457 protein-coding genes, 8 tRNA genes, 4 pseudogenes and 1 riboswitch (2 of these 470 running past the window's edge) are annotated in these 447,618 nt (G+C 52.1%); of the genes and pseudogenes, 237 read left to right on the top strand and 232 right to left on the bottom strand.

Annotated features, from left to right (window positions below; translation table 11 throughout):
* Window positions 1-1,452: pseudogene (locus tag AKG35_RS08515) on the bottom strand (YifB family Mg chelatase-like AAA ATPase); it reaches 108 nt to the left of the window's first position.
* 61 nt (window positions 1,453-1,513) lie between these two features.
* Here AKG35_RS08515 and AKG35_RS08510 point away from each other — a divergent pair.
* From AKG35_RS08510 to AKG35_RS13550, 3 genes are all read left to right on the top strand, one after another.
* Window positions 1,514-1,855, top strand: a complete 342-nt coding sequence (locus AKG35_RS08510) for a histidine triad nucleotide-binding protein (protein WP_011130963.1) — start codon at window positions 1,514-1,516, stop codon at window positions 1,853-1,855.
* 25 nt (window positions 1,856-1,880) lie between these two features.
* Entirely contained in the window at window positions 1,881-3,884 is a 2,004-nt protein-coding gene (locus AKG35_RS08505) for an ABC transporter ATP-binding protein/permease (protein ID WP_011130962.1), read from the top strand.
* Between the two features lie 107 nt (window positions 3,885-3,991).
* A complete protein-coding gene (locus AKG35_RS13550; protein WP_052646238.1) occupies window positions 3,992-4,150 on the top strand; it encodes a chlorophyll a/b-binding protein in 159 nt (52 codons plus the stop codon).
* 26 nt (window positions 4,151-4,176) lie between these two features.
* Here the strand turns inward: AKG35_RS13550 and AKG35_RS08495 are convergent, their stop codons facing one another.
* The 4 genes from AKG35_RS08495 to psbX form a co-directional block, all read right to left on the bottom strand.
* Window positions 4,177-4,683 (bottom strand): hypothetical protein, encoded by a 507-nt coding sequence (locus AKG35_RS08495; RefSeq protein ID WP_011130960.1) that lies wholly within the window; start codon window positions 4,681-4,683, stop codon window positions 4,177-4,179.
* Window positions 4,680-5,186 (bottom strand): hypothetical protein, encoded by a 507-nt coding sequence (locus tag AKG35_RS08490; RefSeq protein ID WP_011130959.1) that lies wholly within the window; start codon window positions 5,184-5,186, stop codon window positions 4,680-4,682. The genes AKG35_RS08495 and AKG35_RS08490 overlap by 4 nt, the downstream gene beginning before the upstream one ends.
* 38 nt (window positions 5,187-5,224) lie before the next feature.
* Window positions 5,225-6,205 carry a Ycf66 family protein gene (locus tag AKG35_RS08485; protein WP_011130958.1) on the bottom strand — a complete coding sequence of 327 codons (981 nt, stop codon included), beginning with the start codon at window positions 6,203-6,205 and terminating at the stop codon, window positions 5,225-5,227.
* 104 nt (window positions 6,206-6,309) lie between these two features.
* Entirely contained in the window at window positions 6,310-6,429 is a 120-nt protein-coding gene (gene psbX / locus AKG35_RS08480; protein WP_011130957.1) for a photosystem II reaction center X protein, read from the bottom strand.
* Between the two features lie 88 nt (window positions 6,430-6,517).
* Here psbX and AKG35_RS08475 point away from each other — a divergent pair, with 88 nt between their 5' ends.
* Window positions 6,518-6,838, top strand: coding sequence for a YggT family protein (locus tag AKG35_RS08475; RefSeq protein ID WP_011130956.1), 321 nt, complete (start codon window positions 6,518-6,520; stop codon window positions 6,836-6,838).
* A gap of 17 nt (window positions 6,839-6,855) precedes the next feature.
* Here AKG35_RS08475 and accC read toward each other — a convergent pair whose 3' ends face one another.
* Window positions 6,856-8,202 (bottom strand): acetyl-CoA carboxylase biotin carboxylase subunit, encoded by a 1,347-nt coding sequence (gene accC / locus AKG35_RS08470; RefSeq protein ID WP_011130955.1) that lies wholly within the window; start codon window positions 8,200-8,202, stop codon window positions 6,856-6,858.
* 123 nt (window positions 8,203-8,325) lie between these two features.
* On the opposite strand from accC, the gene AKG35_RS08465 reads away from it, so the two are divergent.
* The 3 genes from AKG35_RS08465 (at window position 8,326) to msrB (ending at window position 10,207) form a co-directional block, all read left to right on the top strand.
* Window positions 8,326-8,407, top strand: a tRNA-Leu gene (locus AKG35_RS08465).
* A gap of 15 nt (window positions 8,408-8,422) precedes the next feature.
* Complete coding sequence (locus tag AKG35_RS08460; RefSeq protein WP_011130954.1) at window positions 8,423-9,724, top strand: hypothetical protein; 1,302 nt, start codon at window positions 8,423-8,425, stop codon at window positions 9,722-9,724.
* 48 nt (window positions 9,725-9,772) lie between these two features.
* Complete coding sequence (gene msrB, locus AKG35_RS08455; protein ID WP_011130953.1) at window positions 9,773-10,207, top strand: peptide-methionine (R)-S-oxide reductase MsrB; 435 nt, start codon at window positions 9,773-9,775, stop codon at window positions 10,205-10,207.
* A 13-nt stretch (window positions 10,208-10,220) separates the two neighbouring features.
* Here msrB and AKG35_RS08450 read toward each other — a convergent pair whose 3' ends face one another.
* The 3 genes from AKG35_RS08450 to AKG35_RS08440 all read right to left on the bottom strand — a co-directional run bounded on the left by AKG35_RS08450 (window position 10,221) and on the right by AKG35_RS08440 (window position 15,408).
* Window positions 10,221-11,330, bottom strand: coding sequence for a PRC-barrel domain-containing protein (locus AKG35_RS08450; protein ID WP_011130952.1), 1,110 nt, complete (start codon window positions 11,328-11,330; stop codon window positions 10,221-10,223).
* Between the two features lie 61 nt (window positions 11,331-11,391).
* The gene (gene smc, locus AKG35_RS08445; RefSeq protein WP_011130951.1) at window positions 11,392-15,000 is read right to left on the bottom strand and encodes a chromosome segregation protein SMC; all 3,609 of its coding nucleotides are present in this window, start codon (window positions 14,998-15,000) and stop codon (window positions 11,392-11,394) included.
* Window positions 15,001-15,051: 51 nt separating this feature from the next.
* Complete coding sequence (locus AKG35_RS08440; RefSeq protein ID WP_011130950.1) at window positions 15,052-15,408, bottom strand: hypothetical protein; 357 nt, start codon at window positions 15,406-15,408, stop codon at window positions 15,052-15,054.
* Between the two features lie 396 nt (window positions 15,409-15,804).
* On the opposite strand from AKG35_RS08440, the gene AKG35_RS08435 reads away from it, so the two are divergent.
* On the top strand, window positions 15,805-16,020 hold the full coding sequence (locus tag AKG35_RS08435; RefSeq protein ID WP_011130949.1) for a Nif11-like leader peptide family natural product precursor: 216 nt from the start codon (window positions 15,805-15,807) through the stop codon (window positions 16,018-16,020).
* A 505-nt stretch (window positions 16,021-16,525) separates the two neighbouring features.
* Here AKG35_RS08435 and AKG35_RS13000 read toward each other — a convergent pair.
* Window positions 16,526-16,693, bottom strand: coding sequence for a hypothetical protein (locus tag AKG35_RS13000; RefSeq protein ID WP_157859868.1), 168 nt, complete (start codon window positions 16,691-16,693; stop codon window positions 16,526-16,528).
* Window positions 16,694-17,072: 379 nt separating this feature from the next.
* Here AKG35_RS13000 and AKG35_RS08430 point away from each other — a divergent pair, with 379 nt between their 5' ends.
* From AKG35_RS08430 to AKG35_RS08420, 3 genes are all read left to right on the top strand, one after another.
* A complete protein-coding gene (locus AKG35_RS08430) occupies window positions 17,073-17,537 on the top strand; it encodes a hypothetical protein (protein WP_011130948.1) in 465 nt (154 codons plus the stop codon).
* Window positions 17,537-17,923 carry a phage holin family protein gene (locus tag AKG35_RS08425; protein ID WP_011130947.1) on the top strand — a complete coding sequence of 129 codons (387 nt, stop codon included), beginning with the start codon at window positions 17,537-17,539 and terminating at the stop codon, window positions 17,921-17,923. Before AKG35_RS08430 ends, AKG35_RS08425 begins: the two co-directional genes overlap by 1 nt.
* A 372-nt stretch (window positions 17,924-18,295) precedes the next feature.
* Window positions 18,296-18,559, top strand: coding sequence for a hypothetical protein (locus AKG35_RS08420; protein WP_157859867.1), 264 nt, complete (start codon window positions 18,296-18,298; stop codon window positions 18,557-18,559).
* A 572-nt stretch (window positions 18,560-19,131) separates the two neighbouring features.
* Here AKG35_RS08420 and AKG35_RS08415 read toward each other — a convergent pair.
* On the bottom strand, window positions 19,132-20,256 hold the full coding sequence (locus AKG35_RS08415) for a THUMP domain-containing class I SAM-dependent RNA methyltransferase (RefSeq protein ID WP_011130945.1): 1,125 nt from the start codon (window positions 20,254-20,256) through the stop codon (window positions 19,132-19,134).
* Window positions 20,257-20,334: 78 nt separating this feature from the next.
* On the bottom strand, window positions 20,335-20,580 hold the full coding sequence (locus AKG35_RS13705) for a hypothetical protein (RefSeq protein WP_162009602.1): 246 nt from the start codon (window positions 20,578-20,580) through the stop codon (window positions 20,335-20,337).
* Window positions 20,581-21,029: 449 nt separating this feature from the next.
* Here AKG35_RS13705 and AKG35_RS08410 point away from each other — a divergent pair, with 449 nt between their 5' ends.
* Window positions 21,030-21,794, top strand: a complete 765-nt coding sequence (locus AKG35_RS08410; protein ID WP_011130944.1) for a hypothetical protein — start codon at window positions 21,030-21,032, stop codon at window positions 21,792-21,794.
* Between the two features lie 63 nt (window positions 21,795-21,857).
* Window positions 21,858-22,538, top strand: coding sequence for an ABC transporter ATP-binding protein (locus AKG35_RS08405; RefSeq protein WP_011130943.1), 681 nt, complete (start codon window positions 21,858-21,860; stop codon window positions 22,536-22,538).
* A gap of 895 nt (window positions 22,539-23,433) precedes the next feature.
* Here the strand turns inward: AKG35_RS08405 and AKG35_RS08400 are convergent.
* The 5 genes from AKG35_RS08400 to AKG35_RS08375 all read right to left on the bottom strand — a co-directional run bounded on the left by AKG35_RS08400 (window position 23,434) and on the right by AKG35_RS08375 (window position 28,407).
* Window positions 23,434-24,609: an FtsX-like permease family protein gene (locus tag AKG35_RS08400; RefSeq protein WP_011130942.1), complete on the bottom strand. Its 1,176-nt coding sequence runs from the start codon at window positions 24,607-24,609 to the stop codon at window positions 23,434-23,436.
* Window positions 24,610-24,619: 10 nt separating this feature from the next.
* Window positions 24,620-25,705, bottom strand: coding sequence for an FtsX-like permease family protein (locus AKG35_RS08395; RefSeq protein WP_041384604.1), 1,086 nt, complete (start codon window positions 25,703-25,705; stop codon window positions 24,620-24,622).
* A gap of 110 nt (window positions 25,706-25,815) precedes the next feature.
* Window positions 25,816-26,760, bottom strand: a complete 945-nt coding sequence (locus AKG35_RS08390) for an ABC exporter membrane fusion protein (RefSeq protein ID WP_041384602.1) — start codon at window positions 26,758-26,760, stop codon at window positions 25,816-25,818.
* 124 nt (window positions 26,761-26,884) lie between these two features.
* On the bottom strand, window positions 26,885-27,235 hold the full coding sequence (locus tag AKG35_RS08385) for an SCP2 sterol-binding domain-containing protein (RefSeq protein ID WP_162009616.1): 351 nt from the start codon (window positions 27,233-27,235) through the stop codon (window positions 26,885-26,887).
* A 314-nt stretch (window positions 27,236-27,549) separates the two neighbouring features.
* Entirely contained in the window at window positions 27,550-28,407 is an 858-nt protein-coding gene (locus tag AKG35_RS08375; protein WP_041384600.1) for an iron-containing redox enzyme family protein, read from the bottom strand.
* A 433-nt stretch (window positions 28,408-28,840) separates the two neighbouring features.
* Between AKG35_RS08375 and AKG35_RS08370 the strand changes: the two genes are divergently transcribed.
* Complete coding sequence (locus AKG35_RS08370) at window positions 28,841-29,698, top strand: acid phosphatase (RefSeq protein ID WP_157859865.1); 858 nt, start codon at window positions 28,841-28,843, stop codon at window positions 29,696-29,698.
* A gap of 84 nt (window positions 29,699-29,782) precedes the next feature.
* A complete protein-coding gene (locus AKG35_RS08365) occupies window positions 29,783-30,031 on the top strand; it encodes a hypothetical protein (protein WP_011130935.1) in 249 nt (82 codons plus the stop codon).
* A gap of 1,662 nt (window positions 30,032-31,693) precedes the next feature.
* On the opposite strand, the gene AKG35_RS08360 is transcribed toward AKG35_RS08365, so the two are convergent.
* From AKG35_RS08360 to AKG35_RS08345, 4 genes are all read right to left on the bottom strand, one after another.
* The gene (locus AKG35_RS08360; protein WP_011130934.1) at window positions 31,694-32,020 is read right to left on the bottom strand and encodes a DUF805 domain-containing protein; all 327 of its coding nucleotides are present in this window, start codon (window positions 32,018-32,020) and stop codon (window positions 31,694-31,696) included.
* Between the two features lie 2,720 nt (window positions 32,021-34,740).
* Window positions 34,741-34,968: a hypothetical protein gene (locus AKG35_RS08355; protein ID WP_041384598.1), complete on the bottom strand. Its 228-nt coding sequence runs from the start codon at window positions 34,966-34,968 to the stop codon at window positions 34,741-34,743.
* Between the two features lie 396 nt (window positions 34,969-35,364).
* Complete coding sequence (locus AKG35_RS08350; protein WP_011130932.1) at window positions 35,365-36,663, bottom strand: cytochrome P450; 1,299 nt, start codon at window positions 36,661-36,663, stop codon at window positions 35,365-35,367.
* A 274-nt stretch (window positions 36,664-36,937) separates the two neighbouring features.
* Window positions 36,938-37,174, bottom strand: a complete 237-nt coding sequence (locus tag AKG35_RS08345) for a hypothetical protein (RefSeq protein WP_041384596.1) — start codon at window positions 37,172-37,174, stop codon at window positions 36,938-36,940.
* Between the two features lie 304 nt (window positions 37,175-37,478).
* On the opposite strand from AKG35_RS08345, the gene AKG35_RS08340 reads away from it, so the two are divergent.
* Window positions 37,479-37,829, top strand: a complete 351-nt coding sequence (locus AKG35_RS08340; RefSeq protein ID WP_011130930.1) for a hypothetical protein — start codon at window positions 37,479-37,481, stop codon at window positions 37,827-37,829.
* Window positions 37,830-37,852: 23 nt separating this feature from the next.
* On the opposite strand, the gene AKG35_RS08335 is transcribed toward AKG35_RS08340, so the two are convergent.
* The gene (locus AKG35_RS08335) at window positions 37,853-38,137 is read right to left on the bottom strand and encodes a hypothetical protein (protein ID WP_011130929.1); all 285 of its coding nucleotides are present in this window, start codon (window positions 38,135-38,137) and stop codon (window positions 37,853-37,855) included.
* 367 nt (window positions 38,138-38,504) lie between these two features.
* On the opposite strand from AKG35_RS08335, the gene AKG35_RS08330 reads away from it, so the two are divergent.
* Complete coding sequence (locus AKG35_RS08330; RefSeq protein WP_011130928.1) at window positions 38,505-38,819, top strand: hypothetical protein; 315 nt, start codon at window positions 38,505-38,507, stop codon at window positions 38,817-38,819.
* Between the two features lie 48 nt (window positions 38,820-38,867).
* On the opposite strand, the gene AKG35_RS12995 is transcribed toward AKG35_RS08330, so the two are convergent.
* Together AKG35_RS12995 and AKG35_RS08325 are read right to left on the bottom strand one after the other, a co-directional pair.
* Window positions 38,868-39,056 (bottom strand): hypothetical protein, encoded by a 189-nt coding sequence (locus tag AKG35_RS12995; RefSeq protein WP_063434826.1) that lies wholly within the window; start codon window positions 39,054-39,056, stop codon window positions 38,868-38,870.
* Window positions 39,057-39,279: 223 nt separating this feature from the next.
* Window positions 39,280-39,744: a cupin domain-containing protein gene (locus AKG35_RS08325; protein WP_011130927.1), complete on the bottom strand. Its 465-nt coding sequence runs from the start codon at window positions 39,742-39,744 to the stop codon at window positions 39,280-39,282.
* Between the two features lie 1,220 nt (window positions 39,745-40,964).
* Between AKG35_RS08325 and AKG35_RS08315 the strand changes: the two genes are divergently transcribed.
* Entirely contained in the window at window positions 40,965-41,249 is a 285-nt protein-coding gene (locus AKG35_RS08315) for a hypothetical protein (protein ID WP_041385181.1), read from the top strand.
* 323 nt (window positions 41,250-41,572) lie between these two features.
* On the opposite strand, the gene AKG35_RS08310 is transcribed toward AKG35_RS08315, so the two are convergent.
* Both AKG35_RS08310 and AKG35_RS13795 read right to left on the bottom strand, forming a co-directional pair.
* Window positions 41,573-41,842, bottom strand: a complete 270-nt coding sequence (locus AKG35_RS08310) for a hypothetical protein (RefSeq protein WP_011130926.1) — start codon at window positions 41,840-41,842, stop codon at window positions 41,573-41,575.
* A 1,239-nt stretch (window positions 41,843-43,081) separates the two neighbouring features.
* Window positions 43,082-43,195 (bottom strand): chlorophyll a/b-binding protein, encoded by a 114-nt coding sequence (locus AKG35_RS13795; RefSeq protein WP_080502867.1) that lies wholly within the window; start codon window positions 43,193-43,195, stop codon window positions 43,082-43,084.
* Between the two features lie 1,419 nt (window positions 43,196-44,614).
* On the opposite strand from AKG35_RS13795, the gene AKG35_RS08295 reads away from it, so the two are divergent.
* The 4 genes from AKG35_RS08295 to AKG35_RS08275 all read left to right on the top strand — a co-directional run bounded on the left by AKG35_RS08295 (window position 44,615) and on the right by AKG35_RS08275 (window position 49,752).
* The gene (locus AKG35_RS08295; RefSeq protein WP_157859864.1) at window positions 44,615-45,697 is read left to right on the top strand and encodes a phytoene desaturase family protein; all 1,083 of its coding nucleotides are present in this window, start codon (window positions 44,615-44,617) and stop codon (window positions 45,695-45,697) included.
* Window positions 45,698-45,714: 17 nt separating this feature from the next.
* Complete coding sequence (locus AKG35_RS08290; RefSeq protein WP_011130924.1) at window positions 45,715-47,424, top strand: FAD-dependent oxidoreductase; 1,710 nt, start codon at window positions 45,715-45,717, stop codon at window positions 47,422-47,424.
* A 976-nt stretch (window positions 47,425-48,400) separates the two neighbouring features.
* A complete protein-coding gene (locus AKG35_RS08280) occupies window positions 48,401-48,736 on the top strand; it encodes a hypothetical protein (RefSeq protein ID WP_011130923.1) in 336 nt (111 codons plus the stop codon).
* Window positions 48,737-48,960: 224 nt separating this feature from the next.
* Entirely contained in the window at window positions 48,961-49,752 is a 792-nt protein-coding gene (locus AKG35_RS08275) for a metallophosphoesterase family protein (RefSeq protein ID WP_011130922.1), read from the top strand.
* Window positions 49,753-50,257: 505 nt separating this feature from the next.
* Here the strand turns inward: AKG35_RS08275 and AKG35_RS08270 are convergent.
* The 3 genes from AKG35_RS08270 to AKG35_RS08255 all read right to left on the bottom strand — a co-directional run bounded on the left by AKG35_RS08270 (window position 50,258) and on the right by AKG35_RS08255 (window position 53,432).
* Window positions 50,258-50,779, bottom strand: a complete 522-nt coding sequence (locus tag AKG35_RS08270; RefSeq protein ID WP_236069580.1) for a pentapeptide repeat-containing protein — start codon at window positions 50,777-50,779, stop codon at window positions 50,258-50,260.
* 755 nt (window positions 50,780-51,534) lie between these two features.
* Entirely contained in the window at window positions 51,535-52,920 is a 1,386-nt protein-coding gene (locus AKG35_RS08260) for a sodium/glutamate symporter (protein WP_011130920.1), read from the bottom strand.
* 173 nt (window positions 52,921-53,093) lie between these two features.
* Window positions 53,094-53,432, bottom strand: a complete 339-nt coding sequence (locus tag AKG35_RS08255; protein WP_011130919.1) for a hypothetical protein — start codon at window positions 53,430-53,432, stop codon at window positions 53,094-53,096.
* Between the two features lie 288 nt (window positions 53,433-53,720).
* Here AKG35_RS08255 and AKG35_RS08250 point away from each other — a divergent pair, with 288 nt between their 5' ends.
* Window positions 53,721-54,674: an NAD(P)/FAD-dependent oxidoreductase gene (locus tag AKG35_RS08250; RefSeq protein ID WP_011130918.1), complete on the top strand. Its 954-nt coding sequence runs from the start codon at window positions 53,721-53,723 to the stop codon at window positions 54,672-54,674.
* Between the two features lie 232 nt (window positions 54,675-54,906).
* Here AKG35_RS08250 and thyX read toward each other — a convergent pair whose 3' ends face one another.
* Together thyX and AKG35_RS08240 are read right to left on the bottom strand one after the other, a co-directional pair.
* On the bottom strand, window positions 54,907-55,539 hold the full coding sequence (gene thyX / locus AKG35_RS08245; protein ID WP_011130917.1) for an FAD-dependent thymidylate synthase: 633 nt from the start codon (window positions 55,537-55,539) through the stop codon (window positions 54,907-54,909).
* A gap of 914 nt (window positions 55,540-56,453) precedes the next feature.
* The gene (locus AKG35_RS08240) at window positions 56,454-56,900 is read right to left on the bottom strand and encodes a hypothetical protein (RefSeq protein WP_236069579.1); all 447 of its coding nucleotides are present in this window, start codon (window positions 56,898-56,900) and stop codon (window positions 56,454-56,456) included.
* Between the two features lie 134 nt (window positions 56,901-57,034).
* Here AKG35_RS08240 and AKG35_RS08235 point away from each other — a divergent pair, with 134 nt between their 5' ends.
* Genes AKG35_RS08235 through AKG35_RS08225 form a run of 3 tightly spaced genes read left to right on the top strand, consistent with a single transcriptional unit; the run spans window position 57,035 to window position 61,492 of the window.
* On the top strand, window positions 57,035-57,994 hold the full coding sequence (locus tag AKG35_RS08235; protein WP_011130915.1) for a DnaJ C-terminal domain-containing protein: 960 nt from the start codon (window positions 57,035-57,037) through the stop codon (window positions 57,992-57,994).
* A gap of 38 nt (window positions 57,995-58,032) precedes the next feature.
* Entirely contained in the window at window positions 58,033-59,034 is a 1,002-nt protein-coding gene (hemB, locus tag AKG35_RS08230) for a porphobilinogen synthase (RefSeq protein ID WP_041385179.1), read from the top strand.
* A 40-nt stretch (window positions 59,035-59,074) separates the two neighbouring features.
* Complete coding sequence (locus tag AKG35_RS08225) at window positions 59,075-61,492, top strand: endonuclease MutS2 (protein ID WP_419177156.1); 2,418 nt, start codon at window positions 59,075-59,077, stop codon at window positions 61,490-61,492.
* Here the strand turns inward: AKG35_RS08225 and AKG35_RS08220 are convergent.
* Window positions 61,489-62,736, bottom strand: coding sequence for an ABC transporter ATP-binding protein (locus AKG35_RS08220; RefSeq protein WP_011130912.1), 1,248 nt, complete (start codon window positions 62,734-62,736; stop codon window positions 61,489-61,491). The two genes, AKG35_RS08225 and AKG35_RS08220, sit on opposite strands and share 4 nt — an antisense overlap.
* A 60-nt stretch (window positions 62,737-62,796) precedes the next feature.
* Between AKG35_RS08220 and cgtA the strand changes: the two genes are divergently transcribed.
* Window positions 62,797-63,786 (top strand): Obg family GTPase CgtA, encoded by a 990-nt coding sequence (cgtA, locus tag AKG35_RS08215; RefSeq protein WP_011130911.1) that lies wholly within the window; start codon window positions 62,797-62,799, stop codon window positions 63,784-63,786.
* An 81-nt stretch (window positions 63,787-63,867) separates the two neighbouring features.
* On the top strand, window positions 63,868-64,050 hold the full coding sequence (locus AKG35_RS08210) for a hypothetical protein (protein WP_011130910.1): 183 nt from the start codon (window positions 63,868-63,870) through the stop codon (window positions 64,048-64,050).
* A 101-nt stretch (window positions 64,051-64,151) separates the two neighbouring features.
* Here AKG35_RS08210 and AKG35_RS08205 read toward each other — a convergent pair whose 3' ends face one another.
* The 5 genes from AKG35_RS08205 to AKG35_RS08185 all read right to left on the bottom strand — a co-directional run bounded on the left by AKG35_RS08205 (window position 64,152) and on the right by AKG35_RS08185 (window position 68,653).
* Window positions 64,152-64,370, bottom strand: coding sequence for a CP12 domain-containing protein (locus AKG35_RS08205; protein WP_011130909.1), 219 nt, complete (start codon window positions 64,368-64,370; stop codon window positions 64,152-64,154).
* A gap of 26 nt (window positions 64,371-64,396) precedes the next feature.
* A complete protein-coding gene (locus AKG35_RS08200) occupies window positions 64,397-64,876 on the bottom strand; it encodes a hypothetical protein (RefSeq protein WP_011130908.1) in 480 nt (159 codons plus the stop codon).
* Between the two features lie 158 nt (window positions 64,877-65,034).
* Entirely contained in the window at window positions 65,035-66,993 is a 1,959-nt protein-coding gene (locus AKG35_RS08195; RefSeq protein WP_011130907.1) for an ABC transporter ATP-binding protein, read from the bottom strand.
* The gene (locus tag AKG35_RS08190) at window positions 66,990-67,664 is read right to left on the bottom strand and encodes a DUF2301 domain-containing membrane protein (protein ID WP_011130906.1); all 675 of its coding nucleotides are present in this window, start codon (window positions 67,662-67,664) and stop codon (window positions 66,990-66,992) included. The genes AKG35_RS08195 and AKG35_RS08190 overlap by 4 nt, the downstream gene beginning before the upstream one ends.
* A complete protein-coding gene (locus tag AKG35_RS08185; RefSeq protein ID WP_041385174.1) occupies window positions 67,661-68,653 on the bottom strand; it encodes a glutathione S-transferase C-terminal domain-containing protein in 993 nt (330 codons plus the stop codon). Before AKG35_RS08185 ends, AKG35_RS08190 begins: the two co-directional genes overlap by 4 nt.
* A gap of 55 nt (window positions 68,654-68,708) precedes the next feature.
* Between AKG35_RS08185 and AKG35_RS08180 the strand changes: the two genes are divergently transcribed.
* Window positions 68,709-69,623, top strand: coding sequence for an aspartoacylase (locus AKG35_RS08180; RefSeq protein WP_011130904.1), 915 nt, complete (start codon window positions 68,709-68,711; stop codon window positions 69,621-69,623).
* On the opposite strand, the gene AKG35_RS08175 is transcribed toward AKG35_RS08180, so the two are convergent.
* From AKG35_RS08175 to AKG35_RS08165, 3 genes are all read right to left on the bottom strand, one after another.
* Window positions 69,620-69,994 carry a hypothetical protein gene (locus tag AKG35_RS08175; RefSeq protein WP_011130903.1) on the bottom strand — a complete coding sequence of 125 codons (375 nt, stop codon included), beginning with the start codon at window positions 69,992-69,994 and terminating at the stop codon, window positions 69,620-69,622. The genes AKG35_RS08180 and AKG35_RS08175 overlap by 4 nt on opposite strands.
* Window positions 69,995-70,066: 72 nt before the next feature.
* Window positions 70,067-70,453 (bottom strand): hypothetical protein, encoded by a 387-nt coding sequence (locus AKG35_RS08170; RefSeq protein ID WP_011130902.1) that lies wholly within the window; start codon window positions 70,451-70,453, stop codon window positions 70,067-70,069.
* Between the two features lie 81 nt (window positions 70,454-70,534).
* Entirely contained in the window at window positions 70,535-70,876 is a 342-nt protein-coding gene (locus tag AKG35_RS08165; protein ID WP_011130901.1) for a hypothetical protein, read from the bottom strand.
* A 363-nt stretch (window positions 70,877-71,239) separates the two neighbouring features.
* Here AKG35_RS08165 and psbA point away from each other — a divergent pair, with 363 nt between their 5' ends.
* Window positions 71,240-72,316 carry a photosystem II q(b) protein gene (gene psbA, locus AKG35_RS08155; protein ID WP_011129798.1) on the top strand — a complete coding sequence of 359 codons (1,077 nt, stop codon included), beginning with the start codon at window positions 71,240-71,242 and terminating at the stop codon, window positions 72,314-72,316.
* 181 nt (window positions 72,317-72,497) lie between these two features.
* Here the strand turns inward: psbA and AKG35_RS08150 are convergent, their stop codons facing one another.
* Together AKG35_RS08150 and AKG35_RS08145 are read right to left on the bottom strand one after the other, a co-directional pair.
* Window positions 72,498-73,685, bottom strand: coding sequence for a DUF389 domain-containing protein (locus AKG35_RS08150; RefSeq protein WP_011130899.1), 1,188 nt, complete (start codon window positions 73,683-73,685; stop codon window positions 72,498-72,500).
* Between the two features lie 1,468 nt (window positions 73,686-75,153).
* Window positions 75,154-75,225 (bottom strand) — tRNA-Thr (locus AKG35_RS08145).
* A 138-nt stretch (window positions 75,226-75,363) separates the two neighbouring features.
* On the opposite strand from AKG35_RS08145, the gene AKG35_RS13790 reads away from it, so the two are divergent.
* A complete protein-coding gene (locus AKG35_RS13790) occupies window positions 75,364-75,528 on the top strand; it encodes a photosystem II assembly family protein (RefSeq protein WP_369818040.1) in 165 nt (54 codons plus the stop codon).
* Between the two features lie 33 nt (window positions 75,529-75,561).
* Here AKG35_RS13790 and AKG35_RS12600 read toward each other — a convergent pair.
* The 5 genes and pseudogenes from AKG35_RS12600 to rimP all read right to left on the bottom strand — a co-directional run.
* Window positions 75,562-76,119 (bottom strand): annotated as a pseudogene (locus AKG35_RS12600) (low-complexity tail membrane protein); the annotation flags it as partial.
* 25 nt (window positions 76,120-76,144) lie between these two features.
* Window positions 76,145-79,522 carry a translation initiation factor IF-2 gene (gene infB, locus AKG35_RS08135; protein ID WP_011130896.1) on the bottom strand — a complete coding sequence of 1,126 codons (3,378 nt, stop codon included), beginning with the start codon at window positions 79,520-79,522 and terminating at the stop codon, window positions 76,145-76,147.
* Between the two features lie 63 nt (window positions 79,523-79,585).
* Complete coding sequence (locus AKG35_RS08130; RefSeq protein ID WP_011130895.1) at window positions 79,586-79,864, bottom strand: YlxR family protein; 279 nt, start codon at window positions 79,862-79,864, stop codon at window positions 79,586-79,588.
* Complete coding sequence (nusA, locus tag AKG35_RS08125) at window positions 79,861-81,309, bottom strand: transcription termination factor NusA (RefSeq protein ID WP_011130894.1); 1,449 nt, start codon at window positions 81,307-81,309, stop codon at window positions 79,861-79,863. Before nusA ends, AKG35_RS08130 begins: the two co-directional genes overlap by 4 nt.
* Window positions 81,310-81,362: 53 nt before the next feature.
* Window positions 81,363-81,827: a ribosome maturation factor RimP gene (gene rimP / locus AKG35_RS08120; RefSeq protein ID WP_011130893.1), complete on the bottom strand. Its 465-nt coding sequence runs from the start codon at window positions 81,825-81,827 to the stop codon at window positions 81,363-81,365.
* A gap of 269 nt (window positions 81,828-82,096) precedes the next feature.
* Between rimP and AKG35_RS08115 the strand changes: the two genes are divergently transcribed.
* On the top strand, window positions 82,097-83,200 hold the full coding sequence (locus AKG35_RS08115) for a mechanosensitive ion channel family protein (RefSeq protein ID WP_236069578.1): 1,104 nt from the start codon (window positions 82,097-82,099) through the stop codon (window positions 83,198-83,200).
* A gap of 42 nt (window positions 83,201-83,242) precedes the next feature.
* On the opposite strand, the gene AKG35_RS08110 is transcribed toward AKG35_RS08115, so the two are convergent.
* The 9 genes from AKG35_RS08110 to AKG35_RS08070 form a co-directional block, all read right to left on the bottom strand.
* Window positions 83,243-83,716: a hypothetical protein gene (locus AKG35_RS08110; protein ID WP_011130891.1), complete on the bottom strand. Its 474-nt coding sequence runs from the start codon at window positions 83,714-83,716 to the stop codon at window positions 83,243-83,245.
* A gap of 445 nt (window positions 83,717-84,161) precedes the next feature.
* On the bottom strand, window positions 84,162-85,733 hold the full coding sequence (locus AKG35_RS08105; RefSeq protein WP_011130890.1) for a DUF1254 domain-containing protein: 1,572 nt from the start codon (window positions 85,731-85,733) through the stop codon (window positions 84,162-84,164).
* Between the two features lie 26 nt (window positions 85,734-85,759).
* Window positions 85,760-87,283 (bottom strand): DUF1254 domain-containing protein, encoded by a 1,524-nt coding sequence (locus tag AKG35_RS08100; RefSeq protein ID WP_011130889.1) that lies wholly within the window; start codon window positions 87,281-87,283, stop codon window positions 85,760-85,762.
* Between the two features lie 178 nt (window positions 87,284-87,461).
* Window positions 87,462-88,637 (bottom strand): cyclophane-forming radical SAM/SPASM peptide maturase GrrM/OscB, encoded by a 1,176-nt coding sequence (gene grrM / locus AKG35_RS08095; RefSeq protein ID WP_011130888.1) that lies wholly within the window; start codon window positions 88,635-88,637, stop codon window positions 87,462-87,464.
* Window positions 88,634-88,897, bottom strand: a complete 264-nt coding sequence (grrA, locus tag AKG35_RS08090; protein WP_011130887.1) for a GrrA/OscA1 family cyclophane-containing rSAM-modified RiPP — start codon at window positions 88,895-88,897, stop codon at window positions 88,634-88,636. The genes grrM and grrA (AKG35_RS08090) overlap by 4 nt, the downstream gene beginning before the upstream one ends.
* Before the next feature lie 120 nt (window positions 88,898-89,017).
* Window positions 89,018-89,386 (bottom strand): GrrA/OscA1 family cyclophane-containing rSAM-modified RiPP, encoded by a 369-nt coding sequence (grrA, locus tag AKG35_RS08085; RefSeq protein ID WP_011130886.1) that lies wholly within the window; start codon window positions 89,384-89,386, stop codon window positions 89,018-89,020.
* 51 nt (window positions 89,387-89,437) lie between these two features.
* On the bottom strand, window positions 89,438-90,319 hold the full coding sequence (gene grrP / locus AKG35_RS08080) for an extracellular substrate binding-like orphan protein GrrP (RefSeq protein ID WP_041385167.1): 882 nt from the start codon (window positions 90,317-90,319) through the stop codon (window positions 89,438-89,440).
* 177 nt (window positions 90,320-90,496) lie between these two features.
* Entirely contained in the window at window positions 90,497-91,372 is an 876-nt protein-coding gene (locus tag AKG35_RS08075; RefSeq protein WP_011130884.1) for a formylglycine-generating enzyme family protein, read from the bottom strand.
* Between the two features lie 94 nt (window positions 91,373-91,466).
* The gene (locus AKG35_RS08070; RefSeq protein WP_011130883.1) at window positions 91,467-93,827 is read right to left on the bottom strand and encodes an arylsulfatase; all 2,361 of its coding nucleotides are present in this window, start codon (window positions 93,825-93,827) and stop codon (window positions 91,467-91,469) included.
* Window positions 93,828-94,262: 435 nt separating this feature from the next.
* On the opposite strand from AKG35_RS08070, the gene AKG35_RS08065 reads away from it, so the two are divergent.
* The 4 genes from AKG35_RS08065 (at window position 94,263) to rpiA (ending at window position 98,748) form a co-directional block, all read left to right on the top strand.
* Window positions 94,263-95,264: a hypothetical protein gene (locus AKG35_RS08065; protein ID WP_011130882.1), complete on the top strand. Its 1,002-nt coding sequence runs from the start codon at window positions 94,263-94,265 to the stop codon at window positions 95,262-95,264.
* A 90-nt stretch (window positions 95,265-95,354) separates the two neighbouring features.
* Complete coding sequence (locus tag AKG35_RS08060; RefSeq protein ID WP_236069577.1) at window positions 95,355-96,296, top strand: hypothetical protein; 942 nt, start codon at window positions 95,355-95,357, stop codon at window positions 96,294-96,296.
* A 535-nt stretch (window positions 96,297-96,831) separates the two neighbouring features.
* Complete coding sequence (locus tag AKG35_RS08055) at window positions 96,832-97,989, top strand: trypsin-like peptidase domain-containing protein (RefSeq protein WP_011130880.1); 1,158 nt, start codon at window positions 96,832-96,834, stop codon at window positions 97,987-97,989.
* 42 nt (window positions 97,990-98,031) lie between these two features.
* Window positions 98,032-98,748 carry a ribose-5-phosphate isomerase RpiA gene (gene rpiA, locus AKG35_RS08050; RefSeq protein ID WP_011130879.1) on the top strand — a complete coding sequence of 239 codons (717 nt, stop codon included), beginning with the start codon at window positions 98,032-98,034 and terminating at the stop codon, window positions 98,746-98,748.
* Between the two features lie 5 nt (window positions 98,749-98,753).
* On the opposite strand, the gene hisD is transcribed toward rpiA, so the two are convergent.
* Window positions 98,754-100,082 (bottom strand): histidinol dehydrogenase, encoded by a 1,329-nt coding sequence (gene hisD / locus AKG35_RS08045; RefSeq protein ID WP_011130878.1) that lies wholly within the window; start codon window positions 100,080-100,082, stop codon window positions 98,754-98,756.
* Window positions 100,083-100,212: 130 nt separating this feature from the next.
* Between hisD and rpsT the strand changes: the two genes are divergently transcribed.
* The 14 genes from rpsT to AKG35_RS07980 all read left to right on the top strand — a co-directional run bounded on the left by rpsT (window position 100,213) and on the right by AKG35_RS07980 (window position 117,514).
* Window positions 100,213-100,515: a 30S ribosomal protein S20 gene (gene rpsT / locus AKG35_RS08040; RefSeq protein ID WP_011130877.1), complete on the top strand. Its 303-nt coding sequence runs from the start codon at window positions 100,213-100,215 to the stop codon at window positions 100,513-100,515.
* A 47-nt stretch (window positions 100,516-100,562) separates the two neighbouring features.
* The gene (locus tag AKG35_RS08035; RefSeq protein WP_011130876.1) at window positions 100,563-101,396 is read left to right on the top strand and encodes a TatD family hydrolase; all 834 of its coding nucleotides are present in this window, start codon (window positions 100,563-100,565) and stop codon (window positions 101,394-101,396) included.
* A 283-nt stretch (window positions 101,397-101,679) separates the two neighbouring features.
* Entirely contained in the window at window positions 101,680-104,973 is a 3,294-nt protein-coding gene (gene rpoB / locus AKG35_RS08030) for a DNA-directed RNA polymerase subunit beta (protein WP_011130875.1), read from the top strand.
* A 49-nt stretch (window positions 104,974-105,022) separates the two neighbouring features.
* Complete coding sequence (locus tag AKG35_RS08025) at window positions 105,023-106,927, top strand: DNA-directed RNA polymerase subunit gamma (RefSeq protein WP_011130874.1); 1,905 nt, start codon at window positions 105,023-105,025, stop codon at window positions 106,925-106,927.
* A 47-nt stretch (window positions 106,928-106,974) separates the two neighbouring features.
* On the top strand, window positions 106,975-111,099 hold the full coding sequence (locus AKG35_RS08020; protein WP_011130873.1) for a DNA-directed RNA polymerase subunit beta': 4,125 nt from the start codon (window positions 106,975-106,977) through the stop codon (window positions 111,097-111,099).
* Between the two features lie 58 nt (window positions 111,100-111,157).
* A complete protein-coding gene (locus AKG35_RS08015; RefSeq protein ID WP_011130872.1) occupies window positions 111,158-111,310 on the top strand; it encodes a high light inducible protein in 153 nt (50 codons plus the stop codon).
* Window positions 111,307-112,377, top strand: coding sequence for a 23S rRNA (adenine(2503)-C(2))-methyltransferase RlmN (gene rlmN / locus AKG35_RS08010; RefSeq protein ID WP_011130871.1), 1,071 nt, complete (start codon window positions 111,307-111,309; stop codon window positions 112,375-112,377). The genes AKG35_RS08015 and rlmN overlap by 4 nt, the downstream gene beginning before the upstream one ends.
* Window positions 112,378-112,419: 42 nt before the next feature.
* Window positions 112,420-114,189, top strand: coding sequence for a sodium:solute symporter family protein (locus AKG35_RS08005; protein WP_011130870.1), 1,770 nt, complete (start codon window positions 112,420-112,422; stop codon window positions 114,187-114,189).
* Between the two features lie 54 nt (window positions 114,190-114,243).
* A complete protein-coding gene (locus tag AKG35_RS13655; protein WP_255359815.1) occupies window positions 114,244-114,369 on the top strand; it encodes a hypothetical protein in 126 nt (41 codons plus the stop codon).
* 34 nt (window positions 114,370-114,403) lie between these two features.
* The gene (locus AKG35_RS08000; RefSeq protein WP_011130869.1) at window positions 114,404-115,195 is read left to right on the top strand and encodes a HEAT repeat domain-containing protein; all 792 of its coding nucleotides are present in this window, start codon (window positions 114,404-114,406) and stop codon (window positions 115,193-115,195) included.
* A gap of 99 nt (window positions 115,196-115,294) precedes the next feature.
* Window positions 115,295-115,498: a DUF2997 domain-containing protein gene (locus AKG35_RS07995; RefSeq protein WP_041375041.1), complete on the top strand. Its 204-nt coding sequence runs from the start codon at window positions 115,295-115,297 to the stop codon at window positions 115,496-115,498.
* Window positions 115,498-115,890: a DUF1257 domain-containing protein gene (locus AKG35_RS07990; RefSeq protein ID WP_011130867.1), complete on the top strand. Its 393-nt coding sequence runs from the start codon at window positions 115,498-115,500 to the stop codon at window positions 115,888-115,890. The genes AKG35_RS07995 and AKG35_RS07990 overlap by 1 nt, the downstream gene beginning before the upstream one ends.
* Window positions 115,891-115,906: 16 nt before the next feature.
* Window positions 115,907-116,287, top strand: a complete 381-nt coding sequence (locus AKG35_RS07985) for a ferredoxin (RefSeq protein ID WP_011130866.1) — start codon at window positions 115,907-115,909, stop codon at window positions 116,285-116,287.
* A gap of 6 nt (window positions 116,288-116,293) precedes the next feature.
* Window positions 116,294-117,514 (top strand): aldo/keto reductase, encoded by a 1,221-nt coding sequence (locus tag AKG35_RS07980; protein ID WP_011130865.1) that lies wholly within the window; start codon window positions 116,294-116,296, stop codon window positions 117,512-117,514.
* Here the strand turns inward: AKG35_RS07980 and rsmG are convergent.
* Window positions 117,511-118,254 carry a 16S rRNA (guanine(527)-N(7))-methyltransferase RsmG gene (gene rsmG, locus AKG35_RS07975; RefSeq protein ID WP_011130864.1) on the bottom strand — a complete coding sequence of 248 codons (744 nt, stop codon included), beginning with the start codon at window positions 118,252-118,254 and terminating at the stop codon, window positions 117,511-117,513. The two genes, AKG35_RS07980 and rsmG, sit on opposite strands and share 4 nt — an antisense overlap.
* Here rsmG and AKG35_RS07970 point away from each other — a divergent pair.
* Window positions 118,253-118,885: a J domain-containing protein gene (locus AKG35_RS07970; protein ID WP_011130863.1), complete on the top strand. Its 633-nt coding sequence runs from the start codon at window positions 118,253-118,255 to the stop codon at window positions 118,883-118,885. The genes rsmG and AKG35_RS07970 overlap by 2 nt on opposite strands.
* Entirely contained in the window at window positions 118,851-119,093 is a 243-nt protein-coding gene (locus AKG35_RS07965) for a DUF3143 domain-containing protein (protein ID WP_041384574.1), read from the top strand. Before AKG35_RS07970 ends, AKG35_RS07965 begins: the two co-directional genes overlap by 35 nt.
* Before the next feature lie 34 nt (window positions 119,094-119,127).
* On the opposite strand, the gene bioA is transcribed toward AKG35_RS07965, so the two are convergent.
* The gene (gene bioA, locus AKG35_RS07960) at window positions 119,128-120,456 is read right to left on the bottom strand and encodes an adenosylmethionine--8-amino-7-oxononanoate transaminase (RefSeq protein ID WP_011130861.1); all 1,329 of its coding nucleotides are present in this window, start codon (window positions 120,454-120,456) and stop codon (window positions 119,128-119,130) included.
* Between the two features lie 11 nt (window positions 120,457-120,467).
* Here bioA and AKG35_RS07955 point away from each other — a divergent pair, with 11 nt between their 5' ends.
* Window positions 120,468-120,695, top strand: coding sequence for a hypothetical protein (locus AKG35_RS07955; RefSeq protein WP_041384572.1), 228 nt, complete (start codon window positions 120,468-120,470; stop codon window positions 120,693-120,695).
* Between the two features lie 26 nt (window positions 120,696-120,721).
* Here AKG35_RS07955 and AKG35_RS12990 read toward each other — a convergent pair whose 3' ends face one another.
* The 6 genes from AKG35_RS12990 to AKG35_RS07930 form a co-directional block, all read right to left on the bottom strand.
* Entirely contained in the window at window positions 120,722-120,871 is a 150-nt protein-coding gene (locus AKG35_RS12990; RefSeq protein WP_157859863.1) for a CCRG-2 family RiPP, read from the bottom strand.
* Window positions 120,872-121,405: 534 nt separating this feature from the next.
* Entirely contained in the window at window positions 121,406-121,561 is a 156-nt protein-coding gene (locus tag AKG35_RS13335; protein ID WP_011825131.1) for a hypothetical protein, read from the bottom strand.
* Window positions 121,558-122,256 (bottom strand): dethiobiotin synthase, encoded by a 699-nt coding sequence (gene bioD, locus AKG35_RS07945; RefSeq protein WP_157859862.1) that lies wholly within the window; start codon window positions 122,254-122,256, stop codon window positions 121,558-121,560. The genes AKG35_RS13335 and bioD overlap by 4 nt, the downstream gene beginning before the upstream one ends.
* Window positions 122,223-122,987 carry a methyltransferase domain-containing protein gene (locus AKG35_RS07940; protein WP_328284556.1) on the bottom strand — a complete coding sequence of 255 codons (765 nt, stop codon included), beginning with the start codon at window positions 122,985-122,987 and terminating at the stop codon, window positions 122,223-122,225. The genes bioD and AKG35_RS07940 overlap by 34 nt, the downstream gene beginning before the upstream one ends.
* Entirely contained in the window at window positions 122,984-123,673 is a 690-nt protein-coding gene (locus AKG35_RS07935; protein WP_011130857.1) for an alpha/beta hydrolase, read from the bottom strand. Before AKG35_RS07935 ends, AKG35_RS07940 begins: the two co-directional genes overlap by 4 nt.
* A 14-nt stretch (window positions 123,674-123,687) precedes the next feature.
* Window positions 123,688-124,830, bottom strand: coding sequence for an aminotransferase class I/II-fold pyridoxal phosphate-dependent enzyme (locus AKG35_RS07930; protein WP_011130856.1), 1,143 nt, complete (start codon window positions 124,828-124,830; stop codon window positions 123,688-123,690).
* Window positions 124,831-124,961: 131 nt separating this feature from the next.
* Between AKG35_RS07930 and AKG35_RS07925 the strand changes: the two genes are divergently transcribed.
* Window positions 124,962-127,736, top strand: coding sequence for a DEAD/DEAH box helicase (locus AKG35_RS07925; protein WP_011130855.1), 2,775 nt, complete (start codon window positions 124,962-124,964; stop codon window positions 127,734-127,736).
* 23 nt (window positions 127,737-127,759) lie between these two features.
* Here the strand turns inward: AKG35_RS07925 and AKG35_RS07920 are convergent, their stop codons facing one another.
* The 4 genes from AKG35_RS07920 to AKG35_RS07905 all read right to left on the bottom strand — a co-directional run bounded on the left by AKG35_RS07920 (window position 127,760) and on the right by AKG35_RS07905 (window position 132,445).
* Window positions 127,760-129,115 carry an MFS transporter gene (locus AKG35_RS07920; protein WP_041384567.1) on the bottom strand — a complete coding sequence of 452 codons (1,356 nt, stop codon included), beginning with the start codon at window positions 129,113-129,115 and terminating at the stop codon, window positions 127,760-127,762.
* A 7-nt stretch (window positions 129,116-129,122) separates the two neighbouring features.
* Window positions 129,123-130,520: a class II fumarate hydratase gene (gene fumC / locus AKG35_RS07915; protein ID WP_041384566.1), complete on the bottom strand. Its 1,398-nt coding sequence runs from the start codon at window positions 130,518-130,520 to the stop codon at window positions 129,123-129,125.
* 158 nt (window positions 130,521-130,678) lie between these two features.
* Window positions 130,679-131,974 carry an adenylosuccinate lyase gene (gene purB, locus AKG35_RS07910; RefSeq protein WP_011130852.1) on the bottom strand — a complete coding sequence of 432 codons (1,296 nt, stop codon included), beginning with the start codon at window positions 131,972-131,974 and terminating at the stop codon, window positions 130,679-130,681.
* A 45-nt stretch (window positions 131,975-132,019) separates the two neighbouring features.
* Window positions 132,020-132,445: a hypothetical protein gene (locus AKG35_RS07905; protein WP_236069575.1), complete on the bottom strand. Its 426-nt coding sequence runs from the start codon at window positions 132,443-132,445 to the stop codon at window positions 132,020-132,022.
* On the opposite strand from AKG35_RS07905, the gene AKG35_RS07900 reads away from it, so the two are divergent.
* Window positions 132,383-133,186 (top strand): TlyA family RNA methyltransferase, encoded by an 804-nt coding sequence (locus tag AKG35_RS07900; protein ID WP_011130850.1) that lies wholly within the window; start codon window positions 132,383-132,385, stop codon window positions 133,184-133,186. The two genes, AKG35_RS07905 and AKG35_RS07900, sit on opposite strands and share 63 nt — an antisense overlap.
* On the opposite strand, the gene AKG35_RS07895 is transcribed toward AKG35_RS07900, so the two are convergent.
* Genes AKG35_RS07895 through AKG35_RS12410 form a run of 3 tightly spaced genes read right to left on the bottom strand, consistent with a single transcriptional unit; the run spans window position 133,183 to window position 134,077 of the window.
* Window positions 133,183-133,521 (bottom strand): P-II family nitrogen regulator, encoded by a 339-nt coding sequence (locus AKG35_RS07895; protein ID WP_011130849.1) that lies wholly within the window; start codon window positions 133,519-133,521, stop codon window positions 133,183-133,185. The genes AKG35_RS07900 and AKG35_RS07895 overlap by 4 nt on opposite strands.
* A gap of 40 nt (window positions 133,522-133,561) precedes the next feature.
* The gene (locus tag AKG35_RS07890; RefSeq protein ID WP_011130848.1) at window positions 133,562-133,810 is read right to left on the bottom strand and encodes a hypothetical protein; all 249 of its coding nucleotides are present in this window, start codon (window positions 133,808-133,810) and stop codon (window positions 133,562-133,564) included.
* Window positions 133,811-133,858: 48 nt separating this feature from the next.
* A complete protein-coding gene (locus AKG35_RS12410; protein WP_011130847.1) occupies window positions 133,859-134,077 on the bottom strand; it encodes a DUF4278 domain-containing protein in 219 nt (72 codons plus the stop codon).
* Between the two features lie 62 nt (window positions 134,078-134,139).
* Window positions 134,140-134,215: riboswitch (Glutamine riboswitch) on the bottom strand.
* A 198-nt stretch (window positions 134,216-134,413) separates the two neighbouring features.
* Here AKG35_RS12410 and queF point away from each other — a divergent pair.
* Complete coding sequence (gene queF, locus AKG35_RS07880; RefSeq protein ID WP_011130846.1) at window positions 134,414-134,821, top strand: preQ(1) synthase; 408 nt, start codon at window positions 134,414-134,416, stop codon at window positions 134,819-134,821.
* 600 nt (window positions 134,822-135,421) lie between these two features.
* On the opposite strand, the gene AKG35_RS07875 is transcribed toward queF, so the two are convergent.
* The 3 genes from AKG35_RS07875 to AKG35_RS07865 form a co-directional block, all read right to left on the bottom strand.
* Window positions 135,422-136,714: a cytochrome c biogenesis protein ResB gene (locus AKG35_RS07875; RefSeq protein WP_011130845.1), complete on the bottom strand. Its 1,293-nt coding sequence runs from the start codon at window positions 136,712-136,714 to the stop codon at window positions 135,422-135,424.
* 4 nt (window positions 136,715-136,718) lie between these two features.
* On the bottom strand, window positions 136,719-137,387 hold the full coding sequence (locus AKG35_RS07870) for a cytochrome c biogenesis CcdA family protein (RefSeq protein ID WP_196757488.1): 669 nt from the start codon (window positions 137,385-137,387) through the stop codon (window positions 136,719-136,721).
* Window positions 137,388-137,474: 87 nt separating this feature from the next.
* On the bottom strand, window positions 137,475-138,722 hold the full coding sequence (locus tag AKG35_RS07865; RefSeq protein ID WP_011130843.1) for an FtsW/RodA/SpoVE family cell cycle protein: 1,248 nt from the start codon (window positions 138,720-138,722) through the stop codon (window positions 137,475-137,477).
* 286 nt (window positions 138,723-139,008) lie between these two features.
* Here AKG35_RS07865 and AKG35_RS07860 point away from each other — a divergent pair, with 286 nt between their 5' ends.
* From AKG35_RS07860 to AKG35_RS07810, 11 genes are all read left to right on the top strand, one after another.
* A complete protein-coding gene (locus AKG35_RS07860; RefSeq protein WP_011130842.1) occupies window positions 139,009-140,232 on the top strand; it encodes a class I SAM-dependent methyltransferase in 1,224 nt (407 codons plus the stop codon).
* The gene (locus tag AKG35_RS13410) at window positions 140,229-140,747 is read left to right on the top strand and encodes a H+-transporting ATP synthase (protein ID WP_011130841.1); all 519 of its coding nucleotides are present in this window, start codon (window positions 140,229-140,231) and stop codon (window positions 140,745-140,747) included. The genes AKG35_RS07860 and AKG35_RS13410 overlap by 4 nt, the downstream gene beginning before the upstream one ends.
* A gap of 87 nt (window positions 140,748-140,834) precedes the next feature.
* Window positions 140,835-141,560 (top strand): F0F1 ATP synthase subunit A, encoded by a 726-nt coding sequence (gene atpB / locus AKG35_RS07850; RefSeq protein ID WP_011130840.1) that lies wholly within the window; start codon window positions 140,835-140,837, stop codon window positions 141,558-141,560.
* Window positions 141,561-141,727: 167 nt separating this feature from the next.
* Entirely contained in the window at window positions 141,728-141,976 is a 249-nt protein-coding gene (gene atpE, locus AKG35_RS07845; RefSeq protein ID WP_011130839.1) for an ATP synthase F0 subunit C, read from the top strand.
* A 144-nt stretch (window positions 141,977-142,120) separates the two neighbouring features.
* Window positions 142,121-142,576 (top strand): F0F1 ATP synthase subunit B', encoded by a 456-nt coding sequence (locus AKG35_RS07840; protein WP_011130838.1) that lies wholly within the window; start codon window positions 142,121-142,123, stop codon window positions 142,574-142,576.
* Complete coding sequence (locus tag AKG35_RS07835) at window positions 142,573-143,091, top strand: F0F1 ATP synthase subunit B (protein ID WP_011130837.1); 519 nt, start codon at window positions 142,573-142,575, stop codon at window positions 143,089-143,091. Before AKG35_RS07840 ends, AKG35_RS07835 begins: the two co-directional genes overlap by 4 nt.
* Complete coding sequence (gene atpH, locus AKG35_RS07830) at window positions 143,091-143,639, top strand: ATP synthase F1 subunit delta (protein WP_011130836.1); 549 nt, start codon at window positions 143,091-143,093, stop codon at window positions 143,637-143,639. The genes AKG35_RS07835 and atpH overlap by 1 nt, the downstream gene beginning before the upstream one ends.
* Before the next feature lie 51 nt (window positions 143,640-143,690).
* The gene (gene atpA / locus AKG35_RS07825) at window positions 143,691-145,208 is read left to right on the top strand and encodes a F0F1 ATP synthase subunit alpha (protein WP_011130835.1); all 1,518 of its coding nucleotides are present in this window, start codon (window positions 143,691-143,693) and stop codon (window positions 145,206-145,208) included.
* Between the two features lie 30 nt (window positions 145,209-145,238).
* The gene (locus AKG35_RS07820; RefSeq protein WP_011130834.1) at window positions 145,239-146,189 is read left to right on the top strand and encodes a F0F1 ATP synthase subunit gamma; all 951 of its coding nucleotides are present in this window, start codon (window positions 145,239-145,241) and stop codon (window positions 146,187-146,189) included.
* Between the two features lie 316 nt (window positions 146,190-146,505).
* Window positions 146,506-146,706, top strand: a complete 201-nt coding sequence (locus AKG35_RS07815; protein WP_011130832.1) for a hypothetical protein — start codon at window positions 146,506-146,508, stop codon at window positions 146,704-146,706.
* 12 nt (window positions 146,707-146,718) lie between these two features.
* Window positions 146,719-147,846, top strand: coding sequence for a DUF3326 domain-containing protein (locus tag AKG35_RS07810; protein ID WP_011130831.1), 1,128 nt, complete (start codon window positions 146,719-146,721; stop codon window positions 147,844-147,846).
* A gap of 60 nt (window positions 147,847-147,906) precedes the next feature.
* Here the strand turns inward: AKG35_RS07810 and ald are convergent, their stop codons facing one another.
* The 6 genes from ald to AKG35_RS07780 all read right to left on the bottom strand — a co-directional run bounded on the left by ald (window position 147,907) and on the right by AKG35_RS07780 (window position 153,934).
* A complete protein-coding gene (gene ald / locus AKG35_RS07805; protein ID WP_011130830.1) occupies window positions 147,907-149,046 on the bottom strand; it encodes an alanine dehydrogenase in 1,140 nt (379 codons plus the stop codon).
* A gap of 62 nt (window positions 149,047-149,108) precedes the next feature.
* Complete coding sequence (locus AKG35_RS07800; RefSeq protein WP_041384560.1) at window positions 149,109-150,803, bottom strand: NAD+ synthase; 1,695 nt, start codon at window positions 150,801-150,803, stop codon at window positions 149,109-149,111.
* The gene (locus AKG35_RS07795) at window positions 150,803-151,387 is read right to left on the bottom strand and encodes a nicotinate-nucleotide adenylyltransferase (RefSeq protein WP_011130828.1); all 585 of its coding nucleotides are present in this window, start codon (window positions 151,385-151,387) and stop codon (window positions 150,803-150,805) included. The genes AKG35_RS07800 and AKG35_RS07795 overlap by 1 nt, the downstream gene beginning before the upstream one ends.
* A complete protein-coding gene (locus AKG35_RS07790) occupies window positions 151,384-152,709 on the bottom strand; it encodes a DUF697 domain-containing protein (RefSeq protein ID WP_011130827.1) in 1,326 nt (441 codons plus the stop codon). Before AKG35_RS07790 ends, AKG35_RS07795 begins: the two co-directional genes overlap by 4 nt.
* Window positions 152,709-153,704 (bottom strand): CNNM domain-containing protein, encoded by a 996-nt coding sequence (locus AKG35_RS07785; RefSeq protein WP_011130826.1) that lies wholly within the window; start codon window positions 153,702-153,704, stop codon window positions 152,709-152,711. Before AKG35_RS07785 ends, AKG35_RS07790 begins: the two co-directional genes overlap by 1 nt.
* The gene (locus tag AKG35_RS07780) at window positions 153,701-153,934 is read right to left on the bottom strand and encodes a hypothetical protein (protein ID WP_236069571.1); all 234 of its coding nucleotides are present in this window, start codon (window positions 153,932-153,934) and stop codon (window positions 153,701-153,703) included. The genes AKG35_RS07785 and AKG35_RS07780 overlap by 4 nt, the downstream gene beginning before the upstream one ends.
* A gap of 18 nt (window positions 153,935-153,952) precedes the next feature.
* Here AKG35_RS07780 and AKG35_RS07775 point away from each other — a divergent pair, with 18 nt between their 5' ends.
* Window positions 153,953-155,230 (top strand): aminopeptidase P N-terminal domain-containing protein, encoded by a 1,278-nt coding sequence (locus tag AKG35_RS07775; RefSeq protein ID WP_011130824.1) that lies wholly within the window; start codon window positions 153,953-153,955, stop codon window positions 155,228-155,230.
* Window positions 155,231-155,360: 130 nt separating this feature from the next.
* A complete protein-coding gene (locus AKG35_RS12980) occupies window positions 155,361-155,525 on the top strand; it encodes a hypothetical protein (RefSeq protein ID WP_328284555.1) in 165 nt (54 codons plus the stop codon).
* A 248-nt stretch (window positions 155,526-155,773) separates the two neighbouring features.
* Here the strand turns inward: AKG35_RS12980 and AKG35_RS13225 are convergent, their stop codons facing one another.
* Window positions 155,774-155,986 carry a hypothetical protein gene (locus tag AKG35_RS13225; protein WP_041384559.1) on the bottom strand — a complete coding sequence of 71 codons (213 nt, stop codon included), beginning with the start codon at window positions 155,984-155,986 and terminating at the stop codon, window positions 155,774-155,776.
* A gap of 408 nt (window positions 155,987-156,394) precedes the next feature.
* Window positions 156,395-157,180 carry a TIGR01548 family HAD-type hydrolase gene (locus AKG35_RS07765; RefSeq protein WP_011130823.1) on the bottom strand — a complete coding sequence of 262 codons (786 nt, stop codon included), beginning with the start codon at window positions 157,178-157,180 and terminating at the stop codon, window positions 156,395-156,397.
* Between the two features lie 65 nt (window positions 157,181-157,245).
* On the opposite strand from AKG35_RS07765, the gene AKG35_RS07760 reads away from it, so the two are divergent.
* Window positions 157,246-157,770, top strand: a complete 525-nt coding sequence (locus AKG35_RS07760; RefSeq protein WP_011130822.1) for a 30S ribosomal protein PSRP-3 — start codon at window positions 157,246-157,248, stop codon at window positions 157,768-157,770.
* Window positions 157,771-157,873: 103 nt separating this feature from the next.
* Here AKG35_RS07760 and AKG35_RS07755 read toward each other — a convergent pair whose 3' ends face one another.
* The 3 genes from AKG35_RS07755 to atpD form a co-directional block, all read right to left on the bottom strand.
* Window positions 157,874-158,545 (bottom strand): transaldolase family protein, encoded by a 672-nt coding sequence (locus tag AKG35_RS07755; protein WP_011130821.1) that lies wholly within the window; start codon window positions 158,543-158,545, stop codon window positions 157,874-157,876.
* 33 nt (window positions 158,546-158,578) lie between these two features.
* Complete coding sequence (gene atpC / locus AKG35_RS07750; protein WP_011130820.1) at window positions 158,579-158,980, bottom strand: ATP synthase F1 subunit epsilon; 402 nt, start codon at window positions 158,978-158,980, stop codon at window positions 158,579-158,581.
* Window positions 158,981-159,064: 84 nt separating this feature from the next.
* Window positions 159,065-160,531, bottom strand: coding sequence for a F0F1 ATP synthase subunit beta (atpD, locus tag AKG35_RS07745; protein ID WP_011130819.1), 1,467 nt, complete (start codon window positions 160,529-160,531; stop codon window positions 159,065-159,067).
* Between the two features lie 228 nt (window positions 160,532-160,759).
* Here atpD and groES point away from each other — a divergent pair, with 228 nt between their 5' ends.
* Both groES and groL (AKG35_RS07735) read left to right on the top strand, forming a co-directional pair.
* On the top strand, window positions 160,760-161,071 hold the full coding sequence (gene groES, locus AKG35_RS07740) for a co-chaperone GroES (RefSeq protein WP_011130818.1): 312 nt from the start codon (window positions 160,760-160,762) through the stop codon (window positions 161,069-161,071).
* Window positions 161,072-161,152: 81 nt separating this feature from the next.
* Window positions 161,153-162,787, top strand: coding sequence for a chaperonin GroEL (gene groL, locus AKG35_RS07735; protein ID WP_011130817.1), 1,635 nt, complete (start codon window positions 161,153-161,155; stop codon window positions 162,785-162,787).
* A 206-nt stretch (window positions 162,788-162,993) separates the two neighbouring features.
* Here groL (AKG35_RS07735) and AKG35_RS07730 read toward each other — a convergent pair whose 3' ends face one another.
* The 4 genes from AKG35_RS07730 to gpmI all read right to left on the bottom strand — a co-directional run bounded on the left by AKG35_RS07730 (window position 162,994) and on the right by gpmI (window position 166,534).
* Window positions 162,994-163,494, bottom strand: a complete 501-nt coding sequence (locus AKG35_RS07730) for a hypothetical protein (RefSeq protein WP_011130816.1) — start codon at window positions 163,492-163,494, stop codon at window positions 162,994-162,996.
* 99 nt (window positions 163,495-163,593) lie between these two features.
* Window positions 163,594-163,884 (bottom strand): hypothetical protein, encoded by a 291-nt coding sequence (locus AKG35_RS07725; RefSeq protein WP_041384555.1) that lies wholly within the window; start codon window positions 163,882-163,884, stop codon window positions 163,594-163,596.
* Between the two features lie 739 nt (window positions 163,885-164,623).
* Entirely contained in the window at window positions 164,624-164,854 is a 231-nt protein-coding gene (gene secG / locus AKG35_RS07720; RefSeq protein ID WP_011130815.1) for a preprotein translocase subunit SecG, read from the bottom strand.
* 57 nt (window positions 164,855-164,911) lie between these two features.
* On the bottom strand, window positions 164,912-166,534 hold the full coding sequence (gene gpmI / locus AKG35_RS07715) for a 2,3-bisphosphoglycerate-independent phosphoglycerate mutase (RefSeq protein ID WP_011130814.1): 1,623 nt from the start codon (window positions 166,532-166,534) through the stop codon (window positions 164,912-164,914).
* 163 nt (window positions 166,535-166,697) lie between these two features.
* Here gpmI and pyrR point away from each other — a divergent pair, with 163 nt between their 5' ends.
* Entirely contained in the window at window positions 166,698-167,249 is a 552-nt protein-coding gene (gene pyrR, locus AKG35_RS07710; RefSeq protein WP_011130813.1) for a bifunctional pyr operon transcriptional regulator/uracil phosphoribosyltransferase PyrR, read from the top strand.
* Between the two features lie 130 nt (window positions 167,250-167,379).
* On the opposite strand, the gene AKG35_RS07705 is transcribed toward pyrR, so the two are convergent.
* Window positions 167,380-169,005, bottom strand: a complete 1,626-nt coding sequence (locus AKG35_RS07705) for an Hsp70 family protein (RefSeq protein WP_011130812.1) — start codon at window positions 169,003-169,005, stop codon at window positions 167,380-167,382.
* A gap of 40 nt (window positions 169,006-169,045) precedes the next feature.
* On the opposite strand from AKG35_RS07705, the gene AKG35_RS07700 reads away from it, so the two are divergent.
* From AKG35_RS07700 to AKG35_RS07685, 4 genes are all read left to right on the top strand, one after another.
* The gene (locus AKG35_RS07700; RefSeq protein ID WP_041384554.1) at window positions 169,046-169,330 is read left to right on the top strand and encodes a hypothetical protein; all 285 of its coding nucleotides are present in this window, start codon (window positions 169,046-169,048) and stop codon (window positions 169,328-169,330) included.
* A gap of 48 nt (window positions 169,331-169,378) precedes the next feature.
* Window positions 169,379-169,606, top strand: coding sequence for a DNA-directed RNA polymerase subunit omega (locus tag AKG35_RS07695; RefSeq protein WP_011130810.1), 228 nt, complete (start codon window positions 169,379-169,381; stop codon window positions 169,604-169,606).
* Window positions 169,607-169,610: 4 nt separating this feature from the next.
* Window positions 169,611-169,988, top strand: coding sequence for a DUF1818 family protein (locus tag AKG35_RS07690; protein WP_011130809.1), 378 nt, complete (start codon window positions 169,611-169,613; stop codon window positions 169,986-169,988).
* A 364-nt stretch (window positions 169,989-170,352) separates the two neighbouring features.
* A complete protein-coding gene (locus AKG35_RS07685; protein ID WP_052646236.1) occupies window positions 170,353-170,607 on the top strand; it encodes a DUF2811 domain-containing protein in 255 nt (84 codons plus the stop codon).
* A 152-nt stretch (window positions 170,608-170,759) separates the two neighbouring features.
* On the opposite strand, the gene AKG35_RS07680 is transcribed toward AKG35_RS07685, so the two are convergent.
* Complete coding sequence (locus tag AKG35_RS07680; protein ID WP_011130807.1) at window positions 170,760-171,236, bottom strand: EVE domain-containing protein; 477 nt, start codon at window positions 171,234-171,236, stop codon at window positions 170,760-170,762.
* Window positions 171,237-171,393: 157 nt separating this feature from the next.
* Between AKG35_RS07680 and AKG35_RS07675 the strand changes: the two genes are divergently transcribed.
* From AKG35_RS07675 to AKG35_RS07660, 4 genes are all read left to right on the top strand, one after another.
* A complete protein-coding gene (locus AKG35_RS07675; protein ID WP_041384552.1) occupies window positions 171,394-172,029 on the top strand; it encodes a 2OG-Fe(II) oxygenase in 636 nt (211 codons plus the stop codon).
* Window positions 172,030-172,094: 65 nt separating this feature from the next.
* Entirely contained in the window at window positions 172,095-173,018 is a 924-nt protein-coding gene (locus AKG35_RS07670) for an AEC family transporter (RefSeq protein ID WP_011130805.1), read from the top strand.
* Window positions 173,019-173,464: 446 nt separating this feature from the next.
* Window positions 173,465-173,737 carry a small RNA NsiR4-regulated ssr1528 family protein gene (locus AKG35_RS07665; protein ID WP_041385153.1) on the top strand — a complete coding sequence of 91 codons (273 nt, stop codon included), beginning with the start codon at window positions 173,465-173,467 and terminating at the stop codon, window positions 173,735-173,737.
* 214 nt (window positions 173,738-173,951) lie between these two features.
* On the top strand, window positions 173,952-174,440 hold the full coding sequence (locus AKG35_RS07660; RefSeq protein WP_011130803.1) for a hypothetical protein: 489 nt from the start codon (window positions 173,952-173,954) through the stop codon (window positions 174,438-174,440).
* Window positions 174,441-174,593: 153 nt separating this feature from the next.
* On the opposite strand, the gene murD is transcribed toward AKG35_RS07660, so the two are convergent.
* From murD to AKG35_RS07640, 4 genes are all read right to left on the bottom strand, one after another.
* Window positions 174,594-175,976, bottom strand: a complete 1,383-nt coding sequence (gene murD, locus AKG35_RS07655; RefSeq protein ID WP_011130802.1) for a UDP-N-acetylmuramoyl-L-alanine--D-glutamate ligase — start codon at window positions 175,974-175,976, stop codon at window positions 174,594-174,596.
* A 27-nt stretch (window positions 175,977-176,003) separates the two neighbouring features.
* A tRNA-Val gene (locus AKG35_RS07650) sits at window positions 176,004-176,075 on the bottom strand.
* Window positions 176,076-176,153: 78 nt separating this feature from the next.
* Window positions 176,154-176,945, bottom strand: coding sequence for a photosystem II S4 domain protein (locus tag AKG35_RS07645; protein ID WP_011130801.1), 792 nt, complete (start codon window positions 176,943-176,945; stop codon window positions 176,154-176,156).
* Complete coding sequence (locus tag AKG35_RS07640; protein WP_011130800.1) at window positions 176,942-177,508, bottom strand: hypothetical protein; 567 nt, start codon at window positions 177,506-177,508, stop codon at window positions 176,942-176,944. Before AKG35_RS07640 ends, AKG35_RS07645 begins: the two co-directional genes overlap by 4 nt.
* A gap of 103 nt (window positions 177,509-177,611) precedes the next feature.
* Between AKG35_RS07640 and serA the strand changes: the two genes are divergently transcribed.
* The 4 genes from serA to AKG35_RS07620 all read left to right on the top strand — a co-directional run bounded on the left by serA (window position 177,612) and on the right by AKG35_RS07620 (window position 181,115).
* Window positions 177,612-179,198 (top strand): phosphoglycerate dehydrogenase, encoded by a 1,587-nt coding sequence (serA, locus tag AKG35_RS07635; RefSeq protein ID WP_041384549.1) that lies wholly within the window; start codon window positions 177,612-177,614, stop codon window positions 179,196-179,198.
* A gap of 14 nt (window positions 179,199-179,212) precedes the next feature.
* Entirely contained in the window at window positions 179,213-180,118 is a 906-nt protein-coding gene (gene prmA / locus AKG35_RS07630) for a 50S ribosomal protein L11 methyltransferase (RefSeq protein WP_011130798.1), read from the top strand.
* A gap of 164 nt (window positions 180,119-180,282) precedes the next feature.
* The gene (locus AKG35_RS07625) at window positions 180,283-180,582 is read left to right on the top strand and encodes a ferredoxin (protein WP_011130797.1); all 300 of its coding nucleotides are present in this window, start codon (window positions 180,283-180,285) and stop codon (window positions 180,580-180,582) included.
* Window positions 180,583-180,695: 113 nt separating this feature from the next.
* A complete protein-coding gene (locus AKG35_RS07620; RefSeq protein ID WP_041385151.1) occupies window positions 180,696-181,115 on the top strand; it encodes a hypothetical protein in 420 nt (139 codons plus the stop codon).
* A 1,250-nt stretch (window positions 181,116-182,365) separates the two neighbouring features.
* Here AKG35_RS07620 and psbV read toward each other — a convergent pair.
* Together psbV and rnz are read right to left on the bottom strand one after the other, a co-directional pair.
* Window positions 182,366-182,827 (bottom strand): photosystem II cytochrome c-550, encoded by a 462-nt coding sequence (gene psbV, locus AKG35_RS07615; RefSeq protein WP_236069705.1) that lies wholly within the window; start codon window positions 182,825-182,827, stop codon window positions 182,366-182,368.
* Between the two features lie 120 nt (window positions 182,828-182,947).
* Window positions 182,948-183,904 (bottom strand): ribonuclease Z, encoded by a 957-nt coding sequence (gene rnz, locus AKG35_RS07610; RefSeq protein ID WP_041385149.1) that lies wholly within the window; start codon window positions 183,902-183,904, stop codon window positions 182,948-182,950.
* Window positions 183,905-184,027: 123 nt separating this feature from the next.
* Between rnz and AKG35_RS07605 the strand changes: the two genes are divergently transcribed.
* Both AKG35_RS07605 and AKG35_RS07600 read left to right on the top strand, forming a co-directional pair.
* Window positions 184,028-185,446, top strand: coding sequence for a SpoIID/LytB domain-containing protein (locus AKG35_RS07605; RefSeq protein ID WP_011130793.1), 1,419 nt, complete (start codon window positions 184,028-184,030; stop codon window positions 185,444-185,446).
* Window positions 185,447-186,283: a glucosamine-6-phosphate deaminase gene (locus AKG35_RS07600; protein ID WP_011130792.1), complete on the top strand. Its 837-nt coding sequence runs from the start codon at window positions 185,447-185,449 to the stop codon at window positions 186,281-186,283.
* Window positions 186,284-186,709: 426 nt separating this feature from the next.
* Here AKG35_RS07600 and AKG35_RS07595 read toward each other — a convergent pair whose 3' ends face one another.
* From AKG35_RS07595 to rplU, 4 genes are all read right to left on the bottom strand, one after another.
* Window positions 186,710-187,453 (bottom strand): YebC/PmpR family DNA-binding transcriptional regulator, encoded by a 744-nt coding sequence (locus tag AKG35_RS07595; protein ID WP_011130791.1) that lies wholly within the window; start codon window positions 187,451-187,453, stop codon window positions 186,710-186,712.
* Between the two features lie 71 nt (window positions 187,454-187,524).
* Window positions 187,525-188,487 (bottom strand): tRNA pseudouridine(55) synthase TruB, encoded by a 963-nt coding sequence (gene truB, locus AKG35_RS07590; RefSeq protein WP_011130790.1) that lies wholly within the window; start codon window positions 188,485-188,487, stop codon window positions 187,525-187,527.
* A gap of 63 nt (window positions 188,488-188,550) precedes the next feature.
* A complete protein-coding gene (gene rpmA / locus AKG35_RS07585) occupies window positions 188,551-188,817 on the bottom strand; it encodes a 50S ribosomal protein L27 (protein ID WP_011130789.1) in 267 nt (88 codons plus the stop codon).
* Window positions 188,818-188,859: 42 nt separating this feature from the next.
* On the bottom strand, window positions 188,860-189,249 hold the full coding sequence (gene rplU / locus AKG35_RS07580) for a 50S ribosomal protein L21 (RefSeq protein WP_011130788.1): 390 nt from the start codon (window positions 189,247-189,249) through the stop codon (window positions 188,860-188,862).
* A gap of 155 nt (window positions 189,250-189,404) precedes the next feature.
* Here rplU and AKG35_RS12975 point away from each other — a divergent pair, with 155 nt between their 5' ends.
* The 4 genes from AKG35_RS12975 to kaiC all read left to right on the top strand — a co-directional run bounded on the left by AKG35_RS12975 (window position 189,405) and on the right by kaiC (window position 191,840).
* Window positions 189,405-189,554 carry a hypothetical protein gene (locus tag AKG35_RS12975; protein ID WP_157859860.1) on the top strand — a complete coding sequence of 50 codons (150 nt, stop codon included), beginning with the start codon at window positions 189,405-189,407 and terminating at the stop codon, window positions 189,552-189,554.
* A 164-nt stretch (window positions 189,555-189,718) separates the two neighbouring features.
* On the top strand, window positions 189,719-189,871 hold the full coding sequence (locus AKG35_RS13785) for a hypothetical protein (RefSeq protein WP_157859859.1): 153 nt from the start codon (window positions 189,719-189,721) through the stop codon (window positions 189,869-189,871).
* Window positions 189,872-189,914: 43 nt separating this feature from the next.
* Window positions 189,915-190,274 carry a circadian clock protein KaiB gene (gene kaiB / locus AKG35_RS07570; RefSeq protein ID WP_011130787.1) on the top strand — a complete coding sequence of 120 codons (360 nt, stop codon included), beginning with the start codon at window positions 189,915-189,917 and terminating at the stop codon, window positions 190,272-190,274.
* 66 nt (window positions 190,275-190,340) lie between these two features.
* Window positions 190,341-191,840 carry a circadian clock protein KaiC gene (kaiC, locus tag AKG35_RS07565; protein WP_011130786.1) on the top strand — a complete coding sequence of 500 codons (1,500 nt, stop codon included), beginning with the start codon at window positions 190,341-190,343 and terminating at the stop codon, window positions 191,838-191,840.
* A 67-nt stretch (window positions 191,841-191,907) separates the two neighbouring features.
* On the opposite strand, the gene AKG35_RS07560 is transcribed toward kaiC, so the two are convergent.
* Window positions 191,908-193,965, bottom strand: coding sequence for a HAMP domain-containing sensor histidine kinase (locus tag AKG35_RS07560; protein WP_011130785.1), 2,058 nt, complete (start codon window positions 193,963-193,965; stop codon window positions 191,908-191,910).
* A 24-nt stretch (window positions 193,966-193,989) separates the two neighbouring features.
* A complete protein-coding gene (gene purD / locus AKG35_RS07555; RefSeq protein ID WP_011130784.1) occupies window positions 193,990-195,306 on the bottom strand; it encodes a phosphoribosylamine--glycine ligase in 1,317 nt (438 codons plus the stop codon).
* A gap of 101 nt (window positions 195,307-195,407) precedes the next feature.
* Here purD and AKG35_RS07550 point away from each other — a divergent pair, with 101 nt between their 5' ends.
* From AKG35_RS07550 to AKG35_RS07510, 9 genes are all read left to right on the top strand, one after another.
* A complete protein-coding gene (locus AKG35_RS07550) occupies window positions 195,408-196,406 on the top strand; it encodes a hypothetical protein (protein WP_041385145.1) in 999 nt (332 codons plus the stop codon).
* A complete protein-coding gene (purC, locus tag AKG35_RS07545) occupies window positions 196,403-197,131 on the top strand; it encodes a phosphoribosylaminoimidazolesuccinocarboxamide synthase (protein WP_011130782.1) in 729 nt (242 codons plus the stop codon). The genes AKG35_RS07550 and purC overlap by 4 nt, the downstream gene beginning before the upstream one ends.
* Before the next feature lie 69 nt (window positions 197,132-197,200).
* Window positions 197,201-199,489, top strand: coding sequence for a BamA/TamA family outer membrane protein (locus tag AKG35_RS07540; RefSeq protein ID WP_011130781.1), 2,289 nt, complete (start codon window positions 197,201-197,203; stop codon window positions 199,487-199,489).
* The gene (gene lpxC, locus AKG35_RS07535) at window positions 199,489-200,346 is read left to right on the top strand and encodes a UDP-3-O-acyl-N-acetylglucosamine deacetylase (RefSeq protein ID WP_011130780.1); all 858 of its coding nucleotides are present in this window, start codon (window positions 199,489-199,491) and stop codon (window positions 200,344-200,346) included. Before AKG35_RS07540 ends, lpxC begins: the two co-directional genes overlap by 1 nt.
* Window positions 200,343-200,798: a 3-hydroxyacyl-ACP dehydratase FabZ gene (gene fabZ, locus AKG35_RS07530; protein WP_157859858.1), complete on the top strand. Its 456-nt coding sequence runs from the start codon at window positions 200,343-200,345 to the stop codon at window positions 200,796-200,798. The genes lpxC and fabZ overlap by 4 nt, the downstream gene beginning before the upstream one ends.
* A 5-nt stretch (window positions 200,799-200,803) precedes the next feature.
* A complete protein-coding gene (gene lpxA / locus AKG35_RS07525) occupies window positions 200,804-201,655 on the top strand; it encodes an acyl-ACP--UDP-N-acetylglucosamine O-acyltransferase (protein ID WP_011130778.1) in 852 nt (283 codons plus the stop codon).
* Window positions 201,655-202,833 (top strand): lipid-A-disaccharide synthase, encoded by a 1,179-nt coding sequence (gene lpxB, locus AKG35_RS07520; protein WP_011130777.1) that lies wholly within the window; start codon window positions 201,655-201,657, stop codon window positions 202,831-202,833. The genes lpxA and lpxB overlap by 1 nt, the downstream gene beginning before the upstream one ends.
* Window positions 202,830-203,501 (top strand): peptide-methionine (S)-S-oxide reductase MsrA, encoded by a 672-nt coding sequence (gene msrA / locus AKG35_RS07515; protein ID WP_011130776.1) that lies wholly within the window; start codon window positions 202,830-202,832, stop codon window positions 203,499-203,501. The genes lpxB and msrA overlap by 4 nt, the downstream gene beginning before the upstream one ends.
* A 112-nt stretch (window positions 203,502-203,613) precedes the next feature.
* Window positions 203,614-203,826 carry a hypothetical protein gene (locus AKG35_RS07510; protein ID WP_011825229.1) on the top strand — a complete coding sequence of 71 codons (213 nt, stop codon included), beginning with the start codon at window positions 203,614-203,616 and terminating at the stop codon, window positions 203,824-203,826.
* 304 nt (window positions 203,827-204,130) lie between these two features.
* Here AKG35_RS07510 and AKG35_RS07500 read toward each other — a convergent pair whose 3' ends face one another.
* The 3 genes from AKG35_RS07500 to AKG35_RS07490 all read right to left on the bottom strand — a co-directional run bounded on the left by AKG35_RS07500 (window position 204,131) and on the right by AKG35_RS07490 (window position 207,083).
* Window positions 204,131-205,603: a leucyl aminopeptidase gene (locus AKG35_RS07500; RefSeq protein WP_011130775.1), complete on the bottom strand. Its 1,473-nt coding sequence runs from the start codon at window positions 205,601-205,603 to the stop codon at window positions 204,131-204,133.
* A 38-nt stretch (window positions 205,604-205,641) separates the two neighbouring features.
* Window positions 205,642-206,238 (bottom strand): hypothetical protein, encoded by a 597-nt coding sequence (locus AKG35_RS07495; protein ID WP_011130774.1) that lies wholly within the window; start codon window positions 206,236-206,238, stop codon window positions 205,642-205,644.
* A 119-nt stretch (window positions 206,239-206,357) separates the two neighbouring features.
* Window positions 206,358-207,083, bottom strand: a complete 726-nt coding sequence (locus AKG35_RS07490; RefSeq protein ID WP_041385143.1) for a response regulator transcription factor — start codon at window positions 207,081-207,083, stop codon at window positions 206,358-206,360.
* A 116-nt stretch (window positions 207,084-207,199) separates the two neighbouring features.
* On the opposite strand from AKG35_RS07490, the gene AKG35_RS07485 reads away from it, so the two are divergent.
* The 3 genes from AKG35_RS07485 to pyrF are packed head-to-tail and all read left to right on the top strand — an operon-like array spanning window position 207,200 to window position 209,594.
* Window positions 207,200-207,526: a DUF1825 family protein gene (locus tag AKG35_RS07485; RefSeq protein WP_011130772.1), complete on the top strand. Its 327-nt coding sequence runs from the start codon at window positions 207,200-207,202 to the stop codon at window positions 207,524-207,526.
* 59 nt (window positions 207,527-207,585) lie between these two features.
* Complete coding sequence (tyrS, locus tag AKG35_RS07480; RefSeq protein WP_041384542.1) at window positions 207,586-208,833, top strand: tyrosine--tRNA ligase; 1,248 nt, start codon at window positions 207,586-207,588, stop codon at window positions 208,831-208,833.
* A 23-nt stretch (window positions 208,834-208,856) separates the two neighbouring features.
* A complete protein-coding gene (gene pyrF, locus AKG35_RS07475; RefSeq protein WP_011130770.1) occupies window positions 208,857-209,594 on the top strand; it encodes an orotidine-5'-phosphate decarboxylase in 738 nt (245 codons plus the stop codon).
* Here the strand turns inward: pyrF and plsY are convergent.
* From plsY to AKG35_RS07455, 4 genes are all read right to left on the bottom strand, one after another.
* Window positions 209,582-210,196 carry a glycerol-3-phosphate 1-O-acyltransferase PlsY gene (plsY, locus tag AKG35_RS07470; protein WP_041384540.1) on the bottom strand — a complete coding sequence of 205 codons (615 nt, stop codon included), beginning with the start codon at window positions 210,194-210,196 and terminating at the stop codon, window positions 209,582-209,584. The two genes, pyrF and plsY, sit on opposite strands and share 13 nt — an antisense overlap.
* Before the next feature lie 2 nt (window positions 210,197-210,198).
* Window positions 210,199-211,245 (bottom strand): DUF3086 domain-containing protein, encoded by a 1,047-nt coding sequence (locus tag AKG35_RS07465; RefSeq protein WP_011130768.1) that lies wholly within the window; start codon window positions 211,243-211,245, stop codon window positions 210,199-210,201.
* 163 nt (window positions 211,246-211,408) lie between these two features.
* A complete protein-coding gene (locus tag AKG35_RS07460) occupies window positions 211,409-212,155 on the bottom strand; it encodes an MlaE family ABC transporter permease (protein WP_011130767.1) in 747 nt (248 codons plus the stop codon).
* Window positions 212,152-213,507: an MFS transporter gene (locus tag AKG35_RS07455; protein ID WP_011130766.1), complete on the bottom strand. Its 1,356-nt coding sequence runs from the start codon at window positions 213,505-213,507 to the stop codon at window positions 212,152-212,154. Before AKG35_RS07455 ends, AKG35_RS07460 begins: the two co-directional genes overlap by 4 nt.
* Window positions 213,508-213,642: 135 nt before the next feature.
* Between AKG35_RS07455 and AKG35_RS07450 the strand changes: the two genes are divergently transcribed.
* Window positions 213,643-213,713 (top strand) — tRNA-Gly (locus AKG35_RS07450).
* 16 nt (window positions 213,714-213,729) lie between these two features.
* Here AKG35_RS07450 and AKG35_RS07445 read toward each other — a convergent pair.
* Window positions 213,730-215,799: a glycogen debranching protein gene (locus AKG35_RS07445; protein ID WP_052646234.1), complete on the bottom strand. Its 2,070-nt coding sequence runs from the start codon at window positions 215,797-215,799 to the stop codon at window positions 213,730-213,732.
* Between the two features lie 77 nt (window positions 215,800-215,876).
* On the opposite strand from AKG35_RS07445, the gene AKG35_RS07440 reads away from it, so the two are divergent.
* The 6 genes from AKG35_RS07440 (at window position 215,877) to AKG35_RS07420 (ending at window position 219,246) form a co-directional block, all read left to right on the top strand.
* Window positions 215,877-216,533 carry an MBL fold metallo-hydrolase gene (locus AKG35_RS07440; protein WP_011130764.1) on the top strand — a complete coding sequence of 219 codons (657 nt, stop codon included), beginning with the start codon at window positions 215,877-215,879 and terminating at the stop codon, window positions 216,531-216,533.
* Window positions 216,534-216,692: 159 nt separating this feature from the next.
* Complete coding sequence (locus tag AKG35_RS07435; RefSeq protein WP_011130763.1) at window positions 216,693-216,968, top strand: HU family DNA-binding protein; 276 nt, start codon at window positions 216,693-216,695, stop codon at window positions 216,966-216,968.
* Between the two features lie 88 nt (window positions 216,969-217,056).
* Window positions 217,057-217,977, top strand: coding sequence for a tRNA glutamyl-Q(34) synthetase GluQRS (gene gluQRS / locus AKG35_RS07430; protein WP_011130762.1), 921 nt, complete (start codon window positions 217,057-217,059; stop codon window positions 217,975-217,977).
* Between the two features lie 90 nt (window positions 217,978-218,067).
* The gene (locus AKG35_RS07425; protein WP_041384537.1) at window positions 218,068-218,265 is read left to right on the top strand and encodes a hypothetical protein; all 198 of its coding nucleotides are present in this window, start codon (window positions 218,068-218,070) and stop codon (window positions 218,263-218,265) included.
* 260 nt (window positions 218,266-218,525) lie between these two features.
* Window positions 218,526-218,672: a hypothetical protein gene (locus tag AKG35_RS12965; RefSeq protein WP_157859856.1), complete on the top strand. Its 147-nt coding sequence runs from the start codon at window positions 218,526-218,528 to the stop codon at window positions 218,670-218,672.
* A gap of 61 nt (window positions 218,673-218,733) precedes the next feature.
* Window positions 218,734-219,246 (top strand): hypothetical protein, encoded by a 513-nt coding sequence (locus AKG35_RS07420; RefSeq protein ID WP_011130761.1) that lies wholly within the window; start codon window positions 218,734-218,736, stop codon window positions 219,244-219,246.
* Window positions 219,247-219,430: 184 nt separating this feature from the next.
* Here AKG35_RS07420 and AKG35_RS07415 read toward each other — a convergent pair whose 3' ends face one another.
* The gene (locus tag AKG35_RS07415; protein ID WP_011130760.1) at window positions 219,431-221,134 is read right to left on the bottom strand and encodes a protein adenylyltransferase SelO; all 1,704 of its coding nucleotides are present in this window, start codon (window positions 221,132-221,134) and stop codon (window positions 219,431-219,433) included.
* Between the two features lie 897 nt (window positions 221,135-222,031).
* On the opposite strand from AKG35_RS07415, the gene AKG35_RS07405 reads away from it, so the two are divergent.
* Together AKG35_RS07405 and AKG35_RS07400 are read left to right on the top strand one after the other, a co-directional pair.
* A complete protein-coding gene (locus tag AKG35_RS07405; RefSeq protein WP_011130759.1) occupies window positions 222,032-222,292 on the top strand; it encodes a hypothetical protein in 261 nt (86 codons plus the stop codon).
* On the top strand, window positions 222,293-222,499 hold the full coding sequence (locus AKG35_RS07400) for a hypothetical protein (protein WP_041384534.1): 207 nt from the start codon (window positions 222,293-222,295) through the stop codon (window positions 222,497-222,499). It begins immediately after the preceding gene.
* 940 nt (window positions 222,500-223,439) lie between these two features.
* Here the strand turns inward: AKG35_RS07400 and AKG35_RS12960 are convergent.
* Window positions 223,440-224,405 (bottom strand): annotated as a pseudogene (locus AKG35_RS12960) (carbamoyl-phosphate synthase).
* Window positions 224,406-224,480: 75 nt separating this feature from the next.
* Here AKG35_RS12960 and AKG35_RS13650 point away from each other — a divergent pair.
* Both AKG35_RS13650 and AKG35_RS07390 read left to right on the top strand, forming a co-directional pair.
* Window positions 224,481-224,615 (top strand): hypothetical protein, encoded by a 135-nt coding sequence (locus AKG35_RS13650; protein ID WP_268869570.1) that lies wholly within the window; start codon window positions 224,481-224,483, stop codon window positions 224,613-224,615.
* A 49-nt stretch (window positions 224,616-224,664) separates the two neighbouring features.
* A complete protein-coding gene (locus AKG35_RS07390) occupies window positions 224,665-225,012 on the top strand; it encodes a hypothetical protein (protein ID WP_011130756.1) in 348 nt (115 codons plus the stop codon).
* Between the two features lie 1,821 nt (window positions 225,013-226,833).
* On the opposite strand, the gene AKG35_RS07380 is transcribed toward AKG35_RS07390, so the two are convergent.
* A complete protein-coding gene (locus AKG35_RS07380) occupies window positions 226,834-227,586 on the bottom strand; it encodes an MBL fold metallo-hydrolase (protein WP_011130754.1) in 753 nt (250 codons plus the stop codon).
* A gap of 777 nt (window positions 227,587-228,363) precedes the next feature.
* Between AKG35_RS07380 and AKG35_RS07375 the strand changes: the two genes are divergently transcribed.
* The gene (locus tag AKG35_RS07375) at window positions 228,364-228,696 is read left to right on the top strand and encodes a hypothetical protein (protein WP_011130752.1); all 333 of its coding nucleotides are present in this window, start codon (window positions 228,364-228,366) and stop codon (window positions 228,694-228,696) included.
* Window positions 228,697-229,104: 408 nt separating this feature from the next.
* On the opposite strand, the gene AKG35_RS07370 is transcribed toward AKG35_RS07375, so the two are convergent.
* Complete coding sequence (locus tag AKG35_RS07370; protein WP_041384530.1) at window positions 229,105-229,290, bottom strand: hypothetical protein; 186 nt, start codon at window positions 229,288-229,290, stop codon at window positions 229,105-229,107.
* Window positions 229,291-229,321: 31 nt separating this feature from the next.
* On the bottom strand, window positions 229,322-229,504 hold the full coding sequence (locus AKG35_RS07365; RefSeq protein ID WP_041384528.1) for a hypothetical protein: 183 nt from the start codon (window positions 229,502-229,504) through the stop codon (window positions 229,322-229,324).
* A gap of 1,055 nt (window positions 229,505-230,559) precedes the next feature.
* Between AKG35_RS07365 and AKG35_RS07355 the strand changes: the two genes are divergently transcribed.
* The gene (locus tag AKG35_RS07355; RefSeq protein WP_157859855.1) at window positions 230,560-231,561 is read left to right on the top strand and encodes a phytanoyl-CoA dioxygenase family protein; all 1,002 of its coding nucleotides are present in this window, start codon (window positions 230,560-230,562) and stop codon (window positions 231,559-231,561) included.
* Window positions 231,562-231,804: 243 nt separating this feature from the next.
* Here the strand turns inward: AKG35_RS07355 and AKG35_RS07350 are convergent.
* Window positions 231,805-231,878: transfer RNA gene (locus AKG35_RS07350), tRNA-Arg, on the bottom strand.
* A gap of 67 nt (window positions 231,879-231,945) precedes the next feature.
* On the opposite strand from AKG35_RS07350, the gene AKG35_RS07345 reads away from it, so the two are divergent.
* The gene (locus AKG35_RS07345) at window positions 231,946-232,770 is read left to right on the top strand and encodes a hypothetical protein (RefSeq protein WP_041385139.1); all 825 of its coding nucleotides are present in this window, start codon (window positions 231,946-231,948) and stop codon (window positions 232,768-232,770) included.
* A gap of 36 nt (window positions 232,771-232,806) precedes the next feature.
* Here the strand turns inward: AKG35_RS07345 and AKG35_RS07340 are convergent, their stop codons facing one another.
* Entirely contained in the window at window positions 232,807-233,034 is a 228-nt protein-coding gene (locus AKG35_RS07340; RefSeq protein ID WP_011130748.1) for a hypothetical protein, read from the bottom strand.
* A gap of 44 nt (window positions 233,035-233,078) precedes the next feature.
* On the bottom strand, window positions 233,079-233,948 hold the full coding sequence (gene rsmI, locus AKG35_RS07335) for a 16S rRNA (cytidine(1402)-2'-O)-methyltransferase (RefSeq protein WP_011130747.1): 870 nt from the start codon (window positions 233,946-233,948) through the stop codon (window positions 233,079-233,081).
* A 24-nt stretch (window positions 233,949-233,972) separates the two neighbouring features.
* Here rsmI and AKG35_RS07330 point away from each other — a divergent pair, with 24 nt between their 5' ends.
* Window positions 233,973-234,890: a 3'(2'),5'-bisphosphate nucleotidase CysQ family protein gene (locus AKG35_RS07330; protein ID WP_011130746.1), complete on the top strand. Its 918-nt coding sequence runs from the start codon at window positions 233,973-233,975 to the stop codon at window positions 234,888-234,890.
* A gap of 19 nt (window positions 234,891-234,909) precedes the next feature.
* Here AKG35_RS07330 and AKG35_RS07325 read toward each other — a convergent pair whose 3' ends face one another.
* From AKG35_RS07325 to sppA, 13 genes are all read right to left on the bottom strand, one after another.
* Window positions 234,910-237,081 (bottom strand): polyribonucleotide nucleotidyltransferase, encoded by a 2,172-nt coding sequence (locus tag AKG35_RS07325; RefSeq protein ID WP_011130745.1) that lies wholly within the window; start codon window positions 237,079-237,081, stop codon window positions 234,910-234,912.
* Window positions 237,082-237,268: 187 nt separating this feature from the next.
* Window positions 237,269-237,571, bottom strand: a complete 303-nt coding sequence (gene rpsN, locus AKG35_RS07320) for a 30S ribosomal protein S14 (protein ID WP_011130744.1) — start codon at window positions 237,569-237,571, stop codon at window positions 237,269-237,271.
* A gap of 108 nt (window positions 237,572-237,679) precedes the next feature.
* Window positions 237,680-238,762 carry an RIP metalloprotease RseP gene (gene rseP / locus AKG35_RS07315; RefSeq protein WP_011130743.1) on the bottom strand — a complete coding sequence of 361 codons (1,083 nt, stop codon included), beginning with the start codon at window positions 238,760-238,762 and terminating at the stop codon, window positions 237,680-237,682.
* Between the two features lie 19 nt (window positions 238,763-238,781).
* Window positions 238,782-240,059: a serine--tRNA ligase gene (gene serS, locus AKG35_RS07310; protein WP_011130742.1), complete on the bottom strand. Its 1,278-nt coding sequence runs from the start codon at window positions 240,057-240,059 to the stop codon at window positions 238,782-238,784.
* A 74-nt stretch (window positions 240,060-240,133) separates the two neighbouring features.
* Window positions 240,134-241,624 (bottom strand): AAA family ATPase, encoded by a 1,491-nt coding sequence (locus tag AKG35_RS07305; protein ID WP_011130741.1) that lies wholly within the window; start codon window positions 241,622-241,624, stop codon window positions 240,134-240,136.
* The gene (locus tag AKG35_RS07300) at window positions 241,621-242,151 is read right to left on the bottom strand and encodes a YceD family protein (protein ID WP_011130740.1); all 531 of its coding nucleotides are present in this window, start codon (window positions 242,149-242,151) and stop codon (window positions 241,621-241,623) included. Before AKG35_RS07300 ends, AKG35_RS07305 begins: the two co-directional genes overlap by 4 nt.
* The gene (yidC, locus tag AKG35_RS07295) at window positions 242,148-243,284 is read right to left on the bottom strand and encodes a membrane protein insertase YidC (RefSeq protein WP_011130739.1); all 1,137 of its coding nucleotides are present in this window, start codon (window positions 243,282-243,284) and stop codon (window positions 242,148-242,150) included. The genes AKG35_RS07300 and yidC overlap by 4 nt, the downstream gene beginning before the upstream one ends.
* An 81-nt stretch (window positions 243,285-243,365) precedes the next feature.
* Window positions 243,366-243,773, bottom strand: a complete 408-nt coding sequence (locus AKG35_RS07290; protein ID WP_011130738.1) for a PH domain-containing protein — start codon at window positions 243,771-243,773, stop codon at window positions 243,366-243,368.
* Window positions 243,770-244,156: a ribonuclease P protein component gene (locus AKG35_RS07285; RefSeq protein ID WP_011130737.1), complete on the bottom strand. Its 387-nt coding sequence runs from the start codon at window positions 244,154-244,156 to the stop codon at window positions 243,770-243,772. Before AKG35_RS07285 ends, AKG35_RS07290 begins: the two co-directional genes overlap by 4 nt.
* A gap of 60 nt (window positions 244,157-244,216) precedes the next feature.
* Window positions 244,217-244,354, bottom strand: a complete 138-nt coding sequence (rpmH, locus tag AKG35_RS12395; protein WP_011130736.1) for a 50S ribosomal protein L34 — start codon at window positions 244,352-244,354, stop codon at window positions 244,217-244,219.
* A gap of 48 nt (window positions 244,355-244,402) precedes the next feature.
* Window positions 244,403-244,993 (bottom strand): DUF2808 domain-containing protein, encoded by a 591-nt coding sequence (locus AKG35_RS07280; RefSeq protein WP_011130735.1) that lies wholly within the window; start codon window positions 244,991-244,993, stop codon window positions 244,403-244,405.
* A gap of 126 nt (window positions 244,994-245,119) precedes the next feature.
* Window positions 245,120-245,506: a chorismate mutase gene (gene aroH / locus AKG35_RS07275; protein ID WP_011130734.1), complete on the bottom strand. Its 387-nt coding sequence runs from the start codon at window positions 245,504-245,506 to the stop codon at window positions 245,120-245,122.
* On the bottom strand, window positions 245,503-246,315 hold the full coding sequence (gene sppA, locus AKG35_RS07270) for a signal peptide peptidase SppA (RefSeq protein WP_011130733.1): 813 nt from the start codon (window positions 246,313-246,315) through the stop codon (window positions 245,503-245,505). The genes aroH and sppA overlap by 4 nt, the downstream gene beginning before the upstream one ends.
* A 53-nt stretch (window positions 246,316-246,368) precedes the next feature.
* Here sppA and AKG35_RS07265 point away from each other — a divergent pair, with 53 nt between their 5' ends.
* On the top strand, window positions 246,369-247,328 hold the full coding sequence (locus AKG35_RS07265) for a DMT family transporter (RefSeq protein WP_011130732.1): 960 nt from the start codon (window positions 246,369-246,371) through the stop codon (window positions 247,326-247,328).
* Window positions 247,329-247,446: 118 nt separating this feature from the next.
* Window positions 247,447-249,288 carry an ArnT family glycosyltransferase gene (locus tag AKG35_RS07260; protein ID WP_011130731.1) on the top strand — a complete coding sequence of 614 codons (1,842 nt, stop codon included), beginning with the start codon at window positions 247,447-247,449 and terminating at the stop codon, window positions 249,286-249,288.
* A 110-nt stretch (window positions 249,289-249,398) separates the two neighbouring features.
* Here the strand turns inward: AKG35_RS07260 and AKG35_RS07255 are convergent, their stop codons facing one another.
* Window positions 249,399-249,941, bottom strand: coding sequence for a DUF721 domain-containing protein (locus AKG35_RS07255; RefSeq protein WP_011130730.1), 543 nt, complete (start codon window positions 249,939-249,941; stop codon window positions 249,399-249,401).
* Between the two features lie 66 nt (window positions 249,942-250,007).
* On the opposite strand from AKG35_RS07255, the gene AKG35_RS07250 reads away from it, so the two are divergent.
* The 4 genes from AKG35_RS07250 to AKG35_RS07235 all read left to right on the top strand — a co-directional run bounded on the left by AKG35_RS07250 (window position 250,008) and on the right by AKG35_RS07235 (window position 253,900).
* A complete protein-coding gene (locus AKG35_RS07250) occupies window positions 250,008-250,811 on the top strand; it encodes a PspA/IM30 family protein (protein ID WP_011130729.1) in 804 nt (267 codons plus the stop codon).
* A gap of 125 nt (window positions 250,812-250,936) precedes the next feature.
* On the top strand, window positions 250,937-252,133 hold the full coding sequence (locus AKG35_RS07245) for an aminotransferase class I/II-fold pyridoxal phosphate-dependent enzyme (protein WP_011130728.1): 1,197 nt from the start codon (window positions 250,937-250,939) through the stop codon (window positions 252,131-252,133).
* Entirely contained in the window at window positions 252,120-252,878 is a 759-nt protein-coding gene (locus tag AKG35_RS07240; RefSeq protein WP_041384523.1) for a biotin--[acetyl-CoA-carboxylase] ligase, read from the top strand. Before AKG35_RS07245 ends, AKG35_RS07240 begins: the two co-directional genes overlap by 14 nt.
* A gap of 50 nt (window positions 252,879-252,928) precedes the next feature.
* On the top strand, window positions 252,929-253,900 hold the full coding sequence (locus AKG35_RS07235) for a M23 family metallopeptidase (protein WP_011130726.1): 972 nt from the start codon (window positions 252,929-252,931) through the stop codon (window positions 253,898-253,900).
* Between the two features lie 1,120 nt (window positions 253,901-255,020).
* On the opposite strand, the gene AKG35_RS07230 is transcribed toward AKG35_RS07235, so the two are convergent.
* The 4 genes from AKG35_RS07230 to AKG35_RS07215 form a co-directional block, all read right to left on the bottom strand.
* Window positions 255,021-255,743, bottom strand: coding sequence for a response regulator transcription factor (locus AKG35_RS07230; RefSeq protein WP_011130725.1), 723 nt, complete (start codon window positions 255,741-255,743; stop codon window positions 255,021-255,023).
* An 84-nt stretch (window positions 255,744-255,827) separates the two neighbouring features.
* Window positions 255,828-256,244 (bottom strand): response regulator, encoded by a 417-nt coding sequence (locus AKG35_RS07225; RefSeq protein ID WP_011130724.1) that lies wholly within the window; start codon window positions 256,242-256,244, stop codon window positions 255,828-255,830.
* A complete protein-coding gene (locus AKG35_RS07220; RefSeq protein ID WP_041384520.1) occupies window positions 256,241-256,981 on the bottom strand; it encodes an ABC transporter ATP-binding protein in 741 nt (246 codons plus the stop codon). Before AKG35_RS07220 ends, AKG35_RS07225 begins: the two co-directional genes overlap by 4 nt.
* The gene (locus AKG35_RS07215) at window positions 256,974-258,545 is read right to left on the bottom strand and encodes an NAD(P)H-quinone oxidoreductase subunit N (RefSeq protein WP_011130722.1); all 1,572 of its coding nucleotides are present in this window, start codon (window positions 258,543-258,545) and stop codon (window positions 256,974-256,976) included. Before AKG35_RS07215 ends, AKG35_RS07220 begins: the two co-directional genes overlap by 8 nt.
* A gap of 76 nt (window positions 258,546-258,621) precedes the next feature.
* Between AKG35_RS07215 and topA the strand changes: the two genes are divergently transcribed.
* From topA to AKG35_RS07190, 5 genes are all read left to right on the top strand, one after another.
* Window positions 258,622-261,372 (top strand): type I DNA topoisomerase, encoded by a 2,751-nt coding sequence (gene topA, locus AKG35_RS07210; protein WP_011130721.1) that lies wholly within the window; start codon window positions 258,622-258,624, stop codon window positions 261,370-261,372.
* Window positions 261,372-261,848 carry a hypothetical protein gene (locus AKG35_RS07205; protein WP_011130720.1) on the top strand — a complete coding sequence of 159 codons (477 nt, stop codon included), beginning with the start codon at window positions 261,372-261,374 and terminating at the stop codon, window positions 261,846-261,848. Before topA ends, AKG35_RS07205 begins: the two co-directional genes overlap by 1 nt.
* A 68-nt stretch (window positions 261,849-261,916) precedes the next feature.
* On the top strand, window positions 261,917-262,525 hold the full coding sequence (locus tag AKG35_RS07200) for a DUF2232 domain-containing protein (protein WP_052646233.1): 609 nt from the start codon (window positions 261,917-261,919) through the stop codon (window positions 262,523-262,525).
* Window positions 262,497-263,708 carry a nicotinate-nucleotide--dimethylbenzimidazole phosphoribosyltransferase gene (locus AKG35_RS07195; protein ID WP_052646183.1) on the top strand — a complete coding sequence of 404 codons (1,212 nt, stop codon included), beginning with the start codon at window positions 262,497-262,499 and terminating at the stop codon, window positions 263,706-263,708. The genes AKG35_RS07200 and AKG35_RS07195 overlap by 29 nt, the downstream gene beginning before the upstream one ends.
* 29 nt (window positions 263,709-263,737) lie before the next feature.
* Window positions 263,738-264,757 carry an ABC transporter substrate-binding protein gene (locus tag AKG35_RS07190; protein WP_011130717.1) on the top strand — a complete coding sequence of 340 codons (1,020 nt, stop codon included), beginning with the start codon at window positions 263,738-263,740 and terminating at the stop codon, window positions 264,755-264,757.
* On the opposite strand, the gene AKG35_RS07185 is transcribed toward AKG35_RS07190, so the two are convergent.
* Both AKG35_RS07185 and AKG35_RS07180 read right to left on the bottom strand, forming a co-directional pair.
* Window positions 264,746-265,882 (bottom strand): aldo/keto reductase, encoded by a 1,137-nt coding sequence (locus AKG35_RS07185; RefSeq protein ID WP_011130716.1) that lies wholly within the window; start codon window positions 265,880-265,882, stop codon window positions 264,746-264,748. The two genes, AKG35_RS07190 and AKG35_RS07185, sit on opposite strands and share 12 nt — an antisense overlap.
* Window positions 265,879-266,457: a bifunctional nuclease family protein gene (locus AKG35_RS07180; protein WP_011130715.1), complete on the bottom strand. Its 579-nt coding sequence runs from the start codon at window positions 266,455-266,457 to the stop codon at window positions 265,879-265,881. Before AKG35_RS07180 ends, AKG35_RS07185 begins: the two co-directional genes overlap by 4 nt.
* 69 nt (window positions 266,458-266,526) lie before the next feature.
* On the opposite strand from AKG35_RS07180, the gene AKG35_RS07175 reads away from it, so the two are divergent.
* The gene (locus AKG35_RS07175; protein WP_011130714.1) at window positions 266,527-267,189 is read left to right on the top strand and encodes a riboflavin synthase; all 663 of its coding nucleotides are present in this window, start codon (window positions 266,527-266,529) and stop codon (window positions 267,187-267,189) included.
* Window positions 267,190-267,281: 92 nt separating this feature from the next.
* Window positions 267,282-267,872, top strand: a complete 591-nt coding sequence (locus AKG35_RS07170) for an HdeD family acid-resistance protein (protein WP_011130713.1) — start codon at window positions 267,282-267,284, stop codon at window positions 267,870-267,872.
* 102 nt (window positions 267,873-267,974) lie between these two features.
* On the opposite strand, the gene AKG35_RS07165 is transcribed toward AKG35_RS07170, so the two are convergent.
* From AKG35_RS07165 to AKG35_RS07150, 4 genes are all read right to left on the bottom strand, one after another.
* Window positions 267,975-268,340: an AbrB family transcriptional regulator gene (locus tag AKG35_RS07165; RefSeq protein ID WP_011130712.1), complete on the bottom strand. Its 366-nt coding sequence runs from the start codon at window positions 268,338-268,340 to the stop codon at window positions 267,975-267,977.
* A gap of 95 nt (window positions 268,341-268,435) precedes the next feature.
* Window positions 268,436-269,059: a cytochrome c oxidase subunit 3 gene (locus AKG35_RS07160; protein ID WP_011130711.1), complete on the bottom strand. Its 624-nt coding sequence runs from the start codon at window positions 269,057-269,059 to the stop codon at window positions 268,436-268,438.
* The gene (gene ctaD, locus AKG35_RS07155; protein WP_011130710.1) at window positions 269,056-270,732 is read right to left on the bottom strand and encodes a cytochrome c oxidase subunit I; all 1,677 of its coding nucleotides are present in this window, start codon (window positions 270,730-270,732) and stop codon (window positions 269,056-269,058) included. The genes AKG35_RS07160 and ctaD overlap by 4 nt, the downstream gene beginning before the upstream one ends.
* The gene (locus AKG35_RS07150) at window positions 270,729-271,553 is read right to left on the bottom strand and encodes a cytochrome c oxidase subunit II (RefSeq protein ID WP_011130709.1); all 825 of its coding nucleotides are present in this window, start codon (window positions 271,551-271,553) and stop codon (window positions 270,729-270,731) included. Before AKG35_RS07150 ends, ctaD begins: the two co-directional genes overlap by 4 nt.
* 125 nt (window positions 271,554-271,678) lie before the next feature.
* Here AKG35_RS07150 and AKG35_RS12955 point away from each other — a divergent pair, with 125 nt between their 5' ends.
* From AKG35_RS12955 to AKG35_RS07120, 6 genes are all read left to right on the top strand, one after another.
* Window positions 271,679-271,828, top strand: a complete 150-nt coding sequence (locus AKG35_RS12955; RefSeq protein ID WP_157859854.1) for a hypothetical protein — start codon at window positions 271,679-271,681, stop codon at window positions 271,826-271,828.
* Between the two features lie 24 nt (window positions 271,829-271,852).
* Window positions 271,853-272,776 (top strand): COX15/CtaA family protein, encoded by a 924-nt coding sequence (locus tag AKG35_RS07145; protein ID WP_011130708.1) that lies wholly within the window; start codon window positions 271,853-271,855, stop codon window positions 272,774-272,776.
* Window positions 272,769-273,770: a heme o synthase gene (locus AKG35_RS07140; RefSeq protein WP_011130707.1), complete on the top strand. Its 1,002-nt coding sequence runs from the start codon at window positions 272,769-272,771 to the stop codon at window positions 273,768-273,770. Before AKG35_RS07145 ends, AKG35_RS07140 begins: the two co-directional genes overlap by 8 nt.
* Window positions 273,771-273,856: 86 nt before the next feature.
* Window positions 273,857-274,870: a daunorubicin resistance protein DrrA family ABC transporter ATP-binding protein gene (locus AKG35_RS07135; RefSeq protein WP_011130706.1), complete on the top strand. Its 1,014-nt coding sequence runs from the start codon at window positions 273,857-273,859 to the stop codon at window positions 274,868-274,870.
* Between the two features lie 76 nt (window positions 274,871-274,946).
* Window positions 274,947-275,801, top strand: coding sequence for an ABC transporter permease (locus tag AKG35_RS07130; protein WP_011130705.1), 855 nt, complete (start codon window positions 274,947-274,949; stop codon window positions 275,799-275,801).
* 274 nt (window positions 275,802-276,075) lie between these two features.
* On the top strand, window positions 276,076-276,768 hold the full coding sequence (locus tag AKG35_RS07120) for an N-acetylmannosamine-6-phosphate 2-epimerase (protein WP_011130703.1): 693 nt from the start codon (window positions 276,076-276,078) through the stop codon (window positions 276,766-276,768).
* Window positions 276,769-276,899: 131 nt separating this feature from the next.
* Here the strand turns inward: AKG35_RS07120 and groL (AKG35_RS07115) are convergent, their stop codons facing one another.
* Window positions 276,900-278,600 carry a chaperonin GroEL gene (groL, locus tag AKG35_RS07115; RefSeq protein WP_011130702.1) on the bottom strand — a complete coding sequence of 567 codons (1,701 nt, stop codon included), beginning with the start codon at window positions 278,598-278,600 and terminating at the stop codon, window positions 276,900-276,902.
* Between the two features lie 129 nt (window positions 278,601-278,729).
* On the opposite strand from groL (AKG35_RS07115), the gene AKG35_RS13330 reads away from it, so the two are divergent.
* Window positions 278,730-278,906: a hypothetical protein gene (locus AKG35_RS13330; protein WP_011825322.1), complete on the top strand. Its 177-nt coding sequence runs from the start codon at window positions 278,730-278,732 to the stop codon at window positions 278,904-278,906.
* A 23-nt stretch (window positions 278,907-278,929) separates the two neighbouring features.
* Here AKG35_RS13330 and fabG read toward each other — a convergent pair whose 3' ends face one another.
* The 3 genes from fabG to AKG35_RS07100 are packed head-to-tail and all read right to left on the bottom strand — an operon-like array spanning window position 278,930 to window position 281,645.
* Window positions 278,930-279,682 carry a 3-oxoacyl-[acyl-carrier-protein] reductase gene (gene fabG / locus AKG35_RS07110; RefSeq protein ID WP_011130701.1) on the bottom strand — a complete coding sequence of 251 codons (753 nt, stop codon included), beginning with the start codon at window positions 279,680-279,682 and terminating at the stop codon, window positions 278,930-278,932.
* 47 nt (window positions 279,683-279,729) lie between these two features.
* The gene (locus tag AKG35_RS07105) at window positions 279,730-280,809 is read right to left on the bottom strand and encodes a potassium channel family protein (protein WP_011130700.1); all 1,080 of its coding nucleotides are present in this window, start codon (window positions 280,807-280,809) and stop codon (window positions 279,730-279,732) included.
* Window positions 280,806-281,645 carry a glycosyltransferase family 9 protein gene (locus AKG35_RS07100; RefSeq protein ID WP_011130699.1) on the bottom strand — a complete coding sequence of 280 codons (840 nt, stop codon included), beginning with the start codon at window positions 281,643-281,645 and terminating at the stop codon, window positions 280,806-280,808. Before AKG35_RS07100 ends, AKG35_RS07105 begins: the two co-directional genes overlap by 4 nt.
* A gap of 73 nt (window positions 281,646-281,718) precedes the next feature.
* Here AKG35_RS07100 and ispD point away from each other — a divergent pair, with 73 nt between their 5' ends.
* Both ispD and AKG35_RS07085 read left to right on the top strand, forming a co-directional pair.
* Entirely contained in the window at window positions 281,719-282,396 is a 678-nt protein-coding gene (ispD, locus tag AKG35_RS07095; RefSeq protein ID WP_011130698.1) for a 2-C-methyl-D-erythritol 4-phosphate cytidylyltransferase, read from the top strand.
* A 512-nt stretch (window positions 282,397-282,908) separates the two neighbouring features.
* Complete coding sequence (locus tag AKG35_RS07085; RefSeq protein ID WP_041384514.1) at window positions 282,909-283,091, top strand: hypothetical protein; 183 nt, start codon at window positions 282,909-282,911, stop codon at window positions 283,089-283,091.
* A 140-nt stretch (window positions 283,092-283,231) separates the two neighbouring features.
* Here the strand turns inward: AKG35_RS07085 and AKG35_RS07080 are convergent, their stop codons facing one another.
* Together AKG35_RS07080 and AKG35_RS07075 are read right to left on the bottom strand one after the other, a co-directional pair.
* A complete protein-coding gene (locus AKG35_RS07080; RefSeq protein ID WP_011130697.1) occupies window positions 283,232-284,131 on the bottom strand; it encodes a S66 peptidase family protein in 900 nt (299 codons plus the stop codon).
* A 3-nt stretch (window positions 284,132-284,134) separates the two neighbouring features.
* The gene (locus tag AKG35_RS07075; RefSeq protein ID WP_011130696.1) at window positions 284,135-285,028 is read right to left on the bottom strand and encodes a 4-hydroxybenzoate polyprenyltransferase; all 894 of its coding nucleotides are present in this window, start codon (window positions 285,026-285,028) and stop codon (window positions 284,135-284,137) included.
* A gap of 53 nt (window positions 285,029-285,081) precedes the next feature.
* Here AKG35_RS07075 and AKG35_RS07070 point away from each other — a divergent pair, with 53 nt between their 5' ends.
* A complete protein-coding gene (locus AKG35_RS07070) occupies window positions 285,082-286,782 on the top strand; it encodes a Ppx/GppA phosphatase family protein (protein WP_011130695.1) in 1,701 nt (566 codons plus the stop codon).
* Window positions 286,783-286,974: 192 nt separating this feature from the next.
* Here AKG35_RS07070 and AKG35_RS07065 read toward each other — a convergent pair whose 3' ends face one another.
* From AKG35_RS07065 to AKG35_RS07030, 8 genes are all read right to left on the bottom strand, one after another.
* Window positions 286,975-287,661 (bottom strand): helix-turn-helix domain-containing protein, encoded by a 687-nt coding sequence (locus AKG35_RS07065; protein WP_236069568.1) that lies wholly within the window; start codon window positions 287,659-287,661, stop codon window positions 286,975-286,977.
* Window positions 287,662-287,827: 166 nt separating this feature from the next.
* A tRNA-Val gene (locus AKG35_RS07060) sits at window positions 287,828-287,899 on the bottom strand.
* Window positions 287,900-287,926: 27 nt separating this feature from the next.
* Window positions 287,927-288,682 carry a precorrin-4 C(11)-methyltransferase gene (gene cobM, locus AKG35_RS07055; protein WP_011130693.1) on the bottom strand — a complete coding sequence of 252 codons (756 nt, stop codon included), beginning with the start codon at window positions 288,680-288,682 and terminating at the stop codon, window positions 287,927-287,929.
* On the bottom strand, window positions 288,682-289,596 hold the full coding sequence (gene lgt / locus AKG35_RS07050) for a prolipoprotein diacylglyceryl transferase (protein WP_011130692.1): 915 nt from the start codon (window positions 289,594-289,596) through the stop codon (window positions 288,682-288,684). Before lgt ends, cobM begins: the two co-directional genes overlap by 1 nt.
* A 20-nt stretch (window positions 289,597-289,616) precedes the next feature.
* Window positions 289,617-290,549, bottom strand: a complete 933-nt coding sequence (gene petA / locus AKG35_RS07045; protein ID WP_011130691.1) for a cytochrome f — start codon at window positions 290,547-290,549, stop codon at window positions 289,617-289,619.
* Window positions 290,550-290,602: 53 nt separating this feature from the next.
* Window positions 290,603-291,139, bottom strand: coding sequence for a cytochrome b6-f complex iron-sulfur subunit (gene petC / locus AKG35_RS07040; RefSeq protein WP_011825335.1), 537 nt, complete (start codon window positions 291,137-291,139; stop codon window positions 290,603-290,605).
* A gap of 388 nt (window positions 291,140-291,527) precedes the next feature.
* Window positions 291,528-292,268 (bottom strand): twin-arginine translocase subunit TatC, encoded by a 741-nt coding sequence (tatC, locus tag AKG35_RS07035; RefSeq protein WP_071818080.1) that lies wholly within the window; start codon window positions 292,266-292,268, stop codon window positions 291,528-291,530.
* 124 nt (window positions 292,269-292,392) lie between these two features.
* Window positions 292,393-294,111 (bottom strand): NFACT RNA binding domain-containing protein, encoded by a 1,719-nt coding sequence (locus tag AKG35_RS07030; RefSeq protein WP_041385131.1) that lies wholly within the window; start codon window positions 294,109-294,111, stop codon window positions 292,393-292,395.
* Between the two features lie 64 nt (window positions 294,112-294,175).
* On the opposite strand from AKG35_RS07030, the gene gmk reads away from it, so the two are divergent.
* Window positions 294,176-294,745 (top strand): guanylate kinase, encoded by a 570-nt coding sequence (gene gmk, locus AKG35_RS07025; protein WP_011130686.1) that lies wholly within the window; start codon window positions 294,176-294,178, stop codon window positions 294,743-294,745.
* Between the two features lie 141 nt (window positions 294,746-294,886).
* On the opposite strand, the gene psaJ is transcribed toward gmk, so the two are convergent.
* On the bottom strand, window positions 294,887-295,009 hold the full coding sequence (gene psaJ, locus AKG35_RS12390; RefSeq protein WP_011130685.1) for a photosystem I reaction center subunit IX: 123 nt from the start codon (window positions 295,007-295,009) through the stop codon (window positions 294,887-294,889).
* Window positions 295,010-295,054: 45 nt separating this feature from the next.
* Window positions 295,055-295,567: a photosystem I PsaF protein (subunit III) gene (locus AKG35_RS07015; protein WP_011130684.1), complete on the bottom strand. Its 513-nt coding sequence runs from the start codon at window positions 295,565-295,567 to the stop codon at window positions 295,055-295,057.
* A 77-nt stretch (window positions 295,568-295,644) separates the two neighbouring features.
* Here AKG35_RS07015 and tsaD point away from each other — a divergent pair, with 77 nt between their 5' ends.
* Together tsaD and AKG35_RS07005 are read left to right on the top strand one after the other, a co-directional pair.
* Window positions 295,645-296,715 carry a tRNA (adenosine(37)-N6)-threonylcarbamoyltransferase complex transferase subunit TsaD gene (tsaD, locus tag AKG35_RS07010; protein ID WP_011130683.1) on the top strand — a complete coding sequence of 357 codons (1,071 nt, stop codon included), beginning with the start codon at window positions 295,645-295,647 and terminating at the stop codon, window positions 296,713-296,715.
* Between the two features lie 37 nt (window positions 296,716-296,752).
* Window positions 296,753-296,956 carry a high light inducible protein gene (locus tag AKG35_RS07005; RefSeq protein WP_011130682.1) on the top strand — a complete coding sequence of 68 codons (204 nt, stop codon included), beginning with the start codon at window positions 296,753-296,755 and terminating at the stop codon, window positions 296,954-296,956.
* A 7-nt stretch (window positions 296,957-296,963) separates the two neighbouring features.
* On the opposite strand, the gene AKG35_RS07000 is transcribed toward AKG35_RS07005, so the two are convergent.
* Complete coding sequence (locus tag AKG35_RS07000) at window positions 296,964-298,151, bottom strand: type IV pilus twitching motility protein PilT (protein ID WP_328284551.1); 1,188 nt, start codon at window positions 298,149-298,151, stop codon at window positions 296,964-296,966.
* A 114-nt stretch (window positions 298,152-298,265) separates the two neighbouring features.
* Here AKG35_RS07000 and wecB point away from each other — a divergent pair, with 114 nt between their 5' ends.
* From wecB to AKG35_RS06980, 4 genes are read left to right on the top strand one after another with little or no spacing between them, the layout of a single operon-like run.
* Complete coding sequence (wecB, locus tag AKG35_RS06995; RefSeq protein ID WP_011130680.1) at window positions 298,266-299,378, top strand: non-hydrolyzing UDP-N-acetylglucosamine 2-epimerase; 1,113 nt, start codon at window positions 298,266-298,268, stop codon at window positions 299,376-299,378.
* Window positions 299,302-299,949, top strand: a complete 648-nt coding sequence (locus tag AKG35_RS06990; RefSeq protein WP_011130679.1) for a DUF1643 domain-containing protein — start codon at window positions 299,302-299,304, stop codon at window positions 299,947-299,949. Before wecB ends, AKG35_RS06990 begins: the two co-directional genes overlap by 77 nt.
* Window positions 299,949-300,194 carry a hypothetical protein gene (locus tag AKG35_RS06985; RefSeq protein WP_011130678.1) on the top strand — a complete coding sequence of 82 codons (246 nt, stop codon included), beginning with the start codon at window positions 299,949-299,951 and terminating at the stop codon, window positions 300,192-300,194. The genes AKG35_RS06990 and AKG35_RS06985 overlap by 1 nt, the downstream gene beginning before the upstream one ends.
* Window positions 300,184-301,449, top strand: a complete 1,266-nt coding sequence (locus AKG35_RS06980; RefSeq protein WP_011130677.1) for a cation:proton antiporter — start codon at window positions 300,184-300,186, stop codon at window positions 301,447-301,449. Before AKG35_RS06985 ends, AKG35_RS06980 begins: the two co-directional genes overlap by 11 nt.
* Here AKG35_RS06980 and gltX read toward each other — a convergent pair.
* The 5 genes from gltX to rplS form a co-directional block, all read right to left on the bottom strand.
* The gene (gltX, locus tag AKG35_RS06975) at window positions 301,399-302,829 is read right to left on the bottom strand and encodes a glutamate--tRNA ligase (RefSeq protein ID WP_011130676.1); all 1,431 of its coding nucleotides are present in this window, start codon (window positions 302,827-302,829) and stop codon (window positions 301,399-301,401) included. The genes AKG35_RS06980 and gltX overlap by 51 nt on opposite strands.
* Before the next feature lie 27 nt (window positions 302,830-302,856).
* Window positions 302,857-302,930, bottom strand: a tRNA-Asp gene (locus tag AKG35_RS06970).
* Window positions 302,931-303,211: 281 nt separating this feature from the next.
* A complete protein-coding gene (locus AKG35_RS06965; protein WP_006043540.1) occupies window positions 303,212-303,400 on the bottom strand; it encodes a hyperconserved protein Hcp in 189 nt (62 codons plus the stop codon).
* A gap of 36 nt (window positions 303,401-303,436) precedes the next feature.
* Window positions 303,437-303,509 (bottom strand) — tRNA-Trp (locus AKG35_RS06960).
* Window positions 303,510-303,572: 63 nt separating this feature from the next.
* Window positions 303,573-303,971: a 50S ribosomal protein L19 gene (gene rplS / locus AKG35_RS06955; protein ID WP_370521001.1), complete on the bottom strand. Its 399-nt coding sequence runs from the start codon at window positions 303,969-303,971 to the stop codon at window positions 303,573-303,575.
* Between the two features lie 622 nt (window positions 303,972-304,593).
* Here rplS and map point away from each other — a divergent pair.
* On the top strand, window positions 304,594-305,433 hold the full coding sequence (map, locus tag AKG35_RS06950; RefSeq protein WP_011130674.1) for a type I methionyl aminopeptidase: 840 nt from the start codon (window positions 304,594-304,596) through the stop codon (window positions 305,431-305,433).
* A 16-nt stretch (window positions 305,434-305,449) separates the two neighbouring features.
* On the opposite strand, the gene AKG35_RS06945 is transcribed toward map, so the two are convergent.
* Window positions 305,450-306,220, bottom strand: a complete 771-nt coding sequence (locus AKG35_RS06945; protein ID WP_011130673.1) for an SDR family oxidoreductase — start codon at window positions 306,218-306,220, stop codon at window positions 305,450-305,452.
* Window positions 306,221-306,240: 20 nt separating this feature from the next.
* Here AKG35_RS06945 and ebsA point away from each other — a divergent pair, with 20 nt between their 5' ends.
* From ebsA to AKG35_RS06930, 3 genes are read left to right on the top strand one after another with little or no spacing between them, the layout of a single operon-like run.
* Window positions 306,241-306,627, top strand: a complete 387-nt coding sequence (gene ebsA, locus AKG35_RS06940; RefSeq protein WP_236069567.1) for a type IV pilus biogenesis protein EbsA — start codon at window positions 306,241-306,243, stop codon at window positions 306,625-306,627.
* 32 nt (window positions 306,628-306,659) lie between these two features.
* Window positions 306,660-307,760, top strand: coding sequence for a phosphotransacetylase family protein (locus tag AKG35_RS06935; protein ID WP_011130671.1), 1,101 nt, complete (start codon window positions 306,660-306,662; stop codon window positions 307,758-307,760).
* Between the two features lie 31 nt (window positions 307,761-307,791).
* Complete coding sequence (locus tag AKG35_RS06930) at window positions 307,792-308,310, top strand: DNA recombination-mediator protein A (RefSeq protein WP_041385128.1); 519 nt, start codon at window positions 307,792-307,794, stop codon at window positions 308,308-308,310.
* 2 nt (window positions 308,311-308,312) lie between these two features.
* Here AKG35_RS06930 and AKG35_RS06925 read toward each other — a convergent pair whose 3' ends face one another.
* Window positions 308,313-308,756, bottom strand: coding sequence for an NfeD family protein (locus tag AKG35_RS06925; protein ID WP_011130669.1), 444 nt, complete (start codon window positions 308,754-308,756; stop codon window positions 308,313-308,315).
* Between the two features lie 112 nt (window positions 308,757-308,868).
* On the opposite strand from AKG35_RS06925, the gene AKG35_RS06920 reads away from it, so the two are divergent.
* The 4 genes from AKG35_RS06920 (at window position 308,869) to AKG35_RS06905 (ending at window position 313,366) form a co-directional block, all read left to right on the top strand.
* Window positions 308,869-309,783, top strand: coding sequence for an SPFH domain-containing protein (locus tag AKG35_RS06920; protein WP_011130668.1), 915 nt, complete (start codon window positions 308,869-308,871; stop codon window positions 309,781-309,783).
* Between the two features lie 867 nt (window positions 309,784-310,650).
* The gene (locus AKG35_RS06915) at window positions 310,651-310,935 is read left to right on the top strand and encodes a hypothetical protein (protein ID WP_041384508.1); all 285 of its coding nucleotides are present in this window, start codon (window positions 310,651-310,653) and stop codon (window positions 310,933-310,935) included.
* Window positions 310,936-311,024: 89 nt separating this feature from the next.
* Window positions 311,025-311,519: a YajQ family cyclic di-GMP-binding protein gene (locus tag AKG35_RS06910; RefSeq protein ID WP_011130667.1), complete on the top strand. Its 495-nt coding sequence runs from the start codon at window positions 311,025-311,027 to the stop codon at window positions 311,517-311,519.
* A gap of 143 nt (window positions 311,520-311,662) precedes the next feature.
* On the top strand, window positions 311,663-313,366 hold the full coding sequence (locus tag AKG35_RS06905) for an amidase (RefSeq protein ID WP_236069565.1): 1,704 nt from the start codon (window positions 311,663-311,665) through the stop codon (window positions 313,364-313,366).
* A 202-nt stretch (window positions 313,367-313,568) separates the two neighbouring features.
* Here the strand turns inward: AKG35_RS06905 and hemL are convergent, their stop codons facing one another.
* Entirely contained in the window at window positions 313,569-314,870 is a 1,302-nt protein-coding gene (gene hemL, locus AKG35_RS06900) for a glutamate-1-semialdehyde 2,1-aminomutase (protein ID WP_041385125.1), read from the bottom strand.
* A 133-nt stretch (window positions 314,871-315,003) separates the two neighbouring features.
* Here hemL and AKG35_RS06895 point away from each other — a divergent pair, with 133 nt between their 5' ends.
* Window positions 315,004-316,479: an FAD-linked oxidase C-terminal domain-containing protein gene (locus AKG35_RS06895; protein WP_236069704.1), complete on the top strand. Its 1,476-nt coding sequence runs from the start codon at window positions 315,004-315,006 to the stop codon at window positions 316,477-316,479.
* Between the two features lie 54 nt (window positions 316,480-316,533).
* Here the strand turns inward: AKG35_RS06895 and xth are convergent, their stop codons facing one another.
* Window positions 316,534-317,373 (bottom strand): exodeoxyribonuclease III, encoded by an 840-nt coding sequence (gene xth, locus AKG35_RS06890; protein ID WP_011130663.1) that lies wholly within the window; start codon window positions 317,371-317,373, stop codon window positions 316,534-316,536.
* 19 nt (window positions 317,374-317,392) lie between these two features.
* Between xth and AKG35_RS06885 the strand changes: the two genes are divergently transcribed.
* Window positions 317,393-317,770: a hypothetical protein gene (locus tag AKG35_RS06885; RefSeq protein ID WP_328284550.1), complete on the top strand. Its 378-nt coding sequence runs from the start codon at window positions 317,393-317,395 to the stop codon at window positions 317,768-317,770.
* Here AKG35_RS06885 and AKG35_RS06880 read toward each other — a convergent pair.
* Window positions 317,721-318,500 (bottom strand): tetratricopeptide repeat protein, encoded by a 780-nt coding sequence (locus AKG35_RS06880; protein WP_236069564.1) that lies wholly within the window; start codon window positions 318,498-318,500, stop codon window positions 317,721-317,723. The two genes, AKG35_RS06885 and AKG35_RS06880, sit on opposite strands and share 50 nt — an antisense overlap.
* A 151-nt stretch (window positions 318,501-318,651) precedes the next feature.
* Here AKG35_RS06880 and AKG35_RS06875 point away from each other — a divergent pair, with 151 nt between their 5' ends.
* Genes AKG35_RS06875 through AKG35_RS06865 form a run of 4 tightly spaced genes read left to right on the top strand, consistent with a single transcriptional unit; the run spans window position 318,652 to window position 321,706 of the window.
* Window positions 318,652-319,329, top strand: a complete 678-nt coding sequence (locus AKG35_RS06875; protein WP_197524582.1) for a hypothetical protein — start codon at window positions 318,652-318,654, stop codon at window positions 319,327-319,329.
* Complete coding sequence (locus tag AKG35_RS12945) at window positions 319,330-319,500, top strand: hypothetical protein (protein ID WP_157859853.1); 171 nt, start codon at window positions 319,330-319,332, stop codon at window positions 319,498-319,500.
* Complete coding sequence (locus tag AKG35_RS06870) at window positions 319,497-320,729, top strand: LarC family nickel insertion protein (RefSeq protein ID WP_011130660.1); 1,233 nt, start codon at window positions 319,497-319,499, stop codon at window positions 320,727-320,729. Before AKG35_RS12945 ends, AKG35_RS06870 begins: the two co-directional genes overlap by 4 nt.
* The gene (locus AKG35_RS06865; protein ID WP_011130659.1) at window positions 320,723-321,706 is read left to right on the top strand and encodes a lysylphosphatidylglycerol synthase transmembrane domain-containing protein; all 984 of its coding nucleotides are present in this window, start codon (window positions 320,723-320,725) and stop codon (window positions 321,704-321,706) included. Before AKG35_RS06870 ends, AKG35_RS06865 begins: the two co-directional genes overlap by 7 nt.
* 510 nt (window positions 321,707-322,216) lie before the next feature.
* On the opposite strand, the gene AKG35_RS06860 is transcribed toward AKG35_RS06865, so the two are convergent.
* Complete coding sequence (locus AKG35_RS06860) at window positions 322,217-323,263, bottom strand: hypothetical protein (RefSeq protein WP_157859852.1); 1,047 nt, start codon at window positions 323,261-323,263, stop codon at window positions 322,217-322,219.
* A gap of 347 nt (window positions 323,264-323,610) precedes the next feature.
* On the opposite strand from AKG35_RS06860, the gene AKG35_RS06855 reads away from it, so the two are divergent.
* On the top strand, window positions 323,611-324,318 hold the full coding sequence (locus tag AKG35_RS06855) for a putative 2OG-Fe(II) oxygenase (RefSeq protein ID WP_419177144.1): 708 nt from the start codon (window positions 323,611-323,613) through the stop codon (window positions 324,316-324,318).
* Between the two features lie 600 nt (window positions 324,319-324,918).
* On the opposite strand, the gene AKG35_RS06850 is transcribed toward AKG35_RS06855, so the two are convergent.
* The 6 genes from AKG35_RS06850 to AKG35_RS06830 all read right to left on the bottom strand — a co-directional run bounded on the left by AKG35_RS06850 (window position 324,919) and on the right by AKG35_RS06830 (window position 329,879).
* Window positions 324,919-326,520, bottom strand: coding sequence for an ABC transporter permease (locus AKG35_RS06850; protein ID WP_011130656.1), 1,602 nt, complete (start codon window positions 326,518-326,520; stop codon window positions 324,919-324,921).
* A gap of 243 nt (window positions 326,521-326,763) precedes the next feature.
* Window positions 326,764-326,910 carry a hypothetical protein gene (locus tag AKG35_RS13325; RefSeq protein WP_011130654.1) on the bottom strand — a complete coding sequence of 49 codons (147 nt, stop codon included), beginning with the start codon at window positions 326,908-326,910 and terminating at the stop codon, window positions 326,764-326,766.
* Between the two features lie 271 nt (window positions 326,911-327,181).
* Window positions 327,182-328,249 carry a CobW family GTP-binding protein gene (locus AKG35_RS06845; protein WP_011130653.1) on the bottom strand — a complete coding sequence of 356 codons (1,068 nt, stop codon included), beginning with the start codon at window positions 328,247-328,249 and terminating at the stop codon, window positions 327,182-327,184.
* A gap of 90 nt (window positions 328,250-328,339) precedes the next feature.
* Window positions 328,340-328,630, bottom strand: a complete 291-nt coding sequence (locus tag AKG35_RS06840; RefSeq protein WP_011130652.1) for a 4a-hydroxytetrahydrobiopterin dehydratase — start codon at window positions 328,628-328,630, stop codon at window positions 328,340-328,342.
* Between the two features lie 273 nt (window positions 328,631-328,903).
* Complete coding sequence (locus AKG35_RS06835) at window positions 328,904-329,272, bottom strand: CopG family transcriptional regulator (RefSeq protein WP_011130651.1); 369 nt, start codon at window positions 329,270-329,272, stop codon at window positions 328,904-328,906.
* Window positions 329,265-329,879 (bottom strand): secondary thiamine-phosphate synthase enzyme YjbQ, encoded by a 615-nt coding sequence (locus AKG35_RS06830; protein ID WP_236069562.1) that lies wholly within the window; start codon window positions 329,877-329,879, stop codon window positions 329,265-329,267. Before AKG35_RS06830 ends, AKG35_RS06835 begins: the two co-directional genes overlap by 8 nt.
* Window positions 329,880-330,037: 158 nt before the next feature.
* On the opposite strand from AKG35_RS06830, the gene AKG35_RS06825 reads away from it, so the two are divergent.
* The 3 genes from AKG35_RS06825 to AKG35_RS13540 all read left to right on the top strand — a co-directional run bounded on the left by AKG35_RS06825 (window position 330,038) and on the right by AKG35_RS13540 (window position 332,690).
* Complete coding sequence (locus AKG35_RS06825; protein WP_011130649.1) at window positions 330,038-330,475, top strand: thiol-disulfide oxidoreductase DCC family protein; 438 nt, start codon at window positions 330,038-330,040, stop codon at window positions 330,473-330,475.
* Window positions 330,476-330,568: 93 nt separating this feature from the next.
* Window positions 330,569-332,119, top strand: coding sequence for a carboxypeptidase M32 (locus AKG35_RS06820; RefSeq protein ID WP_011130648.1), 1,551 nt, complete (start codon window positions 330,569-330,571; stop codon window positions 332,117-332,119).
* Window positions 332,120-332,222: 103 nt separating this feature from the next.
* Window positions 332,223-332,690 (top strand): hypothetical protein, encoded by a 468-nt coding sequence (locus AKG35_RS13540; RefSeq protein WP_011130647.1) that lies wholly within the window; start codon window positions 332,223-332,225, stop codon window positions 332,688-332,690.
* 198 nt (window positions 332,691-332,888) lie between these two features.
* Here the strand turns inward: AKG35_RS13540 and AKG35_RS06810 are convergent.
* A pseudogene (locus AKG35_RS06810) lies at window positions 332,889-333,161 on the bottom strand (carbamoyl-phosphate synthase); the annotation flags it as partial.
* A 182-nt stretch (window positions 333,162-333,343) separates the two neighbouring features.
* Here AKG35_RS06810 and AKG35_RS06805 point away from each other — a divergent pair.
* The 3 genes from AKG35_RS06805 to AKG35_RS06795 all read left to right on the top strand — a co-directional run bounded on the left by AKG35_RS06805 (window position 333,344) and on the right by AKG35_RS06795 (window position 335,368).
* Window positions 333,344-333,802 (top strand): hypothetical protein, encoded by a 459-nt coding sequence (locus AKG35_RS06805; protein WP_011130645.1) that lies wholly within the window; start codon window positions 333,344-333,346, stop codon window positions 333,800-333,802.
* Between the two features lie 269 nt (window positions 333,803-334,071).
* On the top strand, window positions 334,072-334,659 hold the full coding sequence (locus tag AKG35_RS06800; protein WP_011130644.1) for an inorganic diphosphatase: 588 nt from the start codon (window positions 334,072-334,074) through the stop codon (window positions 334,657-334,659).
* A gap of 94 nt (window positions 334,660-334,753) precedes the next feature.
* The gene (locus AKG35_RS06795) at window positions 334,754-335,368 is read left to right on the top strand and encodes a L,D-transpeptidase (RefSeq protein WP_052646230.1); all 615 of its coding nucleotides are present in this window, start codon (window positions 334,754-334,756) and stop codon (window positions 335,366-335,368) included.
* 76 nt (window positions 335,369-335,444) lie between these two features.
* Here the strand turns inward: AKG35_RS06795 and hemC are convergent, their stop codons facing one another.
* Both hemC and rpoD read right to left on the bottom strand, forming a co-directional pair.
* Window positions 335,445-336,398 carry a hydroxymethylbilane synthase gene (gene hemC, locus AKG35_RS06790; protein WP_011130642.1) on the bottom strand — a complete coding sequence of 318 codons (954 nt, stop codon included), beginning with the start codon at window positions 336,396-336,398 and terminating at the stop codon, window positions 335,445-335,447.
* 554 nt (window positions 336,399-336,952) lie between these two features.
* Complete coding sequence (gene rpoD, locus AKG35_RS06785) at window positions 336,953-338,287, bottom strand: RNA polymerase sigma factor RpoD (protein WP_041384505.1); 1,335 nt, start codon at window positions 338,285-338,287, stop codon at window positions 336,953-336,955.
* On the opposite strand from rpoD, the gene AKG35_RS13220 reads away from it, so the two are divergent.
* The gene (locus AKG35_RS13220; protein WP_162009601.1) at window positions 338,199-338,426 is read left to right on the top strand and encodes a hypothetical protein; all 228 of its coding nucleotides are present in this window, start codon (window positions 338,199-338,201) and stop codon (window positions 338,424-338,426) included. The two genes, rpoD and AKG35_RS13220, sit on opposite strands and share 89 nt — an antisense overlap.
* 277 nt (window positions 338,427-338,703) lie before the next feature.
* Window positions 338,704-340,980 (top strand): replication restart helicase PriA, encoded by a 2,277-nt coding sequence (gene priA / locus AKG35_RS06780; RefSeq protein WP_041385117.1) that lies wholly within the window; start codon window positions 338,704-338,706, stop codon window positions 340,978-340,980.
* A gap of 14 nt (window positions 340,981-340,994) precedes the next feature.
* On the opposite strand, the gene AKG35_RS06775 is transcribed toward priA, so the two are convergent.
* Genes AKG35_RS06775 through AKG35_RS06760 form a run of 4 tightly spaced genes read right to left on the bottom strand, consistent with a single transcriptional unit; the run spans window position 340,995 to window position 343,240 of the window.
* Window positions 340,995-341,240, bottom strand: coding sequence for a hypothetical protein (locus AKG35_RS06775; RefSeq protein ID WP_236069560.1), 246 nt, complete (start codon window positions 341,238-341,240; stop codon window positions 340,995-340,997).
* A 19-nt stretch (window positions 341,241-341,259) separates the two neighbouring features.
* Window positions 341,260-341,751 carry a hypothetical protein gene (locus AKG35_RS06770; protein WP_011130638.1) on the bottom strand — a complete coding sequence of 164 codons (492 nt, stop codon included), beginning with the start codon at window positions 341,749-341,751 and terminating at the stop codon, window positions 341,260-341,262.
* Window positions 341,752-341,754: 3 nt separating this feature from the next.
* Window positions 341,755-342,681, bottom strand: coding sequence for an acetylglutamate kinase (gene argB / locus AKG35_RS06765; protein WP_011130637.1), 927 nt, complete (start codon window positions 342,679-342,681; stop codon window positions 341,755-341,757).
* Window positions 342,668-343,240 carry a DUF2854 domain-containing protein gene (locus AKG35_RS06760; protein WP_011130636.1) on the bottom strand — a complete coding sequence of 191 codons (573 nt, stop codon included), beginning with the start codon at window positions 343,238-343,240 and terminating at the stop codon, window positions 342,668-342,670. Before AKG35_RS06760 ends, argB begins: the two co-directional genes overlap by 14 nt.
* A 52-nt stretch (window positions 343,241-343,292) precedes the next feature.
* On the opposite strand from AKG35_RS06760, the gene AKG35_RS06755 reads away from it, so the two are divergent.
* Window positions 343,293-343,493 (top strand): hypothetical protein, encoded by a 201-nt coding sequence (locus AKG35_RS06755; RefSeq protein ID WP_011130635.1) that lies wholly within the window; start codon window positions 343,293-343,295, stop codon window positions 343,491-343,493.
* A 9-nt stretch (window positions 343,494-343,502) separates the two neighbouring features.
* On the opposite strand, the gene AKG35_RS06750 is transcribed toward AKG35_RS06755, so the two are convergent.
* The gene (locus AKG35_RS06750; RefSeq protein ID WP_011130634.1) at window positions 343,503-343,985 is read right to left on the bottom strand and encodes a single-stranded DNA-binding protein; all 483 of its coding nucleotides are present in this window, start codon (window positions 343,983-343,985) and stop codon (window positions 343,503-343,505) included.
* 29 nt (window positions 343,986-344,014) lie between these two features.
* On the opposite strand from AKG35_RS06750, the gene AKG35_RS06745 reads away from it, so the two are divergent.
* Both AKG35_RS06745 and cutA read left to right on the top strand, forming a co-directional pair.
* A complete protein-coding gene (locus AKG35_RS06745) occupies window positions 344,015-344,836 on the top strand; it encodes a precorrin-6A/cobalt-precorrin-6A reductase (protein ID WP_011130633.1) in 822 nt (273 codons plus the stop codon).
* Between the two features lie 20 nt (window positions 344,837-344,856).
* Window positions 344,857-345,198, top strand: a complete 342-nt coding sequence (gene cutA, locus AKG35_RS06740) for a divalent-cation tolerance protein CutA (protein ID WP_011130632.1) — start codon at window positions 344,857-344,859, stop codon at window positions 345,196-345,198.
* A 13-nt stretch (window positions 345,199-345,211) separates the two neighbouring features.
* On the opposite strand, the gene AKG35_RS06735 is transcribed toward cutA, so the two are convergent.
* From AKG35_RS06735 to AKG35_RS06720, 4 genes are all read right to left on the bottom strand, one after another.
* On the bottom strand, window positions 345,212-346,231 hold the full coding sequence (locus AKG35_RS06735) for an adenosine kinase (protein WP_011130631.1): 1,020 nt from the start codon (window positions 346,229-346,231) through the stop codon (window positions 345,212-345,214).
* 52 nt (window positions 346,232-346,283) lie between these two features.
* Window positions 346,284-347,603, bottom strand: a complete 1,320-nt coding sequence (locus tag AKG35_RS06730) for an adenylosuccinate synthase (RefSeq protein WP_196757106.1) — start codon at window positions 347,601-347,603, stop codon at window positions 346,284-346,286.
* A gap of 87 nt (window positions 347,604-347,690) precedes the next feature.
* A complete protein-coding gene (gene psb27 / locus AKG35_RS06725; RefSeq protein WP_011130629.1) occupies window positions 347,691-348,131 on the bottom strand; it encodes a photosystem II protein Psb27 in 441 nt (146 codons plus the stop codon).
* 28 nt (window positions 348,132-348,159) lie between these two features.
* Window positions 348,160-349,959 carry a proline--tRNA ligase gene (locus AKG35_RS06720; protein ID WP_011130628.1) on the bottom strand — a complete coding sequence of 600 codons (1,800 nt, stop codon included), beginning with the start codon at window positions 349,957-349,959 and terminating at the stop codon, window positions 348,160-348,162.
* Window positions 349,960-350,106: 147 nt separating this feature from the next.
* On the opposite strand from AKG35_RS06720, the gene AKG35_RS06715 reads away from it, so the two are divergent.
* The 3 genes from AKG35_RS06715 (at window position 350,107) to AKG35_RS06705 (ending at window position 351,881) form a co-directional block, all read left to right on the top strand.
* Window positions 350,107-350,571 carry a hypothetical protein gene (locus AKG35_RS06715; protein ID WP_011130627.1) on the top strand — a complete coding sequence of 155 codons (465 nt, stop codon included), beginning with the start codon at window positions 350,107-350,109 and terminating at the stop codon, window positions 350,569-350,571.
* A gap of 366 nt (window positions 350,572-350,937) precedes the next feature.
* A complete protein-coding gene (locus tag AKG35_RS06710; protein WP_011130626.1) occupies window positions 350,938-351,462 on the top strand; it encodes an inorganic diphosphatase in 525 nt (174 codons plus the stop codon).
* Window positions 351,463-351,518: 56 nt separating this feature from the next.
* The gene (locus tag AKG35_RS06705) at window positions 351,519-351,881 is read left to right on the top strand and encodes an arsenate reductase family protein (protein WP_011130625.1); all 363 of its coding nucleotides are present in this window, start codon (window positions 351,519-351,521) and stop codon (window positions 351,879-351,881) included.
* A gap of 606 nt (window positions 351,882-352,487) precedes the next feature.
* Here the strand turns inward: AKG35_RS06705 and AKG35_RS06700 are convergent.
* On the bottom strand, window positions 352,488-354,014 hold the full coding sequence (locus tag AKG35_RS06700; protein ID WP_011130624.1) for a hypothetical protein: 1,527 nt from the start codon (window positions 354,012-354,014) through the stop codon (window positions 352,488-352,490).
* Between the two features lie 81 nt (window positions 354,015-354,095).
* Between AKG35_RS06700 and lepB the strand changes: the two genes are divergently transcribed.
* Window positions 354,096-354,800 carry a signal peptidase I gene (gene lepB / locus AKG35_RS06695; RefSeq protein WP_011130623.1) on the top strand — a complete coding sequence of 235 codons (705 nt, stop codon included), beginning with the start codon at window positions 354,096-354,098 and terminating at the stop codon, window positions 354,798-354,800.
* Here lepB and AKG35_RS06690 read toward each other — a convergent pair.
* Together AKG35_RS06690 and AKG35_RS06685 are read right to left on the bottom strand one after the other, a co-directional pair.
* Window positions 354,790-356,046, bottom strand: a complete 1,257-nt coding sequence (locus tag AKG35_RS06690) for a dihydroorotase (protein ID WP_011130622.1) — start codon at window positions 356,044-356,046, stop codon at window positions 354,790-354,792. The two genes, lepB and AKG35_RS06690, sit on opposite strands and share 11 nt — an antisense overlap.
* Before the next feature lie 4 nt (window positions 356,047-356,050).
* Complete coding sequence (locus AKG35_RS06685) at window positions 356,051-357,382, bottom strand: histidine phosphatase family protein (protein ID WP_011130621.1); 1,332 nt, start codon at window positions 357,380-357,382, stop codon at window positions 356,051-356,053.
* A gap of 151 nt (window positions 357,383-357,533) precedes the next feature.
* Here AKG35_RS06685 and AKG35_RS06680 point away from each other — a divergent pair, with 151 nt between their 5' ends.
* From AKG35_RS06680 to AKG35_RS06660, 5 genes are all read left to right on the top strand, one after another.
* The gene (locus tag AKG35_RS06680; protein ID WP_011130620.1) at window positions 357,534-358,925 is read left to right on the top strand and encodes a CPBP family intramembrane glutamic endopeptidase; all 1,392 of its coding nucleotides are present in this window, start codon (window positions 357,534-357,536) and stop codon (window positions 358,923-358,925) included.
* Window positions 358,926-359,017: 92 nt separating this feature from the next.
* Window positions 359,018-359,485, top strand: coding sequence for a hypothetical protein (locus tag AKG35_RS06675; protein ID WP_011130619.1), 468 nt, complete (start codon window positions 359,018-359,020; stop codon window positions 359,483-359,485).
* Entirely contained in the window at window positions 359,485-361,293 is a 1,809-nt protein-coding gene (locus AKG35_RS06670; protein ID WP_011130618.1) for a peptidoglycan D,D-transpeptidase FtsI family protein, read from the top strand. The genes AKG35_RS06675 and AKG35_RS06670 overlap by 1 nt, the downstream gene beginning before the upstream one ends.
* 92 nt (window positions 361,294-361,385) lie before the next feature.
* Window positions 361,386-362,558: a transaldolase gene (locus AKG35_RS06665; protein WP_011130617.1), complete on the top strand. Its 1,173-nt coding sequence runs from the start codon at window positions 361,386-361,388 to the stop codon at window positions 362,556-362,558.
* 268 nt (window positions 362,559-362,826) lie between these two features.
* Window positions 362,827-363,492 (top strand): SDR family oxidoreductase, encoded by a 666-nt coding sequence (locus AKG35_RS06660; RefSeq protein ID WP_011130616.1) that lies wholly within the window; start codon window positions 362,827-362,829, stop codon window positions 363,490-363,492.
* Window positions 363,493-363,661: 169 nt separating this feature from the next.
* Here the strand turns inward: AKG35_RS06660 and AKG35_RS06655 are convergent, their stop codons facing one another.
* The 6 genes from AKG35_RS06655 to AKG35_RS06630 all read right to left on the bottom strand — a co-directional run bounded on the left by AKG35_RS06655 (window position 363,662) and on the right by AKG35_RS06630 (window position 368,935).
* Entirely contained in the window at window positions 363,662-364,789 is a 1,128-nt protein-coding gene (locus tag AKG35_RS06655) for an NAD(P)/FAD-dependent oxidoreductase (RefSeq protein ID WP_011130615.1), read from the bottom strand.
* Window positions 364,786-365,334 (bottom strand): ribosome recycling factor, encoded by a 549-nt coding sequence (gene frr / locus AKG35_RS06650; RefSeq protein WP_011130614.1) that lies wholly within the window; start codon window positions 365,332-365,334, stop codon window positions 364,786-364,788. Before frr ends, AKG35_RS06655 begins: the two co-directional genes overlap by 4 nt.
* Before the next feature lie 50 nt (window positions 365,335-365,384).
* Window positions 365,385-366,098 (bottom strand): UMP kinase, encoded by a 714-nt coding sequence (gene pyrH, locus AKG35_RS06645; protein ID WP_011130613.1) that lies wholly within the window; start codon window positions 366,096-366,098, stop codon window positions 365,385-365,387.
* Window positions 366,099-366,409: 311 nt separating this feature from the next.
* Window positions 366,410-367,102 (bottom strand): cob(I)yrinic acid a,c-diamide adenosyltransferase, encoded by a 693-nt coding sequence (cobO, locus tag AKG35_RS06640; protein WP_011130612.1) that lies wholly within the window; start codon window positions 367,100-367,102, stop codon window positions 366,410-366,412.
* A 43-nt stretch (window positions 367,103-367,145) separates the two neighbouring features.
* Window positions 367,146-367,775 carry a class I SAM-dependent methyltransferase gene (locus AKG35_RS06635; RefSeq protein WP_011130611.1) on the bottom strand — a complete coding sequence of 210 codons (630 nt, stop codon included), beginning with the start codon at window positions 367,773-367,775 and terminating at the stop codon, window positions 367,146-367,148.
* Entirely contained in the window at window positions 367,772-368,935 is a 1,164-nt protein-coding gene (locus tag AKG35_RS06630; RefSeq protein WP_011130610.1) for a site-specific integrase, read from the bottom strand. Before AKG35_RS06630 ends, AKG35_RS06635 begins: the two co-directional genes overlap by 4 nt.
* A gap of 74 nt (window positions 368,936-369,009) precedes the next feature.
* Between AKG35_RS06630 and hemH the strand changes: the two genes are divergently transcribed.
* From hemH to AKG35_RS06605, 5 genes are all read left to right on the top strand, one after another.
* Complete coding sequence (hemH, locus tag AKG35_RS06625) at window positions 369,010-370,185, top strand: ferrochelatase (protein WP_011130609.1); 1,176 nt, start codon at window positions 369,010-369,012, stop codon at window positions 370,183-370,185.
* Between the two features lie 208 nt (window positions 370,186-370,393).
* On the top strand, window positions 370,394-372,175 hold the full coding sequence (gene ilvB / locus AKG35_RS06620; protein ID WP_041384501.1) for a biosynthetic-type acetolactate synthase large subunit: 1,782 nt from the start codon (window positions 370,394-370,396) through the stop codon (window positions 372,173-372,175).
* Window positions 372,175-372,537 carry a hypothetical protein gene (locus AKG35_RS06615; protein ID WP_011130607.1) on the top strand — a complete coding sequence of 121 codons (363 nt, stop codon included), beginning with the start codon at window positions 372,175-372,177 and terminating at the stop codon, window positions 372,535-372,537. The genes ilvB and AKG35_RS06615 overlap by 1 nt, the downstream gene beginning before the upstream one ends.
* A gap of 110 nt (window positions 372,538-372,647) precedes the next feature.
* Window positions 372,648-373,913 (top strand): ABC transporter substrate-binding protein, encoded by a 1,266-nt coding sequence (locus AKG35_RS06610; protein WP_011130606.1) that lies wholly within the window; start codon window positions 372,648-372,650, stop codon window positions 373,911-373,913.
* A gap of 73 nt (window positions 373,914-373,986) precedes the next feature.
* A complete protein-coding gene (locus AKG35_RS06605) occupies window positions 373,987-375,663 on the top strand; it encodes an NAD(P)/FAD-dependent oxidoreductase (RefSeq protein ID WP_011130605.1) in 1,677 nt (558 codons plus the stop codon).
* Here the strand turns inward: AKG35_RS06605 and pgeF are convergent.
* From pgeF to AKG35_RS06590, 3 genes are read right to left on the bottom strand one after another with little or no spacing between them, the layout of a single operon-like run.
* Window positions 375,648-376,502 carry a peptidoglycan editing factor PgeF gene (pgeF, locus tag AKG35_RS06600; RefSeq protein WP_011130604.1) on the bottom strand — a complete coding sequence of 285 codons (855 nt, stop codon included), beginning with the start codon at window positions 376,500-376,502 and terminating at the stop codon, window positions 375,648-375,650. The genes AKG35_RS06605 and pgeF overlap by 16 nt on opposite strands.
* Entirely contained in the window at window positions 376,499-377,398 is a 900-nt protein-coding gene (locus tag AKG35_RS06595; protein ID WP_011130603.1) for a Tab2/Atab2 family RNA-binding protein, read from the bottom strand. Before AKG35_RS06595 ends, pgeF begins: the two co-directional genes overlap by 4 nt.
* The gene (locus tag AKG35_RS06590; RefSeq protein ID WP_011130602.1) at window positions 377,395-378,660 is read right to left on the bottom strand and encodes a S1 RNA-binding domain-containing protein; all 1,266 of its coding nucleotides are present in this window, start codon (window positions 378,658-378,660) and stop codon (window positions 377,395-377,397) included. Before AKG35_RS06590 ends, AKG35_RS06595 begins: the two co-directional genes overlap by 4 nt.
* A gap of 69 nt (window positions 378,661-378,729) precedes the next feature.
* Here AKG35_RS06590 and AKG35_RS06585 point away from each other — a divergent pair, with 69 nt between their 5' ends.
* The 7 genes from AKG35_RS06585 (at window position 378,730) to AKG35_RS12935 (ending at window position 384,379) form a co-directional block, all read left to right on the top strand.
* Window positions 378,730-379,551, top strand: a complete 822-nt coding sequence (locus AKG35_RS06585) for a creatininase family protein (RefSeq protein ID WP_011130601.1) — start codon at window positions 378,730-378,732, stop codon at window positions 379,549-379,551.
* Window positions 379,552-379,625: 74 nt separating this feature from the next.
* Window positions 379,626-380,357, top strand: coding sequence for an aldehyde oxygenase (deformylating) (locus AKG35_RS06580; RefSeq protein WP_011130600.1), 732 nt, complete (start codon window positions 379,626-379,628; stop codon window positions 380,355-380,357).
* Between the two features lie 165 nt (window positions 380,358-380,522).
* The gene (locus AKG35_RS06575) at window positions 380,523-381,560 is read left to right on the top strand and encodes a long-chain acyl-[acyl-carrier-protein] reductase (protein WP_011130599.1); all 1,038 of its coding nucleotides are present in this window, start codon (window positions 380,523-380,525) and stop codon (window positions 381,558-381,560) included.
* Window positions 381,561-381,586: 26 nt separating this feature from the next.
* A complete protein-coding gene (locus tag AKG35_RS06570) occupies window positions 381,587-382,576 on the top strand; it encodes an acetyl-CoA carboxylase carboxyltransferase subunit alpha (RefSeq protein WP_011130598.1) in 990 nt (329 codons plus the stop codon).
* Window positions 382,577-382,600: 24 nt separating this feature from the next.
* Window positions 382,601-383,308 carry an SDR family oxidoreductase gene (locus AKG35_RS06565; protein ID WP_011130597.1) on the top strand — a complete coding sequence of 236 codons (708 nt, stop codon included), beginning with the start codon at window positions 382,601-382,603 and terminating at the stop codon, window positions 383,306-383,308.
* A gap of 11 nt (window positions 383,309-383,319) precedes the next feature.
* The gene (folE, locus tag AKG35_RS06560) at window positions 383,320-384,087 is read left to right on the top strand and encodes a GTP cyclohydrolase I (protein ID WP_011130596.1); all 768 of its coding nucleotides are present in this window, start codon (window positions 383,320-383,322) and stop codon (window positions 384,085-384,087) included.
* A 142-nt stretch (window positions 384,088-384,229) separates the two neighbouring features.
* Window positions 384,230-384,379, top strand: a complete 150-nt coding sequence (locus tag AKG35_RS12935) for a hypothetical protein (RefSeq protein WP_157859851.1) — start codon at window positions 384,230-384,232, stop codon at window positions 384,377-384,379.
* A 186-nt stretch (window positions 384,380-384,565) separates the two neighbouring features.
* Here AKG35_RS12935 and AKG35_RS06555 read toward each other — a convergent pair whose 3' ends face one another.
* The gene (locus AKG35_RS06555; protein ID WP_011130595.1) at window positions 384,566-385,243 is read right to left on the bottom strand and encodes a phosphoribosylanthranilate isomerase; all 678 of its coding nucleotides are present in this window, start codon (window positions 385,241-385,243) and stop codon (window positions 384,566-384,568) included.
* A gap of 66 nt (window positions 385,244-385,309) precedes the next feature.
* Here AKG35_RS06555 and AKG35_RS06550 point away from each other — a divergent pair, with 66 nt between their 5' ends.
* Window positions 385,310-386,578 (top strand): site-2 protease family protein, encoded by a 1,269-nt coding sequence (locus tag AKG35_RS06550; RefSeq protein ID WP_011130594.1) that lies wholly within the window; start codon window positions 385,310-385,312, stop codon window positions 386,576-386,578.
* Here the strand turns inward: AKG35_RS06550 and AKG35_RS06545 are convergent.
* From AKG35_RS06545 to AKG35_RS12930, 3 genes are all read right to left on the bottom strand, one after another.
* Entirely contained in the window at window positions 386,485-387,327 is an 843-nt protein-coding gene (locus tag AKG35_RS06545; protein WP_011130593.1) for a lipoate--protein ligase family protein, read from the bottom strand. The two genes, AKG35_RS06550 and AKG35_RS06545, sit on opposite strands and share 94 nt — an antisense overlap.
* A gap of 253 nt (window positions 387,328-387,580) precedes the next feature.
* The gene (locus AKG35_RS06540; RefSeq protein ID WP_041384499.1) at window positions 387,581-388,807 is read right to left on the bottom strand and encodes a hypothetical protein; all 1,227 of its coding nucleotides are present in this window, start codon (window positions 388,805-388,807) and stop codon (window positions 387,581-387,583) included.
* 416 nt (window positions 388,808-389,223) lie between these two features.
* Window positions 389,224-389,451 (bottom strand): hypothetical protein, encoded by a 228-nt coding sequence (locus AKG35_RS12930; protein ID WP_157859850.1) that lies wholly within the window; start codon window positions 389,449-389,451, stop codon window positions 389,224-389,226.
* 9 nt (window positions 389,452-389,460) lie between these two features.
* On the opposite strand from AKG35_RS12930, the gene AKG35_RS06535 reads away from it, so the two are divergent.
* The 5 genes from AKG35_RS06535 to AKG35_RS06515 all read left to right on the top strand — a co-directional run bounded on the left by AKG35_RS06535 (window position 389,461) and on the right by AKG35_RS06515 (window position 392,209).
* Window positions 389,461-390,228, top strand: a complete 768-nt coding sequence (locus tag AKG35_RS06535; RefSeq protein ID WP_041384497.1) for a sulfite exporter TauE/SafE family protein — start codon at window positions 389,461-389,463, stop codon at window positions 390,226-390,228.
* 55 nt (window positions 390,229-390,283) lie between these two features.
* Entirely contained in the window at window positions 390,284-390,481 is a 198-nt protein-coding gene (locus AKG35_RS13215) for a hypothetical protein (RefSeq protein ID WP_041384495.1), read from the top strand.
* 50 nt (window positions 390,482-390,531) lie between these two features.
* The gene (psaM, locus tag AKG35_RS06525; RefSeq protein WP_011130590.1) at window positions 390,532-390,642 is read left to right on the top strand and encodes a photosystem I reaction center subunit XII; all 111 of its coding nucleotides are present in this window, start codon (window positions 390,532-390,534) and stop codon (window positions 390,640-390,642) included.
* Between the two features lie 147 nt (window positions 390,643-390,789).
* Window positions 390,790-391,122, top strand: coding sequence for a hypothetical protein (locus AKG35_RS06520; RefSeq protein ID WP_011130589.1), 333 nt, complete (start codon window positions 390,790-390,792; stop codon window positions 391,120-391,122).
* 82 nt (window positions 391,123-391,204) lie between these two features.
* Entirely contained in the window at window positions 391,205-392,209 is a 1,005-nt protein-coding gene (locus AKG35_RS06515; RefSeq protein ID WP_011130588.1) for a protochlorophyllide reductase, read from the top strand.
* Between the two features lie 29 nt (window positions 392,210-392,238).
* On the opposite strand, the gene bchL is transcribed toward AKG35_RS06515, so the two are convergent.
* The 3 genes from bchL to AKG35_RS06500 all read right to left on the bottom strand — a co-directional run bounded on the left by bchL (window position 392,239) and on the right by AKG35_RS06500 (window position 396,209).
* Complete coding sequence (bchL, locus tag AKG35_RS06510) at window positions 392,239-393,129, bottom strand: ferredoxin:protochlorophyllide reductase (ATP-dependent) iron-sulfur ATP-binding protein (RefSeq protein ID WP_011130587.1); 891 nt, start codon at window positions 393,127-393,129, stop codon at window positions 392,239-392,241.
* A 205-nt stretch (window positions 393,130-393,334) separates the two neighbouring features.
* Complete coding sequence (locus AKG35_RS06505; protein ID WP_011130586.1) at window positions 393,335-394,945, bottom strand: ferredoxin:protochlorophyllide reductase (ATP-dependent) subunit B; 1,611 nt, start codon at window positions 394,943-394,945, stop codon at window positions 393,335-393,337.
* Between the two features lie 7 nt (window positions 394,946-394,952).
* Window positions 394,953-396,209 carry a ferredoxin:protochlorophyllide reductase (ATP-dependent) subunit N gene (locus tag AKG35_RS06500; protein WP_011130585.1) on the bottom strand — a complete coding sequence of 419 codons (1,257 nt, stop codon included), beginning with the start codon at window positions 396,207-396,209 and terminating at the stop codon, window positions 394,953-394,955.
* A gap of 190 nt (window positions 396,210-396,399) precedes the next feature.
* Here AKG35_RS06500 and AKG35_RS06495 point away from each other — a divergent pair, with 190 nt between their 5' ends.
* The 5 genes from AKG35_RS06495 (at window position 396,400) to AKG35_RS13535 (ending at window position 400,627) form a co-directional block, all read left to right on the top strand.
* Complete coding sequence (locus tag AKG35_RS06495; RefSeq protein WP_011130584.1) at window positions 396,400-398,121, top strand: SulP family inorganic anion transporter; 1,722 nt, start codon at window positions 396,400-396,402, stop codon at window positions 398,119-398,121.
* A gap of 200 nt (window positions 398,122-398,321) precedes the next feature.
* Window positions 398,322-399,341, top strand: a complete 1,020-nt coding sequence (locus AKG35_RS06490) for a sodium-dependent bicarbonate transport family permease (protein WP_011130583.1) — start codon at window positions 398,322-398,324, stop codon at window positions 399,339-399,341.
* 4 nt (window positions 399,342-399,345) lie between these two features.
* Entirely contained in the window at window positions 399,346-399,627 is a 282-nt protein-coding gene (locus AKG35_RS06485; RefSeq protein WP_011130582.1) for a P-II family nitrogen regulator, read from the top strand.
* 323 nt (window positions 399,628-399,950) lie between these two features.
* Window positions 399,951-400,253, top strand: coding sequence for a hypothetical protein (locus AKG35_RS06480; RefSeq protein ID WP_011130581.1), 303 nt, complete (start codon window positions 399,951-399,953; stop codon window positions 400,251-400,253).
* 227 nt (window positions 400,254-400,480) lie between these two features.
* Entirely contained in the window at window positions 400,481-400,627 is a 147-nt protein-coding gene (locus tag AKG35_RS13535) for a hypothetical protein (protein ID WP_236069559.1), read from the top strand.
* A gap of 214 nt (window positions 400,628-400,841) precedes the next feature.
* Here AKG35_RS13535 and AKG35_RS06470 read toward each other — a convergent pair whose 3' ends face one another.
* On the bottom strand, window positions 400,842-401,243 hold the full coding sequence (locus AKG35_RS06470) for a hypothetical protein (protein ID WP_011130580.1): 402 nt from the start codon (window positions 401,241-401,243) through the stop codon (window positions 400,842-400,844).
* A gap of 101 nt (window positions 401,244-401,344) precedes the next feature.
* On the opposite strand from AKG35_RS06470, the gene AKG35_RS06465 reads away from it, so the two are divergent.
* Window positions 401,345-402,115, top strand: coding sequence for a hypothetical protein (locus tag AKG35_RS06465; protein ID WP_011130579.1), 771 nt, complete (start codon window positions 401,345-401,347; stop codon window positions 402,113-402,115).
* Here the strand turns inward: AKG35_RS06465 and AKG35_RS06460 are convergent, their stop codons facing one another.
* The gene (locus AKG35_RS06460) at window positions 402,116-402,709 is read right to left on the bottom strand and encodes a non-canonical purine NTP pyrophosphatase (RefSeq protein WP_041385109.1); all 594 of its coding nucleotides are present in this window, start codon (window positions 402,707-402,709) and stop codon (window positions 402,116-402,118) included.
* 342 nt (window positions 402,710-403,051) lie between these two features.
* Between AKG35_RS06460 and AKG35_RS06455 the strand changes: the two genes are divergently transcribed.
* The 10 genes from AKG35_RS06455 to cbbX all read left to right on the top strand — a co-directional run bounded on the left by AKG35_RS06455 (window position 403,052) and on the right by cbbX (window position 411,831).
* The gene (locus AKG35_RS06455) at window positions 403,052-403,363 is read left to right on the top strand and encodes a BMC domain-containing protein (RefSeq protein WP_011130577.1); all 312 of its coding nucleotides are present in this window, start codon (window positions 403,052-403,054) and stop codon (window positions 403,361-403,363) included.
* Window positions 403,364-403,432: 69 nt separating this feature from the next.
* Window positions 403,433-404,845, top strand: a complete 1,413-nt coding sequence (locus AKG35_RS06450; protein ID WP_011130576.1) for a form I ribulose bisphosphate carboxylase large subunit — start codon at window positions 403,433-403,435, stop codon at window positions 404,843-404,845.
* A gap of 107 nt (window positions 404,846-404,952) precedes the next feature.
* The gene (locus AKG35_RS06445) at window positions 404,953-405,294 is read left to right on the top strand and encodes a ribulose bisphosphate carboxylase small subunit (RefSeq protein WP_011130575.1); all 342 of its coding nucleotides are present in this window, start codon (window positions 404,953-404,955) and stop codon (window positions 405,292-405,294) included.
* A 111-nt stretch (window positions 405,295-405,405) separates the two neighbouring features.
* Entirely contained in the window at window positions 405,406-407,784 is a 2,379-nt protein-coding gene (locus tag AKG35_RS06440; protein WP_011130574.1) for a carboxysome assembly protein CsoS2, read from the top strand.
* A 7-nt stretch (window positions 407,785-407,791) separates the two neighbouring features.
* Window positions 407,792-409,336 (top strand): carboxysome shell carbonic anhydrase, encoded by a 1,545-nt coding sequence (locus AKG35_RS06435; RefSeq protein WP_011130573.1) that lies wholly within the window; start codon window positions 407,792-407,794, stop codon window positions 409,334-409,336.
* A gap of 1 nt (window position 409,337) precedes the next feature.
* A complete protein-coding gene (locus tag AKG35_RS06430; protein WP_011130572.1) occupies window positions 409,338-409,613 on the top strand; it encodes a carboxysome peptide A in 276 nt (91 codons plus the stop codon).
* Entirely contained in the window at window positions 409,613-409,864 is a 252-nt protein-coding gene (locus tag AKG35_RS06425; RefSeq protein ID WP_011130571.1) for a carboxysome peptide B, read from the top strand. Before AKG35_RS06430 ends, AKG35_RS06425 begins: the two co-directional genes overlap by 1 nt.
* Before the next feature lie 56 nt (window positions 409,865-409,920).
* Window positions 409,921-410,535, top strand: a complete 615-nt coding sequence (locus AKG35_RS13700) for a BMC domain-containing protein (protein ID WP_011130570.1) — start codon at window positions 409,921-409,923, stop codon at window positions 410,533-410,535.
* Between the two features lie 143 nt (window positions 410,536-410,678).
* Window positions 410,679-410,930 carry a 4a-hydroxytetrahydrobiopterin dehydratase gene (locus tag AKG35_RS06415; protein ID WP_011130569.1) on the top strand — a complete coding sequence of 84 codons (252 nt, stop codon included), beginning with the start codon at window positions 410,679-410,681 and terminating at the stop codon, window positions 410,928-410,930.
* Window positions 410,914-411,831, top strand: a complete 918-nt coding sequence (cbbX, locus tag AKG35_RS06410) for a CbbX protein (protein WP_011130568.1) — start codon at window positions 410,914-410,916, stop codon at window positions 411,829-411,831. Before AKG35_RS06415 ends, cbbX begins: the two co-directional genes overlap by 17 nt.
* A gap of 35 nt (window positions 411,832-411,866) precedes the next feature.
* Here cbbX and AKG35_RS06405 read toward each other — a convergent pair whose 3' ends face one another.
* The 3 genes from AKG35_RS06405 to gloB form a co-directional block, all read right to left on the bottom strand.
* On the bottom strand, window positions 411,867-412,088 hold the full coding sequence (locus AKG35_RS06405) for a DUF3136 domain-containing protein (protein WP_011130567.1): 222 nt from the start codon (window positions 412,086-412,088) through the stop codon (window positions 411,867-411,869).
* A gap of 280 nt (window positions 412,089-412,368) precedes the next feature.
* A complete protein-coding gene (locus tag AKG35_RS06400) occupies window positions 412,369-412,767 on the bottom strand; it encodes a Rid family detoxifying hydrolase (protein ID WP_011825483.1) in 399 nt (132 codons plus the stop codon).
* Between the two features lie 186 nt (window positions 412,768-412,953).
* Window positions 412,954-413,736 carry a hydroxyacylglutathione hydrolase gene (gene gloB, locus AKG35_RS06395; protein WP_011130565.1) on the bottom strand — a complete coding sequence of 261 codons (783 nt, stop codon included), beginning with the start codon at window positions 413,734-413,736 and terminating at the stop codon, window positions 412,954-412,956.
* A gap of 29 nt (window positions 413,737-413,765) precedes the next feature.
* Between gloB and hisG the strand changes: the two genes are divergently transcribed.
* The 3 genes from hisG (at window position 413,766) to AKG35_RS06380 (ending at window position 416,816) form a co-directional block, all read left to right on the top strand.
* A complete protein-coding gene (gene hisG, locus AKG35_RS06390; protein WP_011130564.1) occupies window positions 413,766-414,419 on the top strand; it encodes an ATP phosphoribosyltransferase in 654 nt (217 codons plus the stop codon).
* Window positions 414,419-416,215, top strand: coding sequence for an ABC transporter ATP-binding protein (locus tag AKG35_RS06385; RefSeq protein ID WP_011130563.1), 1,797 nt, complete (start codon window positions 414,419-414,421; stop codon window positions 416,213-416,215). The genes hisG and AKG35_RS06385 overlap by 1 nt, the downstream gene beginning before the upstream one ends.
* Window positions 416,216-416,315: 100 nt before the next feature.
* Window positions 416,316-416,816 (top strand): GNAT family N-acetyltransferase, encoded by a 501-nt coding sequence (locus AKG35_RS06380; RefSeq protein ID WP_011130562.1) that lies wholly within the window; start codon window positions 416,316-416,318, stop codon window positions 416,814-416,816.
* A 3-nt stretch (window positions 416,817-416,819) separates the two neighbouring features.
* On the opposite strand, the gene AKG35_RS06375 is transcribed toward AKG35_RS06380, so the two are convergent.
* The 3 genes from AKG35_RS06375 to AKG35_RS06365 form a co-directional block, all read right to left on the bottom strand.
* Complete coding sequence (locus AKG35_RS06375) at window positions 416,820-417,536, bottom strand: TIGR04283 family arsenosugar biosynthesis glycosyltransferase (RefSeq protein ID WP_052646229.1); 717 nt, start codon at window positions 417,534-417,536, stop codon at window positions 416,820-416,822.
* Between the two features lie 109 nt (window positions 417,537-417,645).
* Window positions 417,646-418,308, bottom strand: a complete 663-nt coding sequence (locus AKG35_RS06370) for a TIGR04282 family arsenosugar biosynthesis glycosyltransferase (protein ID WP_011130560.1) — start codon at window positions 418,306-418,308, stop codon at window positions 417,646-417,648.
* A gap of 6 nt (window positions 418,309-418,314) precedes the next feature.
* Window positions 418,315-419,469, bottom strand: coding sequence for a trypsin-like peptidase domain-containing protein (locus AKG35_RS06365; protein WP_011130559.1), 1,155 nt, complete (start codon window positions 419,467-419,469; stop codon window positions 418,315-418,317).
* A gap of 99 nt (window positions 419,470-419,568) precedes the next feature.
* Between AKG35_RS06365 and dnaA the strand changes: the two genes are divergently transcribed.
* Both dnaA and AKG35_RS06355 read left to right on the top strand, forming a co-directional pair.
* The gene (gene dnaA, locus AKG35_RS06360) at window positions 419,569-420,966 is read left to right on the top strand and encodes a chromosomal replication initiator protein DnaA (RefSeq protein ID WP_011130558.1); all 1,398 of its coding nucleotides are present in this window, start codon (window positions 419,569-419,571) and stop codon (window positions 420,964-420,966) included.
* A 75-nt stretch (window positions 420,967-421,041) separates the two neighbouring features.
* Window positions 421,042-421,614, top strand: coding sequence for a peroxiredoxin (locus AKG35_RS06355; RefSeq protein WP_011130557.1), 573 nt, complete (start codon window positions 421,042-421,044; stop codon window positions 421,612-421,614).
* 69 nt (window positions 421,615-421,683) lie between these two features.
* Here the strand turns inward: AKG35_RS06355 and AKG35_RS06350 are convergent, their stop codons facing one another.
* From AKG35_RS06350 to AKG35_RS06335, 4 genes are all read right to left on the bottom strand, one after another.
* Window positions 421,684-422,514, bottom strand: coding sequence for a class I SAM-dependent methyltransferase (locus AKG35_RS06350; protein ID WP_011130556.1), 831 nt, complete (start codon window positions 422,512-422,514; stop codon window positions 421,684-421,686).
* 531 nt (window positions 422,515-423,045) lie between these two features.
* The gene (locus AKG35_RS06345) at window positions 423,046-423,291 is read right to left on the bottom strand and encodes a 2Fe-2S iron-sulfur cluster binding domain-containing protein (RefSeq protein ID WP_011130555.1); all 246 of its coding nucleotides are present in this window, start codon (window positions 423,289-423,291) and stop codon (window positions 423,046-423,048) included.
* Window positions 423,288-424,793 (bottom strand): cobyric acid synthase, encoded by a 1,506-nt coding sequence (locus AKG35_RS06340; RefSeq protein WP_011130554.1) that lies wholly within the window; start codon window positions 424,791-424,793, stop codon window positions 423,288-423,290. Before AKG35_RS06340 ends, AKG35_RS06345 begins: the two co-directional genes overlap by 4 nt.
* Window positions 424,794-424,804: 11 nt before the next feature.
* Window positions 424,805-425,215 (bottom strand): Npun_F0494 family protein, encoded by a 411-nt coding sequence (locus AKG35_RS06335; RefSeq protein ID WP_157859848.1) that lies wholly within the window; start codon window positions 425,213-425,215, stop codon window positions 424,805-424,807.
* A 42-nt stretch (window positions 425,216-425,257) separates the two neighbouring features.
* Between AKG35_RS06335 and AKG35_RS06330 the strand changes: the two genes are divergently transcribed.
* Window positions 425,258-425,818, top strand: a complete 561-nt coding sequence (locus AKG35_RS06330; RefSeq protein ID WP_041385102.1) for a nucleoside triphosphate pyrophosphatase — start codon at window positions 425,258-425,260, stop codon at window positions 425,816-425,818.
* Between the two features lie 234 nt (window positions 425,819-426,052).
* On the opposite strand, the gene psbC is transcribed toward AKG35_RS06330, so the two are convergent.
* Both psbC and psbD read right to left on the bottom strand, forming a co-directional pair.
* Window positions 426,053-427,450: a photosystem II reaction center protein CP43 gene (gene psbC / locus AKG35_RS06325; protein WP_011130551.1), complete on the bottom strand. Its 1,398-nt coding sequence runs from the start codon at window positions 427,448-427,450 to the stop codon at window positions 426,053-426,055.
* Complete coding sequence (psbD, locus tag AKG35_RS06320; RefSeq protein ID WP_011130550.1) at window positions 427,434-428,489, bottom strand: photosystem II D2 protein (photosystem q(a) protein); 1,056 nt, start codon at window positions 428,487-428,489, stop codon at window positions 427,434-427,436. The genes psbC and psbD overlap by 17 nt, the downstream gene beginning before the upstream one ends.
* A 190-nt stretch (window positions 428,490-428,679) precedes the next feature.
* Here psbD and AKG35_RS06315 point away from each other — a divergent pair, with 190 nt between their 5' ends.
* Both AKG35_RS06315 and AKG35_RS06310 read left to right on the top strand, forming a co-directional pair.
* Window positions 428,680-429,255, top strand: a complete 576-nt coding sequence (locus AKG35_RS06315; RefSeq protein ID WP_011130549.1) for a photosystem I assembly protein Ycf4 — start codon at window positions 428,680-428,682, stop codon at window positions 429,253-429,255.
* Window positions 429,256-429,258: 3 nt separating this feature from the next.
* The gene (locus AKG35_RS06310) at window positions 429,259-429,963 is read left to right on the top strand and encodes a peptidylprolyl isomerase (RefSeq protein WP_011130548.1); all 705 of its coding nucleotides are present in this window, start codon (window positions 429,259-429,261) and stop codon (window positions 429,961-429,963) included.
* 25 nt (window positions 429,964-429,988) lie between these two features.
* On the opposite strand, the gene ilvN is transcribed toward AKG35_RS06310, so the two are convergent.
* Window positions 429,989-430,519: an acetolactate synthase small subunit gene (gene ilvN / locus AKG35_RS06305; protein ID WP_011130547.1), complete on the bottom strand. Its 531-nt coding sequence runs from the start codon at window positions 430,517-430,519 to the stop codon at window positions 429,989-429,991.
* A gap of 5 nt (window positions 430,520-430,524) precedes the next feature.
* Complete coding sequence (locus AKG35_RS06300; RefSeq protein WP_011130546.1) at window positions 430,525-431,523, bottom strand: alpha/beta fold hydrolase; 999 nt, start codon at window positions 431,521-431,523, stop codon at window positions 430,525-430,527.
* Here AKG35_RS06300 and AKG35_RS06295 point away from each other — a divergent pair.
* From AKG35_RS06295 to AKG35_RS06275, 5 genes are all read left to right on the top strand, one after another.
* Complete coding sequence (locus tag AKG35_RS06295; RefSeq protein WP_011130545.1) at window positions 431,437-432,711, top strand: N2,N2-dimethylguanosine tRNA methyltransferase; 1,275 nt, start codon at window positions 431,437-431,439, stop codon at window positions 432,709-432,711. The genes AKG35_RS06300 and AKG35_RS06295 overlap by 87 nt on opposite strands.
* 28 nt (window positions 432,712-432,739) lie before the next feature.
* Window positions 432,740-432,838, top strand: coding sequence for a cytochrome b6-f complex subunit PetM (gene petM / locus AKG35_RS06290; protein ID WP_011130544.1), 99 nt, complete (start codon window positions 432,740-432,742; stop codon window positions 432,836-432,838).
* Window positions 432,839-432,893: 55 nt separating this feature from the next.
* A complete protein-coding gene (locus tag AKG35_RS06285; RefSeq protein WP_011130543.1) occupies window positions 432,894-433,856 on the top strand; it encodes an NAD(P)H-binding protein in 963 nt (320 codons plus the stop codon).
* A gap of 75 nt (window positions 433,857-433,931) precedes the next feature.
* Complete coding sequence (locus AKG35_RS06280) at window positions 433,932-434,147, top strand: hypothetical protein (RefSeq protein WP_011130542.1); 216 nt, start codon at window positions 433,932-433,934, stop codon at window positions 434,145-434,147.
* A gap of 82 nt (window positions 434,148-434,229) precedes the next feature.
* A complete protein-coding gene (locus AKG35_RS06275) occupies window positions 434,230-435,033 on the top strand; it encodes a methyltransferase domain-containing protein (RefSeq protein WP_011130541.1) in 804 nt (267 codons plus the stop codon).
* Here the strand turns inward: AKG35_RS06275 and AKG35_RS06270 are convergent.
* Window positions 435,002-435,613: a pseudouridine synthase gene (locus AKG35_RS06270; protein WP_157859847.1), complete on the bottom strand. Its 612-nt coding sequence runs from the start codon at window positions 435,611-435,613 to the stop codon at window positions 435,002-435,004. The genes AKG35_RS06275 and AKG35_RS06270 overlap by 32 nt on opposite strands.
* Window positions 435,614-435,880: 267 nt before the next feature.
* On the opposite strand from AKG35_RS06270, the gene infA reads away from it, so the two are divergent.
* Window positions 435,881-436,150, top strand: coding sequence for a translation initiation factor IF-1 (gene infA, locus AKG35_RS06265; RefSeq protein WP_006041809.1), 270 nt, complete (start codon window positions 435,881-435,883; stop codon window positions 436,148-436,150).
* Window positions 436,151-436,496: 346 nt separating this feature from the next.
* On the opposite strand, the gene AKG35_RS06260 is transcribed toward infA, so the two are convergent.
* Both AKG35_RS06260 and AKG35_RS06255 read right to left on the bottom strand, forming a co-directional pair.
* Window positions 436,497-436,745, bottom strand: a complete 249-nt coding sequence (locus tag AKG35_RS06260) for a hypothetical protein (protein WP_041385095.1) — start codon at window positions 436,743-436,745, stop codon at window positions 436,497-436,499.
* 94 nt (window positions 436,746-436,839) lie between these two features.
* A complete protein-coding gene (locus AKG35_RS06255) occupies window positions 436,840-438,261 on the bottom strand; it encodes a DEAD/DEAH box helicase (RefSeq protein WP_419177155.1) in 1,422 nt (473 codons plus the stop codon).
* A gap of 124 nt (window positions 438,262-438,385) precedes the next feature.
* Between AKG35_RS06255 and AKG35_RS13320 the strand changes: the two genes are divergently transcribed.
* Window positions 438,386-438,562 (top strand): hypothetical protein, encoded by a 177-nt coding sequence (locus AKG35_RS13320; RefSeq protein ID WP_167523916.1) that lies wholly within the window; start codon window positions 438,386-438,388, stop codon window positions 438,560-438,562.
* Between the two features lie 6 nt (window positions 438,563-438,568).
* On the opposite strand, the gene AKG35_RS06250 is transcribed toward AKG35_RS13320, so the two are convergent.
* Window positions 438,569-439,147 carry a hypothetical protein gene (locus AKG35_RS06250; RefSeq protein ID WP_041384487.1) on the bottom strand — a complete coding sequence of 193 codons (579 nt, stop codon included), beginning with the start codon at window positions 439,145-439,147 and terminating at the stop codon, window positions 438,569-438,571.
* A gap of 125 nt (window positions 439,148-439,272) precedes the next feature.
* On the opposite strand from AKG35_RS06250, the gene AKG35_RS06245 reads away from it, so the two are divergent.
* The 4 genes from AKG35_RS06245 to AKG35_RS06230 are packed head-to-tail and all read left to right on the top strand — an operon-like array spanning window position 439,273 to window position 443,252.
* Window positions 439,273-440,415, top strand: a complete 1,143-nt coding sequence (locus AKG35_RS06245; protein WP_011130537.1) for a Re/Si-specific NAD(P)(+) transhydrogenase subunit alpha — start codon at window positions 439,273-439,275, stop codon at window positions 440,413-440,415.
* The gene (locus tag AKG35_RS06240; RefSeq protein ID WP_011130536.1) at window positions 440,415-440,720 is read left to right on the top strand and encodes an NAD(P) transhydrogenase subunit alpha; all 306 of its coding nucleotides are present in this window, start codon (window positions 440,415-440,417) and stop codon (window positions 440,718-440,720) included. The genes AKG35_RS06245 and AKG35_RS06240 overlap by 1 nt, the downstream gene beginning before the upstream one ends.
* Entirely contained in the window at window positions 440,720-442,159 is a 1,440-nt protein-coding gene (locus AKG35_RS06235; protein WP_011130535.1) for an NAD(P)(+) transhydrogenase (Re/Si-specific) subunit beta, read from the top strand. Before AKG35_RS06240 ends, AKG35_RS06235 begins: the two co-directional genes overlap by 1 nt.
* The gene (locus AKG35_RS06230) at window positions 442,140-443,252 is read left to right on the top strand and encodes an alpha/beta fold hydrolase (protein ID WP_011130534.1); all 1,113 of its coding nucleotides are present in this window, start codon (window positions 442,140-442,142) and stop codon (window positions 443,250-443,252) included. Before AKG35_RS06235 ends, AKG35_RS06230 begins: the two co-directional genes overlap by 20 nt.
* A gap of 19 nt (window positions 443,253-443,271) precedes the next feature.
* Here AKG35_RS06230 and AKG35_RS06225 read toward each other — a convergent pair whose 3' ends face one another.
* Both AKG35_RS06225 and AKG35_RS06220 read right to left on the bottom strand, forming a co-directional pair.
* A complete protein-coding gene (locus AKG35_RS06225) occupies window positions 443,272-443,619 on the bottom strand; it encodes a (2Fe-2S) ferredoxin domain-containing protein (RefSeq protein WP_011130533.1) in 348 nt (115 codons plus the stop codon).
* Window positions 443,616-444,869 (bottom strand): 1-deoxy-D-xylulose-5-phosphate reductoisomerase, encoded by a 1,254-nt coding sequence (locus tag AKG35_RS06220; RefSeq protein ID WP_011130532.1) that lies wholly within the window; start codon window positions 444,867-444,869, stop codon window positions 443,616-443,618. Before AKG35_RS06220 ends, AKG35_RS06225 begins: the two co-directional genes overlap by 4 nt.
* 78 nt (window positions 444,870-444,947) lie before the next feature.
* Between AKG35_RS06220 and AKG35_RS06215 the strand changes: the two genes are divergently transcribed.
* Complete coding sequence (locus AKG35_RS06215; protein ID WP_011130531.1) at window positions 444,948-446,279, top strand: sodium-dependent transporter; 1,332 nt, start codon at window positions 444,948-444,950, stop codon at window positions 446,277-446,279.
* 157 nt (window positions 446,280-446,436) lie between these two features.
* Here the strand turns inward: AKG35_RS06215 and cysS are convergent, their stop codons facing one another.
* A protein-coding gene (gene cysS / locus AKG35_RS06210; protein WP_197524610.1) for a cysteine--tRNA ligase crosses the window boundary here: on the bottom strand, window positions 446,437-447,618 show its 3' portion. 318 nt of this gene lie beyond the right edge of the window; only the last 1,182 of its 1,500 coding nucleotides appear in the window; its start codon lies off the right edge, out of view; its stop codon occupies window positions 446,437-446,439.

Raw genomic sequence — 447,618 nt, 5'->3', positions numbered from 1 at the left:
AGACCTAGCGACTCTAAGAACCCTTAGACCGCTGCTGACACTGAGTCTGCGGTGATTCACAACTTGCTCCCAGAGCTCTAGAGCCTTTTCATCCAGGTGGCCGATTTGCCCTAAATCCTGGGCCGAGAGGTCACGATTGAGCTTTCCATCAGGATTGCGAACAAGCATCCGCGTGCGCGCGCGCAAGATCTACTCGATGTCTATTAACTCTTGATCATTGAGATCAGTGGGAGTGAAGCCGGTAACCGATTTGCGCAGCTGAGCTGCGGCTAGGTGCTTGAGACGCAGGTGTAGATCCAGGCGATCCAATAAGGGTCCAGAGAGGCGGCTCCAATACCGCTGGCGTTGGGATTGGCTACAGCGGCAAGGATGCTCTTCATCTCCAAACCACCCGCATGGGCAGGGATTGGTTGCTGCAACAAGGGTGATTTGAGCAGGGAAGGCACATGTCTGCTGGCTCGATTCAGACGAATGACTCCTTCCTCGAGTGGTTGTCGAAGTTGGTCGAGAACTTTGCATGGAAATTCAGCTAGTTCATCGAGAAACAACACACCACCATGGGCGAGGCTCAGTTCTCCGGGCCTGGGGTTTGCACCGCCTCCAACGAGTGCAGCAATCGTGCAACTGTGATGGGGAGCCCGGAAGGGTCGCTGTTCTATTGACTGGGGAGTGCTCTTCAGCATTCCTGCCACAGAGTTAATACTGTTGATTTCCAAGGCCTCTTGGCGCGTGAGCGGCTGCAGCAGCTGGGCTAAATGTTGAGCCAAAAGGGTTTTCCCACAGCCAGGTGGCCCCACCATCAGGAGGTGATGGCCCCCGGCGGCAGCCAAGGCAAGGGCTTTATGGCCCAAGGCGCAACCAAGCAGTGGATGAAGTTGATCGTTTGGTCTGCGCGTGATTTTTGCCGTGACGGCCGCTTTGGAGATGTGTTTAGGTGCTAGTGGTTGGGGTTAGTGCAATAGATCCACAACCTCGCTGAGGGAATGAGCAGCTCGTATTGTTAAGCCAGGTACAAGGCTTGCTTCTGCGGCATTGGCTGATGGCACCACTAGCGCTCGTACGTTTTGCGCGGCGGCCAGGTTGGCGATGGCAAGGATTCCTCTGTAGGGCCGCAAGCTGCCATCGAGTCCGAGTTCTCCAGCGCAGCAGAGATTGGCAAGCAACGGACCATCCAGCTCGCCACTGGCTACCAATAGAGCCAGGGCGATAGGGAGATCTAAAGAAGGTCCCTCTTTACGAAGATCGGCAGGAGCCAGGTTCACCACGACTCGCACGAGTGGCCCGCGAAAGCCACTGTTGCGGAGTGCTGATCGCACTCGCTCACGAGATTCCTGTATGGCGGCGTAGCCCTACCAGTTGCAGCCCTGGCAGCCCAGGCACTAGATCCACTTCCACAGTGACGGCTTGGGCTTGAATGCCATGCAGAGAACCACTCAGGCAACGTGCCAGCATTTGTAATCAGACGGTGCATGTATTTCATGCCCAAGCCGTCCAATCCTCAGACTGTGACTCAATGGCTGGTGACACCATTTTTGGCCAGATGCTTCGCGGTGAGATTCCTTTTGATGAGGTTTATAGCGATGAGAGATGTCTGGCCTTTCGCGATATTCAGCCTCAGGCCCCGGTTCATGTGCTTGTGATCCCCCGCAAACCGCTGGACAGTCTGCGGGCCGCTGATTCCACGGACTCGGAGTTGCTGGGGCATTTGCTGCTGGTGGCAGCCAGGGTTGCCAAGCAGGAGGGCCTTGATGACTTTCGCACCGTGATCAATAGTGGTCTTGAGGCAGGACAAACCGTTTTTCACCTTCATGTTCATGTGATAGGTGGCCGTCCGCTGGCCTGGCCTCCCGGTTGAGGCTTGAACTGGCAAGAATGAAGCGATGACAACCACTACCAGGAGACAGGCTTTTCAGCGCCTGTCTAATCAGCTCGGTAAGTTCCAGAGGCTTGCTCAGCCTTTCTTCCTGCCGCTCGACCAAGCCAAAGGATGGCAATTCATTGGGCTGCTTGTCGCGCTGATTTTTTGCGTTGGTGGACTTGTCCTAGTTGCCCTTACGGGGCTGATTGCAGTTCTTGAACGATTTCAGCCAATTCTAACGGAGAACTATTTCGGAGGCGTTGCTCGCACGATCGAGACGATCTGGTCAAGCTGGTGGGGCTGGGCATTCTCTGGCCTGTTCGTGATTGGAGCAGGCAGTTTCTTTGGCATGCGTCAGCAGTTGCGTCACAAACGCTGGCTGCATTGGTTGATGCTTGCTGTCATTGTTCTGATGCTATTGGCTGTGAATGGCATTAATGCGGGCATTGGATTTATTGCTAGAGATCTCACCAATGCTCTCGTGGAAAGAGAGGAAAGTGGTTTTTACCGGATTTTAATTATTTATGCCTGTTGCTTTGTTGTTGCACTGCCAATACGAGTTTCTCAGATCTTTTTTACATTCAAGCTCGGGATCATTTGGAGGGATTGGCTTTCGCGCAGCCTGATTTCTGACTTCATGAGCAATCGTGCGTATTACACGTTAGACCCCAATGATGAGCAGGTTACGGACGTTGACAACCCCGATCAGCGCATTACAGATGATACGCGCTCATTTACGGCACAAAGTCTTCAATTTACCATTGGGGTCTTTGATGCGATTCTTACATTTTCGCTGAATATACTTATCCTTTGGGGTATTAGCAGGACGCTGACATTTTCCTTATTTGGATATGCTACCTTTGCCACTGCTATTTTGATTGTGGCTGGGAGGCAACTGGTCAAAATTAATTTTGACCAGTTGCGATTTGAGGCTGATTTCAGGTATGGACTGGTTCATATCCGTAATAATGCAGAGTCAATTGCCTTTTATTCAGGGGAAAAACCTGAGCAGGAAGAGACGCAAAGAAGGCTTGGATCGGTGGTGAAAAACTTTAATCTGCTGATTGTTTGGCAGGTGATTATTGATGCTATGCGGCGTTCGTCGAATTATGCCGGGAATTTCTTTCCGTATGTGATTATGGCGGTCCCGTACTTTGCGGGCGAAATTGATTATGGCAGTTTTGTTCAAGCAATGTTCGCATTTAGTATGGTTGAGAGCTCGTTATTTTTTGTTGTCAATAGAATTGATGAGCTTGCTCAATTTACGGCCGGTGTTAGTCGCTTAGAAGGCTTTCAATCGAAGGTTGAGAAGATTAGTCGGCAGAGTGCTGTTGTTGATTCACCGACTTTCTCTAGTGGAAATTCTATCTTGATTCAGCACGCCGATTTATATCCTCCTAATGGAGGTCAGCAGATTATTGATGACCTGAGCTTGAATGTTGAGGAGTCAGAGAAGCTTCTTGTGGTTGGTCCATCAGGCTGTGGCAAAACTTCTTTGCTCCGCATGATTAGTGGTCTTTGGAATCCACGTCAGGGGAGTGTTCAACGACCTGCCTCGGGTGACTTGTTATTCATCCCTCAGAAGCCTTATATGATTTTGGGCTCTCTTCGCGAGCAGCTTTGTTATCCAGCTGATGAAGATCGTTTTAGCGACGATCAATTGAAAGCAGTTTTGGAGGAAGTCAGGCTTCTTCAGATCGTTGAGCGATATCCAGATCTTGATGTCAAGCAAGATTGGCCGCGGATCCTTTCGCTGGGAGAGCAGCAGCGTTTGGCTTTTGGACGTTTGCTGTTGAATGCGCCTCGTTTTGTTGTTCTTGATGAAGCGACGAGTGCTTTGGATGTCAAGATCGAGAAGCATCTCTACAAGCTTCTCGAGGATCGTGATTTGGCTGTCATCAGCGTCGGTCATCGCTCGACCCTGATCGACTTCCACGATTCCGTGCTTGAGCTTTTAGGGAATGGCAAATGGCGTTTGCTCCCGACCGCCACCTATCTATTGTCTCAAGATCCTGACCTGGTTTGATGACCTCACCAAAGCAAAACCTTCCAGGCGATCAGGACCTTCCAAGCGAACAGGCTGTCTTCGAGGGATCCGAGCAGGGTTCTGAAAGTTCAGAGGTCCAGCCACCCATCAATAGTGCGACGACGGGAGATCCACCCACTTTTGGTTGGAGTGCCTATGCAGAACGGGTCAATGGACGTTTCGCGATGATTGGATTGGCCGCTGTGCTGCTCATCGAAGTGGTGAGTCGCGACACCTTCGTGCATTGGGCCGGTTTGGTGTCCTGAGTGGTTTGAGTGGTTGCGTTGTCTAATCAGCTTGGCAAACGGATCAGGTCCACATCCCAACGACCCTCTCGGCTGACTTGAACTGCTAGAAGCCGACCAGATCCATCCAAAATCACATGGCGAGGGATCCCTTTGGCGCTGAGCTCAAGCCGATGAACAGTACCCATACTGCGGTGATAGAGCAACAGTTCCGTTTGGTCGTCACGCTGTCTTACCAGCGCCAGGTGTTCGCCATTGGCACTCACGCTCACACTGATTGGCTGAGCATCAGGTCGATTCAGGCCTGGAAGTAGTACCGATCTGCGGCTTCGTAGGTCGATCAATTCAATTCTTTCTTTTCCTTGATGGTTGGCCAGAGTGGCCAACCAACGCTTGCCAAGGGCCGGTTGGCGACGACTGCTAGCGGATTGGAGCAGTGAGCGATTGATGCCTTGGAGTGGCCTCAATGCTTCTCTTCCGCAAGCAACCAGCCCAAAGCAAATAAACAAAGTTACAAGCCAACTCGGCAGATCTCGTAAGAGCCCATATTTCACGGTCTAACCTCTTTCGTTGGAGTTGAGCGCTTCAGCCCTCTGATTGGATCAGGCTCAAGGATGTGTGATAGATCGAAGAGCTCTACGCGCCAATGCCCCTGATCGGCTACTTGCATAGCTAACTGGCGTGCATCTGGTGCAAGGCTGAGGCTCACAGGATCTCTCTCCCCCGGTAGGGGAAGCGGGTGGATTCTTCCGGTTAGACGATCTTCAATGATCGTTAGGCGACGATTGCCTTTTTGTGTGATCACTGCCAGATAACGTCCATTCCAGCTCAGGGAGGGAGAACTGTGAGGTTGGTGACGGGAGAAATGGCGTAGTGGCAGGATCTTTCCGTCTCTAAGCTCGCGGAGCTGAACGGTTGGCCGGCCTCGCTGATCGACGATCACTGCCAGCATTTCGCCATTGCCGCTGAGGGCAGGGTCTTGCTGGCTGCGTTGAAGCAGGCCACCTGGTGCTCTCTCAATCGAATTGATGCAGCTCCCAAGGCTCAGGCACCCCAAAAGCAGGATCAGTTGCTGCAGGTTGTTGGCAATGGGCTTCAGTCGTCAAAACGGGAACTGTTGTCGCGAGGTCTTGAACTTCGCGGAGCTGAGCGTCTTGGCTCAGGCATTGATGATGAAGGAGGCGCCGCTTCTGTTCTGGTGGCTGAGGGATTGCCTTGTGGTCGGGAGGGCTTTGATGCTGTGGGCCTGGATCCCGTCGACCTGGACTTTGCAGGAGAGTAGGCCGCATCTTCAGCCTCGGGACGAATCTGAGACCCCTGAGGTACACCAGGTTTTCTTGATGAGCCGTAGCCCCCTCTCGTCGTAGACCTTGGCTCGTTGCTTAATTGGGTTCGATTGGTGGTTTGTTGATTGGCTGAGGGACGGCTGCCCCGGCGCTGATCTTGGCGAATATTGCGGCGTTCTCCAAAGTCAGGACGATTGTTTTGTTCATCATCCTGGCGGCCGAATCGGGCCATGCGACGAGAGCGTTCTGAGTCTTCGCCCCAGGACTCTTCCTCCTTGTTGCGGCGACGGCTTGCTGCTTGTTCTGGTATTGCAGCTCTTGTGGTTCTGCGAGGCCGGTATAAGTCTTCTTGAGGGCGATCAGCATCGTCGTTGTCTCGACTGGAGAAGCGTCGTCGAACCGGTTGGGGTTCCTCAAAGCGGTCGTAGGGTTCATCCCAGTCACCCCTTAGGCCACCGCCTCGACCCTGGTTGATAGGCGGGGCTGGTGCATCATCGAAATAGGATGAACGCCGAGCCCCCTCAACAGCTACGCCTCTCAACCTGACACTTTCGTAGGCGAAAAACATTGTGGTTCCGGCTAGCAGGAACACGCCGAACTGCAGGATCGGATCCAGGCGCCACCCCTGAAAAAAGAAAACTCCTCCACAAAGGAGGCCGATGGCTGCGAAAAAGACGTCGTAGTCGCGTGCTAAGGCAGGCTTGAACGATCGCATGAAATACAGCAGAGCACCGCCTACTGCAAGCACGATTCCAACAATGCTGCCCCAGTTAAGACTGGCATTGACCACAATTGCGCCCCCTGAAAACGCCTGAACAGGAGGTTGAAAACCAACCTCGTTGGGCTCAGTCTACGAAGTGCGCCAAGGCTGCTTTGAGGTTTCGGTCAACCCGATCACTTGCGATACATCTGGTCGTTTTGACTGATCAACACAAGGGCAACGGCAGCTGGTATTACCACGATTACTGCGGCCCAAACGAGGCTGCTTAGATAATTGGCGAGAGAAGCGGTCATAGCAGTGGTTCTGACTTGGGCGAGGCCATCATGATCTTAATGATCAGGGGTGACTTTCTACGATGGAATTGCTGATGCTTTGAGCTTTGTGACACCAGTTCTGATTCAAGCGCTGCCAACGCTGCATCTGGTTCTGGCCTTTGCGCTTGCGTTTTGGACGCTGACATTTATCTTTCGGATCGTGCTCTCTTGGTATCCCCAGGTAAAGCTCAGCGAGGGGTTTTGGCCTTTGGTGAGTTGGCCCACGGAGCCTCTTTTGGCGATGACCCGCCGTGTGGTGGCTCCCATTGGTGGAGTGGATGTCACTCCCGTGATATGGGCTGGATTGATCAGTTTGTTGAGGGAGTTGTTGGTTGGCCAGCAAGGACTGCTCTCTCAGATGCTGCTTAAGAGCCAGGCCATTGCTTGAGATTGAACGAAGGAATTTCAGTCGAGCATGTCCTGTTCGACAAATTTGGTGTGAACATCTCCTCTCAGAAATTCTTCCCGATTGAGCAGTTCGAGATGGAATTCAACTGTGGTGGGGATGCCTGTGACAGCACATTCATTGAGTGCTCTTTTCATGCGTTTAAGTGCCGCGTCTCGGTTATGCCCCCAGGCGATCACCTTGCCAATCAATGAATCATAGAAAGGCGGTATGTCGTAGCCGGTATAGACGTGGCTGTCGATGCGTACCCCTGGTCCTCCTGGTGGTAACCAGCCTGTGATTTGCCCTGGTGAGGGGCGGAAGTTGTGGGTGGAGTCTTCAGCATTGATTCGACACTCGATGGCATGGCCTCTTAGTTGGATGTCCTCTTGTTTGATGCTGATGGGATCGCCTCCGGCGATGTGCAGTTGTTCTGCGATCAAATCGATGCCTGTCACCATTTCTGTGACGGGATGCTCAACCTGAATACGGGTGTTCATTTCCATGAAGTAAAAGTCACCCTTGCGATCAAGGAGGAATTCCACGGTTCCAGCGCCTTCGTAGTTGATGCTCCTTGCGGCGGCCACCGCAGCCTCACCCATTCGCAGGCGTAATTCGGGGGTGAGGGCTGGGCTGGGGGATTCTTCCAACAGTTTTTGATGACGTCGCTGAATGGAGCAGTCACGCTCGCCGAGGTGGATGACGTTGCCGTGTCGATCCGAGAGGATCTGCACTTCGACGTGTCGGGGCCGGTCAATGAATTTCTCCATGTAGAGCCCAGGATTGCCGAAGGCCGCTTCGGCCTCTCCTTGGGCGGCCTTGAAGAGGTTTTCCAGTTGGTCTGGCGTGGTGACCAGGCGCATGCCGCGGCCACCCCCACCTGCGGTGGCTTTGATCATCACTGGGTAGCCCATTCCCTTCGCCAGCTCAGCTGCTGCTTCTGGACTGGCGAGCAAGCCCTCGCTACCTGGCACAGTCGGAACACCGACTTGTTGCATGGTCGCCTTAGCGGTCGACTTGTCTCCCATGGAGCGGATTGCATGGGGTGAAGGACCGACAAAGGTGATGCCATGGTCACGACAGATTTCGGCGAATCGATCGTTTTCGGCTAGAAATCCATAGCCAGGATGAATTGCATCGACCCCGCGGGAGGTTGCAGCCGCGAGGATATTGGGGACATTGAGATAGCTCTTGCTGCTAGGGGCCTCGCCAACGCAGACGGCTTCATCAGCAAGTTGAACATGCAGCGCATTGCGATCCACGGTGCTGTAAACAGCCACTGTGGGGATATTCAGCTCTCTGCAGCTACGCAGAATTCTGAGGGCAATTTCGCCGCGGTTGGCGATCAGCACTTTGCCGATGGTCATCCCGCAGTAATCAGGCTTTGGGCGGATCGTATCAGCGCTCCTTGCCAGGCCACTTTGCAAAACGTTGGACCATTGGCCGGTATGATCCTCGATCGACGAAGCCCGCGAGGTTGAGTCGGCCACGCGGATGTGGTGGAATTGGTAGACACGCACGTTTGAGGGGCGTGTGGCTTCGGCCTTGCGAGTTCAAGTCTCGCCATCCGCATTCTTTCCTTACAACTTGACCTCACTCCCTCCAGCTGTCATTCCGGACACTTCGCTGGCGGTTGTTCTGGTTTCCAATGGCCCAGGGGAACTAGCGACTTGGGTTAGGCCCATTGCTGAGAGCTTGCATCGCAGCATTTTGATGCGTCCTCGCGCTGCAAGCTCGCCTATTGACTTGAGGCTGGTGTTGGTGCCTTGCCCGAATGCCACAGGACAGGAGGCTGATGCGGCTAGACGATGGATTCAGTTTGAGCAGATCACACCAGCAAATCAGTTTTGGAATTTGTTGTTCTTTCCCCGACGCTATGGGCCGTGGCCTCGCCAAGGAGTGGTCGTTTTCCTTGGTGGAGATCAGTTCTGGAGCGTGCTTCTTTCAGGCCGCTTGGGCTACCGCCATCTCACCTACGCCGAGTGGGTGGCCCGCTGGCCTCGTTGGAATGACTGCATTGCTGCGATGTCTCCCAAAGTGCGGGATCAGCTGCCACGTCGTTTCCGGGACCGTTGCACTGTGGTGGGAGACCTGATGGCGGATTTGTCTAGTCTTGCAAGAGCTGAAGCCCCGCTGCCACAAGGCGACTGGGTGGCTTTATTGCCTGGGTCTAAACGGGCCAAGCTCTGCGTGGGGGTTCCTTTCCTTTTGGAGGCGGCTGATCAATTGGCTCGGCTGCGACCTGGATGTCGGTTTTTGCTTCCTGTTGCACCTACCACAAGCGTGAAGGAGTTGGAAAGCTTTATGAGTTCGAGCAATCCGATTGCTGCTGCCTATCGCTCAGCTATTGCCATGGTCAGGCCAGCTGAGCTTGATCAGCCTTGGCGAAGATTGATCACCAGGGCCGGCACGGTCATCTATCTCCAAGAGGATCATCCTGCGCATGGTCCCTTGAGCCAATGTGATTTAGCTCTTACCACTGTGGGGGCCAATACGGCCGAATTGGGGGCGCTTGGTTTGCCAATGATTGTGATCGTGCCCACCCAGCATTTGGCTGTGATGCAGGCATGGGATGGCTGGATTGGTTTGTTGGCTCGGCTCCCTGGATTGCGTTGGTGCATTGGTGTTTTGCTCAGTGCATGGCGGCTGCGTCGTCATGGATTCCTGGCTTGGCCCAATATCTCTGCTGGACGCATGGTGGTTCCGGAGCGAGTGGGCTCAATTTCGCCACAGGACATTGCTCATGAGGCGTCAGCTTGGCTGGAATCTCCTGAACGGCTCAGGGGGCTGCGCGAGGATCTGCGCAGCCTGCGTGGGCAACCTGGGGCTGTTTCTGCACTGGTTCGGCAGGTGCGTCGTTTGCTGCCCAAAGCTCTCGGTGCTTTTTAGATTCGAAGGCTGTTTAGGGTCTGGCAGGTCCTCTTTCTTTTCCCTTCCATGTCCAGGTCTGATTCCTCCGCTTCCGATTCAGTGGATTGGATCAAGCTCAGCCCAGAAGAGTGGCAGGCCAGGTTGACTCGTGAGCAGTATCAGGTTGCCCGTAAGGGGGGCACAGAGCGAGCATTTACAGGTGCTTATTGGAACCACAAGGCAGCAGGGATGTATTGCTGTGTCTGTTGTGGAGCCCCACTCTTCAGCTCAGCGACAAAATTCGATTCAGGCACTGGTTGGCCGAGCTTTTCGGATGGAGTCAAGGCAGGTGCGATTACCACCCATCGGGACACTAGTCATGGAATGGAGCGTACTGAGATCAACTGTGCTCGTTGTGGGGCTCATCTGGGCCATGTCTTTAACGACGGACCAGCGCCTACAGGTCAGAGGTACTGCGTGAACAGCGCTTCGCTTGATTTTTCCGAGGAGGCAGAGGTTTGATTTGAATCGAAGGTCACCAAGGGTCGTCCAGTTCGGTGCCATTACGGCGCTGTGGGGTCTCCTCTATCTCTGTATCTCGGTCTCGGCCAGCTTGATCGCGTCCTGAAAAGTCGAGGGGCTCCACATCAAGAGGATCACCAAGGCTCTGAACAGGTCGACGTGAGGCTGGTCTTGGTCTCTGGGGTTGTTGATCTTCAAAGGTTCGTCTTGGTTCATAGGCAGCTGATTCTTCGAAGACTGGCCTTTGTTCATAGGCAGAAGGTTCTTCGAAGGTCATTCTTTCTTCTCTGTCATTGCGGTAGCGCGTTGGGGAGCTTGAGGGCGTTTCATCGAGATAGCGCTGTTGGGGGATGACTTCCTGTTGACGCTCTTCAAGTTCAACGTATTCAAGTTCTTCTTCCGGCTCAAAGGTTTGAGTGGTGGAAGGTTGGAGCCGGCGCTGTTCCTGCTCAGTGGGCTGTCCTGAGTTGAGCTGGTTTTCCACTGGCACAAGATTCATCCTGTAGCGCTCTCGCTCCTGTTCTTCCCAGCTGGGGCCGCCAACTCCGAGTTTTTCGAGGAAGCCGCTATTCAGTTGCTTGAGCTTCTCTTCTGCGCCTTCATAGACAATGATCCTGTCTGCGCCGCTGCTGACCACCTCGTCTACCGGCATCTCCCAGGTACTCAAGACCCCTTCACCCAATAAGGGCACACCGATTGCTCCAATCACCAGGGTGGTGAGTTCTCCTGTTTCGATGTCGAAGGAGAACCCCAGGACTCTGCCTAGTTGCTGGCCAGATTCTGTGATCACTTGGCAGTTGATCACTCGGCTGTAGCGATCTGGGGTGAAACCCTCTTTGAGTGAGTCAGAGGAATCCACGAGGATGACGTCCCCCACCTGACGGATCCGATCAAGTGGCATCCAACGTGGGAGGCCGGGCAGGTATCGCGTTAGGGGATTGTCTCGCAGGCCTAGGGCCACCACTTCGCGGCGATCAATGTCGACCACGACTTCTCCCACGACGCCGAGACGACGTCCGGTATCACGGGTGATCACGTGGGTCCCCATGAGCTCGGAGCGCAGCCAGAGGCGGTCGCTAGGAACTTTGTCCAGTGGATCGTTCAGGGATGGGTTTGTCGTCAAACGCAGGCCCTCAACAGGGGGCGAATCGAGTTATTTTGACTCAAGGGCTTGAGGAAACAGCTCACGCTGCATTGGGTAATCCCACGACTTGAGTGTGAGCCCCACGGGCCTGGGTTACCCCGATGGTGCGGTTGGAGGCGCCGATCATTGGTCGGCGGTGGCTCACAACCATGAACTGGGCTTGTTCTGCTTGGCGGGCGATCAAAGCTGCAAGGCGTTCAACATTCACCCCATCAAGGAAACTGTCCACTTCATCGAGGGCATAGAAGGGAGAGGGGCGGAAGCGCTGAAGAGCAAACAGAAAGCTGAGCGCCGTAAGCGATTTTTCTCCACCAGACATAGCCGCAAGGCGTCTCACTGCTTTGCCTTTGGGATGTGCTACCAGGGTTAGGCCGCCTTCGAGGGGGTCGTCAGGGTTGTCGAGTTGAAGGTGGCCATCGCCCTCAGAGAGGCTGGCGAAGATGTCACGAAAATGACCATCAACTGCTTCAAAAGCTTCCATGAAGGCTTCCTGACGAAGAGTGGCGACGGTCTCGATGCGGAGCAGGAGTTCTTCTCGCTCCTGGGAGAGAACCTCAAGCCTTTTGACCAGATCCCCGAGTCGTTGTTCGAGTTGTTCGAGTTCTTCAAGGGCCAGCATGTTCACTGGTTCTAGGGCTTCCATACGGCTTTGAAGCTTTTGCAGATCGGCTTGAAGGGCCTCAAGTCCTGCGCTGCGAAGCTCTGCGGGGATCTCCGGGGGTGGGTCTGGCAAGGCTTGTTGGAGTTCATTGAGTCGGAGGCCGCCGCTGCGAAGCTCTTCGGTAAGGGCTTGGCGATCCTGTCGGAGGCGTTCCAGGTTCCACTGGGCCTCTTGTAGGCCTTGGCGCTGGTTTGCTACTTCTGCTTCAGCAGCATCCCTGGCGCGCCGTTGTTCGCCAAAGCGAGTCTGTAGGTCTTGTTGTTGGCTTTCTAGTGTTTGTCTTCGCGCTTGCAGTTCTTGCTGCTGGTCACGCCATTGAGCATGGGCAGTTGCCAGAGCATGGACAGCTTCCTGCAGTCTTTTTTCCTCAGCCTCCAGGCCCTTTTGTTGATCGCTTAGGCGTTCGAGGGCGAGGTGGCGATGCTGCTGGGCAGTCAGCAATTGATCCCGATTCGTTCTGGCTGTCCCAAGTGCGTCATCGGCGGTTTCAAGATCCGCTTGTAATCGTTGCCAGGTCTCTGCATCGCCATCCGCTTGGGCTTCCTGCTCATGTTGTTCAAGTTGCTGCAGTTCAAGGGTGAGGGGAGAGAGCTTTTCGATGAGAGCGTTCAGTCGTTGCTGCTGTTGTTCTTGATGAGCTTGTAGCTCCTCCACTTTTTGAGAGCGTTGATGACGTCTTTCCATCAAGGGGCCATGGGAGCGGCGGGCTGCGCTGCGTTCGGCTTCCAGAGCGGCTTGGCGCTGTTCAAGATTTCTGAGGCAGGGGCGAGCTTCCTCGAGAACTTGGCTGAGGTGAGATTCCTCTCTGCGGCAGGCCACCAAGGTTTCTCCAAGTTCAAGAAGCCTGCGGCGTAGGGGTTCGGCCTCATCTCCCTCGTTGCTGCTACCAAAGCTAAGGCTGTTGCTACGACCGGAAAAACTGCCGCCTGTCATGGCACCGCTCTTCTCTAGCAGTTCTCCATCAAGAGTTACGGCTCGAGTTCGTCCCAACTGCAGCCGAGCAGATTTCAGGTTGCTAAAGACCAAAGTTTCGCCGAAGACGTAGGCAAAAACCTCGGCATAAATGGGCTCAAAACGAACCAGCTCAAAGGCTTTGCCGATCATGCCAGTGCTGCTATCAGCGTTGTCAGGCTTTCGCCCTCGCATGAGGGCGCTATTGCTGCTAGCTGCAGGTGCTTTGATGCGATTGAGAGGCAAGAAGGTGAGCCGGCCGGCTCGCTTGCTTTTGAGCAGTTCGATGGCTTTGGCGGCAATGCGATCGTCGTCTACGACAACTTGAGCGAGTCGTGCACCCGCAGCGACTTCCAAAGCAAGTCGGTGGCGATCGTCTACCTCCCCAAGCTGGGCAACGGGGCCGTGGATCCCTTCCAGACCGGCTTCAAGCAGCAGCCTTAGAGCTCCAGTGCCACGACTCTCCTGCAGGGTCTCGCGACGACTCTCTAGCCGGGCGATCTCTTTTTCCAAGCGGGTTTGTTCTTGCTCGAGTCGACTGCGGGTCCGTTGCTGCACTGCCAGGGCTTCAGCGGCTTGCTGAACCTGCTCTTTCTTGTCGCTGATGCTCTGGAGGAGTGTTTGCCATTCCTGTTCGAGTTGATCAAGTTGTTTCTGTACCTGCTGGTCTTCGGTGCCGTCACGCTGCTGCTCTGCTTCGAGTTCCACGCGCCGCTCTTCGTCTTGTCGCAGGCGTTCTTGAAGTTGTTGTTGCTCCTGCTGCAGTGGTGTAAGGGTGGATTGAAGTTCCTGACGGCGAGAGCTGCGCTGCCGTTGTTGCTCAAGCCAAGCACCAGAGCGACCGGCGACGTCTCCAAGGCGGCGACGGGAGACCTCTACAGCGGCTTCGGCATCTCTGCAGTTCTTTTCAGCATCTTCTAGGGCCGTGCGATGGGGATCTTCGGTCTGACTGTGAGCCTCCTGTTGCAGTTGTTTGCGGCGGTTGCTTAGGTCTTGGCGAACGCCTTGGAGGCGCTGACCTTCATGTTGGTGTTGCTCTGCTTGGCGCTCGAGTTCACGAGCCTGGGTCTCCAATCCCGCCAGTTCGGCTTGCACCCCTAGCAACTGGTCTTCGCCGAGGGCCTTAACGTTCACTTGCAGAGTCTTCAGGTTGGCGGCGGCCTTGGCCAGCTTTTCTTCGGCCTCTTGGAGGTTCGCAGCGTCGCGTACCTCTTGCTCGTCAAGCTGTTGCTGTCGGGCTTGAAGATCACGCAAACCTTGCTGGGCTGTTTCAAAGGCCAGCATCAGTTCCTGTTGCCGACCCAATTGAAGTTGCTGGCGGAGTTCCTGGTAGGTGCGGGCTTTAGCGCAGTCTCGTTCCAGGCGTTGCCGTGTGGTCAGCAGTTCCTGTTCCACGATCCGGCAGCGTTCCTGCCGCTCTTGAACATCATCGAGCTTGGCGCGAGTTTGTTCGATGCGGCTGTCGAAGAGTGCTACACCAGCCAGTTCGTCGATCAGGCCGCGGCGATCGCGGTTACTCATCGAGACGATGCGGGTCACATCACCCTGCATCACAACATTGCTGCCTTCTGGGTCGATCCTCAGTCGGCGCAGCTGGGTTTGAAGTTGCTGCAGGTTGCAGGGTTCGCCATCGGCGCTGTAGCTCGTGCTGTAGGAGCCGCCAGGCATGACCCGCAGACGGCGGGTGACGGTCCACTCTTGTTGATCAGCTTTGATCCAAGGACCTTCCTCTGGTGGCTCCAGGCCTGCCTCGGCTGGATCGGGCTTCCAGTCGCTGAGGTCAAAGCGCACACTCACCACGGTTTCAGCTGCCTTGCCTGCTCGAAGGATTCGGCTGTTGACAAGATCAGGCAGTCGATCTGCTCGCATACCCCTGCTTGTGGCAAGACCAAGGCAGAAGAGAACGCCGTCGAGGATGTTGCTCTTGCCCGAACCGTTGGGGCCTGTGACGACTGTGAAGCCCTCTTCGAGGGGGATGGTCATCGACCCCCCGAAGGACTTGAACTGCGTAAGCCCAACCTGATTGATGTGAACCAACAGGTTGCACGGGCTCTTTGCAAGCCAAGTTTACCGAATTTTCTTTGAAGCTCAAGGGTTGGCACCCGGTTTGGATCTGATCCGGCAGAGTCTGTGTTCTATCTCCAAGTGCCCCTCTAGATCAGTGCTTTGCAGGCGCACACTCAAGCGATCTTTGCAGTTGATCGGCAGAGAGCCGCTGAACAGTCCGCCGACGATGCGTTTAGCCCAACCGCGTCCCCCTGAGACGGCGGCGTCATGATGGTCCAGCCAAGCCAGTCGATGGACATTGATAGGAATGGCTTCTACCGCTGGACCATCTAATCGTGGGATCTGCGGCAATCGCCAGGTTCGACATGAGGGGCCGTCTTCCAAGAGCAAATCAAAATGACATCCGAGTGGATCGTTCGGCGCTCCTCGATGTTCCAATAGGACGAATCTATTCAGAGAGAAAAACCTAATTGCAATAGCTTAGTTGAATCAGTAATAGGAATAGAGCAAGTATTGATCAGCATTGTATTGATGCTTGCGATCTTTAATGGCTCGCATCCCTCTGTTCTTCGTGGGAGTAGAAGTGCAATTGATCAGCACTAATGATTTATGTTGTACTCGCGGCTGCGCATATGCATATAGATTCTCTAAGGTATCCACAATATTAACCAGTGATCACATTGACTGCCCTTGTTTAGGCATGGGATTTGGGCACATTTAAGTAAGATCTCTTTGAAAAGGATGCGCAAGCTGACTTGTCCTGTAAAACGTGATCTTTTCAGCATCGCAGGATGGTTTTGAATATCATGGCTTGAAGCCTTTGTTCTCTAAATTTTGTCCCTCGAGCAACTCCGAGCCTTTCTTGTCAAAATGCAGGATGATGCTGACCTTCGCCAGCAGGTCTTAAGTGCTTCTACGGCGGATGAGGTGGCCAATCTTGCTTTTGGCTTTGGTTATGAATTTTCAGGTGACGAGCTGCTGCGTATCTCTGGACAAAAGGTGGACCGAGTGACTGTTAGAAAGCAGGACGTGCCTGGAGAATATAATTAATGTTTTCTTGGAAGACTTGTTGATTTGATCCGAAGCCTAAATTTGAGAAAGAGAGTAGAAGTTTAGGGAGAAGTTGCATTGACATAAGGCTCTAGAATTATCATTTTGGGATTGAACTTTGGCATTCCTTTGCTTGGCCTAACATCTCTTTGTTTTGTCTACTACCTTTTGCATCTCCTTCGCTTCCGCTAAAACTTGGCAAAGCTCCAGAAGGCTCTCTGGAGATAGTGTCAGCCATGCAGACTGACCTAAAGGAGATCTTTATTATTTCGCCAGAGGTTCGCTGATGAGCTTGAGCAAATTGGTGTATTGGCTAGACGTTCTTTGAACACGATCAAGAGCTAGCAAGGATGTTTTAGTCTGATTGCTGTGGGGTGCAAAAGATCTAGGGTTATCGATCCGCTTGATTCAGTGGTTATAGACAGCAAGCCAATATTGGAGCTGATTCGAGTCAAGTCTTGCTCATCGATGCAGGCAAGATTGTCGTGCTGGTGGAGTAGATATTTTAGCTCGCGATTCCTTCAGATAGCTCATTAGAGGTTGGTGGGGTGAAGCCAAGGCGCGCCAGGCTTAGTTCAAGCTCTTGGATGCTGATTTGCTGCCGGATGCGCTCTAGGCGAGGAGGAACGATAGGCTGCAAAGTCCCTAGAGGTTCAGCTACGGAATTGCTCATAGACTCCATCAATGCAGAGTTGTGATCATGTAGGAGTTGTAACGCACTAGATCTAGAGATGGTAGTAGCGACAACTACACCATATCTGGCAAGTTGAGCGAAAGCTTTGTTAGAGGAGCCGTTCTGGAAAGGGCGATTCGTTTCAAGGGGTCGTGCTCAGGATCCTTTGAGTTCTGAGATGCCCAAGGATTGTTGATCAACTGTTGAGCAGGTCAGATCCTCTGCAAATCAATGACGCTTGTTCAATGTCACTGCTCGGAGGTGGGTGATGGTTGCAGTGGCAGTTGGTATTCAGGCAGCAGGCTTGAATGCATTCCAGCTACAGGGGGTTTCGCTCTCGCAAAGGCCTAACTAGGCTGAGATCAACCGTCTGGAATTCATGGAATCAGAGAATTCCGCATCCGGCGATCAACAGACCCAAGTCAACACTGATCCTTCGCGTCCTGCAGACCCCTCTGAACTGAGGTTCCGTGAACGATTTGAAAGCTTGTTGCCCACGATCCAAGAGTATTGGCCAGATTTGGCTTGGGACACACTGGAAGCGACACGAGGCAGCCTTGACGAAATGGTTCGTGTGATTTCACTGCATTCGGGATTGACTAGCCATGGTGTGCGTGATCAGCTAGAGGACCTGTTTCAGATTGCTGGTGACCGCACCAGGAATCTGGCCGACAGCCTGGAGCCATTGGAGAAGCAGCTCGAGCAGCTTCTCGATGAGCTGAACAGCACACTGCGGCCGCGGATTGAACGTCCTGTGCGGCAGCGACCGTTGCTTGCTGTTGCAATGGCTGCTGGAATCGGTGTACTGATTGGAGTTATTTTCGCCGGAGGGCGCCGGTCCTGATGAGCGAAGAGCAACGTTCAAGCGGATCAGGAGCGGGTGCGCGCGTGACGGCGATTGCTGCTTCAGTCATGGATCTGCATGTGCGTATTGCTTTGCAGGAGGTGGATCGAGAGAAACGCCGTTTGATTAGTGGAGGCGTTTTCCTCGCCATGGGAGGCACGTTGATGCTTCTGGCGCTGTTGGCAGTGGAAGTGGCTTTGGTGCTTTGGATGCAGCAGGTTTGGGGCTGGAGCCTGATGAAGGGTTTGCTGGCTATAGCAGTTCTTGATGTTGTTTTGGCAGGAGTGAGTCTGCGCATGGGGGGTCAGCTCGCCAAAGGACCGTATTTGCCACAGACGTTGGAGGGTTTGTCGAAAACCACTCGGGCGGTACTCGGTCGCAAGTGATTCAGCGAATGGCGAAGTAGTCATTCGAGACATCTGCATAGCAATGCACTCTCTTGCTTGGACTGGAGTTCTTGGTATGAGAGTCGAAAATCAGCAAAGATGGCATCAAATCAAAACATCATGAACAGATCTAATCAGTCTTCAATGAGTCACCGCTTCTACTTTTCAGGATTTTAATTCAATATGGATGAATAAGCACAGTAAGATTTGATGTATGATGTTAATTGCTAAAGGAAAAACCAACTTTGTCAGAAGAGCTCCTGTTAGCGGATAGGGGCTCTGCATGCTGATGAAACAGCCCTGATTAGCTGTATAAGGAAAAATAAATCATAGGGAATCTCTGCTGACGCAGCATTGCTTGAATGCAATAAGGTGGCCTTGCTGGGATGCGTCAAGGATCTTTTAGGAAAGAATTATGTAGCCAGATCAATAGAAAAACTTCCTCAGGGTTACTTGATTGATTTAGGGAATGACCAGTCTCGCTGGCTTGAAGGTCTCGGATGGGAAAAGGAAAGATGCAAGGCTTACATGAAAGGCCCTAATCGAGCAGCAGTTGCAGATAAGGGCAGAGGCTTGCTTAGAGTGGGTAAGTTTAATTACACTTGGTTTAGACAAGGTATTTGTCCATCAAAGTAATTAGAGCTAAGCCAGCCATATGGAATAGAAGATGCAAAGCTTCAATGCGAAGTGAATGCATTGCAAGTAAATGAAATTAAAAGTGCTTGTTCCAGTGAGTTAAGTAACTATGGAAGCAGTTATAATAAATATCTAGAAGTAAGCCCATCAATAAAAGCATAGGCAGAAGCTAGCCCTGAGATGGCTGTCAAAGAAAGAGTTAGACTTAATTCTATAGATTGAACTAATCATGCTTTTCAGTTCTCTAGTCTTTGTTTTTAAGATCACCTCGCGCCATCATTTCTAATCGTAGAAAGTGATTATGCAATTCTTTTGCGTACTTTCAATATCACGTAGCCAGCTACAAGGAGTTTGATTGTAAATGCAACAGCAAAAATGACTAGGTTGGTAGGAGTTAAGAGGTGGCTAAGCATCTTTCCAGTTGAGCTTGTCTTTTATCTTAGGGCAAGAGCTTGGCAGATTGCAGATTGATGTTTTCTTTGATACTTCGTGGTTATTATTGGATGATTAGAGCCGGTAAAAAGTGCCGTGAATCCGAAGATTGCTGCTGATAGATCAAGTTTCCCTGCGGTTCAGCGAATGGCGTAGTTCAGCCAGCGGCATTCGATGCCGCCATTGCTGACTGGAATCCGCCGACTCGCTTTCATCTGTAGTGATCGGCTGAGGCTGGGATTGCCGTTCAGCAGCCATAGCTGCCAACCTGATGCGTATTGCTTGGCGTATTGACCGAGGCTTTCATAGAGAGCGGTTAGGTCTTCATCCTGGCCAACTCGGATGCCATAGGGAGGGTTGCAGACCATTACTCCTGGCTGTTTTGGCAGTTCTAGGTCGCGAAAATCACAGGTTTGAATGCCTACAACATGGTCGAGGCCTGCCTCGGCAACATTGGTTTTTGCTTGTGTTGTGATGCTGGGGTCTCGGTCGCAACCAATGATCACTGGCAGCGATTGATCTCTGCGTTCTCGTTGCTTGGCTCGTGCTTGTTCCTCGCTCCAGAGTTGAGGATTGAAATCTGCCCAACCTTCCATGAGAAAGGAACGCTGTATCCCTGGTGCAAGGCCAAGCTTCATACTGGCTGCCTCGATCAGCAGGGTGCCTGATCCGCACAGGGGGTCAACTAAGGGCACGCAGCCATCCCAGCCGCTGAGTTTGATCAATCCGGCGGCAAGGTTTTCTTTGAGAGGCGCAGCGCCAACTGCAGCTCGGTAGCCCCTGCGGTGCAGGCTGCCAGCTGAACCGTCCAAGCTCAGGACCGCACAATCTCGACTGAGATGGAGATGCAAGCAGAGAGCAGGGTCTTGCAGATCGATATCAGATCGCTCACCCCATAGCTGCCGTTGCAGATCAACGAGGGCGTTTTTTACCTGCAGGGCTGTGAAGTGGCTGTGAGTGAGGCCAGGGCCGCTGCCGGTGACATCGACACGAAAGCTCATTGATGGATGCAGCCAGCGTTCCCAGTCGAAGGCTGATTGCACACCTGAGTAGAGCTCTTTTGGCCCTTGGCAAGGGAATTGGGCAATCTCCCTGAGCAGGCGAAATGGCAGGCGCGCTTGTAGATGCAGCCGATAAAAGCAGGCCATGTCGGCTTCAAACGCCGCAGCGCGTCTGAGTGGGCGCACGGCTTTTGCCCCAAGAGTGCTGAGTTCTTTGGCGCCTTCTTCTTCTAATCCTTGGGGGAGTACGGCGATCGCTTGCATTGAGCTTTTACACCCCAAGGGTTGTTGAGCGACAGAACAGCATTCCTGTCAGAATGGAAGTGTCCCCCTTTTGGCGGACTAGGTGATCCACACCAGTGTCTCGGACAGCGGTTCGATTCCGCTCAGCTCCATTCCTCTTTTAGGTGTCTTGGGGCTGCAATGGTTTCGACGGGGTATGAGGAGGGTGACTGAAGCCTGCTCGGTAAGAGCAAATCCGTAACTGCGAACAACATCGTTCGTTTCTCCCGTCAGCCTGCCCTCGTGGCTGCCTGACCCTAATAAGGGAGATGGGGTGAGGTCAGCCTTATCACCCAAATGACCCATGGGGGCTGCGAGGCCCCTTTAACTATTGCCCTTACAGGAGTTTCTGAATTAGGGCAGGAAGTTTCATATCGATCTACACGCAAAAGTTCATACAAACTGTCGTTAGTCGCCATCTGCGGAGCTCTCCAAATACGACCAGCTCAAACCGCGCGAGTTCTTCAACGTCGGCGGCGTCTTGTACTACAGCTGTGCGTCCTGAACTGAGCCGGGATGCGTAAATCCTGCATCCAAGTCCGTGCTCTGGTGTTTGATGCATATCAGAGCGAGAACAAATGAAAGGAACAGCTGACTAATGCCAAGCCGGCTCTAAGTGGCTTGAACAAGGCGAACAGGTCTGCGAACGAAAAACATAGAGGTGCTTGTGAGCAAGATCACAGGGCACCATGATCGCGATCATGGAGAGAACGAAACCACGAAAATAGTGTGATCTCATTGTTATACAACCAGCAATGACAGCTTCTAATCTTGAAGTGAATCACCAGGAGAAAGTCGACACGCTCAAGCACTACTCAGTCTGCATCTGCAAAGCCGGTTCCACTGAGTTCATGAAGGGCCAGTCCGTCGCGCAGAAGATGTACAACAAAGCTTGGAACACTGAATCATACCTATCCAAAGGAGCCTATGCAGTCGTCATATTCATGAGGAAAAATGGAGAATGGAATCCGATTGCCAATTTGAACTGCGCTCTCAAAAATTCAAACAACAAATTGCCATGTGAGCAGATATTTGGAGAACGTAATTGTGAAGCAGCAGGAGTGGAAGACGAAACTCAAATTGCAGAGATCTGTGGTCTTGCTATTGATGATGCGACACCTACAGAAATGCGGAGGGCCGTATTAATGATGCTCAGCATGGGACTGCAGTCCATAGCTATGCATACCAAAATTCGTTGGGTACTTACAGTACAACACGAGTTTCTGATCCGAATTCTCAAAGAGTCTCTAGGGTTGCCCTTCATGAAAACAGCATCAGAGGTAGACAAAAAGGTATCGCTGCCAAAAGACGAATACTGGAGCAGAAACGTCATGCCCCGTCTATATCTGCTTGACAGCCACCATCAAGCTACACGCGCGGCATGCGAAAGTTACTTCTACTACTTAAGCAGCCTGAATATTACACTCCAAATCAGAAATTCAGTTGGCATAACCCATCAAAGCTACTCTGGGTTTAAACGCCAATGGCAGAATATGAAAACAACTATAGCCATTAACTGAAGCCAATAAATTACCACCAATCAACCTGGCTCAGACAGGGAAAACCTCTAATCGATTTAGGCAATGTCAACTAGTTTAGTCGCATCAACTCATCAGCTTAGACACTATTACGGTCAAGAAGAAACCAAGAAAATTGTCCTCAAGGACATCAGCTTTAGCTTGCATGCAGGTGAAATAGTCATATTGACTGGTCCTTCAGGATCTGGGAAAAGCACATTGCTAACCATTCTGGGCTGTCTTCGCACGCTACAAGAAGGAGCTGCTTCCATTCTGGGGTTTCCGCTAGCAGATTTATCGCTGACTGAGCTTTCAAAATTGCGGGCTCAGATCGGATTTATCTTCCAGTCGCATAATCTCTTTCCATCACTCACTGCTTGCCAAAATGTACAAATGGCGGGAGAACTCTTTCCAACACCCAACAGAATCATCCAGAAAAAATCAATCCAGATCCTGGAACGACTTGGCCTTGAACATCGAATTAATCACAAACCAGCAGAACTATCAGGTGGCCAGCGGCAACGAGTTGCCATTGCCAGGGCATTAGTCAATAAGCCAAGACTTATTCTTGCGGATGAACCCACAGCGGCACTAGATCGCGCAGCATCTGGTGAGGTTGTCAAATTGTTTCGGCAACTTGTTCAGTCAGGAGAACGAGCAATCCTCATGGTCACGCATGATGAAAAAATGTATGCACTGGCTGACCGTGTAATTCACATGGAAGAAGGCGAAATCCTAGTCCGGTGAATGATTGGGCACTACAAGACCATTATTTGAAGAGATAGCCCTAAAAATATAAAAGAACGAGACGAAAGCGAGGATGGAAGATCAAGGCCAAAGGAAGTCATTGAATGCCACCAAAGAATATGACAACAGCAGGTATTGACAAAATATAATGACACTTCCGTATGACCTGTGCAGAGAGAAGGTGAGACATCTCGGCGAGGGAAATGCCTTCAATCGAAAATGTAACAATGAATTTGTAGTCTCAATGAGCGAGGCGAAGACTGGCAATTAGCAACGGAGCCTAATACGCATAAATAGACTGAATCTCTATTGCAAACTCAAAATCATATTGACAGTTAACAAGCAACTAGTAATGCTTGTTTGATCAACATCTATGTCATGATAGTAAGCGATTAGGCATCTACTAGATAACATCGAATAAGAGTGTATAATCAATATTCCTAATCAATCTTTAGATAAAGATCACTGGAGACGAAGCTTAGAATTAAGTATACGCCAAAAGGCAATTAAAAATATGTCAAGAGGTAAAAGCGACTAAAGTCCGGAGCAGGCAATGGGTTGAGACCTGAAGCGATTGGCAGAATTCAGATCAAGCTCTATCTGGTCGGATGTAGCAATCTATGAAGGCGATCAAGAGATTATCTATTAAAGGAGTTAGTTGATTCCATACTACTGACTTTAAAACCAGAGATGGCTATGCGAAGAGCATTAGTAGCAAGTTCAAGCAGTTAGAAAGAGGACTTGTGCAATGCGGTAACGAAAAAAATCATGATCTATCAAGAATTGCGACCTCAATACTCAGCAAAGAATTAAAGCCAAAAATGGATGCTTACAAGGAAATAAAAGGGCATAGAGAGAGTGATTGTGATGCGATTTGTCTGGCTGACCCAATAGACTAGCCTTGAGTTTCTAAAATATTGACAGGGTCTATCTGAACTAACTTCTTGGCAGCCAAGACTCCCGAAATAGCGCCAATAGCAAGAGTCAAGAGACCGACAACCATCACCACATGGATATTCAGACGCATGTTGAGACCAGTAGCCCTGGAAACTTGATCGTAAACAACATGACTTAAGAGAACTCCGCCTGGCAGGCCTAAACAACAAAGCAAAAGGCCTTGTTGGACAACATACTTCTGCAGTACTCGATTGCTATGACCGATTGCCTTAAGAGTGGCATATTGGCTTGCATTAACTTCCAACTCTGTTGTGAGAAGGTTACGAACAATCAACACACCAACAGCAAAGCCCATGATGGTGCCGAGATTAAAAAGAAAGCCTATTGGAGTGGCATTATTCCAATAGCTTGCTTCGTTTGATATCATCTCATTTTTAGTGAGGATAATAACATCTTTTGCTAATCTCTGGCTGATCATTTTTTTGACATGATTCAAATCACCGCCCTTCTTGAGTTGGATTAATCCAAAATCAACTTCATCTAATGTTTGTCGCGGGTTCCCCTCGATTCCAGTAGGTTGCTCTGAAAACAAACGCAAAAAAGTGGCATCACTAATAATCAAAGTTCCGTCAGTACTAAAGTCGGCACCTAATTGAAACTCGTCAATGATCCGTATCCTTCGCCGATCTAATTCAGCCTCAACACCAGGCTTAAGACTTCCATATTCTGGTCGTGAGAGTTGATCAGCAATAACGCTGTAATCCTGTTGCAGCAATTTTGGATCAATTCCTGCAGACCTGAACGGATTGGCACGGCAATGCGTGGAAACTGCATAAACACGGATTGGGCGTCTTAGCGCTTGACCTATAGGCTTCCAAATACTTGTGGTCTGATAGAGGGGACAACTATCCAGCACACCATCGACACCACGTGTCGAAATGAGTGTGCTACGTGGAAAGGTTTGCTCAATAAAAGATGTATAACGGCGCTTACTAATCATAACAAGATCATAATCAAGTAGTCGTAAAAATGCTGTATTGCTATCTACTAGGGCTTGCTTGAACCCAATTTGAATTAGCATCAAGAAAACTGCAAAGCTGATAGCCAGCATTGAAAAAATAAGCTTCTGACGATCACTCGTGACATTAAGCCAGGCGAAGGGAATCTTGTGCATAGCGATAATCTCAGCTGAAGAGTAACGCGGGATCGGCGCGCATCACACGTCGAGCCGAAAGATATGCAGATCCTCCCCCCATGATCAGTGAAAGCAGTGAAACAGTGATGACACGCTGGAGTGTCAACTGCATCGGCAAGCCAGTGGCAAGATTGGTGAGTGAATAAAGAACCTTAGCGCCAGCCAATGAAGGTAGAATTGCAAGTACGCTAACAACAAGACCTAATCGGATAATTAGCGACATAACGCGCAGTTTTGGGTAGCCAATGGCCAATAGTGTTGCGTAAATACTCAGGTGGGTAGAAACATCAGCGTTCATGATCTGACCAACAATCACGATTCCAACAAGAAGTCCCATGCATGCTCCTATCCCAAAAACATATCCAATCGATGTAGAAACAAGCCAGTAACGTTTATCGCGCTCAATCACTTGATCTTTTGTTAGAATCAAAAGCTTATCTGGCAAAATAGATTCGATCTTTTCTTTGATCATATGGATATTGCTATTAGGCTGCAATTTCAAGAGGCCAACACTAGTGATATCAGTGCTGTAACTACCGAAGATTCGGCGAAAATTTTGACCTCCAGTCAAGATACTACCGTCATAACGGAGAGATGGACCCAGCTCAAAGCTGCCAGAAACTTTCTCTCGTCGATTACCGACCTGTGCCCAATGGTCTGAATGATTCAAGAAGAACTTAAAACCGTAGTCATTCCGACTTTTGGTGTCGACAAAAATCGTTTCAGGATGATTCAACAACGAAAGATCGCCACTAAGTGAATCAAACTGCGTCAGATTGTTGTCGGGGTCAATACCAAGCACCAACAAAGCACGATTTCTTCCATTGATTGGATTTTTCCACTGTTTATAGCCAATATCTAAAGGTGCAACCCTTGCAACGCCATCAATAGCTCGTAATCGATCAATTTGGACACGGTTGAATGTGTAAGGCATTGTTGATTCCAATGCATCTCTGCTGCTGATCACTAAATCAAAGTCTAGACGACTATAAAGATGTGTAGCTGTCATCAGAACTGCATCCAAGAATCCTAATTGCAGGAAAATCAAAATACAGGCAAAAGTAATCCCACTCACAGCACTAATGCTCCTTTTACGCTGGTGTCGTAGATGTTGAAGAACAAATGGTGTCGTTCCCAAATCATTAGCCCCTCGGACCCATGTGTTGGGGTGGAATACTCTGAGTTTCATTTATATGAGGAAGCGATTTCAGTAGGGGAGCTTTGTATCTCAACATTCACTTGCAATCGTGACATCTTTTTGAGTTCATCTGATGCATCCATGAGAATGCGTACTTCAAAGACTCGGGTATCAACGTCAGCGGTTGGATCATCACCAATAATGTCGTTTTTATACACCAGGGATCCTACGGAAATAACTGTTCCTCTCGCAGGAGAACTTAATGCCTTGCTGCTGATCAAAGCTTTTTGACCCTCTTTAATATGTTTGACATCATTTTCGTAAACCTCAGCAACAGTAACCATCTTTGATGTGTCACCCATCAAAAGAAGACCGCGTTGATCTACTTCTTCTCCGACGTGCTTTAAAAGCTTGAGAATATAACCATCCTGAGGAGCACGAACCATTGCCTGCTCCAAATAATGACGTGCTTTGCTGACCTCAGCGGCAACAAGTTTGATATTGGCTTCACTGACGCCTTCTTTAAGTAACGAGGTTCCTACCTGCTGACCATCAATGCGCTCAAAAGAGGCCTTGTGTTCCTCAAGCATCTCACGGGCCTTATCCCTAACGAGTTTTACTGCATCAAGATCACTTAATGAGAAAGCACCATTATTATAAAGATTCCTGTATCGGCCTAAATCTCTTTCAGCCTTTGTTAGCTCATACTCCAAGCGTCGCAGTTTGATACGACTAGCTTGTGATTCACCTTTGCTAACTTCATAACGCCTCTTTGTAATCGCAAGATTTTGTTCTGCGACCACCAAGTTTGAACGACGCTCGTCAACAACATCGAACTCAGCGATCAGCTGCCCACGCTTAACAAAATCACCCTCGGCTATATGAAGGGTTTTAATGCGACTACGACCTCGGGAGGATGGTGGAGCGACCCTAATCAAATTGTTCTGTGGCTCCATCCTGCCCATTGCAGTGATGCGACTCGGAAAAGTCATTAATGAATCGGTTGCTGATTCACTAGCCTTGGAACTATTTATTGACTGGAAACTCCATAGAGCAGTTCCCAGAGTCATGGTTAGACAGCAACCAAGGCCTGACAAGATTACTAATCGCTTGGAATTAGACATTTGATAAACCCATGGAGATCTTCTTAAAAGCTTTTGTATAACTCAGAGCAACACGTAGATTCCCCTCAAACCTAAGGCGACCAGTAATCCATGCTTTCATCTCACTTAATCTACCGGTATTCAATTCAACCAGTGTTTCTAAACTCATATAGCTAATAATGATTGGATGCGGATGTGATCCATGCATGGCTTTGCATGATCCAGGTTCAATCAATATGTGCCAAATTGCATCCTGATCAGTGAGTTGTACCTGGTAGGCCCCAAAAGGCACTTCGGAGGCGAGTGATGGCTCAAACTGTTTCTCCAAGGTCTCCATCACTTCATGAATTTTGGATTCAGTCATGGTGTTTTGCATGGCATTAGATCGGTGGTAAGTCAATTTTTCAACGATGAGATTCTGCGGTTCAGCCTGAAGATGTGAAGATAAACGCCTCGTTCCACTGCTGAGCCGATCAGGCCGCCACAGAGGGCGGCTGTGATCAAATTCAGTGAGTCAGAAGGCCTAAGAATGATTAGGACTCCAAGGGCAATAATGCTTACGCTTACAGTAAGAAAAGTAATGGCTTTTGGCTTAACTGGATTGCGCATCATTTGTTCGAATTCAGATACAAGCATTAGATCATGCTTATTCATTTGAACTTGCTCCCGATTCTTGGATTAACGGATGGAGAAAGCTTGCTTGGCCATTCCGAAGTAGAGTGCATGCGCAACATCCATATGTTCAATGACTTGCTTGCAATCATCCTCAGAGGTGATCAAGTAGTTCAAAAGCTCAAGATTGTCTTTTGCGTGTCCTTGATCAACAACTGAATGATTATGGATGAACCTTTTGGAAGTCCCGCCAATTCCATATTCCTCCATCAACTGTAATTGCATTGCAGAATATTTTGCGACCCAGTATTCAAGATAAAATGAGTAACCAAGAAATCCTTTGAATTCCAGACGGCTCAACCGGTCAAACTGACTAGAAACCAATGCTTTGGTCTCTGGCAACACATCAGTGTAGGGATCAACATGATTGACCCCAAGATCACTTAGGTCTCGCAAGGCCCACAGCTCGTGGCCTTCTTCTTCATCAATATCTTTTTCAACCAGCATTAGAAACTTATTCCCCTTCTCAAACGAGCCCCCTTGATTGCTTCTAATGTAATCGCACAAACGCTCTCCAAATAGTTTTTCAAAAGTAGGAGTAAAGCTTGTGTGGTACCACGCCTGCTTCAAATAAGAAGAATAACCTTTTGTGTTAACTCTGCCGGCAAAAAGCTCTGCAGACACATAATCATTGAACTCAGAATGCAATCCCAACATGTGGTTGAGAATACACTTTGTGAACTCTGTGCAATGATTTTCCTCATAATCATTCAGATCACTGGCCTCCTTTTGAAGCCTTGCATCAGTCGCAGAGCTAATCGATTTTTCCTGCAGAGCAAGACGCTGTAGTGTTTCCTGTGGTCTTGAGGCGAGATGTTCGGAAATAGTGAACTTTTTTGTAGGAATGATTGTTGTAGTGGTCATTTTTAAAAGGTCTTTTGTTGGTGGAGCAATTGGGCTCCGAATCAATAATTCCCTGAATCAAGCTAACTATCAGTGATCTGAAGCACAGCAGTATCTGATCTTTCTCACGGTCTCTGCTTCGAGGGGGTGGGATTGCATAGGTGCTCTTAGTCTCTACAAACAACCACTTCTTACGATCAGTGACGCGAAGACGGAAGCCATCAATACTCTTTGGATCTGCAAGTTTGGGCTGATACTTGCCTCCATGCTCGATTCCGTGTTCTTTGTTCCGGGGCTTGTACGACATCCCCGAACCAATCTGACAAGTCAGGAGACTCTATCTAAGTTGTAGATCTGGCTTTGTCATAGATGTCCCGCTCTAGCTCAAGACTTCTCCTGACATTGATCTCACTGGCCCCTCATTGAGTCATTGTTGTAAGGAATGAACAAAATCATGCAATTAGCCCCTGCGACATTTCTTAGCCTTGGGATGGCTTTCATCGGCACTAGTTTCCCGACTATTGCAGTCGCTGGGCCTCAGCCATATCGGGAATGTCTCATCGCGAGTGCCGATGTGCCTGAAATTGGGCATGGTCTACTTCAGGGATATTTAAACAAGGAGGATCGGCCGGATAGCTTGCAGTTGCTGCCTGCACCGCCAACGCTAGGCAATTCTGATCACGCTCTAGACAACACAATCTCTCAGAGAAGCTTCTCGCTCCCTGGGACACCCCGCTGGAATCTTGCTGCTACTGATGCTGATTTGAATTTTCCTGGGGCAGCCGGCACCTTTTCCTGCGCAATAGGTATCACCATTAGTGAAGAAGCAACGCCGAGGCTCTACATGCTTTTACGCCGGAGCCTTACTGATGCGGGCTTGTCCACTTATGCAGCCAAGAATAACTACAACCGCCGCAGACCTTTCTTAGTGAATAAGAAGATGATCTGCTCACCTCAAGACACCGCAGAGCTGACGAAAGATCCCTCCTATCCATCAGGTCACACTGCGATTGGCTGGGCCTGGGCTCTGATCCTGAGTGAAATGGTTCCAGAGCGCCGTGACCAAATTCTTGCCCGAGGACTGGCCTTCGGGGAGAGCCGCCATCTGTGCAATGTGCACTGGTATAGCGATGTGGTCAACGGTCAACTGATGGGCGCAGCCTCTGTAGCGCTGCTTCATGCCAATGCTGACTTTCGTTCTGACTTCGCAGCTGCGAAAGCTGAGGTTTCAGAAGCTCGTTCAAGGGGATTGCAACCAAATCGTGATTGCAGCGTTGAGGCTGCAGCGCTGGCCCAGGACACCATGCGTTAGCCCATATTGAGCGTCCAGCTTCCAGCCCGCTCTCTTCCCCTGGATGAATGGCCAGGGATTACTCGCTGAGTTGATGTTTCTCTTGTGGGGCGCTCTCTTGCAATTGACTTCATGCCTCTGAGACACCCCCTCTTTCATCGAACGATTCAGGCGCTGTTTTGGGATGCAAAAGAGGCGGGGTTTGTGCATCCCACACTGGAAAATATCGACAGCTTTAGAGAAGAGCTTTTAAGAGAGCTGGAGGAAGGGATCAAGCCGATCATTGAAGAGCGTTGCTATAGGGATCCCACAGTCGAAAGATCAGAAGAAGACTCTCAAATTCCTCAGTGTTAAGACCCCTCCTATCGGTATCCCCAGGAATGGCCAACAGAAGGGTGATCATGTGCTGCCCTTGTTGGCCAGTGAAGCCCAGCCTTAGAGCGGTGCTTTTCTTATTTGCTTTCTGGCCCTGGGGCGGTGATGACTTTTTGTTTTCATCCTTCAGCGCTATCCATAAGTTGTCTCAACCTTTTTAAGAAAGCAGTGTCCTGGCTCAATGCCATCGATGAGTTCGAACACAGACTGATCAAAGATATGCTTAGCTTTTGTTAAGCAGAGAAAACACTGGCATTAAGAAGGGCACCCGCGTTGGATGCCCTCAAGTCCAGGACAGCTTGTCAGGGTTTCTACGTCCTCGGACTCCTGATCGAGGCCTAAGCAAGCAGGAACAAGGCGTCAGCAGGGATAAATGCTCATCTGTATCAGCCAGTTTTCAATTAGTCCAGTGTTTTGGCTGCTTGCTGGAAATGGATAAGCATCCATGCTCATGGTCGCCCCTAAAGAACTCTGTATTGTTCTCAAGTTGAGAGCGCTAACCGCAGGTTGCTACATGCACTCCAAAAAGTATTTTCACTTTGGATAAGAACACAGCCATACGAGAGGCAGAGTTGCGCCGTATTGAGGCTTCCCTCGTTGCAATGCACAAAGCTGAGCAGGCTTTGACAAAGGAAAAGCGCAGTGAAGTTGGACCACTAACTCAGTGGAATTCGTGACTTGAGCTGAATAGTCGTCAATAGAGCAACCCCAAGCGAACAGCTAGTGACGGCTGTGGAACTGACACGGTCAACTGGCACAGTGACAGTTGCGATCGTTATGGTTCGTTTGTGAGGAGGACTTCTCCTCGGAGTGGAAACAAGGAAACACGCCCAAAGAGAAGTCTTGAAACCCTGCCTTTGGCGGGGTTTCTTTTTGCCCTTGCATCTACAGCGCTGAGCCCGACGAACAATGGCGCCAGGCCTTTTTGCATAGGGAGTAAGAGAACTGTCTGGTTAGCACCAATGACTCCCCAAGCATCCGGATCTAGACCTGAATAAAGCCACTACAACCCCCTTGGGCTCGAGGGGACCTGGGCGGGATTCCCGGATGAGGTGGCTTAGGGGCCCTATTTCTCGGGCCCCGCAAACAGTTGGCAATCCATCAAGCGATAGCCCACCTCCTCGCCTGATTGGCTGAACAGCGGTAGCGATCTGTTGCCAGGTGTAGCCCATGCATCTATAGCACTCAAGCGACGCTTGGTGAGGATTGAGAACGCATCACCTCAATGAGGGAATCTGGTTTCAGTTCACTTTTGTAGTTTCAGCACTCACCTTTGAATAGAGGTCTGACTTTGCATCCGGTGTCAAGGGTGTATCGCTATAGCTACTCAGGTGCATCTCAAGCACGTGCCCTATGTCAGAGTTGAAGATGGGGCTTTAATTTAATAGCAATCAATAGTAAACATAAGTGCTGATCATGTAGTTAATATTGCCAAAGACCATAAGCAAGATTTCAAAATAAATATGCTCAAGTAAGCTCAACCTTCAGGATAGGAGTTGCAGGCCTGGCTGGATGAAATTCTGGAGCTAGCAGCTACTTAAAGGTAAAGATTTGAAGATAGGATTTTGCTACAATGAACTATTTCCACCAAGTTTAAAAATAAGGCCTTTGAGGATCCATTGACCAAGCTTTATCCTTGATTTATCCCTCTTGCGAACTCTCAGCTGAAGGGCCGATCACAATCCAAAGCAGCCATAAGGCTCCAATGAAGGGAATTAAAGCGATGAAAATCCATTGCCACTGACGGCCGGTATCGCGTATTCGACGAACCTGCATAGCAACGCCAGGAATGATGCTTGCAACAGCAAAAAGCGCGTAAATCGAGTAAAACCCGCCTTGCAGCTGGTTGAGAACAAGGCCGAGCAGAACATTGACGAGAACAATGGTCCAGTAGTCAATACGCTTGGTTCGACCCTTGAAGTCAAAACCCTGAGTCCAGAACGTGCTGTAGAGATCGAAAACGGACACTATCCAAAGTCAAAATATGAATCAATTGTAGGTCCTTAGACTCTCCAATCACTGATGCACCGACTGATTAAAAAACTTTTTATAAAATTATTTACCTTTATTAGACTCTGGTCCTTTACGTTTTCATGGAATAAAAATCCGCAGTTAAGAAAGAAGCCTGTTTAGAAGCGGGCAATGAATGAATGGATTTTCATTTTGCTTAGTATGATGAAACAGGTTACTACCTAGAGCATTTGATGAATATATAGCTCGTCCTGAGATTGCTGTCTATGCGTGTGATTGTAGTGCAGACATAGTCTGACGCTAACAGTAGAACGAAAATCTGTAAGTAATAACTTTATAGTAGCCATCAAGGCTGCTATAGCCTTGATTAGCTTAGAAGGCCTCAATCCATATCGATATAATCTTTCTGAGAAATAGATTGAGGCTAGCTGGCGGTGCCGTTAGCGGTAAACCTCGCAGACCTATTTGTGTCTGAGGGTACCAAGTTTGCAATTAAACTATTGCAATAAATATTACTTAATCGCTCAAAGGCGTGCAGTAAAGGTTTGCCTTGTCTTTGTTCAATGCTAACCCGATTTAAATCCAGGCTTCCGAGAAGCAGCAAAAACTCTTAAATACCTTAGGTTTTTATTTTGATGTCAGGGGGTTGATGAAAGCTTCTTCCATCGACAAAAGATTGCAATTTATTGACATGATACTCAGTTAATCAGTTTTCTGTCCTTGAGGGTGTCAGCAAGGAAGAGATACGCTGTTTAAGGGATGTTGGCACTGCCTAAACTTGTTAGTATATAGTTTGTCGATCTTAAGCTAATTCCTTGAATTAGCTTTCTTTGCAGAGCTGACTTTACCTGGCTGGTATACGACCACGCACAAAGGCGTGACGACATCTAATGCCTGAAAATGTTCCTACGGCTTGATTGACTGCTGTTGGAATCTGAGACAAGACAAGGAATCCGAGTAAAATAACAACCCATTTTTGATAGGTAGTCAATGAGATAAAGCCTTTGCTTATTCTCTTTGGGAACTTGGCTCTGTTGGTATTCATTGGTTGAAATCTTGTGTTGGGAATTGCTTGCTGACCATATAATTTTGAATAGTGGCTGAAAAAGTCAAGATCACAAAGTATAGCTTAATTCTCTACAGCAGTCGTGGCTAAGAGAATTTGTAAACAGAGCAAGAAGCATTACGGATCCAGAGCTTTAGCTATGCAAAAATTTTTTCCATTGCATAATCTCAGCCGTGTGCAACGTAAGATCAGATCTGGTAGATGGATGATGGAGCATGTAGCAACGATGGCTTTGCGTCATCATTGCTTCTAACCACAAGCCTTAACTTCAATCGATTTCGCAGTCTGGCGGCGTGAGTTGGGCTTCTTGTGATTGGGATTGATCAGTCGTAAAGTTGTGAAAACCCCGCTGATGGTGGCTTAAGCAAAACCTTCATCACCAACTGAACAGAAGCCTAGAATCGCTTCCATTGATCGCTGCTCAGAATTTGCTCAACTGCTGCGCTTTCTAAATGCTGTCTCCCTAGTAATGAATTTCACACATAACCGTCGCTGTTATCCCTTGCTGGTCCATAGCCAACAGGCGAACACGGCGTTCCAGAAGTAGATCAGCCATTAGCAAGCCCATGATCCCTCAACAGGTGGCATGTTCACTGGAGTAGCTCTTGGAGTGATCAAGGGCAGATAGGGTTGCAGATCAGAGTGACTGAGGATAGGGAGAGGTCGGGAGACCCACTGCTTGAACTTGCTCTTGACCTTCTCGACAGCCTTGACGAACTTTGACACTCCAGAACTGATCTTTGCTGCGATCTTAATTAAATCGGAATCTATGGCCGATTCGAATGCTGTTTGATTGTATAGAGATAAAACCAGGCATGATCAATCGCCTGCGAATCAAGAGTGCTTTGGAGCTAGCTCAACGCAGCCAGATTAGGGGCAACGGCGGCCCTGTCAGACTTAGGTGGTCTGCCGACAGCTTCTGCAAGAGGCGCGACAATTAATTTTATTCCCTTATCAGGATTTGCCTCGCCAGTATGCCTAGGTGACAACGATGTGCTGCCAACTGCTCCACTTCTTAAGGCAGAAAGTATTTGGAAGGATAAGTTAATTTGAGAGAGTGGATCATCTTGTGATGATGGTAATTCTGGCCAAACGTATAAAATGTGGATGCCCTTGCTGCTCGCATTAATACATGGGTTTTTGCTTCTGGATAAGGGTGAAAGGATGTTTCTAAAACTGTGATCAAACTCAGCGACGCGATTGAAATAGGATACTGCTTATTCAAAGACTTCAAGATGACCCATCGCTAGCGGTGAAGGATGAAAACAAAAAGTGATCACTGCCTGAGGGAGAGAAAGCAAATCAGAAAAGACCTGCATAATCGCGGGGCTTTTGATCTCTACTTGCAGCAATTTCTTGATATCCTATTAATGAAGCTGCTGCCACTAACTGATATCAATTGCTGCAATCGATCTCAAAACACAGAGACAACTTAGTTTTGCTTTTGGTATTCCAAGGCGCATAAATCAAAGTTTAAGTGGGCCAAGAAAGATTGGAATAAACAGCTTGATGTTGAGTATTTGACTTAATCTTTGATTATAGGTGATTTGTCTACAGTATTGATTGATGTGCAGGAAAGAATTGTTGAGCCCCTAGTCGTTATTTTCTTGTGATGACTTAGGTCGCCATTGATAAGGCTCATGGGAAGTTATTATTGACGCTTTTTAATTGGCTGGTATGGGGGACCAATCCAAATCTCCTTGAATCTCACTTCTTCTGTGCATTTTTCGGAGATTTTTGTAAGGATTGGCCCGTGCTTGAGAACTAATCCCCAGTAGTTGATTGTTGGCGCGAATAGAAATCCGATCGCCATCCCGGCGAGACCTGTCAAGGCTGGGATAAAGAGACCAGCAGAGGATTTTCGTTTTTCTTCGGTCATCGCAGGGAGGTTTCTTATGCCAGTGTGGCAACGTTCTGCCAGTCTTCCCCATAATTTGATCTGAACTTAAACAGATCAGTGCTTTCTCCTGATCTAAATTAATCCCCAGCAGCAGTTTTGGCTTTTTGACTGCCAATCCTCGATTGCTACAAAGTCTTGAAGTGCTTCCGATCGGCAATGCCTCCTAAGGGCTTATATGTAGCAGTGATGGCACCCAATCCATTGATAAAGAGCTTGCCAACGCTCTCTTTTTTCTTGCTGAGCATATGATTGCTCAGCACTTTCCCAGAGCATAAGAAGCAAGGTTGTTGGTTGCATAAGTTTTTTGCTCAGTTTTGATGGATTTAACTATCTTCAGCAAAGCAGCAGCAAAACCAAGAACAACTTTGGAGTTTTTTACAGCACTTTCGTTAGCAGGCCATCTCGGGGTGTAGGGCTAGGCAGCATTTGCAGAGTGAGGTCTTGATCAGGGATCAAGTGAAGTCGCAACTGGTGAAACAAGCCGACCACCATCAAACGTATTTCAAGTTCCGCTAGTGGTTTGCCTAGGCATACTCGCTCTCCCCCCCCAAAAGGCAGCAGGGTTGCTGAACAGCCATCCTCTAGGTGGCGCTGGGGACGAAAGGCTTCCAGATCGCCAGCACCATGACGGTTAGAAGCTGCCAGAGCAACCTGTACCACACGGTTTTTTGGCACCTCCACACCGTCGATTACCAAGGCGCATTTCGTGCGGCGAAAAAACCCTCCCACCGCTGGCGTGAGTCGCATGACCTCAGAAACGACAGCGTCCAGTTTTGGTGCGTTTACCTGGTCGTAGGCAGTGGTGGCCTGCTCGGGTGCTGGAGGCCAGTCAACTCCATTGATTTCCTCTCGCAGCCAGGTTTCCACTTGCGGGTTGAGAAGGAGCTCCCGCATCAGACAGCTGAGCGAAGAAGCCGTGGTCTCGTAGCCTGCGAACAGAAGAAGCAGAAGCTGCTCTACCATGTCTTCGTCCGTTAAAGGAATACCTGCTTCATCGAGACCTCCCGCAAGCAGATCAAGACCACCGTTGCCATTGGATGCTTTTAAAAGCACTTTCTGAAGCCTCCTCAACAACCGTTCCCGTGCCTTAAGCGCTTTGGCAAAGGAGCTACCTGGAAGAGCTATCGGTATTGAGAAGAGGGCTCTGGTCCAGATCTCGAAATCAACGAACAACTCATCGCGATCAGTACCCTCCAATCCGAGAACCGTCGTGGCGATCACCGAGAAAGCGAAACGACGCATTCTCTCTGCGAGAGGCAGAGCTGTTTTTGCAGCTTGTAGTTCGTCGGCAAGATCTTGAACCATGCTGATGATGCCAGCGCTGTAGCGTTGTAGTGCTGAGGCCGAGAACAGTTGGCCTATCACTCTTCGGCGTGCTCGATGGGAGGCTCCGTTGCGGTTAGCCAGCGAATGGCTGCCCAACAGCTGCCGCACACTCTCTGGCCACCAACCTTCTACTGCGTTGGGTTGAGCGAGCAGATCACGAATCGCTTGCCCGCCCTGAATGAACACCATTGGCTGTCCGAGCAGTGATGTTTCAAAAACATTCCCGTGACGCTCAAAGCGCTTCTGTGCAAAGGCTGGATCGCGAAAAAATGCAAACGCTTCAAGTACCCCACTCAGGGCCGCTGTATTGGGAAGAGGGCGAAGCTTGGCATCATCAGAACTCGCCATGACATTTTCTATCCAACAGCAAAGCTAATGGGGCGATAGAGCAAACCTTGAAGAATTGACGAAACACCCTGAAGGAAATAAGGGGCTTAATACGTTTCTATTGCTAAATCACTCGTCCCAATGCAAAACACAGCAAACCCTTGGCATGAAGAAGGGCACCCGCTTTGGCTGCTCTCAAGTGCAGGACTCATTCTCAGGGTGTCTGCGTCCTCAGACTCCTCATTCAAATGGAACCAGGTTGGATTAGAGGCGCAGGAGGAATAACTGCTTCTTTTCAGTTGCCTCCATTGCAGAAGCGAACTGCCTCAGCATTGCTCCTGCCTGTGGCGATGGTTTCCTCTACGCAGCCGTTGAATACCTTGCTTTCTTGTTTGATGGAGCAAACACCCAGAGCAATTGCAGCAAGGGAGATTGCGGAGACAACGGTGGCGGTGATCTGAATGACGCCATAAGCAAGCATTGAGCTCTTTTTGCTGATGCAGTCCTTTTTGGTCGTGGTCTCTTCAGTCATGGATAAGCAAATGTCTGCAAATAGCCTATGAAGATCAATGGCTTCAATATGGGATACAGAAGGCAGTAATAACCACACTCATGGGCTTTTTAATCAGCATGGAGGCTTAGACGGCATCGCAAGACTCAACTTTTAACAAATCTCCTCACCTCATAGTGTTGATCCATTGCTAGGCATCAACTACTAGTTTTCAACTGTATCTATGCCTCATATTATTTGTTTTTATCGATAGCTAGATTTCTGTTTGGATAGTTGATTTGGTCACCTCTGGCAACCAGTTCCTCAAGGAGGTAGTTTTCACCTGGTGTTGTCTCCAGAGAAGCTGATTAGCCTTAAGACACATATATCAATGGTGCTTTGGCTGGATGTCAGGCTCGATTCAACGCAAGAAGCTCGCTCTAACAGGCCAAGCCTCAAAGACATAAGCAAAGGATTGGAGTGTGGTTATAGGGCTTCTAGCAAAACCTCTGCAACGTTAATAGTCTTTAGAGATTTATACGTTTTCGCTGAAAAGATTTTGGCTTTAGATATACTAATGGAGAATTGGGGCGATGGATCAATTGCCAGAGGTGTCACCCGGCGTAGTAGAAACAATTATGGCCTTAATGATCAGTGCTTGGATTTTCATATTGCTAATGCCAACCGATCACAATGAGGACGAGTGATTGGGGAGATTGTTTATTGAAGCCAATTTTCAGGTTCTTTAACTTCATCATCATCATCATCATTGCTGATTGTTCCCTTTTGCCAGGCTTCTTTGTCTTGAATTGAACGGGCTGATGAGGCCTTGGGGTCAAGCAGGGCAGGGCCTTTGGCTTTTGTTTGTTCTTCTTGCTTCCTGTGGCATCCGATTGGGTATGCCTGTATTGATATTAATAGTGAGTTATGTTTGCGATTAAGCTTCTGGCTTGTGATCGAGATGCCTTTCCATTTAAGTGACTGTCTAATGACATTAACTTGCATTCAGGCTCCCCAGTGATAATGGCATCTGAGATAATAATTATTAGTTTAAGCCTTGATGATGAAGTGGTTGGGTGGGAGGTATTGAAAGGCTCAGGGATTGAGGATTGTTTTGCAGATTGTGGTGACTAATCTCAGTATTTCAAAACTCTCGAAACCATTTATTATTGGTGCTCAATGCTGACTTCGATAAAGTTTAGTATTAAGCTCTTGGTCGATGGCGGTTCACATTTATTGCAGTTATTTATGTTCAACTCATCCTTCGGGGTTGTCAATTTTTCTTGGAAGTTATCTAGCTTTTCTGCAACACCTGAAGGGCTCGTCGTGAACCCTCCTATTCCGATTGCGTGGTGTTGAACATAAAGCTTGAATGACAGACACAGCATGTGGCTACAGTTTGCTGATGGACCCTACGCCAACCACGAAGTTCATCACCTACTGCGCTGAGCAAGAATTTGGAGAAGATGCTGAAGTTACAAGAGTGAGAGACGAACAAGGCAGAGCACCTTGCAGGGACAACAAGTACCTCATCGTTAGTGCTCAGAAAAACTTCTATGAGTTCAAAGGGCTGGTCAACATCAATGGCATCACATTCGGATTCAAGGCCAAAACATTCAAAGCTCAGCAGCCCGAGTGGTCGTTCACTCCAGAAGCCCTTCTTAAAGAGCGCAAGAGCTCCACATAGTTTCCCCTAGGCAACAATGGTGGAATGGAACAAGGGGATCCCGAACCTTTAGCCACCGTTGCAAAAGCGAGTCGCCCTGGGGAGATCGTATTGCTTGTAACTGTGCATCTCAATAATGCAGTAAACCCTGAGAATTGCCTCAGTGGCAACTGGAACCTGGGTTAGGGCGAGCAGGGCCAATGCTAGTCCTGTTCCTGGGGCATGGATGTTTGCGGTAAACCAAGGCTTTTTTGTCACGGAATAGCTGTGCGGTTAGAGATGCTTAAAGATCAAGCAACTCTGCCTCATAGATTGGCTTTGCGCTTATCCAATTTTTAAATGCTGGGTGATGTGGCGGTGGTAAACCTTCAGCTGCGCTTCCAACACGCAAACCTTGGAGGTGCTAGAGAGACGCCCATAAGTGGCATTACCGCTTAATTTTTAGCCTTCAGGCATCGGCGCTTAGGTGAATACGGCGGCATCAAATCAGCTCACGAAGGGCTTTCTCTGGCCAGCATTGCTTGGGGATGTTGCGAAGCATCTTGAAGTCTTCGAAGTCAAAACCTGGACCAACACAGCAGCTCACCAAGGTATAGGCACCTTGGCTGCAAGCAGCTTGCCAACATCCTGCGGGGATCATTTGCATTGGCTGTGCTGCATCCAGAGTCAATCTGACGATTTCATTGCTAATTGGATCTAGTCGCCAAAGAGAGAGCGGTGCTCCCTGAAGGTGAATCCAGATTTCATCTGCACCATCAACGCAATGCCAACAACTTTTATCATCCTTGCCTAAGAGAAAAAAGATCCCTGTGATGGCATTGCGTTGATGACCATCACTTCGTTTTACTGTCAGATCACTTCGGATGACTTCCCGGTACCAGCCTCCCTCGGGATGTGGGGATAACTGGAATTGCTCAATGAGTCTCAAGATGCTGCTGTCTTTCAATGGATCCGAGAGATTTTTTGCATGCCCTCAGAGTAGTCAGAGTGTTCTTGGTGGGAGGAGGTGTGGGCGTTTTTATTTCTTTGCGTCAGTCATTTCACTTGTCTAAATAATAATGAGGGTGTTGGCCTGTGTGGTGAAGGAAATTCATGCTTAGGGAATCAGTTTGATGTTAGGGACCTTTGCCGTAGCCTTGATTGATAATGATGAGAAGAATTTGCTGAAGAGAACTTGCTCACGAGAACTTTTGTGATGAATAGCGGTAAAGATGCACCTTCAGAATTCAGTAATGATATGAATAAGGAATCCTTCAGAAGGTTTTGCATTGGCAAGGGTGATCGTGTAGCATTTGAACAGTCGGAAATTTATGATGACTGATCAAAAGCGCGATGCGGAGTCGCCCTTGGCAAGATTCATTAATTGGGTCAAAGGAGTAATGGGAGGTATGGGAACCGCAGTTGTGTCTGAGAAGAGTAAAAACGTACCGCCCAATATTGGCGCCCAACCATTTAAGGATAAGCCAAAGAAAGGAATTTTATGAACCGATGAAGAGACGGCAGCCCACGACTGACTATTAGAAGACATCATCTTTGTCTTATCTACAGTAAGAGCCGCATCTTGAAAATCGACTAAAATGCTTTAAGCTTTTAGTACTACTTCTTAATATATATAGTCAGAGATTGCATGGTTAGCTTTTTATTATTTGATCCATAAAGCCTATGGATTAATAGTTAATAGATTTGTATGTGAAAATTGCAAAAGAAACATTGATGTACTCAGTTATGGATTGATTTTTATTTCCTTGAACTGCTCAAGTCAGGCTGGATAAGATTAGTTAGTCACTAGAGGCTAACAAGTTGCTCAGGACTCCTTTTCACGCTTGATGGACAAGATCATAAGTTATGCAAGTCTCACACAGGGTTGATGATATACTCCAGTTGGATGACTTCAAATGGCGGATTCTTTTCTCATCTTCTACGGAGGAGATCTTGCCGGAGTCACACTCGGCCGCTTCAGAGCATCATTCCAGCAAAAACTTCTTTTTCATAGTTTCTAAGGGCGAGGCTGCTAGGAGAATTGGGTGTAGGAGGTATGGTGCGACTTAGCCTCGTAGAGAAAAGCCTTGGCTTTCCCCCCTTTCAATGTCTGGTTAGGGCTTTTGCTCATTGCGATTGGCGTATGCGTGGGCATTGAGTTTCAGGTTCGAGTTGATTCAGATTCAGATGAGTAGATACCACTGCCCTTTCTGTTCGAGTCGCTACCAGATTCATCAGCAACGTGCGGATGGTGTGATGGTCTGCGGCCAATGTGGAGACCCTTTAGTCAAGGTGCCACTCATTAGGCCGACTCAGATCATTGGGTTAGTAGCCGCTGCAGCATTCATTGCACCCTTGCTGTTGATGGTATTTGTGTTCATTCAAGACGAGCAACGCCCTGAGCTCAAGCGTCCTTTATCGAAAATGGCAGCGGTGTCTTCTCCTGTAGATATTTGTTCTTGGCTTAGTTGAATCCTTTTACGATGTCTTATTTTTAATGTGCATGCAAAAATTTAACTGGCTTTGTGGCCATTGCCGGTCGTGCGAACTTTGAGGAGTAAAAAATATTAATTAAGCTTTTTCTGCCTTTAAATGTCACCTGCTTGCTGCAAAGGTGTTCTTTTTGCTTCTATTTCTTTGCATTGTCCATGTCTTAGGGAATGGATCATTCCCCATCAGAATTCAGTTTTAAAGTTTTATGGGATGAAGTTCTATCAATCTCAGAACGTCAGTAGTGAGCAGCTGCGTCAGCTTGGTTGACCTGCGCAGTTACCTTTAGGTGAAGTGGAAAAGGGCTAGAGCTCATATTCCTGCTCAAAACGCTCCAGTAGCCCCTTGTAGAGGGCCAGGGTCCCCTCTGTCTCCTCGCAGAAGCCCTTCAAGACATAGCTCTCTGAAAGGTGAGAGGCTGCGGCGTTGATCTGCTCAAAGCCGGATAAATATTCACCTTGTGTCTCTTCATCGGCGATGTCGTAGATCATTGCCATGACCAGCTCCACCTTTCTTTGAGCCGCTGCGATCTCGGCTTCCATGTCCTTGCTGAGTTTGCGGCGCTTCCTCGGCATCTCTTCCTCTAGATCAAGAAAAGAGATTAAGGGAATGGCCGTTTTTAAGAGGAACCTCTTTGCTCAGAGGTTGGTTCTCATAGCGATTGATGCTGATCTAGAGATCAACCAGTGCTTAAAAGCTCAAAAATTTAATTTTGCTCCGGATCAGAGCTGCCTGCAATCAGCATTAAGACTGATTGCCATCAATGGCTGACAAGGCCACACTATGTACATCGAACACGGAGGCGCCTAATTGGACGACACGCCACCTGAGTACGCAGCAGAAGCAAGCTGACTTCTGGCCCCTGCTCCAACAGTCTCAAAAAAATCGCGGGCTAATCGTCTGGTGCGACAAAGTTTATTTGTGCGTCAAGCCAGTCGATCCTCCTCTGCATCGTCCTAGGTGCCCTTAAAGGAGTTTTGACAGCCACACACCTGGACAAATGGCCCCAGGTGCCAATCCTCAGAAGCTTCGCTTAATCACTCATCGACATTAAAAACCGACCCCCCCCCTTCTAGAGTGGGTCGGTTTTTTTATGCATAGAGGCAGCTTTTGTCTTATGCCATGACTTTGCAAGTGGCTCAAATGTGAATTGAAATGGCCGCTACTTTTGTTAACCACTCATTTAAATTGGATTCAAAATCTGAATGAGGATAGATTGCTCTACTAATTTAGTTGTGCGATGAAGTGCTTGCAAGAGCTGAACACTAATTTGGAAGATCAACACCATGATTCATGCCTTCTAGCAACTTGGCTTTTTTTCACATGCATTGAGTGAAATATTGCAAAGGTCTACTAGCCTATCTCGAATCTGAGTTTCTCGTTGCTCCTCTTCTTTATAAGTGCGTTGGCAAGTATCTGCAAATTTGCAAAGAGTTTGATTGAACTTGGAGGCGGTAGAGGGCTACAAGCTGTGGAGTCATACTGCCCAGTTGAGGATGAATGCGAGCGCAAAGCCAGTTAAAAGGCCAATCGCCCAGCTCAGCCAGAGCATCTGGTAGCTGCTCAATCGAAAGTGTTGCTGAATATTCTAGTGCGGCACTTCTGTCTAAGGTGATTAGATCCACCAATCAGTCCTAACAGTGATACTCATTGTGTGGATTTGGTATGCGTTTAAACCCTTAGAGTTAGTTGTGCTCATGTTGATTCACTCCTCATCAATCCAGTCACATTCACTTATCGCTTGATCAACGCATGGTTTGGACTTGGTTCTCTTGGCCAGATGGGACAGCGCTAAAACAACTCAGCGAGCATTGCTAGGATGAGGTCAATTGCAACTTGATGATTTCAATCACCACAAGTGATGCGAGGCTCGCCATTGCAAATCTCCCGTGCAAGATCTCGACTTGGCTCAATCGGGCGAAAGTCATGATGGAAAACCCTCCTAACGATCAAAGAGAAGAGCCGTCGGTGCAGAAAGGCTGCGGCTTATCTCTATTAAATAAAGACAGGTCTCTCAATCTGGGTCAATAGGTCAATACACTGGACAACTAGTTTGATCGGTAGTTGATCTAGATCAGTAATGCATTAAAAGTATCCAACACCAATATGCTTGAGCTAGATCTGGCTTGCAACCTTGATTTCATTCGACTTAACCGATTTCTTCTTGTATGATTGCGGATTGCGCAGACCCCCCAATTAAAATTGGGGGGTCTGCAGAGGTTGTGTACTCTTAACTCGCTAGTCTCTTGTTAGAGTCTACGAATACCAAAGGTACTTAGCATTCTCAAGAGGGCCACGTAGGTGTCTTTCTTAATGAGTTCCAGTGCATAGAGAGCTTTGAGAAAAGAACAGAGCCGAACTAACTTAGAACTAGAAAATGTGATTAAAATTGGCCAGTCAATTCCGTGGATAAGTCTAGAGTTTGTTGAAAGCGAGGCTAAGAAATGTCTCCCAGAAAGGATATCTTCCTGGCTTTAAATGTTTGTACAAGATGAGTAGGCATTTTAACTAATCTCTATCAAATTCCTGGCATTGCTAATTCCATTGTTCTGAGGAAGGCCCTTGGCCTGAGACTCCGAAAGTATTCATACATGCTCCAATGATTATGCATATAAGTGCTGTTAATGCAATCCCATAAATTATTGGGGTGATAGATCTTCTGGATATGGCGTAATATATCTGGACAAGAGGAATTCAAGCAGATGACAATGCATAACCCCAGCCAGTGGCCTGTTGACGTTTTCTGAAATCTAGGATTTTTTTGGAATGAGTGTGTATGTACCATTTAACCTACTCAAGAACTATTTAATAGCACAATATCTTTATTGTCTTCTACATATTGAAGCAAGTCAAGAATAGTAGAGCAAGCAGCAGATGCTGAATTGCAGTTACTGTTACTCATAAGCGTGTAACTTATTTCAACTCTTTGCTCAATTGTTGGCTGATCATTCATGAACCCTTTGAGTAGCCAATATGTTTCTGCCTGCAAGCATATATGAAGTAAACTATTGCTGAGAAATTGAAATCAACGTTCTTGCATATTGAGTCTACTCTCTCAGTCTTGGAGGATGTTCGCATCAATACATTTTCTCATCCATTAGTTGCTAAAAATCCGCCTTCTTCAGGGTTGATTAGGATCTCAACTTCTGAAGTTAGAATAAAATAAAGCCCTTAATTTGATTCTCATGCTTTTTATGGTGCGCAGTAAGAAGTAATTTTGTTAGAGTGTTTTTACTTAATTCATCTGTTGCCTGCAAGCTTCATGCAACGTTTTGCGCTTGTAGACTGAATGTTTCATGAAATAGTGAGATAATTTACTTGGCTTGTGTATCCCTTAGCTAATGCACGTGCTTGACCGCGATATTTTGTTGCCCTATTATGATGTCTTGGTAGTTGGCGCTGGGATTGGTGGACTAACAGCAGCGGCACTTCTGGCTAAGCGTGGTTACAGAGTTTTGGTGGTAGAGCAGCATTATCTCCCTGGTGGATGCGCGAGTATCTTTCGCCGTCAAGGGTTTACATTTGATGTAGGAGCTTCTCTCTTTTTTGGGTTTGGAGAAAAAGGCTATAACCCACATCAATTTGTGATGAATGAGTTGGAGGAAGACATTACTCTTGTGCCGATGGATGAAACCTTCACTATCCATCTAGATCAGCAAACCAAAGTTTCTATGTATACACAACGTGAAAGATTTTGGGCAGAAATGTGTTCTTGTTTTCCACACCAATCAGAACAAATCAAAGCATTACTAAGTGAATTCGAATCTTTTTATAATGAGTCATTGGATAGCTATGGAGGTCAGTTTTTTGCGCCAGCGGAAACGCCACCGCAACATGGCATCAATTTGATGTTTACGCGACCTTTTTATTTAGCAAGGTTGCTTAATTATCTGCTTTCAACTCAAGAGCAACTATTTCGACGCTTCACACGTGATCCGCAGATTCTCAAACTATTTACGCTTTTAAATCAAAATATGACCACTTGTGGATTGGACCAGACACCTGCCATCGCCGGCCCAATGATCCACGTAGAATCTTACACAGGTGGTTGCTATTATGCTCAAGGATCACCACAGACTCTGGCGAATAAGCTAGAAAAAGCTATTCATAAATATGGTGGAAAAATATTATATCGTAATCGCATTGACAAGATCTTAATTAAGAATGGGAAGGCGATTGGCTGTCAGCTTGAAAATGGCCTTAAGATTAAATCTCATACAGTAATCTCAAACACAACCGTCTGGAATCTCTATGGTAAGTTGATCGTTCGCAGCATATCTCCCGCAGAAAAAGAAAGTGGGCAAGGAAATTTAGGCCAAGTTATAGTGTATTTGGTGTTTATCTTGGTGTTAAAGCAGAAGCTGTCCCCACGACGATTAAGCCTACACAAATTCTGCCCTTTAATGACAATGGCTCTTCAAGTTATCTGACAGTCTACGTCACGTCGATGTTGGATCCTGAAGCTTCTCCGCCAGGGACACATACACTCTGTATATTTCTACCGGAATCTACTCCAGAGATCACACTGCCAACCGATGGTAAGGATAAATATCATAACCGTACATATCGAGATCAAAAGCAGAAAAAAGCATCCGCAATTATTGATTACTTAGAAAAGAATTATTTCCCAGAACTTAAAAAACATATCTTGGTTCAGGAAATAGCTACCCCACAGACGATTCAGCGCTATACCCTTAAAAGTCATGGCTCTATTGGTGGTCCACAGGTGAATATGAGCCAAAGTTATATGAGTCGGCTGGCCGCTCGCAGTGATTGGCAAGGGCTTTATTGTGTAGGCGATTCCACCAGTCAAGGGATCGGCGTAGTGTCTGTGACTGTGTCCGCAATCAGTGCAGTCAATGCCATTTTAAAGGATCTTCGTCAACCTCAATATCTACCATTAAAGCATTATCCTAAAAATTATGTTCATTTTGCTAAAGCCTCTCTATCTCAAAAACAACATTCTGCGGATTTGATTCCTGACCATCAGAAGATAAAAACTGTGGAATTAGATCCCCGATCTTGTTTGTCTCCGCGCTGCGTTCGTGCGGGTCCAGACAGTACTCATCAAGCCCATATCGCTCGTCTTGTCGAAGCCGGCAATTGGCTAGGTGCAGCCCAGTCCTTACGTGCCGTTAATCCATTTTCAGAATCAACCTCTTACCTTTCTCAATCAGACGATTTTTGTGGCTCGTCATGTTCGCAATCGTTATGTCCTGATGCTTCTATTCCCATTAAGTCATTAAATCGCTATGTATGCGAGAAAGTCCCCAACTACATACCAGAGGCAGCTCCGGATAATGGTAAGCGAATTTCTATTGTTGGGGCTGGGCCTGCTGGTCTAACATGTGCACATTATTTGGCGCGTTTGGGCTACCAAATAGACATTTACGAGAAGAAAAGTGAAGCTGGAGGGACGCTGAAATCGATTGCTCTAGTATCAAGGATTCCTCTGTCAGTATTACATCGTGAAATATCAAACCTATTATTACCTTCTATTAGGATTTATTTTGGTCAATCTTTAGGAGAAGACATTACAATTGCTGAGCTTAGGCATCAATATGATGCACTCTTTTTAGCCTGTGGTCTAGGAGAGAAGCAAATTCAGACTAAAGATGTCGATCACGATTTTAACTTGATTCATGGGTTGAAGTTTTTAGACCAATTTACTCAGGAGTCAACTATTGTTAGAGGGAAGACCTTGACAATAGTTGGCGCTACCTACCTTGCTATGGATATCTCAAAGTTGGCAATTCAAAACGGTGCAAAGAAGGTTTATCTGATTGACGAGCAGTCTGAATTTCAATCGAAATCTCAGGCTAAGCGTTTAAATGAAATGCAAGAACTTGGAATTGAGATTCACTCCAGAATAGATCCTTCAGCTTTCTCTAAACTCTGTAGTTCTTCTCATCAGGTGATCATGGCAGGTTTGGAACAACAGCGTATTGAGGCTCAATTAAGGGAGCATCTAAGTTCAAGCCTTTTGGTTGATGTTGATGCCTTGGTTGACTTAGACACGCTACAGGTTCTGGGTCACGTCAATGTATTCGCCGGCGGAGATATCATTAGAGGCTCCAGTAGCATTCATGAGTCAATTAGAGACGGTCGCAAGGCAGCAGCAGAAATTAATCATGCCTTCATGATCAAGCAATCTTGATTCATGGAATAGACATTTCACGCTTTAACTAATAGCATTATTGAAGATGGAGTATATTTTAGAGGTCAATCAACATGAGCCGATGCTTCTTCGTCTTGAATAATTTTTTGCGATCTTTTTAATTATCACCGATATGAGCTTTATTAGTGTATTGATGCTTGAACGACAAGACGACTTTCTCCGAGCTGAACGGGAATTATTTCAGTGGTGCATTCGGATCGAATCAGAGGATGAGTTTGATGTAGAGCTCAAACAGATAGCAAAAGAAGAGGCTGATCATCGTAGATCTTTTCATATTCCCAATGGTTGAATGAATTTGATACTTACTATTGATAATGATGAGATTTTAAAGAAGATTTATCAAGCGCCGAATGGAGAGAGAGTCTCCGGAAATGCTTAGCTTTTTTCATTTTTTTCTGCTAACCATTGCCCCCATAAACACTGTCTGCAAAGGATCATAATCCTTGATAGTTGAAGAGATAATCCGACTTGCCTAAAAGCTTGTTAGTGCGTTCCATTGCTATATTAAATTATTCTTCGAAGTGACTTTTGCAGCCTAGAGTACCTTTGAAGGAACTTTAGCCAGATTTTCCAGGTACTACCTTGAAACGCATTGTAATATAAACTATAGGAAGAATGCTAATGCAAGGAGACGATTGCAATGGATAGAGTATGGCTTTGATATTAGTATGAAAGTACTGAGCCCTTCGCCATGTGATTCGGCTTTGATTTAGAGATCAGAAGAAACACTTTGTTGATGTTCAAGTGTTCACTGACAAAGCCTTGATTTTTTATTCAATCAGCCTTGGCCTCGAACTGTCAATAAGCCCTTGTCAGCTCAATAAAAAGCAGGCAAGGAGTCATTGGAAAGCGATTGAGGCTACACAGCAGTCCACGGCCACTGATGAACCACCTAACTGGTTTATTTTCTCTTGCGCATCCGTTCTGGAATAAGATGAATGTGAGGTAACTGCTCATGATTCATTTCACTCAAATTTCAACAGCCCTGATCGTCCTCCTTGGCATGGTCTTTATGTCAAAGGTGGTCATGACGCTTGTAGTTGACTTCGCTTTGCTTTCAAGCCTGAAGAGCCTGATGCGCTTGATGGTGAGAGGTGGCTATGTGACAGGCCGCACTTTTGGCATCTTCTATTGGCGATACCTGCATGGTCCGCTCCGTTTGTCTCTGATCCAGCTCGTGGCCATTAACGTCACTCTAGTGATCCTTGCCTACGATGCTTGCAGGCATATCTGGCAGCATCTCCTTAAGGTAAGGCCACCATCAGTTGCCCGATTCACTCCAGCTCATTAAATGATGATTGTATTGCCAGAAAGCTAATGCTAGCTAGGTCATCCCTATTGATTTAGAATTCCAAAAACCTTTATTAAAATCTTGATTTCTCCCTGATAGTTGCTGCAAGTATTTTACCTAAGCTATTTACGAGTAGGCAGAAACCAGCTTCTGGTTTTTCTCATGCTTGAACAAGGGAGATAGCCTCCATGACAAAACCGCTGCGAAGATCCGCTGCACAATAAATGCGCTTAGTACAGCTTAGTGATCCTCATCTTGTTGCCTTTAATCAACGATTGGTGCGAGGTCAAAATCCTCTGTTGAATTTTCAGTGTGCATTGCAACATGGAGCCTCTCATTCCCCGGATCTGCTTTTGATTACTGGTGATCTTTGCCATGACGAAACCTGGTGTGGGTATATTTTGTTGCGTCATGAATTGCAGAATCTTTCTCCATCAATCAAGGTTGCTGTTCTTCCTGGCAACCATGACAACCCTTTGTTCATCAAGGCGGCTCTTGGACGCCATGCCTTTACAGCCCCAGCAGATTTGAATGTGGATGGTGTTCGTCTCATTCTTCTTAGTAGTCATGTCCCAGGTCGAACAGCAGGTCAACTTGGTGAATCACAACTGCAATGGCTCGATGCGCGCTTATCAGATTTTCAGCAATCTGGCAGGCCATTAGTGGTGGCGGTGCATCATCCACCTTTGCCGATTGGCTCTTCCTGGTTGGATGCCATTGGTCTAGTGGATGGTGAGGCGTTGATCAAGCTACTCACTCCTGTAGACGAGTTATGCGCTGTGGTATGTGGCCATATCCATCAGCACTGGCAAGGGGGATTGCCTGGGCGTAAAGATGTGTTGGTGCTTGGCTGCCCTTCCACTCTTTGCAGTTTTAAGGCTGTACAACCATGCCTTCTGGGTCGAGAAGATGAACCTGGTGGGCGTTTGATTGAGTTGGATGAAAGGGGCAACTTTTTTGAAAAGCTCCTGCGATGGTCATATCCCGATCTTGACCAGGCTGATGCGGGTCGATAACCAAGGCAGAATCGATGCCCTTATGTTGTGAGTCCTAATATATCTTTCTAAGACATAAACTAATTCTTGACTCACAATACAGTTATTACTACAGAGATTAAGGCTGTGATCTATTGATAAATGCGCGAATTCAATCGATTCTGCTTTGGCAGCGTGTAGACATAATTATAGATCGATTGATGCAAGAGAAGATGTTGTCCACTCATCTATTAATGCTGCCCTCTATCCAAGAATAATTGCTGTCTGAGGTGGTCTTTGGTTTGCAATAGTAATGCAAAGCTTTAGAGACAAAATCTCTTCATGAACATGGAAGATGTAGATCAAACTAGTATTAACTCTCAGTCTTGACCGACCTCATTATTAACTCTCTATTTGATACATGTCTTGCCTGGTCACCACTTATTCTTGATGAATAGAAGGTGAACTATCATTTTATTTTAAGTCTTTTCCAGTTAGCACGCTTGAGGGCTATTTGTTTTGATTATTGATTGTTCCAATCATCCATCTATCTGCTGGCCGGAATAACCCGTTCTGAGATTCCAGAACAATCAAGGCTGCTATATGTATCTACGCCAGTTTTTGAATTCTTGCCTGTAGCTCTTGCGCAGAGTGCTTTCTGTTCTTGCTTGTCAAGTAAGGCGTTAGTGAAGTCAGCCCCATCAATTAAAGCACCAGCGAATTCACTCTTCCTTAGATTCGCGTTGCGTAGGATACTTTCTGAAAGGTCGGCATTGTCAAAACGAGTGGCGTAAGCCAATACATCCTCTAAGTTTGTACCGTGGAGATTGGCATTCTTCAGGGACGTTACGCTGAATGTCGATCCACGTAGATCAGCCTCGCTTAAATCATAGCCGGCAAGATCATATTTTACAAATTCCGCTGTTAAGGGTTTACCATCTTCAACTTGTTCGAGAAATGGATACTTTTGGCTGAGAGTATCTAGGTTCTTCCTAGTCTCTAGCATCGAATGATCAGCTCCACCCTGATCATTCTCCCACATACTTGGATAAGTGGCATCAGCTGCCAAGGGCAGGGTCAGATAAATAGAAGCGGTAATTGGGATGAGTATTCCCAGTATTAGAGATCGCAGTACTGACGACTTAATCTTCCACATTGGCTTGCATCGTAGAACCATCTGGCCATTATTAATATCTCATTGGAAGCAAATAATTGCTGTATTCAAGTTGCCAGTTGAACGTAAAATATCTACAGCTTGAGGTAGCTCTTGCTACTTCTTGCGCCTGGTCTAGTTACTGCTTATTGTGTGATTTGACAAGTGTTCTTTATTGCCATTTCTTTCTCTCCTTGAAGCTTAAATGTTTTTCTGGCCAGCGAATAGCCATTGGTTCTTTTCTATGCATTGCCAGAAATTATGATTGCTTTGTTTTCATAAAAAGTCATTTTATTGGAAAGTTGATTTTCCAAAGCTGCCTCAGACGCATTTGATTGCTTTTGGCAATACCAGAATCATGATTATTTTATTCTCAAGTTCCATCCTTAATGGTTGGCAGCAATGCTCCTTGCGGTTGTGAATTCATTATTCTGAAGCCATCACTTCTCTGTGTTGGAGGCATTCGCCATAGTGTTTAGATCGTGTTCTTTATTTAGATGTTCCTCTACGTCTTCATGTTGATGGCCTTGCGAATTGTTGAGAGAGCTCTTTCTTGGCAGCGATGAGTCTCTAATCCATTGCATTGTAGATTTCTGCTCCATGGGGGTATAGAAATTAGCAGCTTTCGTTAAAATATTGGTAGCAAATGTGTATTGGTCTGTCATCGCTATTCACGCAGCTTCTGTTGATTCTGGTGATGAGGTGATGTTGATGATTGCTGCTAATCCAATACATATAACAGTAAGAAAGCCGCAAAGTTCTGTCCAGCCAAGCAGTCCCCATCGAGTTACTGCTAGAGGGGCTACAACGGTGATCACCCCACCAGAGAGAATTGGTTGCAGGATCAATTGTTTGATCGAAAACACAGGTAAGGCTTTTGTCAGGTTGCGGGGATCGGCCAGTCGTAGCAGCAAAAGGCCACTCGCAGCTACTCCAGTGGCCTGTCCGAACTCGGTGATCGAGCGCTCGAACCATTCCTCGCGCAGTGTGAACCTGGCCACAAAGAGCATGATCAATAGATTCCAGGCCAGCCCTGTCACAGATAACACAGTTAGCGGAAGCCAGTCGTGTTGCAGCAGCGGCAGATTCAGGCTTGCCATTGCGGTGGTGATCAGCAGGTCGGTGGCCAGGATGCCGATTTCACGTTGCAATAACTGTGATACCCATTGAGTTTTGCCTGAGACTTCCAGGGCTAGTCGGATCAGTAGTGAACCCCCTAGTGCAAGAGGAAAGACTGGGAAGACGTGAATGACTTGCCGGTAGAACTCCCCCAGCCAAGGGCCCAATAATCGCAGGCCTTCGAGCATTAAAACGCCGCAAGCCACAGCGGCTCCAGCAAGGCCAAGATTGACGGCCAGCAGGCGAAGTTGTTTGCCAAAACTCGTTTCTTCTTCAACAGCTCCTGTGTCTCCGATTTCTGTGGGGCTATGGGGGGCAACCCATCCACGCCAACGGCCGAAAATCACCAGGACACTGCCCAGAAGGGTTGATGTGAGCAGGCCCACTGTTGCCATTGCCAGGCCAAGATCTTGGCCACCAGGGAAGCCGAGTTCGCGAAAGCTTTCACCCATAACGGCCGCTGCCCCATGGCCGCCCTCAAAACCCACTTCAATCAGGCAGCCCATGAGCGGATCAACCCCCAACAGGGGAATCAACACCAGTAGGACCGCTAGTCCCCCCACTAGGTATTGACCAAAACCGAGCATCATTCCCAGCATGGCCTGGGATGCCACAGGCTCCCATAAGCCTTGACCTTTCGGGAGGGGGCGCCCGAGCATCAAGGTGGCGAAGACCAGGGTAAGCAACGCTGTTGGGACTTCAGTCCAGATGTCCGTTACGCTCAGTGGCAGCAGGGGTAGGGGGCCATAGGGCCCCAGCAGCAGGCCTGCTGTGCCGGCCAACAGGGCAATAGGCAGGCCTAGTCGCTCCAGTCGCAGGGCAGGTTCGAGCCTTCGCCCCAAGCTCAGCAACAAAGCCAGCACAGTCAGCAGAATTAGGGCCAGCCACAAATTGGTTGGCTGGGTGGCATGGAGCAGGCTTTGCAAGCCGTTAACCATGGGAGCCGTCTAGTGGCTTTAGATCAAAGCAGCGGTTCAGATGGTGTTTTGTGTTCTGGAGAACTTCGATATGTATTGCGCCATCGTGAAAGCCATGACTGTCGTATGCCAAGGGTTTTAATTTCAGCGCTCCTTTTTGGCTTGCATGGCTGGAACTGAGAGCTTGTGCCTGCTCAGGCTTGGGTGTTGTGTCGCTTTTGTATGAGTGGATTGGCGGCGAGTGCTTCATTGCGGGGAGCCATTGGTGTTGCTGTACTTGTTTCTGCTGGGCTAGTTCTTGATGCTGAATCCCCGCTGTTGGCTGAGGCGTTTGCAGTGAGTGGCTTGTCTTCTTTTAACCAATCAGGGTCAGGTAGAGCACTATGCAGGGCGCCCTGCAGTAGATGTCCGATGGCCATGCTCCTGTCTATAGCGTAAACATCGCAATAGTCATCCAGGCAACCCAAGACCTCCTCCTGAAGTGAGATCTCAATTCGCGTAGCTGTGTGACGATCGTTGGGTGGAGTGCTCATCAGTTGTCATCTCGGTGTGTTTATGCCGATTTTCATCGACCAAGCTGGGGAAATGAGTAAGGGGAGGGTATCGCGAAGCGCTTGAGGGTCTATCGACTTGCAAGCTCCCAATCCAGTGATGGGGTATCGCATTGCCCAAAGAAAAGGCATTTCTTTTAAGACAGATCACCTGTTGAACTCAGTAGGGTTGGGGTGGCTTTTGGGATTGTTGTCAGAACGGCGCATCCTGATCTGAAGCTGATGAGCTGTTCAGAGCAGCTTTGACACCCTGCTGGAGACCTTTGCCCCTTGGAAACAATCGAAGCCGATGTGGTGATCGTGGGTGGAGGCCCAGCTGGTTGCAGCTGCGCGCTTTACACATCGCGTGCCGATTTGAAGACAGTCATCCTTGATAAGAATCCTGATGTAGGCGCCTTGGCTATCACGCATCAGATCGCGAATTATCCGGGCGTTTCCAGTGAGATGAGTGGTGAAGCGCTGCTGGCTTTGATGCGTGAGCAGGCCGTTTCTTTCGGCAGTGATTATCGCCGTGCCCAGGTTTTTGGTGTGGACGTAAATGGTGAGTGGAAAACGGTGTATACCCCTGAAGGGACTTTTAAGGCAAGGGCGCTGGTTGTAGCGACTGGCGCTTTGGGGCGCCCAGCATCATTTAAGGGAGAGGCAGAGTACCTTGGCCGTGGCGTGAGCTATTGCGCTACCTGTGATGGTGCTTTCTATAAAGGACGTGAGGTAGCTGTTGTTGGGGCAAACAAAGAGGCTGTTGAGGAAGGACAGGTGCTGACCAAGTTCGCCTCGAGAGTGCATTGGCTTACCACGAGTGACCCCAAGGAAGATGACGCGCACGCGCAAGCGTTGATGACTCAGCCCAATGTTCAACACTGGAGCCGCACAAGATTGATGTTGATCGAGGGAGATGATGCTGGCGTGACTGGCATCAAGTTGAAAAATCGGACTCAGGAGACAGAGCAGGACTTGGCCGTTGAAGGTGTGTTTGTTTACATGAGTGGCTCTAAGCCAATTACTGATTTCTTAGGTGATCAGGTGGCTTTTAAAGAGGATGGTGGCGTTGTGGTCGATGACTTCATGGCCACAACAGTGGACGGGGTATGGGCTATTGGTGATATTCGGAACACCCCGTTTAAGCAGGCAGTAGTGGCCGCATCAGACGGTTGTATTGCAGCAATGGCGATCGATCGCTTCCTGAATAGCCGCAAGGGGATTCGTGTTGATTGGGTGCATTAGTGAGAACGCACCTTCGACCAGGCCTTGTCTTTCGGATCTTTTCTGCATGGCTGATGATTTGTTCGATCAGGAAATTGACTTTAGAGCTTGAAGGATGAGTTTTTGTGTAGAGTAAGATGAATTAGCAGTCATCTTTAAGGCGATTAATTTAATTGATTTACATGCTAGCTAAAGATTAAACTTGAACCCTGGCAATTCTGGTAATATCAATCCTGGCTTTAATATTTTCTTTTCAAGGCCACATTGCATTGCATACGCAAGGCATCTCTTTTGTGAGTATTTCTCGGCACTTGATAGCAACGTCTTGGTGTTCTTTTTGGGTGCCATGTGCGGAGCGCAGATCGATATAATGAAGCCAAGATCTAACGCTCCCTGCCATATAGATTTTCGTGGGAGTTGCTAGTGGGAGAACTTCTCTTGCGCATTCTTTCGCGACACCAGCTGCAAGCATCTCTTGGTATAGGTCGCGACTTTGTTCAAACAATAAGTTCGCTTTTGAACTCAGTTTTGATACTGTCTCTTGATCAAGATCGTCGATGCTACTTTGCCTGTTTTTTATGTCTTGCCTGCGTAGTGAAGGCGGCTTAGCAAAGGCCATTGTTGAGACATCAGCATAGCGCTGACTAAATTCTTGAAAAGAGAAGCTTCGATGTCTGAGGATTTGCGCTGCTATTGCTCGGGTCGTTCCTATTTCCATAACTATATGGGCCATCTCGAAGGGACTCCAGTGACGATGTTTAATCAGATAGCGGATAAGCCTTTCGCTATCAGGATTGTCTTGATTTTGAGGATTTGAGACTCTCGCACAGTAAGCAATGATTTCTTCTGCCTTGGGCGTTACGGAGATTAAGGATACGCTATTCATGAATCTGATGATTGGGAGATTGAATGGTTTGGGTTTGTGATCGGCTGTTTTTTTGGGATGATGTTTATTGTTGAGCCTTATCTTCCGACTGAGAGCGAAATGGTTGTGCATCCAGCAGGATCATTCTTTGCACGACTTCTGTATTCGTGAGAATGCTTGAGGCGGCTTGAATGGATTGATCCCTGAGTCTTGAACTGCACTGCCATACAAAGATTTAGCAAATTTATTGGGTTGATGAGACCTGATCGAGGAAGTGTTAACAGCTTGCTGAGTTTACCTTATTCTTTCAACTTGAATTTTGTTAGCAGTTGCCGAGAACTTTGCTGTAAAATAAATTCCTTGAAACGGAGTCAAGGCCAGTTGATATCTCAACAGATAAGTGTTCGTCAGTGAAGCAAGTGATGAACTTAATGAGTCTTCTCATTAATGGTTTAAAAGTGTTGTTGTATTTGCCTTGAGTTGATGTTTCGCATTTACAATTTAGCTTCTGTCAAGATCTGTTCAAGGGCTTCTCTTTTGCCCATTAAACTTTTGCTGGCAATAATAAATGGCTGAATTGTTTGGTCAAGTGTCACCTGATGGTGTGGCGATTGAATCACTTATCTCTTGGTTGGTAGATTTAAGCATGTGACTAAAAAATAGTTCATCTGCGGTAGTGTTGCCTCTTCTTCGGGAAAAGGCGATTGCTTTAGTGATGTTGACTTGCTCTTTTGTGGAGTTCTCGTTGTTGCATCGCTACAGCTCTCTAAGCTTATACAGGTAATTGCTTGCAGATAATTCTCTGGAATTATAGTGAAGTTGTCTCATGATTTGCGATTGACTTCAAATATTACGCTTAAGCTTGATTGGGGCTCGCTTGATTGAGATTTTTCAGGCTATTCCTTTGTTCGTTTGTGTCAAGAATCTGTTCATTGTTAAGGGTTGGGAGGCATCTTGGTCCAGATTGCCAACTCCTCGATCGATTGGACCCCTTCACGTCGCTGGCCGTCTTCCAGGAGCCAGGTGGGATAGGCCTGAATCTCGGCTTTTACGCAGGCTGCTGATTGTTCAGGCAGCTGTTTCGGTTTGCCACATTCCACATAGTTCAGCATCGTGCTCGCCTGCTGGCCGAACAGGTTTTTTTGGAAGAAACAAGCTGGACAGCTCCAGGAGCCGTAGAACACGGCTCCGATGGTGTTGAGATGACGAACCAAGGTCAGTTGTTCTCTGGTTGATGTTTTGAGAGGTTCCCCTAGGGTGGCAGCGCCACCGCCTGCTCGGGTTTTGGCAGCTTGCAGTGAGAAACTCAGCCCCATTGCTGTGAGTAGGGACAGCCATAACTTCAGGCCATGGTTGCCTTTGAGGATTTGTGGCCGAACCATGGAAGCTGAAGAGTGGGGTTTGGCAAACTTAAGCACTCTCAAATCGTTCGGGCTTCCCTCCATGGAGCAAGGCGCAGGGTTACTGCGAAACTGGGACACTGAACAGATGTAGGGCCTCGGGCCAAATCAACGCCATGGCCGGCAGCGGCTACCGGGATTATTTCAAGGTTCTCGGAGTTGAGCGCAACGCCGATAGCGATGACATCAAGCGAGCATTCCGCAAGCTGGCGCGCCAGTACCACCCTGATGTGAATCCCGGTGATTCTACTGCTGAGGCGAAGTTCAAGGAGGTGAGTGAGGCATATGAGGTGCTTTCCGATCCGGATAAACGCAGTAAATATGAGCAGTTTGGCCGCTATTGGAATCAGGCCAGTGGCATGGGTGGCGGAGGTCCTGCCGGCGCTGGTTTTGAAGTTGACTTTGGTCGTTATGGGAATTTTGACGACTTCATTAATGACCTTTTGGGCCGTTTTGGTGGGCCTCAAGCTGCTGCTGGTTTTGGCGCTGGTTTCCCTGGTGGCGCAGGCTTCCCTAGAGGGAGCTCTCGTGCTCCGGTGAATCTTGATGCCGAAGCCACCTTGAAGGTGAGTTTTGCTGAAGCGTTTCGCGGTACCGAACGCACCCTTTCTGTTAATGAAGAACGAGTGCAGGTGCGCATTCCGCAGGGCATTAAACCTGGTTCGCGCTTACGCCTCAAGGGAAAGGGCAATCTTCAACCTGGTACTGGCCGGCGGGGTGATCTTTTCCTCAATATTGATGTACAAAACCATCCCTTATGGCGGTTGGATGGTGATCAGCTGAGGGCCGATTTGCCCGTTGCGCTCGATGAGTTTGCACTAGGGGGTACGGCGACGGTGATGACTCCTGATGGGGAAGCTCAGGTGACCATTCCTGCAGGAACCTCGCCAGGCCGCAGTCTGCGGCTTAAAGGCAAAGGTTGGCCTTCGCCTGGGGGGCGTGGTGATTTGCTCTTGACCCTCAACCTGAAGTTACCGTCTGAATGGTCTGCCGATGAGCTGGAGTTGTTGAAACGGTTGCAGCAGTCTCGCAGTACTGACCCCCGCCAGGCGTGGCTTCAGATGGCTCCACTCTGAGGCGAGACTTACGCTCACGAGATTGTTATGCGGTTTTGATGGATCTCACTTATCGCCCTCGTCGGCTGCGTCGTACTCCTGCCCTGCGTTCCATGGTGCGGGAGCACAGCCTCACTGCTGCTGACTTTATCTATCCCTTGTTTGTCCATGAGGGAGCTGGTGTTGAGCCGATCGGTGCCATGCCAGGAACCAATCGCTGGAGCCTCGATCGCTTAATGGCAGAAGTTCAACGGGCCTGGGGGCTGGGCATTCGTTGTGTGGTGCTTTTCCCGAAAGTTGCTGAGGGCCTCAAAACTGAAGATGGGGCGGAATGTTTCAATGAGCATGGGTTGATTCCGCGGGCCATCACGCAGCTCAAGCATGAGCTGCCGGAAATGACAGTGATGACCGATGTGGCTTTGGATCCCTATTCCTGTGATGGTCATGACGGCATCGTTAGCACCGAGGGTGTGGTGCTTAACGACGAGACGATTGAACAACTCTGTCGTCAGGCGGTGGTTCAGGCTCGTGCTGGTGCTGACATGATTGGACCCAGCGACATGATGGATGGCCGCGTCGGCGCCATCCGTGAAGCTCTTGACGACGAGGGTTTTGAGCATGTGGGGATCATCAGCTATACAGCGAAATACTCTTCGGCGTACTACGGCCCGTTTCGCGAGGCGCTTGATTCAGCCCCGCGCGTGGCTGGTGGCAAGCCAATCCCTAAAGACAAGAGTACTTATCAAATGGATCCAGCCAATGCTCGTGAGGCCATTACTGAGGCTCAACTCGATGAGCAGGAAGGTGCAGACATTCTCATGGTGAAGCCTGGCCTGGCCTATCTCGACATCATTCATCGTTTAAGCGAAGAATCGGAGTTACCCATCGCTGCTTACAACGTGAGTGGCGAGTATTCGATGGTGAAGGCTGCTGCGGAAAGGGGTTGGCTTGATGAGCGGGCGGTGGTTCTAGAAACCTTGTTGAGTTTCAAGCGAGCTGGTGCCGATTTGATCCTCACCTACCACGCTTGTGATGCAGCCGCTTGGTTACGGCAGGGATGATTGGCTGCTTTCAAGTTCAGTGGGGCGCAACAGCGTTGAAATGAGCGCTGTAGTCATGAGCTCTGAGGTCTCGACTGCTTCCCTTGCCTTTCAGGACACACTCAAGCAGCTTGAATGGCCACGCTTATGTGAACACCTCGCTGGATTTGCCAGCACCTTGCAGGGCCGGCGTCATTGCCAGACTTTGTCGCTTCCTGCCGATTTGTCTGCTAGCCGTTTGCGCTTGGCAGAAACTCTTGAGATCGGTGCTTTGGATGGTCTGATTGATGGAGGCCTCAGCTTTCAGGGTGTCCATGACCTTGGCCATATCCTGGCTCGCTGTTCAAAAGGTGGTGTGGCTTCTGGGGAAGAGCTTTTAGCTGTTGCCGACACCCTTGCAGCAGCGCGCCGCTTGCGCCGCCAGATTAATGATCCAGAGCTTCGTCCCACGATCTCGTCACTGTTGCTGGATGTCGCAACGATGCCCGAGCTGGAACGGCGACTCAAATTTGCATTGGAAGAGGGTGGTCGGGTGGCTGATCGCGTCAGCTCCAAGCTCGCTGGCTTGCGACGACAGTGGCAAGGTTTGCGTCAGGAACGTCGTGATTGCCTACAGGAGGTGGTCAGGCGTCATGCGGCCATGCTGCAGGACACTGTGATCGCAGATCGCCATGGCCGGCCAGTGCTAGCGGTGAAAGCCGCCGCAGTGTCTCAACTCCCCGGCCTGGTCCACGACAGCTCAGCATCTGGCAGCACAGTCTTTGTTGAGCCTCAGGTTGTGATCACCCTGAGTAATCGTCTTGCTGAATTGGATGGTCGTATCCGAGAGCAGCAGCAGCTCGTCTTGGCGGAGTTGAGTGCGGCGGTGGCTGAGGCCGGCGTATCGATCGGGCGCCTGGCAGAGGTTCTGCTTCAACTCGACTTGGCTCTGGCTCGTGGCCGTTATGGTCAATGGCTTGGTGGGGTCCCCCCTACGTTGCATGCCGAGGCTGCAGCTCCTTTTAGCCTTCAGGAGCTGCGACATCCCTTGCTGGTTTGGCAGCATCGCCGTGACCATGGGGAAGCTGTGGTGCCGATCAGCGTTGAGGTCTCCTCCACCCTGAAAGTGGTCGCGATTACAGGACCCAACACCGGTGGAAAGACTGTCACGCTTAAGAGTGTTGGCCTGGCCTTGCTGATGGCTCGGGCGGGTCTCTTGTTGCCTTGCACAGGGAGTCCATCAATGCCTTGGTGTGCTCAGGTGCTTGCTGATATCGGTGATGAACAGTCACTACAACAGAATCTCTCCACCTTTAGTGGCCATGTGAAGCGCATTGGCTGCATTCTTGAAGCCTTGAACGAGGGGCCTGGTCCAGCTTTGGTGCTTCTTGATGAGGTCGGGGCGGGTACTGATCCCAGTGAAGGGACGGCCCTGGCCACAGCCCTGCTGCGCACGCTTGCCGACCGGGCTCGCCTGACCATCGCGACAACTCATTTCGGCAAACTCAAGGCACTCAAATATGGCGATTCTCGCTTTGAAAACGCTTCTGTGGCCTTTGATGGCGAGACGATGTTGCCCACCTATCGACTGCAATGGGGAATCCCTGGTCGCAGTAATGCCCTCAGTATCGCGATGCGGCTTGGCCTAGACGGCGCAGTGATTGCTCATGCCCAAGAGCTGCTGGGACCTTGTGGTGATGGAGAGGTGAATGAAGTGATCCGTGGTCTTGAAGAGCAACGCAGCCTTCAACAGGCAGCTGCTGAAGATGCCGCGGCTCTGCTGGCACGCACGGAATTGCTGCATGAGGAACTTCTCAGTCGCTGGCAGAAGCAGCGCAAGCAGTCTGCAGCTTTGCAGGAACAAGGTCGCCAGAAGCTGGAGAGCTCCATTCGAGAGGGGCAGAAGGAAGTCCGTCAGTTGATTCGCCGGTTGCGCGAGGGTCGTGCCGATGGTGAGTCCGCACGACGTGCAGGTCAGCGCTTGCGTCGCATTCAGGCTGACCATCGGATTCAGCCTCAACGCAAACAGCACATGGGCTGGCGTCCTGAGGTGGGAGAGCGCATTCGGCTGTTGGCCCTTGGCAAGGCGGCAGAAGTGATTGCTATCTCTGAAGATGGCAAACAACTCACGGTGCGTTGTGGAGTCATGCGCAGCACTGTGGAGCTGTCAGGGGTGGAAAGCCTTGATGGCCTGAAGCCAAGTCCTCCAGAGTTGGTGGTGAAGGTGAAGGTCCGTTCAGGTCTGGGCCGTGGCGCGGAGGTACGCACGACCCGCAACACCGTGGATGTTCGCGGACTGCGTGTGCATGAAGCCGAGGTTGCCGTTGAGGAGCACTTGCGCAGTAGCACTGGTCCGATATGGGTCATTCATGGCATCGGCAGCGGCAAACTCAAGCGGGGGCTACGCCAGTGGCTTGAGACCGTTCCTTATGTGGAACGCGTCCACGATGCGGATCAGGGTGATGGTGGAGCCGGTTGCAGTGTGATTTGGCTGCATTAGCCCAGAATGGGCAAGTGGAGTTTGCGGTCGTTTGGGTCTTGTTCAGTGTTGTCTTGAACTGTCATTGCGATGGCTTCCCCGTCGGCACCAAACAGTCGCCAGCCTCGAGGATCTGGCTCTAGATGCAGGTTGCTTCCAGCACTGAGCGAGAGTTCGGGCGAGGCCCTCACTTGAACCAGATGGTTCCCGTCAACAAGTTTGCAGGTGATCAGTTGTTCATTTCCTAAGACTTCTAGATGACTCACGATTGCCGCGAGATTGCGATTGGTGGAAGGAGCTACGCGCAAATGCTCCGGTCGAAGACCAGCGCTGAGCGGTTGCCCCTCTTCCAGATGCAGCAGCGCTTCGGCCATTGGTCCTTCAACCGCTAGGCGACGATCACCTAGTAGGAGCGTATTGGCGGGGCCAGCAAATACTGGCAGTACGTTCATGGGCGGACTGCCGATGAACTGCGCAACAAAAAGGTTTGATGGCCATTGATAGAGCTCGATTGGCGTGCCTAATTGCTGTAGTTGCCCTTGATTCAGTACCGCAATCCGATGACCCATCGTCATCGCCTCGACTTGGTCGTGGGTGACGTAGATGGTGGTGGTGCCAAGTTGACGCTGGAGGTCAACGATTTGAGTGCGCGTGCTGTTGCGCAGTTTTGCGTCCAAGTTGCTGAGTGGTTCGTCCATCAGGAATACAGACGGCTCTCTCGCCATTGCCCGGCCGAGAGCAACACGTTGTTTTTGACCGCCAGAGAGTTCTTTGGGTTGGCGATTGAGCAGTGGTTGAAGCTCCAGGGCTTCAGCAACTTCCCTTGTCCGGCGCTCGATTCGTTGCTCTCGGATAGATGAAACCTGCAGAAGTGGAGGAAAGTTGCGGGTCTTGCGATGGAGTTGGTCTTGCAGGAGTTGGCCTAAAGATCGCTGCTGGCTGCGCCGTAGGCCGAAGACCAGGTTGTCTCGCACACTTAAGTGGGGATAAAGCGCGTAGTTTTGGAACACCATCGCCACGTCCCTTTGGGCAGGTCGTAGCTGCGAGACAGGTTGTTTGCCTACGTAGATCTCGCCGCTTGTAGGGGCTTCGAGGCCCGCGAGCAGCCTTAGTAGTGTGCTTTTGCCACAGCCGGAGGGGCCAACAAGCACAAGGAATTCACCATCGTTGATTTGTAGATTCAGTTGACGAATGACCTCAACAGAGGGTTCATTCCGCCTGCCTGGGTAGCTCTTGTTGAGAGCCTTGAAGCGAACGCCGGCCACTCACAGTTCCCCGATCAAGCTGATCCTAGGGTTGGAGCTTGGCCAAGCTGGGCGCTTGCAGTGCAGTTCATAGATCAGGCACGTATCACCGTTAGAGCCGGTCGCGGTGGCGATGGGATCATGGCTTTTAGGCGGGAGAAGTATGTGCCGGCTGGCGGTCCCTCTGGTGGGGATGGCGGTAATGGCGGCAACGTCGTTCTTGAAGCGGATGGCAACCTTCAGACCCTGCTGGATTTTAAGTACAAGAGACTTTTCCCAGCGCCTGATGGTCGGCGGGGTGGTCCGAATCGCTGTACCGGCGCTTCAGGTAAAGACTTGATCATCAAGGTGCCATGTGGCACTGAAGTGCGTCATCTCTACACGGGCATCCTTCTGGGTGACCTCACTCGATCTGAAGATCTACTTGTGGTGGCTTTTGGAGGGCGTGGAGGGCTTGGTAATGCCCATTACCTCAGTAATCGAAACCGTGCTCCTGAGAAATTCACGGAAGGGCGCGATGGGGAGGAATGGTTCCTTCAATTGGAACTCAAGTTATTAGCAGAGGTGGGGATCATTGGTTTGCCGAATGCAGGCAAGAGCACTTTGATTTCTGTGCTTTCGGCAGCCCGGCCCAAGATTGCTGATTATCCCTTCACCACATTGGTGCCTAATCTCGGTGTGGTGCGTCGACCCAGCGGAGATGGCACAGTTTTCGCTGATATCCCTGGTCTGATTGCCGGTGCAGCACAAGGAGCAGGCCTAGGGCATGATTTCCTTCGCCACATCGAACGCACCAGGCTGTTGATTCATGTGTTGGATGGTGGCGCAGAAGATCCAGTTGAAGACTTGCTGGTGGTTGAAAAGGAGCTGGTTGCTTATGGCCATGACTTGGTTGAAAGGCCACGGCTGTTGGTGCTCAATAAACAGGAGTTATTGGATGAACAGCATCAAGATCAGCTGGTTGATGCCCTTCAGGCAGCGAGTGGTCGAAGCTTGATTTTGATTTCTGCGGCCATGGGTCTAGGCCTTGAGGGGCTGTTGGCGCAGGTATGGAAGGAACTTGGCGTCTGAGGTTTTCAGGTCTGCCAGACCATATCCAGACTTGTGTGTTCGCGGGTCATTGGTCATAACTGGAGTGAAACCATTGATGTCATGACCTTTTACAGCTGCTTTGATCAGCAGGGCAAGGAGATTGCCCGTTGCCAGACCCATCAGGAGATTGAGGCTCTGCGGCGGATGGGACGTCCCATTGCTGAAGTTCGAGAAATGAGGAATGAGGAAGCGGTTGTCTGCTCACTCACCAGTAGTCCGTCTGACTTCAATGAGGATGTTTGAACTGGATCAAGATGTTGATCCTCGCTCAGTTCGTTAACAAAAAAAGCGGGCTTATGCCCGCTTTAGATCATTCTGAGCCCAGTTTTCTTTTGGGGATCAACTCAGTCGTCGTAGACGCGACACTCGGGCTCATCTGGATTGGCATCGCAGAACAATTCCAGGGCATTGGGGTCGTGTTTATCTTCTGGATGGTGATCCTTGTATTCCTCAAGGGAATGGATTTCGTCGGTGAGATGGCGCACCTTGGCGTCGTTGCCTTGGGCTTTGGCGTCTTGGATCTCAGATTGATCCTTCTGAATGTGCTCGTCGATGGTTTTCATAGGGTCTTGGCCTGCGCCGGCCTCTATCACTGCCACAACATAAGCACTTTGATCGGTTGCGCCATGGGGGGAGGCCTGACTTGGTTTCCGTTACAACACCATTGCCAAGGCTTTTCACCATTGGCTCCTAGCTGATTAGGCAGATTGAGGCTGATGGCATGGTACGGATCAGAGACCGGCAGGATCGCCATTTCATCGATCAGCAGTAAAGGATGTTCTGGATGAACGGGCCAGAAACGTTTTGCGAGCTCTCTGCAAAGAGGCAAAAGCGCAGTGGCCTCAGCTTCGCGGATGTATTGGAGTGGAAGCAATGCGTTTCTTCTGGCTTTGTCAGTCAACGCTTTGGGTCCATTTTGAAGCTTGCGAGGCTTCCAATTACAACCATGTGGATTGGTCGCAAGATCTATATCTGAGACAGATTGGGGAACTGATGGCCCAGCATTGTTCTGTAGATGATTGCCGCCCAACTGCCATGAATTTGGCAGAGGTTGAAGGATACGGGTCAAACTTGTTTTCTGGATCAGTGCCTTAGAGATGCCTCCCTCTGATCAATAGACGGCAACCAGTTGTCAATGTTGTGATACTCCGACTAACTCACCAGTCTTGTTCGCAAGGACATAAGATGATGCAGAATTGCGCTAGAATCATCGACGTTGGCGCCGTCTTATGCAGTCAGTTCGCTGAGTTCGAGCCAGCGCTCTTCAGCTCTGTGCAATGTTTCGACTAGCTCGGCTAATTGTTGACTAAGAAGAGTTAAGTCTTCGTCGCCACAGGACAAAGCAGCCTCAAGGTTAGAACGCTTGGCTTCAAGCAGTGGGATGTCAATGTTTAGAGCTTCTAGTTCACGTGATTCCTTGAAGCTTCGACGTCTTGGCTTGCTGTTTTCTGTGGCTTGGGATGAAGAGCTTTCTGCCTCTTGAGAGGATCTTGTGGATATTCTAGATGGGCCAGAATCCTTCAAAAGTCTGATCGATTTGGGCTCATTTGCTTCGTTGAGACCTCGCTCTTGTCGTCGTTGCTGTTCAAGAAAGGCGCTGTAATTGCCCTCAAAACGTTTTAATTGCCCATTCTCAAAGTTGAAAAGACGATCAACTGTGCGATCGAGGAAATAGCGGTCATGAGAGACCACGACAACGCAGCCGCGGAAATCCTCAAGGAAATCTTCCAGCACGCTTAGTGTTTGGACATCTAGGTCGTTGGTGGGTTCATCAAGCAGCAGCACATTCGGTGCTTGGATCAGCATCCGGCAGAGTGTGAGTCGGCGTCGTTCTCCCCCAGAGAGCTTCCCCAGGGGGCTGTGCTGCTGAGCCGGTGGAAATAGGAAGCGTTCCAGTAGTTGAGAGGCCGTAATTTGTTCTTCTCCCAGAATGATTTGAGAGGCAGCTTCTTCGACAAAATCGATCACTTTGCGATCTAGGCCTTTGCCTTTGGTGATGTCCTCGGTGTGCTGGTCGAGATATCCCAGGTGCACTGTTTCACCTAATCGCAGTGTTCCACCGTTGGGTTGGCGTCTGCCGGCGATTAAATCAAGCAATGTGGATTTGCCACTGCCATTGGGGCCGATGATGCCAACGCGGTCTTCTGGACTAAAGCTGTAGGTGAAGTTGTCTAGAAGCAGAGGACTGTCGGGCTTGCCATTGGCCGTGACTTGCAGGGCTTCCGCCTCAATCACTAGCTTGCCGATGCGCCTGCTTACGTTCGCCATCTTCAAGGAACCCCGCAGTTGAGGCAATGGTTCTGCGCGCATCTCCGCAATTCGCTGCAGGCGTGCCTTCTGCTTGGTACTGCGTGCTTTGGGACCCTGTCGTAACCAGGCCAGCTCTCGTCTTAAAACCCCTTTGAACTTTTGAGCAGTGGAGGCTTCTGAAGCTTCAAGTTCGGCCTTTTGTTGTAGAAAAGTGCTGTAGTTGCCGGCATAGTTATGGGCTTTGCCTCGATCTACTTCCACCATGCGGCGTGTCACCCGATCGAGCACGTAACGATCGTGGGTGACAAGCACCAAAGCGCCTGGAAAGCGATCGAGCCAACTTTGTAGCCACTCCACTGCTGCCGCATCGAGATGGTTGGTGGGCTCATCGAGCAGCAAAACGTCAGGTCTGGCGACCAAGGCGGAGGCAAGGCCGACACGCTTGCGATACCCACCAGAGAGTTCTTTAACCGGCCGCTCTAGATCGGTGATACCAAGACGTTGAAGGACCTCTTGACATTGCTGTTCCAAGCTCCAGGCCTGGGCGTCATCCATCCGCTGGCTGACTTGTCCTAACTCAGCCAAAAGCGTTGCATCGTTGGGGTTGCGGGCCATCGAATTGCTGAGCTCGTTGAAACGCAGCAGAAGCTCTCTCTTTTCACCGCACCCGGCCAAGACTTCTTGCAGCACCGTATGGCCAGGGTTTACAGCGCTCTCCTGTCCCACGAGCTCTACCCGTAATCGCGCTGAGCACCTCCTTTCACCCTCTCCTAGGGGTTCCTTTCCGGCGAGCACCTTCAGTAGCGTCGATTTCCCGGCTCCATTCGGTCCGATCAGCCCTAGTCGTTCTCCTTCGTTGATGTGCAGGGTGAGGTCGGCAAACAGGGTGTTGATGCCGAAGTCTTTCGAGGCCTCTATCAGGCTGATCAGGCTCACAGAGCTTCGTTAGCTTGCGGATTGCTCAGGTAAGCAAACACACTCTTGTCACCGACGTCAGCAGCGGCGTCCATGCCGAACTTTCGCAGGGCTAACACCAGCAGCAGTAGAGCGGCAGAGCCCAGTAATCCCATCACGATTGAGCCACTCATTAACCCGCTGAGATGACCCAATAGGGCTATTGGGATGAGCAGGGTGAGACCAATTGCCTCTGGTCGGCCGAAGCAGAAGAATTCTTTGAATCCAACCCCAGTGAGTGCTGCAAACAAAGGGCCGATCGCCCAGATCCAAGCAGGCTCTGCGGTCACCGTTGAGAGCATCGTGTCAGTACCGACACTCCATGCCATCACGACGGCACCTAGGCAGCCCAAAGCCCATAACAACTTCAGTGCCTGGTGTAGCGGGCGGAGGTAGATGTGAATCCAATTAAGAGCTAAGCCCAGACCGATTGACATCGGTAGTAGCCATAGCCATGCCCATGTTGGCCCAATCATCAGCCACTGGCCCAGCCCTGCTGTGAAGGCCACACCGCAGAGCAGTAAAGCAAGGCGGTAGCGCTGCACTTCCAATTCGTCAGTGCTGGTGATCCTGTAGCGGCCATAAACACCCTCAAACTCCTTCTCTGCCATAGCGGCGATGTCTGAATTCAAGGATTGTGTGTTGTTGGTCATCGCTGATCAGGGGCTGATGCATTTACCAGTTTGGCCAGATCAGGACCGGCCGGAACAATATTGCTCGGATGTAGAGGAAAGAGTGCGCCGAAATAGTCCTGACGCCAGGCCTGCGAATCACAGGTTTTGGCTACACCTGGGAGGGCCAGAAGCCTTTGGCGCCAATGCCAGAGATGAGGGAAGGCCCAAAGGGGCTGTTGACTGCAGCCAAACAGTGGTGCATAGACCATCTCCCAGCGGATCAAGGTCGGGAACAGCCTCACGTCAGCCAGGGTGAGTTGGTCTCCACAAAGCCATGGACCCTTATTGGAGAGGCTGCGGTCCACTTGCGCAAGGGTGTCGAATAGCTCGTTACAGGCCTTGTCGTAAGCCGCTTGGTTGCGTGCAAAACCACATCGATAGACACCATCGTTGACAGCGGGCTGAAGAAGCTTTTGCCAGCCATTGATCTCACCTTGAAGATTGGAGGGGGCTAGGTCGGGAGCATCTTTAGCCGCCGGCCAAAGGTTCAAAACTTCCACGAGTTGGGCACTTTCGTTACCGAGTAGCTGCGGTGATTGGGATGTCATGGTGCCTGGATCGACCAGGGCCGGAACAGTGGCGCGATGGCTGGGTGGGGAGCCACAGCGTTGGTAAAGGGCAAGTAGAGAATTGCAGCCCAACCAGGCTGGATCTAATTGCCAACGGCCGGCCTTGTGGTCGGCGCGTGCCAGGTGCAGGGTGAGGCTGCTCTGAAGGTTGCGCAGTTGAAGCACCAGCCAGGTGCGATGTGCCCAAGGACAGCTGCGCCCAATGATCAGGCGTGGGTATTGGTCTGCTGATCTGTTGCTCAGCTCTTGCTCTGCGGGCAATCTTGCTTGCTGATGCTGGCTGGGGGGGCGCTGATAGTTCCCCTTGGCATCTGCTGGAGCAAGACCGTTCATTAATTGAATCCATTGCCAGTGCCAGCCCATGCGTGCTGCGGCAACGATTGCGGGGGGGATCGACATGGTTGTTCCCTTTGCAGCCATTTTCGGTCAGGCTGAGGATTGCGATCGAATCTTGATGTCTGGCCTTCAGGTGCTTCTGGTGGCGGGTACTCATGGCAATGAAATCAACGGTCCCTGGCTTCTCGATCAATGGTCTCAGACCCCTGAGCTGATCAACACCCATGGTGTTGGTGTGGTGCCGGTGATCGGTAATCCAGAGGCTCTTGCGTTGGGCCGGCGTTATTTGGATTGCGATCTCAACCGCAGCTTTCGGCTCGACTTGCTCAGATCTCCCAGCATCTTGGATCGAGAGGTTGTTCGTGCCAAGCAGTTGCTTAGTTTTTTTGGTCCAGAGGGATCAACCCCTTGCCAGATCGTTATTGATTTGCACAGCACCACTTCAGCAATGGGAAGCACTCTTGTGGTTTATGGCCGACGGTCGGTTGACTTGGCTTTAGCAGCATTGATTCAGGCTCGCTTGGGTTTGCCTATCTATCTGCATGATGGGGATGATGACCAGCAGGGGTTTTTGGTGGAGCGCTGGCCCTGTGGCTTAGTGATTGAAATCGGTCCTGTTCCCCAGGGCCTGTTAAAGGCCCGCATTATTGAACAGACACGACTTGCTGTTCAGGCCTGTCTCGAGGCTCTGAGCAGCGTTGCATCTGGATCGCCGACCTACCCAGATGAGTTTGTGGTGCACTCTCATCTGGGTAGTCTGGACCTGCCCCGTGATGCCTTGGGCCAGCCTGCTGCATGTGTGCATCCATCTCTTCAGGGCCGTGATTGGCAGCCTCTGCAGATGGGCGCCCCCTTGTTTCTCTGGCCAGATGGAGAGGTGTTCAGATTTGAAGGTCGAGATTCTCCCATCCCCGTTTTTATCAACGAGGCGGCCTACGTTGAAAAGCACATCGCCATGAGCCTGACCTGTCGAGAGGTCTGCCCCCTGCCTGAGCAATGGCAAGGGGCCCTGCAGCAGTTAGTCGACTGTTAACGAGGGGGACCGTTGTAGATGATCTGATTGACAGACCTTCCGTCGGGGGCAATCTGAATGACGGTTTCTGTGGTCGGTTCATTGCCATATTCCGACCAGCCTGGGGCCCCACCTAAGAAGCTATAGGTGTAGCCATTGATGGTGTTTCTGATCAGGCAATCGTTACCACCATTGCTGGTGTCAAACATGCAAGGCGCCGGTTGGTAAACCGAAAGACCGCCGTTTTCTTTGACCGCGGTGCCACGGGCCAGGTTGAGGGCGCGGATCTGGGAGGAAGGAAGCTGGTCTTGGGCGTGGGTCGGTGTCGCTAGATCGGCCAAGCAGGCAGTTCCACTAAGGGCTATGACGAGTGAGATTGTGCGAAGAGACATCGCTTTGCTCGAAGGCTCAACCCATCTAATAGCAAGAACGCGTCGCTTGGTCTGCTCAAAAACCGAAGGTTTTTATGGTTGGCGAGGGTGACGCAATGGGCCGTTGTAGGGGACGGAGAGGATGCGATCACCATCACGAGAGATGATCACCTCGGTTTCAAGGGTTGGCTCTGCTGGGCTGAGCTGTTGCCAGCCTGGAGCCCCCCCTCGGAATTGAAATCGGAACCCTTCATTGGTTGTTGAGACAAGACATTCTTCGGCTCCGGTGACATACATGCACTGATCGGCTCGATAGGCACCTAGGCCGCCATTGAGCAATTCGGCGCGCATTCGCGCCAGGTTTGCTGCTCTTGGTTGGGCTAGCGGCAGGCTGTTCTGTGCATGGGATAGACCAGATGACCCGACGACTATCACGGCAGCTGCAAGAGGGGCAGCTGCCCTTAAGCGGGAGGAAAACATCTCATCATCTGCATGTTGTTTCCTAAACCCATCAAAGGTTTATCAGTGTTTGTTTAGAGGTGTGATCGGCTGTGCCTGAAATCAGCCACATGCCCATTGAACCCGCGTCGATTGTTCTTTCGTGCAAAGGAGGTCGCTGTCACTGCCGTCGGCCCAGTAAACCCTTAGGCGGCCATCAGTTGATTCCATGCGAAAGGTGAGTGACTTCACCGGCCCGGCGGGGGTCTTGCTGTTGGTGTCGGTAGCGGAGGGGGTCGTTTGCCCTATTCGATGCTCGAGCTGATCCAGCCTGAGTTCAAGACGATTGATCGCTTCAGCTTGGCTTGTAGTCCATGAGGGCTGATTTTTTCGACATCCTGTGATGGCCATTAGTCCAGCCACCATCATGAGGGTCGAAAAAAGAGCAGGCGCAATTCTCGGCATGCAATTAGGAGTTGTAAACCACTACTAGTGGGTTCAGCTTGTCTGCGCCAGGCTTTGGCTCCAGTTGTTGAGCTCAGCTTGAGCCTCAAGCCTTTTGCGTCGAGGATGAACCATGGAGAGTGGTGCAATCTCTTTAAGGCGACGCCTTGCATGTTTGTCAGGGGATCAGAGCCAAGAGCTGCTGCAGGGATCCATCGCTAAAAAACTTAAGTTTTCCTGGGGTTTTCTGGTGGATGCCAAGGACTACATCTTTTCCAGCGCAATCCATTTACAGATTGCGCAATGTTCCTTTACAATTAGCTCTGGCAGGTTTTCCTGCGTTTTTAGCTGTCCCTTCGGGGGCTCTTTTTCTTACTTAACTCAATGACCACCACCATTCGCAGTGGTCGCCTCAGTGGCTGGGAGTCCTTCTGCAATTGGGTCACCTCTACCAATAACCGCATTTATGTGGGTTGGTTCGGTGTCCTGATGGTTCCCACGCTGTTGGCAGCTGCCATCTGCTTCACTATTGCCTTTATTGCGGCACCGCCGGTTGATATCGACGGTATCCGTGAGCCTGTTGCTGGCTCTTTCCTCTACGGCAATAACATCATTTCTGGTGCTGTTGTTCCTTCCAGCAACGCCATCGGCCTGCACTTTTATCCCATTTGGGAAGCTGCTTCTGTTGATGAGTGGCTTTACAACGGCGGTCCTTACCAGCTTGTTGTGTTCCACTTCCTGATCGGCATTTGTTGCTGGTTGGGTCGCCAATGGGAACTCTCCTACCGCTTGGGCATGCGCCCTTGGATCTGTGTGGCCTACAGCGCACCGCTGTCGGCAGCCTTTGCTGTTTTCCTGATCTATCCCGTTGGTCAGGGTTCCTTCTCGGATGGCATGCCTTTAGGCATCTCTGGAACCTTCAACTTCATGTTGGTGTTCCAGGCAGAGCACAACATCCTCATGCATCCCTTCCACATGATTGGTGTGGCAGGAATGTTTGGCGGCAGTTTGTTCTCCGCCATGCACGGTTCACTGGTGACCTCATCGTTGATTCGTGAAACCACCGAAACCGAGTCTCAGAACTACGGCTATAAGTTCGGCCAAGAGGAAGAGACCTACAACATCGTGGCTGCCCACGGTTATTTCGGTCGTCTGATCTTCCAGTACGCCAGCTTCAATAACAGCCGCAGTCTGCACTTCTTCCTGGCTGCCTGGCCGGTGATCTGCATCTGGATCACCTCACTGGGTATTAGCACTATGGCCTTCAACTTGAACGGCTTTAACTTCAACCAGTCGGTTCTCGATGCCCAAGGCAGAGTTGTACCAACCTGGGCTGATGTGCTCAACCGCAGCAACCTCGGTATGGAAGTGATGCACGAGCGTAATGCTCATAACTTCCCTCTCGACCTGGCAGCTGCTGAGTCCACACCTGTGGCTCTGATTGCTCCTGCGATTGGCTGATCTGATCATCACCAATACAAGGTTTGGCAGCAGCTGAACCTCAAAACCCCCTCTCAAGAGGGGGTTTTTTTATGATTGTTCTGGTGTATTAGCTCAGATCATTTAACTCAGGGAGCTGCTGAACGAATCAAAACAACAATGTTCCAATCAGGTTTAAAGCTAAAGTGAAAGTCTTAGGTCTTCAGGGAGTCTTGGCCTCAGCTGGTTGAGTTGTCGCTTCATCAGTGCTTTGTTGCATATTTTTTTGCTCCTGATCTAGGCCTAGTTCTTGTGTTGGAAATTGTTCTTCTGTGTCTTTAATGGTGTTTTTGGTGAGTTCTGGAGTGGGATCTTTGATCAGTTTCCCTTCTTTCCCTGTGATCAGATTGGGTTCCTCGGGAGGACCTTCTACAACAACAACGCGTTGAACAATGAGTTGGTAATCCAACTCTTGGCGTTTGTTGATTTCTTTCTGTACAGCTGAAACCTGCTTGAGGCTGGGCTGGGCTGGGTTGGTGACTAATACCACAAGAAGAATCTCTGGTGGGTTCTTTTCCCAGGTGATCTCAAGGCTTGCCACTTTTGCCTTCGCCTCCTTGCCACCGAAGGTCAGGGTCTCTCGCTTCAGAAAGGTCTCAATCGTGCGTTGAATTTGGTCGCGCGTCTGCTCCCTATCCTTTTCGCCAACAAGGCTCACAAACTGTTTGGTTAGGGGGATCAGCAGTAGTGCTGTTAAGCCAAACGTCACTAAAAATTTGGCGGCGCTGAGGTTGCTTTCTCGTAGTCGATGAAGAAAGGAGGGTTCTTTCCAGGCCATCATCACAAGCCCACCGCTAAGAATACCGAGCAGGTTGGTAGCGAATAGCAATCCGGCCCCAAAGGCATCGCCCCACTTTTGATAAGAAATTAATAGACCCATCACACAGACCGGTGGAACGAGAGCCACGGCAATGGCTGTGCCTGCGAGGGAACTCACGGCGTCTCTGCGCAACTTTGCGTATATGGCCATTGCACCTGCGACTAAGGCGATGCCTAGATCGAGCAGGTTTGGACTCGTGCGGTCCCAGACTTCCGAACCCAATTTTGGGAGGTTCGCGACTTCTCCCAGCAAGGCGGAGAGCAAGATGGTAATGAACACTCCTACGAAGAGGCTTAGTAGGGCATCCATCAACAGTCTTATGTCGCCAATTAACACGGCGAAGGCACTTGCTCGTAGGGGCTCGATCCATGGGGCGACAACCATCGCTCCAATCACCACCGCAGCACTGTTGGCCTGCAGGCCCAAGGTGGCAATCATGCTGGCGCCGATCGTCAGGACGACAAACACTTCATCGATCTGGGCGTCCTTTTTGTAACTGTCGTGCATTCGCTTCAAGCGAGTGGATTCCATGCCTCTAATGACCTCGCCTAGGTGAACTTCTAGTTTGTTGGACTATTGTCCCAGATGTTGATAGCTGTAATTAGAGGAGATCTTCTAACACTTGTGTAGAATACTGAATTGGATTAACTTCTATGGCAAGGATTAATGATTGCCTTTGAATTGACAGCTATAGCAACTCAAGATTACAAGATTTGCTCAGCACTCGTCTTTGAGGATGTTCACTCTTTCGAAATTATTGAGTAGTATGATGTTCAATAAAGAATGGTGCATTTTTTAGTGATCCTTGGAAATTTCTTGTGCCTATTGCAGGCCTAGGTGTGCGAGAATGCGATGATTTAAATGGCTGCTTTTGAATAGTATTAAAGATGAGTACAGGCGATTAGTCTTGTTAGGCTAATTTCGGATGATTTATGCCTTAATTCAAGGGATTGCTATTGGGCTACTTGAACTCTCTTTGCTGCTGCTCGCTTGTTTAGGCATGTAAAGGCCACTACTGGAGGGCAGGTCTGCTTAATGTGCAGCAAAACCAATTAATTTCCAGAGGACTGTGAGGCCAATGCCTGCTTTCGCCGGCAGGGCTGATCTTCTGATATGTGATCAATCTCACAATCAGGTTTGACTCAGAACAATGCTTAGACGGCAGATATGGAAGAGATTGTTTGCAGTGATTAGAGTCACACCATGCAAAAGATGAAGCAATCTACTGAGCTTGGCAAAGGAATGATTGCCATTTTTGTAGCGACAATCATTGGTGCTTCAACAGCGATCTTGTTGGATTCAGTGATTACACAAACTGGAACTGCTTTAATGGTTTTGAGACAGGATCATGTCAGCAAAGTTTTGCTCGAGAGCTAGGCTGAATAGCTCTGACAATCAGTTCAGAAACCTGGTTTTAATTTAATTTCCTTTCTTTGATCAGCAATGATCTTTTGGAAGGTCTGTTGATTCTTCATAGGGACCTTTGATGATCTGCTTTGATTTATGGTGCATTCTAGATCGATAGCCTGGGCAGAGCAGAAGTCGTATGCGGCTGTTTTTGGTTTCTTTTGGCAAAAGTGTTTACTGAACCTCTTTGGATGATTCTAGATTTCTTCTCGTATTTCATTTTTTAGGCCATTGTTAAGTGTAATAACATATGAAGCTTGCCCTTTTGCGCTCTTTTTTAGTGATCACCCTGTTAAGGGTTAGGCGATGAAAGTATTGGATGATTCTTTAGGAATAGTGCTATACTTGCTTAAAGCTTTTCTAAGCTAGATGAAAGATTTGAAGGCATTCTCTCTAGTGGATAAGCGATGATTTGGCCAATTGTTGCTCAGATATGTTAAAAGCTGGCTGCTGCTTGAGGAGCAATCAGGTCTAAATATGCCTTTTTTAGTATTTTGCTCATGGTTGGCTTTTGGCTATAGGGATCGTATATACCTTTGGGTTTTAAAAGGCATGTTGCTCCAAGGTCTCTGAGAAAGATTGCAAAGAGTGATGCCGGTGACGGGAATTGAACCTGCGACCTACTGATTACGAATCAGTTGCTCTACCCCTGAGCTACACCGGCAGTGAGCGGAACTTAACATTCAAGCATTGCGCTTTTGAACTGTTGGGCGATTCTTCTGGTCCTGGCTCAAAGTTGGATCCTGAGCTAAGAGAACGACTGATCCAAGAGTCACTCAGCCCTTGGCGGGGTTTCCGGCGGGTGTTCTGGTTCGCTTTCTTCGCTTCCGCCTGTATCGGTCTGTTGACGATGGGCTTGCGTGCCTCTTCCGGGAGCATTGTTCCCCTCTCTGATGTCTCCATTCAGATCGGAGCGCTTCTCCTTACTGGTGGGTTGCTTTGGATTGATCGCCGTCGCGGAACTTGAAGGAGTGGTTTGGAGTGCCGGCATGGTGAGCAGACTCAACCCCAGGCAAAGTCGTTCATGCTGAAGTTGTTCTTCGCTTAAAGAGGGGGCCTGGGCAAGTTCCTGGTCGGAGCGGGTTAGAAGCCAGAGGCTCTGGGTGAGCTGTTGCCACTGCCAAAGAACGAGAGCAAGTAGGGGGATGGCCGTAAGCAGTGTGACCAGTCTAGAGCTGCCTTGTAATGGCGAGAGGTCCATTACCAAAATGGAAGATTGATCGATCCACCAGAACATCGCGAGTAGGGCTGTTGATCCAACCAAGAGGCTCAAGCGAGGGATCAAGCTCTGCTGAAGACCACTGAGCTGACGCTGGGCCTCTGAGCGTTGACTCAGTGGGCGCCGCAGTAGCAGTAGTGATCCCCAGTCGGCAGGGCGTTTCCAGAGGACGAGGGTTGGCGTTAACACCGCTACAGCCCAGGTGAGTAGACGTTCGAAGACTGGAACAGGCCCCAGATCTGCCCCGGCTAAAACCAGTCTCAGTAAAAGCATTTCTATCGGGATCGCCCCAATAGCGATGAGCTGAAGCCAGAGCAGTGGTTCGCGTTGGGCAATCACAACAAGTTGTAGGTGGGGCGAAACCTCATGAGCTACTAAGCGTGCGTCGCTTGGTGACTAGTTTGTGAGCTTCAATGATGTCGCGTTCTTCCCAGTTAGCAAAGCGATCACAGCCGATGCCGCACTCGAAGCCTGTGGCCACCTCCTTGACGTCGTCTTTATTGCGGCGTAGGGAGTCGAGATCGCCTTCGAATACCACTTGTTTGGCACGCCGTACGCGCACTCTGCAGTTGCGCTGCAGCTTGCCTGCGGTGATGTAACAGCCCGCAACGGCGCTCTTGCCGATGGTAAAGACGGCACGCACTTCTGCTTCTCCAAGCGATTCTTCCACCAGTTCTGGCTCTAGTAGACCTTCCATAGCCATCTGGATGTCTTCCAAAAGCTTGTAGATCACGTCGTAATCACGAACGTCTACACCCGTGGCATCCGCGGCCCGCTTGGCTCCAGAGGCCATAGATGTGTTAAAGCCCACAATCACAGCCCCGGATGCAGCAGCAAGATCCACATCAGTTTCGGTGATTTCACCCGGCGCGGAGAGCAACACGCGAACCTGTACCTCATCCTTCGGCAATTGTTCCAAGGATCCCAAGATGGCTTCCACACTGCCTTGAACGTCGGCTTTGAGAATCAGGTTGAGTTCCTTGAGTTCGCCATCGCTTGCTTGGCCAGACATGGCTGCGAGGGACACCCTCCTTGAGGCCATCTGTTGGGCCAGCCTGGTGGCACGGGCATCGGAGGCGCGTTCTCCCACAACGACTCTTGCTGACTTCTCATCTGGGTAGACCTCAAATTCATCTCCGGCTGTTGGCACTTCGCTGAAGCCGAGGGCCTCTACGGCACCAGACGGACCAGCTTCTTTGAGTCGGGCTCCGCTGTCGTCGACCATGGCTCGCACCTTGCCAAGCACTGGACCGGCGGCGAGTACATCTCCGGTTTTGAGGGTGCCGTTCTGGATTAGCAATGTGGCAACAGGCCCTTTGGCCTTGTCGAGGTGAGCCTCGATAACGGTGCCTTTGGCCAGACGGTCAGGGTTGGCCTGCAAATCCTCAACTTCGGTGACCAGCAGAATCATCTCGAGAAGTTTGTCGATGTTCTCGCCCTTGATGGCACTTACGGGAACCATCACCACATCACCTCCCCACTCTTCGGAGAGCAGGTTCTGATCAGAAAGTTCCTGCTTGACCCGTTCTGGAGAGGCTCCCTCCTTGTCCGTTTTGTTGATCGCCACAATGATCGGAACCTTGGCAGCGCGTGCGTGGCTGATGGCCTCGAGGGTCTGAGGGCGTACACCATCGTCAGCAGCAACCACTAGTACTGCTATGTCCGTGACCTTGGTGCCGCGGGCGCGCATGGCAGTGAAAGCCTGGTGGCCTGGGGTGTCAAGGAATGTGATCTTGCGGGGCTGACCGCCATGATCGATCTCCACTTGATAGGCGCCGATGTGCTGGGTGATGCCTCCGGCTTCAACCGCGGCAACCCTGGCTTTGCGGATTGCATCCAGCAGGCTGGTTTTGCCGTGATCGACATGACCCATCACGGTCACCACAGGTGGACGGCGGATCAGGTGGGCTAGATCAGTCTCCTCAATCATCTCCGTTGTCTTTTTGGCTGCCTCCTCGATGTCGTCCTGGAGGACAGGCACCCCGAACTCCTCGGCCACTGCTTCGATCGTGGGAAGATCTAGTGACTGGGTGACTGTGGCGGTAATCCCTTTGAAGAAAAGGGATTTGATGATCTCAGAGCTTTCAATGCTGAGCATGTCTGCCAGCTCCTGCACTGTGAGGTTGGCCTCCGGAACAATCAGCATTTCTGGCCTGACTTGCTTCGCTTCGCGTGCTGCACGCAGCTCCATTGCCCGTCGGCGTTGCCTTTGTCGGGTGGTTTCTTTTTTGCGTTTGCGTAATGCCGCCACGGGTTTGGAGGCGGGCTTTTTCTGCGATTTTGGTTTGGCGGGCCGGGCCAGGCTTGCCGTCAGAACGACGGCCTGTTTTTCTCCTGCGTAGCCGCTGGTTTCTGCGGTTAGGGCATCATCATTTTCCCCAATGATGTGCACCTTCTGGCGCTGCTTCTGGGGAGACTTGTTGCGTAGAGCTTCCAGCTTGGCGCTGTCGTCCCACTCCGGTCTACCGGGCCTCCTTGGGGCTCCGGCAGCAGGGGCTTGAGCGGGGCGGTGACCAGGCCTTTTGGGTGCTGTGGGTGCTGTGGCAGTGCGTTCCACTGGTGGAGTGGCTCCCTCGGATCCTCCGCGGGTTCCGACGCTGGTTCCGTCCGGTCGTCGTGGCGGTGGTGTGCCAGGTCGACCGGTGGGCTTTTGAAGCTGCATCAGCTCTCCAGGTGCCACCGGTTTGCGCATGCCGGTAGGCATGCCTGGGCGGGTGGGGGCTCCTGGGCGGTTGTTGCTATCCCGTCCTGCTGAGCCAGCGTCGGATCGATCACGCCGAATGGGCTTGCCCACTAATTCGAGGGTGTTGCCGGCAGAACGAGGCTGTCCTGGTCTGGTTTTGCCTTGCCGTATGGGCGCGCCGGGGCGCTGCGACGTGTTAGCGCGCTGATTTGGTCCACCGATCGGTCGTGGACTAATTCCGGGTCGTTTTTTGTCAGGGCGTTGTCCCTCTGGATCTGGTCGGCTCGGAGGGGCTACGACAGGACGCTTTGGTTTAGGGCGTCCCACCAGTTCTGGCTTTGGAGCTTTGCGCTCAGATGGGATTGATGGCTTGGCCGGGGGTGCGCTGCGTCCTGGCGCTGTTGGCGATTGGGGCCTAGAGACGATTTTGGGACGAGGGCCTCCTCCACTAACGGTGGTTGCTTTACTCGTAGTAGACGTCTGACCGGCACGTGGGTCTTTGCCCCCCGCGCTTGGAGGCACGGGGGAGGAGGGTTTGTTTGCTGATCTTGGTGTAGGAGCGGTAGGCCGGCTGGGGATTGCTGGACGACTGATAGGAGCGTTGATCGGTCGAGCTGCTGTTTTAGGTGGCGAGCTTGTCGGGGTTGGAGTGGGGTTTGCTGGGCGAGTCGGTGGAGCAGGATGAGCCACCGATTCCGTTGAGGGTCGTGCAGGGCTTGTTGGTATGGGGTTTGCAGGCGCTGATGGCTTGACGTGACTGATCTCTGAGCTGCTTGTAGCTTTTCGAATAGGTGGTGCAACGTCCTTAATGGCAGTGGGCGCTGCTTTTTTCACCGACAGAATTGTCTTTTCAGGTTCCGACTTGCTTGGTGGAGCTGAATTAGCAGCGGAGCCTTGGCGCAAAAGGCCACGGATGCGCTTTGCTTCATCGTCACTGATGGAACTGCTATGGCTCTTGGCCGCAATTGAGAGTTTCTCAGCGGCATGGAGCACGTCCTTGTTCTCAAGGCCTAGGTCCTTGGACAGCTCATAAATTCTGATTTTGCCGCTGCTGGTCATTAAAAGCTCCTGTCGGTCCGGGCACGAAGTGCCTCGGGGCTCCAAGCAAGTCGGGGCCATTGTTTATTTTGCCTCAGCGGCGGAATCAAAGGAGTGATTAAGCCGCTTTTGCAGCACCTCCACAACGCTGTTGGGCACCTGGCAACGCAGGGCTTTCTGTAGACGTTTGCGGCGGAGTGCCTCCTCTAGGCAGGCCTCGTTTGGACAGAGATAGGCCGAACGACCCATCCCTTCATCGAGGACTACACCCTCCTGATGGTCGCGTATCACCCGCCAAAGCTGCTGGCGATCCAGCAGTTGACGACAGGTCACGCAGCGACGCAGGACGGGGCGTTGGTTCACCGAGCTCTGTCCTCTTCTTCTAGTGATTCTTCATTTGAGCGTTGTTCGCTTGAGGCGTCAGGTTGGTTGCTCAAGTCGTCAGATTGGCCGTCGGATTCATTTTCGTCTTCAGCCATCGTCTTAGCAGGTTCTTCTTGGTCATACTCTTCTTCATCTTCCGGTAGGGGGTAAAGCTCTCTTAGGCGTGCATCCTCTTCTGCTCGGGTGGCTTGTTCAGCTGCCAGGCGGGCTTCGGCATCGCGTTGGAGAGCCTCTTCTTCCTCTCGCTGAGAAATCAGCTCGGCGACGGTGGTGTCCTCACTGGCCTGGTCATATTCCTGGGAGTTTTTGATGTCGATTTTCCATCCGGTTAGACGAGCTGCTAGGCGTACATTTTGTCCTTCTCGTCCGATGGCCAGGCTTAGTTGATCTGGGGGGACTAGGACGTGGGCATGCTGCCCTTCTGGATCCACCAGTCGCACCATCTCAACGCGAGCAGGGCTAAGGGAATTGGCAATGTATTGACCTGGGTCAGGTGACCAGCGGATCACATCGATTTTTTCGCCGCGTAGTTCATTAACCACTTGCTGAATGCGTGAGCCGCGGGCACCGATGCAGGCGCCGACAGGGTCCACTTCACGTTCAATGCTGTCAACTGCCACCTTGGTGCGTGGGCCCACGGAACGAGAAGGAGGATTGGCTTCACGGGCTACGGCCACAATGCGCACTGAGCCTTCTTGGATTTCGGGCACCTCGTTCTCAAATAGGTAAACCACTAGTCCGGCGTTGGAGCGGCTAACGAACAACTGAGGCCCTCGTCGGGGCACTTCGCTGACTTCCTTCAGAAAGACTTTGAAGGTGGCGTTGGCGCGATAATTGTCGTTGGGGAGCTGGTCGCGGCGTGGGAGCTCGGCCTCCACTTCAGGGCGCCCAAGACCAGAACTCACCGCCATGATCACCGAATGACGTTCAAAACGGATCACACGAGCTGTGAGCACGGGATCTTCTAGATCGGCAAATTCCTCTTGAATCATGCGGCGCTGCTGGTCGCGTAGCTTTTGCGCCAGTACCTGCTTGGTTGTGGCGGCAGCCATCCGGCCGAAGTCTTCCTTCTCGGGGGTAACGTCGAGCACCACGGTGTCACCGATCTGGGCGTCTTCAGCGACTTGCATCACTTCTTGAAGAGCAATCTGGTGGTCTTCGCTCTCCACCTCTTCAACGATGATTTTGCTGGCCAGGACCCGATAACCTTCATCTTCAAGCTCTAGTCCAACATCGAAGTTGCTGAAATACTCTTCTTCGAAAGGGTCCTCACTGATACCTAGATAAAGAGTGCGTCGGTAGCGTTCATATCCTTTGAGGAGGGCCTCACGCAGGGCTGCTTCCACCACTTGGGTAGGGAGTTTCTTCTCCTCGCTGATGTCTTCGATCAGGTTGTTGAGGCCGGGGAGTAGAACGAGAGCCATCGACGATGGAAAGAGTGGAAAGGTGCTGAAGCTGAGCTGATCGTTAAGGTGATTTATCCAGTGGGGTTTGTAAGGCGAACGCAGGTCACAGCCTTACGTGGTATGCGTTGAATGCGTCCCTTGATGTTGATGTGCACATGTTCGTCGGATCGTTTGTGCAAGAGACCGGCTTGATGAAGGTCTGAATCGTGGTCGCGGAAGCTGATCTCCACAGGGAAGCCTCTGAAAGTTAGGAAGTCCTGATCACTGTGGAGCTGATCTCCGATCCCTGGGCTGCTGATTTCCAGAACATACGCTTCAGTAAAAAGTTGGGAAGCCTCCAGGGCTTCATCCATAGAAGCGCTGAAATGAGCACAGTCGTCGAGGGAGACATCACTGCCATCTTTGCGACGGATCTGCACCTGGATGGTCATAGGAATCAGATGGGTGAATACCTGTACACAGCAAAGTTTGTAGCCTTTTCCTGCAGCCGTCGCCGAGGCGAGGGTTTCCAGGTCCGGGAGCAGAGGATGAGGCAAATGCAGGGGGTAAGGTTGGGCTTCTGGCCCGACCGGCTTCAGAAGTGACCTGCCTCCCGAAGGAGGTACCCGCCAGGCATCAAGACAATCTAGGTGATGGCCTCTTCATGCTGTGTTCAACTGATGCAAAGAAGGCCGTCAAGCCATCGAGAATCTGGAGAATTCGCTAATCAGCGCCGGCCAGCCGTTTGGCAGCGATTGGCTGATGGCACCACTAACGCTTCGCAGACAATTCAAATCTGTGCGGATGCATCTTGCTTATGCCTCTGATGACACCCCTTCCCTTCAATCTTCAGGTGCCGATTGCCGGGCTTGTTTTAGCCATTGTCAGTTGGTTGTTGCTAGACACTTTTGGCAGGCGGTTCCGCTCAGGTTCGTTGCGGCGTGGATTGCTGCTCAGTAGCAGGCAAAGCATTTCTCTGAGTTGCGCACTTGTAGGAGTGATTTGTTGGCTGTTGGATTTGTTGGATCCGTCATTGATTCAATTCCCGCGTGATGGTGTTAAGGCGTTTGGAATTCTTGTGGTCATAGGTCTTTCATGGACGCTGCTGTCTTGGAAGAAGGAGCTCAAGCAAAACCAAGACAGTTATGCCACTCAGATGCTGCAGGGCTTTGGTGAAAAAGACAGGCTGTTCCTATTCGATGTTGTTCAGAAGACCATAGGTATTGCAGCCATGCTCATTTTATGCCTGGAGGTGATGCATCTGATGGGCATTTCGCCGGCTGTACTGGTTACCGCCGGTGGGGTTGGCGCCGTTGCATTGGGTTTCGGGGCCAAGGGGATTGTCTCGAATTCCTTAAGCGGCCTTAGCCTTTACATTAACCGTCCGTTTGTTGTAAGTGATTTCATCGATATTCCCTCCGAAAACCTTTCTGGGAATGTAGAACATATCGGTTGGTTTTATACCAAATTGCGCTCCTCTGATCGCCAACCAGTGTATATACCAAACAACATCTTTACAAGTAAGCCGGTTGTTAATATTGCTGATATAGACAACCGTAGGATTTGGATTGAATTTGGTGTTAATTATGGCGATCGTAGAAAGATTGAGTCGATTGTGAGTGATCTTCAGCAGGTTTTAGTTAATCATTCAGATGTAGATCAGAGCAAGAAAATGGCCGTGAATTTCACCGGCTATGGCGATTCGAGTCTGAATCTACGCTTGGTTTGTTATTCCTCTAGTGGAAATCTAAGCGATGCTTGGGCCTTGCAGCAGAGGTTGCTTCTCAAGATTGGTGATGTGGTTGAAGTGCATGGTGCCGGCATGCCATTCCCCACCCGCACTTTGATTCATTCAGGCTCGAATCAAAAAAAGCAAACGATGAACCCTCTGATAGGAATCAATCAAGAATCGGGAGAAGGTGCAACTTGACCCTCCCCGATTTGCTTTTCAATTTCTAATGGCTCAACTGGATTATCGGCAGCCTTGAACAGAAATCCGGTAACTGAATCCTGTTGCGCCTGGATCCTTTGCTGTTCCTACCTTGAAATTCACTTGACTCACCGCTTTGCCAGGAATTGCTTGGATAGGGCCAAACATTTTCCCAGTACCCATTGGTGGCCGCATGGATTCGTTGACAACTTGAAGGTTGCTGCCATCGCTGAACTTGAGGAAGGCCTGAATTGGGTAGCTGGCAGAATCGGTTGAATCTGCAGTGAAGAATAGTTTGTAATTGCGATAGGGCTGATTAACAGCAAAGTCTGTATTCCAGTTTGTGCGGCCAAAGGCACTTCCTATTAAACCCTTTGGCCGCTCTACTCTCTTTTTGACGATCTTGTTGCCATCCCCGCCAATAGGCATGAGGAATTCACATTTGGCGATGGCTGACTGAGGGGTAAGCACTGAGGCCATCACCAGGCCTAGGGCTACAAAGCGTGATTGATACATAGGAAAGGACTATTCACATCCATAATGATGGCGGAATTGGAATTTTGCAGCGCAATTGTAATTCTAGTTAGCCCTGAGCACGTAGGTAAACACCAGTAGGTATCTGTGAAGCCTAGGGATTGCTGCAAGTGGCTCATGATTTGAGTCAATGGGTTGTTTAGTTAAGTCCATAAGTTTGCTTGCAATACTGAGCGTATAAATTAGTGCATAACCTGTTTTGACCGCTGGTGATGGTTAAGCCGCTGTGCAAGTCCCCTCCGATGATTATCATTCGTGGCATGCTGATGCGATCTCAGCAGCTTTGCTCTCGGTGCATGAAGATATTGGGGCCAAAGTTCAGTTTGCTTGATCAGTAACTTGCTAAGAATGATAACCAGTACTATGCCCTATTCAAATCAACCTCGGTTGCCTGAACGATCAACGTCTTGGCAATCCGTCTTGGCAATCAGTTCATCTTTTTAATGGCTCCCAGCTTCCAGGTTTGATTGAACCAGGGATCAAGTGGACCATAGAGCCGCAGGATCCCGAACCAACCTTTACTGGGGATGGTTTTGATCCAGTTTGTCTTTTTCCCTTCGGGTGCTTTGGGCCCGAAGTAAAGATCTACTGAACCATCATCATTCACCAGCATGTCTTGGTTGCGTTTACTGTTTTTACTTGGATAGGGCTGTTCTTTGCTCTGCAGCATGGAGCGGGTCTGGGGATCGTAAACCACAAACGACCAGAAATCCTTTGCAGGCGCATTGGCTGGAATCGTGAGTTTGTATGTGGAACTGCCATCGAGGTAATTGCCATCCGCATCGCTTGCGGTGTAGGCGTATTGCGAACCTAAGCCTGGAATCTCAAGCTGCATGGCCGGTGTATTGACTGTTGCAAGATAGAAGTAAAGGCTGCGGGCATCGATAAAGCGTCCGCCCTGCCCCTTGTCTTTAAGCCACTCATAGCTTCCACCAAGGAAACCTGTTTTCCAGCCACCCGTCTGATCTTCATAGATGAAAGTGTTGGGATCACGTGGCAAAAATGTAATTGCGCGAGCAGTAGCGTTACCAATCGCTACTGCTTCGATAAGAATATCTTTCATACGCGCATCGGGATTGAAGCTTTTACCCTTCTCGATCCCAATTGCTGCCAATACTCCAAGTAGCTCTGGAGAGAAAACAGATGATGACTCTCGCTGAATTACATCATTGAGTTCATCGTAGAAGCTGTAGTTGTTGGCGTGGATTGTATTAACATTTTTGCCTGTGAAATTCTTGAATTCCATCGCAGGAGGAGCATTCTTTTCTGCAAGAGGATAAATTTTCAGACCTTTCTGAAAGTTGTTGATAGCAGTATCAGTCTTTCCTCCCTGATCAAGGAATCCTCGTAAGATCAGCCAGTTAATTCTGCTGGGAGTTTTGGCAACAAAATAGCCCTCTGGGATAACTCCTGAATAGCTCTCAGGGACGATTAAATATTTGCCTCCTTTGCCTTTGTCGGGACCCGGTCCACCCATGTCCACAATAAAGCGGAAATAGGCATCGTTGACCGTGCCAGGACCCATCCCTGGTGGTACTTCAATGACGATCGGGCCATTATTTAGATCGAGGAAGGTAGAAGCGTAGACCGTGTCAGTATTTCCGGTGAGCCAGAGCGAGTCTGAGCTCATTAAATTTTCAAAAAGCCCTACCTGGTTACTTGATTTGATGCCATAGTCATCACGATGACCTACATACATCACTTCCATGGAAGCTGCAGGAATGAAGTTTAGAAATGCTCTTACTCCACGGCCAAGGTCAACTTGATAACGAGCGCGTTCAATCGTCTGATCATCAGGTAGACCATCAAAATAGTTGAGATCCCCTATGCGGGTTTTCACTTTGTCTGGCGTTAGAATATCTTGAGGGATCGGAGTATTGAAACCCTTGGGTATTTGATCTTTGGCTCTGGCAACTAGGCCACAGGATAATGATGTAAGGGCGAGTGCGGAAACGGCAATTTGGAAAGCATGTGAGGTTTTCATTGGAGTGAAATTCATTGTTGATGAGGTGATGATTGCTGTTATTAGTCGAGTTTTTGGATATCATTTGGCTGCCAACTTTTGTCAAACCAAGACTCAAGTGGCCCATATAGACGCAGTAGAGCGAACCAACCTTTCTCAGGGATTGTTTGAATCCAGTTAGAAGCTTTCCCGTTAGGAGCTTTGGGCCCAAAGTAAAGATCAACCGATCCGTCATCATTGATCAGGATGTCTTTGTCTCGCTTGCTGTTCTTGCTTGGTAGAGCTTGTGTGGTCTGTAGTTCCGAACGAGTTTGTGGGTCATAGACCACAAAAGACCAGAAATCCTTTGCAGGAATATTAGCTGGCAGGTTGAGTCTGTAGTTTTTGCCACCATTGAGAAATTTCTTTTGGGAATCGGTAGCAATCAGGCCATACTGGGAGCCCACTCCTGGCATTTCAAGCACCATGGCTGGAGTATTGACAGTGGCAAGCCAGAAATACATTGCCCTTGCGTCTAAGTTTCGCCCTCCTTTGCCTCCATCACGAAGCCATTCATGACTACCACCAACGAAAGGAGTAGTCCATTGTTTGCCGTCGTAGAGGTATGCCGATCGATCCCTGGGTCTTGTCATCTCTGACCTTGCATAAGCAACGCCAACTTGGACCGCTTCCTCCATCGTGCTTCGTAACGCAGGCGTAGGATTAAAAGGCACTCCTTTTTCCATCCCAATGGAGGAGGCGAGTCCCCGAATTTCTGGATCTAGGAAGTTGATGGGTTCCCTCTGAATAACTTCATTCAGCTCGACAAAAAATTGAAAATTGTTGGCATGAACAGTGTTAAATACAAGATCTCCTGCTTCAATGAATTTCATTTCAGGTTGAGAATCTTTGAGGTGATAAGGATAAATATGGAGATCTGATTTGTAACTCTGAACTGCTTTGTCAGGACTGCCATTTTCATCCAAGAATGCCCTCATTATTAGCCAGTTTGAGTATGTGGGAGAACGGAACACAAAGTAGTCTTTGCTTTCTGATGGCGCCTGATCACTGGGTCCAAGGATTAAGTATTTCCCTCCCTTTCCTCTGTCAGGCCCGGGGGCACCAGTGTCAGCGACAAAGCGGAAAAATGCATCATTGATCGTGCCTGGGCCAAGGCCCGCAGGGATATTGATTACAAGCGGTCCGGTTTTACTTAGGTCGAAGAAAACAGAACCATAAACAGTATCTGTATTGCCTGTGAGAAATATAGGGTTGGATCCTAAAGGCGACATTAGCATGACTTCATTGTAGTCATCTACCCCAATCTTTGTATGACCTTGCCTTAGCATTTCTATGCTCGCAGCAGGCATTAATGACAAGAATGTTTCGTACGCACGGATGAAATCTAGATTTTCATAGGCCAGCTTTGCACTTGCCTTGTCAGGCAGTCCATCGAAGAAATTAAATGTACCTATTCTTGTTTTAACTGTATCTGGAGTGAGGATACCTGAGGGTATTGGAGTCGTGAAATTCTGGGATACTTTTTTTGATGCAGTTGTCTCTGCAAATCCCATTGGGCTTGACAAGCCATTCGCTAATGTGCTCATTAGTATCCCCGCGATCACCGAAGAGACTCTGGGATTAAAGATAGACTGAGTGAATGGATTAATCATGATTGAATCGCTCTTTCTGTTTATTTATTGTACTGATAAATTTTTTGTGATGGATTGGGTGTTGCTCTAACCAGCATAAACTGCAACTCTTTTTTCTCGAATATTGCTTGAGTTAAAAAGGAGTTTCGTTGTCTATTGGAGGGCTAGATTTGAAGCGATCTAATAGCACATCTACAGGTATCTTATTGTTGAAGCGGCAAGCATTTGTTTCGCTACAATTGAGGCTTCCGTGTTCCCAGAACTTATTGCTTCCCATGCCGCCTCCGCAGAAGCCGAAGTAGTTGCATTCTTTTTCACAGCGTTTCACACCAGACAGCATATCCTTCCACAATGTTTGAAATCGCTCGGTCTTAGCTGCTTCCATTAGCGAAATATTTCGGATGCTACCAAGATCAAATGTGCCATAAAGCTTTGATGATACTGAAAGAAGTTCAGGGTCAAAGGTTGAAAAATTACCCTGCCAATCGACACTCAGAATTGAGTAAGGCCGATTGAGTTCATTTTGATTAAGTCGCCGATTCTCACGAATCAGACTGATCACTTGATCAAACTCCCTCAGTACAACAGGGAAACCATCCTGCTCACTTAACTGCCAAAAGCTTTCTAGGAACTGACGATATTGTTCTTCACGCTCGTAACCTTGCATGGAAGAACTTGTATGCTCACCTTCTTGCTCTTCAACATTGAAGCCAACAGAATGAATTTCATTGTCACGAAAAAATTGATACATCTCATTTGGATGATCCATTGCTGTTGCAGTTACAACAGCAATCGCATGAAATGGGATTTTGTTTCGCTTTAGTGCTTCGATGCCTCGCATTGAGTGGACATGAGAGCCTTCCCCATTACCGAAGCAACGGTTGGCATCGTGTATGTCTTTGGGGCCATCCACGCTGATGCCAACAATGATCTTATTTCTGCGAAAGCATTCACACCAAGCATCGTTGATCAGTGTGGCATTAGTTTGTACATGCTGTTCAACATGAACTGTTCCATTAGTCCATTGTTCTACAGCTTCGTTGATTAATTGTGTGGCTCTGTCGTAGTAGCTGCAGGGTAGTGTCAGTGGCTCCCCTGCATGCCACACCAGGCTTAGCTCTTCACCAAAGAAGGGGCTTTCGAATATCCTTTGCATCAGTAAAGGCAAAAGCTCAAGATCAAAGATCTTGCGGCTCTTACGATCTGGCAGATAGCAGTATGAGCAGTCCAGATTGCATAGAGAGGTGGACTGAATAACTACCAGCCCGATTGGACCGAAGCGACTGATGTCAGGACTTGTTGTTGTCATTGAGATGAATGTTGTCTGTTCACCAGTTCAAGAAACCCCCCACTACTATTTTCCCAGGAGCGTGCCTGATCATTCTCTCCAAATATTGCATTATTAGGTCTGAGAAATAAGCTCCAGCTACTGTTGCGAATGTCTTTGATGCTCGCTTCAATTGGGTTAGAAGTATTTGGTTGGCTGTAAACCGTAGCCTCTGCAGATTGCGTGATTACAGCAGGAGTTGCTAGTAATGCATATAGACTGATTAGAGAGCGAGTTGCCATGCTGTAATGACTACATTAGTGGTGCTATTTTATTCAGTACTAATGGTGATAATGCATCGATCAAAGCATTGATGAGTGTCATTGCTTTGATCGATGTCGCTTAGGTGGTCTGATTAATCGTCACCAATTAGCAAAACCACGGCCCCCGTAGCCGCCATTCATCCAGCCGCCTCCGCCATTCATCCAGCCGCCTCCGCCATTACCCCATCCTCCGCCATTACCCCATGCACGGCGAACAGCCCTGCCGCCACCATTCCCCCATGCCCGGCCACCACCGTTGCCCCATGCCCGAGCAACATTTCTTTCATTTGAGCTTAATTGATTCTCTTTAAGTAATGCTTTCCAGCTGCCAGTTCGAACGGTTTGAATTTTCGCTTCGATGGGATTTGAAAGGTTAGGTTTATTGTAAACGGCAGCTTCAGCAGACTGCACGACAACAGCTGATGAAGCTAGAAGCACATATATGCCGAGTAGAGAGCGAGGTGTCATGAGTTTGTAGAAGAGAGGATGTGAAGGATTGGAATTAGAATCTTCAAGCGATCAACGCAAAGATAGTTGAGCAGCGGTAGATAAGACCGTGGCGTAGTAGGCCTTGATCAAGTCTTGATTGAGGTTAACGGCACTTCCTGGACCAATCCAGCGATTGACCATGGTTTGAACAGGTGCAACATCATTCACATATCCCTGCAAGATCTTGCCGATGGCGATGTTGCTGTAATTCAGCATTGTGGAGTTGTTTTCTGGAATGATGCAGCCGACACCTGAGCGGCCGTATGGAACGATTGGCACGATATCGGCGTTTGCTGCCACCCTGGCTTTATTGGCTTTGAGCCAGAGACTGTCTCCACCGAGGATGTCAACAGAGCCAGAGCGCATGGCGGCAAGAGCTGCTGCTGGAGAGTCGTAGGAGACGTAATTCGCTTGTGGGGCTGCTGTTGCGAGAGTTTGTGCAGCAACGGTGTCTTTAATGACCCCAACAGTCTTGCCTGCAAGAGATGCGGGAGTGCCATCATTGCCGGTAGGAGCTAGTACCCTCACCCCGCCCAAGGCAAACGGGATGGTGTAGTCAACAAGCATTGCCCTTTCCCAGGAGTAGGCAACACCACAGGCGATGTCTGCTTTGCCGCTCAGCAGGGCATCTTTTGCGTCCTGTACTGAGTTCACCTGTAGGGCATTAAGCCTGATCGGCTTGCCTGCAAATGCCTGAAGTTCATTTTTGACAGCTGCAACAACATTGATTGCTAGGCCCTTGAAGCCGGCGTCGCTCTTGCTAGCAAAAGGCAGCTCGTCACCAATGACTACCGCGTTCAGCTTGCCACTGCGTACAACCGACTCCATGGAGGTCTCTGCTGAGACTGGCTGGGCTGTTAAGGCAGCTAATGCGAATAAAGAGCCCACAAACGCGATACTTCGTGTCTTCATTAAAATGCCAATTAGTAGATCATCCAATTTTACTTTGTATGCAAAAAAAGAGTGAGCCTATGGAATATTGTTATGAAAACTGACTGACCTGGATTCATCTTTTGTTGCGAACTGCCTACGATTGCAGTTGAAATTTGACCTAGCGATGGGGTTGATGCTCTCTAAGTGAGTCAGCAATCAAGGCCCTCCTTTTGCACAGCGAAAGCCCATGTGACAGGTGGCAGTGTCTACTGTCTGGCCTTGTAGTGCAGAGGGTCGATAACGTACGCAGTAATTATCTGCGCAGAGAAACGATCCGCCTTTGATAGTTCGCCGTTCCTGGTGGCCTGACGCCACGGGATAAACAGAGTTGGTCCATTCCCACACATTGCCGCAAACATCCAAGAGTCCATAGCCGTTGGCAGGAAAGCTGCCAACGGGCGAGGTCCAGAACCAGCCGTCTAGCTCCTCGTTGTGCCAAGGGAAAGGACCTTGCCAGATGTTCGCCATCCAGCGGTTATTGGGAGTGAGTTCATTCCCCCAGGCGTATTGGGCATCGACAAGACCCCCGCGGGCGGCTACTTCCCACTCTTCAGCAGAGGGGAGACGCTTGCCAGCCCAATGGGCATAGGCGATGGCGTCGGCATAGGCGACATGCACGACAGGGTGATCATCAAGGCCATCGATCGTGCTTTCGGGTCCTTGGGGATGACGCCAATCAGCCCCAGCCATGAGGGTCCACCAGCTCAAGGGTTTGCTGCGATCCACCGTTGCTGGAGGCGGTTGAAAGACAACTGATTCAGGGATGCGTTCCTCGGGCGCTAGATCGGGATAGAGCGTTGGATCAGGTGGTAGCTCCGAGACTGTGAGATGCTGCGTGGCGCTAACGAAAGCTCGGAACTGGGCATTGGTGACTGGCCCTACGTCGATCTGGAATGAGTCAAGCTGCACTTCTCGCGCGGGTGTTTCCTCCGGATAGCAGCGAACTGAACCATCCGGATAGCAGCGATCACAGCCAACTCGATAGAGCCCTGCGGGGATGGTTACCATCTCTACTGGCAAAGATGTGGTCACAATTAAAGTCTGCAGGTGGAAATGTGTCCATCTTTATTGTTGCCTAAAAGCCAAGATGGCTAAGTAAGAGCACATTCAGAGTGCCCAACCAATGTCACTGTGGATAGATCTCTAATGTCACCTTGTTGATGGTCCCATTGAAGGCACTGAAGCGCTGATCCCCAATCACTCGTTGAGCAACAGGTGACCCACGATCCATGCCAACATCAGCACCTTCGTCAATCGAAAAACGTGTACCAACGGTTGCATCAACCCTGCCAGTTGATGTGACTTTGTCATCAACTAGCAGGCGCACATCTGCACCCTTACCAGTGCCTCCCCCGTCGTAATCCATCTCAAAGCGAATTTTTCTGTTGCCAGAAGAGAGTTTCTCCTTGCTGCGGAAGGTATGAAGATTGCCCAGGTAGTTATAGGCATAGGCCGGATAACCATCTTCTACATAAAGTGACCATCCGCCAAAGCGGCTCCCTTGGGCCATGATCACGCCGTTGGCATCTTGGCTTGAGTCAATGTCGACCTTGGCTGTAATGCTGTTGGAAACATTCTTGACATTGAGGATGGCATCCTCAACAAGATTCCAGGAGCCTGGGTAGAGATCAAGTTGTGTCCTCGACGCGCCCATTATCGTTGGCCGGCCTGCAACAGAAGGCACTAAACGTTGCAACAGACGATCATCTAAGGGAAGCACTTGATTGGCGATTGCTTCTTTCAAGAAGAGTCGTTTCATTGCCTCGAGCCGTTCTGGATACTGAGTTGCCAGGTTGTTAGCTAGGCTGAAATCATTGCGCGTGTCGTATAACTCCCATCCATCATCTTTGGCGACGCTATGCATCTTCTTGGGTGCTTCCCATGGCAGGCCAACGGTGGCTCTTGCCATCCAGCCATCTTGATAGATTCCACGATTACCAACAACTTCAAAATATTGAACCTTGTGACGCTCAGGTGCATCAGCGTTATCGAAAGAATAAATAAGGCTGGTTCCTTGCATCGGGATTTGTGCAATCCCATTGATCTGTTCAGGCATGGGTAAGCCAGCAGCTTCAAGGATCGTTGGCGCAACATCAATCACATGGGAGAATTGATCGCGTATCTCTCCTTTTGATTTGATGGCCTCAGGCCAATGAATCACAGTGCCATTGCGTGTACCGCCAAAATCCCCGGCAATTTGTTTGGTAAATGCAAATGGAGTATCAAAGGCAATCGCCCAGCCGACTGCCATATGTGGATAGGTGTTTTGATCACCCCAATTGTCATAATGCTCTAACTGAGCCTCAAGTGTTTCAGGGATGCCGTTAAACATGTGCCCCCAGTTCCAGTTGCCGGTTTGGTTCCCTTCTGAGCTTGTGCCGTTATCACCACTGATATAAATAACCAGCGTGTTGTCAAGTTCACCAAGATCATCAATGGCCTGGATCAGTCGCCCAGCTTGATAGTCTGTGTATTCTGTAAAAGCTGCGAACACCTCTGCTTGTCGGGCAAACATGCGTTTTTGTACATCACTAAGATCATCCCAGTTCGGCACACTTGCTGGTTTTTTTGCCAGTTGTGTGTTTGGGGGTACAACACCTTTTGCGATCTGATTTGCGAGCGTTTCTTCTCGAATAACATCCCAGCCCTTATCAAACTTTCCCTTGTACTTTTTAATCCATTCAGGTCTTACATGGTGTGGTGCATGTGAGCCAGCAGATGCATAATAGATAAAGAAAGGCTTGTCTGGGCGCAGTCCCTGTTGTTGGCGCATCCAGGCAATAGCCTGATCTGTCATGTCTTCAAGGAAGTGGTAATCCTCTCGATCTGGGTAATCAATGATTGTGACCCCATCGTGAAGTGAAGGCTCATACATATTTTCTTCTGCGCCGATGAAGCCATAAAATTTTTCAAATCCTTGCCTTGTTGGCCAGCGGGTTTGTGGGCCCGCAGCAGTGGTCTCACGACCAGGGGTTTCATGCCATTTACCAAAAGCGCCTGTGTTGTAGCCATTGAGCCTTAGGATCTCGGCTACAGGTTCGGCATAGTTAGGCACAAAGGTGGTATTGCCCGCATATCCAGTCGCAATTTCAGGGATGGAACCCATGTTCATCACATGGTGATTACGGCCTGCTTTAAGAGCAGCTCGTGTAGGTGCACATAGGGCTGAAGTATGAAATCGGTTATAACTCAGGCCATTGTTTGCTAGTTCCTGCAGGGCCGGCATTTGCACCACTCCGCCAAAGGGCGAAGGAGCACCAAAACCAACATCATCCAACAAGATGACAACAACATTGGGGGCTCCTTTGGGTGCCTCGACGACATGTTGTCGTGGCATTTTGACTTGACTTGGTAAGCGCTCGTCAACTTTCTGAGGATATGGATCTGCGATCGGAAGTCGCCGGCGATTAATCTCTTCTGCGTTGGCGGCGGATGTTGCTGTGAAACTTATGATACATGCAAGCCAAAGAAGCATTCTGAATTTCATGTTTGCTTTGAAGTGGGAGATTTTTTATTGGTGATCACCATTTAACAGGGATAAGTCCATAGCTGTTTGTGGATCCAGGACGACTTGTCGCTAAATTTCAAACAAATGCAAGGCTTTGATCGAAAGAAGTCGTTCTCAAGTTATTGAACAGACTAGGGTATGCAACTTGTTTAATGATCTCATCCATGTCTGAACAATGTCAGAATGATATCACTTTTCCATGATGCCTTGACGCGCTGATGGGTTTCGTCTTATTTGCTATCAAAAATGAAGCATAAGAGCCATTTGTTCTTCGCTATTTATTGACTGGAGCATTCTGGGGAGGTGATCAGTGATGGGTTCTAGATTGCTGGTTTGATTCATCACTTTTTCTTAATACTTAATAGGAGTTTTCTTTTAAAAGAGGGGATAACATTCTCAAAATCTTTTTAATCAATGGTCAGAATTGCTCCAGTAGCATTACCACTAAGACGCTGTGTGCTGACTGCAGGAGCTGCCCTCAGTGCCATGGTCATGCAACCGTCTTTTGCTGAGCATCATGATATTGATACTGAGCAGCCATTTGATTTCTCGGCGTTAACCATTCAAGAGGAGATCGCTCAAGCAGATTCTGCAGACCCTGAATCGAGCTCACAAGCGAACCTAGAGGCTGGAGCAGATCAAGGCAACACGGAAGATTTGGCCAAGCAAGCCCAGAATCCGATTGCGAGCATGATCAGCTTCCCGATTCAGTGGAATGCTACGCCTGGAACTCAATGGGCGCCTTCATTAATTGACCCGTCGGTACGTGATAATCGCACGCAAAATGTTGTCAATGTCCAGCCTGTTGTGCCATTCAAGATTAGCGATGATCTCACCTTGGTCACACGAACGATTGTGCCAATTGTCAATCAGCCATGGGCTGACGGAGTGGACTTTACAGCCATAGGAGATATCAATCCGAGTGTTTTCTTTGTACCAACTCTTAAGGGGAATCTTACGATCGGCCTTGGTCCAACTTTGATCATTCCATCGGCGACCGATATTCGCATCAGTTCTCAGCGTTGGAGTGCTGGGCCTTCAGCAGTTGTCGTCTATACCAAAGGCCCATGGGTTCTAGGAGGTCTTGCTAATAATGTCTGGTCCTTTTCAGGACGTGGAGGCAAAGATGTGAATAAGCTTCTGATCCAGCCCTTTCTTAACTACAACATGCCGAAGGGTTGGTACATTACGAGTTCACCAGTGATCACGAATGACTGGAATGCAGATGATGGCAAGGGTTGGATGGTTCCTATTGGAGCTGGGATAGGTAGGGTCTTTAAAATTGGTAATCAACCTGTTAATGCTTCGCTAAGTGCCTATTGGAATGCTGTAAGGCCGGAAATCTTTGGAGAAAAACTTCAAGGTGAATTTACGATCCGTACTCAGGTTCAGTTCCTATTCCCAACTGGTAGCTAAAAGTATTCTTTTTATTATTCTCCCCACTAATACAAAAATATGACACCTTCACGACCTCTAATAGCACTGATTGCAATTTCTACTTTTTCAATGTTGTCCTCTGAGGCCTTTGCAGAGCAATCTCTGTATGAGCGCAATCCTAAGCAGGGGCAGGTCTTGGTTTCGATTGAACCAGATCAGCTTGAAGATGATGAGGTGGTCGAAGAGAATGAGGATGTATTGGAAGAGGATGATTGGAGAGTGTATTTAGACCTTTATGGATTCCTGCCATTATCGACAACTGGAGACATCACAATCAATGGAAACACTGCGCCTATAGACTCGAGCCTTGCCGATGTTTTGGCTACCGTTACAGGGCTTTTTACAGGAAGGGCTTCTGTTGAATATGGGCGACTGGGCTTCATGGCTGGGATTATTTATGGCACGTCATCTGAGGATCAGAGTGGTACAAATAGTTTTGATGGTGAAGAACTTAATCCTCCAATTGATGGCCTGAAGCTTAATAGTAAATCAACTACAGATTTCAATCAGTCTGTAGTTGACCTTGCTCTGCGCTATCGCCTTGGTGCCATTGAACAGCCAGTCATGAAAACAGGCGACTCCACTTTTATAGGCTTTGTTGGTGCACGAATCATTGATGCAGGTATGGACATGGATATGTCTTTAGGAGCGGATGTCAAAGTGAATGGCAGGACGTTAACAAAGAAGGAAATACCAGAGTTGGAGAAGAGCGCGAGCGGATCGATTGATCGCACCTGGGCTCAACCATTACTTGGCATGCAGGTGACTTATGCGATGAGTCCAGAATGGCAGGCTTTTATGAGGTTGGATGCGGGAGGATTTGGTCTTTCTGGCAAGAAGGATCTTTCTGGAACTGCTCAGGCAGGACTTGCTTATACAGTGGGTAATTCGGCGCAATTAACTCTTTCTTGGAAGTACTTTGGCCTTGAGTACGCCGGTTATAATACTGATAATAGCTATAGTAATTATCAGAATGGTGTTAACCTTGGCTTGAGATGGTTTTTCCCTTAATGGTCTTTAGTTGGTCCTATTCGGCTTTCGATGTCTTGTCTCTATCAGTTGTTTGTATCGATATCTCTTGATGTATAGAGATTGATATTGGTGGGAAATTAATACGAGTTTTGCTCCTTTATGCATCACGGTTGCTATGTATTATCCCTTCTTAAGTTTTGCAGTTCTTCTAATCCTTGCGTTTTGAGCAAAGCTAACTTGCCTTAATTGGTGGGAGTGATTTGTATGATCTTCTATTGCTTGTATTGTTGTTAGTATGGCAAGGTTTGATGCCAATTTTCTTCTGCCATCGAAGAACGAATGCGTTTGTCTTTAGGTGGTTTTGTGCTGGCGATTATTTGTGATTTTATTGATATAGCATTGAATTTCTGGAGTTTCTTTGCTGATCATTTCTTGTTGGAGCCGGTCTGATCGTTTTTTGGCCTCAAGTCATTAGCCACCTCATAGGCACGCAAAGTATTGATTTCAGCATTCTTCTGGCAGATCGGTTGCGCAGCTTTGCCTTGCTCCTCTGTTTCGGCTTAGCCTCGCGTTCATGATCTCTTTCAGATTGTTGCTGCAACAGGGTTGCATTGTTTTGAAGCGCTTTTGGGGATTGTTTTTGATGTCCGTGCTGTTCCCTCTTGCTGCAGGGGGTCAGCCTGTTTGGGCTTTGTCTGGTTTAGATGGCACGACTAGCCATAACTTCGTTGCTGATGCGGTAAGTCAGGTGGCGCCTGCAGTGGTTCGCATTGATACCGAACGCACTGTGCAACGTCAGCCTTTTGATCCCACCTTGATTGATCCCTTGCTCAGAGATCTCTTGGGCGAGCCAGGAATTGGGCCAGAGCGTGAGCGCGGTCAGGGTTCGGGTGTCGTGATCGATGACCAGGGGTTGGTGCTGACCAATGCCCACGTGGTTGAACGGGTGGATGCGGTCAGCGTCACCCTTGCCGATGGAGATCAACACGATGGTTCGGTTGTCGGGACGGATCCTGTTACTGATCTTGCTCTTGTGAGACTGGATGGGGGCACACGTCCTGAGGCCGCCCCTCTCGGAGATTCTGATGCCCTTGAGGTAGGCGATTGGGCGATCGCTCTTGGTACCCCCTATGGCCTTGAACGCACCGTCACCCTTGGCATTGTTAGCAGCCTGCATCGCAATATCAGCAGCCTTGGCTTCTCTGATAAACGTTTGGATTTGATTCAGACCGATGCCGCGATTAACCCTGGCAATTCCGGTGGTCCACTCGTGAATGGTCGTGGTGAGGTGATCGGTATCAACACACTGGTTCGTTCTGGTCCAGGCGCTGGTTTGGGATTTGCTATCCCGATCAATTTGGCTCGGCATGTTTCTGAGCAGCTTTTGACCAGTGGGGAGGTGGTTCATCCTTATTTGGGTGTCCAATTGGTGCCGCTGACAGCTCGTATTGCCAGGGAGCACAATCGTGATCCGAATTCGCTGGTGGAATTACCCGAACGCTTTGGGGCGCTTGTGCAGAGTGTTTTGCCGGATAGCCCGGCGGAACGCGCTGGTTTGCGGCGTGGTGATCTTGTGATTGCGGCAGCTGAAACATCAGTCTCTGATCCACAAACTCTGCTTAAACAGGTTGATCAGGCTGAGATCGGTGTCCCCTTGTCATTAAGGATCATGCGCAATGGTCAAGAGATGAGCCTTTCGGTTAATCCAGCCGCATTACCTGGCCTTAGTTGAAACCCTTGCCCTTGCTACCGTCGCGCCGATGATTCAGAAACGATGGCGGACCTTCAAACTCAGATGAAGCAAGCGGTGGCGGCAGCCGCTGTGGAGCAGATCAAAGATGGCATGGTTCTTGGTTTGGGTTCAGGCTCGACGGCAGCTCTGATGATCCAGGCTCTTGGTGCCAAGCTGGCCAGTGGTGAGCTTCGGGACATTGTTGGCGTTACCACCTCTTTCCAAGGCGAAGTGATGGCTGCGGAGTTGGGGATTCCCTTGCGCAACCTCACGGCCGTGGATCGCATCGACTTGGCGATCGATGGAGCTGATGAAGTTGATCCCTCTTTTCAGTTAATTAAAGGTGGCGGGGCCTGCCATGTGCAGGAGAAGCTTGTCGCCAGTAGAGCGGATCGCTTTGTGGTTGTTGTTGATTCCACAAAGATTGTTGATCGGCTCAACCTTGGTTTTTTACTTCCGGTTGAGGTCTTGCCTGGTGCTTGGCGACAGGTGCAGGGTCGCTTGGCTGAGTTGGGCGGTATTGCTGATTTGCGTATGGCTCAGTGCAAGGCTGGTCCTGTGGTTACCGATCAGGGCAATCTCGTTTTGGATGTAAGCATGGCCGGAGGTATTGGTGACCCTGAGGATCTGGAGTGTCGAATTAACAATCTTCCGGGTGTCTTAGAGAACGGTTTGTTCGTCAATCTCACCGATGAAGTTTTGGTTGGCCAGATTAGTGATGGTGTTGCGGGAGTGCGTCGTCTACAGCGCCGTGAGTAGAGGGGTTATTCGAAGCGGATACGCACGGATTCAGCATGGCTGTGCAAGCCTTCGCTGCTGGCCAATTCCCTTACGGCGTTAGCAGTGGCCTCAAGGGCAGATCGATTGAATTCGATTAGAGAGGTGTGCCGCAGAAATGTTTCCACGCTCAGGGCGCCGCTGAAGCGGGCCGTTCCGCATGTCGGTAGTGTGTGGTTTGGTCCGGCTAGATAGTCGCCTACCGCTTCAGGGGTCCAGGGGCCGATGAAGATGGCGCCGGCATTTTTGATGCAGTCGGCAATGGCGTGCGGGTGCTCGACCAATAACTCCAAGTGCTCAGGTGCGAAGTGATCGCTGAGTTGAGCGCATCTTTCCAGGCTTTCACAGATCACGACCAGCCCCCAGTTGCTTAAAGAGGCTCGGCAGATCTGCTCGCGAGGGTGCCCCTTAAGCTGAGCCTCCAAATGGGATGGGAGCTGTTCGGCGAGGCTTGCTTCGGTGGTGAGTAGTACTGCAGCAGCAAGTGGATCGTGTTCTGATTGGGCCAGTAGGTCGGCGGCCACCTGCTCAACACGAGCACTCTGGTCGGCGATGACTAAAACCTCACTTGGGCCGGCGAGCGAATCAATGCCCACTTGCCCGTAGACGGCCTTTTTCGCAAGGGTGACGTAGAGATTGCCGGGTCCGCTGATCACATCGACCTTTGGCACGGTTTCAGTGCCAAAGGCCAGGGCTGCGATGGCTTGGGCACCACCGAGACGCAAGACCTCACGAATGCCTGCTAGGTGTGCGGCGGCTAGAACGGTTCTGTTGATCTGACCATCCCTTCCCGCGGGTGAAGTCATCACCAGCTGCTCCACACCGGCTACTTGGGCTGGGACTGCATTCATTAGCACTGTGCTCGGATAGGCAGCTCGGCCTCCTGGGATGTAGATCCCGGCTTTTTGTACAGGGCGCCAGCGGCGGCCCAATTGTTCGCCATGGATGCCTTGCACCATCAGGTCATTCGGTCGCTGATGCTGATGGAAATCCTGGATACGGCGATAGGCCAGTTCCAGAGCAGATTGAAGTTTTTGGGGAGTTTTTCGCCAGGCGTCTTCCAACTCTTCTGGAGCTACGGTTAATGGCTCTGGACGAAAACCGTCAAAGCGCTCGGTCAAGGTGATCAGGGCTTGGTCCCCTTGGCTGCGAACGGTGTCGAGGATGTCCTCCACCGTCGCCATGGCTTGCTTTTGAGAATTGCCGGTAGAGCGGTTGGCCAGCCGCTCTAGTTCACGCTTGGCTTGTTGCCGATCCCGAACACAATGAATCAGGGTTGAGGGAGTCTCTGACTCGGCCTGGCCGCTTTGTGTCAAAGTCTGCAACCTGAATATCTGAAATCAAGTTAGGGCTTGCTCTTCTGGCTTGTCTTAAAGCGCTTGTAATGGCATCTCAAAAATTGGTGCTGGGTTAATGTGATGGATTGTTGAATCAGCGCAAGCATCTGTGGCCAATAACAAGTCTTCCAAGAAGCGTGTTCAGATTGCCGAGCGCAACCGTCTGGAGAACAAGTCGTATAAATCGGCCATGCGCACATTAATGAAGCGTTGCTTCAGCGCTTGTAGTCATTATTCTCAGCAGCCTGGCGAGACAGCTAAAGCGAATGTAAAGGCCAGCATTGATTCGGCTTTCAGCAAAATTGATAAGGCGGTGAAACGTGGAGTTCTGCATCGCAACACCGCTGCCCATCAGAAGTCTCGTCTTAGTGCAGCGGTGAAGCAGGCGATTGAACCGGCGCCAAGCACTTAGGACAGATTTGCCATGGTCCATTTTGAAAGGGCTTGTTCTTTCCCTTGATGAGGAAAGGACTCCACAATGGGGCCAAAGATGCGTTTTCGGTTCTGGTGTCGTCTCCGATTTTTATCGATAGTCATTGTCACATCGTCTTTCGCAATTTCGATGATGATCTCGATGAGGTAGCTGAACGCTGGCGACAGGCGGGCGTAGCGAGTCTGCTGCATGCGTGCGTGGAACCCGCAGAGATTCCTGCGATTCGTGCTTTGGCGGATCGTTTCCCTGAACTGCGCTATTCAGTGGGGGTTCATCCCCTCGACACGCAGCACTGGAATCCTCAGACGCAGTCGCTGTTGCGAGATGCAGCTCTTGAAGATCCAAGGGTGGTGGCTATTGGTGAACTGGGGCTTGATCTTTACCGGGATTCAAATCTTGAACAGCAGTTGGCTGTGCTGAGACCGCAGTTGGACTTGGCCACGGAGTTAGATCTACCCGTGATCATTCATTGTCGTGATGCATTTGATCCCATGACGTTGGAGTTGCGTCAGCGTCAGAAGGAGGGTCGTTGCCCTAGGGGGGTGATGCATTGCTGGGGCGGCACACCAGAGGATATGGAGGTCTGCTTGGATCTTGGTCTTTACATCAGTTTCAGTGGCACAGTCACCTTCCCGAAGGCTGAGGCCATTCACGCCTGCGCGCGCGAAGTTCCGCAGAATCGTTTTCTAGTCGAGACGGATTGTCCGTTTCTGGCTCCAGTGCCTCGTAGGGGTAAGCGCAATGAGCCTGCCTACGTCGAAGCTGTGGCTTCTCGGGTGGCTGAGCTTCGAGGGGAGTCTTTGGCCTTCGTTGCAAGCAGTAGCACGGCTAATGCAAGACGATTGTTTTCTTTGCCCTGATCTCAAGACATTGGACAGGCGTTTGGCGGTCTACAAGTGTAAAATTATTGACTGGTCTGGCCATGATGCAGTTCTTCTGCGTCCCTGCCGCCCGAAGCGCCCATTGTCTTCTGGTGCATTGTTGACGTCAGTCTTTTTGACTCGAGATCTCTGAGCCCATGAGTACGGCAGCAGCTCCTTGGTACAGGGAGCTGCTGCCGCTGCCTTTTGTGCTGCCGACTCGGATCTAGGCCCGTCGATTGTTCAGGTCTTCCAATTTCACTTCTCAACTGCAGGTCTCCGCATGAGCAGCAGCGCGATTCAGGTCGCCAAGACCGCCACCTACCTGCCTGATCTCGTTGAAGTTCAGCGGGCGAGCTTCAAGTGGTTTCTTGATGAGGGCTTGATCGAGGAGTTGGATAGCTTTTCTCCCATCACTGACTACACAGGCAAGCTTGAACTCCATTTTGTTGGCAATGAATACCGATTGAAGCGGCCTCGCCACGATGTTGAAGAGGCCAAGCGCCGTGATGCGACTTTCGCTTCACAGATGTATGTGACCTGTCGCTTAGTGAATAAGGAAACAGGTGAGATTAAGGAGCAGGAGGTGTTTATTGGCGAGCTTCCTCTGATGACTGAGCGAGGTACGTTCATTATCAATGGTGCAGAGAGGGTTATTGTTAATCAGATTGTGCGCAGCCCAGGGGTATATTTTAAGGATGAACAGGATAAGAATGGACGGCGAACATACAATGCCAGTGTTATCCCTAACCGTGGTGCCTGGCTAAAGTTCGAAACAGATAAAAACGACCTTCTGCATGTGCGTGTTGATAAAACACGCAAAATTAATGCCCATGTTTTAATGCGGGCCATGGGGCTATCAGATAACGATGTAATCGATAAGCTTCGTCACCCCGAGTATTACAAGAAGTCTATTGAGGCTGCAAATGAGGAAGGAATTAGTTCAGAGGATCAGGCTTTGCTTGAGCTTTATAAAAAGCTTCGTCCTGGTGAGCCTCCTTCAGTAAGCGGTGGTCAACAGCTTCTGCAGACCCGATTTTTTGATCCCAAGCGTTACGACCTTGGCCGAGTTGGCCGTTACAAGATTAATAAAAAGCTGCGTCTAACAATCCCGGATACGGTGCGGACCCTCACCCATGAGGATGTGCTCTCAACCCTTGATTATCTGATCAATTTAGAACTCGATGTGGGTGGTGCCAGCCTTGATGACATTGATCACCTGGGCAATCGTCGAGTGCGTTCAGTGGGTGAACTTTTGCAGAACCAGGTCCGGGTTGGTCTCAATCGCCTGGAGAGGATCATTAAAGAACGGATGACGGTGGGAGAGACCGATTCGCTCACGCCAGCTCAGTTGGTGAACCCCAAGCCTCTCGTTGCAGCTGTTAAGGAGTTCTTCGGTTCCAGTCAGCTGAGTCAGTTCATGGATCAGACGAATCCATTGGCTGAGCTCACCCACAAACGTCGTATCTCAGCTCTGGGGCCAGGTGGCCTCACTAGGGAGCGTGCTGGCTTCGCGGTGCGTGATATTCACCCTTCCCATTATGGCCGTCTCTGCCCAATTGAGACACCGGAAGGCCCGAATGCAGGTTTGATCAATTCACTGGCTACCCACGCTCGGGTCAATCAGTATGGCTTCATTGAGACTCCCTTTTGGAAGGTTGAGAACGGTCGCCTGATCAAGGAGGGAGACCCCATCTATTTATCAGCCGATCTTGAGGATGAGTGTCGTGTAGCTCCTGGTGATGTGGCCACGGACGCCGATGGACAGATTCTCGCTGAATTAATTCCAGTGCGTTATCGCCAGGACTTCGAAAAAGTTCCACCTGAGCAAGTGGATTATGTGCAGCTCTCGCCGGTGCAGGTGATCTCTGTCGCCACCTCCTTGATTCCTTTCCTCGAGCACGATGACGCCAATAGGGCTCTGATGGGATCAAATATGCAACGGCAGGCCGTACCACTGTTGCGGCCTGAGCGGCCTTTGGTGGGGACGGGTCTCGAAACTCAGGTGGCTCGTGATTCCGGGATGGTGCCCATCTCCCGCGTGAATGGCATGGTCACATTCGTGGATGCCACTGCGATCATCGTCCGGGATGAGGATGGGGTTGATCACACCCACTACCTGCAGAAGTATCAGCGTTCAAATCAGGACACCTGCCTTAATCAGCGTCCGATTGTCTGCCAGGGTGATGCGGTGATCGTGGGTCAGGTTCTCGCGGATGGTTCGGCTTGTGAAGGCGGTGAAATTGCTCTAGGTCAGAACGTTTTGGTCGCTTATATGCCTTGGGAGGGTTACAACTATGAGGACGCTATTCTTGTCAGCGAACGACTAGTTAAGGACGACCTCTACACCTCGGTGCATATCGAGAAGTATGAGATCGAGGCACGACAGACAAAGCTTGGCCCCGAAGAGATCACCAGGGAGATACCCAATGTTGCCGAGGAAAGCCTTGGCAATCTTGATGAAATGGGCATCATTCGCATCGGTGCTTTTGTCGAGAGTGGCGACATTCTGGTGGGCAAAGTGACACCTAAAGGTGAGTCAGATCAGCCTCCAGAAGAGAAGCTTTTGCGTGCCATTTTTGGTGAAAAAGCGCGCGATGTGCGTGATAACTCTCTACGCGTTCCCAGCACTGAGCGAGGACGAGTTGTGGACGTTCGTATTTACACTCGTGAACAGGGTGATGAGCTTCCCCCTGGCGCCAATATGGTCGCTCGAGTGTATGTGGCTCAGCGTCGCAAGATCCAGGTTGGCGACAAGATGGCCGGTCGCCACGGCAATAAAGGCATCATCAGTCGCATTCTTCCCCGCGAAGACATGCCTTTTCTGCCCGATGGCACTCCAGTTGACATCGTTTTGAATCCTTTGGGCGTGCCCAGCCGGATGAATGTGGGTCAGGTGTTTGAGTGCTTAATGGGATGGGCAGCAGCCAATCTCGACTGTCGGGTCAAGGTGGTGCCTTTTGATGAAATGTATGGAGCTGAAAAGTCCCAGCAGACAGTGGAGGCTTATCTCAAGGAAGCTGCCAAACAGCCAGGTAAGGAGTGGGTCTACAACCCTGACAATCCTGGCAAGCTTCAATTGATTGATGGGCGTTCGGGTGAACCTTTCGACCAGCCGGTGACCGTTGGCTATGCACAGATTCTGAAGCTTGTTCATTTGGTTGATGACAAGATCCATGCTCGTTCAACAGGTCCCTATTCACTGGTAACCCAGCAACCTCTTGGCGGTAAGGCTCAACAAGGTGGCCAACGTTTAGGGGAGATGGAGGTGTGGGCTCTGGAGGCCTATGGCGCCGCTTACACCCTGCAAGAGCTGCTGACTGTTAAATCAGACGATATGCAGGGTCGGAATGAAGCCCTCAATGCAATCGTCAAGGGCAAACCTATCCCCAGGCCGGGGACACCCGAGTCTTTCAAGGTCTTGATGCGTGAGCTTCAGTCTCTAGGGCTCGATATCGCTGTTTATACCGATGAAGGCAAAGAAGTGGATCTGATGCAGGATGTGAATCCCCGCCGTAGTACTCCTAGTCGACCCACTTACGAATCCCTTGGAGTAGCGGATTACGACGAAGATTAACGGCCTTACCTAACTGCTTTTCGTTTCCCAAACTGTTTGCGATTCGTTCATGACTAACAGCAACCTCCGTACAGAGAACCACTTCGACTACGTCAAGATCACACTTGCTTCACCAGATCGGGTGATGGAGTGGGGTCAGCGGACACTTCCTAATGGGCAGGTAGTGGGTGAAGTGACGAAGCCGGAGACGATTAATTACCGCACCCTGAAGCCTGAGATGGACGGGCTCTTTTGCGAGAAGATCTTCGGCCCTTCAAAGGATTGGGAGTGTCATTGCGGGAAATATAAGCGGGTTCGACACCGTGGCATTGTCTGTGAGCGTTGTGGCGTGGAGGTCACTGAAAGTCGGGTTCGGCGTCATCGCATGGGCTTCATCAAGTTGGCAGCTCCTGTCTCCCACGTTTGGTATTTGAAAGGGATACCTAGTTATGTGGCGATCTTGTTAGATATGCCACTACGTGATGTTGAGCAGATTGTTTACTTCAACTGTTATGTCGTGCTTGATCCTGGCGATCATAAGGAACTCAAGTATAAGCAGTTACTTACTGAGGATGAGTGGTTAGAGATTGAAGATGAGATCTATGCAGAAGATTCCACGATTGAGAATGAGCCGATGGTTGGCATCGGTGCTGAAGCTCTAAAGCAATTGCTAGAAGATTTAGATTTGCCTGATGTAGCTGAACAGTTGCGAGAGGAAATCTCATCTAGCAAGGGTCAAAAGCGGGCCAAGTTAATTAAGCGTTTGCGTGTGATTGATAATTTCATTGCTACCAATGCAAGGCCTGAGTGGATGGTGCTGGATGCGATTCCAGTCATTCCCCCGGATCTTCGTCCAATGGTCCAATTGGATGGCGGACGTTTCGCGACCTCCGACCTGAACGACCTTTACCGTCGGGTGATTAATCGCAACAACCGTCTTGCTCGACTTCAGGAAATTCTGGCCCCTGAAATTATCGTCAGAAATGAGAAGCGGATGCTTCAGGAGGCAGTGGATGCTCTGATCGATAACGGTCGTCGCGGCAGAACTGTTGTTGGTGCTAACAATCGTCCGTTGAAGTCCCTCAGCGACATCATTGAGGGCAAGCAGGGTCGCTTCCGTCAGAACTTGCTTGGTAAGAGGGTTGATTACTCAGGTCGTTCCGTGATCGTGGTGGGCCCCAAGCTGAAGATGCATCAGTGCGGCTTGCCTAAAGAGATGGCGATTGAGTTGTTTCAACCGTTCGTGATCCACCGTCTGATTCGTCAGAACATTGTCAACAACATCAAGGCTGCAAAGAAGTTGATTCAGCGTGCTGATGATGAGGTGATGCAGGTGCTGCAAGAGGTCATCGAGGGGCATCCGATTCTGTTAAACCGCGCTCCAACTCTTCATCGTCTCGGTATTCAGGCTTTCGAGCCAAAGCTGGTCGATGGTCGTGCGATTCAGTTACACCCGTTGGTCTGTCCTGCTTTTAATGCCGACTTCGATGGTGACCAGATGGCGGTTCATGTGCCGCTCGCGATTGAGTCTCAAACGGAGGCACGCATGTTGATGTTGGCCAGTAACAACATCCTTTCGCCTGCCACCGGTGATCCGATCATCACTCCCTCGCAGGACATGGTGCTTGGTTCTTATTACCTCACGGCGCTCAAGCCTGGAGCTTCTGTGCCTGAGTTTGGCGATCAATCCAGAACCTATTCAGGTTTAGAGGACGTCATTCATGCGTTTGAAGATAAAAGGATCTTGCTACATGACTGGGTTTGGGTTCGTTTTAACGGTGAGGTTGAGGACGAAGATGAGATAGAAGAGCCCATCAAAGCTGAACTACTCAGCGATGGAACTCGCATTGAGCAGTGGACTTATCGCCGAGATCGTTTCGACGAAGACGGAGCATTGATCAGTCGCTACATCCTTACAACAGTGGGCCGCGTGGTGATGAATTACACAATTATTGATGCGGTGGCCGTCGCCTGAGTTACTCCAATACCAGCTTTCTTCCCTGACCTGATTCACGTGTAGCCATGACCTCAACCTCCCCGAAATCCCGCAAGCCTTCGACCAAGACCACCAAGTCCAAGTCCAAGTCGAAGTCCAAGTCCAAGGCCGCAAAGGCTGCTGCGGCAGGCGCTTCGCCAGCACTGGCGAGGACCCCACCGCAGTTTCGTAACCGGGTTATCGATAAGAAGGCCCTAAAGCAACTGGTGGCATGGGCTTACAAGACACACGGCACCGCTGTAACCGCTTCCATGGCGGACAATCTCAAGGACCTTGGCTTTCGCTACGCCACTCAGGCTGCCGTGTCGATTTCCGTGGAAGACCTCAAGGTGCCTGAGGCCAAGCAAGACTTGCTTGGCCAGGCAGAGGCTCAGATCACGGCCACCGAGGAGTGTTATCGCCTTGGTGAAATCACAGAGGTTGAGCGTCATACCAAGGTGATTGATACCTGGACAGAAACCAATGAGCGTTTGGTTGATGCCGTCAAGAAGAATTTCAATCAGAACGACCCGCTGAACTCGGTCTGGATGATGGCCAACTCTGGGGCTCGTGGAAACATGTCTCAGGTTCGCCAGCTTGTTGGTATGCGTGGCCTGATGGCCAATCCGCAGGGGGAGATTATTGATTTGCCGATTCGCACCAATTTCCGTGAGGGTCTAACGGTTACTGAGTACGTGATCTCCTCTTACGGCGCACGTAAGGGTCTCGTCGATACAGCGTTGCGAACAGCCGATTCCGGTTATCTCACGCGGCGTCTGGTGGATGTTGCTCAGGATGTGATCGTTCGTGAGGATGATTGCGGCACCACTAGGGGCATCATTGTGAAGGCGGAAGACGGTGGTTTTGGTAGCCGTCTTGTTGGTCGCCTCACTGCAGAGCAAGTCGTCAATGTTGACGGCGAAATTCTTGCTGAACGCAATACAGAAATCGATCCACCGCTTTCTAAGCGTTTCGAAAAGGCAGCCATCACTGAGGTGATGGTGCGCTCACCGCTTACTTGTGAGGCCAATCGTTCCGTATGTAGGAAGTGTTATGGGTGGGCATTGGCTCATAACGAATTAGCCGATCTCGGCGAAGCCGTCGGCATTATTGCTGCTCAGTCCATCGGTGAACCGGGGACGCAGCTCACCATGCGAACTTTCCATACCGGTGGTGTGTCTACCGCTGAGACTGGCGTGGTTCGTTCCACTGTTGCTGGCACAGTTGAGTTTGGTCCCAAGGCTCGTGTGCGTGGTTACCGCACACCCCATGGTCTAGAGGCTCAGCAGTCTGAAGTGGACTTCACTCTCACTGTGAAGCCTTCAGGCAAGGGGCGTGCACAGAGGATCGATATCACCACCGGATCTTTGCTGTTCGTTAGTGATGGTCAGGAGATCGAGGCAGACGTGACTGTTGTTCAGATCGCGGCTGTTGCGGTGAAAAAGAGCGTGGAGAAGGCCACTAAAGACGTAATTTGTGACCTGGCTGGTCAGGTTCGTTATGAGCAGGTTATTCAGCCCAGGGAAGTTAAAGACCGTCAGGGAAATATCACTCTGAAGGCGCAGCGTTTAGGGAGACTTTGGGTGCTTGCTGGGGATGTCTACAACCTTCCCCCCAATGCCGAGCCTGTAGTCCAGGGCAATGTCAAAGTCGAACGTGGTCAGGTGTTGGCGGAGGCCAGCCAGGCCAGCGAGTTTGGAGGTGAGGTGCGTCTGCGCGATTCGATCGGGGATTCTCGCGAGGTGCAGATCGTGACCACCTCGATGACGATGAAGGACTTCAAGCTGCTCGGAGAGTCCACGCATTCAGGGGAACTTTGGCATCTGGAGGCAAAAGACGGTACCCGTTATCGCTTAAACACCATTCCGGGAAGCAAGATTGGCAATGGTGAAGTGGTGGCTGAGTTGGCTGATGACCGCTTCCGCACTCAGACCGGTGGTCTGGTGCGTTTTGCCCCTGGTCTGGCGATCAAGAAGGCTCGCTCAGCCAAGAATGGCTTTGAGGTGAATAAGGGTGGCACCTTGCTTTGGATCCCTCAGGAGACACATGAGATCAACAAGGACATTTCCTTGTTGATGATCGAGGACGGCCAGTGGATTGAGGCCGGGACTGAGGTTGTCAAGGACATCTTCAGCCAGACCGCCGGGATCGTAACGGTGACTCAGAAGAACGACATCCTGCGCGAAATCATCGTTCGCAGTGGCAGCTTCCACCTTTGTACTGAAACCAAGGCCTTAGAGCGTTTCACAGGTGATGGCCAGATCGTGAACCCAGGCGAGACGATTGCCAAGGGCATCAATTCTGAAGCCATGGTCTTTGTGCAGACCGTGGATACACCTGAGGGGACTGGTCTGTTGCTAAGACCTATGGAGGAATACACCATCCCAAATGAGGCACAACTCCCTGAGTTGACTCATGTCAAGCAGCCGAAGGGCCCTCATCTGGGGATTAAGGCCACCCAGCGACTCGCCTTTAAGGATGGAGAGCTGATCAAATCGGTTGAGGGCGTAGAGCTACTCAAAACTCAACTCATTCTTGAGACGTTTGACACCACTCCTCAGATGACTGTGGATGTAGAGGCTGTGCGTGATAAGCGAGCTAAGACCATCGAAAGATTGCGTTTGGTGATTCTCGAGAGCATCCTTGTGCGTCGCGACACAATCTCCGATTCAAGCCATGGCTCCACTCACACCGAGTTGCAGATTGAGGACGGCCAGTCGGTTAAGGCCAGTGATGTGGTTGCGACAACTCAGATCCTTTGTAAGCAAGAGGGGATCGCCCAGTTGCCTGTTGTCCAGGAGGGTGACCCTGTGCGGCGTTTGATTGTTGAGCGTGATGAAGACACCATTACGGTGACGACCAATGGCAGTCCCCTCGTGGAGGTAGGCCAGCGATTGGTCGATGGCGACTCGCTAGCAAAAGATGAGCCGTCTAGTTGTTGCGGAGAGGTAGAGGAGGTTGATGGAAAAGCAATCACCTTGCGCCTTGGACGCCCTTACATGGTGTCTCCAGATTCTGTATTGCATGTTCGCGATGGCGATTTGGTGCAGCGGGGTGATGGTTTGGCGTTGTTGGTGTTTGAACGTCAGAAGACAGGAGACATTGTTCAGGGTTTGCCGCGGATTGAGGAGTTGCTCGAAGCTCGTCGCCCAAGGGAATCTGCTGTGCTCTGTAAGAAGCCAGGCACTGTGGAGATCAAGCAAGGAGAAGACGATGAATCAATCACGGTGACTGTGATTGAGGCAGATGATGCTATTGGCGAATACCCGATTCTTCTAGGTCGTAACGTCATGGTCAGCAATGGGCAGCAGGTCCATGCTGGAGAACTGCTCACTGATGGTCCGATTAACCCTCACGAGCTACTCGATTGCTTTTTCGAGGATTTACGTGGGCGCAAGCCGTTGATGGATGCTGCACAAGAGGCGATCGCCAAACTCCAGCACCGTTTGGTTACTGAGGTTCAGAATGTCTACAAGTCACAGGGTGTCTCGATTGACGACAAACATATTGAGGTGATTGTCCGCCAGATGACTAGCAAGGTGCGGATTGAGGATGCTGGTGATACCACTTTGCTGCCAGGGGAGTTGATCGAATTGCGTCAGGTGGAGGACACCAATCAGGCTATGGCGATCACTGGTGGAGCCCCTTCTGAGTTCACACCTGTTCTGCTGGGAATTACGAAGGCGTCTCTGAACACCGACAGCTTCATCTCGGCGGCTTCTTTCCAAGAGACCACACGAGTGCTCACTGAAGCCGCAATCGAGGGTAAGAGCGATTGGCTACGTGGTCTCAAAGAGAATGTGATCATCGGTCGGTTGATTCCCGCCGGCACTGGCTTCAGTGGCTTCCAGGAAGAGTTGCGAGCCGAGGCGGGGCCTCATCCGGACATCCTCGCCGAGGACCCTGCTGGCTATCGCCGAATGCAGAACTTGCGTCCGGATTACACCGTGGACATGCCTGCAGCTCCTGCGGCCAGTTCGACTGCTGTGTTGGCTGACCCCAGTGACGCTGATTTGGAGGCCACACGCAGTCGTCATGGGATCGATCCAGCGGCTAGCAACTTCGCTGCTTTTGTTCGTCCTACTGGTGAGAATGAACTCGAGGAGGAACAGCTGCCAGATCCATCCGCTCTCGAGGGTCTTCAGCAGGAGGGGCTGCTCACTGAGGAGTGAGCAGCCCCTCCTGAATGTTCGTTTCTGCTTTGTAAACGCTTGATTGAGGCCTTCATCCATGCTTGAGCCCACCATCATTCCGCAACGGCGAAAGCCTCGTTATGGCTTTCACAGCCATAACGAGAAGCTCAATGGACGTATGGCGATGCTTGGCTTTATTGCCTTAATGGTGGTGGAGGCAACACTCGGGCATGGTTTGTTGATCTGGTGAGTTCTACCCATCTGCCTGGCGGCAATCAGGCGTTACTGGGTTGTAGTGCTACTGAACTAGAGGGCTGGGCTGTGGCAGAAGGCCAGCCAGCCTTCCGGGGCCGTCAGTTGCATGAATGGCTCTATGCCAAGGGAGCCAGAAGTTTTGAGGCGATCACAGTGTTGCCAAAGTCATGGCGCCTCTCGTTGCAACAGCGAGGCATCACGATTGGGCGGTTGTTGGAGGTGAACCGGGCTGTTGCGGTGGATGACACGACCAAGTTGCTGCTGGCAACGGTTGATGGCGAAACCATTGAGAGTGTAGGCATCCCAACCCAGCAACGTCTCACAGTGTGCTTATCCAGTCAGGTGGGCTGTCCAATGGCTTGTCGCTTCTGTGCTAGCGGGAAGGGAGGGCTGCAACGATCGCTGGCCACACATGAGATTGTTGATCAGGTGTTGAGCTTGCGCGAGGCGATGGATCGCCGTCCTTCCCACGTTGTCTTCATGGGTATGGGTGAGCCTTTGCTCAACATTGAAGCGGTCTTGGCGGCGATTCGTTGCCTGAATATTGATCTAGGTATTGCTCAGCGTCGTATCACTGTGAGCACCGTGGGTGTCCCCCATACGCTGCCCCATCTGGCAGAGCTGGCGATGAAACGTCTAGGTCGCGCCCAGTTCACCCTGGCCGTGAGTCTGCATGCCCCCAATCAAGAGTTGCGTGAACGTTTGATACCTACCGCTTGCGCTTACCCCTTCGAGACTCTGCTTCAAGACTGTCGCCATTATTTGGCAGTGACTGGTCGACGGGTGACTTTTGAGTACATCCTGCTTGGAGCACTTAATGATCAGCCTCAGCATGCAGAAGAACTAGCGGATCGGGTTAGGGGCTTCCAGAGTCATGTGAATCTGATTGCCTACAACCCCATCGACGATGAGGGTTTTCAACGTCCTAATCCAGAGACGATTGAGGCCTTTCGGCGTGTATTGGAGCAGCGTGGGGTGGCAGTGAGTTTGCGTGCAAGTCGAGGGCTGGATCAGAATGCCGCCTGTGGTCAGCTCCGCCGCCAGCACGCTGCCACCGGCTGAGATGGACTAGCTGAGTCACACTGCGATCAACCGCCTAAGGATATGGCTGCCATTGATTGGATGATCCTCGTTGGTTATCTCGCCATCACTCTCGTGATTGGACTTTGGTTGTCTCGTCGCAATCGAAGTGAGGATGATTACTTTGTTGCGGGACGTCGACTCAGTGGTTGGTTGGCTGGGGCTTCGATGGCCGCAACGACATTTTCGATTGATACCCCTCTTTATGTAGCCGGTCTGGTTGGCACACGAGGATTGGCCGGCAATTGGGAATGGTGGAGCTTCGGCCTGGCGCATGTCGCCATGGCAGTTGTCTTTGCTCCGCTCTGGCGACGGAGTGGGGTGCTGACCGATGCTGCATTCACCGAGCTGCGTTATGGCGGAGCGCCTGCTGCCTGGCTGCGTGGGATTAAAGCATTTTTGCTCGCACTGCCGGTGAATTGCATCGGTATCGGCTATGCCTTCCTGGCCATGCGCAAGGTCGTAGAAGCCCTGGGCATCGTGTCTGGCAGCCCTGTGGAAGTGCTTGGCGGCACCCCTGACACTGTTGTGCTGTTGGCAGTCGTGGCTGTGATGGTGCTTGTTTACACCGTTGCTGGGGGCCTCTGGGCTGTCGTGATCACCGATTTCGTGCAGTTGCTGTTGGCTCTTTTGGGAGCGGTTGCGGTGGCGTGGGCCGCCGTTCATGCAGCCGGAGGGATGGACGCCATGCTCGATCAACTGAGGGGGTTAGAGCGACCTGAACTGCTGGCGATTGTGCCTTGGCAATGGAATGGTGATGGCTTTGATTGGATTGGTGGCGCCGAGATCAGTGTGGCCACATTCCTGTCTTATCTCACTGTCCAATGGTGGAGTTTCCGTCGCAGTGACGGTGGTGGTGAGTTCATTCAGCGAATGTTGGCCACGCGGGACGAGCGTCAGGCTCAACTGGCTGGCTGGGTGTTTCTGGTGGTCAACTATCTGGTGCGCAGTTGGTTGTGGGTTTTGGTTGCTCTTGCCGCTTTAGTGCTCTTGCCAGCTCAGGCCGACTGGGAACTCAGTTACCCAACCTTGGCTGTGACCTACCTACCGCCAGTGGTGCTTGGTCTTGTAGTGGTCTCTCTGGTGGCGGCTTTCATGAGTACGGTCAGTACCGCAGTGAACTGGGGTGCTAGCTATCTCACCCACGATCTTTACCAGCGTTTTATAAGGCCGGATGCTGATCAGAGAGAGCTGTTGCTGGTTGGTCAATTCACCAGTGTTTTGCTGCTAGTTCTCGGGGTGATCACCGCATTAATTAGCGACAGCATCGGCACAGTGTTTCGTCTGGTGATTGCTATTGGTACCGGGCCCGGAGTGGTGCTTGTGCTGCGTTGGTTCTGGTGGCGCATCAATGCTGCTGCCGAATTGGCGGCGATGGTTTGTGGTTTTGTGGTGGGCCTTTGTACATCCGTTATGCCCTTGGTGACAATTCCTGATTACGGCACCAGGTTGATGATCACTACAGCGATTACTGCTGTGGTCTGGGTTGTAGTGATGCTAGTGACTCCGCCTGAATCGCCGCAAGTGCTCGAGCGCTTTGTGAACCAGGTGCAGCCACCAGGCCCAGGCTGGAGTCGCTTGCGTCAACGCCTGGATATAACACCGGTGGATTCCCTCGGAAGTTTGTGTTTGCGCTTCATTCTTAGTGTCGGTGTTCTGTTTGGCGGCCTGCTCGGCACTGGCGCGTTTTTGTTACATCAGCAGCTAGGCGGTTGGATCGGTTTGGTGGTCACCGTGATCTGTGTGCTGCCTTTAACCCGTGGTTGGCTGCGCAGTCGGATAGGCGTCGCATGATCTCCAACAAGGTCTTGGCTTGGGAGGCAGAATGAACGAAAGTCTTCGCAAGCATTGAATTTCATACGTTCCACCGTGTTGCCTGCTCTGATTGTGGCTTTATTTGGGGTGGCTCTGGTGGCAGTGACTGCTCGTATCTGGTTGCCTGGGGACATGCTCGCGCCGGCTCCAATCGGGTGAGATCAGTCGGCCTAATGCCTCTACGATCAAGGTCATGAGTGAAGCTTCTAGACAGCTAGAGGAAGGTCTGGCCAACTTGGCCATTGATCCTGATGTCTTGGCGAAGGAGTTGGCGGCTGAACAGTTCGTTGATCCGCTTGACGAGATCAATCCTGATCCTTCAGACGTGGCGGATGTGTGCGACGCAGGTCTTAACTGGCTGAAGCTGGGCCATGAGGAGCGTCTCCAAGGGCTAAGGGTGTTTTGTGAACATCGGGATCCCAGGGCAGTGGCTTTGCTGTTGCCCTTGTTGAAGGAGCCTTGTCCAGTGGAACGGATGAGTGCTGTTTATGCGTTAGGTCGAAATCCTTCCCCGCCAGCTTTAGAGCCCCTTTTGCAGTTGCTACAGGCAGACTGCAATGCCTATGTGCGTAAGGCAACTGCCTGGAGCCTGGGGAATTACGCCGATGCCCGCGTCCTTAAACCCCTCATTCATGTTCTCCAAAATGATGTTGCTGCGGTAAGGCTATGGGCCACCGGCTCATTGGCAGAAGCCGGTGGCACCTCTCCTGCCAATGCTGATATCGCTGCAAGTCAACTACTGATGAGTTTGCAGATCGATGGAGAACCTGTTGTGCGAAGCAACTGCATCTGGGCCCTCGGACGTCTTTACGACAGGTTGGTTGAACCTCGTCGGCAGGAGTTGGTGGAGGCTTTTGTTGATTCCCTGCTCAACGATGCAGAGCTCTCGGTACGTGATGAGGCTCGCATCGCACTTGAACAATTGGAGAACTCTGAGGTGATTCAGCGGCTTCAAACTCTTGTAGATGAAGGACGCTTGACCTGAAGGCTCTCTTGATGTGATTGGTTTTACGGATCTTATGAAAATCAACACGTCAGCTATCGGCCCTGGCCGATAGCATTCGTGTCCCTTCCGATGAAGTGGATGCCTCAACAGACTGTGCGATTCCGGATCCGTCAAGACGGACGTGTTGAAGAGAGTGTTGAGGGGGTTGTTGGTGAAGCCTGCCGTCTTCTCACCGAGCGGATTGAAGAATCCATTGGTGTCGTGGAACAAAGCACACCTACAGCCGAGGCGTTTCTCCGTCCACAGGATCAATCCCAGTCCATTCCAGCCGAGCTTCTTTGATGTCGCACTTCAGCACCGTTAAGACACACCTGCGCAAACGAGAGCCCCTGTTACAGGCTCTCAAGGATCTTGGTTATGTCCCCCAAGAAGGAGAGCGTTCTGTTCGCGGCTATCGCGGACAAACAGTCACAGCTGAATTGGCTGTGATCATGCCTGAAGGTGGTGATATTGGTTTCCGTTTGAATTCGACTACCGGGGCCTATGAATTGGTGACCGACCTCGACCTCTGGCGGCAATCTGTTCCGGTGGAACGTTTTCTTGCTCAGCTCACCCAGCGCTACGCCCTTAATACTGTGTTGGCATCAACAGCGCAGGAAGGCTTTGAGGTGGCAGAGCAGCGCAATACTGATGACGGCGCCATCGAACTGGTTGTCACTCGCTGGGATTCCTGATATCCAATCTTGACCATTGATTGATCCATCGGCAGCTTTTCAAGTTTCCGCCCAGCTTGATGAGCGGGCGAATGGATCGGAGCCGCTGCTTGGTGGACAATTGCGTGAGAAGGCTGTCTGGGTTGATGAGGCTGTCTGCATTGGTTGTCGGTACTGCGCTCATGTAGCGACTAACACCTTTGTTATCGAGCCAACAATGGGGCGCTCACGGGCCATCCGGCAGGACGGGGATAGTACGGAACGCATTCAGGAAGCCATTGCGACCTGCCCGGTGAACTGCATCAAATGGGTGCAGTTTGAGCAGCTAGATGAATTGCGAGCTCAATTAGCAGCTCTGGAATTGCTTCCTCTTGGATTTCAAAGGACTTCTCGTAAGCGGCGTAATCATGGCTCCTAAGAGTTAATGAAGGCGTCTTTGGAGCAGAGCTCTCTGCCTTGCCGCCGCTTTGGCCGCACCGGTTTATCAATGCCTGTGTTGTCTTTAGGGGGGATGCGCTTTCAGCAGAGCTGGACAGATTTGGAGGCGGAGGTTATTACCTCTGAGTCGCAGCAACTGCTGAAGGACATTTTGGAGCGCGCGGTGGCCTGTGGCTTTCATCATGTGGAGACGGCACGCCATTACGGCAGCTCTGAGCGGCAGTTGGGATGGGCGCTGCGTGATGTCTTGGATCCACAGCGGCTGTTGCAGAGCAAAGTCCCTCCTCGTGAGGATCCCAAAGTCTTTGAGGCTGAGTTGGCACTAAGTTTTGAACGATTGGGATGTGAACGATTGGATCTAGTTGCCATCCATGGCCTCAACCTTTCGGAGCATCTGGAGCAGACCTTGCGACCAGGAGGTTGCATGGATGTGTTGCGTCGTTGGCAGGGTGATGGACGCATCGGCCATGTGGGTTTTTCCACCCATGGCCCCACAGACCTAATCGTGCAGGCGATCGAGACGGATGCCTTTGATTATGTGAACCTTCACTGGTATTTCATTTATCAAGACAATGATCCTGCACTGGATGCAGCTGCTCGTCATGACCTAGGCGTTTTCATCATTAGCCCGACAGATAAGGGTGGCCATCTGCATAGTCCCTCGTCTCAACTTCTGGAACTCTGTGCTCCACTTCATCCAATTGTGTTCAATGATCTGTTTTGCTTGCAAGACCCAAGGGTTCATACGATCAGCGTTGGCGCAGCGCGACCCAGTGATCTCGATCGGCATCTCGAGGCGGTGGATCTCTTGCAGAGTGCCGCTGAGTTGCTGCCACCAGTTCAGCAGCGACTCGTTGATGCGGCACAGTTGGCTTTAGGTGAGGCTTGGTGGACCAGTTGGCAGAGGGGCTTGCCGCCCTGGCAGGAGTCTCCAGGCGAGATCAATCTTCCGATCTTGCTTTGGCTCCATAATCTTGTAGAGGCTTGGGGAATGGAGGGTTATGCAAAAGCCCGCTACGGCTTACTGGGCAGTGGGAGCCACTGGTTCCCTGGAGCGAATGCCGAAGCACTGGATGCAGATGTGAGTGAGACGGCCCTCAGGGAGGTGTTGGTGAACAGCCCCTGGTGTGATCAGATCCCAGGCTTGCTGCGTAGGTTGCGCAACCGTCTTGGTGGTCACCCTCAGCAGCGACTGACCAGTGTTTAAGACCCGAGCGGGTTCTTGGCAGGTACACCGATTGGACGTGGAAAGGTTGCTGGGCAGGGGAGCGTTGCGCGCAGGCGTAATTGGTGACGCACCCCGCGATTGTCAGGAAGTTCGCGACGTTCCATCTTGATTAGATCGGCTTGTAGCAATCTGAGAGCCTTAGCGAGATCCTTTGCATCGTTGGGGCTCCAATGGCCACGAAATAGCAGGGCTTCACCGCTTGGCTTGAGAAGGGGGACGAGGTATTCGGCGACAACCGGTGCTGTGCTCACTGCGCGAGCCATCGCGAGATCAAATAAGCCGCGGCAGCAGGGATCCTGCCCGGTGAATTCTGCCCGTTCGCTACGTACCGTGACGCGGGATGTTAGGCCTAGCTTTGCCGCCATTGCCTTGAGGGCAGCTGTCTTGCGGCCTACCGAATCCACCAAGGTGATCCTTGCGCCTGGTAGTGCGATGGCTAGCACCAGACCGGGAAAGCCACCGCCGCTGCCGATATCGATGCATCGACGTGGTTGTTGGGCGTTCTGCAATTCGCTCTGCAGAGGCCAGAGACTGTCGAACACCTGCATGATCCAGTAGTCACCACCTTCGACCAGGCGGGTGAGGTTGACCCGGGCATTCCATTGGCGTAGGAGGGCTTGTAGGGCGATCATTTGCTCCAGTTGTTCACTGGAGGGATGCCATCCAAGGGCATTCCAGAGCTCCGGGCCTGGGTTGCTAAAGCAGGCCTGATTTGACATGGGCAATCAGAACATAGTTCTCTCTAGGATGGAATTGTTCACGGGGAAAGGAGATGATGTTCTGCGAGTTGCCGATCAACTTCTGGTTTTGACTCTTGCGAAGAGCCATTACGAGCGTTTGGGAGTTGCGCGCTCTGCAGATGTTGAAACCATTCATCTAGCCTTCCGCCGTCGCAGCAAGGTTCTGCATCCGGATACGGCTCCGCTTCCTGCTGAACAGGCTGCCAAGCAGTTTCAGTTGTTGTGTGAGGCCTATGAGCTTCTCACCGACCCGGTGCGGCGCCAGGCATATGACGCCAGCCTGATGGCAGAAGGGTTGTTGGCTGCGAGCTCCAGTGTTGGCACTGATGCGCTGCCTTCAAGGTCTTCTAGTGCTACGAAGGGGGTTGGCGTGCGCCGTCCTCTTTCCGGGGGGGAGTGGTTTTCTCTGCTTCTTCTGGGGCTGACTTTAATGTTCAGCTTGCTGATTGGCTTTGGAGTGGCTTGGGCTCATGGACGTGAGCTGCAAGTTTTGCCTAGTTGGCTCAATAGTGAGCAGACTACTGGCAGGATTTCAATCACAGGTGCCATCAATGTCGTCGTTGCCTCCCGAACAGATGCCTTTGGATCGCCATTCCCTCGTTTCTCTTGAGAGTTGGCTGCAGCGGCTAGGTGCTGAGCGCAGTTGTGAGGATCCCTGTCGATGGATTTGGCTCATGCCTGAATGGTCAGCTGAGATCGTTCTGGAGCAGGAAGAATTGAGGGTTGCCTGGGAGCAAGGTGGTCAGCACAGTCAGTGCTGTTTCCCTTATGGTCTGCCCCGCTCCGATGTGGAGGCTGCTCTTTCAGAAGGCCCTTAAGAACGATGGTGTTGCTTCTGTTGAGCGCTTGAACTCAGAGGGCTTCCAAGCCTAAATTGATGGCTGCATAGCATTGCTCAAGTTGAGCGTCATTGAGGCAGAGCGGAGGCAGCAGATAAACGACCTGACCAAGAGGCCGCAGGAAGACACCATTGTTGATGGCTTGTTGTTTGACGATTCGTCCTGCTGGATTGAGGTAGCCATGGGTTCCGTCTATAGCGAGGTCGAAGGCGGCGATGGTGCCGGTCAGTCTTGGTTGCTGCACCTTTGGATGTTCAGCTAGGGCTTCGAGATGAGGTCGATGCCTAGCCTCAAAGTTTTCGTAGCTTTCTGGGTTGGCCTCCAGTAGATCGAGGCTTGCGTTTGCGGCTGCGCAACCTAGGGGATTAGCAGTGAAGCTATGACCGTGCCAGAGGGTGAGAGATGGATCATCTCCTAAGAAGGCCTCAAACACCTCTTCACGGGCCATGGTGACGCCCATGGGCAAAAATCCCCCGGTGAGTCCTTTAGATAAGGCGATCAAATCGGGAGCAAGCCCTGCACGCTTGAAGGCGAATAGGGCTCCACAGCGTCCGAAACCAGTCAGAACCTCATCAGCAATCAGCAAGGCTCCCGCAGCACGTACGCGTTGTTCGACTCCTTGTAGGAATTCCGCTCGCACCATGGCCATGCCGCCTGCTCCTTGGACTAATGGCTCCAAGATGACTGCTGCTGTTGGGGTTTGAAGGCAGCGTTCCAGTTCAGTTAGAGCAATCCGTTCACGTGTTTCAACCTCTTCATCGCCCCACCAAGTAGCGGGCCAGGGCACCCGTGCTACTGGAAACAACATCTCCTCAAAGGGGGCACTGAATAGGTTGCGCTCCCCCACTGCCATCGCCCCGAACGTGTCGCCGTGGTAGGCCCCGTTGAAAGCGATGAGTTGTTGCCGAGGCTCGCCGCGGTTGTGCCAGCACTGACAAGCGATCTTGAGCGCAACCTCCACGGCGGTAGAGCCGTTGTCGGAGAAAAACAGGCGTTGAAGGCCTGTTACGGCACTGAGGCGCTCTGCCAGTTGTTCTGCTTGGGGATGAATGAAGTCAGCAAAGATCACCTGCTCCAGTTGCTGTGCTTGGGTTGCGATGGCAGCGGCGATGCTGGGATTGGCATGGCCATGCAGGGTGACCCACCAGCTGCTGATTGCATCAATCAGGGGAGGTGCACCATCCAGCATCAATAGAGCTCCATCCGCCGCGATGACACGTTGCGGCGGTGAGGCCGATGCGATCTGAGTGAAGGGAGGCCAGAGATGGGGATGCCAGTTGTTGGCGTTTGGGGCGGCGAGTGGATCGAAGCAATCCATGATCCGATGGGATTGTGTTGCCATCTTGGATCGTGATGTTGCGGCCTGAACCGATCAAGATGGCTCTTTGCAATCCTTTCAAGCAGATAACAAAGCAGGCTCTAAAACCAACTGTTAAACCAACACATAAAAAAGGAGCTAACCCATTGGAAGCTCCGTATACAAATGCTAATCCAACTAAAGCTAGCAAGCCTTCGTCAGCAGAACTCAAAAAGCAAAAGCAGGAAATGTTGGACTGGTTGAATAATGTGAGGATTGGTTAGATGGTTTGACGATTAACTGTTCTCATCTACAGACCCACTAAGACTCCTGTAATCTCAACAATTTTTGGATTACGAATCGCTCTCCGTTGTACTGATCGCTCAAGCTTGTTTTTCACGTATGCAGCACCACCAGCAATTCCCTGTAGCTGTTCAATTGTGAGTTCGTTGTCAGTCATTGGTTTGAATGGGTTGTGAGAGATCTATCCCTCTGATGAGCACACCATCTGCTAATTCATCGACTAGGTCATTGATCTCAGTCATTGCTGCTTGTGATGTTGGTCACAGCTTTTAATAGCAATTACCACAATAAAGTATATGCAGATCAAGCCTGGCTTTTGTCTAAATTGAGCATTAAAAAGCACCGCAGCGTGATTTATCTTTCTAGAATGAGCAGCTTTGGGGCGCATGTTTTGCCTTGCTTGTTCTTTAAGCTATTGCAAGGCTTTCCTCAAGCTTCTTTTTGATGGTAACTTGAAAGGTATTGGAGCCATTCTGCTGTAGATAATTATGATTTGCTTTGTAGTTGATCTATTCTGCTGATTTGGTTTTATCGCTTTTAGGACACGTTTGGACATGTGCTGACTCAGCAAGAAGGAATGCTGAATTCGCTAAGGCTTGTCGTTGTCGTTGCAGAGAGTTTTGCGATTGAATTCAATTCATCCATCTCTTTGGCTTACTTCAGGTTGTTGCATTGATGAGATGGGGCTGATTCAGCGGCAGACCTCGCTTTGTTGTTCCCCTTCTGTAGCGAGGGGGCCGCAGTTGACCCAGCGCACCATGCCGACTTCTATGTCGGTGAATAGCACAAGGATTCCTCCACAGAGAAGAACAACTCCAACTGTGGCCCATGACTGACGCTTGTTCATTGAACTTGACTCCAGGATTTCAGTAGCCGTTTGAAGGTAAGGCTCAGGTCTTGCAGATGCCACTGCTCTGCGAGTGTTGCCGCCGTCAGATTGGGTAAGTGAGGCAACTGAGCGATGACTGGAACACCACCAAATTGTTCCAGGGTTTTTGGATTGTCGGGGTGGGGTGGACCATTGAGCACCAAACCTAAGACCTTCAGATTGCGTAAGCGCAGTGCTTCAAGGCTGAGTAGGGTGTGGTTGAGAGTACCTAGGCCACTGCGTGCAACGAGGATTAGCGGTAGTTGCCAACGCACGAGTTGATCGAGTTGTAGCCATTGACGGTTGAGTGGCACCATTAGGCCGCCAGCAGTTTCGATAACTACAGGACCAGATACATCAGGCAATACAAGTTGATCGGGGTTGATGTAGCAGTTCTCTTGTTCTGCGGCCCAGTGGGGTGATACTGCGGCCTGCAGGTTATAGACCTCTGGGTGCCAACGTTCGGCGGGAAGATCAAGGAGCCGACAAACCCTATTGCGGTCTCCACCGTCTTCCTCAAGGCCGCTCTGTATTGGCTTCCAGTAGGTGGCAACTAATCCTTGCACTAGCAATGCACTCACCACGGTCTTGCCGACGTTGGTGTCTGTGCCGCAGACGATTAGAGGAGTCGTTGCCTCAGTCATCGCTGGATTAAAAGCAGTTGGATCAGCCATGTGAGTTGTGCATCTCCACTGTTCTGGCAACGTGGCCAGGCTTGTTTGAGATGGCGCCAGTTGCCAACCCCCATGGTTGAGCAAGGGCTGGCCTGGGCACCAATTTGGCGCATTGGTTTCAAGAGCTGAAAGACTTCAGGACTCTGTTGGGTGAACTGGTGTAGCTGTTGATGGCGGATGTTATTGCTGGACAGCACATCAAGCAATGACGCTTGGGAGGGGAATGGCAGAGCTGTGCAGCTCACGCCTGCTGTTGCTGCTGCTTGGTGCCACTGGGGGAAGCTTCCTTCGACTGGCAGAGCCAATGCCAGCCAGCCTTCAGGAGTGAGAGCGGCCATCCATTCATGTAGTCGTTCTAAAGGGTTAATCAGCCAGTGAAGGGCAAAACTCGAGGCCAGCAAACTAGGTAGTTGGGGCCATGAGGGAACGCCCAGATTGAGATCCCACAGCAATGTTTGGCTGGAGTGGTGATGATGTTTCAGCATCTCGTGACAGCCATCCACGCGGAGGACAGCTTGGTGGGGATTGCAGGCCTCCAGAGCATCTGCCATTAGGCCTGTACCTGAACCGAGGTCTACCCAGAACCCTGCTGGAATGTGCTGCCGAGCACACTGTCTGGCGAGCCTCCAGGCAACGGCACGTTGTAATTGCGCCTGGCTGTTGTAAGTGCTTGCAGCTTGCTCAAAGTTGCTCAACACTTGTTTTGACCAGCGATTGCTCAAGGGGCTCACTCCAGCCACTTGTGCACGCGTTCAATGAGTCCGGGTATCAGCAAGGCATGCCCCGCTTCAGGCAAGATCCAATGGCAAGGGGGGCTTTGTAGATGGTTGAGCAGGGCTTCTTTCAAGGCGATTCGTGCAGCGGGGGCCACGATTGCGTCTTGCGCCGCTTCCACCACTAGCACCCTTGCCTTGGCAGGAAGTCCTGCTGGTAAACCATCAGTTTTGATGAGTAACTCGAGATCAGTCTGCAGTTGCTTGCGGCCGTTTGCTGAGAGGCCTTGCTGGATGGGTCCCGCTGGCAAGGCGCTAACGGGCATTGGCTGGGCGGCCCTCGCCAGGAAAGTGTGGAGCATGGCGCTTTCAGTTGCTGTGCCGAGGCGTTCTTGCATGCCCTTTAGGCCAGTGCGTAGGGCACGGTTTGCTGGTCCTTTGGGCAAGAAACCCCCGAAGCTTGCCAGCAGCACCAGATCGGTGGCCTGCGCAAGCACTTCGCTGGCGAGCAGGTGTGGGCCTAAAGAATGGCCAACCACCACCCGCCTTTGTTCTGGTTGTGGTTCAGGGGCGTTATGCCATTGGGGTTTAAGCGGTGGCAGTGTTGCGTAGCCCTGTTCTTGGCTTTGCCACAACCAGCCATGGGCTTGAAAATGGCGGGCCCAGAGCTGCCAGGTGTTGCTATCGCCACACCATCCGTGCATGGCGATTACCTCTTTCATCCAGTTTCAAGGGCGCTCATCAGCCGTTCCAATGTCTCATCGGGTAGCCCCCTGCGCAGCACAAGCCGAAGGCGCGCCGTGCCTTCTGGAACAGTGGGAGGACGGATGGCCACGCTAAGGAGGCCGGCTTCCTCGAGTTGACTTTGGCGATTCAGAGCTTGTTGGTCGGAACCGATCACCAGAGAGAGGATGGGTCCATATCCAGGCGGGCGAGCCCATCCTCTAGCTGTCAATTGACCACGCCATTGCTCGGCACGCTCTTGCAGTTGCTTGCCCCATTGAGGGTGAGATTGGATCAGGTTTAGGGCAGTGAGAGCTGCCGCTGCTAAAGGCGGTGCTAGTGCTGTGGTGTAACGAAAGGCGCCACTGGTTTGCAGAAGGTGATCGCCCATGGCGCAATCACCAGCCAGGAAGGCACCACCGCTACCGAATGCTTTCCCGAAAGTGCCGCTGATGATTGAAACTGGTGCAGAGAGCCCATGGCAAAGACCTCGCCCTTGAGGACCGATGACACCCAGGGCATGGGCTTCATCCACGAGCAGCCTGGCACCATGCACTTCGCAGAGTTCGGCCATTGTTGAGAGCGGTGGACTGGTCCCCTCCATGCTGAATAGGCTTTCGGTGACTACAAGCGGCCGTTGATGCGGTTGATGATGCCGGCAGAGCTTGAGGCGCCGCTCAAGGTCTGCCAGGTCATTGTGGCCATAACGCTGCAGCCTGGCGCCACTTGCTTTGACACCCATCAATAGAGAATGGTGAGCTAGGCGATCAGCCAGTACTGGGGTATTGCGGTTGGCCAGTGCGATCACTGCGGCCAGGTTTGCTTGGAACCCGCTTGGGAAAAGTAAGATCCGCTCGCGACCTAGCCAGTCGGCGAGTGCTTCTTCCAGTGCAACATGCACTGGCCGGCTACCAGTGACTAGCCTGGATCCACCTGCTCCAACACCTTCTGAATGCAAGGCCGCTCCGGCGGCTTCGATCAGATCAGGATGCCGACATAGGCCTAGGTAATCGTTGCTTGCCAGATCTAGTAGAGGTTTTGATTTCCCCTGAGGTGACACTGGTTTGAACTCAGCTGGCCCTGGCCCTGGCCGCCAGGTGCGCAGCTGGCGGCGACGTGATGTGGGCTGGCTTTGCATGGCTCCAGTCTGCAAGCCCTGCGCAGTTCAGGATGGCTTCTTTGGCTTGATTTTGCCTTGTTGGCATGCTGGCTGGGGCCAATGCCAACGATGGCCAGAAGTGGATTGCAGGGCTCTTTAGGATTGAAACTATGAGTTCAGTGGCGCACGTCACGACTGCTCCCGACGTCGCCAAGCTTGAACCGGATCCATTTGCGATCTTTTCTTTTCCGCTGGATGAATTCCAGCTTGAGGCCATTGCCGCACTTAACCATGGACATTCTGTGGTTGTTAGTGCTCCTACGGGATCCGGTAAGACATTGGTGGGCGAATATGCCATCCATAGGGCGATTGCCCATGGGCAGAAGGTTTTTTACACCACGCCCCTGAAGGCTCTTTCAAATCAGAAGTTGCGCGATTTCCGTGAACAGTTTGGTTCGCAGAATGTGGGGCTGATGACCGGTGATCTGAGCGTCAATCGTGAGGCTTCGATTGTGGTGATGACCACCGAGATCTTCCGCAACATGCTTTATGCGGAAGCAGACCAGGCTGACGATCCGTTGGCTGACGTGGAAGCGGTGGTGCTCGATGAGTGCCACTACATGAATGATTCTCAACGGGGCACGGTGTGGGAAGAGTCGATCATTCACTGTCCAGCGTCTGTGCAATTGGTGGCGCTTTCTGCAACGGTGGCCAATGCTGGACAGCTCACCGACTGGATTGAGCGGGTGCATGGCCCTACACAGTTGGTGTTCAGCGATTATCGGCCGGTACCACTGCAGTTCAGCTTCTGCAGTGCTAAGGGATTGCATCCTTTGCTCAACGATGCGGGCAAAGGACTTCATCCCAACAGCAAGGTGTGGCGTGCTCCTAAGGGGCACAAGCGCAAGGGGCGTTCCCCTAAGCCCCCTCAGCCAGAACCACCGCCCATCAAATTTGTAATTGCGCAGATGGCGGAGCGCGAAATGTTGCCGGCGATTTATTTCATCTTCAGCCGTCGTGGTTGTGATAAATCCGTTAAGGATCTTGGCTCTCAGTGTCTGGTCTCACCGACTCAGCAAGAGCAGATTCGCCAGCGTCTTCGAACCTATAGCGAGACCAATCCAGAGGCTGTTCGTGATGGCATCCATGCTGATGCCCTGCTGCGGGGCATTGCTGCTCATCATGCTGGTGTGCTGCCTGCGTGGAAGGAACTGATCGAGGAGTTGTTTCAGCAGGGGCTTGTGAAGGTGGTGTTTGCTACTGAAACGCTCGCGGCAGGGATCAACATGCCGGCACGTAGCACTGTGATTTCAGCGTTGTCGAAGCGCACTGAGCGTGGCCACCGACCACTGATGGGCAGTGAATTTTTACAGATGGCGGGCCGTGCCGGGCGGCGCGGGTTGGATTCTCAGGGTTATGTGGTCACAGTGCAAAGTCGTTTCGAGGGCGTGCGTGAGGCAGGCCAGCTGGCCACCAGCCCAGCAGATCCTCTTGTGAGTCAGTTCACCCCTAGCTACGGCATGGTGCTGAACTTGTTGCAGCGCCATGACCTCAAGAAGGCAAGGGAACTTGTAGAACGCAGTTTTGGTCGCTATTTAGCCAGCCTGGATTTGGTGTACGAGGAGGAATCGCTGGAACAACTGCGGCTACAGCTGGGGCAACTGCAGGGAGTTGCTGGTGATGTTCCCTGGCAAGACTTTGAGGATTATGAAAAGCGACGCAGTCGATTGCGTGAGGAGCGGCGTTTGTTGCGGATTTTGCAGCAACAGGCTGAGGAGACCTTGGCCAATGAGCTCACCCTGGCTTTGCAGTTTGCCAGTGTTGGCACGTTGGTGAGCCTAAAGGCTCCCCAGTTGCGGGGACGTGTCACTCCAGCTGTGATCGTCGACAAGCTTGAGGGCCCAGGTCAGTTTCCACTTCTGCTTTGCCTAACCGATGAGAACGTTTGGCTACTGCTGCCCTGTCCGGCGGTTGTCAGTCTGCATGCGGAATTGAGCTGCTTGCAAGTGACTGAAATGAATGAGCCGGATCTGCAGCGCTCTGGTGAACTTCGCCATGGGGATCAGCACAGTGGAAGCCTTGCTCTTGCTGTCGCCCATATGGCCAAGCGTCACGACATGACGACTCCCCAGTACGACCTGGCCGGTGAGGTGTTGGCCCAGGCGCAGCGTGTTCGTGGTCTTGAGGAAGAGTTAGAGCAGCAACCGGCTCATCGTTGGGGGGATCGCAAACAGCTCAAGAAACATCGCCGTCGTATGGAGGAGCTGGAGCTTGAGATCTGCGAACGTCAGCAGTTGCTGCACCAGAGGGCCAACCGTCATTGGGAGACCTTTTTGAGTTTGATCGAGATCTTGCAGCACTTTGGTTGTCTGGATGATTTGGAACCCACGGAGATTGGGCGCACTGTGGCTGCGATGCGGGGCGACAACGAACTTTGGCTGGGTCTTTCATTGATGAGTGGCCATTTGGATGACTTGCACCCTGCCAATCTGGCGGCGGTGTTCGAGGCGATCAGCACGGAGGTCAATCGTCCTGATCTTTGGAGTGGCTACCCACCACCGGCGAGTGCGGAGGAGGCCCTCCATGATCTAGCAGGTATTCGCCGAGAGCTCTTGCGGGCACAGGAGCGCTGCCAAGTGGTTGTTCCCGCTTGGTGGGAGCCTGAGCTGATGGGTTTGGTCGATGCCTGGGCCCGTGGTACAGCCTGGAGTGATCTGATTGCTAATACGTCACTGGATGAGGGCGATGTCGTGCGGATCCTCCGCCGCACGGTGGACCTGCTCGCACAGGTGCCTTACTGCGAGGCGATCAGTGAGCAGTTGCGTCGTAATGCACGTTTGGCACTGAAAGCGATCAATCGCTTCCCTGTGTGTGAGGCAGAGGATCTGTTAAATGCGGCTGCAGTTGACGAAGAGCTCAATCCTGCTACAGAGCGGGTGGCTTGATCAGGCGAGTTCTGGTTGGTTAGTTAGTGGGCCATGACAAATTTCTCCTTGCGCGGTTTCGTATCTTTCACGCAGAGGGAGAGCCCTGTTGATATGAACATCAGCACCACAACGAGACCATAGCCTTGGAGCTCCTGGCCCGGGGATGGGACCAAGCTCTTAGCAACCCCTACTTGAGCAAGGAAGCCAACAGCGGGCTGAATGAAGACTGGCAGCACCATGACAACGAAGTTCACGAAAGCTAGTTTGACCGCACGGTTATGACGTTTTGCCACGTCGGCCGTCATCACGAAAGCCAGCAGCTGGGAACCTGTTGTCAATCCGAGTGCGATCATCAACATCGCGGTCAACCAAAGCGGGGCTGAGTTCGTCAAGGCAATTGCAACGGCGATCACGGACGACAAGATTGCTCCAGTGATAAAAAGAATCTTGCGGCGCTTCAAGCGATCGGATAAGTGCCCAGTTGCAATTCCTCCGGCGGCGAAACCAATGAAGATGAGAGTGGTGAGCAAACTCGATAGCCCTGTCGACAAACCTGAGTGGATGTGCAGGAAGGTCACTCCCCAAAGATCGCCAATCACTGAGATCGGGAGATATAAACCTGCTGCGGCGAGAGAAAGACACCAGATATTCCGGTCGCGCATGATTTCCTTGATCAGACTCGCGAGTGGCTGCGGACTCTTTGGATCAAACCCGTCTTCTCGCATCAACTCCACGAACCAATTGGGGCGCTTGGGTAGGAGTTTCCACAGCATGAGAGCGATGATCAGACCCGCCCCTGTACAAACCAGCAAAGGGATGCGCCAACCCCATGACTTCGTCAGAATCAGAAGTGGGTATTGAGCGAAAGATGCGCCCAGAGTGCCCATCGCTACGGTTAAACCCGGGACCATCCCATGGCGTTTTGGCGGGAACCAGATCATGGCGAGATAGATGACGCCGAGATAAGCAACTGAACTGCCCAATCCCTGCATCAAGCGCCCTAGTCCCAGCACCACCACATTGTTGGTGCTGGCAAAGAGCAGACAACCCAGGGCTACGACAAGTGCCGCTGGGGCAACGACGGCACGGACTCCGAAGCGATCGAGAAGGCGGCCTACAAGAAGCTGTGAAGGAGCGTATGCGAGAAAATACATTCCCATGGCGAGACCAAACTCTCCTTGGCTCGAGCCGGTGACCCGCATCAATTCGGGTTGTAGGACGCCCGGTGCGACTCGTGCGAAGAACTCGTAGAAATAGAAAAGGGAGCAAACTAGAAAGAGCATCCAGGGTCGCCAACCCCGGCGGGCGTGCTGGGCTTGACCATGAAGATTGCTGATTCGTTGCTGTGCGGAACTCTGACTCTGGATGCTTCTTGATTCGCCAGAATTTGATGTCATCGGGGGGTCACAGCCGAGCAGATGTCATCAATGCCGGATTAACAATGCGATCGAAGTCTTCTTTGCTCACATAGCCGAGTTTTAGTGCTGCTTCACGCAGGCTGAATCCCTTCTCATGGGCGAGGTGGGCAATCTCACTGGCTTTGTCGTAACCGATTTCTGGGGCTAAAGCAGTCACTAGCATCAGCGATTGCTCTAGATCATGCTGGATCTTGATTCGGTTTGGTTCAATCCCTTGCACCATTGCCAGCCGGTACTTGCGGCAGGCGTCATGTAGCAATTCAATGCTGTGAAGCAGGTTGAAGCCAATCAGGGGTTTGTAGACGTTCATTTGGAGATGACCACTCCCACCTGCCATGGTCACGGCTGAATCAAGCCCGATGACCTGTAAACAGACCATGGCCATGGCCTCGCATTGAGAGGGGTTGACTTTCCCAGGCATGATCGAGCTTCCCGGCTCATTCTCAGGTAGATGCAGCTCTGCCAGGCCGGCCCTTGGGCCACAGGCCAGTAGGCGCAGATCATTGGAGATCTTGAAAAGGGCAACCGCCAACATGCGCAACTGAGCCATTGCATTCACTAACCCGTCATGGCTCGCCATCACGGCGAACTTGTTTTTCGCTGAGCTGAATGGCAGGCCTGTGATGCTGGCAAGTTGCGCAGCTGTTTCTTGACCGAAGCGAGCTGGGGCGTTGAGGCCTGTTCCCACGGCGGTGCCTCCAAGCGGCAGGGGGTAGAGCTCTATCAGGCTTGACTGAATACGACTATGGGCTGAGGCAATTTGATCCCGCCACGCAGAGGCCTCCTGACCAAGGGTGAGAGGTACGGCATCCTGTAGATGAGTGCGACCGATTTTGATGATGTCACTCCAGGCATCGCTTTTTCGGGCAAAGGCTGCGATCAATTGCTCCAGTTCAGGCAGCAAGTTGTTGGTGATCCCCTGGACTGCGGCGATATGTATAGCTGTAGGGAAGGCGTCATTGGTGGACTGGGATCGATTGACATGATCGTTTGGATGCACCGGCCTATGGCTACCTAGGGGTTCGTCGTTTGCCTGAGACGCCAGGTTGCTAATCACCTCGTTGACATTCATGTTTGTGTGGGTACCGCTACCGGTTTGCCACACCCTCAGTGGAAACTGATCGTCGTGAAGACCGGATGCAACAGCAGAGGCAGCCTTGATAATTTGATCCCGCTGGACTTCATCGAGCACACCCAGGCGACAGTTCACGCTGGCGGCAGCCTGTTTGATCAATGCCAAGGCATGGATCAGTTCGACTGGCATGCGGTCTGTGCTGATGGCGAAGTTAAGGAGCGATCGCTGGGTTTGTGCACCCCAGAGAACCCCAGCGGGCACCTCAATAGTGCCCATGCTGTCGTGTTCGATACGCATCAGGTCAGCCATCAAGTTGTCGGCAAGGGGTAGAAGCAGATCAAATTGACCTTCACTGGTTTTGTGGGGTTTGAGAGCGCGTTAGAACCCATTCAATGATGGTAAAAAGTCTGGCGAGACTTAAACGACTCAAATCATTCCAATCGGTTTAGACGTCCAGAACATCGGATTCAGAGTCCGAGCCGTTGCCAGATCACGTCCAGGTTGGCTTGGTGTAGCTCTGTGCTGAAGCATTCGGCTAGCGCCTTGGCATTGAGAAGGGTCGATACTTCAGGATCGGCCTCAAGATTGGCGCGGAAGTTACCCCCTTCGGTATTCCACGCAGCATGGGCGTTGCGCTGGACAACACTGTAGGCATCTTCTCTGCTCATGCCGTTCTCAACAAGCGCCAATAGCACCCGCTGACTGAACACCACGCCGCCATAGATATTCATGTTGCGACGCATGTTTGCTGGGTAGATACCAAGGCCCTGCACGACTTGGGTCATCTCTCGCAACATGAAGTGGAGTGTGACGGAGCAATCCGGCAGCATCATTCGCTCAGTGGAGCTGTGACTGATATCACGCTCATGCCAGAGGGCCACGTTTTCGAGTGCTGCGACGACATAGCTGCGTAGGACCCTTGCAAGACCACTAATCCGCTCAGCCCGAATCGGGTTGCGTTTATGTGGCATCGCCGAACTTCCCTTTTGTCCTTTAGCAAAGCTCTCCTCCACTTCCAGTACATCGGTTCGCTGCAAGTTGCGGATCTCTGTCGCGAATCGATCTAGAGACGCCCCCACTAATGCCAGGGTCTGTACATAGTCCGCATGACGATCGCGAGAGATGACCTGGGTACTAGCGGTGTCTGGGATGAGGCAAAGGCGCTCGCATGTGAGCTGCTCAACCTTTGGATCGGTATTGGCGTAGGTGCCCATGGCGCCACTGATCTGGCCTACAGCCACATCCCTCTCCAGCCTTTCCAGTCGCTCGGCATTGCGCATTGTTTCTGCTAGCCAACCGGCCAGTTTGAAACCGAAGGTGATGGGTTCGCCATGGATGGCATGGGAGCGGCCGATCATGACTGTGCCCTTGTGCTCCACTGCCAAGCTGCGGATCGCTTCTTGAAGGCTGCCCAGTTCTTGTTTTAGCAATGCCACAGAGTTTTTTAACTGCAGGGCCAGACCCGTATCCAGCACATCGCTGCTGGTCATGCCGACGTGGATGTAGCGGCCGGCATCCCCTACGTGTTCATTAACGTTGGTCAGGAAGGCGATGACGTCGTGGCGAACCTCTGCCTCAATCTCCAAGATGCGCTGTGGCTCGAAGGTTGCGCGTTCACGAATCTGCTGCATTTCAGCCGCTGGGATCTTCCCCAGTTGACAGTTGGCCTCACAAGCGGCGATCTCTACATCTAGCCAGCTTTGATACTTGGCCCTGTCGGTCCAAATCTCGCCCATTTCGGGCAGTGTGTAGCGCTCGATCAAGGGCTCACAGATGGGCGGTTGATTCTTGAACTTAAGTCTTTGGATTCAGGCTGACTTGAGTCGGCGGTGTTCAACTTCCCAATGAACATGTTGCCCCCAGGCCTGTTGCCGTACCCAGCAACGGCCACCTTTGCATTGGATCAATTGGAATGGCGGTAGATCGTTGGGTTGATTTTCAAGGGTCACAAAGCTGCCCGGCGGAAGTAGCTCCAGCACTGTGGCGAGTTGCTTTTGAGGAACAACATGGTGATTGCTGCGGCTTTGGTACCGATGGAGAGCTATGGGTTGTGGAGGTTGGCCTTGAGACACGTCCTTGCGGGCGAGTTGCGGTGATCTTCTCGGAAGCTTTCGCTTTTTGCGGTAGTTAAGAGGTTTTTGTTTCGTTTTCAAGTCTGCTTTTATGACGAAATGTCCCACAAACAGCGTCTTGATCTGCAGCTGCTGATGAAGGGCTTGGCGAGTTCTCGCCATCAGGCTCAGCAGTTGATCCGCGCCGGCAAGGTGCGAGATGGTAATGGCCAGCTGCTTGATAAGCCTGGTCATGAGGTGTCGCAGGAGCTTGAGCTTCAGGTGGAGCAGCCACCGAGATTCGTGTCTCGTGGCGGGGAAAAGTTGCTTGGCGCTCTGCGGGAGTTTCCTCTCAATGTTGAGGGACGAGTGTGCCTGGATGGCGGCATCTCGACAGGAGGTTTCACCGATTGCCTGTTGCAGCATGGTGCCGCTCGGGTTTATGGAATCGATGTGGGCTATGGCCAGACGGCCTGGAATTTGCGCAACGACTCTCGTGTGGTGCTCAGAGAGCGCACCAACCTGCGCACCCTCAGCCCTGATCAGCTCTACGGGGCTGAGGAGCCTTTGCCGAGCCTTGCTGTTGCTGATCTTGCCTTCATCTCCTTGCGGCTTGTGCTGCCTGCCATCAAGAAACTACTTAAGCCAGACCACTCGGAGGCAGTGCTGCTGGTGAAGCCCCAGTTTGAGGTTGGGCGTGAGCGGGTGGGTAAAGGTGGAGTGGTCAGGGATGCCTTGGCCCATGTGGATGCCTTGAAGAGCGTGATCGATACATCAAGGTCCTTGGGTTGGTGGCCCAAGGGACTTATCGCCTCTCCGATTACTGGGCCGGCGGGTAATCATGAATACCTGCTCTGGCTGGGTGACGAGATCCTCGTAGATCTTCCAGTTCTTGAGAGGCTTGTGGCTCAGACGTTGGCCTAGAGGGCCTTGCTGTCACGCTCGCCGGTACGGATACGTACTACGGAATCCACTGGAGAGATGAAAATCTTGCCGTCACCGATTTCGCCTGTTTTGGCAGCTTCTGCAATGGCGTTCACGACAGCTTCCACCTTGTCGTCGTCGACGACCACTTCGACCTTTAACTTCTGCAGGAATTCAACGGTGAATTCCGAGCCCCGATAGCGCTCAACTTGGCCTTTCTGGCGTCCGAAGCCTCTCACTTCACTCACAGTCATGCCGATGATCTCGGCATTGACTAATGCAAGCTTGACGTCCTCAAGCTTGAAGGGACGGACAATCGCCTCGACTTTCTTCATGACGGCTTGATGTTGCTCGTTCAGAGATAAAGGAAGTGTGTCAGAAACGGCCTGGAACTGATAGGGCAGATAGATGTCCGAGGCTCATTCCTGCGTTCTTTGCATCCTGGGAAAGGGCTTCCGCGTCCAATTGAGGAAGTCTGACTTGGCTTGAAGCAAGCGCATCCCAGTGGGCATCTTCAAAATGGGTCTGTAGCCAGAGCATTCCGTGGATGCTGGCAGGGCGGATCTGGATGCTGTCACCAGTACCGATTAACCAGATGTCCATGAACTGGGCCCGTGAGTGCACCCATTAGGGCTTTTTCAACGGGCCTGGGTTGTGGCTGTTGTTACCGATTTAGCTGTTGCAGCTTTTTGCGGCGTCATTTTGGCGGTGATGGTAGACCTGGCCGCGATAATTGAGTTCCACCTCGGTATCAGCAGGTCGTGCGTCATGCTTGAGGGGAGCCTCATAGCGCTGTCCGCGGTAGACATGCTTCACGGCGCTATTACTGGGCTGCTCGTGGTCAGCAGTCTTGTAGGTGACGCCGCGATAGGTGCGTTCTTGAGTGGTCATGGGATGAGCCTCGAAGGGATGGGGTTTCTTGCCTTGATGGCAGAGGTGCCGCTTCGTGGAAAGGAGCGTTGCTTCGCCTTGCGGAGGGCTACTTCCGGCTGATGGATCAACGACGATGCGATGACCTAGCTCAACGTTTTGTCCTTCAATTCCTTTTTACAGCGATCACGCTGTTCATGGTGAACGTTTTCGACTTTGTCATCTGAAGAGTTTCTTAAATTGGGGCTTTGATGAGCGTTGCTGCGGTTTGCGTTGACTCCGAAGCAGATTCTTTCTCCTCTAAGGCCGAGCTAGGAGTCGAGAGCTAGGGTCCGTTTTAGGCATCGTTCCATCCCCGTGAGCAGTACTCAAGCGCAGGCATCTAAAACCCTCTATGGCGAACGGGTGATTGCTGAGGGTGAGCTGATCTGCTTTGACAATCCGAGGCCTGAGCGGCCCTATGAGATCTCAATTGAGTTGCCTGAGTTCACCTGTCAATGTCCGTTCTCTGGGTATCCCGACTTTGCTGTGCTACGTCTGCTTTATCAGCCAGGCTCGAGAGTGATTGAGCTCAAAGCGATCAAGCTCTATGTGAATAGCTATCGGAATTGCACGATTTCACATGAGGAGGCCGCAAACAAGATCCTTGATGATTTGGTTGTCGCCTGTAATCCGGTCTGGATGCAATTAGAAGCAGATTTCAATCCGCGCGGCAATGTGCATACGGTGGTGCGGGTTAGCCATGGCAGTCGCCAGCCCTGCTAGTCACTTAGGCAATAGAGATGGCTGGTTTTATGCCCAGTCAGATTGATAGCGTAATTTTGCTAAAGAGTCTTATGGCTTGAAGATGGCGAGCAAGCCACTTATGCCTCATCCAAATGATGCTGGCAGTACAATTAATACTGATCCAAGTGTCTCATGCGAAAATGCTTATTGCATAGAATGCTATGTAAATCATGACACAATAGAACACTCGGGCAGCAGAATAACTGTTCTAAAACATTAGTAATCCCTTGTTGATCAATGATGGAGTAATTAATAACGACTACAATGCAGGGCTTCATAATATTTGCACCTTGAATCACTATGGTGATGGCACGAATGGTGATAATGGATTGATAGAAAATAAGATTGGCGCTGAGGCGTTTTTGAATGCAAGAGTGTGATTTGAAAATCATCAACTAAGAAGAATGCTCCTTTAAGGCATGCTTAACGAAAGCCTGAAGCCGAGATTTAAATGGTTTTGGAATAGCTATTTAAATGAAAACTGTTTATACTAATTTAGGTTTATTTGACTTTCCTTGTGCTGGTTGATTTAAGGCCAGAGAATTAAAAAAATATTGGCAATATTGTAAATATAGATTCTTATTGCTGTGGTACTGCTGCTGCAAGCAGGCTGGGCAGCTCATTAGCGAAGCCGGTCAGATTGCGGTTGCAGAGACCGCCAACGTGTAGGCATTCATTTTCAGGGTCGCCTACCGCCCAGAGTTGGCGCGTGGCAATCATGCTCAGCCCCCCACCCACCAGGGTGATCAAGAAACCGATGTAGACCAGAGGCACGCCCGGATCGCGCTTGAGAAGCAGGCCGCTGGCGGGTAGAACATCGACGATGCGGATTGGTATTCCCTTCACTTCTGCGGTTGGACCTGCTGGTCGCAGGCTGGCCAATCGCTCACCGGTGGCATCGAACACTTGTACTGGCCCTGCTTCGCTGGTGAGGCTCAGAAGGACTGGCTCGCTGCCATCAGGATTGGTCGGTAGTACCAGCCCCCAGACCTGTTCACCAAGCTCTGGGAAAGTGCGCAGAGGCAGCTGCAGCTGAGGGCTGCGGCCAAGTTGCAGTGTGATGGCAGCTAGAGACCAGTCTGCTTGATAGACAGTTAAGCCATGGAAGCGCAGCGGATGATTGACACTGACTTCGTGCAGCTTGGCAGTGTCTTGACCAGGCTCAAGCAGCTCTAGTTGTGAGCGGAACTGTTCAGGTCGACCCGCTGGGTCTCTTTCAATTCCAAAGTTTGTCAGGGTGAGTTTGAGATGGCTGTTCCCATCACGGTTTAACAAGTCGAGGGAACGCCCCGGGGCGAGGAATTGCTCCAAACGATTTCCACCCAAGGAACCCCAGACGGCCCCTAGCATCAGCAGCACTAGGCCCAGATGCACAAGCATTGGCCCTGCTCGGCCGATAATCCCGCGCCGCGCGGCAAGCCTGCCAGGCTGTTGTTGGACTTGCCATCCCTGTTGATGGAGATGGGCTGCCAGTTTGTCGATACTTTCGTTTTTGGGTGGGCTTGAGATTGTTTCGGCGATGGCCAGTTTGCTTAATTGACGCGGCTCCTGGTAGTCGATCCATTGCAGCGCTGCTTGCAGAGCAGGCCATTGTCTTCGCCAGCTGCAGAGGATCAGTGCAAGCCCAAGCCAGGCCAACAGCGCTAAAAACCAGCTGCTGGTGTAAACGTGATCCAACTGCAGGCGCAGAATCATCGAACCGTTGACAAAGCCCAGCCAGGGTTTGTCGCTATAGCCTTCCAGGTAGCTCTCTCGGAGTTCTCCTTGGGGTATCGCAGTACCTAGGGCACTTGCGAGTGCGATAACGAGTAGCAAACCTATGGCTATTCGTAGGTCGGAGATCCAGGCAAGAAGGCGTTTAAAGGTGGCCATAGGTTCAGCTCCAGCGGGCCAACAGAGTGAGAACGCCCGTCGTGAGTAGAACGGCTCCGCTCATGGGGGGGATCCAGCGGCCTAATGGTCGCAGTGCCAGTAATTTCGGCAGGATGGCAGCTGCGCTTCCTGCTAGTAGCAGTGGTAGGACCTGCCCAATGCCAAAGCAGGTGAGTAGCACGATTCCTACCAAAGGTTGACCACTCTGGGCGATCCATCCCAGTAGTACAGCCAGCACAGGTGTCGTACAGGGGGAGGCGGCTAGGCCGAAGGCCAACCCGGCGGCCACTGGGGCAAGTGGAGCTGGAACGCGTTGCCGCCAAAGATCTGGATCTGGTCCTGCAGGCAGGGGCAGTTTTAGGAGGCCTAGCAGATTCAGTCCCATGACTACCGCCAGCAGTGCTACCAAGGTGGGCACCACTCCAGGTACCTGGCCGTAAATCCGTCCGATCAGACCACTAAGACTGCCAAGCAGTACCAGGGAACCCACAATGCCGCCACAGAATGCGATGCTGCGGCGCCAGGGGGCCTGATTGCTATCAAAACCTGCCAGATAGGCCAGGGTGACGGGTAGTAGGGAAAGGGAGCAGGGGCCTAGGCTGGTTAGAAAGCCGGCAGCAAAAACGAGGGCCAGGGTGAGCGGACCTTGATTGCTTAGCCCGTGGCTGAGCATTTGCTCACCGTTGCGGGCTAGATCTGAGAGAACCAGGTCCAGAGCAGGGATGGGTAGAGCCGGTTCAGCCGGATCAAATTACGGTATTTACCCTATCGACTGACGTCGCTGTCTAGGGGATCTGCCACCAAGGAGCCCTGTTGATTCAAGGGAACAACGGATCAAAAGACCGGCAATCATGACGCTTGAGAGCAGTGAATTGCCTCCATAACTCACCATTGGCAAGGGCAAGCCGGTTGTGGGCATCACGCCGGAGGCCACGGCCACATTGATCACGGCTTGACCCACCAGGATCGTTGTGCAGCCGATAGCAACCAATCGCGACTGGTTGGTTCTGCAACTCAGAGCTACCCTTAGGCCGAGGAAAGCAACCAACATCAGGAAGAGCAACATCATCACCGAGCCCACGAAACCAAATTCCTCGGCAAAAACGGCATAGATGAAATCAGTGCTTTGTATGGGCAGGTATTGCAGTTTTTGGGTGGAGAGGCCGAAGCCCTCGCCAAACCACCCCCCGGAGCCGATGGCAAGCAGGCTTTGTACGAGCTGATAACCACTCCCTTGTGGGTCTTGCCATGGGTCGAGGAAGGAGATCACGCGTATGCGCTGATACTCATTGATCAGAATGCTGGTTGTGCCAAGCAGGCCGCCTGCCATGGCGGTTGCCAGCAAAGTGCGCAACCTCAGACCAGCGGCCAGTGCCATAAGCCATAACAACATGCCCGTCAGTGCGGCAGTGCTGAGGTTGGGCTGTTTGAGAATCAGTAGAAGTAGGGCCCCGAAGATGCCAAGCCAGAGCAATTTCTCATCTGATCTGATGCGCTGCCAGTGGGCAAACAGGTTGGCGGCTTGCAGCACCACAAAGGGTTTGACTAGTTCTGATGGTTGGATCTGGAGAGGGCCGATCACTAACCAGCGACTGGCCCCATTGACGGTGCTACCGATGACTAGGGTCGCTGCTACGAGGAAGCAACTGAGCCAGAGGGCTGGTCCTGCAAGTTTTAGCCAACGGCGCAGACTGGTAGAGACAGCCAGGCCAAGCAGGCTCCAGCTGGCAGCCATCCATATCAGTTGTCGTTTGAGGTAATAAGCACCTTCTCCCATTTCTCGAGTGGCTACCCACCAGCTAGCCGAGCCAAGCACCATCAGCCCTGCCAGGCTCCAGAAGGCAAAAAGGGTAAGTAGTAAACGGCCTTCAGCGGGCCAGAGTGCCCAGGGGAGGGGGAGACGTTTTTGCCAGAAAGACAACTGATCGCTTCCATCATTACGGCTTAGCCGTAATGCCCCTTGCCGTTGTTTTTGACTCCGGCGGGATAGGACGGAGGAGCTGCTCAAGAGGGGAGGTCTTAGTCAAGTTGACCTATTGAGACGTGTTAATAGCACTTTGCCAAGTCTTAATTGACAACAAAAAACTGCTTAAAACATTATTGGACAAGAGAAGTTCAAGGGCATTCAGGAGATGTCATAGGTTCGATTTTTGCTCTTCACAATCTTCTTTCTAGAAACGAGTTTGATTTTGTCGATTCAGCTTTCTTCGCTTTGGGATATGTGCTGTAGGGGATGTCCTGACTCCCCTCGGGGGAGGCCATGAAATGCTCGCTTTGTTGCCAGCTCCCTTTCGATGTCCTCTGTTGCTCAGCCGTGCGATGAGGCCACACCTGTTGTCAGTGCTTTTTATGACCGCTTCCCTTACCCAGGAGATCCTTTGCAGGACGGGCCGCCGCCTGGATACAACTGGCGTTGGTCTGTGGATATGGCCTATGCGGTCTGTACCGGTTCTGTTGTCCGAAAATGTGCTGGTAGTGAGCCTCTAAAAATCCTTGATGCCGGATGCGGTACGGGTGTTAGTACCGATTACCTAGCCCATCTCAATCCCGGCGCGGAGATTCTGGCTGTGGACATTTCCCTCGGCGCGCTGGAGGTGGCTCGAGAGCGTTTACAGCGTTCCGGAGGTAACGATCAGGCGCATGTTCGTATCGAGAACCAAAGCTTGCTCGAGCTTGAAGATGAGGGGCAATTTGACTACATCAATTCCGTTGGTGCGCTGCACCACTTGCGACAGCCAGAAGCTGGACTCAAAGCTCTGGCATCCCGTTTAAAGCCAGGGGCTTTGCTGCACCTTTTCCTTTATGCCGAAGCTGGTCGATGGGAAATTCATCGCATTCAGCGGTTTCTTTCGTCCCTGGGAGTGGGCACTGATGAGCAGGGCCTGAGATTGGCCCGGCAGCTGTTTGAAATCTTGCCTGAGCACAACCGCCTCAGGCTTAATCATGAACAGCGCTGGGCTATCGACTGCGTAGCAGACGTGAACTTTGCAGATATGTATCTCCATCCCCAGGAGACGAGTTACAACCTTGAACGACTTTTTGCTTTTGTCGCTTCAGCTGATTTGGAGTTTGTGGGTTTTTCTAATCCCAAGGTTTGGGATCCAGTAAGGCTGTTACAGGGTGAATTGCTTGAGATGGCTTTGGCGTTACCGCAGCGTCAGCAATGGCAACTGATAGAACAGCTAGATCCAGACATCAGTCATTTCGAGTTCTTCCTCTCCAAGGGGCCACAGGCCTCCCTGGGTTGGACAGATGATCAGGAGTTGCTTGCTGCTACGGGAAAGCTTTCTATCTGTCTCTGGGGCTGGCCTGGCCAGTCTTTGCTGGATTTCGAGATGGCTCCTCTAGAGCTAAGTGTTGAGCAAGTTGAGTTGCTTAAGGCAATCGAGGCGACGCCTGATACAGCTCTCGGATGTTTGCCGCTTGGCTGGGATTCGAAGCGGATCAGCTCTTTGGCCAGGGATTTGCAACGGCGGCAGGTGCTCTTGCTTTCGCCTGGAAATGTTGCATCTACATGATAGATTCCGCGGGCCTTTATCCAAGAGCCTCGGCGCCCTTGCTGGCATCCCCGCTGCTCCAGCCTGAAATTGACCCTCCAAAGGAGGGACAGGGTGGACTGGAAACAGCTGTGGAGGCTAGCCCTAACACTGAGCTCTCTATGGATCCTGAGTTGTCAGCTGTGGTTTCTACGGCTTCATCTGACGACTATGCGCAGCTACAGCGGCGCTACATCCTGGCAACGTTGACCGTCTCCGCTTTTGCGGTGGCCGTCACCGCACTTTTCTTCGATCTTCACATCGCTAGCAGTGTGCTAGTCGGTGCTTTGTCTGGAGTTCTCTACCTGCGGCTTTTAGCTCGCAGCGTTGGCAAGCTCGGCAACGGATCGAAGAGTGTGAGCAAGTTTCAGCTTCTCGTTCCCGTTTTGCTTGTACTTGCGGTTTCTCGTTTGCCTCAGCTTGAGCTTCTGCCGGCCCTGCTCGGTTTTCTGCTCTATAAGCCCGCCATGATCCTGCAGGTTTTGCTTGAGTCATGAACTTGAACCAAACCTGAATCAACTGAATTGCCGGTTTGCCGGCTTCTCCTCAAACCGTCGTTTTCTCGACACCGAATTTCCAGCCTGATGGGTTTCTTGCCAATTGCTCTTCCCTTTGCCGAACTGGAGGTGGGTCAACACCTTTACTGGCAGATTGGCAATCTTCAGCTCCATGGCCAGGTGTTCATGACATCCTGGATTGTGATTGGCGCCATTCTTGCCCTTGTTGTTGTGGGCACACGCAAGATGGAGCGTGATCCACACGGTGTTCAAAATCTTCTCGAGTTCCTCTGGGATTACATCCGTGATTTAGCTCGCACCCAGATTGGTGAGAAGGCTTATCGCGATTGGATGCCGTTCATTGGCACCTTGTTCTTGTTCATCTTTGTAAGCAATTGGGGCGGGTCTTTGGTCCCATGGAAATTAATCCACCTCCCCAGTGGTGAGTTGGGTGCTCCTACGGCTGACATCAATACCACCGTGGCACTTGCTCTACTTGTGTCGCTCTCTTACTTCTATGCCGGTTTGAGTCGCAAGGGATTGCGGTACTTCGAGTACTACGTCCATCCAACCCCGATCATGATCCCCTTCAAGATCGTGGAGGATTTCACCAAGCCTTTATCACTCTCCTTTCGTCTGTTTGGAAACATCCTTGCTGATGAATTGGTTGTGGCGGTTTTGGTTTTCCTTGTTCCCCTCTTCCTGCCAGTCCCGGTTATGTTCCTTGGCCTGTTCACCAGTGCAATTCAGGCTCTAATCTTCGCCACCCTCGCCGCCTATTACATCGGTGAAGCGGTAGAAGAGCACCATTGATCAAACTCTGATCTAGCCAGGCCTAACCCCTCGGTCTGGCAAACTCCATGCGCGCAGGTCCGGCTTGTTCGGGCCCATCTCACAATCTCCGAGATGTCCCTGGCGCTGGTATCAACCTCTCGGTCCCCATACGCGCTGTTTTAGCGCCCCACACCTTTAGTTCAACCATGGATTCCATTACCACCGCCGCGTCTGTTGTTGCCGCTGGTCTAGCTGTAGGCCTCGGGGCCATCGGCCCAGGTATCGGTCAGGGCACCGCTGCAGGCGGCGCTGTTGAGGGCATTGCCCGCCAGCCTGAAGCTGAAGGCAAGATTCGCGGCACCCTGCTGCTCTCTTTTGCCTTTATGGAATCTCTCACCATCTATGGCCTTGTGGTCGCCTTGGTGTTGCTGTTCGCCAATCCCTTCGCTGGTTGATCCAGACCGGAGTCGCTAGCTGGCTGCTCTCATCACCTCACGGCCATGGTTGTGAGTTGATCGGAACTCTTCCCAGGGGCATTCATCGCCCTCCAGCCTTCACTCCGTTCTGAGTCCTGCTTCAACTGCTGTCACTCTCGCCTCATGACCAGCTTGCTTCTGTTCGGTGCTGGAGGTCTATTTGACTTCGATGCCACTCTGCCGCTCATGGCGTTGCAGGTGGTGCTCCTCACCTTCATCCTCAATGCTCTCTTCTTCAGACCCGTTGGTCGGGTCGTTGAGGAACGAGAGGTCTATGTCACAACCAGTCGCGCTGAGGCAAAGCAAAAGCTTGCGGAGGCGGAGAAGCTGGAGTTAGAGCTTAAGGAACAGCTCAAGTCAGCCCGTATCGCTGCCCAGCAGTTAATTCAAGAAGCTGAAAAGGATTCTGAACAGCTCTACCGAGAAGCCCTCGCTATTGCAAATGCTGATGCGAATGCAGCTCGGGAGAAGGCTCGTCGTGAGATTGATGCTCAGAGGGATTCGGCCCTGAGTCAACTTAAGGGTGATGCAGAAAAGCTTGGTGATCTCATCGTTAACCGCCTGCTGGCAGCCAAATGATTAGTCCTTTGTTCTTTGCCAGTGAGGGTGGTTTCGGCCTGAACCTCGACTTGTTTGACGCCAACATTGTCAATCTGGCGATTGTTATTTTCGGTCTCTACAAATTCCTTCCTCCTTTTATAGGGGGGATCCTTGAGCGCCGCCGTGTCGCCATTATGGCTGATCTTCAGGATTCTGAAGATCGTCTGCTTAAGGCCACCGAGGCTTTGGCAGCTGCCAAAAAGGATTTGGCAGCTGCCCATCAGAAAGCCGAACAGATCCGCGAGGATTGCAAGCTTCGTGCGGAAGCCATTCGTCTTGACAGTGAAAAACGCACGGTTGAGGAGATGGCACGTGTTAAGCAGGGTGCTACAGCAGATCTCAATGCTGAAGCCAGTCGTGCTAGCGCTCAATTGCGTCGAGAAGCTGCCCGTATGGCGATCGAGAATGCACTATCTGCTTTACCTGGAAAACTCAATACCGAGGCTCAATCCAAGTTGGTGAGTCAGTCCATCAAAAACCTTGGGGAAGCCTGATGCCACTGCTTAACACCATCACCACCCCCTATGCCGAGGCCTTTCTTCAAGTGGCTGAAAGCCGCAAGGAAGTCGATCAGGTGGTTGATCAGGCAAAGGCAGTTCTGGCCTTGTGGAACGACTGCCCTGAGCTAAGTGGGGCAATGGCCTCACCCGTTTTGGAAGTGGAGGCCAAGAAGGCTGCCTTGCAAAAGCTGTTTGCTAATCAGGTCACACCTTCTTTCCTCAACCTGCTGAAGCTGCTCGCCGATCGTCAGCGAATCGGCGTTTTGGATGCGGTGCTTGAGCGCTTGATTGAGCTCTATCGCGAGCAACGCAACATCGCTCTCGCCACAGTGACCTCTGCTGCTGAACTCAGTGAGCAGCAACAGGCTGCGCTGCAAAAGAAAGTGCAGGCTGTGGCCAATACCGACAAGTTGGAGATCAACCTCAAAATTGATCCAGATTTAATCGGTGGTTTCGTTGTCAACGTCGGCTCCAAGGTGATCGACGCCAGCGTTGCTGGACAGGTTCGACGTCTTGGCCTGGCACTGGCCAAGGTGAGCTAGCTCCCTACCTTTTTCTCTTTCTCACCCTCTTCCTCAACACCAACGCCTCCCATGGTTTCCATCCGCCCCGACGAGATCAGCGCGATTCTTAAGCAGCAGATCTCCGACTATGACAAGTCGGTTTCCGTCAGCAACGTCGGCACTGTTCTGCAGATTGGTGACGGTATCGCTCGTGTCTATGGCCTTGAGCAGGTCATGGCTGGCGAACTGGTGGAATTTGAGGATGGCACTGAAGGGATCGCCCTCAATTTGGAGGACGACAACGTTGGTGCGGTGTTGATGGGTGAGGGTGTTGGTATTCAGGAAGGCAGTACCGTCAAAGCCACTGGCAAGATTGCCTCAGTGCCCGTCAGCGATGAGATGCTGGGCAGAGTGGTGACTCCTTTGGGTCAACCGATGGATGGCAAAGGCGACATCCCCAGCACTGAGAGTCGCTTGATTGAGTCGATAGCTCCAGGCATCATCAAACGTAAGTCGGTGCATGAGCCACTGCAGACAGGGATTACATCAATCGATTCGATGATTCCTATCGGTAGGGGTCAGCGTGAGTTGATCATTGGTGACCGTCAGACAGGTAAGACTGCGATCGCAATCGACACGATCATCAACCAGAAGGGAGAAGATGTTGTCTGTGTTTATGTAGCTGTCGGCCAGAAGGCTGCCTCTGTGGCCAACGTAGTTGAGGTGCTTCGCGAGAAGGGCGCTCTCGATTACACCGTGATTGTGGCAGCTAGCGCTTCCGACCCAGCTGCTTTGCAGTACCTGGCTCCTTACACGGGCGCAGCTATTGCTGAGTCGTTCATGTACAAGGGCAAGGCGACTTTGGTCATCTACGACGATCTAACTAAGCAGGCCCAGGCCTATCGTCAGATGTCACTGCTGCTGCGTCGTCCTCCCGGTCGTGAAGCCTATCCAGGAGATGTCTTCTATCTCCACAGCCGCCTTCTTGAGAGGGCAGCAAAGCTTTCTGATGCGATGGGTAGCGGTTCGATGACGGCACTGCCGATCATTGAAACCCAAGCAGGAGACGTGTCGGCTTATATCCCTACCAATGTGATTTCAATCACGGATGGTCAGATTTTCTTGAGTTCAGATCTTTTCAACTCAGGATTGCGTCCTGCCATCAACGTTGGCATTTCAGTGAGCCGGGTTGGTGGTGCTGCGCAAACCAAAGCGATCAAAAAGATTGCCGGCACGTTGAAGCTTGAGTTGGCTCAGTTTGATGAATTGGCTGCTTTCTCTCAGTTCGCCTCTGATTTAGATGAAGCAACTCAGAAGCAGTTGGGGCGTGGTAAGAGACTGCGTGAGCTGCTTAAGCAGCCTCAGTTTGCACCGCTGAATTTGGCTGAGCAGGTTGCGATCGTTTATGCAGGAGTGAAAGGCTTGATTGATGAGGTGCCTGAGGATCAGGTCACTCAGTTTTCACGTGAATTGCGTGATTACCTCAAGACCAACAAGCCCGAGTACATCACCAAAGTTCAGACTGAGAAGGTGCTCAACGAGGATGCTGAGACCATTCTCAAGGCCGCCATCAACGAGGTGAAGTCGTCGATGCTGGCCTCGGCCTGACCCTGAAGGTAAACCCGGAGAACCCTATCCATGGCGAACCTCAAGGACATCCGCGACCGGATCGTTTCCGTTAAGAACACCAGAAAGATTACTGAGGCGATGCGTCTCGTAGCGGCTGCGAAAGTGCGTCGAGCACAGGAACAGGTGTTGCGAAGTCGCCCTTTCGCCGACCGGTTGGCTCGCGTGTTGGAGAACATTCAATCGCGAATGAGTTTTGAGATGGCAGATGCGCCTCTCTTGAAGACCAGCGATCTCAAAACCATTACCCTGCTTGCTGTTACAGGTGATCGTGGCCTTTGCGGAGGCTACAACTCCAACATCATTAAGCGCACTGAGCAGCGCTATGCCGAGTTGAATGGCCAGGGATACAAGGTTGATCTTGTCTTAATTGGTCGCAAGGCAATCACCTATTTCAGCAATCGATCAAGCCAGTACACGATTCGGGCTACCTTCACTGGCCTTGAGCAAGTTCCAACCTCTGACGACGCAGAGTCGATCACCACTGAGGTTTTAGCCGAATTCCTTTCTCAAAGTACAGATCGAATCGAGGTGATTTACACCAAGTTCATTAACCTTGTGAGCTGCAATCCTGTGGTGCAAACCCTCTTGCCGCTTGATCCCCAGGGCATCGCCGAGGCCGATGATGAGATCTTCCGGCTGACGACAAAGGATAGTCGTCTCACAGTTGAGAAAGGTGTTGGGCCTGCTAATGAGCAGCCTCCTCTGCCTTCGGACATCATTTTTGAACAGAGTCCTGAGCAACTGCTCAATGCTTTGTTGCCTCTCTATCTGCAAAATCAGATGCTGCGTGCCCTCCAGGAATCGGCGGCTTCCGAGTTGGCCAGTCGGATGACGGCGATGAACAATGCCAGCGACAACGCCAAGGCCTTAGCTAAGACTCTCACGCTTGACTACAACAAAGCACGTCAGGCAGCAATTACTCAGGAGATTCTGGAAGTTGTAGGTGGGTCTTGTACCTAGTTTTGCGCTTGATTTAACTTCAGTGAGCCGGTCTTTTGAGACCGGCTTTTTGATGCTTTGAGTTTTTGCGATGCAGAACGGGTGAGCAGTGATCTTGGCGGTGTTTTTCGAGAGTGACTTCAACGGTGGCCTGAGTGTTGAGCCTTTCTCCTGAGAGGCTTGAGCAGCATGATGCATTTTGATCTGGATCTCTGTCACAGCTTTTGGCGTAGGTTTGCTGACACCAATGAGATTGATGGCTCGGAGCACAGCGTTTTTTGCCAGTTTTGTGGTGGCAGGATGTCTTCAATGAAGCCCAGTTTGGTGAGCATCTGAAGTGAGCTTGAATTTGTGTGTGATGCAGCTTGAGCTGGTCTGGTCTGCGCAGTTGCCTTTGCATCAGTTGCGGCCCTGGTTACGAGAACAGCTCGCTGCACATGGCGAGCCCTTGCGATGGGCGATCACAGCAGTTGAATCCACTGGTGACCACTCTCGCAAGTTGAAGATTGAGGCGGTTGTGGTTAGTTCTGACACGTAAGGGGATGACGTTTTGATCCCTTCTTTTCTTCTCTCTGCAAGCGTATCGATCCCGCCTCCATTGCCTACCTTGCTGGTGGTGCCTACGGGGATTGGCTGTGAGATTGGTGGCTATGCCGGTGATGCTTTGCCTAGTGCTCGGCTGTTAGCAGCAGCTAGCGGTTGCTTGATCACCCATCCGAATGTGATCAATGGAGCGGCGCTTTATTGGAGCGACCCGCGCATTCAATACGTCGAGGGCTACAGCTTGGATCGTTTTGCTGCTGGTGAGCTTGGCTTGCGACCTGTGCGTCAGCAACGGATTGGTCTGTTGTTGGATGCTGGCATCGAACCGGAGTTGCGGCAGAGGCAATGGCAGGTTGCTGAGGGTTGTCGCGCCAGTCTTGGCTTGAATCTCGGGCCAGTGGTCACCACAGACGTTCCCTTGGAGGTGCGCTTACGCGAGGGGAGTAGTGGGGCGAGCTGGGGTGAATTAGGCCAGCCCGATGCGCTGCTGCGGGCTGGCGAGCAGCTTCGCGATGCCGGTGCCAGCGCAATCGCTGTGGTTGCCCGTTTCCCGGAGGATCCTCAAAGCGAGGCTCTGAGGGCCTATCGCCAGGGCAGTGGTGTTGATGCGCTTGCCGGTGCCGAGGCGGTGATTAGCCATTTGTTGGTGCGTGAGCTCGGCTTGCCTTGCGCTCATGCGCCGGCTTTGTCTCCACTGCCATGCGATCCACTTTTGGATCCACGTGCTGCTGGTGAGGAGTTGGGCTATACATTTTTGGCCTGTGTATTGGTGGGATTAAGTCGCGCACCCGATCTGGTGCCACTCACAATTGAAGAGGCATTGCCGGCAGGAGCAGAGCTGTTGCATGCTGAGCAGCTTGGTGCGGTAGTGGCCCCGGAGGGTGCTCTTGGCGGTGAAGCGGTGTTGGCGTGCTTGGAGCGGGGTGTCCCTTTGATCACCGTGACCAACCCGAGCGTGCTGAAGGTGACGCCAGAGGCTCTGGGAATCACATCCGGAGTGCAGAGAGCTAGTAGTTATGCGGAAGCGGCAGGATTACTATTGGCTCTCAGGGAGGGGATTGCGAAGGACTCCCTGCAGAGGCCTTTGGATCGGTTGAGTGAGATCTCATCCAGCCCTGATACGCCAATGTCGTGAGGCTGATTAAAAGCGTTGCGAAGCGGTGTTTTTGAGAGCTGGTTTTGTGGTGCAGGCTGTTTAGCGTAAGCATGCCATTGGGTGCCTTGGTGGTAGCCCTAGGGCCTTGGCGACACCCGGATGACAAACGGAGCCTTGAATTGTGTTGAGCCCGGAAAGAAGTTCGGGACGTTCGGTGACGGCCTCCTCAAGGCCCCGCCCGGCAATGCCAAGGATGTAGGGCAGGGTCACACTCACCAGAGCTTCAGTGGAGGTAAAAGGCACCGCACCTGGCATGTTGCCGACGGCGTAGTGCTGGACGCCGTGGATGGTCACGGTGGGATGGGTATGGGTGGTTTCTTGGCTGGTGGCCACACAACCTCCCTGATCGATCGCTACATCCACGATCACTGAATTGGGCTTCATTTGTTTCACCATCTCTTCATCGACGAGGGTGGGTGCTCGGCCTCCGGGCGTCAGGACGGCACCGATCAAAAGGTCTGCAGTGGGGATGAGTCGCTCCAGCAGGCCACGGCTGTTGACAACGCTAATCAGCCTGCCGCGGCGCCTTGCCTCAAGGCTGCGCAACCGTTCAGGTGAGCGGTCTAGCAGCATCACTTCGGCATCCATGGCGGCGGCCAGCCTGGCTGCATTCCAGCCCACGGTGCCAGCGCCCAACACGACCACCCGGGCTGGTTGCACGCCGGTGCAGCCTCCGATTAGCAAGCCGCGTCCGCCATGAGGTCGTTCGAGCAAATGGGCGCCCACTTGTGCGGCTAGACGGCCAGCGATTTCGCTCATTGGTGCCAGTAGCGGCAGGCTGCCGTTTTCTAGTTGCACCGTTTCGTAACCCACGCCGGTGGTGCCAGCATTGAGTAGCGCTTCACCCACCTTCGGGTAGGCGGCTAGGTGTAGGTAAGTGAAGAGCACCATGTCTTGCCTGAGTAGACCGAATTCCTCTTCCTGAGGCTCCTTCACTTTCACGACGAGATGGGCTGCCCAGGCCTCCTCGCGTTTAACAAGCTTGGCACCGGCATCAGCGAAGGCCTCATCACCAATGCCTGCTCCAGCCCCGGCGCCAGCCTGAACCCTTACTTCTAGCCCCTTGGTGACCAGTTCTTTCACCCCGTCAGGAGTAAGAGCCACTCTCAGCTCATCGGCTTTAATTTCGGTCGGTACCCCGATGCTGGCTATTGGGGCCGAAAGAAGAGAGGAGTCCATGGACGCCAATGACTTCTTTTAGGTTGGCGACATCAGGACAGCCTGACCAGGTTTTGTGGTGATTATTCGGCGGCGATCGGTAGCCGCCAGCCGCTGCCAAAGGCCTGTGAACTCACCTTCAGCAGGGGTGGGGCCTGTCGTCGTTTGAATTCGGCCCGTCGCAGTAATTGCTGCACCCTCCCAATTAGGGCAGGGTCATGTCCTCTGCTGACAAGTTGCTCCGTACTGAGGCGTTCTTCAATCAGAGCTTTAAGCAGAGGGTCGAGGAGGGCGTAGTCGGGTAGTGAATCGCTATCGCGTTGGTTCGGGCGCAATTCGGCGCTGGGAGGCTTTTGGCGGATTGTCGTACCGATCAGTTCGCCTTTAGTTGGTAGTCCTACCTCTTTGCGGCATGTTTCGGCGGCAGGGCTGTCAAGCCAATCACAGAGCCTAAAGACGTTGGTTTTGTAGACATCTCCAATCACGGCTAGGCCGCCGTTCATATCGCCATAAAGGGTGCAGTAGCCCACTGCTAGTTCAGATTTGTTGCCAGTGGATAGCAGCAGCTGGTCTTGTTGGTTGGCCAATGCCATCAGTAAGGTGCCGCGGATGCGGGATTGGAGGTTCTCTGCAGTAACGCCCTCGGGTGGCTTGCCGAGAGGAGGGATGAGGGCGGCCTCAAAATTCGTCATCAAGGTCGCAATCGACACAGTGTGGGTAGCCATCCCTAGTCGTTTGGCGAGGGCTAGGGCATCATCAATTGAACCGGCTGAACTCCAGGGTGAGGGCATTAGTAGGGATGTCACCTGATCGGCACCTACCGCCGCTGCAGCGATCACGGCCACGAGAGCCGAATCGATGCCACCGCTGAGGCCAAGCAGTGCACGCTTAAAGCCACATTTGCCGGCGTAGTCACGCACACCTAGAACCAATGCCCGGAATAGTTTCTCCAGTGGTTCGATCGTAGGGATGTCGAGATGGGTGGCTGTAGAGGTTGCATCCCAGATGGCTAGTGCTTCGCGACAACTGGGCAATTGCAGGGCAAGTTCAGCATGCTCATCGACGACGAAACTGGCGCCATCAAAGACCAGCTCGTCGTTGCCGCCCACTTGATTCACATAGATCACCGGAGCGCTCAGTCTCTGCGCAGCCCTAGCGGCCAAGCGCTGGCGCAGAAGTTCTTTGGATTGGCTGAATGGCGAAGCTGAGAGATTAAGCAGTAGGTCGATGTTTTGTGGCAGTAGCGCTGCGATGGGGTCAGGGCCGGCAATGCGCTTGCCCTGCAGTGCTTCTTCCACCCAGAGGTCTTCGCAGATTGTGAGCCCAAGACGCCAGCGACGCCCATCGCGTTCAAACTCCAAGACAGCCGGAGTTCCTGCCGGGCGGAAATAGCGTTTTTCATCGAAAACGTCATAGATGGGTAGCAGTTGCTTGCGAGCTACCACCTGCCATTGGGAGCTTTTGATCAGGGCTAGAGCATTGAAGAGCTGGGGCAGTTGAGGGTCATGGGCTTGCTCAGCTAGGCCAACGAGCACTGCCAGATCAGGGACTTCGCGGGCCAGGATGCTCGCCATCTTGTTGAGTACATCGCTTTGTTGAACGAGATGGTTGTGGCTAAGCAACAGATCTCGGGGTGGATATCCCCACAGGGAAAGCTCAGGCGTGAGTACCAGATCTGCACCGAGATCAGCAGCCTCACGGCAGGCAGCCAGAATCTTTTCGCCGTTGCCAGCCAGATCGCCTACAAGTGGATTGAGCTGGGCTAGAGCAAGGCGCATCAGGGACTGGTGGCGAGGCCGTAGAGGTTGTGTTCCAGAACCAATGGCCATAATGCTGCAGGGATCTGGGCCGGCTTGGGTTGACTGCGCACCTCAGAACTTGAGGTGGCGGGGATTTGCATTGGTAGCAGCTCGATACGACCACCCAAGCATTCCAGGGCTTCGAGTTGCTGTAGCTGTAGTGGCCAACCTTGACGAGGAGCAATGGCGAGGCGGGCGAGTTGCAAGACAGCTCGAGCATCTTTCCAGTGGGGGATTTGGCCGGCCAGATCACTGCCAACCACAAACACCAATTCGTTGCTAGGCCAGCGTGTGTTTGCACGTTTCAGAGTCGTGATCGCCCATGGACTGCTGAGTTCTTGCATCAGCTCTAGCTGCGGATTAGCGATCGCCTTCACCAAAGTAGCCAACAGAGCTTTTCGCTTCTCCAATGGGGCGCAGTGGCGTTTCATCGGGTTGTCGCTAGCCCAGGTGGCGACCTTTGGGAACATCGCCACCAAGCCTTCCAACAGTGCTTGGTGGCCGCAGGTTGGGGGGTCGGCGCTGGTGCCAAACAGGGCGATGGTGCCCTGTTGCTTGCTCATGGAAGCAGGGTCTGAAGTTGGCACGCTTCGTTGGCCGCCAGCTCTGGCCAATCGATCAGCCAGCGCCGGACTTGAGGGTCGTTGGCAGCCAGGCGCCTTAGCAGTGCAGCGGGTTGGGCCTCGCGTCGTTGGCTGCCAAGCAGTAGTTCTCGTGCTGCGAGGCGGCCGGTGCGTCGTGTTGTATGCACGGCGAGGGCTGCTTGAGCGAGGGCAACTGGGGCTGCTGGCGCCAGGCTTAAACCGCCAGTGAAGGGAACTGCCAGCAGCAGCAACTGACGCACTGCGCTGAGCGCCAGTTGAATGCCCAACTGAGCACCTCCTAGAAGGGCATTGTGGCTTGAGAGTCGGCCGAGTAGTTGCCGGGCTGCAGGGCCGCCGATCTGCAGGCCATAGAGCTGGCAAAGCTTGACGACCAGAGCAGTGTCACAAGCCATACCTCCGGCTAGATCCAGCAGCATTAGAGGATTGGCCGCCACACCGGAAGCTTTGATGGCGGCAAAACGGCCGATTAAGCCTTGGGCTGCAGCCTTGCTTCGCTGCAACCGTCCTCGCTTGAGGACCTGGTAAAAACGATCGGCCTGGCGTAAGGCATTGAGAGCCAAAAGCAACTCACCCTGCTCCATCAGCAGCTGAATCAGGGCTTTGCGCAGCGGCTCCACTTGAGGGGGGCAGATCTTGCTACGCACAAGGCCATCAGCACGAAGCTGGGGCTCACGTGGCGCGGCGGCCACAGCATGGAGTTGTAGTTGGAGAGCTGCAGCGGGTAGGCGGCTGCGAATACTTGCCAAAAGTGCATTGCGCTGCTCTGGCGACCAGCAATCGCAGCGGTTGAGCACAAGCACGATCGGCCTGCCACTTTTGAGCAGGGTCTTGAGGGCAGCTGCTTCGACGCTGGTGAGGTCGCTGTCAAGAACCAGCAGCACCAGATCGGCCTGCAGAGCTACCCTCGCCGCTAGCCGTGCCCTGCCGGCAGCAGCGATCTCATCGATGCCTGGAGTGTCGACCAGCTCTACAGAATCAAGATTATTAATCGGTTGGCACCAATCCACCGCTTGTTGGTGACGGGTGCAGCCATGGGCTACATCGGTGGCAAAGATGTTCTGGCCCAGCAGTGCATTGAGCAGGCTTGATTTGCCGACTCCTACTCGACCAAACACTGCGATGCGCAACCGACGCTGCTCCAATCGCTTGAGTTGGCGATTGAGTGCGATCAGCTCCCCAGCGAATTGGTTGTATTCGCGGTTACTCAGCGATAGTTGTTTGACCCACTGGCTGAGTAGAAGGTGACAGCGCTCGGGTGTGGAGGGGGGGGGGGGCGTCATCAGCTTGATTTCCTCCACCAGCCGGCCAGTACGGCCAAGACAGCTTCGGCACCGATCACGCCCACGAAACCGCCGAACTCATCAACCACCACTCTCACGCCGCTGTTGTCACGACGGAAGCCAGTGAGTAGTCGATCGGCGCGAATCATTTCAGGTACAAATTCCACCGTTTCACTGAGGTCTGCAGGGGTGAGGTGACCCTGACCCTGCAGAAGGGCGGTGAGCAGCCTTTCGCGGCTGGCCACGCCCAGAACTTTATCGACTTCTTTGCCAAGCACGACCCACCACTCGGCGTTGTGGGTGAGCAGTTCAGGGCGAAGTGTTTCAAGGTTGGCAGCAGCATCGAGGGTGGGAGCTGCCACCCGGGGGATCATCAGGTCGCGGGCTGTGAGGTCGTTGAGTTGGAACACCTTGGCGATCATGGCAGCTTCATCGGCTTCGATCTGCCCTTTTTGCGACCCCAGCCTTGCCAGCAGCCTGATTTCATTCTCATTCGTGCTCAGTTCGTTCTCGGCGGTAATTGCTGGCAATAACCGCTCGAGCAACACCACTACAGGACGCATCAGCAGGCCAAGCAGGTGCAGCACTGGGGCACTGGAGAGGGAAACCGAGAGGGCCAGGCGGCTGCCGAGGGATTTCGGCAGGATCTCGCCCAGCACGATCACGAGCAATGTGAGACCTACCGAAAACAACGGCAAGGCCACATCACTGATGTTGTGCTTCTCAAAGACATAAGCCGCAAAGGCGCCAAGCATCAGGCTGCCGAAAATGTTGAAGCCGTTGTTGGCGATCACCAGTACAGACAGAGTGCGACCCAGCCGTTGACGGAGTTGGGCTAAGCGTCTGGCGCCAGCGATTGGTTGGGGCCGTGCGGCCAGCTCATGCACTTGCACAGGATTCACTGTGAGCAGTGCTGCCTCCACACCTGAGCACAAGGCAGAACCGGTGATAACGACAACGACCAATAGCGTTAAGACCAGCAGGTCGTTGCTCATGCCTGGCGGGGGGGAGTAAGGATGTCGTGGTTGATCACGACAAGTCGTAAATGCTTTTGCCACTCCTGATCATGGCCACGCAGTGTGACCGTCTTAGGCATCAGGATTAGTGGTGATCCGCTAATGGCGGACGATGGCATGGAGGGTTCCCCCTGCATGGTGTTCTGCTGCCATCCTGACGTCCAAATGCTGTTGTGTCTCTTGCCGTGACCGATCTGTGTATCTTCCATCAGCGTCGCACTTGCTTGATGGCGCAATTGGGGGGAGTGGCAGCGGTAATTCCAGCGGCTTCGTTCGTGACGCATCACGCCGATTGCGAGTATCCGTTTCGTCAAAACAGTGACTTCTGGTATCTCACGGGTCTGGATGAGCCTGATGCGGTGGCTTTGCTTTTGCCCTATCGGCCCGAAGGTGAGCGTTTTGTGCTGTTTGTGCAACCCAAAGAGCCAACTACTGAAGTATGGAATGGCTTCCGTTGGGGTGTCGAGGGAGCAGTGGCGCAGTTTGGCGCTGATCGTGCTCATCCAATAGCTGAATTGCCTCAGCTGTTGGGCGATTACCTCAAAGGCGCCGAAGCGATTGGCTTCAGGGTGGGTAAGCACCCAAATGTGGAGCCACTGGTTCTGCAGGCCTGGGCTAAGCAACTCGATCAGGCCCCACGCAGCGGCGTATCAGCGCTTGGTCTTGTGGCCCCTTGCCCTTTCATCCATCAGTTGAGATTGCGCAAGGGAGCAGAGGAAATCGAGCGCATGCGTGAGACGGCTCGGATTTCTGCGCAAGCTCATCAGCTGGTTCGGAATACGGCGCGTCCGGGCATGAATGAGCGACAGCTGCAGGCTGTAATCGAGCAGCATTTTCTTGAGCAAGGCGCGCGCGGCCCTGCCTATGGATCGATCGTGGCCGGCGGCGATAACGCCTGCGTGTTGCATTACACCGCTAACAATGCTCCGCTTGTTGATGGCGAGCTGGTGCTGATCGATGCAGGCTGTTCGCTCGTTGATTACTACAACGGAGATATCACTCGTACATTCCCTGTTAACGGACGCTTTAGCGCAGAGCAACGCGCTCTGTATGAGCTGGTTTTAGCAGCGCAGCAGGCAGCGATCGCTGAGGTAAGACCGGGTGGCACTGCTGATCGCGTGCATGATCTTGCGGTGCGGGTGCTTGTCGAAGGGCTTGTGGAATTGGGTTTATTGCTTGGCAGTGTTGATGGACTGATTGAACAAGGGGCCTACCGACACCTTTATATGCATCGCACTGGCCATTGGCTGGGCCTTGATGTTCATGATGTAGGCGCCTATCGCCTTGGTGAGCATCCGGTGGATCTTGAGCCCGGCATGGTGTTAACAGTGGAACCGGGTTTGTATGTCAGTGACCGTTTGCCAGTGCCGGATGGGCAGCCTGCGATTGCTGATCGTTGGAAGGGGGTCGGCATTCGTATTGAAGATGATGTGTTGGTAAGTGAGCAGGGGAATGAGGTGCTCACATCGTTAGCGGAGAAAAGTGTTGAAGCAATGCAGCGATAAGGGAGTCACTGTTGCTCTGGCGAGATCCATTGCTGCAGTTGTTTTTTAGTGCCGGTCAACGGAGTATCTTCAGCGAAGATGCAGAACTATTAATTACCAGCAATATCTTCAAATTATTTTTTTAACCTTAGTGCAGAGTTTCGTTCGTTTGTCCTTATCTCTTGCTGGTGCTGCTGTTCTAGCCCTTCCTAACTCTTCGATCCAACCAGTAGCCGCTCAAGAAAAAGAAGAGGGCAATGCAGCAGATCTGGGCGTGATGGAGATCAATCTCAAAGATGCTTTGAAGTTCAGCTAGGGTTTTCAAGGTGCACTGCAACTAGCAGGAACATTGGGTCCAGAGTGAGCGCAAACAAAAGTTGGCATTAGCAACAAACACTGATAAGTACAACTGCTCAGTCAATATGGGTAAGGATATTTATTGGATCATTAAAAATAAGAGGCTATCGGCGAGAATGCCAGAATGGTCTTCTGTAGAAGATTTAGGGATCTCGATTAATAAACTAAACTATAGCGAAGCGCCTTTTACTTGGAAGGAGTAGAGATTTAAAAACGACCCTCTAGTGGTATGCAAAGAGTGCACACGCACATCATTCCTTGAACATGAGGATTTTCCATATTCGCAATAGTGCCCAGCTGATTCTCATTTAAGTTTTTATGTGCCTTAAGTTTGGCAAGATTCGCTTTATGGCCAGTGCCGCCATTGATTTGCCTTAATAAGGCTTGCGAAAGAGGTTGACCTAGAAGATTGGTAGACATGGTGTTTAAGTTTTTGTGAGGAGGCTTCTCCTCTTGACGACTTCACTATCTTTCTAATCAAAATCCTAGATGATGATCGTTCTCAAGTGTTGCTGTGACATTGATCACTCCTCTAGGGAATGAATCCAGCTCAAGTCTTTGTAGCGTCTTCAGGTAACTTTGTTGGTGTTTATTCGGTTGTGTTCACATCGAACGCAAATTTCTGCTTGGTTTTATTGAGCACTGCCAATAAGATATTTAGGCATTAGAGCTAAGCCCTTTAGCAATCAATAACTGACGGCTGTTGCACCTGAGCGTGATGTTCAAACTGCAGCCAGACGGCAGTAAGCGTTTGGCTCGAGCCATGGGCTGATGGCATCAGCTCTCAAGCATTAGCCATGCTTCCAACCAAATCCCTGAGCAGCATGTTTACCAGTTTTTGAGGGTCTCGATCGCATCGGTTGTGCAGCTCAGAATGTGATCGGCGCCGGCCTGCTTCAGTCGATCTTCATAGGCGTTGCGTGCTTCTTGTTGCTCGATCCCATGTAAATGGGGTGGCGCGACTGCCAAGCTCATCCATTGCTGCTCGGGTTGTTGCTGGCGGGCATTGATCACTGTGCGCACATCGGCCACCGTGTCGCCTAGGTAGGCGACTGTTGGAACGCCTTGACCCAATCTCCTACCAGCAAGTTGGCTGGCTAGTTGAAGCAGGCCAGTGGGATCTGGTTTATCAGGTGCTTCGCCCATGGCGATCAAGGTTGGATGCTTGAGCCCCAAGCGTTGTTCCAATACAAAGCGGGCAGAAGGAGGCTCAGCACCGCTAACAAACCCCCAGGCGAAGCCGAGCGAACTTAGCTCCTCAAAGAATCTGTGATTCACCAGCAGTGGCTCATTGCGGATAAAGCCCTGCCAATTGCTGGGGTCGCCATTGGGATCACCGCCAAAATAAAAACGACTAAACACCTCTATGAGCTGCTCGCGGCTCGGTAGCTCTAGGGCTTGGTTACGGCTTTTCTGATCACGTCTGAGGAGCTCCAGGCTGGCGTCCCAGTCGTTATTCCAGATGCCTTCTGTTTTGAGTGCGTCGATCTCAGCGACGCTGGGCCGCCAGCCGCTGTAATGGTGCACTGTTTCCTGGATGGCACGGCGGTAGCTGGCTGCTACATCGCGGATCACGCCGTCGATGTCAAACAGCAGCAGGCCTTGCAGGTTCAGTGGATAGAGAGTGTTGAGCGACTGTTAGGTTAGTTGTTTGTTCAGATTCCTTGAGCGCAGAGAGCATGACGGTTTCCGAAGGCGCTGCCGCTGATCAAGAGGTCGCGAGCACGGCCGCTGCGGTGGCTGAGGCACATCCACAGGCCACGACGGAGGTCGTTGAGGATCAGGCGCAACCCAAGGAGGAGCCCAAGGAAGGCCGACCTGTGATGCGTGGTGGCAGTGCTGCTCTAGCGACTGCAACGATCGATGCTGATGGTGTGCCTTCTGGATATACCCCAAAGGCCGATGAAGGTCGTTTCTTGCTGAAGATTCTGTGGCTGCCAGACAACGTTGCTCTGGCTGTTGATCAAATCGTTGGCGGTGGCCCCAGCCCTCTTACGGCTTACTTTTTCTGGCCTCGCGAAGATGCATGGGAAACACTGAAAGGTGAGCTAGAAGGAAAGAGCTGGATCACCGATAACGAGCGCGTTGAGGTGCTCAATAAGGCCACGGAAGTGATCAACTACTGGCAGGAAGAGGGCAAGGGTAAGAATCTCGAAGAAGCCAAGCTCAAGTTCCCAGATGTCACCTTTTGCGGTACGGCTTAATCAAGCCAGCCGAACGAATTAATTCTGCAGACCGGCTCCGCCTTTAAGGCGGAGTTTTTTAATGGGGAAACTGAAGCGGAGGCTGCATGGGCGAGCGTGTAGTTCAGGCTCCAGAGCATGCGTCTTGCTCAAACGCAGCAGCAGCATCCAAGGTGGCCTTAACCTCAAACAGCTCCTCAGCCAGCTCAGCACTGATCGTGAAGGTGTCGATTCCTGCTGCCGCCAAATGGCTGAGATCACGACGACTGCGCAAACTAGCCACCAGGAGTTTGCAGCTACTGCCAACTCCTTCTAGGGCTCGTTGCATTGCTATCAATTCGGTGTAGCCATCACGGCCTTGATCGTTAATCCGTCCGAGGTAGGGGGCGATGTGTTGAGCACCCAAGGCTGCAGCGATCAAGACCTGGGGAGCTTCAAAACAGGCCGTGAATGTGATGGGGATTTCTGCTGCGATCAGGGTGCTGGCTGCTTGGCTTCCTGCTTGGGTAATCGGCAGTTTGACGTGAATAGTGAGAGCTGGTGTCGTCAATTGGGCCAAGGCAGCGCCGCATTCTGCTAGCTCGATGGCATGCTTTCCCCATGCTTGAAGATGCAGCTCTAAACAACCCAGTCGTTCGGCGGCAGCAGCCAAGCTCTTGAGATGATCAAGTTGGCAGGGTTGTTGGGCTCGTCTCAGTAGTGTTGGGTTGGTTGTGATGCCAGCAAAAAGACCTGTGGGAAGCCATGCTTCCCATTTGCTTGGGTCTGCGCTGTCGAGTAAGAGCTGCAGCGTCAACTCAATGTCCTCAGCAGCTGCCTATGGATTTGCTTATTTAGTGGCTTGAACTCGTGCTCGGGCGCGATTGAAGTTCTGTTGTGCCTTTATTTTTTCGGTTGAGGGTTCCTGGCCTTCCATTTGGCTCACTTTGGCCTTGGCTTGTTCCAGCTCTGCTTCAGCAGTTGTTGCATCAATGCTCTTGCCGAGTTCGGCACCATTCACCAACACTGTGACATCGTCTGCTTCAACTTCGGCGAATCCACCCATCAGGGCAATGGAGTTCCAGGCCCCATTGGCTCGAACCCTCATCACACCGATATCCAGGGCCGTGACAAGCGATATGTGGCCTGGCAAGATGCCAATCAGGCCTGTGGTGCTAGGAAGAATCACCTCTTCAGCAGTGCCGTCGAACACACTCTGGTCAGGTGCCAGAACGCGGAGGGTGAGAGACATGGTTCGGAGGCTTGGGTTTGACGTGGAGAAACTGAATGGGGATGAAAGTGATTAGCGGGGAGATGTCTCACTCCCCGCTGGGCTTCAACCCTTTGCTTCTGAAGCCATCTTCTCGGCCTTAGCTTTGACCTCGTCGATGTTGCCAACCAGGTAGAAGGCTTGCTCAGGGAGATGGTCTAGTTCACCGGACATGATCATATTGAAGCCGGCGATGGTTTCTTCCAGCTTGACGTACTTGCCGGACATGCCGGTAAAAATCTCGGCGACAAAGAAAGGCTGGGAAAGGAACTTCTCAATCTTGCGGGCTCGATCTACTGTGCGGCGATCATCTTCTGAGAGTTCGTCGAGACCAAGGATGGCAATGATGTCTTGCAGTTCCTTGTAGCGCTGGAGTGTGGCCTGCACGCTTCGTGCTGTGCGGTAATGCTCATCACCAACAACTGATGGCTGAAGCATGGTGCTGGTGGAATCCAAAGGATCCACAGCTGGGTAAATGCCCTTGGCGGCCAATGCACGAGCCAGCACAGTTGTGGCGTCTAAGTGGGCAAATGTTGTGGCTGGTGCGGGGTCGGTGAGGTCATCAGCGGGAACGTAGACGGCCTGAATCGAGGTAATCGATCCCTCTAGGGTTGATGTGATGCGCTCTTGAAGTGCACCAACGTCGGTGCCAAGGGTGGGCTGGTAACCCACGGCGGAAGGCATGCGACCCAACAAAGCAGAAACTTCTGATCCGGCTTGCACAAAACGGAAGATGTTGTCGATGAACAGCAGCACGTCTTGCTTGTTCACGTCGCGGAAGTGCTCAGCCATGGTGAGAGCTGAAAGCCCAACGCGCATCCGGGCGCCAGGGGGCTCATTCATCTGCCCGAAGCAAAGAGCTACCTTCGACTTCGATAGGTCGTCGGAGTTGATCACTCCGGATTCTTTGAATTCCTCGTAGAGGTCGTTGCCTTCACGAGTGCGCTCGCCCACACCACCAAAGACAGACACACCACCGTGTTCTTTGGCGATGTTATTGATCAGCTCCTGAATCAGCACGGTCTTGCCAACACCGGCACCACCGAAGAGGCCAACCTTGCCGCCTTGACGGTAAGGAGCCAGGAGATCAATCACCTTGATGCCAGTTTCAAAAACTGTTGGTTTGGTCTCTAGCTCAGTGAGTTTTGGTGATGGTCTGTGAATCGGGGCAGTTGCATCGGTTGTAACAGGACCCTGCTCATCAACTGGTTCGCCGAGCACGTTGAAGATCCTGCCCAGAGTGGCTTCACCAACGGGCACGGAAATTGCAGCGCCGGTGTCGAGGGCTTCCATGCCACGAACCAGACCATCCGTGCTGCTCATGGAGACCGCACGCACTCGATGGTCGCCGAGGAGTTGCTGCACTTCGGCAGTGATGGCAACATCCTGACCGGATGGGTTCTTGCCCTCAATGCGAAGGGCATTGAGGATCTTGGGCAGCTTGCCGGCAGGGAATTCCACATCCAGAACCGGGCCAATCACCTGACGAATGACGCCCTTGGTGCCGGCGGTGGCGGTAGCTGCAGCGGCCATAAGAAAATAGAGTTTTGCAAGGGGTTGCGTGTCTAACGCATTCCCTTTCAGAGCGGCGCAACATTACCACTGCATGGCGAGATCTTCTCAGGGTTCGGTGACCCGCACAGGTATCCACTAGTCGGCACAGCATCAACACACATAGGGTTGGCACTCAATGGCCACGAGTGCTACTCCAGGTCGTTATGTGGTGCTTCGGCGCCCTGTTCTTGCTCTTTCAATACACCCATGGCAGCTGTTTCTCTCAGCGTCTCCACCGTTAAGCCTCTCGGAGATCGCGTTTTTGTGAAAGTCTCTGAATCAGAGGAGAAAACTGCGGGCGGCATCCTTTTGCCTGATACCGCCAAGGAAAAGCCCCAGGTGGGCGAGGTGGTTCAAGTTGGCCCTGGAAAGCGCAATGACGATGGCTCCCGCCAGGCCCCCGAAGTGGGAGTTGGTGACAAGGTTCTTTACAGCAAGTACGCAGGTACAGACATCAAGCTCAGCACAGATGAGTACGTGCTGTTGTCCGAGAAGGACATCCTTGCTGTCGTCAACTGAGCTTTGCGGCTGACTCTGACTTTCAGCTGCCACCGGCTTTCAACTGACCAAATCCATCATTTTTAAAGGACAACGCCTCCCATGGCTAAGCGCATTATTTACAACGAGCAAGCTCGACGTGCCCTTGAGCGCGGCATTGACATCCTGGCCGAATCCGTGGCCGTCACACTGGGGCCCAAAGGCCGCAATGTGGTGCTTGAGAAAAAGTTTGGTGCACCCCAAATCATCAACGATGGCGTCACCATCGCTAAAGAGATTGAGCTTGAAGATCACATTGAGAACACTGGTGTTGCTCTGATCCGTCAGGCAGCTTCGAAGACCAATGACGCTGCAGGTGATGGCACGACAACAGCCACTGTTTTGGCCCATGCCATGGTGAAGGCCGGCTTGCGCAATGTGGCGGCTGGTGCCAATGCAATCTCCTTGAAAAAGGGGATCGACAAGGCTTCCGACTTCCTCGTGAGCAAGATTGAGGAGCTCGCCAAGCCGATCAGTGACAGCAACGCCATCGCTCAGTGTGGAACCATTGCTGCCGGCAACGACGAGGAAGTGGGTCAGATGATTGCTGACGCCATGGACAAAGTTGGCAAGGAAGGTGTGATCTCTCTTGAAGAGGGCAAGTCGATGACCACTGAACTGGAGGTCACCGAGGGGATGCGTTTCGATAAGGGCTACATCTCCCCTTACTTCGCTACTGACACTGAGCGGATGGAGGCTGTGCTGGATGAGCCCTACATTCTCCTCACTGACAAGAAGATTGGCTTGGTACAGGATCTGGTGCCTGTGCTCGAACAGATTGCCCGCACTGGCAAGCCCCTGCTGATCATTGCTGAGGACATTGAGAAGGAAGCTCTCGCAACCTTGGTGGTCAATCGTCTTCGTGGTGTGCTGAATGTGGCTGCCGTGAAGGCGCCTGGGTTTGGTGATCGCCGTAAGGCCATGCTCGAAGACATGGCAGTGCTGACCAATGGTCAGTTGATCACCGAAGACGCCGGTCTTAAATTGGACAATGCCAAGCTGGAAATGCTTGGTACAGCGCGCCGTGTGACCATCAATAAGGACACCACAACGATCGTTGCCGAAGGCAATGAGACGGCGGTGAAAGGGCGTTGCGAGCAGATCAAAAAGCAGATGGACGAGACTGACTCGACCTACGACAAGGAGAAGCTGCAGGAACGACTTGCCAAGCTGGCCGGTGGCGTTGCTGTTGTGAAGGTTGGTGCTGCCACCGAAACCGAGATGAAGGACAAGAAGCTCCGTCTTGAAGACGCCATCAACGCCACCAAGGCAGCAGTTGAGGAAGGCATCGTCCCAGGTGGCGGCACCACACTGACTCACCTCGCTTCTGATCTGCAGAAGTGGGCTAATAGCAACCTCAGCGGTGAGGAGCTGATTGGTTCCAACATTGTGGAAGCTTCCCTGGCTGCTCCCTTGATGCGCATTGCTGAGAATGCAGGCGCCAATGGTGCTGTCGTGGCCGAGAACGTCAAGAGCAGGCCTATCAGTGACGGCTATAACGCTGCTACTGGGGATTACATCGACATGCTTGCTGCAGGCATTGTTGACCCTGCCAAAGTCACCCGTTCTGGTTTGCAGAATGCGGCCTCGATTGCTGGCATGGTGCTGACCACTGAGTGCATCGTTGCTGATTTGCCCGAGAAGAAGGAGGCAGCTCCTGCAGGCGGTGGCGGCATGGGTGGTGACTTCGACTACTGATCAAAGCCGGGACTCTTCGGAGTCCCACAAGTCACATGTCATCAAGAACAGATCAAAAGCACCCTTCTGGGTGCTTTTTTTCGATATGAAGGACAATCACTGGTAGCAACTATGAGCGAGTTGTGCTGATCAATAGGCATGATCATTGCTGCCTTGATGCTTGCATTGCAAGCATCAATTTGAAGCTAAATTTACTCTAGATATGTTCATGATATCGCTTTCCTTAATGCATAGACAGCGGCACCAGTGCGTTCGTAAATGTGCGCTTTTGGGCGCTTCATTTCGATGCAATATGGATTAGTAAAGATCGCAAATAGTATGCGTGCAAATCTAAATAAATTCTTCTTTGTTGATGTTTTGCTTGCGTCTTCCTGTTTGACCAGCAACAGTATCTCTTCGGTAATAATTTTGTGGTCGGCAAATGCTTTCAGCATCTTTTCTTTCTCTGAACTGTTGATCGTATCTAGGATGACCCTTAGGCCTCTGATTGAGTCTCGGTCACCTCTTGTAATCTCCCTGGTAATACTTTGATAGAGATTCTCCCATTTGTATGGCTCTTCTTTAAATAGATATGCAGCCCGATTGCTTGAGCTTGCCTTTGACAATCTCGCCTTTTCATCTTCTTCATTTTGTTGTGATTTCCAGTAATCATATAAAGGAGAAGCCTTCTCTATGATTGTTGCAAGTTCTTTTCCTTTGGGAGGCATTTGCTTTTCAGGGTAAATGATTTTTTATGGAGCACTGATTTTTGGCAAGAATGCCACTGAATGGGTTGGCAGCCTCTCGCTGAGCTGCAGACTGGCTAATTATTTGACGCTTTGATGGTCAATACCTGTTTCTTTCTCATAGGCAATGACTAGGTCGACCAATTCTTTCTTGAGTAATCCTTTTAGCTTATCATTTGACTCCTTGGCGGGAACTATTTGCTTTTCATCCGTTTGTGTGTCTTTCGTTACCCCAGCATTAAGCAGAGAGACAAGCCTTTTCAATGAGTCAAAAATAATAAAAGTAATCCTGATAAGAAGTAAGATGATTGTATCGGTTGTGATCTTTTCTTCTGGCGCCTTTGATGTTTTCTCCTCTGGTGCCTTTGCCATTTTGGGTTTCCGATAAATGTCTTGTCGATAAGAAATCAGTAGAGCAAGTCGCCATTGCCGACGCTTTGATTATAGCTTGAATCCCATTTGTGGCATAGTCTTTAGCCTCTTGATTTTAGCAAAGGAGTTTTGACTTGCTTTTGGGTGCCAGAAGCTTTGATGCTTGATTTTTTCATCCCTTCGCTTTGTTGTTGTATTCATTGTAAGCCGCAGAAGCGTATTGTAATTCTTCTTCTATGCATCAGAGATCCTCTCTTTATTGTTTTTGCCGCTTATCGTATACAACATAGCTTGATGTTTTATTTGAGCCATCTGTGCTTGCTTGATCATCACTAAAATTGCTTTGTTGGCTCAGTGATGAGATTCTTGTTGTGCTCAAGATCACCTTTGCATTGCTACTGCTGCTTTAGGTCAGAGCATGTTGTTGATCGATGACAATTGCCTATTTTGAATAATAACTTAAGGCAGGCAATCTTTTGAATAAACTATGTCTATGCTAAATCGCGGTGAGTTTGGATAGGCCTGCTTCCCTTCCTGTCGCCATCCTCAAATTTCTTTTTTGCTTTGAGGTGTATTCCACTAGCTTCCTTACTTCTGAGTTATGCAGGAGGGGTTAAGTTGTAGTTTGGCATGCAAAAACATGGTGATGAGTTCGATCTCGATTGGCGAGGTTAATCACATGTTTGTTCAATCCTTTTGGTAATGATCTTGCTTGCCTACGGAGGAATCAAAGCTCAGCTCAAGTGAGCCAGCCAGCGCTAAGGATCACTGCAAGAGTGAGGAAGATGGCTAGGCATGTCCAGGTGATCCTGTCCAAGGTTGCCTCGGCGCTGCTGGTGCTTGTGAAACTGGAGCTGCCGCTAGCGGATATCCCTCCCATGCCACCACCCTTGGGGCTATGCAACAGGACCAACAACATCAAGAGAACGCCAGAAGCGACCCAGACCCAGGAGAGAACAGAGATAATCATGGCCTCAGTCTAGGGATGTGTTGATCATGCTCTGACTTCGGCTCGCGATCGTTCGCCTCAAACGGGTTGAGGGAGTCGTGCAGAGGGCGTTGGTGAATCAATGGCTTGAATCAACGATAAGCCTGACATGGCATCGGGCTTAGGTAAATCAAGCAGTTGCAGCAGCGTAGGTGCGATGTCAGCCAGGCCACCACCTTCACGCAGCTGGATGTCATTGCCGTAGCCAGCCAGCTTGCGTTTCTCTCCTTCTACCAAGATCACAGGTACGGGATTCGTGGTGTGAGCCGTCCAAGCCTGACCATCTGAACCTTGCATCAGTTCGGCATTGCCATGGTCTGCCGTGATCAACAGAGTGCCGCCCATTCGTCCGGTCGAATCCAGCAAGCGGCCGATGCAGCGGTCCACGGTGCTGATGGCTTCCTGAGCGGCTCCCATCACACCGGTGTGCCCAACCATATCTGGATTGGCGTAGTTGATGACGACCAGTGAATACACACCACTCTCAATCGCGTTCACACAACTCTCGGTCAGCGTGTCAGCAGCCATCGCTGGAGCCAGGTCGTAGGTAGCCACGCGGGGGGATGGCACAAGATGACGCTCCTCGCCTGCTAGTGGCTGTTCGATGCCACCATTCATGAAATATGTGACGTGGGGATACTTCTCTGTTTCTGCGGTGCGGTATTGGCGTAGGCCGTGTTCAGAGACCACCTGACCGAGCAGATCGTCGAGTGATTCGGCAGGGAATGCTACTCCTACAGGGAGATCGTGTTCGTACTGGGTGAAGGTAACGACATCGAGGCTGGGCTGATTGGCTCGAGGGAAACCATCGAAGTCTGGAAGAGTGAGGGCTTGCACCAATTGCCTGGCGCGGTCAGGACGGAAGTTGAACATCACGAGGCCATCCCCGTCTTTGAAGTAGTTATTGCTAAGACGTGTGGGTTCTAGGAATTCGTCGGTGGTTCCGTTGGCATAACTTGCGCTAAGAACGTCTTCGGCAGTGACTCTGCTGATCGATTGATTTGGGTCGGTGAGTACCTCATAGGCCCTGATCGTGCGCTCCCAGCGGTGGTCACGGTCCATGGCCCAATAGCGGCCGCAGAGGCTGGCTAACTCACCTACTCCACTGGCGTTGATGGCGTCTTCGATTTGGTGTAGGTATTTGCTTGCACTTTGAATCGGGGTGTCTCGTCCATCGGTGATGAGATGCACTGCCACTTTGTTGAGCCCAGCGGCGGCAGCCCAGTGCAAAAGACCGCAGAGATGGTTGATATGGCTATGGACTCCGCCATCGGAGCAGAGTCCCAACAGGTGAAGCGTGCCGTCAGACTTGCGCAACCGTTCGGCTAGGGCAATCAGGGCAGGAGTTTGCCCCAGCCTTCCGGCTTGTACGGTTTCACTGATGCGAACGAGTTCCTGACGGATCACCCGGCCAGCACCGATGGTGAGATGACCGACCTCAGAGTTGCCCATCTGGTTGTCTGGCAGCCCGACAGCGGCACCACTGGCTTCGATCAGGGTGTGGGGGTAGGCATGCCATAGGGCATCCATGATTGGAGTCTCAGCACTACGGATGGAGTTGTGCTCAACTTCCTCACGATGTCCCCAGCCATCAAGGATCGCCAGCACTACAGGTGCAACTCGGCTGAAATGCCTTGAATTTCCGGAACTGCTGCTGGGCATGTTCACACGGGGCTATTGCTTATTAAGGACTTCTCCAGATTGAAGTTACTTCCTCCTTTGGTCTTGGTCTGCATTTGTGCTGACTTCCGTCAGCTTTTACGCATTGATTGATGTTGGAGGCAAGAGAAGATCGGCATAAACTCACGTCTTAATCGTCACGACCATGATCGACAAAGGTAGTGATGAACGGGTTGAGATCCTCTCTGAACAGGAGCTCGGTCGCACCCTTTCGCGCCTTGCTTCTCAAGTACTCGAGTCTGTTGCTGATAGCCGGGAGCTTTTGTTCCTGGGAATTCCTACGCGAGGGGTGCATCTGTCTCGTGTCTTGGCCAAAGAGTTGGAACCCATTGCTGGCCATAGCATTGATCAGGGAAGTTTGGACCCCACCTTTCATCGTGATGATCTGGGTCGAGTCGGTACTCGGATGGTGCAACCCACCGATCTCCCCAACAGCGTTGAGGGGCGAGAGGTTGTGTTGGTGGATGATGTGATTTTTACCGGACGCACAGTGCGCGCTGCTCTTGAAGCTCTTCAGGCCTGGGGCAGGCCTCAGCGGGTGATGCTGTTGGTGATGGTGGATCGCGGGCATCGGGAAGTGCCGATTCAACCAGATTTCTGTGGTCGCAAAGTTCCGACTCGTCGCACGGAAAGCATCGAATTGCGCCTCTCTGATGTGGATGGAGAAGAGGGTGTTTACTTGCGCCAGTTGCCTTGATGAGGACAACACGCTGAGCTGGTGAACTTTGTGTTCATGCATCTGCGTTGTTCGTCTTGATGACAGAGGCCAGTTCAGCCCATGGTCGTCTTGCCTTTGGATTGCGTTGAGGTTGGCGTGGATGAATCAGTTACTGCACGGTGCCAAGCTTTTGCTTGCCTAGCCGCTCACCACTGCGTAGATCTAGCCCCTCCATCTGCAGCTGGGCATCGTCATCGATGGAGAATTGCAACCTCAGGCAGTCTTGCCCCGGCTGACCGGGTGGTTGTAGTGCAAGCGAAGCTGAAGGGCAGGTTCCTGGCCAGGGATGTAGTTTGCGCTCTGCTGGCTTTGATTGCAGGGTTGGCATTCCATCGATGTAGATGACCTCATGGCTCTCGTTGATGTCTGGCTCAGCAAGCACCACCTCTAGCTCCAGTTGATCGATCCGGCTGGCGGCCAGCACAAGCTCAAGGGGGGCGGTTGTTGGCCAGGGCTGACCAGCGAGGAACAGCGGATGCCAATGATGTTGGCCACCTCGCTGATCCCAGCAGCGCAGAGAGACTCCGCGGTGCAGTACATCCTGAACTTTGACCCCCGGTGTGAGTTGCAGGGCTCCAACAGCAACGGCCTCTATGGGGGGAGGCGTGAGGAGTGGGGCTGGTTGTGTTTGCTGCTGCAACCAACTGCGAACGAGGGGGATTTGTGCGCCGCCGCCGACGGCTACGACCCCCTGTAGGTCTTTGAGTTCGCAACCATTGCCACGCCCCCTTGCCAGGGTTTCATTGAGCAGGCTGGCCAGGCTGTTAAGCAAGCCTCTGGCGATGAGCAGCTCTTCCAGCTCCCTGCGGCAGAGACGTAGAGGCAGGACTTCATTGCCTTCTGAATCGGCGGCAATCTCCAGCTGGGTGGCCTCAGCGCGAAGATCCACCTGGCTAAGGCGGCATTTGAGCCTCTCTGCAGCATTGAGGAGTGTTTCTGAGAGCGGAACGTCGGGATAAAGATGATTGGCAATCCAATGATCGAGGTCCCGTCCACCCAACTTCAGTCCAGCCTTGCCAAGCACGCGTGCGCAGCGCAGGGCTTGTTTGCTGCTGTCCTCAAGATCTTGGCCAGCAAATCGAAGTAATTGGGCGATTGGAGCCGCCCGTCCTTCACCACCTTCGAGGGCCACGAGGGATAGATCAATGGTGCTGCCACCGATGTCCATCACCAACAGCTTGGAGCCTGGGGGTAGGCCGGCACCCATGGCAGCAGCGGTGGGTTCATCAACCAGGGCGATCTCTTCAACCGGCAGTGTTGTGCAGACCTGATTCAGCCAGGTTCTATAGGCGCGATAGCTCTCCACTGGCGCAGTGAGCACAAGACGTCGCACCTCGATATGGGGAGGGAGTCGGCGCCAGATCTGCTGCAGCAAGATTTCTCCGGCCTGTTCTGGCGAGAGGCAAGAGCCATCGCTTTTGCTTGGATGAGGTGCACCGATCCAGCGCTTGAAGTCTCTGCTCAAGCTTGTGTGACCCTGCCCCACCAGGCCTGCTTCGTCCACTTGCTGCCCCACTAGAGGGTTGGGGTCATTGCCTTGGCCGGCCCAGATCAAACTTGGGACTTCTCCTGGGCGACGGCTGATTGGTGGGAGATCGAGGAGTTGAGGGCTGGCAGCACGTTCAGCCTGGAAGGCCACAACCGTGGTGGTGTTCCCAAGGTCAATGGCAAGGGTGCCAACTTGTTGGAAAACCTGAAGCTTTTCTTCGCCCTCTGGGGGCATGTCCATGGCCATGGCCAGGTTGTAGTCATTACTAGGCTAAGAGACAATGACGATGGATCGGTTGCAGCGCTTGGTGCTCTCTTTTTATCGAGAGGACCCTTGCATTGAGGTAGAGCTCGAACCGCTGCTCGATTGCCGCATGACCCGCAGTTGGGGGAGCATCCGGATTGAGTGTGTGGATGCAGAGCACTTGGAGGAAGTCAGCGCCTTGCTGAGCCATCTGAGGCTTCCCTTGGCGGCCTTGGGACTTGGCAGGCAGATTGTTTTGCGGGTGCCGGGTTCTTTACAACGGAGCTATCCCATGCATGTGCCCTTTCACAGTGATCTATTGGCCTAATGCTGAGCAGCGCTCGCCTACAGTGACCTTGATAGATAAGAAGTTTCTGTGATCACATCGGGAGTGGAACCCAAAGACCTTGCCAAGCGTGGGGAGAGTCTCATCCGTCAGTCGAGCAACCGCTACCTCACTACGGTTCGAATTGCGTTTCGGGCGAAGCAGCGCCGTTTCGATGATTTTGATGGCCTTTTGGAGGAATCGAGTGTGAAGCCGGTTCAGCGAGCCATCGTTGAACTAAGCGACGAGCAGGACCAACCGGATCTGCTGCCTGGCTGAGGTGATGATTCAACAGGAGGGCCCTGGCTGGCGACTTGCCAGGGACCCTGCTAGGAAAGCCTTCCCAGTGTTGATTGGAGGGGAAGGCTGGGCTATCGAGCTCACTCAAGATGAGTGGCAGTGTTTGCAGTCTCTGGTTGTTGAACTCACTGATCAACATCAGCAGCTTGTTGATCAGCTGCTGGCAGAGGAATCTGTCTGCCTGGAGATGGAACGTCAGCCGTGGTGGGCTTGTCTGGATGGTGATCGTCACAGCTGGAGCTTGCAGGTGATTTTGCAGGGCGATGGCGAGAAGGCCCGTGGCGCTGAAGGATGTTGGTCGGTACCTGCTGCGCAAGCGATGGCCACTGCGATGAGAACCACCTGGGACTTTGATCAATGATTAGAGAGGCTGATCGATAGCGGGATCATTGATCTTTCCCCGAGCTTGCACAAGGTAATTCACAGTTTTTCCACAGCTTGCAGGTTCGAATCGCCCTCTCGGCTCAAGCATGTGGAAAAAGGTCTGTTTAGATGCTTGCCCCCTTGACGTGGATCGTTCTTGCTTCCCATCGAGACTGCATGCTGACAACCTTGCTGAGGAAGGCTGTCAGGGCGTTGTTCTCGCCATGAGATTGATTGAGATGAGGTCTTTGGGTAGGTCTTGACGGGAGTGGTTCAGGTGTGGAGAACTGGTGTCGTGTTCTGGAGCCAAGATGCACTTGAGGGATGTCCAAGAGATCGCAGAAGAAACTGTGAGACAACCGATGGTGCAAGCTCAGAAGGTGCAATCCCAGGAGGTTGTGCAGGATGGCGTGGTCAGCTTCCAGGCCGAACTGCCTCTGCCTCTGCAAGAGGCCATGGCAGGCTTTATCGAGACATGTCCCAATTGGGATCAGTATCGGTTGATCAAAGCAGCTTTGGCTGGCTTCCTTGTGCAGAACGGGGTGGATTCAAGAGAGATCACCCGTCTTTACGTGGCCAACATGTTTCGCAGCGATTCTCTGATGCAGGGATTTTGAATGCTGCTGCTGGCTTATTCGTTAGTGGCAGCAGGGTGCGCCTTACTTGGCTGAAGCGTCGTTAGTTTGGTTGTGGTTCGAGCACCAGATATGTTCTTGGTATCTGGTCTGACGACAAGAGCAGCTCTTTAGTGATTGGTTTTTAGGAAGGCTTAGTGAAGTGGTCCAAGCCATTGCAGCAGATCATTGGCAGTGCTTTTGGGAATCGGCAAGATTGAGAGGCGATTGCCCTTGCGAAGCACTGGTAGTTGCTCAGCGCTGTATTTGTCCCGCAGACTTTCTAGAGTTAGGAGTTCGCTAAAGCGTCCGAGATAATGCAGTCGCACGCAATCCCAGCGCGGCTTGTCTGGTGATGACTTCGGGTCGTAGTACTTGGCTTTTGGATCAAATTGTGTGGGGTCCACCAGGCCGGTTTCAATGACCTCCATGAGCCCTACGATTCCAGGAGGCTTGCAGTTTGAGTGATAAAAGAATGCCTTGTCTCCTATGAGCATCGAACGCATAAAATTGCGTGCTTGGTAGTTGCGAATCCCATCCCAGAGGGTGCTGCCTTCTTTTTGGAGGTGGTCGATGCCGTAGGCATCGGGCTCGCTTTTCATCAACCAGTAGTTAGGGTCTTGTTTTGCCATGGGATCTCAAAAGAAAGTGGTGGTTTGGATAAAGTTTTGCTAGCCCCCTTCCTCGGGGTCTTATTCGTTATGAACCTTTCTAGCTAATCGAGCTATAGAGGCATTCCTTTGAAAAGGTAATTAACTTGATGCCAATCCCTATTGAAAATCTGTGTCTTTGGATCTGATTGCTTGCTATCGCAACACTGGTTTCGAGGCTGTTGCTGATGGGGTGATGTCATTCTTTGATCGGCGCCTTGATCTTCAACATAGTGGAGTCGCATTCGGCAATAACTCATCTTCATCCGAGGCAGAACCAGCCAAAGTGTCAACCGATATCAGCCTTGTTGCAATTGATCGCTCAGATCCAGAGGCATGTGCTCTTGCAGATGTGATTGTTCGAGGTGTTACTGCTGCTCTCGATCAATATCTTAAGGATCGTCCGTTATTTAGAGACTGCTCTCCAGAACAGTCTCTGTTTGTTATTCCGATTTTTAATATCCAACGTTATGGTCCTGGGGAAGGTTTCAAACGCTGGCATTGTGATTGGACTATCAGCGATGAGGCAACAGAGCCTGTTCATAGAATGCTTGCTTGGATCCTTTATTGCAATGATCTTGATTCGGCTGGTACTGAGTTTTATTGGCAGCAACATCATGAACCTGCAGAGCGAGGAAAGCTAGTTATTTTCCCTGCAGGCCCATCTCATATTCATCGTGGCCGAGTGAATCATAAAAGCACTAAAACGATTGCTACAGGATGGATTAATGCAGGCAGTAGAGACTCTTATCTTTCACGTTTGACAGCCTCTTGAAACTTTGGTTCAAAAGCAAATTCTCAGCCCAAGACTCATAAATTTTTTTACACTGAGTTCGTTAAATGTTGATTCTGCGACTCTTTAGTGAATTGTTGCCTTTGCTGGCACTCGGCTATTTGATTGGTCGCTTTAAGGCAGAACTTGCATCTCAAATAGCGTCACCTCTTATCAACTTTGGTATACCAGTAAGCCTGATGGGTCTTCTGCTCAAGAGTGGGATGGATTGGCGCCTTTTTGAGGCCCTTGCGATGTCATTTCTTGCGATTGGATTGCTGATAGTTGTCATTAGAACTTTTCCGAAAATCAGAACTATTATTGGTAATCGAAGTTTGCTTTTGGGTAGTGTCTTTGGGAATTCAGGCCATTTAGGGATTCCTGTTTCATTGGCTCTTCTGCCAAGTCAAGCACTCAGTTTTAGTATTGGTTATGACCTTGCCTCCACGTTACTTGTATGGAGTTTAGGACCCATACTTTTCGCAAACTCCTCATCCGAATTGAAGGGCAGAGCTGCTTGGACTAATCTTTTAGGTGTTCTGACTAGTAGTCCTGCGGCGAAGGGATTGGTTGGGGCGTTTTTTGTTCAGTTGACTCCATGGAATGATCAAATCACCTCTGCTCTTTGGGCCCCATCCAGAATTGTGATTGTTCTAGCTCTAATGATTGTTGGGATCCGTTTGGGCTCTTTTGGGTCTGTTAATAATCAAGGAATTAGAAACTTGTTCTCAATATTTGGGCCTAGCTTGCTTATAAAGTTGATGTTTCTTCCTGCCTTAATGTTGACTCTTGCCAAGGCTTTTGGCTTGTCAACTTTGATGTCTAATGCCCTTGTCTTGCAGGCGGCTACACCCACAGCTATCTCTGTTTTGTTGTTAGCGGAAGCAAGTGGTCAAGAGCAACACGTTGCGGCTTCTTTAGTGGCTTGGAGTACTTTGATTTCATTGGCGACAATCCCTATTTGCTATTTAGTTCTTCAATCGATTAATTGATTCAAGAATTGAAGTTATTCTCAAAAAATTATAGAGGCGACTTCTTGTTAATGAATTGCCTGATCTGGCTAACGATTTTTGATTCCCTAAGTATCTTGGCTCTCTTTCAACAGGAAGTTTTCACTGCTTACTCGTTGCTGGTCTGCCTTGTGTTGGCCATGGTTGAGATTTTAGGACTTGATAGTAGTGCTGCTGCTAAGCTGTATTTTGAAAGCATTTCTCGATGAGTTTTAGAGAATGCTAATTGTGGTAGCAGTGATAAGCCCTGGGTCTACAGCTTATCAACAATGAGTTTACATCAACGATGTTAAGTTGTCTCAGCAACTGCAGTGCTTGAGTAGAGCGGGAATGAGACATACCCATCTGGGCTTTTACTTGCTAAGTTCTTCGCGCTTGCAAGTTCTAAGCGCACTATGATGAGCGCGAGCAGTCTGCAAATCTTACCGATGGATTTTTCTGGTCCGGGTGCAATTGATCAAGCGATTGAGGCAGGGATAGATCTTGATGGCAGCCCCATTCCTGTGGAGATGCTCAAACTCTACAAGGAAGTCATGGATCAAGAAGGTGCGAGAAAGAGAAGTGGTGTTAAGAAGTCAATGCGTAATCGAATTGTCCGTTCAGGAGCCAAGCATTTCGATCAAGAGACCCTCAATCAACGTCTTATCGCCGCTGGATGGGAAGGCTTGAAGTCAAAGGAGATTGAGTTTTTCTTTGGCTGATTGAGACTGCATAAGTGCGATATCTTTGATAAACCATTTGTCGCTCGTTAACCTTTTGCTAGCTACCTCTAGGCCGAGAGTTGTTATCAAATAGACACTTGTATACGTCAATAGATTTTGATTTGACTATTGCTCTAGACGTTGGTGTGATTAAATTGATTAGTATGAGGGTGATTGTTCTTTGTCTAGCCGCGAAGCCAAGCATGACATCAGAATGAAAAGTCTCCCTGCTTCACAGGAGCTTTTAAAGCTTGAAGCCTCGGCGAGAAAGCAAGGCAGCGGGATTGAGATTAATTCACTCAATGGACTTTGGAAGTTTGTATCTGTTTGGAAGCAAGGCAAAGAGAAAAAAGACTTCTTCTCTTCATTGATGCTTCGATTTTTCTCTGCGAGCCTAGAGCTCAGGCAAGAGAATGGGAGTCATGAATGCTTGCCTTTGGTGATTGCTAACTCTGTTGGCATTGGCTTGCTAAAGCTTGAATTCACAGGTCGAGGAGAGCTCAAGGGATCGCAGCCTCTACTGCCTTTCTTTTTTGATCGAATCACAGTTAGTTTTGCTTCAAGGGTTTTATGGAGCCGCTCGCTTGATGTTCCCGAAGAGAAAGAAAGGCCTTTCTTTGCTCTGATCTCAATGGCCTCGAACGGAGAGTGGCTTGCGGCTAGAGGTCGTGGGGGCGGCCTTGCTCTTTGGCTCAAGGGCTAAATCAATCAAGCAGCCCATTAAGGTTTAATATTGTACTGGCTATTAGTAATCGATAAACTAGTAGGATTGACGTTATAAATAGAGCCCCAGTCGCATCATTATCGAACAAAGGAATGAGCATGAAGTTGAAGCTAGTGATCAGTTAGCCGTAGATTAGGCCGTTAAATGTGATGAAATCAGGCTACGGAAATGTTCGCCTCGGGCTTCGAAGTCTTGGTATTGATCAAAACTTGCGCAGGCAGGTGAAAGCAACAGGCAAGCGGCTTGTCGCTCTACGCCCAGTGGAATGGCCAAAGTCACAGCAGCGTTGAGGTTGCTGCAGCAATGCAACTCACCACTGAAGCCAGACGTTTTGATCAGCTCTTGCAGTTCTGAAGCGCCTGCACCAAACAGGATTACAGCGCAGGCGTTCTGATCCAATTGCTTGAGCCATCCAGAAGCATCGCCCTGTTTGGTTTGCCCACCTGCAAGCACAACGGCAGGAGGAGGGACGGCCTTGAGGCCCACACAGGCGGCGTCATAGTTCGTGGCCTTGCTGTCGTTGTAGACGCTCATTTGCTGGATATGCCCAAGCTGTTCGAGTCTGTGAGGCACGCCTGGGAACGAGCGCAGGCTGGCTTCGATGGCCTTTGCTGGCAAACCCGTTTGCCGGGCTGCGGCTGTCACTAGCAGCAGGTTTTGAAGATTGTGTTGTCCAGGCATGGCCAAAGCCGAAGCGGCAAAAAGCGCTCCTTGCGGTTCCCTAACCAGCCCCTCAGCGTCAATCCAAAAGTCGGCGCGATGGTTTGCAGTACCAGGCCCTTCGCTGCTCACCCACAGCCCCTTATCCCAGCTGGATCTTTGGCTGCGAAGATCTGGATCATCGCCATTGAAGATGCGGATCTCTGAGCGCTCCAGTAGGCCACGCTTGATCGTTCGGTAAGCATCAAGGGTGCCGTGGCGTTCGAGGTGGTCGGGGGTGAGGTTGGTCCAAATGCCCATGCGTGGGGCAATCTCAGGGGCGGCTTCGATCTGGTAACTGCTGAGCTCCATGACCAGCCAGTCGGGGCGCTGTGCGTTTGGTTGCCGCCATTTGAGTGCGACTTCAGCCGCGGCATGGCCAACATTGCCGCCCATTGGTGCTCTGAGGCCATTGCTTTCAAGCACATGATTGAGCAGGTGGGTCACTGTTGTTTTGCCATTCGTGCCTGTAATGGCGATCCATGGCAGATGGCTCAGGCTTCGCCAGGCCACTGCCATCTCTCCATCGATGTCGATGCCGCGTTGACGCAGTGCAGTCAGTGTTGGGTGGTCCCAGGCGATGCCAGGGCTGATGACCACGGCATCAAGTTGATCAAGCAAAGGGATGAAGCTGTTCAGCTCTAGAGGTTTGCCTAGCTCGACAGCAATTCCCTGCAGACGTAGATCAGCTGCCAAGCTTTGGAGATGGGGCTCGATGCTGCGCTCAAGCACTGTGACTTGATGTCCCTCTGCTTGCAGAAGTCGTGCCGCACCGATGCCGGAGCGTCCAAGCCCCACGACCACAGTGCGTGCCATCGATGAGTCCTGTGTTTGTAAGGGGAGTGGGCGATACTGGAATCGAACCAGTGACTCCTACCGTGTCAAGGTAGTGCTCTACCTCTGAGCTAATCGCCCGCGGGGCCCTTCGATCAGAGTGAGTGGTGACCGGTGGCTTTTCAAGAAGCGAAGCTAGCAGCCTGGCGATACGAATCTTCAGTGCCGCAGCATTTCCACCCGCCAGCGCTGACGCTTGGTCATTTCCAGCGCCAGTACTTTGAGCGTGCCTCGACCCTGAAGTTGCAGGCGATCGCCCACTACAAGTTCTCGACTTGTTTGTCGCACTGGTTCCCAGTTCAGGCGCAGATGACCTTGCTTGATTTGATTGACCACCTTGGCCCGCGATAGACCAAAGCCGGCCGAGGCGATTGCATCGATCCTGCAAGAGGCCTCAACACTGTTCAATCGGCGGGTCAGGCGATGAGCTGGTGGCTGCAGTTGAGCTACTGCCACGGCTTCACAGGTGATCTCTACCTCTCGCACCCTGCTGCTGCGGCCGTCGAGATTGACGGCTAACTCAGGAGTGCAAAGGGCTTGTGCACCGCGATCACCGCGAATCCACAGATCTCCAAGTTGTTCTGGTTGAGCGTCGATCGCCTCTAGGGCTTGGCGGAGATCTGTTGGGCTGGGGGAATCAAATAAAAAGTTGCCATGCAGCAGCAGACCATGAATCGGGGCTGCTTGTGAGGGAGTGGGGTGATGGTGATCTTCGCTGCGCCAGCAACACAGCCGCTGGCGTTCAGCGCCAGGGTGACCACCGTCGGCGTGCCAGTGCAGATCAGTGAGGGTGGAAAATCGATGCAGGGCTTCTTCCCGCAAGGGAGCAGAAACAAACGCACTCCAGCTGGGCTGCCAGGTCCGTAGCACTGTGTCTGCCTGGACCAGCAGGGCTTCCATGCCTTGTGGATCCAGGCAACCTTTGAGCAGCTCTTGCCGCGGCAAGATCACAGTTCGCTGAGGCTCGTTAATGCGAGGGGATTGGCTTCTCGTAGCACTTTCCAGGGCAACTCGATGCCCATTGGGGTCTCTAGCAGCAGCAGCCACTGGCCTTGGTCATGGCGATTGCGCAGGATGCGAACGTCTTCAGCGTTTGGAATTTTGACGCTGATTGCGGCTGCATAACTACCCATCCAACCTGAGACGAGGCCCAGCAGTCCTCCGATGATTGATGCACCCAGGGTGCCGTAACTGGCAAAGGTATCCATATCTGTACTGAGCGTGATGAAGATGCCGAAGATGAAGCCAAACGGCAGCAACCAGACGGCCATCAGTTTTTGACGACGGCTACGGGTCAGCTTGGGGCTCAGCCTCTCGATTGAATCAATGTCCATCGATTGGAGTGGGTTGCCATTTCCCTTGGGCTCTGAGGCCGTTCTCTCAGGTTGTGTTTCTGAGTTGGTTGCCGGCTGAATCAGCTCACAGCGGGTTAGCGGGGTCTCTGCTGCCTTGAGTTGTTCATTCAATTGATCTGCGTGGTCTCTTTCGGCGAGAACAAGAACGCAAATAGCCATACAACACACCTCAATCGTTTGAATTCTGAACCCTGTTTTGTGATCTGCAGGGCTTGGAGCATGTAGATCTCTACAGTGCCCTGCTGCAGTCTTGCGCCGGTTGATGACGAAAGTTCTGGTTTCAGACCCTATCGACCAAGCGGGAATTGACATCCTCGCTCAGGTTGCACAGGTGGATCAGCGTGTGGGCCTGTCAGAGGATGACCTCAAGGCGATGATCGGCGACTACGACGCGCTGATGATTCGTTCTGGCACGCAGGTCACGGCGGATGTGATCAAAGCCGGCGCACGTTTGCGCATCATTGGTCGGGCGGGTGTTGGCGTCGATAATGTTGATGTGCCGACGGCCACCCAACAGGGTGTTTTGGTGGTGAATTCGCCGGAAGGCAACACGATTGCTGCTGCCGAACAAGCGTTGGCTTTAATGCTTTCGCTCTCTCGGCATGTGCCTCAGGCCCATGCCAGCACGATGGCTGGGGGTTGGGATCGCAAGAAATATGTAGGGAACGAGCTCTATAAGAAAGTTCTTGGCGTGGTTGGGCTCGGCAAGATTGGCTCCCATGTGGCCCGAGTCTGCAATGCCATGGGTATGGAGGTCATCGCTTACGACCCCTTCATCTCTGCGGACCGTGCTCAACAGATGCAGGTGCGACTCTCAAGCTTGGAGAATCTTTTTGAGCAGGCCGACTACATCACCTTGCATCTCCCTCGTACTCCCGATACCGAGAATTTGGTCAATGCGGAATTGCTGGGCAAGATGAAGTCCACAGCAAGGCTCGTGAACTGTGCTCGCGGTGGCATCATCGATGAGTCAGCCCTTGCTGATGCCTTGACGGCTGGAGTGATTGGTGGGGCTGCCTTGGATGTTTATGCCCAGGAGCCATTGGCTACCGATTCGCCGCTGCGCTCTGTACAGGAGCGCTTGATCCTTACGCCCCACCTTGGAGCTTCGACGACTGAGGCGCAGGAGAACGTGGCTGTGGATGTGGCGGAACAGATCCGAGACGTCCTGCTTGGCCTTCCTGCCCGCAGTGCTGTGAACATCCCTGGCCTCAGTGCAGAGATCATGGAGCGGCTCAAGCCTCATTTGCAATTAGCCGAGACCCTGGGGCTGTTGGTGAGCCAGCTCTCCGGAGGACAGTTGCAGGAGCTTGAAGTTCGTCTTCAGGGGGAGTTCGCTCAGCATCCCTCTCAGCCTCTGGTGATTGCTGCTCTCAAGGGGGTGCTGAGCAGTGCCCTTGGCGATCGGATCAATTACGTGAATGCGTCCTTAGAAGCCAAGGGCCGTGGCATTCGTGTCTTGGAGGTCAAGGACGAGACAAGTAAGGATTTTGCCGGAGGGTCCTTGCAACTGACGACTCGTGGTGACCAGGGCGGTCACAGCGTGACGGGTGCGGTGTTTGCCAATGGCGATCTGCGCATCACCACCATTGATGAATTCCCGGTCAACGTGTCGCCTAGTCGACACATGCTGTTGACCAGGCACCGCGATATGCCTGGGATCATCGGTCAGTTGGGCTCCGTGCTTGGTGAACACAACGTCAACATTGCATCGATGCAGGTGGGGCGTCGCATTGTGCGCGGTGATGCGGTGATGGTTTTGAGCATTGATGATCCAATTCCGCCCAGCTTGCTGGTCACCATCCATGCGATCAATGGCATTAAGGAAGCCCATCCGGTCACCCTCTGATCAGGGCTGATGAGATGAACTTTGCTGCTGCTCTTCGCTGGTGGCGTCTTTCTCTGCCTATTGCAGATGAGCTGGAAGAGTCGCTCATTTGGAAGCTGACAGATCTGGGTCTCTGCCGACTTGCTGTTCAACATGCGCCTGAGAACTCTGAGCGCACTCTTTTGGCATGGTTGCCATCGTCTGAGTGGTCTGAGTCGGACAGAGATCAGCTGATGGCCAACCTGCGTCCTCTGGCCGAACCGTTTGGCCTGAAATTAGCCAACCCCACTTGGTGCGAGGTGGCCGATGAAGACTGGAGTTTGAACTGGAAGCAAGATTGGCAACCCGATCCGGTGGGGCAGCGTTTGTTGATCTTGCCGGCTTGGTTGGATCTGCCGCAGGAGTATGCCGATCGGTTTGTTGTGCGACTAGACCCTGGCAGTGCTTTTGGCACTGGCAGCCACCCAAGCACTCGCCTTTGTCTGGAGGCGCTGGAAAGGAACCCACCGCTGGGCTTGAGGGTTGCAGATCTCGGCTGTGGCAGTGGGGTGTTGGGTTTCGCCGCACTTGCTTTTGGAGCTAGACAGGTGCTGGCCGCTGATACGGATTGCCAGGCTGTCTGCGCCTCTAGAGCTAATACAGAGCTCAATCAGCTCGATTTAGATCGTTTAAGGGTTGTGCATGGTTCTGTGGAGGCTTTGTCAGCGCAGCTAGAGGGACAGACCGTCGACCTGCTGCTCTGCAACATCCTGGCGCCTGTGATTGAGGTTTTGGCTCCAAGCTTTGATCAGTTGTTGAGTGCTAATGGTCGAGGTTTGCTCAGTGGTTTGCTGGTGAAGCAAGCGCCAAGGCTTCAGATGGTTTTGGAGGCGCTGGGATGGCGGGTGAATTGCCTGACTGAGCAGGGCTGCTGGGGGCTTTTAGATGTGTCTAAGCGGTAATTCTGCGCAAATTTTTATATAAGCCAGAGTTATCAGTACTCGTTCTTTGATTGGCCTTGGCCGGGCAGATTGCACGATCAGACTGAATTTTTGCCGGGAGGGTGTTAGAAGGAGCGGTCCAGGGGCGTTTTACTTCTGGATTTCTATGCGTTTCCATCCATTCCATGGCTTCCTACAAAGTCACCTTGATCAGCGAGAGCGAGGGCCTGAACAAGACCATTGAGGTTCCCGATGATCAGTACATCCTTGATGCTGCTGAAGAGCAGGGCATCGACCTGCCCTATTCCTGTCGTGCTGGGGCCTGCTCCACATGTGCAGGCAAGCTCACAGGTGGTTCTGTGGACCAGTCTGATCAGAGCTTCCTCGATGACGATCAGCTTGAAGCTGGTTTCGTGTTGACCTGCGTTGCTTATCCAACCTCTGATTGCACCATCAAGACCCATGCTGAGGAAGAGCTCTATTGAGCTCAGGGCAGTTGTCTCTGTTCCCGATCAGTGCTTGCGAATCGGGATCCCATCAGCCACCCTCAGCGGGTGGCTTTTTGCTTCAAGGTGGTGCTGATGACTCTGTTTTAGATGTGACGTCTGTTGCCCCTGCCAGAGCGGATGTCGATGTTGTGTTGGCGCACGGCAGCATTCACACCAGTCCTGGTGGGCAATACAGTTTTCGTGTGATCGGTTCTTGTTGCCGGCTGTTTGATCGCGAGGAACTGCCATGGCCTTGCTGTCGCCTTGCCTGGCGGAGCAAGGAGCCCAGTTGGCGGCGAGTGGGCCGGCGCTTTGTTGCTGATCTAGCGGCTCGTCGTTGTCCGTCTTATGTCGTCGAGCTATTGCAACCTGGTTCAAAGCCCACAGTCACAGTGCTGACGTTGTTTTCTCAGCGTTTGACGCCGGGTTTGCAGGAATGGTGGTATAGCCGTGGGCAGCTCTCCAAGGACCCCGCAAATCTGCTGCCAGCTTCGATGCTGAATGCAAGCGAAGAGGCCCCATCGTGTTGATCGGCTAAGGGCTGATTGGCTACTGGCTTGGCATTTTGATCAACGGCCAACTTGTTATGAGTGAGATGCGCTTAGAAAGCTGATCGAAGTTATTGATAGAGGATTTGCTAGCTTCGGATCACATCAACCAGAAGCCAAAGCAGCTTTCTTTGAACGAGGCTATGCGGATAGAAGCAGTAAATGATTTGCTAGGAAGGGACGTATTGATAAAATTATAAGCCTGGGAATTGCTATTGATTGTGTTGACCAGGCTGCGTAAAAGCCTTGTTGAAATATGATTAGGTTATGAGCAAAGCCAAGCTTCGATTCTCTTCTAAAAGTTAAAGCTTGGATCATGAGAAGCTTGCCTGTTAAACACAAGAAGAAATGAGATCACTTGCCTCATAGCTTTCATTTGCTTGGATTGAATGGGAGTGGGATGATGTTTATTTGTCTCCATCTCTCAATCCTAGCGGTTGCAAGTACAGTCAGAAATGCCGAAGTGAGTTCATCCATTGATGCAAAATCAGTTGGCGGCTGAAGGTATTATTGCGCCATGCTTCGCCTTGCGATTGACGGCTCATTTTTGTTTTACCTGGTCATAGATGACAAAGAATATTGTTGATAACTGCAGGCCATGCTTCTGCTAGAAGTGATGCTGGCTAGCTGATTAGTCGCTTCAATGAGAGGTTAAAGAGAGCCCTCTTTGAAGGGCTCATCTTTACTTGGAGTTCTGCAATCCAAATGCTTAAGCAAGCTGTTAATGAGCAAGCTGTTGAGAAGGCTTGATTGCTGTAAGTCTTGTCTTTTGCGGCAACCCTTGACGATAAGCAGCAGATCTTTGTTTAGTGCTCAGGCGAAGCCTTTCAGAGGCGATTGTTCTGAAGATCGGCGCTTTATTTAGGCCAAGCCTTCAAGCCAATCATTCCACCCCGCTCGAGAGCCACAGGGCAGGCTGCATCAGCCTTTTCGCAGCACTTTCTCCTGCGACCTCGTTATTTGTTATTTGGTCTAGTGCGAGTTGCTAGTTCCCCTGGGGGGTTGAGAGTGAGCAATCGACAAGCCTTTTCTCTTAGAAGAGATATCTCTCAATCAGCTTGTTCAATCAGTGATCACGACAGCAACAAACACTGGAGTTTTAGATCGCTATTGATTTTCAATCGCGATTGAAGATAAGACTCTGGCGAGCGAGCTCACTGCCAATTTTTTAGGCAAAAAAAAGGACCCCAGCTTTAGCTGAGATCCCATGATTGTTTTTGCTTCTTAAGCGATCAGAAGTAGATCTTGCCACCACCCCATTGGTCGCCCTGTACTTTCTCAGCCGTGAGGATGTAACCGGCGATTAGGCGCAGGTCTTCATCGTTGAGCGTGCGCATCTGAACGTAGACATCGCTGCTGCTGATGCCTGGGTGGGTGTCGGCAATGCTGTATTCCCCGTCATATGACATGGGATTTTTCAGGAATTCGACCAGGCCGTCCACGTTGTCACGAGCAGGTGATGCCAGTGAGAGAGCCTCAAGGTCGAGACCAACGTTTTGATTGGTCTTGGTGACGCCTTGGTTATGGCAGGTGGCGCAGTTGCTTTTGAAGAGCTTGCTAGCGCTCTTGATTTCTGACTCGGTGAAGGTCACCTGCTGTCCGCCTGAGCCTGCGGGAACGGTGAGGGTCTCGGCATCCCATTGGGCAGCCATGGCCGGAGAGCTAATGCTCAAGCCAATTATTACGGGCAACACGATCAATAGTTTGATCAGGGACCGTCCCAGGGATGCAAAGAGAGAGGCCATGGAATACGCCAGTTACTGACAGAAGCGACAACACCTTGTATCACGGGGCGGGAGCTCTAAGGGCCGTAATCAAGAACTGTTGCAGCGCGGAGCGACTTCAAAACTGAGGAAATCCTTGGCGAGGATGGTGTTCGAAAAGATCGCTTGAGCTTCTCGTAGCAGGTCATTTGGGGTGACCGGATTGCCTGGCGCATAGCGGGGACTGAGGTGGGTCAATACGAGTTTCCCGACGCCGGCTTCGGCAGCTGTTTGGGCCGCCATGGTGCTGGTGGAGTGCTGCTTCTGATAAGCCATTTCTGCTTCGCTATGGGCGAAGGTTGCTTCGTGGATCAGCAGGTCTGCTCCTGCGGCTAGCGAGACAGCAGCTTCTGAAAACACCGTATCGGTGCAGAACACGATGCTGGCGCCTGGGCGATCTGGTCCGCAGAAGTCCCGGCCATCCACCACGCGACCATCATCGAGGCTGACCTGTTCACCACGCTTTAAGGCGGCATAGACGGGGCCTGGCGGGATGCCGAGGCTTTGGGCTCGTTCAAGGTTGAAATGGCCTGGCTTGGGTTTTTGCTCCACGCGATAGGCGTAGGCCGGCACGCGATGAGTGAGCGGGGTGCAGCGCACCAGGATGTCTTTGTCTTCAAAAACAATCAGGTTCTGCTCTGCTGCGTCTCGCACGCGATGAACCTTGAGGGGGTATCCGATCCTGGTGGAGCTATTGCGCAGCACGCCTTGCAGATAGCTTTCCAGTGGATCGGGGCCGTAGAGATCCACTCCGTTGCTGTTGCCGGATAGGCCGAGGCTGGCCAACAGACCCGGCAGGCCAAACACATGGTCGCCATGCATGTGGCTAACAAACACTCGTCTGAGTTGAGAAAGACGCAGATCGCTGCGCAGGAATTGATGCTGAGTACCTTCTCCGCAATCAAACAGCCACAACTCAGCACGTTGGGGCAGCCGCAGAGCCACGGCAGAAACATTGCGGGCTCGTGTCGGTACGCCCGAGCTGGTGCCGAGAAAGGTGACCTGCAAGGCCTTGCACACCCCAAAGACCATGCTGCCATGGCTTGGGGCCTGGCCTGGTTGTTGTGATCGGGGCACACTGAATGTCCTTGTTGAACATGTTGATTGGCTTTGCCAGCGCCGCTATGGGCTATGGGATTGGTCGGTGGGGTCACACTCACGGCCGTAAGCCCTGCTGCCCAGGTGATTGCTGTGCAGGAGCCAGTGATGCGGGTGCTGGTGCTGGAAGCATCAGCTCTTCGTCTGCGGGCTGATGCTGAGCAGCCTTTGCTTGTGGCAGGCCTGGGTTCGAGCGAGCAGAGGCTGAGGGCGCTTTCGGTTCGCAAGCAGCGCGGTCAGCTGCGGCTGACCCTTGAGGGGCGGTCGCGGCGATCGCTATCGCTTGCTTGGCAGCGTGAGCTCAGGGTTCGCAGTGCCGACCCACGCGGGATATGGCTGGGCAAGCGTCGCTATCGCGGTGAGTTGAGGGTTCGATCAGTTGGTGCAGGCTTGCAGGTGGTGAACCACCTGCGCGTGGAGGACTATCTAGCCAGTGTGGTGGGCAGTGAGATGCCGGAATCCTGGCCACTGGCTGCACTGCAGGCCCAGGCGGTGGCCGCTCGCACCTATGCCCTCGCTCAACACGGCAAAGCAGGTGGTTTTGATCTCAAGGCCACCGTTGCCAGTCAGGTGTATCGCGGTGTGGAATCTGAAACCGCCAACACTCTGAAGGCGGTGGAAAGCACCCATTCGCTGGTTTTAGTGCATGGCGGTAAGTTGATCGATGCTGTTTTTCACAGCAGCTCTGGCGGGGCAACAGAAGCCAGCGGGGCGGTATGGAGCAAGCAGCTGCCTTATCTGGTCAGCGTGCCGGACCACGATCAACACAGCCCTGTGCATCAGTGGGACGTGTGGTTTGAGCCGCATCAGTTGCGAAGAGCGTTCCGAGAAACCGGTGGTGTAAGCAGCATTGATGTGTTGGGCACCACGGGCACGGGCAGAATTCGCCAGGCTCGTGTGCAGGGCCCTCGTGGTGATTTGCTGCTGAGCGGCAAGCAGCTGCGCCAGCGTTTGGGCTTGAAGAGCACCTTGGTGCGCTTTGAAATGCTTGCCTCGAAGTCTGCAAAGCCTGGCGCCGGCGTTGGCTTTAAGCGCTTTGAGCATAGCTTTGGAAAACGTAACTCTGCTGGCGCTGGCACGGTATTGATGGGGTCTTGGCGTGATGGCGCAACAGGCAAGAGTTTGTTTGCACCCAGCGTTGATGCCAATGCCAGTTTCATGGGCCTGACCCCGCCGCCGCCTTTGCCACCTCTGCCGGTTCGCTCAACACGCCGCTCGCGCCATCAGCCGCTGATGTTGCTTGCGATGGGGCAAGGTTTTGGCCATGGCGTGGGCATGAGTCAGTGGGGTGCCCATGGCCTGGCGCAACGGGGTGCAGATTTCCGCCAAATCCTCAATCACTACTACCGAGGCGCAGAGATTGTTCCCTATCGGCAGCTGCAGAATTCATCTTTGGCCTTCCTGTGGCGCTCTCGCCAGCCTGGAGGAGTTGAGAGCATGGGAGACGCCTAATTGAACCTCTTGCGGCCTTCTGTGGCCTCTGAGCAAGGGTTCGCGAGCACGATCACGGTGCGAGAGAACCTACCAAGCCTTGTGGAAGCGGTTGTTGATGCGCTGGAGGGGCATCTAAGGCAGCGGCTGGGGGAGCAGAGGCCGAAACCGCTTGGCTTGGCCACTGGCCGCACGATGGTGCCGATCTATGGCGAATTGGTGGCCCGTTTACAGCGTTGGCCAGCTGATGAGCTCGAGCATCTGCGGCGCAGCTGGTGCAGTTTCAATCTTGATGAGTATGTGGGCTTGGGGGCAGCTGATCGGCGCAGCTTTGCGGCCTATATGGCGCGTCATTTAGGCAAGCCGTTGCAATTGAGCCCGCAGCAGTTGCATCTTCCCGATGGCGAGGCGACTGATCCAGAGCAGCAGGCTGGCAGTTATGCCGCTCAGTTGCAGAGTTTTGGTGGTGTTGGCGTGCAATTGCTGGGCTTAGGCAGCAATGGCCATGTGGGTTTCAATGAGCCGCCTTGTGGCCCAGAGGCGGCTTGCCGGGTGGTGGCGTTATCGCAGTCCACCCGGCAACAGAATGCTGCTGCTTTTGGTGGTGATCCAAGCCAGGTGCCATCTCAAGCACTCACGCTTGGATTAAAAGAAATACTCGCGGCTGATGAGATTCATCTGATCGTGACGGGTTCAGCCAAAGCAGAGATTCTCAAGGCGTTGTTTGATTCGCCATGCACGGATCAGTTGCCGGCAAGTTGGTTGCGCAATCATGCTCGGGTTTCACTTTGGCTAGACCAATTAGCTGTTACTGGAGAGATCGTTACTGAAGCGAATGACAGTTCAAAGTTGATTTGAGTTTTACCTTTTGGTTGCTTATAAGGAAGCAAATTATTGGTAAAAGCAGGTAATTTATTGCATCGCAATAGGGTGCTATTGGTATAGCATTTTGCCTTGTTGAAGGCATGAGAATAGGATCAAGAGGTGTTAGGTCTTAAATGTCTACGCTGGGGTTGATTACACGATTAACAATTTCGGAACCACCTCATTCAAGCTGTTTGGCCGTGGCGGTCTTGAGTTCTGGGATTTAAACCGCGGCACTGATTGGCGTGCCTCCGGTGGTGTCACCTACCAGTTCTAAGAATCACTGTTCAGCATTCAACTGAAACCGCTGGGGTCGTAATCACGACCTCAGCGGTTTTTTTGGCCGTCTCATCCCCTTCGCTTGTCGCCATAGCCGTCGTTGTGCTGCTGCTGCCTCAGTCATCTCGCCATTCTGTCTTGTTAGCTCTCCAGGTTTGAGCTGATGTGATGCACGTCATCGAGCTCATCAAGTGCCTCCAGCAATTGCAGGCATTGGTCTTCGCTTTTTTGATCTGCTTGGCTGATCGTGGTGAGTGGTCTCCAGCAGTGTTCCCATCCTTCAACAATCCAGCCTTGATCTCTGAGCCCAGCCTGCAGGCCTTCTAAAGCTTGAAACGGGCCATAGACCACAGCGCCATCGTCGATCAATTGATAGCCATCAGCTTCAAGCTCCAGCAGGTTTTCCAGCAGTGCATCTTCTGAAACCTTGCCCCCATCTTGCGCAGACTGCGCACTCAAATACACTTCGCTGCGTTGCTCAAACAAGTAGGCCACGCAGCCGCTTTCGCCGAGCTTGCCGCCGTGTTTATTGAAGGTTAGGCGTAGGTCTGCAGCTGTGCGATTGCGGTTGTCGGTGAGCGCTTCGATCAGCACCGCAACGCCACCAGGGCCATAGCCTTCATAGCGGATGGCTTCCAATTGGCATGCGCCGTTTTGGTCTTGGCCGGAGCCTTTTGCAATCGCGCGCTCAATATTGGCCGCAGGCATTCTTGCGGCTTTGGCTTTGTTGATTGCGGTGCGCAGTTGAAAATTACCGTTGGGGTCGCCGCCGCTTCTTGCTGCCACACTGATCTCGCGTGCCAGGCGGGTGAACACAGCACCTCGCTTGGCATCCACCACAGCTTTGCTGCGTTTGATTTGAGACCATTTGCTATGGCCGGCCATGGCGGAGGCTGATTAGGTTGTTGCTTGACCATCAACGCTAGGGGCGTTCGCGTTGAACGACAGTGTTGCGATCATCCCTGTGCGTTGAACACAACTTTTGGCTTCACTGTTGCGTTGTCTTCCCAGTAGGCCATTCCGGCGACTTCGCCTCTGCAGTCGATCACCACGAGCATGGACTTGTTTGCGCTTGGATCAGTTTGGTTTGGAGCAGATTCTTGCTGATCAGAGGCCAGAGGTTTGGGTGCTGGTTGGCATTGATCTTGATGGGCGGTAATGCGGCGCCCGCAGCTCCAGCTCTCCTGTTCCTCTTCGTTGAGTTGCAGTCTTGGTAGGTGTGCAAGGGCCGTGAGTGGCGGTAACACAGCAGGCGGAGTCGTTAGGGCTGGATTGTCTCGATCGGGTAGTGGTACGGCTTGTTGCTCGTGAAACCCCAGTGCCTGGGTTCGCTTTAACCACCCCAGACAAGCGCCGCAGCCAATTAATTCGCCTAGATCTCGTGCGAGAGAGCGAATGTATGTGCCTGATGAGCAATGCACGTTGAAGTCGATTTGGCCCAGTTGTTGGTTCCAGTTGAGTAGCTGCAAGCGATCAATCGTGATCGTTCGCGCTGGAATCTCCATCGTTTCTCCCCTGCGGGCACGTGCATGGGCGCGTTCCCCTTGCACATGCACGGCTGAAACTTGCGGTGGCCGTTGCTGAATCCTGCCGCGAAACGGCTCGAGATAGGCCTCGATCTCTGCTGTGTTCAATTCGGGCCAGGCTTGCTTGGAGATCAGATCCCCTTGTTGATCGTCGCTACTGGTGCGTTGGCCCAGTTGGATGCTGCCGCGATAGCTCTTGGCGCCGGGTAGATAGGGCAGCAGCCTGGTGGCATGCCCTAGGGCGATGGGCAAAACTCCTGTTACGGCAGGATCAAGCGTGCCGCCGTGGCCCACGCGCTTGATGCCAAACACGCGCCGCATTCGGCTCACACAGTCGTGGGAGGTGATGCCAGCAGGCTTGTCGATCACCACAAAGCCGAAGGGCACAGTCACCTGATCAGCAGCGTTCAGTTTGTGACTGCTGCTGCCCGCATTGTCTGCAAAGGCTGAGATTGCTCAGCTGGAGGCAACCACACTGATGCGCTTGCGGTTGCGCAGGCTGCGGCGAATGCTTTCGAAGGCCACCACACCATCCGTTAGAGCGAAGAGGGTGTCGTCTTTGCCCTGGCCAACGTTCACCCCTGGCAACACTGAGGTGCCGCGTTGGCGAATCAGGATCGACCCTGCTGTAACGGTTTCGCCGCCATAGGCCTTCACGCCAAGACGCTTGGAATTTGAATCGCGGCCGTTGCGTGTGGAGCCTGTGCCTTTCTTATGAGCCATGGTGATTTAAGTGGTATTAAGAGCAGTGTATGGAGGGGGTGGTTAGCTGAGTGCTTTGCCGTCTATTGAAATGGATTGAACCATCACTCGCGTGAGTTCTTGGCGGTGTCCATTTTTGCGTCTTGTCTTCTTCTTTGGGCGCATTTTGTAGACGATGATCTTGGGCCCACGGCGGTGGTCCATCACCTTCAGTTCCACGCTAGCGCCCTTCACGTAAGGCTGGCCAACTGTGGCGTCATTCTTGCCGTCTTTGATCAGCAGTACCTTCTCAAGGGTGACGGTGTCATCAACAGCCGCTTGCAGACGGTCTAGGTCGTAGTAACGGTTGGGTTGCAACAAAAACTGCTGGCCAGAGGCCTCAACGATGGCGTATGAATCACTTTGGTCTTTAGCTTCAGCGGCTTTTGGCTTTGCAGTGGGTTTCTCGGCCATGGGTGGTTAAGACGCGTTCAGGCTCGGAATCTGCAGAGCTGGGCTGTTAAGCACCGCACCACTTTGACCGATTTGGCCTGACTCGCAATCGAGAGAGAAAAAAGGATCTTCCCGCGTTTAGGCGCCTTTAGTCAAGATTGAACGCTGATCCCTGCGTGTCAAAACGTCGGTACCAAGCCGTCGTTGATCAAGGCTTTCTCTTGCGGCTCAACACACCAGCATTCTTTGATGTTTGCTGTCATTGGTGTTTTACCAGCCCTGATTTACCTGAGGATGTTGTGGTCGCAGATCTAGAGAGTCTCTGATCAGCTTGTTGCAGCCTCAGTTGTCTTGAGGCGAGGTTTTCGTTGATGCAGAGATCGATGCATGAGTGATTTTCTAGATTCTTGCACTGTTCCCCTTGCCCTAGATCGCGAGCTGATCGGCATTGTTTGCTGCTTGATCGATCACCTAGTTTGTGGAGATCCATATGGATCTCATTGACGCTTTCTGGCAACAGTTCAGACTTGAGTTGCATGAGAGAGAGTCATCGCCGGGCGTTCTGTTCGCCTTGCTCAATTTGTCAAAACACCTTTGGGCGATGCTTCAACACTCGCTTTCCGCAGAAGTACCCCTTCGTTGATATCAACCAGTTCCGATTTAGAAGATGCTTCTGAGATGCAATTATGAGCCCAAGAAAAACCTACATCCTCAAGTTGTACGTAGCAGGGAATACCCCTAATTCGATGCGGGCGCTTAAAACTCTGCGCGATATCCTCGAGAACGAGTTCCGTGGCGTGTATGCGCTCAAGGTGATCGATGTGCTCAAGAATCCTCAGCTTGCAGAGGCAGACAAAATTCTGGCCACACCAACCTTGGCCAAGATCCTGCCGCCACCGGTGCGCAGGATCATTGGTGACCTCTCAGATCGCGAACGGGTTTTGATTGGTCTTGACCTCCTCTATGACGAGATCTCTGAGGAGATGCTCGGCTCAGCGGAGCTCGATACGTTGGCAGACGATGACATTGCGTCGCCAGATTCTTAAGGCTCGCGGTGCAGCGCTTTGTTTCATGGCTGATTTTCTCTAGCGTTTGAGTAGAACGTCCTAGCTATGCAGTCTTCTAGTGCCGGTGGATCCTCCCATATGCAGGTGCAGAAGCTGCCTACTGGGATCGAAGGTTTTGATGACATCTGTCATGGCGGCTTGCCGTCGGGGCGTAGCACGCTGATCAGTGGCACGTCGGGTACAGGCAAGACAGTCTTTTCACTTCATTTTTTGCACAACGGGATTACCCAGTTCGATGAGCCTGGAATCTTCGTGACCTTCGAAGAGTCTCCATCAGATATTTTGCGAAATTCCGCCAGCTTTGGTTGGAATCTTCAAGAGATGGTGGAGCAGGATAAATTATTCATACTCGATGCTTCACCGGATCCTGATGGTCAGGATGTTGCAGGCAGCTTTGATCTTTCAGGGTTAATTGAAAGGATTAATTACGCCATTGTTAAATATAAAGCGAAACGGGTAGCAATCGATTCCATGACAGCTGTTTTCCAACAGTACGACGCAATTTCTGTTGTGCGTAGGGAAATCTTTCGCTTGATTGCACGTCTTAAGGTGATTGGCGTTACCACCGTAATGACCACAGAACGGATTGATGAATATGGCCCAATTGCACGCTATGGGGTAGAGGAGTTTGTCTCCGACAACGTCGTTATCCTACGCAATGTTCTTGAGACTGAGAAGCGTCGACGTACCGTTGAAATTCTCAAGTTACGTGGCACAACTCACATGAAGGGTGAGTTTCCATTCACCATGGGCACCCACGGCGTCAGCGTCTTCCCTTTAGGCGCAATGCGGCTTACGCAGCGTTCCTCCAACGTGCGGATTAGTTCTGGTGTCCCTAATCTTGATGAGATGTGTGGTGGAGGTTTCTTCAAGGATTCGATCATTCTTGTTACTGGTGCAACGGGGACTGGTAAAACCCTTTTGGTGTCGAAGTTTATTGAGGATGCTTTCCGAAATCAGGAACGCGCGATTCTGTTTGCCTATGAGGAGTCGCGAGCCCAGCTGCTGCGTAATGCCACCAGTTGGGGGATTGATTTTGAAGAGATGGAAAGGCAAGGCCTGTTGAAGATTATTTGTGCTTATCCAGAGTCGACTGGCCTGGAAGATCATCTGGAGATTATTAAAACGGCGATTGGACAATTCAAGCCATCGAGGATGGCGATTGATTCACTTTCGGCCCTTGCACGTGGCGTGAGCCTCAACGCCTTTAGGCAGTTTGTGATCGGAGTAACAGGTTATGCAAAGCAGGAAGAAATAGCGGGATTCTTTACCAATACTGCTGAAGAGTTTATGGGAAGTCATTCGATTACCGACTCCCATATCTCCACAATCACAGACACTATTCTGCTGCTTCAGTATGTGGAGATCCGCGGCGAGATGGCCAGAGCTGTGAATGTATTTAAGATGCGTGGCTCATGGCACGACAAGAGAATTCGTGAGTATGTTATTACTGATAATGGCCCACAGATTAAAGACTCCTTCTCTAACTTCGAACGGATCTTCAGTGGTGCTCCTCATCGTATTACTGACGACGAACGAGCTTAATTTTGCTTCCATGCCAAGGGTCTTAAAACCACTTATTGATTCAGGTTATTGACTGAATTAGGCTGAATTAGAGTTCTAAACCTTGCTCTTGTTGCCGAGTTGTTCGTACTGATTGCACGATAAGCTCGTCGGCATCTGTTTGCTCAAGAGGTAGATCAAACCAAAAGGTTGTGCCCAGCTCAACCTCACTGGCCATTCGTATTTGGCCGCCATGCTTTTCGATGATGCCGCGCACGATTGATAGCCCAAGACCGGTGCCAGCTTCTGTATGCACGGCATTTTCCACGCGATAGAAGCGGTCAAAAATATGCTGTTGGTCATCCTGATTTATGCCATGGCCTGTGTCCGCAACTTCTACGCGGAGCTTGGGGAGTGGTGAGAAAAATTCGCAATGTGGTGCTGATTTGCTGCTCTCGATTGGAGACATTTTGCAGCTGTCAGGCCATGTGTAGGCTCGCACCATCAGGCTTCCACCAGCACGACTAAACTTGAGCCCATTGCCAACTAAATTGTCGAGTACTTGGAGTAATAGATCCCAATTTCCAAGGATTGTTGGTAGTTCATCATCCGTATTGAGCTCAATATGAATCTGCTTGTCATCTGCATTAAGTCGATAGTTGCGCAGGGTTTGCTCGATGGCAGGGCGAAGGTCCATTGGCTCGAACTGTACGGTCCGTCCGGATTCCAAGCGCGAAAGGTCGAGCACATCATTAACGAGTCGAGCCAGCCTATCGGTTTCGGAATTAGCAATACCTAGAAATTCTTTCTTTTCTTCTTCACTGAGTTGATCACCGAGATCATGCAGTGTTTCTACATAGCTTTTGATGTTGAATAGTGGTGTTCTAAGTTCATGTGAAACGTTACTAATGAAGCGGCTTTGGGCTGCATTGAGCTCCACTTCTCTGGTGAGATCCTGCACTGTGATTGCGATGCCTTTAAGGGTTTCACCGCTTTGATCGCGCACGGACTGCAACACGATGCGAAGTGTGCGTGATGGTTCTTCAAGACTGCAACGCAGATCGTTGCTTTCACCGATATTACGCAGCAGAGATTGAAGTGGATCATGCAGTTCGTTTGCGATGATCTCTGGCAATTCATTGAGCAGTTCCTGACCCTCAAGATTGCGACCTTCCCAGCGAAATATCCGCCGTGCTGTTGGATTGGCCAGCACGATTTGTCCAACTTCATCGAGCAGTAAAGCGCCATCGGCCATCGTGGCAATCAGCGATTGCTGCTTCACTTGGGCGGCAGTGAGCTCTTCAATATTGGCGGCGTCATAGGCCTCTAGTTGGGAGGCCATGGCGTTGAAGCCATTCAGGAGTTCTCCCAGTTCTCCTCCCATCGGTAGAGCGATTCGAGCTTCGAAATTGCCGGAAGCAATGGCCCTTACACCGCGCAGAAGCTCCTTCACAGGCTGCGTGATCGTTAGAGCATTGAAAACTGCGCCGAGAATCACAAGCACCCAGATGGAGATGAAGACGGCAATCGTCACCTGTCGCGTGAGAGCCGCGCTGGCAAGAGCTGTGTCGTTGGGGTTGACCCCCAGAGCCAGTGTCCCCAGATAATCGCCTTTCCACACCAGGGGAACGAAGACATCGGTGAGTTGACCTTGAGGGGTGAGGTGCTGGCGAATTAGTGCGTTTTCTGGTCGTGATGGCAGCTCTGCTGGCAGTTCCAATCGATGGTTGAGCTGCAGATCGTTATCACCGCTGACAGGGGAAGCGCTAATGGGGATTCCCAGATAGATCAAGCCATCTGGGTCGGCGAAGAAGATGTATCTAAGGCTGCGCGAGCGCCAGAATTGTTCGGCAACAGTTGCCAGTTCCCTGTCACGTCCTTGGGCGACAAGTTCAGTGACGTTGCCGGAAAGGAGGAGTCCTAGATCCCTGGCGTAACGCGTGTCATTCATCCCTGCATCCCTTTGGATGCCGTTGAGGACGAAGAAGGTGACGCCTGTCATCAGCAGGCTTACCACCAGTGTGGCGATTGCCAACAACTTGGTTTGCAGGCTGAATTCTGCCCACCAGAGATAGATGCGTTCCCCCCAGCCGGGTGGCTCTGGTGGGGGTTGGCCATCTCCTGGGGGAGCCCACTCTGCGATGGCTTGCGAAGTACTGCTGGCCATCAACCCATTCAGCGTCTCTTCACCCTAGGACTGGCGCACTTGGTGACCGATGTCCCGGCGGTAAGTGATCCCTTCGAAATACACCTGATCAAGACCTTGGTAGGCGTTTGAGAAGGCCTGATCAAAATCGTTGGCTTGAGCTACAACCGCCAACACTCTGCCGCCATTGGTCAGTTGATCGCCCTCTTTAGTGCAGCGGGTGCCAGCATGGAAAAGCTGTAGGGATGGACCTGGCTGTAGCTGAATGTTGAGGCGGTCACCCTTGCGGGGTGCATTGGGGTAGCCCGCTGCTGCAGCCACGACACATGCACTGCAGCGGTTCACGATCAACAGTTCTGGTGCTTGATCGAGGCAACCAAGTGCACAAGCCTGCAGAACCTTTGCAAGTTCTGGACCCATCAGTGGCATGAGGGTCTGGCATTCGGGATCGCCGAAGCGACAGTTGAATTCAATCACCTGTGGCCCAGAGGGGGTGAGCATCAATCCGGCATAGATAACACCTCGATAGTTGATGCCTCGCTGCTTCAGGGTCGCAAGGGTTGGCTCAAGGACAACCCTGCGCACAAGGTCGAGTCCTGCTGCATCGAGCAGGGGAGCCGGGGCATAAGCCCCCATCCCCCCGGTGTTGGGGCCCATGTCGCCGTCCTCTAGACGTTTGTGATCCTGAGCAGGGGGCAGCAATAACAATTGCTCGCCATCGCAGAGTGCGAAGACGGATACTTCTGGCCCATCTAGTCGCTCTTCAAGCACCAATTGGCAACCGGCAGCTCCGAATCGGCCGCTGAAGACCTCTTGGATCGCTTCAGCTGTTGCTTTGATGCTGTCGGCCACGCAGACCCCTTTGCCTGCTGCTAAACCATCGGCCTTAACAACCAAGGGTTGTTGCACTTGATTCAGCACGCTCAGAGCGTCTGCTGCTGTGCTCACTGTCCAGTGTTTTGCTGTTGGCACGCCGGCTTCAGCCATCAGGGTTTTGGACCAGGCTTTGCTGGCTTCCAGCTGGGCACCCTCAGCCCCTGGCCCAAATACGGCCAGCCCGGCCTCTCGAAGTCCGTCAGCCACGCCAGCGGCCAGTGGAGCTTCCGGCCCTATTACCACTAGATCGATCTGAAGCGATTGGCAGGCATCAATTAGGCCATTGACGTCGGTTTCTGCGATCGCCAGGCACCCACAGCCCTGGTGCTCTTTTGTGCCCCCATTCCCTGGTGTGACCCAGACGTCTTCTATGCCGGAGCAGCGTCGTAGTGCCCATGCAAGGGCGTTTTCACGCCCACCACTGCCAACCACAAGCAGCCGCTCTAAAGGGGGGAGAGGATGGGGACGGGTGCTGGACATGGCCATAGGAACAAGCGGGGATGGGGAAGACCCCTAGGTTTGAGCAGGCCAGATCCCATCAGAGGAATCCGTTGCCCTCTTCCATCTTTGTTGAACGACTCAACTCCATGGGGATTCATTCGCTGTCGCTGACTGTGTTGCTGCTGGCTGCCGTCAGTCAGGCTGCGCCTCTTAATGCTGCCACTGACCCCCGTGCTCCTGCTAGGGAGCCCATGGCTGAACTGGTCTATCGGCAAGTGTTGCTCGATGGGGGGATACCAGAGCTCAAAACAGCTTGTGCTGACGCAGCCTTGTTTGGCTTTAACTTGCGTCTGCAGGAACTTCGTAATCGCCTGATCGACATTGCTCCTGCACCTCAACCCTTTGAGGCTGTTATTGCCAATGCTGAAGCACTGATGGTCTGTAAGGCTCCAGCTAGCACGCAGACGGTGCTCAGTCGTATCAGCCCAGCACCAGGCAGTCAGCGTCGGGCTTGGTTACGGCTCTCCTGGCAGGCGGCCAACGCATCTTTGGATCATGCTCAGGCGGCCCTTGCTCTGCGCCGCCTTGCAAATGGCGATCTCACGGCCTTGAATTTTGAGCAGCTCACCGTTGGCTATGGAGATGATGGCCTGCCGCTGACCCGCGCTGCTCTTGATCTTTTGGTGGAGCATGAGCTTTCCCTGGATCGTTCGGCTGAGGCGGTCATGGTGCTGTTTGCTGGCCGTGAGCGTGGCGCATTGGGGGCCCGTCGTCTTGCTCTGGCAGCTGAGTTGCTTCAGGGTTTAGGCAACGATCAGCACTCAACACTGTTGGAATCAGCTCTTGACCAGGCGGCTGCAGATCAAGCTTGGGGGCTGGCAGAAGACTTGCTGCGATTGCAATTGAAGTTCGATTTAGCAGCGGGTGGTGACGGCTTAAGGCCCCGACAGCGTCTAGAACGTCTCGCTAATCGCCTCGACGACCGTTACACCCTGTGGGAGTTGGTTCGGGGGGATCTAGATCAGCAGGATGCTGCAACTCTGCTAGAGCAAGAGCTGCGCTCGCCGCGTCAGCCTGGCGGCCATGCTGCTGTTGAAGCGCATCAAAGTGCGCCTCCTGTTTCAGTTCCATCAGAATTCAAATGACGCCAGATCACGGCCCTCTGCTCTATGAGGGCAAGGCCAAAAGGGTCTTCGCTGCGGATCAGCCCGATCGTGTGTTGGTGGAGTTCAAGAATGACGCCACGGCGTTTAATGCACTCAAAAGGGCTGAACTCGAGGGCAAGGGGCGACTGAATTGTCAGATCTCGGCACGACTGTTCGAGATGCTTGAGCGCGAGGGTGTGCCCACCCACTACCTCGACCTGGTTTCCGAAACCTGGATGCTTGTTCAGCATGTTGATGTGATTCCCCTGGAGGTTGTGATTCGCAACGTGGCGACTGGATCGCTTTGTCAACAAACGCCTATTGCGGCCGGTACTGAGCTTTCGCCCGCTTTGTTGGACCTCTACTACAAGGACGACAATTTGGGAGATCCCCTGCTGAGCGAATCAAGGCTGCAGCTGCTTGGATTAATCAGTTCGCAGCAGCGTTTAGAGATCGAACAGTTGGCCCGTCGGGTGAATCAGCTGTTGCTGTCATTTTTTGAGAGCTTGGACCTGTTGTTGGTGGACTTCAAGCTCGAACTTGGACTCAACAGTGCAGGCACTCTGCTGGTGGCGGATGAAATCAGTCCTGATACCTGCAGGCTTTGGGACCATCGAAATAGCGATCCCCAGGCCCGCATCCTGGATAAGGATCGCTTCCGCCAGGACCTTGGTGGAGTGATTGAAGCCTACGGGGAGATCCTCAAACGGGTCCAAGGGGTATGAGCTAATTCCTACAACTGCAGGTAATGTCAGCGCACATTTGGCGGCTCTGTAGCCGGATTCCTATCACCCATGGCCAGCTTCCTATCTAGCGGACCCTCGGATGCCTTGCGGCGAGGTGCATTTGGCCTGGTTCTGGCCTTGCCGCTTCTTGCTGCTCCTGCGCGCGCTCAGACACCAGAGCAGGACACTCAGCCCCCAGCTGCGGAGATCTTGGTCAACGATGATGTGCAGGTGGAGGAGGTGGCCACTCCTGAAGGCGTCGCCGAGGAAAGCCTGGGTATCGAGCAGATTCAGGTTACCCCTGCAGAGCAGCAAGAGCTGCCTCTCAACGCATCTGAACAGCTGTCTGAGGAGCCTCGTGTCTTGATCACCGAGGTGATCATCGAAGGGATTGCAGGCCATCCGGAGCAAGAGCGTGTAGAACTCGCCGCTTATGACGCCATGGTTGTGCGTCCCGGTAGTCGTGTGACTCGAGATGAGCTCAAACGTGATCTCGATGCGATTTACGCCACGGGTTGGTTTTCTGATGTGCGCATTGAGCCGAGTGACGGCCCTTTAGGGGTTCAGCTCGTGGTGCAGGTGCAGCCCAATCCATTGCTCACCAAAGTGGAACTTGATCCACCTGATGTTGGGCTTTCTGAATCTGTGATTGAGGAAACATTCCTCCCCGACTACGGCAGGACTCTCAATCTCAATGAACTGCAGGCTCGTATGAAGGAGTTGCAGCAGTGGTACGCAAACGAGGGCTATTCCCTGGCTCGGGTCACCGGCCCTACGCGCGTTTCTCCAGAGGGAGTGGTGCAGCTCAAGGTGACCCAGGGCACGGTTGCAGGGGTGGAAGTGCAGTTCCTAAATAAGGAAGGTGATTCCACCGATGAGAAGGGTGAGCCGATTAATGGCAAGACCAAGCCCTGGGTGATTACACGAGAGATATCAATCAAGCCTGGCGAAGTATTTAATCGAAATCAGCTTGAGGCAGATATTAAGCGCCTATATGGCACATCTCTTTTCAGTGATGTCAAAGTCACCCTGAAACCGGTTGCTGGTGAACCTGGCAATGTGACAATCATTCTTGGCATTGTTGAGCAGTCCACCGGTTCGTTGTCAGGTGGCCTGGGTTATAGCCAGAGTCAGGGTGTCTTTGGCCAGATACAACTTCAGGACAGCAATCTTCTTGGTCGTGCCTGGAATATGGCATTGAACATTACTTATGGTCAGTATGGAGGCTTAGGAAGCATTTCATTTACGGATCCATGGATTAAGGGTGATGCTCACCGCACCTCATTCCGGACCTCTATATTTTTAAGTCGTGAGGTGCCTCAAGTTTTTCAGAGCCAAAATAATGGCAATATTCGCACCCTTAAAGATTACTATGATGGTGGCTCTAGTTACGCATATGATATAGATGAAAATGATAACCCTGCGGGAAGGAAATTTGATTCAGTTTCTGATGCAGAGAACGCAGACTCAAATGCTAGTTGGTTTGACTATGAAGGGAATTCTGTTGCTTTGCAAAGAATTGGTGGAAATATAATTTTTGCAAGACCTCTTAATGGTGGTGATCCATACAAGAAAGCACCGTGGAATGTCTTGGCTGGCTTGAATATTCAGAAGGTCAGGCCGATCAACTTCTCTGGCGATAGCCGTCCTTATGGTGTGGCAAATGATGACATTGAGGATGGCCGCGTGCCTGATGACGATGTGATTTGTATCGCTTTTGATTGTGCAGATGAAAACAACCTTCTTGGTGTAAGAGTCGCGGCTACTTATAATAATTTGAATGACCCTCGTAATCCAACTTCTGGCAACTTCTTTAGTTTTGGTACTGAGCAATTTGTATCTGTCGGGGAGCATTCACCGACCTTTAACCGTCTTCGGACTAGCTATACACATTTCATTCCAGTTAATTGGTTGAAACTTGCCAAGGGCTGTCGTCCTAAGCCAGGGGAACAGGAAAATTGTCCTCAGGCCCTTGCTTTTCAGGTTAAGGCAGGCACGGTTTTAGGTGATCTGCCTCCTTATGAGGCTTTCTGTCTTGGTGGATCTAATTCCGTAAGAGGTTGGAGTGATTGTGATTTATCTGTGGGCCGAAGCTTTGTTGAAGCGACGATTGAATATCGATTCCCGATTTGGAATATCGTCTCTGGTGAGGTTTTCGTTGATGGCGGTACTGATTTAGGCTCCCAAGAGAATGTTCCTGGTAAGCCAGGCAAACTTCTCGACAAGCCTGGTTCTGGTTTCTCGCTAGGTTCTGGTCTGATTGTTACCACTCCAGTAGGGCCATTGCGCCTTGAGGTTGCAACACAGGATTTCACCGATGAGTGGCGCTTTAATCTCGGGGTTGGCTGGAAGTTCTAGTGGCTTTTTGGCCTACGAGTTATGACCGTGCTTGGACCCTAGGCGGAGCTGTCTCAAGACAAGGGATTGGGCTTCATGGTGGGGAGGTCGCCGAGGTGCGTTTACAGCCTTCTGCTCAAGTTGGCTTCCATGTCTCCTGGCTGGACAACAGCGACTCACCAGTCACTTTGGGGCCGCATCAGGTTCGCGATAGTCAGCTTTGCACCACTTTGGAACTGGGCGACCGCCATTTAGGCACGGTGGAACATCTACTGGCGGCCTTAGCGGGCTGTGGCTTGACCCATGTGGAGATCCAGGTTGGTGGTGAGGAAATACCGCTTCTTGATGGTTCAGCTCTGGGCTGGGTGGAGGCGATAGCAGAGGTGGGCCTTACTCCTGCTGCAACCCCTCGTGCCGATCCGCTCGTGCTTGAGCATGCTTTGGTGTGTCATCGCGGTAGCAGTGTGATCACAGCGACACCCGCCGAGCGCTTCAATGTTGTTGGTGTGATTGATTTCCCCCAAGCTGCTATTGGTCATCAGATGCTGGCGATTGAGCTCACTCCAGAGGGGTTTACTGAACAGATTGCTCCGGCGAGAACATTTGGGTTTCGCGAACAGGTGGATCAGCTCTTGGCGGCGGGCCTCATCCAGGGGGGTGCCCTCGACAATGCCTTGGTTTGTGATGGTGATCACTGGTTGAATCCTCCACTGCGATTTGCTGATGAACCAGTGCGCCATAAGCTCTTGGACTTGATCGGAGACCTTGCACTTGTGGGATTCCCTCAGGCTCAGGTTCTTGTCTATCGGGGGTCCCATGGACTCCATAACGATCTGGCCAATGCTCTCCTTGCCGTCTGTCCTGTCACTGTCTCTTGACCGATCCCTCTCCTAATCCTGTTGTGTTGACAAGTGAGCAGATCATGGGGCTGCTGCCTCATCGTTATCCGTTTGCTCTGGTTGATCGTGTTGTGCTCCATGAACCTGGCCAGCGGGCTGTTGCGATCAAAAATGTGACCCTCAATGAACCTCAGTTTCAGGGTCATTTCCCTGGTCGTCCTTTGATGCCTGGGGTCTTGATTGTTGAGGCGATGGCCCAGGTGGGTGGTTTGATCGTGGCCCAGATGCCAGATCTGCCCAAGGGGTTATTCGTGTTTGCAGGTATCGATGCAGTTCGTTTCCGCCGTCCGGTGGTGCCAGGAGATCAGCTCACGATTAGCTGTGAACTGCTTAGCTTGAAGCGGCAGCGCTTTGGCAAGGTCAGGGGTGAAGCCAGGGTGGAGGGCCAGCTGGTTTGCTCTGGTGAGTTGATGTTTTCCTTGGTGGACTGAGGATCATGAGCGAGGTGAGCAAACTCTCAGCGATCACTGCAGAAAAAAAGGCTCAGGTTCACCCTGCGGCTGTGGTGGATCCTCGTGCTGAGCTCGCTTCCGGTGTCATTGTTGGGCCGGGAGCAGTGATTGGACCTGATGTCAAGATTGGTCCTGATACTTGGATTGGCCCCCATGTGGTGCTCGATGGCCGTTTGACCCTTGGCGCCAATAACCGGGTTTTCCCCGGAGCCTGCCTTGGTCTTGAGCCACAGGACCTCAAGTATCGCGGCGCACCTACAGAGGTGGTGATTGGCGATGCCAACACAATTAGGGAATACGTCACCATCAACCGTGCCACGGAGGAAGGTGAACAGACCAAGATCGGTAATCACAACTTGTTGATGGCCTATTGCCACCTTGGTCACAACTGTGTGCTGGGCAATGGGATTGTGATGTCGAATGGAATTCAAATGGCTGGTCATGTCTTGGTCGAAGACCGGGCCGTGATCGGTGGCTGCTTAGGAATTCACCAATTCGTTCACATTGGCAGTCTTGCCATGGTGGGAGGCATGACAAGGGTTGATCGCGATGTCCCCCCGTACTGCCTCGCCGAAGGGCATCCAGGTCGATTGAGGGGTCTCAATCGCGTTGGCCTGCGGCGCAGTGGTCTGAAGACTCAAGAGGGAGGAGAACTTGTCCAGTTGCAAGAGATTTGGAATTTGCTGTTTCGATCTGACCATGTCTTTGTTGAGGGGTTGCGGCTTGCTCGACAAGAGCAGTTGATGCCAGCGGGTGCACACCTCTGTGCCTTTCTGGAGGCCTCGATTGAGAAGGGACGTCGTGGTCCTATGCCTGCGATGTCTTTGAGTCGCTGATGGTGCGCCTGCTGATCAGCACTGGCGAGGTCTCTGGTGATTTGCAGGGAAGTCTCTTGATTCAAGCTCTCCAAAGGGAGGTTGAACGGCGTTCCTTACCGCTTGAGTTGATGGCCCTTGGAGGTCCCCGCATGCAGGCTTCTGGTGCAGAACTGCTTGCTGATACGGCTCCGATGGGTGCGATTGGACTTTGGGAGGCCCTGCCTCTGGTGCTCCCCACTTTGCGACTTCAGTCTCGGGTGGATCACGTGCTCAAGCAGCGACCACCCGATGCCGTGGTGCTGATCGATTACATGGGGGCCAACGTGCGTTTGGGGCACAAGTTGCGGCGCTGGTTTCCCAGGGTGCCGATTATTTATTACATCGCTCCTCAGGAATGGGCTTGGCGTTTTGGCGATGGCGGCACCACTCAGTTGCTGAGTTTCACCGACAGAATTTTGGCGATCTTTCCCGTTGAAGCTGAGTTCTATTCCCAGCGGGGGGCCAAGGTGACTTGGGTCGGTCATCCATTACTCGATACGGTGAGTGTGCTGCCTGATCGTCAGCAGGCGCGTGAGCGGCTTGGCTTGAAGCCTGGCCAAAGATTGTTGTTGCTTTTACCTGCTTCCCGGCAACAGGAACTTCGTTACTTGATGCCCACTCTCGCCAAGGCAGCAGCGTTGCTTCAGCAGCGTGACCAATCCCTTGAGGTGATTGTTCCTGCAGGATTAGCAAGTTTTGAGAAGTCTTTGCAGGAGGCTCTTGAGGCAGCGGCAGTTCGAGGGCGAGTCCTTTCTGCTCAGCAGGCCGATGAACTCAAACCAATGCTTTATGCGGCGGCTGATCTTGCCCTCGGCAAATCAGGCACCGTCAATATGGAGATGGCCTTGCGTGGCGTTCCCCAGGTGGTGGGCTACAAGGTGAGTCGGATCACAGCATTTGTGGCTCGACACTTTTTGCGCTTTCGAGTGGAACATATCTCGCCGGTGAATCTGTTGCTGAAGGAACGGCTTGTGCCGGAATTACTACAGGATGAGTTGACTGCAGAAGCACTTGTGCAGGCAGCTATCCCTTTATTGGAGGATCCTGCCCAGCGTAATGAGATGCTCGAGGGCTATCGGCGATTGCGGCAGACGCTTGGCGTTCCAGGTGTTACCGATAGGGCAGCAAAGGAAATCCTTGATTTAACCAAGACATGAAGACAACGTTTCGACCTTTGAGGAGATGGTGGATTGCCATCTTTCTCTGTGTTGCCTTACTTGGCTTGCCGCTTCAAGTTTTGGCGTCAGTTGAGGAAGCCGTTTTTGCCGGGGGCTGCTTCTGGTGTCTTGAGCATGATCTGGAGGGATTAACCGGTGTGATTTCTTCTGAGAGTGGTTACACAGGCGGTGATTTGCCTCGCCCCACCTACCGCCAGGTGAGCTCTAAAACCACAGGTCATCAAGAGGCTGTACGGGTGCGATTTGATGCCGCTCAAATCAGCTATGCAGAGCTACTACGGAGCTATTGGCGCAATGTTGACCCTCTTGATGGTGATGGCCAATTTTGTGATCAAGGTGACTCCTATCGACCTGTGATCTTCACTCGAGATGATCAGCAGGCCAGCGAGGCTCGTGAGAGTGCTGATGCTGCGGCTTTGGAGCTGGCCCAGCCCATGAGCAATCTGAGAGTTGAGATCAAACCTTTGAGCGAATTCTGGCTGGCTGAGGATTACCACCAGAATTACGCAGAGCTCAATAGCATCAAATACAACTTCTATCGATATAGCTGTGGCCGCGACCGTCGACTAGATCAGCTATGGGGTGACAGAGCACGGACCGGAGTGCCATGGCAGCGCCCAGATCAAGCAAATCTAAGGAAAAAATAAAATCAGGATGACCTTTGAAATCGGATAGTGCGCAGTGAAGATGCGGGTTTCCACCCATCCCTCCTGCTGAAAAAGCTGCTTAACATCTACTGGAGATTTAAGTAGGAGATGTATGTATCTGCTGACCGTTAAGGATGGACTAGTGACTCGGCATGTTGGCCCGTATCCTTCTCCGAAGCAGGCTTCCGATGACTTGGAAAGGGTTTTGGAGTCTTTTTCTGAACGAGCACGTTGGCAGATTCATGCGTTGGAATGCCCCAAGACCCTTTCGCTTTCAGAGCGGATTCATGCCAGGAATGGGGCGATGAATGTTGCAGCCTCATGAGTTAGGCGCTCTTTCCTTCTCCCTCTGGCTTTGATGCTCAAAGCTTCTTTGATGAGATCTCTATCAAATACCAGGTCAAGGACTGTCGTCATTCAAGCCAGTTCAATATTCCGCATCAAAATTCAGGCCCCCGATTCTGATAAAGCAAGCGAAAACTCTTTGCTGATCAATTTTCTGCATAGGTTTCTAGCTCCAGGCATGAGCATTGCCAACCCTGCGCGACCTTTAGCGATCAACGTTGTACTCGTGTTGTGATTCCTTCTTCAGCTCATTTTTCGCTGAGTTGCATGCAATGCCTCTTGACTCAAGACTGACTACAAATCCAATTCACCAAAGTGCGAACCCCGTAGCCGGTGGCACCAGATGGATTGAGGCCACGGCCCTTTTCAGACCAGACCGTTCCGGCGATGTCGATGTGGGCCCATGGGATGGAGGCCTCAACAAACTCTTTGAGGAAAAGGGCCGCGGTAATGGATCCGCCTGGACGGGGTCCTGTGTTCTTGAGGTCAGCGAGGTTGGATTTGAGACCCTCTCGATAGGAGCTTGGCAATGGCATGCGCCACAGGCCTTCGCCGGCCGCTTCGGCTGCAGCGGTTAGGCCCTCAGCCAGGGGATCATGACCTGTCCAAAGGCCAGCGATCTCTTCGCCAAGTGCGATAACGCAAGCCCCTGTAAGGGTTGCTAAATCCACGATTGCGTCTGGTTCGAGTCCGCAGGTGTATACCAGTGCATCGGCAAGGGTCAGACGGCCTTCGGCATCGGTGTTATTGATCTCGATGGTGGTGCCGTTTGAGGCCCGCACGAGGTCTCCTGGATGGACAGCTGATCCATTCACCATGTTTTCGCAGGCTGCCACGATCACATGCACTTCCACTCCCTTGGGTCGCAGTTCTGCAATCGCTCGGGCGGCCCCAAGTACAGCTGCGCTGCCGCCCATGTCGAATTTCATCAGATCGATCTGGGCAGCTCCAACCTTGAGGTTGTATCCACCGGAATCGAAGGTGAGTCCCTTGCCGACAAGGGCAAGTCGTCGTTGAACTGGTCCTTGAGGGCGATAGGTGAGGTGAATGAATTTTGGCTCCAGATCAGAACCTTGAGAGACTGCTAGGTAGGCACCCATTTCCCGTTCGGCGCAGTCAGACCGCTCCAGCACACTGCACTCGAGGCCGTGTTCGTGGGCAAGTTGAATCGCTGTTTGGGCGAGGGCCGCAGGGGTAAGACTGTTGGCAGGAGCCGCAACCAGCTGCCTTGCTAGCTCCACTCCGGCACAGGTGGGGTGAACGGCTTGAAGATCTTTGCCGGCTGAGTCGGGCAGACCAATGAGCTCCAGTTTTGTTGGCGTAGAGCGGGGCTCAGGAGCACTGCGAAAGCGGAGGTCTTTATATAGGGAAAGGCGAACGGCTTCTGCGACGGCCCTTGCTGCAGATGCCGCATCTAAGGGCTCCCAGGGGAGCATCATCCCCAGGGTTCCACTACATCCGAGGCTTGCTTTCGCTCCTAGGGCAGCCGCCTTGCGAAGGTCGTCAAGCCTCATCTCCTGGGGTTCTCCGAGCCCTACGAGCACCAGCAGGTTTGGCTTGTTTTGGAGCAGTTGAACGGTGGCGATTTCTCCGGATTTGCCTTTGAACATCTGCTTCTCAAGGCTCTGCATCAGAGAGCCTTTGCAGAGTGTTTCCAGCTCGTTTAAACGTTCCTCCATCTTTCCCTCAAACATGCCCACCATGAGCACATCGCCAGTCCAGCTCTGCAAGGTTGCTGGAAAAAGGCAAATCTCCATGGGATGTTGATGAGGTGGAGCGATGTTAGCCGTGCCGTTTAGCTGCATTCAGCTGTGAACGGGGTGCTCCAGCGAGCTCTTGTTTCTTTGTTGAACGGTGGCAGCCAACGCTGGATCAGTTGTTGCTCGAGCTGTCGACGGGCTTTGGTGCTCTCGGGAACATCGCTCCAAAAACGGATGCTGAGCTGGTTTGTTAGTCCTGCCTTGGCAAGGGCTTCGGCATAGGCCGCCAGGTAGGCCTTGCAATCATGCTCACCCTTCCATCGGCGATCTGCAGCAATCGTTTCGCCCACATAAAGCAATAAAGGAGTGTTGAGGTCTGCTGGGCAGTCCATCACCAGATAAACGGCTGGGCCATGGTGAGGGCTGTTAGGCCAGCGCCAGAAGCTCAGGGGGAGAGGTGTGAGCTGCAGGGGCTTTAATTGGTCGATGACTGTTTCGTGATCGCTACCAAAAAGCGAGCTCTGCCGAGCGATGTCTGGCTCTCCTTGGAAGAGATCGGCTTGATGGCCTTGAATGCGCCTCTGCCAGCTTTGTAAAAGGTCGCGGCTAAGAATGAGCTCCTGGCGGGGGGCGACCTCTGCGGATAGAACTTGGTTTGGGAATAGGTGGCCCTGACCAGGCGCGGTTTCCATCGATTGATCACCTTTGCGGAAGCTTTGGAGCTGCGCTTGTTGGCTCAAAGTGAAAGATGCCAATCACCCTTTGGGGATCGCTCATTGAGGCGGACGTTACCGAGTCAGTTAAGGCAGCGTTATTGCCAACGTGGCAGTCTTTGAGGTAACTCCACCAGCCCATCACGAAAAGCCACCACTACGGCATGGGTGCGATCTCGTGCTGGCAATTTTTGCAGCAGGTTGTGCACATGGCTCTTGACCGTATCGATCGAGAGATAGAGCTCATCGGCAATGTTCTGATTGCTCATCCCTTTACAGATTCCTCGAAGTACATCTCCCTCGCGCAAGCTGAGGTTGTCGATTTGGCGGCTGCTCTTGCCATTTCCGAGACGACCGTGACGTAAAACTCCTGCAACCACACTGTCTAAGTAGGTTCCATCGCTTTCGATTGCGCTTAGAGCTGCCAGCAGGGTGCCACTGCCGACGAGCTCATGGGCGCAGAGGCCATCGCAATGGGCTTCTATTGCATCCAGCAGGGTGCGTAATAAAGGTCGTTGAATCAGCATCAGGGCCTTGAGATCAGGCTTGAGCTGTTTTGCTTTACGGACCAGGCTTGGGCCATTCCCGCTCTCCAGTAGATCGGTGCAGATCAGGAGATCTGCATTCGAGCTTTTCAGGCAACTGAGGGTCTCGTCCTCACCGGTTGCAGCGCCCACTAGGGGACCCAGACAATCAAACCAGCCCACCCAACTTGTGATTAAGACGCGATCGGCTGTGGCGACAACAGTGCGACTGCGACGGAGCAGGGGATGGATTTGTTGACTTGTTTTCTGCAGAGAAGAGATCCGGGGAGTGATGTCCACTGGTTGCAACCAGGTAACAGGAGCGGTTAGAGCCTCATCATGGAGATTACGTTGATCCGCACTGTTTCTGACGTCGAGAATTTTGCACAATTCCAACCAACAAGCCCAGGGCGTTCATGGCCTTCTTTGAATCGGAGATTGTTCAGGAGGAGGCCAAGCGGCTGTTCACCGACTATCAACAGCTGATGCAACTCGGTTCTGAATATGGAAAGTTTGATCGGGAGGGTAAAAAAAAGTTCATCGACACCATGGAGGAGTTGATGCAGCGCTATCGCGTGTTTATGAAGCGTTTTGAGCTCTCCGAGGACTTTCAAGCAAAGATGACTGTTGAACAGCTGCGCACTCAGTTGGGCCAGTTCGGGATTACGCCTGAACAGATGTTTGAGCAGATGAATCAAACTTTGACCCGGATGAAGACAGAGCTTGAGCAGGACTCTCGATGAAAGTGATGACTGGCTGACTCGCTACCCGTACGATCCGCTCAGCTAGAGATCCTCTAACGATGCCGGAGACGCCGATCACCATGCCGGCCTGGTTGCAGCGGGGCATGGTTGACTTGTTCCCTTCAGGCCAATGGGGGGATGCTGATCAGCAACTTGCGACTCGTCTTGATGAGGCTCGAGAACAAAACCGACCCCTGAGGGTCAAGCTTGGTATTGATCCCACTGGTCGTGATATCCATCTGGGACACAGCATCCTGTTTCGCAAACTGAGAGCTTTTCAGGATGCGGGGCATACAGCAGTGTTGATTATTGGCGATTTCACTGCACGAATCGGTGACCCAACCGGCAAGAGCAGCACCAGAGTGCAACTCACCTCTGAGCAGATTGAGGCCAATGCAACGACCTATCTTGCACAGCTGGGTCAGGGGCAGTCAGCGGAAAAAGCGTTGCTCGATTTCACAACCCCTGGGCGCCTGGAAGTGCGACGTAACACTGAGTGGTTGGCTGACTTGGATTTGCCTGAGGTGATTGGTTTGTTGGGCACTGCCACGGTTGGGCAAATGCTGGCTAAAGAAGACTTTGGCAATCGTTATGGCTCAGGTGTTCCGATAGCTCTGCATGAGTTTCTTTATCCCCTCTTGCAGGGTTACGACTCGGTAGCGGTGCAGGCAGATGTTGAACTTGGGGGGACTGATCAGAAATTCAATGTCGCCATGGGGCGGGATCTTCAGCGTCATTTCGATCAGCGCCCCCAGTTTGGGCTCCTACTCCCAATTCTGGCTGGGCTGGATGGGGTGCAGAAGATGAGCAAGAGCCTCTCTAACACTGTGGGACTGAATGAGGACCCACTTTCCATGTATTCCAAGTTGGAGAAGGTTCCTGATGCCCTTGTAAGCAGTTACGTGGTTTTGCTTACCGATCTCGACCCAGAAGCTTTACCTGTCAATCCGCGTGAACGGCAGAAGGCCATGGCCATTGCGGTCACGGCCAGCCGTCATGGCATCGCGGCGGCTGAAGCCGCCCAGAATGATGCAGCTAGATTGGTTTCCGGCTCTCAAGATGACGCTGCATCTGTGCCAGAAGCGTTTCTTTCGGATGTGAATTTTCCGGCCAAGGCCTTTTATCTGCTCAGTGCGATTGGCCTTTGTGCGAGCAGTAGCGAGGCTCGGCGTCAAATCAAGGGTGGTGCGGTACGCCTGGATGGCGAAAAAATTACCGATCCCAATTTGGAATTCACTGACTCCAGCCTGCTGATGGGCAAGGTGCTGCAAGTGGGCAAGAAAACCTTTCGTCGTTTGACGCGTTGAGTAAAGGACCAACACCCGCTGTGATGACCTCGCCATTGACTCCTGCCGATCAACTGATCATTGCTCTTGATGGCATGGAGCGGGCTGAGGCCCTTGCATTCATCTCAAAGTTGCCAGAGGTCAGTTGGGTCAAGGTGGGACTGGAACTGTTTGTTAGTGCGGGGCCAGAGGTTTTGGCTGATCTACGGGAGCAAGGGTTGCAGATTTTTCTTGATCTAAAGTTTCACGATATCCCTGCCACCATTGCAGGAGCTTGTCGCCGAGCGGCGAGCTTTGGCGCTGAGTTGATCACGGTGCATGCCTGTGCTGGCCGTGCTGCTCTTGCTGAAGCTCAGGCTGCTGCTTGCGAGGGGGCTGCGGAGGTTGGCTTGTCAGCACCCCGGCTGTTGGCCGTTACTGTGCTCACCAGTTGGGATCAGAAGCGTCTAGCGAATGAGCTGTGCATTCCTCAGTCTCTTCAGGCCAGGGTGGAGTGGTTGGCTGAGTTGGCAGCGGAGTCAGGGTTGGGCGGCTGCGTGTGTTCTCCCTGGGAGGTCAGCGGCTTACGCCGACTTCATCCCTCGCCATTTGAGTTGGTGACTCCTGGTATTCGCCCCTCGGGGGCTGAATTGGCGGATCAGGTCAGGGTCATGAGTCCTGCAGCGGCGTTGAATGCAGGAGCTTCACGTTTGGTGATTGGCAGGCCGATTACCCGTGCTGTTGATCCGGCAGAAGCGTTTGCACGCTGCTGCCTTGAGATTGAACAGCGTCAGCTGGACTGACCGAGGCGAGGTTCGGTGCCCGCCAGCAAGCGTTGCAGATTGGAGCGGTGTCGCCACACCACCATTGCCATGGCGGCAAAGGCCACCGCCAGGTAAGCCGGCGGTGAGTTGCCTTGAAAGCGCAAGATCATCAGCAACGGTAAGCTTAGGGCGGCGATAATGCTCGATAAAGACACGATCCTGCTGAAGCTCAGCACAGTGAGGAAGATGCCGAAACAGGCCAGTCCTACAGGCCAGGAGATGCCTAGCAGCATCCCCAGACCTGTTGCGACAGCTTTGCCACCTTTCCATCCCAGCCAAACAGGCCAGATGTGACCTGCCAAGGCTGCTAGACCTGCCGCAACTTGCCAGCCATCATCCAGCTCAAGTGCCCTAGCAACCAGTACGGCGGTTGTGCCCTTGCCAACATCGATAAGGAAAACGGCTAGGGCAGGACCTTTACCCACCTGGCGCAGCACATTGGTGGCCCCGGTTGATCCAGAACCCTTCTCACGCAGGTCGATTCCTGCCAGCCAGTGGGCTGCAAGATATCCGCTGGGCAGTGAACCCAGTAGATACCCCATGACTAGGGAGAGAAGATTCCCAAATAGAGAATTGAACATCATCAGAGCAGTTCTTCGTCTTCGAACCGTTCTTGCGGCCCAGCTGCAAAGGCTAGCCAGAGCGGGAATTGAAGCACGGGGATCTCTACGCTGCGTTGGGCTGCGTCAATCAGGATGAGGGGAACTTCCCCTCGTTCCTCAAGCCGGTCGGCGCGTTCTACAAGAGCTTCGCCGCGTTCAAAAAGAACAATGCCGCTGCTGGGGCCGAAGTCTTCTCGAGCGAGGCCTAGGGCATCTTGAAGGCCACGTCGCCATTCGCCAAGCCGCTCTGGTTCACCGGCAAGCACCAGGCTTTGGAATCGGTCGCCATAGAGTTCACCGAGGATGGCTATCAGGGCTGCAGCCACAAGGATGTTGCGTGTTCGGCTGTTCCTGCTTGGCTGTGCTCCTCGCCCACCCTGATTGAAAAACCAGTCTTCTAGAAGTTCTTTGTCCCTGGGATCAAGGCTGCGTCGCAGTTTCCAAGGATCGGCGTAGAAGTCTGGCTGACTTAGAAATTGCTCCAGACATTCACGGATCAGGCTTTCGTCTGGTTTAAAGGTGTCAGCAACAGCTAGGGCGTTGCCCTGAGCGGCGGCCTCGGGCGTTGAATTGGGTTGGTCTAGGGGAGAAGGTTGGACCACAACAGGCTGCACAACCAGTTCAAGTTGCTCCACTGATTGGGCCAGGTCTTGCAGAGCGCCTGTGAGGTAGTCCTGGAAGCCTTTGACCCGCCTGGCAATAGCATCGGACTGACCAGCGAAGGAACTGCTGAGCTCCTTTTCCAGTTGGGATTTGCGGTTGGAGAGGTCTTTGATTTCTGCTTCGAGATGATCGCGACGTTGCTGCAGCTCCGTCAAGGCCACTTGCAGGAGTTGATCAAGATCTGGTTTGTCTTGAGGAGCCGCTAGGAGATCGGATTGAGAGTTCGCTGAGTTATTCGAGGGCTGTTCAGGAGATAGCTGCTCAGGAGAAGGTTGTTCAGGCGCAAGCTGTTCAGGAGATAGCTGTTCAGGAGAAGTCTGCCCACGGGGAGGCTGTTTGCGGAGGGGGAGGTCGGCTTCAGGCATGAACCAGGCAGGCAGTGGTGGTCTTGCTCTCAGGAGAGATGTTGGGTCTGTTTGGGGAGTTGATGAGAGAGGGCCGATCTGGACCCATCACTGATTTAGGACCGATATGGGGGCAAGCAGGATTTGTCAATAGCTGCGCGTTTGTTTGTGGGCCTTGATGACATCAGCTGAAAAGAATCTGGGTGAGCAAGACATCCATCAAAGACACTGTGACCAGAGTCATCACAACGGCGCCAGTGGTGCTGGTGCCAACTTCTTTTGGACCACCACGCGTTGTGAGACCCCACCCGCAAGCCAGAACAGCAATCTGAAGGCCGAACACCAATGATTTGATCAGCATGAATGGCAAATCATCCGGAGTCAGCCAAGTGCGCACGGAATTCCAGAAGACCTCTGGTGGAATTTGATAAAGATTGGTGCTGCTGACCTGGCCGCTCCAGAGGGCTATGCCGAAGAACAGAATGCATTGCACTGGTGCCATGACCACCATGGCGATCACTCTTGGAACCACCAAGTACTCAACCGGTTCGGTTCGCAACATGGTGATGGCATCGATCTGTTCAGTGACCTTCATGGTCCCTAGCTGAGCTGCATAGGCCGTGGCTACCTTGCCAGTGAGCAGCGTGGCGGTGAGAAGAGGGGCGATTTCCCTTGCCATCCCAATGGCGAGAATCCCTCCTACCGTGGATCCAGCACCTTGTCGGCTCAGTTCTGCGGCGACCTGGATGTTGAAGACCGTTCCTGCGGCTAAGCCTGTGATCAACACAATCAGGAAGCTGCCTGGACCGGCCTCCATCAGCTGATCAAACAGGTCGACCTTGTTGATACGACCTCGGGCGGTGGCTGCCACTGCCTGGCCTCCGATGATGAGGCTGTTGCCCAGTCGCTTCAGCCAGCGAGGAGTCGTCATGACATGGCTGCCTGGTTGTGAGAGTTCCTTTCGGGCCAGCCTCGCATCACCACAAGACCCAACGCCACAAGTACTGCGGGAATGAATCCCATGCACATGCGAATGGTGATCAGAGCGGATTCGGGTTGATCCGAGTAGCTCAGTGCTCCGCCTGCTTCTACCACTGAGCGATAGCCAGACAGTGAAAGCAGGATGCCGAGCAGTTGGATGCTCACACCAATACCGATTTTCTGAACCAGCACCATCCAGGCGGTGTAGAGGCCTGCTGGCTTGTCAGGGTCAGCATCAATTGCATCTGGTAGCAGACACCAAGGGATCAGATAAGCATTTGCGGCTCCAAATCCCACCGTCCCAATGGTGGCCAACAAAGCCATCAATCTCAGACCATCAGTGCCGGCTGTAGGCCAAAGGTTGGCGAGGGATGCATCAGCGGAGAGGGGGGGGAGCAGCATCGAAACAACACAAGCAGCGATCCATAGACACCCACCCCAGCACAGGGCCCTTATTCGCCCATGGCGATTGGCATACATGCTCCAGACCTGAAGGCCGATCAGGGCGCAGAGCTGGAAGGGCAGCAACATCCAGGTGGCCAGTTCTGCGGGTACGCGCATCAACTGAACGAGGTAGATCAGAGCAACTGGCTGCATCAACTGCAAAGCGCACCAGAGCAACAGGTAAAGCCCCAGAACTTTGAGGAAGCGTCTGTTGCTGATGATCCTCGCAAGCTGTCGACGTAGGGGCTCGTGATGGCAACTGGGGCGCCTAGCGGTTTTTGTGAAAGGGGCCAGCCCCCAGCAGCAGGCGAGGGTGGCTAAAGCTGCGATTGTGCCGGTGATGCGGCCCATGGCCAAGTAACCGTTGGCACCGTTGACCAGCAGTAAAGGCGTCACAATCAAGCCGCTTGCACCAGCGATGATTGATCCGGTGAATCTGGCGGCGTTGAGACGGTTGCGCACAGATGTGTTTTCTGTGAGCTCTGTGGAGAGGGCGGAGTAAGGCAGATTGACGCTGGTGTAGGCGGTCATCAGCAGAATCGCCATCACGATGTAATACATCGTTTTCTGGGCAACGTCTCCGGGAGGAACCCACCACATGGCAGCCAGGCTGATGCCGAGGGGCAGTGCTGCGCCAAGCATCCAGGGAATCCTTGGGCCCCAACGAGTTTGGGTGTGATCGCTCAGCCAGCCGATCATTGGGTCATTGATCCCATCCCAGAGCTTGATCACCATCAGCAGTGAGCCGGCAACAATTGCAGGCAGCCCGGCGGTCCCGGTAAAAAACACGAAGAGGTAGAAGCCGAGCAGAGTTGCTGCCAGCCCGGTGCCTGCATCGCCAAGGCCATAGGAGATCATCAGCCGGCGGCGTGATCCCTCTTGAAGCGCTGTGGATATCGTCAAGCTGCAAAAAGGGGGATGCGCAAGGTCATAATGCAGGGGCACTGAACCGCAGACCCACTTCGTCTATCGTGATGGTTCTGCTGTACTAGTGCGGGCGTTGTGTAGTGGTAAGACCTCAGCCTTCCAAGCTGATGACGCGGGTTCGATTCCCGCCGCCCGCTTTTTTGATTTTGCCTTTTAGAGCTTGAGTTTTGAGGCGTATTCCTCTGCCAGCAAGATCAACATGCTGTGGTTCTGCAGATCAATGTCCTCTGAAGTCCATGCATTAGGCCTTGCGGGTAGGTCATCAGGGCTAGGACGTGCTGTGTCCAGGATGCGGTGCCACGCAGAAGTCGGTTCAGGCAGATCAAAGTGCATGGCTTTGCTGTAGGCGTTGAAGCCCATCCACATCACCGCACCGCTGGAGCCTCGATTCAGGCTGTAGCAGATGGTATGGGACCAGCTGCCCCAATCGGGCTTGTCGATCTCAACACCATGCCATTGCATCCAGAGATCGTCTGGACTCTGCTGCAGACGTACGGGCATCTCCTCAGGGGGGTGATTGACGGGAGAGAAGAGTTCCGAAAGTTGGTGGCGAATCATGAGCAGCCTGCTGACGAAGAGGTGCAAATCCATATCGCATTGTTCAGGGTTCCAGAGCATCCAGCCGAGCGGGTTGTCCTGACACCAGCTGTTGTTGTTCCCCCCCTGGCTGCGGCCCACTTCATCTCCCATCAAAAGCATTGGCACTCCTCTTGAAAGCAACAGGGTGGCGATCAGATTGCGCATCTGGCGATGGCGGAGGGCCTGCACGGCATGGTCACTGCAGGGGCCTTCAATGCCGTTGTTCCAGCTGTTGTTGTGATTTTCACCGTCGCGGTTGCACTCTCCATTGGCGAGATTGTGTTTGCGGTTGAAACTCACCAGGTCATTGAGTGTGAAGCCATCGTGTGCAGTGATGAAGTTCAGGGAACGTCCCAGCGGAGCTGGCTCACCTTTGTAGAGATCAGCACTTCCGCTTAGGCGTTGTCCCATCCTCCAGGCGCTGTCTTCGTCTCCTTTCCAGAAGGCACGTAGGTCATCTCGGTAATGGCCATTCCATGTTCCGATTCGGTGTGCTGGGAAATCGCTGAGTCGATAGAGGCCACCGCAATCCCATGGTTCGCTAAACAGTTTTAAATCGCTGAGCTCTGGATCAGCTTCAATCTCTTCAAATAGGGGAGGTTGTTCGAGCGGCTTTAGGCCTTCGCCTCGGCTCAGGGCGATCCCTAGATCGAAGCGGAAGCCATCGACTCCTAGTTCGATGGCCCAGCAACGCATCGACTCGAGAATCAGCTGCCTCACGATTGGACGATTGGCGGCGATGCTGTTGCCGCAACCACTTACATCCAGGTATTCGCCACTGTCGTTTTGGTGGTAATAGAGAGCATCGCTGAAGCCTCGCCAGCTGAGTGTGGGGCCATCAATGCTGCCTTCTGTGGTGTGGTTGTAGACCACGTCAAGGATGACTTCAATACCCTCGTCATGACAGGCCGCAACCAGCTCGCGGACTTGTTGGCGAGCCTGCAGTGGATCGTCACCATGCACATATTTGGGATGGGGAGTGAACCAGTTCAGAGGGCTGTAGCCCCAGTAGTTGTCCCGCCCCGTTGGCGCATCAGAGGGATCGAAAGCAAAAATAGGTAGCAGCTCTATGGCCGTGATACCCAGTTTTCGCAGATAGGGAAGTTTGTCAATGAGTCCCAGGAAGGTGCCTTGGCGCTGAGGTGTTACCTCTGACTTCGGGCCACTGCTGAACCCCCCTACATGCAGTTCGTAGATCACGCTCCGGTCCCATGGGGTCCTGGGGCGTGGATGGGATGCGAAGTCAAAATGTTCTCGTTCGCACACCACTCCCTTTAGGCAGGCTTGGATATTGGGCGACGATCCCTTGGCCTGTTCTCTTTGATAGATGTCCCAGCCACTGATGGCTCTTGTGCAGGGATCAAGCAGCACCTTGGAGGGGTGAAAGCTATCGCTGCCAGGGTTGTGGGGGCCGAAGATCCGATAGCCATAACAGCAGCCAGTTTGCAATCCTTCCACCTCAACATGCCAGTAGTCGCCGGATCGATGGCAAGGCTGGAGCTTGAGGATGTGTTCTGGCTGCGTGGCATTTGCATCGGCAAACAGCAGCAGCTCCACGCGCTTTGCAGTTGGGGCGGCCACAGAGAAATTGACGCCTCGTGTTGTGATCGTGCTGCCCAGGGGCCAAGGCGTGCCGAGATGCATCTTGCTTACAGCTGTGTCTGCGGCGAGGCAGAAAGCATTGGGCACAAGCGAAGAAGTTCAGCCCGTTTCACAATGTCATGACGTTGTCCCAAGCATTGGAGTCGGGCAATCCTCCAGAGCAGCTGAGCGGGCCCCTCTGGGTTTTCCCACCCAATCGAGACTGTGACGGGGGGACAGCATGGTGGCTGGGATGTGACCCCGAACCTGTCTTAATCGACTGCCCGCCTTTAACGACAACCACTCTTGAGGCTCTAAAACAGCTCGCCGCGGGGCGCACGGCCCGGATCTTGCTGACCAGTCGAGAGGGGCATGGCAGGGTGCGTGCGTTTCAGGATGCACTCGGATGGCCTGTATTAGTGCAGGAGCAGGAGGCTTATCTCCTGCCTGGGCTGACTTCGCTGGACAGCTTTGTTGATCAACACACCACCGCTGCGGGGCTGCGGCTGCTTTGGACGCCTGGGCCAACACCAGGGAGCTGCGTGGTTTTTGCTCCTGATCCTTGGAACGTACTTTTCTGTGGCCGTTTATTGATTCCTGTCGCGTTTGTTCAATTGGCTCCATTGCCACATCGGCGGACTTTTCATTGGCCTCGCCAGCTCAGAAGCTTGCAAAAATTGCGCCAATGGATTCCTTCAGATTCAAGGCCTGCATTGGCTTCTGGTGCTCCCCTTGGGGCCCTCCGAGGAGAGAAATTGGCCCCATGGGATGCCTGGGAATTGCAGGTAAATCAGTGAATCAAATTGTTCAGTTTTCGTATAAAGCGTTGCGCCACGGTCCCTTTCGGTTGCCGGCAGCGGCTTGAGTCCATACGATTAGCGCGAATCGGGATAGCAGGGACGGATTTCGTCTTCTGCTCTGTCACTGAACAGTTTCCGTACCATCACCCCTTTCCTATGAACAAAGCTGACCTGGTCAACCTCGTCGCAGCCCGCACTGAGCTAACGAAAACAGATGTCTCCTTGGTGGTGGATGCTGCCATCGATACCATCATCGATTCTGTAGTGGAGGGGAAGAAGGTCTCCATCCTTGGCTTCGGATCCTTCGAGCCTCGTGATCGTTCCGCTCGTCAGGGTCTGAACCCCAAGACAGGGCAGAAGATCAAGATTCCTGCCAAGCGTGTTCCTGCCTTTACTGCAGGAAAGATGTTCAAAGATCGCGTTCAGGGCTGATTTTTTAGCCTTTGTTTGCAGACGGGCGGTCGTCACGGCCGCCTTTTATTTGTGGGCCTACTGAGCCAGGGCTCCTTCCATTGATTCAATGGCCAAGTCCTCTGCACTGCCTGATCATCTGTATGAGCAGATGGAAGTGGGGCAGCGCCTTAGGAATCAGGGCTATCGGGGCCGGTTTGCCCCGTCTCCGACCGGACCATTACACCTGGGCAATCTGTGCACTGCTCTGGTGTCTTGGTTGCAAGCGCGCTTGGCTAATGGGGCTTGGCTGTTGCGGGTGGATGACCTGGATCAGCCTCGCAATCGTGTGGGAGCGGTTGAGAGCCTCCAGCAGGATTTGCACTGGCTAGGCCTTGAGTGGGATGGCCCCGTGGTGTTTCAGAGCCGCCGCCGTGGGATTTACAACTCTTTCCTCTCGGCTCTGCGGCGTCAGGGGAAGTTGTATGCCTGTCGATGTAGCCGGCGAATGTTGGCTGACATCTCAGCACCAGCTGGGCGGCACTTGGTTTACCCAGGCACGTGTCGAGATCTGGAGCTGTTTTGGGGGTGGCATGAGGGCAGGCTGCCCAGTTGGCGTTTAAGGGTGAGCAAAGAGTTCTCCCATACCAGTGGGGATGTGATTTTGCGGCGCGCTGATGGTTTTATCGCTTATCACTTGGCGACGGTTGTTGATGAACTGACTCTCGGGATTAGCGAGGTGGTACGCGGTGAAGACTTGCTTGACGCCATGAATGCACAGCTCGCTTTGATCAATGCGATTTCAGAGCGGCCTGTGATCTATCGCCACGTGCCGTTGTTGTGTGATGACCAAGGCCGCAAGTTGGCCAAGCGCGAGGGACATGCTGGTTTGGACAGCCTGCGTTCCGAGGGACTGGGGCCTTCTCATGTGGTGGGCTGGCTGGCTGCTAGCCAGAGCCTTGTTCCTTTTGGTGCTGAACTCACGGCAGGGGAGTTATTGAGTGAGTTGAAGAAGAAGGAGGGGGTTTTGAAAAGCGTGCTGAAACCTTAAAGGAGCAACGGCTCTAATTCTTAACGAAGCCTTCGGGATCACAAGCGCAAAAATGTATGAAAATAAAAAGCCACATAATGCACACAATCAATGTCGATCTGCCCTAACTGCGGAGGTAGTGGCATTCAACGCATCAGTCACCTGAGGTTTCGTACCTGCTTGGACTGTCTTGGCCAGGGGAGCGTCATAGAAGAGCTGAACACTGGTTGCGCGCTGCAGTCTCCAGGTGGAGATCTTCAAGCAGAGCAGACGATCAAGACTCCTATTGCTGCTCCAGTGGCGAGCTGATCGAGATTCCTTAAGCTTTTGCAAGCGATTAAGACTATGCAGCTCCCTTAAGAAAGGGGAAGTTTGATCAATACATCAATGTTGTGCATTAAGACAAGTATGAGTTGAGAGCTTCAGTCAATGGATCTCTAATTCCTTGATGTTATTGACAACGCTCACTGGAGCGATCAAGTGCTTTAAACGCTTTCGCCAGTGGTATTTCTATGCACGGCAAGGATGTTTCTAATTGCCACCAGGTTGGCCGGATTTTCAAAACGCTTGTGAGTAACTGCAAGAAAGAACTAGAAGCAAGAAGAAGAGTGCCTCGCCAGACGAGTCGTGATGGCATTGGGCTTTCGATCTTCGCTCAATCAGAGGGCGGTGGCTTGTGTGATGTGGTTACGGGGCAATCATCTGGCATCAGTTGATGAGAAGGCATTGACCATCGAATTGGGGCTGCCAACGTGAAGTGACATTCAGTTGGCATCAATGAGCCCCACCTCTCGCACAAATTGCGTTTCCATTATGTCTGTGGTGGTTTTAAGCCTGGGATGGCAGGGAGCTCAGGCACAAGGCATGCTGCCCGGATGCAGACTTGAGAATGGCAGCCTTCAGTGCGTTCCTGGGTTAACTGCTTCCCCTCAGGAACAGATACATGTTTTAGAAGGCCGCATTTCAGAGGATCAAAAGTCTGAAGAGCAGGTCGAACAAAACATCGAGGGTTTAAGTCGTTTTGTTTTGGAAGGAGATGCTCTTGAAGGAGAACTGCTGAAGGCGGACCTGATACTGGATGGTGACGCCATTGAATCGGTTCACATTCACTGGTATCGCCGCAAAGGTAACGGACATTGGCAGCTTGTAGCGAACGCTTCTGAAACCACCTATGAGCTTGGAAGCGACGATCTAGGACTTTCTCTGATGGCCGTCCTGACTGTTTCTACAAGTGATGGGAATGTGAATCGAACTAATAGCAATGTTATTGGCCCCATTACTGCTAGATGATTCACCTGATCAGTAGATTTCATTTACTGCTTGGGCGGCTACCTATCAATGACTTGAATAGACTTTCAATTCTGGGCCGAGATCCATCAGCGCACTGATAATGAAGTCACTGCCTTTTGTGAGTTAATGAATAAAGCTTTTTGGCTAATATTTATTATTCCAATGGTTCAGTTTGTATTTGGCCTCAAGATGAACAGCTATAGTGCGATATGCCACCAGCATTAAAGAATACCTTAGGCTTTAGGCGATAATATTTATCTTCTATTTCTTTTGATTGCTCATCATAAGGATGGCTTAGCACTTCTTGCAGCTCTTTCACTAAGGAATAGTTGCCCTCTTCGGCTTGCTGATAAGCAGGGGCAATTAACCACTCTCGCCAAGTATATTTTGGATTAGTCAGTTTCATGGTTTTTGATGTCTCCGTTGAACTTCCTTTGTTAAGCACGAGGTCGCGCCAGCTTTGCAGCCAAGATTTCCATTGCTCATCGATTTGTTGTGAAGTTTGGATGTAGAAGCTCTTTTTTAATGCTGATAAATTATTTGGTATATGAGATAGCTCGCGAAAGAAGATCGTGTAATCCACTTTTGAATTGATAATTAATTGCAATAATTCCTCAAATAGATTGGAGTTGTATTCTTTCAAGCCAAGCTTGGCTGCCCACATTTTTTGGATTTGTTTATCCATGGCTTGTTCAAAGCCATCACGAACTTGGTCAAACTCTTTTAGGGCTTTAGCATCTTCTTCGAGTAGCGGCCTTAAAGCTTTCCAAAACATATGATAATTTGCTTCCGCCGCGATTGGTTGATTGAAGTATGAAAAGTGTTTGCCGCCGCCAGTCCAAGGCTGAAATTTAGGATCAAAGATTTCACAAAATCCAAATGGTCCATAGTCGAGGGTGAAGCCACCCGCGGCGCAATTGTCACTGTTGAAATTGCCTTGGCAGTAGCCAATGCGGAGCCAATTTGCTACCAATAAAGTAAGGCGATCACGAAATAGCCGCGCCAACTTCACCAATTGAACTGTAAAAGAAAGGGTTTGATTAATGTCACTTTTGTACTCTCGTTCAATTAAATGCGACACAATCATGCGCAACTCTTCTAATGCTCTTGGATGAGTATTGCTGCGAGCGCGACGCGCAAATAATTCTAGTTGACCAACTCGCAAAAAGGATGGTGCGACGCGAGTTGAAATTGCTACAGGATTCTCCACCAAAATATCAGGGTCGGTGGATTGAGAGTGTTGAGAATACCAAGGGCGGGTGATTGTCTCAGATTTAGAAACATAGAGTGTTAACGAACGCGATGTTGGAACACCTAAAGCCTGCATATATTCTTGCGCTAGAAATTCACGCACACTTGAACGTAGTACTGCGCGTCCGTCGGCACCACGGCAGTAAGGCGTTGGACCACCACCTTTTAATTGCATTTCCCAGCGTTTGCCATTAATGATTCCTTCAAATACAGATATCGCTCGGCCATCGCCATATCCATTACCAGTGCCAAATGGACATTGTTGGGTGTATTCTCTGCCATAAATAGATAGTGCATAACCAGTTGCCCAGCCAACCTGTCGCATAGGCTCACGCGTAGCAGAGAGATCCCCTGAAAATAACTTGCAAAAATTTTCATTAAATGCCAGCTCGTTGTTCAAGCCAAGTTCATTAAAAAATGTGCTGCTATGAGTTACATATTCTGGGTTTTTAAGCGGCGTGGGTGTTACAGGTACGAAATGACCCGAAAAAACTTGTCGGGCAAGGTGATCATCACCATCTACCGTGGAATCAGGGTCAGTATTTAAGCTATCCATCAGAGAATAATCCGCCAGCTTTGCAAACTCATCGACTGTCGTTACGCAGGGAGCAGCAGATGATTCAGATGGATGCGACATTCTTGTTAAAAGTGACTTAGGAGGTCCGGCAACAGTCCTCTATGTGTTTTGAACACCAGCGTATAAGCAAAACGTTGAGTCTAAGGAACTTCTATAGTGTGTTTTCTTGAAATTCGTTTTGCTGCAGTGGGCTGCTAAGCCTGATCTAGGCATCAACCCACTTTAGTATTCAGCGATTACTCTTCTAATGGCTTTAAGCCCTTTGTTTTTTTGGTGGGTAGAGGTGTGCTGTCTTCACATACAGGATGCGGGAACACGTTGCACCAAATAACACTATTGAGCCTGCAAGAAGAACGTTCCAAAAGAAAGGAGGGATATCAAAAAGAATGTAGTGGAGAATCATCCAGCTCACTCATGCTTAAACAGCACTTCTAGATATAGCAATGCAATTGCCTTCTGTCTGCTGAATCCAGCCCTTACCCGCTCGATTCGTTATCGGGGGTACTGGCTTGGTGTGGGATGCCTGAAGGAGACGCCTTTCGATTTGAATGCCACCTATACAGAGAGAAGACCTGTCTCCCATCACTACTGAGGTCTACACCCTATGGGTAAACAAGAGAGAAGAGCACGCTTCAAAGCAATGACGAGTTCTGAGAGGAAAGCTCTGATCAGGAAAAAAATGAAAGCGGCAGGGCTAGTAGAAGGCAGTGGGGTACCTGGGACAACCTTGTCTTCATACGATCAAGAGCAAGTAAGGGAACTGATCCGAATTACCAGCTGTTTCCCTGAGATGCGTACCGATTAGGGGGGTGCACTCCACCGTTAATAAAGGGGCAGCCGGTTTGGTCACGACCTTTAACAGGATTCTGGTTTTTTTGTCTGACCAAATTGACACTGTGCCCCCTTTCCGTCTGCGTTGAATCGTCACTAGGCTGCGCCTGACGCAATCACCAAGACATGGTTCGCTCGTTGACAACCGCTGCAGCGGCAGCAGTTCTGATGTGCACCCCTGCGATGGCATGCAGCAATCATTCAGAGCAATTGGTTTCACAGTCTCAAGAGAGTGAGGTGTACTTCCGGCGCAAGAGCAACCAGCCGCTGGTGAATGAACAGACCAGCATTGATGCAGAGAACTGCACTGCCAACGCAGATGGAGGCTTCACCTGTGATACCAAGGTGGTTAACCCCGTCAGCCCAGATAACAAATACAGGAACTAAGTGGACAAAAAGCCCTTTTGGGAACCAAGGATGATCTGGCGAGCAGTTGTGATCGATGTCGTGCTGTGCGTGCTCATGCTCACCCTCTCGGTCATGTCTGATGAACAGTTCTGGCGTGTGTTCTATGCATCCGGTTCCCTGCTAGCGATCATTGATGCGATATGGGCATCGCGTGTACTTGATGCTGTAGAGGAAGAGCAAGACTAAACACACAGCTGACGTCACTTCCTCTTCTAAGGCTCATTGCTAGGCACGTCAAAACCATGAAAAAGGCGCCCTCATCGAGCAGCGTCCATACCGACAAACTTGTGTGAGGAGTGTCGTGTCTCGATGCTACTCCTCTATTGGGCTCTTAATTAACGAAAAGTGAGTGTATGAAGAGTGTTCGTTTTTCTGTCATCATATTTTGATTAAAAAATCTTCTATAGTTCAATCTAAGGCTGATGAGTTTAAGAGTGGACGGAATTGAATAAAGTTGATGCGTCAGGCTGAAAACAGATAGAATCATTTAATGTTGCTCAGTCTTCTTAAATCTTTCGTCAATATTGGATTGATGTTCCAAGCGCTATGAGCGTTTCTGCCAGCGCTTTCATCATCACAGCAAAGCTGCTCCCAAGTGCCATTGGGGTAGTCGCATGCTTAAACGGCTAGTCAGTCATTCAAGAACTAGAAGTAAGAAAAAGAGGATTTCACCAGGCCAACAACGATTGCCTTGGGATTGGGATGTTCGCTTCAATCAAATCCCTGAGGATTGGCATCAGGTTGCGGTTAGATTTAGAAAAACAAATGGAATTAGAGATGGTGATCAAAGCCTCAATCTGTGGTGATTAAGGTAGGGATATAAGTAGTTTTAGGGCAAAAGAAGTTGAAGGTAAATTTGTGATGAATACGAAAAACTATTGCTGCTTTTTGCCTGCTAAAGAAGACATCACGGCAACCTTATCCATGTCAATGGTGGCAGGTATCGATGGTTGTTTAAAGCCAATAGTGAGGTGGTTGAAGAAATAAAAAACCCCCGCGATTGCAGGGGCTTTTGGCAGGTATCCTCCATCAAGCGAGGGTCAAGCTTTCCCTCTCGTCTGTCTGATTACTTAGTCGGCACCGTAAGCTAGGTAACATCCCCATGGTTCCATTCCCTCCCCCTCCACTATTCCATTATGGCAGGACAGTACCATGGAAATGTACAGTCGTGCACCCTCACATCCCGATTGGCTGGTGTTGCAGATAACGCTTGAATTGCAGGCATTGCTGCGGGTTCTTTCTTGCTTGGTGCTCCATAGCCATTGCTTCCAAAGCGATATTTAATATCTGCTGTAAAGCGTGTATCAAAGGCTTCGTCGTAAGAAAGATTGGCGCCAATCGTTAAACCATTGCTGATGTCGTAAGCCAACCTTCCTTTAACACCAGAGCCATCAGCCTCACCGAGATCTCCTTGCTGATAGTAATAACCAACAGAAGCATTGAGATCTGGTGTGATGCTGTAGCCAACATCTAATCCTTAGGTATCAAGAGCACCAACCTCGTAATGGCTGTTCAGCCTGTGTTCGACATCACCAATGGGAACCAGTGCATAAGCGTTGAAGTTCCATGTATCAGAGACTGCTTCTAAACCTGCAGCAACTTGAGAGAAGAAGACATCACGCTTATCAAAGACATTGACGCTGGTATCAGCATCACCTGTATTCATCGGCCGGCTGTCATAGCCAGCATTGATGCCATAGATCCAGCTGCGATCACCATTGAGCCAGCGGTAACCAAGCCTTGTTGATGTGCTGATCGTGGTACCAGCGACATCGGTATTAACAATGCTGCTTTCTCCATCACGGTCAGCGAAATTGGCATTGGCTAAGGCATCGATAAACCAAACGCTGTTCTCACCAAAAGCAATCGGAAGAAAGGCACCAATACCGGCTTGATTGGGTGTTCCAGCTCCTTGCAGTGCTCCTTGGAACCCCCAGTTGAACTGGACAGCGTCTTTGAGGTTGATCTCCATCACGCCTAGATCTGCTGCATTGCCATCCTCTTGAGCAGCTACTGGTTGGATGGGAGCACTCGCTAATGCAAGAGCAGCAGCACCAGCAAGCGATAGAGGAAGGCGAAAGTAATGCTGCACGGGGATTGAACGCTTAAAAGTTCAGCCAAAATCGCTTTAAAAACTGAGTTGTAGAGCAGAGCTTGAGGCAGTCTTTTGGTTGGCACTGCTGGCCCTCATCTTTACGTTGCAGACAGCGCCTTTGCATCAGGCTGTGCTTTGGTCACATCAACTGAAGAAAAAGGCACTTTCTTGATTAGCGGCATGCAAATTACTTTTGAGAATTTGTGATTGACCCATGCATTTGCGTTGAAATAAGCACCGTTCTTGCGAAGGAATCATGTCGCTTCTAGGGCAGGAGTCGCAGAGATGGTGCCTGTTGCTGCAGCTCCTGCTCTGTGGCTTTCTTCCACTACTAGGGATGATTCCTGTAAGAGCGACTCAGCTTCAAGGCCTCACGCCGCTAGCACTCGCATGCTTTCAATCTGGTCAGCTCAACGCATGCCAAGCCGCTTTACTTCGGGCGGAAGCCCTGCAGAGACGTGCAGGAGCTCAGAGCAACTATTCCTGTCAGACCTTGCTGCTTGGCTTGCAAGCCGATGTGATCATGAGTCAACTTCGAGCTGGACGTGGTGATGATGCTGTGATCATGCTGGAGGAGGTCAGCAACAGTTGTCGAGGTTTGTGATCTAAGAGAGCAGAAGTAGTGATCTCTTGAATTGCTTTTAATAACTTTATTGTTGCCCAGTTAGCCCTGACCGTCAGCGTAAATATTGTCTTGCCCCTCGTGCGCTTCTTGATAGCCCAGGGCGGATGCAGCACGAGCCTTGCTCACTGATCCTTTCAGCAGGGCTTGTCACCTCTGGCCGCAGAAACATTGAAGTTCCTATTCTTGGAGCTATAGCTGAGAAGACTTTGTTCTTTATTTCCTTGCAGATAGGAGGCAGTTCATACACAGCTTTTGGAGTAATCACATCTTTTACTGCTGCTTGACTAATGACTAAGTTTTGGGATTTTAATTGACCTATATCAAGATAAGACAATGCAATGGTTCACAGCATCTAATCTAGTTTGCTAGTGGCTCTAAAGAACCTTGAGCAATTGTCTGTTGACTTTCAGCATTGAGCCTCTTGTCCGCGATTAGCTCTATGAAAAACTATAACTTTGTTGATTAATAACTTACAGTATGCCTGCAAACTCCAAGCTATTTGCATGCGGGGGTGCTGATAATCATTAGCCCTCTTAATGTTCTGGCCTTTCAAGTCTGGTGAGCTGATGCTATAATGCTTTTTAAGGGTTAAAACTCTTTTCCTGCCTCCTTCCATCGTCGACACTTGTTAATGATGGAAGCTGTGATCTATTTGTTGATCCATGATCAGAGATCTGCTCCTTGCGTTGCCTGTTGAGCAAGACATTTTGATTCAAATTGTGTTAGCGTTTATCGGCCTCTTTGTTTGGCTGTGGGCCGTTGGCAGGGGAGGGAGTTGGGCTTTTGGGGCATTTGTGGTAGCGCTTTGGTTCTTGACAGCGATTGGGCTGATTAGCTGGAATTTTTCGGAATAGCAAGCAGCTCAATCCCTCTTATGGATACCAGCCTTGTGGAGAAAACACTGGCCTTTCAATCCGCTTGAACAAGCCACAGGCGATGCACTTGTAGACAAGTTCAGAGGTTATTTTCGTTCAATCCTTGTGACCTTTCGCTGCTTGCTAATCGCGCCAACCATGCTTTGCCTGGCTTGAGTCGAGCTGTTCCCTTTTGGTTTCTTGGCGCTTTGCGGGGCTGGGCTCATCAATGAGGCTTGTACTTCAATTCATGTTTGCAACAGCGAAAGCATGAAAAGGCGCTATTCTTCATACACGCTTTCTTTTGCGATCAATGAATTCTGCACTCTCAAGAAGTTCAGGCCTCAACTGGGCTCAGAAGACATTGGCCACTCTGTTTGCGTCGACTCTCTTCATTTATGGCTTGGATCGCACAGTACCAGGCGTTCACAACTTCTTGATGGGTGCCTTCTCCTGCCACGGTGGCTGAGTCTCTAGTTTGAATAGTCAATTTGTATTCAAAGACCCGGATCAAAAATCCGGGTCTTTTTTTGTGCGGGCAAAAAAATCAAAATGGGCTATCAAAATTGCGTTGATGCTCAAGGAACAGCAGATGATCCTTTTAGAAAATAGCTTGCTATTAACACCATAATCCTGATGTGGATTGTGATCTTCAGAGCAAGGAAATTTGCATGAGATCAATCATGTCTATCCCTTTGACGAGGCACAGTCTCAGCTTCAGCCAGTTTTCGCAGCGTTAAAGCTCAGATCAAAATAAACCCTTCTTTTTCAGGACACGCTCAAGAGATTCCTGCTTTGCTTAGCTGGAGTCGAGACAGCTTTCATAAGCCTCTGGCTGAAAGAACGATTGATTGCCAACATCACCTTCTTTTGTCTTCTTCATGGCCTCAATCTCGTCAGTTTGAGATTCTCTTGAGCTTGCTGACGGGGCTCATGAGCTAGATGGTTAAACCAGAGATTGCTTGGAGGTAAGGGCGTAGCGTTTGCCGGGTTCTGGGTCAATGAATTTGATCTGAGCAGGCAGCATTTCGGCAACGTCTTTTGCTGATCCCTCCATCTGCATAAAGCTGCTCAGCAGCCCCTCGAAGCGAACATTCCCTCCAGCAGTGCTAGCAAGGACGGTGCTTGGCTCAAATCTTTTGAGCAATTCAGGCAGGACTTGACGGCCTTTCACAAAAGCCCCTGCAAGAGGCAGACCAAGATCAACCACCGGGGTGATCACCGCATCAACGGATTGTGATTCGATTTTGCTGTCGAGAAAACCATGAGGTTCAAGGTAGAGCTTGCCGTCAGCATGGCTAATGAAATAACCGTTTTCGATCGAGGGCACCATGGCTCCAGCGGTCGCGCGGATGGTGAGTCCAGCGATGTTGGTGCTCTCTCCAGGATGCAATGGTGTTACTTGTGTAAACCCCAAGCGCCCAACTAGTTTTGCGGCTGAGGGGGAGCCAACGATCTTGAGATCCCTGGGAAGAAGCTGCAGTGTTTCTGGGTGGGCATGATCTGGTAAGCCCTGGCTTAAAAGCAGCAGATCAAGGTTGTCAGGCACAGCCCAGTCGCGGGGCAGCCGGCCATTCAGCAACCAGGGGCCTGGTGGGAAGGAGAGTTGGCCGGTGAGCCAGGGATCCACTAGTACCCTGCAGGCACCAAACTCCAGCAACCAACCGTTGGCACCAAAATAGGTCGCTGCCAGGTTCATGATCTGCTCAGGTTCTGAGATCTGACCCTATCGGGGATCTGGTATCGATTGCTGGATGCACCCGTCTTGCAGGTAGGAATTCTTTTAACTGGCAGCTTCCATCTCCTTTGAAAGAGATCATGCTCTGCATGGCGATCATGTTCAAGTCGCATGCTGTTGAGTCGTGATCTGTCGTTGATAGAGCTAGGCATGCGAGCTCTGCCTTAGAACAATCAAATTTTGGTGCAGGTCTCTTTCTCAATGAACTTCCATCCATTGATAACGCCTGCCTTCACAAGTAAAGTCGACTATCCTAATTTAATCGATTGGCGAGAAATCTGCTTCGTAAGTCGAATACTTGGGCATCTTATTAAGAGCCTTTTTAACGTGACTGGAGAAAGAAATAAGTAATAATAAGCAAGTAGAGATTGGCTTGGGATTGTGATGATTGTTTGATTTACTACTCTTGTCCAATTCATCTATTTTCCCTGGAATCCCGCAGGTCCAGCTTCATTCTCTTGGTCGTTTAGGGATATCTTTTGATCTGCGAAGCTTGTGATATGATGATATAAAATGCATGCTAAATTCGAAGCCAAGCCTTCGCAGGCTTTTGCTTTGAGGTAGAGATGGTGAAAGAAAATCTGGGTAGATCTGTTGCTATCACATCAAACTGGTCAGATTGTCTGATCATTAATTCCGGCAGGAATGGCGCCTGTTGTAATTTTTAGCGGAGCCCAGCTTCATTTTTTCTAAATGTGGTAAGGTTCGGCGTCTTCAAGTAAAGGCTGCTAAACAATTATGCTTCCAGTTCTTGGCAGTTTCGGCTCCCCTGTCATCGTCCTTACCGGGACCCTCGGTTGGCAGTTCTATTTGGTATGTGTCTTCGTGATCGTTGGCCTTATCCTCACTGGTTATATCTTGCCCTCTTCAGGGGTGTATGGCTCTCTGAGAGGTTGGGGCACAGGGACTCCATGGCTGGTGGGCATTGTGCTGCTGGCTAGCGTTGTGACGGTGGTAGAGGTGGCTCGCGGCCTAGTTGGCCCCTCCTTGGCTGTCGGCCTATTTATGCTCATCCTTGGATTGCTCGTCCTAGACCAGTTGGGTCGGCAACTATCTAGGTCTGGTGGTTGATTCCTAGCGAATTTTCCTTTTGGACGCTCGCACGAGCAGTTAGCTCTGATGGATTGGCACTTTTAATTGGTCCTGATTGGATCAACCAATCTCTCAGAATTATCATCATTGGATTTAATTAGCGTTGAGATCACTAAAAAGCCCCGCTTTAAAAGCGGGGCTTTTTTTATTGTTTTTCCCCTATAGCGGTGTTGACTTTTTGTTTTCGTGATCCACCGCTTTTGGCAGTTTCTTGCCTCTTCATCTGAGAGGAAGTTGACTGGCTTAACACCATTGGTGAGTTTGATCACATGGCTGTTTGCTCAGCATGCTTCTAGTGCTTTCACTGTCTTCAGGCTGAAGTCTTTTACACCTGGTGCTTCAATAGCAGGTGTGCTATCAGCACTAGATCAAAACAACCTTTAGGGATCAACCAAGAGCATTCACAGTCTTGGCTGTTCTGGTTAAGCAGGGTGGTATTGAGGTGGTCAAACAAAGCAGTTTTTCTTCTTGCCATCGTCGCTGCTGCGATGGGTCAGCGTGATGGACAAGCACCTTGAGGCCCTTCATGAGCTTGATGCCTTGCCTGATGGCTGAGTTTTGCAGAGAAGTCAATGCTGACCTCAAGCCGAAAGCTGCCGAGTTCTTAGTGTCCGCACCAGAGTGCACAGGTTGCAGTCACGACAGCGATGACCAGCCCGCCCCATTTGATGACCTTCTGGGGAGCATTGAATGTGGTGCCCACCAGGATTGCGGAAAGGTTGATCACCATGAGTTGATCAGCTGAAGGCGAGATGCCGAAAGGCCCTGCAGTGGCGAGCAAGTTCATCATGAGTGTTGACAGTAAAAAGACATTAGAGCAAATATCCTCTTGGATACAGTTCAGTTGTGTTTATTTTCCTGGGTTGAGTTAGCAAGGCTGCTCCCAATTAGATGGCGACCTAGATAGTCAATATTACGTACACATGAAATACTTTCATGGTAGTATTGAAACAATTTAAACCTATTTGCCATAGGAATACAGGTGACGCCTTGGGCAGGGGGAAATACTTCTTAAGCGCCTATTTTTAGCTGGGATATCAAACTCTATTGCCAATGATGGGATATTCGTGTTAACAAGATCTTCAAGATGGATGAAAACTCCTAGCCTTGCCTGTGAGGGCTTCCTTCCCCAATTATTAGGGAGTTGTTGAGCTTCATGATCACCCGATCAAGTTGATTCGTGATAGTAGATAGGCGATTCGCAATGGCGAATATATTTTTACGATGTTCATTGAACTGCTCAAAAATCGAATGATCACCTTCTAGCAGTATTGGTTGAGCAGTCTTCGCGAGCAGAGATTTGTTTTTAGGAGCACCTGATGGTCGATAGGTCTGTATGCCGGCGTGTTTGGCTTTAAGTGCTAACCAATTCATGCGTACAGGAAATCTGCTCAATCAAGTGTGCCAAGTTGTTTAGCTTCTGGATATCAGGGGTTTTCAGAATTATCCCGAGTGATGAGTGTGATTGACCTCGATTAAACAACTGTGGTGGCATTCCAGCAGCGCCCTTTGTTCCCCGTATCAAGATGAAGATAATAAATAGTACAGCAATTGCAATTAACATTTGATCGTCCGATAATTGCAGATTTAACTGCCAATACCTGGCAACTTATGGGATAGGGATTTCCACAAATGAAAGGCCATAGTCTTCGTGAAGCAGAGCATAAAGCTACATCGACCCAATTAACTACGGCCGAGCACATCATTAGGTTCAGCCGCAACCAACAGGAGATGCTTGATTCATAATTGAAGATTATTCGGCAAAATTAAAGATACTCGTCATTGAGGCTTTTCATGCGCTTAATTTGCTACGGTGGGCCAATGTATTATTTGACAGCCAACATGAACCGTTTTTTTAGAGCTTTTCGCCCTCTTGGATTGCAGCGACGTTATAAGCTGAAAAAGCGAAGTGTGCATCGAATCCTCCCCATCGAGAACAAAGAATTCCCTAAAACTCACCATGACAAGGGCTTGCAAGCCAAAGAAAAGTATAATTTCATCAAAAATAATGGCTATATAGTACTTCCAGGAGCAGTAAGTCCAGGTCTTTGCGATAAAATATCTAATTATTATGATTCTGTCCTCGCTAATGGAAGTCTTCAGGTAAAGCCAAAATGCGAATTTTTTGACAAAGAAGGAAAATATTCTTATGGGGAAGAAATTGGAGATAGGGATCCGAGTCAACTAATAGGCCTAAAAATGTTGGATTTATATTCGCACAATATTGATGCACGTGAGGCAATGTTTTCTCCTGATATCCAGGAGGTATTGTCGTTGATATTTGGGGCAAACGCATTGGCTTTTCAGCAACTTGGAATCATTTACGGAACTGAGCAGGATTTGCACCAAGACACAGCGTATGTTCGCGTCTCGGAGCCTTTCCTGATCGCTGCCTCATGGATTGCTCTTGAAGATATTACCCCAGGCTCTGGCGAGCTTGAGCTAATACCTGGATCGCACAATTTGAAGGATAATTTTTTCAATTCTTCAGGCGATGAATGGTGCAAAAAGGTTGAGAGCAATCCTTCTAAAAGTGCCTGGTGGAACTATAAAGATAAAGATATTCACGACAAATTTATTGGCAGGCTTAGAAGCCTCAAAGCCCAGCAAGAGCCTTTCGTATTCAATGCTAAAAAGGGCGATTGCCTTATATGGATTTCGCATTTGGTCCATGGGGGGTCCCCAATATCAAGTAGGACGGGCAGCGGGATTCCAACAAGAAAGTCTCTGGTTACTCATTACTGTCCATTTCCTCAGGCTCACCCAATATACTTTCATCAAATCAATAATTCTGGCCCTATAGAATATAGCGACAATTCTCTCTATTCTTACAAGTACCTGTAATCCGTTTAATTCGGCACGATAGCGAGATTCGCTAATAATCAAATCCCTAACGGGATTGCAGCGATTAATTCAATGATTCCCAGCTGCGGCAGCATCAGTACCGCTGTCTGGTCTGCAACATAAGAGTGGGGCTTGATTCAGCTGCCGACTTTTATTTGGGAGCGCTGGGACTGTTTGTGCCTTGTTTGAGCACAGAAATTAGAAACGGTACTCGGCTGCTGCCAAGAACCGTTGCTATTACTACGCCCCCTGATGGATTCGAACCATCGACCGACTGCTTAGAAGGCAGTTGCTCTATCCAGCTGAGCTAAGGGAGCACTACAGCATTTTGGCAGTCAACATCGAGTTGGCCTCCTATGGTTAGAGGCTGCGAACTTGCAACCGATGGCGGCCAGCCGGCTCAGCGATAGTCAGAAATCTGAGCTTGTGGAGCGTTACAGGGCAGGTGATGCCACAGCAAGCCTTGCCAAGGCTTACGGCTGCAGTCCTAATACTGTCACGCGCACCGTTAAAACGCTGCTTTCAGAGAAGGACTACGTCGCGGTGAAGGCCTCTCGTGCCCAGCGTGGTGCCATCTCTAAGACCCTCTCTGCTGTTGGAGAAGCATCCGTTAAGGATCCATCAGAGTCGCTCTCATCGCAGCTGAATTCGCTTGATGAGGTGAAGCTTGAAGAGGGGAAGGTGGATGAGCTCGCGTTGGACGACGAAGCTGCAGGTGTTCTTGCTCTCGATGATGCCGATGACTTTGGTCATGATCCGGAAGAAGACTGCAGCGAAGATGATCATCTCGAGGCGGACATGGGGGATCTCCCTGAGTCCGAGGTGTTTCGCGAGCTGGTTCCTTTAGTCGCAGATTCTGTTGCTTTCAATGATCGTCCAACGGTTCAATCTCAGCCTCTCTTGCCTGGCTTGTTACCTAGCAGTGTTTATATGCTTGTCGACAAGACAGTTGAACTTGATGCACGCCCGCTGAAGGAGTTCTCAGAGTTGGGTTTGCTGGCCGATGATGATCAAGACAGATGGGCTCTTTGTTTGTTTGCCAATCCCCGTTCTGCCAAACGTCAGTGTGGACGTAGTCAAAGGGTGATCAAGGTACCTGACACAAGCGTTTTTGAGCTCACCACCTCCTATCTGTTGGCTCGCGGAATCACTCGTTTGGTGCTGGAGGGTTCACTGATTGCCCTTGATGCTCAAGCCCCATCGATCTGAACGGTTCTTGATTCGTCGCTTCAGAATCAGAGTCGTTCAGGCTCTTGGCTTGGGCAGCAGCAGAGCGGCTGTACTGCCGCCACTAATGACACCTGCGACGATTGACATCCCTACCAGAAAACCTGTGGGTAGCTCTGCGCTTTTGGCATCACCCAGCCTGAGACTGTGGCGATCACTGAGATTTTGGGCTCCCAAGCAGAGCACGACCAGGAGTAATCCGCCGCTGACAAGACTGGTTGTTAGCAGCCGCAGCCGCAGCAGCATGATGTGTTTTCGATGGTTCCCCTTAGTTTGCCGTTTCTAGGAGTTCACTCGCTCTCGTTTTCTACCATTTGGTGTACAAGGGCATAGAGAGCCCTCCTGGATTGCCCTGATTGTTGAGCGAGTTGTCGAGCGGCATCGCTTGCACTTGCTCCACTGGCCATCAAAGCTGCCAATTCCGCTCGCCAATGCGCGTCACTTTGCTGATCTGGTCCTGAAATTGGAGCACCTCCTAGAACAAGAGTGCATTCCCCTAGAGGCTTGTGTTCAAGAAAATGCTCTAGGGCTGCTGCGATCGTTGGCCCTACTTGTTGTTCATGGCGTTTGGTGAGTTCCCTGGCCACCTGCAAGGGCCGCTCATCCCCGCAAAGTTGCGCCAATTCTTTCAGCAGTTGCACCAGTCGGTGTGGCGCTTCGTAAAGAATGGTTGTTCGGGTCTCGCTGGCGACCGCTGCCAGCTGCTGCTGCCGTTCCTTGCCTCTGGAGGCTAGAAAACCTTCAAAACAAAAGCGGCCAGATGGAAGTCCGCTGCTCACTAAGGCTGTTGTTGCTGCACAGGGGCCGGGAATACAGATCACCTGATGCCCAGCTGCCCTAGCGGCTGCGACGAGTTGTTCGCCGGGATCGCTGATGCCCGGCAGCCCAGCATCACTGATTAAAGCCAGGCTTTGCCCTTCGTTGAGCAGTTGAAGCAGTTGCGGCAGGCGAGCTTTGGTGTTGTGTTGGTGGAAGCTGAAGCGTTGACTCTGCGCGCCCAAGCTGTTGAGTAGATGGCCGCTATGGCGTGTGTCTTCACAGGCGATGGCCGAGACATTCGTGAGCACAGAGCGTGCTCTGGGTGAGAGATCTCCGAGGTGACCAATGGGCGTGCCAACCACATAGAGCACCCCTGGTGCTGGTTCCTCTCGTTGACTCACAATGTGGCCTGCACGTGTCTATGCATGATGCCGAACGCACCTGTTCTGCCTGATGGTGTGAACCTGGAGATTTTGTTGCAGCACTTGAGGCGATTGAGCTGGGGTGCTGCAGACATCCTGCTGGCCTATGCCCGGGGAGAACAGCCACCGCATGGATTTTCTAAGGCTCTGAGTGTTGAGGATGGTGGTGAGGGGCCTGTTTCTGCCGCTGACCTTGCGGTGAATCGCTGGCTTCTGGATGGCTTAGAAGCGAATTTCCCCTTGGCAGATTGGACTCTATTGAGTGAGGAGACAGCAAAGGAGCAACTCACTGCAGGCGAACCCTTAGCGGCGGAATGGTTGTGGATCCTTGATCCCTTGGATGGCACAAAGGATTTCTTGCAGGGCACAGGTGAATACGCCGTGCATCTCGCTTTGGTGCGTGGTCAACGCCCAGTGCTTGGAGTGGTACTCCTGCCAGAAGCCGAGGAGCTTTGGTTCGGTGTGATCGGTTCTGGGGCTTGGTGCGAAGACCGGCGGGGAAAACGTTCGCCGGTGCGTTTTAGTCAGCGCCAGGCTGTTTGTGAGTTGATGCTGGTAGCGAGTCGCAACCACCGCGACAACAGGCTTGAACAGCTGCTAGAGAGTCTTGCTCTTGGTGGTAGCAAGGCTGTGGGCAGTGTGGGTTGCAAGGTGACCACGATTTTGCGCGGAGAAACAGATTTGTATGTCTCTCTTTCAGGCCGTAGTGCTCCAAAAGATTGGGATATGGCGGCTCCAGAGGCGGTGCTGATGGCGGCAGGGGGATGTTTCACTCATGCTGATGGACGCCAGCTTGCTTATAACAGCGGTGATGTACGTCAGGCTGGATGTTTAATCGCCAGCCATGGGCTCGCCCACGCCCAGCTTTGTGAAGCAGCGGCGCGGGCTATGAAAGAGATCGACCCAGGCTTTCAGGTTTGAATTGACCTGAAGCAGCCGATTAGTTGAGAGGGGCTACAGGAGTTGGAGCTGGCTCTGATTGAGTCTCTTCGCCGTTTTGAGGCACGCCTCTGAGTGTGAGGTTGATACGGCCACGATTGTCAATCTCTCGTATTCGTACTGTTACTTGATCACCTACTTTTACGACGTCGTCGACCTTCTCCACGCGAGCCTCTGACAGCTGGGAGATGTGGATCATGCCCTCTTTGCCGGGCAGGATCTCTACGAAAGCCCCGATCGGAATGATCCTTGTGATGGTTCCGGTGAACACCTCCCCCTCGTTTACTTTGCGGGTAAGTCCTTCGATGATGCGTTGGGCTGCCTCTGCAGCAGCCCCGTCATGAGAAGCAATCGTGACGATGCCACCGTCTTCAATGTCGATCTTGGTGTTCGTGCGTTCTGTGATGCCCTTGATTGTGCGACCACCTGGTCCAATCACTGTGCCGATCAGTTCTGGATCGATTCTGAAGCTCAGCAGGCGCGGGGCATGGGGAGAGAGGGTAGTTCTGGGAGCGTCGATGGCTTCCAGCATCTTCTCGAGGATGTGGATCCTGGCAGGGCGGGCCTGATTGACAGCTTCTGCAATGGTTTTGACCGGAAGGCCGGTGATCTTCATGTCCATCTGCAGGGCCGTGATGCCATCTTTTGTTCCAGCCACCTTGAAGTCCATATCACCGAGGAAGTCCTCGATTCCCTGGATGTCAGTGAGGATGCGAATCTCAGCATCTTCCTTGATCAAGCCCATGGCGGCTCCGCTGACTGGAGCCTTCAGTGGAACACCAGCATCCATGAGGGCCAGGGTGCTGCCGCAGACCGAGCCCATCGAGGTGGACCCATTGGAGCTGAGGACTTCGCTCACCACCCTGAGCACATAAGGGAAGCTGTCCTTGGGAGGCAGTACTGGAATGATGGCGCGTTCAGCGAGGGAACCATGGCCTACCTCACGGCGCCCGGGCGATCGCATTGGACGTGTCTCGCCAACGGAATAGGGCGGGAAGTTGTAGTGGTGTAGATAGGTCTTCTCAGGTCCAGGGTTGAGGTCATCCATCTCCTGGGCATCGCTGGGTGTGCCTAGGGTGGCGGTGGACAGCACCTGGGTTAGTCCGCGTTGGAAGAGTCCGGATCCGTGCACGCGTTTTGGCAGCACGCCTGCGGCGGAACTGATCGGGCGCACCTCATCGAGCTTGCGACCATCGACTCGTTTGCCTTGTTTGATGATCTGCTCACGCATCAATTTTTTGGTGAGCGCCTTGAAGTTGTTGCTCAAGACTTTGCTGTTGGCATTCACTGACTTGCGAACGGCATCGTCTTCTTTGAGGCTGTCAATGGCTTCAGCAGTTTTCGCTTTGATGGCATCCAACTTGCTATCGCGTTCAGCTTTGGTCTGTTCAAATTGCTTAAGCACTTCCCCGATGCTCTTGCTGCAATTTTTTTCTAGATAAGTCGACAGCTTGGTGTCTTGGTCTTGAGTGGGGGGTTCGGGCTGTACCTGCTTAATCCCTGCATCCTTGAGGATGGTTTGCTGTGCCTTGATTAATTCGCATACGGCTTCATAGCCAAAGTCGATGGCTTCGATGACATCCCCTTGTGGCAGCTGGTTTGCACCGGCTTCAACCATGACAACCCCATCTGGAGTACCAGCTACCACGAGATCGAGATCGCCACGTTCGATTTCTCGATAGCTGGGATTCAGAACGAAATCGTCACCGAGAAGCCCTACCCTTACTGCAGCCATTGGCCCCTGGAAGGGGATGCTTGCTAGCAAGGTGGCCATGGAAGCTCCCGTAACGGCAAGCACATCTGCTGGAACCCGTTCATCGAGAGAGAGGCATGTTGCCACGATCTGAAGGTCGTCCCTCATCCAGCTAGGGAATAAGGGCCTCATGGGGCGGTCGATTAGACGAGCGATCAGTGTGGCTCTTTCTGGCGGGCGTCCTTCACGTCGCATGAAACTGCCAGGAATGCGGCCAGCTGCATAGAGCCGCTCCTCGTAGTCGCAAATCAGGGGAAGAAAATCGATGCCTTCGCGGCCTGTTGATCTGGTGGCGGTTACCAGGACGGCGGTGTCGCCGCATTCCATCATCACGGAACCACCGGCCTGGGGGGCATATCGCCCTGTGGTCAGCCGAATCTCCCGACCATCAAAGGAGATCGACTGTGTCTGACCTTGCACGTTCTCTTATGTTTTTTTTGTCAAGCACCATACTGGCACTTTGCCGAGTCAACTTTCGTGGAATTTTGGAATTGATTCCTGTTGGTTCAGTTGCTAAGCAACAAAAAAGAGGGATGGATGACTTCAATCCCTCTTGCGAATGAGTAAGAGCTCTCTACTCCTAATAGATGCAGAAATGGTTTGAGAGTTACCAGCTGGACTTGACGACTCCAGGAAGTTCGCCCTTGTGAGCTCGTTCTCTCAGCTGGTTGCGGCATAGCCCGAAGTCGCGATAGACGCCTCTTGGCTTTCCTGTGGCCCAGCAACGATTGCGGATGCGGTTTGGAGCACTGTTGCGCGGGAGAGCTTGAATCTTGCGGTGGATCTCAAGACGTTGCATTGGATCCTTGGCTGCATTGAATGCTTCCATTAGAGCCGCTCTCTTGGCTGCGTAGCGCTCAACAATCTTCTTGCGCTTTACATCACGGGCGATCATTGACTTTTTAGCCATGCGGCAGTTTTGAAGCGCGAGGGTCGATAACGAACTTTACCTTCCAACTGCTGCAATTGTTTTGCTTGCCCAGTTTTCAGCTGCTCAGGCTCTTGCAAATAGGGCAGATCAGTGACCGATCAGCTGTTGCACTACAGATAGTTGAGTGGTGTCGCGGACGATCAGCACCACACTGAGACCTACTAATAAAAAAAAGCCTGATTGCATGAAAGCCATTTGGATGCGCTCCGGAATTGGTCGCCCACGCACGCCTTCTAATAGCAGTAGCAACAGTTGGCCGCCATCAAGTAGGGGTAGCGGAATGGCATTGAGTACGGCGAGATTGATCGAAAGCAATGCCGCGAAGAGCACTAGGCCAGAACTTCCCTGGCTGGTTAGCTGGGCGCCCATTTCGACAATCTTCACAGGGCCACTGACTTGTTGGGCTGTGGTTGCGAAATCAGTGATGAGTCCTGAATAGCCCTTAACGGTTCGACTGAGTAGGGAAATGAATTGGCTGTCAACATGGTTCAGAACCTCTCCGGGGCCCTGGGCCCGGCGGGTTTTGCCTGTGACGTTGGCCTGCAATTGGGCGCCCACCCTGCCATTGCCTTGTTGCTCAGCGGGGATGAGCAAAATCTTGCTGCGTTGACCCGAACGGACTCTGTCCAGGTGAATTTTGCTGCCTGGTGACTCTTTGATTTGACTCACCAGGGCCTGGATCGCTTCTTGACCTCGCCCTAGCTCGTTGCCATCCACGCTGAGGATTCGATCGCCAGCGGCTAGCCCTGCAGCAGCAGCGGCTTCTCCGGGTTGAACGGCTACAACGATGACACCTGGATCAGGTTGGCTTGGCAGCCCGATCATGACCGCTTGGCCCATTAGCACCAGCCATGCCAGCAGAAGATTGGCCATGACCCCTGCACAGATCACCAGGGCTCGTTGTCTGATCGGCCGGTTGCGTAGTAGGTCGGGATCATCAGGGGGGATTTCGCTGTTTTCGTCGTCATCCGGAAATGAAACGAAGCCCCCTAAAGGCAGAACTCGAAGCGCATATGTGACACCCCTTCGTTGTCGTTTGATCAGCGCCGGTCCAAACCCGATCGAAAATCCATTCACACGGATTCCCTGAGCAGTGGCAGCCAGAAAGTGCCCAGCTTCATGAATGATGATTAGCAGGGCTAGAACCGTCAGCGCCGCAAAAACGTTCATTCAGCTTCTAGCAATGGGTTCATTCTGGCTCTAGTCGATCGTTGCCGAAATAAGGCACAAGTGCCTTGGGGAGGAGGACACTCCCATCAGATTGCTGGCCTGTTTCGAGAAGGGCAGCCATGGTGCGTCCTACCGCTAGGCCACTGCCATTGAGGGTGTGGATGAGTCGGGTACCTTTTTCGTCTTTGGTGCGAATAGCAGATCGCCGTGCTTGGAAGTCTCCACAGATACTGCAACTTGAAATTTCCCTGAAGGCGCCTGCTCCTGGTAGCCAGACTTCGAGGTCGTAGGTGCGTGAGGAAGAAAACCCTAGATCACCTGTGCAAAGTTCAATCACGCGGTAGGGCAATTCCAAGGCCTGCAGCACGGCTTCGGCATCGGCTGTGATCTGAGCGTGGGCAGCCTGCGAATGGTCTGGATGGACGAACCAATAGAGCTCCACCTTGTTGAATTGATGCAGCCGGATCAGGCCACGGGTGTCTCTTCCATAGCTGCCAGCTTCGCGGCGAAAACATGGACTGTAAGCGGCGTATCGCAGTGGAAGTTGCTCAGCGGGGATGATTTCATCGCGGTGCAGAGATGTCACCGGCACCTCTGCAGTTGGTGTTAGCCAGAGGTCGTCTTCAGCGCAGCGGAAGCTTTCTTCGGCGAATTTTGGCAGCTGACCAGAGCCCGTAAGGCTGGCGGTATTCACCAGTACCGGAGGCATCACTTCTCGATATCCCTTTGAGGTGTGAAGGTCGAGCATGAAGTTGATGAGTGCTCGTTCCAGTCGCGCACCCTGACCCATCAGGGTGACGAAGCGACTTTGGGCAATTCGTACAGAGCGTTCTGTTTCGAAAAGTTTGAGCCGCTCGGCAATTGACCAGTGCTCCAGAAGGTCTTTCCCTTCACGTGGCTTGCCCCAACGGTGTCTTTCTTGGTTGTCGTTCTCATCGCGTCCTTCAGGACAATCAGGGGAGGGCAGGTTTGGCAAGCTCAGCAGTTGCTCTCGCAATCGCGCTGATAGTTGTTTCTCCTCGTCTTCTAAAACGGCCACCTTTTGCTTGATTAGGTTGCCTTGCTGTCTTAGTTCTGCCACGTCGCTGGCTTTTGGGTCGCTTCCCTGCTGGATCCGTTGACCGACTTCCTTGCCGATCCGATTCCCTTCTGCCTGGAGGCTGCTGCGCTGTTCCTCGAGATTTCTTTGTTGCTGGGCGATCAGTTGTAGGCCCGTTAGATCTAACGTAATGCCCCTTCGGCCCAGTTCGTTGGCAATCAGGTCGGGGTTGTCCCGCACCAGGCGCTGGTCAAGCACGAGGGTTTTCAAGTCAGCGCGGGCAGCCTAAGTGTTGTTGGCTCTGCAAATGAATCCTGTTTGGTTTCGCCTATTCAGCCTGCGAGATTGGAAGCAACAGAAGATGCTGCTCGGGCTCTTCCGCTAGCGGCCCATTCCTTAAGGGCGTTGAGTTGTTCTCGGGCTGTGCGGGAGAGCGGCACCAGTTGGCTGGCAGCAAGAATTAGGTCGCTCTCTCCAAGTTCTCGGCGTTCGGCGAAGGCCAAGTGCATGGCCTCAATCACAGTCTGTTCGAGTTCGGCACCTGAGAAGCCTTCACTTCGATCGATGACCGCCCCCAAGGGGAGGTTTAAGTTCGGTCTTCGTCGCTGAATATGGAGCTCAAGGATGTTGCGGCGTTCCTCGCTGAATGGCAGGTCAAGCAAAAAGATTTCGTCGAAACGACCTTTGCGCAGAAGCTCTCCAGGTAAGCGTTCTACGCCATTAGCGGTAGCGACGACAAAGACCGCGGAGGTTTTCTCCGCCATCCAGGTGAGCACGTTGGCAAGGACACGTTGACTGGTGCCGCCATCACTTCGGGCATCACCACCAAAACCTTTGTCGATCTCATCAATCCAGAGAACGCATGGAGACATGGCTTCTGCCCGCTGGATCGTCTCTCTGGTACGTGCCTCGCTAGCACCCACTAGCCCGGCAAATAGGCGGCCTACATCGAGGCGCAGCAGTGGCATCGACCAGTTGTGGGCGATGGCCTTGGCGGTGAGCGATTTGCCTGTGCCTTGGGGGCCGATCAGTAGAACGCCGCGGGGCAGTGGCAAGCCAAAGTGACGAGCTTCGTCGGAGAATGCCTGATGACGTTGCTCTAGCCAACCCTTAAGGCTATCGAGGCCGCCTATGTCGGCCAGCGAGGCTTCTGTAACGCAGTACTCCAGAACCTCGCTGCGGGCTACGGTCTGACGCTTTTCCTCAAGGACTTCGGCCAGATCTGCCCAGCCTAGTTTGCCTCGCTGGGCTAGAGCACGGGCTGCCACCTGACGCACCCTCATTTCGCTGAGGCCGCTGCAAGCGTGGGTGAGCTCTTCTAAAACGTCTGCTGAAAGGGGGGAGCCGCTTGCCTGGGCAATGTTCTCCAGCAGTGTTCGTAGTTCTGGTTCCTGAGGTAGCGGGAGATCGAGAATGGTCAGGGAATCATCAAGATCGCTGGGCGGAGTCCATGGGCCTGAGCAGAGCACCACAGTGTGGGGTTGATGGCGCAAGTGAACCGATAAGTTGCGCAACATGCGTGCGATACCAGCGTCTTCGCAGAAGTGATAAAAATCTTTGACTAGCAATAGGGTTGGACTACTGGCATCAAGTTGTTGCAGCCATTGCAGGACAGCCATCGGTTGACGTGCCCCAAGGCCTTCTTCGTTAAGCACGCCTTTAAGGCCGCCAATAAAATCCCAGCTGGCAAGGCGACGGGGCTGTAGTCGTTTTGCGGCTTGCTCAAGCAGCACTTCAACACGCTCCTCTTCGCTGCTCCGAATCCAAAGCAGAGGTGTTCTGGCTCTGATTAGCAGATCCAGGTGGTTATCCCAGCTCGTCATGGCGAGGTGAGTTTTTGTAATGCTGCCCAGCGTGGATCGAGATCAGTTCCCTCAGGTTTCACGGCAGTGGTTTGGGCTGAGGGCTGCTGTTGAGCTGGACCGGGACAATCGGCCCCACAACGCTTGACTAAAGGCATCTGCAGACTCAGTTGTTCGAAAACCCAACGTTCTGGGTCAAAGCTGCCAAGAGGGTCAAGGCACTCCATCAGTGCATCCATATCCTCGGAATGGCTCGAGCCATTGAGTTCGTTTGGTTTTGGACCATTGCCCTTCAGCCAGATCAGTTCTTCGGTATTACAGGCGAGAGTTTGATTGAATTCGCTTAGGCATCGATCACAGCAGAGGGTGACGATGGTTTGGAATTTTCCTTTCACTTCCAGAATGCTGCCTTGATGCTCGGCACTGATGCTGCCTCTCAATGGGGTGAGAGAGGCCATCTCGTCCAGATGTCCCTCGATAGACCAGTGCCGAGGAGCAGCCAAGGCTTTTAGCTCTTGCAATGAAATGGGTTGGAGCCCTGGGATCATTTACTACGTTTTTTAGGTTCAAAGGGAAGACGATCTGATCCACCGATGGCTTCTGTTGCTAACGCAGGTTTGGATAGCTGGTCATTGAGGATTTTCTGCAGGTTCTCAGGTAGGGCTTCACGACTAAGCAGAAAAGTTTGACCTGCTTGAAAGATGTTTGCGATCACCATATACAGCAATACACCTGCTGGTAGTGGAAAGAACAAAAACATGCCAGTGATCATCACTGGCGTGATCTTGTTGGCTGTTGATTGTTGAGGGTTCGCAGGCAGCCCCCTGCCGGACAGGATCTGCGAGACCAAAAGCGTCAAGCCAAAACCACCAACCAGAATTGCAATATCCCAGTTGATTTCCCCATCGACGTAGAAACCAACTTGTCCAAGGGCCTTAATGAATAGAAAGCCACTTTGGGCAGCAAGGCCAGGAATTTTGCCTTGAACGGTGGCATCGCCTTCAGCCAAAGCCTGGACAGTGCCATCGGCCGACACCTTGACAAGATCATCCCCCTTGGTGACGCTCCAGGTTGGCGTGAACTTGGTTCCACCTTCTACGCCAGAAAGCCTGCTTGTGAAGCTTTCGCCAGTGAGCGTTTGCAGCTTGATTTGGGCCTTGTCTCCAACTCCTAATTTTGTGCCGCTTGGCAGAGACGCAATGACTGGGAAATGTTTGGTTTCACTGATGAAAATCGAATGCTTGCTACTGGTAAATGGCTTGGGTTCAATGGCTGCAATTTGGTCGCTAGGCAGCACCTTGAGGTTCACCAAGTAAGGCACATCAGCAAACGGTGATCCTCTAAGGGTTGCAAACAGGGCGAAGAGAATTGGCATCTGTACCAATAGGGGTAGGCACCCTGAGAGGGGGTTGCCGAACTCCTTCATGACTTTCCCTAGTTCCTCCTGTTGCTTCTGAGGGTCTTTGGCATAACGGCTCTTGATTTCATCCTGGCGCTTCTTCATCGCCGGCTGGGCGATCCGCATGCGACGAGCGCTACGAATGGATCCAGCACTTAAGGGGAACAGTGCTAATCGGATGACCACTGTGAGGGCGACGATGGCGAGGCCATAGCTCGGCACTAATCCGTAGAAGAAATCCAGGATCGGGAGCAGAATGTTGTCGGAGATGTACCCGATCACGATCGATTGCTGAGGGTGGATGGAACTGTGATGCCAGTGTGCATCAGCACCTATATGGCTGGGTTACACGCTGGGAGTTATTTAAGCCGCAAAGCCCTTTAGATCCTGGGGTGAACCTTTGGCCCTGCGGGCGCTAATCCGTGCATTGATGTATTTCTCGGTTTCTCTGAAGCTAGGTAAAGAGCGCATCTCAAGTCTTGAACCATCGTTAAGTACCAGTACCATGTCACCCCAGGAGCCAAGGCCACGAGGCACTGAGCGCACCTCCTTGATTTGGCTATACACGACTTGGGTCTTATCGCGTCCCAGCCATCCCCCAGTTACTGAAACGCGTCGATTGGTAATGCGAAAGCGCAGCCACAACGCTCGAATCACAGCTCCAATGGTGAAAGGAAGGCCAATCAGTGTTAGCCCCATCAATAGGTTGATGATGAGATCGCTTTGAGCGGGGCCTCCTTCATAGAAGACCTCTTCTGAGGTTGTGATCATGACAACAAACCTGCTTGATTGAGCAATCTGTCGCATTCTTCTAGCAATGGAGATGCCTCTATTGCGGAGGCGACTGGCTTGAGGCTGATCAGCACCCAGTGATTGCAATGCTCGGGTGCAACCTCAAGCCTGCTTCTTAGGTGATCGTGCAGAAGTCGACGCAGACGGTTGCGAATGACGGCCCGTTTACTCACTTTGCTGCTGATCACAACGGCACAACGGCATGCCGTGGAGTTGTGGTGCCGATGGGGTGCTTTGAGCAGTTGGGGATTTGCTTCGATGACACGGAGCACCATTGAAGTTCCATAAAAGCGATAGCCCCACTTCTGAAGGTGCTCAAAACATCGGCTTCCCCGTAATCGCATTGATGCTGGCAGCACCATTGGAGGTTGGCTTCCTGAGCAAGTGGCGTGATTTGAGTGATTGACCCGCAGTGTTATGGATTAGACAGCGAGACGCGCACGGCCACGTTTTCGGCGACTGCGGATCACTCTTCGACCAGTGTGATTTCGCATGCGCACACGAAATCCTGAGACGCGTTTTCTCTTGCGGCTGGTTCCACCAAAGGTTCTTTTTGTCATTGAAGGAGAACGGCGTACAGTCTTTTTTCAGTCCACCAACTTATCAGTTCAGTTGATGTCAATCAGCCAGCTACCAAGGTAGCCGCCCATTGGTACATCTCCAGGAGCTTGGGCAAGGGCATTGAACTGGAACATCCCACGTTGGTCGGGGTTAAAGATTTTCATGACCACCGCATAGGTGTCTTCTGTAGGGATGGGGGTGTCCGGGAAGACTTCAATGCTTGTTTGGTCTTCAGAGACTTCGAAAATTGCAGGAACCTCTTCTTTGCAGCGGGTGCGTGAAAGCATTCCCCCTAGATGGACAAGGCAAAGGCTCAGGTTGTTCGGTTTGATCTTTGCATCGAAATAATCAGGTACAGAGATGCTTAGCTTGAGGATCGCAGTTTTGCGGTCCTTGGGTTTCAGCATCAGGTAATAGGTTGCTCGATCACGCCTGATGGTTGAGCTTTGCCAGTAATAGAGCTTTTTATAGTCTTTAGAGTTTTCCCAGCGAAATTCAAGTAGCGCTGGTGTTGCCTGGGCTCGGGCCTTTGGTGGTGTGATGCTTTCAAGCATCACACTGGAACCGATCAATCCGGCAGTAAGGCCTCCTAAGGCAAGGGTGCCTGGAATACAAAACCTGAAGAGCTGATTAACCATGAGATCTAGCGGGTGTGTTGGTAACCACCAGCACTAAAAAGTATATGGATTCTCCTTTGCTCTCCTCTATGAATCAAAAAGACTAGGACGGCCTATTAGTTGGCAGCTTTTGGAGCGGCAAGTGATTCAGCATCGATCTGGACGCAGTAAAGAGGTTTCGCCAAGGTAGGGATGTTGAGGGGGCTGATCTGAGGGCAGCCAGGCATGGGCAAGCATGCGGATGCAGCGTTTCAGATCCCCCTCGACATACATTTGTTGGCAGTCCAGCAGTGCTATCGACTCCCATCCTGCTTGTTGGCGCGCGATCGCTGCAGGGAAACAGGCGTTTAGGTCTGCCGTGACAGAGAACGTGATGGACACGATGTCTGCAGGGTTGAGTTGATTGCGTTGCATTAGCGCTTTCACAAGCTCGCTGACGGCTGCCTCGATGGCTTTGGTCGTGTTGGCAGAGCTTGTTGTGGCACCTCTGAGCCCGTGTAAGTGGAGGCTTCCATATGGGATGGCAGTGGTCATGGCAGAAAGAGCCAGAGCACCTGACCATTGTTGCCAAGCTCAAGGTTGAGAAACTCAGCAAGTTTGGATAGGAGTTTGCTGCCTGGCAGAAATCCCGCTATCCGTTTTTTGGGGCGCCCAAGCTTGATCGTTTGGGTGTTGGCTTCATCAAGGTCCGCCAGCTTGGCCGCAAGTTTTCGAGCATGTTCTTCATCTCCCAGCTCATCGACGAGTCCGAGTTCGTGGGCCTGAGTGCCGCTGAACACGCGGCCGTCGGCGAAGTTGCGAACCTCTTCGGCACTGAGATGGCGGCCTTCTGCTACCGCGTTCACAAATTGCTCATAGCTGCTATCGATCAGTGATTGCAGTAGCTGACGCTCCTCTGCTGTGAGTGCGCGATCAGGCGAGAGAATGTCCTTGTAGGTGCCGCTTTTTACTGTCTCAAAGCGGATGCCGATTCGCTCCAGCAATTTGGAGAGGTTGTTGCCCCGCAAGATGACCCCGATTGAGCCAGTGATTGTGCCGGGATTGGCAACAATTTTTTCTGCAGCTACCCCGACATACACACCGCCGGAGGCGGATACATTGCCGAAGCTTGCTACGACATGACAACCCTTTTCTCTAAGCCTGAGCAGGGCCGCATGGATTTCCTGACTGTCACCGACAGTTCCTCCTGGGCTGTCGATGCGCAGCAGAAGAGCGGGAAACTCTCTCTCTTCAACTTCCTTGATCGCTTTCAGCACCCGCTCGCGCGTTGCACCGCTGATTGCTCCGTCAATGGTGATGTGTGCGATCCTTCGGCGAGATTTGCGTCGCCAGAGCCAGCCCATTCAATTTCTTCGTAGAGGATTGGATCTTAAAAAGGAACCTGCTTGTTGCCTTCATGTTGTCAATACGGCACTGGCTGTTGATGGTCCTGCCCTTTGCCCTTTGGGGTACGGCCATGGCTGCGATGACACCTCTGGTGATTTCGGGCGGACCGCTTCTCGTCGCTTGTCTGCGCCTTTTGCCAGCAGGAGTTGTCATCCTGCTGGCCTTGCCGTCGCTGGGACGTGACTGGGCTATCGCCTCAACTGACAGGATTTGGTTCCTGGTCTTTACGGTTGTTGATGCATGTCTTTTCCAAATGTTCCTGGTCAAGGGCTTGGCCTACACCGGAGCAGGGATGGGATCGGTGCTGATTGACTCCCAGCCATTGCTGGTAGCTCTGCTGGCACGCAGCCTCTTTGGAGAGTCCATTAACCCAGTTGGCTGGATGGGTTTGATGTTCGGTTTGGTCGGGATTATCTGCCTTGGGGCCCCGCCGGATTTGTTGCGCCATTGGTGGTTGCTAGGCGAACAGGCATCTGGTTCCAGTTTGTTGGAGCAAGGGGAAGGCTGGATGCTCGCAGCAGCCATCGCTATGGCCTTAGGCACAGTGCTGAGTAGGTATGCCTGCCGGAGCAGTGATCCCGTTGCGGTCACTGGTTGGCACATGGTCTTAGGCAGCTTGCCGTTACTGCTCTGGCACAGTTTTGATCGCACATGGCCTTTGTGGCCTGATTGGACTGGCTTTGATTGGGGATTGATGGCTTACGCCAGCTTGTTTGGCAGTGCCCTGGCCTATGGATTGTTCTTTTGGCTCGTCAATCGGGAGGAGCTCACAAGCTTTAGCACCCTGGCATTCCTTACACCGGTGTTTGCCCTTGCTGCTGGTGGCGTTTGGCTAGGAGAACGGCTTCAGCCTCTGCAATGGTTCGGGGTGGCTTTGGTCCTGCTTTCGGTGCTTGTTGTGAGTCAGCGTCGTCGACTATGGGAACCGGTTGAAGTTGACTCGGATGTGTTGCCGGGGGAAATCGGTTGATTTTATTTCTTCCCTTGCGCTTGGATGGAGATGGTCCACTCTGCTGGCCTGCCCCTATGGCACTTCTGAAGATATTGGGTCTGCTCAGGAACATAGCCAGGAATGCCACCATCACTAGATGGTGCTGACGTTTGCTGCGACGGTGTTGCTGTCTCCTCTTCAACGGCGTCGAGGCCTGCTGCTGATCCTGGCGTTTGGGGTAGCTCTCTGCCTTTGGCAGTTAGGAGACTCTGGTTTGGTTGATGAAACCCCGCCTCTCTTTGCCGCGGCAGGTCGTGCCATGAGTACTACAGGAGATTGGCTGACGCCGAGGGTTAATGGTCTGCCTCGCTTCGACAAGCCTCCTCTGGTGTATTGGCTAATGGGGTTGGTTTATGCCTTGCCCGGCCATGAGGTTTGGGACCCATTAGGGACATGGGCGGCACGTCTTCCTTCTGCTCTTGCATCTGTCTTGATGATGCTGGCCCTTGGTGACACTGTGATGTGTTGGCCCCAGAAGGATGACGCTTGTCCACGCCGAACAGGTGTTGCGGTGGCCTTGGCCTTTGCTCTTTCGCCACTGGTTATGGTCTGGAGTCGGGTTGCTGTTAGCGATGCCTTGTTTTGCAGCACCTTGGGGGTGAGTTTGCTTCTGCAGTGGCGCCGCTTTGCTGCCCCGAGTACCCAGCCATGGTGGTTGGCCTGGCTTGTTTTGGGTTTAGCAGTGCTGACCAAAGGACCAGCGGCTGTCGTGCTGACTGGCATGGTGCTTGTTCTATTTGCTTTGCTGCAGTGGAATCTGGCCAGCCTTTGGCAGCGGTTGCGCCCTCTGCCTGGTTTGTTGATTACTGCCCTGATCAGCCTGCCTTGGTATGTGGCGGAATTGCTTGTGGAGGGACAACCTTTTTGGGATAGCTTCTTCGGCTATCACAACCTTCAACGCTTCACATCAGTAGTCAATAGTCACCTGCAGCCTTGGTGGTTTTTCGGGCCTGTCTTGGTGGTTGCGTCCCTGCCATTTACCCCCTTGCTGATCCTTGGGCTGTTGCAGGCCTTCGTTCCAGTCAGGAAGGGCGGTGCGCTTTGCCAGACAGAGCCTGAGGGATCTCTGCAGAGTTTTGCGGCCTGTTGGCTGCTAGCTGTGTTGCTTCTATTCACTTGCGCTGCCACAAAATTGCCAAGTTATTGGTTGCCTGCGACACCGGCGGCCGCGTTGTTGATTGGATTGGCCGCAAGTGTTTCCCCTCAACAGCGACCAGGTCTTGTTTGGGCATGGGGCGGATCAGTTGTTTTGGCGGGATTGTTAGCGGCAGGGCTGTGGGCTTCACCGTTCTGGGTTGAATGGATTTATGACCCGGAGATGCCCACCCTTGCGGCAGAACTGCTGGCTAGTCGTCTTGTACTCAGGGCAGCAGTTTTTTGCAGTCTTTCGGTGCTACTTGGGATCTGGTTGGCTTGGCGGCCACGGCCTGGGCGATTGCTGGCCCTTCAAGGGCCATTGGTTGCTTTCCAATTGTTTTCGTTCTTACCGATGTGGGCGTTGGGTGACAAGGTGCGCCAGTTGCCTGTAAGGCAAGTTGCTCATCTGTTGGTCGCTTCTCAGAAGTCTCGAGAACCCTTGGTGATGGTTGGGGCAATCAAACCTTCCCTTCACTTCTACACCGATCAGGTGGTGGTTTATGAGGGGCGCTCTGCGGGGGCGTTAGTGAACCTGGATGATCGATTACGAGAAGAAGAGCGCAGTGGATGGTCAGGTCTGCCTATTGAGGGGCCCATGGGATCTTCAACCGCTCTCGTGGTGATTGATCAGGGCACAACGCAGCGGAGGCATTGGCAGGACCTTCAACCTGAGCTGCTTGGCAAGTTCGGGATCTATAGGGTTTGGCGGTTGGATCGTCGGACTCTTGAGAAGCGAGCGAATCAGCTCAAATCTGAAGGGTTCCAAACTGATTGGCGGCAACCACGACCTGAGCGTTTCTGATGTTTTGGTTGTCTTCATTGCAGGATGAAGTGGGTGCTTCGGCCTGCTCTTGTCATTTGCTTTTGGACCACCATGCGAGCAAGACGTCTTGCATGGTGCGTGAGCAGGATTTAAGCGCTGGTCTCCGATTGGGGCGGGTCAGCAAGTTGAAGTCTTCTACAGAAACCACATCGTCCCCAGAGGGCCATTTCTCCAGCTGGAGCAGGACTACCGCAGGCCTGACAGGCGGCCATTCCATGAACATCAATTCTGCTTGGATGTCGTGCCCAGATGCTGGCTTCACTTTCCAGCTTTGGGGTGTTTCCGGGGTGGTGTTGTTGAATGCGGAGATCTTTGATGTCATGGCCCGCGGCACGCAGGGCTGCCAAGAGTTGGGGGCGGTTATAGAGCAGGGCCTGCCTCCACTGAGGATGGCTGGCGCCGATGATCAAAACCCCTTGGCGAACGTTGAGTGGGCGGCAGTGAGGGGCAAGCAGGGGGCCTGCCAGTCGGGGCCATTCTTGCCAGAGACCAGCCATGGAGCCTTGTCGCTTCCAGTCACGCTTAATGGATTCAAGGCAGTTGCAGAGGGCTGTGACTGGGGCGGGAGGCGCTTCTTGCAGCACTTCTCCTCGACCAAGCCGTTTGCGTTGCTGATCAGGAGCTATGGCCATCTCAAAAGCCTAAGTGGAGTCTTGGCTCCAGCTCGCTAGCCTCCGAGAGGTCTTTTCAATGCCTCGATGGGCTTCTTTGACCGGTTAAGCCGCTTATTACGTGCCAATCTCAACGATCTCGTGAGTAAGGCCGAGGATCCCGTCAAGATCCTTGATCAATCGGTTGCAGACATGCAAGCCGATTTGGTCAAGTTGCGACAGGCTGTTGCTATGGCCATCGCCAGTCAGAAGCGGCTTCGCAATCAGGCTGATCAGGCTGAGGGTCAAGTTAGAACCTGGTACGAACGTGCTGAGCTGGCTCTTCAGAAGGGTGAGGAGGATCTCGCGAAGGAAGCCCTTACTCGTCGTAAGGGTTTCCAGGAATCTTCTACGGCGCTCACCAACCAGCTCAAAGGGCAGGAAGGGCAGGTGGAGACTCTCAAGCGGAGCCTAGTGGCTCTTGAGGGCAAGATCGCCGAGGCCAGAACCAAGAAGGACATGCTCAAGGCCAGAGCACAGGCGGCAAAGGCCCAGCAGCAATTACAGAGCGCTGTGGGCAATCTTGGCACTAACTCTGCAATGGCGGCCTTTGATCGTATGGAAGACAAGGTCCAGGCCTTGGAAGCCAGTAGTCAGGCTGCCGCTGAGCTCGCCGGTGCTGATCTTGAGAGTCAGTTTGCTGCTTTGGAAGGTGGAAATGATGTCGATGATGAACTATCTGCTCTTCGTCAGCGTCTTGAGGGGGGGGCTGAGGCAGTGGCTTTGCCCGCCGCGGAGACGTCTTCACTTGAGGAGAGTAAGGATGCCAATGGCCCAGAGGTAGAGGCTGTCAAGGTGGCTGAGGTGGATGCTGAGTTGGAGGAACTGAAGCGCGCCATCGACAAGCTCTGAAAGGGGATGGATTTCATCGGCAGATCATTGTGCTGCAAGATGTCTTGCCTCCTTTGCGGAGTTCTTAACGGCTGCTTATTTGATGTAGTAACCGATCACCAAAACACAGTTTTAGCTTTCCGTTGATGGCGACTTCAAGGCGTCTAGGCAGATTGGGTCGTGGCGTTTTTGACCGCAATGACCGCCGTAAGCAGGCTTATCGCTTGGCTAACGCAGGCCCTCAAAGTTTGCCTCTGCTGGATTTGTCACTGGGGTCCACAGACTTATCACCTCCAGCGGTGGCACTTGAGGCTATTGAAGTTGCTCTAAGGGCACCTGAGAGCTCTTCCTATTGCTTGCATGCTTCGACGAGGCCCTTTCGGGAGGCGGTCGCTGCGTGGAGTCAGAGGCGCTTCGGTGTCAGCGTTGATCCAGATCGGGAAGTGTTGTTGTTGGTCGGTTCACAGGAGGGAACGGCCCACCTGCCTTTGGCAGTTTTGGATCCTGGGGATTCTGCCTTGATTCTGGATCCTGCCTATCCCTCACATCGGGGTGGGTTGATTTTGGCCGATGCCCGTATTGAACGACTGCTGCTACGACCGGAGCAGGAATGGCGACCTGACTTCAAGGCTTTAAGCAACAGTCAGTGGGACCAGTTGCGGATGATGGTTTTTGGGTTTCCTCATAACCCCACAGCCCAGGTAGGAGAACAGAGCTGGTTGGCGGAAGCCATGGATCGGGGCATCCGTCATCAAGTGGTGGTTGCTCACGACAATCCTTATGTGGATTTGGCACTGGACGGTGAGGCGCCAGCTCTGTTGCGTTGTCCTGGTTGGAGGGAATGCGGGATTGAGTTTTTCTCCTTCTCCAAGGCCTGGTGCTTGGGGGGGTTCCGATTGGCCTTTGCGATTGGTGCTGAACATTTGATTACAGCCCTACGTGAGCTCAAGGGTGTCGTGGATTTCAACCAATCCTTGGCGTTACAGAGAGGCGCCATAGCCGCCCTTACCGATGCCCAAGATTGGCCTCAAGAGATTCTTGGGGTTTACCGGGAGCGCAGAGACAGGACCCTGGCAGCTCTCCACGCATTGGGTTGGCATGCTCCTTGTCCATCAATGGCGCTTTATCTTTGGTTGCCGATTCCAGCCTGGGCAAAACAGCAGAACTACAACGATGAGACTTTGGCGGCAGATCTTTTGGATCAGACTGGAGTTGCCTTGACGCCTGGATCAGGTTTTGGCTCCGGCGGGGATGGTTGGCTTCGCCTGGCCCTGGTCCATCCGGTGGAAGATTTGGAGGCGGCAGTTGCCCGGATGTGGCCTTGGTGGCATGCGCACATCTGACTCATGGACTGGTGCTGCTGCGGTTGCCCGTTTGTGGCGTAGGCAGTCTTGCGGGGCTAGGCCATGGCAGTTGCGATGGCAGCCGGTCTGTGCGAGTACTGAGTTGATGTTGTCTGGTTGGCTGAAGCAGCAGCCTTGTTCAGCTCAGCAGCCTCGGGCCTTGTTTGCTGATCGCCAGACCCATGGGAGGGGACAGCGTGGTCGGGTCTGGCAGTCACCGATCGGTGGGGTTTGGATCAGTGCCGCTTTGCCCTGGTTTGATGCTCAGTGCTCTGCCGGTATTTTTGGAATAGCAGTGGCTGTGGCGCTGGCTGAAAGGCTCGAGCGGCGGGGAGTGCCCGTGAGTATCAAGTGGCCTAACGATTTGATGGTGGGGAACCGTAAATTGGCTGGTCTCTTGCCGAGATTGGTGCACCGTGGCAATCGCGTCAGGCTGGCACGCATTGGTCTTGGCCTGAATGTTTGCAACCGTGTGCCCAGAGAAGGGATTGCCTTAGATGAGTTGCTTCGATCAGGCCAGTGTCAGCCTTTGGTCTGGATGGCAGAAGTGCTATGCGCTCTTGATCGAACTATGGATTTGGCTGGTCGAGCGGATTGGGTTTGCGCCGAAGCTGAGCGACGCCTCTGGACAAAGCAGGTTCGTGATCCGAAGGGTGGTGAACTCTGGGACGTGATCGGACTGGGACTGGATGGGTCGCTTTTGCTGAGCCAGGGTTCTCGGACCATGCGCTGGACACGTTGGTGATAACTGAATTGGATTTTTCTATAGTTTTTCTCGTCTGAGGATCCGATCGGGTGCCGTTTCGCTGGTTCGCTGCTGCATGGCTGCTTTCAGTGCCTGTCCTTGCCAAGCCAATGGATCCTGTTGCTCAAGCGGTTCGGCAAGCACCGTTGTTGCCTGCGCGTGAGGCTAGTCAGCTTGAGCGGCCGCAAAGGTTTGATCAATCTCTTGAAGAGCTGGAGCGCAACAAGGTGATCACTTCAGCGGAACGCCGACAGTTGGAGGGGCATGCGGTGGGTTTGACGATCGATGTGCCTCGGATGCAGCAGGCCTGTCGGAGTGGTGCTCTGTCAGCCAAGGAATGTGCCAGTGGCGTTGCTCTGCGGTCTAGGGGCCGTCGAGGTCGTTCCCAGTTCAGCTTGCTGCGCCGTGGCCCTGGCGGTCGGCCATTGCCGCCGCTTACGGTTCCGGTTTCGGCATTGTTGGCAGGCTCTGGGAGTGGCTTCAGCTTGGCTTCAGTGTTTGCGGTGACTCCGAGGCCCAAGCCTCTGCAAGGGAATGGAGATCGTCAGCTTCTTTTCCCGATCATTGGTGGGGCTTTTACCAGTAGTGAATTCGGCATGCGTTTGCATCCTGTGATTGGCCATTGGTTGATGCATGCGGGTAAAGACCTAGCCGCACCAGAAGGTGCTCCGGTGGTGGCTGCATTAACGGGAACTGTTGTCAGTAGCGGCCTAGCTGGGGGCTATGGCATTGCTGTTGAACTGGAACATGATGCTCCTCGCAGGCGCACGCTTTATGGGCACCTTTCAGAGATTTATCTGCGGCCGGGTCAGCGGGTTCGTCAAGGGGAGGTGATTGGTCGGGTTGGTAGTACCGGCTTAAGCACTGGACCACATCTCCATTTCGAATTGAGACGCCCTCAGGGTGGCGGTTGGGTTGCGATGGATCCCGGTGAGTTGGATCTCAATCCACTCATTGCTTCAGGTGTCGACCCTGTTTCGCTGTTGGTCGGTCAGTTGATCGAGAGCCTCGAACGGCCTTAATCAATTAACACCTTGCTTCGTGAAGGAAAAAAGAAATCTTTTGATCTCTCCCGATGGAAGAATTTTGAGTATTGAGAATGCAATTTGGGCAAAACCAAACAGTCAAATGCCATTCAAGAGCCCGAATAAGTCATGCATTTCTATAATAAATTATAGAAATGAGAAAAGTGCAAGATGAGCACTTATGATCGAAAATTCATTTATTCTAAATTGAAAAATATAATCATAGCTTCATTGCCAATGACGGCAATGAAGCTATCTCTCTTCTGACAGACTCAGCTCAACCTGTTATTGCACAGGAATAACAGGCAAGTGGATCCCAATTAGGTTCTTGCATCCAAATAGGGCTTGGAACTAACTTGGTTAAAACAGTGGATGGAGATCTTCATGGTCAAAGTGTATCTGCTGCTGAACGTAATGTCTTGGTTGGCGGCATAGGTATTAGATAAGATTTAGGTCTATCCGGGCTGACATGTCTGTCCATAGATGACCTGATATAGGCAGCTTCAGCGTAGGTGGCCTTAAATATGACTCTAATATGAATAACTATTTTTAGAGAGTCGGTTTAGGTTTGGCTCTAGATATTCCCGCTAATTCGAATTGGACGCCTTGCCTTTACGCTGCTGGTGGTCCAACTTGGGGATGCATGGCTAACGATGTAGCGGGGGACTTTCGGTGGAGGTATTGGTGTTGCTTACGAAGCTTCTGAAGGAGTTGATGTCTTTGTCTAAGTTGTTGATGGTTGGGCTCTGCCCCAAATAAATTGATAATATTAATACTGATGCTTTGGGAGCGTTAGGAGTTGAGGGTGGCCTGCGATTCCGTCTCTAAATGAAGCTCGATAATTTGATATTCAACACGCTTTAATAAAGGATAAGATTGATCTTTATGCACCTCTTAAGAGGTGCATTTTTAATGCGACCGATTGAAAGTTTTCCATGCCAATCGGTTTTAGAGAATAATGGCTGGAAGCAGGAAGATTTGTTCTGCGGATACAATGCCTAAGTCTTATATAAAGAAAAAGGTCTTTGTGAAAAGGCACTGAGGAAATGAAGTCCTTCTTCGTAAAAATATGGCTTAAGATATTTTCATTATAAAAGCTGAAGGCAATTTGCATGTATTATTCTTCTCGAAGGATGAAGCCAACCCCGCGAACTGTGTGAATCAAAGTAGCAGTACCTTTTTGTTCAATCTTTTGGCGCAGATAGCGGATGTAAACGTCTAGAAGATTGTCATCTCCGAAGAAGTCCTCTCCCCATACAGCTTTCATAATGGCGTCACGTTCGTGAACTTTTCCTGCGCCATTCATCAGAAAATATAGTAACTCATATTCTTTTACGGAAAGTTGAATCGTGCGATTGTCGCGCGTTACATCCCTGGTGCTGGTGTTCATCTTTAAGTCCGCCACTTGTATGGTCTCTGGTTGATGCTCGATGCCAGAGCCTCCTGAGAATTGCTCTGCTCTGCGTTGCATGGCTCGTAATCTGGCCATGAGCTCTTCAATGGAGAAGGGTTTGGTTAGATAGTCATCAACTCCAGCATCCAGAGCCTTGACGCGATCGGTGACATCGTCATGACCTGTGAGCATCAAGATCGGTGTCTTAATGCCACTAGAACGAATACGTTGACAGATATCGACACCTGTGAAATCGGGAAGGTTCCAATCAAGAATGATGAGGTTTGGTGATGGATCACTGCGAGCTTTGATCAACCCTGAGGCGCCGTCCTCCGCCACGCTGACCTCATAACCCTCAACATCAAGCTCTAGGCGTAGAAGTTCTGTCAGCCTCGGTTCATCATCCACCAATAGGACTCTGGTTCTCGGTGATGATGCGTTAGTCATTCATGCAATCAACCTGGTGCCTACTTAAGCAGTTTGTCTGGATCCAGACCTTGTGCAATCAATGGTTATTCGTGGGCCCCTCCTTCAGGGTGTGGATCCATTTAGGAGGGTGGGAAGTCTCTCGAAGAGGTCGGGTTTGATGACATAGCTTTCAGCACCGGCCTCGAGGGCCTGGCGCTGTTTGCTTGGGTCACTGAGGGCGGATACAACAACAATCCTCGGCAATTTGACATGGCAAGCTTGTTGATGCAGTTGCTGCAGGCATTCAAGCCCATTCATACCTGGCATCATCAGGTCCAGCAGAACTAAATCAATGCTCTCCAAAGAGCTGTTCTCAAGAAAGGTTTCGGCCGATTCAAAGCTCAAGACGTGATGACCTTCGTCTTGAATTTCCTCCTTGAGCAATTCACGAACTCTGGGATCGTCATCCACTATGGCCACGGTAAGAGGCTGGGTCTTACCAGATATTTCGATGCGATTAGGGGAATCGGTTTGGTTCATTCTTTTGTTGATCTGATATCAGTAGTAGCCAGCTCAGCGCTCCAGTCCCGAACGACTTGACCATCGTGGAAGCGCGCCATTCGGTCGGCCCTTTCGGAAACATCGTTTTCGTGGGTGACCAAGACCAGAGTGATCCCCTGATGATGCAACTCATCGAAAAGGTTGAGAACATCTTCTGTGGTTCTTGAGTCGAGAGCACCAGTAGGTTCATCAGCTAGCAATAGAGCTGGTTGGTTGATAATTGCTCGGGCAATTGCAACACGCTGCTGCTGACCTCCCGAGAGTTGATTGGGGCGGTTTCCTATTTGTTTGCTGAGACCTACGCGCTCGAGAGCTTGTTTAGCTTGCTCTCTTCGCTGGGCAGCAGGCACCCCGGCATAGATCATTGGCAGCATTACATTCTCCAGGGCTGTGGCCTGAGGGAGTAGGTGAAACTGCTGAAAAACAAAGCCCAGTTCTTGATTGCGCAGATTCGCCAGAGCGTCATCATCGAGATCTTCGACCGCTACCCCGTTGAGCCGATAGCTGCCGCTGGTGGGACGATCCAGGCAACCGAGAATGTTCATGGCTGTGCTCTTGCCAGAGCCGCTCGCACCCATCACGGCTAAATAATCCCCTTGATACACGATCAGATTGAGATGGTCTAGAGCTTTTACTGTTCCAGCTCCTTGTCCGTAAAGCTTGCTAACATCGCTCAGCACGGCGACGGGTGTGCTGCTTGCCGTTGGATTAGCCAATGGATCTTTGGCTGCCTAGAGCAATGGCTTCCTGGAGAAGCGGCGTGCCGGCTACGGCATTATTAGCCCATTGAAAGAGAGGATTTGAAAGAATCCCCCCAACGGCTGTTACAACAACGCAACCCACTAGTGCTATTCGAAGTGGAGGCATGCCAATCGTTGACCACTTGATCGATGGATAGGACTTAACGACATCGGACGCTTCTTTTGGTTCTTTGACCACCATCATTTTGATGACAGAGATGTAGTAATAAATCGAAACTACGGAGGTCACTAGGCCAACAACGACGAGGAGGTATTGATGGTCGGCCCAGCCAGCAAAGAAAAGGTAGATCTTGCCAAAAAATCCGAGCATCGGAGGTATGCCACCCAAGGAAAGAAGGCATAGGCTGAGTCCCAGCGTTATCAACGGATCCTTCTGATAGAGACCTGCATAGTCAGAAATTCGATCACTTCCCGTGCGGATGGAAAAGAGGATGATGCAGGCAAAGGCTCCAAGGTTCATGAATAGATAGGCCGCCATATAGAGAACCATTGCAGCGAAGCCGTCTTCGGTTCCGCACACCAGGCCAATCATCACGAATCCTGCCTGGCCGATGGAGCTGTAAGCCAGCATTCGCTTCATTGATGTCTGCGCCAGCGCGACGACGTTGCCTAGGGTCATGCTCAACACAGCAAGCACGGTGAAAAGCAATTTCCATTGGTTGTCGAAGGCACCGAAGCAACCAACCAGCAACCTCAGTGCAAGAGCAAAGCCAGCAGCTTTAGATCCCACTGAGAGGAATGCGACGACTGGAGTTGGCGATCCTTCATAGACATCCGGGGTCCATTGGTGGAAAGGCACCGCAGCAATTTTGAAGGCCACCGTGGCAAGTACGAAGACCAGTGATAGTGCGGCCAGTGGAGTAGGGCTGGTGAGTAAAGCAAGGCCAATAGCCTGCAAGCTGGTGGTACCGCTGAGCCCGTAGAGAAGAGAGGCGCCGTAGAGAAAAACTGCGGCGGCGGCGGAGCCCACCAGCAAATATTTGAGTGCTGCTTCGGAACTGCGGGCATCTCGTTTCATGTAGCCAGCCAGTAGGTAGCTCGCCACGGAGAGGGTCTCGAGGGAGACGAACACGCTCACAAGATCAGTTGAGCCGCAAAGGAGCATTGCCCCGAGGGTTGCGGCCAGAAGGATGGCGGCATATTCACCAATTGGCGTGCCGCTCTGTTCCGCGTAGCGCCAGCTGATCAGTAGTGACAACAATGTCGAGAGCGCCACCACGGCCCGAAAGGAAATGGCCAGGTTGTCAGCCAGAAAAGCTCCAAGGAACGAGGGTTCCAGAGGGGCATTCCATTGCTGGGCGAGGAGCACGAGTGCTGTGCCAAGGCCGGCATAACAAATGGGGGGTACCCAGCGGGCTGCAGCCTGCTCGCCGGCCAAGTCCACAAGTAGGGTCGCCAGCATTGCGACGAGAACAGCCCCTTCAGGGGCAATCGCACCCGCATTGAGTGCAAGGTTGAGCAGCTCCCCTGGAGGTGCCACGGCCTGGGTGGCGAGAAGAAATACACCCATGTCGGGCATGACGCGTGCACGATCAGACCAATTTGCGTGACTGTAGCTGTGCTGCCTTGCTATACCTTATTGAGAACATCGCATCATGCAGCTCGCTTGTCGGTGCGATAAAGATTGGAACGGTTACATCTCGTCTGTGGCGAACACTCTGGTCATTGTCGAAAGCCCTACCAAGGCGAGAACCATTCGAGGGTTTCTGCCCAAGGACTTCCGTGTGGAGGCCTCCATGGGCCATGTGCGCGACTTGCCTAACAACGCCAGTGAGATCCCTGCGGCCCAAAAGGGGCAGAAATGGGCCAACCTTGGCGTGAACACCACCGCGGATTTCGAACCTCTTTATGTGGTTCCTAAGGACAAAAAGAAGGTGGTCAAGGAGCTGAAGGCAGCTTTGAAGGAGGCTGATCAGCTGTTGTTGGCAACTGACGAAGATCGAGAGGGCGAAAGCATCAGTTGGCATTTGCTGCAGCTGTTGGCTCCCAAAGTGCCTGTCAAGCGGATGGTGTTTCACGAGATCACCAAAGAAGCCATTGCGAAGGCTCTTGATCAGCCCAGAGATCTCGACATGGAGCTGGTACATGCCCAGGAGACGCGACGGATTCTTGACCGTTTGGTGGGCTACACGCTTTCGCCTCTGTTGTGGAAGAAGGTGGCATGGGGACTCTCCGCCGGTCGGGTGCAGTCCGTAGCAGTGCGGTTGCTTGTGCAGCGTGAACGTGCCCGTAGGGCTTTCCGTAGCGGCAGCTACTGGGACCTAAAGGCCAAACTTGATAAGGGTGGTGGTCAATTTGAGGCAAGGCTCACCAGTCTGGCTGGCCAGAAGATCGCTACCGGCAGTGATTTCGATGAAACGACAGGTGCTTTAAAGGCTGGCAGAAATGTTCGTCTGCTTGGCGAATCAGATGCGCGCACTCTTTCCGAGTCCGTTCGAAGCAGTCAGTGGCGGGTTGAGGCGGTGGAAGAGAAGCCAACGGTACGTAAACCGGTGCCTCCTTTCACGACAAGCACTTTGCAGCAGGAGGCAAATCGCAAGTTGCGGTTTTCGGCCAGGGAAACGATGCGGTGTGCCCAGGGGCTGTATGAGCGTGGCTTCATCACCTATATGCGAACTGACTCTGTGCATCTATCCGATCAGGCTATTCAGGCTGCTCGGAGCTGCGTGGGGTCACGTTATGGCGACGATTATCTGAGCAAAACTCCACGTCAGTTCAGCACTAAGTCACGCAATGCCCAGGAGGCTCACGAAGCGATACGACCAGCGGGTGAAAGCTTCCGTTCCCCAAGTGGATCTGGACTTGAAGGGCGCGACATGGCCCTATATGAGTTGATTTGGAAGCGAACAGTGGCCAGCCAGATGGCCGAGGCTCGACTCACCATGCTGGCGGTTGATCTTCGTGTGGCTGATGCCAAATTTCGGGCCACGGGTAAGCGCATTGATTTCCCAGGTTTCTTTCGCGCTTACGTGGAGGGCAGTGATGATCCAGACGCTGCCTTGGAAGGCCAGGAAGTTTTGCTGCCTGATTTAGCTGTCGACGATTCGCCCACGCTGCAGGATGTGGAGGCCCTCGGTCACCAGACTCAGCCGCCGGCTCGCTATAGCGAGGCTTCACTGGTGAAGATGCTCGAGAAGGAGGGCATTGGCAGGCCTTCAACCTACGCCAGCATCATCGGCACCATCGTTGATCGGGGTTATGCAGCATTGCAAAACAACTCCCTTACTCCCAGTTTCACTGCTTTTGCTGTAACCGCTCTTCTAGAGGAGCATTTCCCCGATCTTGTCGATACCAGCTTTACGGCTCGGATGGAATTCACGCTTGATGAGATTTCCACGGGCAAGGTGCAGTGGTTGCCTTATCTCGAAGGGTTCTACAAGGGCGAACAGGGCCTTGAGAGTCAGGTTCAGCAGCGTGAAGGTGACATCGACTCCAGTGTGTCTCGCACTGTGGATCTGGAGGGATTGCCCTGTGTGGTGCGCATCGGTCGTTTTGGGGCCTATCTGGAAGCCAAACGAGTGGGTGATGACGGCGAGGAGGAATCGCTTAAGGCCACCCTCCCTCAAGAGATCACCCCTGCAGATCTTGATGCAGAGAAAGCCGAGCTGATTCTCAAGCAGAAAGCTGATGGCCCGGAATCGATTGGGGAAGACCCGGAAACAGGTGATCAGGTTTACCTCCTTTTTGGTCAGTACGGGCCTTATGTGCAGCGAGGCCAGGTGGGTGAGGACAACCCCAAGCCGAAGCGGGCATCCTTGCCCAAAGGCAAGAAGCCTGATGAGCTCAGCCTTGATGAGGCACTGGGCTTACTGCGTCTGCCGCGCTTACTGGGAGAGCATCCCGATGGTGGACGCATTCAGGCGGGTTTGGGTCGCTTCGGACCCTATGTGGTCTGGGATAAGAGCAAGGGAGAGAAGGACTATCGCTCCCTTAAGGGGGAGGATGACGTGTTGGCAGTGGGGCTGAGCCGTGCACTAGAGCTTTTGGCGATGCCCAAGCGGGGCAGGGGCGGCCGGACTGCGTTGAAAGACCTTGGCATCCCGGAGGGCAGTGAGGAGAAGGTACAGGTTTTTGACGGTCCCTATGGCTTGTATGTCAAGCAGGGCAAGCTCAATGCCTCGTTACCTGAAGGGAAGGGTGTCGACGACATTTCTCTTGATGTAGCAGTGGAGCTATTGGCTGCCAAGGCTTTAAGTAAGAAGACAAGTCGACGCAAAAAGAGCACTTCAACAACCAGCAAAAAAACCGCCGCAAGTAAACCAAAAACTCGTAAACCTCCTGCTACTACAAAGACAGGTCGGTTGCGAGCCAGTGCTGTTCGGGTCATCAAGCCTGGTGAGGTTTGATGCTCAAGGTGAGTGCAAGGGGCTTAATTGCTGATGGGTTAAGCCTGTGTGTTCCGCTGCTTATGTTGATGTTGCAGTCCTGTGCCAATACGCCGTTTGGTCAGGAACTTGCGAACAGTTTTGATGCTCCCACGCAGGAGCCTGTGCCTGTCGCACCTGTTTCCAGTGATCCAGAACCCACGAACTCTTTATCTGACTCAAGAGTTCCTGATCAGGACGTGAGCAACCCGGAAGCTGCTAATCCTCAGACATCGAGACAGGTTGAGCAGAAGCCAGAGTTGGCTAGTAACCCTGTTATCCCGCAGCCTTATCGCATCACCATCAAGTTGTCTGGTGCCGATCCATCGGCGCCGGCAGAAGCCGTCACTCAGGCCTTACGAATGGCTGGAGTGACTTTTGAGGTTGAGACGATTGAACGGGTCAAGGATCAGTCTTTGATCAGAGTGCCGCCTTCCGGTATGGGAGCCCAGCCTTGATCTGGTTTGGTGGCTTGCGCAAGGGTTCGAGAGCTTCTCAACCCATAAGCCGTCGCCAGGCCCTGAGAATGATGGAGACTTCTTACCTTGCGGCTGCTTCAGCTCTGATCTGGGTGGCGCTCTATTACCTCCCTGTTGGTGGAGCCCTATTTCGGCTGGCGTTGCCGTTGCCTTTAGCCCTGCTGCATGTGCGTCGCGGTTCTAAGGCAGGGCTAGAGGGCGTTGCCCTGGCGGTGCTTTTGTTGATTGCCTTGATGGGGCCTGTTCGTGGTCCCTTGGTGCTTTTCCCTTATGGCTTTCTAGCGCTCTGGCTTGGCTGGAGTTGGCATCGTGGGCTGAGCTGGTGGGTGAGTTGGGGGTGTGGAGTTGTGATTGGAACAGCGGGTTTTCTGGTAAGGGTTGTGGTGTTGTCGCTTTTGGTGGGTGAGAACCTTTGGGTGGTGATCACCCGAGCAGGATCAGGTCTGCTTGATCGATTGGTGGACCTGCTCAATCTCCCTCTGGCGCCAGATCTCAATAATGTGCAGCTGATGGCTTTTGCTTTGGTGGTTTTTCAAGAGTTGGTCTACGTGCTTGTTCTTCATGCGCTGGCCTTCTGGATTTTTCCTCGGCTGCAGGGCGCAATTCCCGAGCCCCCCAGACTTCTGCATGGCCTCGTTGCCCTGTATCCCCTCTAATTTCAAGCCGGGTTCGCCTCCAAGAGGTCTACCTTTAGCTTGTAAAGCCTTTGGTGCAGGTGCATCTCTAGCCGCGCAGGAGAGATGGTTAATGCCCTGGCGGGATGGGGGCCTGGGGTTTTCTTTACTGTTGGTGTTGGCTGGCACGCGTACTGCCGAGGTGGAGGGCATTTCGGCGGCAGGTGCTACCTCAGCTGCCCGTCGCTTCACAGCTGTGGCAGATGCGGAACTGCTGCTTAAGGGCCCTGATAGGCCAAGGCTGTGCTCGCTTCCACCTCTTCCTGCAGGGATCTCACCGGCCCTGATTAGTTATGTTGCCGCTCGTTGGATTGGCGTAGACCCATTGGTGGCGGCGGTGGGCTTAACCCTGTCGCCACCATTCCCCCATTTGCGTCTGGAGGTGCCGGGAATGGGTCCGGCTGCTTGTTTGAGTACTGGGGAGGCCATGGGTCTGTCGCGTGTGCATGCTCTCTGGCAGCGGGGCTTTTGCCTTGGGCGAGGTCTTCGTCGTCCTTTGGTATTGGCCGAATGTGTCCCTGGAGGAACGACCACGGCTCAGGCTGTACTCACCGGGCTTGGCTTGCAGGTTGCTGATCTGATCAGTGGTAGTGCTCGTCAGGCACCGATGATCTTGAAACAGGAGTTGGTTGATCGTGGATTGAGTAAAGCGGCTTTGGGGTTTAACCCTCCACCTCAGCGAGTGATTGCGGCCTTAGGTGATCCTTTTCAGCCCGTAGCTGTTGGGCTGCTACTTGGTGCAAGAGAGGCGGGTCAGCCTGTCATGCTTGGCGGTGGCAGTCAGATGGTGGCTGTGCTGGCTCTGGCCTTGGCAGCTATGGAACCATCCCATCGCCAGGACATGGTTGATGGGATTGTGCTGGGTACCACGTCTTGGCTGGCAGAGGAGGCTAAGCGTTCAGATGGCAGGCCAGGTGCACTTGAGTGTCTGATCGATTGCGTAGGGGAGTTTTTCGGTGTTCGCCTTTTGGGTTTGGCCACAGGGCTGCGTTTTAATAACAGTCAGCATCGGGCTCTTCAGGATTATGAGCTTGGATATGTCAAAGAAGGTGTTGGTGCTGGAGCCTTGGCGCTATTGGCTCAGCTTCAAGGGGCTTCTTGTGAGCAGTTGTTGGAGGCGTGTGATCAAGCTATGAACCAATTGTTGGGGACGTCTTACTCATGAGATTTTCTCTGCCCCGTAGGGTCTGATCGATGAGTGGCGCCATGCTTGAACAAAGGCAGCTTGGACGAAGAGAGCTGCTAAAACTGGGCTTGATGGCTGGGCTGATGGGCTTAGCGAGCTGTGGACGTGCCTCAGCAGCCCCTTTGTTGAGAGCAACTCCGGAAACGTTGCCAAAGAAATGGCGGCGCCGTTTGCCCCTGCCTTGGAGCTATCAACCGATTGAAGTTGATGCAGGTAGTAACCCTTTCATCGCCGCACTCGAGCAGGGCAATGACCTGTTGGCTCTTGGTGATGGTTGGCTGACGAGTTTGCCCGCAAAAACCTTGCAGCGGATTGAAGCGCCTGGGCTTCAAGACCGGCTCGATGGTCAGGCGAGGGCCTTTGAAGCCAGCCTGGGACCAGTCCTTCAGTCTCGAGTTCTGCCTGTTGGGGTCAGCCCCTGGGTGTTGCTCTTTCGTCAGGGTGATCCTTGGGCATTAAAGGCAAGGTCTGGCTGGCAGGTTTTGTTAGACCCGGCTCTTAAGGGGCGGGTGGTGTTACCCCAGAGCCCCCGTCTTGTGATGTCTCTGGCTGAGAGGATGCAGGTTGCTGATGGATTGCGGCAGCTGCGTGCTCAGGCCTACACCTTTGATGATCGGCAGGGCCTCAACTGGTTAATTCAAGGGAAAGCTCGGGTCGCGGTATTGCCGCTACAGCGCTGCTTGCCAAGCTTGCGTCGTGACCCAAGGCTCAGCGTGGTACTCCCCAACAATGGAGCCCCATTGAACTGGACTGTTCTTGTACGGTCTGCCTTGACTCGGGAGCCATTGCCACAGCAATGGGTCGAGCAGTCTTGGCAGGAGCCTCTGCTGGGACAATTGCTTGCCGGTGGTTGGATCCCTCCGTTGCCACGTGCAGAGTTGCGTCTTGCCTTAAGAGCAATTCCTAAGGCCTATCGCTCCATTGTGTTGCCATCCAAGGAGGTCTGGTCGCGTTGTTGGTCCTTGCCAGTGCTGACAGCTGTTCAGCAGATGGAGCTGGATCAGCGTTGGAGCCAATCAACCCCATAGCCTGCGCCTGGGAGCTGCTGCTAGGCGTTGGTGCGTGTCAGCGAGGAGATCCGGGATCGGCAGGTGATGGGGGCAGCGGGGTAGGCATTCGCCACAGCGCTCGCAGGCGCTGCCATCAATACCTTCCCACCAGTGTCCTGCTCGTCCGATCAGGTTGTAACGCTCTTCTGTAAAGGCTTGAAGGTTGTGGCCTACGGCCAGATTTCGTAGTCGTAGTAGATCTGGTATGGGTACAGATTTCGGGCAGGGCAGGCAGGCTTTGCACTGGCCGCAGCGATTTTCGCCTAAGCGGCGCTCACCTTGTTGACGAAGTTGGTTGAGGGCTCTTTGCTCGCGTTGATTGAGTGGCCCATCGGCGTTGGCCAACTGCGCAGCAAGTGTCAGGTCCTCTGGCTGAGCAGCACCAAGGCTGAGGGTGCTGATCTTTGCAGCCAGCAGGAAGCGATAGGCAAGCTGGAGAGGCGAGAGTGGGCTGCAGTCCTCAACCAGGGTTGGGCTTGGGTCCTGAAGCCGTCCTCCTTTATCAGCAGGGGAGATTGCCATGACACCCATGCCTGACGCAAGGGCCTCCCGTGCCAGGGGAATACGTTCGGGATCTAGAAGGTGCAGATGCAGGCTGCAGAATTGAAAACGACCGCTTGCTAAGGCTTCCTTGATGAGGGGAAAGGAGCCATGGCTAGTGAATCCCACTTGAACAACAAGATCCTCTTCCTCAGCCCAACGGAGTAGCGCTGCGCCGTCACCACTTAGAGCCCACTCTAGGTGCTCAGGGCGATTGAGGCCATGCACTGCAAGGTTTTCAAGCTTGGGCCTTCCAAGTCGCGCCAAAAGGTTGTGCAATTCGCACTGCCCTTCTTTCAGGCTTAGCCCTGGCAGAAGTTTGCTGGTGATGACCCAGCCTCCAGAAGGTTCAGCTTGCTTTTGTTGCAGCTGTCGCAGAGCAGTGCCAAGAAAACTTTCTGCCGGGCCATAGGCCGGGGAGGTTTCGATGTGGTTAATACCAGCGGCCTGGGCAGCTTTAACAACGCCATACATTTGCTCGGCTGAGCCGATTGCCCTCATCGTCCCAAGGGTGAACAGGCTCACTGCCGGTCCCCGACCAAAGGGGCGTCGTATTGGCATCATTCCTGGTGGTCGGGATCTGGAGAATTGAAGGGTTCGTCTGTTTCACTTTCACGGGTTTGGAGGTGACGGACCAGAGCCGCAGGACTCACTTCATCAAGGAAGCGGCGGAATTCGTCCTGATCTTCTGCGTCAGCCTCCGCATCTACAGGAATTGAGGCTTCTGCTACGACTTCCTCGAGCATCCAGATGCTGCTTTTGGTGCGGACTGCAAGGGCGATGGCATCACTAGGACGAGCATCAATTTCAAGCAGCAGGGTTGATTCCTCAGGAGTCTTCTCTTCCTCCGGTTCTTCCTCTGATGCCTTGAGACGAAGTTTGAGTACAGCCTGGAATGTGTTGTCTTCAATCGCGTGGATGATGACCCTCTCAAGTTGAAGATTTCCTGCTTTGAGCAGGGCCACCATGAGGTCGTGGCTCAGTGGTCTTGGTATAGGGGCGTCCTGAATACCGGCCATGATGTTGTGCGCCTGGGCTTGATCGATCCAGATCGGCACCTGTCTTCGTCCGGATGGATCCCTGAGAAGCACGATTGGGCTGCGGCTGGACGCGTCGAGTGCGAGACCGGCAACGCTCATCTCGACCACTGACCCTCCATCCCCCTTTTGTCCGATTATGGCCAGTGATGTTCCCACATACGGCCTGCCATGTTTACGGGGCTAGTTCAGGCGGTGGGACGGGTGCAGCGTCGAGCGACGGGCTTGTTGGTGCAAGGCTGTTCCCCATTAGCACCTCTGGCAGAGGGAGACAGTGTGGCTGTTGATGGGGTCTGCCTGACGGTGGCTGAATTGATCGCGGATGGTTTTCGTGCTGATGTCAGTGAGGAGACGCTTTGTCGAACCAGCCTTGGGGCCAAGGCGGATCGCGGTGGGGTTGTGAACCTTGAACCAGCCCTGCGCTTCTGCGACCGTCTCGGAGGCCATCTGGTCAGTGGCCATGTTGATGGATCTGGAGAGGTGGTGGCTCTGGATGCTCGCTCAACGTCCTGGTATCTGGAGGTCTGCTGGCAAGATCCTGCCTTCGGACGTTATGTCTGCGAAAAAGCCAGCATTGCTTTAGATGGCATCAGTCTCACTGTTGCGGGATGCGTTGAAGACGGCAGCCGATTCTGGATAGCGGTGATAGCTCATACCTGGACGAGCACGTCTTTGCAACATTTGGAGGTTGGAGCTGTGGTGAATCTGGAGGCCGATCTGTTGGCCAAATACACCGAGCGTCTTTTGGCAGGGGCGCCTGATTTACCAATGGCAAGCAACCGGAACACTCAAGAGATCTCAACGGAGTGGCTTGCCAGCCATGGGTGGAGCTGAGTCGCTACGTCTTTTGCACAGGGATCTTACAAAGCATGGCCGGATCAGGAGACCCTCAATAGCGTTCAGATGCTGTTCATTTTGAACATTTCATGACCGTTGATGAACGTCAGGATTCTTTGGTCACTTTCAAGGCCTTTGCGATTGCTGAAGGCATTGTGTTGATTGTTCTTGGTGTGTTGGCTTTGATCTTTCCGGTGGTTGCTGCAAGTTGGACGACCGGGTTGATTGCTGTGTTGTTTTTGGTGGGCGGCATCGTTGGCTGGATTAGCAACCTTGCGCGCTCTTCCCGTATGGCCCGTTGGGTTTGTTTTTGGCGTCTAGTGCTATCAACACTGTTCTTGGTAGCAGGCGCATCGATGATCTCCTATATGAAGAACCCTGCTGAAGCAGCTGTTCAGGTGGCGACATTTGCCTTGGCGATTGGCATCGTGTTTTTGGCAGAGGGTATCGTTGCTTTCTGTACTGGACTGGCGCACGCAAAACGCGCTGGGTCTGGTTGGGCAATTGCCAATGGGGTGATCACTTTTATTCTTGGCTTGTTGATTGTGACAATGAAGTTTTGGCAGCTGTTGTGGGTACTCGGAGTATTGGTGGGAATCAGCTTTCTGTTTAGCGGCATTGACTTGATTGCCTTTAGCTCAACCCTGCACGACGACAACCAGCCCCCTGCTCTCACCTGAAATGGCTAAAAAAGATCTATTTAGTTGTGCCAATTGCTAATTTTTGGGTGTCCCTAAGGCGATGTTGATGATGGAGAGGCCAAAACATTAAGGAAGGGTGGCCTATTGCTTCTTGCCACCCTCATTTTCTAGTGGTAGCAACCAGATAGCACCTGATTCTCGGTGGATTTCGATGCGGAACTCTTGGCCAGGTTCTAGGCCGAGTCTGCGTGTATAGGCGTGCCCAATAAGCAGGTTGCCATTTCCGTGGACCCGAGTGCGAAATTCTGCCTGACGACCGCGGGAAGCCGCTGACCCTCCACTGCTGGAGGGAAGCTTGTAACCCTTGGCTTCCACGAGAGCTCGATAGAAACTCTTGCGCAAGACACGTCCACTTGGCCCCACGTATCCGCAGCCACGAGCAATCTCATCCTCAGGACGGTTGCTGAGTGACCTGGCCTTGTCTAGAAGTTCTTTTCCGACGAGCATTTCGCCAGGTTTATTCGTGTTGATTCTGACGAATTCTTCCTACCGTGGCAAGTTATTGCTCGAACTTCTCTTGACTGAGATGTAGGGCCTTGGCTTTAGAGAAGGTAGAAGATGATGAATAAGATCACCCAGATGCCGTCTACGAAGTGCCAATAGAGCTCAGCGGCTTCGAGGGGGAAATGGTTTTCACTGGTGACACGACCGCCTGGTGAACGCGCCTGCCACCACACGATCAATATCATGATCGTCCCTAGGGTGACGTGTAGCCCGTGAAAGCCTGTAACGGCATAGAAGGTGCTGGCGTAAAGGTTGTCTGTGAGGCCAAATGGCAGTGTGAAGTACTCGACCATTTGGCTGGCTAGAAATGCCAGACCAAGGCCAGCAGTGATGAACAGCCAACGTTGACACTGGTCTGATTGATTGCGCTTCAGAGCTTGTCCAGCTCGATGGAAAGTGGCGCTGCTCACGAGGAGTAACACCGTATTCAAGGTGGGGAGGGGCAGCTCTAATTCATAAACCGCATCAGGCAGCAGGGGATTGACAGCCCGAAATGTGAGATAGGCGACAAAAAAGCCCGCGAAGGTCATGCCATCAGCCACTAGGAAGGTGGCTAGGCCGAACATGCGGTGATCAGCATGTTCCTCGCCAAGCTCAGCATGATCATCTGCTAGATCAGCCTGCTCCTCATAGTCATGGTCGATCGTTGGAAGGGATGTCATTGGCTTTTGCTCCCTAGATCACTATCACTGTTGCTGGTTTTTTCTAGGTTGAGTTCCTCCCCAGGTACGCCATAGCCATAGGGCTCTGTTACCAGAGGGGCTTTGCCGCTCCAGTTTTCCACTGGTGGTGGGGAGCTGGTGAGCCATTCAGGAGTAAGCGCCCTCCAGGGGTTGTCTCCGGCAATGGGGCCGCTCAATGCACTCTGCACGACGTTCCAGAGAAAGGGCAGCGTGCTGATGGCCATTAGCAAGGCCCCAACACTGCTAATTTGATTGATTACGGTGAATTGCGGGTCGTATTCCGCCACACGGCGGGGCATGCCGTTGAGGCCTAGCCAATGCTGTGGGGCAAAGCAAAGATTGAAGCCGATGAAAGTGATAAAAAAATGAAACCGCCCGAGAGATTCATTGAGCATGCGCCCAGTGAATTTTGGATACCAGTGATAAATAGAGGCAAAGATCACAAACACCGAACCTCCATAGACGATGTAGTGAAAATGGGCAACAACAAAGTAGGTATCATGCACGTGAATGTCGAATGGAACTTGTGCAAGTGCTACGCCAGTAATGCCGCCAAGCACAAAGTTGACAATGAAGCCACAAGAGAAAAGCACAGCACTGTTTAGAGAGATGCGCCCTCCCCAGAGTGTTGCCAGCCAATTGAAGAACTTAATTCCTGTAGGTACGGCAATGAAGGATGTGGCAATGGTGAAAAAGAGGCGCATCCAAGGAGGTGTTCCACTTGTGAACATGTGATGTGCCCAAACCACGAGGCCAAGGATCACGATGGTCATGATTGAATACACCATTGAGGTGTAGCCAAAAAGTGGTTTGCGGCAGTGAACAGGAAGGATTTCGCTGACCAATCCGAAGGCTGGCAGCACCATGATGTATACCGCTGGGTGGGAATAAAACCAGAAAAGATGTTGGTAGACGACTGCGTTTCCGCCCAGGCTGGGGTTGAAGAATCCTGTATGGGCAACGATGTCGAAACTTAAAAGGATCAGTGTTCCAGCTAGTACTGGTGTGGAGAGCACCACCAGGATGCTTGTGCCGAGCATCGCCCAGCAGTACATGGGTAGTTGCATTAGCTTCAGTCCGGGCTGCCTCAGCTTGAGGATGGTGGCGATGAAGTTGATGCCACCAAAGATTGAGCTACCGCCAAGCAAGAGCACACTGAGAATCCATAAGATCTGTCCTGCGGCGGGGGTGGTGATACTCAGCGGTGGATAGGCCGTCCAGCCGGATTGAGCAGCACCGGTAATGAAGTAGCTACTGATCAGCAACAGGCCAGCTGGAGGGATCATCCAGAACGCCACGGCATTGAGTCGAGGGAAGGCCATATCACGGGCTCCCACATAAAACGGAATGAGATAGTTGCCGAAGGCACCGTTCACGACCGGCACGATCCACAGGAATATCATCACTGTGCCGTGCAGCGTTAGCACCTGGTTGTAGACATCCCTGCCCATGAAGTCGGCGATGGGGCTGGCGAGTTCGATGCGGATGGCGCCACCAAGCACTCCGCCGATTAGGTAGAAGATGAATCCGCAAACCAAGTACTGCAGACCAATGACCTTGTGGTCAAGGCTGAAGCTGAAGTAACGCAACCAGCCAGTTGGTTGAAGACCATCTGATTGCTTTTTGCTAGGAGGGGAGATGGCAACCGTCATGCTTCTGAAACCGTTGTTTTGGCGTTGTTGCTGAACCAGGTGTCGTAGTCACCGGGCTCTTCGACAATCACTTTCGTATGCATGTTCCCGTGGTATGGACCGCAGAGTTCGGCGCAGATGATTGGATAGCGTCCTGGCTTGGTTGCGGTGAAGTTCAAGAGAGTGGGCTGACCAGGAATGATGTCTTGCTTGATGCGGAATTCGGGAACCCAGAAGGCATGGATGACGTCCTTGGATTCCATGCGCAGTGTCACAGGTTGGCCTAGAGGCACGTGCAACTCGCCAGAAATGATGTCGCCTTGGGGATAGTGGAAGAGGAAGGCATACTGCATTGCGGTGACTTCCACCGCTAATGAGGCAAGGCTGTTGTCAGCACTGGAGGCATCGGCGACAGAACCGATCCCTCCCCAGATTTGTTCCTTCATGTCCATCATCTGATGGTCATGGGAGTCATGGGCTAATGGAACCATTCCGCCCATGCGGTCGTAGATGTCGAAGCTGTAAAGCCCAACAAACAACACGACCACAGCAGGCACAGCTGTCCAAAGGATTTCAAGCGGGAGATTGCCTTCAATGGCGAGGCCGTCCTCCAATTGACCAGGACGTCTGCGGAACTTAATCAGGCTGAATACAACCAACCCGACAATGCCGAGAAAAAGGATTGCTCCGATGCTGAAAAGGACTCTGAAGAGTTCGTCGTATACGGGTGCATTCGCACTTGCATCAACAGGGAGCAGATTGACGTTCTGGCCAATCCATAGGCCTCCAAGTACAAGGGCAATGACCAACGCCAGCGTCAGGATGGCAAAGGGAGTCCGCACGGAATCTATTTGGATCTTTTAAGGCTATGGAGATCGCTCCAAAGCAACATGCAGTGATTATTAAGTCGTCGCAAATTTTGCAAGAAATCCTTATTTTGCAAGGTGTCTGATGAGGTTAGTTTTTTTTGCCTGAGCGCTTCTGTCAGGGATGGGTGATTTGGCGACCAGTGGTGATGTTGCAGTCGCCTAGACAAGGTGAATCTGGTGATTCAATCGCTCCATCCTCAGAGATAACAACCCTGATCTTTGCGATTAAAGCCGTTCCGTCGATTTAAATTATTTTATTGTAGCATAATAGCATGATGTCGTCTCTGTCTCGGGTTCGCTGGCGTCTTGCTCAGTTGGCTGTTCATCTTGTCGTTGCCCTGATTGCGCTGGTTGTGATCGGAGGTGCAACGCGTGTGATGGAGGCAGGGTTGGCTTGTCCGGATTGGCCGCTCTGTTATGGCTCTCTTCTGCCTGGGCGTCAGATGAATGTCCAGGTTTTTCTTGAGTGGTTTCATCGCCTTGATGCCTTTGTGGTGGGCCTTGCCCTGTTAGCGCAATTAGGGGCTGCTATTTTTTGGCGTTCTCAGTTGCCCTCTTGGCTTCCTTGGGTCTGCGGCGGCCTGGTGGTTTTAGTTTTAGTCCAGGGAGCTCTTGGAGCCTTGACTGTCTTGCAGCTTTTGCCTTCTGGTGTGGTGACGGCTCATCTGGCATTTGCGCTCACACTTGTGGCGGCGGTGAGTGCTCTAGCTCAGGGCTTGTTGTCCTCTTCCGTTGAGTCACCGCCTTTGTGGTGGCGCCTGATGGGTGGAGCCTCCTTGTTGGCAGTGATAGGTCAATGTCTTCTTGGTGGTCGTATGGCCACGGCCTGGGCGGCCCAGCATTGTCTGAATGCCGGACATGCCTGTCAATGGCTGGATTGGCATCGTATGTCTGCCACACCCGTTGCAGCATGCGTAGGGATCTTTGCTGGCACTGCTCTCTTGGTCGGTGGCTGGCCTCGACGCCAGTGGCCTTTTTTGATATCTGCTTTAGGACTTGTTGTGACCCAGGTAGGCCTTGGATTTCTTACCTTGCAGCTTGGACTATCACAGCCTGCAGTGACGGTTTGCCATCAGCTGGTTGCAACTCTGCTTGTGGCCTTGCTTGCCGCCCTTACCTTTCGTAATCCGGAAGGATCACCTTTGCCGGTGTCTGCCGTTGATGATTCATCCTCGATAGACCATAGTCATGGTTAGTTCAACGCCAGAGATGCTCCAGGGGGGGGTGACCCGCGAGCAGATCGTGCCTTCTCGCAAGCGGATCAAGCTGCCCGCTTGGTTGGAGATTGCCAAACCACGCTTAATTCCACTGCTTTTGGCCACAACCCTTGGTGGGATGGCGCTATCCGAAGGTTGGCCCCTACCTTCTCTCAGGCTGGCCTGCACCCTAGGAGGAGGGGCTCTGGCTGCTGCGGCTGCTGGTGTTCTCAACTGCATTTGGGAACAGGATCTTGATGGGCGCATGCAACGCACAAGTGGTAGGGCTTTGCCTTCAGGACGCTTGTCTCCAACTGCGGCGTTCATTGGTGCCATCTCTTGCACCTTGGCGGCAGCGGCTCTGTTAGTGAGTGGTGTGAACTGTCTTGCGGCTGGCCTGTCTTTGCTTGGTCTGTGCAGTTACGTGCTGCTTTACACGGCGATCTTGAAGCCCCGCACGCCCCAAAACATTGTCATCGGAGGGGTTGCTGGAGCGATCCCCCCTCTCGTGGGTGCGGCTGCGGCCAGCGGGCATGTGGGCCTTAGTGGATGGTGGTTGTTCTCGCTGGTCATGCTTTGGACCCCAGCGCATTTTTGGGCACTGGCCCTGTTGCTGCGGGACGACTACAGGGCTGTTGGGATACCCATGCTTCCTGTTATTCAGGGCCCTGTTGTCACCGTCAGAGCTATTTCTCGTTATGGCTGGGCCACGGTTCTACTCAGCGGTTTTGGTGTCTGGGCCTTGCCGGAGGGGGGCTTGCTCTACGGACTTTTGTTGATCCCTTTCAATGCTCGTCTGCTGCAAATGGTTCATCAGTTAGGTGCTGCTCCGGAGAATGTTGATCGAGCCAAGGGGCTCTTCCGTTGGTCGATCTTCTATATGTTTGGTATCTGCCTTCTTCTGGTGGTTAGTCGTTTGCCCATGGCGGCTAATTTTGATCTTCAGGCCTGGTCTTTGCTTCAGCAGATGGCTAGCAGCGGGCAGTTCATCTAAACAGAAGTCACTAGAGACCCCCTGGAGGGTCTGGTAGCTCTATAGAGCTGCCTAGATTTTTAACACTTGTACTACGTTCCCTCTTGATGCCGATGATTGAACTGAAGCAGCTTGAGAAGTCCTATGGAACGGTTCAAGCCCTAAAAGGTCTCAGCCTCAAGGTGCCTAGGGGATGTCTTTATGGTTTGCTTGGTCCAAATGGTGCAGGCAAAACAACCACTCTCAGGATTCTTTGCACCCTTCTGGCTCCTGATTCAGGCACTGTCAGCGTGGCTGGCCTCAATGCTTTAAGTGATCCACGTGCTGTGCGGCTCGAATTGGGCTATGTGGCACAAGAGGTTGCTATCGACAAGATCCTCACAGGTCGGGAGTTGTTGCAGTTGCAGGGGGATTTATATCACTTGCGCTCTAGCGATAGGGATGGACGTATTGCTGAATTGATTGATTGCCTTGGCATGCAGGATTGGATTGATCGACGTTGCGGCACCTATTCGGGTGGCATGCGTCGCCGGATAGATCTGGCCTCAGGTTTGTTGCATCAACCACAGTTGCTGGTGTTGGATGAGCCCACCGTTGGTTTGGATATCGAGAGTCGTTCAGCGATTTGGCAATTGTTGCGTGAGTTGAGGGCCCAAGGCACCACCGTTCTCCTTAGTAGTCATTACCTTGAGGAGGTTGAGGCCCTTGCTGATCGGATGGCGATCATTGATGACGGGCGAGTGATCGCAGAGGGAACTCCTGATCAGCTCAAGCAGCAACTTGGAGGTGATCGGGTGACTCTGCGTGTGAAGGAATTCAGCGATGATCGTGAGGCCGAGCAGGTCAGGCAGCTTCTCCAAGGTGTGGATGGTGTGCGCCAGGTGGTGGTCAACCGGGTACAGGGTTTTTCCCTCAACCTTGTTGTAGAAAATGAAGAGGTTGTGCCTCGTTTGCGTGAGCAACTTGATGGTGCTCAGCTGCCTGTCTTTGCCCTCGCTCACAGTCGCCCGAGCTTGGATGATGTTTATTTGCAGGCCACTGGCCGAACCCTGATGGACGCTGAGTTAGCTGTAGCTGGTCAACGAGACTCAAAGCTGGAGCGCAAAAAAGCGATGCGTTGATCCCTTTCGTTCGTTTTATTGAGTTGGATCTGCCTTAATCCACCCTTTTCTCATTCGTTCTGTTGACAGTCACTCCATGACTAGCCCTGTTGCCGCTGTTACCACCCGTGCTGCAGAGCAGGGGCCATTGGTTGATCTTGTGCAGGAAACTTTGGCCCTGACTCGCAGACTTTTCTTGCAGCTGTTGCGACGCCCTTCGACCTTGATTGCTGGCATCCTTCAGCCCTTGATCTGGTTGGTGTTGTTTGGTGCTTTGTTCTCTAATGCTCCGGATGGTTTGTTGCCAGGAGGCATGAGCTACGGGCGGTTCTTAGGGGCTGGTGTGATTGTGTTCACCGCGTTCAGTGGTGCACTCAATGCTGGATTGCCAGTGATGTTTGATCGTGAATTTGGCTTTTTAAACCGTCTTCTGGTGGCTCCGCTGCGCAGTCGCAGCTCGATCGTGCTTGCTTCTGTGATCTACATCACATCTCTAAGTCTTCTGCAGAGCCTGGCGATCATGGCAACGGCTGCCTTGCTGGGTTACGGCTGGCCAGGTGTTTCGGGACTGGTCTTGGTGTTGTTCACCTTGTTGTTGCTAGTTTTTGCGTTCACTGCCTTGAGCCTTGGCCTGGCTTTTGCTCTGCCAGGTCACATTGAATTGATTGCTGTGATCTTTGTGGCCAATTTGCCTTTGTTGTTTGCGAGCACGGCTCTGGCGCCGCTTTCTTTTATGCCTGATTGGCTTGGCTGGCTTGCGGCTCTAAATCCTCTTACTTTTGCGATTGAGCCCATACGAGCTGCCTATGCCGGTCCGCTTGATCTTGGTGCCGTTCTGCTTGATGCTCCTTACGGGACTGTGAGTGGTTATGGATGTTTGGCTGTGTTGATGGTGGTCACCGTTGGCTTGTTCCTGATGATTCGTCCTTTGTTGAACCGTAAACTCGCCTGATTTAGTGCACCAATCCACTGCTTGCCATGCTTGATGTCCAGCAGGTGCATCGCTATCGCTTCACGATATGGCTGAGCCTTTGGAAGATGCAATGGTTATTTGATTTTCAGGACTGTTTAGAGGTTTTCGTTCAAGGGCAGGAGCCTCTGTCGGAGCAAGCTCCGATGGTCCTGAACTCGTTGTTAGTACTACCTTCCCCTGCTTTTGCTCTAAACCATTTGCCGCATCATTGCTCGCTAATCACGAATGCAGAGTTCTTGAAGGCATCCTGAGCATGTCTTTGCCTGCTTTTGAAACTCTCAGACGGGGGTTGATTGTCTCTGTTCAGGCGCCTGAGGGTTCACCGATGCGTCATCCTCAGGTGATTGCGGCCATGGCTGAAACCAGTCTTTGCAATGGCGCGGTTGGGGTGCGTTTGGAAAGTCCGGAACACATTGGTGCTGTTCGACGCCGTTGTCCGAACGCCTTGATTATTGGGCTTTGGAAGCGTTCCTTCCCTGATAGTGCTGTCTACATCACGCCAGGATGGGAGGAAGTTCAGGCTGTCTGGTCGGCGGGAGCAGATGTAGTCGCTCTCGATGCTACTCAGCGTCATCGGCCAGGGGGGATCACTCTTGATCAGCTGGTGAGTCGGGTTCGAGAAGATTTGGGAGCTCCTCTGATGGCAGATGTCGATACGATCGAGAATGGTTTACGTGCAGCAGAGCTTGGTTGCAGCTTTGTGGGCACCACTCTTTATGGCTATACCGAAGTAACTGCTGTTAAGCGGCCTCCAGGTTTGTGTTTGTTGGGGCAGTTGCGGCAGCAACTTGATTCAGATGTCAAGCTCATCTGCGAAGGCGGGCTTGATTCTCCTCAGATAGCACTAGAAGCACTTTCTTCAGGTGCAGACATGGTGGTAGTCGGTACAGCGATTACCGGTGTCGACTTGCAGGTGGAAAACTATTGCCGAACATTGGCGGCTTGACTTCCACAGCGTTTTGGCATCAACCGAATTGTGGGACGTGACTTGTCGAGGCAGAGCCACAACGCATGAGACTTGTCCATGCGTTGTGCCGGTGTTCTTTTTCTAGCCCTAGGGAACGCTTTGGGGCCGGACTACATCATGCCTGGCATTCCCATGCCACCCATGCCACCCATGCCACCCATGCCACCCATGCCACCCATGCCACCCATGCCACCCATGCCACCCATCGGGTCTCCACCGCCATCGCCTGCGGGGGCAGGAGGCTCGGGTTTGTCTGCAATCACAAGCTCTGTGGTGACCATCATCGAAGCGATTGAGACTGCGTCCTGAAGTGCCAAGCGCACCACCTTGGTGGCATCGAGAATGCCTGCTTCCAAAAGGTCTTCGTAGGTGCTGGAGATCGCGTTAAAGCCCTTGTTAAGGCGTTGTATCTCAGAGATCACTACATCACCATTCTCGCCAGCATTGATGGCAATCTGGCGTGCAGGTGCTGAGAGTGCTCGCTGCACAATTTCTACGCCGGTGCGTTGATCGTCGTTGAGCTGTTCGGCCAATTTGCTCAGCCCTTTGCTTAAGTGCAGGAGCGTGGTGCCACCACCGGCCACAATCCCCTCTTCAACTGCAGCACGGGTCGCGTTGAGCGCATCCTCAATGCGCAGCTTGCGGTTTTTGAGTTCCGTTTCGGTAGGTGCCCCAACCTTGATGACGGCTACACCACCGGCCAGCTTGGCAATGCGTTCATTGAGTTTCTCGCGGTCGTATTCGGAGTCAGTTTCATCTAATTCTCTTTTGATAGAGGCCACGCGGGCGTTAACGGCATCGCGGTTCTCATCCTTGGCGACAATGGTTGTGTTGTCTTTGCTGATTGTGATTCGTCGGACCTGCCCTAGATCGTCTTGGCTGACTTTCTCAAGGGTCATGGCGCGGTCTTCACTAATGACAGTTCCCCCAGTTAGAACTGCGATGTCGGCCAGGGCAGCTTTGCGGCGATCTCCGAAGGATGGTGCTCGAACAGCGGCTACCTGCAAGACACCTCGGTTTTTGTTGACGACCAGGGTGGCAAGGGCCTCACCCTCTACCTCCTCCGCAATGATGACGAGAGGGGAGCCACTTTTCTGCAGGCTTTCCAAGATGGGCACAAGATCGGAAACTGAACTGATCTTGCGGTCTGTGAGCAACAGCAGGGCATTCTCAAATTCGCAGATCTGACGGTCTGCATCGGTAACAAAGTAAGGGGAGCTGTAACCGCGGTCGAAGGCCATGCCTTCAGTGACTTCTAGCTCGGTGGCGAGAGATTTGGATTCCTCAACTGTGATCACACCATCGGCGCTTACTTTGTCCATGGCTTCAGACACCATCCGGCCCACTTCCTGGTCTCCCCCTGAGCTAACAGTGGCGACCTGATGGATGGCATTACCTCCAACAGATTGACTGAGCTGGGCAAGCTCTTCTACCAATTGGGCCACGGCCTTTTCCATGCCACGCCGTAGTTCGATTGGACTCGCGCCAGCGGCCACATTGCGTAAGCCTTCATGCACCATCGCTTGGGCAAGCACGGTGGCGGTTGTGGTGCCATCCCCTGCCTTGTCTTTTGTCTTGGATGCGACCTGTTGAATCAGCTTGGCACCAAGGTTTTCAAATGGATCGTCAAGTTCGATCTCTTTGGCGATGGTGACGCCGTCATTAACGATGTCTGGGGCGCCAAATTTTTTCTCAAGCACCACGTTGCGGCCACGGGGGCCGATGGTGACGCGCACGGCATCGGCTAGGGAATTAACACCGCGCTCAAGCGCACTGCGGGAGTCATCCGAAAAACTGAGGAGTTTGGCCATGGTCTGCTGGTACCCGTTCGTCAATGTCCCATAGGACGTTCACTGCGGGCGAGGGGGAATAAGTGGGGAAAGCCGAATCCTTGCTGTTATGGGTGTGCTTGAAGGGGATTGGCTGGGTATGGTCCAGCTATGAATGACACTGGGGCGCTGTTTTTTGTGATCATGGCCGGCCTCGCCGGAATCATGGCTTTGGTGTATGTGCCCTTGCGTCTCTTCCTGACAGCCACTGCCAGGAGCAGACGGTTAAGACTTCTTCAGCGCATCCGGCGCTTGCGAGATGAACTTGGCCAACCGCTGGAATCCTGAACGTCTGATCCGGCAGTAGCTTCTCAGCCCATCAGCATGCCGCCATCAACTTGTAGCACTTGTCCAGTGATGTAAGCCGCTGCAGGGTCGGCTACCAAGAAGCGCACAGCTCCAGCGACTTGCTCTGGGGTGCCAAAAGATCCCAATGGGATAGCGGCAAGAATCGGTTCTGAATCCAACTCTTTTGTCATGTCTGTTGTGATGAAACCTGGGGCTACTGCATTGACAGTGATTCCCCGGCTGGCAACTTCCTTGGCTGTACTTTTCGTGAGGCCCACCACTCCAGCTTTGGCTGCTGCGTAATTGGCTTGGCCTGCATTGCCCATCAGGCCCACCACGGAGGTGATATTGATAATTCTGCCGCTTTTTTGCTTAAGCATCGTGCGAGCAACAGCCCGAGTGCATAGAAATACACCTGTGAGGTTGAGATTGACCACGGCTTGCCAGTCTTCCGTTTTCATTCGCATCAACAGGCCATCGCGAGTTATGCCTGCATTGTTGATCAAAATATCCAGTCTGCTGCTGCGTTCAAGCACGGTTTTGATCAGTTGGTCTACGGCATCTTCTTCTGCCACATTGGCTTTGATGGCATAGGCAGAGCCACCGTTGCTGGTGATCGCTTGAACAACTTCTTCTGCTGCATCAGCTGAGCTTGAGTAGTTCACGACTACTTCTGCGCCTGCTTCAGCGAGGGCAAGGGCTACAGCACGACCGATCCCACGACTGGCTCCTGTGATCAGGGCGGTTTGGCCAGTTAGGGGACGAGGAGAGGTCATGGCGTGATTCGTTCTCGCAGGATCGTACGGACCCATTGCAGTTCTTCTCAACTAGCCATCCTTTCGATGGTGTCCAATGCTTCGCCGAGTAATTCACGTAAGCGGATGAGTTGAGCTTTGCTGCCTAGGACGACAAGTAACTGACCTGGGGCCAGTTCGACTTCGCTACTGGGGTTGGCCATCAGGGATGAGCCGTCTCGGATGGCCAGCACCATTGCTCCACTGCGTCGGCCCAGTTGAAGTTTGGCCAGGCTGCGGTGGCTCAGTTTGTTGAATTTCAGTGGGTCTTGGCTGAGTTGGAATTCTTCGATTTCATAATCCGATCCAGCCAACAGATCCATGAAGTCCACAGCTAGGGGGCGCAGCGCTGTGGCAGCCATGGTCCGGCCTGCGGCGACATAGGGGCTCACTACCACGCTGGCACCTGCGAGCTTCAGCTTGACGGCAGCTTCTTCACTATCGGCCCGTGAGATCAGTCGACAGTGGGGTTGCATGCTTTTGGCACTTAAGACCACATAGAGGTTTGCTGCATTGCTGGGTAAAGCAGCTACCAGGCTGCGGCAATGGTCTAAGCCAGCTTCAAGCAACGTCTCATCCAAGGTTGCATCTGCTTGTAAAACATTTAGGCCTTGTTCTTCTGCTGTTTGTTTGTTGGCTGGATCTATTTCCACGACAAGCACTGGGACCTGCTCGAGTTGCAGCTTTGAGGCGATTTCTTTGCCGATGCGGCCGTAGCCGCAGACGATGACGTGATCACGCATACGCCGCAAGACCCTGCGAAACCTCAGCTCCCGCAGCTGGCGAAAGTAGCCGGATTCTGTCAGCCGTAGTGCCCGTTGAATCGTGAGCTGAACCACGACCACCCCCCCCGCAATGATCAGCACAGTGACCAGTCGCCCAGCTTGCGAGAGCGGTTCCACCTCCCCATAACCGATGGTGCTGATGGTGATGAGCACCATCCAGAGACAATCTCCCCAGTCCCATCCTTCGGTGAGGCGATAGCCCAAGGCTCCTACCAAGATCACCACGGCTAGGGCCAGAATTGGCCCTAGCCAGGGTTTGGCGAGCACTCGCAACGGCAGGCTTGCAAGTGGACCTCGTTTGAATGGGTACCACCAACTTTTCATTGGAAGCCCAGAGCGTTGAGAACCTCCTGCTGGTTGATTGAGTTGATGTCTGCATGACTGGCACCCAGGCAACGGATTTCATCTCGTTTCGGTAAGGCTTCGGCCGGAGTGCCTAGGGCAACCAAGGGAACGCCTGTATAAACGGCAAGCAGTTGGGTGATTGGACAGCTGCTGAGTACGACATCAGCGCAGGCCACTTCGGCAGCGCGATGGATTAGGGGTGCTTTTAAAGGCAGCGTGATGCTTCTGAGATTGGGTAATTTTCCTTTGATTGCCTTTGGAAGGCTTAACCATTGCTGAGTTGGCCAGTCTCCATCGTTGCCATTTGGAGCCAGTAGTAGGAGGGGGCCCTCTCCAGTGGGGTGTTGATCACGAACCTTCTGAAGGCTGTCGTCTGGCAGGAACAGCCGGAAGCTATCGGCGTCAAGAGTGAGGCCAATCGCTTGGAGGTAGCAGTCCAATTGTTGGGCAGGCCAACCTTTGCTGGGCTTAACGAGGGCTGTGTGTGCAAAGCCTTGTTCCGCAATCCTGATGGGGATGTGGCTCATTGAGAGCACCAAATTCACTTGTCGCCCTTGGGCGAAATTGAAGCAAACTTGAAAATGGCCTTCTCTTACAGATCCGAGCAGATTGGTCCAGTCGGCGAGGGATGGGCTGGAGTCAAAGGCGATTGGGATTACCTTTTCTATCGCTGGCAACAGATTCCACAAAGCTTGATGGGTGGGATCGCAGGCCAGCTGCAGTTTGCCTTGCAGCTGGTTGGCTGCGGCTGCTAGGGCTGGAAGCCTCTGAAGCTGTTCGATTACAGGACCCGGGCTGAGGGCGAGAACACGCATCGATCCAGAGGCAGAGGCCTTGCGAGCTGATTGTATGGAGGAGGTTTCAGCCTGCTTGCGGCAGGAGGCGCATATGCATCTGTTGATTGTCGCTGCAGGTAGCGGAAGCCGTATGGGAGCGGATCGCAACAAATTGCTTTTGCCTCTGGCAGGACGCCCTGTTCTTGCCTGGACGATTGATGCGGTGATGGAAGCCGATTCGATCACTTGGGTTGGCATTGTTGGCCAACCTGTGGACCGAGCAATGATCATGGAGTTGTTGGCTGAGGCCGCCAAACCCGTCGTTTGGATTGAGGGGGGCAGCACAAGGCAGGAATCCGTAGAGCGTGGATTACAGGCGTTGCCTTCAGTTGCGCAGCATGTTCTTATTCATGATGGGGCTAGATGTTTAGCTGAAGCGGCTTTGATCAATCGCTGTGCTGAGGCGGTGGTGGCTGGCGCAGCGGTGATTGCGGCAACTCCGGTTACCGACACGATCAAGCGCGTTGATGGTCAAGGGATCATTACGGGCACACCAGATCGTGCGGAACTATGGGCAGCCCAGACTCCGCAGGGCTTTGCTGTGGAGCAGCTCAAGCAAGGTCATGCTGAGGCTCAGGCCAAGGGTTGGACAGTGACTGACGACGCCTCGCTTTATGAACGCCTGGGATGGCCGGTGCAGGTGCTGGAGGCCAGCCCTGCCAATATCAAAGTCACAACTCCGTTTGATCTCACCGTAGCCGAGGCAGTGATTGCACTGAGAGCAAACTAGGAATCTGTTTGTGATCAATAGCCGATGCTTCAATATTGGATTGGCTGGCAATAATTTTGCTTTTATTGCCTTGAGTCAGATCAAAACTACAAAAACTTTTCATGACTCAGCAAGGTGTTCAGTTGTTTGGTGTTGCACTTGGTCTAAGCCCCTTGGTATTCTCAAAGCAGTTAATTTCTCATCCCTAATAAATGTCTATATCTCTTTCGTTAACCAGCAAAAGCTGAGCTGAAGATTCCCATTCCCAATACCATTAGCTCTAAGGAACTTGATGGCAACTTGATGCCACTCTTCTGGTATTTGATTGAGCCTTGCATCCCAAGCCCAGGCAAGTTGTTCTTGGCCTAGAGAGATCAATTTCTGCAGTTGATGTGGCCTGATAGCTTCAACCAAAAATATGCCAGATCACGAGTGACCTTTTAAGCATTTAATCCCAGTGCAGCACATCTCGGCGTGATGGAGATCTTTCTCAAAGCACAGTGATTTCGGAGTGATCAACCTCACTGAGGCGTGTGACAGAGGTCAACGCATTAGCCATTGATTCGAGAGATGGCTTGTCTGTCCAAGCAAGCAAAAAACTGGTCAAACCAATCCTTAAACCTAACTACGAATTCTTCCCTGAGGAACTGATTTTTGAGGAGCTTAAATGTATTTCCGGCGGATCATTACGTTATCGCCAAAGCAGAGCTGCTTAAAGAGATTTCTTAAAACGGATTGATTCAGAGCACAAATTGGATTATTAGGGCTTAGCACCCAGAACCTCATCAATTAATACCGGAGATGACAAACCACGGGGAGGAAGACTTTGGCCTGGTGAGAACGATGGTTGAGGCTGTTAGCACAGCAAGCTGAGCCGGCCATGGCTGCCGTCAAGCTGGGCTTGTCGTCCAAGTGGTAAGGCAGCATTGCCGCAGCAATGACCAACTGGGAGTTGGCCGACGACAGGAATTCCGAGATCAGTACTGCGTTCTTTTAATACTTCCTCAAGTTGGAAGGTTTGATCCCCGGGAATCTGTTCAGGTGCTTCACACCCCTTAAAGCTGCCGAATCCGAGGCCGGCCAGTCTTTGTAGTAGGCCTGCGAGGCGCCAGTGGGTCAGCATGCGGTCGATGCGATAGGGCGCTTCCTCAACATCTTCCAGGATCAAGATTGCACCCTTGAGATCGGGTACATGGCTACTGCCTAGCAAATGGGAGGCCACAGTGAGATTGGCGACCAGCAAGGGCCCGCTAGCTACTCCACCCATCCAGGGCTGCCCTTCAAGGTCTGGGATGTGTTTGCCGAAGAGAAGATCATGCAGTCGGGCTTTGCTCCAGGCGGGTTCCTTGGCAAGTGTGGTGAGTAAGGGGCCATGCACGCAGCCGTCGAACCCGGCCGCCAGACGTGCCCAGAGCAGGGCGGTGACATCTGAAAACCCCATTAGCCAGCCTGGCTGCCAGGTTTGCTTGTGTTCCAGTAAACGTGCAGCTCCCCAGCCGCCGCGAGCACAAGCCAACAGAGCAGCAGGGGACTCAGAATTTAGATCGCGCTGGCGGCTGGCATCTTTGCCCGCTAGGTAGCCCCAGCGGCGTTCACTCACTTGCTGAGGCCGGCAGACTAATCCCCACCCTTCAAGGACTTTGAGGCCTTCGAGCAGTGATTGTTCATCATCCAGCGCTGAACTCGCAGCCACTGTGACCACCTCGTCGCCACGTTGAAGCGCTGGTGTGAGCAGGTTAGATCGGAGCTGCACCATGATTCAGCTGATGCGCCCCAGGATCAAGCCGAGCAGCAACATTGCGCCTAGCAGAACTTGATGCTGAAAGTGCTGCCCGTAGGTCGTAATTGGTTGATTGGAACCTCGCAGGGTCCACGTTTCTTTTTGCATGCCGATGCTGGCGATGAGCCAGAAGGGCCAAAAGGCCCAGCCCACTCCTGCGCTCACTGCTGAACTAGCCAAAAAGGTGCAGGCCAGTGCATAACTAAACGCGACAGTTTTAAGTGCATGGCTCCCCAGGCTCAAAGCACTGCTTTTTAAGGCCAGGTTGGCGTCGTCACGACGATCCGCCATGGCGTAAACCGTGTCAAAGCCGAACGTCCACATCAGAGTGGCCAACCAGCAGCCCAGCAGTGGCCAGCCTCCTTTGAGATTGGCCTGGCTTGCTGCCCAGGGGATCAGTACGGCAAACCCCCAGCAGAGGGCAAGCACCGCTTGTGGATAGGCAAACCAGCGCTTGGCCGAGGGGTAGAGCAGGATCGGTGGCAAGGCCAGGATGGCTAGAGCAAGGCATAGGCGCTGGCTTGGCGTTGGCAGGGAGGCCACGACCAAAAGACTGAGCAGCAACAACACAATCAATAAGCCCACAGCAGTGCAAATTCGAATGCTGCCCTTCGCTAGTGGCCGTTCCCTGGTGCGTTCCACCTGGCGATCAATGCGTCGATCCCAGAGATCATTGGCAATGCAACCGGCGCCGCTCACCATCAGACCTCCAACGACGATCAGACTCACAAGCCCTGCTAAAGGAGGTGCATCTGGAGTGAGCCAAAGGCTCCAACCTGCTGGCACGAGAAGGATGAGCCGACCACTGGGTTTGTGCCATCGCAGCAGCTCTAGCCATTGCCTTAAGCCATTGGAGAAGGATCTGCTGGTCACGGGTTTCTGGGTTTGAAGAACCCTAGGGAGGGACCTCCAGACATCGTTGGCTGATGGCAAAGTGGTCTCGTTCCAGGCTCCTGTACTTCATGCCAGGTGTCGAGCCATTGCCTTTCGGTGTGGTTGATGTCGAGCAGGAGGAGGCCAGGTACGTCAGTGCTGGTCAGCTCCGTTCTGAGCGAGAGCTCCGCAACGTTGCCGCGATTGATATTGGAACCAATTCCACCCATCTCTTGGTGGCGTCGGTTGATCCTTCTCTGCATACCTTCAGCGTTGATCTTGCAGAGAAATCAACCACCAGGCTTGGTGAGCGAGACCCTGACTCTGGAGAGCTCACGGGTCCTGCTATGGAGCGGGTATTTGAGACACTCAAACGTTTTAAGGAGCTAGCCGCCAGCCATCAGGTGGAGCAGGTGGTTGCGTCGGCGACTAGCGCAGTACGTGAAGCTTCAAATGGGCGGGATTTTTTGCAACGGATTCAGGATCAGCTTGGCCTTGAGGTGGATCTGTTGAGCGGTGCTGAGGAAGCACGACTGATCTATTTGGGTGTTTTGTCTGGCATGCCTTTTGGGGAGTGTCCCCATCTTTTGCTCGATATCGGTGGCGGTTCCACAGAACTCATCCTCGCGGATGGTCGCGATGCTCGGGCTCTGACAAGCACGCGGGTTGGTGCGGTTCGGCTACAGAGGGATTTTGTCAAGCATGAACCAATCCCCCCTCAACGGCGTTCCTTTTTGCAGACATTTATTCAGGGTTCTTTAGAGCCAGCTGTTGATAAGGTCTGCCGTCGCATCAAGCCTGGGGAGAGCCCTGTGATGGTTGCCACCAGTGGAACCGCCATGGCCATCGGTGCTTTGTTGGCTAGCGAAGACGATCGCCCTCCGTTGAGATTGCATGGCTATCGAATCACACGGCAGCAGCTTGATGGCCTGGTTGAGAAGCTGATAGCGATGACGCCTGAGCAGCGTCGCATCCAGACGCCGATTAATGATCGCCGTGCCGAAATCATCGTTCCGGGTGCGCTGATTCTTCAAACTGCCATGCAGATGCTCTCTGCTGATGAGCTGGTGCTGAGTGAAAGGGCTCTGAGGGAGGGGTTGATCGTTGATTGGATGCTGCGACATGGCCTACTGGAGGATCGCTTTAGTTTTCAGAGCAGTATTCGTCAGCGCACCGTGATTCATCAGGTGCAGCGTTTTGCAGTGAATCACCGCCGTGCAGAGCGTGTAGCCAGCCATGCACTCAGCCTTTACGACCACACACATGGTGTTCTTCATCAAGATGATGGAGGTGGTCGGGATCTGCTTTGGGCATCGGCCATGTTGCATGCCTGTGGTCAGCACATCAATCTCAGTGCTTATCACAAGCATTCCTGGTATCTCATTCGTCATGGCGAGTTGCTCGGCTATTCGGAAGCGGAGCATTTGATGGTTGCGGCTATTGCGCGCTATCACCGCCGCAGTCTTCCCAAGAAGCGTCATCTGGAATGGCAGGCTTTAGCCACCCGGGAGCATCGTCGCCTCGTTGCCGAGATGGCTTTGTTGCTGCGATTAGCAGCAGCCATTGATCGCCGTCCTGAGCCAGTGGTGGCTGCAATAAGAGTGAAGTCCGCTGATGATGATCAGATTGTCTTTGAACTAGTGCCGGAAGGATTGAATCAGAATCTCAGCCTTGAACAATGGAGCTTGAAGAGCTGTGCTTCGGTTGTGAAAGAAGCAAGCGGCGTAACCATGAAAGTTGTCGTTAAGGAGTGAACTTAGTTCAGTATTAGGTTGTTGTTGGATAATTGATGCCAGCGGATCTTTCTAATTGCACCCAGAGCAGTAGGCGGTTTTCGATTATGAGTTATATGAATCAGATCAGGATGCCCTGCATAGATTTCTAGGCCTTGCTCTAGTGGATAGCTGAACGGCTCGCTAAGGTCGCCTTCAAAAATAATCTCAGCCTCACTGTTGGGGGTTAGGGTTGCTGCCTGGCTGCGTTTTTGGCTGTTCAGTTGAAGCTGGTTGATTATTATTATTTGGTTTTTTTAGCCCTGATGGAGATGTTGATGGCAAATTTTGGCTAGGTGCTGCATCTGCAGGCTGAGAGATTAGGTCGGTGTCCTTAGGCTCATCTTTTACATCATTTGAACGAGTTGAAGACCCAAAGATCATGTCTTCGGCGGTGTCGTTGATTGAAATGATTGCGTTGTTGATGCTTGTTTGGATGCGGGTAAAGGTGTTGGGGTTGCTGTAATAGGTGATGCCTAGTCCTGCTGCAGTCAATCCAATCAACCCTCCCAAAAAGGCCAATGCAGGTATCACTTTTAGGTTTGGACGAGACGCTTTGCTCTTTGATTGGCGTAGGGCTTCGGAGTTTGATGGAATGATGACCTGAATTTGCTGCACAAGGGCAGTCGCATCCAGGTTGAGTCGCTCGGCGACCCGGCGCACCATGGCTCTAATAAAAACCGGCTCAGGTAGTAGGTCTTTGTTTCCATTCTCCAGGGCTATTAGTTGCTCTTTGCCTATTCGAAGACTTCCCGCAATTTCTGCTATTGAGAACCCCCGTTTTTCGCGGGCTTCTCTAAGCAACGCGCCAACTTGAATCAATGGTGTGGAGAGTTGCTCTGAGTGGGATTGGTCACTCAAGAAGTCCTGAGGGTGCTCCGGCATTAAGGAAGAGGAGTGTTGACCTGCATGCATTTGACCTTAGTTGGAAGCACTGAGCTTGTCAGGCATCATTTGTCCCCATGTATATGGGATCACCTGGTTTTGATGATGAGCAGATCAAGCAAATGCTTGGCATAAAAACTTATGGGCGATGCGGGATTCGAACCCACGACCCCTTCCGTGTGAAGGAAGTGCGCTACCACTGTGCTAATCGCCCGCACTACTGGATTTTAAAACACTCTCTTTAGCCCTTTTGGCGAAAGAGATGTTTGTGGCTTGGAGAATACAGCTTCGAACGTTGGCGTCCTGCAGCTAGGGCCGGACTAACGACATAAAGGGTGGTGCGAATCAGCTCGTGTTCACGGGAGGTCGTAGCCATTTGCTTCAAAGGCACCACGCTTAACCATTGATCGGGCCAGCTCACCCTGTAGCCGATAGCTACTGGAGTTTCAGCTGAATAGTGCTGCAGCAGTGTGGCTTGTACTTCCTCTACATGGCGTGCACTGAGGTAGAGGCATAGAGAGGCTCCAAGTGATGCCAGATGTTGGAGGTTTTCGCGCTCGGGAACACCGGTGCGTCCTCCTGCTCTGCTGAGAACTATGGTTTGGACAAGGCCAGGGATGGTGAGTTCAGCATTTAGGGCTGCGGCTGTCGCTTGGTAAGCACTCAAACCCGGCACAACCTCTACTTCAATGCCTGCGTCAGCAAGGCCACAGATCTGTTCAGACAGGGCCCCATAAAGGCAGGGGTCTCCGTCGTGAAGACGGACCACCCGCTTGCCTGCTTGTGCCCTGTTCACCAGAAGCGGAAGAACTTCCTCGAGGGTCATTGAGCTGGTGCGGATTCGTTCACAGGATTCAGGTGCCAATGCTGCAATATCTGGTGAAACCAGTGAATCGGTCCATACAAGGACCTCAGCCTGCTTGAGATGTTCTGCGGCACGCAGGGTTAGCAGATCAGTCGCGCCTGGACCTGCACCAACGATGGAGATTCTGCTCATCAAGCGAATGACCTAGGCCTACCAGGGTCCGGTAGCTTTCGTTTGCGACCATAGAGCCACCAGAGGCCAAAACCTCCAACTGCCATCATCGCCAAACTCATCAGCTGGGCAATACGCAGGCCCCCTTCACAGGAAGGTGGTAAGGCGCCTAGGCAGAGGGGATCAGTTCGAAGTGCTTCGATCCAGACTCTGCCTAGGCTGTAAGTGATCAGGTAGATGCAGCTCAACGCTCCGGCGGGAAGCTTCAGTAGTCCTTTGCTGCTGCGTTGAAAAAGAACAATTAGCACCGTGAAGACTAGAAGATTCCAAATTGATTCGTAGAGGAATGTCGGATGGAAAAACTCGTTATTGGCATAATTAAGTGGACGATTCACGAATGGGATGAACAATTTCCAAGCAAGGTCGCCCTTGATTGGAACACCGAAGGCTTCGTTATTGAAAAAATTTCCCCAGCGTCCGATTGCCTGGCCAAGGGCAATGGATGGGACAAGCACATCAAGAACATCCCAGAAGGCTTGGCGACGCCAACGGCAGAAGATCAATACTGCAAGGGTGCCAGCAAGCAGGGCCCCATGAATAGCGATTCCTCCACCCCAAATTTCCACGGCACTTGGGATTGGGATGGCCAGTCCAAAGATATTGATCGAGCTCCAAAAATTGTTTCCGCTGTAGTTCCTCCACTCAAATGCGACGTAGTAGATGCGTGCTCCAACAACGGAAGTTAATACGAGAATGGGCAGCAGATCACTGATCAAGCCCTGCTCAAGGCCTCGTTTACGGGCCAGGCTGCTGGACAGATTGAGGCCGATCAGTACGGCGATGGCAATCAGCAATCCATACCATCGCAAGGCAAAGGGCCCGAGCTGAAAGAGCTCGGGCCCTGGAGAGGTAAAGGTCGCGATGAATGCGTCCATTGAGTTGAGATGAATGGGGATCAGATCCCCTCAGCTGCCTGAACTTTTTCGACTTGCTTCTTCTTCAATACAAGTAAGATCTGAGCGAGAGAAACTGCTACAAAGAATGCCAAGAGTCCATAGATTCGAACTGGATTCTGGAGCACAACCTCGGTATCGAGTTGTCCGAAGCCACCACTATTGGGGTCGCTAGTTAAGGGGGCGCCAGCCTCTACTTTGTCATCTACTTTTACCAACAGGCTTGGACCAGCTGGAATGGTTTCACTGATAACTTTTCCGCTGTCAGTTTTGAGCTTGATGTCGCTTTCCCCATTTTTACCAGACTTAATAGATGTAATTGTGCCAGCTTCAGTTGCTGTGAACGCGTTGTTATTGGTTTTTTCACCAGTAGGCAATATTTGGCCTCGTCCACGGTTGCCTCCAACGTGGATGGAATATTTTCCGAATTGAATACTGCTGTCAGTCGCAGGATCAGGTGAAAGTATTGGGAAAACAATTTCTTTGTTGTTGTCACCAGGAAGCGGGCCAACAAGAAGGATGTTCTCCTTTTCTTCGCTGTATTGAGTGAAGAAGACTCCTTTGGTTTCTTCTTTTATCTCTTCGCTCCAGCGATCCTGTGGGGCCAGCCTGAATCCATCAGGAAGCATGACAACGGCACCCACTTGGAGGGGCACATCACTGCCATCGGAGCTGATCTCTGTTGTGTCTTTCTTGTAGGGGATTTTTACCACTGCTTTGAAGACGCTGTCGGGTAGTACTGATTGAGGTACTTCTGCCTGAGTGGTTTTTTGGGCTAGATGACAGTTCGCACAGACGATCTTGCCAGTAGCTTCTCGGGGGTTGTCGTAGTTCTGTTGAGCCCAGAAGGGATAGGCCCAGCTGGCAGCTGGAGCAACAAGAATCGACAAACTAAGAACCAGTGAGCCGAGAAGGATGGGGATGAGGCGACGCATGATGCGAGGGGATAGGAGAGCTGGAACGACGATGGTGCGTTTGGTTGTCAGATTCAGGTCCACCAGGGCTTCTCGCCCGTGCGGAAGTCTGTCTCGGTCCATTGGCTTACAAAGACGTTGTCGTTCTCGACAGCGATGTTGGCCAATGCGAGAGAGAGGGGTGCCGGCCCCCTTACGACCTTTCCGGTGGAGTTGTATTGGCTGCCGTGACACGGGCAGACGAATTTATTAACCCCGCTGTTCCAAGGCACCACGCAGCCGAGGTGGGTGCAGATCGCGTTGATTCCGTAACTGCCAATGGCATCATCACCTTCAACAATCAGGTAGGTGGGATCACCTTTCAGCCCTTGTACAAGGCTGCGGTCACCATCTGAATGGTTCGCAAGCCAGCCGCTTGCTGTGACCGAATTGCCAAGTTCATCCTTGGCGCTCGTGCCACCTCCGCTCCCGGAGGCACGAGGTGGAATGAAGTACTTCACCACTGGATAGAGGGATCCAAGCGCAACGCCAGTCACTGACCCGAAAGTGAGCAGGTTCATGAACTGCCGACGACCCATCCCGGGCACATCACTCGAGGTCATTTGTGTCATGACGGATGTTCGATCTGCGCAGAATGGAGACCATTATGGACTGTGAAGGGCACGTCACGCTTTGCAAAGACTGGGCTTTTCAATGCAATCGTCGCATCATTCTGTGCTTTGGCTAATCCTTGACGATGCTCTGTTGCCTCTAGAGCTAGGAGAGGGAATTGCTTGCTTAAGGAATTGTCGGCAAACTTTTTAAGCCATGCACTTGTTGGTGTGCCGCCAGAGTCTGTACTTGCAGGTGATCTGGGCGTATTTGAGCAGCAATCTTTATGTTCTGGATCAACAGGCTTATCGCAATCATCTCGGCGAGGCGCTTTAGGCGGTCATTCGACTGGGCTTGGCAGAGGTCGTCTGGGAATTGCTGGCGCGCACAACAGAAAGATCAAGCTTCTCAATTTGTGGCTGTAGGAGGCTGGTCGCTTTCGCTTGCAGGCATGTCTGGCCTGAATTGATCAGTTAGCGCCACTAGGCCTACTCCAATCAGGAAAAGGGCTGTAATGGCTCCAGCCAGCAGCAGCATGGTGATTGGATCAGTGGATGGGGTCAATACAGCTCCAGCCAAGGCGGCACCAAGCACGACCCATCGCCAGGCACTCAACATGGGTTGCCAGTGCAATAACCCCAGAATTCCTAATATCAACTGGAGCACAGGTAGCTGAAAGGCCAGGCCGGTAGCCAGCATCAGCAGAAGCACAAAATCGAGATACCGCTCAATTGACCACAGTGGCTCGACTACATCGGCGCCATAACTCACCAGAAACTTCAGAGCTGCTGGTGCTAGGGCCCACCAGGCGAAGGCAAGGCCGGCTAGAAACAAGATCGCTGATCCAGCTACTGCTGGCGCGATCAGACGTCGTTCCCGTTGAGTGAGGCCAGGCAATACAAATCCAAGCCCTTGGTAGAGCACATAGGGCAGTGCAAGTGTTAAGCCTGCGTAGCCTGCCACCTTGATTGAGACGAATAGAAACTCTCCTGGGGCCAGCTGAAGAAAGTGAATGGATCCAGCCGGAGCTTCCAACAGCCGTACGAGCGGCTTCACCATGAGCAGGCAGGCACCTGCCGCTAAAACAACAGCAAGCAGACTGCGCAGCACTCGCTGCCGTAATTCCTCCAGGTGATCAACCAGAGGCATTTCCACGTCGTGGGGTAGTTCGGTGTGCTTGATTCCCTGCTCGACGTGAATCGGGGTAGGGGGTGGAAGAACCGAACCTGTGGGCTGATCGGGACTGGTCAGAACAGGCGCCGCTTGGTTTTCATCAGACTAAGAGTTCTGAGGCAGAGAGGTGTTGAAGCCCTCGGTCTGGTTCAGCCCAGCAAAGGTTTCCGTCCCGGTATCGCACGGTCCCTGGGCCTGCTCCTGGGATTCGCTGCAGGTTGCTTGTGGGCACCATCACCACGGGTACGCGTTGATTGCCTCTAGCACGACTGAAGTGAGCGGCCAGGTCTGCAGCTAGTTGCAGGTCGGCCTCCTCAGCATGGCCATTGGAGGCCTTGAGAACGACATGGCTGCCTGGACATTCCTGGGCATGAAACCAAAGATCACCAGGGCGAGCTTGGCGAAGGCTGATCCAATCGTTTTGGCGGTGGTTGCGACCAACCTGAACGATGAGTCCACCAGGAGTGGTCAGTTCGAGGGGGCTTGGGGGTTGTTGATTGCGACGGCCTCGCTTCTGGCGATTGCGGGATTGAGAGATCAGCAACTCGTCCAGCTCCTGCCGCAACTCCTGCAGCCTTATCGACCGTTCTCGCTGTCCTTCCCAGCTGGTTCCAAGCAGATCTTCCAGAAACATTTCACTGCCTTGGATCAGCTGCAGCCTTTGCTGGTGATGTTCAATCCGTGTTTTCAGCACGGGCACTGAGCGGCGGAATTTTTGAGCTTTTCGGTAGAGCTTTTGGGTTTGGTTGATCAGATCCTTGCTCGGCGAAGGCAGGCAAAGCATGGCGTCGGCTTGTTGTTGAAGAGAATTGCTTTGACTGGTTTCGTTGAGTCGACCCTGTTGTTCGCCAAGGGCCTGCTCCTCTCGTTGTCGCCACTGAAAAAGTCTTTTCTGGAGGTCTTCGGCTAGTTGATTGAGAGATTGGGTTTCAAGATGCCTTCGGTAATAACTCCCGAGAGTGAGGCTGAGCCCATCGGTGAAGGAGGAGGAGGTTGAGGTGTCACAGTCCCAGACGCGGTAGCTGCTTGGACCGTCAAACCTCATCGTGAAGCGCTCTTTCTCAAGACAGTCCAGCCATCGACTCCAGCGGTGGTAAAGGTGTTGCCATTGCTCGTCGGTGATCTCAAGTACTGAAACCTCCAGCAGGGCATGTGCTTTTTTTGCATCGTCGTCAACCAGCTGCAAAGCTAGTGCAGGACTGATGCCTTGGTAACACTGCTGCAGAGCGCTACGTAGCTTGGTTGGCACAAGGCAGAGAATGTCTTTCCAGCGTTTTAGGGATTCCTTTGAGCTTGGTTCTCTGCCTTGCATCGGTGGTGGAGCTACATAGATGTCTGCAGTTCCGATTGGTCTCACTCTTGATTGATGGTTGCGTACCTGGCGTCCAAGGGTGATCACCTGGCGTTGACGATCAAGCAGAAGCAGGTTGCTGTGGCGTCCCATCAGTTCCAGCACAAGAGTGCGCTCGATAGGTTCGCCGGGGCGGTGGGCGAGGCCGCACTCCACCACGCGATCAAATCCTTTCTGTTTCAGTTCAATGAGGGCCATCTGTCGAAGGCCATGTTGAATCTGCTGGGCCAAAGTGCTGCCGCTGCCTAGGCGGGGAGGAGGGGTGATCTTGACCAGTCGGGGACAATCAGCACGCCAACTGAGTTCCAGCCACACAAGACCTTTGAGTGTGCGCAGCCCCAGTTGGAGGGTATGAGGTTCTGGTTGTTGGACCTTTTCGAAGCGGCTTGGCAGCACCTCCTTGCGGAGCTCGCTCAGTACAGCGCGCAAGCTTGAGAGGTCCATGACCTGGAGGGCAGCATGGGCCATCGATTCAGTCGGGACCTGGATTGCACGCAGCCTTCCTACTCTGCGATCCGATTCAATGCAATCAATGGCTTCATCCGCCGCTGAAGGAAAGCTCACGGTGATTACTGGGCCCAGTGGCGTTGGCAAGGGTTCGTTAGTGAAGCAACTCCTAGAGCTCCATCCAGAGATCTGGCTGTCTATTTCGGCGACAACGCGTGAAGCCAGGCAAGGCGAGATTGAGGGCGATCATTACTTCTTCTTGAACCGTGATCGCTTTGCAGAACTGGTTCAAGCTGGCGGTTGTCTTGAATGGGCTGAATTTGCAGGCAATCGATATGGCACCCCACGCCAACCTGTTGAGCAGCAGCTTTCATTAGGCCGTCCGGTTTTGCTTGAGATTGAACTGGAAGGGGCCCGACAGGTGCGGCGCAGTTTCCCTGAAGCTTTTCAGATTTTTTTGGCACCGCCCAGTTTTGAGGAGCTTGAACGACGCATTCGCGGACGGGCCACTGATCCTGAAGAGGCAATTCAGCGACGTTTAGCTAGGGCTAGGGAGGAACTGATGGCTCAGCAGGAGTTTGATGCAGTGGTGATTAATGACAACCTGCAGGTTGCTGTGATTGAGCTGGAGTCTTTGATGGGTCTGAGCTGTTGATGCGAAGACTTTTTCCTGACCTTAAAGCGTTATTTGACAACATAGGCCAATAAAAAAAGCCCCTTTAGAGGGCTTTTTTAAGGGGGTTAGCCAAGAAGCTAATTTGTTTCTTGGCTGTAGTTGGTGATGCTCTTCAGCTCTTCAAAGACCCATTGGGTGGAAGAGAAGATCTGGGTAGAAGCGGTTGAATTCAACAATTATTCCCGCTGTGAGCCATACCCAGAGAACGGCAGCCATTGGCCAGCTTTCGAAGAATTTTCTCATCTTGATAAAGGGGAAAAGGGGTGGTTGTTAAGAGGAGAATATTGCTCAGCGTGGTGAAACTGTGATCTTGTCGTCGCTCTCACGGAGGCTGCCATTTTGGCCTTCAATATGAGCGAGCCACGGCCAGGCGGAAGCTCTCAGCATGCAATTGAAAGCCAGGGTTATATCAAGATGGATCTCATTGTCTAAGGCTGCTTTGTGGCCTTTGGCTTTGATGGCCTGGAGATAAGAACGACCAGCCCAACCAATGATTCCAGCGATGTAGATGAAAATCACCCCTGGGATCATGATTTCGCCTTCATGGCCGCGAATAAAGGACATCGCAAACGGCTCAACTGGCGCTGGGATTAGAGCGTGTGGGAGTCCGTCATCACCGCACAAGGATTTGCTGTAGCGGTCAAAGCGGGCAATGGCCTGTGGAGTGTCTGCAGCACTGGCTCGCTGCTGAAAACGGGCATTCTCAGCGCAAGGGGTTAGGCCAGCTATGTCAGCTTTAGCAACGGGTGCAAAGCCGAGAACCAGCAGAGCCGAGAGCACAACGGCGAAGAGACGACGCATCGGTTTCGATTCCTGTAAGACCTGCTCCGGAACGGCAGGATGTCACAAGTAAAATGTAAATGAGGCTTCCCACAACCATGCCGACGGTGCTTGCCCTCGAAACAAGTTGTGACGAGTCGGCTGCCGCAGTTCTACGTCTAAATAACGGGTGTTTGCAGGTTATCGCTAGCCGAATTGCTTCTCAGGTTGAGAAACATGCCCAGTGGGGAGGCGTGGTACCGGAAGTGGCCTCTCGCTTGCATGTGGAGGCTCTGCCTCATCTTGTAGAGGAGGTTTTGCAGGAGGCGGGACAGTCGATGGCTCGCTTTGATGCTGTAGCGGCAACGGTGACCCCTGGGCTGGCCGGAGCACTGATGGTGGGATCGGTGACAGGCCGATCTTTGGCTGCTCTCCATGCGCTGCCTTTTTTTGGCATTCATCACCTGGAGGGGCATTTGGCTTCAGTGCGCTTGGCGGAACATCCTCCACGCCCTCCTTATCTGGTGCTACTTGTGAGCGGGGGACACACTGAGTTGATTCGGGTCGGGGCAGAGAGTGAGATGGTGCGTCTTGGACGTAGCCATGATGATGCTGCTGGAGAGGCTTTTGACAAAGTTGGTCGTTTGCTCGGTTTGGCCTATCCAGGTGGCCCCGCTATTCAGGCGTTGGCCGCGACTGGAGACTCTGGCAGATTTTCTTTGCCCAAAGGACGGGTCTCTAAGCCTGGTGGTGGATTTCATCCCTACGATTTCTCTTTCAGCGGATTGAAGACCGCCATGCTGCGCCTGGTTCAGGCTCTTTCAGAGGCTGATGAAGACCTGCCCCGCGCAGATCTTGCTGCCAGTTTTGAGCAAGTGGTTGCAGATGTTTTGGTCGAGCGCAGCTTGCTCTGCGCTAATGACCAGGGCCTAAAAACTGTGGTGATGGTTGGAGGAGTCGCTGCTAACCGCCGCCTAAGAGAACTGATGAGCAAACGTGGACAAGAACAGGGAATTGAAGTGCACACGGCACCGCTTCGATACTGCACGGATAATGCCGCCATGATTGGAGCAGCGGCCCTGCAGCGCTTGGTGTCTGGGGTTAATGGCAGCTCTCTTGAGCTGGGAGTGGCAGCCCGATGGCCATTGGACAAAACCGAGGTTTTGTACCATTCACCTCCCCCATTTTGAAGAAGCGAATTAGCTTGACCTTGTCTGCTGTGCAGCGATGGCTTCTGAATCTCCACTTGATTCCAACACCTCTGCGGAACCTGTCAGTAGTGAAGAGCTAAACGCTTGGCGACGAGGGTTCACTCCACAGGCCGAGATCTGGAATGGTCGTATGGCAATGGCGGGATTGATTATTGGGATCAGTGTGTTGTTGTTGTTGCGTCTAGTGATGCCTGCTGATTGCAGAGCCTGGCTGAATTAGGTGTGGTTCAATTCCGGCCACGAATGCTTTGGGCTAGTTCGTTGGGCTTAAAGCTTGCGGCGACTGCCATCTCTGGTTCTACCCGGCCACTATCGACAAGATTCAGCAATGATTGATTGGCTGTGATCATGCCATCAAAGCTGCTGCGTTCCATGATCTCCTCAACATCCTCAAGTGCTCCTCTTTGGATGTAGTCCTTGCAAGCATCGGTATTAATCAGGATGTCGTGGTAGGCAGCTCGCTTGTTGTCGGTTGTTCGGATCAACCCTTGGGCAATCACCCCCAGCAGTGATTCTGAAAGGGAGCGACGCATGCTCTCTTGATCTTCTGGGGCATACATGCCCAGGACTCGCTCAATGGTCTTGACTGCCGAATTGGTATGCAGAGTGCCAAACACCAGGTGCCCCGTTTGGGAGGCCTCAATCGCTGTGGCCAGGGTTTCTTGATCACGGATCTCACCGATCAGGATCACATCTGGGTCTTCTCGTAGGGCTGCTTTCAGGGCGTTGTGGAACTTCAGGGTGTGTTTCCCCAGTTCTCGATGTTTGACAAGGGATTGCTTGCTCTTGTGTACAAACTCCACAGGATCCTCGATGGTGAGGATGTGGCGGGGTTGATTTCTATTGATCCAGTCGATCATGGCTGCCAGGGTGGTGCTTTTCCCTGACCCGGTTGAGCCGGTCACCAAGACAAGTCCTTTCGGCTTGGATGAGAGGCCCTTCAGTACATCAGGGAGTTGCAGTTGCTCAAGGGTGAGAATTGTTTGGGGAATGATGCGAAGCACCATCGCTGGTCCCGTGAGGGAATCCAGCAGATTGATCCGGACTCTTGCGAAGGGAAAGGCATGGGAGCCGTCGAATTCTTTGCTTCTAAAGAATTCATCGATCTGATTCGCGGAGAGGATCTCTTGCAACCAGCTTTGAAATCTTTCTGGATCGGTTACAGGCCAATCTGTGCTTTGCATTTCGCCGCGGTCTCGGAAACGGGGCACTTCGCCAACGCCTAGGTGTACATCGGAATGTCCTTCTTGATAGGCGATTCGTACGATCTCCTCCAAGTTGGGAGAGACCCCAGGCGTGGCTCCAGCGAATGGGGTTAATCCCTCTGTAGAAGATCTTGATATCGGCTCCGCCGACTGAGAGGCGGACTTTGGTGCTTGAGGGGGGAAGTTGGGCGGAAAGACCAGTTGACTCACGAGGGGATTGTGGCCGCTCTCTTCAGCTTCGTCACGGCGAAGCTCTTGGCAAGTCCGTGCGCACTTTTGGTGATCAGCAAGCACTCTTAGGATCCTTTCAAGATTGCTTCTGTTATGGCTGGCTTGCCCCGCGTCACGATCGTGCTGGGCACCCGTCCAGAGGCGATCAAGTTGGCACCGGTGATTCAGGCGTTTCAGGCCTGTGACGCTTTGACGACGCGAGTTGTGCTTACTGGCCAGCACCGCGAGATGGTTGCTCAGGTCATGGATCTATTTGGTCTTTCAGCCAATCATGATCTCGATCTGATGGCCCCTCTGCAGACCCTCACTCACGTGACCTGTGCAGCATTGCAAGGCCTCAAGGATGAATTCAAGGCCTACCCTCCCCAGCTGGTGCTTGTCCAGGGAGATACCACTACAGCATTTGCAGCTGCCCTTGCTGCTTTTTATGAGCAGATTCCGGTTGGTCATGTTGAGGCTGGTTTGCGCACAGACAACCTTTTAGATCCGTTTCCTGAAGAGGCCAACCGGCGCCTGATTTCTCAGATCTCCCAGCTTCACTTCGCTCCAACGCCTCGCTCTCAGGCCAATCTGACCAGTTCAGGGGTTGTTGGTCAGATCTTTGTTACGGGCAACACAGTGATTGATGCTCTTTTGTTGATGGCAGAGCAGGCGCCGCCTATCGAATTTGATGGTCTCGACTGGGCGCATCAGCGCGTCATTTTGGCCACCGTGCATCGACGGGAGAATTGGGGAGATCGGCTTCAAGACATTGCCCAGGGCATGAGAAGGGTTCTTGACCTCCATCCCGACACGGCTTTACTTCTGCCTTTGCATCGCAATCCAACCGTTCGAGAACCAATGCAGGCCCTTTTGGGGACCCATCCGAGGGTGGTACTCACCGAGCCTCTCGATTACGACCGTTTGGTTGCTGCGATGAGGGCCTGCACGCTTCTGCTCACTGATTCTGGTGGGCTCCAAGAAGAAGCTCCTGCACTGGGTAAGCCAGTTTTGGTTTTGAGACGGACCACCGAACGACCAGAGGCTGTTGAAGCGGGTACGGCCAGGCTGGTTGGTACCGATCCGGAGATGATCGTGACTGAGACAGCTTCCTTGCTTGATGATTCAAGCGCCTACGAGGCGATGGCACGTGCTGTCAATCCCTTCGGCGACGGTCAGGCCAGCCGTCGCATTCTTGAGGCAAGTTGTGCATTCCTGGGCGTCTGAGGCTGCCTTTAGTTCTTGTGGTCACTACCGCTGGTGGTTGAAGCGCAGCCTTGGGCAATGCGAACGCACGTTGCTTTTCATTGGCTTGAATCCCTCCACCGCTACAGCGTCAGAGGATGATCCAACCTTGCGGCGGTTGCTGGGGTTTTGCCGCTCCTGGGGTTATGGACACCTTTTTGTTGTGAATCTATTTGCGCGGATCAGTCAATCCCCAGCGCTGCTTAGGCACTGTGCTGATCCGATTGGTGATGCAAATGATGATCAGCTTTTGACTCGGGCACGCCAGTGGTCTGAGAGCCCTAATTGGGACCTTTGGTTTGGTTGGGGGTGCGGTGGAACTTTGCGTCGACGTGATCTTGCCGTCCAGGCTTTGTTGGAGCGTCATCGCCAGAACCGCATCAGCAATATCCCTGATGCTCGCGGCCCTCTCTCGCTTGGTTTGACGCGTGAGGGACACCCCTGCCATCCCCTTTACATGCCTGGCAAAGAGGTCCTTCGACCATTCAATTGGGCAAGTGGGGCAACTATCGGCCATCCTGAGTTGATGGACCTTGGTATTACGGTTCACTGATGACACGCACCCCACGCCGCTATGCGGTGTACCTCCATCTCTCCGGGGGGCAGACCGAAGAGGTTCATTTCCCTACTCTTGAGACGTTTCAGCAGTGGTATCAGGGAATCGTCAACGCCTCAGGCAGTGGGGGGTTCGTGAACGTACCGCTTAGCGAGCTCGATGGAGAGTATCTGGTGGTGCGTCCAGAGGCTGTGATCGGTGTGAGAGTGGAACCTCAGTTCGCAGCCCTCGATGACACCTGAGCGGTTAGGCCTGCTTTGGGGGATCACCGTCTTTGCAGGTGCCGGAGCTCGGATTTTGTCTGCTCTCTCTGGCCTTCCTGGTGTGGTGCTGTTGTTGCTATCTGGCCTGCTGATTGGTCGATCGGGCCTTGGTTTGGTTGAACCGCTAGATCTTGGTCAAGGACTTGAGACGATCGTTGGTCTGCTTGTGAGCCTTGTGCTCTTTGACGGTGGTCTCAATCTGCGCCTCCCTGGCGACACCATCAAGTCAACGGTGCTGCGCATCTTGCTGATCCGACTAGTGATTTCACTGGCCGCGGGTCTGTTGGCGGCGCATTGGCTGGCTGGTTTGGGTTGGTCAGTGGCAGCGGTTTACAGCGCCATCGTGCTGGCTACTGGTCCGACTGTTGTGACCCCGTTGGTGCAGCAGATCCGTTTAGCTTCTCCTCTAGGGGATGTCCTTGAGGCAGAGGGATTGGTGCTTGAGCCAGTGGGTGCTGTGCTGGCCTTGCTTTTGCTGGAGTTATTGCTGGGCGATTTGCACGGTTGGCGGGAGGTTGCCTTCGGGTTGCTGGCCCGCCTGGGTGGAGGCGTGTTGATGGGGGCTGCTGCTGGTTGGCTTTTGTCAGAGGGATTGCGGCGTTTAAAACCGGACCCTTCGGTAGGGCTGAGGTTGCAGCTCACCTTGGGTGTGTTGTTCCTCTTGTACGCAGTTTGTGAATGGTTGTTGCCGGAGTCGGGATTGCCGGCTTCTGTAGCAGCGGGGGTGGTGGTCGGTCGCAGGCCTGTTACCCAGTCCGATCAGCTCGATGAGTTGATCCGGGAGCTGGCCCGTCTTGCTATCACAATGTTATTTCCACTTTTGGCTGCTGATGTCTCATGGGGTGAGCTAAGTCCGCTTGGCTGGGGGGGGGTCAGTTGTGTCCTCGTACTGATGTTGGTTGTGCGTCCTGTTGCTGTAAGCCTGGCGACGATTGGCTTGCCTCTTGATTTCAGGCAGCGATTGTTTCTTGGTTGGCTTGCACCACGTGGGATTGTTACGGCCGCCGTGGCCTCTTTGTTTGCGATTCGCCTTGAGCAGGCTGGGATTTTAGGAGCCGGTCGGTTGCAAGGTTTGGTCTTTCTCACCATCCTGATGACAGTTGGCATTCAAGGCCTCACGGCCCAGCCGCTGGCCAAGGCCCTGGGTTTAATCGCTCCTGAAGATTCAAACGAAGACGACTGCTCAGAGACAACGACGCAGCCTGTTCAAGTCTTGCCCGATCCTGGCCAGTAATCCCCATGTTGTGATTAGGTCTGGCCCTTGTAGGCGGCCTAGAAGCGCAGCTCTGAGGCTTTTCATGATCACACCTTTTTTGACGTTGGCAGCCTGAGCAGCATTCGTTAGCAGTTGTTGTGCTTGCTTGACATCAAAACCGTCCCAGGAAGTGCGATCCAGCTGATCGAGAAGATTGCTAAGGCCTGCCTTGGCTCCGTCCACGGCAAGTTGTTCCAGGCCATCAGCTTGCAGCGTTGGTTCTTCGAAAAAAGGGCGAGCTTGATCGACACCATCCTTGAGCAGTGTCAGCGATGGTCCAAGCAGCTCGGCTAGATCCAAACACCAGTTTTCTTCTGGTAGAGCCCAGCCAGCCTTAGACCACAAGGGTTTGAGTTCATGCAACAGTTGATCTTTAGGCAAGTCATGTAGCACTTGAGAGTTGAGCCAGTTGAGTTTGTCCCAGTCAAACTTTGCTCCTGCTTTATTGACTCGGTCAAAACTGAAGACGGTTGCAGCTTGCTGAAGAGTGAACCGTTCGTCAGTCCCTTCGGGGACTGACCAACCCAGCAGGGACATGTAGTTGGCCATAGCTTCGGCTGTGTACCCCATGGCTTGGAAGTCACTGATCGAGGTCACTCCATCCCGCTTGGAGAGTTTGCGTCCTTCGGAATTGAGAATGAGCGGGGTATGGGCGAATTGAGGTATTGGTAATCCAAGGGCCTCATAGATCAGCAGTTGTTTGGCCGTGTTTGCGATGTGATCTTCGCCGCGGATCACATGCGAGATACTCATGGCGGCGTCATCAACCACCACAACAAGGTTGTAGAGCGGGTCTCCAATTTCCTTGGCTGGAGCCCGACGTGAGATCACCATGTCGCCGCCCAAATCTGATCCCTTCCAGTGCATTGGACCGCGCACCAGGTCCTTCCAACTGATGGTCGCATCATCATCGATACGGAAGCGCACCACGGCAGTTCTACCTTCAGATTGGAAGGCGGCTTCTTGCTCGGGATTGAGATCTCGGTGACGGTTGTCGTAGCGAGGGGCCTTGCCCTGGGCCTTTTGTGTTTCTCGCATGGCCTCCAGTTCAGTCTCGCTGGCGTAGCAGCGGTAGGCCAGGTCACGATCGAGCAGCTTTTGGATTGCTGCGCGATGGTCATCCACATGCTGGCTTTGAATGATGGGCTGTTCATCCCAGTTGAGGCCAAGCCACTTCAGACCTTCGAGGATGTTGGTGGTGAATTCTGGCTTGGATCGTTCTTTGTCGGTGTCCTCGATGCGCAAGAGGAATTGTCCTCCCTGATGGCGTGCAAAGAGCCAGTTGAAAACTGCCGTTCTTGCCGTGCCGATGTGAAGTGTGCCTGTTGGACTCGGGGCCAGCCGAACGCGCACCTTCACAATGACTCTCAGGATTAGGAATAAGAACGGGACCGACGGGGTTCGAACCCGCAACTTCCGCCGTGACAGGGCGGTGCTCTAACCAATTGAACTACGGTCCCAGATGAGTTCAGGTCCAGTCGGGAGCTCGCCGCATGGAAGCTGACCTGTGTCGCTTATGCGACCAAGAAAGTATCAACCTCTGCCCTGCCTGCCGTCAACTCGCTGGCGGTGGTCTTGTGATCCTTTTGAGGATGGATCGATTCGAATGAAATTGAAGACTTCGGATCTGCTTTTTGGGACGCTTGTTCTCGATGACGAAATAAAGACATCCCTAGTGGTGTTTTAGGTAGGGAACTCAGATAGAGAGCAAGTCGAAAAGTTGGAATCACTGTCCCTCTGATTAGGGACGGAATCCTGCGGGTTCGATTAGGCGTACTTGGTTCCCGCGGGCTGTGAATTCGCGTCCCTGATCGCTTTGCACGACCACACGACCACCAGATTTGACTCGAATGACGCGTGCACGAACCCAACCAAGAGCGGCTGACTCGAGCACTTTGACGACATCACCAGGTTGAAGATCTAACTCCATTCTCGGAACGAGGAAACTGCAGGATGGGCCATCGGACGCGCCGTGGAGGACTTGAACCCCCGACATCAGGTTTTGGAGACCTGCGTTCTACCAACTGAACTAACGGCGCAAGGCGATGGACCCGTCGACCATCAAAGAGGTGATGGTATTTGGATTGAACGAGGCCGAAACCTCAGCGGTCGAAGCGCTGCTTCACGCGGGTGGCCTTACCCACCCGTTCCCGCAGATAGAAAAGCTTCGCTCTTCGCACTTTACCTCGCCGCTCCACCTTGATGGAGGCCACCTGAGGGCTATGCAGCATGAAAACACGCTCGACACCGATGCCTTGGAAGATCCTGCGCACGGTGATGGTTTCATGAATTCCGCCGTGGCGCTTTGCAATAACAACACCCTCATAGGGTTGGATCCGTTCCTTATTGCCTTCACTGATGCGTACTCCTACTCGGACGGTGTCTCCCACGTAGATGTCATTTAAATCACTTTTCTGCTGTGAGGCCTCGAACTCTTTGATCAGGGCGTCAGGGCTGAGCCTGACGTTTGGGGCACTTTTGCTTGTTACATCAGTCACCATGGCTGAGCTGTTCTCAATTGCTGTTGCCGTTTCAGTGTTGTCTTCGCTCATGGAGGTGTCTTTCGAATCCGCCGTCATCCCAGCTCCGGGTTAACTAGCCAAACGACAACTCTACCTGCTGATCATTCTTGCCTTGAGTAGTTTTGCCATTGCTTGGCGGTGAAAGCTCCTTAGTCGATGCTTGGCCATTGCGAGGGGTCAGCTCACAAGCTTTCTGGGAATTTCACTTAGTCAGGAAGCCTTCGGCAGCATTCTTGCGCCTGTGATCAGTATCCATAGCAGTTAAAGGGCATGGCGTAGAACCTCCTTTAGCTCAGCTTGGGAGCAGGACATTCACCTTCATGCACGGTGGTCATTCTTAGCCAATGACTTTGTTTATCGGACATTTCTTGCCAGTGACGCAACAAGGGATATGTGCCTCATGAATTCATCTTGTGATCAGCAAAGAAATCACCACTCATGGACCCAGCAAGCCAGCGATGCGGCTAGCAGGGTTGCTTGAAGCGGTTCATTCGCGCCGTTCCTAGGACAAAGATTGATAGCGTGACGAATGGAAAGATGGAAGTCGGGCAGAGCCGATAACCGTTCATTTGATTTCTCATATCAGTTTTTCTTCAGCCCTATGAACCTCTTCGCTGATCTGCTGGCCTCAACTTCAGAGGCGCGCGCAACGGCTACAGGGCCTCGAATACAACAGCGTCGAGGAGTGGAAATCAAGTCTTCAAGGGAGTTGGCGATCATGCGCAAGGCAAGCCACATCGTGGCCACGGTTCTGCGCGAGATCATGGAGATGGCCGAGCCTGGCCAGACGACTGCTGATCTTGACGTTTATGCCGAGCGCAGGATTCGTGAGATGGGCGCAACCCCTAGTTTCAAGGGCTATCACGGCTTCCCTGCCTCGATCTGCGCGAGCATCAACAATGAAGTTGTGCATGGCATTCCAGGCCCTAAGCGAGTGATCAAGTCCGGGGATCTTCTCAAAGTCGACACCGGGGCTTACTACGAGGGATATCACGGTGACAGTTGCATCACCATTTGCGTTGGGGAGGTGCCTGAATCTGGGCAGAAACTTAGTCGCGTGGCCCAAGAGTCCTTGATGGCAGGGCTCTCTAAGATTCGAGCCGGCAACACTCTTCTTGATATCGCAGGAGCTGTTGAGGATCATGTCAAGGCTCATGGCTACAGCGTGGTGGAGGATTACACCGGCCACGGTGTGGGTCGTAACTTGCATGAAGAGCCTTCCGTTTTCAACTTCCGCACGGATGACTTGCCCAATATCACTTTGCGTTCAGGGATGACTTTGGCCGTCGAGCCGATACTCAATGCTGGCAGTAAGGCTTGCCGCACACTTAAAGATCGCTGGACTGTTGTGACTCAAGACGGCAGTCTTTCGGCTCAGTGGGAGCACACCATCGTGGTCACCTCAGATGGCTGCGACATCCTCACTGATCGGGGCGACTAATGCTGGAGTCGACTTGTTATTGATTGTCTGTGGATCCACTACCTAACAATCGGGAGTAAATCATTCGCCCTAGTTCGGTCAGGGGCATCAGTAGATACGTGAGAGGGTTGGGGGTGACGATGATCAGATTGAGGCCAAGGTCGGCTTGTTGAACAATTTGGCTGGCTACTAGATCAGCAGACATTAATCCGATTGGATTGAGCTCTGAGCGGAAGGGGCCAAGTACAAGCTTGCGGATTTTGAAGACTTTGCGTTGATTCGAGGTGAGGTTGTTCCAGCGCAGGCTGACCAGCTGACCGATCAACCGCTTGCTGATTTCATAGGTGGGGCTGAGGGCTGGTTGGATTTCAGCTTCTGATGTGTTCACCCATAGCTCGCGGGGGCGTATGGATGGTTCTGCGTTGAGGGCGAGGCTTTCAAAGAGTTCCATTAAGCGCCAGCTGCTCAGAGCATTCACCTCTAATGCCGCTTTGATGTCTTTCTGTGTCTGACGTCCCTGCGGGTTAATGCCGTGATTGAGCACGAGCACGTCAAGGCTCACAAGGGTGCTTTTGAGGGATGCTTCTTGGCTGCATTTCCATTGCACCCATTCCTGGGGTGCATCGTCTGATGGCTCTGCGGAGGGAATCGGTCCATGGGTCAATCCGATCACAACAGCTCCCCGAGAGCGCAACTTTTGGGTTAGAGCCCTGCCAAGACTTCCACTGGCTCCAGTGATGCCGATGCGGCAGTTTGACCAATGGTTGTTGAGAGTTGTGATCTGTCCCATTTCTTCAGCTTGGGGCATCCTTTGGTGTGAGCTTCAAGTTGACGTTGCCAATTCCCTCCGAAGCGGCCCAATTGGCCTTGTTTGCACCCTATTGCGGTGGCCTTTCCAGGCAGGCTGATTTGCAGCGAGCCCTGCGGCTCTTGGCTCAGAGCTCATTGAAAGGAGAGCGACCTCTTCAAGGTGGTCGTGTTCATCGCTTCACTCTTCGTTGGCAGGGAGCTAGGTCGCCACTGGAGCTGTGTTCTTGTCAGTTGTGTTTCCCAGACATCCAAGCTTTGACCTACACCTTTGATGTGTCTACGCATCAACTTGTGGAATGGTTGATGGACTGGCCTGAGTTTGGGGGGCAGGGAGACGGAGACCTGCCCAATCGATTCTGGAAGTGGCTGCTGTTGGGTTCTGAAGAGTCTGTGGGGGACGCCTAAATTGCTCAGCTATAGGAACACGGAGTCCACTGATGGGCAAGACCTTGCTGATTGGCTCTTGTGAGCCATTCAGTGGTAAATCGGCATTGGTTCTTGGTCTCGCTCGCCAGTTGATAGCGGCGAATCAGCCCATTCGCTTTGGGAAGCCTTTGGCCACGAGTGTGGAATGGGATCCCGCAGTTTCCCCTCTGCCCGAACCTTTAATTGATGATGATGTTCGTTTTGTTGGTGCAACCCTGGGTTTGTCTGAGCATCAGCTGATTCCCTCTTTGCATCTCCTGGCAAAGGCAACGGCCGATCACCGTTTGGCCATGTCTCAAATCGATGCTGGCAAAGGATTTGAGGACCTATGCAAACAGCTCGATCTTCATGCTCAGGGCCTCACCATTCTTGAGGCAGCCGGTAGTTTGCATGAAGGCCTGCTTTACGGTCTTAGTCTTGGTCAGCTGGCCCATGGCTTGGATGCCCGCGTCGTGCTGGTGCATCTCTGGCAGGACAGCTGCAGCGTCGATGCTTTGTTAGCGGCGAAGGAGCAGCTTGGAGATCATCTGGTGGGCATCGTTTTGAATGCGGTAAAACCAGATGAAATTGATGATCTAGAAACCAATGTGGTGCCTGCCCTGGAGGCCCTTGGACTGGCGGTGTTCGGAGTGATGCCCCATTCGCCACTCTTGCGCAGCGTGACTGTGGGTGAGTTGGTTAGGCGCCTAGGAGCCCGGGTGATCTGTTGCTCTGAGCGACTTGAGCTTCTGGTTGAGACTCTCAGTATCGGAGCCATGAATGTGAATTCCGCCATGGACTTTTTCCGTTGTCGTCGCAACATGGCTGTGGTGACTGGTGCTGACCGTACTGATATTCAGTTGGCGGCCCTCGAGGCTTCGACTCAGTGCTTGATCCTCACTGGTGCAGGGCAACCTTTGCCGCAGTTGATTAGTAGGGCAGAAGAACTTGAGGTTCCTTTACTCAAGGTGGATCACGACACACTGTCTACCGTGGAAGTGATTGAGCAGGCCTTTGGTCATGTGCGACTGCATGAGGCCGTTAAAGCAACCTATTCCTTCCGATTGGTGGATGAACACTGTGACTTGGACCGTTTGTTTGATGTTCTGGGGTTGCCTATGCAGGGTCGATGACCACTGCTAGCTTCGATCCATCGTCATGGGGATGTCCTTGAGTCAGTCTCTGGATCTCCCTGACCTTGATCGGGTCGATACCCTTGCCCAAGAGCTGGCCCTCTTGCAGGACAAGGGCAAGCGCCGCATTGCCATGCTTGGCAGTCGCCATGTGCCGGTGGTCGCGATTCATCTTGTTGAATTGATGGCGCGCTCCCTTGCGCAAGAGGGTCATTCTCTGATCACCTCCGGTTCACAGGGGGTGAATGCCGCGGTGATCCGTGGGGTATTGGAGGCGGATGCCTCTTGCCTCACTGTGTTGCTTCCCCAGAGCCTTGATCGTCAAGCTCCTGAGATTCGCGATCAGCTCGACTCTGTGCTTCATCTCATCGAAAAACCTGAGCACGATGAGCTGTCGTTACCTATGGCTAGCAGTCTTTGCAATCAGGAGATCATCAGTCGCTGTGACCAATTGATCTGCTTTGCTTTCCATGACAGTGAGACGTTATTGACCAGTTGTCGTACTGCTGAGGATATGGGCAAGGTTGTGAGTCTTTTGTTCTTTGATTGAGTTCAGCGACGCGGCAGTGGCAGAACCTGTAGTTGTGTGCCTTCACGGCCCATTACCACGACCTGATCACCGGCGTTTATTGGAGTCTCCAGGTCGATCGAACTGGCGGCCCAGCTTTGCCCATGCCAACGCACACGCCCATCTCCTCCAGCTTTGATTGGCGTCAGCACTTCGGCGATATCCTCGCGTTGGCGAAGCCCATCTGGACTGGGGTTGCGGCGGGCTGACCAACGAGTCAGCCAGAGAGTCCCTAAAACCGTGATCAGCAGAAAGAAGATCATCTGCAAAATCAGTGGCATGGGAGTGATTGCAGCCAAAATCGATACCACTAAGGCCCCAAGCGCTGCGAACATCAGGCCATCGAAGCTCGGTTGAGCCAGCTCAATGGCTAGGAGTAGGCCAGCTACGGCGAGCCAGATCAGAGGAATCCAGGTGGGCGAAGGCAAGGGATAGGGTGCAGGGCTTTCTCTATCTACTTTGGAGAAGAGAAAGCTGTTTGGAAGGGCTTTGCCGTGGTTCGTTTACGGACCTAGGTTTTGCCTACACAGGAAGAACATTGTGGAAGCGTTTCTTGGTTTGCCAGCTCTCTTGCTAGTTGCCTTGTTGGGAAGTGGCAGTGTCAAAATTACGAGTGGTGGACGCTCGCGCTTGGTGGAGCGGCTCGGCAAGTTCGATCGTGAACTGCAGCCTGGCCTTTCTTTTGTTCTCCCCATGGTTGAAAAGGTGGTCAGTTACGAGTCGTTGAAGGAGAGAGTTTTGGATATTCCTCCTCAGCAATGCATCACTCGTGACAACGTTTCGATCGAGGTGGATGCGGTGGTGTATTGGCAGCTACTTGAACACTCTCGTGCTTATTACTCGGTGGATAATCTGCAGGCGGCGATGGTGAATCTCGTTCTCACTCAGATCCGAGCCGAGATGGGCAAGCTTGATCTTGACCAGACATTTACCACCCGTACAGAAGTGAACGAATGCCTTCTTAGGGAGTTGGATGAGGCCACAGATCCCTGGGGGGTCAAAGTCACGCGAGTGGAAATGCGAGACATTGTTCCATCGCGAGGGGTGCAGCAAGCGATGGAACAGCAGATGACAGCAGAGAGGGAAAAACGTGCTGCCATTCTTCGTTCTGAGGGCGAGAAAGAGGCTCAGCTCAATGAGGCTCGTGGTCATGCTGAAGCCTTGGTATTAGATGCTCGCGCTCAGCAGGAAGCCCTTTTACTAGAAGCTGAAGCCCAGGCAAAGCAGCAGTCAACCCTTGCTCGCGCCAAGGCGGAAGCCGCCCTGGAGATTGCTCGGGCTTTGGAGGCCAGCCCCAGAGCAGAGGAGGCTTTGAGGCTTTTGTTGGCTAAAGAATGGATGGCTATGGGCGAGCAGATGGCTGCTGCACCAGCAGGAAGTGTCTTGATGGTTGATCCTCAAAGCCCAGCTGCTTTGCTTTCGGCACTCAAGGCTTTTCAGAAATCAGATAGCTGAGTTTGTTATGGCTGTTCGCTAGCTGGTTTAGCTCTCAAGCACTCGGCTAGGTCAGGGTTATTGGTCATGAGGTTCAAAGGGTTCTTTTTTGTGAGTGTGCGTGCCGGTTGCCTTGAGTTTTAAGCAGAGAAGCCATCCCTTGCGCTGGATTTAGATCCTGCAGCAGGGTTGGCTAGGGAACTTTGCTGCAGGATCTAAATCATGAGAAGCAACCAAAAAGCCCTTGCTGATGAGGCCGGGCCTCGCTGATGGGACTTTTTCTCGTTATTGGATCATGAGGGGCCATTCAACCCTGCCTGTTCGAGAGTTCCCGCCATCTCCATATGTAGTAGTTGTTACTTGCCTTAGTGGCAAAAGAAGCACCATGAGCAGTTTTTCTGCTCATGACAGATCCCTAAATAGTCACTACTCTCTGCATGGCCGGGTGATGGGGATCAATCGGTTCTAGGAGAATGGAAACCTCAGGCTGATCACTGGGGGATTCACTAGCGCTTCAATTGAGTTGGCTGAAGGATGCAAAGCTGTTTTGTTGGGCTTAGTTCGCAGGCTTTCTTGTCTCTGGCATATATTTTAAATATCGCTCTCAGCAGTAATGCGCTTCGCCTGGATGTTGGCCAAGGAACCGAGAACGACCGGTGAACGGTGAGGAGGTAGTTGCCTTAAGTAGGGGCCTGAAAATGCTCAGTTCCTCAACACAAAGGTTCTCTAGGCTGTGTCAATACCGTTAGTGGGTTGATTGATGGTAGAGACCTCTCTGTTTAGAAGCGGACCTTGTATTAGGCAGTGGTGAAGGGATTGATCCACTTCTGGCAACGCCTGGGGCGATCGGAATTCCGCAGCGCCAACGCCTCCTTCGCTTGATTTGAGATGGACGACCCAAAGAGAGACCTGGAAAAATTCCAGCAGGAGATTGATGAAGCGCAGGCCAAGGTCCGCAAGGTCAGCGAAGGAGGCTCATCTGTGATCAAGAAGCCCGCGAATTTGGATGTGGTTCTTGTGATTGCATGCGGACTTGGAGTGATTGCAGCTGGTGTTCACTTCGTTGGCCAGATGACCGCGCAGCATCGTTTTGCGTTGATGACTGGGATGGGTGGCGCTGGAATTGGCTTGGTTGCAGGCTTCGCTATCGGGGTAAACCGCAAAGAATCCTGAGTCTTTCGCTCATACGAGCAAGATCAGGCCGAGTTGGACCTGGTCTTGCTGAGATGTTGGGTAGGTTGAGCTCAGAACCGTTTCTAGATATGGCGACCTATTCCTTTGATGTTGTCTCGGACTTTGATCGCCAGGAGTTGGTGAATGCGTTGGATCAGGTCCGTCGGGATGTTGGACAGCGCTACGACCTTAAGGATTCAAATACTGAGATCGAGTTAACAGAGAGCGAAGTGTTGATCACCACTGCTAGCGATATGACGCTGCAGGCAGTAGAGGACGTGCTGCGAGCTAAGGCCACCAAACGCAACCTCTCACTCAAAATCTTCGATTTTCAGACGCCGGAGGCGGTTGGTGGCAGCCGGGTGAAGCAGGTGGTGAGGCTGCGCAAGGGTTTAAGCCAGGAGATCGCCAAGAAGTTGAGTAAGTCCGTGCGCGATGAGCTCAAGAAGGTGACCGTGGCGATTCAAGGAGAGAGTTTGCGGATCACCGGCAAAAACAAGGATGATCTGCAAGCAGCGATTCAGTTAGTCAAAAGCAAGGAAGATGATTTAGATGTGCCGCTTCAATTTGAAAATTATCGATAATAAAACACTCTTGCGAATGTTGCTGTGTGTATAGTAGTGGCAGTAAAATTCTTGTTTAAGTATTAGACGTGAATCATTCGAAGGGGTCGAAGATATTTAACCAAGGCATAAGGCTTGCGCTTGCTCTGAGCATGACTTGTCTTATGGCTGAGAAGTCTATGGGCAACCAGTTTGGTAGTCAGAAATTTGGGATTAAGGAGTCTACAATTGAATCCATCCATGATGCTTTTAAAGAGAGAGAGATTGATTGTGAGCAATTAATTCAGAGGTATTTATATCGGATAAAGAAGTATAATTTTAGCCTCGAAAGAGGAGCTCCGCTTAATGCATTTGTTGCACTTAATCCGAATGCAGTCAGGCAGGCAAAGGCTCTGGATAGGCATTTTAAACAAAGCAATAAATTGATTGGCCCTTTGCATTGCATCCCGATTGCTGTTAAAGACAACATTGATACCGTTGACACTCCTTCCACTTCTGGGTCGTTGGCTTTGCTTGGCTCTCAGCCAATCAGTAATGCTTTTTTGGTTAATAAATTACGAGCCGCTGGCGGCATCATTATTGGTAAAGCCGCTATGGATGAATTTGCTTCTGGTGGGGAAGGAATTAGTGGTCGTAGCGGAAGGATTGGCAATGCTTATGACCCTAATCAAAATTCCGGTGGCTCAAGTGGAGGCTCTGCGGTTGCAGTGAGTGCGAACTTTGCTGTGTTAGGGATCGGTACGGATAATAGTGGCTCGGTCAGAGTGCCTGCAGTCTTCAACGGGGTTTATGCCATTCGTCCAAGCACGGGGCTGATTAGTCATTCAGGAATTCTCCCGAGAGGCAACCTGGATGGAGTGGCAGGAGTGATGGCAAGGTCGATTCCTGATCTTGCTCTTGGCCTTGCTGCGATAGCAAGCACATCTGATCCTGATGATCATTTTACGAAACAAGTACCGCGCACAGATTCCTATGCAAATAATTTAAAAACTGCTTCCCTTGATGGAATGCGAATTGGCGTGATTCGCAGTGTTGCAGGCAATGAGGTCTTTGACGCCACCGACAAGACTTCAATGGCTCTATTCAATCAGGTCAAAGCCAGGCTTGAGAGAAAGGGTGCGTCACTTGTTGAAATCAATCTGCCCTTATTCGACACGAACAGAGACAATAATATGGCGGGCGAGGCGGAAGATATTGATCAATACCTAGGTTCTTTTGCTTCGACCAGAAGGAGCCTTCAGGACATATGTTTATCTGGTCGCACACGGCTAGGCGAGAAAGCCTGCATAGGGTATATGGAAAGTATTGCGCCAAAGTACAGCGATCGATATGATTCTGCATTAAAGACTTTTGAGAAGAATAGAAACTATGTAGAGGGATTGATGCGAGAAGATGGCATTGATGCTTTGCTAATGCCACTTAGTTCTTGGCAACCCCCAAGCTATTACGATGATATGTATCGCACAGCCACAACGGAATCGCCTGTGGCATCAAACTCCGGATTGCCGGCAATTGCTTTAATTGCTGGTTGGACATCGGCAACTCCAGCGATGCCGATCGGCTTTGAGTTGATTGGTTTTCAATATGGAGAGGGGGATTTGATCGGCCTTGCGCAGGCTTATTCTTCTGGTCTTCCAGACAGGCCTTTGCCTGAATTGAACGCAGGTAATAATGATTCTCCTTTCGAGGATGTTTGTGTTCAAGGAATCAATTACTTTATTACTCAGGCTGGTTGGCATAGTTATAAGCAGTTCCTAAAGGATGCTAATGGTCAGAATATTGATCCAGTTGCTTATCAAAGGTTTTTTGAGAAGCAAACGCAAAAATTCGCTCAAGCAAATCAACAGTCTGTCCAAGCTTGTGAATAACTGCTCTATTTATCCAGCTTTTTCCTGTTCTTGAGAGGCTTTTGCTCCGCAAACACAGGCAGAATTAGGGCTTGCTAAAAAAACGAGAATTGAATTAACTCTTGCTTCTAAACTTTTAGTTCTAGATGTAGCACCTTGGCTTCTGCTTGTTTGTATTTGCCCAGGAGAGCTGTAAGAACAGCTCTCTATTTTTGTTGTCTGTTCATGCCACTGCTGCAAAACTCTCGCGGAATGCCTTCAGGGTGGTTTCGATGTCTGCTTCGGAATGGGCAAGGGATGTGAAGCCTGCTTCGAAGGCACTTGGGGCTAGGTAGATGCCCCTTTCGAGCATGGCCCGATGCAGCTTGCCGAAGAGTTCGGTATCGGTTGCTTTGGCATCTTCGAAATTCCGTACTGGGCCTTCGCAAAGGAAGAAGCCGAACATCGCACCGATGCTGTTGCCCGTAATGGGAACCTCTGCTGCTTTGGCTGCTTCGAGAATGCCCTTAATTAAGCGCTCCGTTGTGCTTTCTAGGCGCTCATAGGTGCCTTCTTGCTTAAGTAGCTCAAGGGTCTTGATGCCAGCCGTCATGGCCAGCGGGTTGCCACTCAGCGTGCCGGCTTGGTACATGGGGCCTGCGGGGGCCACCATCTCCATGATCTCGGCTCTGCCGCCATAAGCACCAACGGGTAGCCCACCACCGATCACTTTCCCCATGGTGGTTAGATCAGGCGTGACGCCAAAGCGGGCCTGAGCACCTCCGTAGCTGATGCGGAAACCGCTCATGACTTCATCAAATACAAGCAAGGCTCCGTGTTCACGGGTGAGTTCTCGTAAACCTTCCAGGAAACCAGGCTCTGGAGTAATGAATCCGGCATTTCCTACGACCGGCTCAAGGATCACCCCGCTGATTGCGTCAGGATTCTCGGCAAACAGCTCTTTGACTGCCTCGAGGTCGTTGTAGGGCGCAGTAAGGGTGTTACTTGTGGTGCTGCGGGGCACCCCTGGTGAGTCGGGTAGACCGAGAGTTGCCACCCCGGATCCAGCTTTCACCAAAAACATGTCGGCGTGGCCGTGATAGCAGCCTTCGAATTTGATGAGCTTGTCGCGGCCAGTGAATGCGCGCATGAGGCGCAGTACAGACATGCAGGCCTCAGTGCCGCTATTCACAAAACGGACCATCTCGACGCTGGGCACGGCGTCGATCACCATTTCGGCTAGTTGATTCTCTAGCTCACATGGGGCACCAAAGCTTGTGCCCTTTTCAAGCGCATCTTGTAGAGCGACGATGACTTCTGGGTGGGCATGGCCGCAGATTGCGGGCCCCCAGCTGCCGATGTAGTCGATGAAGCGATTGCCATCGACGTCCCAGGCGTAGGCACCCTTTACGCGGTCAAACACGATCGGTTGACCGCCTACGGAGCGGAATGCTCGCACTGGAGAACTAACGCCACCAGGCATTAAGCGCTGGGCGGCGCTGAAAATCGCCTGGGAGCGGGTGGTGTTCAAGGCTGAAGCTGTCACAGGGACCGAAGCCAAGTGGCTGATACGAACCGTTCGCCATCTTGACCCAAAAAGGTCAGAAGCGGATGAACTGTGTCAGGCCATCCGTTTACTTCAGGGTTTGCTGCCTAGGTTGTTGGACAGATGCGCGGGCATGGTGTCCCACGACTGGACTGCTCTAGACAGGGACTTAAGGCGATTTTTGCCGAAGAAGTCGGTGGTCTCCAAGCGGCAAGAGTTGCTCGTTTACGACTGTGACGGGTTAACCATCGATCGTCATTGTCCTCCTTTGGCAGTGTTGCCCGAGACCACTGAGGAGGTGTCTCAGATCTTGGCTTGTTGTCATCGCCATAGCATCCCTTTTGTCGCTAGGGGTAGTGGTACGGGGCTCTCGGGAGGTGCATTAGTGGAGCAAGAGGCGCTGTTGGTGGTGACCAGTCGCATGCGCAGGATCCTTTCGATGGACCTTGATAACCACACCATTACGGTGCAGCCAGGAGTGATCAATAGTTGGGTGACTCGGGCGGTCGCTGGGGAAGGGTTTTATTACGCCCCTGATCCTTCCAGTCAGGTGGTGTGCAGCATCGGTGGCAATGTGGCCGAGAACTCCGGTGGTGTGCACTGTCTCAAATATGGCGTCACCAGTAATCATGTTCTGGGGCTTGAAGTAGTGCTTGCTGATGGAACGGTGACCCTTCTCGGTGGTGGACTGCCGGAGCATGCGGAGCTCGACCTGCGTGGGGCCTTTATTGGCAGCGAAGGCACCCTGGGGATCGCCACAGCGATCACTCTGCGGCTCTTGCGGGCGCCGCAACATGTGACTGTGCTGCTTGCAGATTTCCCCACCATGGAGTCTGCTGGCGAGGCGGTCTGCCAGGTCACCGCTGCCGGAGTTTTACCTGCGGGTATGGAGATCATGGACAACTTCATGATTAATGCAGTCAATGATCTGTTTGGCTTCGACGAATACCCTCGTGATGCCGCGGCTGTGCTGCTGATCGAGCTCGATGGTCAGGCGGCGGAAGTCACTGTGGCCGCAGACCAGGCCAGTGGACTTTGTAGCAAGGCAGGAGCGAGGACCATTCGTCGTGCAGAAGAGCCTGCTGACCGTGCCTTGCTTTGGAAGGGACGCAAGTCAGCATTTGCTGCGGTTGGGCAGATTTCACCCACCTATTACGTGCAGGACGGTGTCGTGCCACGCAGTACTTTGCCGAGGGTGCTAATGGCAATAGAGAGGCTTAGTCGGGAGTATGAGTTGCCGGTGGCCAATGTTTTTCATGCTGGCGATGGCAATTTGCATCCTTTAATCCTCTACAACGCAGACACGCCTGATGTGGAGTCTCGTGTTCGGGATCTGGGGTCAGCCATTCTGCGTGAGTGTCTTGATGTTGGCGGCAGCATCACTGGTGAACATGGGGTTGGGGCTGATAAGCGCTGTTATCTCGATTGGATGTTTGCAGCGGATGATCTGTCCACAATGAAACTGCTACGAAGAGCCTTCGATCCAGATGGACGGGCCAATCCTGACAAAATTTTCCCCACTCCAAAAAGCTGTGGTGAGTCGGCTCGGCGCCAGGTCATCTTGACTTCAGAAGGTCTTGAGATGCCTTCAGAAGCCAAGGCATTCTGACTGCTCCGCAGATGAATCCTTGACTGCGACTATTGCCTTAAAGAATCATGTCCTTCAATTGCTGAACAGTTCCGACATCTCCTCATCGTCATCAGTTGGAGTCCAGTTGAGATCTACGCTTACCGGGGCATGATCACTAGGCTTTTCATGGCCCCTTAGATGCTTGTGAATCACACAGCTTCTGGCCTGACTGAGAAGCTCATCGCATAGGTAGATGTGATCAATACGCCAACCCTGATCACGGTCCCAGGCACCACTTCGATAGTCCCACCAGCTCCAATGGTTGGCATCTGGTTCGAACACGCGGAACACGTCGTGGAGCCGGTCTCCTAAAACCTTTAGAAGAGCCTCTCTTTCAAGCTCGCTAGCCATAATCCCTCCCGTTAGTAGTTCGGGATGATGAATGTCTCTTGCTTCCAAGGCGATATTGAAATCCCCAACGAGGCAGAGGGGTTCATCCCGTTTCGCTTGTGCACACAGATAGCGGTTTAGGCAGCTCAGCCATTCGAGTTTGTAGGGATATTTCTCCGATTTCAGAGCTGAACCGTTGGGAACGTAGGCATTGACGATACGAATGTTGTTAACGAGCGCGCTGATGACGCGCTTTTGCTCTCCCAGTTGCAAGGCTTCGGCATCCTCTGGGAGCTCACCAGTGAAGCCCCGGCGCACATCTTCGAGAGGTTGGCGGCTAACGATTGCAACGCCGTTGTAGGCCTTCTGTCCGTGAAAGTGCACTTGATAGCCCTGAGCTTCAAAGACCTCGTGAGGGAACAGCGGATCATCCACTTTGGTCTCCTGGAGGCAAAGCAGATCGGGTTGGGCATCCTTTAGCCAAGCTTGCACCTGATCGAGGCGGGTGCGAATTGAGTTGACGTTCCAGGTAGCGATCTGCACAGGTCATGAAAATCTGACCATGACAATTAGCATTAGCCTTACTGAACTTGGGGATGCGTCATTGATCAACCAAGCCCCCTTAGGTCTTAATCCCTTTCGCAAGCTTGGTTTGGCTGCACTGCCAATTGCCTTGCTCAGCCTGACAACAGTTGTCGATCGTGCTGAAGCACAGCTTTCAGGTGACTATCAGACACCTCAGGAGCGTGATCTTTACAACACCGTTCCGGGGAACAACGACAAAGGAACGATTCTCGATGCCACCAATCCGATGGACCTTATGAATCGTTTGCGAAGGTCCACAGCAATGGACGATGCCACAGCTCCTTCTGATGCAATCGATGCAGCCCTCAAGGCCCTGGAATTGGAGAGTTCTGAGGCTTCGGCGAATCAGCCCTGAGGACAGTGTTTGAACCTTTTGTGCGGATTGAGTTAAGCCTCCACTGACTCGCCAGGCCATCAATCAAGGGATCCGCTTCGCCTGGTTTGTTACGGCGTTCTCTAGCTTCTTGAAGCAGAGTTTGTGCTTGCTGGTCTTGGCCTTGCTCCTGCCGCATGAGAGCAAGAGCGAGCAAGGGACGTGCGTCTGTTGGTGACTCATTCGATAGAACGCGATAGAGCGCAGCGGCAGCCTTGGTTTGTCCTGTCTGGCGCTGCAAATCTGCCAGGAGAAGCCCTATCGGTATGCGCTTGCCTTTTGTTTTTGACCCAAATCTCTTTTTGAGTTCAGCAACGGCTGCTTTTTCTCTCCCGGCCTCTAGGTCAAGCAAGATCTTCAATTGCAGGACCTCGAGGTTGTGAGGCTGGATGGTTATTAGCTGGTTGATGTCCTTCTGGGCTCCATCGCGATCTCCCTGCTCGCGCTTTAGTTCCGCGAGCATCAACTTCCATAACCAGGTTTTTGGCTGCCTGGCCATTAGCAGTTCAATTTGGGTCATTGCCTCCTCGTTGCGGCCTAGGACCAGCAATCGCTCCAGCAGCTTCTGCTGTTCTTCTGTGTTCAGATCACCATTATTTTGTTGATCGAGCAGATCTTTCACCTGCCGATTGAGGATCTCCCGATTGCCAAGAGCTCTTGACTCAGGTGCGATCAATTGAGCTCCAAACCATGCCAGTGCTGAGGCGGTCATGAGCCCAGTGATCAGAAGGATCATCCCGCGGGAGGGCAGAATCCTTTCGGGCTTAAGCACTTCAGCGAGCAGAAAATTACCTGGTCAGTCTGGGACGGTTCACGAATGCTGGCTAGATTTCCAATTGGGCCAGTGGATGCCCTTTTTTTCGATGCGCGACCATCCGATTCCTGCGGCCACTGAGCCGTTGCAGTACAGAGCCATCGGTGTCGTAAGAGGCACTTATCGGCCGCAAGATTCTGAGCAGTTCACTCGAGGTTTCCTGGTGGATTCTGAAGGGGTTGAGATTGAGGCTGTTGTCCTAGGCCGGGTGCTCACCTTGATGCGTCGTCATCTAGCCATGGATCAACCTCATCTATGGGTCGTCTATCCCCGCTGCCGCGAAGCGGATCATCTCCATCTACAGATCTCTGGAATCTGGGAGCCCAGCACCCTGAAACAAACCTTGCTTGATGAAAGTGATTCAGAGCGTTCGAGTGATTCCAGCTTGGAAACTGAAGATCAGCTTCCTCAAGGGGACGACTATTTTTCTATTCGTGGTGAATTGATCTATACCAGGCCTGAAACCGGTGACCTGGTTTTGAAGGTTCGCCAGAAGCCTAGGGCTGATGGCAGTAGACCATTGCCGTTCAAATTGCAATTAAAAGGGGATGTGCCCCTCAGTAATCTGCGTCATTTTGTGAGTTTGGAGGTGCGACGTCGTGGGCAGCAGCTTCACCTTGAAGACTATGAAGTGATGGGGCCGATGCCTACTCGCGGTGGCAAGGGGCGAGGCGGAAGAGGTTCCCTTGTTCGACGGGACGGACGCGGTCGCCAGCCCAATAACTGAATGTCGTTGATCCAACCTTTCTCCTTAAGCCTTGGCGTTAGATCCTTCGCTGCATTGGCTGTCTATTTAGGCGTTGTGATTGCTATTGGTTTGGCTGTCGACAAGCTGTATTGGCAGTCTGTTCATGTTTGGTTTGTTCAGTTTCCCAAGGGACTTCCTCAGGGGCAATGACGGCCCTGTTTGTTGACTGCCCAACTGGTCTGGCTGGTGACATGCTCCTGGCCGCATTTTTGGATCTGGGTGTGCCTCGGGCCGTGATTGAGGCTCCCCTTGCAGGGCTTGGCCTTGAGCAGGGTTATGCCCTTACGGTCGCAGAGGACCGCAGCGCTGGCTTGAGGGGCCTGAGGTTATCCGTTGAAGGGATCGAATTGGAGCCTCCTCATCGGCTTTGGCATGACATCAGAGCGCTGATCATGGAGGCTGATTGGTCAGAACCTTTGCGCGCCAGGGTGTTGAGGGTGTTTAAGGCTTTGGCGGAAGCAGAGGCTGCGGTTCATGGTCACCCCATCGAGCAGGTGCATTTTCATGAAGTGGGCATGATCGATGCTTTGGTTGATGTGGTGGGTGTTTGTGCGGCTGTTGAGCACTTGGCTCCCGAACAGATTGTCTGCGCCGTACCTCCGGCGGGGCGAGGCAAGACGGCAACAGCTCATGGCTTCTTGCCGGTTCCGGTCCCGGCCGTTTTGGAACTAGCCCGAAGACATCAAATCTGCCTCGAGGTTGGTGATGACCTCCCGGCTTGTGAGCTCACCACTCCGACGGGGCTTGCCTTGATGGCTGTGCTGGCAGAGCGCTTTGGTCAGCCTCCCTCGCTAAGAATCAACACGATTGGAGTGGGTTTGGGACACCGCACTCTTGATCGCCCAAACATCCTGCGAATCTGTGAGCTCGATGGTTTCGAGAGAGAGCGATCTGAAGAAGAGATGGCTGGTTTGAGATGGCAGCCGGTGGTTGTGCAGGAAGCCTGGATTGATGACGCCACGCCTGAGGACGTTGCCGTTTTCAGTGATCAGTTGCGGGATGCCGGAGCGTTGGATGTTGTTTCTGAGCAAGTACAGATGAAAAAAGGTCGCCAGGGGGTCAGTGTGAAGGCATTGGTGACTGCTGAACAGGCTCCTGGGTTGCGAGTGGTGTGGTTCTCTCAGGGAACGACTCTGGGGTTGCGGGAGCACTCTCATGGGCGGTGGTTGCTGCCTCGTCGTGGGGGATCCTGTCCCACGCCATGGGGCTCAGTGCGTGTCAAGCAGGTACGGCGACCTCAAGGGATCCTCACTGTCAAGCCGGAGCATGACGATCTCCTTCGCCTCAGTATTGAGACGGGCAATTCTCTGGAGGAGTTACGCCGTGAAGTGTTGTTGGCTTCGGAGGATTTTGTTGCAGATGAGGATTGGACATGGTGATCTCAGGCTTGATTCGCAATGGGCGGGGTTTGAGGTTTTGGCTGGGCAAGGTGGCTCTCCCAGGTGGGTTTCGACTCTGGATCACGCTCGCAAGTCTTGCCTTTGTGGTGGTGGCATTGGTCAGCCATGGGGCACAGTTGCGTCAGCTTTCCCTGAGTGGCCTGGCCTGCTGGTGGCTGGTGCTTGGCGTGGGAATTAGCTGGTCGAGCCTCGTGGTGAATGCACTCGCTTGGCGAGTGTTGGTGGGTTGGTTGGGCCATCGACCCAGGCAAATATCACTGATTCCCCTTTTCCTGAGTAGCAATCTGCTCAAGTATCTGCCTGGCGGGATCTGGCATTTGGTTGAGCGAATGCGGGTGTTAAGGCCCCATCTGGGGGCCGGGCCTGCATTGGCGTCTGTGTTGCTCGAGCCCTTGCTCATGGCCGTTGCGGCCCTGCTTTGGGTTCCCTTCGGAGGTTGGCAGTCAGGCCTTGCGATGGCCTGTTGTTTGCCAGCAATGTTGTTGATACCTCGCTGGAGAGAGCCCCTGTTCAGACGCTTAGAACGTGCCAAAGCCAAGCAGCTCGATCGGGTTGATCAGGGTCTGGTTGGTGTTGTTTCAGCAGAATCATTGGGCAGTGGACGAGACGACTACCCCTGGAGTTCGCTGGCGATGGAGATGCTCTTCGTGGCGTTTCGCTTTGCTGGATTTTGGTGTTGTGTGATGGCGTTTTCGCTGAGCACCAGCTTGTCGATGGTGGAATGGTTGGCAGCGTTTGCCTTGGCTTGGACTGTGGGCTTGGTCGTTCCTGCAGCGCCTGGAGGGCTAGGGGTTTTTGAAGCAACTCTTTTGTTGCGAGTGGGCTCTGAGGTGCCGGAAGCGCCCCTTTTAGCGGTGGTGCTCTGCTACAGGGTGATCGCAACGATTGCCGATGGGCTTGCCGCTGCTGCGGTTGCTGGGGATCGTGCGTTATTGAAGCGACAGACGGTGCATTAGCGAGGCAGACGGCACATGCAATGAGGTGATGAGATGTCTCAGTTTTTAAAAATTAAATTGTCTATAAAAGTCTGAAACCCTTATTGATGATTTCAGATTAGCGACAGCATTGATAAATCTTGCGGCTCTAAGTAGAACGTTCTCTGTGTTGTTGAGTCGAGACCAATCGGTGTGCCTTGTTGCTCGACATGGTTTGGTCTTTACCCTTTCTGCATGGCTGAAAAGGCTGAGTCAAATTATCGGAATCAACGGCACTTCTTGTTGCGAAGTTGCTTGCGCCTTGCGTTAGAGAGTGCTGGAGAGATTCTGGTTTCTTGGGGCATTCTAGGGATAGAATTTCGCTTAATGACTGTCAAGCTATAGAATCATAGCTGGAGTCTTAAATTTTAGAGTAGAGGTTTCTGAACAAAAAAGTTCTCTCTGAATCCAAAGAATAGCAGCTTGCTCGTCAGATTTAGTTTGTTAATGCTCCATTAAATAGCACAGTGATAACACCTCCAAGTATCGCGGCTAAACTGCAGCTCCATACCACGCAATGCCTTCGTTAGTCCATTCTGCAGAAGAGTTGAGGATACCTTGTTCTTGTGTATTAGTTGAATAAAGATGCGAACCTGTGTAATTATTAAAATACCGTACTACAGCAAGGCCGTCTGCCTCGGTAGAACCTTCCTGAGGAGTGTATACAGTAAATGCGACACCTTCATAATAGTAATGTTGCGTAGCGGGATTGGACATGATTAGGTCTTTTTCAGAGTCGTTTGCTGTATAGAAATGCCTGCCCTCTCCTAGGACATTGAACCTATGTAGACTAGCGCCTCCTCCTGTTGGTGTTCTATAAGACAAGCCTTCGTTTAACCATCCTTGGCCTGTGACGACATCTATTTCATATTCATTAGACGAGAATAAGTGTATTCCGGTTAATGAATTATAGAGCCTGTAAACACCTCCTTCTTCAAAGAGGACTCCAGCTAAGGGATTTGATATGGGTTCATCTAAATAATCGTAATCATCTTCTCTTCCCCAAATACTTACTAAAGCGTCAATATCGGACTGAGTCCAGTCTACACTCCATCCATTAAGACCTTCGTTATATGACATCACAGTATCATCACTATTGTAAGCGGGATTGTAACCATTATCACCTGGGTGATCTAAGCCAAGTGAATGCCCAATTTCATGGATGATTGTGTTCCTATCAAATTCCCAGTCGCCAGTGTATAACCATGCGATATCAAACCAGGAATAAGCACCATATCCCATGGTCCATGTCATACCTACATATGTGTCACGCCATCCACTATGACCAGAAAGATTATATATATCTAAATCAGATCCACTATATGTATACACTCTTGTGAAGTCAAGATCAATATGCGTGTCTATAGAGTTAAATACAGAGACTATATAATCTACTTCATAAGTTGAATGGGAGTAAGTATAGCCATATCCATAACCAACTTCCTCGTACCCACTCGCATTATGAATATAATAAGTAAGTGTTTCCGTGCCAGCCAGGTTGTTATTGAGATGATTAACGCCACCCTCCCATGTTATCAAATCAGGGCTTATTGGCATTCGTACAAAGCCTAGGCTTGATTAAGAATATCCTTATAACTTATTCAATAAAATGGCTAAACTGCAGATCGTGTAGATAACTTAATAATATAGCACTAGTTTGGCAATATTGATTAATGCTTGATAAAGCAAATTGACGCGAGTGAACGCATGAGGCCTTAAGGCTGAGCAGGCCTAGTTAAAGCTTGTTTTCATCAATTACCATTGGGTTAAAAAGCTAGGCCATTGCAATCTTTTTAATTAAAGTCCTGGGTCGTTATTCGCCCTCTAGCTGTCGTGCATCGGTCTACCGCCTTGTTTTGCAGATAATGAAGTTAAATCACGAAGTGATGGACCTTTTTCCAAGGTCCATCCTCAAGGGGCAGCTTGAACCCTCAGTGCTCAGCAGCCTGCAGAGTCTTGCGGCTCAGGTGCTCGCGAATCCAGAAAACAGCCCTGATGCATCGTTGAAGCTGGCTGGGCAACTCAACCAACAAAGAGAGCTTGCTCTCAATCAACTAGAAGTTCAGATTTTTTGCAATCAAGCTGTCTTGCCTGGTTGTGAACGTTGGATTCGTCATGTGATTGATCGGCAACCTCCGCAAGGACGTGGCCCATGGACACCAGGCCGCTATCGACTGCAGATGGTGGATGTTTGGTTGAACAGTCAACGTGCTGGTGATTACAACCCGACCCATACCCATGGTGGAAGTTTTTCGGGTGTTGCATTCCTGCAAGTGCCATCTCAGATCAGGCCAGAGAGTTTTGATGGTCAGCTTTGTTTTCATGGCCCTGAGGAATGGCACATCCAAAGTTTTCGCACGGGAATGGCGCACTATGTTTTGCCAGTGCCAGGTGAGTTTTATGTTTTCCCCGCATGGCAACCTCATTCTGTGATGCCTTTTCGAGGTGAAGGAGAGCGCTGGTCATTGGCTTTTAATGTTTTGGCATTGCCTAAGACAAAGGATCAGCCCAAGCCACAAGATGAGCCGACCACCTCTCAGTTCAATCGAAACGTGTCCCTTTCATCCCAGAGGGCTGAGGCGAAAGGGTTTTAGCTAATTTTGTGGTTGAAAAATTAATGCTTCATCTTGATCATGAACAGCTCCAATCGTCTGGAGGAAATTAACTCATGCCCTGCAACTTTGCTAAAAGAAAAGACGCTTAGTCGTTGCCTGATATCAGAGTCAATAGCGGCAAGTCCAAGCATCAGAGGCTCCATGTATTAATAGCCTTGAAGGAGCTTAAGCTACGTTCAATGTATAGGCCTAAGAGAGAGTTTGCTTGATTGTGTGTTTAGCCAAGTGGGACATTGGTTGTATACCAAATGGGCGAACCCATTTCAACTGTAACCCCGACCAATCGCAGAGAAAGGAAAGCGTCAAGGCCAAGGAATAGGCGTATTAGAAGCACATTTTTATATTTTTCCATGGACTGGTCTTCAATCAAAAGATGCCAATATCTTAGTCTTCTGATGCTGCTAATCTCGTATCAAATAAGTGATTTATCTGTAGCAAGTGTTGTGGAGGAGAGGCTTTTTTGTCTGTCGAGTCTCTCTTCGCAATTCTCGCTTGTTATGAGTCTGTGGTTTTGAATGGGGTCTGCCTTTCTGAGCCCGACCCAAAACTCTTGTTGAAGATCATTTGAAGTATTGAAAACTAAGTGAGTGGTTCTTTACTTGAATGAGGCTTTTTTTGTTCCCCTTGATCGAGCCCTGGGACCAATGCCAGCGAAGCGATTAATCCCAGAGCGATGATAATCAGTGCTGGCAAGATGGATTCCGCCATGCGTTCATCTGCGGCGTATTGGTACAGCCGTACAGAAAGGGTGTCGAAATCAAAGGGTCTTAGAACAAATGTGAGAGGTAGTTCTTTAACCGTGTCGACAAAAACCAAAAGTGCTCCTACCGCTAGGGGACCTTTCAGCAAAGGCAGATGAACGCGTCGAAGCACCTCCTGCCATTGACAGCCAAGTCCAGTAGCGGCTTCATCCAGGCTTGGGGAAAGGCGCTCGAAGGCAGCGTCGAGTCCTCCTTTTGCAACTGCCAAGAAGCGATCGCTATAGCCCCACAGCAGCAGCAGAATCCAGGCGAGGTTCCATGGAGCACCGTTGAATGGCATCAGCGCAATGGCCATTACAGCTCCTGGAATGGCATAACCAATACCTGCCACAAATGAGAGGTTGCCCATCCAGCGAGTTGATGACCAACGCTTGGCGATTGCAAGTATCAGACCTGCTACCACGGCCAGGCTTGCTGCTGCCAGCCCAAGTCCAAGACTGCGTTCTGTCAGTGGGATTAGATCAGGATCTATCCCTTGTTCGAGTTGATCGAGGTTGAGGATGGCCCACAGCAGAGGCACACCCAAAGTGATCGTGGGAGGAATGAGGGCTAGGCACTGAGCGCACAGGGCGCGTACACCGTGCAGCTGCCAGGCTGGAGAATCGCCACCAGCGACACCCTCTGTCCAGCGGCGGCTTCGTCGTCTCAGTCTGCGTTCATATCCCACCAGTGACATCACGATGATCAGCGCGATCATTGCTAGTCCAATGGCACCGGCAGGATTGCCTTCCATTTGCCAGGTCTCAACGATGCCAGCTGACAGGCTTGGGATGGCGAGTAGTGCTACGGCCCCGAGTTCATTGACGACTTCCATGCCCATCAGGGCAATCCCGGCACCAATCGCTGGCAAAGCCATGGGCAGAGCAATGCGTCGAAAACTGTTCCACGGTCCCACCCCAAGACTGCGGCAGGCTTCCAGTTGGCGGCGTCCGCAGATTGAAAAGCTTTCAGTGCTGAGGAGAAAAACGTAGGGATAGGTTGTCAGCGCCATGATCAAAATCCCCCAGCCCATGCCATGAATTCGTATGGCATTGCGACTGCCAAGGTCGATTAGGATGGCAGAGAGTAGGTAGGCGGGTGTCGCGAGGGGCAATAGCTGAGCCACCCGTAGGGCTCGACGTCCTGGGAAGCGGCAGTTTGCTAATAACCAGCCGTTTGCAGTTCCCAGTAGGCCTCCCAATAAGGATGTCCCGATCAGCAGAGTCAAGGTCCCTTGAATCTGTTGTGGGCCATCGACTCCCAGGCTGGCCGATCCATTGATGAATCCCTGCAGTGCTTCACGGATCAGACCAATCAGAGGCCAGAGAGCAAGTACAGCAAGCAGAATGGCCATGCTGTTGAGAAACAGGCGGTCTGGTTGCCAATGGCGTTTGCGCAGGCGGTTCGAGCCGTAGTTTGAGGGGACGGCGTCTTGGGTCATCAGGCGATCAATCTCAACCGTTAGAGGCCATCAGGGAGAAGGTTTTGATGTTGAGCAAGCGAAGTTGGGTGGCATTTGCAGAGTTCTGCAGCGGTGAAGACTTTTTTCTGCATGACCTCAACTGCGTTCAACAGCATTGTGAGTCACGACATTCTTTTTGCTCTGCGATGGCTTTGAAAGCTGGCTTGCAGCTTCTTGTTTTGCTCGAGCTCCCTTCCAGCTTGTTGATTGAGGGGTGGTTTTCTAGCGGCGTCGCTCGCGTACCGGAATAGGCACAAGTGAGGGTTCCATCAGTCCGCCGCCGCTGTTGTCGTCATCGGAATCGGCCAATAACCAAAAGGCCAGCATCACGAGGGCCAGGGCGGTGATGGCGCTCAGCAGTTCAAGCATGGCCCTCTCCGTTGAGGAAACATTTTAGCCAGATAGATCTCAATGAGAAGTATTAGAAGCTTGATTTTGTTCATACTGAAGTATCAATTCAGCACAGCAAACACAACCAGCGAGCGTGCAGTCGTTTTTATTGCCCCAGAATTGAGTGCGCTGTTGATCAAGCTGTTGTTCAGGTTCTCCTCCTGGCGCGGGTTCAGCACATGCCATTGATGCAGCTGTTGAGTAGCAAGCAGTGGGCGAAGTTGTCGATCTGTTTGCCTGTTGGTTGGATTCAGCTGAACCCTTTGCCGGCGTCCTTTGCTACGCAGGCCTGAAGTTGGCGTCGCAGGGTGTCGTGATCGAGTTGGCGTCCAATCAACACCAGTTGGTTCTTGCGCTCAGCGGGCCAGTCGCTGTCATCAATGGAGAAGCGCTTGCCGGCTAAATGAAAGATGTGGCGGCGTTCGCTCTCGTTGAACCAGAGAATCCCTTTGGCACGAAAGACTTCTGCAGGAAGTTGATTGTCTAAGAAATTTTGGAACTTCCGCAGCGCAAAAGGGTCATCGCTGCTGAAGGATAGGGATGTGAAGCCTTCGATTGCTAGGTGATCAGGGTGGTCATCGTGGTGATGACTGTGATCGTCGTGGTGATGACTGTGATCGTGGCTCTCTGCAAGGTCTGCTGGTTGTACGCGATCGGTTTCAAACAGGCCCACGCTTAGCAGTAGCGGTAAGGGCACGTTCCCTTTGATTGATCGAAGGATGCGCGGATTTTGTTTGAGGTCTGCCAACTTGGATTCAACCTCTTTTAATCGCTCTTCAGGGACGAGATCTGTTTTGTTGAGCAGCAGGATGTCGCCATAGATCACCTGGGCTCTGCCGACTTCGCTTTCCAGGAGTTGGTCGTTAAAGTTTTCCGCGTCGATCAAGGTAATGATCGAATCCAAGCGGGTTTGATCTCGCAGTTCACTGCCAAGAAAGGTCATGGCAACGGGTAGCGGATCTGCCAGGCCTGTGGTTTCTACAACGAGGTAATCGATTGGGTCTGGACGTTCGAGAATCCGATCAACCGCTTCAAGCAGCTCCCCATTAATCGAGCAGCAGATGCAGCCATTGCTGAGTTCGACCATGTCATCGCCGGTGGTCACGATCAGCTCGTTGTCGATTCCAATTTCACCGAATTCATTCACCAATACGGCGGTTTTGATTCCGTTCTGATTGCTGAGGATGTGATTGAGCAGGGTGGTTTTGCCGGCGCCTAGGAAGCCAGTGAGGATTGTTACCGGTACGCACCGGTCTTGCTCGAGCGCTTCGCCATGATCAGGTTGAGTGGTTGCTTCGGATGCGATTGCGTCGTTCATGGGCTTGCCGTCAGGGGAACGGGAGGGTGCCGGAACCACAGCCGTTCTTTGATTCCATGCTGGCAGCAGTTTCGCCTGAGTGAGTTTTGATCAGCCAGGCTCAAGCAAATTGATTGCTTCGGCGAGCTTCAAATCACGATCGCTCAATCCGTTGACGTCATGGGTCGTCAACTCGATCGTCACAGTGGCATAGACGTTGCTCCATTCCGGGTGATGGTTCATGGCTTCAGCTAGCAGTGCCACACGGGTCATAAAACCGAAGGCTTCCACAAAGTTGCGAAAGCGCCATTGCCTTTGCAGCCGTTGATCCGCCAGGGTCCACCCCGGCAGCTTTTCAGCTACGGAAGAGAGCTGTTCAGCAGTAAGCAGGGTTGCCGTCATGAGGTTGTGTTGTGAGCTTTGGAGTCATTCTTGTCTGTGATGGTTACTGTGTTGTGTTGCTCGAATGATGCAATGGTTGAAGGGTGATTTGATGTTGTCCCCTAGGAGTGATTGCGGCAGTTGAGAATCCAATGCTGTTGTCCGAGTTGGTCGAATACTGTTCAACAATTTTTTTGAACCAGCCGCAGTATTGAGCGCTGTGGTGCGTTGTCGATAGGTTGTCTTGTCAGAGCATCGATCAACGATGCATATTGGGCAGCGCATTTGTGCTGATCATGTTTGTTCTGGTGGCATCGATTGCTCCTGATCTGGTGATTCAGCTAGATCGTGGAGACGATCAACGAGCAGATCTACGTCGGTCTCAGCACCACCATCTTCAGCCCAGGCATCAGGGTTGTGGCGTTGCTGCACCAATTGGTTGATTTTGGAACCATTGCGGCGTGCGAATAAGTTGGCTGTGCTGCTTGGTGCTGCTTCTTTGTGGCCAGCAGTTGGCTTGACTGGCTTGGACTTCGAGAGATCAGGAATGGCGAGATTGAGGGCACCTCGTAGTAGATGCTCGATGGCTTGTTTTTGATCCATGCCGTGCATCGCGGCATAACGATCAAGTTGCTTTAACAATTCATCAGGCAGATCATTCATGGCTGTTCATTTCGCCAATCGCGTGGATCGCCACCCGCCTGTGGCTTCCATGCCGGCGATGTTCCCAGAGATAAATCGCCTGCCAGATGCCTAGTAGCAGCCTGCCTTGATCAATGCTGAGGCTAAGAGTGCTGCAGGTGAGAGCTGTGCGGATATGCGCGGGCATATCGTCTGGCCCTTCATCGTCATGGAGATAGGAACGCCGCGCGCCTAGGTCGTTGATCGGCCGGAAGCCCTCTTCTGGCACGAGAGCCTTGAGATAAGCCGAGAGATCTGTGAGCACTCGTGGGTCTGCGTTTTCGTTGATGGTGAGGCTGCAGCTGGTGTGCAATGCCGTGAGGTGGAGAACGCCACGCTTAATTCTCGAGGAGGCAATCCAATGATTGAGTTGGGCAGTGAGGTCTGTGAAGCCTTCTCCTGTCGTGACGATCTCCAGCTGGTGTAACGCTTGCTGAAGAGACATCGCTGTTGGGGGGAGTGACTGGCTGCCTAAGTTTGGTCTACACAGTTGACCTAGCAGCAATGGGGCGTGCTGTTTCGCTGAAAGGGTCTGCTGGCGATCATTGCTTTGCTTGCTGCGATTGCGAGTGGCTCTGCCTCTCTCCATGCGCAGCGGGTCTGAAGCAGCTGAAAAATATCTACCCGATGGCTTGTCTCGAAACCTTGTGCTGGCAAAGACAACACTCGCCACTGGATGACCTATGCCTTGATGGCCAGCAATGGTGAGGAATTCCCTTGTGGTTGGATGACGTTGACTGATGACTGATGCCGCAAGGAATGCACCTGGAACAGGAGATGACCGTCAATGTTGAACCTGAGCTCACCCTCTTGTTTGACGGGGCTTGTCCTTTTTGTTGCCGTGAAGTGAGCTTTTTACGCGCTCATGATCGTCACGGCCGCTTGAATTTTGTTGATATTGATTCCTCTGACTATGAGCCTGAGGCCTTTGCTGGCATCAGTTATCGGCAGGCGATGGGGCGCATGCATGCGTTGCGTCGCAATGGTGAAGTCGTGCGAGATGTCGCGGTCTTTCGCGAGGCTTATCAATTGGTGGATTGGGGATGGCTCTATGCACCCACGGCCTGGCCTGGTGTTGCTCGAGTTGTGGATGGGGTCTACAAGATCTGGGCTCGATTACGCCTGCGGCTCACTGGCCGCGAATCCCTCGATCAGCTATGCCGCTGCCGCATGAAGCGGCTTTAGTTTTTTACTTCTCTTCTGTCTCTCTTTTAAGGGGTAAGGGGGAGTCAATCCCAACGAAAGTTTGGCCTTAGGGCACTCGTCTGTTTAAGGTTGATGCAGTCATGGATCCAGCCCTTGCTTGCGCTGGCTTGGCAACGACTTGGTGAATATCTGCACGAGACCCAGCTTTTGGGTTCGATTCAAAGCACCCTCTATTGGGATCAGAACACCAGGATGCCTTCTGCTGGGGCTGCTTGGCGCGGTGAGCAACTCAGTCTTCTGGCCAAGCAATTGCATGCACGTCAAAGCAGTTCGCAATTTGAGGGGCTGTTGGTGGAGGTTCGCGCTGAATTTGAGCAAGCTCGTTTGGCGGGGGAGTTGGAGCCAAGCCAGGTTGTTGAGCGAGCTCGCAACCTGGAGCTGCTTGAGCAAGACCTCAGGCGACAGCAGCGCCTAGATCCTGCTTTGGTGGGAGCGCTCGCGACTGCGAAGGCAAAGGGATATGCGCGATGGCAGCAAGCCAAATCAACGGCTGATTTTTCCTGCTTCGCGCCGGCTTTGCAGCATCTGATCAGTTTGCGCCAGGAACAGGCGCAGCAGCTGGCAGAACAACGCAGCTGCTGGGAAAGTTTGGCCCAACCTTTTGAGCCGGATCTGACCTTGGCGCGTTTAAAGGAGCTGTTTGCTCCATTACGTCAACGACTGCCTGATTTAGTTGAGGAGGCACGCGCTTGGACTCGTTCTCGTGCGGTGTCATTGGGATGGGATTTGCATGACACCACTCAGCAGGATCTTTGTGAGCGCCTGCTTCAGGGATGGGGTCGGGATCTGAGCATCACTTGCGTGGCGCGATCACCGCATCCGTTTTCAACAACCCTTGGACCTCAGGATTTTCGACTCACGACAAGAGTGGTGCCTGGGCAGCCTTTGTCTTGTTTTTTGGCCACCGCCCATGAATGGGGACACTCCCTTTATGAACAGGGTCTACCTGCTCAAAGTCATCAATGGTTTGCCTGGCCGTTGGGCCAGGCCACGTCGATGGCGGTGCATGAGAGTCAGTCTCTGTTTTGGGAGAACAGAATTGCTCGCAGTAAGGCTTTTTGCGAATGCTGGTGGCCTCATTTTGCCTCTGTAGGCGCGCCACTCAGCTCTGCTGATGAGCTTTGGCTGGCGATGAATCCATTAACACCAGGATTGAATCGCGTGGAAGCCGATGAACTCAGTTATGGCTTGCATATTTTAATTCGAACAGATCTTGAAATTGCGCTGCTAGAAGAAGGCTTACCGGTGGAGGATTTGCCTGATCAATGGAACCAGCGCTATAGCAATTTGCTTGGTGTGATTCCCGACAATGATGGCGAGGGCTGTCTGCAAGATGTGCATTGGAGTGAAGGTTTATTTGGTTATTTCCCTTCTTATCTGATGGGGCATCTGATTAGTGCGCAGCTATCAGAAGCGATGCAGCAGGCGATTGGACCACTTGAGGAACATGTTTCTCATGCTAATGAGCATCAGCTGTTGGCTTGGTTGCGAGAGCATGTTCACCCGATTGGCCGGATGATGAATGCTGAGCAATTGGTGGAGCACGTAACCGGAAAACCTTTATCGAGCAAGCCTTTCCTTGATTACTTAGAAGACAAGCTCGAGCGTTTACGAGAGCTTTGATTGAGAAGGATGCGAAAACGCATGGCTCGAGCAAAACGCTTTATTTTCTTTCTTCTGGGATTTCTCCAGGGCCCGTTATGCTTGATACAGCAGAGCGTCGCAAATGAAAGGTGTTAACGGCATATTGGCTGCCATTGGCGTCATGCTTTTGGTGTTTATTGTTATCACCATGGGGATAATTCCTGGAGCTAATGTTGTCACTAAGCAAGTTGCTGAAAGTCAGCTTGATGCTAGGGGCGTAGCTAGTGATCAATTGAAGAATAATCAAGTGGCAATTAATCCAACAGCCACTAATCCAACAGCCACTAATCCAGCAGCCACTAATCCTCTAGCCATTCAGCGAGTGCAAGCTAATTCAGTGACCAGTCAGCAAGTGCCGAATGATCAAGTATCAACAGATGAGACCGCTGTTGAACAGCCGGGCTCTAAATGTGCACCTGGCTGGGTAGAGACAGGCGATGGCATTTTATGTGTGCCTGGATTGTTTAAGATGCTTGATGTTGCTGATACGGGCGGTCCGGGCGAGAAGAATTGTTGGGCTGGAGGGATGGTGCTTAATTGCCGCGACTAAAGAATCTTATGCGACTCTATGCATTGTAGTCGCATAAGTTGGTTGGATCTATTTAGGGTTAAACTCCTAGAGCACCTATTTATTGGTATGATTACATTGATTAATTCACAGCGTCTGCACTTAAATAGCAATAGATAGTTTTGAGGTTTGGAAAACTAGTTTGGTCAAAGCTGGTGACAACTGGCTGTGCTTTTGAGGGTTGGCTAAGGCATCGATAAAGAAGACAATGTTCTCACCAACAGCAATGGGAAGAAATGCCCCTATGACGGCTTGATCGGGTGTGCCTGCTCCTTGCAGTGTTCCTTGGAAACCCCAGTTGAACCACACAGCGTCTTTAAGCTTGATCTCCATCACGCCTAGATCTTCTGCACTGCAGTCGTCTTGAGTAGCAACAGGCTGGATGGGAGTGTTGGCTAGTGCAAGAGCCGTCGCACCAGTCAGCGATAACGCGAGGCGAAGCGAACGCAGCACTGGGATTGAGCTGTTCAATGCTGTCAACAGCATGATGGGAAGATGTGGCTTTTGCTACCTGCCCAAATCTGTTTCGCCAAAACGAAAAGCAGGATCGGTGTCTCGGTTGCGCAGCTTTAGTTGGTGGGTAATGAGCGCATGAGGTGCTGGTCTTGTATCAATAGGGCAGTAGATCTTGTCCAATGCAGAGCAAGCCATTCACTCAAAAAGAAGACACGCCGTTGTGGCTTCAAGTGTTCATCGTCAGTAGATGGCCCTTCGCGCTGGTGATCTCGATTGGTGTGCTTTCGGCAACAGCGCTGCAGTTGCTCAGCCGGCCTATTCCAATTCGCATCGTTGGTGGATTGCAAGTGGATCAGATTGCTTTGCCCACCGTTGACATCAACGCCGAACAGCCACTCTCTGTGAACGGTGATGTGGCTGTTAAGAATGGCGTGACGATTAACTCCAATAAAGCTCTACCGATCCTCGGCCAAGTGTTGGTAGAAGAGATTAAAGGAAGCGTGAGTGTTGATGAAATTCGAACACCGGTGGATGTGGTGAATTCATCTCCGCTACAAGTGCAAGGTAGAGTTAATATTGATGGCAAGGTGAATGTGGAAGGGAGTGTGGGTGCTTCTGTTAAGCCCAAAATCTTTTGATTTATCTCATGGAATGCAAGAAGGTGATTGGCTAGAGGCTTCTCTTTTAACGAGAAGTTCTTGATTGATGTTTAGATGGTCAATTATTAATCTTTTTATTTGTTCTTTTAATCAAGCCAACTGCTATGCCAGCTGTTGGCTTAATTTCCCTCTTGAAGCTTTGGATAGTGTTAAGCATCGTTTATTGAATCAATCGCTTTGGATTCTTTGCGGCGATGAGCTTGATCGCGGCGCCCCCGTAGGATGCGCCGCTGGCGACTTCGCTACTTATGGCCAACATCGATCAGGCTCCAAGCCGCAGCACTCCCAACCTCTTGCATGTGTTGCCTGCCTTTGCCGATGAATCGGAATTGCGGCTCAACACGATCGTGGAGCTCAACTCCAACACGATCAATAAATATGAGCTGATCACGGAAACAGGCCACCTCAAGCTTGATCGTGTCGGCTATTCCTCCCTGGCCTATCCCTTTGCCTACGGTTGCATTCCTCGTACATGGGACGAAGACGGTGATCCACTCGACATCGAAATCGTCAGTGTCACAGAGCCGCTGGTGCCCGGCTCGATTGTTGAGGCAAGGATCATTGGCATCATGACCTTTGATGATGGTGGTGAAGTCGACGACAAAGTGATCGCTGTGCTGGCTGATGACAAGCGCATGGACCACATCACCAGCTTTGAACAGCTCGGAGAGCAATGGCTGAAGGAGACCCAGTACTACTGGGAGCACTACAAGGACCTTAAAAAGCCTGGTACCTGCAGGGTGAACGGCTTCTTAGGGGTGCAAAAGGCTGTCGAGATTATCAAGGCCTGCGAAGCCCGTTATCTCGCTGAGATCGATCCAAAACTGGTTGATTGATCCTTGCGGCAATGGTCGTTGGCAGCGAATGAACATGGCCTGAACGGTTTTGTTGCTCGCTGTTTATCTTGAGACTGATCAGTCTTTGCTGGCCATGTCAAGCCTGTTCCGTCGTCCGTTTTCGCTGTTGCCTGTTTCATTGATCCTGGCGGGAGCTGTTGCTTTACCAGGCATGGTTCAAGCATCTGTTGAGACCTCAGCGGAAAACACTGAAGCATCTGTATCGCCTGAAGTCTCAGCGGAAAAATCTGAATCGTCTGCATCGCCTGAGAGCCCAGCCGATAACTCTGAAGTGTCTGCATCGCCTGAGATCAGTACGAAAGTTGTCTTGCTGCTTGGTCGTCGTGAAATCAGTGTGATCCGCGATGGCGAGAAGCTTGGCCCCTGGCCGGTTGCTATTGGTGATCCTCGTACGCCTACTCCTACAGGTGTCTTCAAGGTGGAGAACAAAGTGATCAATCCGCAATATCAGAGCACCAAATCTGGGCGAGTGAATCCTGCGATTGGGGTTGCTAGTCCCCTTGGCGATCGCTGGATTGGCTTTTTGCAAAGTGGTCAGAACCAATTCGGCATTCATGGCACCCCATGGCCCTACTGGGTCAATGCAAAAGCTGCAGTCACCAATGGCTGTGTGCGCATGCTTCATGCGCATGTACGTCAGTTGTTTGACGTCGTCGAGGTGGGAACAACTGTGGAAATCCTGCGCTGATCCTTGTCAGCGCAGCCAACAGACTGACGAGTGCTTGATTGATCTCGCTAGCTGGCTCAATAGAGATTGAGAGTAGTCAGGCTTCTGGCCTGACAGCAGCGAAGATCTCCGCAAGGATCTCTCCAGCGCCTTGAGATTTCAGCGTTTCAGCGAGTTCCTTGCCGATGGCTTCACAGCGATCAATTGGGCCGCGCTGCTGATCACGTATCAAGCGTTTGCCATCCAAGCTGGCAACCATGCCTGTGAGCAGTAATTCGTTGGCTTCGATGCGGCTATTGACACCGATGGGGACCTGGCAGCCCCCTTCTAGTTCTCTTAGTAAGGCCCGCTCAGCAAGGCAGCGCTGCGCTGTTGGTTTGTGTTCCAGTGCCTTGATGGCCTCGAGGACTTCGGGGTGACCCTCCACGCATTCAATGCCTAGGGCTCCCTGGCCAACGGCATGAAGGGAGATCTCGCTGGGAATCAACTGATGAATGCGATCTCCAAAGCCAAGCCTTGTCAGACCTGCTGCTGCAAGGATCAGGCAGTCATAGTTGCCGGCATCCAGTTTTTCAAGGCGGGTGATCACATTGCCGCGCACATCCTTAAACACCAGATGGGGGTAGTGATGCCGTAATTGGGCGAGACGCCGTAGCGAGCTTGTGCCAACGATTGCCCCTTCAGGCAGGGTGTCGAGTTGATGCTCGGCATTCTTTTGATTCACTACCAGAGCGTCGGCTGGGTCTTCTCGCTCAGTCACGCACCCAAGCATGAGCCCTTCGGGAAGATTGGTGGGTAGATCTTTGAGGGAATGAACAGCTATATCAGCACGCCCTACCAGCATCTGAGCTTCAAGCTCTTTCGTGAACAGGCCTTTGTCGCCGATCTTGGCAAGGGCGACATCGAGAATTTTGTCTCCCTGGGTTGCCATCGCTTCTACCGAGATGGAAAGGCCAGGGTGTGCTTGCTCCAGTTCCGCTTGCACCCAATTGGTTTGCACCATGGCCAGCTGGCTTCGGCGTGAGGCGATGCGCAGTTGGGTGAGGACCATGTGTTCAGAACTCCAGCCCTCCAGATTAAGCAGTCGACCCCACGATCTTCGCGATGGGCTGCTAATCCGTTAATGCTCTGAGGGAAGGGAGGTTTTTCGGTTGTCTGTTTAATCAATAGGTCTTGTTCATTTCCTTTCCCAAGACCAGCAAGAGATGCAAGAGCTCCCTTTTGGGAAGCAAATATCACTTCCCAACTATTGAAAAAGGGATCAGGGATATATTTAACTTGTCTCCAGATTGCATGCTAAAAAATAAAATTTTTCCTAATGAGTGGCTTGATTGTATTGAATGCGGAGGCGCTAGCTTGATGGCAAGGTTTTGGCTTTTGTCAGAAGGATGGAGGTATTTTATATCTAATATGAATGGTCCTAGTAGTTAAAGTATTTGGAGTGCCTTTGATCAGATTGAGAGTTGCTTTTTGGCAGCCTTGGCATAAATAGCTTTTCTGCTTTATTGATATTAGGAATTAAAGATATCAGTGGCTGACAGGTCTTGATCGCCTGCACTGAAAAAGGAGGCTTAAGCCCCCTTTTTGGATTGACTTTTACATTGATTACTTGATGTATTCCTTTAAAACACCATTGCGATTCGGGTGGCGAAGTTTGCGTAGGGCTTTGGCTTCAATCTGACGGATGCGCTCTCGTGTGACCTCAAAGATCTGTCCAATTTCCTCGAGGGTTTTCATGCGGCCATCGTCAAGGCCATAGCGCAGACGCAGAACATCACGTTCGCGGGGGCTGAGGGTTGCGAGAACACCTTCTAGATCTTCTCGCAAGAGATTTTTGGCAACATCTTGTTCTGGATTCTCAGTATCAGATTCGATGAAATCACCAAGTCTGGAGTCTTCCTCTTTGCCAATCGGTGTCTCGAGGGAGATGGGTAGTTGAGCACTTTTTGCGATAAATCGAAGTTTTTCGATTGTCATCTCCATGCTTTCGGCAATTTCCTCTTCTGTTGGTTTACGGCCAAACTCCTGGCTCAGCACTTTGGTTGTTTTTTTGATGCGTGAGATTGTTTCGTAGAGGTGAACAGGAAGACGGATTGTTCGGCTCTGATCCGCAATTGCTCGGGTGATGGCTTGACGGATCCACCAGGTGGCATAGGTGGAGAATTTGTACCCTTTCTCGTGGTCGAATTTTTCGGCAGCACGAATTAGTCCAAGGCTGCCTTCTTGGATTAGATCCTGGAAGGACAAGCCTCGATTCATGTATTTTTTGGCGATCGAAACAACCAGCCGCAGGTTGGATTGCACCATCTTTTCCTTGGCTCGGCGCCCCAGCATCAGGCGACGGCGGAATTTGATGTTGGGCATTTCAACAAGGGAAGCCCATTCCTTGTTGTTGGGGTAGTGACCGTGATCACTATTGAACTGCTCTGCCAGTTCCTCTAGATGCAGGAGGTCAGCAATTTTGCGGGCTAGTTCAATCTCCTCGTCCGGACGCAGCAGGCGGATACGGCCGATCTCCTGGAGATAAACCCTGATGGAATCTTCGGTGTAGACGCCTTTAGGACCGATCTTGATATTGGCTAGAGCTCTGGCCTTCGCGTCTGCTTCGCTGGTTGCTTTAGCAGCAGCTTGGCTGCTTTCAGTTTCAGCGCTTGCCTTAGGGGCGCTTGTCGCTGCTGTAGCGAGAAGTTGGTCAGCAGTTAAATCAAGGTTTTTGCTGACAGTAGGGGGAGGGGTGGCTTTTGCTTTTTTTGCTTTGGGGCTGGACGCTTTTGCAGCAGAGCTAACCGGCTTGGCAGCAGTCTTTGCCTTAGCTGCTGTTGCCTTGACTTTCTTGGCTTTGGTTTTAGCCGTGCCTTTGGCCACTTGGGGTTTGGCAGTCTTTGCAGAGGCTTTTGGCTGGGCCTTTGCAGCTGCTGCTTGGGTGGCTGCAGGACTCATGGCAGGGGAGGGAATGAAAGAGGAAAGTGGGAATGAGGGAGCAGAACCCATGCTTATGCAAAACCATGCAAAAGTGGCCACTGCAGCACCGACGGCTCAAAGCATCAGATCAGAACCTCGTAAACAAGTGATTATCTGAGCTAGAAGTAGCCTGACGATCCTGTTATCCAGGTTGAGACTTGGGATGCTCTGATTTGGAGCGAAAGGAACAGGGAATGTTTTTGTGGACCAAAGCAGGGCTGTCAGGGGCTTTCTCAGACCGACCGAACTTTTATAGAGGGTTCCCTATAGAGGCTCGAATTTCGTGTCTTCCCACTGGACGGAACTCTGCTTGGTTCCGACGACAGCCTTTGGACTGTCCAACATTGACATTCTAAAAAAAACTTGTGACGCCTGCAAGTGCTGATCCGGCTGAACTGCCCCACTGCCCTTCCGAACGCTGCGCAGAGGTGGACGTCTGGGTGGAGGCAGGCCGTGAAGGGCGGTGTTTCACCTATGTGGACAGCAGACGGTTAGGGGTGGATTTAGGGGATCTCGTCGTCGTTCGCTTGCGGGGACGAAGGATGCACGGCCTCGTGATGGATCGGCGGATCTCGTCTCCTGTTGATCGTGGCCAGGACTCTGGGAGTGAAGCACCGCCGCGTCACTTAGAGGCCATCGAGGCTCTTGTGCAGTCTGCGGCGGTAGATCCTCTCTGGTTTGGCTGGATTGAAGCGATGGCTGTTCATTGCCATATCAGTTCATTTCGCATGCTTAAAGCAGCTTTGCCGCCTGGTTGGCTCGGTCAGCGGCAGTCTCATCAGGCGGAGCCCCGTCGACTCTGGTGGATTCAACTCGAATCTTCTGCGATCAATCCCCAGAATCTTCCTCAGCGTCAGGCTGATTTGCAGGCGGCCTTGGCTGCAGGGGGTGGTGGTGCATGGCAGAGGGATCTTCAGGCTGCTGGCTTCGGGTCTGGTCTTGTCAATGGCCTCATCAAGCGAGGTCTCATTCGTAGGGAAAAGCGTCAACCTACTGATGCCTCCAACGGGCTTTCCTGCTCAGATGCTTGTGATCAGGATTTGGAGGTGCCTCAGTCTCTGACTGTTGAACAGCAGGAGGTTGTGGAGGCTTTCCAATCCCAGCCTCTTGGCACTGGGATGCTGCTTTGGGGGGTGACAGGCTCGGGCAAGACAGAGGTTTACTTGCAGCTTGCGGCAAGAGAACTGCAAGCCGGTCGTCATTGCTTGATTCTCACGCCGGAGATTGGTTTGATCCCTCAGTTGGTCGATCGTTTCCGTCGCCGTTTCGGAACCAAGGTTCTGGAATATCACAGTGGCTGTTCCGATCGTGAACGGGTGAGCACCTGGAGGCAGGGGCTTACTGCTGCCACTCCATTGGTGGTGGTTGGTACTCGTTCAGCAGTCTTTTTGCCATTGGCACCATTGGGTTTGATCGTGCTTGATGAGGAACACGACAGTTCTTACAAGCAGGAGTCACCCATGCCTTGCTACCACGCCCGTGATATGGCCATGGATAGGGCCAGGCGAACTGGCGCCAGGGTGGTGCTGGGAAGCGCTACGCCTTCGCTTGTCAGCTGGAAGAACCTCGCTCCTCAAGGCCAGCTTGCCTTGGCTCGACTGACCCGTCGCATTTCCGATCAGCCCTTACCGCCTGTGCATGTGGTTGATATGCGACAGGAATTGGCCGATGGCCATCGTCGCTTGATCAGCCGTCCATTGATGGAACGTCTTTCGGCATTGCCTGAGGCCGGTGAACAGGCGGTGGTGTTGGTGCCACGACGCGGCTACAGCAGCTTTTTGAGTTGTCGTAGCTGTGGAGAGGTCGTGCAGTGTCCTAACTGCGACGTGGCGCTTACGGTGCATCGCAGTCGTCAAGGGCACCAGTGGTTGCGTTGCCATTGGTGTGACCATCGTGCTGAGGTTATGTCCAGTTGCCATAAATGTGGATCGAAGGCTTTCAAACCCTTTGGTGCAGGCACGCAGCGCGTGATGGAGCATCTCGTTGAGGAGCTCCAGGGTCTGAGGTTGTTGCGTTTCGATCGTGACAGCACCGCTGGGCGTGATGGGCATCGCCGTTTACTGGAGCAATTTGCAGCAGGGGAGGCAGATGTGCTGGTTGGCACCCAGATGTTGGCCAAGGGTATGGATTTGCCTCGGGTCACTCTTGCGGCGGTGTTGGCTGCAGATGGTTTGCTGCATCGCCCTGATTTACAAGCTGGAGAGCAGAGCTTGCAACTGTTGATGCAATTGGCTGGTCGTGCAGGACGTGGCGAGCGGCCAGGTCATGTGCTTGTTCAGACCTATTGCCCTGATCATCCTGTGATTCACCATTTGGTGGATGGTCGCTATGGCGAGTTTCTGAAAGAAGAGGCCTGTCTTCGTCATGAGGCTGGTTTGGTGCCTTATAGCCGGGCCTGCTTGTTGCGTTTGTCAGGTGATTCAGCTGCCGTGACAGCCACAGCTGCTGCGGTCCTCGCTGAACAGATCAAACCCCTTTGTGAGGCTCAGGGTTGGTGTCTTGTAGGACCAGCGCCAGCTCCGATTGCACGGGTCGCTGGTCGAAGTCGTTGGCAACTGCTATTGCATGGTCCGGAGGAGAGTCGTTTGCCGCTGCCATCAGGATCGACTCTTTGGAATGGATTGCCCCGTGGGGTTTCCTTAGCGGTGGACCCAGATCCAATTCAGCTTTGATTAGGCCATCATCTTCAATGGTTGATGTTGTTGGAGGTCCGTTCGAGGGGCATTTTGAGCACGCCGAAGCCGAGTCTGAGCTGAACGTTTTGCAGGATCAGGCTGGTCTTCAACAGCTCCATGACCCAAGGGTTGCCAACCTCGAGTCGGCTGGAGCGTTTGCGATCAAGGTCTAGCTGCTGAGGGTCGCCTTGCTGTAGAGGCCAACTCAGATCCCCGTAAGGGTTGTTGGTGAGTCTTTGGCTGGTTACTGGGTTCACTCGTTTGGCCTTAAGAGGCTTATCTCGGTGGTATGGCCAAGCCACTGAGCAGCATGGTTAACCCGATGAGAACGAGCAAGACCAAGATTAAGAAGCCCAGATTGGGGGCTTTTGTTGGTCCGGTGGCTGGCGGTGGCGGCGGCGCTGGCCGCAGTGAAGGTCGACGGGCTGAGACAGGGCGTGCAGCCGTTGTGGCTGTCATGTTTAAGTTCGGCAAGCGTATCGACCAGTTGGCAGGCCGTTGCAAGCTTGGTGCTTCCAACACGATCAGTAGCTGTTTCGCGTTTTGGCGAAGTTCGAGGTCTTTGCAGCGGGTGAGAAGACGACAGGTTGCGAGGGCCTTGCGCTCGTCACCTTGCCCCATCCAAGCAGTAACCATCAACATTCTGATCCTGGCCCCCTCCGCATGGGGCAGTGGATGGCTTGCTGCCAAAGGCTCTAATAGAGCAAGGCTTTGGCCATAGTCTCCGCGGGCGAGGGCGGCTTCAGCCTCGGCCAGATTCGCGTGCATCGCTCAGCTGCGACCAACCACCATGGTGCCGATGCCGGCGTCGGTGAACACCTCGAGAAGCAGGGCGTGTGGAACACGTCCATCGATGATATGGGCAGCGCCGACCCCTTGAGCTAAAGCTCTGATGCAGCATTCGGTTTTTGGGGTCATGCCGCCAGCCACCACCCCTTCAGTGATGAGCTGGCGTGCTTCAGAGAGACGCAACTGATGAACAAGGGAACTTGGATCATCCCGATCTAGCAAGATGCCTGGGGTGTCGGTTAGCAGGATTAGTTTCTCTGCTTCAAGAGCGGCGGCGATCTCACCGGCGACCGTGTCTGCATTGATGTTGTGTGAGCAGCCCTCAACAGTGGCGGCCACGCTTGAGATCACTGGTACATAACCCTTTGCGAGAATTGGTTCAAGTACATCGGTGTTGACTCGGGCTACATCTCCGACGAAGCCATGGCTACCGTCGCCCCAGGGTCTGGCTTCAACCAGATTCCCGTCACTGCCACTAAGGCCAACAGCCTTGGCCCCCAGTTGGTTGAGGCCATTAACGATTTGCTTGTTAACGCGTCCAACTAAGACCATTTCCACCACGTCCATGGTGTCTGCATCGGTAACGCGAAGGCCATCGCGGAATTGTGCTGGAATCTCAAGCCTTTCCAGCCATTGATTGATCTCTGGTCCGCCGCCATGAACCACAACGGGCTCTACGCCCACGCTGACGAGTAGGGCAAGGTCGCGAAAAACCGCTTCCTGCAAATTGGCGTGGGCCATGGCGGCTCCGCCGTATTTGATAACAATGCGCCGTCCGCTAAACCGTTGGATGTAAGGGAGGGCTTCGCTAAGCACAGAAACCCTGAGGGAGTCATCCTCTGTAAGCCTTCTCGCGGAGTTGGTTTGGCAGGGCTCAACCAGCGCTGCAGCAGATTTAGCTGACTCCATCTTGACCTGCTAGTTCATCATCCTTGTTGATTGGCAGCAGGATGAGATCCAGGACCCCCGCGCTTGGTGATTTCAGTTCGGCGTGCAGGCCTTTGGCAAAGAAGCGGCCCAATCGTTCCTGGCGTTCCTGCCAGAGATCGAGTGGCACAGCACCCAGATTGAATCTCAACCGTACGCCGTACCCCGCTGCAGTTTCTAGTTCTTCAATCTCTTGGAGCTGAGGGGGGTTGTCTTTATCCCAGAGTTTGAGCGCTTCTAAGGACGTCTCAAGATGGGCTTTCTGTCCATAACGCCAGCGGGTTACATCCCAGACGAGTTTGCCCAGTTCCGGTGCTCCCTTCTCCCTGGCTTGACGCAGAACTGCGGCTGGAGTGACGCGTTTAGCAGGGGGAAGTTCAGAGGATTTTAGTGCTAGTCCTCCTATGAGGATGGGCACTCCATAGAAGATGGTTGGCAGGCTGAGGTTGGCATCGCCATTTGTGTAGGCCACCGCACCAACAACTGCAAGTACACCACCTGCCACGGTGACGAGGCTGCCTGGAGAGAACAGATCATTCATGGCGTTTATTCTGACGCTTTAGCCTCCAGGCTGAGGGTAAGGATCCGTTGCAATGGCTTCAGCTCATCCCTCTGATAGCGACTTATCTGAGTTGATCACTCAGTTGGATGCTGATCGAGCTTGGTTGCTGGAGCAGATTGATCGTGGCCGTTGGGTTGAGTTGCGCCTTGACTTGGCTGCTCTGGAGAGGGAATTGGGCCAGCTGTTGACTCGAGCTGCCGAGGGCCTTGAAGACGAGAACAGCTTCGGGTAATGAATGCGTTCAGAAGGGAATGTCATCGGTGTCTGGCACCAGTGGGGCACTATTCCAGCTGGCAGCTTCTGGTTCTGCAGTTGTTACCGGTTTGGGTGTTGGCGTCTCGGCTATCGGTAGAGGTCGTGAGGTCTGGTTGGTTGTAGTGCTAGTAGGTCGTTCTGGGCTACTAGCAGTTTGACCAGCTTGGCCGGAGAGGGAATGAAGACGCGCGAGCGTGAATTCGGCGCGCTTTTCCTTGGTGCCATCTTGGCGGGGAACTGTGTTCATTCGTAGTCGACCTTCAATCACAAGCCTTTGCCCAACTTGGACGCGGTTTTGTAGATCCTGGGCAAGGTTGCCCCATCCCACCACCTTGAGTTGACCAGGGGCAGTGTCGACACGAAGTGCATCGAAGCGCACCTCCATTTCGGCGATCGGTGTTTGGTTGTCTTGGGTATAACGAATGGTTGGTGCCTGGATCACTTCCACTTCAAGTACGCAGTGGTTCATGTCCTTCCCTTGGAGTGAGAGTCATTTTGATGCAAGCTTGCAGGAATGACCAGCCGCATGTCTGGTTGCTATCTGGGACTGGTGAAGGACCTGTTTTGGTGGCCGCTTTGGTGGCTCAGGGATGGCGAGTCAGTGTCAGTGTCGTCAGTGCTAGCGCCGCAGGGGCCTACGCAGGTCTGTCCTTGGAAGATCTTTGGACGGGCCCCCTCGACGGAGTGGAAGGGATACTCGGGGTGCTTGATCAGGCTCGTCATCGCCATCAAGGTTTTGATTGGGTGGTGGATGTGACCCATCCCTTTGCAGTCAAGATCAGTACGGATCTGCAGCGTGCCTGTCAGGAATTCGCTCAGCCTTTGTTGCGCTTTGAGCGTCCCATGGAGGGTTGTGGAGAAGCATCCCTGATCGCGAGCTCGGCTGATTTGGCAAGGCAAACATTGCAAGGAAGTCGATTGTTGATGGCTCTTGGGGCAAGGCATCTTGGCCAGGCTGTCAGGGCAGCTCGTCAGGCTGGAGCTCAAGTGTTTGCCCGTGTGCTTCCTTCGCCGGAAAGTCTTCGACATGCTTTGGCGAGTGGCTTGCCCGAGCACCATCTGGCTGTTGTGCGTCCGCTGCAGGGGCAATCTCATGGCGAACTGGAGTCAGCCTTGTGCCGGCGCTGGTCGATTACAGCAGTGGTTTGCAGGCAGTCGGGGGGGGTGACGGAGCAGCTCTGGCACAAGATCTGTCGGCAGCAGGGGCTTGGCCTTTGGTTGATCTCCCGGCCACAGCCCTGCGGTGCAGTAGAAGCCATCGGTAGCGTTGAGAGCCTGCTCAATCGGCTCTCAACCGATCGAGTAGCTCCACTGTGCTGACGTTCTTTGCAAAGGTCTTCATGGTTGATCGAGGATTCTCATCGACACTGGTTTTGGTGTTGACCACAGAGGCAAACGCAAACCTGGCCGAGGGATTGGCCAATGAGCTCTTGGCTCGCAGGTTGGCGGCCTGCGTGAGTTTGCAGCAGATTCAATCCCACTACTGTTGGCAGGGGAAGCTGGAACGAGCGCAGGAAGTGCAATTGCTGATCAAGACCAGTCAGCATCAGCTGGATGCACTGCATCAGACGATTAAAGAGTTACACAGCTATGAGACCCCAGAGTGGATTTACTGGTCAGCCACTGCGAGTGATCCTTACGCTGTTTGGGTAGCAGCAGCTGTGGAACCTGTTGAAGGGTGAAACCGCCCTTCAATTAATTCAGATGCTTCGCTACTAATTCCGGAAGCGACACCTGTGAGCGAGGACCGAGTTGAGTGATCACCTGGCCGGCGCAGATGGATCCAATTTGTCCACAGGTTTCCAAAGTGGTTCCCTGGGTGTAACCGTGTAGGAAGCCACCGGCGTAGAGATCACCTGCACCTGTGGTGTCAACCACGTTGCCAAGTTTGTAGGCAGGAATATCCCAGCGTTGATCACCAGCGAGCACGACAGATCCGTGCTCGCTGCGGGTGAGGGCTGCCACCTTGCAGCGGCCTTTCACTTCTTCCAATGCAGCCTCGAAGCTGACACTCTTGTAAAGAGAGGTGATTTCGCTGTCGTTAGCAAACAGCAGATCCACGTGGCTATCAACCAGCTCGAGGAAGCTGTCGCGATGCCGATCAACGCAGAAGCCATCGGAAAGAGATAGGGCTACTTGGCCTCCTGAATCACGACAGACTTGTGCGGCAGCGATGAAGGCTTTTTTGGCTGCCGGACTGTCCCATAGATACCCCTCGAGGTAGAGCACCTTGGCTTGGCGAACCATTGACAGGTCTAAATCTTCAGGGTCCAGCTGTACCGAAGCTCCTAGATAGGTACACATGGTGCGTTGCGCATCAGGGGTGACCAGGATCAGACAGCGAGCCGTAGAAGGACCATCACTTGCTGGTGGAGTCTCGAATCGAGCGCCTACTGAACGGATGTCGTGGCTAAAAATGCTGCCTAGTTGATCATTTTTGACACGACCGATGAAGCCTGCCTTCCCGCCGAGTTGCGCCAGACCTACCAGGGTGTTGGCGGCGGATCCACCTGAAGTCTCTAGACCTGGTCCACTGATGGAGTAAAGCGCTTCTGCTTGGGCTTCATCCACCAAGGCCATATTGCCTTTACTCAGACTGTGCGCATCAAGGAAGGCATCGTCCGCCTGCACCAGCACGTCCACGATGGCATTGCCTATTCCAACCACATCGAGAGGACGATCACTGAACCTGGGGATAACCATGGAGGGATGCATGGGAAACCTCAGAAGTATCGATCCCCGTCCACCATTTGTTTTGAGAAAGTGCTTAGGCGCTTAGGAGAGCCCGTTTGGGACCGTGGATCGGATCTTCTACAACGATTGTTTGATCACGGTTGGCACCTAGGGAGACGATGGCAATCGGCACTTCCATCAGGTCGGCGAGGAAGCGCAGATAGTCCATCGCTGTGGTTGGTAGGTCTTCAAGACGGCGGCAGTCTGCAGTGGAGCATTGCCAGCCTGGCAGGGTCTCGAAGATTGGATGACAGCGGGCAAAGTCTTCTGCGCTGCTAGGGAAGTGTTCAATTCGTTCACCATTGAGTTCGTAGGCCACGCACACTCGGATTTCGTCGAGCTCATCAAGCACATCGAGTTTGGTAATCGCCAGGCAATCCAGGCCATTCACTGCTACTGCGTAACGACCAATGACTCCATCGAACCAGCCGCAGCGTCTGCGGCGGCCTGTGGTGGTGCCGAATTCACCTCCCCGGTCACAGAGCTGTTCATTGATGCTTCCTTCCAGTTCTGTAGGAAAAGGACCTTCTCCTACACGGGTGGTGTAAGCCTTGGCAACACCGATCACTCGATCGATCAGCGTGGGTCCGACTCCAGCTCCGATGCATGCACCGCCTGAGATTGGATTGGAGGAGGTGACATAGGGATAGGTGCCGTGATCAAGGTCTAAAAGGGTCCCTTGAGCTCCTTCAAAAAGAATGTTTTTGCGGCTGCGGGCAGCTTGATGAATGGTTTGAATACAGTCGACAACGTGTGGAGCAAGCCTTTGGCCATAGCCGAGGTATTCCTCGATGACCTGCTCTGAGTCAAGTGGTGCTACTCCATAAATTTGTTCGAGTAGACGATTCTTTTCTTGCAGAGGGCCACGCAGTCGTTCTCGTAGTCGTTGGCTATCTAAAAGATCAAGTACGCGAATGCCGTTGCGTTGGGACTTATCTGCATAGGTGGGACCGATGCCCCGTCCAGTAGTGCCGATACGTTGATCGCCACGTTGTTGCTCCATCGCCTCATCCAAGAGGCGGTGATACGGCATCGTTACGTGGGCAGTCGATGCCAGTTGAAGACCTGAGATATCAATGCTGTTCTCAAGCAGCATGTCTAGCTCCTTGAGCATCACTTTGGGATCGATGACTGTGCCAGAGCCGATGAGGCAGATTGTTTCTGGGTAAAGGATTCCTGAGGGAATGAGGTGCAGTTTGAGCACCTGGTCATCCACAACGATTGTGTGGCCGGCATTGACGCCACCTTGATAGCGGACGACAACATCAGCTGAACGGCTTAGGAGATCGGTGATCTTGCCTTTTCCTTCGTCACCCCACTGCGCACCGATGACGACAACATTGGCCAAGGACACTGCGGCCCGAAGCCGCCGTTATTCACAAACGGGGATCTTCCCAGATATCCCTGCCTTAAGTCAAACAGTGATTACTTAGCAGTTGATTTATCTGCCTCTTAATACAGTTTGTTCTGCCTTGGCAAGTTCTTTAGTGATCCGATTTTGAAGTTCTTCCGGTAGGGGGCGGTTGGCGAAGTTGTTGTAATGACCAGCTAGAGAATTGAGGGCTGTCTGCATGGTGGTGAAGGACTGCAGGTTATTCACCTTGGAGCGAGGCCGATATCGGGCGATGTAGTTGTAGCTCAGGTCACGAGCCTCCTCTTGCGCTGCTGAAAAGCCTTCGTCGTCCGAGGACAGGGCGATTGCGTCTTGCAGGTTGTGAGCCACGTTGACTGTGTCGTCTACATAGTTTCCGGACAATTGGATCTCGGCTGCATTGGCGCTTCCGTTGGCTGTGAGCATCAGGCAAAGGACAAGGCAGATTGCCAATCCTGCCCGCATCAACTGCTTGGCCATGTGATGCAAGGCAGTAGTCATCCGTTTCATTCCATTCCCAAGAATTTTAAATGGCTGGTCAGACCCTTGTGTTTTGGTTCGCTGCTATGTCTTTAACCAGTGCGGTAAAGGCCTGTTTTGCAGAAAGTATTTGAACCTTGCGGCTGGATCTTTGAATCAGTTCCACCTGCCCCTTGGCGGCATCTCTGCCAACCACGACTCGCCAAGGGATACCGATCAGGTCAGCATCTTTGAATTTCACGCCGGCGCGTTCAGTCCTGTCATCAAGTAGTGCTTCGATATCAGCTGCTTGTAGTTCGCTGTAAAGCTGTTCGGCCAGCTTTTGCTGAACCTCATCCTGGATGTTGGCTACCACGATGATGACCTCAAATGGGGCTATAGCCAGAGGCCATTTCATGCCAGCTTCGTCATGGTGTTGTTCCACAGCAGCCTGGGCAAGTCTGGAAATCCCGATGCCGTAACACCCCATCCAGAAAGGCTCCTGAGTGCCCTGGTCATTGGTGAAACAGGCCTCTAGGGCTTCTGAGTACTTGCGACCTAATTGGAAAATGTGTCCTACCTCAATGCCTCTTCTCTCCTCCAGAATCTGGCTGGAGTCATGGATACAGCGATCGCCAGCCTGCGATTTGCGTAGATCGACGCTTTTGGGCACTCCCCCGAGTTTTGACCAGGTCATGCCAGTTCGATGCTGATTGTTTTGATTGGCACCGCAGACAAAACAGTTCAGCTCAGTAGCTGTCGGGTCAGCTAGGCGTAGGAAATGTTTTGTCCAGCTTGTGGCTCCGCTTAACAGGGCATCGTCTAGGTCAGGCCCTATCGCCCCAAAGGGCCAGGCTTCAAGCTTTTGCGCAGTGATTTGATCGGCGCTGATGGGGGCCACATCGAGCACCCCCTTGTTTAGTTCCCTGCTTAGGGCGTTGATCAGCTTTACCTCATTGAGTTGCTGGTCTCCTCGGATGCTTACAAGGACTGGTTGAAGTTCACCATCTTCGAAGCGGGCCAGCATGACCAGCACCTTCACCACTTGAGACGGAACAAGGCCCTGGGCGGTACACAGTGTCTCGATCGTTCCCTGTTCGGGTGTATCAAGCAAGGCAACTTTTGAAGCAGGCAGGGGGATGGCTTTTGGTGGATGAGAGACGGCCTTTTCTTGGTTGGCGGCGTAGTGGCCATCACCACTGATCAGGATCAGGTCTTCGCCAGCATCCGCTGTGACCATAAATTCTTGAGACGAGGCTCCGCCGATGGCTCCGCTGTCGGCTTCCACGGCGACGGTTTCGAGTCCGCAACGGGAGAAGATTCGTTGATAGGCCTCATCCATGGCTCTGTAGGTCATGGCGAGGTCTGCTTCGCAGGAATGGAAGGAATAGGCGTCCTTCATGATGAATTCGCGGCCGCGCATCAGGCCAAAACGTGGGCGGATCTCATCGCGGAATTTGCTTTGGATCTGATAGAGCGTTACAGGAAGCTGTCGATATGAGCGCAGCAGGTCTCCGGCAAGACTTGTGATCACCTCTTCATGGGTGGGGCCGAGTCCGAGTTCTCGTCCTTGGCGGTCTTCAAGGTGGAACATCAGGCCTTCGCCGGCCGTATACCCCTGCCATCGGCCACTACGCCGCCAGAGCTCTGCAGGCTGCAATTGAGGTAACAAGGTCTCCAGAGCACCAGTGGCATCCATTTCCTCCTGAACAATCGATGTGATTTTGCGCAGGACCCGCCACATCAGTGGTAGGTAGGCATAAATGCCTGAAGTCACACGACGGATATATCCCCCTCTGAGCAGCAATTGATGGGAGGCGATTTCCGCGTCAGCTGGTATGTCGCGCAACGTCACCAGCATCAGGCGGGAGACGCGCATGAATCGGACCTCAGTGGATGGGGGAAGCTACCATCCGCGGTCCAAATAAGCCGATCACGAAACTGTCTCAAAGCGCCTAATCGACCTGTACGAGATGAGTCTCACCTGCTAATGTCGCGCAAAATCTAGAAGCGGTTAGTCGATCTCATGTCTGATGGCTCGGTCAATTCTGATTCTCCTCTGCCTAGCCCTTCTTCATATTTAAGCAAAGATATTAATGCTGTGATGGCTCAATCTGATGCGCTTGTTGGGATCGATGACGTTCAGAAGTCTTTGAATCGTTCAAGGGCTTCGGTGTATCGCTACACAAATACAGATCCACGCAACCTCAATCCTTCGTTTAATCCTCGCAAGCTCAATCCTGAGTATCGAAGCGATCAGAAAGATCCCCTTCTTTTTCATCCAAATGAAGTCGCCCGTTTCGCAAAGGATGTTTTAAGGATCAAAGAAGTCACTGTTGAGGTTCTTAATTCCCCCTCAACAGCAACGCAACAGGTTCTTGGATCAATCCTTGAGGAGCTGCGTGCGATTAGGTCACAGCTTGATGGGTTGAATGATGCACCGTCAGATTTGGCCGCCCATCGAGAGCGGCAGGATCGTCCTGCTGCATAACGTCTCTTTCGGTGACAGAATATTTTGTAGCGGTTTCCGGCAATGGCTTGCCCAGACCCTGAAATCGCCCCGATGAAGGTGGCTGATGCTATCCCCTACACCGGGTCGTTCTAAACCACCCCTGCATGGATCCTGACCCAGCCTCAGTTTCAAGCCCCTCGTCTAAGGGTGAGGAGCCGTCCAGATCACATCATGATTCTGGTCTCATTGGACCAGATCCTGAAGATCCTTTCAGCTTGAGTGCGCCTTCGATTGCGTTGCTGGGTTTGACTATTGCCATCGCAACCGTTGGATTACCCCTCGCGGCAGTTTTGACAGATCGGTCTGCGGGGAGGGAAAGCATGGTTCCCACAGCCTTGGAGAAAGATGGATCTAAGCTCTCTACTCCCATCTCCTTCACCCGGGTTGGTCAACCTGTTGGTGGAGATTCCGGCGGGAAGCCGGAACAAGTACGAATATTTTGATGAGGCTGGTGTGATGGCCCTCGATAGGGTTCTTCATTCCTCGGTTCGCTACCCGTTTGATTACGGCTTCATCCCCAACACCCTTGCTGAAGATGGTGCACCTCTTGATGCAATGGTGATCATGGAGGAACCCACATTTGCTGGCTGTCTGATTAGGGCACGACCAATCGGGGTGCTTGATATGCATGATTCCGGGGCTTATGACGGCAAGTTGTTGTGTGTTCCCGTTGCTGATCCCCGTCAACGGTCGATCAGCAGCATTCGGCAGATTTCAGCCAGTCAACTGGAGGATGTGGCTGAATTCTTCCGCACTTACAAAAATCTTGAGGGGCGAGTTGTTGATATCGGTGGCTGGAGAGATTCAGAAGCTGTTGAGCCTCTGTTGGAGACCTGCGCCAAAGCTGCGCAGGTTAAGCTGAAAAAGTAACTATGAACCCTAATCACTTGATTGAACGAGTTCATTCTTTGCTGGCCAGTTAAATCATGCTCAACTCAATAAGGATTTATAGCTATTCGCGCTGCGCTACTTGTCGGAAGGCCTTGACTTGGCTGCAGGAGCATCAAATTGTGCATGATCTTTTCGACATCGTTGAGACACCTCCTAGTCGAGAGATGCTTAGTGGCGCCAGTAAGCAGTTAGCAAGCCGCAAACTTCTCTTCAACACAAGTGGTGTAAGTTATCGTGCACTTGGCGCGGATGCAGTCAAGGCCATGAGCGATGACGAGGCGCTCGATGCACTTGCCTCCGATGGCAAGTTGATTAAACGTCCTTTCTTGATCACTGAAAATGGCAGTGTATTGGTGGGCTTCAAGCCGGATGTCTGGGCTGAGGCGTTGCTGCCTTGAAGAGTAAACCCTTAGAAATAGGAGTATATTTCGGCAAAAATAAATGTTGTTTTGATGTGATGAATTTTTTGTAGGGCTGCTAAAGGGAAAATGACAAAAGAGATCGCGAACGATGGGCGTGCGATTATTGCTATTCGCAATTTGTAAAAGCCAGTAATCAATAACCTGAAGGATGATTCGTATATTGTTTATTCCTGGGGGGATTGACTGCCATGGCTATAGCAGGTGTGTGACGGGCCATGAGTCATCCCTGTGCGCGAATATAATGGCCTTGTCTAAGTATTTATCTACTTTGCTGCAAGTTGATGGCAGCCTGTAAAGGATAGGGCTTGTTGTCTGTTCATGCTAGTGGAAGGAGATGGTTTGTGTTGGATATTTTCTAGATAAAGCAGCAAGTTTTTCCAAGAAGTTCAATTAAGTGGATCCGGGTCAGGCCCAAAAAGTCAAGAGATTAAAGTCGCTGAGGGCTCGCCATGAAATATTAAATGCGGAGGCAGCTTTAATCTTTGTAGCCGTTTATCTTGTCGCTATTTCGTTTTCTTTTGTTTACGTTTTTCAGGCTCTCGCTGTCTTTGGATTTCTTCTAATGGTAGCTTGCATGATATTTTATAGTGTTATTTTATTGCCAGATTCTTGCTTTTGGCTTGTCGTTTTCGCCTCGCTAAAGTTAAGACCATCGAGCTCGCTGATCAATTCATTAACCCCACCTTGTTCTCTGAGCTGGCGAAAGCTGGAGCGCTTGAACTCTTCAAGGAAGGCCACCATTAGTTCTTGACTACGTTCGAGAACGGGTCCCTGCTCGAGGGTGCGAGCGAGCTCTTCCCAGAAGCGATCAATCGTATCGACTCCTAGTTGCTCTAGCACCATATCCTTGCGGCCAAGTTGGTCGCCGGCATTGCGAGAGAGCTGCAGAAATGTATCGATCATTCCGGCTGCGAGTTGCCGGCTTAGTTCCGATTCGGCCTTTTCAATGACGGTAAGCCCTTTGAGTGGAGCGGGCACGATCACGCCATCCATACTTCGCTGCAAGGCGTGACTAAAGAGTGCCAAAAGTTGGGGGCGCATGCTTGGCCCTACCTCGCTGAGGATTAGCGGAAGCCAGAGCCGAAGCAATTCGGTTAGTTCACGTTCCTCGTTCTTGTCCACTGATTGATGACTACAAAGACTGCGGATTCGTTGCGGCAGATGTGGTGAGCGAATGATTTCTTGCATCGCATCCACGATGCGTAAGGTGAGAACTTCAAACAGCTCCAGGGCTAATAGGGCTACGACGCCCCTGCTGATGACAGCGCGCAAAGGTTCCAGCTGAATGAGCCCAGCGCTGGATAGGCGCTCGGTAACGGGCACTACCCGCAAGAGTCTCCAGAATGGCAGCAGTAGAGGCAGGTCGATCCAGCGTCGCAGCAGGGCCTCTCGCCAGCTAATGCCGGGGAAGCGACGCTTCAGGCGCATAGCCCTTAGCAGGATGTCGAGGAGAAAGAGAAGTTGGAAGGGAGTGTCGAGGCGCCAGGCATAGTCAACAGGCTGCCCGTTTTCGTTGATCGATCGCCAATAGTTGGTGGCGATCAGGGGAAGAATCTTCTCGGTCCAGAACAGTCTTTCTTGCTGCCAATCGAGGTTGTTGAGGTATTTGTTTCCCAAGAGATGGGCGGCTGCCTGCTTGGAGGAATCCATCCCAGCCCTTGCACGCAGTAGGCTTTTTAGTTTTTCAAGGGTGCCGACGTTGCCAGAGCTGACGAACGGATTCTCATCGATCAGTTGAGTTGTGAGCTCGACTTGATTAAGGCGTAGTTGTTGTGAAGCAGGGCTATTGATTCCTTGCCTTGCTGCGGTTTGATCGAGTTGGCTGAAATGTTTGATATAAATCTGGGTATCTCTATGCGGTTTGATGCCTTTAACAACGTCATAGAAAGGCGTCACGTTCGGCACCCATGGCAACGGCACCATCAACGATGTTGAGGGCAGGAGATAGAGATTGCGGTGTAACCAGAAATTGCGTAGCGGAATGTAGGTAACGTCGAAGAGGATCCAACTCAAGTTGATGGCAGCGATTAGCGCCAAAACCTGATCCCAGCGCTGCCAGAACTTACGCGAGGGGGAGGGTTTCAACCCTTGCCAGCGGGGACGCACCATGGGCTGAGGTTGCTTTGATCACGCTAAGGGGCCGGACAGGCTGGCCTTATCGTTAAGCATCGAATTCATAACAGGGCTGAGTTGTCTGACGCGCAGCAGCAGGACCATCCCACAAACGATAAGGCGTCTGCTCCCCGGGGAGCATCAACCTCTCAACCTCATCCATTTTGGGATTTCTGGGGACCAGTCTTCTTTACTTTGGGCCTGTATTTCGGCATTCGTCATTACGTCGCTGAGGCGAGATACATTCCCTCTGAATCGATGATCCCAGGGCTGCAAGTCCAGGATCGTTTGCTGGTTGAGAAAGTCAGCCTTCGCAGTCGACCTCCACGTCGTGGGGAGATCGTGGTGTTTAACACGCCCTATTCCTTTAATGCTGCGTTGAATTTGAAGAGTGGTCAGAGTTCCCTTCCTTGCTTTGTGGTGAACCTTCCTTTTATGAACTGGATAGGACTAACCAATCCCAGCTGTGATGCTTGGATTAAGCGTGTTGTCGCCGTGGGGGGAGACCAGGTTTCGATCAATCCCAGGGGAGAAGTGAGCGTGAATGGACAGAGGCTGAAGGAGCCCTATGTAACCCAATATTGCCCTGTGAATAACAGGGGAATGGGACCTTGCAATTCCCTTGTCGCGACAGTTCCCAGCGATCATGTTTTGGTGCTGGGAGATAACCGAAGCAATAGCACTGATGGACGAATTTGGGGATTTCTGCCTGAGAAAGAGATCCTCGGGCGTGCTTTATGGCGTTTTTGGCCTTTTGATCGTTTCGGGTCACTTATTCCCTGAGTCCACATGCCACGACACGGCCTTGCAGTTGGCAGCCCTGCCAGGGTTGATTAGCGGCTTTGGGGGCATCATCACTGTGCCGATCTTGGATCCAGAGCTGATCAGGGTCGAACATCAGCCAGCGCCGGCTGCCAACGGTCAAGCGTTCTTCGGGCAGGTTGAGCATTTTTGACGGTCCAAAACTCAGAGCATGCCAAAGCTGCTCTACAGACCAACCAGCTTTGACCACAAGCTCTTGCCAAAGCGCAGGCAGCACGAGTTGATGGCCTGCTAGGCCAGGCTCAAGCTGATTGGGAGGCAGTTGGGTATCTTCCTCATCCAGGGGTATGGCATGGACAGCCACGGCCGTGAGGGTGCCATTGGCGAGGGCCTTGATCAAGGCGGCTCGATCTCTAGGACTGCCAAGAGATGGGCTGACCCTCCATCCAAGCTCTGTGGGATCAAGTTTGCTTTGGTCAGTCACCAGATGCCACCAGCACACGCTGGCCATAGGCCGGGAGGGACAGGACCCCAAGATGGCGACTCCAGGGGCAGTGGCCAGGTTCATCAGTCTTAGGGAACGTTCAGGGTGCTGCCGATGAAGTTCGAGAAGTTGTCCCAGGGGGAGGGTTTCGCTGGCGAAGGGGTCAGGTGCCCAGCCCGCTCGTAGTGTTTCAACGCCTTCGCGCACCATCCCGCCACCTTGAATTTTTTCATCTCTGGGGGCGATTAACACAGGGGCTGACCCCATTTCGCCTAGCACCAGTCCTCGCTGTAGGAGAGCGATCGGCAGGATTAGATCGTCGTTTGCCAGCCCTACGGCACCGTGTTGCACTAAATCCGCGTGGGGGGATAGTTCGCTGCCGGCACCATCTCTGCTAAAGCTGCCCCACAAGTGAATGTCGACATCGCTATTTGGATTTAAAAATCCCTGCAATCTTTCGGGGCGATCACGCCAGGAGGAACTGCGGGGTAGCAGAGCTAGTTGGCCATAACCGGCAGCAGCAGCTGCATGTCTCAGGCTTGCAAGGGTTTCGCAATGACCACTGATTGGATCTTCAAGGATGGAATGGGGGTCTACAAGACAGGGGGCGAGTAGTTGTTGGCTGGCTGATTTGGGGGGCAGCCCGAGCTGTTGAGCCTGTATACGTGCCTTCGCTCCAAAGGCGATCAGATGGTTGTCTCTGATCAGCACAGCATCTTCAACGACAGGTTGATCCGACCCGTGCAGGATCCTTATGGGGTCTAGAAGTTGTGCCTCGGGCATCACGTTAGAGCGCCCCAGCAGCTGTGCGATCGAGCACACCACCAAGGTGAGAGGTGAGGTTGAGAGAGGTCACCACTGCAGGTTGGCCGGGATCTGTAGCGATGTCGACCACCGTGACACCTCCATTCCCTTGTTTGACTGCCCAGATATCAGCCGGGGTCATTCCGAGTAGATGGCAGAGAATCGTTTTGTTGACAGCGTCATGAGCCACCACGAGCGCTGTTGCTTCTGGAGCCAGGCTGTTGGCGATCTTGTTCCAGCAGGCCACTGAACGCTTCCATACATCCTGGATGGTTTCGCCTTCGGGCATCTGCACCGTCTGCGGAGCTTTTTTCCAGGCATCTAGCAGTTCAGGCCAGCCGGCTTCAATGTCTGATTCCAGCTTCCCTTCCCAAAGGCCATGGCCAATTTCCACCAGCCCCTGGGTGACTTCGAGTTGGACATCTGGATGGTGCTTGAGGATGGCTTCCGCCGTTTGTCTTGGTCGGGTCATCGAACTGCTGTAGGCCTGATCGATCAACACATCGCTTAGGAATGCACCGGCTGCGGCGGCTTGCGCGAAGCCATTTTTATTCAGCGGGATGTCGATTTGGCCTTGGAACCGGCCTTGTTGGTTCCAGTCGGTTTCACCATGGCGCACAAGGATCAGTCTCGGCCCCTTCCCTTTGCTGGGTAGTTGCTGATGCAAGTGAACGGTGCTGTTGAGGCATTCGACTTGTGCTTGATGGGATTGCTCTGAGAGGGGTATCAGGTTGAACACCGAGAGTGAGGCGTTATCGAGGCGCAGTCGTCGCAAGCCTTGGTCTGGCTCACCAAGGAGAACAAGGATTAAGCAGCGCAGGATGCAATTGTGCGAAACAACCAGAACTGTTTCGTCACCCTCCATTGGGTGACGTTGAATGAGTTTCCGTAGGAATTCACGAGCCTGTTCCATCAGCTCGCCAATGGGTTTATAGGGATTGCCGTCTTCTCGCTTGAGAACCAATTCCTGTGGTTGTTGCTTCCAGGTGCGATAGGCATCTGGGAACATGCTCTTTACCTCATCGCTGCAGAGACCACTCCATGGAGCCAGGTCGATTTCCAGTAACCCATCATCGAAGCAAGGTCTGAGATCACTGCCTTTGCTTGCTAGTAGGTTTGTTGTTGTGGATGCGGCACGCTTCAGAGGGGAGCTGTAAACAGCATTGATTTGGATTTCTTTTAGGGCTTGTCCAGTTTGACGGGCCTGTTCTTGGCCTTGCGAGGTGAGCGTGGAAAGATCACTGCGACCCTGAATCCGTCGCTCGCGGTTGAAGCTGCTCAGCCCATGACGGACGAGGAGAAGACGCAGGGGCACCGGCAAAGATGTTTTGACGCGGCCATCGTATGGGGCCCCCTGCCAGCGCAGTATGGGATGGTTGTCGGAGATGCCCTTGAGGGAGTGTTGAACAGCTGTCAGCGCGCTGTGCTGCGGCCAGCGAGAATCAGTTTCAATTGATGCCTGGTCGTTGAGCTTTGATCCCCTGTTCAGCCTGATCAGGCGATACACCCGTGAGCCGCTTTGGAAAGTCGGACTGGCTTTCGTATCACTGATGTTTGCGGTTTTGATTTGGTTTGTGGGGTTGCAAGACAGCTTCAGCAGGCCGTCAGTGACCCCAACCATCTCCATGCAGCAACAGGAGATGGCTTTGCTTGCTGATCAGGCCGTCCCTGCAGCCATTAGGCCTCTGCTTGTGGGTGAGGATCCAACATTGGCTTTGCAAGAAGCTCTCGGTGAGATCCCTCTCAGTCAGATGAATGACCGCCAGAGGCTGTTGCTCGCCGGACTCCAATCTTCAGAGGCAGAACGTCGTGAGCTCCTGGCTGCTTCAGTGCAGTCACCGTTACTGATCCCTCTAGAGCAGGCGCTACTGGCTAGTAAGCAAGAAGGGGGCTTGTCACTTGCTGATCGTGAGGCGCTTGGCTCATTAAGCGGGGACCCTTTGCTTCAGCAGGTTGGTTGCTTTGCTCTTGGCGGGGATCGCGATGACTGCGTGAATCCCCGTGTCGCATCGAGCATGGCTTTGCGGCTGGTCTTGAGCGTGGTGTTACCGGCGGCGGCTCTACTTGCCGGTACTGCGCTTTTGTTGCGTCATCTTTGGATGTTGTTGCGCAAGTCTGTTGCTCCCTGGCCACCGCTTCAGGCCTTACCACTTTCCTTAACGGACATGGTGCTCCTGATTGCCTGTGGATTTGTGGTCTTGGGTGAGGTGATTGCTCCCGCTTTCGTGGCTCCGCTGAGTGCCTTGATGACGAGGGGGATGGACAGCCCCTTGAGCAAAGCGTTGACAGTGGTGATTGGCTACGGCGCTTTGGCACTACCGCCATTGTTGATTCTGCGTCAGCAGCTGCGCAGTCTGCAGGCAACTGATCGGCCCGTTGATGGATGGTTGCAGTGGCGTCTGCAGCCTTGGGGTTCAGCGTTGCTGAAGGCAGGTCGAGGCTGGTTGATGGTGATGCCGTTGGTTCTCTTGACTGGATGGCTGATGGGATTGCTGTTGGGGGATCAAGGGGGAAGTAACCCCTTATTGGAACTGGTACTGCGCAGCAAGGATCCATTGGCCTTGATGTTGCTAGCCACCACCGCTGTGATTCTGGCGCCTCTCTTTGAGGAGTTGGTTTTTCGTGGTGCGCTTCTGCCTGTATTGGCGAAATCTTTTGGCCCGCTATGGGGTGTGGTAACTAGCGCGTTGGTGTTTGGTGTGGCTCACCTGAGTGTTGGTGAATTACCACCGCTGTTTGTGTTGGGCTTGGGACTCGGTCTATTAAGGCTTAGTTCAGGGCGTCTTTTGCCTTGCGTGCTGATGCATGCCCTCTGGAATGGGGTTACTTTCATCAATCTTTTGCTGCTTGGCGGATAACTGAACTCTTCAATCAGCCTTGATTGTTAGCGACTTAGCCTTGCGGAGGCCTATTGAGGGTGGTTCACTGATTTATTAGAGTGGCTTATTAGGTGGTTGCCGCACTTCAACAGCGTTCGGTAACGGCTAACCGTGCTGTTTCTCGGGCACGTTCTGTCCGCACACTTGAGCTGATCCAGGGATCCTTGTCTTCAAGGAAGGTGGCTCGCCAGTCGCCAGTCCTGGCAGGACTGCATCGGGCTGCTGATGGTGCATTGATCGGTGTTTTGGTTGCTGCGGCATTGATGTCCGCTCTCACGCTGCATTGGCAGCATCGTTGGACGATTGCTTTCAACAGGCTGGAGACCACTCGCTCATTGGCTCATCGTCTTACGGAGTCAACCGCGATGATTGAGCGTCACTTGTTGGTTGAAACCAGGTTGCCTCAGTCGATGGTTCCCACAAAGGTTGCCAACCTTCTTTACCTCGATCGCTCTGCGAATCCGTCTGGTGGTGTTGTTTCTGGAGAGTCGCAACTGCTTAGCCAATTGATGGGCCAACCCATTAATCACGGCTACTGATGCCTGCCTCAAAGGCTCGTCGCTCACGAAGCTCCAGGAGGCGTGCCCAGGACGTGATTGCGTTGGAATCAGTTCCTGCTCATCGGATGCGATGGGTGTTTTCCATCCTCTGCGTTGGGCTGATTGGACTTGTGGGCCGGATGGCTTGGCTGCAGGTTCTGCAAGCACCGGAACTTGAAGCCCGTGCAAGGGCTTTGCAGACCCAGCGAACCCAACCGATTGGGACACGGCGTTCAATTGTGGACCGCAATGGACGGCTGGTGGCTCTCGATGAGGAACGCTTTCGGCTTTGGGCTCATCCTCGTTATTTTAATTTCCCCGGGGATGATCCCGGTTTGATTCGTAAGCCACTGGATGTTGCTCGCAAGCTCTCCGGGGTGTTGGCGATTCCTGTTGCCGAATTGGTGCAGCGATTTGGCGACCGTCCTTCTGGTGTGAAGCTTGCTGAAGGATTGGATCAAGACATCGTCAATGAAATCCGCAACCTTGGTATCAGTGGTTTAGATCTTGAGGCTTATCCACAGCGGCTCTATCCGCAGGGCTCTCTGTTTGCCAACGTGGTGGGTTTTCTTAATTTGGATCGCGTCCCACAGGCGGGATTGGAGCAAAGTCGCCACGAGGATTTGTTGCGTCATGAACAGGTTCGCAGCATGCGCCGAGGAGCGGATGGCACCCCCCTTCCTGACGACCTGGCTCCGGGAGTGTTTTATGGCGATCATCTAAGCCTGCAGCTCACTTTGGATGCTCGTTTGCAGGAGCTGGCGGGGCAGGCACTTGTGGCCCAGGTCAAAGAGTGGAAGGCAAAGAAGGGAGTGGCCATCGTGATTGATGTCACCAATGGAGAGTTGCTGGCGCTGGCGTCCACACCCACATATGACCCAAACAAGTATTGGAAATATTCGCCCTCTCTCTTTCGCGAGTGGTCCGTTCAGGACCTTTATGAACCTGGTTCTACCTTCAAGCCGATCAACCTTGCCCTTGCTCTTCAGGAAGGTGTGATTGAGCCGGGGGGAATGGTGAATGACAACGGATCACTGAAGATCGGGGGATGGCCAATCTCCAACCATGATCGTAAGAGCCATGGGGTGATCGACTACGCCAAGGTGCTGCAGGTTTCTAGCAACGTCGGCATGGTGAAGATCATGCGTCAGCTCAAACCCTCGCTGTACTGGGATTGGTTGCGACGGCTAGGACTTGATGTCAAGCCCGATACCGATCTGCCGGGGGCTATTGCAGGTCAGTTAAAGACGAAGGAGCAATTCGTGGCTCAGCCAATTGAGCCGGCCACGGCGGCATTTGGACAGGGACTGTCGCTCACGCCACTGAAGCTGGCTCAGTTGCATGCCTTGATTGCCAATGGTGGCCGACTGGTGAGTCCCCATATCACCAGGGGATTGCGGGCGGGAGAAGCGTTGGCTCCACGCGCCGCCGCAACAACTGGACATCAACTACTGCGCCCAGATGTCACCAGGATTGTGCGGGACTGGATGGAATCGGTTGTAGAGACAGGGAGTGGGGAAGGGGCGAAAACACCTGGGTATCGCATTGGTGGCAAGACCGGCACTGCTCAGAAAGCACTGAATGGTGTTTATTTGCCAGGAGCAAAGATTTGCAGTTTTGTTGCCCATCTGCCGGTTGACAATCCTCGCTATGTGGTGGTCGTTGTGGTGGATGAACCCCAGGGAGGCAATGCTTATGGGTCCACGGTGGCGGTGCCTGTGGCGAAGCAGATCATTGATGCTTTGCTGGTGCTTGAAAAAATCCCACCTAGCACTGAGCAGACCGATTCTCAGCCGGCCAAAGGCTAAGTCTTGGCAAATCTTCGATGGTGAGTTCTGAACCTGGGCTGTCAGCAAAAAAAACGCCGCTAGCTTAAAGATCTTGCGAGACGTTCTGCTTCATGGCCACACTCCTTGAGCAGCTTTCCACCATGACCGTGGTCGTGGCGGATACCGGTGATTTGGACGCGATTAGAAAGTTCACCCCCAGGGATGCCACGACCAACCCTTCATTGATCCTTGCGGCGGCTCAGATTCCTGCTTATCAGAGTTTGATCGATGAGGCTCTTCACTCCTCCCGTCAGTTATTGGGTAACTCTGCAGCTGTGGAGGAGGTGGTCCATGAGGCTCTCGATGAGATTTGTGTAATCTTTGGAAAGGAAATTCTCAAGATTGTTCCTGGCCGTGTTTCCACTGAAGTGGATGCTCGTCTCAGTTTCAATACTGAAGCCACAATCGCTAAGGCTCACAAACTCATTGGCCTATATAACGACGCTGGCATTACTAATGATCGCGTTTTGATCAAGATAGCTTCTACTTGGGAGGGTATAAAAGCGGCTGAGGTTTTGGAGAAGGATGGAATTCATTGCAATTTAACTCTGCTATTTGGCTTTTCTCAGGCTGTCGCTTGTGCAGAAGCAGGAGTCACTTTGATCTCTCCTTTTGTTGGGCGAATCCTTGATTGGTACAAAGCGTCTACTGGTCGGGATTCTTATGCAGGTCCAGAAGACCCTGGTGTGATCTCGGTGACCAAGATCTTTAATTATTTCAAAACCTATGATTACAAGACTGAGATCATGGGTGCGAGTTTCCGCAATCTTGACGAAATCATTGAATTGGCTGGATGTGATTTGTTGACCATCTCACCAAAGCTTTTGGATCAGCTGGGTAGTACAGAGGCTCCGCTGAAGCGTAAGTTGGATGCGGTTAATCCTGTTGCTGCAGAGTCTCAGATCCATGTCGATAAGGAGAGTTTTGAGTCAATGATGAGGGCTGATCGCATGGCTTTTGAGAAGTTGGATGAAGGGATTCGCGGCTTTAGCAAGGCGATTGAAACTCTTGAGGCTCAGCTGGCGCATCGATTAGCTGTTTTGGAGGGAGGAGCGGCCTTCTGCCATGTTGTTCAGGAGATTTTCATGCTCAATGATCTCGATGGTGATGGTTGTATTACTAGAGAAGAATGGCTCGGTAGTGATGCGGTATTTGATGCCTTAGATCATGACCATGATGGCCGACTTCTTCAGGAAGATGTTCGTTCCGGGCTGGGTGCTGCTTTGGCACTAACAACAGCTTGAAGTCTTGCTTAGTAAGTTAATAAGGTGATGAGTATTTATCATCATTCCTTATAATGTTGAAAAATACTCTGCTTTGCCTGAGTTGAAGCTGGAGAGTTTTTTCTGCCATCTAGAAAGGACTAATGCTATGAATCCCAAGATCGGTATCGTTTGATCAGAGCATGAGAGAGATCAGGGCTGGCAATCCTGCCAATCCAACTGGCATGCGTGCAAAGATACTCTCTCGCTATAAAGTTATTTTCTAAATAGGCTTCTGCTTTCTCTGCTCTTGGCGACCTATCTGATCACAGGAACGAATCGCGGCATTGGCTATGAATATTGTCGTCAGCTTCATGCTCGTGGTGACGTGGTTGTGGCTGCATGCCGTAAGCCTTCGCAGCAATTGGAAGGCTTAGGCGTGCGTATTGAGGCCGGAGTCGAGATCACTTCAGATGGATCGATTGCGCGCTTGAAGCAACGGCTTCGCAGCTTGCCGATCGATGTACTGATCCACAATGCCGGCATTTTGGAAAGCACGACTTTGAAAGATTTTGATCCCGAGAGCCTTCGTCGTCAGTTCGAGGTCAACGCCATTGGGCCATTACGTGTCACACATGCTCTCATGGATCATCTACTTCCTGGCGCAAAAGTCATTTTGATGACTAGCCGAATGGGCTCGATCGATGACAACAGTTCCGGCGGTTCTTATGGCTACAGGATGTCGAAGGTGGCTTTGTGTATGGCAGGAAAGTCATTAGCTATCGACCTTAAATCTCAAGGCATTGCCGTGGCGCTTCTTCATCCAGGGCTTGTGCGTACCCGCATGACAGGATTCACTGATCAAGGCATTACTCCAGAAGAATCGGTTGATGGCTTGTTGGCCCGTATTGACAATCTCAATTTGGAAAACTCAGGCACTTTTTGGCATGCCAATGGGGAGATTCTCCCTTGGTAACAATTGGTTTTGTGAAGAAGTGATTGACGTTGCTTTGGGCCTGTGATTTTGCGTTCTTCGTAATCACTTGAGAGCACTTCACTGCTCACGCTGAAATTTATTTTAAATTAGAAATGCTTGAATGCTAGTTATCGAACTTCGTTCGGCTAATCTTTATTATTTTATGTAATTAACGTTGCAATAGCAACCGTTTAATCACACGCTGGGCAATGTCGCCATACCCCATTTCTCCAGAAAGGATCTGAGCAATCCGTTGTGGAGCTGTTGGCCTTTTGATCCCAAGCTGATATCCCACCTTGGGGAATCGATAAAACACCTGAGCAATCCTCTTGCCCCAGGCCATGGAGTCTCCCCACCGTTGTCGCATGGTTTGGCTGTAATCAGCCAGGTTGTTGGTATCACCGTTCAACCAATGATTCAGGCAGCGGGCTGCTTCACATCCACTCATCAACGCTGGGCGCAGACCTTCTGCCAGGAACGGATCGCATAGTGATGCCGCATCTCCCACGGCGACGACACCATCGCCATGCAGTGCTTGATGGCCGTTCCATACCCGTAAAGATGCTTCTTGTCGTTTGCCTGCTTGCGGGTCAAATCCCAGGTTCGGTAGCAGTTGTTCCAAGACGGCATCACTATCGGCGGCATTGCGGCCGATGAACGTACCTACGCCTACATTCACGCCTCCTGCCAAGGGGAAAGCCCAGGCAAAACCATGATGAACCAGCCCAAATTCAAATCGGGCTGAACCAGTTTTGAGGTTGCCTCGACCCTCCAGGCGTACAGACATGGTGCTCGCGTGATGCAGGGTTTTTGGTCCCAAGCCCAAGGCTTCAGGCCAAGCTGACTGGGAGCCATTCGCCAGTACGACCGCTCTTGCTTCAAGTTGTCTGCCGTCATCGGCTGTGACTTGCCATCGTTCGTTTTGTCTTTGCAAGCTTTTGACCGTAAAGGGCCGGAGCAGTTCGGCGCCTGCATCAATCGCCTGGCTTGTTAGGAGGGCATCAAGCTTTTCTCGCCGCACAATCCAAAACGGGGCGGAATCTTGCAGGTCGGCCACGACGGGATCACTGAGCTGCCAGCTGAACTCAACCCTTTCAATGACTTCATCAACGACCGATTGCAAATCAAATGGAAACCACTCCTGCACCGCGGCTGCCATGCCTCCGCCACAGGGTTTGATCGTTTGGTGTGCATTCTGTTCGAGCAGTGTGACGCGTTGGCCGGCTGCAGCCAGATGGAAAGCTGCCGCAGATCCAGCGGCGCCTGCTCCGATGACCAGCACATCGCGAGTGCTCAAACCTTGAGAATGTCGGCTTCTTTTTCGGCGAGGTATTTTTCAATTTCAGTGATGAATGTGTCGGTGAGTTTTTGTATCCCATCCTGTTCATCATGGCTCTGATCTTTAGAGAGCTCAGCATCTTTTTCTAGCTTTTTCACTTTATCAATTGCATCGCGACGGATGTTGCGCAGGGCTACTTTGCCTTCTTCTGCATATCTTGCTGCCAGTTTGCAGAACTCTTTGCGGCGCTCTTCAGTTAGCGGCGGCACATTGATGCGAATGATCTTGCCGTCATTGTTGGGTGTCAAGCCCAAATCACTAGTGGCAATGGCTTTTTCAATCAGGCCCATTGATCCATTATCAAAGGGCTGTATGGCAATCGTCTGTGAATCAGGGGTGGATATTGTTGCTAGAGATTTCAGGGGCGTTTCTGTGCCGTAATACTCAACGTTGATTCGATCAAGTAGTGACGGGTTGGCGCGTCCAGTACGGATGGTGGCGAAGTTGCGCTGTGTGGCCTCCACTGATTTGTGCATGTTGTCTTTGAGTTCCTGGTTCGACATGGCTTCAGAGAGGCGAAGGCTGGGTGAAGGGATGAGTTGGGATGGCCTGTTTAGGTTGCATTGCTGATACGGGAGCCGATTGCTTCGCCAGCCACTGCTTTGCCGATGTTGCCAGGTTCAAAGAGGTCAAATACAACGATCGGGATATTGTTGTCTTTGCATAGGGCAATGGCAGTGCTGTCCATCACCGCCAGCTCGCCGCTTAGTACTTGCTGGAAGGTGAGTGAGTCATAGCGTGTTGCATCAGGGAAGCGTTTGGGATCACGGTCATAAACCCCATCCACCTTCGTGGCTTTGAACACCACATCAGCGTTGATTTCCGCAGCCCGAAGTGAGGCCGTGGTGTCAGTTGTGAAGAATGGATTACCGCAGCCTCCACCAAACACAACCACTCGGCCTTTCTCTAGATGACGAATGGCTCGCCGACGGATGTAAGGCTCCGCCACCTCTTGCATTTCGATTGCAGTTTGTACTCGGGTTGGTACCCCCGCTCGCTCTAAGCCGTCCTGCAATGTGATGGCATTCATCACTGTGGCCAACATGCCGACGTAGTCGGCCGTGGCCCGATCCATGCCCGCGGCAGAACCCTTTAGGCCTCGAAAAATGTTGCCACCGCCCACCACGATCGCCAATTGGGTGCCCTTGGCCACCACTTTGGCTACATCCTCTGCGATGGATTGAACAATTGCTGGATCGATGCCATAACTCTGATCACCCATCAGCGCTTCGCCGCTGAGTTTTAGAAGGACTCGCGCGTAAGCCATTCATCGTCCAGATCCCGAAGAGAGTAGCAAGCCTTCTCCGAATCGTCCTTGAGCTGGATGGTCTGAAGGGTTGTCGATTCTCAGATTCGCTTGGATGAAGTCATCATTCCTGATCGATGCGAGAGAACGTGCTTTGTCGCAGCGATGTGATGGCCCGTCTGAGCTGTTGAGCGCTTGAAGGCATCAGACAGGATCCTTCTTGTTGGAGCGAGCTCATTGTGCATAGAGCTTTGCTGGTGAACGGTCTGTCGGTTTTTGTTGCTACAGATCAGCTATTGGATGTGCATTTAGAGGTGAGATGATTGATTGCTTCAAAACTCAATGCCTGCTTGTGCTTTGACGCCTTGCTCCTTGAAGGGGTGGTGCACCAAGGTCATTTCTGTGACCAGATCTGCACGTTCAATGAGCTCCTTTGGTGCGCCTCGGCCAGTGAGTGCTACGTGGGTTAGGGGTGGCCTTTCCGTGATCCCCCCTAGTACTTCTTCTACCTTGAGATATCCCAGTTTCATCGCCACATTGACCTCATCAAGCACTACAAGTTTGTGGGTGTTGCTGTGGAGGTAAATCAGAGCCTGTTGCCAGGCTTTTGATACCAATTGCTGATCTCTTTCCCGGTCTTGGGTTGTCCAGGTGAAGCCCTCTCCAAACGCATGCCAGCTCAATGCGTCACCAAAAACTTTTAACGCTTTTGCTTCGCCTGGCTGCCAACTCCCTTTAATGAATTGCACGACTGCAACATGCTCGCCATGGCCAAGGGTGCGTAAGGCTAGCCCTAGCGCTGCTGTGGTTTTACCTTTGCCATGTCCTGTGAACACAAGGATGAGGCCTTTCTCTTTGTCTCGTTCTCCTACACGTTGGCGCTGAATGTCTTGTCGGCGCTGCATGCGTTTGCGGTAGCTCTGTTGGTCGGTTTCGGGGGCTAAATGCCCGCCTATGCCGAGAACTTCTGCGCTGTGATCGAGTTCGGTTGAAGAGGGCGAATGCGGAGCTGGCGGGTTGGTCATCAAAGTGTTGGCAAGGTCTTGAGCATGCTTTGAGTTGGGTTGCTTATGGAAGGCGGGCTGTGATTCGTTGTAGTGCTCGGCCTGCTAATAGTTCTTGCTCAATAGTGCTGTAACCCATCTCCCGAAGTTGCTTGGGCAAGTCTGCTTGCAGCATTGTGAGAGCGGTTTCAGTTTCGAACAGGGCACAAAACAACTGTTGGGGCAGTTTGAGGCAGGGGCCTGCTGGATGGAGGTCTATCAGCACTAGCCAACCCCCCGGTTGCAAAAGGCGCATGCAGGCTTTGAGCACTTGTTGTCGTTCTTCTGAGCTGAATTCGTGCAAGGCCAGGCTGATTTGGATGGCCGCAAATTGGCTGGTGTTCAGCGGTGGTTTTTCTGCCATTCCCTCGATGCATTGCAGTTGGGGGGTTCGTTCAGCTGCTAGTGCCAGTGCCTTTGGTGAAAGATCTAAACCTGTTACAGCGAAACCAGCCTCGATCCATGGTGCTGCTGTTTCGCCAGACCCACAGCAAAGATCCAAAACTGGTGCTCCTTTAGAAATCTTGTCTTGAAGAGCAGTCAGCCCTAAGGACCTCAACCGCTTTACACCCCCTACGCTGAGGGCCGAAATGGTTGTCACTAGGTCATAAAACCAGCGATGCTCGTAGGCAAAGGTTCTTAGTGGTGAGGTCATGGGCTGAGCTGTCGAGCTAGGGCTGCATCTACCGCTTGTTGTTGGTCACGTCGGGTGATCCAGTGGTGATAGGTGCGGGTATGAATAGCCACTGAATGGCCCATCATTCTTGCTGCAACTGTGTCTGGAAGGCCGATGTGGATTGTGCGTACCGCCCAGGCATGCCGCAGGTTGTAGGGGGTGAGGGGCAGTTGATAGCGTCGGAATTGTTCCGACACTCTTCTCCCCACCTGTTGGAGTGTGGTGTGACGCAGATCGACATTCACCGGCGGCAGGGCCTGGGCATTGTTTGCTAGTTGTTCAAGTTCAAAATGCTCGACCCAGTCTGGATGAAACGGCCAAACCTGATGCTCGCCGGTTTTTGTGTTTGGTAGGACCCGCAGCACCTGATCTTCCCCCTTCGCTAAAGCAGCAAGGTCGCAGAAGAACACCTCGTGATTGCGCAGGCCGTAAGTGGCCATCAGTCCATAGGCAAGTCGCCATCCTGGGTTGGGGATGCGCTCCACCGCCTCGATGATCTGCTTGTCGCTGGGTAGTTGACGAAAGCGCGCCTGATGCAGTCCATATCCATCCGCTTCTGCTCGCCAATCTTCCGGCAGTGTCATTTCCAGGTGGCGTGCCAATGCAGCTAGGGCCGTGGCGCATTGCTGTCGGCTTCTGCTGCCATCTGCATAACTGGCCAGAGTGTCTTTTAAAAGGTCTGAATCAAAACAGCTCTGCTTGTTAACAGCTAGGGCTTTGAGTCGTCGTAAGTAAGGAAGGTAAGCGGACGTCCATGTGCTGCGGCTACCGGCCGGTGACCGTCGGCGATATGGATCAGTAAAGAATGCTTCTTCAAAGCTGACCAAAGCTTCTCTAAGCCCTGTCGCTATCTGTTCAGGTTGTTTCCGTGTTGATTTGGTCGTCCACTGGGACCAGTCGAATTGTTTGCGTTGCAGTTGGTAGTGCACAAGTTGCACAATTCGCTCAGCCTCTTTCAATCCTTTTTGTTCTGCCAAAAGCTGCAAACTGATTCGTTGAGTTTTGATCAATCCAGTTCCATTCCGGCAGGGCAGTGCGCCGCGTAAATTGAGCCACTGGCCTCGCTGTTCAATTCTCAGGTTGATGCCGCTGTCAGCCAGGGCACGGTTGATGTTGATTAGCTCGTTGCTCAGCTCCATGGCCTTGTAGGGATGGTGCCACCTTGGCGTTGATGGCAGCTACCCTCAAGTCCCTCTAAAGAACTCTCTTCTCTATGGCCCGGGTCGGTGTCCTCTTGATGAACCTAGGGGGGCCTGAACGTATCCAGGATGTAGGGCCTTTTCTCTTTAATATTTTTGCCGATCCGGAGATCATTCGGCTGCCTAACCCCGCTCTTCAGAGGCCTTTGGCCTGGTTGATCAGCACGCTGCGCAGCAGTAAATCCGAGCAGGCTTACCGCTCAATCGGGGGCGGTTCACCTCTGCGGCGGATCACTGAACAACAGGCTCGGGAGTTGCAGAGCTTGCTTCGGCAACGCGGTATCGATGCCACGAGCTATGTGGCGATGCGTTATTGGCATCCATTCACAGAATCCGCTGTCGCAGATATCAAAGCTGATGGGATTGATCAGGTGGTGGTGCTTCCCCTCTACCCTCATTTTTCGATTAGTACCAGTGGCTCGAGTTTTCGAGAGTTGCAGCGCTTGCGACAGACGGATGAATCTTTCCGCAAGCTGCCAATACGTTGTATCCGCAGCTGGTACGACCACCCTGGATATGTTCGTGCCATGGCGGAGTTGATCGCTGAGCAGGTTCGGCTGAGTGATGTACCTGAAGAAGCTCAAGTGTTTTTTAGTGCTCATGGAGTGCCCAAGAGCTATGTCGAACAAGCAGGTGATCCATATCAGAAGGAGATCGAGGCTTGTACGACTTTGATCATGGCTGAGCTGGAAAACCTTCTTGGCTATGGCAATCCTCATTCCCTTGCCTATCAAAGTCGAGTGGGTCCAGAGGAATGGATTCAGCCCTATACCGATCAAGTTATTGAGCAGCTTGGTGAGGCTGGTACACGTGATTTAGTGGTTGTGCCGATCAGCTTTGTGAGCGAACACATCGAAACTCTCGCCGAGCTTGATATCGAATACCGCGAGCTGGCGACCGAAGCAGGAATTGTTCATTTCAGGCGGGTGCCTGCTCTTGATACTTACCCCACATTCATTGAGGGTTTGGCCGATCTGGTTGGATCCAGTCTTGAGGGGCCAGAGATCAATCTCGATGAGGCTGCCAAGCTGGCCGGTCGAGTGAAGTTCTATCCCCAGGAGAGATGGCAATGGGGCTTGAATACCAGTTCTGAAGCATGGAATGGACGCATAGCCATGCTTGGGTTTGCGGCTTTTTTGTTGGAGCTGATCAGTGGCCATGGCCCTTTGCACGCGATCGGTCTGCTCTGAGTGTTGGCTCGTTAAGGGTCGTCTCACTCTTCTGGTTGGTTCGTCTGTGGGATGACTGTTCTCAACGGAGTCCATTTGTATTGGGGCATTCGCCCGCAGGCAGCAGGCTCACTGACGGATTGATTTTGCTGGTGATGGTGAAGAACCAATAGGCAATCTGTACGGAAGGCCCTTAATCTTTAGGAGCAGATCATGCTTTGCCACTGCCGTGACTTTGACTTCTTCAACCACGGCTCTCGGTGGTTCATCACAACAAGTGCAAAAGCGTATGACGGGCGCCGATGCCCTGATGGATGCTCTTCGCCGCAACGGTGTGGAGATCATCTTTGGTTATCCAGGTGGTGCAATCCTTCCGATTTACGACGCCGTTTATAAGGCTGAGCAGCAGGGATGGTTGAAGCACATCCTTGTTCGCCATGAGCAGGGGGGCGCCCATGCGGCTGATGGCTATGCAAGGGCTACAGGTCGTGTTGGAGTTTGCTTTGGAACCTCTGGGCCAGGCGCAACCAATCTCGTTACTGGTATCGCCACGGCTCAGATGGATTCTGTTCCAATGGTGGTGATTACAGGACAGGTCCCTCGACCATGCATTGGTACAGATGCTTTTCAGGAAACTGATATTTTCGGGATCACGCTGCCTATCGTGAAACACTCCTGGGTTGTTCGCGATCCGGGTGATTTGGCTTCGGTTGTTGCTCAAGCATTTTTTATTGCAGCTTCTGGGAGACCTGGTCCGGTGTTGATTGATATCCCTAAGGATGTGGGCCAGGAGGAATTCGACTATCAGCCAGTTGAACCTGGATCGGTCGTGCCTGCAGGATTTCACCGATTCCCGGCTCCAGAACTTTCCTCAATTGAGGCGGCTCTCGATTTAATTGATGATGCTCAGAGGCCTCTCCTTTACGTTGGCGGAGGAGTTATTTCTGCCGGGGCTCACGAGAGTCTTAAGGGTTTTGCAGAACGTCACCAGATACCTGTCACCACCACATTGATGGGTAAGGGGGCGTTTGATGAGCGACATCCTTTGGCTTTGGGGATGTTGGGAATGCATGGCACTGCCTATGCCAACTTTGCAGTTACTGAATGTGATTTGTTGATCGCTGTTGGTGCACGTTTCGATGACCGTGTTACAGGCAAGCTTGATACTTTTGCGCCCCGTGCAAGAGTGATTCATTTTGAAATTGATCCAGCAGAAGTAGCTAAGAACCGACGTCCTGATGTTGCGGTATTGGGTGATGTTGGTGTCAGCTTGGTGAAGTTATTCGACTTGAGTAAGCAAAAGTCTGTTGAGTTGAGGACTTCAGCGTGGCTAACTCGTATTGAGAGTTGGAAGAACCTTTACCCCTTGATGACTCCGCCTGAGGAGGGGCCAATTTATCCTCAGGAGGTGCTCTTGGCGATAAGGGACTTGGCTCCTGAGGCCTACATAACAACTGATGTGGGCCAGCATCAGATGTGGGCGGCTCAATATTTACGGAATGGGCCTCGTCAGTGGATCAGTAGCGCGGGATTGGGAACGATGGGTTTCGGGATGCCAGCTGCTATTGGTGTTCAAGTTGCTTTGCCAGATGAACAGGTTGTTTGTATCGCTGGTGATTCCAGCATCCTGATGAATATTCAGGAGTTGGGAACACTGATTGAGTACAACATCCCAGCCAAGATTGTGATTGTGAACAACCACTGGCAAGGGATGGTTCGTCAGTGGCAGCAAAGCTTCTACGAAGATCGTTATTCAGCCACTGACATGCTTCCGGGCATGCCTGATTTCGTGGCATTGGCGAAGGCCTTTAGGGTTGGCGGGGTGTTGATCACTGAGCGAAAGGATCTCAGGTCAAGTTTGAAGCAGGCCCTTGCGACTCCAGGTCCGATGCTCATCGACGTGCATGTGCGACGTGATGAAAATTGCTATCCGATGGTTCCTCCTGGCAAGAGCAACGCTCAAATGGTGGGTTTATCTAACCACCCTGAACTTTCTGGGGTTTCTTTGTGATGCAACGACTGCAGTTTGTTCTTCTAAGCATTCTGCTTGTTTTGTTCATCGCACCATTGCCTGTCATGGCGGCGGAAGTGCTGCGTGTGAGTAGCTCCTCGTTGCTCCTGGTTGGTGACCACAACCGAACCTATACCGTTCGTCTTGCTTGTTTGCAGGTGGATCAATCTGATGAGGCGGAAGCGATGGCTTGGTTGAAGTCAGAGCTACCAAGGCGCCGGCGGGTCAATCTGCGCCCAGAAGGTTCTAGCGAAGGTGTGCTTTTGGCGCGGGTGACCTCCATCGGCAGCGATGTAGATCTCAGTGCAGGGCTAGCGGCTGCTGGTTTAGGTCGTTTAACGTGCGATTCGCCTCAGGCTTGAGATAGGAGTGGCTCTGCAAGATCAAATTGTTTCTCTAGAAAGATCTTGTGATAAAGCCAGAGGTGTCTGATCCATCAGCCCTACTCTGATGACGTTGGGTCTTCAGGATCATGGCCCCCTCCCAAGCGGCCCCTTCAAGTGGTTCGTCTTTGGCTGCAGATTCCATTGCAAGTGGGTCTTGGAGGCAAAGGTTCTTTAAGGCTCCCTGGCGGAGCTGGTTGATGATTTTTGCCAGCCTCCTTGGCTGTCAGGCGGTTTCGGCAAGTGGGCTGCTGTCTCCATCTGTGGTGGTTCTGTTGCCAAAGGGCTCTGCTGTAGAAGGTGCCAATGAGATCTTCCTCAAGGGCTTCCAGTTGGGAGAGGAGAAGGTAAGAGGTTGCGGTCTTTCGCTGGCGTCTGTGAAGTTGCGTCTTCTCAATCTGGATGATGATCCTGCTGTGGCTTTATCAGGTAACCCGCGGTTGAAGTTGGTCGTGGCGCCTCCTGCTGCGGATCTTCGTGCTTTTTCTGCTCTGGCGTCTAAGCGCAATCTCAGTGTGGTGTTGCCTTATCAGCGGGGCGCTTCGTTACGAAGTCTTGGTGAGCTGGATGCACGTTCACGCCTGTGGTTCTTGGTGGCACCTGTTCGCGATGATCATCAGGCCATGGCTCAGCGAGTAATGGAGCAGGGTTGGCGCCGCGTCATGGTGGTGCGAGATCCATCTGAGCTTGGTGTTGCTGCAGCGAAATCTTTTATTGAAGCCTTTGAAATTCTTGGGGGGAGGGTGGAGAGCTACGAGCCCGAGTTGGTGCAGAGCGTGAATCCTGACGATGGCGAACGACTTAAGCGTTTGCAGCAGGACCTGGTCTGGCTAGGACCTGATGCTCTTGTCTTGGCGTCTCGCCCATCAGGTCCTCTTGCGCAGGCTTTGAAAAAGGCGCAGATGGATGGATCGCTTGGGCGGGGACCACAACATCCAGCCTGGGTATGGCTTGCATCATCGGATTTGGCGAGTGATATCGGTCCAGAAGCCTGGGAGCAGCTCTTGTTGAAGCAATCCTCACGGGGGCCTGGTTGGCAGAAATTTTCTGAATCGTTTGAGCAGCATTGGGGGCAGGCGCCCGATTTGTTGGCCGCTGCTGGCTTTGATACTGCTCGAATAATTGCGCTGTCAACGATTTCTGCTTCTCTAGCTTCTGCAGAGGGAAGCGCTGATCCTCTTGGATGGGTTGATGCAGAAAGTGAACCCCAGCCTCTTTGCAAAGCTTTGCGCTTGCGGCTCGAAGGCAAACAAGTGCGTTTGGAGGGCGCCGCTAGCAGTTTTGCTTTGCGAGCAGGACAGACACCTTCTGGGACAACAGTTTTTACACGAGTTTCTGCTTTGGGGTCTGACTGAGGCAGAACTCGAATCTGCTGGGATTGAATCAGGATTGGATGGAGCTGATGCGCTTTACGTGTGAGGTGATGACGTGTTGCGGTTGAGTGAGTTGAAGCTTCCCCTTGATCATTCGCCAGAGGCGATCGAAGCAGTCATCCTTAAGCGGTTGCGTATTCCGCCTTCCCAGCTCATCAATCACAGGCTGGTGAAACGAAGTATTGACGCTCGACGTCATGAGCGGATCCAGTTCATCTACAGCGCGGATGTGAAGGTTCGAGGGGAAGCTGCTCTGTTGAAACGCCACGCAGGCAATCAAAAGATTCGTAAGGCTCCAGACACCCGCTATTACCCAGTTGCGCAGGCGCCAACAGATTTCCCTCAAGTAGAAACGCAGCGGCCGGTTGTGGTGGGTGCAGGCCCTTGTGGTTACTTTGCAGCTCTGCTTCTGGCACAGATGGGTTTCAAGCCTTTGCTGTTGGAGCGCGGTCAGTCGATCAAAAAGCGCACGCTAGAAACCTTTGCTTTCTGGAGGGGACAGCGGCCTTTCAATCCTGATTCCAATGCCCAATTCGGTGAAGGTGGGGCGGGGACTTTCTCAGACGGAAAGCTTTATAGCCAGGTGAGTGACCCTGAACACTATGGGCGCAAGGTGCTTGAAGAATTGGTGGCCAGTGGAGCCAATCCAGAGATCCTTACGGTGCACCGACCTCACATTGGCACCTACAAATTGGCCACGGTGGTGCGTGGAATGCGCGCCAGAATTGAGGAGCTTGGTGGTGAGATTCGATTTGAGACTCGAGTTGATGAATTGCTGCTGCGGCGAGATTTAGATCATTCACGCACTGGCAAGCCTTTGCAGGTGGTAGGGCTGAAGCTTGCCGATGGCAGCACAATTAGCAGTCGGCATGTGTTATTTGCCCTGGGTCATTCAGCCCGGGACAGCTTCGCCATGTTGGAAAGGGTTGGCGTGAAGCTTGAGGCCAAGCCCTTTTCTGTAGGACTCCGCATCGAACACCCCCAGCCTCTGATCGATCGCGCGCGCTGGGGTCCAATGGTGGGTCATCCACAACTCGGCCATGCGGAATACAAGTTGGTTCATCACGCTCGTAATGGCCGCTCTGTCTATAGCTTCTGCATGTGTCCGGGGGGAGTTGTGGTGGGTGCTACATCGCAAGCAGATTGCGTGGTTACCAATGGCATGAGTCAACACACGCGCAATGAACGCAATGCCAACAGTGCCTTGGTTGTGAATTTGGAGCATCAGGATTTGTGCAGTTATGAGCGTTGGCCAGGAGATCCTTTGGCAGGAGTGGCCTTGCAGCGGGACTTGGAACGAAGGGCTTTTCAGCTTGGAGGGGGTGGATATTGCGCCCCTGCTCAGCGCCAGGAGGATTTCCAGGCGGGCAGGCCTACAACTTGCCTTGGTGAGGTGATTCCCTCTTATCTGCCAGGGATCACGTTGGTTGACCTCAATCAGATGTTGCCGGCTCCGTTGATTGAGGCTTTAAGAGAGGCCTTGCCGGCCTTCGCTAGGCGTTTACCAGGCTATGAGCATCCTGATGCTGTACTCACTGGGGTTGAGACCCGTACCTCATCGCCTGTGCGTATTCCCAGGGATAACTCCTTTGAGTCGCTTAACACCACTGGGCTGATTCCTGCTGGAGAAGGGGCTGGTTATGCCGGAGGCATCCTTTCGGCTGGCATTGATGGGATTAGGGCTGCAGAAGCCCTGGCGAAACAGCTTGTGGTTGCTCAGTCTTCAGCTTGAGCAACGATTCCACTCCACTGCACAGCTTTGATGTGGTCCCTGCGCCATGAGTAAAAGAGGCTGGGCTCTGTCACTGTGCATAGCGGGCAACTGCTGATCTGCTCGCTGCTTAACCCAGCTCGTTTTAGTTGTTCAGCAGCAGCCAAGCGAATGTCGAGACGCAATCGCTGTGGCTGTTTGTCTGCATCGAGAATGCCTCGTTCTTTTAGTGCGGAGAGCCGTTTCTCCAGCTGGATTGGTGGGTTGTTTGGATCTGCTTCGAGGCTTTTGGCCACAGCTTCTGCAACATCAACTTGAATCTGATAGTTGGACCCGCTTACAGCTGGTCCTAGAGCAACAAGCAGAGTCTCGATTTTTGCTCCTCGAGATTCCAACTTTGCTAGAGCTTCCTGCAGGATTTTGGCGGCTACGCCTCGCCAGCCCACATGACATGCGGCTGCATGCCCCGTGTACTGGTCGGCAATCAGTATTGGAGTGCAGTCGGCAGTGCAGACCCAGAGACTTTGTCCACCCCTGTCGCTTACGAGGCCATCAGCTTCCGGCCAGGGTGGGCGGTTGGCTTGTGAGGCTGGGAGCACCTTGCCGCCATGAACTTGTTGGGGTCTATGAACGCTAATGCCTGCGCTTAGGTAACCAGCTAGTTGATCGGGGCCTCGATCTTGCCAGCGTCGCGTGAAGAATCCATGTTCGAAACCAGCTTTTTGTAGAAGGTCGGCCTGCAGGTAGTAGCCCCCATAGCAACCAACCCAGGTCCATCCTTTGAGTTGGTTGAAAAGGGTATCTGGAGTGGCAAGCGGGTCTTGGTTGTCAGTTTCCGTTGCCGGCCCCAGCGATGTCATGGTTGCGGCAGGTCACGCAGCATCCAGAAACCAGCAAATCGTTTTTCCTCTGGGGAGGTCTGCACAGAGATGAATTGCAGTCCGCCGGCTTGCTCTCTTGCCTCTAGGAGGCTCTGTTGAACTGCCGTGGCTGTTTTGTCATCCAAATCCGTCACCAGCCAGCGATCGTCTTGACCTGCTTCAAGCATCAGCTGCGTGCCATCGACGGCCAAGCAAACTGGTTCCAGGCCTCCAAGCCAGCCTGCTAGAGCCAAAGCACGGGTTTGACTGAACATCCGTACACCTGGCACGGGGATGTTGTCGTTGTCGTTTGCTCCAACTGGTAGTAGGCCGCCGAAGCCGATTGGCCACTCTTGGGCTTCGCGTAGCAAACCTAAGGGTAGGGAGGCCCAGCTCCAGGCGTCTCCCCTTACAGCCTCAGGTAGAGGTACTGGGGGTGTTGGTATCGGAGTTGGGGGAGGAGCCAGTGGACCAGCCATGTAGCCCTCCTCAAGGGGGTAGACATCCCGTTCTCGCTCGGCGAGCCAGTCGAGTAGGGCATAGGTTCTGCGGCTTGGAATGACTTCGATGCCAAGCTCTGCGGCAGCCCGTTGCACCATGGTGCGCATCGATATACGCCAACAGCGAAGCCTGAGAGGGGCCTCCCAGCCTTGTTCCTGAGAGTCTTTAAGGGCCTCTCTCAGGGCGTCGGTCAGCCACAGTGAATTGACTTCTCCTGCAGGGCAGCGTTTTACCCAGCGGAATGGTGCAGTTCCTGACGGGTCCTGTGAGCTGCTAATTAACAACTCCCAACGTTTTTTGCCGTCAGATTCAAGGATTGGTCGCGAGTAGAAGTCGAGCTCCCAGTCAGTCTTAGGGTGTTGGTCTGTGATGTTGGGCGTATTGGCAGCAATCATCCTGCTGACTGTTCCTGCTGCCTAAGGACGTTACGAGCTTTGTTGGCTCGATCAGTCGCTTCAGCCATAACCTTATCTTTTTCAATTAGGAGTTCGCCCGGTTGTCCTTCCAGTAGGGCTGTGTTCAGGGCAATGCGTCCGCGACCAGGGTCCATTTCGGTGATCAAGGCTTTGACTCGATCGCCTTGGTTGAATACCTCCCGCAGGGATCTAAGACTGCCACCGGTGATCATGGATTGGTGAAGGAGGCCACTCACACCGCCTAGGTCTATGAAGAAACCGTAGGGCTTCACTGCTACGACTTGACCTTCCACGAGCTGTCCTACTTCAAGTTCAGAGAAGCGGGCGGCGGTAGCGGCCCGCTTCTCTGAAAGCACCAGCTTGCGGGTTTCTGGATTGACTTCCAGGAATGCCACACCAAGGGTTTTTCCGATAAGCGCTTCGTGATTCTCTCCATTTTGGAGCTGAGAGCGGGGAATAAATCCTCTCAGGCCTTCAAGGTCGCAGGTCACTCCACCACGGTTGAATCCATTGACCTTGACCTGGGCGACCTTGCCTTCCTTCTCCATCTGCTGCACCTTGCTCCAGCTCTTACGCAGCTCTAGAGCTCGACAGCTGATGGTGACCATCCCATCGGCATTTTGCTCTCGAGTGACGAGTACTTCGACCTCTAAACCCTTTGGGAAGCGCTCTTTGAGGTTGGTAATCACGCCAAGGCCGCATTCATTTTTGGGCATAAAGCCTGGTGCTTTCCCGCCGATGTCGACGTAAACACCATCACTTTCCAAAGCGATGACCTTGCCTGTAGCCACTTCCCCTGTGGTTCCAATTGGTTCGTTTTCATCGAGAGCAGCCAAGAAGGCGTCTTCATCGAAGTCGAAATCGTCGACACTGCGTGCTGGGTTGGATTGCCCTTCTTCGTTGCGATGATCGATGCCCTTTGGGGCCGAAGCGCTTCGGCGTGACTGATCGGCCGGACCAAGTAGATCGGCCATCGTCATGTTTTGCAGCTCGCCGAGATCAAAACGACTCTCATCTGAGGCTGCATCAGCTGAGACGGATCGATTGGGGGCGTTGCTGAGCTGGCCTGATGCTGCAGTTGCTTTACTGCCAGGTGAAGTTATTTCGGCGGCTTCTCGCACTAGCTTGTCTTGTTCCCCACGCTTGCTGATGTGCATGACCTGCAGGGGCTTGCGAGGGGCTTCCGCTGCGGGTTTAGGGGGCTTTGGTCTATTGGGCTGCGGACTGCCTGATCCCGCCATGGGGGCCTTGGGGTCGTCGATCAAGCATTCTGACAGGCAGGGTGGGGTTCTGTTCGCAGATTGGGGCTGATGTCTATTTCTTGCAGGCGTTTTGACCATCTCAGCTGGCCAGAGGCTGCAGAAGCGGTTGGTCTGGAGGGATCCACCTTGGTTTGGCCATTCGGGGCCTGTGAACAGCATGGTCCGCATTTGCCTCTGATAACGGACGCTTTTTTCGCAGAGCGGATGTTGGTAGAGGTCCTTGAACGCTTGCCTGCTGACCTGCCGATCTGGATGTTGCCAGCCCAGTCATTGGGATTTTCTCCGGAACATGAGGCATTCCCAGGAACTCTTTCCCTTTCAGCGAACCTGATGTTTCAGCTGGTCATCGAAGTTGGTCAGCAATTGGCGGCCATGGGAGTTCGTCGTTTGCTGCTTTTCAATGCACATGGAGGCCAGATTGGCTTATTGCATGTGGCGGCTCGGCAGCTTCGTGCTCAATGCCCTGCGATGGCTGTATTGCCCTGTTTTCTCTGGAGTGGTGTCGGGGCATTAAAGGATTTGCTCCCTGAAAGTGAGCGTGAGGTAGGCCTGCATGCTGGTCTGGCTGAGACCAGCCTGATGCTGTCCATGGCGCCTGAGCTGGTAGGGCTTGATCGCCCTGTCGATGGTGACCACTACACCCCTGGCCTATCTACCACTCCGCCGATGGGTTGGAGCCTTGAGGGCCATGCTCCATGTGCTTGGCTTACGGACGATTTCAGTGAGTCCGGGGTGATCGGTGATAGTCGAGAGGCTAATGCTGCGCTAGGGAAAGCATTGGAGCAGGCTTTGGTTGATCACTGGGTTAATTTGCTGATCAGCCTGATGGGAAGCCAATGGCCTCCGGTGAGAGAACCAGAATGCTTGTGATTTAAAGGGCGGCTTGAGTCAATTTTCCCTAGTAGAGGGTTAAAGTCTCTCGACTTACGACTTTTAAAAGATCCATGCCTACGCTTGAGATGCCTGTGGCAGCTGTTCTTGACAGCACTGTTGGATCTTCAGAAGCCCTGCCAGACTTCACTTCAGATAGATATAAGGATGCATACAGCAGAATCAACGCAATAGTCATTGAGGGCGAACAGGAAGCCCATGACAATTACATCGCGATTGGCACGCTGCTTCCCGATCATGTCGAAGAGCTCAAGCGGCTTGCCAAGATGGAGATGAGGCACAAGAAGGGCTTTACAGCTTGCGGCAAGAACCTTGGCGTTGAGGCTGACATGGACTTCGCAAGGGAGTTTTTTGCTCCTTTGCGTGACAACTTCCAGACAGCTTTAGGGCAGGGGAAAACACCTACATGCTTGCTGATCCAGGCGCTCTTGATTGAAGCCTTTGCTATTTCGGCTTATCACACCTATATCCCTGTTTCTGACCCCTTTGCTCGCAAGATTACTGAAGGTGTCGTGAAGGACGAGTACACACACCTCAATTATGGCGAGGCTTGGCTCAAGGCCAATCTGGAGAGTTGCCGTGAGGAGTTGCTTGAGGCCAATCGCGAGAACCTGCCTCTGATTCGCCGGATGCTTGATCAGGTAGCAGGTGATGCTGCCGTGCTGCAGATGGATAAGGAAGATCTGATTGAGGATTTCTTAATCGCCTACCAGGAATCTCTCACTGAGATTGGCTTTAACACTCGTGAAATTACCCGTATGGCAGCGGCAGCTCTTGTGAGCTGAACTCTGCTGCTTATGGGCCTTCCTTTCCCCTTGTATCCATTCGTGAGCAGCTTGGTCGAAGTTCAAACACTGGACCGTAAAGACCAGCATTAATGGGATTATGGTTGACTTGGACCTCTTCAGGGCTTATAGGGTGGGCTCAGTTTTTTCGTATGTCAGCACTACATGTTTGGTCTGATCGGTCATTCCACCAGTTTTGAAGATGCCAGGAAGACGGCACTTCAGATTGGCTATGACCATCTAGATGGAGACCTGGATGTTTGGTGCAGTGCTCCTCCGCAGTTTTTGGAACAGATAGAGGTAGAAAGCCTTACAGGAAAGAAAATAGAAGGCGCTTATATCGATTCATGTTTTGTGCCAGAAATGTTGAGTCGGTTCAAAACTGCCCGTCGCAAAGTTCTCAATGCCATGGAAATGGCCCAGAAGAGAGGCATTCAGATAAGTGCCCTAGGCGGATTTACCTCAATTATTTTTGAGAACTTCAATCTTCTTAAGCATCAACATGTACGAAACACCACGCTTGAATGGGAGCGATTCACAACCGGCAACACTCATACGGCTTGGGTTATTTGCCGTCAGCTTGAGAACAATGCCCCACTTTTGGGCATTGATTTAAGCAAGGCGCGTGTAGCGGTAGTTGGTGCAACTGGCGATATAGGTAGTGCTGTTTGCCGTTGGCTTTCCGCTCGAACTGGTGTCGCTGAACTTCTTTTGGTGGCTAGACAGCAACAACCTCTTATAGATCTTCAAACTGAATTGGCTGGCGGCAGAATATTGAGTCTTGAAGAGGCCTTGCCTGAAGCTGATGTTGTGGTTTGGGTTGCCAGCATGCCTAGAACCCTGGAAATCGATATGGAGAGTTTGCGCAAGCCTTGCTTGATGATTGATGGGGGCTATCCGAAGAACCTAGATGCAAAGTTTGCTGGTAGTGGGGTGCATGTTCTCAAAGGAGGAATCGTTGAGTTCTGCAATGACATCAGCTGGGATGTTGGCTGGATTGCAGAGATGGATAAGCCTGCGAGGCAAATGTTTGCCTGTTTTGCAGAAGCAATGCTGTTGGAGTTTGAGAATTGCCACACAAACTTCAGTTGGGGGCGTAACCAGATCACCCTTGAGAAAATGGATTTTATCGGCATGGCGTCTTTGCGTCATGGTTTTTCAAGCCTCAATCTCAATCACCAACTTCAGGCTGCTGCAGCCTGAACCTTGTTTCCGGATCTTTTCTTGTCATGGCTCGTCGTTATCTGTTTGAGTTCGAAAAGCCATTGGTAGAACTAGAGCAGCAGATTGAGCAGATCCGAGAGCTTGCACGCGATTCCGAAGTCGATGTCAGTCAGCAGTTACTCCAGTTAGAAACTTTGGCGGCACGTAGACGGGAGGAAATTTTTCAAGCTCTTACACCGGCCGAAAAAATACAAGTCGCGCGACATCCTCACCGGCCGAGCACTTTGGATTTTATCCAAATGTTTTGCGACGACTGGGTTGAGTTGCATGGTGACCGTCGTGGTAGCGACGACCAGGCGTTGGTTGGTGGTGTGGGCCGTATTGGTAAGCGCTCTGTGCTGCTGATCGGACATCAAAAGGGCAGGGATACAAAAGAAAATGTGGCTAGAAACTTTGGGATGGCTACGCCTGGTGGTTACCGCAAGGCTCTTCGTCTGATGGATCATGCCGATCGTTTTCGTTTACCCATCCTCACTTTCATCGATACGCCAGGTGCATATGCAGGCCTGCTTGCCGAGGAGCAGGGGCAAGGTGAAGCCATTGCAGTCAACTTGCGTGAAATGTTCCGTTTGCGCGTGCCTGTGATTGCCACGGTGATTGGTGAAGGAGGCTCGGGTGGCGCTCTTGGAATTGGCGTAGCTGATCGTTTGCTCATGTTTGAGCACAGCGTCTACACCGTGGCCAGTCCGGAAGCCTGTGCTTCGATTCTTTGGAGAGATGCCGCCAAAGCTCCTGAGGCAGCTGCTGCTTTGAAGATCACTGGTCCAGACCTCCTTAACTTAGGAGTGGTGGATGAAGTGCTTCCAGAACCAGCTGGAGGCAACAACTGGGCCCCTCTTCAGGCGGGAGAGGTGCTTAGAGAGGCTATCGAGCGGCACCTCGATGAGCTTCTTGGTTTAAAGGTTAATCAGCTTCGCGAAGCGCGGTATCGAAAATTCCGGGCTATGGGTCGTGTTCTCGATCCAAGCTCGTCGGAAACCGGCTTGCCTGCCTAGGGTTATTGGGGTTGCATTCGCTCCTTGCCTACTGCCCTGATTACTGGAGCATCCCGCGGTATCGGAGAAGCAGCTGCGCGGTTGTTTGCCAATTCCGGTTGGGATTTGATGTTGGTAGCCCGCAGCCAAGATGCACTTCAGGCACTTTCCCAAGAGCTAAAAAGTACAGGCCAGAATGTTCTTTTTAAATCAATCGATTTGGCTGATCCAGAAGCCATCGCTCCTGGTATCGAGGATTTGCTTGGACGGGGACATTGCCCATCAGTGTTGATCAACAATGCTGGGGCGGCTTGGACAGGGGATCTTCTATCCATGCCTTTGAATCGTTGGCAATGGTTGCTTCAGATGAATCTCACTAGTGTCTTTCAATTGTGTTCTGTTGTGGTGCCTGCGATGCGTGCTAGCGGTGGATTGGTGATCAATGTGAGCAGTCATGCCTCTCGCAATGCTTTTCCACAGTGGGGTGCATACTGCACTACCAAGGCAGCATTGGCTACTTTTACTAGTTGCTTGGCAGCGGAGGAGCGCAATCATGGGATACGTGCTTGCACCCTTACGCTTGGTTCGGTCAATACCCCTCTTTGGGATACTGAAACCGTGCAAAGTAGCTTCGACCGTGACGCCATGCTTTCTGTTGAGCAGGCTGCCGCTGCCCTTCTTCACTTGGCCCAACAGCCACCATCACAGGTGATTGAAGATCTAACTCTGATGCCAGCCACTGGCGCCTTTTGAACCAGCCTTTAATGACTTCCATCATCCCAGCATCATCGAAAGGCCTTGGCAATGACAAAAATGCTTCGCCTGACAATGGTCAAATTGCCAATACAAGCAAGATTTCCGAGCGTATACGCGCACGGTTTGTTGCGGGAGGTGTTTCCTTTCTCGCTAACGATAATATTTCGGAATACATTCAACCAGGCGAGTTGCAAGAGCTTGAAGTAGAAGTTGCCGATCGAGTACGAGAACTACTTCAAAGCCTGTTGATTGATATTCATAATGACCACAACACAGAAGAGACAGCCGAGCGAGTTGCTCGCATGTATCTCAACGAAGTTTTTAAGGGCCGTTATCAGAAACAGCCCAAGATTACAAGTTTTCCTAACGTTAAGCAGCTTGATGAGATTTATACTGTTGGACCAATCACGATCCGTTCGGCCTGCTCCCACCACTTTGTGCCGATCATGGGTAACTGCTGGATTGGGATCAAGCCAGGGACCCGTGTGATTGGACTCTCTAAGTTTGCAAGAGTTGCCGATTGGGTATTTTCAAGACCTCATATTCAGGAAGAGGCCGTAATGATCTTGGCTGATGAAATTGAGCGGCTATGTGAGCCTCAGGGGCTTGGAATTATTGTCAAGGCAGAGCATTATTGCATGAAATTACGTGGCGTAATGGAACCCCAGTGCACCATGGTGAACTCAGTTGTGCGAGGTGTTTTCAGGCATGACTCTAGCCTTAAACAGGAATTCTTTGAGCTCGTTCGTCAGCAGGAGGCCATGCTTGCAACATAAAAGATCTCTCTAGATCTTGCCAAGAAAGAACATTTTGGCGATGGCCATGTCTGATTAACATGTGTGTATCCACTTCGCTTGTTACTAGCCAAGTGGATGAAACTCTGTCAAGCTAATTCTTGTATTTACAATTTAGAGGTCAATGCCTTCGCCTTTGTTTGCAATGGCTCTTAATCTGAGCCCATTAGCGATTGGAGTGATTGTAGTTGCAACTGTCTTGGTGTTAGGCGCGAATGTTTTTTTTGGAATTCAACAAAGACAGGAACAGCTTAACGATCAAGCTAAAAAATAATTAGCAGCAACCTTCAGTTGGGGTCTTGCTCGTCTCATTGACCAAAGTTTTAGCTAGGCATATTTTATTGATTTGATTGAAATTCTTATTGTTTGTTCGCTCTTTATTATTGAAATTCAATTTCAACCCATTGAAAAAATCTGCGGCAGCTCAAATTGTTTAAGAGCTTTGATTGCATCATTGAATCTATTTTTGCTGCTGACGTACCGCTTCAACCAGGGCCTCAACCAGTTTTAGATCCTTAATCCCTGGCGAAATCTCGAGACGGCTTGAGGCGTCCAAGCCCCATGGATTTACCTGGCTCAAAAGTTCTGGAATCCACTCTGCGGAGACACCACCCGCTAACCACCAGGGCAGTTCAAAAGAGGTTTGATGCAGCCAGTTCAGGGGAAGTCGATGGCCTGTGCCACCAAGTTGTCCAGGCCTCCATGCATCGAGAAGGAGTGCGTCGACCTGGCCTGCATAGGTATGGGCAAGGGAGAGATCCTCATGGCTACGGATGCGCAGGGCTTTCCACCACTGCGTGTTCGGGTGTTGGATGCGCAGGTTTGCGCAGTGTTCTGGCGTTTCTTGGCCGTGAAGCTGGATTGCCGAAGGTGCACCTTCTCCTTGCAGGGCTTCGGATAGGTCGGTGTCATCTGGATCAGCGACCACCCAGACTCGTTGGAGTTCTGGCTTGAAGCTGTTGAGTTGAGCGAAAAGGTCTCGTCGTTGCTGTTCTGCAACAAAGCGGGGTGAGCTTGCTACGCCGATTACGCCAATTGCTTCGACACCTAGCGCTGCAATCGATTTGGCTTGGTCAATGTTGGTAAGACCGCAGATCTTCACTGCGGTGGATGTTGGAGATCCCATAGGCAAGACCATTGGCTCGAGACTTTTCTAAGATTGGTTTGCTACTGGCCGCTGATCCGGCTCGATGGAGATGAAAGGGTGGGCGAAGGCTGGGAGCTGATGAAGATTCGGGGAATCCCTTTAAGGGTTCATCCCAGCTGGTTTGTGATCCTGTTGCTTTTTACTTGGATTTCACAAAACCAGGTGTCCGCTGCAGCTGAATCTTCGCTTCCAGCTTGGATCAGCTGGGGTCTGGGGTTGATCACGGCCCTGCTGTTGTTTTTGTCTGTTCTCCTGCATGAGCTAGGCCACTCTTTGGTTGCACTGCGTGAGGGGGTCAAGGTTCGCAGCATCACGCTTTTTTTCCTGGGAGGTGTTGCCAGCGTTGAGAGGGAGTGCTCGACACCGATGGCCTCTTTAAGGGTTGCTGCAGCGGGACCATTGGTGAGCTTGGTCTTGGCTGTTGCCTTGCTGACTGGAGGGGTGTATGCAGCTGATCACGTCAATCCGCTGCTTGCCAATCTCGTTGGTCAGTTGGGTGGGCTCAATTTGTTGCTAGCCCTTTTTAATTTGCTGCCTGGGTTGCCTCTTGATGGAGGCTTGATCCTTAAGGCTTTGGTCTGGCAGTGGACTGGCAGTCAGAGGAAGGGTGTCCAGGTCGCCACCGCAACTGGCCGTGCCCTATCTCTCTCGGCAATGGTGTTGGGGGGTTGGTTGCTCTTCTTTAAAGGTGGTGGGATTGGTGGGCTTTGGCTGTTGATGCTCGGTTGGTTTGGTCTCGGTGCATCTCGCTCTCAAACCCAGCTACTTGCCTTGCAGAAGGTCTTGCGTGAGCTCAACGTAGGCCAGGCGGCTGGGCGCAACTTCCGTGTGCTTGAAGATGACCAGTCGCTGCGCAGGCTTAGTCAGTTGCGTTTGTCTGGCAGCGAGGAGCAGTCTCCTCAGGAGTGGGTTTTGGTTTGTCGCTCTGGTCGTTGGGTTGGTTACATGACGGACCAACCCTTAAAAGAATTGCCTGTGCAGCAATGGGATCGGCAATGCCTGGCGGATCACATGAAGCCGATATCTGAGTTGCCTGCCATTGGCGAGAAAGCCCCGTTATGGCAGGCGGTGATGGCACTAGAACAGGCTGAGGAGGGCAGGCTTCTTGTCTTTAATGTCGCTGGTCTCCCTTGCGGAACATTAGATCGAATTGATCTCTCCGAAGCTGTGCTTAAGCGTCTTGGGGTAAGGCTTCCTGTTCAGTTTCTCGAAGCTGCTCGCCGTCAGAACACCTATCCCCTGGGAATGGCACTGCCTAAAGTTGTGGAGTCGATGGTCTCTGGCGGATTGGTTGAGCAGCCTGAGGCATCCAGCAGTACTTCATAGTTCGGTGCTTTGTTGGCAACTGAGCCCCATTCAGCGTTAGTGATAGGGCTCTCTTGCCAGTTCACCTCTGGCCAACAGGAGCAAAACGTTGTTTGCAGGAGATCGCTCAGCTCTTGCCTGGGGATTGATGCTGGTGCGTCGCTAGGTGGTTCGCAATCGAAGACTTCTCGCCAGAGTCTTTGAGGGGGATTCAGGATGATTTCGCCATGTTGAAGGAGATGACCCTGACGCCAGAGTTGTGCACTGCCGATGCGTTTGTGACCCTGAGAATCCACCAGATCAGCGGCTGTGGCTGTGGCGAAGCAGTTACTCTCGCTGGCCCCCCTGGCTGGGTGATCGCCAAATTGCAAAGGTAATTCGAGCTCTTTAAAGCCCCTTATGAGCCATTGACAAGCTTGTTTATAGGCTTGTTGTCTCTGGCGGGGAGGAGAGGGCCAGATCAGTGCATAAGTGAGCCCTCCTGCATGCAGGACTGCACTACCGCCACTGGGTCGGCGAACCAGCTGTAGATCTCCTCGTTTGGCTAGGGCATTCCAGTGCTCTGGCCAGTGGCGTTGGTTGCGACCAAGGGAAAGCCATGGACCTTTCCATTGATAGAAGCGCAGTGTTGGTAGTGGTTTCGCATCTGATTGGTAAGCCTCGAGCAGCACTTCATCGAGGGCCATCTGTTCTGGGCCAGACAATCGCAAAGGGGAGATCAAGCGGCCGCGACCTGGCGAGATAGGTAGGCAGGATGCGGCTGTCGGCATAGAGCAGTGATGGTGTTGTGGGATTGGCTGGTGTTTGTGCCTTTGGGGCTTTGGCCTCGCTTGAGCAACAGCCGCTCCACCTCGTTGAGTTTCTCCGGCTCACGCCAGGTGTAGTTTTTTTGAGGTAGTGGGGCTGTTGCAAAGTTGTAATCGCTAAGTGGTGGCCGCTCTATTATTGACTCATGATTTACCTGTAGATGCTCTCACTTGGCTTGCAGTGCTGAGCTTTAGTTTTTCTGCTCTTCTGATTGGATTAGAACTCGATAGGCGTTGTCATATTGTTGCTCAACATTTGTTGAGGCATGACATTGTCTACAGTTAAAAGAACGTTCTCATCTGAAGACGATAAAGGCATGCTTTGTGTGATTCCACCAAAGCTGAAGACATCATGATCAGCGGCGATCGGTTCTCCAAAATCTTGGGCATGCTCAAAGTTAGTGGTAACTTTATTTGCGAGCAATCCTTTGTCGAAGTTTGTCAGTTCGTCAGTGCCTTCAATCTGGGCAGAGGTGTTGTTGCCTTGCAATAATAAATTGTCTACAATTCTATTCTCTAATGAAGTTGTTACAACCTCTTCAAGTAGATATTCAGAAGCTAAATGAGGATCAACTTGGTTAATCAGTGAATCAAGGTTGTAGGCATTTGCGGTAGTCCACCATGGTGTTCTGCCGGGGTCCTCCAGTCCTGGATAAGGCGTGATGTTATTACCCGTCACCCAATCCCAAAAACTATCCCACCAGCCCCCTTCGCCTTCATCCTCTCCACCTGCATGACTTCCAAGATTGCTTCTTGCCCCTTCAATTTGTCCTTCAGTGGGATCACCGTATGCATGATCTTCTTCGCTAATCTCTTCCCCATTCCTCCAATAAGTGTTTTCACCATTGGGATCTGTCTCGGTTGTGTATGTATCTTCCCCTTCAGTGGTTATTGTAAATAGACTGCCACCATCGTGCCAAATAGTAGTTTCTTGTCCAACATGTACATGTATGTCGTCATGTTCATTGTTGTGTCCAGACATTCCTCCACGAATGGTAGACCATAGATTTTCCATCCTTGCATCCCTATTGTTAATGAGCCTATCCGCGATATCGGTTGAAACGGCAGCATCAGGATTAATAGGTTGGATGAGATCGTTTTCGATTTCCAGTGGCTGAGTCAAGTTGATTTCTGGAATGCGAATATTGCCGATGTCAATCAAATCAGATGACTTGATCTTTGGATTCTTGATAGGATCTAATAGATTAGAGTCTAGCAATTGGTTGCCGTAGTTTTTCCCCCATCCACTGTTAACTAGAGATGAGGCCTTGGTAAGGTTGAAATTAAAATTGCTATTATTATTGTCAAGCCAATTCGTTGCTTTTGGGTGGATGCTTGGCACTTTATTCTCTAATTCAAATGTCATTGCATGATCCTCGCGCTTCCTTGTTATGTCTTCCCAATTAGCTTTGACTTGATTGCGAACGAGGTTGTTGTTAATCATTATTTTAAAGGGTTGATGAGTTTCAGAGGCTTTCGCCTCCTAATGCACATACCCTCTCTCCGCGCAATCAATCTGGTTGTGACCCGTCTCAACTAATCCTGTGATCTTGATCACAGTTGAGTAGTGGCATTCATCTTCTGTTTGATAGAGCAGTTTCGGTCTATTAGTGATGGGCAGTCTTGCTTTGTGAATTAGGCCTACATTTGGATCAGCGCAAAGCTTGCCTAACCGATGTGATGCAACTCAAGGTTTGGTGGATGGTCTAAGAGGAGCTGCCAGCCAATAGCGGAGGCTGAACGATCAAAACTTTCTCCTCTTTCATCTATCAAGCCATGCGCTGTTCCATTGATCTCTCCATCGCGAAGCCGCTCTCCACTTGGATCATTTTTTCTCAATGCTGCCTGGATGGCTTGTTGCTAACAAGCAGCGACCCAAGAATCTGCAGTTCCGCTCAGATAGGTAAGCCTCCCTGTAGCTAACGGCAACAACTCAAGTCTTGGCGCATCAACTCCCGGGCGAGTCTTAGTTACACAGGCGCCGCAACAATGGAAGCTGTGGGTCACCTGCGGCGTGGTTGCGGTGAGCAGTTCGGCGTGTTCGCCGAAACAGAAGCCAACCACTAGGCAGGATGCAGCTGTCGGCATCGAGCAGTGATGGTGTTGTGGGATTGGCTGGTGTTTGTGCCTTTGGGGCTGTTGGCTGGTGGTCTGGCTGGTCTGCTGGGCATTGGCGGCGGTCTGATCTTTGCGCCCCTCCTGCTGTGGATGGGGCTTAGCCCTCATCAGGCTTTGGCCACCAGTACTTTCGCCATTGTTCCTACTGCGTTGAGTGGCAGCCTGACCCACCTCTTCGCTGGAGGATTTCAGCTTCAGGCTGGATTGAGCATCGCAGTGGCCGCATTTTTGTCTTCACTGCTGTTCAGCAAGATTGGTTTAGATGTTTCTGGCTGGCTTTTACTGACGTTTCAGGTGGGGCTCTATCTCGTGGTGGCTGCCACGATTCGTTCAGAGCCTCAGCAAGCAGCTCAGCAGCTCAAATCCACTCTTTTTTTGCCGGGTCTTGCGCTCGTTGGCGGTGTCGCAGGATTTTCCGCAGGCTTGCTTGGTTTGGGGGGTGGTTTGTTGATGGTGCCTTTGATGGTGAATGGCTTGGCTGTTCCTATTCACTTGGCGATCCGTTTAAGCACCCTGGCTGTGACATGTTCAGCGACTGCGGCCTCTTTACAGTTTCTTAGCGAGGGTCGGGGCTCTGTAGGGATTGGGCTGTTGCTCGGTGGCGTGGCGGCTCTGGCCGCTCATTGGTCAGCGTCTCGACTTCAACGGGTTTCTGGCAAGAGTTTGGCATGGATGTTGAGAACACTCGTGCTGTTGCTTGCTTTTGGCACTGGCCGTCAGGCCCTGATCCTTGCGATGGGGCATTAACTATTCCTAGTGCAAGTTTCAGTGCTAAGCCCCGCGTTTCAAGAGCCCATGTTTTTTGCTGCAAGGCGTTATTGATGAGTTGATCTCAGGAACCCTTTCCCTCCGAGAAAGTCGCTGCGAGAGCTTGCTCTCAATGGGCTTTGAGAGGCGTCTTTCTAGTCAGTGGATGGTGGGGAGATTGATCGATCAATGCCATTCGACGGAGGAGTTGCCATTGATAGGTGTGACAGGCCTTTGCGAAGACTGGTCTTAGGTACCGTTTTGCGAGGAGAATATGGATGCTTCTAGCGTTCCCCTTCCATCATGGGCATCACTGATATTGCAAATGTCGACTTGGCCGGTTTGTGCCTCGTGGTTGTTTTTCATTGCGGTGTGCTAGCTCTTCGCCTTGGCGTAACCCTTCATGAGGCTTGATTGAGGCCCTAAAACTAATTGGGTCTAGCCCCTTGGCAGTTGAGGTTTGCTGCGCTACAAGCGGTCAACCGTTGAATAAACTTGGGCTCCTCCCTGGCTAGACCCAGGTCAAAACAGAAAAGCACAGCTCGGCGACGCCGTAAGCAGATGCATCCTGAGGTGATGGATGCAGTCACCATGGCGTCTACGTTGCAGCTGCAAGAGCAGCGCAGAGAGATTAATTTCAGCCTTTTGGCATTGACCATGAAGCTTGGACTGGTTTCTCTTTGTGTTGTGACTCTGGTCAAGCTCTCAATCGCTTATCAGGAACGTCTTGATCGTCATGGTGAACTTGTCGCCGTCTTGAACCTTGAATCTGCTCAGCTGAACACCCTTCAGCAACGTTTTGATCGCTTGTTCACCCTTGGAGGCGGCATTCGTCTGATGGACGAGCATGATCAGTGGATCGCCCCGAATCGCTTGAGGGTCATCTGGCGCTGAGTTTTGTTTTGCTTGCGTCGAGAGTGAAGCTCAGCGCTTAGTTTTATAGCTATACCAACCTGCTGCTCTCAAGGCTGCGTCGATGGCTTCTTCTCAAGCTTCTCCAGGCACCGTCTTAATCACGGGCACGACCTCTGGCGTCGGGTTGTATGCCTGCAAGGCACTCGTCTATCGAGGCTGGCAGGTGATCACTGCAAATCGACATCCATTGCGAGCTGTTGCCGCTGCCGAGAGGGTTGGTATTCCAGCCGCTCAACTTACTCATCTAAGGATGGATTTGAGTGATCTCCAGAGCGTTCGCGATGGAGTCGAGACCCTTCTCGGCTCGCTTGAGCAGCCGCTGGATGCGCTTGTTTGTAATGCCGCGGTCTATCAGCCCAGGCTGCGCAAGCCGAAACGCTCAGCTCAGGGCTATGAGCTTTCGATGGCAACCAATCATTTCGGCCATTTCTTGCTGATTCAACTTTTGCTTGAGAACCTCGGCAAAGCAAAAGTCTTTCAATCAGCGCGTGGCTCTTATTTGTCTGCTGCCCGAGTGGTCATTCTTGGCACAGTTACTGCTAATTATAAGGAGCTTGGCGGCAAGATCCCGATCCCTGCACCGGCTGATCTGGGTAATCTTTCAGGTTTTGAACAAGGCTTTCATGCGCCTATCAGTATGGCGAGTGGCAAAAGCTTCAAGCCTGGCAAGGCATATAAAGACAGCAAGCTCTGCAACATGATCACCACGCAGGAGCTTCACCGGCGTCTACATGAACAATCAGGGATTTTATTTACCTCTCTTTATCCTGGTTGTGTGGCTGATACACCGTTATTCCGCTACACACCAAAAATCTTCCGGTTTTTGTTTCCTATATTCCAGAGGCTGATTACTGGTGGATATGTCACCCAGGCCAAGGCTGGGCAGCGGGTTGCACAGGTTGTAACTAATCCAGAGTTTGGTGTATCAGGTGTGCATTGGAGTTGGGGCAATCGTCAGAAGAAGAACCGCGAAAGTTTCCGACAGGAACTATCGGAAAGGGCGACAGATCCCATCACCGCAAAACGGGTCTGGGAATTGTCGATGAAATTGGTTGGTTTGACTTAAATGATCAAGGGCTTTGCTCCTTTTAGAGGTTAGTCAAAGCCAAGTAGGTCAAAAATTTCACGATCTTTGAGAGGTTCCGCTTCAAGAGGCTCAACATTATCGAGCATTTTTTGTGCTAGTGAAAGATATTCATTTTGACATTCCATTACCCCCTCGTCTGATGAGTCCATCTCGAAAATTGTGCATTTCTTAAGTCTTGATCTACGTATTGCATCAACGTTTTTAAAATGAGCCATAGTTTTCAGCCCTGTCTGTTGATTAAATTTTTCTATTTGATCTAATTCGGCAGAACGATTTGCAATGACTCCGCCAAGGCGAACTTTGTAGTTCTTAGCTTTGGCGTTAATTGCAGCGACAATGCGATTCATCGCAAAGATCGAATCAAAGTCGTTAGCGGTGACGATTAAGCAGTAGTTGGCATGTTGCAAGGGTGCAGCGAAGCCGCCACACACCACGTCTCCAAGGACATCGAAGATCACCACATCGGTGTCTTCCAGCAGGTGATGCTCTTTAAGCAGCTTTACGGTCTGCCCAGTCACGTAACCACCGCAACCGGTGCCGGCTGGAGGCCCCCCACTCTCGACACACTTGACTCCATTGAAGCCTTCAAACATGAAGTCATCTGGTCGCAACTCTTCGCTATGGAAATCAACCTCTTCAAGGATGTCGATCACCGTAGGCACCATGCGATGCGTAAGCGTGAACGTACTGTCGTGCTTGGGATCACAACCAATTTGCAGTACTCGCTTGCCGAGTTTGGAGAATGCGGCTGAAAGATTGGAGGAGGTGGTGGATTTACCAATTCCGCCTTTCCCATAGACCGCGATTACCAGGGCCCCTTCCTGAATGCGAACAGAAGCATCCTGTTGAACTTGCACACTGCCTTCACCATCGGCTGGTCGTGTCAGGGTCGTGGTCATTGAGTGATCTTGCTCAAGTTCTTATTGTTATTCAAGGCCAATGGATCTATCTCTGCTGGTTCCTAACAAATTCGATACAACTGCTCCCATGGTTTGCTTGCTTTTCGAGACAAAGGCATTCACTATTGGGCAAAGGGAATGAGTGCAAACACTCATTCCCTTTGCCCAATGTAATGACTAGAAGATTCTTTATTTTTTCTGATAGTCAAGCCCGGAAGTGGACTTTTGCGTCGTAAACGGTTTCGCTGTCGATACATCTGCAACCAGCCTGGCGCGCATACTTTTCCGTATTGCGGCGAACCTTTCCGCGTACAAAGAAGGGGATCTTTGCGAGCTCTGCTTCTCCCTCTGGGGTCCAGAGAGGTGATTCCTCAGATGAGGAATCTGCATTTGATTGCGTTGATGGATTGGTTGCTGCTTGGCTTTGTTGTTGTTCCGTTTGGCTCTGATGTCCGCCTAGGTGCCCTAGGTGGCTTTGATGGCCATCCACAAATTCAAAGTCATGGCGGAACATACCGATTAGATGCTCCTCAAGGCCCATCATCAATGGATGCACCCAGCTATCGAAAATGACGTTTGCACCTTCCCATCCCATTTGTGGGCTGTATCTGGCAGGGACGTCTTGCACGTGCATCGGTGTGCTGATGACTGCACAGGGAATACCCAGTCGTTTGGCGCTGTGCCGCTCCATCTGTGTGCCAAGCACAAGTTCGGGAGCTGCCTCTGCCATGGCAGCTTCCACGGCAAGGTAGTCATCGCTGATGAGTGCTTCAAGTCCTAGTTCTTTGGCTGCAGCTCGCACCGGTCTGGCCATTTCGCGGCTGTAGGTGCCAAGACCCACCACTTTGAAACCGAGCTCTTGATCAGCAATCCTTGCTGCGGCAAGGGCATGGGTGCCATCGCCAAAAATGAACACGCGCTTGCCGGTGAGGTAGTTGGAATCCACAGACTGTGAATACCAAGGCAGTCTCGATTGCTCTGCACCTTCGCCTGGATTGGGTGCAGGCATCTCTAGCAATTGATGGAGTTCCTCTAAAAAGTCTTTGGTCGCACCCACTCCGATCGGCACTGTTTTGGAGAACGGCATGCCGTAATTGCGCTCAAGCCAGAGACAAGTTGCTTCTGCGATTTCAGGGTAAAGACAGACATTCAGATCAGCATTGGGCAGCCGCATTAGATCGGCTGGTCTTGCTTCAAGTGGAGCAACAACATGTACATCAATGCCGTGTTGATTGAGCAGTTTTTCCAATTCGAGAATGTCGTCTCTACAGCGGAAGCCAAGCAGGGTTGGGCCCAAGAGATTCACTCTGGGCCGGCGTCCTTGGCTTTTCCATGCAGCAGGGCTATGACTGACGCCAGATTGCTCAGAAGGCTGCTTGCTGAGGATGCCTCGCACGAGTTGATAGAACGTTTCTGAGGCTCCCCAATTTTCTTTCTTGCTGTAGGCCGGTAGTTCTATACCCACAACAGGCATGTTGAAACCCATGCCTGAAGCAAGCGAGCCGGGTTGGTCTTGAATGAGTTCAGCGGTGCAGCTTTCACCCACTAAGAGTGCTTCGGGGTTAAAGCGCTCCACTGCTTCATGCAGATGACCTTTGACCAATTCAGCCGTATCTCCTCCTAGATCCCTGGCTTGAAAGGTGGTGTAGGTCACGGGTGGCCTGCGTCCGCGCCGCTCGATCATCGTGAACAGCAGATCCGCGTAAGTGTCTCCTTGCGGAGCATGCAACACATAATGCACTCCTTCCATCGAGGAAGCGATGCGCATGGCTCCTACGTGAGGAGGCCCTTCATAGGTCCAGAGAGTGAGTTCCATTGGTTTTTTAGACGCTTACGAGGAGTTGGTTGTTGAGAAGGTTGCGGCGATGCAGTGGCCTTGCAAACAGTTCGGCGAGGTCTGCGGCTTGATCAATGCCGTGGATGGGGCTAAAGATCAATTCGATTGACCATTTCGTAGCAATCTCTTCCGCTTCAAGGGGATTTGCCAAACCCATACCGCAGACAACTAGATCGGGCCGCTGCTCCCTAACCCTGTCGAGCTGCTTCTCGACATGCTGTCCTTCCATTACTGGAGTGTTTTGCGGCAGCAGTTCCAATTCAGACTGCATCATCTCTCGATTGAGATAAGGAACTCCAACTTCTACAAGTTCCATTCCACATTCTCTGTGAAGGAAACGCGCTAGTGGAATTTCTAACTGGGATTCAGGCATCAGGAAAATTCGCTTTCCAGCCAGTTGCTCTTTGTAGGGCGATAAAGCCTTTTGGGCGCGCTCGATTAATGGCGCAAGAGTATTTGCGACGTGATTGTTGTTGATGCCAAAAGCTTTGGCTGCCGCTTCCATCCAGAGTCGGCTTCCCTCAGCTCCCAGAGGGAAAGGCGCTTGAAGGATCTCGGCGCCTCTGTCTTTGAGTTCCCTAGCCGTGTCAGTTAAGTAGGGCTGGGTTAGCAGAACACGGGTGCCAGGCCCTACGGATGGCAGATCAGTCGACTGCCTGGGCGGCAAGCTGGACACTGAGGGGATGCCCAGGCGTTCGAATAAATGGATGAGACGATCTTCAACCGCGTTGGCCATGGTGCCAACAAGCAGAAGCTGGGCTTCGTTGCTGTTGGGCATCAACGGCACCATGGCTTTGAGCGCACCGTCCTCACCTTGGGTAAAGGTGGTTTCAATTCCGCTGCCTGAGTAATTCAGCACGCGTACGCGACCTTGAAGCTCTCCATTGAGTCGCTCGGCCACTCTTGCCAGATCTAACTTGATCACTTCGCTGGGGCAGGAACCCACCAGAAAGAGGGTGCGAATTTCTGGGCGCCGAGCCAGTAAATCGTTCACCACTCGATCGAGCTCATCATGAGCATCTGCCAGCCCCGCGAGGTCTTTCTCCCCCAAGATTGCGGTGCCAAAACGCGGCTCGGCAAAGATCATCACGCCTGCGGCGCTTTGGATGAGGTGGGCGCAGGTGCGAGAGCCCACAACGAGGAAGAAGGCATCCGGCATGCGCCGATGTAGCCAAACAATTGAAGTCAATCCGCAGAAAACCTCCCGCGGTCCGCTTTCTTTTAGAAGCGTGGCGCTGCCCATGGGCTGCTTGAAGAGCTCTCTACCAAGTTGCCGAGTTCATGGCCAACTCTTAATTAGCAACTAAAACTCTTTGGGATCGAGGGGAAGCTTTTTGCTTGAGGGGCCTGACAAATTGCTTCTCTCTTAAGTCAGTCGGGGCTCATAGCCAGATATTGTTTTGTTCAAGTCAAGTGGGTAGGAGCACTACGTTTTGGCATTGATCCATGGATTTCATTTGCGCAATGTTCGCGGAGATCTATTAGGCGGATTGACCGCTGCGGTGGTGGCGCTGCCTTTAGCCCTCGCATTTGGCAATGCTGCCCTTGGCGATGGAGGCGCGATCTACGGCTTATACGGAGCGGTGATTGTTGGCTTCTTCGCAGCGCTGTTTGGCGGCACTCCATCTCAGGTCAGCGGCCCCACTGGTCCGATGAGCGTCACCGTGGCAGGAGTAGTCGCCGCTCTTGCTGCTGTTGGTATCTCCACAGCGTTGCCAACGGTTGATGGCCCAGGCGAGCTTTTGCCCCTGGTGATGGCCGCAGTTGTTGTGGGAGGTCTATTCCAAATTCTTTTTGGGGTCTTACGACTGGGTCGTTACATCACGCTTGTGCCCTATTCAGTGGTGTCTGGCTTCATGTCTGGGATTGGGGTGATCATCCTCATTCTTCAGATTGGACCTCTCTTTGGCATCTCAACCAAGGGCGGTGTGATTGCTTGCCTTACGCAGTTATCGGCAAACTTTCAACCCAACTGGGGTGCGGTAGCAGTGGCTGTGATGACCTTGGCCATTGTCTTTTTGGCACCTCGGCGACTCACCGAGGTGGTGCCTTCACCGTTGTTGGCTTTGTTGATCGTTACGCCTCTCTCGGTTGTGCTGTTCAATGACGCGAACCTTTCAGCCCGAGGCATCGATGAGCTGCCGCGTATCGGCACGATCCCTGAAGGCGGCCTGGGCTTTTCTTTGCCCAGCTGGGACCCAGCATTTCTTCCTTTGATCATCAAATCAGGCTTAGTGCTTGCAGTGTTGGGAGCAATCGATTCGCTGTTGACATCCCTTGTTGCAGACAACATTACCCAGACTCGTCATAACTCTGACCGAGAGCTGATTGGCCAAGGAATTGGCAACTCTCTTGCTGGGCTGTTTAACGGATTGCCTGGCGCCGGTGCAACGATGCGGACGGTGATCAATGTCAAATCTGGAGGCAGCACGCCACTCTCTGGAATGGTGCATTCCATCGTGCTGTTGATTGTTTTGTATGGAGCAGGTCAGTTCGCGGCTTTAATTCCAACTGCCCTGCTTGCAGGAATATTGGTCAAGGTAGGTCTCGACATCATTGATTGGAGCTTCTTACTTAGAGCTCATCGCCTCTCGATTAAGACAGCTGTTGTCATGTATGGCGTCTTGCTGATGACAGTTTTCTGGGATTTAATCTCAGCAGTTTTGGTTGGTGTGTTTGTTGCAAACCTATTAACAATTGATTCGTTGACACAGGCTCAATTGGAAGGAATGGATGCCGATAACCGTTTGATGGATGGTGATTTTGACAACAAATCAACTGGTGCTGCTGCTAATACTGAAGAGCCATCTTTGCCCCCTTCAGAACAAGCATTGCTTGATCGTTGTGGCGGGCAGGTGATGTTATTTCGCCTGCGCGGACCATTGAGCTTTGGAGCTGCTTCGGGGATCACAGAACGAATGGCTTTGGTACGTAATTACAAGGTTTTGATCCTTGACATTACTGAAGTTCCTCGGCTTGGCATTACTGCCACTTTGGCCATTGAACAGATGGTTCAAGAGGCAAAAAACCATTCAAGGAAAGCTTATGTTGTGGCTGCAAACGAGAGGGTCCGAAACAGACTTGAGAAGTTTGATGTGCAAGGGTTGATGACTAATCGAACTCAAGCCCTTGAAGCCGCCCTGGCTGACTTATAAGAGCAAGTGAGAACTTATTAGAGATCCCAGCTTCATGAGACCACCTTCATGGGATTGGGATCTTTGATAAAAACAATGATACAATCTTCCTTGTAAAATCTTCAGATTTGAATGGTCTGAAAAATTTTCTACTCTTCTTTTAGTCACATCTTGCCAAGTCATTATCTAAAACAGACCAGATTTCCCTGCAACTTCTTTATATGATCACAGCAACCGCAACAGCACTTGACGCAGGGCTCGTACTGGCCAATGTTTTATCACCAAAGGTTTTATTTTTTTTCTTGGGTGCGATTGCGGTTTTATTGAATGCTGACCTTGAGATTCCTGCGCCGCTGCCGAAATTATTTTCACTTTATCTGTTGATGGCCGTTGGCTTTAGGGGTGGCATGGCTTTGGCGAAAGATGGTCTCGGTGGCCAAGTCATCATAACTATTGCTGTTTCTGTGTTAATGGCGGCGGTCATCCCGTTGATTTGCTTCTGTATTTTGCGATTGAGGTTTGATGTCTTTAATGCAGCAGCAATATCAGCGACATACGGCTCAATTAGCGCAGTGACCTTTATCGCTGCTGAGAGTTTTCTTCAGGCTCAAAATATTTCTTATGACGGATTTATGGTGGCCCCACTGGCGTTAATGGAATCACCGGCAATCATCGTTGGCTTGGTCCTAGTTCGGCTTGGTTCCCGTCAGGCACGTCCTGGTTCTGATGGAATGAATTGGCGCAAGGTTCTGCATGAATCGATGCTGAATGGCTATGTCTATTTGATTGCAGGTAGCCTTGTAATTGGTTTCATTGCTTCTATCTATAGCCCTGCTGGTGTAGAGAAGATGGAACCATTCGTTTATAAGTTTTTCTATGGAGTCTTGTGCTTCTTCTTGCTGGACATGGGAATCGTTGCGGCGCAGCGTTTTAAGGACCTCAAAAAAGCAGGAGCGTTTCTTATCTTTTTTGCCATTCTGATGCCAATGTTCAATGCGTTAATCGGAGGCCTTGTTGCTAGGGCACTTGGTTTAGGCTATGGCAATGCACTCTTGTTTATTATTTTGTGCTCTAGTGCCTCATATATTGCCGTCCCTACGGCAATGCGAATGACAGTTCCAGAGGCCAACCCAAGGTATTACATTTCTAGCGCCTTGGGATTAACTTTCCCTTTTAATCATACGATTGGGATTCCACTATATATGGGTTTGGTTTACAAGTTAATCCCTGCATCAATTTAAAATCATGAAGCGACTAGATTTAATTGTAAGCGAGAGAGAGCTTGAGTCAGTGATTAAAGCTCTTGATGAAGCTGGGGCACCTGGCTATTCAGTCATTAGGCCTGTCACTGGTAGAGGGCCTGATACTTATGTGACAGAGGGCATGGATTTTAGTGGCCTTGGGGCAAATGCTCATGTGATTGTCTTTTGCGAGATAGAAGTTCTTGAGAAGTTGCGTGTATCGATAAACCCCATACTTAATTATTATGGTGGCGTAGCTTATGTTGCGGAGGCTTCTCCACTCTGACAATCTTTTGAAAACATAAACGTTGACGATATGAGTATTGTGCGGCTTAGTAGTAGCCGCAATTGATGCCGCCTTAAAGGTTTAAGTTTTTCCCCTCACGCTAGAGGGGTAACTTTTTCTTTGAAGTTAGCTTGATTGATGTGAGAGTACCTATTCTCTTGCTGGTAACCAAGTCATGGCTGAATGCAATTATTTCAACTGGCAAGGAAAGAAATAATTAAAATATCGCATGTGAATCTAAATATAAGCTTCTAAAATAAAGTGGTTTTTTCAATGACTTCTCCCCTCTCTACCATTAGAACAGTATTAGTGGTGTTATTTAGATGTTGTCAAGAGATACTCGCCTGCGTTTGCAAGAGATTCTTGCTCGAGTCGCAAGCGATCAGCCCGTTAGCTTAAGTGAACGGATTTATATTCATAAGTTTGCTGACCGAAACCAGACTGTTGCAACCTGGTTGCATAGAGCGAGGAGAGAACAACAGAAATTGCAACCTCAAGATGGTATTGATCAGTTGCTCGATGCTCTTCAACTTGGCTCGTCCGAACCAGATGATCACTACTGCTCGGAGGATGACGACCTTGGCGAATGGTTTGGCGGAGCTCCGTCCTGGTTAGGTAGGAGCTGATCTTCAATTGTAGGTTTTTCTATCACAATGCAATCTGTCTGCACTTAGATTTTTTTTAATTGCAGACGAAACATGACTAAATTTACGAGAATCGATTTTTTGGATTGATGGCTGCAGTTCGCTTTTTATCGTCTGTTTTGGCTTGATCTCTCACTCTTGCTTCTTGTGAGTCATCTAGCCAGAAAGCAACCAATGATGAAATCCAAGTGGCTGATTATGCTGAGCTGGTGTGCTCTGCTCGAAATCAAGTTGATCAGGCTGTAGCGGTGGTCAATGCGCTGACTCCTGAACCCACGATTGCCCAGGCTGAATTCAGTGAGTATCGTGACCAGGTGAAGATCTTCTGCGACGCTGTCGAGGAGATACGTGAGTAGAAGGATCTGACTCTTGCTGAAGCTGCTGATCAGCAAAAGGGCAAAGTGGCTCCTGTGATTGAGGCCAGAGAACAATTGATGGCAACCACGATCTGCATCGATGTTGAACAGTCGGCCAAAGGAGAGTCAGACGATGAAGAGGAGTCAGAAGATGAATGATTAAAGATAATCTCTTCTGGAGATTGATCAGTTTGATGATTAATTTTTAAGGGATTCAAAGGCGGCGACGGAATCCATCGCCGCTGAATCCATCAACATTGCGCTCTGGAGTTTTGTCGGAACTGCTGAGCTTCCAAACGTTTCTGCTGACTCGCCTTGCGATCAGCCCTCCTCGTCTGACTTCCTTTGAGCCGGGTCTAGCGCCAAGAAGTTTTGACACCTCAGCTGTGCTAAGTGGAGCACCAGTTTGAATGGCCAAAGATGTGAGCTCGAGGCGTTGTCGCAGAGCTAAAAGATCGGCTTGTCCGCCAGTCTCAGCTTGAGACCATGTCCATTCACTTGCACCTTCCCGCATTTTTTGCATCAGGCCCAAACCAATTAAACCCAAGGCTTGCTCTGCTTTTAGGTCTGTTGGAAGGTTTGTAGATTCAGATTTTTTTTCTTGCATGGTGGCCATAGTCCATCCCAATCATTGATTTGGACGGTATCGGCTCTAAGGCCACTTGCAAGAGCAGTGCATTTGAAAGATATGTTCAATCACAAGGTATTATCCCCGCCATGCAGCGATTTGCGGGCTTAGAAATTCGGGAGCGGCGTCAAGGTGGAAGCTCGCTGGTGACAGGAACTGAGGTTTTGCCTCAGGCCTCAGGGGCAAGCTGCGTCATTACGACTGATTCGGAGACAGCAAGGGTTGGCCGTCAAAATAGTCATGTGCAGCAAATTGAATTGCGCACGTATGTTTTCCTCGATTCACTTCAGCCTCAGCTAGCTGCCTACATGGGCACGGTGAGTCAAGGCTTTTTACCGATTCCTGGTGATGCTTGCCTGTGGATGGAGGTCTCACCAGGCATGGCTGTCCATCGAGTGACTGATATTGCCCTTAAGGCCAGCAATGTGCGACTAGGCCAGATGGTCGTTGAAAGGGCTTTTGGTTCTTTGGCCCTATACCACCGTGATCAGAGCACTGTGCTCCATTCCGGTGATGTTGTTTTGGATGCCATTGGCAGCACTGTTAGCCAGAGAAGTTCTTGTGATGTGAGCTGGACCGAGGTGATCCGTGCGATAACCCCAGATCACGCTGTTTTGATTAATCGCCAAAATCGTCGTGGTTCGATGATTGAAGCTGGAATGAGCATGTTCATTCTTGAAACCGAACCGGCTGGTTATGTATTAATTGCTGCCAATGAAGCTGAGAAGGCATCCAATATCACCATCGTTGACGTGAAAGGCGTGGGAGCCTTTGGCAGGCTCACATTGGCGGGGAAAGAAGGTGATGTAGAGGAGGCTGCTGCTGCTGCAATGCGAGCCATCGATCAAATCAATCGCTAGCTAAACAATCTGATCAAGTCCTAGTTGTTCTCGCAGGCAAGGGGCTAGTGCTCTAGCCGCTTTTCCTCGACTACCAAGCCTTGAAAGCTGTTGATTATTGAGTTCTCCGTAGGTGCAGTTCGCTTCGCGAACCCAAAACAGCGATTCGAACTCGCCTCCTTCATAGGCAGGCGATCTAAGTAGTTCTCCCCAGCAAATCCCCTCTGCTGCTTTAAGAAGCTTCCCCTTGGAATTGCATAGAACCATCACACTGCGGAAGCGAGCACTCCGATATGGGTTGTTTTCAAGGGCCGCAAGGATTTTCTTGATTTTTTCTTGATTGCTGGCAGCAAAGCGGGCCGAATAAAGCCCCGGGGCTCCATCCAGGGCATCAACTTCTAATCCGGAGTCGTCAGCAATGGTCCAGTTTCCAACTCGTTTTGCGACTGCTCGAGCTTTGAGTAGGGCATTGTCTAGATAAGTGGAGCCCGTTTCCTCGACATCTAGATCTTGCGGTTGCCTCTGCACATCGATTGGGAGTGGACCAAGCATTGCTTCGATCTCGGCGACCTTGCGAGGGTTTCCACTCGCAATGGTTAGCAGTGGTTTAGCCAAAATCAAAAAAACTATCGCTCTTATTCTGCTTTAGGGGGTGGAAGTTCTCTCTTGGGAAGATCTGAGGCAGGATTTTTGATTGTTTCTGCTCCCCTTGGACAAGCGATAGAAGCTTTTGGAGTCGATCAATTGAGACTTTCGCGCGGCTTGGCAACCAAATGTGGTCAAGAGCTGACAGAAAAACGAACAGTCGTTTAAAACAGTCGTAGCAAGGGTGATTAGCCGAGCTTATGGAAGGGGCTATGGATGGTGATCTCCGTTTCGGCTGAATTTGCTTGACGGAAGTTGCCTGCGCAGAGCATTCTCCTTCCCGAACATTCAATCTCCTACTACAGGTAAGCAATGGCTAGCGAAACCATGGGCATCGCCCTAGGCATGATCGAAACCCGCGGCCTCGTGCCAGCAATTGAAGCTGCTGACGCCATGACCAAGGCAGCTGAAGTGCGCCTGATTGGTCGTGAGTTTGTCGGTGGTGGATATGTCACCGTGCTCGTGCGTGGTGAGACAGGTGCTGTGAACGCCGCCGTTCGTGCTGGCGCTGATGCTTGTGAGCGTGTTGGTGACGGCCTTGTGGCAGCGCACATCATTGCTCGCCCTCATCGGGAAGTTGAGCCTGCGCTAGGCAACGGCAATTTCTTAGGTCAGAAGGACTGAGGCCTTCTGCGATGGCTCTAAGAGCTTCGCCATCTCAACCTTCTATACCGACTTAAAAGGAGCTATTCCATGAGCAAGAAGTATGACGCAGGGGTTAAGGAGTACAGAGACACCTACTGGACTCCCGATTATGTACCCCTAGACACTGACTTACTGGCCTGTTTTAAATGCACTGGCCAGGAAGGAGTACCCAGAGAGGAAGTTGCTGCGGCTGTAGCGGCTGAATCTTCAACCGGTACTTGGTCCACAGTTTGGTCAGAGCTATTAACTGATCTTGAATTTTACAAGGGCCGTTGCTATCGCATCGAGGATGTCCCTGGAGACAAGGAGTCCTTTTACGCTTTTATTGCTTACCCTCTAGACCTTTTTGAAGAAGGTTCAATCACTAACGTTCTGACCTCTTTGGTCGGTAATGTTTTTGGCTTCAAAGCATTACGCCATCTGCGTTTAGAAGATATCCGCTTCCCGATGGCCTTCATCAAGACATGCGGTGGTCCTCCTAATGGCATTGTCGTAGAACGTGATCGTTTGAATAAGTACGGTCGCCCCTTACTTGGTTGCACCATTAAGCCAAAGCTTGGCCTTTCTGGTAAAAACTATGGACGGGTTGTTTATGAGTGTCTGCGTGGTGGTCTTGACTTAACCAAAGACGACGAAAACATCAACTCTCAGCCTTTCCAGCGTTGGCGCGAGCGCTTTGAGTTTGTTGCTGAGGCTGTCAAGCTTGCACAGCAAGAAACAGGAGAAGTCAAAGGTCATTATCTCAATTGCACTGCGACAACTCCTGAGGAGATGTATGAGCGTGCTGAGTTCGCTAAAGAACTCGACATGCCAATCATCATGCATGACTACATCACTGGTGGATTTACCGCTAACACAGGTTTGGCGAATTGGTGCCGTAAAAACGGCATGCTGTTGCATATCCACCGCGCCATGCATGCGGTGATTGACCGTCATCCCAAGCATGGAATTCACTTCCGTGTGCTTGCCAAGTGCCTGCGTCTTTCCGGTGGAGATCAACTCCATACAGGAACTGTGGTTGGCAAGCTGGAAGGTGATCGTCAGACCACTCTTGGTTATATCGACAACCTGCGTGAGTCTTTTGTTCCAGAAGATCGCAGTCGCGGTAACTTCTTTGACCAAGACTGGGGTTCCATGCCTGGTGTTTTTGCTGTGGCCTCTGGTGGTATCCACGTTTGGCATATGCCAGCATTGTTGGCAATTTTTGGAGACGACTCCTGTCTACAGTTTGGTGGTGGTACTCATGGTCATCCATGGGGGTCTGCTGCTGGTGCCGCGGCTAACCGAGTGGCACTTGAAGCCTGTGTGAAAGCACGCAATGCCGGTCGTGAGATCGAGAAGGAAAGTCGCGACATCCTTATGGAAGCGGCGAAGCATAGCCCTGAGCTGGCCATCGCACTTGAGACTTGGAAAGAAATCAAGTTCGAGTTCGATACTGTCGACAAGCTCGACGTTCAGTAGAAAGTTTCATCAGAGGAGGCATCTGTCTCCTCAAAATCTTTCTTCAGATTTATTAGGCCAACACTTAGTCGTATTGGCCCTTAAACATCCACAATCCAAGGTTCACCATGCCTTTCCAGAGCACAGTTGGTGACTATCAAACAGTCGCCACCCTGGAAACCTTCGGCTTCTTACCGCCGATGACCCAGGACGAAATTTACGATCAAATTGCTTACATCATTGCTCAGGGATGGAGCCCTGTCATTGAGCACGTCCATCCAAGTGGTTCCATGCAGACCTATTGGTCTTACTGGAAGTTACCTTTCTTTGGCGAGAAGGATCTGAACATGGTTGTAAGTGAGCTAGAAGCTTGCCATCGTGCATATCCAGACCACCATGTGCGCATGGTTGGTTATGACGCATACACCCAAAGTCAAGGAACCGCATTCGTGGTATTTGAAGGCCGTTGATTTAGTTTCGGTGTCTATCTCTTAATAGCCTCGATTTATTTTCGGGGCTATTAATCAACTCTCAGAGGCGACAAGCTTCTTCTTCCCTTACGACGTTTTTATTGGTTGGACATGGCAAAACAATCCAGTCGAGAGCTAGCGCTTGAACGCCGTAAGGCCCTGAGTAATTCAGGTAAGAAATCAACCACATTAAATGGATCAAGTCCTAATCGCATCCGTACTGCCTCTGATGCACGTCTAACCAGGACTGATCAATCTTTCGTTAAGGCTGGGAAAGAATCTGTGCAGCTAACCGCTCCTAAGAGAGAGCAACTAGATACGTCTTTTGTTGCTTCTAGAGAATCATCCGGAGCTTCGCGCCGTCAAGTGAAAACGATCCGAAATTCAAGCAGAGAATTGGTTTTGGCCCGTCGTGATGAGCTTTCTCGCCGTGGTCAGCCAGCGGCAAAAAGTAAAGATAGAACTCGTGCAGAAGTTGAGAAAATCTCTTCAAAGGTTAGCCAGCAGGATGCTGCAAAAAAGCAGGTTAATGATTTAGCCTCTGATCAGAAAGGTGTTGATGAATCTTCTTCAAAGTCTTTGAAGAGTTTGGACACTGTCTCAAGATTAAGTTCAAGGAATTCAACTAGTCGTCCTTCTGCTAAACGTAGATCGATACAAAATCCAAGTCGTGCTTTGGTCCTTGCACGCCGTGAAGCACAATCGAAGCACGGTAAAACGGCAGCCAATCAACCGACCTCTGCAGCATCAGTCGCTCGCCAGGGAGACCCTGACCTTTCAAGTCGAGAGATTTCACAGAGAGTGCGTGAATTGCGTAGTAAAAGTGGTGCTACTGGCAAAAAACGTTCTGGTGCTTGTCGTCCCTGTGGTCCCAATCGCAATGGCTCCAAGCAGGCTGTCGCAGCAGATGCTCATTGGAAAGTTGGTTTAAGTGAAACCAGTACAGGTCAGGTTGTGACTGGTACTCAAGCAAACCGCTCATCTAAAACTACTGGCAACGAAGCGAGTACTTGTCGTTCAATTACAGGTACTCAATATTTAGGTTCAGAGGTGTTTGATACTTTTTGTCAGTCGGCTCCTCAACCAGGTCAACCTTTAAAAGTTGCAGTTACAAATACAAGCCATGGAAATCGGGTGACCGGTAATGAAGTTGGTCGCTCAGAGAAAGTCACTGGTGATGAACCTGGGACTTGTAAGACTTTGACCGGCACTGAATATATTTCAGCTAATCAGGCCAATCAATATTGTGGAGTTAGCCAACCTTCTCCAAGAAAAGTTGGTCAGAGTGTTACAGAAGATGGTCGCAAGGTTAGTGGTGTAATGGTTGGACGATCCGAGAAGGTTACAGGCGACGAGGCTGGTTCTAATCGTCAATTGACTGGTGATCAATACCTTGGAGTTGATCCACTTCCTGAAGGGAGGTCTGCAGAGAAAGTAGGTTCATTTAATACTCTTCGTGGTGCAGGAGTTACTGGTACAAATGTTGCCCGCTCTGAGTACGTTACAGGCAATGAACCAGGTAGTTGTAAAAGAGTGACTGGTGACGAATATGTGGGCCCTCAGCAATACAACACTTTTTGTGGCGGCAAGCCAAACCCTGAGGCTGCCAAGGTCGGTTTAAGTCTTACAAATAAGTCGCAAACTGTTAGTGGAACTCTTACAGGTCGCTCGGAGCTTGTAACAGGCGATGAACCTGGAACTTGTAAAGCTGTAACTGGAACTCCCTATAGCGGTGTTGAACAGGCTTCAGGTTGGTGTGATACAAACTCTGTAAGAGAAATTCAGGATCGAACTCCAAAATTGTTGGGTACACCTGGCGCTGTGATGACAGGTCTTCAGCCTGGAGTAGGTGGAGTGATGACAGGAGCAGAGAAAGGTGCTTGTGAACCTTTAACTGGCACCCCATATGTAGGTGGAGATCAACTTGTTCAAGCATGTGGAAGTGATGCTCCCGCTGGTAGTAATGATCACCAGGGTTCATCAGAATCATCTCCTTGGACTCACTTTAGTGTTCAGTCTCCTGCGAGAGCGATGCAGCTACAGCGTGATCCTCGCTCTGGTGTGACAGGAACAAGTTATGAGCAGGGCTCTCAGATTACGGGTCCTTTTAATATGGCGGTTGATAAAATTACTGGCACTGAGCAGTTCCGTTTTGACCGCAAACAACGTCATTTCAAGTCAGTTCCTGTTGAAGCAACCCCCAATGATGTAAGTCAAACACGCCCAGAATCACGAGTTACAGGAGAAGGCCAATCTGCCGGCCTCAATATCACTGGTGATGATTGGGATCGCAGTGAAAGGGTGACTGGTACCGAAGGAGCTTCTGCTCGTCGCCGTAATCCAACTCGGCCTGGCCCGATGTCTGCGATGCCTGCTGCTGATTTAAAGCGTAATGAGGAAGTTTCTCAACCAATGAGTCGAGTAACAGGGTCAAGTGGTAACACTGATCAAGGCTCCTTGATCACAGTCTCTGGCGGCGCAAGGGGTTGATTGATTGATGGCCTATCGCAATCGCAATTTGGCCTCTCAAACGCAAAGACCCTTGGCGCCGACTGCTCCAAGGAGGAGGCCTGTGGTAACACCTCAGATCTCTGATCGCTCAAGGCTAAGAGGGTTTGCCAATGTTGGTTCAGGGCCTTGCCACCCTCTCACAGACAGAGCTGCAAATCAGCATCTGCAGACTTATGAAGCCAATGTCAAAGGCTCTTTTGAGCTGATTGTTCCTTTTCTTAAAAGGATCTCAGCACTTCAGCATGATCAGGATTTTGTCTCAAAGTGCCAAAGTCTTGCTCGCTCTGAACTTGGTTTTGATTTGCCTAGCCACCTTTTGGAACAGGCTTGGGTACGAGCATTAGATATGAGGGCCTTATTTGCTTGGTGTGTGTTTCAGTCTCATCAGCATGTGAGTGACCACTTTTTTCAAGAAGACCCTCTGCAAGGAGGAGAAGGCAGCATTCAAGCAAAGCATTTCCAATCATTCCTTGTTGATTGTGGTTTTCATCTCCTTGATGTCTCCCCCTGCGCTGATGGACGCTTGGCACATACGATTGCTTATGCCTTACGGATTCCATTTAGTTCAGTAAGACGTCGCTCCCATGCAGGTGCTCTATTTGATGTTGAGAAAACTGTCAACCGTTGGATTAAGACAGAACACAGACGTTATCGAGAAGGTGTTCCAAATTCAGCCGACTCTCCAACGCGTTATCTCAAGGTTGTCACCTATCATTTTAGTTCCCTTGATCCATCTCATCAAGGATGTGCGGCTCATGGGAGTGATGATGCCTTGGCAGCTTCTGCTGGTCAACAGCGCCTGCTTGATTTTCGTGAATCCGTCGAAAATAGTTTCTGTTGTGGTGCATCAGTAGACCTTCTTTTGATCGGGCTTGATACCGATACTGATGCTATTCGTGTGCATGTTCCTGCGGCAGATGGTTCAATTGTTTTAGATGAGTGGCTTTCCGCGGAAGATCTCTATCACGAGACGCTTTCTCTAACTTCAGATGAGGCGATGCAACATATTGCTGAACGTGTTGAAGCCATTGCGCCTAAGAAACCCGACGAGGGGATGGTGGCATTCATTGTGAAATTGATTGCAAACAACTTTTCTCAGATTGACTACGTGAAGCAATCACATGCTGGACCCTACCCAGATGCTGGGCATGCAGAGCGTTTTATTGGAGTTGGAATAGGTTTTAAGGAAGTGCATCTTCGCAACCTAACTTATTTCGCCCATTTGGATACTGTCGAAGTAGGTGCCCCAGATTTAGATGTAGGAGTGAAAATTTTTAAAGGGTTGAATGTTTCTCGAGATCTACCAATTCCTGTTGTTGTTCGTTTTGATTATTCTGGCCAAGTCCCAGGGGCAAGGGATCGGGCTGTCACTGATTGCTATCGCGTAAATCAAGCCATTGCTGAGCGTTATTCTGAACTTTTCGATCAGGGTCTTCTTCATACATTCTTGACCATTCGTGATCGTGATAAAAAAGACACTTCAGAGGTCGTCGGTTCCTCCTTGGAGCCTGTTCATCAGGAGGCACACTGACATGTTGATCTGCAAGGTTCTTAAGCCGCTTGTTTCCACTAATCGAATCCCTGGATTCGAACACAAACACCTTCAAGTTGTTCTTGATGGAAGTTCCAAAAAGGTTGCAGTCGATGCTGTGGGTTGTAAGCCAGATGACTGGGTGATTTGTGTTGGCAGCTCAGCAGCGAGAGAGGCTGCAGGAAGTAAATCCTATCCTAGTGATCTTACGATTGTAGGCATTATTGACCATTGGGATCCAGGCGCCCCGAAGCCAGTTTCAGGGGGCTCAGCTTGATGGAAATCATGCAGGTGATGGGCCGTTTGGTTTGTACGCAAAGGGTTGACGGTCTTGGTCATATGCATCTGCGTATCCTGCGTAATAACGCTGGCAAGCAGTTGGTGGCTGTTGATCCTGTTGGTGCTCGAGAGGGCAATTGGGTGTTCACTGCCAGTGGATCAGCCGCACGTTTTGCATGTCCAGATCCCAACACTCAAACAGATCTGACAATTGGAGGAATTATTGATTACTGGCTGCCAGATGGATAGCTAATAAATGATTCGGATCTGATCCATTTATTCTCTTCTTCTTAAACCTTTTATCCATGCCAAAACCTTCTTCCTCTAGTTCTTCAGACAGCCCCTCTTTGACGACAGCGAAACCTGCTGGCTCTGAAGTTGCCAAAAAAGTTCTTCCTGCCAAGGCGACACAAACTGTTGATGTTTCTGCTTCAACATCGTCCTTATCAGGTTCAAAGTCGACTACGCGCAGAAGCGCTGCCACAGGGCGTACATCCGCCAGCCGAGCAACGGCTGCGACGCCTGCATCAAGGGGCGGTAAGAGTGCTGCGGGTTCCAGTGGCAGTGGTTCTGCGTCTGGTGGCGCTATCAAGCCACCCGCCTCTTCCTCTGTGCCTTCTTTTGTTCAGGGGATTGCACTCGGAATGATTGAAACTCGTGGCATGGTTCCTGCCATTGAAGCGGCTGATGCAATGACAAAAGCTGCTGAGGTTAATCTCATCTCTAGGGAATATGTTGGTGGTGGTTATGTCACTGTGATGGTGCGTGGCGAAACAGGAGCTGTGAATGCAGCCGTTCGTGCTGGTGCAGATGCCTGTGAACGGGTTGGTGATGGCCTTGTTGCAGCCCATATTATTGCTCGTCCTCATCAGGAAGTTGAGCCAGCATTAAGACCCACTCATGCAAAGCGCCGCAGCTAAGTTGGGTAAACCCTAATTTTTAGCTTTCTAATTTGCGGGTTTCTTCTGTGGCGAAGTTATTCGGAAATCTGGTTTGATCAACTTTGATGACAAGCATTAAGGTTATTCTTTAACTTCGAACAATCCATCTCCCAACTGTTGTGATGAATCAATGGCAGAAGCGCTCTCGTCCAATACGACTCGAACGGCGATTTGAATTCGAAACCTATTCAGAAACCAGGGATTTTTTAGACCGTCTTGGCGAGCACACTGAAGCCGCAAAGCGCTTCCCTGATATAAGTTTTGGACGTACCTATGTCAATATCACTTTGCGGCCGGAGGATGAAGAAGAAGAGGTTGAGTTAAATGATGATGATTACAAATTTGCAGCTGAGATAGATGGACTCCTCAATTGATCTCTCTTTGGCTTATGCCGATTCCGGAGTTGGTGAGGTACTAGATCAGTTGGATTGTGAGCTGATTGGCTTGAAGCCGGTGAAGACGAGGATTCGAGAAATTGCCGCTTTGTTGTTAGTTGATCGGGCCAGGAAAGATCTCGATCTTGCTAGCACGATGCCAAGCCTTCATATGTCTTTTACTGGACGACCTGGCACTGGAAAGACAACTGTTGCAATCAGAATTTCTCAGATTCTTCATCGCCTTGGATACCTGCGCAAAGGACATGTTGTAACTGTCACCCGTGACGACTTAGTTGGTCAGTACGTTGGCCACACGGCACCAAAAACTCGGGAGATGATTAAACGTGCGCAGGGAGGTGTGTTGTTTATAGATGAGGCATATTACCTTTATAAACCAGGTAATGAAAGAGATTATGGAGCAGAAGCAATCGAAATATTGCTACAGGATATGGAGAGCCGGCGAGGTGATTTTGTTGTTATTTTTGCTGGTTATAAAGATAAGATGGATGCTTTCTATCAATCTAATCCGGGCCTTTCTTCGAGGGTTGCTCACCATATTGATTTCCCGGATTACAGCAACCGGGAGTTGTTGGCTATCGCTCAGTTATTCCTGGTCCAGCAGAACTATTACTTTGGCGATGAAGCTGAGGGCATTTTCGAGGATTACATCGAACGTCGCCGTCAGCTTCCTTTCTTTGCTAATGCTCGCTCAATTCGCAATGCTCTGGACCGTACCCGTTTGAGGCAGGCGAACCGATTGTTTGCACGCATGGGAGAACCGCTCAGTCGTGATGAACTGATGACGATCGAACCTGCTGATATCTTGGCGAGTCGTGTATTCCAAGGGGAGGTGGAAGGCCGGCATCCGACTCAACCCCTGATGGAATCGTCTGAATGAGGATTGAAGATGGCTGTTTGGATGAAAACCTTTCTCTACTTTGGTTGTTCCAGATCCCGTCTGATCAGCACAAGCAAATAAGACGGTGCCTTGTAACGGCTGGGGAGGCAACGATTGAGGGTTTCAAGATGGCTCCAACAAACTGTGCGCTCTATCTCTTGGGTGCTACGACCTTCCTGCAGCAGTCGCCTTAGGGCCTTGCAGTAAAGGGGATAACCCGCCTCGAGTTCGCCAATGGTCAACTTGGCTTCGGCCATGGTTTCTCGCAGTACGCCTCTAAACCTATGCAATCTTCAGACTACTCAGCGGACTGTCCGTCTTGGCGGATTCGGCTTTCGCTTTCTGGTTCGGCCAATCGTTTTTGATCCTTTCAACGTTAGGGAAAGTCACAGGAGTTAGCAGTAACCCCTCTTCAGCCGTAAATCAAAATGATTAGGGATGATCGGATCTCAGAACTCCTGCTAGCTCAGGGACAAGATTTTTTTCTTGAGTCGCTACACGCTTGATCAAAGCGCTTCAGGTTTCCACTGGTTGTTTTCAGCCGAGCCAAGCAACGCAATCGATTTCCACTCGCCCACCTTTTGGAAGGGCGGCTACTTGAACACATGCTCTTGCTGGGCTGATGCCATCCCCGAAGATCTCGCCATAGAGAGCATTAACCCTTTGAAAGTCCGCCAGATCCGTGAGGTAAACCGTGGTACGAATCACTTGCCTTGGCTCAGCACCGGCTGCTGTGAGCACAGCCATCAGATTGCTAAGGACTTGGCGGGTTTCAGCTTCCACATCACCTTGCCCAACCATCACCCCGTTGGTTGGATCAAGGGCAATTTGACCAGAGCAGTACAGCCATCCTCCTGCTAGTACAGCCTGGTTATAGGGCCCGACTGGTGCTGGAGCTGATGCTGTGGTGATTGCTTGCACAGAAGGGGCGTTCATGGTCTGCTCTGAGCATGAATGTTGCATCATCGCTTTCAGCTTTGGTTTCTGTTGAAAATCCTCTGGGTGTGAGGCCGCTTCGTTTATGTTCCAGCGGCCTTGATCTCAATGGATTGCAATCTCACTAGCTGTTGGTCCTGTTCCATTGCAACAGGACTGCCTTGTTGCTGAGTCAGATATTTGTGCTTAGTTTCGCCATTGATCCTTGTGGTGGCGAAGTTCTGCTAGCTCTTTGCTGCTCTGAGCACGCACGAAGAGGTTGGTACGTTGTTCTTCTGAAATGCTGCTAGGCAGGCTCAGGGCACCCCTCTGGCGGCGACTTGAAACGTCTGCCAGTCGTTCGCTGATAGCAACATCTTCTGGATGCAGGGCGGAGGCCCAGCGCAGATTTGCTTCGGTGTATTCGTGAGCGCAATACACACGGGTCTTCGCTGGCAGGCAACTGAGACGTTGAAGAGCCTTGAACATGTCTTCGGCAGTTCCTTCAAACAGTCGGCCACATCCAGCTCCAAAAAGGGTGTCACCACAGAACACTGCTGGATCTTCAAGATCTTCCTTGTTTGTGGGCAGGTAATAAGCAATGTGTGCTCTGGTATGACCCGCAACAGCGAGCACTTCAACACTGCTGTTGAGAAGAGAAACCTTGTCTCTATCACGAACGGAGATCGTCTGGAAGGGAATGCGATCACGGTCTTCAGCGGCTGCTACCACGGCTGCGTTAGGCCAGTCCCTAAGCAGCTCAAGGGTGCCACCAATGTGATCAGCATGGTGATGGGTTTGAAGTACTGCTGCGAGTGAGAGCTTTCGAGTTCGCAGCCATGTCTTGACTGGTTCTGCGATTGCTGGATCCACAACGACAGCCTGGTTGCCTTTAATCCAGATCCAGATGATGTTGTCCTGAAGAACAGGAAGGGCATGGATCGATGAACGTTGTTTATCGCTAGTCGCAGCTGTTGAGGTTGCCTCCATCGTTAAAGTCCAGGTCGACGCATCGCTCCATGATCACTGTCGCGCTTGCAAAAGGAGCTTTGCTGAATGATTCGGTTGCTCGTTTTCAATCTGCTGGGTTGGATTTTTCAGCTGTACTTGATCCAGGCAATCGTCAGTTAATGGTGCCTTCCCATTGTGGCCGGGCCCGGGCACTGTTGGTGCGCAACGGGGATGTGCCCGTTTATGTTGCCTATGGTCAGGCCCAGTTGGGAGTTGTTGGTTACGACGTGCTGCGGGAGCATCAGATGCCCGTTGCTCAGTTGGTTGATCTTGGCTTCGGGGGCTGCCGTATGGCTGTGGCAGTGAAGGCCAGCAGTGGCTATCAGCACGCAGCTGATCTGCCTCCCCATTGTCGAGTTGCTAGCAAGTTTACCCATTGTGCTCGAGAATTTTTCGATGCTCTCGATCTGCCTGTAGAGCTTGTTCACCTGACCGGTTCGGTGGAACTTGGCCCTTTAACAGGCATTGCTGAAGCGATTGTCGATCTGGTCGCGACAGGCCGTACCCTTCGCGACAATGGCTTAGTGGCCATTGAGGAGCTATTTCAGTCTTCGGCTCGCTTGATCGGCCATCCATTGGCCTTGAGGTTGGACCGTGGAGATCTTCAGTTGATTGTGGAGGCTATGCGCATTCAGGAATCATTACCTAAAAATCCAGCTTGATGGCTGTTACTGATTTTCAGCGGGTTCGGCGTCTAGGGCGCTATCTCCGTGAGGACCGCCGGCGTCTATGGATGGTGCTTGTCCTCTTGGTGCCGGTAGCTCTTGCTGGTGCGATTCAACCCTTCTTGGTTGGCCAGGCAATCAGTGTTTTGAAGCAAGAGTCAACCTTCCCTTGGCTCAGTGATCTGCCAGTGAGCTCAGCAATAAGAGTTTTGGTGGGGATTCTGCTGATTTCTGTGCTTCTGCGCTTGGGTCTGCAGGGCTTTCAGTCTTTCAATATCGAGGCCTTAGGGCAACGGCTAACGGCGCGTATTCGTAACGATCTGTTTGGCCACGCCATGGCCCTTTCGCTGCGCTTTCACGATCGAATGCCTGTGGGCAAGTTGTTGACTCGGCTGACCAGTGATGTGAATGCACTATCGGAGGTTTTTGGTAGTGGGGCAGTAGGAGTTTTGGGGGATCTCGTCAGCCTTGTGGTGATTGCAGTCACCATGATTTTGATTGATTGGCGCCTGGGGGGGTTGCTGCTGGTGACGCAGGTACCAGTCACCTTGGTGATCCTTTGGTTGCAACGCCGATACCGGAAAGCCAATTACCGCGTGAGGGAGGAACTCTCTCAGCTCAATGCCGATTTTCAGGAAAACCTTCAGGGGCTTGAGGTTGTCCAGATGTTTCGTCGAGAAACGTTTAATGGGCAGCTATTTGATCGCACTGGCTCGGCCTACAGGCAAGCCGTGAATGGAACGATCTTTTATGACAGCAGCATTTCAGCTTTTATCGAATGGGTGGCCCTGGCAGCCGTGGCTGTGGTGTTGGCGCTTGGGGGATGGATGGTAACTGCCGAGACAATGGGCCTTGGCACCTTGACAACATTCATCCTTTATTCCCAGCGTTTGTTTGATCCCCTGCGTCAACTTGCTGATCGCTTCACTCAGATTCAGGGGGGCCTGACTGCTGTTGAACGGATTGGCGAGTTGCTGGAGCAGCCACTGGACATTGTCGATGCAAAGCCTGTTAAAGACGAACCCAGCTTTGTTAGGCCCTCGGCTTCTGCTGCTTGCGGTGAGGTGGTGTTTGAGGGGGTGAGCTTTGCCTATCGGCCAGACGAGCCGATTCTCCAGGACCTTAGTTTTCGCATTTCTGCTGGTGAACATGTTGCCCTGGTAGGACCAACCGGTTCAGGCAAGACGACCCTGATCCGCTTGCTTTGTCGTCTTTACGAGCCTCAAGTCGGGCGGATCATGCTTGATGGTGTTGACATCAAAACAATCCCTCTTTGGCGGCTACGCAAACAACTGGGGGTTGTGCTTCAGGACACCTTTCTATTTAGCGGCAATGTGGCAGATAACCTCCGATTGGATTCCTCGATTGAGGATGACCGTTTGCGGACGATCTGTAGAGATCTTGGCCTTGATCCTTTGCTCAATCGGCTACCCAACGGCTTGGAGACTGAGCTCAGGGAGCGTGGCGGCAATTTGTCATCGGGAGAGAGACAGCTCTTAGCAGTTGCAAGGGTGGCCATTCGCAACCCCACTGTGCTGGTAATGGATGAGGCGACCGCTTTCATGGACCCTTCTACGGAAGCGACATTGCAAAGGGATCTAGATCGCTTGCTTGAACGTCGTACCGCGGTTGTTATTGCCCATCGCTTGGCCACTGTGGAAGCAGCCGATCGAATTATGGTGCTTCGGCGGGGCAAGCTGATTGAGCAGGGAACCCACCTTGAGCTTCGTGCCAAGGGAGGCCTTTATTCTCAGTTAGCGGAACTACAGGAAAGGGGACTGGCGAAACTTTGAATTTAGTTTTTGCTTTCAGTGATTGGATCTTGATTTCAGCTTCACGCTTAATGGTTATGGGCCTTGGTGAAGCAGGATCAAGACAGTTGAGCACTGCCGTGTGATCAGCTCCTCTTCGCTAACGCCGGAGGTTCTTGAGCAGGCCTATGGGCATCGAGCACGAGAGTGCCCGTCTTCGAATGAGCAGATCAACCTTGTCTTCAGTCAAGACCGTTCATTCGATCTTGTTGAGCTTGAACAATTGCTGGAGGCTGTGGGTTGGAGTCGCCGGCCGATGCGTCGAGTGCGTCTTGCACTTGATCACACGCTCTTGAAAGTGGGCCTTTGGCGCCATGATCCCCTGTTCCCTCGTTTGGTTGGTTTTGCTCGATGTACAGGTGATGGAGTTCTTGAAGCCACAGTGTGGGATGTAGCTATTCACCCCATTTATCAGGGGGTGGGATTGGGTAAGCATCTAATGGATTACACCCTTGAATCTCTTAAGGAGATGGGTGTTAAACGAGTCACGCTCTTTGCTGATCCAGGTGTTGTCGATTTCTATGAGCGACAGGGTTGGACGCTGGAGCCTGATGGCCACAAATGTGCTTTCTGGTATGCCTAAGGATTATTGGTAATAGTCTTTTGACAGCTGCTTGGCTGCCTCTCCTCTGCGCCAGCGTCTACGCAATTGGGCGTTTTGCCAGGCTTGATTGAGTAGACCTAGCCGTTGCAAACGGCGGCCATCGGTGTACAGGGGTAATCCCAGGCTTAGCAACTTGACTTGGCAAGAGAGTCGCTGCACCAAATCGAGATCTTCCATCAAAGGGATGGGTTTGTATCCCCCGATGTGTTGGTAGAGCCTTTTGCTGATGAGCAAGCCTTGATCGCCATAGGGCCTTTGCAGCCAATGACTGCGAAGGGCCACAGCTAGTTCCATTAGACGAAGTTTTGTTCCCTTTCCTTGGATTTTGTAGTCGAAAAACCAAGCATTCAGCTCTCCTGCTGACTGAGTAATCACTGCTTCAACGACAGCGGGCCATTGGGGGGGGAGTCGGCTGTCGGCATGCAGGAACATCAGCCAAGTTCCTTTGGCATGGCATGCTCCATGGCTGAGCTGAGCACCCCGATTGGGATTGGCTACTCGCAGTACATGAGCTCCTGTGAGTTGGGCAGCGAGTTCTGTGTCATCACAGCTGCCAGCATCAACGATCCAAAGGTCAAGGGGTGTCGGCCAGCGTTGGAGATCAGCCAAGAGCAGTGGTAGACGGCTGGCTTCATTGAGGCTCGGCACAATCACGCTGAGGTGATGTCCCACCTCACTTAGAGCTGAGATGTTGCTCATTGATGAGAAGTTTTGAGCGGCATTGCTTCCTTTTTGAAAGAGGTCATCTTGTTCTTTCTCGACCCGTTTTTCTTGCCTTAAACGAGTTGTTTCCTGGTTCAAATCCTTGTCATATCAATCTTTCCTCGCATGCTTGCCATGGTGAAAGATCTTCAAGGCAATCGAGATCGTTTTGTTGACCAAGTAAGCAAGGCCTTACTCCTGCATCCGCTGCTTTCTGCAGTGTGACTTGCTTCACTTGATTGCTACCCCAAGGAATGCCGCAGAAGGGCCAGCGTGTCACGGGCTTTACCAAGCGCCCTGAGAGTCCAAGTAACCAATAGCCCCCATCAGTAGCGGGTCCAAGTACGAACTCATGCTCTTGCAAAGCTTCTAGGGCCTGAAGCAGATCACGATCACAGAGATTTGGCAGGTCTGTGCCGATCAGCAATGTGGTGCGGCCCATTGTGATTTGTGGATGGTGTCGTTGCTGCACTCGCAAAACCTGTCGACGCATCCGTTCACCCAGGCTTCCCTTGCCTTGAAGCTCCACTGTGCTCACACCTTGATCGTGTGCCCAGCGCTTGGCTGCCTTGGGAGCGAGGCCAGTGATCGCGAATTGCAGCTCGACCAGGCCTCTATTGGCCAGATGATTGGCCACGCGCAGAGTGTGTTTGGTAAGCCTGGCCTGGATTGATGCTGCACGCACTATTCCAAGAGTGTCGGCCAGTCTTCGTTTGCATCTGCCTGCTGCCGGCCAGCGGGCCATCACCACCAGTGCAGGTTTTGCCATTTCAATTCACCCCTGCCGGGGTAGCTCTGCTGGTTTGACGATTAATTCGATCGTCTTGTTGTTTCGTTCAAGGGTGAGCGGCATGGGCTTGCCAACCTCCCCACGATCAACGGCAAGTTGTACTTGTGAAGGGTCGCGGACGACCTCACCATTGACTTCACGAATTAAGTCGCATTGGCGCACGCCGGCTTTGTCTGCAGGGCTGCGAGACATCACTTCAACAACGAGAACAGCATTAACTTCAGGTACTTGGCATGCCCCTCCTGTTGCGTTGATTTCTTTGGCTAGTTGGGGGGTAAGGCTCTGCAGCCTTACCCCGATATAGGGATGAGAAGCTTGCCCTCTCCCCACGATTTGTTGGGCAATTCGTTTGGCCAGGTTGATCGGTACTGCAAAACTCAGCCCGCCTCCCGGCGCAACTTTGATGGCAGTATTGATTCCGATCACCTGTCCTGAGGCATTGATGAGTGGTCCTCCGCTATTGCCAGGGTTTACGGCGGCGTCCGTTTGGATGTAAGGAACTCGTTGCCCCCCCCCTAAGGCGTTGGTGCGGTCGACGGAGCTGATGATGCCTGCAGTAACGGTGTTGTTGAGTCCAAGAGGATTGCCGATCGCGATTGCCCATTGCCCAGGCTTGATGTTGTTGGAATTGCCGAGTGGGGCTACTGGAAGTTTCTTCGCTACGACTTTGACCACGGCTACATCTGTAAGGGGATCACCACCAAGCACTTTGCCGCTGTAACTGCGTCCATCTGGAAGGGTTACTGATACCCGTTCTGCCCCATCAACCACATGAGCATTGGTGAAGATCAGCCCGTCAGAGCGTGTGATGAAACCTGACCCTTGGCCGGCTTGCCGTTGGATGGGAGGTCCGCCGCCGAAAAAGTTGCCAAGGGGGTTTGCGATCCGTTTCACCGTGTCGATGCGCACCACTGCCGGACCAACTTGTTCCACCGCAATCACGATCACATTGGTGCCAGGCTGCAGAGGCGCTGACTTGGGTGGATCACTGACGACAGGGGTGTTGTCTGGACTTGTCTTAGAACCAATGCCGATGCGTTGACGTAACCCTTCGTTGCAGCCACTTAGGTTGATGCTGATGAGGATCAAGCCAAGCCATCTGAGCGGATGCAGCCTGTGGGCAGATAGGGCAAGGGTCATGACAAACGCAGGTGCCAGGGAACGAGAACATCAGGGTCTTATTAAAGACGGCTTGCTCGATAGAAGTTGCGTAGATTCAGCCATCGCAGAGGAAAGGATGTGGTGATAACGGGCAATGAGCTGTGGTCCAAGGTGCAGCAGGCCCTTCAGCACAATCTCAGCAAACCTACGTTTGAGACATGGATTCGTCCTGCCATTTGTAGTGGTTTTCGGGACGGGGAGTTGACTCTGATTGCTCCAAATAGCTTTGCAAGTAACTGGCTTCGCAAGAATTACGTTCAGACAATCGAGGCGGCTGCGGCCAAGATTTACGGCCAGTCAGTGAGGGTGTCTGTTCAGGCTCAGGAGGAAGACTCTGCTGAGAGGGTGTTACCACCAATGACATCGGCTTCCATCCCTTCACCTTTGCCTACTGCAGAAACAACCACTGCCTCTGTAGCCCCTTCTAGTGGCCCTCGGCGGATTCTTCCAGGCCTGAACCTGCGCTATGTCTTCAATCGGTTCGTCGTGGGGCCGAACAGTCGCATGGCCCATGCTGCTGCGCTAGCCGTTGCAGAAGCTCCTGGGCGAGAGTTCAATCCTTTATTCATTTGCGGCGGTGTTGGCCTAGGCAAGACTCATCTGATGCAGGCTATTGGTCACTACAGGCTTGAGATCAATCCCGAAGCAAAGGTGGCTTATGTTTCTACAGAGACCTTCACGAATGACTTAATTCAAGCTATTCGGAAGGATGGTATGCAAGCTTTCCGAGATCGATATCGTGCCACTGATTTGATTTTGGTTGACGATATTCAGTTTATTGAAGGCAAGGAATACACCCAGGAAGAGTTCTTTCATACCTTTAATGCTCTCCATGAAGCAGGTAGGCAGATTGTGATCGCTAGTGATAGACCTCCAAGTCAGATTCCAAAGCTTCAAGAACGCCTAATCTCTCGATTCTCTATGGGCTTGATCGCTGATATTCAGTCGCCTGACCTTGAGACTCGCATGGCAATTTTGCAGAAGAAGGCGGAACAGGAACGCATGATGCTGCCTCGCGATTTAATTCAGTACATCGCTGGGCGCTTCACCTCCAATATCCGTGAACTTGAGGGGGCTTTGACCAGGGCAGTTGCCTTTGCTTCGATCACGGGGCTGCCGATGACAGTTGAATCGGTAGCGCCAATGCTTGACCCTAATGGTCAAGGTGTGGACGTTACCCCACAACAAGTGATTGATAAGGTCTCTGAGGTTTTTGACGTGACTCCTCAAGACATGCGTAGTAGCAGTCGAAGGCGGGCCGTTAGCCATGCTCGGCAGGTGGGCATGTACCTGATGCGTCAGGGCACGGATTTGAGCTTGCCTCGCATCGGTGAGACTTTTGGGGGAAAGGACCACACCACAGTGATGTATGCCATCGAGCAAGTGGAGAAAAGGTTGTCCAGTGATCCTCAGTTGGCTAGTCAGGTTCGGCGTGTGAGAGATCTGCTGCAGATCGATTCACGCCGTCGGCGATAGGTTTCAACAATTTGATTATTTGACAAGATTAGATGAGGTGTATGAGATTTTGTTTGCATCAACATCAGCCTTGCAATGCCTTTCCCTCAAAACGTTCCAGATGTCACCTTCAAGACTCGCGTGCGCGATGAATCTGTGCCCGGGTCTAATCCATTCCGCTGGCAAGACCTGACTAGTGCTGAAATCTTTAAGGGGCGCAAGGTGGTGGTGTTAGCCCTGCCAGGAGCTTTTACGCCTACGTGCTCATCCAATCATTTGCCACGTTATGAGGAGTTGCATGCAGAACTTGTTGCCCAAGGTGTTGATCAGATTGTCTGTCTTTCAGTGAATGATGCTTTTGTAATGTTCCAGTGGAGCAAACATTTGGGTACCAAGAATATCTTTATGCTCCCTGATGGGAATGGAGAGTTCACTCGTAAAATGGGCATGCTTGTTGAGAAATCCAACCTAGGTTTTGGTTTGCGTTCCTGGCGCTATTCGATGCTAGTGAATGATTGTAATATTGAAAAGATGTTTGTTGAGCCTGGCTTTAGTGATAATGCTGATGGTGACCCGTTTGAGGTCTCAGATGCTGATACGATGCTTGCTTACATGAAGGGTGTGCAATCGGCTGGTGTTAGTTCCCCGTGCCGTGAGTTTCAGGGTTAAACCCTTCACTTCTCACACTCTTGCCTGTTCATTAAATATAAAACTGATTATCTGTTTTCCTGCTTCACTCTATATCTTACGTAACAAGTAGCAATCCTCTTCTAGGACTGAGTCTTTATCGACAAGCTCTTTGACTTTGTCAAGTTGCTTTGAGAGGCTGATGTAATTTGCTTGATCGATCAATTTGTAGCCTAAGAGATTCTCGTGGAATGTTTCGCTGAGTGTATTGGGGGAAAAGTGTCCTATCCCGTAGCCTTTCTCGCTGAATTTCCTTAGCCTTTGAAACATTGCCTTAGAAGTTTCGCTTGGTTTGAATGCATTCAGTGCGAGAAGACTTCCGGCTATTTGTGTTTGCTGTAGATGTTTAAAAAGTGAATTGACTGAGTCTTGCGAAAGCCAGTATAAAAGCCCTTCCATGAGGATAAATGATTGGCGTGATCCTATCCATTGGCTTAATGAGTCGAATAGTTTTTTGTTTTCTCTGCTGTTGTTGAGGTCTGTTGTACAGAGGAATAGAATGTCTCTTTCTGGGAGCTGCTGAGAGGATTGAAGCTTCTGTATTCTTTGCTGCTTTGACTTGATCAGGTTGGGCTTGTCTACTTCGCAGGATGCTATGGGAGTGTTGATTAGATAGGGGTAATTGGTGAACCCGGCGCCAATATTGATAAACACTCCATTTGTTGCTTGAATGTGGAACTCTCGAAGCCTTTCTAGAAAAAATCGATGTCTGAGGCAGTGGGCAATATCTTCGGATTCACCTACCTCCTTCAGGTATCGATTCGCAAGCTTCTCAGCTGGTTTGGTGACCCATAAATGTGCAAAGTTGTCGAGGCTAATGTTGGTATATTTTGCCCTAAAGCAATTAACCACATGCGCTGAGGCATCTACTCCAGGAAGCACGTTCTTTTGTTTGTTGCAATCACTTTAGCGAGCTGTTGATCTTTCATGGCATCAGAGTCATCAAGAGATGCTTGAGGAAGGAGAGTCTATGGACAGCGCAGCTTGCTGATTAGCAGGCTCAAAAGTAGAGCGGCTGCTCGATGCCCTTTTAAAAGTGTTTACCAAGGATTCAATCCGACAAGAGGTGGCTTAAGCAGGCTTGAGGGGCTGCCTCCTACAACGTCGCCATGCCAGCAAGCTTGGAGGCCTAGACATGGCAGGAGTCGATGTAGGCAATGCCGATGTCACAACTAGAGAGAATTGCTTTCAAAGTGGCCACCAAGCCAGGCTGTCTCTAAGAAAAAACCCATGAGTAGAAATGGGCTTGCATCAGAAATAATCAGTAGCGCAGGCATTAATTGCTGCTTGCTGACTATTAGTCGCTGCATTTATTTCTCCCGGTAGAAAGTCATCAGTGCTAAACCCCCGTTGCTTCCTGCAAAAGCTGTAAGGCAAATGCTGTTTAAAAAGGATTGATAGCTCTGCGATAGATCACCAGAAAGGATCATCGGCGAACTCCACCTTGAGTTGGCATGACTTCGTTCTGGGAACGATGGCGATGCAGGCTCTCACCACTTCTCCATTCACTTCAATCTCACAAGCACCACAGCTCCCTTGTAAGCAGCCTGTGGGAATGATGATTCCTGCGTCTCGAGCAACCTGGAGCCAATCAATCCCTGGTTCTGTATGGGATCTTGTGCCATTGGGCCATTGAATCTCAATCTTAGAGATCGTCATGTTCCCAGCAGTGGGTTGATGTTGACATGTTCTTCGAAAACATCGGCGAGACGATTGAGTAGTTGTTCTCTTTGTTGCTCATGGTTGGATATATCGGTCGGCAAGTCTGCTAAACCCTTTTGCTTCCGTATCAGATTGAGCCACAGCCTTCGCCAGCGACCATTCTCGAAAATCCCGTGCAGGTAAGTTCCCGCGACTTGGCCGCAGCTCTCATTTTTACTGACCCAACCCATTGAGGGATCGTCAGCCATAGGGAGGACAGACTCATGGCTCCCTTGAATGAGTTGGCTATTGCCATGGTGTAATTCAAACCCCTTCACCTTGGCATTGTCTGGCCACTGGGTAATCCTTTGGCATTGACTTAGAGCCTTGTTGCGTTTGAAAACGGTATCTAGAGGCAGCAGATTGAGTCCTGCCATGCTGCTTGATGGGTCTGTTGTTGTGACGCCTTCCAGACCTAGGGGATCTGCCAGAGTTCGCCCAAGCATTTGCATGCCGCCACAGATGCCAAACACATGCCCGCCGCTTTGGGCGTAGGTTTGCAACTGGCTTCCTAAACCACTGCGGTTTAGCGAATTTAGATCGCGCAGTGTCTGCTTGCTGCCGGGAATGATGACAGCATCTGGCATCCCGAGGAATGTGCCGGGTTCAACCCATCGCAGCTGAACTGTGGGTTCTGCTTCTAATGGATCGAGATCGGAAAAATTACTTAGGGATGGCAATTTCAAGACAGCGATTTCGATCTCGGCATCATTTTTTTTGCCTCTTCTCTCCAGTAGATCAAGGGAGTCTTCTGGCGGGAAGAGCTCTTCCAGCCATGGCATTACACCGATGACGGGAATTCCGGTTTCGGCTTCTAACCAATCGCGCCCTTCATCAAAAAGTTCGCGTCGGCCACGGAAACGATTGATGAGTAGCCCGCGTATCAACTGCTTTTCTACCGGCTTCAGTAAAGACAGGGTTCCCATGATCTGGGCAAAAACACCACCGCGTTCGATATCGGCAACGAGCAAACAGCGGGCACGCAGGAACTGAGCCAATCGCAGGTTGGTGAGGTCTCGCCGTTGCAGGTTGACTTCCACTGGGCTGCCTGCACCTTCCAAGACAAGCCGGCCATGGGTGTAAGAGCATTGAAGGTCTTTTAGCGCCTCACGGATGACGCTCCATCCAGGACGGAACCATTGCTCGTAGTAGGTCTCGGCACGCGCCGTGCCAACGCTTTGACCCAGATGGATGACTTCACTGGTGCTGTCTCCCTGGGGTTTGAGCAGCACAGGGTTCATGGCGCATTGGGGCTTGAGTCCTGCCGCCCAAGCTTGCAGGGCTTGTGAATAGGCCATCTCTCCGCCGCTCTCATCAACCCAGGCGTTGTTGCTCATGTTTTGCCCTTTGAAGGGTATGGGAGTTTCGCCTTGACGAAGCAGCAGCCTGCAGAGAGCGGCCGACATTAATGATTTACCAGCTCCACTGGATGTGCCTAACACCATCAGGGGGGTCGACATCCCATCGGTGCTCATTGTCTGGGCCAAAGTCGACGCAGATTGTGTTGCAGTCGTTCGAAAATCCCAGCTTGTTGTGTTGGTAACCCTGGTGACTGTTCAAGTAGCTGGCGGCCCAAGGGGGTGAGACGTATTTTCGCTGTCAACCCCTGCCCATCGACTTCACGGCGCAACACACCAACGGTAATCAACCAGCGAAAATCGGCTTCAACAGCATCAGCACGCTGAAACCAGCTGCATCCAGGCAAGCAGTATTGCCGGGCTTGCTGCCAAACGCTCTCAGCATTGAGCCCTGTTGCTTGGGCATCGGTATAAAACCTGGTGTCAAACCGAAGACAACGCATGGCTTGGGCAGCACGTTTTTTGCTGCGCATGTCAAGCAATTCCATCTCGCTTGTCATGGCAACGAAGGCAAGGTCGACCATTAATGGCAGCCTAAGAACTTGTTCTCGCTGCTGTAATTGATTGTGTTGATGCTTGCCTCGGCTTCTCCAGCCCGCCGTCGACTGCTTCAACAGGCCGCGATTCCCCATCAAGTGATGGTGAGCGGGGTTGATGAAGAGACTATCCACCATTTTGATCCAGTGCGGCTTGTCCAGCATTTAGCGGAGGCGAAGGCTGGGGTGGTGCATCAACAAATTAAGGCGGCTTTGCCGGTGCTTGGCTGCGATTCAGTGTTGGAGTTTGATGGCACAGTGTTTGGCAAGCCTGCCACGGCGGTGGAAGCCAGTAGCCGTTGGCAGAGAATGGCTGGCGCGTGGGGGTTTTTGCATACCGGTCACTGTTTGCTCAGTGTTAATGGTGAGCGCCTCAGCGAAACAGTAACGACACGTGTGCTGTTTGCTGCCTTGAGTGATTCTGAGATCGAGGCTTATGTGGCTACTGGTGAACCATTGTTATGCGCGGGTGGCTTTGCTCTTGAGGGTCAGGGTGGCTTGATGGTGGAGCGCCTTGAGGGTTGTTTTAGCAATGTGATTGGCTTGAGTTTGCCCCTGTTGCGGCGCTGGTTGCTAGTTATTAATGAATAAGTTGGATTAACTGATAGTGAGTTATTGAAAGCTTGGCGTTGATTTTTCCATTGTTAAGGTTGATCATTGCTGTGGTTTTTTGAGTCAAGTTGTTGTTCTTCAGGTTCTATTGAGCATGTGATTGTTGCGCTGTGTTTTTTTGATGTCCTTTGGCTTAATGAAAAAAAACCCTCGCCGCAATGGCGAGGGTTGAAGGTTTTCCCGATTAACAAGATCGATGCTTGATGTTGAGAATCAGTCCAGATCAGGCATTGACAAGGCTGGTTCGGTCTTACGATCGGTGCCTTTTTCAAACCCTGCTGCAACAGCCCTGGCGCGACCAGCGTGGAACCAGTGCCCCACGATGGTGAACCAAGCTAGGAAGAACGCATGACCAGCTAACCACTGGCGAAGGTTCACGAAGTTAACCGAGTTGGGCTCGGTGATGATTCCACCTACTGAGTTGATGGAGGCGTTGGGGGCGTGGGTCATGTATTCAGCAGCACGGCGCACTTGCCATGGCTGAACATCGTTCTGAAGCTTGTCAAGGCTCAGGCCGTTAGGTCCACGCAGTGGTTCTAACCAAGGACCACGGAAGTCCCAGAAGCGCATCGTTTCTCCACCAAAGATGATTTCACCAGTAGGAGAACGCATCAGGTACTTACCAAGGCCTGTTGGCCCCATGGCAGTACCAATATTTGCTCCAAGGCGTTGGTCACGAACGAGGAAGGTGAAGCTCTGGGCTTGAGAGGCTTCGGCGTTCGATGGACCGTAGAACTCTGATGGATAGGCGGTGACGTTGAACCATATGTAGGCCGTGGCAATGAAACCACAACAGCTCAGGCCAGCAAGGGCGTAGCTGAGGTAGGCCTCTCCGTTCCAGATGAAGGCTCTACGAACCCATCCCCATGGCTTGGTGGCAATGTGGAAATGGCCGCCAACGAATAGAAGAGCAGCAACGTAAATGTGACCACCAATGAGGTCTTCCATTGAGTTGACACCAGTGATCCAACCGGTACCTCCCCAGGGAGAACTGAACACGTATCCAAAGATCACGCCTGGATCAAGTGTGGGGCTGGTGATTAATCTCACGTCGCCACCACCTGGAGCCCAGGTGTCATAGATGCCGCCAAAGAAGCAGGCCTTGAGGATCAGAGCAAGAGCTCCCCAGCCTAGAAAAATCAGGTTGTAACCAAGAATGTTGGTCATCTGATTTTTGTCTTTCCAATCAAGCCTGAAAAATGGAGAGCTGTAATCCTGAAGTTTTTCAGGGCCGGCCAAGGAGTGATAGACCCCACCCAAGCCGAACACAGCAGAGATGATTAAGTGCATCACCCCGCAATGGAAGAACGGGTAGATGTCTACGATTTCGCCACCTGTACCAACGCCATAACCAAGCGCTGCCACATGTGGCATCAAGATCAGGCCTTGCTCGAAAATTGGCTTGTCGAAGGTGAAGTGACTTACTTCGAACAGGAGCATGGCTCCTGCCCAGAAAGTCATCAGACCTGCATGGGCAACGTGGGCGCCAAGTAGGCGTCCAGAAAGGTTGATGAAACGGGCATTACCTGCCCACCATGCGTAACCGGTGGATTCAAGGCTGTATCCCCCGGCATTCTGCAGTATGGAACCAGATTTAAAGGGCGTTTCCACGTGGCATTACCTCTTCAGGGAATACAAAGTTTTCGTGAGGTTGGTCCGCAACGGACATCCAGGCTCGGATACCTTCGTTAAGAAGAACGTTCTTGGTGTAGAAGGTTTCGAATTCGGGGTCTTCAGCTGCGCGGACTTCCTGGGACACGAAGTCGTAGGCACGCAGGTTGACTGCTAAGCCAACGATGCCAACCGAAGGCGTCCACATGCCCATGACAGGCACGAACAGCATGAAGAAGTGCAGCCAGCGTTTGTTGGAAAAGGCGATTCCGAAAATCTGGCTCCAGAAACGGTTGGCGGTGACCATGGAATAGGTCTCTTCTTCCTGGGTGGGATCAAACCCTTTAAAGGTGTTTGACATAGCGCCATCCTCGAACAAGGTGTTCTGCACCGTTGCGCCATGGATGCCACAGAGCAAGGCACCACCAAGGATTCCTGCTACTCCCATCATGTGGAAGGGATTCAGAGTCCAGTTATGGAAGCCCTGAAGGAAGAGAATGAAGCGGAAGATTGCTGCAACCCCAAACGAGGGAGCAAAGAACCAGCTGTGTTGTCCTAGGGGGTAAATGAGGAAACACGCCAGGAAGACAACGACTGGTCCTGAGAAGGCAAGGGCGTTGTAGGGGCGGATGCCAACCAAACGGGCAATCTCGAACTGTCTCAGCATGAAGCCGATCAGAGAGAAGGAGCCGTGAAGGGCTACGAAGGTCCAGAGGCCACCAAGCTGACACCAGCGCACGAAATCACCCTGCGCTTCAGGGCCCCATAGCAGCAGCAAGCTATGACCCATCGCATCTGCGGGGGTGCTTACAGCGGCGCTAAGGAAATTGCAGCCTTCCAGATAGGAACTTGCAATGCCGTGGGTGTACCAGGAGGTAACGAAGGTGGTGCCGGTAAACCAGCCTCCTAGGGCCAAGTAGGCCGTAGGGAATAAGAGAAGGCCAGACCAGCCAACAAAAACGAAGCGGTCGCGCTTGAGCCAATCATCGAGGACGTCAAACCATCCCCGCTGAGGCGCGCGTCCTACAGCGATCGTCATGGGAAAAAAAACGGTGCGGTTCTGCCGCAAGCTGTGGGATACCCGAAGACTTTAACAATCCCAAAGGGGCCTTTGGGAGAGAGTTGCCATGAGCTGAAACCCCTTGTAGTGGTGTTGCTCCTTTGGCTTGCTTCAAATCTGCCCGTTGTGGGCTGTAGCAGTCCAGAATGGAGATTCATATTGGGTAGTCATGTCAGCTGATCTCCAGGAAACCCCTAAGGCCGGAGATGCTTCTCTGGAGCGGCTTGAGCAATCGGTTCTCGGTTTTCGACGTCTCTCCAATCAGCTCTTGGCCGTCATCGTCACAATCGGCGGCCTTGGCTTCACACTGACTTGTCTGTCTAGTTATTTGGGGCGAGATCTTCTTCCCATCGGCAGTCCTTCGACTCTCCTATTCGTGCCTCAGGGCTTGGTGATGGGTCTCTATGGCATAGCAGGTTTGCTGCTTGCGAGTTACCTCTGGGCGATGATCAACATCAATTTGGGTGCAGGTAGCAACAACTTTGACAAGGCTTCCGGGATGGTGAAAATTTGCCGTCGCGGATATTTCAAGCTGATCAGCGCGGAGTTCCCCCTCAAGGATGTCAAAGCCGTCAAGGTTGAGGTACGTGATGGTTTCAATCCCCTTCGCCGCTTGTCCTTGCGGGTTCAAGGTCGGCGAGACATCACTCTTACCCGCGTCGGTCAGCCTCTCCCCCTCGCACAGTTAGAACAGGATGGTGCTGAGCTAGCGCGTTTTCTTGACGTGAATCTTGAAGGGCTCTGAATTTTGTTGCTCTCATCCCTTGCGCGTTTGATTCGGCGTCAAAACATCTGGGGAATTCTGCTTTGTGTGCCCTTATTGGTTGGCTGCAGCAAGTCCACTACGGCATCGATCAAGGCGGTTTGTTCCTCGCTGACTAGCCCCTGCTTGCAAGGCAAAGCCAATGTGCTGATGAGTACGAATCGAGGCGCAATCACCCTTGAGGTGGATGGTGATGCTGCTCCTGTTACCGCAGGTAATTTCGTCGATCTTGTTAAACGTGGTGTCTATAACGGCACTGTTTTTCATCGGGTCGTGAAAGAGCCCGTTCCCTTTGTTATTCAGGGCGGTGATCCTGCTTCAAAGGATCCTAAAACGCTCAAGATCAATTACGGGAAGGGTAGTTTCATCGATCCCGCCAGTGCTCAGGCCCGCTTCATTCCCTTTGAAGTGAAGTTGAAAACAGATGACCAGCCTCGCTATGGAAAGTTGATCACCAACCCCAGAGAGTTGCTGCAATTGCAATTGACTCATAAGAAGGGGGCTCTGGCTATGGCTCGTTCTCCGGCGCCGGATTCAGCCAGTGCTCAGTTTTACATTGCTTTGCGCCCTTTGCCCGAACTTGATGGCCGTTATGCTGTTTTTGGCAGGGTGATCAAGGGGTTGGAGGTGGTGGATTCGATTCAGCAGGGTGATCGTATTTTTAAAGCCAGCCTGGTAATGGCGAAATAAAAACCCTTAAGACATTGCCAATCACTTAGGCCGGTATTCGGCTCCCGCTCGGAGAGACCTTTAAGAGTTCGGTGTTTACCCCTGAGGCCCTTACCAGAGCGACCTTGCCGGTACGGGCGATTTCGATAATCCCGTAAGGGGTCAGCAAGCTTTCGAGCGCCACCAGCTTGCCTGGGTCACCCACCACCTCAAGGGTAAGCGCGCCATCGGCCACATCAACCACTTTCGCTCGGAAGACCTGAACGAGATCGAAAATGGAGCTGCGCTGGTGAGCGGGTGCGGAAACTTTGAGCAGCATCAGTTCTCGTTCGACTGCAGGTTGCCTGGTTAGATCAAGCACCTGCAGGACGTTGACGAGTTTGTCGAGCTGTTTGCTCATCTGTTGAAGGGCATGATCGTCTCCCTCTACAACCATCGTCAGTCGGGATTGTCCAGGCGTTTCGGCTGGGCCCACCGCAAGGCTGTCGATGTTGAAACCACGGCGTGCAAAAAGTCCTGCGATCCGGCTTAGAGCTCCGGATTCGTCTTCGACTAGCACTGAAAGGGTGTGCTTCATGCCCTTTATTGTTCATTACCTAAATTAAGGTTCAGCCAGCTGAACACGGCTTGATCAAAAGCCTGGGTGGATTCGTCATGGGGGCAATGGCCAGTTTCATTAAGCACTGAAAGCGTTATCCATGGGTATTGATGCTGCAGTCGATGGCCAATTTTTAATGGCACAAAACGGTCCTCTCGTCCCCAGAGAAGCAATATGGGGGGGCGATCGGGCCTGCTAGCAAGGCGTTTTAGTAAGCGAGGAGCTGTGCAGCCCACTGGCCGCAGTGTCATGCCAACGCACATCGCTCGTAGGGCGCGAGCTGCCGAGGGTCGCCTTGCAGGTTGGGCGATCAGGTGTAGTAGCTCATGGTCTAAATGGATGGAGTGGTGGTAGCCCATTTGAAGAGCTGCTTTAAGGAGTGGCGTTCGTGCGATGAGAGGAACAATCAGTTCCAGAGGCAAGAGGCGGAAGATGATTGCGATCAACTTGTGCTTTAACCGGCGCCACCAGCGGGTGGGGTGGAAGCTCAATGGTTCAACCAATGCAGGATCCGGTAATGGAGCTGCTACCACAGCTCCAACAAGGTCTGGGCGGAATGCGGCTGTGGTGAGAGCCGTTAGTGCTCCTAGAGAATTGCCTATTAGTACTGCTTGTTGAGAGGGGCTGGCCTGGACAATTTGCTCAAGAAAGGCTGCTAATTGTTTGCCCCACAGTCGATTGTCGAGGCGTCGAAATTGCTTCAGTCCTGGCTGGGCTGAAGCTCCAAAACCGATCAGATCAATGCTGTAGACGCGGAATCCTGCCGCTTTTAGGGGTGCAGCATTGTGTCGCCAATGAGCGCTGCTGGCACCGAATCCGTGGATGAGCACGAGTGGCCGTGCATCCTCTGCTCCCAGTACACGCCAGTGACAACGTAGGCCTTGCCAATACCAATCATGGGATTCGCCCCAGTCAGCACCTGTCTCTTGAATGGCCCGCTCGGCAGTCTGGAAGTCAGTTGCAAACAAAGCGGCTTGAACCAACCCACCACCCACTATCGCGAAGGCTCAGTCGTTTTGGAGCCAGGAGGTGGTTTCTTCCGCCCAGAGTCTCGTCCTTCCCGTGATCTTTCGGTTTTATTGGCTGCTTTTCAGCAGCAGAGGAGAGAGAAGTTTTCGCCTGCTTTGCGCTGGTTGGACCTTATGGCTGGTTGCGGTATTCGTGCTTTGCGCTGGGGGTTGGAGGCTGTTAAGCCCTCATTGTTGGCGTCAGGAGTAGAGCAGCTGCCAGAGCTGTGGGTGAATGATGCCGATCTTGAGCGCGCTTCTCTTTTGGAGAGGAATCTGGCCCCTCTGCGCCAAGAGCAAATCTCGCTAAAGCTTTTTCATCAGCCCGCTGAGGTCCTGCTGAGCCGTGCCTACCTCGATCAGTGTCGTTTTGATCTGATTGATCTCGATTGTTTTGGTTGTCCGAATGCGTTTCTGCAACCTGTGTTGCAGGTTCTCGCTTCTGAGGGGTTTTTGCTGCTTTCAAGCAGTGATGGTCGCTCTCCCACAGGTCATGACCGGCCAGGGGCAATTCGCAGTTTGGCTGCTGCGGCTCGGGTGCATCCAGCCAGCTGGGAGATCGCTTTGAGGCTGCAGCTTGGGGTTCTTGCACGACATGCCTGGCTGCTAGGGCGTGGCTTGGAGCCCCTGGTCAGCTTTAGTGAAGGTCGTACTTTTCGTGTTGCGGTAAGGATCAAGCGTCGAATTTCTGCATGTGAGGAGAGCCATCTTGGGCTTTTAGCTCGCTGTGAGGCTTGTGGTGCTCAGCTTGCTCAACCACTTCTCTCCCTGCAGGGATGGTCAGGGTGTATGTGTTCACAAGGAGGTGGCCGCTGGGCGGTGAGCGGTCCCCTTTGGCTGGGCCCCCTTCAGTCGCCAGTTGTGTTGGCCGATTTGTTGGTGTTAGCAGAACAGTCGATCGTTCCGATCGCATCCGCCACACTTCGGCTGTTGCATCGCTTGCAGTCTGATATCGGCTTGCCGGTCTATTGCTGGTCCACAGCTGAACTGGCCAAGCGTCTGGTTTTGTCTGGCCCGCCGTCTGTTTTGGCATTGGTCAGGGCTTTGCGTTTTGCTGGCCATGAGGCTTGCGGCAGTGCCGTGATGGCAGGACAACTACGAACCGATGCGACAGTGACCGAGCTTTTGCGGATTTGCCACGAGATGTGTCAGGAAGGGCGTTAAATGGTGTGCGTGATTCAAATGCCCATTCATGGCTTCGGAGATTTTCGGGATTGCTGCCGTCTTCTGGGTGTTGATCCCAGTTGGTCTTGCAGGTGGTGCTCTCTTATTGAAGCTTCAGGGGGACTGAAGTTCGCAGACTGGAGTCGCTCGATATAGGCTCCTTGCTTGTATTGAAGGGCCCTATGCAGGTTCTGTTGGTTGGTGGAACTGGCACCCTTGGGCGGCAGATAGCTCGTCGTGCCATTGATGCTGGCCATCAGGTCCGCTGCATGGTCCGAAAACCTCGTAAAGGGGCTTTCCTGCAGGAGTGGGGTTGCGAGCTCACCTGCGGCGATCTGCTTGATCCGGAGACTATTGATTACTCTCTTGATGGCATCGATGCTGTCATTGATGCGGCCACGAGCCGTCCCGATGATTCTGCGAGTGTCTACACAACCGATTGGGATGGAAAGCTCAATCTGCTGAGGGCTTGTGAGAAAGCAGGAGTGACGCGCTACGTCTTTCTTTCTTTGTTGGCAGCTGAGAAGCATCTCAACGTGCCACTGATGGACATCAAATTCTGCACCGAGAGGCTGTTGGCAGATTCGTCATTCGATTACACGATTTTGCAGGGTGTTGCCTTTATGCAGGGGTTGATCGGTCAAATCGCCATACCTGTTCTTGAAAACCAGACGGTTTGGGTGAGTGAAACGCCTACAGCAGTTGCATACATGAATACCCAAGACGTCGCACGTTTTGCTGTGGCTGCTTTGGAGCGTCCTGAAACGATCCGCCGCAGCTTTCCTGTCGTGGGTCCGAAGGCTTGGACCTCCGAAGAAATTGTGCAATTTTGCGAAAAGTCCAGCAGTAAAACAGCCAAGGTGATTCGTGTGTCACCTTTTCTGATCGGATTGAGCCAGAGAGTGGTCTCATTCTTTGAACAGTCAGTGAATATGGCTGAAAGGCTTGCTTTTGCAGAGGTCACTGGAGGAGGAATTGCTTTGGATGCACCGATGGATGACACCTATTCCTGCTTTGGCTTGGATTCTTCGGAAACCACCCCTCTTGAAAGTTATATCTCCGAGTACTACGACACGATCCTCAAGCGACTGCGTGAGATGGAGGCAGATCTCGACGAGGAAAGCAGGAAAAAGCTGCCTTTTTAAGGAATCCTCCATCCAATACTGGCGTGAGGATGGTTTATTTGTACTATTAGCAATATCTGTTTTGCTCCTGCTGGCATGTCTGTTGTTCAAGTGAAAAACCTGCAGCGCCGACTAGACAATTTGTCTTGTGAGGCTATTCAGGAGCTCGATCGGGCTTGTGGGCATGAGCTTTGGCGCAACCTTGGCTTCGATGCCTTTGACGGCCTAGAGGATGCTGAGCGCCGGGCTAGGGCCAATTACTACTACGGCCAGTTGCAGACAGTGAATGAGCTACTGGAGGCCTTGGGCTAATGCCCTTGGGTCATGCAGGTTTAGCCACCGATTCTTTCCCTGCCGACCACAATGGATTGATCTTTCTTGAAGGGCTTGATTCATGAGCAGTAGTTGCTGTAGTCCCTCTGCTTCAGGCCCTGGAGCTGATGCGTTAGATCAGACGCAGGCTGTAGAGGAGCGCTATGGAGCTGCAGCGCATGCCCAGGAAGCTTGTTTGTGTACCCCGGTGGCTTTCGATCTCAGCCTGCTTAAGGCCATCCCTCGTGAAGTTGTAGAGCGCGATTACGGCTGCGGTGACCCAACTCGATGGGTTAAGCCTGGTGACACTGTGCTTGATCTTGGCAGTGGCAGTGGCAAGAACGCTTTTATTTGTGCCCAGCTGATCGGTTCGGCGGGTGCCGTGATTGGGGTGGATCGCAATGTTGAGATGCTCAACCTGGCTCGTCAGGCCGCACCAGTTGTGGCGGAGCGGATTGGCTTTGCCAATGTGCGCTTTGTCGAGGGCGCTATCGAAGCGCTTGAAGCCCCTCAGGTTGATGGGTCTCCGCTTATTGCCGATCGGTCGATTGATGTGGTGTTGAGCAACTGTGTGCTCAATTTGGTGAATCCTGCAGATCGTAAGAATCTGCTGGCCAACATTCGCAGGGTTTTGCGGCCAGGTGGACGGCTTGCTGTTAGCGATATCGTCTGTGATAAGCCAGTACCCCTTGCTCTTCAGCAGGATCCGGAACTGTGGAGTGGCTGCATTAGTGGGGCCTGGCAGGAAGAGGCCTTCCTGCAGGATTTTCGTGCTTTGGGCTTTGAGAAGGTGAGCTATGCCGATCGTTCTGATCAACCCTGGCAGGTGGTTGAAGACATTGAATTTCGCGCCGTCACGCTTGTGGGTCAGCTGCCGGATGATTGAGGAGGGACAGCAGGAGGTTGGTCTCTCTTGATGAGACCTGCCTCCATTGGCCAGGATCCATCCCTTCAATGCTGAGGGGTGGCTCACCATCCATAAGCTCGATGCGATGACGGATCAAGCGAAGGGTTGGCAGCCCTACGGCTGCTGTCATCCGTCGAACCTGTCTGTTTCTCCCTTCTTTTAACTTCAATTCAAGCCAGCTAGTGGGGATGCTTTGCCGCACACGGATGGGTGGTTCACGCTCTCTCACGATCGGAGCAACGTTTCCCTTCAGCCAGCTCGCTAGGGCAGGACGGGTTCTCTTTCCCTTGATGATCACTCCTGAGGCAAGTTTTTGTAGTTGACTTTCACTAGGTGAACCCTCTACTTGCACCCAATAAACCCGCCAGTGGCTCAAATGGGGATTGGTGAGTCGATGCTGCAGGCGACCATGGGAAGTGAGAACCAAGAGGCCTTCGCTGTCAGCATCTAGGCGGCCTGCCGCATACACCCTGGGTATGGGGATCAAGTCTGCTAAGCACCTCCACTGGCTGCCTGGTTCTGGGGTGAACTGGCTTAGGAAGCCGTAGGGCTTGTTCAACAGAAGGGTCGTGAAGTCGTCTGCTTGGGTGGTCAGCTGATCAGTCAGTAGACGCGAGCAGTATCAGCATAGATAAATCGTTGTAGGGATCGTCAGCGCTTGATTGCTTCAATAGAAATGAGTCATCGTTTAAGCCTGAGTCTTAACGGTGGACCATCATGGAGCGTGGCGAAATGACAATCGGCCCTAGAGACTTTTTGACTCTGCCGTGTTTGCAGGGGCCGCAACCTAAACTCCGATTGAACCAATGAGCCACGGCACAACCGCATGATCGAAACCTCGGGTGTGATTGAGAAGGAACAAGGCAACGGGTTCTATCTGGTCACCCTTGAGCAGCCCGCCGGTCATCAGTGTTTATGTCGTGCCGCCGGCAAGCTCACCAAGTTCCGCATCAAATTGCTCGCTGGTGACAAGGTGCTAGTGGAGATCAGTCCCTATGACCTCACTCGAGGCAGAATCACTTATCGAGAGCGAAATGCTGGAGCCCCAGGGGGGCGCCCGGGTGGAAATCGCCCTGGTGGCCCACGACGACGTTAATCAGCTTCATAAGAATAGATGGGCTGGGCTTGAATTCTTATAAGGATTGACAGCGCTGCTTGTTAGGTTTTGCCACTTCAACTTTCATGTGATAATGATACAAGCTGTTTTTTACTGGTAGACAAATTTTTGCTGCTTGATCCTAATTTTGTTCTAAAGAATTGCTTGTTGCCTTGATCAATTAAATAGCCTAGATGATGATATTATTGGTGACAGCAACTCTGGCAATAATCTCTGATAAGTGATAATTTTGCTCTCATAAGTTGAGGCTTCCATTACTTCTCTGATAGCTTGACTTCTGCGTGTAAAATATTTCAAGTCAGCAGAAATCCCTGGTTAAATTTGCCTAGATCTCTAGGGCCTCGTCTGCGTCGCTTGTTTTATCGTAGGAATGGCTTTTGCTGGAAAGGTTCGGCACCGCAAGAACTGAGGCCTCAAGTAGTTCGTGATGTCCACCTGGACATGTGATCCACTCGCGGAATTCTTGGGTGATGGCGTAACTGTCTTCGTAGCTCTCTTTGCTGTCTAGTAAAGCGATTCTGGCGGATGCCCAACACGTTGAAACGCTTATACGTCGTCGAATAGCTGTGTTCATGATTGGTCCCCATTGGCCAGAGAATTGCATGTAAGTGGTCTGTATTTGGTTTGATTTTATAGAACGTCGCATTTTTCTTTTGTAAAAGTTGTCGTCAACGCTGCAAAAAACTGGGCAGATTTGGTGTGCGTAGTCGGATGACAGCACCTGCTCCATCGTTGACTGCTTCGAGTGGCAGGCTTGGGCCTCGCCAGTGACCCATCGTTGTGTTTTCCTCTGCTTTCGCTTCACTGTCTCTGATGAGATATGGCTCTGTCTTCGACCAGCTTCGGGCATGGCCCATCAGTAAGGGATCTGCAGGTGCAAAGACATAGGAAGGGTGACGAGGTACCGGCTCTAACGATGCTCTTGCTGTGGAGATCCTTACCGCGCGAGTGATTCCCTGTATGAATCTGCTGCGCGTTGCCACCGTTGTGAGATAAGCAACCACGCGAAGTCTTGGGGCATCGAATCCCTCTGCACACATGTCGATGCTGACTAACCAGTCGGCTTTGCTTGTTTGGAAGGCTGCCAGGCGAGCACTGGCATCACGGTCTTGGGAGTGCACCAGCTCGACACGATCGCCTTCCTCTTGCAGGAGCTGGGCGATGCCACCAGCGTGTTCGATATCTCTAGCGATCACAAGGCCTGCTGCATCGTGATGGTGGCGACGTACCTTCTTAAGTTGACGTCGTGCACGTAGTAACAGTTGCAAGGCAATACTGCTTGAGTCTGAGATCCGAATAGCCCTACGTAGATTGCGTGCTCGCCAGCTTTCACGCACTTCAGCAGAGAGGGGTGAGACATCTCGATCGGGCTGTCCAGGACGGCTGTGTTCCACCCAGCCATCCTGGAAGCGGAATTCGAGGGGGCGCACATCTCCAGCATGAATCAGCTCACTGGGTTCCACGCAGAGATCTGGGCTGATCTGCTCCACCAGAGCCCCCTCGGCTTCTACGCGCACTCTTCGGGCTGCACAGAAGGCCAGATTGTCGGCGCGGAAGGGCGTGCCAGTCAGACCAAGCCGTATTTTGCTGCTGCCAGTGAGAGCAAGAAAGGTGCGTCCCCAGGCTGGGCCCTGAGGTTCATCTGGATTCATCCCGAGGTGGTGGGCTTCATCGGCAATAGCGAGTAAGCCGTCACCGGCCCAGTCTTTTAGTTCTGCTATCAGGGTCTCTAACTGAAGACCGGCACCTTGATAGGTCACGGCCCAGCCGTCTGCTTGTTTGAGGATCTCGGGTTGTTCTGGGAAGGCTTCCCAGTCCTGCAAGTTGAGGCCTAGTTGTTTAGATGCTTGGTGCCATTGATTCAGGATCGAGTTGCGGTGGCAAAAAACTATGAATCGCGTTAAGCCACCCCCTCGCTGCATGGCCTCGAAGCTGAGGAGGGCGCCGAGGGTTTTGCCTGCACCTGGGCCCGCATGCACAAGCACATCTCGCCCTTGGATTGCCTGTGGAGACAGTCTGCGACGAAGCAGCTGAATCAGCTGTTGCTGCCAAATCCGGGGTCGGATTTTGGGCTGGCAGGACTCTCTCAGCAGTTCAAAGGAAGGCTTGGAGATGACATTGCACGAGAAGATAGGTCTTTCTAACCATTTATTTCGCTGCTGGCATCTTTAGCTTCTGGCCAAGAGCTTTTGGGGTTTTCGGCCCCCTGGCACCATGGCCAAGCGCCGCAATTCATCACAGTTTATTTTTCAGCAACGCCGCAGCCTGGAGCAGTGCTGGCTCCATGAATTTGACATTGATCCGTTGATCCTGAGAGCACGCTGGCTCCATAGCCAAGGGTTGAAGCTTGAGGCCTTGGCTATGGAACAGGAGTTGTTACCAATTGTCTGACTGAGTTCAGAGCGCTTCGGTGTGGTTTACGAGCAGGTGCTCAACCTCATTGAGGCCTTCGCTTGCGGCAGTGTGTGCGATCTCGAAGTTGCCCTGAGCCTCATCCATCAGTTGACCAGCTAAGCGATCGAGCAATTGCTCCTTTTTCTCCTTGAGCATCGTTAGCAATTCGTTTTCGATCAGCTTTTGAACGGCTGATGCCCTCAGGGTGTCTGAACCGGCTTCAGCAAAGGTTCCCTGAACCAGTTCTTGAATGAACAGTCGGTGGACTTCACTGCTGCGGAGGAAACTCTCGGTGGCGTTGATAATCCCGTCTACCAAAGCCTTGTCAGGCTCCGACTCCTGTTTGTCGAGCTTGAATTCCCAATCCAAATGGCGTCGCTGCCATCCTGCGGAATGGAGGCTCGGCATCACTGTTTGGGAGAAGGTATCCACCGAAATCTCGTAGATCCGTTCTGCCAGGCGTTCACACCATTCTCTCCCGTGTCCCTGGAGGTTGTTCTGCATTGTGGAGCGCTCCACGGCATGGCCTCCGTGATGGCTATGGCAAACACCATCTGGACATTCGATTGCGGTTAGGCCCATTGAGGCAGTTGGAGTCAACACTCCTTCATAGCTAAAAGTTCAGCTAAAAAAACTTTTCTTCAGGAAAGCTCCCGGTATGGGGAGGTCGACCCCGTAATCTCGCCTGGTTAAACAAGTTTTCTCTCTTGCCCAGACTCTTAATTCAGCTGGAATCGGCGATGGGAGAAACCCGTGTTGCGGCTTCGCCGGACACGGTGAAAAAGTTTCTTTCTCTGGGCAGCAAGGTTGCCATTGAGCGGGGTGCAGGCCTTGCCGCAGGTTTTGTTGATGCTGTTTATGGAAACGTTGGTGCTGAGCTGGTCACCCCTGGGGATGAACAGTTCTGGGGTCAGACGGATTTACTCCTCTGTGTGCATGCACCGTCTGAAATCTCATTGCAGAAGCTGCGGCCTGGAGCCACCATTGTTGGCTTGTTGGCCCCTTACAGCAATTCTGCTTTGGCGGCGGCGCTGAAATCGGCCAAGCTCTCAGCGATGGCCCTAGAGCTGCTGCCGAGAATTAGTCGGGCACAGTCTGCGGATGCTCTGTCCTCTCAGGCCAATATTGCTGGCTACAAGGCGGTGCTGTTGGCTGCAGCTGCCCTCGATCGTTACTTCCCGATGTTGATGACGGCAGCTGGCACAGTGCAGCCAGCACGGGTCGTGGTATTGGGTGCTGGTGTGGCTGGATTGCAGGCAGTTGCTACGGCAAAGCGGCTGGGTGCGGTGGTCTACGTCAGTGATGTTCGCTCTGCCGTGAAGGAGCAGGTGGAGTCACTTGGAGCACGCTTTATCGATCCCCCTGAGATTGAGCAGAGGCCAGATGAGTCTGGTGGCTATGCCAAGCAGGCTTCTGAGGCTTTCCTGGCGGCTCAGCGTGAGCAGCTCTCCAATCAGTTGGCGCAGGCCGATGTGGTGATCTGTACTGCTCAGGTGCCTGGGAGAAAAGCTCCCAGATTGATCAGTGATCTCATGCTCGATCGCATGCGCCCAGGAGCTGTGGTGGTCGATCTTGCCGTTGAACAGGGTGGAAATTGTGCGAATACGCGTCCTGGTGAAACAGTCGATCGCAACGGCGTGAAGTTGATCGGTGCCTCCGATCTCCCTTGCAGTGTGCCCAATCACGCTAGTGCTCTTTACTCCCGCAATTTGGTGGCTCTGTTGGAGCCCGTTTTGAAGGACGGCCAGCTCAGTCTCAACATTGAGGATGAGTTAATTGCCGGATGCCTGATCAGTCACAACGGTGAGATTCGCCATAACAATGTGTTCAACATGGGAGGGTCCAACTGATGTCGTTCTTGAGTGAGGCCCTTTGGGTGCTGCTGCTTGGCAGCTTGCTTGGCCTTGAACTGATCGGCAAGGTGCCCCCCACTTTGCATACGCCTTTGATGAGTGGTGCCAATGCGATCTCGGGGATCACGATGTTGGCCGCTCTCACCCTGATCATCAAGGCCGGTAACAACATCCCTCTGTTGGCGATGGGTGCTGTTGCTCTTGGTTTCGCCTTGTTCAACGTGATTGGCGGATTTCTCGTGACTGATCGGATGCTGGCCATGTTCAGCCGCAAGTCCGCTCGCCGTAAGGACAACCACTGATGAATATTGCTGAGACCCTCAAGTTCGCGATTGACCTGGTCGCGGTTTTACTCCTTGCCCTTGGGATCAAGGGCCTTTCGAAGGTGCGCTCTGCTCGTGAGGCCAATCTCCTTGCAGCTTTTGCCATGGCGCTTGCCGTGGTGGGCTTGATCGTGAACTATCTCGGCACCAGCGGCATCGCTGCTGAAGCCTGGATTTGGATCATCTTCGGCACGGTGGTCGGTGGATGTCTCGGTGCGATCACAGCGCAGCGAGTGCCGATGACCTCCATGCCGGAGACCGTTGCTCTGTTTAACGGCTGCGGAGGCATGTCGTCGTTGTTGGTGGCTTTCGGCGTTGCAATCTTCCCGACAGCCGCTGGTGCTGGCGAAGCAGGCAGCGCAGTGGTTGAAGACATCTCGATTGTGGTGTCTGTTTTTGTTGGCTCGATCACCTTTTCAGGATCCATCGTGGCGATGGCAAAGCTGCAGGGCTGGCTGTCAACACCCCCTTGGATGCAGAGCAGGGTTCGGCATGCCGTGAACATTGCGCTTGCTGTGATGTCTTTAGTGGCTGCCATCGAACTTGGCCGCCGTGGCGACAACGTCAGTGCGCTTTGGTTGCTGGTGATCGGGTCTGGTTTGTTGGGAATCGGCGTAACGCTACCGATCGGCGGCGCTGATATGCCAGTGGTGATCTCACTTTTGAACAGTTATTCGGGAGTTGCGGCGGCGGCGGCAGGTTTCGTTGTTGGTAGTCAGTTGCTGATTGTGGCTGGCGCCATGGTTGGAGCTGCTGGTCTGATCCTTACTCAGGTGATGTGCAACGGCATGAATCGTTCGTTGGTATCCGTGTTGTTTGGTGGAGCGTTAGGAGCAAGCGCTGCTTCTGGCGGCGGTGGTGAATATAAAAACATCACCAGTTGCAGCGCTGAAGAGTGTGCCCTCACCCTTGAGGCAGCAGAGCGGGTTGTCATCGTTCCCGGTTACGGCCTGGCTGTAGCACAGGCCCAGCACACGCTTAGGGAAGTCACCCGTGCTTTGGAGGCAGCTGGAATTGAGGTCACCTATGCCATCCATCCGGTTGCTGGTCGGATGCCTGGTCATATGAACGTTCTCTTGGCTGAGGCTGATGTTCCTTATGAGCAGCTCAAGGAGATGGATGTGATTAATCCTGAGTTCCCAGCCACTGACGTGGTGCTGGTGCTAGGGGCGAACGATGTTGTGAATCCTCAGGCCAAGACCGATACAAGTTCACCTCTTTATGGCATGCCTGTGCTTGATGTGCAGGAAGCTCGCACGGTGTTCGTGGTGAAGCGGGGCATGAGTGCGGGCTACTCAGGGATTAAGAATGATCTGTTTGAACTTGCCAATACTTCCATGGTGTTTGGTGATGCCAAGAAAGTGTTGGGTGATCTTTTGGTTGAACTAAAGGAGCTTGGTGTTGGCAAGAAGGGGTGAACCCCATCCCGAGCTGCTTCAGCAGCTCGGGATGCCTTCTTTTAGACAGAGATTGCCTTGGCTTGGCGGTGATTTGCAGACCCTCAGGGACACCCTGAGACCGGTGCGCTTGCCGAGTGATCGAGGCGAAGCGATTGAAATTGCAGTACCTGCCTTGCCGAGCGGTATGGCGGGTTCGGGTCATTTATTGGCTTTGTTTGATCGCCCGCAAAGCACCCGCCAGGCGCGTGGCTTGGTTTTGCTGCTGCATGGATTGGGGGGCTCTAGTCGACGTGAAGGTCTACGACGCATGGCCTGCGCTCTTCAGACGGCTGGTTTCGCTGTGCTGCGTTTGAATTTGCGTGGTGCAGAACCTGGCCGGCATCTCTCAGCAGGGACCTATGCCGCTGACTGCAACAGCGATCTTGGCCCGGTGTTGTTACGGGCCAGGCAGCTCTGTGATCAGCTGGGGCGCGAGGGTGTTGCTTCGAGAGGGGCAGTCCCTCTGCTTGGGGCCGGTATTTCCCTTGGGGGCACGATGCTTCTCAATGCCTGTCTTGAGCCAAGCCACGCGCGCGCGCCTGGCCAAGCGGTTTTGGATGGATTGGTTTGTACCAGTAGTCCCCTTGATTTAGCGGCTTGCAGTGCCTCAATCGAGCGTCCCCGCAATAGGGTTTATCAGCGTTGGTTGCTGCAGCGATTGATTCGTCAAACCTTGGCGGATCCCTTCGGCGTGACTGTGCAGGAAAGGGGAGTGCTCAATGGGGAGAAGGGTCAGAGCCCGCCAGCAACGATCCGAGAGTTTGATGCTGCCATCACAGCACCGCGCTGGGGTTATGGCGATGTTGATGCTTACTACGCTGGCGCCTCACCTTTGAGCGCCTTGCTTGAGAACCCCAGTCGCCTGCCGCCAACACTGCTCCTGCAAGCGCTAGATGATCCCTGGGTGCCAGCAGAAGCCGCTCAACAGTTGGCAGCGAATATGTCTCCATCCAGTGAGCAGCGAATCCAAGTGTTGTTGACAGCTCACGGCGGCCACAATGGTTTCCATGCCATCGGAGGCTGCTGGGGGGATCAGGTGGTGGCCCGTTGGCTGTCAAAGTTTGGAGCTTGACTAAAAACCCAGTAAAAATTCAGGGATGTCTCTGCTGCTGAGGGGTCCGGCGAATGATCCAGGCTTCGATTGGTTGGCCGCCAAGCACATGCTCTTTCACGATTGATTCGATTCGTTCTGGTGTCACTCCGCCATACCAGATCCCGTCAGGCCAGATCAGCAGGATTGGTCCGTCGTTGCAGATGCGAAGACAGTCAACCTTGCTACGCAGAACCACACCTTCTGGACGATCGATGTTTTCGAGGTCATGATGTTTGATTTGTTTTTTGAGATTGGCCCAGCTGGCGTTGCCGACATCTGCACTGCAACAGGCCGCCTTGTTGGCTGTGGCGCAAAGAAGTAGGTGATGACTCACCTTGAAATTCATGCTGTCAAGGCTGGCAGTGGCAGGCGACGGGTGCCCCGTTTCACCTGCTCTTGTACGGCCTTGCGTGCCCATGCATCGACGGCAAGCACGTCATCAAGCTGGGGTTGTGTCTGCAGGTCGGGCTTGTGGCGTTCACAGGCAGCCTCGATCACTTCCGGGATGTCAAGAAAATGGATGCGCTCCTCAAGGAACTGGGCCACTGCTTCTTCATTGGCAGCATTGAGGACGGCTGGCATGGTTCCGCCGGCCCGTCCTGCGGCGTAGGCAAGTTTCATGCAGGGGTATTTTTTGGTATCAGGGGCGCGGAAGGTGAGTTCGCCTACTTCGGCGAGATTCAGTCGCCGCCAAGGAGTTTCGAGCCGCTCCGGCCAGCTCAGGCAGTAGAGGATAGGTAGTTTCATGTCTGGCCAGCCGAGCTGCCCCAGCACGGAGGAATCAGCCAACTCGATCATCGAGTGGATGATGCTTTGAGGGTGGATCACGATCTCGATTTGGTTGTAGTCGATGCCAAAGAGGTAATGGGCTTCGATGACCTCTAGCCCTTTATTCATCAAGGTGGCTGAATCCACGGTGATTTTGCGTCCCATGCTCCAGTTGGGGTGGCTGGTTGCATCGGCAATGGTGGCTTTCTCAAGGTCTTTTGCTGACCAGTCGCGGAAGGCACCTCCAGATGCTGTGAGCTGGATGTGGCGCAGCCCAGGGGTAGGAACTCCTGTTGATAGGCGGGCGTTCTCAGCCCAGGGTGTTCCTTGCAGACACTGGAAAATGGCCGAGTGTTCGGAATCTGCTGGAAGCAGCCGACTGCCGCTGCGTTTTAATTCCGGCAGCACGACAGGTGCTGCAGCGATCAGGGTTTCCTTGTTGGCGAGGGCAAGATCCTTGCCGGCTTTGATTGCTGCAAGTGTTGGCAGTAGCCCCGCACAGCCGACGATGCCGCTGACCACTAGATCAGCGCTATCCCATGAGGCGGCCACATTGAGCCCTTCTGGGCCCGCTAACAACTGAGGTAAGTGAGGTGGTTGTTGCTCGCTAGGCAGTGCGTTGAGTTGCTGCTTTAGCTCTGGCAGTAGCGACGCGTCGGCGAGCGCTACAACCTCGGGATGATGTCGTTGGATCTGCTCCACGACAAGAGAGACGTTCGTGCCGGCCGTGAGTGCCACCACCCTGAAGCGCTCAGGGAATTCTTCGGCAATCTCGAGGGTTTGAGTACCGATCGAACCTGTGGAGCCCAGCACGCTGATGGCTTTCACACTGTTCCGGCAGTTGAAGCCAGTCTCCCACTAGATGGCCAGACACTGGCAAGCTTGTCTTAACAAGGAGCTCCAGTCATGGCAGTTCGGGAACATTGGCGATCGGGCGTGGGCTTTGTGCTTGCCGCTGCAGGCAGTGCCGTGGGGCTTGGCAATCTCTGGGGCTTCGCCTATCGATCCTCTCAGGGGGGTGGGGCGGCTTTTCTGCTCCTCTATGTCGTGATTGTGTTGGTGGTTTGCCTGCCGGTGTTGATTGCCGAGATGGTGCTTGGCCGCAGTACGGGCAAAAGCCCTCTGCTAGCACCGGTTGCAGCAGCTGGGGCCCGTTGGCAACCGATGGGCTGGCTGTTTGTGATTGCCCCTTGCGGAATTTTGGCTTTTTATGCAGTGTTGATGGGTTGGACCGGTCACACCCTGTTTCATGCCCTGTTGGTGGGTTTGCCCGCTGACATGACGGAGGCGGAGAGCTTCTTCGGCGTCGTGAGCAAGGGCAGCAATGCCCTATGGGGGCAGATGGTCAGCTTGGTGCTTACTGCTTTGGTTGTGGCAGCCGGTGTTCGTGGTGGTATTGAGCGCCTCTCTCGCTGGGGGCTGCCTTTGCTTTTTTTGTTGCTGATTGCACTGGCGTGTTGGGCGTCCACTCTCGAGGGAGCCTTGCAGGGCTATCACACCTTCCTGTTCCGCTGGGACGCTGATCAATTGTTCAATACCACGACGGTGCGCAACGCCTTTAATCAAGCCTTCTTTTCAATTGGCACTGGTATTGGCTGCATCCTTGCCTATGCAGCCTATTTGGATCGCCGCAATCACCTGCCTCGCGAAGCGGTAGCAGTGGTGAGCATGGATACAGCCGTGGGTTTGTTGGCAGGGATGATCACCTTCCCAGTGGTGATGACATTTGCTCTCAAGGATGTGATCAGCGATTCCACCGTTGGAGCCTTATTCATTTCTATCCCTACGGGGTTGGCTTCTCTCGGAGACACTGGTCGTGTTGTGGCTGTGCTTTTTTTCGCGCTTGCTTACATCGCTGCGATCACCTCTGCGGTGTCTTTGCTTGAGGTGCCTGTGGCTTGCTTGATCGATCGCTTTGGTTGCAGCCGTATTCGGGCGGTATGGCTTTCTGTAGCAGTGATTTTTGTGCTCGGTCTGCCGGCGGCTACATCAACGGATGTTCTCGGCTGGATGGATTCTTTGCTGAATCTATTGTTAATTCTTGGCGGATTACTGCTGGCTCTTTTGTTGGGTTGGGTGGTGCCCCGTCGCTTCAAGGAGGATCTCGCTGGTTGTGAGACACCATTTGGGTTAAGTCGCTTGTTGCTGTTCATGCTGCGTTGGGTGTCACCACCTGTTGTGGCCTTTGGTTTGATCGTTAGCGTCGTGGATCTGCTGCAGACATGGACTGGGACCTGATCAAGCGTTCACGGTTGGGGCTCATGGACTCAGTTCTCTAAAGCAGAGGTGGGCATTGTCGATTTGGCTGAAGCGTTTGTATCCCTAGAGCTGGCGAAGCCGAAGTCGCTCATCGTGGCGCTGATGGTTGAAAACTAGAACGTTCCGCGGATGATGATCAGCTGCTGATCCAGTCTGTGAGGCCTCCTGGTTTATCGATCAGTTCGATCCCTTGGGCGCGCAGCTCGTCGCGGATGAGATCGGCTTTGGCGAAATCACGGGCAGCTTTGGCCTCTTTGCGAGTGGCAATGGCGCGTTGGATATGGTTTTCATCAACCCTGTTGTTTCTCTCGGGGGCCGGTTGCGCGGCTTTTTCGGCCTCAAGCCCGAGCACATTGGCCAGCTCCACCAGCAGTTGCCAACGTGGGAGCAAGTTCAGCTTCGCTGTTTCTTGAATTGCCTTTGTGTCACCACGCTTCAAGCGGTTCGCTAGGGCACGCAGGGGGCGGGCAAGATCGAACAGCACGGCGATGGCCCCTGAGCTATTGAGGTCATCGTCCAGTGCATCGATGAAGTGTTGACGTATTTTGTTGCATTGCTCCTGATTGGAGGGATGGGCGGCTTGAATGACTCCTTGTGGTAGGGGTTTGCATTCAGGCCAGTTCAGGGTTTCGCTATAGATGTTCCCGAGGCCAAGGGCTGCGTTAAGACCTTTCCATCCGGTGGCTGCAGCGTTGATGGCATCGGCTGTGAAGTCGAGCGGTTTGCGGTAATGGGCCTGCAGAATGAACAGGCGTAACGTCATTGGGGAGACGCCGTTTTCTAGTAGGGCTCTGATCGTGGTGAAGTTGCCGAGTGACTTGCTCATTTTCTGACCGCCGACATTCACCATGCCGTTGTGTAGCCAATAGCGAGCAAGCTGCTTGCCGGTAGCTGCCTCAGATTGAGCGATCTCGTTTTCGTGATGAGGGAAGATCAGGTCAGCTCCCCCCAGGTGGATGTCGATTGTTTCGCCCAATTCCTCGCGCACCATGGCGGAACACTCGATATGCCAGCCCGGGCGCCCTGCTCCCCAGGGTGAGGGAAAGCTTGGCTCTCCGCTTTTAGCTCCCTTCCATAGTGCGAAATCAAAGGAGTGTTGCTTGCGCGCCTCTTCGGCATCGGCCACACGACCATCGGCGTTTTGTTGCTGCTCATTGAGATCACGACCACTGAGCTTGCCGTAGCCGTGATGTTTCATCACGGCGAAGTAGACATCGCCATCGACAGAGTAGGCAGCCCCACTAGCTTCTAATTCACCGATCAAACTGCGTATCCCATCTAGACATTGGGTGGCGCGGGGCATGCGATCGGGCCGCAG

It is taken from the genome of Prochlorococcus marinus str. MIT 9313 (genome assembly GCF_000011485.1).
GTDB lineage: Bacteria > Cyanobacteriota > Cyanobacteriia > PCC-6307 > Cyanobiaceae > Prochlorococcus > Prochlorococcus marinus_D.
This window is presented reverse-complemented; position numbering and strand designations above follow the sequence as displayed.

Excerpts from the sequence above, each read along its gene's own strand:
- AKG35_RS08510 (WP_011130963.1), top strand. The coding sequence starts at position 1,514 with ATGGCTGGTGACACCATTTTTGGCCAGATGCTTCGCGGTGAGATTCCT.
- AKG35_RS08505 (WP_011130962.1), top strand. The coding sequence starts at position 1,881 with ATGACAACCACTACCAGGAGACAGGCTTTTCAGCGCCTGTCTAATCAG.
- psbX (WP_011130957.1), bottom strand. The coding sequence starts at position 6,429 with ATGACCGCTTCTCTCGCCAATTATCTAAGCAGCCTCGTTTGGGCCGCA.
- accC (WP_011130955.1), bottom strand. The coding sequence starts at position 8,202 with ATGACCATCGGCAAAGTGCTGATCGCCAACCGCGGCGAAATTGCCCTC.
- msrB (WP_011130953.1), top strand. The coding sequence starts at position 9,773 with ATGTCCAGGTCTGATTCCTCCGCTTCCGATTCAGTGGATTGGATCAAG.
- AKG35_RS13000 (WP_157859868.1), bottom strand. The coding sequence starts at position 16,693 with ATGAGCAATTCCGTAGCTGAACCTCTAGGGACTTTGCAGCCTATCGTT.
- AKG35_RS08430 (WP_011130948.1), top strand. The coding sequence starts at position 17,073 with ATGGAATCAGAGAATTCCGCATCCGGCGATCAACAGACCCAAGTCAAC.
- AKG35_RS08425 (WP_011130947.1), top strand. The coding sequence starts at position 17,537 with ATGAGCGAAGAGCAACGTTCAAGCGGATCAGGAGCGGGTGCGCGCGTG.
- AKG35_RS08415 (WP_011130945.1), bottom strand. The coding sequence starts at position 20,256 with ATGCAAGCGATCGCCGTACTCCCCCAAGGATTAGAAGAAGAAGGCGCC.
- AKG35_RS13705 (WP_162009602.1), bottom strand. The coding sequence starts at position 20,580 with ATGGGTCATTTGGGTGATAAGGCTGACCTCACCCCATCTCCCTTATTA.
- AKG35_RS08410 (WP_011130944.1), top strand. The coding sequence starts at position 21,030 with ATGACAGCTTCTAATCTTGAAGTGAATCACCAGGAGAAAGTCGACACG.
- AKG35_RS08405 (WP_011130943.1), top strand. The coding sequence starts at position 21,858 with ATGTCAACTAGTTTAGTCGCATCAACTCATCAGCTTAGACACTATTAC.
- AKG35_RS08400 (WP_011130942.1), bottom strand. The coding sequence starts at position 24,609 with ATGCACAAGATTCCCTTCGCCTGGCTTAATGTCACGAGTGATCGTCAG.
- AKG35_RS08390 (WP_041384602.1), bottom strand. The coding sequence starts at position 26,760 with ATGACTTTTCCGAGTCGCATCACTGCAATGGGCAGGATGGAGCCACAG.
- AKG35_RS08385 (WP_162009616.1), bottom strand. The coding sequence starts at position 27,235 with ATGACTGAATCCAAAATTCATGAAGTGATGGAGACCTTGGAGAAACAG.
- AKG35_RS08375 (WP_041384600.1), bottom strand. The coding sequence starts at position 28,407 with ATGACCACTACAACAATCATTCCTACAAAAAAGTTCACTATTTCCGAA.
- AKG35_RS08370 (WP_157859865.1), top strand. The coding sequence starts at position 28,841 with ATGCAATTAGCCCCTGCGACATTTCTTAGCCTTGGGATGGCTTTCATC.
- AKG35_RS08355 (WP_041384598.1), bottom strand. The coding sequence starts at position 34,968 with ATGACCGAAGAAAAACGAAAATCCTCTGCTGGTCTCTTTATCCCAGCC.
- AKG35_RS08350 (WP_011130932.1), bottom strand. The coding sequence starts at position 36,663 with ATGGCGAGTTCTGATGATGCCAAGCTTCGCCCTCTTCCCAATACAGCG.
- AKG35_RS08345 (WP_041384596.1), bottom strand. The coding sequence starts at position 37,174 with ATGACTGAAGAGACCACGACCAAAAAGGACTGCATCAGCAAAAAGAGC.
- AKG35_RS08335 (WP_011130929.1), bottom strand. The coding sequence starts at position 38,137 with ATGCAAGTTAATGTCATTAGACAGTCACTTAAATGGAAAGGCATCTCG.
- AKG35_RS08330 (WP_011130928.1), top strand. The coding sequence starts at position 38,505 with ATGACAGACACAGCATGTGGCTACAGTTTGCTGATGGACCCTACGCCA.
- AKG35_RS08315 (WP_041385181.1), top strand. The coding sequence starts at position 40,965 with ATGAGTAGATACCACTGCCCTTTCTGTTCGAGTCGCTACCAGATTCAT.
- AKG35_RS08310 (WP_011130926.1), bottom strand. The coding sequence starts at position 41,842 with ATGCCGAGGAAGCGCCGCAAACTCAGCAAGGACATGGAAGCCGAGATC.
- AKG35_RS13795 (WP_080502867.1), bottom strand. The coding sequence starts at position 43,195 with ATGACTTTCGCCCGATTGAGCCAAGTCGAGATCTTGCACGGGAGATTT.
- AKG35_RS08290 (WP_011130924.1), top strand. The coding sequence starts at position 45,715 with ATGTTGGATCCTGAAGCTTCTCCGCCAGGGACACATACACTCTGTATA.
- AKG35_RS08280 (WP_011130923.1), top strand. The coding sequence starts at position 48,401 with ATGATTCATTTCACTCAAATTTCAACAGCCCTGATCGTCCTCCTTGGC.
- AKG35_RS08275 (WP_011130922.1), top strand. The coding sequence starts at position 48,961 with ATGCGCTTAGTACAGCTTAGTGATCCTCATCTTGTTGCCTTTAATCAA.
- AKG35_RS08260 (WP_011130920.1), bottom strand. The coding sequence starts at position 52,920 with ATGGTTAACGGCTTGCAAAGCCTGCTCCATGCCACCCAGCCAACCAAT.
- AKG35_RS08255 (WP_011130919.1), bottom strand. The coding sequence starts at position 53,432 with ATGAGCACTCCACCCAACGATCGTCACACAGCTACGCGAATTGAGATC.
- thyX (WP_011130917.1), bottom strand. The coding sequence starts at position 55,539 with ATGAATAGCGTATCCTTAATCTCCGTAACGCCCAAGGCAGAAGAAATC.
- AKG35_RS08240 (WP_236069579.1), bottom strand. The coding sequence starts at position 56,900 with ATGGTTCGGCCACAAATCCTCAAAGGCAACCATGGCCTGAAGTTATGG.
- AKG35_RS08235 (WP_011130915.1), top strand. The coding sequence starts at position 57,035 with ATGGCCGGCAGCGGCTACCGGGATTATTTCAAGGTTCTCGGAGTTGAG.
- hemB (WP_041385179.1), top strand. The coding sequence starts at position 58,033 with ATGGATCTCACTTATCGCCCTCGTCGGCTGCGTCGTACTCCTGCCCTG.
- AKG35_RS08225 (WP_419177156.1), top strand. The coding sequence starts at position 59,075 with ATGAGCGCTGTAGTCATGAGCTCTGAGGTCTCGACTGCTTCCCTTGCC.
- AKG35_RS08210 (WP_011130910.1), top strand. The coding sequence starts at position 63,868 with ATGACCTTTTACAGCTGCTTTGATCAGCAGGGCAAGGAGATTGCCCGT.
- AKG35_RS08205 (WP_011130909.1), bottom strand. The coding sequence starts at position 64,370 with ATGAAAACCATCGACGAGCACATTCAGAAGGATCAATCTGAGATCCAA.
- AKG35_RS08190 (WP_011130906.1), bottom strand. The coding sequence starts at position 67,664 with ATGACCAACAACACACAATCCTTGAATTCAGACATCGCCGCTATGGCA.
- AKG35_RS08185 (WP_041385174.1), bottom strand. The coding sequence starts at position 68,653 with ATGTCGATCCCCCCCGCAATCGTTGCCGCAGCACGCATGGGCTGGCAC.
- AKG35_RS08180 (WP_011130904.1), top strand. The coding sequence starts at position 68,709 with ATGTCTGGCCTTCAGGTGCTTCTGGTGGCGGGTACTCATGGCAATGAA.
- AKG35_RS08175 (WP_011130903.1), bottom strand. The coding sequence starts at position 69,994 with ATGTCTCTTCGCACAATCTCACTCGTCATAGCCCTTAGTGGAACTGCC.
- AKG35_RS08170 (WP_011130902.1), bottom strand. The coding sequence starts at position 70,453 with ATGTTTTCCTCCCGCTTAAGGGCAGCTGCCCCTCTTGCAGCTGCCGTG.
- AKG35_RS08165 (WP_011130901.1), bottom strand. The coding sequence starts at position 70,876 with ATGCCGAGAATTGCGCCTGCTCTTTTTTCGACCCTCATGATGGTGGCT.
- psbA (WP_011129798.1), top strand. The coding sequence starts at position 71,240 with ATGACCACCACCATTCGCAGTGGTCGCCTCAGTGGCTGGGAGTCCTTC.
- AKG35_RS08150 (WP_011130899.1), bottom strand. The coding sequence starts at position 73,685 with ATGGAATCCACTCGCTTGAAGCGAATGCACGACAGTTACAAAAAGGAC.
- infB (WP_011130896.1), bottom strand. The coding sequence starts at position 79,522 with ATGACCAGCAGCGGCAAAATCAGAATTTATGAGCTGTCCAAGGACCTA.
- nusA (WP_011130894.1), bottom strand. The coding sequence starts at position 81,309 with ATGGCTCTCGTTCTACTCCCCGGCCTCAACAACCTGATCGAAGACATC.
- AKG35_RS08115 (WP_236069578.1), top strand. The coding sequence starts at position 82,097 with ATGACACCCCTTCCCTTCAATCTTCAGGTGCCGATTGCCGGGCTTGTT.
- AKG35_RS08110 (WP_011130891.1), bottom strand. The coding sequence starts at position 83,716 with ATGTATCAATCACGCTTTGTAGCCCTAGGCCTGGTGATGGCCTCAGTG.
- AKG35_RS08105 (WP_011130890.1), bottom strand. The coding sequence starts at position 85,733 with ATGAATTTCACTCCAATGAAAACCTCACATGCTTTCCAAATTGCCGTT.
- AKG35_RS08100 (WP_011130889.1), bottom strand. The coding sequence starts at position 87,283 with ATGAGCACATTAGCGAATGGCTTGTCAAGCCCAATGGGATTTGCAGAG.
- grrM (WP_011130888.1), bottom strand. The coding sequence starts at position 88,637 with ATGACAACAACAAGTCCTGACATCAGTCGCTTCGGTCCAATCGGGCTG.
- grrA (WP_011130887.1), bottom strand. The coding sequence starts at position 88,897 with ATGGCAACTCGCTCTCTAATCAGTCTATATGCATTACTAGCAACTCCT.
- grrA (WP_011130886.1), bottom strand. The coding sequence starts at position 89,386 with ATGACACCTCGCTCTCTACTCGGCATATATGTGCTTCTAGCTTCATCA.
- grrP (WP_041385167.1), bottom strand. The coding sequence starts at position 90,319 with ATGAAGACACGAAGTATCGCGTTTGTGGGCTCTTTATTCGCATTAGCT.
- AKG35_RS08070 (WP_011130883.1), bottom strand. The coding sequence starts at position 93,827 with ATGAAATTCAGAATGCTTCTTTGGCTTGCATGTATCATAAGTTTCACA.
- AKG35_RS08065 (WP_011130882.1), top strand. The coding sequence starts at position 94,263 with ATGGTCAGAATTGCTCCAGTAGCATTACCACTAAGACGCTGTGTGCTG.
- AKG35_RS08060 (WP_236069577.1), top strand. The coding sequence starts at position 95,355 with ATGTTGTCCTCTGAGGCCTTTGCAGAGCAATCTCTGTATGAGCGCAAT.
- AKG35_RS08055 (WP_011130880.1), top strand. The coding sequence starts at position 96,832 with ATGATCTCTTTCAGATTGTTGCTGCAACAGGGTTGCATTGTTTTGAAG.
- rpiA (WP_011130879.1), top strand. The coding sequence starts at position 98,032 with ATGGCGGACCTTCAAACTCAGATGAAGCAAGCGGTGGCGGCAGCCGCT.
- AKG35_RS08035 (WP_011130876.1), top strand. The coding sequence starts at position 100,563 with ATGAGGAAAGGACTCCACAATGGGGCCAAAGATGCGTTTTCGGTTCTG.
- rpoB (WP_011130875.1), top strand. The coding sequence starts at position 101,680 with ATGAGCAGCAGCGCGATTCAGGTCGCCAAGACCGCCACCTACCTGCCT.
- AKG35_RS08025 (WP_011130874.1), top strand. The coding sequence starts at position 105,023 with ATGACTAACAGCAACCTCCGTACAGAGAACCACTTCGACTACGTCAAG.
- AKG35_RS08020 (WP_011130873.1), top strand. The coding sequence starts at position 106,975 with ATGACCTCAACCTCCCCGAAATCCCGCAAGCCTTCGACCAAGACCACC.
- AKG35_RS08015 (WP_011130872.1), top strand. The coding sequence starts at position 111,158 with ATGCTTGAGCCCACCATCATTCCGCAACGGCGAAAGCCTCGTTATGGC.
- AKG35_RS08005 (WP_011130870.1), top strand. The coding sequence starts at position 112,420 with ATGGCTGCCATTGATTGGATGATCCTCGTTGGTTATCTCGCCATCACT.
- AKG35_RS08000 (WP_011130869.1), top strand. The coding sequence starts at position 114,404 with ATGAGTGAAGCTTCTAGACAGCTAGAGGAAGGTCTGGCCAACTTGGCC.
- AKG35_RS07995 (WP_041375041.1), top strand. The coding sequence starts at position 115,295 with ATGCCTCAACAGACTGTGCGATTCCGGATCCGTCAAGACGGACGTGTT.
- AKG35_RS07990 (WP_011130867.1), top strand. The coding sequence starts at position 115,498 with ATGTCGCACTTCAGCACCGTTAAGACACACCTGCGCAAACGAGAGCCC.
- AKG35_RS07980 (WP_011130865.1), top strand. The coding sequence starts at position 116,294 with ATGAAGGCGTCTTTGGAGCAGAGCTCTCTGCCTTGCCGCCGCTTTGGC.
- AKG35_RS07970 (WP_011130863.1), top strand. The coding sequence starts at position 118,253 with ATGGGCAATCAGAACATAGTTCTCTCTAGGATGGAATTGTTCACGGGG.
- rsmG (WP_011130864.1), bottom strand. The coding sequence starts at position 118,254 with ATGTCAAATCAGGCCTGCTTTAGCAACCCAGGCCCGGAGCTCTGGAAT.
- AKG35_RS07965 (WP_041384574.1), top strand. The coding sequence starts at position 118,851 with ATGCCTTTGGATCGCCATTCCCTCGTTTCTCTTGAGAGTTGGCTGCAG.
- bioA (WP_011130861.1), bottom strand. The coding sequence starts at position 120,456 with ATGGCAACACAATCCCATCGGATCATGGATTGCTTCGATCCACTCGCC.
- AKG35_RS07955 (WP_041384572.1), top strand. The coding sequence starts at position 120,468 with ATGTTGCGGCCTGAACCGATCAAGATGGCTCTTTGCAATCCTTTCAAG.
- AKG35_RS12990 (WP_157859863.1), bottom strand. The coding sequence starts at position 120,871 with ATGACTGACAACGAACTCACAATTGAACAGCTACAGGGAATTGCTGGT.
- AKG35_RS13335 (WP_011825131.1), bottom strand. The coding sequence starts at position 121,561 with ATGAACAAGCGTCAGTCATGGGCCACAGTTGGAGTTGTTCTTCTCTGT.
- bioD (WP_157859862.1), bottom strand. The coding sequence starts at position 122,256 with ATGGCTGATCCAACTGCTTTTAATCCAGCGATGACTGAGGCAACGACT.
- AKG35_RS07935 (WP_011130857.1), bottom strand. The coding sequence starts at position 123,673 with ATGCACGGATGGTGTGGCGATAGCAACACCTGGCAGCTCTGGGCCCGC.
- AKG35_RS07930 (WP_011130856.1), bottom strand. The coding sequence starts at position 124,830 with ATGCAAAGCCAGCCCACATCACGTCGCCGCCAGCTGCGCACCTGGCGG.
- AKG35_RS07925 (WP_011130855.1), top strand. The coding sequence starts at position 124,962 with ATGAGTTCAGTGGCGCACGTCACGACTGCTCCCGACGTCGCCAAGCTT.
- AKG35_RS07920 (WP_041384567.1), bottom strand. The coding sequence starts at position 129,115 with ATGACATCAAATTCTGGCGAATCAAGAAGCATCCAGAGTCAGAGTTCC.
- fumC (WP_041384566.1), bottom strand. The coding sequence starts at position 130,520 with ATGGCTGACCTGATGCGTATCGAACACGACAGCATGGGCACTATTGAG.
- AKG35_RS07900 (WP_011130850.1), top strand. The coding sequence starts at position 132,383 with ATGTCCCACAAACAGCGTCTTGATCTGCAGCTGCTGATGAAGGGCTTG.
- AKG35_RS07905 (WP_236069575.1), bottom strand. The coding sequence starts at position 132,445 with ATGGCGAGAACTCGCCAAGCCCTTCATCAGCAGCTGCAGATCAAGACG.
- AKG35_RS07895 (WP_011130849.1), bottom strand. The coding sequence starts at position 133,521 with ATGAAGAAAGTCGAGGCGATTGTCCGTCCCTTCAAGCTTGAGGACGTC.
- AKG35_RS12410 (WP_011130847.1), bottom strand. The coding sequence starts at position 134,077 with ATGACCACTCAAGAACGCACCTATCGCGGCGTCACCTACAAGACTGCT.
- AKG35_RS07875 (WP_011130845.1), bottom strand. The coding sequence starts at position 136,714 with ATGGCCACCTTTAAACGCCTTCTTGCCTGGATCTCCGACCTACGAATA.
- AKG35_RS07870 (WP_196757488.1), bottom strand. The coding sequence starts at position 137,387 with ATGCTCAGCCACGGGCTAAGCAATCAAGGTCCGCTCACCCTGGCCCTC.
- AKG35_RS07860 (WP_011130842.1), top strand. The coding sequence starts at position 139,009 with ATGTCCTCTGTTGCTCAGCCGTGCGATGAGGCCACACCTGTTGTCAGT.
- AKG35_RS13410 (WP_011130841.1), top strand. The coding sequence starts at position 140,229 with ATGATAGATTCCGCGGGCCTTTATCCAAGAGCCTCGGCGCCCTTGCTG.
- atpB (WP_011130840.1), top strand. The coding sequence starts at position 140,835 with ATGGGTTTCTTGCCAATTGCTCTTCCCTTTGCCGAACTGGAGGTGGGT.
- atpE (WP_011130839.1), top strand. The coding sequence starts at position 141,728 with ATGGATTCCATTACCACCGCCGCGTCTGTTGTTGCCGCTGGTCTAGCT.
- AKG35_RS07840 (WP_011130838.1), top strand. The coding sequence starts at position 142,121 with ATGACCAGCTTGCTTCTGTTCGGTGCTGGAGGTCTATTTGACTTCGAT.
- AKG35_RS07835 (WP_011130837.1), top strand. The coding sequence starts at position 142,573 with ATGATTAGTCCTTTGTTCTTTGCCAGTGAGGGTGGTTTCGGCCTGAAC.
- atpH (WP_011130836.1), top strand. The coding sequence starts at position 143,091 with ATGCCACTGCTTAACACCATCACCACCCCCTATGCCGAGGCCTTTCTT.
- atpA (WP_011130835.1), top strand. The coding sequence starts at position 143,691 with ATGGTTTCCATCCGCCCCGACGAGATCAGCGCGATTCTTAAGCAGCAG.
- AKG35_RS07820 (WP_011130834.1), top strand. The coding sequence starts at position 145,239 with ATGGCGAACCTCAAGGACATCCGCGACCGGATCGTTTCCGTTAAGAAC.
- ald (WP_011130830.1), bottom strand. The coding sequence starts at position 149,046 with ATGGACTCCTCTCTTCTTTCGGCCCCAATAGCCAGCATCGGGGTACCG.
- AKG35_RS07800 (WP_041384560.1), bottom strand. The coding sequence starts at position 150,803 with ATGCGCCTTGCTCTAGCCCAGCTCAATCCACTTGTAGGCGATCTGGCT.
- AKG35_RS07795 (WP_011130828.1), bottom strand. The coding sequence starts at position 151,387 with ATGAGCAAGCAACAGGGCACCATCGCCCTGTTTGGCACCAGCGCCGAC.
- AKG35_RS07790 (WP_011130827.1), bottom strand. The coding sequence starts at position 152,709 with ATGACGCCCCCCCCCCCCTCCACACCCGAGCGCTGTCACCTTCTACTC.
- AKG35_RS07785 (WP_011130826.1), bottom strand. The coding sequence starts at position 153,704 with ATGAGCAACGACCTGCTGGTCTTAACGCTATTGGTCGTTGTCGTTATC.
- AKG35_RS07780 (WP_236069571.1), bottom strand. The coding sequence starts at position 153,934 with ATGGAAGATACACAGATCGGTCACGGCAAGAGACACAACAGCATTTGG.
- AKG35_RS07775 (WP_011130824.1), top strand. The coding sequence starts at position 153,953 with ATGGCGCAATTGGGGGGAGTGGCAGCGGTAATTCCAGCGGCTTCGTTC.
- AKG35_RS13225 (WP_041384559.1), bottom strand. The coding sequence starts at position 155,986 with ATGTCTACCAATCTTCTAGGTCAACCTCTTTCGCAAGCCTTATTAAGG.
- AKG35_RS07760 (WP_011130822.1), top strand. The coding sequence starts at position 157,246 with ATGACGGTTTCCGAAGGCGCTGCCGCTGATCAAGAGGTCGCGAGCACG.
- atpC (WP_011130820.1), bottom strand. The coding sequence starts at position 158,980 with ATGTCTCTCACCCTCCGCGTTCTGGCACCTGACCAGAGTGTGTTCGAC.
- atpD (WP_011130819.1), bottom strand. The coding sequence starts at position 160,531 with ATGGCCGCTGCAGCTACCGCCACCGCCGGCACCAAGGGCGTCATTCGT.
- groES (WP_011130818.1), top strand. The coding sequence starts at position 160,760 with ATGGCAGCTGTTTCTCTCAGCGTCTCCACCGTTAAGCCTCTCGGAGAT.
- groL (WP_011130817.1), top strand. The coding sequence starts at position 161,153 with ATGGCTAAGCGCATTATTTACAACGAGCAAGCTCGACGTGCCCTTGAG.
- AKG35_RS07730 (WP_011130816.1), bottom strand. The coding sequence starts at position 163,494 with ATGCCTCCCAAAGGAAAAGAACTTGCAACAATCATAGAGAAGGCTTCT.
- AKG35_RS07725 (WP_041384555.1), bottom strand. The coding sequence starts at position 163,884 with ATGGCAAAGGCACCAGAGGAGAAAACATCAAAGGCGCCAGAAGAAAAG.
- secG (WP_011130815.1), bottom strand. The coding sequence starts at position 164,854 with ATGATTATCTCTGTTCTCTCCTGGGTCTGGGTCGCTTCTGGCGTTCTC.
- gpmI (WP_011130814.1), bottom strand. The coding sequence starts at position 166,534 with ATGCCCAGCAGCAGTTCCGGAAATTCAAGGCATTTCAGCCGAGTTGCA.
- pyrR (WP_011130813.1), top strand. The coding sequence starts at position 166,698 with ATGATCGACAAAGGTAGTGATGAACGGGTTGAGATCCTCTCTGAACAG.
- AKG35_RS07705 (WP_011130812.1), bottom strand. The coding sequence starts at position 169,005 with ATGGCCATGGACATGCCCCCAGAGGGCGAAGAAAAGCTTCAGGTTTTC.
- AKG35_RS07700 (WP_041384554.1), top strand. The coding sequence starts at position 169,046 with ATGGATCGGTTGCAGCGCTTGGTGCTCTCTTTTTATCGAGAGGACCCT.
- AKG35_RS07690 (WP_011130809.1), top strand. The coding sequence starts at position 169,611 with ATGATTCAACAGGAGGGCCCTGGCTGGCGACTTGCCAGGGACCCTGCT.
- AKG35_RS07685 (WP_052646236.1), top strand. The coding sequence starts at position 170,353 with ATGGTGCAAGCTCAGAAGGTGCAATCCCAGGAGGTTGTGCAGGATGGC.
- AKG35_RS07680 (WP_011130807.1), bottom strand. The coding sequence starts at position 171,236 with ATGGCAAAACAAGACCCTAACTACTGGTTGATGAAAAGCGAGCCCGAT.
- AKG35_RS07670 (WP_011130805.1), top strand. The coding sequence starts at position 172,095 with ATGTTGATTCTGCGACTCTTTAGTGAATTGTTGCCTTTGCTGGCACTC.
- AKG35_RS07665 (WP_041385153.1), top strand. The coding sequence starts at position 173,465 with ATGGATTTTTCTGGTCCGGGTGCAATTGATCAAGCGATTGAGGCAGGG.
- AKG35_RS07660 (WP_011130803.1), top strand. The coding sequence starts at position 173,952 with ATGAAAAGTCTCCCTGCTTCACAGGAGCTTTTAAAGCTTGAAGCCTCG.
- murD (WP_011130802.1), bottom strand. The coding sequence starts at position 175,976 with ATGGCACGCACTGTGGTCGTGGGGCTTGGACGCTCCGGCATCGGTGCG.
- AKG35_RS07640 (WP_011130800.1), bottom strand. The coding sequence starts at position 177,508 with ATGGCTATTTGCGTTCTTGTTCTCGCCGAAAGAGACCACGCAGATCAA.
- serA (WP_041384549.1), top strand. The coding sequence starts at position 177,612 with ATGACGAAAGTTCTGGTTTCAGACCCTATCGACCAAGCGGGAATTGAC.
- prmA (WP_011130798.1), top strand. The coding sequence starts at position 179,213 with ATGAACTTTGCTGCTGCTCTTCGCTGGTGGCGTCTTTCTCTGCCTATT.
- AKG35_RS07625 (WP_011130797.1), top strand. The coding sequence starts at position 180,283 with ATGGCTTCCTACAAAGTCACCTTGATCAGCGAGAGCGAGGGCCTGAAC.
- AKG35_RS07605 (WP_011130793.1), top strand. The coding sequence starts at position 184,028 with ATGGGATTGGTCGGTGGGGTCACACTCACGGCCGTAAGCCCTGCTGCC.
- AKG35_RS07595 (WP_011130791.1), bottom strand. The coding sequence starts at position 187,453 with ATGGCCGGCCATAGCAAATGGTCTCAAATCAAACGCAGCAAAGCTGTG.
- rpmA (WP_011130789.1), bottom strand. The coding sequence starts at position 188,817 with ATGGCTCATAAGAAAGGCACAGGCTCCACACGCAACGGCCGCGATTCA.
- rplU (WP_011130788.1), bottom strand. The coding sequence starts at position 189,249 with ATGGCCGAGAAACCCACTGCAAAGCCAAAAGCCGCTGAAGCTAAAGAC.
- AKG35_RS13785 (WP_157859859.1), top strand. The coding sequence starts at position 189,719 with ATGGATCTCATTGACGCTTTCTGGCAACAGTTCAGACTTGAGTTGCAT.
- kaiB (WP_011130787.1), top strand. The coding sequence starts at position 189,915 with ATGAGCCCAAGAAAAACCTACATCCTCAAGTTGTACGTAGCAGGGAAT.
- kaiC (WP_011130786.1), top strand. The coding sequence starts at position 190,341 with ATGCAGTCTTCTAGTGCCGGTGGATCCTCCCATATGCAGGTGCAGAAG.
- AKG35_RS07560 (WP_011130785.1), bottom strand. The coding sequence starts at position 193,965 with ATGGCCAGCAGTACTTCGCAAGCCATCGCAGAGTGGGCTCCCCCAGGA.
- purD (WP_011130784.1), bottom strand. The coding sequence starts at position 195,306 with ATGGCCATGTCCAGCACCCGTCCCCATCCTCTCCCCCCTTTAGAGCGG.
- AKG35_RS07550 (WP_041385145.1), top strand. The coding sequence starts at position 195,408 with ATGGGGATTCATTCGCTGTCGCTGACTGTGTTGCTGCTGGCTGCCGTC.
- purC (WP_011130782.1), top strand. The coding sequence starts at position 196,403 with ATGACGCCAGATCACGGCCCTCTGCTCTATGAGGGCAAGGCCAAAAGG.
- AKG35_RS07540 (WP_011130781.1), top strand. The coding sequence starts at position 197,201 with ATGGCCAGCTTCCTATCTAGCGGACCCTCGGATGCCTTGCGGCGAGGT.
- lpxA (WP_011130778.1), top strand. The coding sequence starts at position 200,804 with ATGAGCGAGGTGAGCAAACTCTCAGCGATCACTGCAGAAAAAAAGGCT.
- lpxB (WP_011130777.1), top strand. The coding sequence starts at position 201,655 with ATGGTGCGCCTGCTGATCAGCACTGGCGAGGTCTCTGGTGATTTGCAG.
- msrA (WP_011130776.1), top strand. The coding sequence starts at position 202,830 with ATGAAGACAACGTTTCGACCTTTGAGGAGATGGTGGATTGCCATCTTT.
- AKG35_RS07510 (WP_011825229.1), top strand. The coding sequence starts at position 203,614 with ATGTATCTGCTGACCGTTAAGGATGGACTAGTGACTCGGCATGTTGGC.
- AKG35_RS07500 (WP_011130775.1), bottom strand. The coding sequence starts at position 205,603 with ATGGAGATTTGCCTTTTTCCAGCAACCTTGCAGAGCTGGACTGGCGAT.
- AKG35_RS07495 (WP_011130774.1), bottom strand. The coding sequence starts at position 206,238 with ATGGAAACCGCGCCTGGTCAGGGCCACCTATTCCCAAACCAAGTTCTA.
- AKG35_RS07485 (WP_011130772.1), top strand. The coding sequence starts at position 207,200 with ATGGCCTTCTTTGAATCGGAGATTGTTCAGGAGGAGGCCAAGCGGCTG.
- tyrS (WP_041384542.1), top strand. The coding sequence starts at position 207,586 with ATGCCGGAGACGCCGATCACCATGCCGGCCTGGTTGCAGCGGGGCATG.
- pyrF (WP_011130770.1), top strand. The coding sequence starts at position 208,857 with ATGACCTCGCCATTGACTCCTGCCGATCAACTGATCATTGCTCTTGAT.
- plsY (WP_041384540.1), bottom strand. The coding sequence starts at position 210,196 with ATGTTCAATTCTCTATTTGGGAATCTTCTCTCCCTAGTCATGGGGTAT.
- AKG35_RS07465 (WP_011130768.1), bottom strand. The coding sequence starts at position 211,245 with ATGCCTGAAGCCGACCTCCCCCTCCGCAAACAGCCTCCCCGTGGGCAG.
- AKG35_RS07460 (WP_011130767.1), bottom strand. The coding sequence starts at position 212,155 with ATGACGACTCCTCGCTGGCTGAAGCGACTGGGCAACAGCCTCATCATC.
- AKG35_RS07455 (WP_011130766.1), bottom strand. The coding sequence starts at position 213,507 with ATGATCTCCTATGGCCTTGGCGATGCAGGCACCGGGCTGGCAGCAACT.
- AKG35_RS07445 (WP_052646234.1), bottom strand. The coding sequence starts at position 215,799 with ATGCATCTCGGCACGCCTTGGCCCCTGGGCAGCACGATCACAACACGA.
- AKG35_RS07440 (WP_011130764.1), top strand. The coding sequence starts at position 215,877 with ATGACGTTGTCCCAAGCATTGGAGTCGGGCAATCCTCCAGAGCAGCTG.
- AKG35_RS07435 (WP_011130763.1), top strand. The coding sequence starts at position 216,693 with ATGAACAAAGCTGACCTGGTCAACCTCGTCGCAGCCCGCACTGAGCTA.
- gluQRS (WP_011130762.1), top strand. The coding sequence starts at position 217,057 with ATGGCCAAGTCCTCTGCACTGCCTGATCATCTGTATGAGCAGATGGAA.
- AKG35_RS07425 (WP_041384537.1), top strand. The coding sequence starts at position 218,068 with ATGTCGATCTGCCCTAACTGCGGAGGTAGTGGCATTCAACGCATCAGT.
- AKG35_RS07420 (WP_011130761.1), top strand. The coding sequence starts at position 218,734 with ATGAGCCCCACCTCTCGCACAAATTGCGTTTCCATTATGTCTGTGGTG.
- AKG35_RS07415 (WP_011130760.1), bottom strand. The coding sequence starts at position 221,134 with ATGTCGCATCCATCTGAATCATCTGCTGCTCCCTGCGTAACGACAGTC.
- AKG35_RS07405 (WP_011130759.1), top strand. The coding sequence starts at position 222,032 with ATGGTTCGCTCGTTGACAACCGCTGCAGCGGCAGCAGTTCTGATGTGC.
- AKG35_RS07390 (WP_011130756.1), top strand. The coding sequence starts at position 224,665 with ATGTCGCTTCTAGGGCAGGAGTCGCAGAGATGGTGCCTGTTGCTGCAG.
- AKG35_RS07380 (WP_011130754.1), bottom strand. The coding sequence starts at position 227,586 with ATGAACCTGGCAGCGACCTATTTTGGTGCCAACGGTTGGTTGCTGGAG.
- AKG35_RS07375 (WP_011130752.1), top strand. The coding sequence starts at position 228,364 with ATGCTTCCAGTTCTTGGCAGTTTCGGCTCCCCTGTCATCGTCCTTACC.
- AKG35_RS07365 (WP_041384528.1), bottom strand. The coding sequence starts at position 229,504 with ATGAACTTGCTCGCCACTGCAGGGCCTTTCGGCATCTCGCCTTCAGCT.
- AKG35_RS07355 (WP_157859855.1), top strand. The coding sequence starts at position 230,560 with ATGAACCGTTTTTTTAGAGCTTTTCGCCCTCTTGGATTGCAGCGACGT.
- AKG35_RS07345 (WP_041385139.1), top strand. The coding sequence starts at position 231,946 with ATGGCGGCCAGCCGGCTCAGCGATAGTCAGAAATCTGAGCTTGTGGAG.
- AKG35_RS07340 (WP_011130748.1), bottom strand. The coding sequence starts at position 233,034 with ATGCTGCTGCGGCTGCGGCTGCTAACAACCAGTCTTGTCAGCGGCGGA.
- AKG35_RS07330 (WP_011130746.1), top strand. The coding sequence starts at position 233,973 with ATGATGCCGAACGCACCTGTTCTGCCTGATGGTGTGAACCTGGAGATT.
- rpsN (WP_011130744.1), bottom strand. The coding sequence starts at position 237,571 with ATGGCTAAAAAGTCAATGATCGCCCGTGATGTAAAGCGCAAGAAGATT.
- rseP (WP_011130743.1), bottom strand. The coding sequence starts at position 238,762 with ATGAACGTTTTTGCGGCGCTGACGGTTCTAGCCCTGCTAATCATCATT.
- AKG35_RS07305 (WP_011130741.1), bottom strand. The coding sequence starts at position 241,624 with ATGACGAGCTGGGATAACCACCTGGATCTGCTAATCAGAGCCAGAACA.
- AKG35_RS07300 (WP_011130740.1), bottom strand. The coding sequence starts at position 242,151 with ATGATCCCAGGGCTCCAACCCATTTCATTGCAAGAGCTAAAAGCCTTG.
- AKG35_RS07290 (WP_011130738.1), bottom strand. The coding sequence starts at position 243,773 with ATGATCACAACCTCAGAAGAGGTCTTCTATGAAGGAGGCCCCGCTCAA.
- AKG35_RS07285 (WP_011130737.1), bottom strand. The coding sequence starts at position 244,156 with ATGGTGCTGCCAGCATCAATGCGATTACGGGGAAGCCGATGTTTTGAG.
- rpmH (WP_011130736.1), bottom strand. The coding sequence starts at position 244,354 with ATGACAAAAAGAACCTTTGGTGGAACCAGCCGCAAGAGAAAACGCGTC.
- AKG35_RS07280 (WP_011130735.1), bottom strand. The coding sequence starts at position 244,993 with ATGGTTAATCAGCTCTTCAGGTTTTGTATTCCAGGCACCCTTGCCTTA.
- aroH (WP_011130734.1), bottom strand. The coding sequence starts at position 245,506 with ATGACCACTGCCATCCCATATGGAAGCCTCCACTTACACGGGCTCAGA.
- sppA (WP_011130733.1), bottom strand. The coding sequence starts at position 246,315 with ATGGGCTGGCTCTGGCGACGCAAATCTCGCCGAAGGATCGCACACATC.
- AKG35_RS07265 (WP_011130732.1), top strand. The coding sequence starts at position 246,369 with ATGTTGTCAATACGGCACTGGCTGTTGATGGTCCTGCCCTTTGCCCTT.
- AKG35_RS07260 (WP_011130731.1), top strand. The coding sequence starts at position 247,447 with ATGGTGCTGACGTTTGCTGCGACGGTGTTGCTGTCTCCTCTTCAACGG.
- AKG35_RS07255 (WP_011130730.1), bottom strand. The coding sequence starts at position 249,941 with ATGGCCATAGCTCCTGATCAGCAACGCAAACGGCTTGGTCGAGGAGAA.
- AKG35_RS07250 (WP_011130729.1), top strand. The coding sequence starts at position 250,008 with ATGGGCTTCTTTGACCGGTTAAGCCGCTTATTACGTGCCAATCTCAAC.
- AKG35_RS07245 (WP_011130728.1), top strand. The coding sequence starts at position 250,937 with ATGGCGACTTCAAGGCGTCTAGGCAGATTGGGTCGTGGCGTTTTTGAC.
- AKG35_RS07240 (WP_041384523.1), top strand. The coding sequence starts at position 252,120 with ATGCGCACATCTGACTCATGGACTGGTGCTGCTGCGGTTGCCCGTTTG.
- AKG35_RS07230 (WP_011130725.1), bottom strand. The coding sequence starts at position 255,743 with ATGACTAACGCATCATCACCGAGAACCAGAGTCCTATTGGTGGATGAT.
- AKG35_RS07225 (WP_011130724.1), bottom strand. The coding sequence starts at position 256,244 with ATGAACCAAACCGATTCCCCTAATCGCATCGAAATATCTGGTAAGACC.
- AKG35_RS07215 (WP_011130722.1), bottom strand. The coding sequence starts at position 258,545 with ATGCCCGACATGGGTGTATTTCTTCTCGCCACCCAGGCCGTGGCACCT.
- topA (WP_011130721.1), top strand. The coding sequence starts at position 258,622 with ATGCAGCTCGCTTGTCGGTGCGATAAAGATTGGAACGGTTACATCTCG.
- AKG35_RS07205 (WP_011130720.1), top strand. The coding sequence starts at position 261,372 with ATGCTCAAGGTGAGTGCAAGGGGCTTAATTGCTGATGGGTTAAGCCTG.
- AKG35_RS07200 (WP_052646233.1), top strand. The coding sequence starts at position 261,917 with ATGATGGAGACTTCTTACCTTGCGGCTGCTTCAGCTCTGATCTGGGTG.
- AKG35_RS07195 (WP_052646183.1), top strand. The coding sequence starts at position 262,497 with ATGGCCTCGTTGCCCTGTATCCCCTCTAATTTCAAGCCGGGTTCGCCT.
- AKG35_RS07190 (WP_011130717.1), top strand. The coding sequence starts at position 263,738 with ATGAGTGGCGCCATGCTTGAACAAAGGCAGCTTGGACGAAGAGAGCTG.
- AKG35_RS07185 (WP_011130716.1), bottom strand. The coding sequence starts at position 265,882 with ATGATGCCAATACGACGCCCCTTTGGTCGGGGACCGGCAGTGAGCCTG.
- AKG35_RS07180 (WP_011130715.1), bottom strand. The coding sequence starts at position 266,457 with ATGAGCGTTGCCGGTCTCGCACTCGACGCGTCCAGCCGCAGCCCAATC.
- AKG35_RS07175 (WP_011130714.1), top strand. The coding sequence starts at position 266,527 with ATGTTTACGGGGCTAGTTCAGGCGGTGGGACGGGTGCAGCGTCGAGCG.
- AKG35_RS07170 (WP_011130713.1), top strand. The coding sequence starts at position 267,282 with ATGACCGTTGATGAACGTCAGGATTCTTTGGTCACTTTCAAGGCCTTT.
- AKG35_RS07165 (WP_011130712.1), bottom strand. The coding sequence starts at position 268,340 with ATGCTCGTCGGAAAAGAACTTCTAGACAAGGCCAGGTCACTCAGCAAC.
- AKG35_RS07160 (WP_011130711.1), bottom strand. The coding sequence starts at position 269,059 with ATGACATCCCTTCCAACGATCGACCATGACTATGAGGAGCAGGCTGAT.
- ctaD (WP_011130710.1), bottom strand. The coding sequence starts at position 270,732 with ATGACGGTTGCCATCTCCCCTCCTAGCAAAAAGCAATCAGATGGTCTT.
- AKG35_RS07145 (WP_011130708.1), top strand. The coding sequence starts at position 271,853 with ATGATGTCGTCTCTGTCTCGGGTTCGCTGGCGTCTTGCTCAGTTGGCT.
- AKG35_RS07140 (WP_011130707.1), top strand. The coding sequence starts at position 272,769 with ATGGTTAGTTCAACGCCAGAGATGCTCCAGGGGGGGGTGACCCGCGAG.
- AKG35_RS07135 (WP_011130706.1), top strand. The coding sequence starts at position 273,857 with ATGCCGATGATTGAACTGAAGCAGCTTGAGAAGTCCTATGGAACGGTT.
- AKG35_RS07130 (WP_011130705.1), top strand. The coding sequence starts at position 274,947 with ATGACTAGCCCTGTTGCCGCTGTTACCACCCGTGCTGCAGAGCAGGGG.
- AKG35_RS07120 (WP_011130703.1), top strand. The coding sequence starts at position 276,076 with ATGTCTTTGCCTGCTTTTGAAACTCTCAGACGGGGGTTGATTGTCTCT.
- groL (WP_011130702.1), bottom strand. The coding sequence starts at position 278,600 with ATGGCCAAACTCCTCAGTTTTTCGGATGACTCCCGCAGTGCGCTTGAG.
- AKG35_RS13330 (WP_011825322.1), top strand. The coding sequence starts at position 278,730 with ATGAATGACACTGGGGCGCTGTTTTTTGTGATCATGGCCGGCCTCGCC.
- fabG (WP_011130701.1), bottom strand. The coding sequence starts at position 279,682 with ATGACCTCTCCTCGTCCCCTAACTGGCCAAACCGCCCTGATCACAGGA.
- AKG35_RS07105 (WP_011130700.1), bottom strand. The coding sequence starts at position 280,809 with ATGAAAAGTTGGTGGTACCCATTCAAACGAGGTCCACTTGCAAGCCTG.
- AKG35_RS07100 (WP_011130699.1), bottom strand. The coding sequence starts at position 281,645 with ATGCGTGTTCTCGCCCTCAGCCCGGGTCCTGTAATCGAACAGCTTCAG.
- ispD (WP_011130698.1), top strand. The coding sequence starts at position 281,719 with ATGCATCTGTTGATTGTCGCTGCAGGTAGCGGAAGCCGTATGGGAGCG.
- AKG35_RS07080 (WP_011130697.1), bottom strand. The coding sequence starts at position 284,131 with ATGGTGCAGCTCCGATCTAACCTGCTCACACCAGCGCTTCAACGTGGC.
- AKG35_RS07070 (WP_011130695.1), top strand. The coding sequence starts at position 285,082 with ATGGCAAAGTGGTCTCGTTCCAGGCTCCTGTACTTCATGCCAGGTGTC.
- cobM (WP_011130693.1), bottom strand. The coding sequence starts at position 288,682 with ATGAGCAGAATCTCCATCGTTGGTGCAGGTCCAGGCGCGACTGATCTG.
- lgt (WP_011130692.1), bottom strand. The coding sequence starts at position 289,596 with ATGGACGCATTCATCGCGACCTTTACCTCTCCAGGGCCCGAGCTCTTT.
- petA (WP_011130691.1), bottom strand. The coding sequence starts at position 290,549 with ATGCGTCGCCTCATCCCCATCCTTCTCGGCTCACTGGTTCTTAGTTTG.
- petC (WP_011825335.1), bottom strand. The coding sequence starts at position 291,139 with ATGACACAAATGACCTCGAGTGATGTGCCCGGGATGGGTCGTCGGCAG.
- tatC (WP_071818080.1), bottom strand. The coding sequence starts at position 292,268 with ATGCCTCTGGTTGATCACCTGGAGGAATTACGGCAGCGAGTGCTGCGC.
- AKG35_RS07030 (WP_041385131.1), bottom strand. The coding sequence starts at position 294,111 with ATGGCCCATGCTGCCCTCCAGGTCATGGACCTCTCAAGCTTGCGCGCT.
- gmk (WP_011130686.1), top strand. The coding sequence starts at position 294,176 with ATGGCTTCATCCGCCGCTGAAGGAAAGCTCACGGTGATTACTGGGCCC.
- psaJ (WP_011130685.1), bottom strand. The coding sequence starts at position 295,009 with ATGAGAAAATTCTTCGAAAGCTGGCCAATGGCTGCCGTTCTCTGGGTA.
- AKG35_RS07015 (WP_011130684.1), bottom strand. The coding sequence starts at position 295,567 with ATGCGTCGTCTCTTCGCCGTTGTGCTCTCGGCTCTGCTGGTTCTCGGC.
- tsaD (WP_011130683.1), top strand. The coding sequence starts at position 295,645 with ATGCCGACGGTGCTTGCCCTCGAAACAAGTTGTGACGAGTCGGCTGCC.
- AKG35_RS07005 (WP_011130682.1), top strand. The coding sequence starts at position 296,753 with ATGGCTTCTGAATCTCCACTTGATTCCAACACCTCTGCGGAACCTGTC.
- wecB (WP_011130680.1), top strand. The coding sequence starts at position 298,266 with ATGGCTGGCTTGCCCCGCGTCACGATCGTGCTGGGCACCCGTCCAGAG.
- AKG35_RS06985 (WP_011130678.1), top strand. The coding sequence starts at position 299,949 with ATGACACGCACCCCACGCCGCTATGCGGTGTACCTCCATCTCTCCGGG.
- AKG35_RS06980 (WP_011130677.1), top strand. The coding sequence starts at position 300,184 with ATGACACCTGAGCGGTTAGGCCTGCTTTGGGGGATCACCGTCTTTGCA.
- AKG35_RS06965 (WP_006043540.1), bottom strand. The coding sequence starts at position 303,400 with ATGGAGTTAGATCTTCAACCTGGTGATGTCGTCAAAGTGCTCGAGTCA.
- rplS (WP_370521001.1), bottom strand. The coding sequence starts at position 303,971 with ATGGTGACTGATGTAACAAGCAAAAGTGCCCCAAACGTCAGGCTCAGC.
- map (WP_011130674.1), top strand. The coding sequence starts at position 304,594 with ATGAACCTCTTCGCTGATCTGCTGGCCTCAACTTCAGAGGCGCGCGCA.
- AKG35_RS06945 (WP_011130673.1), bottom strand. The coding sequence starts at position 306,220 with ATGCCCCAAGCTGAAGAAATGGGACAGATCACAACTCTCAACAACCAT.
- AKG35_RS06935 (WP_011130671.1), top strand. The coding sequence starts at position 306,660 with ATGGGCAAGACCTTGCTGATTGGCTCTTGTGAGCCATTCAGTGGTAAA.
- AKG35_RS06930 (WP_041385128.1), top strand. The coding sequence starts at position 307,792 with ATGTCCTTGAGTCAGTCTCTGGATCTCCCTGACCTTGATCGGGTCGAT.
- AKG35_RS06915 (WP_041384508.1), top strand. The coding sequence starts at position 310,651 with ATGGACGACCCAAAGAGAGACCTGGAAAAATTCCAGCAGGAGATTGAT.
- AKG35_RS06910 (WP_011130667.1), top strand. The coding sequence starts at position 311,025 with ATGGCGACCTATTCCTTTGATGTTGTCTCGGACTTTGATCGCCAGGAG.
- AKG35_RS06905 (WP_236069565.1), top strand. The coding sequence starts at position 311,663 with ATGGCTGAGAAGTCTATGGGCAACCAGTTTGGTAGTCAGAAATTTGGG.
- AKG35_RS06895 (WP_236069704.1), top strand. The coding sequence starts at position 315,004 with ATGGTGTCCCACGACTGGACTGCTCTAGACAGGGACTTAAGGCGATTT.
- AKG35_RS06885 (WP_328284550.1), top strand. The coding sequence starts at position 317,393 with ATGACAATTAGCATTAGCCTTACTGAACTTGGGGATGCGTCATTGATC.
- AKG35_RS06880 (WP_236069564.1), bottom strand. The coding sequence starts at position 318,500 with ATGACCGCCTCAGCACTGGCATGGTTTGGAGCTCAATTGATCGCACCT.
- AKG35_RS06875 (WP_197524582.1), top strand. The coding sequence starts at position 318,652 with ATGCGCGACCATCCGATTCCTGCGGCCACTGAGCCGTTGCAGTACAGA.
- AKG35_RS12945 (WP_157859853.1), top strand. The coding sequence starts at position 319,330 with ATGTCGTTGATCCAACCTTTCTCCTTAAGCCTTGGCGTTAGATCCTTC.
- AKG35_RS06870 (WP_011130660.1), top strand. The coding sequence starts at position 319,497 with ATGACGGCCCTGTTTGTTGACTGCCCAACTGGTCTGGCTGGTGACATG.
- AKG35_RS06865 (WP_011130659.1), top strand. The coding sequence starts at position 320,723 with ATGGTGATCTCAGGCTTGATTCGCAATGGGCGGGGTTTGAGGTTTTGG.
- AKG35_RS06855 (WP_419177144.1), top strand. The coding sequence starts at position 323,611 with ATGGACCTTTTTCCAAGGTCCATCCTCAAGGGGCAGCTTGAACCCTCA.
- AKG35_RS06850 (WP_011130656.1), bottom strand. The coding sequence starts at position 326,520 with ATGACCCAAGACGCCGTCCCCTCAAACTACGGCTCGAACCGCCTGCGC.
- AKG35_RS13325 (WP_011130654.1), bottom strand. The coding sequence starts at position 326,910 with ATGCTTGAACTGCTGAGCGCCATCACCGCCCTGGCCCTCGTGATGCTG.
- AKG35_RS06845 (WP_011130653.1), bottom strand. The coding sequence starts at position 328,249 with ATGAACGACGCAATCGCATCCGAAGCAACCACTCAACCTGATCATGGC.
- AKG35_RS06840 (WP_011130652.1), bottom strand. The coding sequence starts at position 328,630 with ATGACGGCAACCCTGCTTACTGCTGAACAGCTCTCTTCCGTAGCTGAA.
- AKG35_RS06835 (WP_011130651.1), bottom strand. The coding sequence starts at position 329,272 with ATGAATGATCTGCCTGATGAATTGTTAAAGCAACTTGATCGTTATGCC.
- AKG35_RS06830 (WP_236069562.1), bottom strand. The coding sequence starts at position 329,879 with ATGGAGAGAGGCAGAGCCACTCGCAATCGCAGCAAGCAAAGCAATGAT.
- AKG35_RS06825 (WP_011130649.1), top strand. The coding sequence starts at position 330,038 with ATGCCGCAAGGAATGCACCTGGAACAGGAGATGACCGTCAATGTTGAA.
- AKG35_RS06820 (WP_011130648.1), top strand. The coding sequence starts at position 330,569 with ATGCAGTCATGGATCCAGCCCTTGCTTGCGCTGGCTTGGCAACGACTT.
- AKG35_RS13540 (WP_011130647.1), top strand. The coding sequence starts at position 332,223 with ATGAAAGGTGTTAACGGCATATTGGCTGCCATTGGCGTCATGCTTTTG.
- AKG35_RS06805 (WP_011130645.1), top strand. The coding sequence starts at position 333,344 with ATGCAGAGCAAGCCATTCACTCAAAAAGAAGACACGCCGTTGTGGCTT.
- AKG35_RS06800 (WP_011130644.1), top strand. The coding sequence starts at position 334,072 with ATGGCCAACATCGATCAGGCTCCAAGCCGCAGCACTCCCAACCTCTTG.
- AKG35_RS06795 (WP_052646230.1), top strand. The coding sequence starts at position 334,754 with ATGTCAAGCCTGTTCCGTCGTCCGTTTTCGCTGTTGCCTGTTTCATTG.
- hemC (WP_011130642.1), bottom strand. The coding sequence starts at position 336,398 with ATGGTCCTCACCCAACTGCGCATCGCCTCACGCCGAAGCCAGCTGGCC.
- rpoD (WP_041384505.1), bottom strand. The coding sequence starts at position 338,287 with ATGAGTCCTGCAGCCACCCAAGCAGCAGCTGCAAAGGCCCAGCCAAAA.
- AKG35_RS06770 (WP_011130638.1), bottom strand. The coding sequence starts at position 341,751 with ATGCACGCGAATCTGGCCGAGGCTGAAGCCGCCCTCGCCCGCGGAGAC.
- argB (WP_011130637.1), bottom strand. The coding sequence starts at position 342,681 with ATGGAGTCAGCTAAATCTGCTGCAGCGCTGGTTGAGCCCTGCCAAACC.
- AKG35_RS06760 (WP_011130636.1), bottom strand. The coding sequence starts at position 343,240 with ATGAATGATCTGTTCTCTCCAGGCAGCCTCGTCACCGTGGCAGGTGGT.
- AKG35_RS06755 (WP_011130635.1), top strand. The coding sequence starts at position 343,293 with ATGGCTTCAGCTCATCCCTCTGATAGCGACTTATCTGAGTTGATCACT.
- AKG35_RS06750 (WP_011130634.1), bottom strand. The coding sequence starts at position 343,985 with ATGAACCACTGCGTACTTGAAGTGGAAGTGATCCAGGCACCAACCATT.
- AKG35_RS06745 (WP_011130633.1), top strand. The coding sequence starts at position 344,015 with ATGCAAGCTTGCAGGAATGACCAGCCGCATGTCTGGTTGCTATCTGGG.
- cutA (WP_011130632.1), top strand. The coding sequence starts at position 344,857 with ATGGTTGATCGAGGATTCTCATCGACACTGGTTTTGGTGTTGACCACA.
- AKG35_RS06735 (WP_011130631.1), bottom strand. The coding sequence starts at position 346,231 with ATGCATCCCTCCATGGTTATCCCCAGGTTCAGTGATCGTCCTCTCGAT.
- psb27 (WP_011130629.1), bottom strand. The coding sequence starts at position 348,131 with ATGAAACGGATGACTACTGCCTTGCATCACATGGCCAAGCAGTTGATG.
- AKG35_RS06720 (WP_011130628.1), bottom strand. The coding sequence starts at position 349,959 with ATGCGCGTCTCCCGCCTGATGCTGGTGACGTTGCGCGACATACCAGCT.
- AKG35_RS06715 (WP_011130627.1), top strand. The coding sequence starts at position 350,107 with ATGTCTGATGGCTCGGTCAATTCTGATTCTCCTCTGCCTAGCCCTTCT.
- AKG35_RS06710 (WP_011130626.1), top strand. The coding sequence starts at position 350,938 with ATGGATCTAAGCTCTCTACTCCCATCTCCTTCACCCGGGTTGGTCAAC.
- AKG35_RS06705 (WP_011130625.1), top strand. The coding sequence starts at position 351,519 with ATGCTCAACTCAATAAGGATTTATAGCTATTCGCGCTGCGCTACTTGT.
- AKG35_RS06700 (WP_011130624.1), bottom strand. The coding sequence starts at position 354,014 with ATGGTGCGTCCCCGCTGGCAAGGGTTGAAACCCTCCCCCTCGCGTAAG.
- AKG35_RS06690 (WP_011130622.1), bottom strand. The coding sequence starts at position 356,046 with ATGCCCGAGGCACAACTTCTAGACCCCATAAGGATCCTGCACGGGTCG.
- AKG35_RS06670 (WP_011130618.1), top strand. The coding sequence starts at position 359,485 with ATGCCTGCCTCAAAGGCTCGTCGCTCACGAAGCTCCAGGAGGCGTGCC.
- AKG35_RS06665 (WP_011130617.1), top strand. The coding sequence starts at position 361,386 with ATGGCCACACTCCTTGAGCAGCTTTCCACCATGACCGTGGTCGTGGCG.
- frr (WP_011130614.1), bottom strand. The coding sequence starts at position 365,334 with ATGTCGAACCAGGAACTCAAAGACAACATGCACAAATCAGTGGAGGCC.
- pyrH (WP_011130613.1), bottom strand. The coding sequence starts at position 366,098 with ATGGCTTACGCGCGAGTCCTTCTAAAACTCAGCGGCGAAGCGCTGATG.
- cobO (WP_011130612.1), bottom strand. The coding sequence starts at position 367,102 with ATGACCAACCCGCCAGCTCCGCATTCGCCCTCTTCAACCGAACTCGAT.
- AKG35_RS06635 (WP_011130611.1), bottom strand. The coding sequence starts at position 367,775 with ATGACCTCACCACTAAGAACCTTTGCCTACGAGCATCGCTGGTTTTAT.
- AKG35_RS06630 (WP_011130610.1), bottom strand. The coding sequence starts at position 368,935 with ATGGAGCTGAGCAACGAGCTAATCAACATCAACCGTGCCCTGGCTGAC.
- hemH (WP_011130609.1), top strand. The coding sequence starts at position 369,010 with ATGGCCCGGGTCGGTGTCCTCTTGATGAACCTAGGGGGGCCTGAACGT.
- AKG35_RS06615 (WP_011130607.1), top strand. The coding sequence starts at position 372,175 with ATGCAACGACTGCAGTTTGTTCTTCTAAGCATTCTGCTTGTTTTGTTC.
- AKG35_RS06610 (WP_011130606.1), top strand. The coding sequence starts at position 372,648 with ATGGCCCCCTCCCAAGCGGCCCCTTCAAGTGGTTCGTCTTTGGCTGCA.
- pgeF (WP_011130604.1), bottom strand. The coding sequence starts at position 376,502 with ATGACATCGCTGGGGCCGGCAACGGAAACTGACAACCAAGACCCGCTT.
- AKG35_RS06595 (WP_011130603.1), bottom strand. The coding sequence starts at position 377,398 with ATGATTGCTGCCAATACGCCCAACATCACAGACCAACACCCTAAGACT.
- AKG35_RS06590 (WP_011130602.1), bottom strand. The coding sequence starts at position 378,660 with ATGGCGGGATCAGGCAGTCCGCAGCCCAATAGACCAAAGCCCCCTAAA.
- AKG35_RS06585 (WP_011130601.1), top strand. The coding sequence starts at position 378,730 with ATGTCTATTTCTTGCAGGCGTTTTGACCATCTCAGCTGGCCAGAGGCT.
- AKG35_RS06580 (WP_011130600.1), top strand. The coding sequence starts at position 379,626 with ATGCCTACGCTTGAGATGCCTGTGGCAGCTGTTCTTGACAGCACTGTT.
- AKG35_RS06575 (WP_011130599.1), top strand. The coding sequence starts at position 380,523 with ATGTTTGGTCTGATCGGTCATTCCACCAGTTTTGAAGATGCCAGGAAG.
- AKG35_RS06570 (WP_011130598.1), top strand. The coding sequence starts at position 381,587 with ATGGCTCGTCGTTATCTGTTTGAGTTCGAAAAGCCATTGGTAGAACTA.
- folE (WP_011130596.1), top strand. The coding sequence starts at position 383,320 with ATGACTTCCATCATCCCAGCATCATCGAAAGGCCTTGGCAATGACAAA.
- AKG35_RS12935 (WP_157859851.1), top strand. The coding sequence starts at position 384,230 with ATGCCTTCGCCTTTGTTTGCAATGGCTCTTAATCTGAGCCCATTAGCG.
- AKG35_RS06555 (WP_011130595.1), bottom strand. The coding sequence starts at position 385,243 with ATGGTCTTGCCTATGGGATCTCCAACATCCACCGCAGTGAAGATCTGC.
- AKG35_RS06545 (WP_011130593.1), bottom strand. The coding sequence starts at position 387,327 with ATGCCGACAGCCGCATCCTGCCTACCTATCTCGCCAGGTCGCGGCCGC.
- AKG35_RS06540 (WP_041384499.1), bottom strand. The coding sequence starts at position 388,807 with ATGATTAACAACAACCTCGTTCGCAATCAAGTCAAAGCTAATTGGGAA.
- AKG35_RS12930 (WP_157859850.1), bottom strand. The coding sequence starts at position 389,451 with ATGCCGACAGCTGCATCCTGCCTAGTGGTTGGCTTCTGTTTCGGCGAA.
- AKG35_RS06535 (WP_041384497.1), top strand. The coding sequence starts at position 389,461 with ATGGTGTTGTGGGATTGGCTGGTGTTTGTGCCTTTGGGGCTGTTGGCT.
- psaM (WP_011130590.1), top strand. The coding sequence starts at position 390,532 with ATGGGCATCACTGATATTGCAAATGTCGACTTGGCCGGTTTGTGCCTC.
- AKG35_RS06520 (WP_011130589.1), top strand. The coding sequence starts at position 390,790 with ATGCATCCTGAGGTGATGGATGCAGTCACCATGGCGTCTACGTTGCAG.
- AKG35_RS06515 (WP_011130588.1), top strand. The coding sequence starts at position 391,205 with ATGGCTTCTTCTCAAGCTTCTCCAGGCACCGTCTTAATCACGGGCACG.
- bchL (WP_011130587.1), bottom strand. The coding sequence starts at position 393,129 with ATGACCACGACCCTGACACGACCAGCCGATGGTGAAGGCAGTGTGCAA.
- AKG35_RS06505 (WP_011130586.1), bottom strand. The coding sequence starts at position 394,945 with ATGGAACTCACTCTCTGGACCTATGAAGGGCCTCCTCACGTAGGAGCC.
- AKG35_RS06500 (WP_011130585.1), bottom strand. The coding sequence starts at position 396,209 with ATGGGCAGCGCCACGCTTCTAAAAGAAAGCGGACCGCGGGAGGTTTTC.
- AKG35_RS06490 (WP_011130583.1), top strand. The coding sequence starts at position 398,322 with ATGATCACAGCAACCGCAACAGCACTTGACGCAGGGCTCGTACTGGCC.
- AKG35_RS06485 (WP_011130582.1), top strand. The coding sequence starts at position 399,346 with ATGAAGCGACTAGATTTAATTGTAAGCGAGAGAGAGCTTGAGTCAGTG.
- AKG35_RS06480 (WP_011130581.1), top strand. The coding sequence starts at position 399,951 with ATGTTGTCAAGAGATACTCGCCTGCGTTTGCAAGAGATTCTTGCTCGA.
- AKG35_RS06470 (WP_011130580.1), bottom strand. The coding sequence starts at position 401,243 with ATGGCCACCATGCAAGAAAAAAAATCTGAATCTACAAACCTTCCAACA.
- AKG35_RS06465 (WP_011130579.1), top strand. The coding sequence starts at position 401,345 with ATGCAGCGATTTGCGGGCTTAGAAATTCGGGAGCGGCGTCAAGGTGGA.
- AKG35_RS06455 (WP_011130577.1), top strand. The coding sequence starts at position 403,052 with ATGGCTAGCGAAACCATGGGCATCGCCCTAGGCATGATCGAAACCCGC.
- AKG35_RS06450 (WP_011130576.1), top strand. The coding sequence starts at position 403,433 with ATGAGCAAGAAGTATGACGCAGGGGTTAAGGAGTACAGAGACACCTAC.
- AKG35_RS06445 (WP_011130575.1), top strand. The coding sequence starts at position 404,953 with ATGCCTTTCCAGAGCACAGTTGGTGACTATCAAACAGTCGCCACCCTG.
- AKG35_RS06440 (WP_011130574.1), top strand. The coding sequence starts at position 405,406 with ATGGCAAAACAATCCAGTCGAGAGCTAGCGCTTGAACGCCGTAAGGCC.
- AKG35_RS06435 (WP_011130573.1), top strand. The coding sequence starts at position 407,792 with ATGGCCTATCGCAATCGCAATTTGGCCTCTCAAACGCAAAGACCCTTG.
- AKG35_RS06430 (WP_011130572.1), top strand. The coding sequence starts at position 409,338 with ATGTTGATCTGCAAGGTTCTTAAGCCGCTTGTTTCCACTAATCGAATC.
- AKG35_RS06425 (WP_011130571.1), top strand. The coding sequence starts at position 409,613 with ATGGAAATCATGCAGGTGATGGGCCGTTTGGTTTGTACGCAAAGGGTT.
- AKG35_RS13700 (WP_011130570.1), top strand. The coding sequence starts at position 409,921 with ATGCCAAAACCTTCTTCCTCTAGTTCTTCAGACAGCCCCTCTTTGACG.
- AKG35_RS06415 (WP_011130569.1), top strand. The coding sequence starts at position 410,679 with ATGAATCAATGGCAGAAGCGCTCTCGTCCAATACGACTCGAACGGCGA.
- cbbX (WP_011130568.1), top strand. The coding sequence starts at position 410,914 with ATGGACTCCTCAATTGATCTCTCTTTGGCTTATGCCGATTCCGGAGTT.
- AKG35_RS06405 (WP_011130567.1), bottom strand. The coding sequence starts at position 412,088 with ATGGCCGAAGCCAAGTTGACCATTGGCGAACTCGAGGCGGGTTATCCC.
- AKG35_RS06400 (WP_011825483.1), bottom strand. The coding sequence starts at position 412,767 with ATGAACGCCCCTTCTGTGCAAGCAATCACCACAGCATCAGCTCCAGCA.
- gloB (WP_011130565.1), bottom strand. The coding sequence starts at position 413,736 with ATGGAGGCAACCTCAACAGCTGCGACTAGCGATAAACAACGTTCATCG.
- hisG (WP_011130564.1), top strand. The coding sequence starts at position 413,766 with ATGATCACTGTCGCGCTTGCAAAAGGAGCTTTGCTGAATGATTCGGTT.
- AKG35_RS06385 (WP_011130563.1), top strand. The coding sequence starts at position 414,419 with ATGGCTGTTACTGATTTTCAGCGGGTTCGGCGTCTAGGGCGCTATCTC.
- AKG35_RS06375 (WP_052646229.1), bottom strand. The coding sequence starts at position 417,536 with ATGAGCAACATCTCAGCTCTAAGTGAGGTGGGACATCACCTCAGCGTG.
- AKG35_RS06370 (WP_011130560.1), bottom strand. The coding sequence starts at position 418,308 with ATGGCAAAACCTGCACTGGTGGTGATGGCCCGCTGGCCGGCAGCAGGC.
- AKG35_RS06365 (WP_011130559.1), bottom strand. The coding sequence starts at position 419,469 with ATGACCCTTGCCCTATCTGCCCACAGGCTGCATCCGCTCAGATGGCTT.
- AKG35_RS06355 (WP_011130557.1), top strand. The coding sequence starts at position 421,042 with ATGCCTTTCCCTCAAAACGTTCCAGATGTCACCTTCAAGACTCGCGTG.
- AKG35_RS06345 (WP_011130555.1), bottom strand. The coding sequence starts at position 423,291 with ATGACGATCTCTAAGATTGAGATTCAATGGCCCAATGGCACAAGATCC.
- AKG35_RS06340 (WP_011130554.1), bottom strand. The coding sequence starts at position 424,793 with ATGTCGACCCCCCTGATGGTGTTAGGCACATCCAGTGGAGCTGGTAAA.
- AKG35_RS06335 (WP_157859848.1), bottom strand. The coding sequence starts at position 425,215 with ATGGTCGACCTTGCCTTCGTTGCCATGACAAGCGAGATGGAATTGCTT.
- psbD (WP_011130550.1), bottom strand. The coding sequence starts at position 428,489 with ATGACGATCGCTGTAGGACGCGCGCCTCAGCGGGGATGGTTTGACGTC.
- AKG35_RS06315 (WP_011130549.1), top strand. The coding sequence starts at position 428,680 with ATGTCAGCTGATCTCCAGGAAACCCCTAAGGCCGGAGATGCTTCTCTG.
- ilvN (WP_011130547.1), bottom strand. The coding sequence starts at position 430,519 with ATGAAGCACACCCTTTCAGTGCTAGTCGAAGACGAATCCGGAGCTCTA.
- AKG35_RS06295 (WP_011130545.1), top strand. The coding sequence starts at position 431,437 with ATGGGATTCGCCCCAGTCAGCACCTGTCTCTTGAATGGCCCGCTCGGC.
- petM (WP_011130544.1), top strand. The coding sequence starts at position 432,740 with ATGGCTTCGGAGATTTTCGGGATTGCTGCCGTCTTCTGGGTGTTGATC.
- AKG35_RS06285 (WP_011130543.1), top strand. The coding sequence starts at position 432,894 with ATGCAGGTTCTGTTGGTTGGTGGAACTGGCACCCTTGGGCGGCAGATA.
- AKG35_RS06280 (WP_011130542.1), top strand. The coding sequence starts at position 433,932 with ATGTCTGTTGTTCAAGTGAAAAACCTGCAGCGCCGACTAGACAATTTG.
- AKG35_RS06275 (WP_011130541.1), top strand. The coding sequence starts at position 434,230 with ATGAGCAGTAGTTGCTGTAGTCCCTCTGCTTCAGGCCCTGGAGCTGAT.
- infA (WP_006041809.1), top strand. The coding sequence starts at position 435,881 with ATGATCGAAACCTCGGGTGTGATTGAGAAGGAACAAGGCAACGGGTTC.
- AKG35_RS06260 (WP_041385095.1), bottom strand. The coding sequence starts at position 436,745 with ATGAACACAGCTATTCGACGACGTATAAGCGTTTCAACGTGTTGGGCA.
- AKG35_RS13320 (WP_167523916.1), top strand. The coding sequence starts at position 438,386 with ATGGCCAAGCGCCGCAATTCATCACAGTTTATTTTTCAGCAACGCCGC.
- AKG35_RS06250 (WP_041384487.1), bottom strand. The coding sequence starts at position 439,147 with ATGGGCCTAACCGCAATCGAATGTCCAGATGGTGTTTGCCATAGCCAT.
- AKG35_RS06240 (WP_011130536.1), top strand. The coding sequence starts at position 440,415 with ATGTCGTTCTTGAGTGAGGCCCTTTGGGTGCTGCTGCTTGGCAGCTTG.
- AKG35_RS06235 (WP_011130535.1), top strand. The coding sequence starts at position 440,720 with ATGAATATTGCTGAGACCCTCAAGTTCGCGATTGACCTGGTCGCGGTT.
- AKG35_RS06225 (WP_011130533.1), bottom strand. The coding sequence starts at position 443,619 with ATGAATTTCAAGGTGAGTCATCACCTACTTCTTTGCGCCACAGCCAAC.
- AKG35_RS06215 (WP_011130531.1), top strand. The coding sequence starts at position 444,948 with ATGGCAGTTCGGGAACATTGGCGATCGGGCGTGGGCTTTGTGCTTGCC.